At 60.7% G+C, this 455,921-nt stretch carries 427 protein-coding genes, 1 other RNA gene, 2 pseudogenes and 1 riboswitch (2 of these 431 cut by a window edge); of the genes and pseudogenes, 182 read left to right on the top strand and 248 right to left on the bottom strand.

Translation table 11 applies throughout. The annotated features are described in order from the left end of the window. From mdtD to yccS, 4 genes are all read left to right on the top strand, one after another. On the top strand, positions 1–240 hold the final stretch of the coding sequence (gene mdtD / locus BLU24_RS03425) for a multidrug transporter subunit MdtD (protein ID WP_090287025.1). 1,188 nt of this gene lie to the left of the window's left edge; only the last 240 of its 1,428 coding nucleotides appear in the window; its start codon lies off the left edge, out of view; it ends in the stop codon at positions 238–240. An 80-nt stretch (positions 241–320) separates the two neighbouring features. Then, positions 321–1,706 (top strand): ATP-dependent RNA helicase DbpA, encoded by a 1,386-nt coding sequence (dbpA, locus tag BLU24_RS03420; RefSeq protein WP_090287027.1) that lies wholly within the window; start codon positions 321–323, stop codon positions 1,704–1,706. 158 nt (positions 1,707–1,864) lie between these two features. Beyond that, positions 1,865–3,043, top strand: a complete 1,179-nt coding sequence (locus tag BLU24_RS03415) for an NAD(P)/FAD-dependent oxidoreductase (protein WP_093097554.1) — start codon at positions 1,865–1,867, stop codon at positions 3,041–3,043. Positions 3,044–3,305: 262 nt separating this feature from the next. Beyond that, positions 3,306–5,480, top strand: coding sequence for a YccS family putative transporter (gene yccS, locus BLU24_RS03410; protein ID WP_093097551.1), 2,175 nt, complete (start codon positions 3,306–3,308; stop codon positions 5,478–5,480). 78 nt (positions 5,481–5,558) lie between these two features. Here the strand turns inward: yccS and BLU24_RS03405 are convergent, their stop codons facing one another. Beyond that, positions 5,559–6,296, bottom strand: coding sequence for a substrate-binding periplasmic protein (locus tag BLU24_RS03405; RefSeq protein ID WP_093097549.1), 738 nt, complete (start codon positions 6,294–6,296; stop codon positions 5,559–5,561). Positions 6,297–6,550: 254 nt separating this feature from the next. On the opposite strand from BLU24_RS03405, the gene BLU24_RS03400 reads away from it, so the two are divergent. Beyond that, a complete protein-coding gene (locus tag BLU24_RS03400) occupies positions 6,551–7,003 on the top strand; it encodes a GNAT family N-acetyltransferase (RefSeq protein ID WP_093097547.1) in 453 nt (150 codons plus the stop codon). A 123-nt stretch (positions 7,004–7,126) separates the two neighbouring features. Here BLU24_RS03400 and BLU24_RS03395 read toward each other — a convergent pair whose 3' ends face one another. The 3 genes from BLU24_RS03395 to BLU24_RS03385 are packed head-to-tail and all read right to left on the bottom strand — an operon-like array spanning position 7,127 to position 10,108. After that, positions 7,127–7,423, bottom strand: coding sequence for a winged helix-turn-helix domain-containing protein (locus BLU24_RS03395; protein WP_090287039.1), 297 nt, complete (start codon positions 7,421–7,423; stop codon positions 7,127–7,129). 21 nt (positions 7,424–7,444) lie between these two features. Further along, positions 7,445–7,939 (bottom strand): M48 metallopeptidase family protein, encoded by a 495-nt coding sequence (locus tag BLU24_RS03390; protein WP_090287041.1) that lies wholly within the window; start codon positions 7,937–7,939, stop codon positions 7,445–7,447. Positions 7,940–7,984: 45 nt separating this feature from the next. Next, positions 7,985–10,108, bottom strand: a complete 2,124-nt coding sequence (locus BLU24_RS03385; RefSeq protein ID WP_093097544.1) for a putative bifunctional diguanylate cyclase/phosphodiesterase — start codon at positions 10,106–10,108, stop codon at positions 7,985–7,987. Between the two features lie 311 nt (positions 10,109–10,419). Between BLU24_RS03385 and BLU24_RS03380 the strand changes: the two genes are divergently transcribed. Continuing rightward, entirely contained in the window at positions 10,420–11,088 is a 669-nt protein-coding gene (locus BLU24_RS03380; RefSeq protein WP_093097542.1) for a polysaccharide lyase family 7 protein, read from the top strand. Between the two features lie 125 nt (positions 11,089–11,213). On the opposite strand, the gene BLU24_RS03375 is transcribed toward BLU24_RS03380, so the two are convergent. Then, positions 11,214–11,477 carry a helix-turn-helix transcriptional regulator gene (locus tag BLU24_RS03375; protein ID WP_231990186.1) on the bottom strand — a complete coding sequence of 88 codons (264 nt, stop codon included), beginning with the start codon at positions 11,475–11,477 and terminating at the stop codon, positions 11,214–11,216. 453 nt (positions 11,478–11,930) lie between these two features. Here BLU24_RS03375 and BLU24_RS03370 point away from each other — a divergent pair, with 453 nt between their 5' ends. The 3 genes from BLU24_RS03370 to BLU24_RS03360 all read left to right on the top strand — a co-directional run bounded on the left by BLU24_RS03370 (position 11,931) and on the right by BLU24_RS03360 (position 13,839). Further along, positions 11,931–12,293, top strand: coding sequence for a DUF6124 family protein (locus BLU24_RS03370; RefSeq protein WP_093097540.1), 363 nt, complete (start codon positions 11,931–11,933; stop codon positions 12,291–12,293). A gap of 98 nt (positions 12,294–12,391) precedes the next feature. Beyond that, on the top strand, positions 12,392–12,643 hold the full coding sequence (locus tag BLU24_RS03365) for a helix-turn-helix domain-containing protein (RefSeq protein WP_093106403.1): 252 nt from the start codon (positions 12,392–12,394) through the stop codon (positions 12,641–12,643). Then, positions 12,640–13,839: a type II toxin-antitoxin system HipA family toxin gene (locus BLU24_RS03360; RefSeq protein ID WP_093097538.1), complete on the top strand. Its 1,200-nt coding sequence runs from the start codon at positions 12,640–12,642 to the stop codon at positions 13,837–13,839. The genes BLU24_RS03365 and BLU24_RS03360 overlap by 4 nt, the downstream gene beginning before the upstream one ends. A 79-nt stretch (positions 13,840–13,918) precedes the next feature. Here the strand turns inward: BLU24_RS03360 and fba are convergent, their stop codons facing one another. The 6 genes from fba to tkt form a co-directional block, all read right to left on the bottom strand. Continuing rightward, positions 13,919–14,983: a class II fructose-bisphosphate aldolase gene (gene fba, locus BLU24_RS03355; RefSeq protein WP_008081027.1), complete on the bottom strand. Its 1,065-nt coding sequence runs from the start codon at positions 14,981–14,983 to the stop codon at positions 13,919–13,921. A 252-nt stretch (positions 14,984–15,235) separates the two neighbouring features. Beyond that, positions 15,236–15,568 (bottom strand): MliC family protein, encoded by a 333-nt coding sequence (locus BLU24_RS03350; RefSeq protein WP_093097536.1) that lies wholly within the window; start codon positions 15,566–15,568, stop codon positions 15,236–15,238. Positions 15,569–15,624: 56 nt separating this feature from the next. After that, the gene (locus tag BLU24_RS03345) at positions 15,625–15,849 is read right to left on the bottom strand and encodes a hypothetical protein (protein WP_090287054.1); all 225 of its coding nucleotides are present in this window, start codon (positions 15,847–15,849) and stop codon (positions 15,625–15,627) included. Between the two features lie 34 nt (positions 15,850–15,883). Further along, positions 15,884–17,047: a phosphoglycerate kinase gene (locus BLU24_RS03340; protein ID WP_093097534.1), complete on the bottom strand. Its 1,164-nt coding sequence runs from the start codon at positions 17,045–17,047 to the stop codon at positions 15,884–15,886. Positions 17,048–17,059: 12 nt separating this feature from the next. Then, the gene (epd, locus tag BLU24_RS03335) at positions 17,060–18,112 is read right to left on the bottom strand and encodes an erythrose-4-phosphate dehydrogenase (RefSeq protein ID WP_093097532.1); all 1,053 of its coding nucleotides are present in this window, start codon (positions 18,110–18,112) and stop codon (positions 17,060–17,062) included. A gap of 178 nt (positions 18,113–18,290) precedes the next feature. Beyond that, a complete protein-coding gene (gene tkt, locus BLU24_RS03330; RefSeq protein WP_093097529.1) occupies positions 18,291–20,288 on the bottom strand; it encodes a transketolase in 1,998 nt (665 codons plus the stop codon). Between the two features lie 259 nt (positions 20,289–20,547). On the opposite strand from tkt, the gene BLU24_RS03325 reads away from it, so the two are divergent. From BLU24_RS03325 to BLU24_RS03310, 4 genes are all read left to right on the top strand, one after another. Continuing rightward, complete coding sequence (locus tag BLU24_RS03325) at positions 20,548–21,543, top strand: ArsR/SmtB family transcription factor (protein ID WP_093097526.1); 996 nt, start codon at positions 20,548–20,550, stop codon at positions 21,541–21,543. A gap of 18 nt (positions 21,544–21,561) precedes the next feature. Then, the gene (gene metK, locus BLU24_RS03320) at positions 21,562–22,752 is read left to right on the top strand and encodes a methionine adenosyltransferase (protein WP_024014624.1); all 1,191 of its coding nucleotides are present in this window, start codon (positions 21,562–21,564) and stop codon (positions 22,750–22,752) included. A 284-nt stretch (positions 22,753–23,036) separates the two neighbouring features. Then, positions 23,037–24,713 carry an NAD-dependent DNA ligase LigB gene (ligB, locus tag BLU24_RS03315; RefSeq protein ID WP_093097524.1) on the top strand — a complete coding sequence of 559 codons (1,677 nt, stop codon included), beginning with the start codon at positions 23,037–23,039 and terminating at the stop codon, positions 24,711–24,713. A gap of 96 nt (positions 24,714–24,809) precedes the next feature. Beyond that, positions 24,810–25,205 (top strand): DUF1090 domain-containing protein, encoded by a 396-nt coding sequence (locus BLU24_RS03310; protein WP_093097522.1) that lies wholly within the window; start codon positions 24,810–24,812, stop codon positions 25,203–25,205. 133 nt (positions 25,206–25,338) lie between these two features. Here the strand turns inward: BLU24_RS03310 and BLU24_RS03305 are convergent, their stop codons facing one another. After that, positions 25,339–25,788, bottom strand: a complete 450-nt coding sequence (locus tag BLU24_RS03305) for a c-type cytochrome (RefSeq protein ID WP_090287069.1) — start codon at positions 25,786–25,788, stop codon at positions 25,339–25,341. 128 nt (positions 25,789–25,916) lie between these two features. On the opposite strand from BLU24_RS03305, the gene mltA reads away from it, so the two are divergent. Then, on the top strand, positions 25,917–27,095 hold the full coding sequence (mltA, locus tag BLU24_RS03300) for a murein transglycosylase A (protein ID WP_093097520.1): 1,179 nt from the start codon (positions 25,917–25,919) through the stop codon (positions 27,093–27,095). Positions 27,096–27,217: 122 nt separating this feature from the next. Here mltA and BLU24_RS03295 read toward each other — a convergent pair whose 3' ends face one another. Further along, entirely contained in the window at positions 27,218–27,601 is a 384-nt protein-coding gene (locus BLU24_RS03295; RefSeq protein WP_090287073.1) for an MAPEG family protein, read from the bottom strand. Positions 27,602–28,029: 428 nt separating this feature from the next. Here BLU24_RS03295 and BLU24_RS03290 point away from each other — a divergent pair. Continuing rightward, positions 28,030–29,200: pseudogene (locus tag BLU24_RS03290) on the top strand (MFS transporter). A gap of 310 nt (positions 29,201–29,510) precedes the next feature. Next, positions 29,511–30,776: a cation:proton antiporter gene (locus BLU24_RS03285; RefSeq protein WP_090287078.1), complete on the top strand. Its 1,266-nt coding sequence runs from the start codon at positions 29,511–29,513 to the stop codon at positions 30,774–30,776. Here BLU24_RS03285 and BLU24_RS03280 read toward each other — a convergent pair whose 3' ends face one another. Together BLU24_RS03280 and BLU24_RS03275 are read right to left on the bottom strand one after the other, a co-directional pair. Continuing rightward, positions 30,777–31,664 carry a formate/nitrite transporter family protein gene (locus BLU24_RS03280; protein WP_093097518.1) on the bottom strand — a complete coding sequence of 296 codons (888 nt, stop codon included), beginning with the start codon at positions 31,662–31,664 and terminating at the stop codon, positions 30,777–30,779. 175 nt (positions 31,665–31,839) lie between these two features. Continuing rightward, positions 31,840–32,244 carry an acyl-CoA thioesterase gene (locus tag BLU24_RS03275; protein ID WP_042561508.1) on the bottom strand — a complete coding sequence of 135 codons (405 nt, stop codon included), beginning with the start codon at positions 32,242–32,244 and terminating at the stop codon, positions 31,840–31,842. Positions 32,245–32,435: 191 nt separating this feature from the next. Next, positions 32,436–32,535, top strand: a riboswitch (S-adenosyl-L-homocysteine riboswitch). 23 nt (positions 32,536–32,558) lie between these two features. On the opposite strand from BLU24_RS03275, the gene ahcY reads away from it, so the two are divergent. From ahcY to BLU24_RS03255, 4 genes are all read left to right on the top strand, one after another. Continuing rightward, the gene (gene ahcY / locus BLU24_RS03270; RefSeq protein ID WP_090287082.1) at positions 32,559–33,968 is read left to right on the top strand and encodes an adenosylhomocysteinase; all 1,410 of its coding nucleotides are present in this window, start codon (positions 32,559–32,561) and stop codon (positions 33,966–33,968) included. 186 nt (positions 33,969–34,154) lie between these two features. After that, positions 34,155–35,000: a methylenetetrahydrofolate reductase [NAD(P)H] gene (metF, locus tag BLU24_RS03265; RefSeq protein ID WP_093097516.1), complete on the top strand. Its 846-nt coding sequence runs from the start codon at positions 34,155–34,157 to the stop codon at positions 34,998–35,000. Positions 35,001–35,170: 170 nt separating this feature from the next. Continuing rightward, positions 35,171–35,983 (top strand): substrate-binding periplasmic protein, encoded by an 813-nt coding sequence (locus BLU24_RS03260; RefSeq protein WP_093097513.1) that lies wholly within the window; start codon positions 35,171–35,173, stop codon positions 35,981–35,983. A 222-nt stretch (positions 35,984–36,205) separates the two neighbouring features. Further along, positions 36,206–38,080, top strand: a complete 1,875-nt coding sequence (locus tag BLU24_RS03255; protein ID WP_093097509.1) for a DEAD/DEAH box helicase — start codon at positions 36,206–36,208, stop codon at positions 38,078–38,080. Positions 38,081–38,340: 260 nt separating this feature from the next. On the opposite strand, the gene BLU24_RS03250 is transcribed toward BLU24_RS03255, so the two are convergent. Together BLU24_RS03250 and BLU24_RS03245 are read right to left on the bottom strand one after the other, a co-directional pair. Beyond that, complete coding sequence (locus BLU24_RS03250; RefSeq protein ID WP_042606592.1) at positions 38,341–38,919, bottom strand: YceI family protein; 579 nt, start codon at positions 38,917–38,919, stop codon at positions 38,341–38,343. Positions 38,920–38,950: 31 nt separating this feature from the next. Beyond that, complete coding sequence (locus tag BLU24_RS03245; RefSeq protein WP_090287091.1) at positions 38,951–39,502, bottom strand: cytochrome b; 552 nt, start codon at positions 39,500–39,502, stop codon at positions 38,951–38,953. 295 nt (positions 39,503–39,797) lie between these two features. Here BLU24_RS03245 and BLU24_RS03240 point away from each other — a divergent pair, with 295 nt between their 5' ends. Further along, positions 39,798–40,295, top strand: coding sequence for a hypothetical protein (locus BLU24_RS03240; RefSeq protein ID WP_093097506.1), 498 nt, complete (start codon positions 39,798–39,800; stop codon positions 40,293–40,295). A gap of 22 nt (positions 40,296–40,317) precedes the next feature. Here the strand turns inward: BLU24_RS03240 and BLU24_RS27510 are convergent, their stop codons facing one another. Beyond that, complete coding sequence (locus BLU24_RS27510) at positions 40,318–40,476, bottom strand: hypothetical protein (RefSeq protein WP_157720817.1); 159 nt, start codon at positions 40,474–40,476, stop codon at positions 40,318–40,320. Between the two features lie 182 nt (positions 40,477–40,658). Beyond that, positions 40,659–42,434, bottom strand: a complete 1,776-nt coding sequence (locus BLU24_RS03235) for a flavin monoamine oxidase family protein (protein WP_093097504.1) — start codon at positions 42,432–42,434, stop codon at positions 40,659–40,661. Between the two features lie 223 nt (positions 42,435–42,657). Between BLU24_RS03235 and BLU24_RS03230 the strand changes: the two genes are divergently transcribed. Next, complete coding sequence (locus BLU24_RS03230) at positions 42,658–44,064, top strand: adenosylmethionine--8-amino-7-oxononanoate transaminase (RefSeq protein WP_093097501.1); 1,407 nt, start codon at positions 42,658–42,660, stop codon at positions 44,062–44,064. A gap of 143 nt (positions 44,065–44,207) precedes the next feature. Next, positions 44,208–44,927, top strand: a complete 720-nt coding sequence (locus tag BLU24_RS03225) for a 16S rRNA (uracil(1498)-N(3))-methyltransferase (RefSeq protein ID WP_093097499.1) — start codon at positions 44,208–44,210, stop codon at positions 44,925–44,927. Between the two features lie 111 nt (positions 44,928–45,038). On the opposite strand, the gene trhA is transcribed toward BLU24_RS03225, so the two are convergent. Next, positions 45,039–45,656 carry a PAQR family membrane homeostasis protein TrhA gene (trhA, locus tag BLU24_RS03220; protein WP_093097496.1) on the bottom strand — a complete coding sequence of 206 codons (618 nt, stop codon included), beginning with the start codon at positions 45,654–45,656 and terminating at the stop codon, positions 45,039–45,041. A 140-nt stretch (positions 45,657–45,796) separates the two neighbouring features. Here trhA and BLU24_RS03215 point away from each other — a divergent pair, with 140 nt between their 5' ends. Continuing rightward, positions 45,797–46,717: a LysR family transcriptional regulator gene (locus BLU24_RS03215; RefSeq protein ID WP_093097494.1), complete on the top strand. Its 921-nt coding sequence runs from the start codon at positions 45,797–45,799 to the stop codon at positions 46,715–46,717. 217 nt (positions 46,718–46,934) lie between these two features. On the opposite strand, the gene madM is transcribed toward BLU24_RS03215, so the two are convergent. The 16 genes from madM to pilG all read right to left on the bottom strand — a co-directional run bounded on the left by madM (position 46,935) and on the right by pilG (position 65,363). After that, positions 46,935–47,699 (bottom strand): malonate transporter subunit MadM, encoded by a 765-nt coding sequence (gene madM / locus BLU24_RS03210; protein ID WP_038861195.1) that lies wholly within the window; start codon positions 47,697–47,699, stop codon positions 46,935–46,937. Positions 47,700–47,704: 5 nt separating this feature from the next. Next, positions 47,705–48,097, bottom strand: coding sequence for a malonate transporter subunit MadL (gene madL, locus BLU24_RS03205; protein WP_093097491.1), 393 nt, complete (start codon positions 48,095–48,097; stop codon positions 47,705–47,707). A gap of 67 nt (positions 48,098–48,164) precedes the next feature. Beyond that, positions 48,165–49,085 (bottom strand): malonate decarboxylase subunit epsilon, encoded by a 921-nt coding sequence (gene mdcH, locus BLU24_RS03200; RefSeq protein ID WP_093097488.1) that lies wholly within the window; start codon positions 49,083–49,085, stop codon positions 48,165–48,167. After that, a complete protein-coding gene (locus BLU24_RS03195; protein ID WP_093097486.1) occupies positions 49,082–49,702 on the bottom strand; it encodes a malonate decarboxylase holo-ACP synthase in 621 nt (206 codons plus the stop codon). Before BLU24_RS03195 ends, mdcH begins: the two co-directional genes overlap by 4 nt. Further along, positions 49,696–50,481, bottom strand: a complete 786-nt coding sequence (mdcE, locus tag BLU24_RS03190; protein WP_093097483.1) for a biotin-independent malonate decarboxylase subunit gamma — start codon at positions 50,479–50,481, stop codon at positions 49,696–49,698. Before mdcE ends, BLU24_RS03195 begins: the two co-directional genes overlap by 7 nt. Then, positions 50,478–51,329, bottom strand: a complete 852-nt coding sequence (locus BLU24_RS03185; RefSeq protein ID WP_093097480.1) for a biotin-independent malonate decarboxylase subunit beta — start codon at positions 51,327–51,329, stop codon at positions 50,478–50,480. Before BLU24_RS03185 ends, mdcE begins: the two co-directional genes overlap by 4 nt. Further along, positions 51,322–51,621 carry a malonate decarboxylase subunit delta gene (locus BLU24_RS03180; protein WP_056786420.1) on the bottom strand — a complete coding sequence of 100 codons (300 nt, stop codon included), beginning with the start codon at positions 51,619–51,621 and terminating at the stop codon, positions 51,322–51,324. Before BLU24_RS03180 ends, BLU24_RS03185 begins: the two co-directional genes overlap by 8 nt. Further along, positions 51,621–52,478, bottom strand: a complete 858-nt coding sequence (locus BLU24_RS03175) for a triphosphoribosyl-dephospho-CoA synthase (protein ID WP_093097478.1) — start codon at positions 52,476–52,478, stop codon at positions 51,621–51,623. Before BLU24_RS03175 ends, BLU24_RS03180 begins: the two co-directional genes overlap by 1 nt. Next, positions 52,479–54,149, bottom strand: a complete 1,671-nt coding sequence (mdcA, locus tag BLU24_RS03170) for a malonate decarboxylase subunit alpha (protein ID WP_090287116.1) — start codon at positions 54,147–54,149, stop codon at positions 52,479–52,481. A 350-nt stretch (positions 54,150–54,499) separates the two neighbouring features. Continuing rightward, positions 54,500–54,865, bottom strand: coding sequence for a DUF6124 family protein (locus BLU24_RS03165; RefSeq protein WP_093097475.1), 366 nt, complete (start codon positions 54,863–54,865; stop codon positions 54,500–54,502). Positions 54,866–55,394: 529 nt separating this feature from the next. Further along, a complete protein-coding gene (locus BLU24_RS03160) occupies positions 55,395–55,865 on the bottom strand; it encodes a chemotaxis protein CheW (RefSeq protein ID WP_093097473.1) in 471 nt (156 codons plus the stop codon). Then, positions 55,858–61,779, bottom strand: a complete 5,922-nt coding sequence (locus BLU24_RS03155) for an Hpt domain-containing protein (protein ID WP_093097470.1) — start codon at positions 61,777–61,779, stop codon at positions 55,858–55,860. The genes BLU24_RS03160 and BLU24_RS03155 overlap by 8 nt, the downstream gene beginning before the upstream one ends. A gap of 11 nt (positions 61,780–61,790) precedes the next feature. Beyond that, positions 61,791–63,839, bottom strand: coding sequence for a methyl-accepting chemotaxis protein (locus tag BLU24_RS03150; protein WP_093097467.1), 2,049 nt, complete (start codon positions 63,837–63,839; stop codon positions 61,791–61,793). A gap of 143 nt (positions 63,840–63,982) precedes the next feature. After that, positions 63,983–64,522, bottom strand: a complete 540-nt coding sequence (locus BLU24_RS03145) for a chemotaxis protein CheW (protein ID WP_090287127.1) — start codon at positions 64,520–64,522, stop codon at positions 63,983–63,985. A gap of 10 nt (positions 64,523–64,532) precedes the next feature. Continuing rightward, a complete protein-coding gene (gene pilH / locus BLU24_RS03140) occupies positions 64,533–64,898 on the bottom strand; it encodes a twitching motility response regulator PilH (RefSeq protein ID WP_039757553.1) in 366 nt (121 codons plus the stop codon). Between the two features lie 60 nt (positions 64,899–64,958). Further along, a complete protein-coding gene (pilG, locus tag BLU24_RS03135) occupies positions 64,959–65,363 on the bottom strand; it encodes a twitching motility response regulator PilG (protein ID WP_090287129.1) in 405 nt (134 codons plus the stop codon). Between the two features lie 225 nt (positions 65,364–65,588). Between pilG and gshB the strand changes: the two genes are divergently transcribed. The 7 genes from gshB (at position 65,589) to BLU24_RS03100 (ending at position 71,704) form a co-directional block, all read left to right on the top strand. Then, on the top strand, positions 65,589–66,560 hold the full coding sequence (gshB, locus tag BLU24_RS03130; protein ID WP_090287131.1) for a glutathione synthase: 972 nt from the start codon (positions 65,589–65,591) through the stop codon (positions 66,558–66,560). 153 nt (positions 66,561–66,713) lie between these two features. Next, entirely contained in the window at positions 66,714–67,613 is a 900-nt protein-coding gene (locus tag BLU24_RS03125) for an energy transducer TonB (RefSeq protein ID WP_093106398.1), read from the top strand. Positions 67,614–67,806: 193 nt separating this feature from the next. Continuing rightward, on the top strand, positions 67,807–68,379 hold the full coding sequence (locus BLU24_RS03120) for a YqgE/AlgH family protein (protein ID WP_090287133.1): 573 nt from the start codon (positions 67,807–67,809) through the stop codon (positions 68,377–68,379). Continuing rightward, positions 68,379–68,816: a Holliday junction resolvase RuvX gene (ruvX, locus tag BLU24_RS03115; RefSeq protein WP_041476809.1), complete on the top strand. Its 438-nt coding sequence runs from the start codon at positions 68,379–68,381 to the stop codon at positions 68,814–68,816. Before BLU24_RS03120 ends, ruvX begins: the two co-directional genes overlap by 1 nt. A gap of 81 nt (positions 68,817–68,897) precedes the next feature. Next, positions 68,898–69,404: a bifunctional pyr operon transcriptional regulator/uracil phosphoribosyltransferase PyrR gene (pyrR, locus tag BLU24_RS03110; protein WP_090287134.1), complete on the top strand. Its 507-nt coding sequence runs from the start codon at positions 68,898–68,900 to the stop codon at positions 69,402–69,404. A gap of 27 nt (positions 69,405–69,431) precedes the next feature. Next, entirely contained in the window at positions 69,432–70,436 is a 1,005-nt protein-coding gene (locus tag BLU24_RS03105) for an aspartate carbamoyltransferase catalytic subunit (protein WP_007913665.1), read from the top strand. Continuing rightward, positions 70,433–71,704, top strand: a complete 1,272-nt coding sequence (locus BLU24_RS03100) for a dihydroorotase (RefSeq protein ID WP_093097465.1) — start codon at positions 70,433–70,435, stop codon at positions 71,702–71,704. The genes BLU24_RS03105 and BLU24_RS03100 overlap by 4 nt, the downstream gene beginning before the upstream one ends. A 93-nt stretch (positions 71,705–71,797) precedes the next feature. On the opposite strand, the gene BLU24_RS03095 is transcribed toward BLU24_RS03100, so the two are convergent. After that, positions 71,798–72,232: an NINE protein gene (locus tag BLU24_RS03095; protein ID WP_090287138.1), complete on the bottom strand. Its 435-nt coding sequence runs from the start codon at positions 72,230–72,232 to the stop codon at positions 71,798–71,800. A gap of 248 nt (positions 72,233–72,480) precedes the next feature. Here BLU24_RS03095 and BLU24_RS03090 point away from each other — a divergent pair, with 248 nt between their 5' ends. Next, positions 72,481–73,098, top strand: coding sequence for a C40 family peptidase (locus BLU24_RS03090; RefSeq protein WP_090287140.1), 618 nt, complete (start codon positions 72,481–72,483; stop codon positions 73,096–73,098). Positions 73,099–73,237: 139 nt separating this feature from the next. Here BLU24_RS03090 and BLU24_RS03085 read toward each other — a convergent pair whose 3' ends face one another. Next, positions 73,238–74,272: a type IV pilus twitching motility protein PilT gene (locus BLU24_RS03085; RefSeq protein ID WP_093097462.1), complete on the bottom strand. Its 1,035-nt coding sequence runs from the start codon at positions 74,270–74,272 to the stop codon at positions 73,238–73,240. A gap of 56 nt (positions 74,273–74,328) precedes the next feature. Here BLU24_RS03085 and BLU24_RS03080 point away from each other — a divergent pair, with 56 nt between their 5' ends. From BLU24_RS03080 to BLU24_RS03040, 9 genes are all read left to right on the top strand, one after another. Then, positions 74,329–75,015 carry a YggS family pyridoxal phosphate-dependent enzyme gene (locus BLU24_RS03080; protein ID WP_093097460.1) on the top strand — a complete coding sequence of 229 codons (687 nt, stop codon included), beginning with the start codon at positions 74,329–74,331 and terminating at the stop codon, positions 75,013–75,015. A 23-nt stretch (positions 75,016–75,038) separates the two neighbouring features. Continuing rightward, on the top strand, positions 75,039–75,857 hold the full coding sequence (gene proC, locus BLU24_RS03075) for a pyrroline-5-carboxylate reductase (RefSeq protein WP_093097457.1): 819 nt from the start codon (positions 75,039–75,041) through the stop codon (positions 75,855–75,857). Positions 75,858–75,868: 11 nt separating this feature from the next. Next, entirely contained in the window at positions 75,869–76,459 is a 591-nt protein-coding gene (locus BLU24_RS03070; protein ID WP_090287149.1) for a YggT family protein, read from the top strand. Positions 76,460–76,725: 266 nt separating this feature from the next. After that, on the top strand, positions 76,726–77,865 hold the full coding sequence (metX, locus tag BLU24_RS03065; protein ID WP_090287151.1) for a homoserine O-succinyltransferase MetX: 1,140 nt from the start codon (positions 76,726–76,728) through the stop codon (positions 77,863–77,865). Positions 77,866–77,872: 7 nt separating this feature from the next. Continuing rightward, a complete protein-coding gene (gene metW, locus BLU24_RS03060) occupies positions 77,873–78,493 on the top strand; it encodes a methionine biosynthesis protein MetW (protein WP_090287153.1) in 621 nt (206 codons plus the stop codon). 25 nt (positions 78,494–78,518) lie between these two features. Beyond that, on the top strand, positions 78,519–78,953 hold the full coding sequence (locus BLU24_RS03055; protein WP_093097454.1) for a DUF4426 domain-containing protein: 435 nt from the start codon (positions 78,519–78,521) through the stop codon (positions 78,951–78,953). Further along, on the top strand, positions 78,950–79,546 hold the full coding sequence (rdgB, locus tag BLU24_RS03050; protein ID WP_093097451.1) for an RdgB/HAM1 family non-canonical purine NTP pyrophosphatase: 597 nt from the start codon (positions 78,950–78,952) through the stop codon (positions 79,544–79,546). Before BLU24_RS03055 ends, rdgB begins: the two co-directional genes overlap by 4 nt. Further along, the gene (hemW, locus tag BLU24_RS03045; protein ID WP_093097448.1) at positions 79,543–80,748 is read left to right on the top strand and encodes a radical SAM family heme chaperone HemW; all 1,206 of its coding nucleotides are present in this window, start codon (positions 79,543–79,545) and stop codon (positions 80,746–80,748) included. Before rdgB ends, hemW begins: the two co-directional genes overlap by 4 nt. Before the next feature lie 27 nt (positions 80,749–80,775). Beyond that, a complete protein-coding gene (locus tag BLU24_RS03040; RefSeq protein ID WP_003229134.1) occupies positions 80,776–81,099 on the top strand; it encodes a DUF3392 domain-containing protein in 324 nt (107 codons plus the stop codon). 129 nt (positions 81,100–81,228) lie between these two features. Here the strand turns inward: BLU24_RS03040 and trmB are convergent, their stop codons facing one another. From trmB to BLU24_RS03020, 4 genes are all read right to left on the bottom strand, one after another. After that, on the bottom strand, positions 81,229–81,954 hold the full coding sequence (gene trmB, locus BLU24_RS03035; protein ID WP_093097446.1) for a tRNA (guanosine(46)-N7)-methyltransferase TrmB: 726 nt from the start codon (positions 81,952–81,954) through the stop codon (positions 81,229–81,231). A 9-nt stretch (positions 81,955–81,963) separates the two neighbouring features. Then, positions 81,964–82,758, bottom strand: a complete 795-nt coding sequence (locus tag BLU24_RS03030; protein ID WP_090287163.1) for a thiazole synthase — start codon at positions 82,756–82,758, stop codon at positions 81,964–81,966. A gap of 189 nt (positions 82,759–82,947) precedes the next feature. Further along, entirely contained in the window at positions 82,948–83,148 is a 201-nt protein-coding gene (thiS, locus tag BLU24_RS03025) for a sulfur carrier protein ThiS (protein ID WP_172833235.1), read from the bottom strand. Positions 83,149–83,219: 71 nt separating this feature from the next. Next, complete coding sequence (locus BLU24_RS03020) at positions 83,220–83,600, bottom strand: DUF423 domain-containing protein (RefSeq protein ID WP_093097444.1); 381 nt, start codon at positions 83,598–83,600, stop codon at positions 83,220–83,222. Positions 83,601–83,674: 74 nt separating this feature from the next. Here BLU24_RS03020 and mtgA point away from each other — a divergent pair, with 74 nt between their 5' ends. Then, positions 83,675–84,397: a monofunctional biosynthetic peptidoglycan transglycosylase gene (gene mtgA / locus BLU24_RS03015; protein ID WP_093097442.1), complete on the top strand. Its 723-nt coding sequence runs from the start codon at positions 83,675–83,677 to the stop codon at positions 84,395–84,397. Positions 84,398–84,605: 208 nt separating this feature from the next. Here the strand turns inward: mtgA and rpoH are convergent, their stop codons facing one another. The 4 genes from rpoH to ftsY form a co-directional block, all read right to left on the bottom strand. Then, a complete protein-coding gene (gene rpoH, locus BLU24_RS03010) occupies positions 84,606–85,460 on the bottom strand; it encodes an RNA polymerase sigma factor RpoH (protein ID WP_007913617.1) in 855 nt (284 codons plus the stop codon). A gap of 115 nt (positions 85,461–85,575) precedes the next feature. After that, entirely contained in the window at positions 85,576–86,601 is a 1,026-nt protein-coding gene (gene ftsX, locus BLU24_RS03005; RefSeq protein ID WP_093097439.1) for a permease-like cell division protein FtsX, read from the bottom strand. Then, the gene (ftsE, locus tag BLU24_RS03000; RefSeq protein WP_093097437.1) at positions 86,598–87,269 is read right to left on the bottom strand and encodes a cell division ATP-binding protein FtsE; all 672 of its coding nucleotides are present in this window, start codon (positions 87,267–87,269) and stop codon (positions 86,598–86,600) included. The genes ftsX and ftsE overlap by 4 nt, the downstream gene beginning before the upstream one ends. Continuing rightward, the gene (gene ftsY, locus BLU24_RS02995) at positions 87,266–88,759 is read right to left on the bottom strand and encodes a signal recognition particle-docking protein FtsY (RefSeq protein WP_093097434.1); all 1,494 of its coding nucleotides are present in this window, start codon (positions 88,757–88,759) and stop codon (positions 87,266–87,268) included. Before ftsY ends, ftsE begins: the two co-directional genes overlap by 4 nt. Positions 88,760–89,103: 344 nt before the next feature. On the opposite strand from ftsY, the gene BLU24_RS02990 reads away from it, so the two are divergent. From BLU24_RS02990 to BLU24_RS02975, 4 genes are all read left to right on the top strand, one after another. After that, on the top strand, positions 89,104–90,459 hold the full coding sequence (locus BLU24_RS02990) for a M16 family metallopeptidase (protein WP_093097431.1): 1,356 nt from the start codon (positions 89,104–89,106) through the stop codon (positions 90,457–90,459). Then, positions 90,452–91,942, top strand: coding sequence for a M16 family metallopeptidase (locus BLU24_RS02985; RefSeq protein WP_093097428.1), 1,491 nt, complete (start codon positions 90,452–90,454; stop codon positions 91,940–91,942). The genes BLU24_RS02990 and BLU24_RS02985 overlap by 8 nt, the downstream gene beginning before the upstream one ends. After that, positions 91,942–92,556 (top strand): 16S rRNA (guanine(966)-N(2))-methyltransferase RsmD, encoded by a 615-nt coding sequence (gene rsmD, locus BLU24_RS02980; RefSeq protein ID WP_090287180.1) that lies wholly within the window; start codon positions 91,942–91,944, stop codon positions 92,554–92,556. The genes BLU24_RS02985 and rsmD overlap by 1 nt, the downstream gene beginning before the upstream one ends. A gap of 67 nt (positions 92,557–92,623) precedes the next feature. Then, positions 92,624–93,619, top strand: a complete 996-nt coding sequence (locus BLU24_RS02975) for a hydrolase (protein WP_093097425.1) — start codon at positions 92,624–92,626, stop codon at positions 93,617–93,619. A 98-nt stretch (positions 93,620–93,717) separates the two neighbouring features. Here BLU24_RS02975 and BLU24_RS02970 read toward each other — a convergent pair whose 3' ends face one another. Next, positions 93,718–94,572, bottom strand: a complete 855-nt coding sequence (locus BLU24_RS02970) for a sulfurtransferase (RefSeq protein ID WP_093097423.1) — start codon at positions 94,570–94,572, stop codon at positions 93,718–93,720. A 30-nt stretch (positions 94,573–94,602) separates the two neighbouring features. Then, positions 94,603–95,274: a TetR/AcrR family transcriptional regulator gene (locus BLU24_RS02965; protein WP_007913599.1), complete on the bottom strand. Its 672-nt coding sequence runs from the start codon at positions 95,272–95,274 to the stop codon at positions 94,603–94,605. Positions 95,275–95,421: 147 nt separating this feature from the next. Between BLU24_RS02965 and BLU24_RS02960 the strand changes: the two genes are divergently transcribed. The 5 genes from BLU24_RS02960 (at position 95,422) to BLU24_RS02940 (ending at position 100,106) form a co-directional block, all read left to right on the top strand. Beyond that, positions 95,422–96,852, top strand: a complete 1,431-nt coding sequence (locus BLU24_RS02960) for a coniferyl aldehyde dehydrogenase (RefSeq protein ID WP_093097420.1) — start codon at positions 95,422–95,424, stop codon at positions 96,850–96,852. Between the two features lie 29 nt (positions 96,853–96,881). After that, positions 96,882–97,427 (top strand): twin-arginine translocation pathway signal protein, encoded by a 546-nt coding sequence (locus BLU24_RS02955; protein ID WP_093097417.1) that lies wholly within the window; start codon positions 96,882–96,884, stop codon positions 97,425–97,427. A 134-nt stretch (positions 97,428–97,561) separates the two neighbouring features. Next, the gene (locus BLU24_RS02950) at positions 97,562–99,157 is read left to right on the top strand and encodes a GMC family oxidoreductase (RefSeq protein ID WP_093097415.1); all 1,596 of its coding nucleotides are present in this window, start codon (positions 97,562–97,564) and stop codon (positions 99,155–99,157) included. Between the two features lie 115 nt (positions 99,158–99,272). Beyond that, the gene (gene coaD / locus BLU24_RS02945) at positions 99,273–99,752 is read left to right on the top strand and encodes a pantetheine-phosphate adenylyltransferase (RefSeq protein WP_042606545.1); all 480 of its coding nucleotides are present in this window, start codon (positions 99,273–99,275) and stop codon (positions 99,750–99,752) included. A gap of 102 nt (positions 99,753–99,854) precedes the next feature. Further along, a complete protein-coding gene (locus tag BLU24_RS02940) occupies positions 99,855–100,106 on the top strand; it encodes a YfhL family 4Fe-4S dicluster ferredoxin (RefSeq protein WP_003195146.1) in 252 nt (83 codons plus the stop codon). 129 nt (positions 100,107–100,235) lie between these two features. Here BLU24_RS02940 and BLU24_RS02935 read toward each other — a convergent pair whose 3' ends face one another. Genes BLU24_RS02935 through BLU24_RS02925 form a run of 3 tightly spaced genes read right to left on the bottom strand, consistent with a single transcriptional unit; the run spans position 100,236 to position 102,253 of the window. Continuing rightward, complete coding sequence (locus BLU24_RS02935) at positions 100,236–100,559, bottom strand: multidrug transporter (RefSeq protein WP_090287190.1); 324 nt, start codon at positions 100,557–100,559, stop codon at positions 100,236–100,238. A 56-nt stretch (positions 100,560–100,615) separates the two neighbouring features. Beyond that, complete coding sequence (mutM, locus tag BLU24_RS02930; protein ID WP_090287192.1) at positions 100,616–101,428, bottom strand: bifunctional DNA-formamidopyrimidine glycosylase/DNA-(apurinic or apyrimidinic site) lyase; 813 nt, start codon at positions 101,426–101,428, stop codon at positions 100,616–100,618. A gap of 12 nt (positions 101,429–101,440) precedes the next feature. Further along, positions 101,441–102,253 carry an HDOD domain-containing protein gene (locus BLU24_RS02925; RefSeq protein ID WP_167359941.1) on the bottom strand — a complete coding sequence of 271 codons (813 nt, stop codon included), beginning with the start codon at positions 102,251–102,253 and terminating at the stop codon, positions 101,441–101,443. A 227-nt stretch (positions 102,254–102,480) separates the two neighbouring features. On the opposite strand from BLU24_RS02925, the gene BLU24_RS02920 reads away from it, so the two are divergent. From BLU24_RS02920 to ilvD, 6 genes are all read left to right on the top strand, one after another. After that, positions 102,481–103,020, top strand: coding sequence for a type 1 glutamine amidotransferase domain-containing protein (locus BLU24_RS02920; RefSeq protein ID WP_093097413.1), 540 nt, complete (start codon positions 102,481–102,483; stop codon positions 103,018–103,020). 161 nt (positions 103,021–103,181) lie between these two features. After that, a complete protein-coding gene (locus tag BLU24_RS02915; protein ID WP_093097410.1) occupies positions 103,182–104,378 on the top strand; it encodes a class I SAM-dependent rRNA methyltransferase in 1,197 nt (398 codons plus the stop codon). 445 nt (positions 104,379–104,823) lie between these two features. Continuing rightward, complete coding sequence (locus BLU24_RS02910) at positions 104,824–105,897, top strand: SagB family peptide dehydrogenase (protein WP_093097407.1); 1,074 nt, start codon at positions 104,824–104,826, stop codon at positions 105,895–105,897. Next, positions 105,894–106,871: a diiron oxygenase gene (locus tag BLU24_RS02905; protein WP_093097404.1), complete on the top strand. Its 978-nt coding sequence runs from the start codon at positions 105,894–105,896 to the stop codon at positions 106,869–106,871. The genes BLU24_RS02910 and BLU24_RS02905 overlap by 4 nt, the downstream gene beginning before the upstream one ends. Continuing rightward, complete coding sequence (locus BLU24_RS02900; RefSeq protein ID WP_093097401.1) at positions 106,864–108,096, top strand: MFS transporter; 1,233 nt, start codon at positions 106,864–106,866, stop codon at positions 108,094–108,096. The genes BLU24_RS02905 and BLU24_RS02900 overlap by 8 nt, the downstream gene beginning before the upstream one ends. Before the next feature lie 266 nt (positions 108,097–108,362). Next, positions 108,363–110,204, top strand: coding sequence for a dihydroxy-acid dehydratase (gene ilvD / locus BLU24_RS02895; RefSeq protein ID WP_090287208.1), 1,842 nt, complete (start codon positions 108,363–108,365; stop codon positions 110,202–110,204). A gap of 166 nt (positions 110,205–110,370) precedes the next feature. Here ilvD and BLU24_RS02890 read toward each other — a convergent pair whose 3' ends face one another. Then, positions 110,371–111,426 carry a phosphorylcholine phosphatase gene (locus BLU24_RS02890; protein ID WP_093097398.1) on the bottom strand — a complete coding sequence of 352 codons (1,056 nt, stop codon included), beginning with the start codon at positions 111,424–111,426 and terminating at the stop codon, positions 110,371–110,373. Between the two features lie 239 nt (positions 111,427–111,665). Between BLU24_RS02890 and BLU24_RS02885 the strand changes: the two genes are divergently transcribed. Further along, on the top strand, positions 111,666–113,057 hold the full coding sequence (locus tag BLU24_RS02885) for an L-cystine transporter (protein WP_090287212.1): 1,392 nt from the start codon (positions 111,666–111,668) through the stop codon (positions 113,055–113,057). A 90-nt stretch (positions 113,058–113,147) separates the two neighbouring features. Here BLU24_RS02885 and BLU24_RS02880 read toward each other — a convergent pair whose 3' ends face one another. Continuing rightward, positions 113,148–113,660, bottom strand: coding sequence for a dihydrofolate reductase (locus tag BLU24_RS02880; protein ID WP_093097395.1), 513 nt, complete (start codon positions 113,658–113,660; stop codon positions 113,148–113,150). A gap of 85 nt (positions 113,661–113,745) precedes the next feature. Here BLU24_RS02880 and BLU24_RS02875 point away from each other — a divergent pair, with 85 nt between their 5' ends. Both BLU24_RS02875 and BLU24_RS02870 read left to right on the top strand, forming a co-directional pair. After that, positions 113,746–115,119: a DUF2868 domain-containing protein gene (locus BLU24_RS02875; protein ID WP_093097393.1), complete on the top strand. Its 1,374-nt coding sequence runs from the start codon at positions 113,746–113,748 to the stop codon at positions 115,117–115,119. Then, positions 115,112–116,497, top strand: a complete 1,386-nt coding sequence (locus tag BLU24_RS02870; protein ID WP_093097390.1) for a GTPase/DUF3482 domain-containing protein — start codon at positions 115,112–115,114, stop codon at positions 116,495–116,497. Before BLU24_RS02875 ends, BLU24_RS02870 begins: the two co-directional genes overlap by 8 nt. Before the next feature lie 172 nt (positions 116,498–116,669). Here the strand turns inward: BLU24_RS02870 and BLU24_RS02865 are convergent, their stop codons facing one another. From BLU24_RS02865 to BLU24_RS02835, 7 genes are all read right to left on the bottom strand, one after another. Further along, complete coding sequence (locus BLU24_RS02865) at positions 116,670–117,227, bottom strand: phosphonate degradation HD-domain oxygenase (protein WP_093097388.1); 558 nt, start codon at positions 117,225–117,227, stop codon at positions 116,670–116,672. Next, a complete protein-coding gene (locus BLU24_RS02860) occupies positions 117,224–118,357 on the bottom strand; it encodes a TIGR03364 family FAD-dependent oxidoreductase (protein WP_093097385.1) in 1,134 nt (377 codons plus the stop codon). The genes BLU24_RS02865 and BLU24_RS02860 overlap by 4 nt, the downstream gene beginning before the upstream one ends. 143 nt (positions 118,358–118,500) lie before the next feature. Beyond that, positions 118,501–119,526 (bottom strand): putative 2-aminoethylphosphonate ABC transporter substrate-binding protein, encoded by a 1,026-nt coding sequence (locus tag BLU24_RS02855; RefSeq protein WP_093097383.1) that lies wholly within the window; start codon positions 119,524–119,526, stop codon positions 118,501–118,503. Between the two features lie 36 nt (positions 119,527–119,562). Further along, a complete protein-coding gene (locus BLU24_RS02850; RefSeq protein WP_093097381.1) occupies positions 119,563–121,287 on the bottom strand; it encodes a putative 2-aminoethylphosphonate ABC transporter permease subunit in 1,725 nt (574 codons plus the stop codon). Continuing rightward, positions 121,287–122,363 (bottom strand): putative 2-aminoethylphosphonate ABC transporter ATP-binding protein, encoded by a 1,077-nt coding sequence (locus tag BLU24_RS02845; protein WP_093097379.1) that lies wholly within the window; start codon positions 122,361–122,363, stop codon positions 121,287–121,289. The genes BLU24_RS02850 and BLU24_RS02845 overlap by 1 nt, the downstream gene beginning before the upstream one ends. 157 nt (positions 122,364–122,520) lie before the next feature. After that, positions 122,521–123,384: a LysR family transcriptional regulator gene (locus BLU24_RS02840; protein WP_093097377.1), complete on the bottom strand. Its 864-nt coding sequence runs from the start codon at positions 123,382–123,384 to the stop codon at positions 122,521–122,523. A 16-nt stretch (positions 123,385–123,400) separates the two neighbouring features. Then, positions 123,401–125,719: a heavy metal translocating P-type ATPase gene (locus BLU24_RS02835; RefSeq protein ID WP_093097375.1), complete on the bottom strand. Its 2,319-nt coding sequence runs from the start codon at positions 125,717–125,719 to the stop codon at positions 123,401–123,403. Positions 125,720–125,803: 84 nt separating this feature from the next. On the opposite strand from BLU24_RS02835, the gene cadR reads away from it, so the two are divergent. Then, entirely contained in the window at positions 125,804–126,253 is a 450-nt protein-coding gene (cadR, locus tag BLU24_RS02830) for a Cd(II)/Pb(II)-responsive transcriptional regulator (RefSeq protein WP_093097372.1), read from the top strand. 125 nt (positions 126,254–126,378) lie between these two features. On the opposite strand, the gene BLU24_RS02825 is transcribed toward cadR, so the two are convergent. From BLU24_RS02825 to BLU24_RS02815, 3 genes are all read right to left on the bottom strand, one after another. After that, on the bottom strand, positions 126,379–127,350 hold the full coding sequence (locus BLU24_RS02825) for a thymidylate synthase (protein WP_093097371.1): 972 nt from the start codon (positions 127,348–127,350) through the stop codon (positions 126,379–126,381). 50 nt (positions 127,351–127,400) lie between these two features. Beyond that, a complete protein-coding gene (gene lgt, locus BLU24_RS02820; protein WP_090287239.1) occupies positions 127,401–128,216 on the bottom strand; it encodes a prolipoprotein diacylglyceryl transferase in 816 nt (271 codons plus the stop codon). Positions 128,217–128,286: 70 nt separating this feature from the next. Continuing rightward, the gene (locus tag BLU24_RS02815) at positions 128,287–129,069 is read right to left on the bottom strand and encodes a sulfite exporter TauE/SafE family protein (protein WP_093097369.1); all 783 of its coding nucleotides are present in this window, start codon (positions 129,067–129,069) and stop codon (positions 128,287–128,289) included. Positions 129,070–129,201: 132 nt separating this feature from the next. Here BLU24_RS02815 and BLU24_RS02810 point away from each other — a divergent pair, with 132 nt between their 5' ends. After that, a complete protein-coding gene (locus BLU24_RS02810) occupies positions 129,202–129,948 on the top strand; it encodes an NRDE family protein (RefSeq protein WP_093097367.1) in 747 nt (248 codons plus the stop codon). Positions 129,949–130,189: 241 nt separating this feature from the next. Here BLU24_RS02810 and ptsP read toward each other — a convergent pair whose 3' ends face one another. Further along, the gene (gene ptsP / locus BLU24_RS02805; RefSeq protein ID WP_093097365.1) at positions 130,190–132,469 is read right to left on the bottom strand and encodes a phosphoenolpyruvate--protein phosphotransferase; all 2,280 of its coding nucleotides are present in this window, start codon (positions 132,467–132,469) and stop codon (positions 130,190–130,192) included. A 22-nt stretch (positions 132,470–132,491) separates the two neighbouring features. Beyond that, positions 132,492–132,971: an RNA pyrophosphohydrolase gene (locus tag BLU24_RS02800; RefSeq protein ID WP_003229203.1), complete on the bottom strand. Its 480-nt coding sequence runs from the start codon at positions 132,969–132,971 to the stop codon at positions 132,492–132,494. Positions 132,972–133,114: 143 nt separating this feature from the next. On the opposite strand from BLU24_RS02800, the gene BLU24_RS02795 reads away from it, so the two are divergent. Beyond that, positions 133,115–133,771, top strand: coding sequence for an HAD family hydrolase (locus BLU24_RS02795; RefSeq protein ID WP_093097363.1), 657 nt, complete (start codon positions 133,115–133,117; stop codon positions 133,769–133,771). Between the two features lie 120 nt (positions 133,772–133,891). On the opposite strand, the gene BLU24_RS02790 is transcribed toward BLU24_RS02795, so the two are convergent. Beyond that, positions 133,892–134,305, bottom strand: coding sequence for a DUF2269 family protein (locus BLU24_RS02790; RefSeq protein ID WP_093106389.1), 414 nt, complete (start codon positions 134,303–134,305; stop codon positions 133,892–133,894). A 49-nt stretch (positions 134,306–134,354) separates the two neighbouring features. Beyond that, the gene (ilvA, locus tag BLU24_RS02785; RefSeq protein ID WP_090287251.1) at positions 134,355–135,869 is read right to left on the bottom strand and encodes a threonine ammonia-lyase, biosynthetic; all 1,515 of its coding nucleotides are present in this window, start codon (positions 135,867–135,869) and stop codon (positions 134,355–134,357) included. Between the two features lie 146 nt (positions 135,870–136,015). On the opposite strand from ilvA, the gene rpiA reads away from it, so the two are divergent. Continuing rightward, a complete protein-coding gene (rpiA, locus tag BLU24_RS02780) occupies positions 136,016–136,690 on the top strand; it encodes a ribose-5-phosphate isomerase RpiA (RefSeq protein WP_039757496.1) in 675 nt (224 codons plus the stop codon). A 145-nt stretch (positions 136,691–136,835) separates the two neighbouring features. Here the strand turns inward: rpiA and BLU24_RS02775 are convergent, their stop codons facing one another. The 4 genes from BLU24_RS02775 to BLU24_RS02760 form a co-directional block, all read right to left on the bottom strand. Then, entirely contained in the window at positions 136,836–137,753 is a 918-nt protein-coding gene (locus BLU24_RS02775; protein ID WP_093097360.1) for an SdiA-regulated domain-containing protein, read from the bottom strand. Between the two features lie 117 nt (positions 137,754–137,870). Continuing rightward, entirely contained in the window at positions 137,871–138,794 is a 924-nt protein-coding gene (locus BLU24_RS02770) for an SdiA-regulated domain-containing protein (protein WP_093097357.1), read from the bottom strand. Between the two features lie 250 nt (positions 138,795–139,044). Next, positions 139,045–139,710, bottom strand: coding sequence for a fumarylacetoacetate hydrolase family protein (locus tag BLU24_RS02765; protein ID WP_093097355.1), 666 nt, complete (start codon positions 139,708–139,710; stop codon positions 139,045–139,047). 41 nt (positions 139,711–139,751) lie between these two features. Then, complete coding sequence (locus BLU24_RS02760) at positions 139,752–141,146, bottom strand: FAD-binding oxidoreductase (protein WP_093097352.1); 1,395 nt, start codon at positions 141,144–141,146, stop codon at positions 139,752–139,754. A gap of 205 nt (positions 141,147–141,351) precedes the next feature. Here BLU24_RS02760 and serA point away from each other — a divergent pair, with 205 nt between their 5' ends. After that, positions 141,352–142,581 (top strand): phosphoglycerate dehydrogenase, encoded by a 1,230-nt coding sequence (gene serA, locus BLU24_RS02750; protein ID WP_090287262.1) that lies wholly within the window; start codon positions 141,352–141,354, stop codon positions 142,579–142,581. A gap of 121 nt (positions 142,582–142,702) precedes the next feature. Here the strand turns inward: serA and BLU24_RS02745 are convergent, their stop codons facing one another. Then, positions 142,703–143,128 (bottom strand): DUF4399 domain-containing protein, encoded by a 426-nt coding sequence (locus tag BLU24_RS02745; protein ID WP_093097349.1) that lies wholly within the window; start codon positions 143,126–143,128, stop codon positions 142,703–142,705. A gap of 135 nt (positions 143,129–143,263) precedes the next feature. Here BLU24_RS02745 and BLU24_RS02740 point away from each other — a divergent pair, with 135 nt between their 5' ends. After that, a complete protein-coding gene (locus tag BLU24_RS02740; protein ID WP_093097346.1) occupies positions 143,264–143,833 on the top strand; it encodes a transporter substrate-binding domain-containing protein in 570 nt (189 codons plus the stop codon). A gap of 116 nt (positions 143,834–143,949) precedes the next feature. On the opposite strand, the gene BLU24_RS02735 is transcribed toward BLU24_RS02740, so the two are convergent. After that, on the bottom strand, positions 143,950–144,435 hold the full coding sequence (locus BLU24_RS02735) for a DUF523 domain-containing protein (RefSeq protein ID WP_093097343.1): 486 nt from the start codon (positions 144,433–144,435) through the stop codon (positions 143,950–143,952). Position 144,436: 1 nt separating this feature from the next. Next, complete coding sequence (locus tag BLU24_RS02730) at positions 144,437–145,069, bottom strand: 2OG-Fe(II) oxygenase (RefSeq protein ID WP_093097340.1); 633 nt, start codon at positions 145,067–145,069, stop codon at positions 144,437–144,439. A gap of 108 nt (positions 145,070–145,177) precedes the next feature. Here BLU24_RS02730 and BLU24_RS02725 point away from each other — a divergent pair, with 108 nt between their 5' ends. After that, positions 145,178–145,915, top strand: a complete 738-nt coding sequence (locus BLU24_RS02725; RefSeq protein ID WP_093097337.1) for a DUF2059 domain-containing protein — start codon at positions 145,178–145,180, stop codon at positions 145,913–145,915. A gap of 113 nt (positions 145,916–146,028) precedes the next feature. Here BLU24_RS02725 and BLU24_RS02720 read toward each other — a convergent pair whose 3' ends face one another. Further along, entirely contained in the window at positions 146,029–146,886 is an 858-nt protein-coding gene (locus BLU24_RS02720; protein ID WP_157720816.1) for a phosphatidylinositol-specific phospholipase C domain-containing protein, read from the bottom strand. A 289-nt stretch (positions 146,887–147,175) separates the two neighbouring features. Continuing rightward, on the bottom strand, positions 147,176–148,123 hold the full coding sequence (locus tag BLU24_RS02715; protein WP_093097331.1) for an alpha/beta hydrolase: 948 nt from the start codon (positions 148,121–148,123) through the stop codon (positions 147,176–147,178). 98 nt (positions 148,124–148,221) lie between these two features. Here BLU24_RS02715 and BLU24_RS02710 point away from each other — a divergent pair, with 98 nt between their 5' ends. Both BLU24_RS02710 and BLU24_RS02705 read left to right on the top strand, forming a co-directional pair. Then, positions 148,222–148,800 (top strand): DUF6436 domain-containing protein, encoded by a 579-nt coding sequence (locus BLU24_RS02710; protein WP_093097328.1) that lies wholly within the window; start codon positions 148,222–148,224, stop codon positions 148,798–148,800. Positions 148,801–148,903: 103 nt separating this feature from the next. After that, positions 148,904–151,312: a penicillin acylase family protein gene (locus BLU24_RS02705; RefSeq protein WP_093097325.1), complete on the top strand. Its 2,409-nt coding sequence runs from the start codon at positions 148,904–148,906 to the stop codon at positions 151,310–151,312. 201 nt (positions 151,313–151,513) lie between these two features. Here the strand turns inward: BLU24_RS02705 and BLU24_RS02700 are convergent, their stop codons facing one another. After that, positions 151,514–152,479 carry a GlxA family transcriptional regulator gene (locus BLU24_RS02700; RefSeq protein WP_093097322.1) on the bottom strand — a complete coding sequence of 322 codons (966 nt, stop codon included), beginning with the start codon at positions 152,477–152,479 and terminating at the stop codon, positions 151,514–151,516. A 153-nt stretch (positions 152,480–152,632) separates the two neighbouring features. Here BLU24_RS02700 and BLU24_RS02695 point away from each other — a divergent pair, with 153 nt between their 5' ends. Then, a complete protein-coding gene (locus BLU24_RS02695; protein ID WP_093097319.1) occupies positions 152,633–153,274 on the top strand; it encodes an HD domain-containing protein in 642 nt (213 codons plus the stop codon). A 146-nt stretch (positions 153,275–153,420) separates the two neighbouring features. Here BLU24_RS02695 and BLU24_RS02690 read toward each other — a convergent pair whose 3' ends face one another. From BLU24_RS02690 to BLU24_RS27500, 8 genes are all read right to left on the bottom strand, one after another. Next, positions 153,421–154,311: an ABC transporter permease subunit gene (locus BLU24_RS02690; protein WP_090287284.1), complete on the bottom strand. Its 891-nt coding sequence runs from the start codon at positions 154,309–154,311 to the stop codon at positions 153,421–153,423. Next, on the bottom strand, positions 154,308–155,189 hold the full coding sequence (locus tag BLU24_RS02685; protein WP_172833310.1) for an ABC transporter permease subunit: 882 nt from the start codon (positions 155,187–155,189) through the stop codon (positions 154,308–154,310). Before BLU24_RS02685 ends, BLU24_RS02690 begins: the two co-directional genes overlap by 4 nt. A gap of 35 nt (positions 155,190–155,224) precedes the next feature. Further along, on the bottom strand, positions 155,225–156,367 hold the full coding sequence (locus BLU24_RS02680; protein ID WP_090287288.1) for an ABC transporter ATP-binding protein: 1,143 nt from the start codon (positions 156,365–156,367) through the stop codon (positions 155,225–155,227). Between the two features lie 63 nt (positions 156,368–156,430). Continuing rightward, positions 156,431–157,528, bottom strand: coding sequence for a polyamine ABC transporter substrate-binding protein (locus BLU24_RS02675; protein WP_093097316.1), 1,098 nt, complete (start codon positions 157,526–157,528; stop codon positions 156,431–156,433). 186 nt (positions 157,529–157,714) lie between these two features. Further along, positions 157,715–158,827 carry a polyamine ABC transporter substrate-binding protein gene (locus tag BLU24_RS02670; RefSeq protein ID WP_090287291.1) on the bottom strand — a complete coding sequence of 371 codons (1,113 nt, stop codon included), beginning with the start codon at positions 158,825–158,827 and terminating at the stop codon, positions 157,715–157,717. A gap of 171 nt (positions 158,828–158,998) precedes the next feature. Further along, positions 158,999–160,363 carry an aspartate aminotransferase family protein gene (locus BLU24_RS02665; RefSeq protein WP_090287293.1) on the bottom strand — a complete coding sequence of 455 codons (1,365 nt, stop codon included), beginning with the start codon at positions 160,361–160,363 and terminating at the stop codon, positions 158,999–159,001. Between the two features lie 56 nt (positions 160,364–160,419). Beyond that, positions 160,420–161,778 (bottom strand): glutamine synthetase family protein, encoded by a 1,359-nt coding sequence (locus tag BLU24_RS02660; RefSeq protein ID WP_093097313.1) that lies wholly within the window; start codon positions 161,776–161,778, stop codon positions 160,420–160,422. A 92-nt stretch (positions 161,779–161,870) separates the two neighbouring features. Further along, entirely contained in the window at positions 161,871–162,227 is a 357-nt protein-coding gene (locus BLU24_RS27500; protein WP_157720815.1) for a gamma-glutamyl-gamma-aminobutyrate hydrolase family protein, read from the bottom strand. 278 nt (positions 162,228–162,505) lie between these two features. Between BLU24_RS27500 and BLU24_RS02655 the strand changes: the two genes are divergently transcribed. Next, entirely contained in the window at positions 162,506–163,882 is a 1,377-nt protein-coding gene (locus BLU24_RS02655; RefSeq protein WP_016772657.1) for a glutamine synthetase family protein, read from the top strand. A gap of 230 nt (positions 163,883–164,112) precedes the next feature. After that, positions 164,113–164,751, top strand: a complete 639-nt coding sequence (locus BLU24_RS02650) for a TetR/AcrR family transcriptional regulator (protein WP_093097310.1) — start codon at positions 164,113–164,115, stop codon at positions 164,749–164,751. Between the two features lie 162 nt (positions 164,752–164,913). On the opposite strand, the gene BLU24_RS02645 is transcribed toward BLU24_RS02650, so the two are convergent. The 8 genes from BLU24_RS02645 to BLU24_RS02610 form a co-directional block, all read right to left on the bottom strand. Then, on the bottom strand, positions 164,914–165,129 hold the full coding sequence (locus BLU24_RS02645; RefSeq protein WP_003229256.1) for a TOBE domain-containing protein: 216 nt from the start codon (positions 165,127–165,129) through the stop codon (positions 164,914–164,916). A 106-nt stretch (positions 165,130–165,235) separates the two neighbouring features. Further along, complete coding sequence (gene ssuB, locus BLU24_RS02640) at positions 165,236–166,042, bottom strand: aliphatic sulfonates ABC transporter ATP-binding protein (RefSeq protein WP_093097307.1); 807 nt, start codon at positions 166,040–166,042, stop codon at positions 165,236–165,238. Continuing rightward, positions 166,039–166,821, bottom strand: a complete 783-nt coding sequence (gene ssuC / locus BLU24_RS02635) for an aliphatic sulfonate ABC transporter permease SsuC (protein ID WP_093097304.1) — start codon at positions 166,819–166,821, stop codon at positions 166,039–166,041. Before ssuC ends, ssuB begins: the two co-directional genes overlap by 4 nt. 9 nt (positions 166,822–166,830) lie before the next feature. Then, positions 166,831–167,979 carry an FMNH2-dependent alkanesulfonate monooxygenase gene (gene ssuD, locus BLU24_RS02630; RefSeq protein ID WP_016772653.1) on the bottom strand — a complete coding sequence of 383 codons (1,149 nt, stop codon included), beginning with the start codon at positions 167,977–167,979 and terminating at the stop codon, positions 166,831–166,833. 25 nt (positions 167,980–168,004) lie between these two features. Beyond that, positions 168,005–168,979 (bottom strand): sulfonate ABC transporter substrate-binding protein, encoded by a 975-nt coding sequence (locus tag BLU24_RS02625; protein ID WP_093097302.1) that lies wholly within the window; start codon positions 168,977–168,979, stop codon positions 168,005–168,007. 89 nt (positions 168,980–169,068) lie between these two features. Continuing rightward, entirely contained in the window at positions 169,069–169,662 is a 594-nt protein-coding gene (gene ssuE / locus BLU24_RS02620; RefSeq protein WP_090287307.1) for an NADPH-dependent FMN reductase, read from the bottom strand. Positions 169,663–169,969: 307 nt separating this feature from the next. Further along, positions 169,970–170,608 (bottom strand): peroxiredoxin, encoded by a 639-nt coding sequence (locus BLU24_RS02615; RefSeq protein WP_093097299.1) that lies wholly within the window; start codon positions 170,606–170,608, stop codon positions 169,970–169,972. A 297-nt stretch (positions 170,609–170,905) separates the two neighbouring features. After that, positions 170,906–172,249, bottom strand: coding sequence for an OprD family porin (locus BLU24_RS02610; RefSeq protein WP_090287311.1), 1,344 nt, complete (start codon positions 172,247–172,249; stop codon positions 170,906–170,908). 365 nt (positions 172,250–172,614) lie between these two features. Here BLU24_RS02610 and tauA point away from each other — a divergent pair, with 365 nt between their 5' ends. Beyond that, positions 172,615–173,604 carry a taurine ABC transporter substrate-binding protein gene (gene tauA, locus BLU24_RS02605; protein WP_093106384.1) on the top strand — a complete coding sequence of 330 codons (990 nt, stop codon included), beginning with the start codon at positions 172,615–172,617 and terminating at the stop codon, positions 173,602–173,604. An 82-nt stretch (positions 173,605–173,686) separates the two neighbouring features. Here the strand turns inward: tauA and argA are convergent, their stop codons facing one another. Further along, the gene (argA, locus tag BLU24_RS02600; RefSeq protein ID WP_016772647.1) at positions 173,687–174,988 is read right to left on the bottom strand and encodes an amino-acid N-acetyltransferase; all 1,302 of its coding nucleotides are present in this window, start codon (positions 174,986–174,988) and stop codon (positions 173,687–173,689) included. 267 nt (positions 174,989–175,255) lie between these two features. Continuing rightward, positions 175,256–176,410: an acetylornithine deacetylase gene (gene argE, locus BLU24_RS02595; RefSeq protein ID WP_093097296.1), complete on the bottom strand. Its 1,155-nt coding sequence runs from the start codon at positions 176,408–176,410 to the stop codon at positions 175,256–175,258. A gap of 158 nt (positions 176,411–176,568) precedes the next feature. On the opposite strand from argE, the gene BLU24_RS02590 reads away from it, so the two are divergent. Further along, on the top strand, positions 176,569–177,939 hold the full coding sequence (locus BLU24_RS02590; RefSeq protein ID WP_093097293.1) for a CYTH domain-containing protein: 1,371 nt from the start codon (positions 176,569–176,571) through the stop codon (positions 177,937–177,939). A gap of 98 nt (positions 177,940–178,037) precedes the next feature. Here BLU24_RS02590 and BLU24_RS02585 read toward each other — a convergent pair whose 3' ends face one another. Beyond that, positions 178,038–178,502 carry an Lrp/AsnC family transcriptional regulator gene (locus tag BLU24_RS02585; protein ID WP_090287318.1) on the bottom strand — a complete coding sequence of 155 codons (465 nt, stop codon included), beginning with the start codon at positions 178,500–178,502 and terminating at the stop codon, positions 178,038–178,040. Between the two features lie 125 nt (positions 178,503–178,627). Between BLU24_RS02585 and BLU24_RS02580 the strand changes: the two genes are divergently transcribed. The 3 genes from BLU24_RS02580 (at position 178,628) to BLU24_RS02570 (ending at position 181,231) form a co-directional block, all read left to right on the top strand. After that, entirely contained in the window at positions 178,628–178,966 is a 339-nt protein-coding gene (locus tag BLU24_RS02580) for a hypothetical protein (protein WP_093097289.1), read from the top strand. Between the two features lie 93 nt (positions 178,967–179,059). Next, positions 179,060–180,844, top strand: coding sequence for a GspE/PulE family protein (locus BLU24_RS02575; RefSeq protein WP_093097284.1), 1,785 nt, complete (start codon positions 179,060–179,062; stop codon positions 180,842–180,844). A 66-nt stretch (positions 180,845–180,910) separates the two neighbouring features. After that, a complete protein-coding gene (locus tag BLU24_RS02570) occupies positions 180,911–181,231 on the top strand; it encodes a DUF2388 domain-containing protein (protein ID WP_172833309.1) in 321 nt (106 codons plus the stop codon). A 179-nt stretch (positions 181,232–181,410) separates the two neighbouring features. On the opposite strand, the gene gcvP is transcribed toward BLU24_RS02570, so the two are convergent. The 10 genes from gcvP to BLU24_RS02520 form a co-directional block, all read right to left on the bottom strand. After that, positions 181,411–184,284, bottom strand: coding sequence for an aminomethyl-transferring glycine dehydrogenase (gene gcvP, locus BLU24_RS02565; protein WP_093097276.1), 2,874 nt, complete (start codon positions 184,282–184,284; stop codon positions 181,411–181,413). 247 nt (positions 184,285–184,531) lie between these two features. Then, complete coding sequence (gene gcvH / locus BLU24_RS02560) at positions 184,532–184,915, bottom strand: glycine cleavage system protein GcvH (RefSeq protein WP_093097273.1); 384 nt, start codon at positions 184,913–184,915, stop codon at positions 184,532–184,534. A gap of 48 nt (positions 184,916–184,963) precedes the next feature. Further along, on the bottom strand, positions 184,964–186,046 hold the full coding sequence (gene gcvT / locus BLU24_RS02555) for a glycine cleavage system aminomethyltransferase GcvT (protein ID WP_093097268.1): 1,083 nt from the start codon (positions 186,044–186,046) through the stop codon (positions 184,964–184,966). A gap of 155 nt (positions 186,047–186,201) precedes the next feature. Continuing rightward, positions 186,202–187,818 carry an ABC transporter permease gene (locus BLU24_RS02550; RefSeq protein ID WP_093097265.1) on the bottom strand — a complete coding sequence of 539 codons (1,617 nt, stop codon included), beginning with the start codon at positions 187,816–187,818 and terminating at the stop codon, positions 186,202–186,204. Positions 187,819–188,065: 247 nt separating this feature from the next. After that, complete coding sequence (locus BLU24_RS02545) at positions 188,066–189,070, bottom strand: extracellular solute-binding protein (RefSeq protein WP_024014737.1); 1,005 nt, start codon at positions 189,068–189,070, stop codon at positions 188,066–188,068. Between the two features lie 245 nt (positions 189,071–189,315). After that, positions 189,316–190,533 (bottom strand): 2-octaprenyl-3-methyl-6-methoxy-1,4-benzoquinol hydroxylase, encoded by a 1,218-nt coding sequence (locus tag BLU24_RS02540; protein WP_172833308.1) that lies wholly within the window; start codon positions 190,531–190,533, stop codon positions 189,316–189,318. 9 nt (positions 190,534–190,542) lie between these two features. Then, complete coding sequence (locus BLU24_RS02535; protein ID WP_093097259.1) at positions 190,543–191,028, bottom strand: DUF4442 domain-containing protein; 486 nt, start codon at positions 191,026–191,028, stop codon at positions 190,543–190,545. Then, positions 191,021–192,208 carry a 2-octaprenyl-6-methoxyphenyl hydroxylase gene (gene ubiH / locus BLU24_RS02530; RefSeq protein ID WP_093097256.1) on the bottom strand — a complete coding sequence of 396 codons (1,188 nt, stop codon included), beginning with the start codon at positions 192,206–192,208 and terminating at the stop codon, positions 191,021–191,023. Before ubiH ends, BLU24_RS02535 begins: the two co-directional genes overlap by 8 nt. Further along, positions 192,205–193,539, bottom strand: a complete 1,335-nt coding sequence (gene pepP, locus BLU24_RS02525) for a Xaa-Pro aminopeptidase (RefSeq protein ID WP_093097252.1) — start codon at positions 193,537–193,539, stop codon at positions 192,205–192,207. Before pepP ends, ubiH begins: the two co-directional genes overlap by 4 nt. 27 nt (positions 193,540–193,566) lie before the next feature. Further along, positions 193,567–194,127: a YecA/YgfB family protein gene (locus BLU24_RS02520; RefSeq protein WP_093097247.1), complete on the bottom strand. Its 561-nt coding sequence runs from the start codon at positions 194,125–194,127 to the stop codon at positions 193,567–193,569. Between the two features lie 130 nt (positions 194,128–194,257). Here BLU24_RS02520 and BLU24_RS02515 point away from each other — a divergent pair, with 130 nt between their 5' ends. The 4 genes from BLU24_RS02515 (at position 194,258) to BLU24_RS02500 (ending at position 195,672) form a co-directional block, all read left to right on the top strand. Continuing rightward, entirely contained in the window at positions 194,258–194,467 is a 210-nt protein-coding gene (locus tag BLU24_RS02515; RefSeq protein WP_007911197.1) for a TIGR02449 family protein, read from the top strand. Next, positions 194,464–194,781 (top strand): cell division protein ZapA, encoded by a 318-nt coding sequence (locus tag BLU24_RS02510; protein WP_016772632.1) that lies wholly within the window; start codon positions 194,464–194,466, stop codon positions 194,779–194,781. The genes BLU24_RS02515 and BLU24_RS02510 overlap by 4 nt, the downstream gene beginning before the upstream one ends. Before the next feature lie 30 nt (positions 194,782–194,811). Continuing rightward, a non-coding RNA gene (gene ssrS / locus BLU24_RS02505) (6S RNA) lies at positions 194,812–194,990 on the top strand. Positions 194,991–195,069: 79 nt separating this feature from the next. Continuing rightward, positions 195,070–195,672 (top strand): 5-formyltetrahydrofolate cyclo-ligase, encoded by a 603-nt coding sequence (locus BLU24_RS02500; protein ID WP_093097243.1) that lies wholly within the window; start codon positions 195,070–195,072, stop codon positions 195,670–195,672. Positions 195,673–195,711: 39 nt separating this feature from the next. On the opposite strand, the gene BLU24_RS27730 is transcribed toward BLU24_RS02500, so the two are convergent. Then, positions 195,712–195,867 carry a hypothetical protein gene (locus BLU24_RS27730; protein ID WP_090287349.1) on the bottom strand — a complete coding sequence of 52 codons (156 nt, stop codon included), beginning with the start codon at positions 195,865–195,867 and terminating at the stop codon, positions 195,712–195,714. A gap of 197 nt (positions 195,868–196,064) precedes the next feature. On the opposite strand from BLU24_RS27730, the gene BLU24_RS02490 reads away from it, so the two are divergent. Further along, positions 196,065–196,517, top strand: a complete 453-nt coding sequence (locus BLU24_RS02490; RefSeq protein WP_093097240.1) for an EVE domain-containing protein — start codon at positions 196,065–196,067, stop codon at positions 196,515–196,517. A gap of 115 nt (positions 196,518–196,632) precedes the next feature. Here the strand turns inward: BLU24_RS02490 and BLU24_RS02485 are convergent, their stop codons facing one another. Continuing rightward, on the bottom strand, positions 196,633–197,040 hold the full coding sequence (locus BLU24_RS02485; RefSeq protein WP_172833234.1) for a flagellar basal body-associated protein FliL: 408 nt from the start codon (positions 197,038–197,040) through the stop codon (positions 196,633–196,635). Positions 197,041–197,190: 150 nt separating this feature from the next. On the opposite strand from BLU24_RS02485, the gene BLU24_RS02480 reads away from it, so the two are divergent. Then, positions 197,191–198,168, top strand: a complete 978-nt coding sequence (locus BLU24_RS02480) for an NADPH:quinone oxidoreductase family protein (protein WP_093097230.1) — start codon at positions 197,191–197,193, stop codon at positions 198,166–198,168. A 260-nt stretch (positions 198,169–198,428) separates the two neighbouring features. Then, entirely contained in the window at positions 198,429–199,778 is a 1,350-nt protein-coding gene (gene glpT, locus BLU24_RS02475; RefSeq protein WP_090287357.1) for a glycerol-3-phosphate transporter, read from the top strand. On the opposite strand, the gene BLU24_RS02470 is transcribed toward glpT, so the two are convergent. The 7 genes from BLU24_RS02470 to BLU24_RS02440 form a co-directional block, all read right to left on the bottom strand. Further along, a complete protein-coding gene (locus BLU24_RS02470) occupies positions 199,754–200,422 on the bottom strand; it encodes a gamma-glutamylcyclotransferase (RefSeq protein ID WP_093097226.1) in 669 nt (222 codons plus the stop codon). The two genes, glpT and BLU24_RS02470, sit on opposite strands and share 25 nt — an antisense overlap. Before the next feature lie 196 nt (positions 200,423–200,618). Further along, positions 200,619–201,587, bottom strand: coding sequence for a CDP-6-deoxy-delta-3,4-glucoseen reductase (locus BLU24_RS02465; RefSeq protein WP_093097221.1), 969 nt, complete (start codon positions 201,585–201,587; stop codon positions 200,619–200,621). Next, entirely contained in the window at positions 201,587–203,053 is a 1,467-nt protein-coding gene (gene ubiD / locus BLU24_RS02460; protein WP_008081413.1) for a 4-hydroxy-3-polyprenylbenzoate decarboxylase, read from the bottom strand. Before ubiD ends, BLU24_RS02465 begins: the two co-directional genes overlap by 1 nt. A gap of 80 nt (positions 203,054–203,133) precedes the next feature. Continuing rightward, entirely contained in the window at positions 203,134–205,095 is a 1,962-nt protein-coding gene (locus BLU24_RS02455; protein ID WP_093097216.1) for an acyltransferase family protein, read from the bottom strand. A gap of 139 nt (positions 205,096–205,234) precedes the next feature. After that, positions 205,235–206,494: a transcription termination factor Rho gene (gene rho, locus BLU24_RS02450; protein WP_003229334.1), complete on the bottom strand. Its 1,260-nt coding sequence runs from the start codon at positions 206,492–206,494 to the stop codon at positions 205,235–205,237. A gap of 245 nt (positions 206,495–206,739) precedes the next feature. Continuing rightward, positions 206,740–207,069 (bottom strand): thioredoxin TrxA, encoded by a 330-nt coding sequence (trxA, locus tag BLU24_RS02445; RefSeq protein ID WP_003206727.1) that lies wholly within the window; start codon positions 207,067–207,069, stop codon positions 206,740–206,742. A gap of 120 nt (positions 207,070–207,189) precedes the next feature. Further along, the gene (locus tag BLU24_RS02440; protein ID WP_093097212.1) at positions 207,190–207,897 is read right to left on the bottom strand and encodes a FadR/GntR family transcriptional regulator; all 708 of its coding nucleotides are present in this window, start codon (positions 207,895–207,897) and stop codon (positions 207,190–207,192) included. Positions 207,898–208,155: 258 nt separating this feature from the next. On the opposite strand from BLU24_RS02440, the gene BLU24_RS02435 reads away from it, so the two are divergent. From BLU24_RS02435 to ppx, 5 genes are all read left to right on the top strand, one after another. Then, the gene (locus tag BLU24_RS02435; protein ID WP_090287367.1) at positions 208,156–208,941 is read left to right on the top strand and encodes a transporter substrate-binding domain-containing protein; all 786 of its coding nucleotides are present in this window, start codon (positions 208,156–208,158) and stop codon (positions 208,939–208,941) included. Between the two features lie 21 nt (positions 208,942–208,962). Next, complete coding sequence (locus tag BLU24_RS02430) at positions 208,963–209,631, top strand: amino acid ABC transporter permease (protein ID WP_093097207.1); 669 nt, start codon at positions 208,963–208,965, stop codon at positions 209,629–209,631. After that, positions 209,628–210,278: an amino acid ABC transporter permease gene (locus BLU24_RS02425; RefSeq protein ID WP_090287373.1), complete on the top strand. Its 651-nt coding sequence runs from the start codon at positions 209,628–209,630 to the stop codon at positions 210,276–210,278. The genes BLU24_RS02430 and BLU24_RS02425 overlap by 4 nt, the downstream gene beginning before the upstream one ends. Beyond that, a complete protein-coding gene (locus BLU24_RS02420; RefSeq protein WP_093097203.1) occupies positions 210,265–211,002 on the top strand; it encodes an amino acid ABC transporter ATP-binding protein in 738 nt (245 codons plus the stop codon). The genes BLU24_RS02425 and BLU24_RS02420 overlap by 14 nt, the downstream gene beginning before the upstream one ends. 234 nt (positions 211,003–211,236) lie before the next feature. After that, entirely contained in the window at positions 211,237–212,739 is a 1,503-nt protein-coding gene (gene ppx, locus BLU24_RS02415) for an exopolyphosphatase (RefSeq protein WP_090287377.1), read from the top strand. 261 nt (positions 212,740–213,000) lie between these two features. On the opposite strand, the gene ppk1 is transcribed toward ppx, so the two are convergent. Both ppk1 and hemB read right to left on the bottom strand, forming a co-directional pair. Next, a complete protein-coding gene (gene ppk1, locus BLU24_RS02410) occupies positions 213,001–215,226 on the bottom strand; it encodes a polyphosphate kinase 1 (protein ID WP_093097200.1) in 2,226 nt (741 codons plus the stop codon). 18 nt (positions 215,227–215,244) lie between these two features. Continuing rightward, entirely contained in the window at positions 215,245–216,258 is a 1,014-nt protein-coding gene (gene hemB, locus BLU24_RS02405; RefSeq protein ID WP_093097196.1) for a porphobilinogen synthase, read from the bottom strand. A gap of 208 nt (positions 216,259–216,466) precedes the next feature. Between hemB and BLU24_RS02400 the strand changes: the two genes are divergently transcribed. Next, positions 216,467–217,126, top strand: coding sequence for a DedA family protein (locus tag BLU24_RS02400; RefSeq protein WP_093097191.1), 660 nt, complete (start codon positions 216,467–216,469; stop codon positions 217,124–217,126). A 227-nt stretch (positions 217,127–217,353) separates the two neighbouring features. Next, entirely contained in the window at positions 217,354–218,022 is a 669-nt protein-coding gene (gene elbB, locus BLU24_RS02395; protein WP_090287386.1) for an isoprenoid biosynthesis glyoxalase ElbB, read from the top strand. Positions 218,023–218,151: 129 nt separating this feature from the next. Here elbB and BLU24_RS02390 read toward each other — a convergent pair whose 3' ends face one another. Both BLU24_RS02390 and BLU24_RS02385 read right to left on the bottom strand, forming a co-directional pair. After that, on the bottom strand, positions 218,152–218,607 hold the full coding sequence (locus BLU24_RS02390; RefSeq protein ID WP_093097181.1) for a YaiI/YqxD family protein: 456 nt from the start codon (positions 218,605–218,607) through the stop codon (positions 218,152–218,154). A gap of 96 nt (positions 218,608–218,703) precedes the next feature. Then, positions 218,704–220,599: an FTR1 family protein gene (locus BLU24_RS02385; protein ID WP_093097176.1), complete on the bottom strand. Its 1,896-nt coding sequence runs from the start codon at positions 220,597–220,599 to the stop codon at positions 218,704–218,706. A 252-nt stretch (positions 220,600–220,851) separates the two neighbouring features. Here BLU24_RS02385 and BLU24_RS02380 point away from each other — a divergent pair, with 252 nt between their 5' ends. The 5 genes from BLU24_RS02380 to BLU24_RS02360 all read left to right on the top strand — a co-directional run bounded on the left by BLU24_RS02380 (position 220,852) and on the right by BLU24_RS02360 (position 225,619). Then, positions 220,852–222,258, top strand: a complete 1,407-nt coding sequence (locus tag BLU24_RS02380; protein ID WP_093097171.1) for a COG3014 family protein — start codon at positions 220,852–220,854, stop codon at positions 222,256–222,258. A 205-nt stretch (positions 222,259–222,463) separates the two neighbouring features. Continuing rightward, positions 222,464–223,858, top strand: coding sequence for a COG3014 family protein (locus BLU24_RS02375; RefSeq protein WP_093097166.1), 1,395 nt, complete (start codon positions 222,464–222,466; stop codon positions 223,856–223,858). A 15-nt stretch (positions 223,859–223,873) separates the two neighbouring features. Then, a complete protein-coding gene (locus BLU24_RS02370) occupies positions 223,874–224,248 on the top strand; it encodes a YcfL family protein (RefSeq protein WP_093097162.1) in 375 nt (124 codons plus the stop codon). Between the two features lie 36 nt (positions 224,249–224,284). Next, a complete protein-coding gene (lpoB, locus tag BLU24_RS02365; RefSeq protein ID WP_039757415.1) occupies positions 224,285–224,872 on the top strand; it encodes a penicillin-binding protein activator LpoB in 588 nt (195 codons plus the stop codon). A gap of 3 nt (positions 224,873–224,875) precedes the next feature. Beyond that, positions 224,876–225,619 carry a penicillin-binding protein activator LpoB gene (locus BLU24_RS02360; RefSeq protein ID WP_093097156.1) on the top strand — a complete coding sequence of 248 codons (744 nt, stop codon included), beginning with the start codon at positions 224,876–224,878 and terminating at the stop codon, positions 225,617–225,619. A gap of 103 nt (positions 225,620–225,722) precedes the next feature. Here the strand turns inward: BLU24_RS02360 and BLU24_RS02355 are convergent, their stop codons facing one another. The 3 genes from BLU24_RS02355 to BLU24_RS02345 form a co-directional block, all read right to left on the bottom strand. Next, on the bottom strand, positions 225,723–226,355 hold the full coding sequence (locus BLU24_RS02355) for a LysE family transporter (RefSeq protein WP_093097151.1): 633 nt from the start codon (positions 226,353–226,355) through the stop codon (positions 225,723–225,725). A 189-nt stretch (positions 226,356–226,544) separates the two neighbouring features. Continuing rightward, positions 226,545–227,126, bottom strand: coding sequence for a mechanosensitive ion channel family protein (locus BLU24_RS02350; RefSeq protein WP_093097147.1), 582 nt, complete (start codon positions 227,124–227,126; stop codon positions 226,545–226,547). Continuing rightward, positions 227,126–229,036, bottom strand: coding sequence for an ATP-binding cassette domain-containing protein (locus BLU24_RS02345; RefSeq protein WP_093097141.1), 1,911 nt, complete (start codon positions 229,034–229,036; stop codon positions 227,126–227,128). The genes BLU24_RS02350 and BLU24_RS02345 overlap by 1 nt, the downstream gene beginning before the upstream one ends. Before the next feature lie 50 nt (positions 229,037–229,086). On the opposite strand from BLU24_RS02345, the gene BLU24_RS02340 reads away from it, so the two are divergent. Beyond that, a complete protein-coding gene (locus BLU24_RS02340) occupies positions 229,087–229,548 on the top strand; it encodes a TIGR02444 family protein (protein WP_093097136.1) in 462 nt (153 codons plus the stop codon). Here BLU24_RS02340 and BLU24_RS02335 read toward each other — a convergent pair. Continuing rightward, a complete protein-coding gene (locus BLU24_RS02335; RefSeq protein WP_093097133.1) occupies positions 229,545–230,699 on the bottom strand; it encodes an AlgP family protein in 1,155 nt (384 codons plus the stop codon). The two genes, BLU24_RS02340 and BLU24_RS02335, sit on opposite strands and share 4 nt — an antisense overlap. 192 nt (positions 230,700–230,891) lie before the next feature. Here BLU24_RS02335 and BLU24_RS02330 point away from each other — a divergent pair, with 192 nt between their 5' ends. Further along, complete coding sequence (locus tag BLU24_RS02330; RefSeq protein ID WP_093097128.1) at positions 230,892–231,557, top strand: FKBP-type peptidyl-prolyl cis-trans isomerase; 666 nt, start codon at positions 230,892–230,894, stop codon at positions 231,555–231,557. Positions 231,558–231,616: 59 nt separating this feature from the next. On the opposite strand, the gene rsd is transcribed toward BLU24_RS02330, so the two are convergent. From rsd to BLU24_RS02295, 7 genes are all read right to left on the bottom strand, one after another. Next, positions 231,617–232,075 carry a sigma D regulator gene (gene rsd, locus BLU24_RS02325; RefSeq protein WP_093097123.1) on the bottom strand — a complete coding sequence of 153 codons (459 nt, stop codon included), beginning with the start codon at positions 232,073–232,075 and terminating at the stop codon, positions 231,617–231,619. Between the two features lie 182 nt (positions 232,076–232,257). Further along, on the bottom strand, positions 232,258–232,809 hold the full coding sequence (locus BLU24_RS02320; RefSeq protein ID WP_093097120.1) for a disulfide bond formation protein B: 552 nt from the start codon (positions 232,807–232,809) through the stop codon (positions 232,258–232,260). 215 nt (positions 232,810–233,024) lie between these two features. Beyond that, on the bottom strand, positions 233,025–234,263 hold the full coding sequence (locus BLU24_RS02315) for a heme biosynthesis protein HemY (RefSeq protein WP_093097116.1): 1,239 nt from the start codon (positions 234,261–234,263) through the stop codon (positions 233,025–233,027). Next, positions 234,260–235,402, bottom strand: a complete 1,143-nt coding sequence (locus BLU24_RS02310; RefSeq protein WP_093097113.1) for a uroporphyrinogen-III C-methyltransferase — start codon at positions 235,400–235,402, stop codon at positions 234,260–234,262. Before BLU24_RS02310 ends, BLU24_RS02315 begins: the two co-directional genes overlap by 4 nt. 16 nt (positions 235,403–235,418) lie before the next feature. Next, positions 235,419–236,186, bottom strand: coding sequence for a uroporphyrinogen-III synthase (locus BLU24_RS02305; RefSeq protein ID WP_093097109.1), 768 nt, complete (start codon positions 236,184–236,186; stop codon positions 235,419–235,421). Next, positions 236,183–237,124: a hydroxymethylbilane synthase gene (gene hemC, locus BLU24_RS02300; RefSeq protein WP_093097105.1), complete on the bottom strand. Its 942-nt coding sequence runs from the start codon at positions 237,122–237,124 to the stop codon at positions 236,183–236,185. The genes BLU24_RS02305 and hemC overlap by 4 nt, the downstream gene beginning before the upstream one ends. A 137-nt stretch (positions 237,125–237,261) precedes the next feature. Next, on the bottom strand, positions 237,262–238,008 hold the full coding sequence (locus BLU24_RS02295; RefSeq protein WP_090287428.1) for a LytR/AlgR family response regulator transcription factor: 747 nt from the start codon (positions 238,006–238,008) through the stop codon (positions 237,262–237,264). 470 nt (positions 238,009–238,478) lie between these two features. Here BLU24_RS02295 and argH point away from each other — a divergent pair, with 470 nt between their 5' ends. Further along, positions 238,479–239,873 carry an argininosuccinate lyase gene (gene argH / locus BLU24_RS02290; protein ID WP_093097101.1) on the top strand — a complete coding sequence of 465 codons (1,395 nt, stop codon included), beginning with the start codon at positions 238,479–238,481 and terminating at the stop codon, positions 239,871–239,873. Positions 239,874–239,992: 119 nt separating this feature from the next. Here argH and BLU24_RS02285 read toward each other — a convergent pair whose 3' ends face one another. Further along, positions 239,993–240,652: a glutathione S-transferase family protein gene (locus BLU24_RS02285; protein WP_093097096.1), complete on the bottom strand. Its 660-nt coding sequence runs from the start codon at positions 240,650–240,652 to the stop codon at positions 239,993–239,995. 124 nt (positions 240,653–240,776) lie between these two features. Between BLU24_RS02285 and BLU24_RS02280 the strand changes: the two genes are divergently transcribed. The 3 genes from BLU24_RS02280 (at position 240,777) to BLU24_RS02270 (ending at position 244,586) form a co-directional block, all read left to right on the top strand. Next, entirely contained in the window at positions 240,777–241,061 is a 285-nt protein-coding gene (locus BLU24_RS02280; protein ID WP_093097091.1) for a hypothetical protein, read from the top strand. 254 nt (positions 241,062–241,315) lie between these two features. Then, the gene (locus tag BLU24_RS02275; RefSeq protein WP_039757399.1) at positions 241,316–241,561 is read left to right on the top strand and encodes a TIGR02647 family protein; all 246 of its coding nucleotides are present in this window, start codon (positions 241,316–241,318) and stop codon (positions 241,559–241,561) included. A 181-nt stretch (positions 241,562–241,742) separates the two neighbouring features. Beyond that, positions 241,743–244,586, top strand: coding sequence for a class I adenylate cyclase (locus BLU24_RS02270; protein ID WP_093097086.1), 2,844 nt, complete (start codon positions 241,743–241,745; stop codon positions 244,584–244,586). Positions 244,587–244,594: 8 nt separating this feature from the next. Here the strand turns inward: BLU24_RS02270 and rnk are convergent, their stop codons facing one another. The 3 genes from rnk to cyaY all read right to left on the bottom strand — a co-directional run bounded on the left by rnk (position 244,595) and on the right by cyaY (position 245,701). Beyond that, a complete protein-coding gene (rnk, locus tag BLU24_RS02265; RefSeq protein ID WP_093097081.1) occupies positions 244,595–245,014 on the bottom strand; it encodes a nucleoside diphosphate kinase regulator in 420 nt (139 codons plus the stop codon). 126 nt (positions 245,015–245,140) lie between these two features. Beyond that, positions 245,141–245,365, bottom strand: coding sequence for a DUF1289 domain-containing protein (locus tag BLU24_RS02255; protein WP_093097072.1), 225 nt, complete (start codon positions 245,363–245,365; stop codon positions 245,141–245,143). A gap of 3 nt (positions 245,366–245,368) precedes the next feature. After that, positions 245,369–245,701, bottom strand: coding sequence for an iron donor protein CyaY (gene cyaY, locus BLU24_RS02250; RefSeq protein ID WP_077575013.1), 333 nt, complete (start codon positions 245,699–245,701; stop codon positions 245,369–245,371). 306 nt (positions 245,702–246,007) lie between these two features. On the opposite strand from cyaY, the gene lptM reads away from it, so the two are divergent. The 6 genes from lptM to BLU24_RS02220 are packed head-to-tail and all read left to right on the top strand — an operon-like array spanning position 246,008 to position 250,614. Continuing rightward, complete coding sequence (gene lptM / locus BLU24_RS02245; protein ID WP_090287444.1) at positions 246,008–246,178, top strand: LPS translocon maturation chaperone LptM; 171 nt, start codon at positions 246,008–246,010, stop codon at positions 246,176–246,178. 9 nt (positions 246,179–246,187) lie between these two features. Beyond that, complete coding sequence (gene lysA / locus BLU24_RS02240; RefSeq protein WP_093097067.1) at positions 246,188–247,435, top strand: diaminopimelate decarboxylase; 1,248 nt, start codon at positions 246,188–246,190, stop codon at positions 247,433–247,435. 3 nt (positions 247,436–247,438) lie between these two features. Further along, positions 247,439–248,269: a diaminopimelate epimerase gene (dapF, locus tag BLU24_RS02235; protein WP_090287448.1), complete on the top strand. Its 831-nt coding sequence runs from the start codon at positions 247,439–247,441 to the stop codon at positions 248,267–248,269. Positions 248,270–248,282: 13 nt separating this feature from the next. Next, positions 248,283–249,008 carry a DUF484 family protein gene (locus BLU24_RS02230; protein WP_090287450.1) on the top strand — a complete coding sequence of 242 codons (726 nt, stop codon included), beginning with the start codon at positions 248,283–248,285 and terminating at the stop codon, positions 249,006–249,008. Between the two features lie 2 nt (positions 249,009–249,010). Further along, the gene (xerC, locus tag BLU24_RS02225; protein WP_093097063.1) at positions 249,011–249,910 is read left to right on the top strand and encodes a tyrosine recombinase XerC; all 900 of its coding nucleotides are present in this window, start codon (positions 249,011–249,013) and stop codon (positions 249,908–249,910) included. Beyond that, complete coding sequence (locus tag BLU24_RS02220) at positions 249,907–250,614, top strand: HAD family hydrolase (RefSeq protein ID WP_093097058.1); 708 nt, start codon at positions 249,907–249,909, stop codon at positions 250,612–250,614. The genes xerC and BLU24_RS02220 overlap by 4 nt, the downstream gene beginning before the upstream one ends. 183 nt (positions 250,615–250,797) lie before the next feature. Here BLU24_RS02220 and sutA read toward each other — a convergent pair whose 3' ends face one another. From sutA to glnK, 4 genes are all read right to left on the bottom strand, one after another. After that, on the bottom strand, positions 250,798–251,124 hold the full coding sequence (sutA, locus tag BLU24_RS02215) for a transcriptional regulator SutA (RefSeq protein WP_016772583.1): 327 nt from the start codon (positions 251,122–251,124) through the stop codon (positions 250,798–250,800). A gap of 102 nt (positions 251,125–251,226) precedes the next feature. Further along, positions 251,227–251,652 (bottom strand): secondary thiamine-phosphate synthase enzyme YjbQ, encoded by a 426-nt coding sequence (locus tag BLU24_RS02210; RefSeq protein ID WP_093097054.1) that lies wholly within the window; start codon positions 251,650–251,652, stop codon positions 251,227–251,229. 215 nt (positions 251,653–251,867) lie between these two features. Continuing rightward, entirely contained in the window at positions 251,868–253,205 is a 1,338-nt protein-coding gene (locus BLU24_RS02205) for an ammonium transporter (protein WP_093097049.1), read from the bottom strand. Between the two features lie 36 nt (positions 253,206–253,241). Then, on the bottom strand, positions 253,242–253,580 hold the full coding sequence (gene glnK / locus BLU24_RS02200; RefSeq protein WP_002555808.1) for a P-II family nitrogen regulator: 339 nt from the start codon (positions 253,578–253,580) through the stop codon (positions 253,242–253,244). 414 nt (positions 253,581–253,994) lie between these two features. Here glnK and BLU24_RS02195 point away from each other — a divergent pair, with 414 nt between their 5' ends. Then, positions 253,995–254,255, top strand: a complete 261-nt coding sequence (locus tag BLU24_RS02195; RefSeq protein WP_093097044.1) for an accessory factor UbiK family protein — start codon at positions 253,995–253,997, stop codon at positions 254,253–254,255. A gap of 135 nt (positions 254,256–254,390) precedes the next feature. Here BLU24_RS02195 and BLU24_RS02190 read toward each other — a convergent pair whose 3' ends face one another. Continuing rightward, on the bottom strand, positions 254,391–254,696 hold the full coding sequence (locus BLU24_RS02190; RefSeq protein ID WP_093097040.1) for a HigA family addiction module antitoxin: 306 nt from the start codon (positions 254,694–254,696) through the stop codon (positions 254,391–254,393). A 7-nt stretch (positions 254,697–254,703) separates the two neighbouring features. Continuing rightward, a complete protein-coding gene (locus tag BLU24_RS02185) occupies positions 254,704–254,982 on the bottom strand; it encodes a type II toxin-antitoxin system RelE/ParE family toxin (protein ID WP_093097036.1) in 279 nt (92 codons plus the stop codon). 324 nt (positions 254,983–255,306) lie between these two features. Between BLU24_RS02185 and BLU24_RS02180 the strand changes: the two genes are divergently transcribed. Beyond that, a complete protein-coding gene (locus tag BLU24_RS02180) occupies positions 255,307–256,800 on the top strand; it encodes a YifB family Mg chelatase-like AAA ATPase (protein ID WP_093097031.1) in 1,494 nt (497 codons plus the stop codon). Here the strand turns inward: BLU24_RS02180 and BLU24_RS02175 are convergent. The 3 genes from BLU24_RS02175 to BLU24_RS02165 all read right to left on the bottom strand — a co-directional run bounded on the left by BLU24_RS02175 (position 256,797) and on the right by BLU24_RS02165 (position 261,318). Next, entirely contained in the window at positions 256,797–258,011 is a 1,215-nt protein-coding gene (locus BLU24_RS02175) for an aldose 1-epimerase family protein (RefSeq protein ID WP_093097027.1), read from the bottom strand. The genes BLU24_RS02180 and BLU24_RS02175 overlap by 4 nt on opposite strands. Positions 258,012–258,230: 219 nt before the next feature. Next, positions 258,231–260,207: a methyl-accepting chemotaxis protein gene (locus tag BLU24_RS02170; protein ID WP_093097023.1), complete on the bottom strand. Its 1,977-nt coding sequence runs from the start codon at positions 260,205–260,207 to the stop codon at positions 258,231–258,233. A gap of 190 nt (positions 260,208–260,397) precedes the next feature. Next, a complete protein-coding gene (locus BLU24_RS02165; protein WP_093097020.1) occupies positions 260,398–261,318 on the bottom strand; it encodes a LysR substrate-binding domain-containing protein in 921 nt (306 codons plus the stop codon). A gap of 156 nt (positions 261,319–261,474) precedes the next feature. Here BLU24_RS02165 and BLU24_RS02160 point away from each other — a divergent pair, with 156 nt between their 5' ends. Then, the gene (locus tag BLU24_RS02160; protein ID WP_093097016.1) at positions 261,475–262,869 is read left to right on the top strand and encodes a NorM family multidrug efflux MATE transporter; all 1,395 of its coding nucleotides are present in this window, start codon (positions 261,475–261,477) and stop codon (positions 262,867–262,869) included. 108 nt (positions 262,870–262,977) lie between these two features. Here the strand turns inward: BLU24_RS02160 and BLU24_RS02155 are convergent, their stop codons facing one another. Continuing rightward, a complete protein-coding gene (locus tag BLU24_RS02155; protein ID WP_093097010.1) occupies positions 262,978–264,651 on the bottom strand; it encodes a putative bifunctional diguanylate cyclase/phosphodiesterase in 1,674 nt (557 codons plus the stop codon). Positions 264,652–264,922: 271 nt separating this feature from the next. Between BLU24_RS02155 and rep the strand changes: the two genes are divergently transcribed. Both rep and BLU24_RS02145 read left to right on the top strand, forming a co-directional pair. Next, positions 264,923–266,932: a DNA helicase Rep gene (gene rep / locus BLU24_RS02150; protein WP_093097005.1), complete on the top strand. Its 2,010-nt coding sequence runs from the start codon at positions 264,923–264,925 to the stop codon at positions 266,930–266,932. A gap of 57 nt (positions 266,933–266,989) precedes the next feature. Next, positions 266,990–267,562, top strand: coding sequence for a xanthine phosphoribosyltransferase (locus BLU24_RS02145; protein ID WP_007962388.1), 573 nt, complete (start codon positions 266,990–266,992; stop codon positions 267,560–267,562). A 131-nt stretch (positions 267,563–267,693) separates the two neighbouring features. Here the strand turns inward: BLU24_RS02145 and BLU24_RS02140 are convergent, their stop codons facing one another. From BLU24_RS02140 to dadA, 6 genes are all read right to left on the bottom strand, one after another. Continuing rightward, a complete protein-coding gene (locus BLU24_RS02140; RefSeq protein ID WP_093097000.1) occupies positions 267,694–269,616 on the bottom strand; it encodes an acetyl-CoA hydrolase/transferase C-terminal domain-containing protein in 1,923 nt (640 codons plus the stop codon). A gap of 373 nt (positions 269,617–269,989) precedes the next feature. Continuing rightward, positions 269,990–270,403 (bottom strand): c-type cytochrome, encoded by a 414-nt coding sequence (locus BLU24_RS02135; RefSeq protein WP_093096997.1) that lies wholly within the window; start codon positions 270,401–270,403, stop codon positions 269,990–269,992. Positions 270,404–270,585: 182 nt separating this feature from the next. Next, positions 270,586–271,134: a cupin domain-containing protein gene (locus tag BLU24_RS02130; RefSeq protein ID WP_016772566.1), complete on the bottom strand. Its 549-nt coding sequence runs from the start codon at positions 271,132–271,134 to the stop codon at positions 270,586–270,588. Between the two features lie 88 nt (positions 271,135–271,222). Further along, on the bottom strand, positions 271,223–272,296 hold the full coding sequence (gene alr, locus BLU24_RS02125; protein ID WP_093096994.1) for an alanine racemase: 1,074 nt from the start codon (positions 272,294–272,296) through the stop codon (positions 271,223–271,225). Positions 272,297–272,390: 94 nt separating this feature from the next. Further along, positions 272,391–272,744, bottom strand: coding sequence for a RidA family protein (locus BLU24_RS02120; protein WP_093096991.1), 354 nt, complete (start codon positions 272,742–272,744; stop codon positions 272,391–272,393). After that, positions 272,716–274,020, bottom strand: coding sequence for a D-amino acid dehydrogenase (gene dadA / locus BLU24_RS02115; RefSeq protein ID WP_090287486.1), 1,305 nt, complete (start codon positions 274,018–274,020; stop codon positions 272,716–272,718). The genes BLU24_RS02120 and dadA overlap by 29 nt, the downstream gene beginning before the upstream one ends. A gap of 154 nt (positions 274,021–274,174) precedes the next feature. On the opposite strand from dadA, the gene BLU24_RS02110 reads away from it, so the two are divergent. Further along, positions 274,175–274,663 carry an Lrp/AsnC ligand binding domain-containing protein gene (locus BLU24_RS02110; RefSeq protein ID WP_010465173.1) on the top strand — a complete coding sequence of 163 codons (489 nt, stop codon included), beginning with the start codon at positions 274,175–274,177 and terminating at the stop codon, positions 274,661–274,663. Positions 274,664–274,792: 129 nt separating this feature from the next. On the opposite strand, the gene BLU24_RS02105 is transcribed toward BLU24_RS02110, so the two are convergent. Next, on the bottom strand, positions 274,793–275,146 hold the full coding sequence (locus BLU24_RS02105; protein WP_090287488.1) for a YkgJ family cysteine cluster protein: 354 nt from the start codon (positions 275,144–275,146) through the stop codon (positions 274,793–274,795). 144 nt (positions 275,147–275,290) lie between these two features. On the opposite strand from BLU24_RS02105, the gene BLU24_RS02100 reads away from it, so the two are divergent. After that, positions 275,291–276,601, top strand: a complete 1,311-nt coding sequence (locus BLU24_RS02100; protein WP_093096988.1) for an NAD(P)/FAD-dependent oxidoreductase — start codon at positions 275,291–275,293, stop codon at positions 276,599–276,601. 133 nt (positions 276,602–276,734) lie between these two features. Here BLU24_RS02100 and BLU24_RS02095 read toward each other — a convergent pair whose 3' ends face one another. Beyond that, a complete protein-coding gene (locus BLU24_RS02095; protein ID WP_090287492.1) occupies positions 276,735–276,977 on the bottom strand; it encodes a DUF1127 domain-containing protein in 243 nt (80 codons plus the stop codon). A 176-nt stretch (positions 276,978–277,153) separates the two neighbouring features. Here BLU24_RS02095 and BLU24_RS02090 point away from each other — a divergent pair, with 176 nt between their 5' ends. Continuing rightward, complete coding sequence (locus BLU24_RS02090; protein WP_093106381.1) at positions 277,154–278,575, top strand: aminotransferase-like domain-containing protein; 1,422 nt, start codon at positions 277,154–277,156, stop codon at positions 278,573–278,575. Here BLU24_RS02090 and BLU24_RS02085 read toward each other — a convergent pair. The 4 genes from BLU24_RS02085 to BLU24_RS02070 all read right to left on the bottom strand — a co-directional run bounded on the left by BLU24_RS02085 (position 278,572) and on the right by BLU24_RS02070 (position 282,994). After that, positions 278,572–279,093: a hypothetical protein gene (locus tag BLU24_RS02085; RefSeq protein ID WP_157720814.1), complete on the bottom strand. Its 522-nt coding sequence runs from the start codon at positions 279,091–279,093 to the stop codon at positions 278,572–278,574. The two genes, BLU24_RS02090 and BLU24_RS02085, sit on opposite strands and share 4 nt — an antisense overlap. A 13-nt stretch (positions 279,094–279,106) precedes the next feature. Beyond that, positions 279,107–281,527 carry a fimbria/pilus outer membrane usher protein gene (locus BLU24_RS02080; RefSeq protein ID WP_093096982.1) on the bottom strand — a complete coding sequence of 807 codons (2,421 nt, stop codon included), beginning with the start codon at positions 281,525–281,527 and terminating at the stop codon, positions 279,107–279,109. 5 nt (positions 281,528–281,532) lie between these two features. Next, the gene (locus BLU24_RS02075) at positions 281,533–282,243 is read right to left on the bottom strand and encodes a fimbria/pilus chaperone family protein (RefSeq protein ID WP_093096979.1); all 711 of its coding nucleotides are present in this window, start codon (positions 282,241–282,243) and stop codon (positions 281,533–281,535) included. 100 nt (positions 282,244–282,343) lie between these two features. Next, entirely contained in the window at positions 282,344–282,994 is a 651-nt protein-coding gene (locus tag BLU24_RS02070; protein ID WP_093096976.1) for a DUF1120 domain-containing protein, read from the bottom strand. Between the two features lie 283 nt (positions 282,995–283,277). Between BLU24_RS02070 and BLU24_RS02065 the strand changes: the two genes are divergently transcribed. Continuing rightward, entirely contained in the window at positions 283,278–284,846 is a 1,569-nt protein-coding gene (locus BLU24_RS02065) for a phospholipase D family protein (RefSeq protein ID WP_090287502.1), read from the top strand. 24 nt (positions 284,847–284,870) lie between these two features. On the opposite strand, the gene BLU24_RS02060 is transcribed toward BLU24_RS02065, so the two are convergent. Continuing rightward, positions 284,871–286,016, bottom strand: a complete 1,146-nt coding sequence (locus tag BLU24_RS02060) for an MFS transporter (protein WP_093096973.1) — start codon at positions 286,014–286,016, stop codon at positions 284,871–284,873. 189 nt (positions 286,017–286,205) lie between these two features. After that, positions 286,206–287,699, bottom strand: coding sequence for an aldehyde dehydrogenase (locus BLU24_RS02055; RefSeq protein ID WP_093096970.1), 1,494 nt, complete (start codon positions 287,697–287,699; stop codon positions 286,206–286,208). 235 nt (positions 287,700–287,934) lie between these two features. Here BLU24_RS02055 and BLU24_RS02050 point away from each other — a divergent pair, with 235 nt between their 5' ends. From BLU24_RS02050 to BLU24_RS02040, 3 genes are all read left to right on the top strand, one after another. Next, complete coding sequence (locus BLU24_RS02050) at positions 287,935–288,297, top strand: cupin domain-containing protein (protein ID WP_090287508.1); 363 nt, start codon at positions 287,935–287,937, stop codon at positions 288,295–288,297. A gap of 116 nt (positions 288,298–288,413) precedes the next feature. Further along, the gene (locus BLU24_RS02045) at positions 288,414–288,623 is read left to right on the top strand and encodes a peptidase inhibitor (RefSeq protein WP_093096966.1); all 210 of its coding nucleotides are present in this window, start codon (positions 288,414–288,416) and stop codon (positions 288,621–288,623) included. Between the two features lie 49 nt (positions 288,624–288,672). Then, complete coding sequence (locus tag BLU24_RS02040) at positions 288,673–289,068, top strand: hypothetical protein (protein ID WP_157720813.1); 396 nt, start codon at positions 288,673–288,675, stop codon at positions 289,066–289,068. Between the two features lie 86 nt (positions 289,069–289,154). On the opposite strand, the gene rpmG is transcribed toward BLU24_RS02040, so the two are convergent. Together rpmG and rpmB are read right to left on the bottom strand one after the other, a co-directional pair. Beyond that, the gene (rpmG, locus tag BLU24_RS02035; RefSeq protein ID WP_003177274.1) at positions 289,155–289,310 is read right to left on the bottom strand and encodes a 50S ribosomal protein L33; all 156 of its coding nucleotides are present in this window, start codon (positions 289,308–289,310) and stop codon (positions 289,155–289,157) included. A gap of 11 nt (positions 289,311–289,321) precedes the next feature. Further along, a complete protein-coding gene (gene rpmB / locus BLU24_RS02030) occupies positions 289,322–289,555 on the bottom strand; it encodes a 50S ribosomal protein L28 (RefSeq protein ID WP_007920377.1) in 234 nt (77 codons plus the stop codon). A gap of 447 nt (positions 289,556–290,002) precedes the next feature. Between rpmB and BLU24_RS02025 the strand changes: the two genes are divergently transcribed. Further along, positions 290,003–291,592, top strand: coding sequence for an ABC transporter substrate-binding protein (locus BLU24_RS02025; RefSeq protein WP_093096960.1), 1,590 nt, complete (start codon positions 290,003–290,005; stop codon positions 291,590–291,592). A gap of 76 nt (positions 291,593–291,668) precedes the next feature. Here the strand turns inward: BLU24_RS02025 and radC are convergent, their stop codons facing one another. Beyond that, positions 291,669–292,343 (bottom strand): RadC family protein, encoded by a 675-nt coding sequence (radC, locus tag BLU24_RS02020; protein WP_090287512.1) that lies wholly within the window; start codon positions 292,341–292,343, stop codon positions 291,669–291,671. Between the two features lie 133 nt (positions 292,344–292,476). Here radC and coaBC point away from each other — a divergent pair, with 133 nt between their 5' ends. The 4 genes and pseudogenes from coaBC to argB all read left to right on the top strand — a co-directional run bounded on the left by coaBC (position 292,477) and on the right by argB (position 296,710). Next, positions 292,477–293,685: a bifunctional phosphopantothenoylcysteine decarboxylase/phosphopantothenate--cysteine ligase CoaBC gene (gene coaBC / locus BLU24_RS02015; RefSeq protein WP_090287515.1), complete on the top strand. Its 1,209-nt coding sequence runs from the start codon at positions 292,477–292,479 to the stop codon at positions 293,683–293,685. Positions 293,686–293,690: 5 nt separating this feature from the next. After that, complete coding sequence (dut, locus tag BLU24_RS02010; protein WP_093096957.1) at positions 293,691–294,146, top strand: dUTP diphosphatase; 456 nt, start codon at positions 293,691–293,693, stop codon at positions 294,144–294,146. A 264-nt stretch (positions 294,147–294,410) separates the two neighbouring features. Continuing rightward, a pseudogene (locus BLU24_RS02005) lies at positions 294,411–295,787 on the top strand (phosphomannomutase/phosphoglucomutase); the annotation flags it as partial. A 17-nt stretch (positions 295,788–295,804) separates the two neighbouring features. Then, a complete protein-coding gene (gene argB / locus BLU24_RS02000; RefSeq protein WP_016772548.1) occupies positions 295,805–296,710 on the top strand; it encodes an acetylglutamate kinase in 906 nt (301 codons plus the stop codon). Positions 296,711–296,893: 183 nt separating this feature from the next. Here the strand turns inward: argB and pyrE are convergent, their stop codons facing one another. Beyond that, positions 296,894–297,538, bottom strand: a complete 645-nt coding sequence (gene pyrE / locus BLU24_RS01990; protein WP_090287521.1) for an orotate phosphoribosyltransferase — start codon at positions 297,536–297,538, stop codon at positions 296,894–296,896. A gap of 82 nt (positions 297,539–297,620) precedes the next feature. On the opposite strand from pyrE, the gene BLU24_RS01985 reads away from it, so the two are divergent. After that, the gene (locus tag BLU24_RS01985) at positions 297,621–298,400 is read left to right on the top strand and encodes an exodeoxyribonuclease III (protein WP_007920349.1); all 780 of its coding nucleotides are present in this window, start codon (positions 297,621–297,623) and stop codon (positions 298,398–298,400) included. Positions 298,401–298,476: 76 nt separating this feature from the next. Here the strand turns inward: BLU24_RS01985 and gltS are convergent, their stop codons facing one another. The 3 genes from gltS to rph all read right to left on the bottom strand — a co-directional run bounded on the left by gltS (position 298,477) and on the right by rph (position 301,172). Further along, positions 298,477–299,685, bottom strand: a complete 1,209-nt coding sequence (gene gltS, locus BLU24_RS01980) for a sodium/glutamate symporter (protein ID WP_093096947.1) — start codon at positions 299,683–299,685, stop codon at positions 298,477–298,479. Positions 299,686–300,052: 367 nt separating this feature from the next. Beyond that, positions 300,053–300,421: a DUF4870 domain-containing protein gene (locus BLU24_RS01975; protein ID WP_090287525.1), complete on the bottom strand. Its 369-nt coding sequence runs from the start codon at positions 300,419–300,421 to the stop codon at positions 300,053–300,055. Between the two features lie 28 nt (positions 300,422–300,449). Continuing rightward, on the bottom strand, positions 300,450–301,172 hold the full coding sequence (gene rph, locus BLU24_RS01970) for a ribonuclease PH (protein WP_090287527.1): 723 nt from the start codon (positions 301,170–301,172) through the stop codon (positions 300,450–300,452). 269 nt (positions 301,173–301,441) lie between these two features. Here rph and BLU24_RS01965 point away from each other — a divergent pair, with 269 nt between their 5' ends. The 6 genes from BLU24_RS01965 to BLU24_RS01940 all read left to right on the top strand — a co-directional run bounded on the left by BLU24_RS01965 (position 301,442) and on the right by BLU24_RS01940 (position 306,746). Then, positions 301,442–302,305: a YicC/YloC family endoribonuclease gene (locus BLU24_RS01965; RefSeq protein WP_093096944.1), complete on the top strand. Its 864-nt coding sequence runs from the start codon at positions 301,442–301,444 to the stop codon at positions 302,303–302,305. A 12-nt stretch (positions 302,306–302,317) separates the two neighbouring features. Beyond that, positions 302,318–302,938, top strand: a complete 621-nt coding sequence (gene gmk / locus BLU24_RS01960) for a guanylate kinase (protein WP_039757364.1) — start codon at positions 302,318–302,320, stop codon at positions 302,936–302,938. A 168-nt stretch (positions 302,939–303,106) separates the two neighbouring features. After that, complete coding sequence (gene rpoZ, locus BLU24_RS01955) at positions 303,107–303,370, top strand: DNA-directed RNA polymerase subunit omega (RefSeq protein ID WP_039757363.1); 264 nt, start codon at positions 303,107–303,109, stop codon at positions 303,368–303,370. Positions 303,371–303,427: 57 nt separating this feature from the next. After that, the gene (gene spoT, locus BLU24_RS01950; RefSeq protein WP_090287531.1) at positions 303,428–305,533 is read left to right on the top strand and encodes a bifunctional GTP diphosphokinase/guanosine-3',5'-bis pyrophosphate 3'-pyrophosphohydrolase; all 2,106 of its coding nucleotides are present in this window, start codon (positions 303,428–303,430) and stop codon (positions 305,531–305,533) included. A gap of 24 nt (positions 305,534–305,557) precedes the next feature. Next, complete coding sequence (locus tag BLU24_RS01945) at positions 305,558–305,938, top strand: RidA family protein (protein WP_003229509.1); 381 nt, start codon at positions 305,558–305,560, stop codon at positions 305,936–305,938. A 67-nt stretch (positions 305,939–306,005) separates the two neighbouring features. Next, positions 306,006–306,746: a hypothetical protein gene (locus BLU24_RS01940; protein ID WP_093096941.1), complete on the top strand. Its 741-nt coding sequence runs from the start codon at positions 306,006–306,008 to the stop codon at positions 306,744–306,746. A gap of 138 nt (positions 306,747–306,884) precedes the next feature. Here the strand turns inward: BLU24_RS01940 and BLU24_RS01935 are convergent, their stop codons facing one another. Continuing rightward, positions 306,885–307,742, bottom strand: a complete 858-nt coding sequence (locus tag BLU24_RS01935) for an SDR family oxidoreductase (protein WP_093096938.1) — start codon at positions 307,740–307,742, stop codon at positions 306,885–306,887. A 188-nt stretch (positions 307,743–307,930) separates the two neighbouring features. Between BLU24_RS01935 and exbB the strand changes: the two genes are divergently transcribed. The 6 genes from exbB to BLU24_RS01905 all read left to right on the top strand — a co-directional run bounded on the left by exbB (position 307,931) and on the right by BLU24_RS01905 (position 314,833). After that, the gene (gene exbB / locus BLU24_RS01930) at positions 307,931–308,884 is read left to right on the top strand and encodes a tonB-system energizer ExbB (RefSeq protein ID WP_093096935.1); all 954 of its coding nucleotides are present in this window, start codon (positions 307,931–307,933) and stop codon (positions 308,882–308,884) included. A gap of 6 nt (positions 308,885–308,890) precedes the next feature. Then, a complete protein-coding gene (gene exbD / locus BLU24_RS01925) occupies positions 308,891–309,319 on the top strand; it encodes a TonB system transport protein ExbD (protein ID WP_090287539.1) in 429 nt (142 codons plus the stop codon). Next, a complete protein-coding gene (locus BLU24_RS01920; RefSeq protein ID WP_090287542.1) occupies positions 309,316–310,062 on the top strand; it encodes a TonB family protein in 747 nt (248 codons plus the stop codon). Before exbD ends, BLU24_RS01920 begins: the two co-directional genes overlap by 4 nt. Positions 310,063–310,338: 276 nt before the next feature. Then, positions 310,339–311,268 (top strand): hydrogen peroxide-inducible genes activator, encoded by a 930-nt coding sequence (locus tag BLU24_RS01915; protein WP_090287545.1) that lies wholly within the window; start codon positions 310,339–310,341, stop codon positions 311,266–311,268. A 9-nt stretch (positions 311,269–311,277) separates the two neighbouring features. After that, positions 311,278–313,353 (top strand): ATP-dependent DNA helicase RecG, encoded by a 2,076-nt coding sequence (recG, locus tag BLU24_RS01910; protein WP_090287548.1) that lies wholly within the window; start codon positions 311,278–311,280, stop codon positions 313,351–313,353. A 79-nt stretch (positions 313,354–313,432) separates the two neighbouring features. Continuing rightward, positions 313,433–314,833 (top strand): aminoacyl-tRNA deacylase and HDOD domain-containing protein, encoded by a 1,401-nt coding sequence (locus BLU24_RS01905; protein ID WP_093096932.1) that lies wholly within the window; start codon positions 313,433–313,435, stop codon positions 314,831–314,833. 155 nt (positions 314,834–314,988) lie between these two features. Here the strand turns inward: BLU24_RS01905 and BLU24_RS01900 are convergent, their stop codons facing one another. Continuing rightward, entirely contained in the window at positions 314,989–315,372 is a 384-nt protein-coding gene (locus tag BLU24_RS01900) for a helicase (RefSeq protein ID WP_093096924.1), read from the bottom strand. Between the two features lie 584 nt (positions 315,373–315,956). On the opposite strand from BLU24_RS01900, the gene BLU24_RS01895 reads away from it, so the two are divergent. Beyond that, on the top strand, positions 315,957–316,328 hold the full coding sequence (locus BLU24_RS01895) for a DUF6124 family protein (RefSeq protein WP_093096920.1): 372 nt from the start codon (positions 315,957–315,959) through the stop codon (positions 316,326–316,328). 62 nt (positions 316,329–316,390) lie between these two features. Here the strand turns inward: BLU24_RS01895 and BLU24_RS01890 are convergent, their stop codons facing one another. From BLU24_RS01890 to BLU24_RS01720, 36 genes are all read right to left on the bottom strand, one after another. After that, on the bottom strand, positions 316,391–317,410 hold the full coding sequence (locus BLU24_RS01890; RefSeq protein ID WP_231990185.1) for a hypothetical protein: 1,020 nt from the start codon (positions 317,408–317,410) through the stop codon (positions 316,391–316,393). Between the two features lie 167 nt (positions 317,411–317,577). Beyond that, positions 317,578–317,979: a hypothetical protein gene (locus BLU24_RS01885; protein ID WP_231990184.1), complete on the bottom strand. Its 402-nt coding sequence runs from the start codon at positions 317,977–317,979 to the stop codon at positions 317,578–317,580. Positions 317,980–318,021: 42 nt separating this feature from the next. After that, a complete protein-coding gene (locus BLU24_RS01880) occupies positions 318,022–318,609 on the bottom strand; it encodes a lysozyme inhibitor LprI family protein (protein WP_231990183.1) in 588 nt (195 codons plus the stop codon). A 4-nt stretch (positions 318,610–318,613) separates the two neighbouring features. After that, on the bottom strand, positions 318,614–319,069 hold the full coding sequence (locus BLU24_RS01875; RefSeq protein ID WP_093096908.1) for a cell division protein: 456 nt from the start codon (positions 319,067–319,069) through the stop codon (positions 318,614–318,616). Between the two features lie 139 nt (positions 319,070–319,208). Further along, on the bottom strand, positions 319,209–320,576 hold the full coding sequence (locus tag BLU24_RS01870; RefSeq protein ID WP_093106372.1) for a lysozyme inhibitor LprI family protein: 1,368 nt from the start codon (positions 320,574–320,576) through the stop codon (positions 319,209–319,211). Between the two features lie 20 nt (positions 320,577–320,596). Continuing rightward, positions 320,597–321,058, bottom strand: coding sequence for an XAC2610-related protein (locus BLU24_RS01865; protein WP_093096903.1), 462 nt, complete (start codon positions 321,056–321,058; stop codon positions 320,597–320,599). Positions 321,059–321,199: 141 nt separating this feature from the next. Then, the gene (locus BLU24_RS01860) at positions 321,200–321,811 is read right to left on the bottom strand and encodes a hypothetical protein (RefSeq protein ID WP_093106368.1); all 612 of its coding nucleotides are present in this window, start codon (positions 321,809–321,811) and stop codon (positions 321,200–321,202) included. A gap of 134 nt (positions 321,812–321,945) precedes the next feature. Continuing rightward, positions 321,946–322,533, bottom strand: a complete 588-nt coding sequence (locus BLU24_RS01855) for a hypothetical protein (protein WP_093096899.1) — start codon at positions 322,531–322,533, stop codon at positions 321,946–321,948. 83 nt (positions 322,534–322,616) lie between these two features. Next, positions 322,617–323,123 carry a hypothetical protein gene (locus BLU24_RS27495; protein ID WP_157720812.1) on the bottom strand — a complete coding sequence of 169 codons (507 nt, stop codon included), beginning with the start codon at positions 323,121–323,123 and terminating at the stop codon, positions 322,617–322,619. Positions 323,124–323,314: 191 nt separating this feature from the next. After that, the gene (locus BLU24_RS01850) at positions 323,315–323,689 is read right to left on the bottom strand and encodes a lysozyme inhibitor LprI family protein (RefSeq protein WP_231990182.1); all 375 of its coding nucleotides are present in this window, start codon (positions 323,687–323,689) and stop codon (positions 323,315–323,317) included. A 119-nt stretch (positions 323,690–323,808) separates the two neighbouring features. Beyond that, positions 323,809–324,345 carry a hypothetical protein gene (locus tag BLU24_RS01845; RefSeq protein WP_093096894.1) on the bottom strand — a complete coding sequence of 179 codons (537 nt, stop codon included), beginning with the start codon at positions 324,343–324,345 and terminating at the stop codon, positions 323,809–323,811. 13 nt (positions 324,346–324,358) lie between these two features. Next, positions 324,359–327,064, bottom strand: a complete 2,706-nt coding sequence (locus BLU24_RS01840) for a hypothetical protein (RefSeq protein ID WP_093096889.1) — start codon at positions 327,062–327,064, stop codon at positions 324,359–324,361. A gap of 51 nt (positions 327,065–327,115) precedes the next feature. Then, positions 327,116–329,158 carry a type VI secretion system Vgr family protein gene (locus BLU24_RS01835; RefSeq protein WP_093096884.1) on the bottom strand — a complete coding sequence of 681 codons (2,043 nt, stop codon included), beginning with the start codon at positions 329,156–329,158 and terminating at the stop codon, positions 327,116–327,118. Positions 329,159–329,186: 28 nt separating this feature from the next. Then, complete coding sequence (locus tag BLU24_RS01830; RefSeq protein ID WP_093096879.1) at positions 329,187–330,188, bottom strand: serine/threonine-protein kinase; 1,002 nt, start codon at positions 330,186–330,188, stop codon at positions 329,187–329,189. Then, positions 330,185–330,913, bottom strand: a complete 729-nt coding sequence (locus BLU24_RS01825) for a PP2C family protein-serine/threonine phosphatase (protein WP_093096874.1) — start codon at positions 330,911–330,913, stop codon at positions 330,185–330,187. Before BLU24_RS01825 ends, BLU24_RS01830 begins: the two co-directional genes overlap by 4 nt. After that, on the bottom strand, positions 330,913–334,452 hold the full coding sequence (gene tssM, locus BLU24_RS01820; RefSeq protein ID WP_093096870.1) for a type VI secretion system membrane subunit TssM: 3,540 nt from the start codon (positions 334,450–334,452) through the stop codon (positions 330,913–330,915). The genes BLU24_RS01825 and tssM overlap by 1 nt, the downstream gene beginning before the upstream one ends. Positions 334,453–334,465: 13 nt before the next feature. After that, positions 334,466–335,341 carry a type IVB secretion system protein IcmH/DotU gene (gene icmH / locus BLU24_RS01815; protein WP_090287580.1) on the bottom strand — a complete coding sequence of 292 codons (876 nt, stop codon included), beginning with the start codon at positions 335,339–335,341 and terminating at the stop codon, positions 334,466–334,468. A 5-nt stretch (positions 335,342–335,346) separates the two neighbouring features. Next, positions 335,347–336,678, bottom strand: coding sequence for a type VI secretion system baseplate subunit TssK (gene tssK, locus BLU24_RS01810; protein WP_090287582.1), 1,332 nt, complete (start codon positions 336,676–336,678; stop codon positions 335,347–335,349). A gap of 2 nt (positions 336,679–336,680) precedes the next feature. Then, positions 336,681–337,181, bottom strand: coding sequence for a type VI secretion system lipoprotein TssJ (gene tssJ, locus BLU24_RS01805; protein WP_090287584.1), 501 nt, complete (start codon positions 337,179–337,181; stop codon positions 336,681–336,683). Positions 337,182–337,186: 5 nt separating this feature from the next. Then, complete coding sequence (tagH, locus tag BLU24_RS01800) at positions 337,187–338,383, bottom strand: type VI secretion system-associated FHA domain protein TagH (RefSeq protein ID WP_093096865.1); 1,197 nt, start codon at positions 338,381–338,383, stop codon at positions 337,187–337,189. A gap of 18 nt (positions 338,384–338,401) precedes the next feature. Beyond that, entirely contained in the window at positions 338,402–338,542 is a 141-nt protein-coding gene (locus BLU24_RS01795) for a hypothetical protein (RefSeq protein WP_003229566.1), read from the bottom strand. 93 nt (positions 338,543–338,635) lie between these two features. Further along, complete coding sequence (locus BLU24_RS01790; RefSeq protein ID WP_093096860.1) at positions 338,636–340,156, bottom strand: sigma-54 interaction domain-containing protein; 1,521 nt, start codon at positions 340,154–340,156, stop codon at positions 338,636–338,638. A gap of 10 nt (positions 340,157–340,166) precedes the next feature. Next, positions 340,167–342,824: a type VI secretion system ATPase TssH gene (tssH, locus tag BLU24_RS01785; protein ID WP_093096855.1), complete on the bottom strand. Its 2,658-nt coding sequence runs from the start codon at positions 342,822–342,824 to the stop codon at positions 340,167–340,169. An 11-nt stretch (positions 342,825–342,835) separates the two neighbouring features. Beyond that, positions 342,836–343,843, bottom strand: a complete 1,008-nt coding sequence (gene tssG / locus BLU24_RS01780; protein ID WP_093096850.1) for a type VI secretion system baseplate subunit TssG — start codon at positions 343,841–343,843, stop codon at positions 342,836–342,838. Next, positions 343,807–345,594 (bottom strand): type VI secretion system baseplate subunit TssF, encoded by a 1,788-nt coding sequence (tssF, locus tag BLU24_RS01775; RefSeq protein ID WP_093096845.1) that lies wholly within the window; start codon positions 345,592–345,594, stop codon positions 343,807–343,809. Before tssF ends, tssG begins: the two co-directional genes overlap by 37 nt. 69 nt (positions 345,595–345,663) lie before the next feature. Continuing rightward, complete coding sequence (locus BLU24_RS01770) at positions 345,664–346,086, bottom strand: hypothetical protein (RefSeq protein ID WP_093096840.1); 423 nt, start codon at positions 346,084–346,086, stop codon at positions 345,664–345,666. Positions 346,087–346,093: 7 nt separating this feature from the next. After that, positions 346,094–346,507: a hypothetical protein gene (locus tag BLU24_RS01765; RefSeq protein WP_093096836.1), complete on the bottom strand. Its 414-nt coding sequence runs from the start codon at positions 346,505–346,507 to the stop codon at positions 346,094–346,096. A 52-nt stretch (positions 346,508–346,559) separates the two neighbouring features. Then, on the bottom strand, positions 346,560–347,489 hold the full coding sequence (locus BLU24_RS01760) for a DUF6402 family protein (RefSeq protein WP_093096831.1): 930 nt from the start codon (positions 347,487–347,489) through the stop codon (positions 346,560–346,562). A 12-nt stretch (positions 347,490–347,501) separates the two neighbouring features. Further along, positions 347,502–348,026, bottom strand: a complete 525-nt coding sequence (locus tag BLU24_RS01755; RefSeq protein WP_083353839.1) for a PAAR domain-containing protein — start codon at positions 348,024–348,026, stop codon at positions 347,502–347,504. A gap of 11 nt (positions 348,027–348,037) precedes the next feature. Further along, positions 348,038–348,445 (bottom strand): type VI secretion system baseplate subunit TssE, encoded by a 408-nt coding sequence (gene tssE, locus BLU24_RS01750; RefSeq protein WP_093096826.1) that lies wholly within the window; start codon positions 348,443–348,445, stop codon positions 348,038–348,040. A gap of 9 nt (positions 348,446–348,454) precedes the next feature. Then, positions 348,455–349,930, bottom strand: a complete 1,476-nt coding sequence (gene tssC, locus BLU24_RS01745) for a type VI secretion system contractile sheath large subunit (RefSeq protein ID WP_016772499.1) — start codon at positions 349,928–349,930, stop codon at positions 348,455–348,457. 25 nt (positions 349,931–349,955) lie between these two features. Beyond that, positions 349,956–350,459: a type VI secretion system contractile sheath small subunit gene (gene tssB, locus BLU24_RS01740; RefSeq protein ID WP_003229587.1), complete on the bottom strand. Its 504-nt coding sequence runs from the start codon at positions 350,457–350,459 to the stop codon at positions 349,956–349,958. 32 nt (positions 350,460–350,491) lie between these two features. Further along, positions 350,492–352,054 (bottom strand): type VI secretion system protein TssA, encoded by a 1,563-nt coding sequence (tssA, locus tag BLU24_RS01735; protein WP_093096821.1) that lies wholly within the window; start codon positions 352,052–352,054, stop codon positions 350,492–350,494. A gap of 647 nt (positions 352,055–352,701) precedes the next feature. After that, complete coding sequence (locus tag BLU24_RS01730) at positions 352,702–352,977, bottom strand: HU family DNA-binding protein (RefSeq protein WP_003213368.1); 276 nt, start codon at positions 352,975–352,977, stop codon at positions 352,702–352,704. 190 nt (positions 352,978–353,167) lie between these two features. Further along, the gene (locus BLU24_RS01725) at positions 353,168–354,316 is read right to left on the bottom strand and encodes an NAD(P)/FAD-dependent oxidoreductase (protein ID WP_093096815.1); all 1,149 of its coding nucleotides are present in this window, start codon (positions 354,314–354,316) and stop codon (positions 353,168–353,170) included. A 20-nt stretch (positions 354,317–354,336) separates the two neighbouring features. Further along, positions 354,337–354,504: a rubredoxin gene (locus BLU24_RS01720; RefSeq protein WP_003177199.1), complete on the bottom strand. Its 168-nt coding sequence runs from the start codon at positions 354,502–354,504 to the stop codon at positions 354,337–354,339. 200 nt (positions 354,505–354,704) lie between these two features. On the opposite strand from BLU24_RS01720, the gene BLU24_RS01715 reads away from it, so the two are divergent. Both BLU24_RS01715 and ubiA read left to right on the top strand, forming a co-directional pair. Beyond that, entirely contained in the window at positions 354,705–355,265 is a 561-nt protein-coding gene (locus tag BLU24_RS01715; protein ID WP_093096808.1) for a chorismate--pyruvate lyase family protein, read from the top strand. Then, complete coding sequence (gene ubiA, locus BLU24_RS01710; RefSeq protein ID WP_090287621.1) at positions 355,265–356,155, top strand: 4-hydroxybenzoate octaprenyltransferase; 891 nt, start codon at positions 355,265–355,267, stop codon at positions 356,153–356,155. Before BLU24_RS01715 ends, ubiA begins: the two co-directional genes overlap by 1 nt. A 111-nt stretch (positions 356,156–356,266) precedes the next feature. Here the strand turns inward: ubiA and BLU24_RS01705 are convergent, their stop codons facing one another. Next, positions 356,267–356,650, bottom strand: coding sequence for a COG4315 family predicted lipoprotein (locus tag BLU24_RS01705; RefSeq protein WP_093096803.1), 384 nt, complete (start codon positions 356,648–356,650; stop codon positions 356,267–356,269). Positions 356,651–356,801: 151 nt separating this feature from the next. Between BLU24_RS01705 and phoB the strand changes: the two genes are divergently transcribed. The 3 genes from phoB (at position 356,802) to BLU24_RS01690 (ending at position 360,377) form a co-directional block, all read left to right on the top strand. Beyond that, positions 356,802–357,491 carry a phosphate regulon transcriptional regulator PhoB gene (phoB, locus tag BLU24_RS01700; protein ID WP_007896474.1) on the top strand — a complete coding sequence of 230 codons (690 nt, stop codon included), beginning with the start codon at positions 356,802–356,804 and terminating at the stop codon, positions 357,489–357,491. Between the two features lie 135 nt (positions 357,492–357,626). Continuing rightward, positions 357,627–358,913 (top strand): phosphate regulon sensor histidine kinase PhoR, encoded by a 1,287-nt coding sequence (gene phoR, locus BLU24_RS01695; RefSeq protein ID WP_231990214.1) that lies wholly within the window; start codon positions 357,627–357,629, stop codon positions 358,911–358,913. Between the two features lie 123 nt (positions 358,914–359,036). Beyond that, on the top strand, positions 359,037–360,377 hold the full coding sequence (locus tag BLU24_RS01690) for a hemolysin family protein (RefSeq protein WP_090287628.1): 1,341 nt from the start codon (positions 359,037–359,039) through the stop codon (positions 360,375–360,377). A gap of 72 nt (positions 360,378–360,449) precedes the next feature. Here BLU24_RS01690 and BLU24_RS01685 read toward each other — a convergent pair whose 3' ends face one another. From BLU24_RS01685 to BLU24_RS01655, 7 genes are all read right to left on the bottom strand, one after another. Further along, the gene (locus tag BLU24_RS01685) at positions 360,450–361,346 is read right to left on the bottom strand and encodes a peptidoglycan DD-metalloendopeptidase family protein (protein ID WP_093096795.1); all 897 of its coding nucleotides are present in this window, start codon (positions 361,344–361,346) and stop codon (positions 360,450–360,452) included. 207 nt (positions 361,347–361,553) lie between these two features. Then, positions 361,554–362,510 carry a response regulator gene (locus tag BLU24_RS01680; protein WP_093096792.1) on the bottom strand — a complete coding sequence of 319 codons (957 nt, stop codon included), beginning with the start codon at positions 362,508–362,510 and terminating at the stop codon, positions 361,554–361,556. A gap of 177 nt (positions 362,511–362,687) precedes the next feature. Continuing rightward, positions 362,688–363,449: a phosphate signaling complex protein PhoU gene (gene phoU, locus BLU24_RS01675; RefSeq protein WP_016772483.1), complete on the bottom strand. Its 762-nt coding sequence runs from the start codon at positions 363,447–363,449 to the stop codon at positions 362,688–362,690. Between the two features lie 111 nt (positions 363,450–363,560). Continuing rightward, positions 363,561–364,394, bottom strand: coding sequence for a phosphate ABC transporter ATP-binding protein PstB (pstB, locus tag BLU24_RS01670; RefSeq protein ID WP_090287634.1), 834 nt, complete (start codon positions 364,392–364,394; stop codon positions 363,561–363,563). A gap of 93 nt (positions 364,395–364,487) precedes the next feature. Then, entirely contained in the window at positions 364,488–366,158 is a 1,671-nt protein-coding gene (gene pstA, locus BLU24_RS01665; RefSeq protein ID WP_090287637.1) for a phosphate ABC transporter permease PstA, read from the bottom strand. Positions 366,159–366,174: 16 nt separating this feature from the next. Further along, entirely contained in the window at positions 366,175–368,208 is a 2,034-nt protein-coding gene (locus BLU24_RS01660; RefSeq protein WP_172833306.1) for an ABC transporter permease subunit, read from the bottom strand. Positions 368,209–368,621: 413 nt separating this feature from the next. Beyond that, complete coding sequence (locus tag BLU24_RS01655; protein WP_090287642.1) at positions 368,622–369,620, bottom strand: phosphate ABC transporter substrate-binding protein PstS; 999 nt, start codon at positions 369,618–369,620, stop codon at positions 368,622–368,624. Positions 369,621–369,807: 187 nt separating this feature from the next. Here BLU24_RS01655 and BLU24_RS01650 point away from each other — a divergent pair, with 187 nt between their 5' ends. After that, the gene (locus BLU24_RS01650; protein ID WP_090287644.1) at positions 369,808–370,866 is read left to right on the top strand and encodes a helix-turn-helix domain-containing protein; all 1,059 of its coding nucleotides are present in this window, start codon (positions 369,808–369,810) and stop codon (positions 370,864–370,866) included. After that, positions 370,863–371,363 carry a PIN domain-containing protein gene (locus BLU24_RS01645; protein ID WP_093096786.1) on the top strand — a complete coding sequence of 167 codons (501 nt, stop codon included), beginning with the start codon at positions 370,863–370,865 and terminating at the stop codon, positions 371,361–371,363. The genes BLU24_RS01650 and BLU24_RS01645 overlap by 4 nt, the downstream gene beginning before the upstream one ends. A gap of 8 nt (positions 371,364–371,371) precedes the next feature. On the opposite strand, the gene BLU24_RS01640 is transcribed toward BLU24_RS01645, so the two are convergent. Then, positions 371,372–372,670 carry an MFS transporter gene (locus BLU24_RS01640; protein ID WP_093096782.1) on the bottom strand — a complete coding sequence of 433 codons (1,299 nt, stop codon included), beginning with the start codon at positions 372,668–372,670 and terminating at the stop codon, positions 371,372–371,374. Positions 372,671–373,047: 377 nt separating this feature from the next. Here BLU24_RS01640 and BLU24_RS01635 point away from each other — a divergent pair, with 377 nt between their 5' ends. Together BLU24_RS01635 and BLU24_RS01630 are read left to right on the top strand one after the other, a co-directional pair. Beyond that, entirely contained in the window at positions 373,048–373,452 is a 405-nt protein-coding gene (locus BLU24_RS01635; protein ID WP_003229628.1) for an acyl-CoA thioesterase, read from the top strand. A gap of 57 nt (positions 373,453–373,509) precedes the next feature. After that, positions 373,510–374,409 carry a D-hexose-6-phosphate mutarotase gene (locus BLU24_RS01630; RefSeq protein ID WP_093096777.1) on the top strand — a complete coding sequence of 300 codons (900 nt, stop codon included), beginning with the start codon at positions 373,510–373,512 and terminating at the stop codon, positions 374,407–374,409. Between the two features lie 126 nt (positions 374,410–374,535). On the opposite strand, the gene BLU24_RS01625 is transcribed toward BLU24_RS01630, so the two are convergent. From BLU24_RS01625 to BLU24_RS01605, 5 genes are all read right to left on the bottom strand, one after another. Beyond that, positions 374,536–375,072, bottom strand: coding sequence for a DUF3299 domain-containing protein (locus BLU24_RS01625; RefSeq protein WP_090288674.1), 537 nt, complete (start codon positions 375,070–375,072; stop codon positions 374,536–374,538). A gap of 93 nt (positions 375,073–375,165) precedes the next feature. After that, positions 375,166–375,411: a GlsB/YeaQ/YmgE family stress response membrane protein gene (locus BLU24_RS01620; RefSeq protein WP_090287652.1), complete on the bottom strand. Its 246-nt coding sequence runs from the start codon at positions 375,409–375,411 to the stop codon at positions 375,166–375,168. Positions 375,412–375,523: 112 nt separating this feature from the next. Then, positions 375,524–376,606 (bottom strand): 5-(carboxyamino)imidazole ribonucleotide synthase, encoded by a 1,083-nt coding sequence (locus BLU24_RS01615; RefSeq protein ID WP_090287654.1) that lies wholly within the window; start codon positions 376,604–376,606, stop codon positions 375,524–375,526. A gap of 10 nt (positions 376,607–376,616) precedes the next feature. After that, positions 376,617–377,108: a 5-(carboxyamino)imidazole ribonucleotide mutase gene (gene purE, locus BLU24_RS01610; protein ID WP_007954291.1), complete on the bottom strand. Its 492-nt coding sequence runs from the start codon at positions 377,106–377,108 to the stop codon at positions 376,617–376,619. Between the two features lie 330 nt (positions 377,109–377,438). Continuing rightward, a complete protein-coding gene (locus BLU24_RS01605) occupies positions 377,439–378,347 on the bottom strand; it encodes a LysR substrate-binding domain-containing protein (protein WP_093096772.1) in 909 nt (302 codons plus the stop codon). A gap of 180 nt (positions 378,348–378,527) precedes the next feature. On the opposite strand from BLU24_RS01605, the gene BLU24_RS01600 reads away from it, so the two are divergent. The 3 genes from BLU24_RS01600 (at position 378,528) to BLU24_RS01590 (ending at position 383,087) form a co-directional block, all read left to right on the top strand. Then, on the top strand, positions 378,528–379,952 hold the full coding sequence (locus tag BLU24_RS01600; protein ID WP_093096767.1) for an aspartate ammonia-lyase: 1,425 nt from the start codon (positions 378,528–378,530) through the stop codon (positions 379,950–379,952). A 499-nt stretch (positions 379,953–380,451) separates the two neighbouring features. Continuing rightward, entirely contained in the window at positions 380,452–381,900 is a 1,449-nt protein-coding gene (locus BLU24_RS01595; protein ID WP_093096762.1) for an alanine/glycine:cation symporter family protein, read from the top strand. 170 nt (positions 381,901–382,070) lie between these two features. Further along, positions 382,071–383,087, top strand: a complete 1,017-nt coding sequence (locus BLU24_RS01590) for an asparaginase (protein ID WP_093096758.1) — start codon at positions 382,071–382,073, stop codon at positions 383,085–383,087. A 72-nt stretch (positions 383,088–383,159) separates the two neighbouring features. Here the strand turns inward: BLU24_RS01590 and BLU24_RS01585 are convergent, their stop codons facing one another. Together BLU24_RS01585 and BLU24_RS01580 are read right to left on the bottom strand one after the other, a co-directional pair. Further along, positions 383,160–383,537, bottom strand: coding sequence for a hypothetical protein (locus BLU24_RS01585; RefSeq protein WP_093096753.1), 378 nt, complete (start codon positions 383,535–383,537; stop codon positions 383,160–383,162). After that, positions 383,527–384,018: a hypothetical protein gene (locus BLU24_RS01580; protein ID WP_093096748.1), complete on the bottom strand. Its 492-nt coding sequence runs from the start codon at positions 384,016–384,018 to the stop codon at positions 383,527–383,529. The genes BLU24_RS01585 and BLU24_RS01580 overlap by 11 nt, the downstream gene beginning before the upstream one ends. A 348-nt stretch (positions 384,019–384,366) precedes the next feature. On the opposite strand from BLU24_RS01580, the gene BLU24_RS01575 reads away from it, so the two are divergent. Further along, entirely contained in the window at positions 384,367–385,362 is a 996-nt protein-coding gene (locus tag BLU24_RS01575) for an AraC family transcriptional regulator (RefSeq protein ID WP_093096744.1), read from the top strand. Between the two features lie 265 nt (positions 385,363–385,627). Next, positions 385,628–386,653: a histone deacetylase family protein gene (locus tag BLU24_RS01570; protein WP_093096740.1), complete on the top strand. Its 1,026-nt coding sequence runs from the start codon at positions 385,628–385,630 to the stop codon at positions 386,651–386,653. A 67-nt stretch (positions 386,654–386,720) separates the two neighbouring features. On the opposite strand, the gene pdxR is transcribed toward BLU24_RS01570, so the two are convergent. Continuing rightward, complete coding sequence (pdxR, locus tag BLU24_RS01565; protein WP_093096737.1) at positions 386,721–388,274, bottom strand: MocR-like pyridoxine biosynthesis transcription factor PdxR; 1,554 nt, start codon at positions 388,272–388,274, stop codon at positions 386,721–386,723. A 91-nt stretch (positions 388,275–388,365) separates the two neighbouring features. Between pdxR and BLU24_RS01560 the strand changes: the two genes are divergently transcribed. Genes BLU24_RS01560 through BLU24_RS01550 form a run of 3 tightly spaced genes read left to right on the top strand, consistent with a single transcriptional unit; the run spans position 388,366 to position 390,130 of the window. After that, complete coding sequence (locus BLU24_RS01560) at positions 388,366–388,989, top strand: FMN-binding negative transcriptional regulator (RefSeq protein WP_093096734.1); 624 nt, start codon at positions 388,366–388,368, stop codon at positions 388,987–388,989. Positions 388,990–388,999: 10 nt separating this feature from the next. Then, positions 389,000–389,446 carry a GNAT family N-acetyltransferase gene (locus BLU24_RS01555; RefSeq protein WP_093096730.1) on the top strand — a complete coding sequence of 149 codons (447 nt, stop codon included), beginning with the start codon at positions 389,000–389,002 and terminating at the stop codon, positions 389,444–389,446. A 12-nt stretch (positions 389,447–389,458) separates the two neighbouring features. Then, positions 389,459–390,130 (top strand): GNAT family N-acetyltransferase, encoded by a 672-nt coding sequence (locus BLU24_RS01550; protein ID WP_093096727.1) that lies wholly within the window; start codon positions 389,459–389,461, stop codon positions 390,128–390,130. Positions 390,131–390,251: 121 nt separating this feature from the next. On the opposite strand, the gene BLU24_RS01545 is transcribed toward BLU24_RS01550, so the two are convergent. Next, entirely contained in the window at positions 390,252–391,154 is a 903-nt protein-coding gene (locus BLU24_RS01545) for a homocysteine S-methyltransferase family protein (RefSeq protein ID WP_093096724.1), read from the bottom strand. Between the two features lie 119 nt (positions 391,155–391,273). On the opposite strand from BLU24_RS01545, the gene BLU24_RS01540 reads away from it, so the two are divergent. Then, positions 391,274–392,089, top strand: coding sequence for an ABC transporter substrate-binding protein (locus BLU24_RS01540; protein ID WP_093096721.1), 816 nt, complete (start codon positions 391,274–391,276; stop codon positions 392,087–392,089). After that, on the top strand, positions 392,086–392,922 hold the full coding sequence (locus tag BLU24_RS01535) for an amino acid ABC transporter permease (protein ID WP_093096718.1): 837 nt from the start codon (positions 392,086–392,088) through the stop codon (positions 392,920–392,922). Before BLU24_RS01540 ends, BLU24_RS01535 begins: the two co-directional genes overlap by 4 nt. Before the next feature lie 30 nt (positions 392,923–392,952). On the opposite strand, the gene BLU24_RS01530 is transcribed toward BLU24_RS01535, so the two are convergent. Continuing rightward, the gene (locus BLU24_RS01530) at positions 392,953–393,231 is read right to left on the bottom strand and encodes a helix-turn-helix domain-containing protein (protein ID WP_093096715.1); all 279 of its coding nucleotides are present in this window, start codon (positions 393,229–393,231) and stop codon (positions 392,953–392,955) included. Then, positions 393,228–394,577 carry a HipA domain-containing protein gene (locus BLU24_RS01525; protein WP_093106364.1) on the bottom strand — a complete coding sequence of 450 codons (1,350 nt, stop codon included), beginning with the start codon at positions 394,575–394,577 and terminating at the stop codon, positions 393,228–393,230. Before BLU24_RS01525 ends, BLU24_RS01530 begins: the two co-directional genes overlap by 4 nt. A gap of 230 nt (positions 394,578–394,807) precedes the next feature. Here BLU24_RS01525 and BLU24_RS01520 point away from each other — a divergent pair, with 230 nt between their 5' ends. Together BLU24_RS01520 and BLU24_RS01515 are read left to right on the top strand one after the other, a co-directional pair. Continuing rightward, complete coding sequence (locus BLU24_RS01520; protein WP_093096712.1) at positions 394,808–397,762, top strand: autotransporter outer membrane beta-barrel domain-containing protein; 2,955 nt, start codon at positions 394,808–394,810, stop codon at positions 397,760–397,762. Positions 397,763–397,968: 206 nt separating this feature from the next. After that, positions 397,969–400,143, top strand: a complete 2,175-nt coding sequence (locus tag BLU24_RS01515) for an autotransporter outer membrane beta-barrel domain-containing protein (RefSeq protein WP_093096709.1) — start codon at positions 397,969–397,971, stop codon at positions 400,141–400,143. A gap of 656 nt (positions 400,144–400,799) precedes the next feature. On the opposite strand, the gene oadA is transcribed toward BLU24_RS01515, so the two are convergent. Both oadA and BLU24_RS01505 read right to left on the bottom strand, forming a co-directional pair. After that, positions 400,800–402,608: a sodium-extruding oxaloacetate decarboxylase subunit alpha gene (oadA, locus tag BLU24_RS01510; protein ID WP_090287700.1), complete on the bottom strand. Its 1,809-nt coding sequence runs from the start codon at positions 402,606–402,608 to the stop codon at positions 400,800–400,802. A 101-nt stretch (positions 402,609–402,709) separates the two neighbouring features. Continuing rightward, positions 402,710–404,125, bottom strand: a complete 1,416-nt coding sequence (locus BLU24_RS01505; protein WP_090287702.1) for an acetyl-CoA carboxylase biotin carboxylase subunit — start codon at positions 404,123–404,125, stop codon at positions 402,710–402,712. Positions 404,126–404,314: 189 nt separating this feature from the next. On the opposite strand from BLU24_RS01505, the gene BLU24_RS01500 reads away from it, so the two are divergent. Beyond that, positions 404,315–405,277 carry a LysR family transcriptional regulator gene (locus tag BLU24_RS01500; RefSeq protein ID WP_093096707.1) on the top strand — a complete coding sequence of 321 codons (963 nt, stop codon included), beginning with the start codon at positions 404,315–404,317 and terminating at the stop codon, positions 405,275–405,277. Here the strand turns inward: BLU24_RS01500 and BLU24_RS01495 are convergent. The 3 genes from BLU24_RS01495 to BLU24_RS01485 all read right to left on the bottom strand — a co-directional run bounded on the left by BLU24_RS01495 (position 405,219) and on the right by BLU24_RS01485 (position 409,521). Then, entirely contained in the window at positions 405,219–405,422 is a 204-nt protein-coding gene (locus tag BLU24_RS01495) for a PA3496 family putative envelope integrity protein (protein WP_093096703.1), read from the bottom strand. The two genes, BLU24_RS01500 and BLU24_RS01495, sit on opposite strands and share 59 nt — an antisense overlap. Positions 405,423–405,656: 234 nt before the next feature. Next, complete coding sequence (gene hexR / locus BLU24_RS01490; RefSeq protein ID WP_007962240.1) at positions 405,657–406,523, bottom strand: transcriptional regulator HexR; 867 nt, start codon at positions 406,521–406,523, stop codon at positions 405,657–405,659. A 127-nt stretch (positions 406,524–406,650) separates the two neighbouring features. Further along, on the bottom strand, positions 406,651–409,521 hold the full coding sequence (locus tag BLU24_RS01485) for a putative bifunctional diguanylate cyclase/phosphodiesterase (protein ID WP_093096699.1): 2,871 nt from the start codon (positions 409,519–409,521) through the stop codon (positions 406,651–406,653). Between the two features lie 255 nt (positions 409,522–409,776). On the opposite strand from BLU24_RS01485, the gene uvrD reads away from it, so the two are divergent. The 3 genes from uvrD (at position 409,777) to BLU24_RS01470 (ending at position 413,674) form a co-directional block, all read left to right on the top strand. Continuing rightward, the gene (gene uvrD, locus BLU24_RS01480; protein WP_093096692.1) at positions 409,777–411,960 is read left to right on the top strand and encodes a DNA helicase II; all 2,184 of its coding nucleotides are present in this window, start codon (positions 409,777–409,779) and stop codon (positions 411,958–411,960) included. A gap of 289 nt (positions 411,961–412,249) precedes the next feature. Then, positions 412,250–413,125, top strand: a complete 876-nt coding sequence (locus BLU24_RS01475; RefSeq protein ID WP_093096689.1) for a Tim44 domain-containing protein — start codon at positions 412,250–412,252, stop codon at positions 413,123–413,125. 141 nt (positions 413,126–413,266) lie between these two features. Next, the gene (locus BLU24_RS01470; RefSeq protein WP_003187120.1) at positions 413,267–413,674 is read left to right on the top strand and encodes an SMI1/KNR4 family protein; all 408 of its coding nucleotides are present in this window, start codon (positions 413,267–413,269) and stop codon (positions 413,672–413,674) included. 21 nt (positions 413,675–413,695) lie between these two features. On the opposite strand, the gene BLU24_RS01465 is transcribed toward BLU24_RS01470, so the two are convergent. Continuing rightward, positions 413,696–415,459, bottom strand: coding sequence for a cation:proton antiporter (locus BLU24_RS01465; protein WP_093096686.1), 1,764 nt, complete (start codon positions 415,457–415,459; stop codon positions 413,696–413,698). A 278-nt stretch (positions 415,460–415,737) separates the two neighbouring features. On the opposite strand from BLU24_RS01465, the gene BLU24_RS01460 reads away from it, so the two are divergent. Beyond that, positions 415,738–416,220: an acyl-CoA thioesterase gene (locus tag BLU24_RS01460; RefSeq protein ID WP_016772447.1), complete on the top strand. Its 483-nt coding sequence runs from the start codon at positions 415,738–415,740 to the stop codon at positions 416,218–416,220. Positions 416,221–416,324: 104 nt separating this feature from the next. Here the strand turns inward: BLU24_RS01460 and pdxY are convergent, their stop codons facing one another. After that, complete coding sequence (gene pdxY, locus BLU24_RS01455; protein WP_090287716.1) at positions 416,325–417,197, bottom strand: pyridoxal kinase PdxY; 873 nt, start codon at positions 417,195–417,197, stop codon at positions 416,325–416,327. 117 nt (positions 417,198–417,314) lie between these two features. Here pdxY and BLU24_RS01450 point away from each other — a divergent pair, with 117 nt between their 5' ends. Continuing rightward, on the top strand, positions 417,315–417,728 hold the full coding sequence (locus tag BLU24_RS01450; protein ID WP_093106359.1) for a DUF3301 domain-containing protein: 414 nt from the start codon (positions 417,315–417,317) through the stop codon (positions 417,726–417,728). A 6-nt stretch (positions 417,729–417,734) separates the two neighbouring features. Here BLU24_RS01450 and BLU24_RS01445 read toward each other — a convergent pair whose 3' ends face one another. Continuing rightward, positions 417,735–418,700 carry a CobW family GTP-binding protein gene (locus tag BLU24_RS01445; RefSeq protein ID WP_093096682.1) on the bottom strand — a complete coding sequence of 322 codons (966 nt, stop codon included), beginning with the start codon at positions 418,698–418,700 and terminating at the stop codon, positions 417,735–417,737. 27 nt (positions 418,701–418,727) lie between these two features. Here BLU24_RS01445 and BLU24_RS01440 point away from each other — a divergent pair, with 27 nt between their 5' ends. Next, entirely contained in the window at positions 418,728–419,084 is a 357-nt protein-coding gene (locus tag BLU24_RS01440) for an NADH:ubiquinone oxidoreductase (protein WP_093096679.1), read from the top strand. A gap of 4 nt (positions 419,085–419,088) precedes the next feature. On the opposite strand, the gene BLU24_RS01435 is transcribed toward BLU24_RS01440, so the two are convergent. Together BLU24_RS01435 and zigA are read right to left on the bottom strand one after the other, a co-directional pair. Continuing rightward, positions 419,089–419,733 carry a DUF1826 domain-containing protein gene (locus BLU24_RS01435; RefSeq protein WP_093096676.1) on the bottom strand — a complete coding sequence of 215 codons (645 nt, stop codon included), beginning with the start codon at positions 419,731–419,733 and terminating at the stop codon, positions 419,089–419,091. Then, the gene (gene zigA, locus BLU24_RS01430) at positions 419,733–420,938 is read right to left on the bottom strand and encodes a zinc metallochaperone GTPase ZigA (protein ID WP_093096673.1); all 1,206 of its coding nucleotides are present in this window, start codon (positions 420,936–420,938) and stop codon (positions 419,733–419,735) included. Before zigA ends, BLU24_RS01435 begins: the two co-directional genes overlap by 1 nt. A 193-nt stretch (positions 420,939–421,131) precedes the next feature. On the opposite strand from zigA, the gene BLU24_RS01425 reads away from it, so the two are divergent. The 5 genes from BLU24_RS01425 to BLU24_RS01405 all read left to right on the top strand — a co-directional run bounded on the left by BLU24_RS01425 (position 421,132) and on the right by BLU24_RS01405 (position 424,931). After that, a complete protein-coding gene (locus BLU24_RS01425) occupies positions 421,132–421,512 on the top strand; it encodes a glutamine synthetase (protein ID WP_093096670.1) in 381 nt (126 codons plus the stop codon). Between the two features lie 104 nt (positions 421,513–421,616). Then, the gene (gene folE2, locus BLU24_RS01420; protein ID WP_093096667.1) at positions 421,617–422,513 is read left to right on the top strand and encodes a GTP cyclohydrolase FolE2; all 897 of its coding nucleotides are present in this window, start codon (positions 421,617–421,619) and stop codon (positions 422,511–422,513) included. Further along, positions 422,510–423,178 (top strand): metal ABC transporter ATP-binding protein, encoded by a 669-nt coding sequence (locus BLU24_RS01415; protein WP_093096664.1) that lies wholly within the window; start codon positions 422,510–422,512, stop codon positions 423,176–423,178. Before folE2 ends, BLU24_RS01415 begins: the two co-directional genes overlap by 4 nt. Further along, positions 423,178–424,044: a metal ABC transporter permease gene (locus tag BLU24_RS01410; protein ID WP_093096661.1), complete on the top strand. Its 867-nt coding sequence runs from the start codon at positions 423,178–423,180 to the stop codon at positions 424,042–424,044. Before BLU24_RS01415 ends, BLU24_RS01410 begins: the two co-directional genes overlap by 1 nt. 11 nt (positions 424,045–424,055) lie before the next feature. After that, positions 424,056–424,931: a metal ABC transporter substrate-binding protein gene (locus tag BLU24_RS01405; protein WP_093096658.1), complete on the top strand. Its 876-nt coding sequence runs from the start codon at positions 424,056–424,058 to the stop codon at positions 424,929–424,931. A gap of 9 nt (positions 424,932–424,940) precedes the next feature. Here the strand turns inward: BLU24_RS01405 and BLU24_RS01400 are convergent, their stop codons facing one another. Next, entirely contained in the window at positions 424,941–425,459 is a 519-nt protein-coding gene (locus BLU24_RS01400) for a DUF3617 domain-containing protein (RefSeq protein ID WP_042608032.1), read from the bottom strand. Between the two features lie 131 nt (positions 425,460–425,590). Here BLU24_RS01400 and cls point away from each other — a divergent pair, with 131 nt between their 5' ends. Continuing rightward, positions 425,591–427,030, top strand: a complete 1,440-nt coding sequence (gene cls / locus BLU24_RS01395; protein WP_093096651.1) for a cardiolipin synthase — start codon at positions 425,591–425,593, stop codon at positions 427,028–427,030. A 24-nt stretch (positions 427,031–427,054) separates the two neighbouring features. Here the strand turns inward: cls and cfaB are convergent, their stop codons facing one another. From cfaB to hflK (BLU24_RS01370), 5 genes are all read right to left on the bottom strand, one after another. Beyond that, a complete protein-coding gene (gene cfaB / locus BLU24_RS01390; protein ID WP_093096646.1) occupies positions 427,055–428,242 on the bottom strand; it encodes a C17 cyclopropane fatty acid synthase CfaB in 1,188 nt (395 codons plus the stop codon). Positions 428,243–428,439: 197 nt separating this feature from the next. Next, positions 428,440–430,359 carry a cation-translocating P-type ATPase gene (locus BLU24_RS01385; RefSeq protein WP_093096641.1) on the bottom strand — a complete coding sequence of 640 codons (1,920 nt, stop codon included), beginning with the start codon at positions 430,357–430,359 and terminating at the stop codon, positions 428,440–428,442. Further along, a complete protein-coding gene (hflK, locus tag BLU24_RS01380) occupies positions 430,356–431,405 on the bottom strand; it encodes a protease modulator HflK (protein WP_093096637.1) in 1,050 nt (349 codons plus the stop codon). Before hflK (BLU24_RS01380) ends, BLU24_RS01385 begins: the two co-directional genes overlap by 4 nt. Next, positions 431,402–432,448 carry a protease modulator HflC gene (gene hflC, locus BLU24_RS01375; RefSeq protein WP_093096632.1) on the bottom strand — a complete coding sequence of 349 codons (1,047 nt, stop codon included), beginning with the start codon at positions 432,446–432,448 and terminating at the stop codon, positions 431,402–431,404. Before hflC ends, hflK (BLU24_RS01380) begins: the two co-directional genes overlap by 4 nt. After that, a complete protein-coding gene (gene hflK, locus BLU24_RS01370) occupies positions 432,445–434,406 on the bottom strand; it encodes a protease modulator HflK (protein WP_093096628.1) in 1,962 nt (653 codons plus the stop codon). The genes hflC and hflK (BLU24_RS01370) overlap by 4 nt, the downstream gene beginning before the upstream one ends. 210 nt (positions 434,407–434,616) lie before the next feature. Here hflK (BLU24_RS01370) and lpdA point away from each other — a divergent pair, with 210 nt between their 5' ends. Further along, positions 434,617–436,017 carry a dihydrolipoyl dehydrogenase gene (gene lpdA / locus BLU24_RS01365; protein WP_093096624.1) on the top strand — a complete coding sequence of 467 codons (1,401 nt, stop codon included), beginning with the start codon at positions 434,617–434,619 and terminating at the stop codon, positions 436,015–436,017. Positions 436,018–436,112: 95 nt separating this feature from the next. Here lpdA and BLU24_RS01360 read toward each other — a convergent pair whose 3' ends face one another. Both BLU24_RS01360 and BLU24_RS01355 read right to left on the bottom strand, forming a co-directional pair. Continuing rightward, the gene (locus tag BLU24_RS01360; RefSeq protein ID WP_093096621.1) at positions 436,113–437,063 is read right to left on the bottom strand and encodes an IS481 family transposase; all 951 of its coding nucleotides are present in this window, start codon (positions 437,061–437,063) and stop codon (positions 436,113–436,115) included. A 116-nt stretch (positions 437,064–437,179) separates the two neighbouring features. Continuing rightward, positions 437,180–437,653, bottom strand: a complete 474-nt coding sequence (locus BLU24_RS01355) for an Lrp/AsnC family transcriptional regulator (RefSeq protein WP_093096618.1) — start codon at positions 437,651–437,653, stop codon at positions 437,180–437,182. Between the two features lie 145 nt (positions 437,654–437,798). Here BLU24_RS01355 and BLU24_RS01350 point away from each other — a divergent pair, with 145 nt between their 5' ends. Continuing rightward, a complete protein-coding gene (locus BLU24_RS01350; protein WP_093096615.1) occupies positions 437,799–438,428 on the top strand; it encodes a LysE family translocator in 630 nt (209 codons plus the stop codon). Here the strand turns inward: BLU24_RS01350 and BLU24_RS01345 are convergent. The 7 genes from BLU24_RS01345 to BLU24_RS01315 form a co-directional block, all read right to left on the bottom strand. After that, positions 438,425–440,563: a hypothetical protein gene (locus tag BLU24_RS01345; protein ID WP_093096612.1), complete on the bottom strand. Its 2,139-nt coding sequence runs from the start codon at positions 440,561–440,563 to the stop codon at positions 438,425–438,427. The two genes, BLU24_RS01350 and BLU24_RS01345, sit on opposite strands and share 4 nt — an antisense overlap. Then, complete coding sequence (locus BLU24_RS01340) at positions 440,550–441,734, bottom strand: DUF3142 domain-containing protein (protein WP_093096609.1); 1,185 nt, start codon at positions 441,732–441,734, stop codon at positions 440,550–440,552. Before BLU24_RS01340 ends, BLU24_RS01345 begins: the two co-directional genes overlap by 14 nt. A gap of 142 nt (positions 441,735–441,876) precedes the next feature. Then, positions 441,877–442,704 carry a class I SAM-dependent methyltransferase gene (locus BLU24_RS01335; protein WP_093096606.1) on the bottom strand — a complete coding sequence of 276 codons (828 nt, stop codon included), beginning with the start codon at positions 442,702–442,704 and terminating at the stop codon, positions 441,877–441,879. Next, positions 442,698–443,852: an acyltransferase family protein gene (locus BLU24_RS01330; RefSeq protein WP_093096603.1), complete on the bottom strand. Its 1,155-nt coding sequence runs from the start codon at positions 443,850–443,852 to the stop codon at positions 442,698–442,700. Before BLU24_RS01330 ends, BLU24_RS01335 begins: the two co-directional genes overlap by 7 nt. Then, a complete protein-coding gene (locus tag BLU24_RS01325) occupies positions 443,849–444,724 on the bottom strand; it encodes a class I SAM-dependent methyltransferase (protein WP_093096600.1) in 876 nt (291 codons plus the stop codon). Before BLU24_RS01325 ends, BLU24_RS01330 begins: the two co-directional genes overlap by 4 nt. Next, positions 444,721–446,025: a glycosyltransferase gene (locus BLU24_RS01320; protein ID WP_093096597.1), complete on the bottom strand. Its 1,305-nt coding sequence runs from the start codon at positions 446,023–446,025 to the stop codon at positions 444,721–444,723. The genes BLU24_RS01325 and BLU24_RS01320 overlap by 4 nt, the downstream gene beginning before the upstream one ends. Beyond that, complete coding sequence (locus BLU24_RS01315; protein ID WP_093096594.1) at positions 446,019–447,647, bottom strand: glycosyltransferase; 1,629 nt, start codon at positions 447,645–447,647, stop codon at positions 446,019–446,021. Before BLU24_RS01315 ends, BLU24_RS01320 begins: the two co-directional genes overlap by 7 nt. A gap of 427 nt (positions 447,648–448,074) precedes the next feature. Between BLU24_RS01315 and BLU24_RS01310 the strand changes: the two genes are divergently transcribed. The 7 genes in view from BLU24_RS01310 to BLU24_RS01280 are tightly spaced (at most 3 nt apart) and all read left to right on the top strand, a layout consistent with a single transcriptional unit that may run on beyond the window. Then, complete coding sequence (locus BLU24_RS01310; RefSeq protein ID WP_090287769.1) at positions 448,075–448,989, top strand: GDP-mannose 4,6-dehydratase; 915 nt, start codon at positions 448,075–448,077, stop codon at positions 448,987–448,989. After that, complete coding sequence (gmd, locus tag BLU24_RS01305) at positions 448,986–449,957, top strand: GDP-mannose 4,6-dehydratase (protein ID WP_093096591.1); 972 nt, start codon at positions 448,986–448,988, stop codon at positions 449,955–449,957. The genes BLU24_RS01310 and gmd overlap by 4 nt, the downstream gene beginning before the upstream one ends. Positions 449,958–449,960: 3 nt before the next feature. Beyond that, the gene (locus tag BLU24_RS01300; protein WP_093096587.1) at positions 449,961–451,403 is read left to right on the top strand and encodes a mannose-1-phosphate guanylyltransferase/mannose-6-phosphate isomerase; all 1,443 of its coding nucleotides are present in this window, start codon (positions 449,961–449,963) and stop codon (positions 451,401–451,403) included. Further along, on the top strand, positions 451,404–452,201 hold the full coding sequence (locus BLU24_RS01295) for an ABC transporter permease (protein ID WP_093096584.1): 798 nt from the start codon (positions 451,404–451,406) through the stop codon (positions 452,199–452,201). Next, positions 452,201–453,466 carry an ABC transporter ATP-binding protein gene (locus tag BLU24_RS01290; protein WP_093096581.1) on the top strand — a complete coding sequence of 422 codons (1,266 nt, stop codon included), beginning with the start codon at positions 452,201–452,203 and terminating at the stop codon, positions 453,464–453,466. The genes BLU24_RS01295 and BLU24_RS01290 overlap by 1 nt, the downstream gene beginning before the upstream one ends. Then, on the top strand, positions 453,463–454,839 hold the full coding sequence (locus BLU24_RS01285) for a glycosyltransferase family 4 protein (RefSeq protein WP_093096578.1): 1,377 nt from the start codon (positions 453,463–453,465) through the stop codon (positions 454,837–454,839). The genes BLU24_RS01290 and BLU24_RS01285 overlap by 4 nt, the downstream gene beginning before the upstream one ends. Beyond that, positions 454,823–455,921 carry the 5' portion of a glycosyltransferase family 4 protein gene (locus BLU24_RS01280; RefSeq protein ID WP_093096575.1) on the top strand. 32 nt of this gene lie beyond the right edge of the window, so the window shows 1,099 of its 1,131 coding nt (coding positions 1–1,099); the start codon lies at positions 454,823–454,825; the stop codon falls past the right edge of the window. The genes BLU24_RS01285 and BLU24_RS01280 overlap by 17 nt, the downstream gene beginning before the upstream one ends.

Here is a 455,921-nt window from a genome sequence, read left to right as displayed (position 1 = left end):
AGCCTGTTGTCGGTGGTCGCGCAGTTGTCGCTGAGTCTGGGTGTGGCCTGCGCCGGTGCGCTGCTCGGCGGGTTTACCGCGCAGATCGGCAACGACGGCGTGGACACCGTGCTCGGTGCGTTCCAGCTGACCTTTGTCACGGTTGGGGTGATGGCGATGCTGGCGGCGACGATCTTCTCGCAACTGTCGAAGGAAGACGGGCGCCGGCCCAAACGCCCGGAACAACACATCGAACATTGATCGCTGTTCGTCCAGAACTTTCGAAGAAAGTGGCACGGGGCTGCTACACTGCGCGACATTTTGTTTTGCAGGCCCGTCCCGTGACCACCATCGCCACCGCTTTTAATACTCTGCCCCTGTCCGCCGCCATGCTGGCTAACCTCGAATCACTCGGTTATGCCCAGATGACGCCGATCCAGGCGCAGAGCTTGCCGGTGATCCTCAAGGGGATGGACCTGATCGCCCAGGCCAAGACCGGCAGCGGCAAGACCGCCGCGTTCGGTATCGGCTTGCTCAACCCGATCAACCCGCGCTACTTCGGCTGCCAGGCACTGGTGATCTGCCCGACCCGTGAGCTGGCCGACCAGGTCGCCAAGGAAGTCCGTCGTCTGGCTCGCGCCGAGGACAACATCAAAGTCCTGACCCTGTGCGGCGGCGTGTCGTTCGGCCCGCAGATCGCTTCGCTGGAGCACGGCGCGCACATCATCGTCGGCACGCCGGGGCGCATTCAGCAGCACCTGCGCAAGGGTTCGCTGGTGCTCGATGGCCTGAACACGCTGATCCTCGACGAAGCCGACCGCATGCTCGACATGGGTTTCTACGACGCCATCGAAGACATCATCGTCAAGACTCCCGAGCGCCGCCAGACCCTGCTGTTCTCGGCCACGTACCCGGTGGGCATCAAGCAACTGGCCTCGAAGTTCATGCGTGACCCGCAAACGGTGAAAGCCGAAGCGTTCCACGATGACACCCAGATCGAGCAGCGCTTCTATGAGATTTCCCCGGAAGATCGCATGAGCGCAGTGACCAAAGTCCTCCATCACTTCCGCCCGGCCTCGTGCGTGGCGTTCTGCTTCACCAAGCAGCAGGTGCAGGAAACCGTCGATCACCTGACCGCCAAAGGCATTTCCGCAGTCGGCCTGCATGGCGATCTGGAACAGCGTGATCGCGATCAGGTGCTGGCGATGTTCGCCAACCGCAGCACCTCGGTGCTGGTCGCCACCGACGTTGCCGCCCGTGGTCTGGACATCGATGCGCTGGACATGGTGATCAACGTCGAGCTGGCCCGCGATTCGGAAATCCATATTCACCGGGTTGGCCGTACCGGTCGCGCCGGCGAGAAAGGCATTGCCATCAGCCTGGTCGCCCCGGGCGAAGCGCACCGTGCGCAAGCCATCGAACAACTGCAGAAATCGCCGCTGAACTGGGATCAGATCGACAACCTCAAGTCCCAGGGCTTGGCACCACTGCAGCCGCCGATGACTACCCTGTGCATCGGCGCCGGGCGCAAAGACAAAGTGCGCCCGGGCGACATTCTCGGTGCGTTGACGGGCGAAGCCGGCATTCCCGGTGCGCAAGTGGGCAAGATTGCGATCTTCGATTTCCAGGCCTACGTCGCCGTGGAACGCACCGTGGCCATGCAGGCCCTGCAGCGTTTGAACGATGGCAAGATCAAGGGCCGCTCGCTGCGCGTACGCATTTTGTAATCGATCTTCCATCCAAAGAAGATCCCCTGTGGGAGCGGGCTTGCCCGCGATGACGGACTGACAGACAACATCTATGTTGGATGTGCAGGCCTCATCGCGGGCAAGCCCGCTCCCACATGGGTCACAGGTGATTTTGAATTTTGTGTGAGGACACCGTTTTGCGCTCTACCGAAGTCGTGATCATTGGCGCTGGCGCCGCTGGGTTGATGTGTGCACTGACCGCCGCCGGGCGCGGGCGTCAGGTGTTGCTGCTCGATCACGCGAACAAGGCCGGCAAGAAAATCCTCATGTCGGGCGGTGGCCGCTGCAACTTCACCAACATGTACACCGAGCCGGGCAATTTCCTTTCGCAGAATCCGCATTTCTGCAAATCCGCACTGGCGCGTTACACCCAGTGGGATTTCATCGGCATGGTCGGCAAGCACGGCGTGCCGTACCACGAGAAAAAACTCGGTCAGCTGTTCTGCGATAACAAATCCAGCGACATCCTCGAAATGCTCCTTGATGAATGTGATCAGGCCGGCGTCGAGCTGCATCTGGACACTTCGATCCAGACCATCGAGAAAGTCGACAGCGGTTACCTGCTCGACACCACGCTCGGCCAGGTGCAGTGCCAGTCGCTGGTGATTGCCACGGGCGGCCTGTCGATCCCGACGCTGGGCGCCACTGGTTTCGGCTATCAGGTGGCGAAACAGTTCGGCCATGAACTGCTGCCGACCCGCGCCGGGCTGGTGCCGTTCACCATCACCGACCAGCTCAAGGAACTGTGCACCGAGCTGTCCGGCACTTCGGTGGATTGTCTGGTCAGCTGCAACGAGCAGAGCTTTCGCGAAAACATCCTGTTCACGCACCGTGGCCTCAGCGGCCCGGCGATTTTGCAGATTTCCTCGTTCTGGGAATCCGGCGATACGGTGGAGATCAACCTGCTGCCGGATCACGACGCCGCGAGCTGGCTGCAGCAGCAAGTGGCCGAACGGCCGAACAGCGAGCTGAAGACGCTACTCGGCGAGATCTTCACCAAGAAAATGGCCAACCTGCTCGCAGACAACTGGTTCGTCTCCAAACCGATGAAGCAGTACACCCACGCCGAACTGGCCGAGATCGCCGACAAGCTGGGCAGCTGGAAAGTCGTGCCGGCGGGCACCGAAGGCTATCGCACGGCCGAGGTGACGCTCGGTGGCGTGGATACCCGCGAAGTCTCGTCGAAAACCATGGAATCGCTGAAAAGCCCCGGCCTGTATTTCATCGGCGAAGTGCTCGACGTCACCGGGCATCTGGGCGGCTTCAACTTTCAGTGGGCGTGGGCGTCCGGATACGCGGCTGCGCAGTACGCCTGATCCCATTCTCTCGAATGTGAAATGCAATCCCTGTGGGAGCTGGCTTGCCAGCGATGGCGGTCTGATATTCAACATTGATGTTGGATGTACCGGCCTCATCGCTGGCAAGCCAGCTCCCACAGGAACATGTGCCTCATTCAAGATTTAGTTCGCACAAGATCTCTAAGGAACACTTTTTGCTGTCAGATGTGCTCGGCGCCATTGCGTCGGCGTCATTACTGGCTCAATTTAGCGGCATCGCCTCGGAAGGCCTTCGCACTTCATGTCCTCGACCTCGTTTCGTCAGTCTTTGCGGCGCCTGTGGGCGCTGGATAAATTCAGTTATAGCGTGCGGGTGTTCATCGCCCTGACCGGCAGCATGGCGCTGTGCTGGTATCAGGATGAAATGGGCCTGCTGATTCCGTTGTTCCTCGGCATCATCGCCAGCGCCCTGGCGGAAACCGACGACAGTTGGCAGGGCCGCCTCAATGCGCTCGCGGTGACGCTGGTGTGTTTCAGCATCGCCGCGCTGTCGGTGGAATTGCTGTTCCCCTACCCGATCATTTTCGCCGTTGCCTTGGCGCTGGCCAGTTTCGGCCTGACCATGCTCGGTGCACTCGGCGAGCGTTATGGGGCGATTGCCTCGGCAACCTTGATCTTGTCCGTGTACACGATGATCGGCGTCGATCAGCGTGGCGGCGCGGTCACCGACTTCTGGCATGAGCCGATGCTGCTGGTCGCCGGTGCAGCGTGGTACGGTTTGCTCTCGGTGCTGTGGCAGGCGCTGTTTTCCAACCAGCCAGTGCAGCAGAGTCTGGCGCGGTTGTTTCGTGAACTCGGGTTTTATCTGAAGCTGAAGTCAGCGCTGTTCGAGCCGATCCGGCAGATGGACGTCGAAGCCCGGCGTCTGGAACTGGCGCAGCAGAATGGCCGTGTGGTCGCCGCGCTGAACACCGCCAAGGAAATCATTCTGCACCGGGTCGGCAACGGTCGCCCCGGATCGAAAGTCAGCCGTTACCTGAAGCTGTACTTTCTCGCCCAAGACATCCACGAACGCGCCAGCTCTTCGCACTATCCGTACAACGCCCTCGCCGAGGCGTTCTTTCACAGCGACGTGCTGTTCCGTTGCCAGCGCCTGTTGCGCCAGCAAGGCAAGGCCTGCCGCGCCCTGGCCGAATCGATCCAGATGCGCCAGCCCTTCGTTTATGACGCGAGCTTCGCCGAAGCCCTAGGCGACCTGCACGCCTCCCTCGAACACTTGCGCATCCAGAGCAACCCGGCATGGCGCGGCTTGCTCCGCTCGCTGCGCGCACTGGCGGCCAACCTCGGCACCCTCGACCGTTTGCTCAGCGATGCGAGCAATCCTGATGCCCTCGCCGATGCGACCGACAGCAGCCTGCTCGACCGCTCGCCGCGCAATCTCAAAGACGTGTGGATTCGCCTGCGCACCCAGCTGACGCCGACCTCGTTGCTGTTCCGTCATGCCCTGCGCCTGCCGCTGGCACTGAGTATCGGTTACGGCATGGTGCACTTGATTCACCCGTCGCAAGGTTACTGGATCATCCTCACCACGCTATTCGTCTGCCAGCCGAACTACGGCGCGACGCGGCGCAAACTTGGTCAGCGGATTCTCGGCACAGCGATCGGCCTTACGGTGGCGTGGGCGCTGTTCGACCTGTTCCCCAACCCGCTGGTGCAATCGTGCTTCGCCATTGCCGCCGGGGTGGTGTTCTTTACCAACCGCACCACGCGCTACACCCTGGCGACAGCAGCGATCACCATCATGGTGCTGTTCTGCTTCAATCAGGTCGGCGATGGCTACGGGCTGTTCCTGCCGCGCCTGTTCGATACCCTGCTTGGCAGCCTGATCGCCGGGCTGGCGGTGTTCCTGTTCCTGCCGGACTGGCAGGGCCGACGCCTGAACAAAGTGCTGGCCAACACGCTGACCTGCAACAGCATCTATTTGCGCCAGATCATGCAGCAATACGCCGCCGGCAAGAGCGACGACCTCGCCTATCGCCTGGCCCGCCGCAACGCGCACAACGCCGACGCGGCGCTGTCGACGACGCTGGCGAACATGCTCATGGAGCCGGGGCATTTTCGTAAGGAAGCGGATGTCGGCTTCCGCTTTCTAGTGCTCTCGCACACTCTGCTGAGTTATCTGTCAGGGCTGGGCGCGCATCGCGAGACGCAATTGCCAGCCGATGTGCGTGAGCACCTGATTGATGGGGCCGGGGTGAAGCTGGCCGCGAGCATCGACGAAATCGCCCAAGGGCTGGCGAGCAAACAGCCGATTGCGATTCAGAGCGATGAGGAAGAAGCACTGGCCAATGAGCTGGAGCAGATGCCGGATGAAATCGATGAAGGCCAGCGGCTGGTGCAGACGCAACTGGCGTTGATCTGCCGCCAGCTCGGGCCGTTGCGCACGCTGGCGGCGCACCTTATCAAGGAGGTTTAGCCGCAAGCCTCAAGCCTCAAGCTACAAGCCTGTCCGCTTTTAGCTTGCAGCTTGAGGCTCGAAACTTGAAGCTGCCGTTTACATCCCATGCTGGCGCAGCAGCTTTTCATAACTGCCATCCGCCTTCATCGCCGCAATTGCCCTGTCGAACCCCGCAACAATCTGTTCATGCTGCGCATTCTTCAGGCTGACCAGAATATGCAGGCTGTTCTCACTCAACGGCTTAGGCAGGAATTCCACTGAATTGCGCACCTTGGCTGACTCGCGCGCCAGGTAATACTTGGCCACGTATTCGTCTTCAAGGGTCAACTTGACCCGATCCGCCGCGAGCATGCGCACACCCATGGCGAAGTTATGCACAGGGACTTTCTGCATCGCCGTATCGGCATCGAATACCGCCGAATAGGCGTAGCCGCGTACCACCGCAATCGGATAGGTGTGCAGTTCCTGCAGATTGCTGTAATCGATCGGCGCGTCTTTGCGCTTGAGGAAGCGAATCCGGTTGGTCAGGTACTCGCCGGAGAATTGCCCGTACCGGGTGCGGTCTTCGTTGTACCAGGCGTTGACCAGCACGTCGTAACGACCTTCGTCGACGCCGAGCAAGGCCCGCGCCCATGGCACCTGTTCATAACTGCTGGCGTAACCAGCCCGGGCCAGCGCGGTGCTGACGATATCCGTGGCCAGCCCGCCGTTGACCAGCGTGTCGTCGGTAAACGGTGGCCAATGATCGAAGACCAGTCGCAGCTTCTGCGCTGTCGCATCCTGGCCCAGCAACAGCAGTCCGATCAAAGCAACGGCTTGAAGCAATCGCGGCATGCTTGAACATCCTCAACGGGCAGCGGCCCGACGCGTCTCACGGCAGAAAACCAAGACCCCTTACCGGCAAAACCCAGGCACTAACATTAGCTCATTACAGCCAGTGCACGGCACTCTCCAGCAGATTACACAAACTCGGCACGGCTGCGCGAAAGGAATGATGGCATTTTGACCTTTATCACAGACTCTTACGCCATAAAGACATCTTCGTCGCGTGCGCTTAGTATCGGGCGACACGAACAAGGAATCGGCAAATGACAATCGAGTGGATCTGCAAACATCACAGCGATCTGGGCAAGGAACAGCTGTACGCGCTTCTGAAACTGCGCTCGGAAGTGTTCGTGGTCGAACAGAAATGCGCCTACCCAGACCTGGATGGCCAAGACCTCGACGGCGACACCCATCACCTGATGGGCTGGGACAATGATCAACTGGTCGCGTACCTGCGCCTGCTGGATCCGCAGTCTCAGGGCGGTGACGTGGTGATCGGCCGCGTCGTGACAGCACCGGCCGGTCGCGGCAAAGGGCTGGGGCACAAGATGATGGAGCAGGCGTTGAAACAGGCCGAGAAGCATTGGCCGCAGGTGCCGATCTACCTGTCGGCGCAGGCGCATCTGCAGGGGTATTACGGCCGGTACGGGTTTGTGGTGGCAGGTGAGGAATATCTTGAGGATGACATTCCACACATCGGTATGCGTCGCTCCTGAAGGCCCCATCGCTGGCAAGCCAGCTCCCACAAGGAATTGCGTCGTTCACAACTTGTGTGAACACCAGAAAAACCTGTGGGAGCTGGCTTGCCAGCGATGGCGTCAGCCCAGTCCACTCAGGATTCAGGGATACTCCAGCACTGCCTTGATCTGGCGCAAATTGCGCTCGATCCAGCCACGATCAATCGCCCCCCAATCGCGAATCCGATAACGCCCGGCATGATTGCGCGCGCCCTCTTCCTGCTCGAACTCACAGACGATATCCAGATCCGCCAGCGCTGCAATCGTGTCCTGCGCTGTGCGGCGGGGCATGCCGGTGACTTCGGTCAGTGCCGGCACGCTCGGCGCCAGACCGCTGTCGATCAGGTACGCCACAAACAGGCGGCGATAGAAACTGCTCTTGGTCTTGCTGACGTCCATCCACATCTTCCTGATAGCTGATCAAGCCTGCATGTCGCGCCAGGTCAGGTACACGCGCAGATCGAACTCGACCTGGTGATACCCCGGCAGCATGTGCTCGCACAATTTATAAAACGCCTTGTTATGGTCCGACTCCTTGAAGTGCGCCAGTTCGTGCACGACGATCATTTTCAGAAAGTCCGGCGCGGCGTCCTTGAACAATGAGGCGATGCGAATCTCTTTCTTGGCCTTGAGCTTGCCGCCCTGCACCCGCGACACCGTGCTATGCAGGCCGAGCGCGCGGTGGGTGAGGTCGAGGCGGTTGTCGAACAGCACCTTGTCGATCGCCGGCGCATTGCGCAGGTATTCCTGCTTCAGCTCCAGCGCATAGCTGTACAACGCCTTGTCGCTCTGCACGTCGTGCCGGCCCGAATAGCGTTGATCGAGGTATTCGCCCAGCCGCCCTTCGGCGATCAACTGGCGCACCTGATCCTGCAAACGTTCCGGATAAGCCTGGAGGTATTTCAACGCAGTCATCAGCGGGCAGCACGGTTGGCAAAAAGGTGCGCCAGTGTAGCGAATTCAACCGGCCAGCGCGCCCCAGTCAAACGGCTCGGCGAAGCTTGCCGCGTCCTCGGCGATCAACGGCCGCGCCACCAGGAAGCCTTGCACATACTCGCAGCCATGGGCTTGCAGCCACTGGTATTGCTCGACGGTTTCCACCCCTTCGGCGATCACCAGCAAACCGTATTGTTTGCACAGACTGATCACCGTACTGACCAGCGAGGCGTCGCGGGGCGAATCAGGTAACCGGGCGATCAAATGGCGATCAAGCTTGAGCGTATCCAGCTCCAGATCGCGCAAATGCGCCAATGAGCACGGCCCGGAACCGAAGTCATCCAGCGCCACGCGCACGCCGAGATTACGCAGCAAGCGCAACTGTTTGCGGGTTTCGTCGGGGTTCTGCATCAAGGCTTCTTCGGTGATCTCGACCTCCAGCTGTCGCGGCTGCAAGGCGTGACGCTCCATCACCTGACGCAATTCGGTAACCAGATTCGGCAGGCTGAACTGGGTGTTGCTCAAACTGACGCCCAGCACCAGATCATCGGCAAACAGACTTTCCCAGGCTTTACGCTGACCTGCACCGCGATGATAAATCCAGCTGCCGAGACGACTGATCAGCCGCGCCTCTTCCAGCAGCGGTAAAAACAGACCCGGCGGTACATCGCCGACGCTTGGATGTTGCCAGCGCAGCAACGCCTCGAAACCTCGAATCCGGCCGCTGCCAATCGCCACCTGTGGCTGGTAGACCAGGTTGAAATCACGGTTTTCGATGGCGGCGCGCACGCTTTCCTCAAGCATCAGTCGCGAACGCGCGCGACCGTTCATCTCATGATCATAAAAGCGATATTGCTGACGCCCGGCGCGCTTGGCTTCATACATCGCAATATCGGAAGCGCGCAACAAACCGTCGAGGTTCGAGCCGCAGTCCGGGTACGTGGCGATGCCGATGCTGGCGCCGAGGACGATATCCAGACCTTCGATCTGCTGACAGATCGACACGCGCTCGATGAGTTTTTCCGCAATCTTCGCCGCCTGCTCGGGAAATTCCAGATCGAGCAGCGCGGTAAATTCATCACCGCCCATCCGCGCCAGAATGTCGAACGGCCGCAGACAGGCTTTCAATTGTTCGGAAACCCAGCGCAGCACCCGGTCGCCGGCATCGTGACCGAGGGAGTCGTTGACCCGTTTGAAGCCGTCGAGGTCCAGATACAACAGCACCCAGCTGCTGTCGCTGCGCTCGCCGCGCAACAGCAGGTTTTCCACGGTCTGGTAGAAACCGCGACGGTTGAGCAGTCCCGTCAGCGGATCGGTCACGGCCTGAAACTCCAGCTGCTGATGCAGATGCCGCACCACCGACATGTCGAGCACCGTCACCACCATCGCATGCTGCTCGGACGGCAGCGCCGCGCAGGATAACGCAACCGGCACTTGCTGGCCCGGCGCCGTGCGCAGCAAGGCATCGTGCAGTCGCAAGGTTTCGCCACGCTTATAGCCGGCATAGAACTCGGAATCGGCCCACAGCGCAATGTGCGGTTTCTGCAAATAATCGAGAAATTCCTTGCCCTGCAGCTCCTTCACCGGCGCGTTAAGCAAGCGCGAAATTGCCGGGTTGGCAAAGCGGATCAAACCGTCCTCGCCGAGCACCAGAATGCCCTCGGCCGCGTTGTCCAGCACCGAGGCGTTAAAGGCTCGGGCCACTTCCAGGTCATGACTCAGACGCTGCAACGCACGGCGGTTGCGCTGGTGTTCCAGCAGCGCCTGCACTTTCGGTTTGAGAATCTGCGGGTCGAAGGGCTTGAACAGGTAATCCACCGCGCCACTGGCGTAGCCCTTTATCACGGCGTCCTGGGATTGCTCGTTGGCGGTGAGAAAGATGATCGGCGTCAGCCGTGTGCGCTGACTGCCGCGCATCAACCGCGCCACTTCAAAACCGTCCATACCGGGCATCTGCACATCCAGCAGCACCAGGTCGACGTCTTGTTCGAGCAGGATATTCAGCGCCTCGAAACCGGAGGCGGCGGTGATCACATGCCAGTCCTGGCGCTGCAACAACGCGCGCATGCTGATCAGGTTTTCAGGGTAATCATCAACGATCAAAAGGACAGAGCTGCCTTCACCTGGCTGGGGTTGCGCGCATTCCATGCTGCTTCTCTTATCGGGACCGTTGCCGGCAAAAACGTAGACGTACTGAGCCTTCACTCTAGACGTGGATCGGTGAAAGCAGAAGCTGTCATCCCGCCATCATCCAGACAATGCTCAACTCAGCCGACTAACGGTCACCGCTACAGCCCCCGAAAACCGGGCGGGATGGCATTTCGACAGGACTTTGACGTCAAGTAATCGCCGGACGGGCATTAACAAAAATTGCCGCTACGCTTATAAAGACGCCCGAAAACGCGCGGGCTAGAGCTTCTGGCACCGACGTTCCGGATGAATTGAGTGGAAGAACCGTCATGATCGATCTCGCAACCTGGAACCTCAGTGTTCCCGTTGGCAGCCCGCCGTACACAGTCGAAACGTCGAAACTGGTGGACGGCTTCAAGGATCAGTACTTCCATTCCGACACCGGCACCCTGTTTTTCTGGTCACCGGTGACCGGCTCGAAAACCGAAAACGCCATCTACCCGCGCACCGAACTGCGTGAAACCTTCAGCAACGGCACCCTGCGCAACTGGTACTACCCGGACGCCGACAACCTGCTGCGCGCGACCCTCATCGTGAACAAGGTGCCGAGCTCCGGCAAGATCGTCATCGGCCAGATCCATGCTTACGAAAGCCAGCGGCCAATGGTCAAACTCGAATACCAGTACAAGACCAAAACCGAAACCGGCAACCTGGTAATCAAAGTGCGCATGCGCCCCGATGACGCCGAAAGCCGCGTTATCACACTGGCCACCGGGATCAAGCTCGACCGCGAATTCAACTACCTCATCCACCTCAGCCCCGGCGGCGCGCTGGGTGTCAGCGCGGCGGGCTATCAGTGGGACTCACAGATCAGCGCGACGTGGCGGGACAAGCCGCTGTACTTCAAGGCTGGGGTTTATGTGCAGGACAACACGGGGTATACGAGTGAGGGTGGGCAGGTGACGTTTTCGAAGCTGGATATTGATCACGATAAATGAGCTGAGAGCCCTGAGGTTTTGCAAAATTTAAAAGGCTACGCAGTCAGACGGGGCTGCACCTGCATTTACAGGCAAACAACAGCTAACCTTTGCACGGTTCGCCTGCCCGGCCTTGGGGCTTGACCTTAATCATCACGCTCTACCAGATCGGCTAACGATTTGAGATCGATGCGGTTATCGACGATTTCCAACGCCATGCCCAACGCAGTAATCACTCGAAACACGGTATAGAACGCGACGTTTTCACCGGCCTCAAGATCAATGATGGTTTTGCGGCTGCACTTGGCCCTCTGCGCCAAAATGGCTTGGCTGTATCTCTTGGCTTTGCGCACTTGACGCACGCGCTCGGCGAAGATGGCTGGGTTGCTCAAAATCAAAATGTCACCCATATGCGACTTTTATCCAACTTTACTCGGTAAAGTCCGATATGGGTTACTTTCCAACGAGCGATTCCATGCCGACACTCAAGCATTTCCGAATGGACCATCAGCTTTTCAACAGTACGTTTAGTTTTTTCGGCAGCTACCTCCGAGAGCCTACAACAGCTTGCGCCGTTGCCTACCACTGCGCCAGAATCCGCCGGCTTGTGCGCCTGGCGGGCCATCGGTAACTTGATTCGCGTCACTGATTTCCAGTGATCGGGTTTAGTAGCCCGGGGTTTCAAGCTTTGTGCATCAGCATCTGTCGGTGAGGTATTCCATACCTGCGCTTGATGGTAACTGTGCGCAGGGCACCTTCGGGTGCGCCGGCTTGCTCGAAACCCCGGTCTACTAACCTGCGCACAGTTGCCTCCACTTTGATTAGTAGCCAGAGCGGAGGGACTCCATTCAGGTTTCGAGCACATGATCAGATCAACACCACATCCGCCGGCCATCGATCCGGCATCCCCGTACGACTCCCTCGACTCAAAAAAACTCAACGACGCCGCCGAACGCGCCCTCGACCACTACCTCAGCCCCGCCGCACACATCATGACGTGCGCCCACGAACCCGAGGCCATGTACCTCGCTAACCCGAAGTACAACACCGAATCCCTACTGGCCAACGCCAGCGAAACCCTGGGGTCGGCCAGCGAAATGCTCAGCAACTTCGCCGCGACCCTCGACACCTCGCACCGCAAGACTGCGCTGGGTATCGCGCAGGTCGTGATGCTGGGTGAGTTGGCGGTAAACCAGGCGCTGGATCATGTTGAGCTTAAAGAATAAAAACTGCGCAAAAACCCGCCACACGGCGGGCTTTTTTCCCAATGGCTTTAATGTTCTGTATACGCTACATTGATACCTTAATGTTACGGTATCGCAACATGGATTATTCTCTCTTGATCAGCCGCCTCGGCGTGCAATTGCGCGAAAAACGCTTGAATCGGGGCCTGACGCAGGCTCAGCTTGCCGAGCTGGCAGGGCTGACACGCTACAAAGTCATCGCGGTGGAGAAAGGTACCCTTTCTGTCGGCATGATCGCTTATGCGCGGGTTTTGGCTGCTCTGGACTGTGAACTCTCGGTTGTTCCAGCGACGATGCCAACCCTTGAAGAGGTTGGAGATTTATTCGAATGAAAATAACCTCTCTTCATATCACTACCCCTGAAGGTAATAGCGGCAAGCTTTTCAGCGATGCCGAGGATTACACTTTTCGTTATCACGAAGATGCATCGCCACAAATGGCGATCAGCCTCTTGATGCCTGTACGGCATGACGAGTTTCGTCGGCGTGAGTTGCACCCTGTTTTTCAAATGAACCTGCCGGAAGGCTACGTACTGGAGCAGTTGCGCAACCGCTTGGCAAAGACTGTGAATGTTGACCCAATGCTGCTACTGGCGCTTTCCGGAAGTACATCGCCCATTGGCAGGGTTCACGTACGCTCTGAAGCCGTTGATGCATTGTTGCAGGCGAAAGAATTTCCGGGAGAAAAACTCGACGAGATTCTGACTTGGGACGGCACGGAAGATATCTTTGCCAACATGCTTGATCGCTACATCCTGCGGGCAGGCATTTCAGGTGTTCAACCCAAATTGCTGGTACCGGAACGACAAGAGGCTGGATTACCTCGAGTGACATCCAAAACATCGGATCTGATCATCAAAAGCGGGCGTGACGAATTCCCCGGCTTGGCGATCAACGAATTCCTTTGCATGTCCATGGCGAAAGAGGCGGGGATTCCCGTTCCACCGTTTTACCTTTCCGACAACGCCAAGCTGTTTGTCATGCGTCGATTTGACCGCGACGACCAGCTCAATCCGATTGGGTTTGAAGACATGGCGGTGCTGATGGGGCTGTCGGCTAATCAGAAGTACAGCAAGAGTTATGCGGCAATCGCCAAGGCTGTCCGGGTTTTTTGCCCGGTAACACACTTGCGTACGTCGCTTGATCAACTCTTCGATAGCGTCGCCCTAAGCTGCATCGTCGGAAACGGCGACGCTCATTTGAAAAATTTCGGATTGCTCTATTCAGAACCCACGCAACGCGATGCGCATCTGGCGCCGGCTTACGACATCGTCAACACCACGGCCTATATACCAGAAGATGTTCTGGCATTGGATCTGGCGGGCAACAAGTCAATATTCGCCTCGCGCCAAGGTCTCCTGGAATTTGCTCACACCTGTGAAGTCGACCAACCCAAGGAGCGCATTCAGCGTCTGCTTGCCTCAGTTGAAGTCGTGCTCAAACGCTACTCCCACTATCGCGAACAGGCGCCCCAAGTGTTCAACGCCATTGAGCACGCGGCAGCGCCATTTTCTCTGACTTTTGGATAGCTTCGTTACCGCCAGAAATCGCGCCCACAAAAAACCCGCCTCACGGCGGGTTTCCTTTGAATCAGCTCAACACTCAGGCTCAGTTAACCTTGGCGTTCAACTCACCCTTCAGATAACGCTGGTACATCGCTTCCAGCGAAATAGGTTTGATCTTCGAAGCATTACCGGCAGTACCGAATGCTTCATAACGCGCGATGCACACGTCACGCATAGCAGTCACAGTGGCGCCGAAGAATTTACGTGGGTCGAATTCGCTCGGGTTGGTGGCCATCAGGCGACGCATCGCGCCGGTGGATGCCAGGCGCAGGTCGGTGTCGATGTTGACCTTGCGCACGCCGTGCTTGATGCCTTCGACGATCTCTTCAACCGGTACGCCGTAGGTTTCTTTGATGTCGCCGCCGTACTGGTTGATGATCGCCAGCCACTCTTGTGGCACCGAGGACGAACCGTGCATCACCAGGTGGGTGTTCGGGATTCGTTTGTGGATTTCCTTGATGCGGTCGATTGCCAGCACGTCGCCGGTGGGTGGCTTGGTGAACTTGTAGGCGCCGTGGCTGGTGCCGATGGCGATGGCCAGGGCGTCGACCTGGGTGCGCTTGACGAAGTCAGCGGCTTCTTCCGGGTCGGTCAGCATCTGGCTGTGATCCAGAACGCCTTCGGCGCCGATACCGTCTTCTTCACCGGCCATACCGGTTTCCAGCGAACCCAGGCAGCCCAGCTCGCCTTCGACCGAAACGCCGCAGGCGTGGGCCATGGCCACGGTTTGTTGGGTAACGCGGACGTTGTAGTCGTAGTCGGTCGGGGTCTTGCCGTCTTCGCCCAGCGAGCCGTCCATCATCACCGAGCTGAAGCCCAGTTGAATCGAACGCTGGCAGACGTCAGGGCTGGTGCCGTGGTCCTGGTGCATGCACACCGGGATGTGCGGGAATTCTTCGATTGCCGCCAGGATCAGGTGACGCAGGAATGGCGCGCCGGCATATTTGCGGGCGCCGGCCGAAGCCTGGACGATCACCGGGGAGTCAGTCTTGTCAGCGGCTTCCATGATGGCGCGCATCTGCTCAAGGTTGTTGACGTTGAAGGCTGGAACGCCGTAGCCGAACTCGGCTGCGTGGTCCAGCATCTGGCGCATGCTGATAAGTGCCATTGTGTGTGTCTCTCCCGGTTGAGGGTCGTTGATCGTGCCAGCCTGCCGGAGCGGCGGCGGCTATTCAAGTGATTGCAGATCGGGGGTTGAGGCCCGGTCGGGTGATTCGGTAAAGCCAATTCCTGAGAACTACACAGATCCCTTGTAGGAGTGAGCCTGCTCGCGATAGCGGCCTGACAGTCGCTGCAGTGTTGACTGCAGAACTGTTATCGCGAGCAGGCGAAGGCCTACAATGGGCCTGCGGTGTTGCAATTATTCGGCCTTGCAGCCCCGGCCAATCAGGTCATTGGTGGCGACCCAGTACACCAGGCCTTCGTCACCCTTGACGTGAAACGCCAGCATGCCGTCGCTGTACAGCGTGCCCGAGGCGCCCGGCTCTTCTTTCAGGCGATAGACCTGATCGCCGCCGCCCAGTCGCACATCGACTTCCTTCTGGCCGGCATCGGCGTAACGCCACAGCACTTTGGCCTGGCTGTCGCAGGTCCAGGTGGTCCAGTTGTCTGCCGGGGCGGACGACTGAAACAGGTTCAACTGCGCGCAACCGCCCAACAATGCCAACGCCGCAATGGCGATCAAGCCTTTCATCCGTGTTCCTCGACTGACGGCACACGCCGGCAGCCCTGAGTTAAGAGTCAGACCCGTCAAGGACAACCATGTTCCTTGGCCGGGGTTTGCGTCTCGTATTTCTCCAGACCGTCCGGCCCGGAACGCTTGTTCAGCACCGGGTTGGTTTCGGCCTGCCAGTCGGCCTGGTAACAGCCCTTCTGCGGCTCGCTCGGTGCCGGCGTGGCTTCGGCCTTGGGATTATTACTCCCGCAGGCCGCCAGCGTAGCGGTCAGCAACAACAGCGCTAACGACTTGACCATGTGAACACTCCTTTGCCTGGCCAAACGGGCGGCCTCAGGCCTTGGCCCGGCTTTCCAGGACTTCAACGGCCGGCAACACCTTGCCCTCGACGAATTCGAGGAACGCGCCACCACCGGTAGAAATGTAGGAGATCTGTTCAGCCACGCCATATTTATCGATCGCCGCCAGGGTGTCGCCACCGCCAGCGATGGAGAACGCCGAGCTTTCGGCGATGGCTTGAGCCAGCACTTTGGTGCCGTTGCCGAACTGGTCGAATTCGAATACGCCGACCGGGCCGTTCCACAGAATGGTTTTCGACGATTTCAGCAGCTCGGCGAAGTTGGCCGCGGTTTGTGGGCCGATATCCAGAATCATGTCGTCAGCAGCGACGTCAGCGATCAGCTTGACCGTGGCTTCGGCGGTTTCGGCAAACTCCTTGGCAACCACCACGTCAACCGGCAGCGGCACGCTGACCTTGGCGGCAATGGCGCGCGCGGTGTCGAGCAGATCCGGTTCGTACAGCGACTTGCCCACCGGGTGACCGGCCGCCGCGAGGAAGGTGTTGGCGATGCCGCCGCCGACGATCAGTTGATCGCAGATCTGGCTCAGGCTGTTCAGCACGTCGAGTTTGGTCGAGACCTTGGAGCCGGCAACGATGGCCGCCATCGGCTTGGCCGGCGCGCCGAGGGCTTTGCCCAGTGCGTCCAGTTCAGCGGCGAGCAGTGGGCCAGCGGCTGCAACTTTGGCGAACTTGGCCACGCCGTGAGTCGAACCCTCGGCGCGGTGAGCAGTACCGAAAGCGTCCATCACGAACACGTCGCACAGGGCCGCGTATTGCTGGGCCAGTTCGTCGGCGTTCTTTTTCTCGCCCTTGTTGAAGCGCACGTTTTCGAACAGCACGATTTCGCCGGCCTTGACGTCAACACCGCCCAGGTAATCAGCCACCAGCGGCACTTCGCGGCCCAGGGCCTTGCTCAGGTAGTCGGCGACAGGCTTGAGGCTGTTTTCGGCAGAGAACTCGCCTTCGGTCGGACGGCCCAGGTGCGAGCAGACCATTACGGCCGCGCCTTTTTCCAGGGCCAGCTTGATGGTCGGCAGCGAAGCCAGGATTCGCGCGTCGCTGGTGACCACACCGTCCTTGACTGGGACGTTGAGGTCTTCGCGGATCAATACGCGCTTGCCTTGCAGATCGAGGTCGGACATCTTCAACACGGTCATGGGTCGCACTTCCTACGGTTTTTTTGAAGTTGCTGTTTGCAGATAGTGATCCGCAACGTCCAGCATTCGGTTGGCAAACCCCCACTCGTTGTCGAACCAGGCCAGGATGTTTACCAGCCTTGGGCCGGAAACACGGGTCTGACTGGCATCAACAATGGCCGAATGTGGGTCATGGTTGAAATCACAACTGGCGTGCGGCAACTCGGTATAGGCCAGAAGCCCCTTGAGCGGGCCGCTGGTGGCGGCGTCGCGCAGGATCCGGTTGATCTCGTTGGCGTCGGTCGCTGTGGCGGTCTGCATCGTGATATCGAGGCAGGACACATTGACCGTCGGCACGCGTACCGCTTTGGCCTGAATTCGCCCGGCAAGTTCCGGCAGCAGGCGCTCGATGCCCCGCGCCAGACCAGTGGACACCGGGATCACCGACTGGAACGCCGAACGGGTGCGGCGCAGGTCTTCGTGGTGATAGGCGTCGATGACTGGCTGATCGTTCATCGCCGAGTGAATGGTGGTGATCGACACGTAATCCAGGCCGATCGCCTTGTCGAGCAGACGCAGCAGCGGCACGCCGCAGTTGGTGGTGCAGGAGGCGTTGGACACCAGCCGTTCGTCACCGGTCAGGCAATCCTGATTGACCCCATAAACGATGGTGGCGTCGACATCCGCCTCGCTGGCCATCGGCTGCGAGAACAACACGCGTGGCGCGCCCGCATCGAGAAAGCGCTGGCCGTCTTCACGGGTGTTATAGGCACCGGAGCATTCGAGCACCAGATCGACGCCCAGCGACGCCCAATCGATGCCTTCTGGAGTGGCACTGCGCAGGACCTTCACGCAGTCGCCATTAATATGCAGACAATCGCCTTCTACGCGCACCTCGCCGGGAAAACGGCCGTGGGTGGAGTCAAAGCGTGTCAGGTATTCGATGCTGGCCATGTCGGCCAGATCGTTGATCGCGACAATTTCAAACCCGGCTTTCTCGCCTCGCTCAAACAGCGCACGCAAAACGCAACGACCAATGCGGCCGTAGCCGTTGAGTGCAACTTTGTAGGGACGCGGTTGAGGCATGGGGTTCTCGATAGTACGCAGGCAGACGCAATGTTTGTTGCAACACAATCCCTGTGGGAGCTGGCTTGCCAGCGATAGCGTCCGTTCAGGCGACTTTTATGTCGAAGCTGATGACCCTATCGCTGGCAAGCCAGCTCCCACAGGGATTGCGGTGACCTTGAGGCCACCGCGCTGTGTTTTAGTCTTCCAGCAGCTCTTCCGCCTGCCCCAGAATGTTTTCCAGGGTGAAGCCGAACTCTTCGAACAGTGCCGAAGCCGGAGCCGATTCGCCGTAGGTGGTCATGCCGATCACTCGACCTTCCAGACCGACATACTTGAACCAGAAGTCGGCGTGCGCCGCTTCGATGGCGATACGCGCGCCCACCTGCAGCGGCAGCACCGATTGCTTGTAGCTGGCGTCCTGCGCATCGAACACGCTGGTGCACGGCATGGAAACCACGCGAACCTTGCGGCCCTGCCCGGTGAGTTTGTCGAAGGCCTGAACGGCCAGACCCACTTCCGAACCGGTGGCGATCAGGATCAGCTCAGGCTCGCCGGCGCAGTCCTTCAACACGTAGCCGCCGCGGCTGATGTCGGCAATCTGGCCGGCATCGCGTTCCTGGTGTTGCAGGTTCTGCCGCGAGAAGATCAGCGCCGATGGGCCGTCCTTGCGCTCCAGAGCGTTTTTCCACGCGACTGCCGATTCAACGGCATCGGCTGGACGCCAGGTGTCGAGGTTCGGCGTGGTGCGCAGACTGGTCAGTTGCTCGATCGGCTGGTGCGTCGGGCCGTCTTCGCCCAGACCGATGGAGTCGTGGGTATAGACGTGGATCACACGCTTCTTCATCAGTGCCGACATGCGCACCGCGTTGCGGGCGTACTCCATGAACATCAGGAAGGTTGCGCCGTATGGCACCAGGCCGCCGTGCAGGGTCACGCCGTTCATGATCGCGGTCATGCCGAATTCGCGCACACCGTAGTACATGTAGTTGCCGCTGGCATCTTCAGCGTTGACGCCCTTGCAACCTTTCCACAGGGTCAGGTTGGAACCGGCCAGGTCAGCCGAACCGCCAAGCAATTCCGGCAGCAGCGGGCCGAAGGCGTTCAGGGTGTTCTGGCTGGCTTTGCGGCTGGCGATGGTTTCGCCCTTGGCCGCGACTTCGGCGATGTAGGCCGAGGCTTTTTCCGAGAAGTCGGCTGGCAGCTCGCCGCTCAGACGACGGATGAGCTCGTTGGCTTCGCTCGGGAACGCTGCGGAGTAAGCAGCGAAACGCTGGTCCCACTCGGCTTCGGCGGCACGGCCTTTTTCCTTGGCATCCCACTCGGCATAGATGTCGGCCGGGATTTCGAAAGGACCGTAGTTCCAGTTCAGCGCCTGACGGGTCAGGGCGATTTCCGCGTCACCCAGCGGGGCGCCGTGGCAGTCTTCCTTGCCTTGCTTGTTCGGCGAACCGAAACCGATGGTGGTCTTGCAGCAGATCAGCGTCGGCAGCGGGCTCTTGCGCGCGGTGTCGATGGCGGTCTTGATCTCTTCCGGGTCGTGACCGTCAACGTTGCGGATCACTTGCCAGTTGTAGGACTCGAAACGCTTCGGCGTGTCATCGGTGAACCAGCCTTCGACTTCACCGTCGATGGAGATGCCGTTGTCATCGTAGAAGGCGATCAGCTTGCCCAGACCCAAAGTACCGGCCAGGGATGCGACTTCATGAGAGATGCCTTCCATCATGCAGCCATCACCGAGGAACACGTAGGTGTGGTGGTCGACGATGTCGTGGCCTGGACGGTTGAACTGCGCGCTTAGAACCTTTTCTGCCAGCGCGAAACCGACGGCGTTGGCCAGGCCCTGACCCAGCGGGCCGGTGGTGGTTTCAACACCCGGGGTGTAACCGAATTCCGGGTGGCCCGGGGTGCGGCTGTGCAGTTGACGGAACTGCTTGAGGTCGTCGATCGACAGGTCGTAACCGGTCAGGTGCAGCAGCGAGTAGATCAACATCGAGCCGTGACCGTTGGACAGCACGAAGCGGTCACGGTCGGCGAACGACGGGTTGCTCGGGTTGTGCTTGAGGTAGTCGCGCCACAGCACTTCGGCAATATCTGCCATACCCATGGGGGCACCGGGATGGCCGCTGTTGGCTTTTTGCACGGCATCCATGCTGAGGGCACGAATGGCGTTGGCACGCTCACGACGGCTAGGCATCGCTGATCTCCTGGGTGTGAATAGATTGAAACGGAAAAAAGGAGGGCATTTTCCCTCACCCATGCGCCTCGGGGCAATGACAGATAGTGATCCGGAGGCGTTTTTCCAATCGATAGCGCCGGTTTCTGCAGGTGAAACCTTTCCGCTGTTGTTTTGTAGAGACCACCGCCTGATGAGAAGTGCCATTTATCGAGCAATATCAAAACTTTTTGATATTGACCTTGCGATGCCCCCTCACCGTCTCTAGACTGCCAGCCCTATGAACCTACGCGTGCCTTCCATTCGCCATGACGATTGCGACGAGCTGGCGGCCCTGTGCAAGGCCGGCGGCGATCCGTTGCGGCTGAATGTCTTGCGCGCGCTGGCCAACGATTCGTTCGGCGTGCTGGAGCTGGCGCAGATTTTCGGCATCGGTCAGTCCGGCATGAGCCACCACCTTAAAGTGCTGGCGCAGGCCGATCTGGTGGCGACCCGCCGTGAAGGCAACGCGATTTTCTATCGTCGCGCCCTGCCCCACACCGAATTGCTCGGCGGCAAGCTGCACGCGGCATTGCTGGAGGAAGTCGACGATCTGGCGCTGCCGGACGACGTGCAAACGCGGATCGAACAGGTCCACGGGCAACGCGCCGCCGCCAGTCAGGACTTTTTCGCCCGGGTCGCGGAGAAATTTCGCGCCCAGCAGGATTTGATCGCCGGCCTGCCGCAGTACCGCGATAGCGTGCTGGCCTTGCTCGACAAGCTGAACTTCAATGGTGCTGCCACGGCCATCGAAGTCGGCCCCGGCGACGGTGCTTTTCTGCCGGAACTGGCGCGCCGTTTTGCCAGCGTGACCGCGCTGGACAACAGCCCGGCGATGCTCGAACTGGCGCGTCAGGTCTGCGAACGTGAACAGCTGGCTAACGTCAGCCTGCAATTGGCCGATGCATTGAACGGCAGCAGCCTTCAGGCCGATTGCGTGGTGTTGAACATGGTGTTGCACCATTTCGCCGCGCCGGCCGATGCGCTCAGGCACATGGCCGACCTGCTGCAACCGGGCGGTAGCCTGCTCGTGACAGAGTTATGTAGCCACAACCAGAGTTGGGCCAGGGAGGCCTGCGGTGATCTCTGGTTGGGGTTTGAACAGGACGATCTGGCCCGTTGGGCCACCGCTGCGGGACTCGTTCCCGGGGAAAGCCTCTATGTAGGCTTACGTAATGGTTTCCAGATCCAGGTCCGCCATTTTCAGCGACCGGCTGGCGACACTCACCATCGGTAAATTCAGGAAAACATCGAGATGAGCGAATACTCCCTCTTCACCTCCGAGTCCGTGTCCGAAGGGCATCCGGACAAAATCGCCGACCAGATTTCCGATGCGGTGCTGGACGCCATTATTGCCCAGGACAAACACGCTCGCGTGGCCGTGGAAACGCTGGTCAAGACCGGCGTGGCCATCGTTGCCGGTGAAGTGACCACCAGCGCCTGGGTCGACCTGGAGCAGATCGTTCGTGACGTGATCTGCGACATCGGCTACACCAGCTCCGAAGTCGGCTTCGACGGCGCGACCTGCGGCGTGATGAACATCATCGGCAAGCAGTCCCCCGACATCAACCAGGGCGTTGACCGTGCCAAACCTGAAGATCAGGGCGCCGGCGACCAGGGCCTGATGTTCGGCTACGCCAGCAACGAAACCGACGTGTTGATGCCAGCGCCGATCACTTTCTCTCACCAGTTGGTGCAGCGTCAGGCCGAAGCGCGCAAATCGGGCCTGCTGCCTTGGCTGCGCCCGGACGCCAAGTCGCAAGTGACCTGCCGTTACGAAGGCGGCAAGGTTGTCGGTATCGACGCCGTGGTTCTGTCGACCCAGCACAACCCTGAAGTGTCGTACAAAGACCTGCGCGAAGGCGTGATGGAGCTGATCGTCAAGCACGTACTGCCTGCCGAACTGCTGAGCAAGGACACCCAGTTCCACATCAACCCGACCGGCCAGTTCATCATTGGCGGCCCGGTAGGTGACTGCGGTCTGACCGGTCGCAAGATCATCGTCGACAGCTACGGCGGCATGGCCCGTCACGGCGGTGGCGCGTTCTCCGGCAAGGATCCATCGAAGGTTGACCGTTCGGCTGCCTACGCTGGCCGTTATGTGGCCAAGAACATCGTCGCAGCCGGCCTGGCCGAGCGTTGCGAGATTCAGGTGTCCTACGCGATCGGTGTTGCCCAGCCGACCTCGATCTCGCTGAACACTTTCGGCACCGGCAAGATCAGCGATGACAAGATCATCAAACTGGTCCGCGAAGTGTTCGACCTGCGTCCATACGCAATCACCACCATGCTCGACCTGCTGCACCCGATGTATCAGGAAACCGCAGCCTACGGCCACTTCGGCCGCGCGCCGCAGACCAAGACCGTTGGCGAAGACAGCTTCACCACGTTCACCTGGGAAAAAACCGACCGCGCCGACGCCCTGCGTTCCGCTGCCGGCCTGTAAGCCCTTTCCGGCCACACAAAAAAGCCCCGCACGGTTGACGCCGTGCGGGGCTTTTTCATGCCTTTAAATATCTCCAGCTGCTCTGCTTGCAAGCCTGAATTCACCGCGCCGGTTCAGGTCGGCGTACTTCGAAAGAACCACTCGGTCGGTCCCCTCTCCCTCCGGGAGAGGGCTAGGGTGAGGGGCTTTTGGGTCCATGCAGAAATAAGCAGCAAAACACCCACGCACCAGTGCCAATATCCCCGCCTACGCTTCAAGCATCACCTCCGAGCAAGGAAGCTCACATGCCCTTCACCCTGCCCCTGCTGTCGGTTCTCCTGCTGACACTCATCACCTTCCACGCCCACGCTGACTGCCCAGACTGGCCACCCGCCAAAGCCCAACGCGAAATCACCGCCCTGCAAACCCGGATCGACCAATGGGACGACGCCTACCATCGCGAAGGCCGCTCGCTGATCGCCGACGAACTCTACGACCAGTCGCGCCTGCAACTGAAAGCATGGCGACAATGCTTCCAACTGCCCTCGCCGCCCACGCCATTGCGCAGCGCCAGCGGCCCCATCCAGCATCCCGTCGCCCACACTGGCCTGGACAAGCTTCATCAAGCCGAAGACGTCGAACGCTGGCTGCGGTCGCGCCAGGCTGTCTGGATTCAACCAAAAATCGACGGCGTGGCGGTCACCCTGATCTATCGCCAAGGCCTGTTACAACGAGCCATCAGCCGTGGCGACGGCCTCTCGGGGCAAGACTGGACAGCCTCGGCGCGCGAGATCCCGGCGATCCCGCAACGCCTGACCCAACCGCAAGATCTGCTGGTGCAAGGCGAACTCTATTGGCGCCTCAAAGATCACGTACAAGCCCGCGCCGGCAGCATCAACGCTCGCGCTACCGTTGCCGGATTGATGGGGCGCAAATCGCTGGATGCGCAACAAGCCGCCGGGATCGGTCTGTTCGTGTGGGACTGGCCGCAGGGTCCGCTGGATTTACCCGAGCGAATAACCCTGCTGGCGACACTGGGTTTCGCCACCACCGAACCTTACAGCCACGCCATCACCGACTTCACCGAGGCGCAAAAATGGCGCGAGCACTGGTATCGCTCACCGCTGCCGTTTGCCAGCGATGGCGTGGTTCTGCGCCAGAGTCAACGTCCACCCGCCGAGCGCTGGCAGGCCCGCGCCCCGTACTGGGCGATCGCCTGGAAATATCCGTTTGCACAGGCCTTGGCCGACGTCCGCAAGGTCAATTTCAAGATCGGTCGCACCGGGCGCATCACGCCGGTGCTGGAGCTGAACCCGACGATGCTCGACGACCGCGAGATCAAGCGGGTCAGCGTCAGCTCATTGAAGCGCTGGCAACAAATGGATATCCGCCCCGGTGATCAAGTGGCGATCAGCCTCGCCGGACTGACCATCCCGCGACTCGACAGCGTGGTTGTGCGGGCTGCCGATCGCGCAGAGCTATCCGTTCCGAATGCGCAGGACTTCCACGCCCTGAGCTGTTGGCAACCCACCGCCGGCTGCGAAAGCCAGTTTCTGGCGCGTCTGGCCTGGCTCAGCGGCAAGCAGGGGCTGGCGATGGCGCATGTCGGTCGCGGCACCTGGGAGAAACTTTTCGAAACAGGCCGCCTGAACAACCTGCTGGATTGGTTGACCCTCGAGGAGCCAGAGCTTGCTAACATCGCCGGCTTCGGCGAACGCAGCAGCGCCCGCCTGATCCACAGTTTTCACAGCGCTCGCCAACGACCATTCGTGCAGTGGCTCAAAGCCCTGGGCCTGCCGCCGACCGGTCAGGCACAACTGGCTGATACCTGGCAGGCGCTGGCACAACGCGACACCGAACAATGGCAGGCAGAACCCGGCATCGGCTCCGGCCGTGCGGCGCAATTGAGCGCCTTCTTTCGCGACCCGCAAGTGTTAGCCTTGAGCGAGACCTTGCAGGCCGCCGGGATCGACGGCTTCTGAACATGCCTTCCCCGCTCGACGGGAACCCAATGGCCGGCCCGACGCTCCAACAGCGCAGTGCCCTCCAACCCGATTGTTTATGCACATGGAGCTTTTATGAAATTTCTCGCACCGCTCGCCCTGTTCACTCTGTGCGGCGTCCTGGCCGCCCCGGCGATGGCGGAAGAAGAAGGCCCGGGGCTGACCGGTTGCGCTGCCAAGAAGCAGGGCATCATCAACCAGATCGAACAGGCCAAGTCGCGCGGCAACATGGAGCAGCAGGCAGGTCTCGAAACAGCCCTGCGTGAAGTGACCGAGCATTGCACCGATGCCGGACTGAAAAAAGAGCGCGAGAACAAGGTGCTTGAGGCCAAGCATGAAGTCAGCCAGCGTCAGGCCGACCTCGACAAGGCCATGAAGAAGGGCGATCCGGAGAGGATCAACAAGCGTAAGGAAAAGCTGGCCGAGTCGCGCAAGGAACTGCAGGAAGCGCTGGAAGAGATCGACAAGTAAGACTTTGGTTTCGTGGCGAATGGCAAACCGCTTTCGCGAGCAGGCTCGCTACCACGTTGGAATACATATCCATGTGGGAGCGAGCTTGCTCCGGGCGGCGTTCCGACGAAGAGGCCAGCTCAGACCAAGCAGGTTAATGATCCCGAAACTGCTTATGGCAAGCACTGCAGGCATCTTCAACTTTCTGCACGGCCGGCCCGAGGTTGCTGGCCTTGTACGGCTGAACCTTGCTGGCGATGACCAATTCACCGGTAGCCGCCTCAAGATCTCGGGCCATTTGCTGAAACTGTGCCTGCTTCTGCCAGACATCGTCCTTGGCGCTGGTGTGATCTTCTTCGCGAACCTGCGGGAAATGCTGCCACGGCTCATGGGACAAGGCATCGAGCCTGACCGCACCGTCAGTAAATTTCGGCCCGTCGAACGGGATGCGCCCACGCAACATGCCGCCGAGATCTTCGCTGGTCTTGAGCATCTGTTTGAAGATGGCCTTGCGTTGGCCCAGCGGGGAATTCGGATCGACCCCGCCACAGGCGGACAGGGCCAAACAGGCCAGCAATACAACAGCAATTCGTTTGAGAGTCATGGCGGCTTCAGGTCGCGGAAATCGGCGGACAGTATCCTCGCGTCACCGTCAAACACCAATAGCCCTATTAAAAATACGGGTTGCTTGAGCGCATGGAGCACTTGGGCAACCGGCACAGGAATCCCTCCATGAATCGCCGTTTCCAGGCCTGGCGTCACCCACTGCTTGCAACCCTTCCACTGCTGGCCGCACTCGCTGGCTGCACCGGCGGTGACAGCGACAAACCAAAAACCCATGCACTGGCCACTTATTCAAGCGCCACCTGGGAAGCCCTGCCCGCGGTGTCCGACAGCGATCTGGTCGCCGGTTTCGGCTCGTGGCGCAGCGCCTGCACTCGATTGAAAGCCGATGCGGTCTGGGGCCCGACCTGCGCAATTGCGGCCAATGTGCCGCAGAGTGCCAGCGAAATTCGCGCCTTTCTCAAACAGAACCTCGATGTGTATGGCTTACGCGCGGAAAACGACAACCCCAACGGCCTGATCACCGGCTATTACGAACCGGTCTACCCCGGCAGTCTGACGCCCACCGAGGCTGCCAACGTGCCGGTTTATGGCGTGCCGGAAGACATGATCATCGTGTCCCTCGACAGCATTTACCCGGAGCTCAAGGGCAAGCGCCTGCGCGGCCGGCTCGAAGGGCGAGTGCTCAAGCCTTACGACGACGCGGCGACCATCGAATCCAAAGGCGTGAAAGCACCGGTGGTGGCTTACCTGACTGATCCGATGAACCTGCAATTTCTGCAAATCCAGGGTTCCGGACGGATTCAGACCGAGGACGGCAAACAACTGCGCATCGCCTACGCCGACCAGAACGGCCATCCCTACCGGCCGATCGGACGCTGGCTGGTCGAGCAGGGCGAGCTGAAGAAAGAAGAGGTGACCATGAGCGCCATCAGCAACTGGGCGAAAGCCAATCCGTCACGGATTCCCGAACTGCTGGCCAGCAACCCGAGTTACGTGTTCTTCACCCGCAACCCGGACAGTAACGAAGGTCCACGCGGCTCGCTGAACGTGCCGCTGACCGCAGGTTACAGCGCGGCAGTGGATCGCAAGGTGATTCCACTGGGCAGTCTGTTGTGGCTGTCGACTACGCGCCCGGATGGCACGCCGCTGGTGCGCCCGGTGGCTGCGCAGGACACCGGCGGCGCGATTGCCGGCGAGGTTCGCGCGGACCTGTTCTGGGGCACCGGTGATGCCGCCGGGCAATTGGCCGGCGACATGAAACAGCAGGGGCAGATCTGGATGCTCTGGCCGAAAGGCGCGCCGTTGCCGCAAGTGCCGCAGGTAGCGGATACGGTGAAGAAGTAACCTTCGGATTCGCTGAGGCAGTCAGACCGCTATCGCGAGCAGGCTCACTCCTACATTTGGAATGCGTTCCCCTGTAGGAGTGAGCCTGCTCGCGATGAGGCCATCAGCAACACACCCGACAATCAGATCGACACAAAGAAGAACGAAGCAATCAAGCCCATCCCCACAAACCACACCACCGAGCGCAACGCCGCCCAGTCCGCCAGGTAGCAAATGATGTACAACAAGCGACTGGTGATGAACAGCACCGCCAGCACGTTGACCGTTACCAACTGCGCCGTACCGACCAGGTGCGCAACGAGCACCGCGGCGGCAAATGCCGGGGTCACTTCAAAACTGTTCAGTTGCGCGGCATGCGCACGTCGGGCCACACCGCCGACGCTGTCGAGAAAATCCCGCGGATCGTAATTGTCCTTCAGCCGGAAACCGCCAGACGCTTTCGCCACGATCGTGCACACGTACGGCAGGAAAATCGCGATCAACACACACCACAGAGCTACCGTCATAACACCATCCTTTTTGATTTTGGAATTCGCGGGCAGGCAGAAAGACATCGCCAGCCCAAGGCTAAGAGCCGCCCGCGGCCGAAAGGTTCTTGAGGTAGCGCATACCGACAAACCACACGGATCACACTGAGCCCGACTGCATCACCCACAGCACCAGAGCGTAGCTGACAACCGGACATTCCACGCTGCATGCAGCAACGGCGCCAGAGCTGTCGCCGCTCTCGCCCCGGCCTTGGATGATGACCCAATTAGTCAGATTATTGATTCGCGATGTGTCCATGGCTGTTTATACTGCCCGCGACCACGCCGCACTCAGTTGCGCACAGAAAAATACCAATAAATGTTGCCTGCGCCGCTCTCTCCGAGATCGGACGACGGCCCGCGTATGCCTGATCAAAGCGTCAAGACTACTAACAGAGACCTTGCGCATGCCACTCGCCTTGCTTGCCCTCGCCGTCGCCGCATTCGGCATCGGCACCACTGAATTCGTGATCATGGGCCTGCTGCCCGATGTTGCCCGCGACCTGGCCGTGAGCATTCCCCACGCTGGTCTGTTGATTACAGGTTATGCGTTGGGCGTGGTGTTCGGCGCACCGATCCTGGCAATCGGCACCGCGAACATGCCGCGCAAAGCAACCTTGCTGGGAATGACGCTGATGTTCATCCTCGGCAACGTGCTGTGCGCCCTCGCGCCGAATTACGCCACGCTGATGGCCGCGCGCGTGGTCACCGCCCTGTGTCACGGCGCGTTCTTCGGCATCGGCTCGGTGGTCGCCGCCGGACTGCTCGCGCCGAACAAGCGCGCCCAGGCCATCGCCATGATGTTCACCGGCCTGACGCTGGCCAACGTGCTCGGCGTTCCACTGGGCACTGCGCTCGGCCAATACGCCGGCTGGCGCTCGACGTTCTGGGCGGTGTCGGTGATCGGCGTGATCGCGGCGCTTGCGCAATGGCTGTGGTTGCCAAAACACATTGCGATGGACAAGGCCAACCTCGCCAGCGAGTTCAGAGTGCTGGGCAAGGTCAACGTGCTACTGGCGCTGGGCATGAGCGTGCTGGCCTCGACCAGTCTGTTCAGCGTGTTCACCTACATTGCGCCGATTCTGCAAGACATCACTGGCGTCAGCCCGCACGGCGTCACGGTGATGTTGTTGCTGTTTGGCGTCGGCCTGACGGGGGGCAGCATGCTGGGCGGGCGCCTGGCCGACAGCCGTTTGCTGCCTTCGCTGGTCGGCGTGGCCCTGGCAGTGGTGCTGATTCTGGCCGCGTTCAGCCAGACCAGTCGCTCAGTGGTGCCGGCGGCGATCACCCTGGTGCTGTGGGGGGATTTTCGCTTTCGCGCTGTGCCCGATCCTGCAATTGCTGATTATCGACCAAGCCCATGAAGCGCCGAATCTGGGCTCGACGCTGAACCAGAGCGCGTTCAATCTGGGCAATGCGGCGGGCGCGTGGATTGGCGGGCTAGTGGTGGCCAGTGGCGCGGATCTGACGGACCTGCCGTGGACCGGGGCGCTGGTCGGTGTGCTGACGGTGCTGGCGGCGTTGTGGTTTATTTATCTGCAACGTGGTCGGACGGTTGCGGTCAATGTGTCGGACTGATTGCGGTGTGCCAGATAGAGCCCTCACCCTAGCCCTCTCCCGGAGGGAGAGGGGACTGATTGGGGGATGCTTGGGAACGTAGGCGACAGGAACGAGCCTCGTCGAATCCAAAATCAACCCGGTCGTTCAGGTCGATGCTCCACGCAAGACACCTCGGTCGGCTCCCTCTCCCTGCGGGAAAGGGCTGGGGTGAGGGGCTGTCGGGCGTGACGCAAAATCCGAATGTGCCCTCAGCCAACCCCACCCCATCAAACCCCTGCGCCCAAAACTCCGGTCGCGCTCCATTCACCCTTCATCCAAAGGACCCCGGATGCTTGAACTTGTCGCCGCTTTCATCTGTTTGACCACCCTTCTCACCTTCGTCAACTTCCGCTTCATCGGCCTGCCGCCGACCATCGGCGTGATGGTCACTGCCTTGCTGTTCTCGCTGATCCTGCAGGGCCTCAGCGTGCTCGGCTTCCCCGGCCTCGAAGACCGTGTGCAGCAACTGATCGGCCAGATCGACTTTGGCGATCTGTTGATGAACTGGATGCTGTCGTTCCTGCTGTTCGCCGGCGCCCTTCACGTCAACCTTAATGACCTGCGCAGCTACCGCTGGCCCATCGGCCTGCTGGCGACCTTTGGTGTATTGATTGCCACTGCAGTGATCGGCAGCCTCGCCTATTACATTTTTGCCCTGTTCGGCTGGCACGTGAGTTTCCTCTACTGCCTGTTGTTCGGCGCGCTGATTTCGCCCACCGACCCGATTGCAGTGCTCGGCGTATTGCGTACCGCCAATGCCTCGAAACCACTGAAAACCACCATCGTCGGTGAGTCGCTGTTCAATGACGGCACCGCGGTCGTGGTGTTCACTGTGCTGCTGGGTATCGCGCAACTGGGCGAGACCCCGACCATCAGCGCCACCGCGATGCTGTTTGCGCACGAGGCGCTGGGCGGTGTGCTGTTTGGCGGACTGATCGGTTACCTGGTCTATCGCATGATCAAAAGCGTCGAGCAGCATCAGATCACCGTGATGCTGACCCTGGCGCTGGTAATTGGCGGTTCAGCGATGTCCACCGAATTGCATGTCTCGGCGCCGATCGCGATGGTGGTTGCCGGGCTGATCATCGGCAACCTGGGCCGTAACCTGGCGATGAACGACATGACCCGCCGCTACCTCGACGGTTTCTGGGAATTGCTCGATGACATGCTCAACGCCTTGCTGTTTGCGCTGATCGGCATGGAGTTGTTGCTGCTGCCGTTCAACTGGCTGCACATGGCCGCAGCGGGTTTGCTCGCGGTGGCGATTCTGCTGTCGCGCCTGCTCACCGTGGCCCCGGCGATTCTGTTGCTGCGGCGCTGGCGCTCAGTGCCGGCCGGCACCATCCGCATCCTGACGTGGGGCGGTTTGCGCGGTGGCGTCTCGGTAGCCCTGGCGCTGGCTTTGCCGCTGGGCCCGGAGCGCGATCTGCTGCTGAGCATCACCTACATCGTGGTGCTCTCATCGATCCTTCTCCAGGGCCTGAGCATCGGCAAACTGGTCAAGCATGCAACGCGCAACGAGCCGGCTACCGTGCCTGAGCCAGCGCACCACTGATCATTTCCGGGAGGACTGCGGATCGGTTTTCTTCGCCTGATCCGCAGGTTCCTTCGGCACCCCGCTCTCGCTGCGGATCTGCGCATGGCTGATCAGCGCGAAGATGAAGCTGCCGCCGATGATATTCCCCGCCAGTGTCGGACCGGCAAATACCATCCAGAAATCGCTCCACGGCAGTTCGCCGGCAAATACCAAGTACGAAACCTCCGCCGAACCTACGACGATGTGGGTGAAGTCGCCCAGTGCCATGAAGTAGGTAATGAGGATAATGATCCACATCTTCGCGCTTTCCATGGACGGGATCATCCAGACCATGGTGGCAATCATCCAGCCGGAGACGATGCCTTTGGCGAACATCTGACTGGCGTGGTTTTCCATGACCTTGCGACCGATTTCGAGAAAGGCATGGTCCGTCTTGCTGTCGAAGATCGGCAGCTCAAGCATCACATAGGCCACCAGAATCGTGCCGCACAGGTTGCCGATCAGCACCACGCTCCACAGGCGGATCAGTCGGGCAAAATTCAGCAGGGTTGGCTTGGTCATCACCGGCAACACCGCGGTCAGGGTGTTTTCGGTGAACAGTTGCTGGCGCGCCAGAATCACCGCGAGAAAACCTGCGCAATAACCGAAGCTGGCGATCACCTTGAACTCGTCACCGTCGGGCAGACGCGAGTTGAGCAGGCCCATGCCCATCAGCGACAACCCCATCGTCAACCCGGCCGCCAACGCCGACCACCAGAGCGCGGCAATGCTGCGTTCCAGTTCCTGATCGCCTTGGGTGCGGATGATTTCATGCAGGACGGCCGCGCGAGGCGGCTGGCTTTTCTCGACTTCGTGCTGCTCTTTGGCCGAGAGGTCGGGGGTTTTGTCGCTGGTGGGCGTGGTCATGGCGTGGCAACCGTGGGGGGGGCGATTTAGCTACGACCGTTGCGCTTCATGGCTGTTCAGTGGCCAGATCAATCTTCGCTGATGGCACCACCGCTATCGCCGGCAGGCTGGCTCCCACAGGCACATTGTCGCCTCTGTGGGAGCCAGCCTGCTGGCGATGAAAGCGCCGCCAATCTTATTGAACGGCCTCGTCATCCTTGAACTGATCTTTCACATACCTGATCTCGGTCCGCCCGTGCGGCGCCGGCAAGCCGTCTTCACCCAGATTCACAAAGACCATTTTCTCAACGGTCAGAATGCTCTTGCGGGTGATCTTGTTGCGCACCTCGCACGTCAGGGTGATCGAGGTGCGGCCGAACTCGGTGGCGGTAATGCCCAGTTCAATGATGTCGCCCTGGCGCGAGGCGCTGACGAAGTTGATCTCGGAAATGTACTTGGTCACCACGCGCTGGTTGCCCAACTGGACGATCGCGTAGATCGCCGCTTCTTCATCGATCCAGCGCAGCAGACTGCCGCCGAACAGGGTGCCGTTGGGGTTGAGATCTTCGGGTTTTACCCATTTGCGGGTGTGGAAATTCATGGGGGGGGGCTCCTGGGTCGAGGCGTTTGAGCGTTATGGGTATTGGCCCCCAGCTTCAAGTTTTAAGCTACAAGCTGCAAGTAAAAGCCGATCAGCTTGTCGCTTGCAGCTTGCAACTTGCAGCTCAAAGACAGCTATAATCGCCACCGTTTCAAAACGGTAATGATCGCTTGTTACCGTTTTCCCGCCACCTGTCCGAGGGGCGCTGCAGCAGGTTCGACCTGTCAGGCTCGGATGGGGCGTTGACCGGCCGCAGGCTGGACACTAAACGCACAACGGCGCCCATTCGCATACATTACGAATGGAGGCTCTTCATGAGCGCTGTTATCACGCCTGCAGATTTTACCGATTACAAAGTCGCCGACATGTCCCTGGCCGCCTGGGGCCGTCGCGAAACCATCATCGCCGAGTCGGAAATGCCGGCCCTGATGGGTCTGCGTCGCAAGTACGCCAGCGAGCAGCCGCTCAAAGGCGCCAAGATCCTTGGCTGCATCCACATGACCATCCAGACCGCCGTGCTGATCGAAACCCTGGTTGCCCTGGGTGCCGAAGTTCGCTGGTCGTCGTGCAACATTTTCTCCACCCAGGACCAGGCCGCTGCCGCTATCGCGGCTGCCGGTATCCCGGTGTTCGCCTGGAAAGGCGAAACCGAAGAAGAGTACGAGTGGTGCCTGGAGCAGACCATCCTCAAGGATGGCCAGCCATGGGACGCCAACATGATCCTCGACGACGGCGGCGACCTGACCGAGCTGCTGCACAAGAAATACCCGCAGGTGCTGGACCGCGTTCACGGCGTGACCGAAGAAACCACCACCGGTGTACACCGTCTGCTGGACATGCTGGCCAAGGGCGAGCTGAAAATCCCGGCCATCAACGTCAACGACTCGGTGACCAAGTCCAAGAACGACAACAAGTACGGCTGCCGTCACAGCCTCAACGATGCGATCAAGCGCGGTACCGACCACCTGCTGTCCGGCAAGCAAGCGCTGGTCATCGGTTACGGTGACGTGGGCAAGGGTTCGGCCCAGTCCCTGCGTCAGGAAGGCATGATCGTCAAAGTCTCCGAAGTCGACCCGATCTGCGCCATGCAAGCGTGCATGGACGGTTTCGAGCTGGTATCGCCGTTCATCGACGGTATCAACGACGGTTCCGAAGCGAGCATCGACAAAGCGCTGCTGGGCAAGATCGACCTGATCGTGACCACCACCGGTAACGTCAATGTTTGCGACGCGAACATGCTCAAGGCCCTGAAGAAGCGCGCCGTGGTCTGCAACATCGGTCACTTCGACAACGAAATCGACACCGCTTTCATGCGCAAGAACTGGGCATGGGAAGAAGTGAAGCCACAGGTGCACAAGGTTCACCGCACCGGTACCGGCAGCTTCGACCCACAAAACGACGACTACCTGATCCTGCTGGCCGAAGGCCGTCTGGTTAACCTGGGCAACGCCACCGGTCACCCGAGCCGCATCATGGACGGTTCGTTCGCCAACCAGGTTCTGGCGCAGATCTTCCTGTTCGGCCAGAAGTACGCCGACCTGTCGCCAGCGCAGAAAGCCGAGCGTCTGACCGTGGAAGTACTGCCGAAGAAACTCGACGAAGAAGTGGCTCTGGAAATGGTCCGCGGCTTCGGCGGCGTGGTCACCCAACTGACCAAGCAACAGGCTGACTACATCGGCGTCACCGTCGAAGGCCCGTTCAAGCCGCACGCCTACCGGTACTAAGAGCAGCTGCGAGCGTCAAGCTGCAAGCGGCAAGTAAAAGCGGGTGGTTTACTTGAGGCTTGTAGCTGTCGCTGGCTTCTTCATCGTTATTTCGCAGCCGTTGGTTGCAAGCTCCACGCACAAGATTTCGGCACTCCGCCCTCTTGCAGCTTGAAGCTTGCAGCTTGCAGCTGGAGGTCCCCTCCGATGTCCCAAGAACGTCGCTACAGCTTCGAGTTCTTCCCGACCAAGACCGATGCTGGGCATGAAAAACTGCTCGCCACTGCCCGTCAGCTGGCCACTTACAATCCCGACTTCTTTTCCTGCACCTACGGCGCGGGTGGTTCGACCCGTGACCGCACGCTCAACACCGTGCTGCAGCTGGAAAGCGAAGTCAAAGTACCGGCCGCACCGCACCTGTCGTGCGTCGGCGACAGCAAGGACGACCTGCGCGGCTTGCTGAACGAGTACAAGGCTGCCGGCATCAAGCGCATCGTCGCCCTGCGCGGCGATTTGCCGTCCGGCATGGGCATGACCAGCGGTGAGCTGCGTCACGCCAATGAACTGGTCGAATTCATTCGTGAAGAGACCGGCGACCACTTCCACATCGAAGTCGCCGCCTACCCGGAGATGCATCCGCAGGCGCGCAACTACGAAGACGATCTCGCCAACTTTGTGCGCAAGGCCCGTGCCGGTGCCGACAGCGCGATCACCCAGTACTTCTTCAACGCCGACAGTTACTTCTACTTCGTCGAGCGTTTGCAGGCACAGGGTGTGGATCTGCCGATCGTGCCGGGGATCATGCCGATCACCAACTACAGCAAACTCGCGCGCTTCTCCGATGCCTGCGGTGCGGAAATTCCGCGCTGGATCCGCAAGCAACTGGAAGCCTACGGCGATGACACGCAAAGCATTCAGCGCTTTGGCGAGCAAGTCGTCAGCGAGATGTGCGAGCGCCTGTTACAGGGCGGCGCGCCGGGGCTGCACTTCTATTCCATGAACCAGGCCGAGCCTAGCCTGGCGATCTGGAACAACCTGAAGTTACCGCGCTGAAGCAGCTGCAAGCTTCGAGCTGAAAGCTACAAGCAAGAACAAGAGATCGCAGTGTTTGGCAACGCCTTTGTTGGGTTGTCGTGCTGCGATTTTTTGCGTTTGAAGCCGCGAAACAGAGCTTGTGCGGCCGCTTTCTGGCTCTTTCGCGATTCTCGTCGTAATCTCCAGCCATGCCTTTGATCACACAGTTGTTCGCCGTGCTGGTATTTGCTTGCCTGAGCTTCGCCGCTCGGGGCGAGAAGTTGCGTATTGTCACCGAGCCGTGGGCGCCGTACGTGTATGAAGACGGCGGCAAGAACCTCGGCCTCGACTATGAAACCACGGCCATCGTGTTCCAGCGTCTGGGCATCGAAGTCGAATGGCAGTTCCTGCCGTGGAAACGCTGCCTGTCGATGCTGGAAACCGGTCAGGCTGACGGCGCGCTGGATATTTTTCACAGCGCCGAGCGTGACAGCACCCTGCTCTATCCGAGCGAGCCATTGTCGGACGTCGAGTTCGTGATGTTCTACGCCAATGACCGGCCGCACCCGTTCAATCGTCTCGAAGAACTCAAAGGCCTGACCATCGGCACCTCGCCCGGCTATTTATACAGCGAAGATTTCAGCCAGTCGCAGTTGTTTACCCGGGAACCGGCACCGACCCATGAAGCCAACTTTGGCAAACTGGTGCGTGGGCGCATCGATCTGCTGATTACTGATCGCCGCGTCGGCCAGCATTTGCTCGATGAATTGAATATACGCAGCCTGATCACCGAAAACCCCACGGTTATTAGTCGCCAGAGCCAGTTTTTGGCCGTTCGGCGCAATGCCGGCATGGATCTGCTGGTACAGCGTTTCGGTGCCGAGCTCAAGCGTTTCAAGCGCGAACCAGCCTACGCCGAGCTGAGCGCGCGCTATGGTGCCGCGCCCGTTGGCAGTGTTTTGTTGAACTCGGCGACGGTCAGCGGCAAAACCGTTGAGCAGCAGGAAAGCGGCGCGCGGTGATTGCTCTGTTATACTCCGGCGTTCCCGCCAGGCTCACGCCCGGACGCCCGGAACCGTAACAGGCCTCCCGACCCGCTACAGCGCAGCTTTGCAGCCCGCGCGAGCGCTCCCGACGTGCCTTCGGAACCGCAGCAGGACCGGACGGGATTGCGTCCTCTTAAACGCCATTCGCGCCAGGCAAGACTCCCATTGGGCCAAGCCCTAACTAAAACAGGATTACTCATGTCCTTTGCTTCCCTCGGTCTCTCCGAGGCTTTAGTCCGCGCCATCGAAGATGCGGGCTATACCGAGCCTACTCCGGTGCAACAGCGGGCCATTCCCGCCGTGTTGCAAGGTCGCGACCTGATGGTTGCGGCACAGACAGGTACCGGTAAAACCGGCGGTTTCGCCCTTCCGATCCTGGAGCGGTTGTTTCCCAACGGTCACCCGGACAAATCCCAGCGCCACGGCCCGCGCCAACCGCGCGTACTGGTCCTGACCCCGACCCGCGAACTCGCGGCCCAGGTTCACGAGAGCTTCAAGATCTACGCCCGTGATCTGAAATTCGTCAGCGCCTGCATCTTCGGCGGCGTCGGCATGAACCCGCAGGTTCAGGCCATGTCCCGCGGTGTCGACGTGCTCGTCGCCTGCCCGGGTCGTCTGCTCGACCTCTGCGGCCAGGGCAGCGTTGATCTGTCCCACGTTGAAATCCTCGTCCTCGACGAAGCCGACCGCATGCTCGACATGGGTTTTGTGCATGACGTGAAGAAAGTCCTCGCGCGCCTGCCGGCCAAGCGTCAGAACCTGCTGTTCTCGGCGACCTTCTCCAAAGACATCACCGACCTCGCCGGCAAACTTCTGCACAACCCGGAACGCATCGAAGTGACGCCGCCGAACACCACGGTCGAGCGCATCGAGCAACGCGTGTTCCGTCTGCCGGCCAGCCACAAGCGTGCCTTGCTGGCGCACCTGATCACCGCCGGCGCGTGGGAACAGGTGCTGGTGTTCACCCGCACCAAGCACGGCGCCAACCGTCTGGCCGAGTACCTGGACAAGCACGGCCTGCCGGCTGTAGCGATCCACGGTAACAAGAGCCAGAATGCGCGCACCAAAGCCCTGGCCGACTTCAAGGCCGGCGAAGTGCGCATTCTGGTTGCCACCGACATCGCTGCCCGGGGCCTGGACATCGACCAGCTGCCTCACGTGGTCAACTTCGAGCTGCCGAACGTCGATGAAGACTACGTGCACCGGATCGGCCGTACCGGCCGTGCCGGTCGTTCGGGCGAGGCGATCTCGCTGGTCGCGCCGGACGAAGAAAAACTGCTGAAAAGCATCGAGCGCATGACCAAGCAGAAGATCGCCGACGGCGACCTGATGGGCTTCGACTCGAGCACCATTGAAGCCGAGAAGCCGGAAGCCCGCGAGCGTCCGGACATTCGCAACCCGCGTAACCCTCGCGGCCCGCGCGGCGACGGCCCGAATGGCGGCGGCGGTGGCGGCGGCCGTAAGGACAAAGGCAAAGACAAGGGCAAGGAAAAACCGGCCGGCGAACGTGGCGAGCGCCCTGCCCGCCAGCAGAAGCCGCGCGAAGGCACGCCGAGCCGCGAACAGCGTCCGAGCCAGCCACCGCGTGCAGCGGCGGATCGTGCTCCGGACGAGTTCCTCGACGACGAAATCGATAACTTCGGCAACCGCGTTGATTACGTGCCGAAAGCCGCACCGGCCGGCGGCCGTGGTCGTCGCCCAGGCGCACCGGCCCAAGGCGCAGGTGCCGGCGCACCGCGCGGCGGTCAGTCGCAAGGTCGCCAGAACGGCCCGCGCAACAGCAACGGTTCGAGCACCGGCACCCCACCGGCCAAACGCAGCGGCCCGCGCAACGGCGCACCGCGTGACGGTCAGGGCCGTCGTGACGAGTCTTCGTCGTCCTCGCGCAACCGCCGTCCAGCCCGTGACGATCAGCCACGTAGCGAGCCAGCCGTGCAGAACCCGCGCAGCACCGGGCCGAAGATCATGCACAAGGAATCGAAAGCCGACCGCTTTCCGACCCCTGAGCAGCTCGATCAACTGCCAAGCCGCCCGCGTGGCGAAAAACCAGCACTGCTGACCCGCAATCGCTGAGTCCAAGCCGCAATGAAAAATGCCCCGGTTCGAAAGAGCCGGGGCATTTTTTTGTCCTGACGCTTATATGCACATCCCCTGTGGGAGCCAGCCTGCTGGCAATGAGGACAGCACATTCAAAACCTGTGGTGGCTGACCCACCGCTATCGCCAGCAGGGTAGCGCCCACAGGGGCTCTGCGGTGAAGTGAAGTGTTTGTGACAGGCAATAAAAAACGCCCCCGGCCTTACGACCGGGGGCGTTTTTGTATGGCGGCGAAAATTACTTCGCTTTCACACCTTCAAACGAAACATACAGCTCGACCGCATCGGACTTCGGCCCGAGGTCTTTCTGCTTGCCGAAATCGGAACGCTTGATGGTGGTGGTGCCTTCGAAGCCGGCACGGTAGCCGCCCCATGGATCCTTGCCTTCGCCCAGGAAGGTCGCTTTCACGACGACAGGCTTGGTCACGCCCAGCAGGGTCAGGTCGCCGGTCACGTCAGCAGTGTTGGCACCGGTGGATTTGACGCTGGTGGAAACGAAGGTGGCCTTGCCGAATTTGCTGGCGTTGAGGAAATCAGCGCTGGCGATGTGCTTGTCGCGTTCGGCGTGATTGGTGAACACGCTGGCGGTGTTGACGTTGAATTCGATCTTGCTGTCTTCAGGCTTGGCAGCGTCGAAGCTGAACTTGCCGTCGATGTCCTTGAAAGTACCGGTGATGAAGCTGTAGCCCAGGTGGCTGATCTTGAAATCAACGAAGGCGTGCTGGCCTTCTTTGTCGACGACGTAGTCAGCGGCCATTACGTTGGCGGACAGCACGGCAGAACCGATTGCCAGAGCGGCCAGAGTCTTTTTCAACATGCTTTCTTTTCCTTTGAGTCGAGGTTGAATTTCAGGCTTTGCGACCGAGCATTCGGGTAAGGGTCGCATCACGATCGATAAAGTGGTGCTTCAATGCTGCCAACGCATGAAGGCCGGAAAAAATTACCAGCGCCCACGCCAGCCAGAGATGAATCACCCCAGCGGTATCTGCCTGATCCGGTAGTCCGGAGAGCAGTGCAGGAACTTCAAACAGGCCAAACACCGGGATCCCGACACCGTCTGCGGTGGAAATCAGGTAACCGGCAATCATCACAGCGAACAGCGCCAGATACAGAAACCCGTGGCCGAATTTTGCGCCGAGGCGGGTCATGCGGCTGTAGCTTTGCAGGGTCGACGGCGGTGGACTGATAAAGCGCCACAGCACCCGCAACACCATCACACCCAGCAGCACCAGACCGATACTCTTGTGCAGGTCCGGCGCGTCTTTGCGCCAGGTGCTGTAGTAATCCAGCCCGACCATCCACAGACCCAGCGCAAACAGCCCGAAGACCACCAGCGCCACGCCCCAGTGCATGAAGATGCTGACCCAACCATAGCGCGAAGAAGAGTTACGTAGCTGCATTGCCCAAATCCTGTGAGAACTGCGAACCAAGACTAGCGAGTTATCTATCGAATTAAAGCGGAAAATTTCGCTTTGAAATATCGAGAAATACGATCAAGAGTCTGCAAGAGAGGTGTTAAGAAAGGATTAAAGGCGATTTCGGTGAGGGGCGCTTGGATGGATGATCGGTGTTGTGCCTTCGGGCAACACCCACAGTCCGCAGACCTGAATATTCGAAGCCGATAAGCATGTACCGCAGATGCGACCTTTGGGCCTGTTCGAATGAGACTCTCTCAACATTCAGTCAGGCGCAAATATGGCTCTGCGATATACACCCTTTCAAGCGAGCGGTTCTTCCGTACTGCCTCCCAATCAGACGATGTCAGCAGGGCAGTACCTGCAATCGGAGAACGGTCGATTCCGTTTGATCCTGCAAAGTGATGGAAATCTGATCATCAAGGACGGCGAGGCCATTATCTGGATCGCGGACGGCCATCAACCTTACAGCGCGACGTTGCACCCGAAAAGAATGCGCGAGCCGCTGCAGTTTGTAATCAGCAACAGCGGCTTCCTTTACGACCCGGCCAGGCGGCGACTATGGATCGCGGAGAGCACGCACACAGCTGATAAGTCGCTGTGGTACCACACTTACATGACCGTACAGGACGACGGCAACCTGGTGATTTACGATCAGCGCACGGGAAGTCTGCGCTGGGCGCGCTTCGGTTTCATTCCCGGACGCCTGCGCAAACCCAAGCAACGCTGTTTGAGAAAACTGCCGAACGGCACGGAATTCTTCAAGTGGGAGTTTTAACCGACCATCAACGTGCGGCATTTCAGTTATGCAATACCGCCGGAGGTTGCAGGCAATCGGCACTGTACGGATCAATCTTGCATGTGTGCGCCAGTTCAGAACCGTAACCACCGGGAAAGAAACGCCCGTTGGTACAGCCCGGAAGAGCAATCAGTAAAAGCATGAGCGTGAGCGTTTTCATCCAGGATCTCCGGTTTTTCCCAGCATAAGGTTGCTGGTCTGGCAGCCGCCATCACCTCATTCCGAGTGTCTTGTGGGAAGGCTCCGGTACGCCGGTAAGCTGCTGGACCAAGCTGCGAAAGAAAAAAATCCGGGCAAAAAAAACGCGACCCGAGGGCCGCGTTTTTCCATGGGAGCAAAGCCTTACTGGGCTTTGGTCTCGGTGGTTGCCGCAGGCTTGGGCGCGGGTTTAGCCGCTGGCTTCTTCGCCGGTTCAGCCTTCTTCACTGGCGCTTTGGCTGCGGGCTTTTTCGTTTCGGTTTTCGCCGCGGGCTTCTTCGCCGCTGGCTTGGCCGCGGCTTTCTTCGCCGGTTCGGCTTTTACCGGGGCCGCTGGCTTCGGCGCTTCCACCGGAGCGGGCGCAGGAGTCGGTGCAGGCGCTGGGGCGACCGGAGCAGGTGCCGGTTCTGGAGCCTTCACCGGTTCTGGCTTCTTCTCGTCATCCGAACCGCCAAACAGGTTGCTGAAGAAGTTGCCCTTCTTCGCCGCCACGGCACCCGCCGCGCCTGCTGCTGCGGCAGCCGGAACCCCTTTGGCCGGTTCGAACGATTTGCCTGCCGCCAGATCTTCAACCTGGCTGGCCGCACGCTGGCCGGTGCGCAGTGCGCCTTCCAGGGTGCCCGGATACAAGGTGTCGGTGTGTTCGCCAGCGAACGCTACGCGTTGCAGCGGACGTTCCCACAGGCGCCAGAACTTGCTGATCTGCCCCGGGCCGTAAGCCAGGTAAGCGCCGCCCATCGACGGGTCGGTGCTGTAGCGGCGGATTTCGTAACCAGTGAACGAGCCACGGGCCTGTGGATAAAACGCGTGCAGACGGATCAGCACCTGATCGACCATCTGCTTGTCGCCGAACGCCTGCATCACGCGGGCATTGTCGCCGGACAGGTTGATCACCACATTGGCGCCACCTTTGAGCGCTGGCTCGATCCAGAGCATGCCCAGACCGGTGTTGCTGTAGATCTCGCCGGACATGCGCGCCTTGCTTTCCCACACTGGCGTCTTGAATTTCAGCATGATCTGGTCGCGCCAGCCGTAGTTGGTGCCTTTGATCGCCGCCAGATGCTGGGCATCAAGTGCCGGGGTCAGGGCAATCTTGTTCAGTGCGCGCAATGGCACGGCCAGCACCACGTAGTCAGCCTGATAGCCGACGCTGCCGACTTTGACGGTCACGCCTTCCTTGTCCTGGGTGATGGCCGAGACCGGCGAGCTGGTCTTGATGGTCTTGATCTGTTTGACGAAGGCCTGCGCCAGCACCTGGCTACCGCCGACCAGACGCGAGGCGCGCAGGTCACGGTCGGAAACGCCGCGATAGACGCGGTTCTGCTGGGCAAAGTACAGCAGCGACAGCCGCGAAGGCTCGTCGTAATGGGTGCGGATGTCCTGATTGATCAACTGACGCGCCGTCGCCGGCAGGTTCTGCTTGTCGAGCCAGCTCGATACGGTGATCTGATCCAGCGCGTGCAGGGTGCTGGTCGCCGCCGGGTTTTGCGGATCGTCGATCGAGCGCGCCAGATCATCGAGGGTTTTCTGGTAACGCTTGAGCGCATCGGCGGTGGCCGGTTGCTTGGTCGCCAGATCCGCGGCGGAGAAATAGTCGCCGTCGATCAGATAGCTCGGCGTGCGCACGAATTCCGGTGCCGGGGTGGTGCCGAGCTTGAAGGTCGACACGTACTTGTTCAGCACCGGCTGGGTTTTGTCGTTACCGATCCACTCGCTGGTGGCCATGCCCGAGCGTCCGCCCAGGCTCGGCTTGGCTTCGAGCAGGGTGACCTGCCAGCCCTTGTTTTGCAGCTCATAAGCGGCGGTCAGACCCGACAGGCCGCCGCCGATCACGATTGCGGTTTTATCCTTGGCCAGCGCTGTCACGCTGAACAGCCCCAACATCACCAGCGCACAGGCGCGCAGCCAACCGACAGACATTCAGCGAACTCCGGAAAAACATGTGGGAAAAAGCAGTTTGGCGGGTCAGACGACCCAAAGAACCGCGAAGAATACGTTAGCCATCAAAACGCCGCCAGCGGCGTCTATCGGCTCATACAAAGTAGCTCAATCGACACAATGGGTTGTTCCCGCGCGATGCATTGCATAGGCTTGCGCGATTGTTTGCCCGCGCCTGCCGCGAGCCGCCTCGAGGAGACTGTAAATGGGCCTGAATAACCAGTGGATGCAACGCGATCTCGCAGTGTTGTGGCATCCCTGCACCCAGATGAAAGACCACGAACAACTGCCGCTGATCCCGATCAAGCGCGGCGAAGGCGTCTGGCTCGAAGACTTCGAAGGCAAGCGCTATCTCGACGCGGTCAGCTCGTGGTGGGTTAACGTTTTCGGGCACGCCAACCCGCGGATCAACCAGCGCATCAAGGATCAGGTCGACCAGCTCGAGCATGTGATTCTCGCCGGCTTCAGCCATCAGCCGGTGATCGAGCTGTCCGAGCGTCTGGTGAAGATGACGCCGGAAGGCCTGAACCGGGTGTTCTACGCCGACAACGGCTCGTCGTGCATCGAAGTCGCGCTAAAGATGAGTTTTCACTACTGGCTCAACCGCGGTCAGCCAAACAAGAAGCGCTTCGTCACCCTGACCAACAGCTACCACGGCGAAACCATGGCGGCGATGGCGGTCGGCGACGTGCCGTTGTTCACCGAGACCTACAAAGCCCTGTTGATGGACACCATCAAGGTGCCGAGTCCGGATTGCTACCTGCGCCCCGACGGCATGAGCTGGGAAGCGCATTCACGCAACATGTTCGCCACCATGGAACAGACGCTGGCGGAGAATCATGACAGCGTCGCGGCGGTGATCGTCGAGCCGCTGATTCAGGGCGCTGGCGGCATGCGCATGTATCACCCGGTTTATCTGAAATTGCTGCGCGAGGCCTGCGACCGTTATGGCGTGCACCTGATTCACGACGAAATCGCTGTCGGCTTCGGTCGCACCGGGACGATGTTCGCCTGTGAACAGGCCGGCATTCGTCCGGACTTCCTCTGCCTGTCAAAAGCCCTGACCGGCGGCTACCTGCCGCTCGCGGCATGCCTGACTACCGACGACGTCTACAGCGCGTTCTACGATGACTACCCGACTCTGCGCGCCTTCCTGCATTCGCACAGCTACACCGGCAACCCGCTCGCTTGTGCGGCGGCGCTGGCGACGCTGGATATTTTCGAACAGGACAACGTCATCGAAAACAACCAGGCACTGGCCCAACGCATGGCCTCGTCGACAGCGCACCTGGTCGATCACCCGAACGTCTCCGAAGTGCGCCAGACCGGCATGGTTCTGGCGATAGAGATGGTCAAGGATAAAGCCAGCAAAGAGGCCTACCCTTGGCAGGAACGCCGCGGCTTGAAGGTGTTCCAGCATGCACTGGAGCGCGGCGCATTGCTGCGGCCGCTGGGCAGTGTGGTTTATTTCCTGCCGCCGTACGTGATCACCCCGGAGCAGATTGATTTCCTGGCCGAGGTGGCGAGTGAAGGCATTGATATCGCCACGCGTGACAGCGTGAGCGTGGCGGTGCCGAAGGACTTTCATCCCGGTTTCCGCGATCCGGGCTGATCTACTTCACTTAAGCTTCAGCGGTACCGGACTATCGTCATCGCTGGCAAGCCAGCTCCCACAGGGTTTTGCGCAGAACCTGTGGGAGCTGGCTTGCCAGCGATGGGGCCGCCAGACTTTTACAAATTTTACAGAGACCCCGCATGAGACTGTCCCGCTTCTTTATCGACGCCCCATTGAGCACCGGCGAACACGAACTGCCGGAAGCCCAGGCGCATTACATCAGCCGCGTGTTGCGCATGGCCGAAGGCGATGCGGTGCAGTTGTTCGACGGTTCCGGCCATGAGTTTCGCGGATCGCTGGTTGAGGTCGGCAAGAAGCGCGTCGTCGTGCAGATCGACGAGCAACTGCCGGGTCAGGTCGAGTCGCCGCTGCACATCCACCTCGGCCAGGGCTTGTCCCGGGGCGAGCGCATGGATTGGGCGATTCAGAAAGCCACCGAACTGGGCGTGAATGAAATCACCCCGATCTTCAGCGACCGCTGCGAAGTCCGCCTCAAGGACGAACGCGCCGACAAACGCCTGCTGCACTGGCGTCAGGTAGCGATCAGCGCGTGCGAACAATGCGGGCGCTCGCGAGTGCCGGTGATTCATCCGCCGGTGCTGCTGGCGGACTGGATCAAGCAGACCGAAGCCGGGTTGAAACTGGTGCTGCACCCGGTGGCCGAGCCGCTGGTCAGCCATGCCCGACCGGCGACGCTGGCGTTCCTGATCGGCCCGGAAGGTGGTTTGTCCGACGCTGAAGTCGAGCAGGCCAAAGACAACGGCTTCCACGCCGCCCGCCTCGGCCCGCGGGTGCTGCGCACCGAGACCGCGCCGGTGGTGGCGTTGGCGGTGGCGCAGCAGCTTTGGGGTGATTTCTAAGGCCTCATCGCTGGCAAGCCAGCTCCCACAGGATCCTTGTTAACCACAACATGTGTGAACAACGCTAAACCCTGTGGGAGCTGGCTTGCCAGCGATTAGCCGCGCCTCGGTCTAGAGGACGTAAAACAAGATTGCGACAAAATGCAGCAGGCTCCCGGCAATCACGAACAGATGCCAGATCCCATGGGCATGCCGCAGCCGGTGATCGAGGGCAAAAAAGATAATTCCCACCGTATACATCACCCCGCCCGACGCCAGCCAGGCAAACCCCGCCGTGCCCAGCGCGGCGATCAGCGGCTTGACCGCCACCAGCACGATCCAGCCCATCACCGCGTAAATCACGATCGACAGAATCCGTGCCTCGGAGCGCGGTTTGATTTCCTGCAGGATGCCGATCAGCGCCAGCCCCCAGACGATCCCGAACAGTGTCCAGCCCCACGGCCCGCGCAGGGTCACCAGACAAAACGGCGTGTAGCTGCCGGCAATCAGCAGGTAGATCGAAAAGTGATCGACCTTCTTCATGATCGCTTTTTTGCGCCCGCGCACGCTGTGGTACACGGTCGAGGCGCTGTAGAGCACCAGCAGGGTGAACGCGTAGATCGCCACGCTGACGATCTTCCACGGACTGCCGTCGAGACTGGCGATCACCAGCATCCACACGCCGCCAATAAACGCCGCCACCGCTCCGACCAGATGGGTCCAGGCGTTGAGTTTTTCCCCGTGATACATGTGTCGCATACCTCGTAGTCACTAACGCAAGCGCGCAAGGCTCGGGCCTTGAGCGTAAAAGCGCAATGTTTCTGTTCAACCTCCCTGCGCGGCGCGCGGGAATTGGGCACAATCGGTCGATACCAAAAAGAGTCCGCGCCATGCTGATCGACGAAGAATTGACCCTGAAAAAACTCGAGGTGTTCCTCGCTTTCATGCGCACCGGCAACCTCGCCCGCGCCGCTGCCGAACTGCAGACCAGCAACGTCAGCGTGCACCGCGCGATTCACTCGCTGGAAAACGCCCTGCGCTGCCCGCTGTTCAAACACGAGGGGCGCAACCTCACGCCGCTGGAAAGTGCTTACGTGCTGGAAGAGCGCGCGCAGAAGCTAATCAATGATGTGGTCGACAGCGTGCGCCTGACTCGCGAAGCCGCCGGGTTCTCCGCTGAGCGCTTCAAGCTTGGCTCGCTGTATTCGTTGACGGTGAAAACCGTGCCGCAGCTGATCATGGGCCTGAAAATCCGCCGCAGCGAACTCAACATCGACCTGATCCTCGGCTCGAACATCGACCTGCTCTACAAGCTGAAAAACATGGAGGTCGACGCGATCCTGGTGTCACTCGACGACAGCATCAACGACCCGGACTGCGAGCAGATTGCGCTGTTCTCCGACGACATATTCCTCGCCACACCGGCGGATTCGAAGTTTGCTCAACGCAGTGAAGTCGATCTGGCCGAGGTGCGCGATGAAACATTCATCACCCTGACCCAGGGCTTTGCCACGCATCAGGATGGCAATCGGGTGTTCAAGCAGGCGGGGTTCGAGCCGAAAGTGGCGATGCAGGTGAATGACATTTTCACCCTGCTGAGCATGGTCAGCTCGGGGGTCGGTTATGCGTTGTTACCGGGGCGGATTGCGGCGGTGTACGAGAATCGGGTGAAGCTGATTCCGTTGCAGGAGAAGTATCGGTTGCAGCAGCACATCGGGGTGGTGTTCTTGAAGGCCAAGGAGAGGGACCCGAATCTGCTGGCGTTGCTGGCGGAGTGCCGGATGTATGCCAATCGCCAGGCCGGGGTTTGATCAACAGAAGATCAAGATCATGAGCTACCCCCTCACCCCAGCCCTCTCCCCCAAGGGGGCGAGGGGAAAGGGAGCAGATCGGGGGCTTTTCAGAACCTGTGTTCGACTCAGAAATTTCAGGTCGATGAAACTCCTGCATCCACCTCGGTCAGTCCCCTCTCCCTTTGGGCGGTCCGACGTTTCGGGAGGGCTAGGGTGAGGGTTAGCCTTTCGGCGGTCAGCCCATCAACCCGCGCATCGCCAGAAACAACAGCGAAGGCCCAAGCAAGCAGCCAAGCGCGGTATAAAACGCCGCCGTCAGGCAACCATAAGGCACCAGCTTCGGATCAGTCGCCGCCAACCCGCCAGCGACGCCACTGGAAGTGCCCATCAACCCGCCGAAAATGACCGCGCTGCGCGGGTTGTTCAGGCCGATCATCGGCGCCACGAACGGTGTCATCACCATCACCAGAATCGCCTTGATCAACCCCGCCGCGATCGACAGCGCCATCACCTCGGAACTGGCGCCAATCGCCGCGCCTGTCACCGGCCCGACGATATAGGTCACGGCACCAGCGCCAATCGTGGTCAGGCTGACCGCATCGGTGTAACCGAACGCCATCGCCACACCCACACCCGCCACAAACGAGGTGCCGACGCCAACAAACAGCGCCAACACGCCGACAAACCCAGCGCGCTTGAGCTCGTCGACACTGACACCAAACGCGGTGGCGACAATCGCAAAATCGCGCAGCATGGCGCCGCCGAGCAGGCCGATACCGGACAACAACGGAATATCCACCACGCCCTTCTGCCCGCCGGTCAGCGCGCCGCCGACATACGACAGCACCAGGCCGAGCAGAATGGCAATCGCCGAGCCGTGCAGGCGGCCCTTGGTGAAGGTGTTGGACATCCAGTAGGACACCCACATGGTCAGGCCGACAATCAAAAAGCCGCTGATCAGGCCGTAGCCGGTGATCACTTTCATCATCGATTCGTACATGGCGCTTACCCCGCAGTCTTGGCTGGAGCAATCGGCGTCTGTTGCTTGTTGCCCATGCGCGTCAGCACCGGCACCAGAGCAAAGGCGATCACCACGGCCAGCGTGCCGGCGAGAATAGCCATCGGCCCGCCCTTCAGCGCGCCGTAGACGTTCTGCTGCGCCGCCATGGCGACCACGATGGGAATGTAGATCGCACTCCAGAACTCCACGCCCTGCTCGGTCTTGCCCTTGAGCCAGCCGCTTTTGTACAGATAACTGCCGAGGCCGATCAGCAGCAGCATCGCAATGCCGACACCGCCGACGTTGGCCGGCACGCCGATCAGCTTGCCGAGCAATTCACCGATCCAGATACCGACCAGCGTACAAAAGGCGAGAAACGCCACACCGTAAATAATCATTGTTGTAGTCCTCAAAGTGCATCGTCGAATGTTGTTTTTGTTGTTCGAAGCTTGAGTCGCGGCGGTTTTAGAGTTGGCGGCCACCCTCCTCTCGCAACAGCGCTTGCAGGGTGTCGAGGCGGGCACTGTCGAAGGCCGTGACGGTGCCCTGCTCGAACACCCGGCGCGCCAGTCCGGTCAGCACCGCACCGGGCGGCAGTTCGATTTGTAGACGCACGCCGCGCTCGTAGGCGCTTTGCACGGTGCCGCGCCAGTCCACCACGCGGCACATATTGAAGGCGAGGTCGTCGCGCAGCGCTTCGACCTTGGTCACAGGCCGCGCACGGCTACCGCTCAGGTAAGCGATTTTCGGGGTTCTCAATTCAACCCTGGCAAAGGCTTCGGCGAGGGTTTGCGCCGGTTCGTCCAGCAGCGGACAGTGCGACGGCACACTTACCGCCAGACGTTTTGCCAGACCGGCGCCACGACTGCGCGCCAGTTCGGCCACCGCTTGCATGCCGCGGTCACTGCCAGCAATGACCACCTGATTATCGGCGTTGATATTCGCCAGATACACCGGCGAATCCTCGCTGTGCACCTGCGCCAGCAGCGTTTCGACTGTGGATAACTGCAAGCCGATGATTGCGGTCATGCCGTAGCCCTGTGGATAAGCCTGCTGCATCAGCTCACCGCGCAGGCTGACCAGATGCAACGCGTCACTGAAGCTCAAAGCCCCGGCGACCACCGCTGCGGGATAGGCGCCGATGGACAACCCTGCGACGTAATCCGCCGTCAGCCCGTCCTGCAACAACTGCCGTGAAGCCGCGACGCCAGCGATCAGCAGGCACAGCTGAACCGCCCGTGTGGTGCGTAACGCTTCGGCAGAATCGAGCCGCGAGACATCTTCGCCGAGCACGTCGCTGGCCTCGGTCAACACTTCCCCTGGCAAGCGCTGGAGCATGCCGGCTTGCTGCGCGCCCTGGCCGGGGAACACCAGCAGACTGCTCACGCTGCCTGCTCCAGCGGCTGCCACGGATCAACCACCAATTGCGCCTGTTGCGCATTTTTCAGCAGTACCCGCGCCGAAGCACTGGCCCATTCGCGCAACGCCACCGCGCCGAATGGGGTTTGCAACTGCATGTCGACCCGGCACGCGGCGCGATCAAAAAACGCGACCAGTTCGCGTGCCTGATGACGGGTAATCGGTTGCGGTGCGCGCAGGATCAGATCGAGGTCACTGGCCGCGTGCATCGCGGCAAAACCGCTGGCCAGCTCAAAGCCGACACTGCCGCTGACACCCCATACCCAACCACAGTCATCGAGCATCGGCCGCAATTGCCTGAGCGCCTGCATGACCGGCAGATCACGCGCGCTGTCGACATGACACAACGCTTCAGGACTGACCCGCCGCACAATCGAATCGATGCGCATGAACGCCGCCAGCCGCTGCTCACGCAGCAACCCGCGCACGCCCACCGCGATCAGACCTTCAGCACTCAGCGCGCGCCGCACTACCACCGGTTGCCCGACGGCCAGCGACTCGATCGCCCACGGCGGCGCATCCGCCGGCAACTGCGCCGGGGTCATGCCCCAGAGCAGGTCGTGGGCCAGTGGCATGTTCACCACTGCGCCCTCAGCAGTTCGCGGACCTTGCTCGACGCCGCGCGATTGCTGGCACCGAGGCGATTGCTCAGGTCGGTGCCGGTGATATTGCCGATGGCTTGCTTGAGGCATTCGCTGACCCGCGCCAGATCCTCTGCGGTCGGTTGTTCGATCTGCTGCACCGAGAGGGTTTCCCAGAGCAGGCCGAGGCTGGCGTAGCTGTCGATGTCGTAGGCCATCGGCGGCACGCTGGCGGCCAGCGCTTCCAGTTCCTCAACGCTGCGCAACGTCACCCGCGCCGCCGAGGCCTTGCCCATCGCGTGGACCATCACCCCGGGATCACGCAGTGCGATCAGGCGGTTGGCCTGATAACCGTGCGCCAGAAACGCTCCGGACATGGCCTTGCCGACCAGCAAGGCAATCACCGGATGCCCGGCCAGCCGCGCACGGGCATAACTGCCCGCCGCGCCGGCCAGCGCCTGATGAATACCGAGCGCTTCTTCGCGCCGACCATAGGCCTGGCTCGGCACATCGACGATGGCGATGATCGGGCGCTTTTGCGCGTTATCGCGATCAGCGCTGATCGCGTCATCCACAGCCTTGGCCAGCCCCCAGCCTTCGAGCAAGCCGACTTCGCCGTTGCGAGCGCGTGGGAAACGATTGTCCGGGTCAGCGACCACGGCGATAAAACGCCCGAGGTCACCGTCAGCGACTTTCAAGGACGCCGGCAGGCCTTCGACGTTTTTAGCTCCCGCGCTCAGAGCGTTGAACCAGTGCAAACCGCGCAATGAATAACCGCTCATGAGCGCTCTCCTTGATACAGATCGCGAACCACCGAGGGTTCGATTTGCTGGTCAGTGTTCAGACTGCCCAGACGGTGCAGGAACCACTCGGCGCTTTGGCTGCGTGGCTGAGCCGGCAAACCTTGCTGGAGCAATTCGCCGACCTGCTGACGAATCCGCGCCACGTCATCACCAACGTAACGATCCACCAGAGCACTGTTGAAGCGCTGCTCGCCGCCGGTCAGGCTCCAGATGAACGGCCGGTCGCGCGAGTCGTATTCCTCGATCCCGGCTTCCTGCTCGATGACTTGCGGGCCGTTCAGGCCAAGACGTGCTTCCTGAGTCACCAGCAGATAACTGCACAGCGCTGCGGCAATCGACATGCCGCCGAAGCAACCGACGCTGCCGGCGACCACGCCGACCACCGGTTGGTATCGCTGCAAATCGACAATCGCTGCGTGAATATCGGCAATCGCCGCGAGGCCGAGATTGGCTTCCTGCAAGCGCACGCCACCGGTTTCCAGCAACAGCACCGCGCGGGTCGGGATGCCTTTGCGGTTGTCTTCGGCGGCCAGCTCCAGCGCGCCGGCAATTTTCGCCCCGCCGACTTCACCAAGGCTGCCGCCCTGAAACGCGCCTTCGATCGCCGCAATCACCACGGGCAAACCGTCGAGGCTGCCCTTGGCGATGATGACGCCGTCGTCGGCCTGCGGGACCACGCCCTGGCGTTCCAGCCACGGCGACATGACCCGTTGAAACGGATCGAGCAGTTCACGAAACGTCCCGGCGTCGAGCAAGGCTTTCGCCCGTTGCCGCGCGCCAAGTTCGACGAAGCTGTGTTTGTTGAGCAACGCGGCGCTGTCAGTCATGGCCGATCTCCTCGAAACCCTGCTCCAGACGCAAGCGCACCACCCCCGGCGTCGCGCCGAAATCGTGGATGTCGATGGCCATCGCTGGCGGCGTAGTGCCGTCGAACATCCGCGCAAACAGATGCTGCCAGCGCTGTTGCGCGCCGTTGACCGAGGTCTGCACGTTGATCGTCAACTTGCCGGCCAGGCCAGGTTCGATCAGCACTTCCAGATCCCCCGAGCCGACACACCCGACCAGCGCACGCCCGCGTGGCGGCTGCCCGGCGGGAAATTCAAACGATAGGCTTTCCATCAAAACGCTCCCTGAAGAATGCCGTCGCGCTCGATTCGATCGAGCAACAGCGTGGCGGCGAGCAAGTCGGCGGCGCCACCGGGCGAGGCATTCAATGCGATGAGTTGTTGATCCAGTTCGTGCAATCGGCGGCGGCCTGTAAGGCTGGCACTGCCGCCGGCGTCGAGCACCGCTTGCGCGCCGCTTTGCATGGCGTGCAGGCCTTGTTCGCCGGCCCGATAGAGCACGCAGGTGTCGGCCAGTTCGGTCATGATCGCGAGCAAGGCGTCGAGCCGGGCGTTCTGTTCGCCGACGCCGTTGGCGCGGCTGTTCTGCAATTGCGGCAAGCCGCGTTGCAGCACCGAGGGGAAGCCAAGTTGCGCTTCCTCGCGAGCACCGCGTGCGCCGTAACGCTGGGCGACTTGAGCGCCGTGGCTGAGTGGCTTCGGTGCGTAGCGGTCGTCGAGCAGCGCCAGGCGTGCCGCACAAAGAGCGACGGAGCTCGGTTGCAGCGCGGCGGCGGTGACCAGCAGACCAAGCGCCCAGATTGCGCCGCGATGGGTATTCACACCGTTAGTGGTGGCGAGCATCGCTTGCTCGCCTTCGCGACCGATGCGGCCAATCGCTTCGCGCAACGGCAAACCGACTTCGCCAATGTCTTGCGCTGCCTCGGCCATTTCCTTGAACGCCGGCCACAACGCCAGCGCCGAAGCGTGCATCAGGCCCAGGTGCAGATCGGTGTGGGCGCCGTTGCCGCGACGGTCGACCAAGGCCGGTTTCGGCGACAGGTCGGCTTCGTCGATCAACGCTTCCACCGCCAGATCGGCCAAGCGGTCAGCCAGCGACAGCGGGTGTGCTTGCAGGTTGAATGCGTGCATTTACCAGCTCCTGAATTTGGCGGGCGGGTTGTACAGGCCACCGGACCACTCGACCAGATCCGCCACGCTTTTCGCCGCTAGCAGTTCGCGGGTGGCGTCGGTGCGGCGGATGCCGAGGTCTTCGGGCAAGGCAATCAGGCCTTCGCGACGCATGCGTTCGGTGTCTTTCGGGTTGTGGCGCAGGCCGATCGCGGTGACGCCGGCCACCGCTGCAATCATCGCCTGGCGTTCTTCCAGCGAACGCGCCTTGTACAGGTAGGCGATACCTTCTTCAGTGAGCAGGTGGGTAACGTCGTCGCCGTAGATCATGATCGGCGCCAGCGGCATGCCGCTTTTCTTCGCCACTTCGACCGCGTCTAGGGTTTCGACGAAGGTCGGTTTGCCGCCCTCCTGGAACGTCTCGACCATTTGCACCACGAGTTTCTTGCCGCGTTCGAGCATCGGTTGCGGCGCATCGCCGTGACGCATGTCCAGCCACGCTGGGGTACCGTGACGGCGGCCGCGCGGGTCATGGCCCATGTTCGGCGCGCCACCGAAACCGGCCAGTCGACCACGGGTCACCGTCGAGGAATGGCCGTCGCCATCGACCTGCAACGTCGCGCCGATAAACAGATCCACTGCGTATTGCCCGGCGAGTTGGCAGACCATGCGGTTGGAACGCAGCGAGCCGTCGCGGCCGGTGAAGAACACGTCCGGCCGGGCGGCGATGTAGTTTTCCATGCCCAGTTCGGTGCCGAAGCAATGCACGCTTTCGACCCAGCCGCTTTCGATCGCCGGGATCAGCGTCGGGTGCGGGTTGAGGGTCCAGTTGCGGCAGATCTTGCCTTTGAGGCCGAGGGATTCGCCGTAGGTCGGCAGGATCAGCTCAATGGCGGCGGTGTTGAAACCGATGCCGTGGTTGAGCGACTGCACGTTGTGTTTTTCGTAGATCCCGCGAATCGCCATCATCGCCATCAGCACATGCACAGGCTTGATGTGTCGTGGATCGCGGGTGAACAGCGGTTCGATGTAGAACGGCTTGTCGGCCACCACGACGAAATCGACCCACGAAGCGGGAATGTCCACGCGCGGCAGTTCGCTGACGTCGTCGACCAATTGGTTGACCTGAACGATGACGATGCCGTCGCTGAACGCGGCCGGTTCGATCAGTGCCGGAGTGTCTTCGGTGCTCGGGCCGGTGTAGATGTTGCCGGCGCGGTCGGCCATGAACCCGGCCGAGAGCACGACGTTGGGAATCAGGTCCACTACCAGCCGCGCATAGAGTTCGATGTAGGTGTGGATCGCGCCGACTTCCAGCAAGCCATCTTCAAGCAACTGGCTGATGCGCAGACTCTGGGTGCCGGCGAAAGAGAAATCCAGCTTGCGGGCGATGCCGCGTTCGAACAGATCAAGGTGCTCGGAGCGGCCGACGCTGGGCATGATCATGTGCAGGTCGTGGAGCTTTTGCGGGTCGGCCTTGGCCAGGGAACGGGAAAGAAAATCCGCCTGCTTCTGGTTATTGCCCTCCAGCACCACACGGTCGCCGGGATGGATCAGCGCTTCGAGCGCGGCGACGATCTTGTCGCTGGGCAGCACCGCACCATCGGCCAGCCCGCGCACCTTATCGAGCCGGCGCTGCTTCTCATCGCGCCGCCGCGTCCAGCGCGAGTCGGGGGAAATTATTGTTGTCATGCTCACTCCACGGGTTCGCTGTCGTGGAGCCAAGGTAGGCGTGTGAGGTGGGGGCATCAATCAAGCACGGTGGTGAATCGTTACGTTCAGCGTAATGATCAAGAGCGCCCTCACCCTAACCCTCCCGAAACGTCGGACCGCCCGGAGGGAGAGGGGACCGATTGGGGGATATTCGGGAATTGCGACGGCCTGGCAATGTTGCACTGAATCCGGGATTTACCAGGTTTACCAGCTCCATAATCGACTCGGTTTTTCAGGTCGATGTACAACGCCAGACACCTCGGTCGGCCCCCTCTCCCTCCGGGCGGTCCGACGTTTCGGGAGGGCTGGGGTGAGGGTCGGCTTTGAAGTCACTCCGTCGGCACCAACCTGTCCAACACACGATTCACAGCCATCTCCGCCACCATCACCACTTGCGCAATACCCTGCACGGTCTTGCGGTGCGTGCCCTCCACCATCGCCGCATGATTGTTGAGCATGACGGTGGCGGAGCCGAGGGTTTCGCTGGCATCGGCCAGCAGGGATTCAGTTTCGGCATTCGGGTTGGCCATGTACAGCGTGTTGGGGCTGTAGGGCGTGGCCATGAGGTCGGCGTTGGTCGGGCCGAGGTAGTGGTCGAGCGCGCGCTCGGCTGCTTCGTGGAATTTCTTCGAGTCGGGAGATTCGTAGGGGGATGCGGGGTCGGTGATCGGCGGGTTTGGCGTTACTTTGAACATGGGGACTTACCTCTGTGAGGCTGCGTCCATCCCGCTGCTAAACGATAGGAGGCAGCTGTGCGCAAGTTAGCAGACCGGTAGTCACCCAAACCCGGCGCACCCGAAGGTGCCATGCGCACAGCCACCATTAAGCGCAGGCAAATGCCTGACTGGATGAGACTCGTACGACCGGACAACTAGCCGGGCTGCTAAACCCGATCACTGGAAATCAGTGACGGAATCAAGTTACGCAGCCAGCCCAAGGCGCACAAGCCGGCGGATTCTGGTGCATGCGTAGGCAGCGGCGCAAGGATTTGTAGGCTGGTGAGCCGTAACGCCGAGTGTCTTTAAACAGCTTGGTTAAAGGGTGTTTATTGCACTGCAGAAATTGAGGATTTTCCTGTAAGAATTTGGTGATGCAACTGGCCCCATCGCTGGCAAGCCAGCTCCCACAGTGTCCGAGTGGTATCCGAATTCGGTGTACCACACAAAACCCTGTGGGAGCTGGCTTGCCAGCGATGAGGCCCGTCTGAGCACCACCCATTCTGGATCAATGGACCAGCCCCGCCTCCACCAACAATTTCTCCAATCCCAACAAATCCGGCACCTTCGCCACTTGCTCGCCGACCTGTACCGCCGCCCGCTCCAGCCCGCACAGCGGCACGTCGACATAACTCAACTGGCTGTCGAGTTTGTACGAGCGCGGGATGCCCTGCACCAGCAATGCGATGAACCTGAGCTCCGGCAACCCGCCCAGCGCATTCAAGATCACGATGCGCACCCGCTCGCCGATGACAATCTTCTGCCCACACGTCGACTCGAAACTGATCAGCGGGATCTGCCGCTCGCGCCACGTCACCCGGCCCAGATACCACGGTGGCGTGTCGAGGTCGAAGGCGCTGGCCTGGTAGTCGATCAGTTCGGCGACGGCGACGTTAGGCAGGATCAGGTTGCGATCCGCCAGCGGCAACAACAGGCCGGTGAGCTGGCTGCTGCGCAACGAGTGCCCGTGTTCATGCATGTTTGTTGCTCCAGTGGGCAATGCTTTCGAGCAGTACCGATTCCTGATACGGCTTGCCGAGGTAATCGTTGACGCCGATGGCCATGGCGCGGTCGCGGTGTTTCTGACCGGTGCGCGAGGTGATCATGATGATCGGCAGGTGCTGCAGGCGTTCATCGTTGCGCACTTGCGTGGCGACTTCGAAACCGTCCATGCGCGGCATTTCGATGTCGAGCAGCATCACGTCAGGCAGGTGTTCTTCAAGCAGCAGCATGGCGTCGACGCCGTCCTTGGCGGTCAGCACGTTCATGCCGTGGCGTTCGAGCAGGCGACTGGTGACCTTGCGCACTGTCACCGAGTCGTCGACCACCATCACCAGCAGCGGTTTCTGTGGTTCGCTGTCGAGGTCGCTCAATGCCTGCGGCTGCGCAACCCGCGCCTGCATCGCGCGGATCGGTGCGAGCAGATCAAGGATCAGCACCACTCGGCCATCGCCGAGGATCGTCGCGCCGGACACGCCCTGCAACGCGGCAAACTGCGGGCCGAGGCTCTTCACCACGATTTCCCGGGTGCCGGCCATGGCGTCGACCAGCACGGCGATGCGCCGGTCGTTGCAGTGCACCAGCAGCACCGGCAGCGGCAGATTCTGCCCGAGCAGTTTCGGCCGTGGTGCGGTTTTCAGCAGCTCGCCGAGGTAGCACAGTTCATAGGTCTGCCCGCCGTAGTGATAGCGCGGCGGGTCCTGACGAAAGTGCCCTTCCAGATCATTCGGTAACACGCGCACGATGCCTTCGATAGTGTTCAACGGAATCGCGTATTGATCCTCGCCGCACTGCACCATCAATGCACGGTTGACCGACACGGTGAACGGCAGACGAATACGAAAATGCACGCCCTGCCCCGGCACCGAATCGATGCTCATGCTGCCGCCCAGCTGGCGCACTTCTTCGTGGACCACGTCCATGCCGACGCCGCGTCCGGAAATCTGGGTGATCTTTTCCGCCGTGGAAAACCCCGGCTGCAAGATGAACTGCAGTACATCGCGGTCGCTGATCTCCGCATCCGGGGCGAGCAGTCCGCGTTTGATCGCCTTGCGCCGCACCGCTTCCAGCGGCACACCGGCGCCGTCATCGCGAATATCGAAAACGATGTCGCCGCCTTCTCGGGACAGGTCAAGCGTGATCCGCCCCTGCGCCGGTTTGCCTGCCGCGAGCCGCACTTCGGCGGACTCCAGGCCGTGGTCGACGGCGTTGCGCAGCATGTGTTCCAGCGGCGCGGCCATGCGTTCCAGCACGTTGCGATCCATCTCGCCTTCGGCGTTGCCGACCACGAAAGCGACGTCCTTGTGCAGCTCTTCGGCAACCTGGCGGACGATGCGTTTGAGCCGCGGCAGCATGCGCTCGAACGGCACCATGCGCGTGCGCATCAGGCCTTCCTGCAACTCGGTGTTGACGCGCCCCTGTTGTTGCAACAGGTTCTCCGCGTCGTGGTTGCGCCGGTCGAGGGTTTCCTTGAGGTCGAGCAGGTCGGACGCCGATTCGAACAAGGCCCGCGACAGTTGCTGCAACTGTGAATGGCGATCCATTTCCAGCGGATCGAATTCTTCGTAGCCGAGGCGTTCGCCGTCGACTTGCTGGCGGCTGAGAATCCGCCCCTGGGTTTCGGTGTCGAGGCGGCGCAACTGATCGCGCATGCGCTCGATGGTGGTTTCCATCTCGTTCAGCGCGACTTGCGCGTCGTTGACCTGCTGCTCGATGCGGCCCCGGAAGATCGAAGTCTCGCCGGCTAGATTCACCAGCTCATCGAGCAGTTCGGCGGAGACCTTGACCATGTCCGCACCGGCCTCGGCGGGCGCCGGCGTCGGTTCGGTTTTCGCTGGCAATGGCAGTGCTGGCGGCGCTTCGGCACTCAGTGGATGGCTGAAATTCTGTATCGCATTGATCAAGCGGTCCGCCGGTGGACATGGCTGCCCGGCGCGCACCCCGTCGAGCATTTGCGCGAGCCGGTCATGGCCACGCTGCACCAGAGCGAACAGCTCTGCCGACGGCTGCAAGGCGCCGGAGGACAGGCTTTCGTAGAGGTATTCGAGTTCGTGGGCGAGGTCGCCGATCGGGCCGATCTCGACCATCCGCGCGCCGCCCTTGAGGGTGTGCAGGTCGCGCAACAGGGTTTCCACTTCCTGGCGGTTGCCCGGCTCGGCCTGCCAGCGCAGCAGCGCAGCGCCGGAGTTTTCGATGATGTCGAAACCTTCCTCGAGGAAGATTTCCAGCAATTCCGGATCGTGGCCGCCGCTGTCAGGGTCGGCGCTGGCTGTCGGCGTTTCGCTGGCGCTCGCGCCATGGCGCGCCTGGCGCAGCGCTTCGATCAAGGCCTGCGCCGGTTCCAGCGCTTGCCGGGCTTGCAGTTGCTCGACCAGCAACGCCAGACGCTCATGGCCGTTGAGCAGCAACTGCGCCAGCGCGCTGCTGTGGCTGAAACGCCGATCAGCCAGACCTTCGTAAAGGTTTTCCAGTTCTTGCGCGAGGTCGCCGATCGCCTCGACCTCGGCCATCCGCGCACCGCCCTTGAGGGTGTGCAGGTCGCGCTGCAACGACGACAGCGGTGCACCGTTATCCGGTTCGCTGAGCCAGCGCTGCAAGGCCTGGCCGGCGCTGTCGAGAATGTCGATGGCCTCTTCTATGAAGATCTCGACGATTTCGTCGTCCGCCGCCAGCGGTGCGGCGGATTGCTGCAATTCGGCGGTGGCGCTGCCCAGCTCGCGGATGCTCAGGGTGCGGCTGCCGTCGCTGCGGATCAGGCCCATGGACGAAGGATCAAGGCTTTCATCGAGCAATTCATGCAGTGCACGCACCCGCTCGGGCTGCGGGGTGATTTCCTGGCCGGCGGCCAGTTCGTCGAGCATGTTGATCAGCGCTTCATGGGCCTGCTGCGCTTCGTGGAAAAACCGCTCGCTGACCGCCAGGCTGCTTTCTTCGACGGCGCCGTACAGGTCGAGCAACGCCTCGCAGAGCACGTCGACCGACAGCAGATCGGCCAGATGCGCGCCTTCGCCGAGGGTCGTCAGTTCATCGAGCAAGGCGCTGAGTTCCTGGCGCTCGCCGGGATGCTGTTGCCAGCGCTGCAACAGGCTTTCGGCGTCGAGCAGGATATCCATGCCCTGAGCGAGAAAGTTGTTGATCAATTGCGGTTCACGCTTGACCCGCAGGCCGGTGTCCGGCGCCTCGAGGATCGACGCCAGCCGCTCGGCGAGCAGGGTTTGCGCACGTTTGATCAGCGATTGCGCACCGACAATCGGCGCCAGTGGATCGTGCTTGAGCTGACGCAGGCCAACGCGCAAAAGACCTTCGGCTTCCAGCAGCAACTCGACCTCGTCGAGGTCCAGCGGCAACTGGTGTGCCTTGAGTTCGCGTGCCAGTTGATCGAGTGGCGCGGCGAGTTCGGCAATCGGCACCACGCCGGCCATCGACGCGCTGCCCTTGAGCGTGTGCAGGGCGCGTTGCAATTCATCGCTGGCTGGCAGCGGCACATGCTCGGCCGCCTGGTCGAGGAAGCGGTTGAGGCTGGCGAGGTGGGTTTCCGCTTCTTTACGGAAAATCTCCAGCAGCAGCGGATCGAGCGCGGCGACATCGTCGACGTCTTCGGCGGCGAGCGGCTCGTCGCCCTTGGCCAGCGCGTGGGCGCGGGCGGCCAGTTGATCGACATCGTTACGCTGACGCTGGCGCTGCATGGCGAATTCGCTGATCAGCTCGGGCAGCAACAAAACGGTGTCGGTGAGCAAGCGCTGCACCACCGAGCCCGGTTCGACGCTTTGCTCCAGCACGCGGTTGAGCAGGTTTTCCACGGCCCACGCCAGCTCGCCAAGGATCAGCGCGCGGACCATGCGCCCGCTGCCCTTGAGCGTATGAAAGGCCCGGCGCAGTTCGCTCAGCGCTTCGCGATCCTGTGGATCGGCGCTCCAGCGCGGCAGGTATTCGTGCAGCACGGCGAGCACTTCGTCGGTCTCTTCGAGGAACACCTCGCGCAGCTCATCATCGACCGGGTCTTCATCGGCGGGCGGCGGCAGCAGGCTACCGGGGGTGCTGCGTGCCGGCGGGTTGACCACCGAAACCGGGCTGGCGAGGACGTCGGCCAGCGATTGCACGACCTCTGGATCATTCAGCGTTTGCAGATCCTGCATCACCAGTGCTTCACCGGGGCTGAGCACCTCATCGAGCACCGGCACCTGCTGCTCTCCTGGCGCGTCGTTGGCGTGATCGTCGGGGAAGAAACCGAGGCTGGCGAGGCGCTTCTGCGCCACGTCCAACAGTTGTTCGCCCGGCGCCAGCGGGTCGTCGCCCCAGCGCTCGAGATAATATTCGAGGCTGCTGATGACATCGGCGAGCGCGTCCAGTTGTTGCCAACCCGGCTCGTGCGGATCGAGCAGAAGATGTTCACGGATAAAACCGTTGCACGCCTCGATGAGACTCGCCGCCCGGCTCAAGGCAATCATCGCCAGCGCACCGCGCACCTGCGTCAGCAGCGCCGGCAACGCTTGCAGTTGCTGGCGATCCCAGTCGGCGTCGATGTAGTCGACGATCATGTCCTTGGCCTGTTGCAGGCAGATGCGCGCTTCCTTGATCACGATCTGGTGAATCTGCGTCAGGTCGGTGGTCGGCAGCTGTGCGTCTTCTGCACTTTCGGTTTCAACGGTGCCGACCATCCCCGCCAGGGTCGCTTCGACGTAGAGCAAGGCGCCGGCGACATCCATCAGGATCGCGTCGTTCGGTTCGCGCTGGCCCTGCGCCAGGCTGAGCACCACCGCCAGTTGGTCGATGATGACCTTGCGCGGCTGGCCGAAGCCGAGCACCGCGAGGGTGTCGGCAATCTGCCGCAGTGGCGCGAGCAGGCTGTCCAGATCTGCTGTGTGCTGACGGTCGCTGCGCACGAACAGGTCGAGGCGTTCCTTGACCCGCACCAGTTCTTCGCACAGCGCCGTGAGTACCGAGCGCATCGCATCGCGATCGGGCCCGGCCAGGCGTGCGCGTTCTTCATCGACCATTGCGCTGTCAGGCAGCGCGTCGTCCAGGGAGTAGCGATCTTTCATGGTCAGCATCTGCCCGGTGGGATGTTCGGCTTTGGCAATATAGAACAACAGGCTTTTCAGCAGCTCCGGCGGCGCGGGCTGGTTGAGCCCGACCATGCCTTGTTCGAGCAGGCGCTTGAGCTGTTTGTCGGCATCCTTGAACAGGCTGCGCAGTGCCGGGCTGTTGGCGATGACGCCTTCGCGCATGCCTTCGACCAGCGCCGCAGCGACCTGCCACAACGGACTCAGCGGCGAATCGCCGCTCAGCGCCTCGAGACGGCTGAAGACTTTTTCCAGATAACCGAGGTGAGTCGGGTCATCCTGCTCGCGCAGCAAACCGACCAGCGCCATTTGCAGGGTCTGGCGCAGTTTGCGCAGCACGTTCGGCAGGTCGGCCGGTTCCAGTTGCGCCAGCGCCGGCGCGCTGAGCGGCGCCAGTTCGGGCAATTGCGGACTGAACAGGCTGGTTTCCGACAGCAGACTTTCGCCACGGGCACTGCGCAGATCATTGATCAGCGGCAGCACCACCAACGGCAGGTCACGCCGCGCGTTCTGCACACGGTCGAGGTAGATCGGCAACTGCCCGAGGGCCTGCAGCAACAGGTGCAGGGCTTCATCGCGGTGATTGACGCGGTCGTGTTGCAGGGCTTCGACCAGCTGCTCCATTTCTTCGGCGAGCAGCGCGGCGCCGTAGAACTCGATCATCTGCAAACTGCCGTGCACCTGATGGACATAGTCCAGGCACTCGTCGAGTCCCGGAAAAGCCTGCGGATCATCCAGCACCGCTTCAATCGCCTGATGCGCCTGCTTCAGCGTATCGGCGATCGCGCCTTTGACCCATTCGAGGGCCACATAGTCGTGCCGGGCACCCATAACCACTCCACTCAAGCTTTGTCTGTCGCCGCCGGCAAGGTAAATCCGGACACCGAACGCCGCAGCTGGCTGGCCATTTTCGTCAGGTTGCCGATGCTCTCGGCGGTGGCGGTGGAGCCAGACGAGGTCTGCGAGGTGATCTGCTGGATCACGTTCATCGTCAGCGAGATCTGCCCGGCCGAAGACGTCTGCTGCTGCGCCGCGTTGGAAATGCTCTGGATCAGCGCCGCGAGGGTTTTCGACACGCCTTCGATTTCTTCCAGGGCCACACCGGCATCCTGCGCCAGTCGCGCGCCGCGCACCACTTCGGTGGTGGTCTGCTCCATCGAGATCACGGCTTCGTTGGTGTCGGTCTGGATCGCCCGCACCAGGGTTTCGATCTGCCGGGTTGCGGCGGACGAGCGTTCGGCCAGGCGCTGCACTTCATCGGCCACCACAGCAAAACCGCGCCCGGCATCACCGGCCATCGACGCCTGAATCGCCGCGTTGAGCGCAAGAATGTTGGTCTGGTCGGCGATGTCGTCGATCAGGCTGACGATGTCGCCGATTTCCTGGGACGACTCGCCCAGACGCTTGATGCGCTTGGCCGTGTCCTGAATCTGTTCGCGAATGTTGTCCATGCCGTGGATGGTGTTGTGCACCACCTCGTTGCCCTTGTTGGCGATTTCCACCGAGCGTTCGGCAACCGCCGACGACTCCGCGGCGTTGGCCGAGACCTGATCGATCGATTGCGCCATGTCGTTGATCGCCGTCGAGGCTTCGGAGATCTGCTGGGCCTGATGCTCCGAGGCCTGTGCCAGGTGCATGGCAGTGGCCTGGGTTTCCTGCACGGCGGCGGCGACCTGGCCGGCGGTGAGGTTGATGGTCGCGACCAGATCGCGCAACTGGTCGACGGAATAGTTGATCGAGTCGGCGATGGTGCCGGTGAAGTCTTCGGTCACGGAAGCAGTGACGGTGAGGTCGCCGTCAGCGAGGTCTTCGATTTCATCGAGCAGGCGCATGATCGCGTTCTGATTACGCTCGTTCTTTTCGGCGGTCTCGCGCAGCTGCCGGTTGGTTTCGCGGACCATCACCAGGCCGATGAGGATGATCGAGGCCAGCGCCAGCAAGCCGAGCACGTAACCGCCGATGGTGTCGGTGTTGCGCCCGCCGGCAAGGTTTTCGAAACGGGTGGCCAGGTGTGAGGCTTCGTCGAGCAGGGTTTGCGACAGCGAGAAGATATTGGTCGCCGACTCGCGCACCTTGAACAGCTCGGGTGAGGTTTCGAGGATTTCATCCACTGAGCCTGAGACGAACTGGAACAGCTCGGAGATTTCACTCAGCCGCGCACGCGCATCGCGGTCTTCGACCTGAGTGATCTTCAACGCCGGATTGCCCTGCAGCATGCCGTTGAGCACCTGGCCGAACCGGGTTGCATCACGACCAAAAGCATCGGCGGCCTGCTGCGAGTTTTCGTCACCGGCCAACACCGTGTTGACAGCGCCGAGGATGCGTTCGGCCAACAGCGACTGACGCTGGGCCATCGCCACTTGCGCTGCCGGCGCACCGCGTTGCAGGAGAATTTCAACGACCTTTTCGTATTCGATCTGCAATTGCGGCACGGTTTCCGCCAGGGTCGCGGCGACCTGATGCAGTGACAGCACGGTTTGTTCGCTGGAAAGAATCGCGTCGGTGTTTTTCAGCAGGCGTTCCCAGTCCAGCTGCACCGCGCGCATTTCCGGGCGCACGGTGGCCGGTGCCGGTGGCAGGCCGGTATTCGGATCGCCTTTTTTCAGGTAACCCCAGCGTTCGGCGAAATCGTTGCGCGCATCGCTGAGCAGCTTGAACGCCGCGGCCTTGCCGGCAGCGGCTTCGGTGGCGTTCTTGGCGATGCGTTGCGACAGCACGCGCAGCTCACCGGCGTGGCCGATGTACTGTTTGTCGTAGTTCGCCTGGGTGTTGAGGTAGGCGAAGTTGGCGAACAGCAGCATGATGAACACGATCAGCGCGATGAACAGCACGATGATCTGCGCGCGGCTGCGCGACGCTTCTGCCGACTTGCCTGTTTTTGCTGTTGTCATCGGTCCTCGCCTGTCTGAAGCCTACCGAAGCACCTGTGGGAGCCAGCCTGCTGGCGATTGAACGATAACGCGGTGTGTCTGATATACCGCGCTGGCTGAATCGCCAGCAGGCTAGCTCCCACAGGGGATCTGTGTTGTTGCAGCTATATTGCGACGCTCATGAACACCGGCGATTTCGCCAGGGCAAACAGGCTGAACACCCGCCAGTTCTGCTCGCGGCGGAAATAGCCTTTGACGAATTCGGCCTTCGAGCCCTGGCGCTTGCTGATCGACAGCGGTTCGAAGCTGTGCTGATCAAAATGCTGCAGACCGATGACCTCGTCGACCATCACCCCGGCAAATACGTCTTCATGTTCCACCACCAGCACCCGCCGCTGTTTGCGCAGCGGCGACAGCTCATGGCCGAAGAAGCCGCACAAGTCCATGATCGGCAGCAGCCGCCCGCGCAGATTGGCCACGCCCTTCACCCACGGTTTTACCCCGGGCAATTGGGTGAAGCGCGGCTCGTGCAGCACTTCGCTGACTTCGCCCATCGGCGCCACATACCAATGCTCGCCGAGACGGAAACCGATGCCGCTCCAGCGCTCTTCGCGTGCCGCTTGCGACGGCAGGTCGGCCGCCAGCAAACGGCAGCGCTGGTCGATCTGCCAGAGCAATTCGAACGCGGTCAGCGATTCGCTCATGATTGCGCGATCAGCCTTTGAGTACGTTGTTCAGGGTCTTGATCAGGGTGTCTTCGTCGACCGGTTTGGTCAGGTAGTCCTTGGCGCCTTGGCGTGTGCCCCAGACCTTGTCGGTTTCCTGATCCTTGGTGGTGATGATGATCACCGGGATGTGCGCTGTGTCAGCGTCCTTGGTCAATTGGCGGGTCGCCTGAAAACCGTTGAGGCCGGGCATGACGATGTCCATCAGCACCGCGTCGGGTTTTTCCTGGCGGGCCAGGGCCACGCCATCGGCGCCGTTCTCGGCCTTCAACACTTCGTGGCCGTGCTTTTCGAGCATGCCGGTCAGTTTGTACATTTCGGTCGGCGAATCATCGACGATCAGGATACGTGCCATGGTTTTCCCCATTTTTCTTGTCGACGCCCGGCCCGCTGGCCGCGTGTCTCTGAACCTTTGTTACTGCGACACAACGGCGGCGAAGCCCGGAACATGGGCCTGGATCGCGCTGAGCAGTTCTTCCTTGCTGAACGGTTTGGTCAAAAACTGATCGGAGCCGACGATCCGCCCCTTGGCCTTGTCGAACAGCCCGTCCCTGGAAGACAGCATGATCACCGGCGTGGCCTTGAAGGCGCTGTTGTTCTTGATCAAGGCGCAGGTCTGATAGCCATCCAGACGCGGCATCATGATGTCGACAAAAATGATCCCGGGATGGTGGTCGGCGATCTTCGCCAAGGCGTCGAAACCATCGATGGCGGTGATCACTTCGCAACCGACATTCTTCAGCAATGTTTCGGCGGTGCGGCGAATCGTTTTCGAGTCGTCGATCACCATGACCTTCAAGGCGCTGGACTGCTGTTCCATAAGAGGGCTCTACCGTCGCCTTTGCGAATCAATTTGTCCGTTTTGCACTCAATAATGGCCTCAAACCCTTGATACCCAAGGGTCGGCGCGCTCTGCCAGCCTTTTTAGCACAGTCTCCAGATGCAATCTATCGACGGGTTTTTCCTTGACCGAAAACCCGCCCGGCGCCACTCTGGCGGCACTTTTTCAATACCGATCCGGTAGCCAATTTTCGAGGAAAACCCAATGAGCGTTCGCGTCGGGATTGTCATGGACCCTATCGCCAGCATCTCCTATAAAAAGGATAGCTCGCTGGCCATGCTGCTGGCGGCGCAGAAGCGCGGCTGGGAACTGTTCTACATGGAACAGAAGGATTTGTATCAGGCCGAAGGTCAGGCGCGGGCGCGCATGGCGCCGCTGAAAGTCTTCGCCAACCCGGAAAAATGGTTCGAACTGGACGCCGAGCAGGACAAGCTGCTGAGCGACCTGGACGTGATCCTGATGCGCAAGGATCCGCCGTTCGACATGGAATTCGTCTATTCCACCTACCTGCTGGAACAGGCCGAAGCCGCCGGCGTGCTGGTGGTGAACAAGCCGCAGAGCCTGCGCGACTGCAATGAGAAACTGTTCGCCACGCTGTTTCCGCAGTGCACGCCGCCGACCATCGTCAGCCGTCGCCCGGACGTGCTGCGCCAGTTCGCCGATCATCACGGCGATGTGATCCTCAAGCCGCTGGACGGTATGGGCGGTTCGTCGATCTTCCGTCACACCGCCGGCCACCCGAACCTCTCGGTGATCCTCGAAACCCTGACCCTGCACGGCAAGCAGCAGATCATGATTCAGGGCTACCTGCCGGCCATCGTCGATGGCGACAAGCGCATCCTGATGATCGACGGCGAGCCGGTGGATTACTGCCTGGCGCGGATTCCGGCCCTCGGTGAAACCCGCGGCAACCTCGCCGCCGGCGGTCGTGGCGAAGCCCGTCCGCTGACCGACAAGGACCGCTGGATCGCCGCTCAGGTCGGTCCGACCCTGCGCGAGAAAGGCCTGCTGTTCGTCGGTCTGGATGTGATCGGCGAGCACCTGACCGAAATCAACGTCACCAGCCCGACCTGCATCCGCGAAATCGACAATGCCTTTGGCACCGATATTGGCGGCATGCTCATGAATGCTATCGAAAGCAAGCTGCAAGCTTCGAGCCGCAAGCCGCAAGCTTAAAGACAGGCGGCGAGCTCTTAACTTGCAGCTTGCAGCTCGACACTTGCAGCTGCCCCTGTGCAGCTTGTCGCTTGAAGCTAGTCGCTTGCAGCTAAAAACCAACATTGCGTTATCATGCCGAGCCCGAAAAAACGTGATGTTGGTTTTTCTGCCATGACCCTCCCGTCCGATCTGCCCGCTGAACTCGCCCATCGTGGCGTGCGCCCGGCCGATCGCCTCGGCTTTACCCTGTTTCTGGCGGCGCTGATTCATTTGGCGCTGCTGCTCGGTGTCGGCTTCAGCATGGTCGATCCGAAACAGATCAGCAAAACCCTGGAAATCACCCTCGCCACGTTCAAGAGCGAAAAGAAGCCGGAGAAGGCTGATTTTCTCGCCCAGGAAAACCAGGAGGGCAGCGGTACGCTGGACAAGAAGGCGTTGCCCAAGACCACCGAAGTGGCGCCGTTCCAGGACAATCAGGTCAAGAAGGTCACCCCGCCGCCGGCCGCCAAGCCCGCAGTGCCCGAGGCCGCGCCCAAGGCTGCGGTGACCACCGTCGCGCCGCAGCCGAAAAAGGCCCCGACCAAGAAGGAAGAGCGCAAGACCGAGGTCAAACCGACCGTCGACGCGCCGGAATTCGACAGTTCGCAGCTGTCCAGCGACATCGCCAGCCTCGAAGCCGAACTGGCCAGGGAACAACAGCTGTACGCTAAACGCCCGCGCATTCACCGCTTGAGCGCCGCCTCGACCATGCGCGACAAGGGCGCCTGGTACAAGGACGACTGGCGCAAAAAGGTCGAGCGCATCGGCAACCTCAACTACCCCGAAGAAGCCCGGCGCAAGCAGATCTACGGCAACCTGCGCCTGATGGTCTCGATCAACCGCGACGGCTCGTTGTACGAAGTGCTGGTACTGGAATCCTCCGGCCAGCCGCTGCTGGATCAGGCCGCGCAGCGAATCGTCAGGCTGGCGGCACCGTTTGCGCCGTTTACCGGCGATCTGTCGGATGTCGATCGTCTGGAAATCATCCGCACCTGGAAATTTGCTCGCGGCGACAAACTCTCGAGCAATTGAATACACCATAAAACCCTGTGGGAGCGGGCTTGCCCGCGATGGGGCCGGCACATCCAACATCTATGGCGACTGACCTGACGCCATCGCGGGCAAGCCCGCTCCCACAAGGATCAGCAATGCTCGCAGTTTTTTGCAGCACTACCCAGACATCTCGACCTTGTCAGTTCGCCCCTCGAACGCCACACTAGCGCACATGAAAAACGTCAGCCCCAGCTACCTCAAGCATCACTTCCTGATCGCCATGCCGCACATGGCCGACCCGAACTTTGCCCACACCTTGACCTACATCGTCGAGCACACGGCCAATGGCGCGATGGGGCTGGTGGTCAACCGACCGCAAGAGTTGAGTCTGGCCGACATCCTCGAGCAATTGCGCCCGGACATCGAGCCGCCAGCACTGTGCCAGCACGTACCGATCTTCATCGGCGGCCCGGTGCAGACCGATCGCGGTTTTGTCCTGCATCCCGCCGGCCAGACTTTCCAGGCCACCGCGCAACTGGACGGCGATCTGGCCTTGTCGACCTCGCAGGATGTGCTCTTCGCCATCGCTGACGGCGTCGGCCCGGCAAAAAGCCTGATCACCCTCGGTTACGCCGGTTGGGAAGCCGGGCAACTGGAAGCCGAACTGGCCGATAACGCCTGGCTGACCTGCCCGTTCAACGCCGACATTTTGTTCAACACCAGCAGCGAATTGCGCCTTGAAGCAGCGGCGCGGCATCTGGGCATCGATCTGAACCTGCTCACCAGCCAAGCGGGTCACGCCTGATGGCCCTGCGCCTGATTCTCGGCTTCGACTACGGCACCAAACAGATAGGCGTCGCGGTCGGCCAGGTGATTACCGGCCAGGCCCGCGAGCTGTGCACGTTGAAAGCGCAAAATGGCGTGCCGAACTGGGATCAGGTCGAAGCGTTGATCAAGGAATGGAAACCCGACGCCGTGGTGGTCGGCTTGCCGTTGAACATGGACGGCACGCCCAGCGACATGTGCGTGCGCGCGGAGAAGTTCGCCCGGCGCCTGAACGGCCGCTACAACCTGCCCTTCTATACCCACGACGAGCGCCTGACCACGTTCGAAGCCAAAGGCGAGCGCCTGGTGCGTGGCGGCCAGAAAGGCAGTTACCGCGACAACCCGGTGGATGCCATCGCCGCCGCCCTGCTGCTGCAGGGCTGGCTCGATGAAAACACTGCATTGTTTGAATCCTGACAAGCGCTTCGGCGCTTTTCTTTTGGTTATAAACCGAGCCTTGTCCGACAGGACACGGCCCGGATTCACGAAGGAGCAACCATGAGCCTGCCCAATCCCGCCGATCTGATCAGCCAGATGGCGACCCGCCTCAAGGCGCACCTTGCCCAGCGTGACATCAGCGAACCGCGCTACATCGGCATCCGCACCGGCGGCATCTGGGTCGCACAGGCGCTGCTCAAGGAACTGCGCAGCGATGCGCCACTGGGCACGCTGGACGTTTCCTTTTACCGCGACGACTTCAGCCAGAACGGCCTGCACCCACAAGTGCGCCCGTCCGCCCTGCCCTTCGAGATCGAAGGCCAGCATCTGGTGCTGATCGACGATGTATTGATGAGCGGCCGCACCATCCGCGCCGCAATGAACGAGCTGTTCGATTACGGCCGCCCGGCCAGCGTCACGCTGGTCTGCCTGCTGGATCTGGACGCCGGCGAGCTGCCGATCCGCCCGAACGTGGTCGGCGCCACCCTGACGCTGGCCGCCCACCAGCGCGTGAAGCTCTCCGGCCCCGAGCCGCTGGCCCTCGAACTGCAAGACCTGACCCTTTAATCCGCCCTATTGAGAGTCCCCTTCGCGATGACGCCTCTAGATACCAAGCGCCCGCTGCAGCTCAATGATCAGGGCCAGCTGCGCCACTTCCTCTCGCTCGACGGCCTGCGCCGCGAGTTGCTGACGGAAATCCTCGACACCGCCGACTCGTTCCTCGAAGTCGGCGCCCGGGCGGTGAAGAAAGTCCCGTTGCTGCGCGGCAAGACTGTGTGCAACGTGTTCTTCGAAAACTCCACGCGCACCCGCACCACCTTCGAACTGGCGGCCCAGCGGCTGTCGGCAGACGTGATCACCCTGAACGTCTCGACCTCGTCGGCCAGTAAAGGCGAAACCCTGCTCGACACCCTGCGCAACCTCGAAGCCATGGCCGCCGACATGTTCGTCGTGCGCCACGGTGATTCCGGCGCGGCGCACTTCATCGCCGAACATGTCTGCCCGCAGGTGGCGATCATCAACGGCGGCGACGGCCGCCACGCCCACCCGACGCAAGGCATGCTCGACATGCTCACCATCCGTCGGCACAAGGGCGGTTTTGAAAACCTTTCGGTGGCGATCGTCGGCGACATCCTGCATTCGCGGGTGGCGCGCTCGAACATGCTCGCGCTGAAAACCCTCGGTTGCCCGGACATTCGCGTAATCGCGCCGAAAACCCTGCTGCCGATCGGCATCGAGCAGTACGGCGTCAAGGTCTACACCGACATGACCGAAGGCCTGAAAGACGTCGATGTGGTGATCATGCTGCGCCTGCAGCGCGAGCGCATGACCGGCGGCCTGTTGCCGAGCGAAGGCGAGTTCTACCGCCTGTTCGGCCTGACCACTGCGCGCCTGGCCGGAGCCAAACCCGATTGCATCGTCATGCACCCGGGGCCGATCAACCGTGGCGTGGAAATCGAGTCTGCCGTGGCCGACGGCCCGCACTCGGTGATTCTCAATCAGGTCACTTACGGCATCGCCATCCGCATGGCCGTGCTGTCCATGGCCATGAGCGGGCAGACCGCGCAACGTCAATTCGAGCAGGAGAACGCCCAGTGAAGCTCAGCATCCTCGGCGCACGCGTCATCGATCCTGCCAGCGGGCTGGATCAAGTCACCGACATTCACGTTGAAGCCTGCAAGATCGTCGCCCTCGGCGCGGCGCCCGCCGGTTTCACAGCCGTCGAAACCATCGATGCCCGCGGTCTGGTTGCCGCGCCTGGGCTGGTCGACCTGAACGTCGCCCTGCGCGAGCCGGGCTACAGCCGCAAGGGCTCGATCGTCAGCGAAACCCGCGCCGCCGCGGCCGGTGGCGTGACCAGCCTGTGCTGCCCGCCGCAGACCAAACCGGTGCTCGACACGTCGGCAGTGGCCGAGCTGATTCTCGACCGCGCCCGCGAAGCGGGCAACACCAAGGTGTTCCCGATCGGTGCGCTGAGCAAGGGCCTGGACGGCGAGCAACTGGCCGAATTGGTGGCGCTGCGCGACGCTGGTTGCGTGGCCTTCGGCAACGGTCTGGAGAGCTTTCGCAACACCCGCACCCTGTGCCGGGCGCTGGAATACGCGGCGACTTTCGACCTGACGGTGATTTTCAACTCACAGGACCACGATCTCGCCGATGGCGGCCTGGCCCACGAAGGCGCAGTGGCCAGTTTCCTCGGTCTGCCGGGGATTCCGGAAACCGCAGAAACCGTAGCCCTCGCCCGCGACCTGCTGCTGGTCGAGCAGACCGGCGTGCGTGCGCACTTCAGCCAACTGACCAGCGCCCGCGGCGTCGCCCTGATCGCCCAGGCTCAGGCCCGTGGTTTGAAGGTGACGGCGGATGTGGCGCTGTATCAGTTAATTCTGACCGACGAAGCGCTGATCGACTTCAGCAGCCTCTATCACGTACAGCCACCGCTGCGCACCCGCGCTGACCGCGATGGCCTGCGCGAGGCGGTGAAATCCGGCGTGGTCTCGGCGATTTCCAGCCATCACCAGCCCCACGAGCGCGACGCCAAACTGGCGCCGTTCGGCGCGACCGAGCCGGGCATCAGCAGCGTCGAACTGCTGCTGCCGCTGGCGATGACCCTGGTTGCGGATGGCTTGCTCGATCTGCCGACCTTGCTCGCGCGACTGAGCGCAGGCCCGGCCGAGGCGCTGCGCTTGCCGGCGGGCAAGCTGGCGGTCGGCGGCGCGGCGGATATCGTCCTGTTCGATCCACTGGCGTCGACGGTCGCCGGTGAACGCTGGCTGTCGAAGGGCGAGAACTGCCCGTTCATTGGCCACAGTCTGCCGGGTGTGGTGCGCTATACGTTGGTGGATGGGCGGATCAGTCACCAGGCTTGATACCGCGTTGCTCCAATCGCCAGCAGGCTGGCTCCCACACTGGATCTGTGAACGCCACAAATCCCCTGTGGGAGCCAGCCTGCTGGCGATGACTTACTGAAAAGCGCCGCGATTCTGCGCGTTACGCACCGACACCTGATCATTCAACGTCCAGAAGTCATACAGCACACCCAGAAAGAACAACCCGCCGGTCAGCAGGTACACCAGGCCGCTGATCCACTTGCCCTGGTACATCCGGTGCACGCCGAGCGCACCGAGGAATGTCAGCAGAATCCACGCCACGTTGTATTCGATCGGCCCGGCCGCGAAGCGCAGATCTGCTTCACGATCCATCGCCGGGATCAGAAACACGTCGATGAGCCAGCCAATCCCCAGCAAACCAAAGGTAAAAAACCAGATCGTCCCGGTGACCGGCTTGCCGTAATAAAAGCGGTGGGCACCGGTGAAACCGAAGATCCACAACAGGTAGCCGATGACTTTGCTGTGAGTGTCTTTTTCCTTCACGCGGGGTAGCTGATAGCTGTTCATTAAGACCTCATTGCACTCGATAGATAAATATTCTTCATTTCTTTGTGACTTTTTTACAGGTTGCCGACGTATGGCAAATGTTACCGTTGCTAGCGCGAACCCCTTGTAGAACCTGACTTCTGTCGGACAATTGCGTACTTTTTGAGCGTTTTTGGTTCCGTAGCCAGCCGAATGAATCGATGAACGGCCTCGGAGCGACAAAAAAAGCTGTTATAAAGTTGCGCGCTATCACTCAAGAGCCACGCCTAATGCGACCATTTTTCAAGACATGGCTAACCATCTGCCTGTTAATGCCACTGGCCGCCCACGCCACCAATCGTGAGCAACGTCTTCCCAACGTCAACGGCTTCACCCCTAAATCCCATGCTTCGGCTCCTTCGAGCAAAAGCAGCAAGAGCAAAACCACCACGCTGAGCAGCAAGAGCCACAGCAAGCTGGTGCCACCAATGGCGAGCAAAGAAAGCAGCAATGTGCTCAGCCGTGCGGTAAACGTCCTCGGTACACCCTATCGTTGGGGCGGCAGCAGCCCAAGTAAAGGTTTCGATTGCAGCGGCCTGGTGAAATACGCGTTCAACGACGCCACTTTCGACCTGCCACGCACCTCCAACGCCATGGCCAGCGGTCACGGCGAGAAAGTCGAGCGCAAGGATCTGAAACCGGGCGATCTAATTTTCTTCAATATCAAGAGCCGTCGGGTCAACCACGTGGCCATCTACCTGGGCAACGACCGCTTCATCCACGCCCCGCGCCGCGGTAAAGCGGTGAGCATCGACACGCTGAACAAGCCGTATTGGCAGAAGCATTACGTCGTGGCCAAGCGGGTATTGCCGAAAGAACAAGGCCAGTTGCGCGTAGTCCAGCGCTGACAGCGCAGACTGATCGTTCCCACGCTCTGCGTGGGAATGCATCCCGGGACGCTCTGCGTCCCTGCCGAAGCGGACGCGGAGCGTCCATTGAGGCATTCCCACGCGGAGCGTGGGAACGATCACGACCCCTCGCTTCCCCTCAGAAATTATCCGGGGTACGCGCCTTCTCCCGCGCACTCTCGCGGCTGATCAAGCCCTTGGCCACCAGATCCTTCAGGCACATATCGAGTGTCTGCATGCCCAACGACCCACCGGTCTGAATCGCTGAATACATCTGCGCGACCTTATCTTCGCGGATCAGGTTACGAATCGCCGCAGTGCCTAGCATGATTTCATGCGCCGCCACTCGTCCGCCGCCGATCTTCTTGATCAGCGTCTGCGAGACCACCGCCAGCAGTGATTCCGAGAGCATCGAACGGACCATCGACTTCTCGTCGCCGGGAAACACATCGACCACGCGGTCGATGGTCTTCGCCGCTGAGGTCGTGTGCAATGTGCCGAACACCAGATGCCCGGTCTCGGCAGCGGTCAGCGCCAGGCGAATGGTTTCCAGATCGCGCATCTCGCCAACCAGAATCACGTCCGGGTCTTCACGTAACGCTGAACGCAACGCGGTAGCGAAGCTGCGGGTATCACGATGCACTTCGCGCTGATTGATCAGGCATTTGCGCGATTCGTGGACGAATTCGATCGGGTCTTCAATGGTCAGGATGTGATGGTGACGGTGGGTGTTGAGGTAATCGATCATCGCCGCCAGCGTGGTCGATTTGCCCGAGCCGGTCGGCCCGGTGACCAGCACCAGCCCGCGCGGTGCGTCGGTGATCTTGCGGAAGACGTCGCCCATGGCGAGGTCTTCCATGCTCAGCACCTTTGAAGGAATGGTACGGAACACCGCGCCGGCGCCACGGTTCTGGTTGAACGCATTGACCCGGAACCGCGCCACACCGGGGACTTCGAAGGAAAAGTCGGTTTCCAGATGTTTCTCGAAGTCGACCCGCTGGGTGTCGTTCATGATGTCGTAGATCAGCTCGTGCACCTGCTTGTGATCCAGCGCCGGCAGATTGATCCGCCGCACATCGCCGTCAACGCGGATCATCGGCGGCAACCCGGCCGACAGGTGCAGGTCGGAAGCGCCCTGTTTGGCGCTGAAGGCCAGCAGTTCAGTGATATCCATAGCGTCCCTCAATTCCAGTAGAATGCCGCGAACCTACAGACCGCCGGCGCCTCTTGATGTCCACGATAGCAGACAACATCGCCCTCGTTAGTTCACGCATTCAGGCCGCGACGGCTGCTGCCGGGCGTGCCGAAAACAGCGTCCAGCTATTGGCCGTGAGCAAGACCAAACCCGCCGAAGCCCTGCGCGAAGCGTATGCCGCTGGCCTGCGTGACTTCGGCGAGAACTACCTGCAGGAAGCCCTCGGCAAACAGCTGGAACTGGCCGACCTGCCCTTGATCTGGCACTTCATCGGCCCCATCCAATCGAACAAGACTCGCGCCATCGCCGAGCATTTCGACTGGGTGCACTCCGTGGATCGCCTGAAAATTGCTCAACGCTTGTCCGAACAACGCCCGGCCGAGTTGCCGCCGCTGAATATCTGCATCCAGGTCAATGTCAGCGGCGAAGCAAGCAAATCGGGCTGCACCCCGGCCGACCTGCCAGCGCTGGCCGCGGCCATCAGCGCACTGCCGCGGCTGAAACTGCGCGGACTGATGGCGATTCCCGAGCCAACCGATGATCGCGCCGAGCAGGATGCCGCTTTTGCTGCCGTGCAGCGTTTGCAGGCGGGCATCGACCTGCCGTTCGACACACTTTCGATGGGCATGAGCCACGACCTCGAGTCGGCCATTGCCCAAGGTGCCACCTGGGTGCGGATCGGCACCGCGCTGTTCGGCGCCCGAGATTATTCCCAGTCTTGAACGTTTCCAGATAAGGACCACACATGAGCAACACACGTATTGCGTTTATCGGTGCGGGCAACATGGCGGCCAGCTTGATCGGCGGCCTGCGCGCCAAAGGTCTGGAAGCGGCACAGATCCGCGCCAGCGATCCGGGCGAAGAAACCCGCGCCAAGGTCAGCGCCGAACACGGCATCGAAACCTTTGCCGACAACGCCCAGGCGATCGACGGCGTCGATGTCATCGTGCTGGCGGTCAAGCCACAGGCGATGAAAGCCGTCTGTGAGGCAATTCGCCCGAGCTTGAAATCCGATCAACTGGTGGTGTCGATTGCCGCGGGTATCACCTGCGCAAGCATGACCGCCTGGCTCGGCGAACAGCCGATCGTGCGCTGCATGCCCAACACCCCGGCGCTACTGCGTCAGGGCGTCAGCGGTTTGTACGCGACCAGTGAAGTGACCGCCGAGCAGCGTCAGCAAGCCGAAGAACTGCTGTCTGCCGTCGGCATCGCCTTGTGGCTGGAGGAAGAACAGCAACTGGATGCAGTGACCGCGGTGTCCGGCTCCGGCCCAGCGTATTTTTTCCTGCTGATCGAGGCCATGACCGCCGCTGGCGTCAAACTTGGCCTGCCAAAAGAAATCGCTGAGCAACTGACCGTGCAGACCGCCTTGGGCGCCGCGCACATGGCAGTGTCCAGCGAAGTCGATGCAGCCGAACTGCGCCGCCGCGTGACCTCGCCCAACGGCACCACGGAAGCTGCAATCAAATCATTCCAGGCTGGCGGCTTCGAAGCGCTGGTTGAAACCGCACTCGGCGCCGCCGCGCACCGCTCGGCCGAAATGGCCGAACAACTGGGCAAATAAAGGAGCCTTACATGATCGGATTGAACACCGCAGCGGTTTACGTGCTGCAAACCCTCGGCAGCCTGTACCTGCTGATCGTGCTGCTGCGCTTTGTCCTGCAACTGGTACGAGCGAATTTCTACAATCCGCTGTGCCAGTTCATTGTCAAAGCCACCCAGCCGCTGCTCAAACCGCTGCGCCGGATCATCCCGAGCCTGTTCGGCCTCGACATGTCGTCGCTGGTGCTGGCGATCCTGGTGCAGCTGCTGCTGATGGCACTGACCCTGCTGCTGACCTACGGCACCACTGGCAACCCGCTGCAATTGTTGATCTGGTCGCTGATCGGCGTCACCGCGCTGTTCCTGAAGATTTTCTTCTTCGCCCTGATCATCAGCGTGATCCTCTCATGGGTCGCACCGGGCAGTCACAATCCGGGCGCTGAACTGGTCAACCAGATCTGCGAGCCGGCGCTGGCACCGTTCCGCCGTTTCCTGCCGAACCTGGGCGGTCTGGACCTGTCGCCGATCTTCGCCTTCCTTGCGCTGAAGCTGATCGACATGCTGGTGATCAACAATCTGGCGGCGATGACGATGATGCCGGAGATTCTGCGTTTGCTGATGTGAGGGCGGGGGATGGGCGGTCGTCTTGATGTCGGCGTCGCCTGCGCCCCTCACCCCAGCCCTCTCCCGAGGGAGAGGGAGCCGATCGGGTTGTTTTCAAGACCTGAGTCGACCCGATATCTCGGGCCAGCGTCACTCTGAAGATCACCGCGGTCAGTCCCCTCTCCCTCCGGGCGGTCCGACGCTTCGGGAGGGTTAGGGTGAGGGCCGCTTGCCGCTACTCCCCCCGGTCTTTAGACTTACGCCTCATTTCAACGAGAGCAGGGTCGATGCCAACTGCCTTTCCCCCCGATTCTGTTGGTCTGGTCACGCCGCAAACCGCGCACTTCAGCGAGCCGCTGGCGCTGGCCTGTGGCCGTTCGCTGGCCGCCTATGACCTGATCTACGAAACCTACGGCACGCTGAACGCGCAGGCGAGCAACGCCGTGCTGATCTGCCACGCGCTGTCCGGCCATCATCACGCGGCCGGCTATCACAGCGTCGACGACCGCAAGCCCGGTTGGTGGGACAGCTGCATCGGTCCCGGCAAGCCGATCGACACCAACAAGTTCTTCGTGGTCAGCCTGAACAACCTCGGCGGCTGCAACGGCTCCACCGGCCCGAGCAGCGTCAATCCGGAGACCGGCAAGCCGTTCGGCGCCGACTTCCCGGTGCTCACCGTGGAAGACTGGGTGCACAGCCAGGCACGCCTGGCCGACCTGCTCGGCATCGCCCAGTGGGCGGCGGTGATCGGCGGCAGCCTCGGCGGCATGCAGGCGCTGCAGTGGACCATCACTTACCCGGACCGCGTGCGTCACTGCCTGGCCATCGCCTCGGCGCCGAAGCTGTCGGCGCAGAACATTGCGTTCAACGAAGTGGCGCGGCAGGCGATTCTCACCGACCCGGAATTCCACGGTGGCTCATTCCAGGAACAAGGCGTGATCCCCAAACGCGGGCTGATGCTGGCGCGCATGGTCGGGCACATCACCTACCTGTCCGACGACTCGATGGGCGAAAAATTCGGCCGCGGCCTGAAGAGCGAAAAGCTCAACTACGACTTCCACAGTGTCGAGTTCCAGGTCGAAAGCTACCTGCGCTACCAGGGCGAAGAGTTCTCCGGACGCTTCGATGCCAACACTTATCTGTTGATGACCAAGGCGCTGGATTACTTCGATCCGGCGGCGAACTTCAACGATGATCTGGCGAAAACCTTCGAAAACGCCACGGCGAAATTCTGCGTGATGTCGTTCACCACTGACTGGCGTTTCTCCCCGGCCCGCTCGCGCGAGCTGGTCGACGCGCTGATGGCTGCGCGCAAGGACGTCAGTTATCTGGAAATCGACGCACCGCAGGGCCACGACGCCTTTCTGATTCCGATCCCGCGTTATTTGCAGGCGTTCGGCAATTACATGAACCGCATCACGCTGTGAGAAAGCCATGAGAGCTGATCTGGAAATCATCCAGGAATGGATCCCCGCCGGCAGCCGCGTCCTCGACCTGGGTTGCGGTAATGGCGAGCTGCTGAGCTGGCTGCGCGACAACAAGCAAGTCACCGGCTATGGCCTGGAAAACGACGCCGAGAACATTGCCGAGTGCGTAGCCAAAGGCATCAACGTCATTGAGCAGGATCTGGACAAGGGACTGGGCAATTTCGCCAGCAACAGTTTCGACATCGTCGTCATGACCCAGGCCCTGCAAGCCGTGCACTACCCGGACAAGATCCTCGACGAAATGCTGCGGGTCGGCCGTCAGTGCATCATCACTTTCCCGAACTTCGGCCACTGGCGCTGCCGCTGGTACCTGGCGAGCAAGGGCCGCATGCCGGTGTCCGAGTTTCTGCCGTACACCTGGTACAACACGCCGAACATCCACTTCTGTACGTTTGAAGACTTTGAAGCACTGTGCCGCGAACGTGACGCCAAGGTCATTGATCGGCTTGCCGTGGATCAACAGCACCGCCACGGGTGGGCCAGTAAGCTATGGCCTAATCTGTTAGGTGAAATCGGTATCTACCGGGTCAGCAGCCCGCTGTTGGCCGACCACAAGGTCGCGGTCTGAGCCGGTTTATTCGAGGAGCACGAACATGAGTCGTCTAGCGTTGTTGTTATTGACTGCCTGCCTGAGCGCCAGCGCCCTGGCGGCGGACGTCATCAAAGGCGAGCGCCAGGAAACCTTCGGCGACGTCACGGTGCACTACAACACCTTCAACTCGACGTTCCTGCAACCGGACATCGCCAGGGCTGCCGAGCTGATCCGCAGCAAGCACCAGGGCGTGATCAACGTCTCGGTGATCAAGGACGGCAAACCGCTGATCGCCAGTGTCACCGGCACGGTCAAGGACCTGACCAGCGCCAGCGTGCCGCTGAATTTCCGCCAGGTTACCGAACAGGGCGCGATCTACTACATCGCCCAATACCCGGTGCCGCAGCAGGAAACCCGCACCTTCGAAATCAAGGTGCAGAACGGCGACAAGATCAACACCCTCAATTTCAACCAAGAACTCTTTCCCGGCGAATGATGAACATCAAGCAGCTCGTACTGGCCAGCCACAACGCCGGCAAACTCAAAGAACTTCAAGCGATGCTCGGCGACTCGGTGCAACTGCGCTCGATCGGCGAGTGGAGCAAGGTCGAGCCGGAAGAGACCGGCCTGTCGTTCGTCGAAAACGCGATTCTCAAGGCACGCAACGCTGCACGCATTTCCGGGCTGCCGGCGCTGGCCGACGATTCCGGTCTGGCGGTGGATTGCCTCGGTGGTGCGCCGGGCATTTATTCCGCACGTTACGCCGATGGCAAGGGCGATGCGGCGAACAACGCCAAACTGCTCGACGCTTTGAAAAATGTGCCGGAAGCCGAGCGCGGCGCGCAGTTCGTCTGCGTGCTGGCGCTGGTGCGTCACGCTGACGATCCGTTGCCGATTCTGTGTGAAGGCCTTTGGCAGGGGCGGATTCTGACCGCGGCCAGCGGCGAACACGGTTTTGGTTATGACCCGCTGTTCTGGGTGCCGGAACGTAACGTGTCCAGCGCCGAGCTGAGCCCGGCGGCCAAGAACCAAATCAGCCACCGCGCCCGCGCCATGGTGCTGCTGCGCCAGCGTCTGGGTTTGCAATGACCCGTGACGCTTCTGCGTCGTCGCTGATTGTCGGCGGCGCCGCCTCCTCGCCTCGGGCCCCGCTGCCAACGCTGCCGCCCCTGTCGCTGTACATCCATATTCCGTGGTGCGTGCGCAAATGCCCGTATTGCGACTTCAACTCGCACACCGCGAGCCCCGTGCTGCCGGAGCAGGAATACGTCGATGCGCTGCTGGCCGATCTCGATCAGGATCTGCATGCGGTGTATGGCCGTAAGCTGACCTCGATTTTCTTCGGCGGTGGGACGCCCAGCCTGTTCAGTGCCGAAGCCCTTGGACGTTTGTTGAAGGGCGTCGAGCAGCGCATTTCGTTTGCTGACGACATCGAAATCACCCTTGAGGCGAATCCTGGCACCTTCGAACAAGAGAAATTCGTCGCCTACCGCAAGCTCGGCATCAACCGGTTGTCGATCGGCATCCAGAGCTTCCAGCAGGAAAAACTCAAGGCGCTCGGGCGTATCCACAATGGCGACGAAGCGGTGCGTGCGGCAGGTATGGCGCGCCAGGCCGGGTTCGATAACTTCAATCTCGACCTGATGCACGGCCTGCCCGATCAATCGCTGGACGATGCCTTGAGCGATCTGCGCCAGGCCATCGAACTGCAACCGACGCACATTTCCTGGTATCAGCTGACGCTGGAGCCGAACACGGTGTTCTGGAACCAACCGCCAGTGCTGCCGGAAGACGACACGCTGTGGGATATTCAAGAGGCCGGGCAAGCGCTGCTGGCCGAGCACGGTTACGCGCAGTACGAAGTCTCGGCCTATGCCCAGCCCGGCAAACCGGCGCGGCATAACCTCAATTACTGGAGCTTCGGCGACTTCATCGGCATCGGCGCGGGTGCGCACGGCAAGCTTAGCCACCCCGACGGGCGCATCGTGCGCACCTGGAAAACACGGCTGCCCAAGGACTATCTCAACCCGGCGAAAAACTTCCAGGCCGGCGAAAAAACCCTGAGCAACGATGAGCTGCCGTTCGACTTCCTGATGAACGCGTTGCGCCTGACCGCGGGCGTCGAATCACGCCTCTACCCGGAGCGCACCGGCCTGTCGCTGGACACGCTTGCCGAAGGCCGGCGCGAGGCCGAACAAAGCGGCCTGATGCAGGTCGAACCGTCACGTCTGGCGGCCACCGAGCGCGGACAATTGTTCCTCAACGACTTGCTGCAACAATTTCTGAGCTGAGCCCAACGGCGGCCTAAGGATAAACCCATGGATTTGATACTCGACCTGCTCGCCACCGTCTCCCGCTGGAGCCGCAGCAACCTCTCGGAAATCGCCCTGGCACTGGTCGGTTGCCTGCTGGTGCTGTTCGGTGCGGATTTCAAAGGTTGGGTCGAGCAACGCCTGGGCAGCATCGCCGGCGCCCTGCGCGTACCGCTGATGGCCTTGCTGTGCGTGATCGGCAGCGGCGCCGCACTGATCTACGCCACGCCGTGGGTAGTCAAGGGCTTGAGCCAGTTCAACAACTACAGCCTGGCGCCAGTGTTGCTGGTGGTGCTCGTATTGATCGGCGTAGTCGCCGACCGCCGCTAAATTCAATACACCAAAAAACACTGTAGGAGTGAGCCTGCTCGCGATAGCGGTATGTCAGTCGGCATAAATATTGACTGATCCACCGCTATCGCGAGCAGGCTCACTCCTACATTGGGGATTGCGTGAGGCTCAGGCGATCTTTTCGAACTTCAGATCCCACACGCCATGACCAAGTCGTTCGCCGCGGCGTTCGAATTTGGTGATCGGGCGTTCGGCCGGGCGCGGTACGCATTTGCCGTCTTCGGCGAGGTTGCGATAGCCCGGGGCGACGCTCATCACTTCCAGCATGTACTCGGCGTACGGTTCCCAGTCGGTGGCCATGTGCAGAATGCCGCCGACCTTCAACTTGCTGCGCACCAGTTCAGCGAAGGACGCCTGAACGATACGGCGCTTGTGGTGACGACTCTTGTGCCACGGGTCCGGGAAAAACAGCATCAGCCGGTCAAGGCTGTTGTCGGCGATGCAACGGTTGAGCACTTCGATCGCGTCGCAGTCGTAGACTCGCAGGTTGGTCAGACCCTGCGTCAGTACGCCGTTGAGCAGCGCGCCGACACCCGGACGGTGCACTTCAACGCCGATGAAATCCTGCTCCGGCGCAGCCGCCGCCATTTCCAGCAGCGAGTGGCCCATGCCGAAACCGATTTCCAGCGAGCGCGGTGCCGAGCGGCCGAAGACCTGGTCGTAATCGACCGGCGCATCAGCCAACGGCAGCACGTACAGCGGCGCGCCCTGGTCCAGACCGCGCTGCTGGCCTTCGGTCATGCGCCCGGCACGCATCACGAAACTCTTGATGCGGCGGTGTTGGCGCTCGTCGCCTTCGTCCGGCTGGACAGGCGTGTCGTTCGATTCAGTCATCAATGGCTCTTACTTGATCAGACCATCCAGCGGCGAAGAGGCGCTGGCATAGAGTTTTTTCGGCATACGGCCGGCGAGGTAGGCCAGACGACCCGCGACGATGGCGTGTTGCATGGCTTGCGCCATCATCACTGGCTGCTGGGCGTGGGCAATGGCCGAGTTCATCAACACCGCATCGCAACCCAGCTCCATGGCGATGGTTGCGTCGGACGCAGTGCCGACACCGGCATCGACCAGCACAGGGATTTTCGCTTCTTCGAGGATGATCTGCAGGTTGTACGGATTGCAGATGCCCAGACCGGAACCGATCAGGCCGGCCAGCGGCATTACGGCGATGCAGCCGATTTCCGCCAGTTGCCGGGCGATGATCGGGTCATCGCTGGTGTAGACCATCACGTCGAAGCCTTCCTTGACCAGCGTTTCCGCGGCCTTGAGGGTTTCGATCACGTTGGGGAACAGGGTTTTCTGGTCAGCCAGCACTTCCAGCTTCACCAGGTTGTGGCCGTCGAGCAGCTCACGGGCCAGGCGGCAGGTGCGCACGGCTTCGACGGCGTCGTAGCAACCGGCGGTGTTCGGCAGGAACGTGTAGCGCTCCGGCGACAGCACGTCGAGCAGGTTCGGCTCGCCTTCGATCTGACCGAGGTTGGTACGGCGCACGGCGAAGGTGACGATCTCGGCACCCGAGGCTTCGATGGCCTGACGGGTTTCTTGCATGTCACGGTACTTGCCGGTACCGACCAGCAAACGCGACTGGTAGGTACGACCGGCCAGCACAAAAGGCTTGTCGCTACGAACGATGCTCATAAGGAATCCTCTTTAGGAGTGAGGGTCTTGCAGAATGCTTCAATAACCAAACGCTGTGAAAACGTCGCGAGCGAAGTAAAGACAAGGCAAAAACAGGCGAGGAAGCGGAGTCTACTGGTTGTAAATGAGCATTCCGAGCCTGTTTTTAACGCAGTATTTACGAGCGCAGCAGTTTTCACAGTGTTTGGATCAGCCGCCGCCGATGGCGTGTACTACTTCGACGTTATCGCCGTCGTTCAGCGTGGTGTCGGCATGCTGGCTGCGCGGGACGATATCCAGATTGAGTTCGACTGCTACCCGGCGTCCGGTCAGTTCCAGGCGGGTAATCAGCGCCGCAACGGTCTCGCCGTCGGGCAATTCAAGGGGTTCGCCGTTCAATTGAATGCGCATGCACAACGCCGCCATCATTTTTAGGGGCTGGCATTCTAGCCCGATCATGACCTAAAGGTCAGTACCAAGCGTCAAGCGGTTGGCTGCAAACGCCAGGCGGCGAGGCCGAGGCAAACCCAACCGATCAGAAACGAGAGGCCGCCGAATGGGGTGATGATGCCGAGCTTGCTGATACCCGTCATGGTCAACACGTACAGGCTGCCGGAGAACAACAGAATGCCGACGGCAAAGGACACGCCGGCCCAAGTGATCAGCCGCCCCGGAATCTGCGTGGCCAGAAGCGCGACCCCGAACAGCGCGAGGGTGTGCACCAGTTGATAGGTGACGCCGGTGTGGAAAATCGTCAGGTATTCCGGGGTCAGGCGATTTTTCAGGCCGTGGGCGGCGAACGCGCCCAACGCGACCCCTGTGAAACCGAAAAAAGCGGCCAGCATCAAAAAGCCACGCAGCATTGGGAACTCCAGTCAGACGCAATCGGCAGGGTCTGTATAATGGCCCGCTCCACCGGTTCGGCCAAGCCATCTCTATGCTGCGTTCCATATTCCGTCGTCTTGTGAAGGCTCTGCTCTGGTTCGCCGGTGGCAGCATTCTGTTGGTGCTGCTGTTTCGCTTCGTGCCGCCACCGGGCACCGCGCTGATGGTCGAGCGCAAGATCGAATCGTGGATCGACGGCGAGCCGATCGACCTGCAGCGCACCTGGAAGCCGTGGGACGAGATCTCCGACGATCTGAAAGTGGCGGTGATTGCCGGCGAAGACCAGAAATTCCCCGAGCACTGGGGCTTTGATCTGCGCGCGATCCAGGCCGCCCTCGCCCACAACGAACTGGGCGGTTCGATTCGCGGCGCCAGTACCCTGAGCCAGCAAGTGTCGAAAAACCTGTTCCTCTGGGCCGGACGCAGTTATCTGCGCAAGGGGCTCGAGGCCTGGTTTACCGCGCTGATCGAGGTGTTCTGGCCCAAGCAGCGGATTCTCGAGGTGTACCTGAACAGCGTCGAATGGGATGACGGCGTGTTTGGCGCCGAAGCGGCGGCTCGTCATCACTTTGGCGTGAGTGCGAAGTCGCTGTCGCGACAGCAGGCGAGTTATCTGGCGGCGGTGTTGCCTAATCCGCGGGTATGGAGCGCAAGCCGGCCAACCGGTTATGTATCGCGCCGGGCCGGGTGGATTCGGCAGCAGATGAGTCAGTTGGGTGGCGATAGTTATTTGTTGGGCCTCAATGATTCGCGGCGGGCGCCGTGGTCCCGATAGCCAGTCACTGTTCTTGTAGACACTGAAAACCCCTGTGGGAGCGGGCTTGCCCGCGATAGCAGTAGTTCAGCCAACATCTACATGACTGAAAGGACGCCATCGCTGGCAAGCCAGCTCCCACAAGGATTGATGCCGCCCTGAAATACGAGCATAAAAAAACGCCCCGATCATCGCTGATCGGGGCGTTTTTGTTTGCCGGGGGCGCCGGTTAAGCGGCGATCGACAATTTGAGCTTGTTCATCGCGCTTTTCTCAAGCTGACGAATCCGCTCGGCCGACACGTTGTACTTCTGCGCCAGGTCGTGCAGCGTGGCTTTTTCTTCGGCCAGCCAGCGCTGGTAGAGGATGTCGCGGCTGCGTTCGTCCAGCACTTCCAGCGCTTCGTGCAGGTTGCTGTTGGAGTTGTCGCTCCAGTCGGCATCTTCCAGCTGACGCGCCGGGTCGTACCGGTGGTCTTCCAGGTAATTGGCCGGCGACTGGAAAGCGCTGTCGTCGTCCGCTTCCGCGGCCGGGTCGAAGGCCATGTCATGGCCGGTCAGGCGACTTTCCATCTCGCGCACTTCGCGCGGTTCGACACCGAGGCTTTCCGCCACACGGTGGACTTCCTCGTTGTTCAGCCACGCCAGACGCTTCTTCTGGCTGCGCAGGTTGAAGAACAGCTTGCGCTGGGCCTTGGTGGTCGCGACTTTCACAATGCGCCAGTTGCGCAGGATGAACTCGTGAATTTCCGCCTTGATCCAGTGCACGGCGAACGACACCAGGCGCACGCCCATTTCCGGGTTGAAGCGCTTCACGGCCTTCATCAGGCCGACGTTACCTTCCTGGATCAGGTCAGCCTGAGCCAGACCGTAGCCGGAATAGCTACGGGCAATGTGTACGACAAATCGCAGGTGGGCGAGCACCATCTGCCGAGCCGCCCCCAGATCCTGCTCATAGTAGAGACTCTCGGCCAGTTCACGCTCCTGCTCCGGCGTCAGCAATGGAATGCTGTTCACGGTGTGCACATAGGCTTCCAGGTTCGCACCCGGAACCAACGCGTACGCAGGTTGCAAAGAATTGGTCATGCGAAAAAACCTCCCACTTACATACTCGTGCCTCTCGGCACTGCGAAAAATTGACCGGGAACTCAGGTACAAGTTCCCATAAAAACCGCAAGGTCAATCACGCGCAAAAAAGATTCTACTTCGGCGCCAGCTCCCTGAGATGACGTGCGACTGCAATCCATGCACCGATATAACCCAACAGCACCGCGCCAAGCAAGAGCGACAGACCGTCCGCCACTGGTACACCGGCCAGGGCGAAATCACTGCCGTACAAGCCGGCCAGTCCGACCACCGCATCGTTCAGCCAGTTCAGGCCGAACGCCAATACACCCCAGGACAACAGCCCTGCACCGAAGCCATACAACGCGCCCATATAAAGGAAGGGACGCCTTACATAACTGTCAGTGCCGCCGACGAGTTTAATCACTTCTATCTCGGTGCGGCGGTTTTCAATATGAAGACGAATGGTATTGCCTATCACCAAAAGTAATGCAGAAACCAGCAGCACCGTCAGACCGAAGACAAACCGATCGCCCAGCTTGAGGATGGCGGCCAGACGCTCGACCCAGACTAGATCAAGTTGCGCCTGTTGTACCTTGGGCAACTCGGAAAGTTTTTGTCTTAATGCTTCGAGTGTCGGCTTGTCGACTTCGTTCGGTGTCACCAGCACCACACCGGGCAAAGGGTTCTCGGGCAGTTCGCGCAGGGCTTCGCCGAGGCCGGACTGCTGCTGGAATTCCTCGAGCGCCTGATCGCGGCCGACATATTCAGCATCAGCGACGCCGGGCATGCCTTTGATCTGCTCGCGCAACGACTCGCCCTGCTCTGGCGTCGCATCGAGTTGCAGGTACAAAGAGATCTGCGCCGCGCGCTGCCACGAACCGCCGAGACGTTCGACATTGTTCAGCAGCAGCGACAAGCCCATCGGCAAGCTCAACGCCACGGCCATCACCATGCAGGTGAAAAAGCTGCCGATCGGCTGTTTGCCGAGGCGGCGCAGGCTGTCGAGCAGGCTGGCACGATGACTTTCAATCCAGGCGCGGAACAGCGTGGCGAAGTCCGGGCCGTCATCATCGTCGTGTTTTTTCTTTTTCGGCGGCTGCGGATCGGCGGCTTTCGGCGCCACACGTTCGGAAACCTTCGGGCTGCGTGTCGCACTCATATTCCGGCCTCCCCGTCGCCGATCAAGCGGCCGCGTTGCAGTGTGAGCATGCGGTGACGCATGCGTGCGATCAGTGCCAGGTCATGACTGGCAATCAGCACGCTGGTGCCCAGACGGTTGATGTCTTCAAACACACCCATGATTTCCGCCGCCAGACGCGGGTCGAGGTTACCGGTCGGTTCGTCCGCCAGCAGCAAGGCCGGGCGATGGACGATGGCGCGGGCGATGCCGACGCGCTGTTGTTGACCGGTGGACAGGTCGCCCGGGTACAGATCGGTTTTATCCGACAGCGCTACGCGCTCCAGCGCCGAATCGACGCGCTTGGCGATTTCGGCCTTGGACAGGCCGAGGATCTGCAACGGCAAGGCGACGTTGTTGAACACCGTACGATCAAACAGCAACTGGTGATTCTGGAACACCACGCCGATCTGCCGGCGCAGAAACGGAATCTGCGCGTTGCTGATGGTGCTCAGGTCCTGCCCGGCGAGCAGCAGTTTGCCACTGGTCGGCCGCTCCATCGCCAGCAACAGGCGCAACAGCGTGGATTTACCGGCACCAGAGTGGCCGGTGACAAACAAGAACTCGCCACGACGCACTCGAAAGCTCAGCTCATGCAAGCCGACGTGACCGTTCGGGTAGCGTTTACCGACCTGTTCGAAACGAATCATGAACGCTCCCGCTCGGCAAACAATGCCTGGACAAAGGGTTCGGCTTCAAAAGTACGCAAGTCATCAATGCCTTCGCCGACGCCGATGTAGCGGATCGGCAGACCGAACTGCTTGGCCAGGGCGAAGATGACCCCACCCTTGGCTGTGCCATCGAGTTTGGTCAGGGCCAGGCCGGTCAGTTCGACGGTCTGGTTGAATTGCTTGGCCTGGTTGATCGCGTTCTGCCCGGTGCCAGCGTCGAGCACCAGCAGCACTTCGTGCGGCGCATCGGCGTCGAGCTTGCCAATGACCCGGCGGACCTTTTTCAGCTCTTCCATCAGGTTGTCTTTGGTGTGCAGACGACCGGCGGTGTCAGCGATCAACACGTCGATGCCACGGGCCTTGGCGGCCTGCACGGCGTCGAAGATCACCGAAGCCGAATCGGCACCGGTGTGCTGGGCGATGACCGGGATCTTGTTGCGCTCGCCCCAGACCTGCAATTGCTCGACTGCCGCGGCACGGAAGGTGTCACCGGCGGCCAGCATGACTTTCTTGCCTTCCAGTTGCAGCTTCTTCGCCAGTTTGCCGATGGTGGTGGTTTTGCCGGCGCCGTTGACGCCGACCACCAGAATCACGAACGGCTTGTTCTGCGAGGCGATCTTCAGCGGTTGTTCGACCGGCTTGAGCATGGCGGCCAGTTCGGCCTGCAGCGACTTGTACAGCGCATCGGCGTCGGCCAGCTCTTTGCGCGCAACCTTCTGGGTCAGGCGCTGGATGATCTGCGTGGTGGCTTCGACACCGACGTCGGCGGTAAGCAGACGGGTTTCGAGGTCGTCGAGCAAATCGTCATCGATGGTTTTGCGGCCGAGGAACAGGCTGGCCATGCCCTCGCCGATGCTCGCGCTGGTCTTGGACAGGCCTTGCTTGAGGCGGGCGAAGAAACCGGCTTTGGTTTCTTCGGTGCGCGGGGCTTCTACAGGGGGTTCGGCAGGCGCTTCATCCGGCACGACTGGCGCAGCGACAACCGGCGCAGGCACTGGAGCAGGAGCAGGTGCAGGTGCTGGCTCGGGCGCTTGCACGACCGGAGCCACTGGCGCAGGAACAACCGGCGCCGGCTCGATGACCGCTTCCACCACCGGCTCGGGCTCGACAGCAGGCGCCCCCGCCACTTCCGGAATCGCCGGCGTCACATGCGGCGCTGCCTCTTCAACGAAGGCCACCGGTTCTTCTGCCACCGGCAAGGTCAGCCACGGCTCGGCGGTCGGCGTCAGCGGCAGTTCGGCAGCGGCCGGCGCTTCAGGTTCGGCTTCAGCCTCCGGTTGCAGCACGGGTTCAGTGATCGGCAGCACAATCGGCGCCGGCTCTTCTTCTATAACTGGCGCTGCAGGCTCAGGAATCGCGGGCGGCTGTTCGACGACGGGTTCCTGCGGTTTTTTCCGCAGCCATCCGAACAGGCTTTTCTTCTCGCCAGCCGCAGCTGGGCTCTTCTTGTCGTCGTTGGAACCAAACATGGAGGACGGCTATCTCACGGTAGCGACGCGCCAACAAGGCGCCCCGGCAAATAAATATTCGATGCAGAACAGACTGTGTTTCACCCAGCTTGTTCACGCGCAACATTTTGTCGAGGCGCCAAAGGCACCTCAAGGATCGTTTTAACGAAGGGTTAAACCGGTAAAAATCGGCGAAAAAGCGCACTCTGGTCTATAAAACGCAGCCTTCTGCCATGAACCCATACAGCCCAATCAGCGTTCGAAGCCTGATAGACGTGGTCGCCGGTAAAACGGATCAGTATCCTAGCACCTCCTCGCCCGCCTAGGCTAAGACCAGGCAGGCAGCCCAACAGGTTAAAAAACGAATGAATGCTCTAGCCCGCCGCGCTGCAGGCCTGCTGCTTTGCACAGTCTGCCTGCCCCTTTCGGCCCTGGCGGCCGACCCGCAACCGACCCACGAATTCATCCTCGACAACGGCCTCAAGGTCGTTGTGCGCGAAGACCATCGCGCGCCGGTGGTGGTTTCGCAGATCTGGTACAAGGTCGGCTCCAGCTACGAAACCCCGGGCCAGACCGGTCTGTCTCACGCCCTCGAGCACATGATGTTCAAGGGCAGCGAGAAAGTCGGCCCCGGCGAAGCCTCGCTGATCCTGCGGGATCTGGGCGCCGAAGAGAATGCCTTCACCAGTGACGACTTCACTGCGTACTACCAGGTGCTGGCCCGTGATCGTCTGGGCGTGGCCTTCGAGTTGGAAGCCGACCGCATGGCCAACCTGCGCCTGCCGGCCGACGAATTCGCCAAGGAAATCGAAGTCATCAAGGAGGAGCGTCGGCTGCGCACCGATGACAAGCCGATGTCCAAGGCTTACGAGCGTTACAAGGCGATGGCCTACCCGGCGAGCGGCTATCACACGCCGACCATCGGCTGGATGGCTGACCTCGACCGCATGAAGGTCGAAGAGCTGCGCCACTGGTATCAGTCCTGGTACGTGCCGAACAATGCCACGCTGGTGGTGGTCGGCGACGTCACCCCGGACGAGGTGAAAAACCTCGCCCAGCGCTATTTCGGCCCGATCGCCAAGCGCGACGTGCCCCCGGCGAAAAAGCCGCTGGAACTGGCTGAACCGGGCGAGCGCCAGATCACCCTGCGCGTGCAAACCCAGCTGCCGAGCCTGATGCTCGGCTTCAACGTACCCAGCATCGCCACCGCTGAAGACAAGCGCTCGGTCAACGCCCTGCGCCTGATCTCGGCACTGCTCGATGGTGGCTACAGCGGTCGTATTCCGACACAGCTCGAACGTGGTGAAGAACTGGTGTCCGGCGGCTCCTCGGACTATGACGCCTATACCCGTGGCGACAGCCTGTTCACCCTGTCCGCCACTCCGAACACGCAAAAGAAAAAGACCATCGCTCAGGCGGAGGCCGGGTTGTGGAAACTGCTGGAGCAACTGAAAACCACCGCGCCGTCGGCCGCAGAGCTGGAGCGCGTGCGTGCGCAGGTGATTGCCGGTCTGGTCTTCGAGCGTGATTCGATCACCAGCCAGGCCACCGCCATCGGCCAACTGGAAACAGTCGGTCTGTCGTGGAAGCTGATGGACACCGAGCTGGCCGACCTGGAAAGCGTGACCCCGCAAGATATCCAGAACGCCGCGAAAAAGTATTTCACCCGCGAACGTCTCAGCGTCGCCCACGTCCTGCCTTTGGAGACGACTCATGAGTGAGCGCAAAGCCCCACGCCTGATGCTGCTTGGCCTGATCGCTGTCGCGGTGATCGGCTCGGCGGCGGTTTATCTGTCGCCAAGCGCTGACAGCCATGCCAGCGAAGCGCTGGATAACGCCAAGTCCACGCAGAAACTGCAATCGCTGGCCGAACTCGACGGCAAGGCACCGGCCAGCCGCAAGCTTGACGTACAGACCTGGAGCACCGCCGAAGGCGCCAAGGTGCTGTTCGTCGAAGCCCACGAGTTGCCGATGTTCGACATGCGTCTGATCTTCGCCGCCGGCAGCAGTCAGGACGGCAACGCAGCGGGGCTGGCGGTGTTGGCCAACGCGATGCTCAACGAAGGTGTGGCCGGCAAAGATGTCGGCGCCATCGCGCAGGGTTTTGAAGGTCTCGGTGCGGATTTCGGCAACGGCGCGTTCAAGGACATGGCGCTCGCTTCGTTGCGCAGTCTGAGCGCGGCCGACAAACGTGAACCGGCGCTGAAGCTGTTTGCCGAAGTGGTTGGCAAACCGACCTTCCCCGCCGACTCCTTCGCGCGCATCAAGAACCAGATGCTGGCCGGTTTCGAATACCAGAAACAGAACCCCGGCAAACTCGCCAGCCTCGAGCTGATGAAACGCTTGTACGGCGATCACCCGTACGCGCATTCAAGCGACGGCAACGCGCAAAGCGTGCCGAAGATCACCCTGGCGCAGCTGCGTGATTTCCACGCCAAGGCTTACGCCGCCGGTAACGCGGTGATTGCGCTGGTCGGTGACTTGTCGCGCGCCGAAGCCGAGGCGATTGCCAATCAAGTGTCCGGCGCACTGCCAAAAGGCCCGGCGCTGGCGAAAATCGCAGCACCACAGGAGCCGAAAGCCAGCGTCAATCACATCGAGTTCCCGTCGAAGCAAACCAACCTGATGCTCGCGCAACTGGGCATCGACCGCGACGACCCGGATTACGCTGCGCTGTCGATGGGCAACCAGATCCTTGGTGGTGGCGGTTTCGGCACGCGCCTGATGAGTGAAGTGCGCGAGAAACGTGGCCTGACCTACGGCGTGTACTCGGCATTCAGCCCGATGCAGGCCCGCGGCCCGTTCATGATCAACCTGCAGACCCGCGCGGAAATGAGCGAAGGCACCCTGAAGCTGGTGCAGGACGTACTTGCCGATTACCTGAAAACCGGGCCAACGCAAAAAGAGCTCGACGACGCCAAACGCGAACTGGCCGGCAGCTTCCCACTGTCCACTGCGAGCAATGCCGATATCGTCGGCCAGCTCGGGGCGATGGGCTTCTATAATCTGCCGCTGAGCTATCTCGACGATTTCATGCGTCAGTCGCAGAGACTGACCGTCGAAGAAGTGCGCGACGCGCTGAACAAACACCTGAGCACGGACAAAATGGTCATCGTCACCGCTGGCCCGACCGTGCCGCAAAAGCCGTTACCGGCCCCATCTGATAAACCTGCCGAGCAACCGCTCGGGGTTCCGGAGCATTAATGGCAACTCGTTCCCCCAAGAAACCTGCGCACAACGTCCACAACGGTGTGAACCAGTTGCGCATCATTGGCGGCCAATGGCGCAGCCGCAAGCTGAGCTTCCCCGACGCGCCGGGCCTGCGCCCGACGCCGGACCGTGTGCGCGAAACCCTGTTCAACTGGCTGGCGCCGTACGTTGAAGGGGCCAAGGTGCTCGACCCGTTCGCCGGCAGCGGCGCGCTGTTTCTCGAAGCGCTGTCCCGTGGCGCGGCGATGGGCCAGGCACTGGACGCGAGCAACATCGCCGTGTCCAGCCTTAAGGAACACCTCGGCACTCTGCGCTGCACCAACGGCCAGGTGCAGACCGCCGACGCCTTGCGCTATCTGGAAACCCAGACCGCTACGCCGTTCGATCTGGTATTCCTCGATCCGCCGTTCAACCAGAACCTGCTGCCGGCGGTGTGCACGCTGCTGGAAGAGCGGCAGTGGCTGGCGGCCGATTCGTGGATCTACACTGAAAGCGAAACCGCGCCGTCGACCCTCGGCCTGCCGGGCAATTGGCGCCTGCACCGCGAACAAAAATCCGGTCGGGTCTACTACGCGCTGTGGCAGCGTTCGACGCACATCGACGCCTGACCTGTAGCGAGCGACAACCTGTGACAAGGGAGCCTGCTCCCTTGTCCTACGCACATCGAGAACCATCGTGCCCCCTTCGTCTGAACGCTTCGTCCCCGCCTTCGGCCTCGGAAATCCGCACTTGCAGACTTTGTGGGGCCCGCTGTGGCGCAAAACCGTGCACATCGAGCGCGAGCGTGAGCGCCTATGGCTGGAAGACGGCGATTTTCTTGACCTCGACTGGCACGGCCCGCACAGCGCCGAGGCGCCATTGGTACTGGTGTTGCACGGGCTGACCGGCTCTTCCAACTCGCCTTACGTGGCCGGCATCCAAAAGGCCCTGGCTGATCAGGGCTGGGCCAGCGTTGCGCTGAACTGGCGTGGCTGTTCGGGCGAACCGAACCTGCTGCCGCGCAGCTACCATTCCGGCGCCAGCGAAGATCTGGCCGAGACCATCAAACACTTGCATGCGAAACGCCCGCTGGCGCCGTTGTTTGCTGTCGGCTACTCGCTCGGTGGCAACGTTCTGCTCAAGCATCTGGGCGAGAGCGGCAGCGCCAGTGGCCTGCAGGGCGCGGTGGCGGTCTCGGTGCCATTCCGCCTCGATCAGTGCGCCGACCGTATCGGCCAGGGTTTCTCCAAGGTTTATCAGGCGCACTTCATGCGCGAGATGGTCGCTTACATCAAGAACAAGCAGCGGCAGTTTCAGCATGACGGTCGCGAGGATGGTCTGGCGAAACTGGCGGCGCTCGGTTCGCTGGAAAACATGCGCACGTTTTGGGATTTCGACGGCCGCGTGACCGCACCACTGCATGGTTTCGACGACGCCGAGGATTACTATCGCCGCGCCTCGAGTCGCTATTTTCTCGGCGAGATTCGCACGCCGACCCTGATCATCCAGGCGGCGGACGATCCGTTCGTATTCCCGCACAGTCTGCCGCAGGCCGATGAGCTGTCGGCTTGCACGCACTTCGAGCTGCAGCCGCGCGGCGGGCATGTCGGTTTTGTCGATGGCTCGGTTCGCATGCCGGGTTACTACCTGGAGCGACGGATTCCGCAGTGGTTGCGCACACAGCCCCTGTAGGAGTGAGCCTGCTCGCGATGGCGTCCTGTCAGTCACTTAATCTTTAACTGACACACCGCCATCGCGAGCAGGCTCACTCCTACAGGGGTACGCGTTGTTTATTCGCCCGTGGCAATGCCTCGCGAGGGTTCGTTGATCCACTCGCTCCACGACCCGGCATACAGAGCACCCAGCGGATAACCGGCCAGGCACAGGGCGAACAGGTTATGACACGCCGTCACCCCCGAGCCGCAGTAGGCAACCAACTCCGACGGCGAGCGATCGCCCAGTTTCGCCGCAAAACGCTGCTTGAGCTGATCAGCCGGCAGAAAGCGCCCGTCGCTGCCGAGGTTGTCGGTGAACGCCGCGCACTGCGCACCGGGAATGTGCCCGGCGACCGGATCAATCGGTTCCACTTCGCCTTTGAAGCGCGGCAGCGCGCGGGCATCGATCAAGGTCAATGACGGTTGACCCAGGCGCTGCTGCAATTGCTCGGCGCTAAACAGCAGGCTCATGTCTGGCTGTCCACTGAAATGGCCGCGGGCGATGGTCGGCGGATCCAGACTCAGCGGCAGCCCCGCCGCATGCCAGGCCTTGAGCCCGCCGTCGAGAATGAACACGCCGTCGCGCTTGCCCAGCCACGCCAGCAACCACCACGCCCGTGCCGCGTAGGCACCCGGGCCGTCGTCGTAGAGGACCACATCGCTGTCATTGCTGATGCCCCACCCTTGCAGGCGCTCGATCAGCGCCGCCGGCTCGGGCAGCGGATGACGGCCGCTCACGCCCTTGATGACTTTGCCGCTCAGGTCCCGTTCGAGATCGGCGAAGCTTGCCCCGGCGATGTGCCCTTCGGCGTAGCTGCGCTGACCGTAGTCCGGGTCTTCGAGGGCGAAACGACAATCGAGGATCACCAGCCCCGGCTGCGCCTTGCGGGCGTCCAGTGCGACGGGGCTGATCAGTTGCGCAATCGGCATAACGGGCTCCTGGGTATCAACACAAAAGGCTTATTTGACGTCTTCGAGGGCTTGGGCCAGCGGCACGTAGAACTCTTCGAACAGCGCATTGACCTCGTCGCGCGCCTGCTCGGTGACAAACCCGGCCTCCAGCACCAGCACCTGGTACACGCCACGCTTGATGGCTTGTTCACTGAGGTGATTGGAGTTTTCCCGGGTGGTGCACAGGAACCGTACCCACGAGGTCAGGATGATCCAGGCGTTGAGCGTCAGCGATTCGATCTGCACGCGGTCCATGTCGAGAATGCCGGCGGCGACGAAACCTTCGTAGATCGCTGCGCCTTGAATCACGCAGCGCTGGGAAAAGCGCCGGTAACGCGCGGCCAGCTCCGGATCGCTGTCGAGCAGGTGTTCGAGGTCGCGGTGCAGAAAACGGTAGCGCCACATCGCCGAGAGCAGTTCCTTGAGATAGAAACGCTTGTCTTCGACCGTCGCTGCCCGCCCCTGCGGCGGGCGCAGGAAGCTGTCGACCAGGCTTTCGTACTCACTGAACAGCACGGCGATGATCGCCTGCTTGTTGGGGAAGTGGTAGTACAGGTTGCCCGGAGAAATCTCCATGTGGGCGGCAATGTGGTTGGTGCTGATACTGCGCTCGCCCTGCTGATTGAACAGTTCGAGGCTGTTGAGCACGATACGCTCGCTGGTTTTTATTCGTGGGGCCATGGCTTGAGCTTTAATTCAGAGTGCGTGTGGAGGCATCTTACGACCTAACCGGAAATGGATAAAACACTGCGGTGCATGGAAGTCATTTGACTTTCTAGAGCATAGACTCTAAAAAGCTCGTCACTACAATAAAATCCGGAGCAGACCATGACTGCCGATATTGCCTATCTGCAAACGCTGCAGCCCGCGCTGGCCGAGCTGGATCGGTTGTTCGAGGCGCAACGTTCCGCCTACGCCGCCAATCCGATGCCGCCTGCGGCGCAGCGCCAGCAATGGCTCAAGGCACTGGCGGATCTGCTCAGCAGCGAACGGCAGGCCTTGATCGCCGCCATCAGCGCGGATTTCAGTCATCGCAGCGCCGATGAAACCCTGCTCGCCGAACTGATGCCGAGCCTGCACGGCATTCATTACGCCAGCCGTCATCTCAAAGGCTGGATGAAAGCCTCGCGGCGCAAGGTCGGCGTGGCGTTTCAGCCGGCTTCGGCAAAAGTGGTCTATCAGCCGCTGGGCGTGGTCGGCGTGATCGTGCCGTGGAATTACCCGTTGTATCTGGCCGTCGGCCCGCTGGTCGGCGCGCTGGCGGCGGGCAATCGGGTGATGCTCAAACTCAGCGAGTCGACCCCGTCCACCGGGCTGCTGCTCAAGGAACTGCTGGCGCGAATTTTCCCCGAAGACCTGGTCTGCGTGGTGCTCGGCGAGGCCGATATCGGCGTGGCGTTTTCCCGCCTGCGCTTCGATCACTTGCTGTTCACCGGCGCCACCAGCATCGGCAAACATGTGATGCGCGCCGCGGCGGAAAACCTCACCCCGGTGACCCTCGAACTGGGCGGCAAATCCCCTGCCATCGTCTCGCAGGATGTGCCGCTCAAGGACGCCGCCGAGCGCATCGCCTTCGGCAAGACCCTGAACGCCGGGCAGACCTGCGTCGCCCCGGATTACGTGCTGGTGCCGGAAGATCGCGTCGGCGCTTTCGTCGAAGCCTACCGCCAGGCCGTGCAAGGTTTTTACCCGACGCTGGCCGACAATCCGGACTACACGGCGATCATCAACGACCGTCAGTTGGCACGTCTCAACAGCTACGTCAGCGATGCGACCAGCAAGGGTGCACTGCTGATTCCGCTGTTCGAACAGGGCCAGGGCCGACGCATGCCGCACAGCGTGCTGCTGAATGTCAGCGATGAGATGACCGTGATGCAGGACGAAATCTTCGGCCCACTGCTGCCAATCGTGCCGTATCGGGATTTGCAGCAGGCATTTGCTTACATCAATCAGCGCCCACGTCCTCTGGCTCTTTACTACTTTGGCTACGACAAACGCGAACAGCAGCGCGTGCTGCATGAAACCCATTCCGGCGGCGTGTGCCTCAACGACACGCTGCTGCATGTCGCGCAGGACGACATGCCGTTCGGCGGCATCGGTGCGTCCGGCATGGGTCATTACCACGGTCACGAAGGTTTCCTGACGTTCAGCAAAGCCAAAGGCGTGCTGATCAAACAGCGTTTCAACGCCGCCAGGCTGATCTACCCGCCCTACGGCAAAACCGTGCAGAAGCTGATTCAGAAGCTGTTCATTCGCTAAACGCTGGTCACCGCCGGGTAATAAAAACAATGCACCCAAGCCTGACTGAAACACCCGCGCTGTCGCGCCGTGGCCTGCTTAAATTCAGCCTCGGCGCCACAGCGTTCCTCGCCACCGCCGGTCTCGGCGCCAGCCTCAGTGGCTGCTCGGCGAGCATCGCGGCCAACGGTTTTATCTCACTGCGCGACGGCGATCTGCTGTTTCTGCGCGCGCTGATTCCGGTGATGCTCGACGGCGCCGTCGCGGCCGAGAAGCTGCCGACTGCGGTCGATGGCACGCTCAAGTCGCTGGACTACAGCCTCGATCACCTGTCGCCGGAAATGCTCAAGCTCACCCGACAACTGTTCGACGTGCTGGGCATGGCGGTCACGCGCGGGCCGCTCACCGGCATCTGGGGCAGTTGGGAAAACGCCAGCCCTGCGGCCATGCGGCATTTCCTCGAGCGCTGGGAAAACAGCTCGTTGAGCCTGTTGCGCATGGGCCATAGCTCGCTGCAACAGATGGTGATGATGGCGTGGTACACCCGCCCGGAATCCTGGGGGCACTGCGGATATCCCGGCCCGCCCACGGTTTGAGAATCGCGCCGCTCCCTTCGCGAGCAGGCTCGCTCCCACATAAGGAATGCACTTCAAATGTGGGAGCGAGCCTGCTCGCGAAGGGGCCAGTCGCCACACCTTGCATCCAAAAATAATAAAAGAGAGCCCGACCGATGCCCGTACCCGATCCTTTCCGCGAAGGCCTCGCCCGCGGCTGGAAAACCTACAACGGTTCGCAACTGACCGACGACCTGACCCTTGAAGCCGACGTAGCGATCATCGGCAGCGGCGCTGGCGGCGGTACCACTGCGGAAATCCTCAGCGCGGCCGGTTACAAAGTCCTGCTGATCGAAGAAGGCCCGCTGAAAACCAGCTCCGACTTCAAACTGCTTGAGGCCCAGGCCTACAGCAGCCTTTATCAGGAAGGCATCGGGCGTATGAGCAAGGACGGTGCGATCACCATTCTGCAAGGCCGTGCGGTCGGCGGCACGACGCTGATCAACTGGACTTCGAGCTTTCGCACACCCGATCCGACCCTCGAACACTGGGCCAGGGAACACAACGTCAAAGGCCACAGCCCGGCCGAAATGGCACCGTGGTTCGAAAAAATGGAGCAACGCCTCGGTGTTGCGCCATGGTTGGTGCCGCCGAACGCCAATAACGATGTAATCCGCAAAGGCTGCGAACAGCTCGGCTACAGCTGGCATGTGATCCCGCGCAATGTGCGCGGCTGCTGGAATCTCGGTTATTGCGGCATGGGCTGCCCGGCCAATGCCAAGCAATCGATGCTGGTCACGACTATTCCGGCGACTCTGGAAAAGGGCGGCGAGTTGCTCTATCTGGCGCGAGCGGAAAAACTGCTGATCAGCGGCGACAAGGTCACCGGTTTGCAGTGCGTGGCCATGGACGAGCGCTGCGTCGAGCCGACCGGTAAACGCATCACCGTCCAGGCGCGGCATTACGTGCTGGCCGGCGGCGGCATCAACAGCCCGGCGCTGCTGCTGCGCTCGGACGCGCCGGACCCGCACGAAAATCTTGGCAAACGCACCTTTCTGCACCCGGTGAATATGTCCGCCGCGCGCTTCGACGAAGTCATCAACCCGTTCTACGGCGCGCCACAGTCGATCTACTCCGACCATTTCCAGTGGAAGGACGGCATCACCGGGCCGATGGCCTTCAAACTCGAAGTGCCGCCACTGCACCCGGCACTCGCGGCGACGTTGCTCGGCGGCTTCGGTGCTGAAAATGCGCAGCACATGGCCGACCTGCCGCACACCCACGCCATGCTCGCCTTGCTGCGTGACGGCTTTCACCCGGACAGCATTGGCGGCTCGGTCGAGCTGCGCGGCGACGGTTCGCCGGTGCTCGACTATCAAGTTTCGCCCTACGCCTGGGACGGTTTGCGCCGGGCCTTTCACGTCATGGCGGAAATCCAGTTCGCCGGCGGCGCGAAATCGGTGATGCCGATGCATGCCGACGCGCGCTACGTGAAAACCCTGGCTGAAGCGCGCAGTCTCATCGACGGTTTGAGCCTTGAGCTGTATCGCACGCGCCTGGGCAGCGCCCATGTGATGGGCGGCTGCGCCATGGGTGAGGATGCCAAAAGCGCGGCGACCGACAGCCTCGGGCGCCATCATCAATTGGCCAATCTGTCGATTCACGACGGCTCGCTGTTCCCCACCAGCATTGGCGCCAACCCGCAATTGTCGGTGTATGGCCTGACCGCGAAACTGGCGACATCCCTCGCCGATCGGCTGAGAAACCCATGAAAAAACCGACGATTGCCGGCGTCTATAGTGCTTTCCTACCAAACACGCGACTTGGCCGACCGGTTAGGCTGCGATACCATCCGACTCCCCAACGGACTCCCGCCAGGACGACGCGATGAACCGAGTGTTGTACCCAGGTACCTTCGACCCTATTACCAAGGGCCATGGCGATCTGGTCGAACGCGCCTCGCGCCTGTTCGACCATGTGATCATTGCCGTCGCCGCCAGCCCGAAAAAGAACCCGCTGTTCCCGCTGGAACAACGCGTGGAACTGGCGCGCGAAGTCACCCGGCACTTGCCGAACGTGGAAGTGGTCGGCTTTTCGACGCTGCTGGCGCATTTCGCCAAAGAGCAGAACGCCAATGTGTTCCTGCGTGGTTTGCGCGCGGTGTCGGACTTCGAATACGAATTTCAGCTGGCCAACATGAACCGTCAGCTGGCGCCGGATGTGGAGAGTCTGTTTCTCACGCCGTCGGAACGTTATTCGTTCATTTCCTCGACGCTGGTGCGCGAAATTGCCGCGCTGGGCGGCGATATCAGCAAGTTCGTCCACCCGGCTGTGGCCGACGCGCTGACCCTGCGCTTCAAAAAGTAACGACCGTTCAAACGGCGCCCGCGTGCACTGCGGGCGCCAATGCGGCACAATTGCGCGCATTGATTTATAGCGCCCGGGCCTGCCGCCCCGGCTGGAGTTAGCATGTCCCTGATCATCACCGACGATTGCATCAACTGCGACGTCTGCGAACCCGAGTGCCCGAACGCCGCCATTTCCCAGGGCGAAGAGATCTACGTGATCGACCCCAACCTGTGCACCCAGTGCGTCGGCCACTACGACGAACCGCAGTGCCAGCAGGTCTGTCCGGTGGATTGCATTCCGCTGGACGAAGCGCATCCTGAGACTGAAGAGCAGTTGATGGAGAAGTACCGCAAGATCACGGGCAAGGCCTGATTTTTCAGCGCCTGTCAGGTCCTCATCGCCAGCAGGCTGGCTCCCACATTTGAAATGCATTCCAATGTGGGAGCCAGCCTGCTGGCGATAGGGCCATCAGCCACACTGCTGAAATCTGATCTGATCAGCTCACTCGCGCTGCTCAAACCCCTCCCCCGTACACCCCAGACAGCGCACAAACGCCGCCTTCGCCGGGTCCACCACCAGCGCCTGCCCCGCATCGCCGACCCCGCCACCCAGCGCGGTGAACGGCAACGACACGACAAACGCGCCGGCACCAATCACCGTCGCCACGACCAATAACGGCCGGGCGATCAGCAGGTCGCCGAGCATGGCGTAGGCCGGTGGGTTCTGGATGGTGTAGCGCGGATCACCGCTGCCGCTTTCCGAGGCCCGGGCGACCAGACTGGAACACAACAGCAGTGTGACGAAGAGGACTTGCGGGCATTTCATGGCGCGATCCTTCGGGCTGAGCAGTGAGACTTCTCACTATAGACCCAAGGATTTTTTCAGGTCTGGCAGCGCGGGCAGAACACGCTGGCGCGCTGGCCGAGCTTGACCTCGCGCAGGCCAGTGCCGCAGACCTTGCAGTGTTCACCGCCGCGGCCGTAGACAAACAGCTCCTGCTGGAAATACCCCGGCTGCCCGTCGCCGCCGATGAAATCGCGCAATGTGGTGCCGCCGCGCTCGATCGCTGCGGCGAGGATGCGTTTGATCTCGATCGCCAGCTTCAGATAGCGCCCTCGGGAAATTCCCCCGGCCGCTCGGCGCGGGTCGATGCCGGCGGCGAACAGCGCTTCGGTCGCATAGATGTTGCCGACCCCGACCACCACCGCGTTGTCCATGATGAACGGCTTGACCGCCATCGCCCGCCCGCGTGACAGCTGAAACAACCGCTCGCCATCGAACAGATCGGTCAACGGCTCCGGCCCGAGGCGAATCAGCAATTCATGATTGAGCGGATCGCTGCTCCACAACATCGCACCGAAACGCCGTGGATCGGTGTAGCGCAGCGCCAGCCCCGACTCCAGTTCGATGTCGACGTGCTCGTGCTTGAGCGCCGGCAACCCGGCTTCGACCAGGCGCAGATTGCCCGACATGCCCAGATGGCTGATCAGCGTGCCGACTTCTGCATTGATCAACAGGTATTTGGCGCGGCGCTCGACCAGCACGATGCGCTGCCCTGACAGGCGCACATCGAGGTCTTCGGGGATCGGCCAGCGCAACCGCCGATCCCGCACGATCACCCGGCTGACCCGCTGGCCTTCCAGATGCGGGGCAATGCCGCGGCGGGTGGTTTCGACTTCCGGCAGTTCAGGCATGCTGTCCTCGATTCAATGCGCGCCGAGGTCGCGGATCGTTTGCTTGAGGGTTTCGAAGTCGTAGTCCGACAGGCCTACGTAATCGAGCACCAGCGGGCCGACGGCGTTCCACTCGAAGTCTTCGGTCTGGTTGCCCAGCACCCGATACGACGCGCAGATGTTTTCGGCCATTTTCAGAATCGCCAGGAGGTTCTTCAGCTGACTGTTCTTCGACGACTCGTCGCTGAAAATCGCCAAAGCGTTGTGGTGATTGGCGATGGCCGCGCTGACATGCTCCGGCAACCGCCAGGATTTCGCGGTGTAGTAACCAACCACGGCATGGTTGGTGTTGAACACGCGGTTTTCCGTGTCGACCACACGGCATTCCGGGCTGGCGCTGGCGTAGGCCTCTTCCAGTACGGTCATGTAATCGGGGAAGCGCTGCAGCATCAATGGCACGCCGCAATCGTGGAACAGCCCCAACGCATAGGCTTCGTCGCCGGCCTGGGTGCCGATGCGCTTGGCCAGGGTCAGGCAGGTCATCGCCACGTCCTGGGCGGTGTCCCAGAAGCGGTTGAGGGTGACGATGGTGTCGTCGTTCATTTCGCCTTTGATCGACTGCGCGTTGATCAGGTTGATGATCGAACGGCTGCCCAGCAGGTTCACCGCACGCTGGATCGAAGTGATCTTGTTGCTCAGGCCGTAATACGGAGAGTTGACGATCTTCAGCAGCGCGCCGGACAGGCCCGGGTCCTGGGAGATGAGCTTGGCGATCACCTCCAGATCCGGGTCGGGCATGTACTGCTCCATTTGCAGATCCACCATGATCTGCGGTTGCGCCGGCACACTGATGCCTTGCAGCGATTGTTGAATCTGTTCGGTGGTCAGCTCTTGGGACATAAGTACACACTCTGGGACAGGCGGCGATTCTAACCGCTGAAACCGCAGGGCGACACACCGACGGGCACATCGCCGGAACTTTCATTCAAGCCCAGGCTTCGGAATCTGTGAGGCCCGCTGCACTTTTCACGTCCGGCGCGGTGAAAAATTCCCACAGACTCAGGAGCTTATCGATGGTTAATTCCCTGAACGGCAAACGCGTCGCTTTTTTGGTAACCGATGGTTTCGAACAGGTGGAACTGACAGGTCCCAAGGAAGCCCTTGACCAGGCCGGCGCTCAGACCGAAATTCTCTCGGCGAAGGCCGGCACGGTGAAGGGCTGGAACCATGACAAACCGGCGGACGACTTCCCCGTCGCCAACACCTTCCAGGCCGTCGACATCGATCAATACGACGCCGTGGTCCTGCCTGGCGGTGTACAGAATTCGGACACCATTCGCATCGATGAAAATGCCCAGCAACTGGTCAAGTCTGCCGCCTCGGCCGGCAAGCCGATTGCCGTGATCTGCCATGGCAGTTGGCTGCTGATCTCCGCCGGACTGGTCAATGGCAAGACCATGACGAGCTATAAAACCGTCAAGGACGATCTGGTCAACGCCGGTGCCAACTGGGTCGATCAGGAAGTGGTCAAGGACGGCAACCTGATCAGCAGCCGCCAGCCAGACGATGTGCCGGCATTCAGTCAGGCCCTGATTGACGCACTGGCGGCGTAAGCGCTGAAATCGCTTTCGCGAGCAGGCTCGCTCCCACAGGTATTCGCAATACCAATGTGGGAGCGGGCCCGCTCGAAGGCTTCATCAGCGTTTCATCGCATCCCCGGCCCTGCGCAAACCTCAACACGCTATACTCCCGCTCTTTTTTCCGGAGCGACGTCATGTCCCTGCCTAGCCTGCGCCTCAAAGCCAACGCCGACCGTCGCCTGCGCGCCGGTCATCTGTGGGTCTACAGCAACGAAATCGATGTAGCCGCGACCCCGTTGCACGGCTTCAACGCTGGCGATCAAGCCATCCTCGAAGCCGCGGGTGGCAAGCCGCTGGGCATCGTCGCGATGAGCCCGAACAACCTGATCTGTGCCCGCCTGCTGTCGCGCGACATCAAAGTTGCGCTGGACAAGTCCTTGCTGGTGCACCGTTTGAACGTGGCACTGTCGCTGCGCGAACGCCTGTTCGACAAGCCGTTCTATCGCCTGGTCTACGGCGATTCCGACCTGCTGCCGGGGCTGGTGGTCGACCGTTTTGGCGACATTCTGGTGGTGCAGATCGCTTCGGCAACCATGGAAGCGCACAAGGACGACGTGATCGCCGCCCTGACCCAAGTGCTCAAGCCAAGCGGCATTCTGTTCAAGAACGACTCCGCCGCCCGTGATGCCGAAGGTCTCAACCGTTACGTCGAAACCGTGTTCGGTCTGGTCCCGGAGTGGGTTGCGCTGGAAGAAAACGGCGTGAAATTCGAAGCTCCGGTGATTCAGGGGCAGAAAACCGGCTGGTTCTACGACCACCGCATGAACCGCGCCCGCCTCGCCCCTTACGCCAATGGCAAACGCGTCCTCGACCTCTACAGCTACATCGGCGGGTGGGGTGTGCAAGCGGCCGCGTTCGGCGCCAGCGAAGTGTTCTGCGTCGACGCTTCGGCGTTCGCCCTCGACGGCGTTGAGCGTAACGCGGCGCTGAACGGTTTCGCCGACAAGATGACCTGCATCGAAGGCGATGTCTTCGAAGCCCTGAAAGAATTGAAAGCCAGCGAAGAGCGCTTCGACGTGATCGTGGCCGACCCGCCCGCCTTCATCAAGCGCAAGAAAGACATGAAAAACGGTGAAGGCGCCTACCGCCGCCTGAACGAGCAAGCCATGCGCCTGCTCAACAAGGACGGTATCCTGGTCAGCGCGTCGTGCTCGATGCACCTGCCCGAGGACGACCTGCAAAACATCCTGCTGACCAGCGCCCGTCACCTGGATCGCAACATTCAGTTGCTGGAGCGTGGCGGTCAGGGTCCGGACCACCCGGTGCACCCGGCCATCGCCGAAACTCGCTACATCAAGAGCATTACCTGCCGCTTGCTGCCCAACAGCTGATTCCTGCTGATAACGGGGGGAGTCAGCAGGCTCCCCCGTTTGTTTTGCACGCCGCCCTGGTGTGCTTTTTGACCTGTTCTGCAAACTTCCTACAATTACTTTCCTCCAGTGATGCAGGACGTTTCTCTGCACCCGCCAACTAATGAAACATTGCCTACAAGTTTAATTAAGCGCAACGACAGCTCTGACAAAATTACTGGACTTTTCCTACCCAATATCCGCTTGCCAATAATCCATTACAAACTATTATGAAGTTGTCACCACGAGGTGACTTCAACTATCAATGAACATGGAGTTCACATTATGAAAAGCATTTCTCTGGAAAGTAAAAAGCTCGCAAACCTGGCTTTTCTGGTTGCCGCTAAAGCCCGTTAAGTAAGGCAGGACGCCGGGGAGTGCCGGCAACCCGGCGTCCTTTCGAATTTACCCAGAGTGAATCGCCCCCATGCACATCAATCCCTATCTTTTCATATTGCCGCGCCCTTGCGGACAAGTCATATGGAACTATAAAAACCATACCCAACATGAACTTGATCTCGACCATACAATTCGCCTGGCGCACTTGATCGACAACCCTGAACTCTTCGACCCGCTAAACATCATAGACACAGAACTATTAAACGCAGGCATTCTAACTATTTCAAAACTCGACAACTCATCCTGGGGCTGGGACGAATTGTCGAAGATTTATCATATCGGCACACAAAATATACCGTGTGAACATACGCCTCAGAATATCCAGGAGTGGGCCAGTCACTATCTGGCGCATTGCAATGAAGTGCTCGCCGCACCGCCACCGGCGACTGATCGTCCGGGATGCGAGGCAGAGCGACGCATTGCCTTGCCCCGGCCTCGCGCCTTGAAAGACGAGAGCCTGACGCACGCCCTGCTGCAGCGCAAAACCTGTCGGACCTACACAGGCGCAGCGGTCACGCTGGATGATCTCGGTACGCTGCTTTATCTATCTTTCGGTTATCTCGAAGAACGCGAGCATGACCGCGACGACAGCATCGCCCACGGACTCGGCGCCCGTCGAAGCAGCCCTTCCGCTGGCGGACTGAATGCCTGCGAAGCCTTTCTGCTGGTGCAGAACGTCGATGGCCTGGAGCCGGGCGTCTACAGCTACCATCCCGCCGAGCACTCACTGAGCCCGGTCAATCCCTTGCCAGAACCCGCCCTGGGCCAGTTGCTCGCTGGCCAGCATTTCATCAACAACCTGCCGCTTGGCGTGTTCATCACTGCTCGTTTCGACCGGCTCTGGTGGAAATATGAGCATTCACGGGCCTACCGCATGGCCTTCGTCGAAGCCGGTCACCTGTCGCAATCCTTCCAGTTGGTCGCCACCGCGCTTGGCCTCAATACCTGGCTGACCGGTGCGTTTGCCGATCGGCAGGTCGAAGCCCTGCTGTCACTTGAGGGCAGCGCCGAACAACCGCTGTTCTTCGTCGGCTGTGGGCACAGTGACGGCCAGGCGATGTGCGACGAGATGCACGAACTGTTGAGCGAGGGCCACGCATGAGCCTGACGACCGCCGAGCCGGATGAAGCGCCAGTGTCATGGGCACTGAAGTTCACCCTCAAGGATTGGGAAAGCCGCGCCTCGGTGCGCAGCAGCACCCATGACTACCTGTTACCGGACGACGTGGCCCTGCAACTGCAAACCCGTCATTGGTTCCCCCCAGCCTTCATTCCCTATCTGGCGCACCCGGCGATCCAGGCGGCGGGGCGCGACGTGCAGCACCGATTGTCCGCCAACCACCTGGTGCACTTTCTCGATTACACCACCCTGCTCGAACACCGCATCGTCAATCGCGCCGTGGAAGTGATCGTGCACCGTGAGCTGCCGGTTTTCGTTCCGCTGGCGATGAAACACGCGGCATTGCAGCTCTATACCGACGAGGGCTACCACGCGTTGTTCTCCAATCGGCTGGCTGAGCAGATCGCCGGCTTCTATGACATCAGCGGACGTCCGGTATTGCCGAAGCGCATCGCACGTCTCAATGCCTTGATCGCCCGCACCCCGGAAAAGCACCGACCACTGGCATGGTTTCTGCTGGGCTTCGTCTCGGAAACCATCATCGCCCGCGAGCTGCTGGACGTTTGTCGCGACAGCCTGGTATCCAGTGTAAGCGACATGCTGCGCGACCATCTGACCGATGAGGCCCGTCACAGCCGTTATTTCGCCGAAGTGTTCCATTACCTGTGGCTGTCGATGCTCAGCCGTCAGCGCACGTTCGTGAGCAGAACCGTGCTGGAAATCATCGGCATTTTTTTCGAGGCCGACGAACGCTGGCTGCAGCAGAGCCTGCGTGGCGCAGGCATTGCCGAGGCGGACGTGATGGAAATCGTCGGCGGCATGGCCACGGTGCAAGCCAACCGTACTCGAGCGCGATCAGGTGCCGTCGCCACACTGGATGCACTGAGCAAGGCCGGTTTTTTTGCACTGGCCCATAACCGGACACTTTTCGCCAGGGCAGGACTGATCGATGGATAACGCGACATCCGTAGTAACCGCCAGACAGCGCCGCGCAGCGGTGGGCTTGTTGCTGACGATGGTGCTGCTTGGCGTGTTCCCGCTGGATGTGCTGCTGCCCTCGTTTCCGGCATTGGCGGCGCACTTTGCCCGTTCACCGGCAGACATCGCGCTGTCGATCAGCCTGTTTGCGGTGGGCATCGCGTTTGCCCAGTTATTGATCGGTCCGCTATCAGACGTTATCGGCCGCAAGGGCTTGCTGCTGGCGGGCATGAGTGTGTCGATGCTCGGCGCAGTCGGTTGTGTGATGACCAGCGATTTCACGCTGTTCCTGATATTCCGGGTCATGCAAGCAGTGGGGTGCGGATGCTTCGTGCTGTCCCAGGCGTTGGTGCAGGATCTGTTCGAAGGGGCTGAGCGCGACCGGCTGCGCATCCTGATGGTCACGGTTACGGGAATATTCATCTCGGTGTCGCCGCTGGCCGGCACTTTCCTGCAGGCAACGCTCGGCTGGCGCGGCAGCTTCTGGGTGTTCACAGCGCTGTCTGCCGTGGTGCTGGTCAAGGCCTGGGTGTTTTTGCAAAACAGCCGTCCGGCCGACAGCAATGCGCGGGTCGGCTTCATCCGCTCCTATCGCCGCGTATTGGGCGACTTTGAATTTGTCGGTTACTGGCTGATCTCGGCGTTTGCCTTCGCTTGCCATTTTTCCTTCATCGTGATCTCGCCGTTGATCTTCATGGATCAATTGCAGCTCGCCCTCTATGACTTCTCCTTGATCCTGCTGGTGTACGGTGCCGCCTATGTCGTCGGCGGCATTCTTGCCGCCGTGCTGAACCGGCGCATCACCCCGGTGCAGCAGATAGTCACCGGGCTCGGCCTGATATTGCTGGCGGGGCTGGCAATGCTGTATCTGGCCGCCGAGCATGCGCTGGCCCCGGTCACGGTGCTGATCCCGATGCTGATCTGCACCGCTGGCACCACCATCGCCCGCCCCGCCGCGACATCGCGGGCCATGAGCCTGTTCCCTGAAAACGCCGGCACCTCGGCTTCGGCGGGCAGCACGATCATCTTCATTTGTGGCGGTCTGATCAGCGCACTGATCAGCCTCAACCCGAGCAATCTGCAAGCGACGCTGGGCTACTGCTTCGTGCTGTTGAGCGCAACAGCGCTGCTGCTTAACCACCGGCTCAGCCGGCGTGCGAGCAATCTTGCTGCCGGAGCCTCGGCGCAGTCCGACGGCGATTGAAGCTGCCAGTCGTCATTCCACACCGACCGTCTGCACGGCGCAGCACGTTGCGCCATTCCCTCCAGACGCCAGCGGTGTAGAATCGCTTCATTCATCGCCATTCATCCCCGGCGGGTTTATGAGCTCAGGCTGAGACCAGCGGCGATCCCGCAACGTCATCGGCAGCTTCCGAAACACACGGCTATTTCCGCATGTTCCAGAGGTCCATAGAAGCTCACTCCCCTTTAGCACCTGATTAGCACCTGATTAGCCGCCCGGAGTGTTCCATGCCAGATTATCGTTCCAAAACATCCACCCACGGCCGCAACATGGCCGGCGCCCGCGCACTGTGGCGCGCCACGGGGATGAAGGATGACGACTTCAAAAAGCCGATCATCGCCATTGCCAACTCGTTCACCCAGTTCGTCCCGGGCCACGTACACCTGAAGGATCTGGGCCAACTGGTCGCCCGAGAAATCGAACGCGCCGGCGGTGTGGCAAAGGAATTCAACACCATTGCCGTGGATGACGGCATCGCCATGGGCCACGACGGCATGCTCTATTCGCTGCCGAGCCGCGAGATTATCGCCGACTCCGTCGAGTACATGGTCAACGCCCACTGCGCCGACGCCATCGTCTGCATCTCCAACTGCGACAAGATCACCCCAGGCATGTTGATGGCAGCTTTGCGCCTCAACATTCCGGTGATCTTCGTTTCCGGCGGCCCGATGGAAGCCGGCAAGACCAAACTCGCTTCCCACGGTCTCGATCTGGTCGACGCCATGGTGATCGCCGCCGACTCCAGCGCTTCTGACGAGAAAGTCGCCGAGTACGAGCGCAGCGCCTGCCCGACGTGCGGTTCGTGCTCCGGCATGTTCACCGCCAACTCGATGAACTGCCTGACCGAAGCACTGGGCCTGGCCTTGCCGGGCAACGGTTCGACCCTCGCCACCCACAGCGACCGCGAGCAGTTGTTCCTGCAGGCTGGCCGCACCATCGTCGAGCTGTGCAAGCGTTACTACGGCGAGAACGACGAGTCGGTGTTGCCGCGCAACATCGCCAACTTCAAGGCGTTCGAGAACGCGATGATGCTCGACATCGCCATGGGCGGGTCGACCAACACCATCCTGCACTTGCTCGCCGCCGCCCAGGAAGCCGAGATCGATTTCGACCTGCGCGACATCGATCGCCTCTCGCGCAGCGTTCCGCAGCTGTGCAAGGTGGCACCGAACATTCAGAAGTACCACATGGAAGACGTGCACCGCGCCGGCGGCATTTTCAGCATCCTCGGTTCGCTGGCCCGTGGCGGCCTGCTGCACACCGACCTGCCGACCGTGCACAGCCGCAGCATGGAAGAAGCCATCGCCAAGTGGGACATCACCCAGACCAGCGACGAGGCTGTGCATCATTTCTTCAAGGCCGGCCCGGCAGGCATTCCGACGCAGACTGCGTTCAGTCAGTCGACTCGCTGGGAAACCCTGGACGACGACCGTGAAAACGGCTGCATCCGCAGCTTCGAGCACGCCTACTCGAAAGAAGGTGGCCTGGCCGTGCTGTACGGCAACATCGCGCAGGATGGTTGCGTGGTGAAAACCGCCGGCGTCGATGAGTCGATCCACGTCTTCGAAGGAAACGCCAAGATCTTCGAAAGCCAGGACAGCGCCGTGCGCGGCATCCTCGCCGACGAAGTGAAAGAAGGCGACATCGTCATCATTCGCTACGAAGGCCCGAAAGGCGGCCCGGGCATGCAGGAAATGCTCTACCCGACTTCGTACCTGAAGTCCAAAGGCCTGGGCAAAGCCTGTGCCTTGCTGACCGATGGCCGTTTCTCTGGCGGCACGTCGGGCCTGTCCATCGGTCACGCTTCGCCAGAAGCAGCCGCTGGCGGCGCGATCGGCCTGGTGCAGGATGGCGATAAAGTGCTGATCGACATTCCAAACCGCTCGATCAACCTGTTGGTCAGCGACGAAGAACTGGCGGCACGCCGCGCCGAGCAGGACAAGAAGGGCTGGAAACCGGTCGAACAACGCCCACGCAAAGTGACCACCGCCCTCAAGGCCTACGCCTTGCTGGCGACCAGCGCCGACAAGGGCGCAGTGCGCAACAAAGCGATGCTCGACGGCTTGTAAGCGTCCAATCGCAGAAACAAAAATGCCCCGCCAACGTGCGGGGCATTTTTTTGTCTGGCCGATTTAGTCAGTGAGCATGAGGGCCCCATCGCGAGCAGGCTCACTCCTACAGGTGAACGCATTCCAATTGTAGGAATGAGCCTCTCGCGATGGGAGCAACCCGGTCTTACTGAATGTCCTCTGGTTTGACGATCACCCAGTTTTTATCCGCCGTCACCGGCAACCCTTCTTTGGCCTGCGCCGCGGCGTGCTTGGCCATCATGCCGTTGATTTGCGTCATGTACTTGTCCTTGCGGTTGATCCACAAGTGGATGCCGCCCTTGGCCACGTCGACATCGTGGAACAGCATGTAGCCGTCGCTGGTCGGGGTGTCGCCGCCGACCAGTACCGGTTTTTTCCATTCATCGATGTAGGTGAGGATCGCCGCGTGCTTGCCGGCCATCCAAGTTGCCGGGGTCCACAGGTACGGCGTCAGCTCCAGGCCGAGGTTGGCCTTCTCGTCATACTTGCCCGCGGTGATCTGCTTGCGCGCAGTAGTCAGTTCTTGCGTCTCGCGGTTTTTCAGCAGCAGGCTGACGCCAATGACGTTCTGCGGTTTGACGTTGTAGCCGTACTTCGGATCCGCCGCGACCATGCGCACCAGTTCTTCAGAGGCGGCGGTCATCACGTAGACCTCGATGCCGTTTTCCATCAGCTTGTTGTACAGCTCTTGCTGGCCGGTGAAGATCTTCGGCGGGTTGACGTCGAGTGTTTTCACCACATCGCCTTCGTAATAGGTCGCCGGCACCGGTTTGCCCGAAGCCATCAGCTCATCGACGTAGCCCTTGAGTTCCTTGAGAGTGAAACCGGAGAACACTTGCGCCACCCACGGATAGCAGACCATGTCGTCGACTTCGCAGAGGCGATAGTAGTAACTGAACAGGCTTTCCTTGTGCTCGGCGGTGTCCTTGAACGGCATCAGTTTCAGCGACGGGTCAAGTTTGTCGCGGGTGATCAGGCCCTTGTTTTCCATGAACGGCAGCAAGGATTCTTCGAGGTCGTAGCGGTAACTGGTGTTGTCCATGTCGAACACCGCGTAGTTACCCTTATTGGCATTGGCCGCGATCATCGCGTCCAGCGCCTTGGCCTGATCCGCCGGCCAGTGCGTGAGGTCCGTGGCCAAGGCCTGACCAGCCAGACCCGCCGCCAGTGCGACCGCCCACAACGTGCGTGCAATTCTCATAGCGCTACTCCCCGATCGAAAGAGTTCGACGCTAACAAATAAGTGTGACAACCCCCGCCTGTCTGCGACCGCACGCGTCCGTATCGCGCCAGAAACATCGCCGGCAACGACACGGGCTTATTCCAAAAACGACGGACCCCCAGCCATTTCGGTATTAAATCATTGCAAATCAAGCTGTTAGGCTTGCCGGTTCGCAGCAGCCCCGGATGGCTGTTGGCAAAGTCTTTTCTGGAGTCCTCATGAATCTACCGTTGATTCTCAACCTGCTGGTGTTCCTCGCCCTGCTCGTCGGTCTGGCGCAAACCCGTCACACCACCTGGAGCCTGGCGAAAAAAGTCCTGCTGGCGCTGGTGCTCGGCGTGGCGTTCGGCGTGGCGTTGCACACGATTTACGGTGCCGGCAATCCGGTACTGAAAGCCTCGATCGGCTGGTTCGATCTGGTCGGCAACGGCTACGTGCAGTTGCTGCAGATGATCGTCATCCCACTGGTGTTCGCCTCGATCCTCAGCGCGGTGGCGCGTCTGCACAACGCTTCGTCGCTGGGCAAGATCAGCTTCCTGACCATCGGCACGCTGCTGTTCACCACGGCGATTGCCGCGCTGATCGGCATCGGCCTGACCAATCTGTTCGGTCTCACCGCCGAGGGACTGGTCGCCGGCACTCAGGAAATGGCCCGTCTGCAAACCATTCAGAACGACTACGCCGGCAAGGTCGCCGACCTGAATGTACCGCAACTGCTGCTGTCGTTCATTCCGCAGAACCCGTTCGCCGACCTGGCGCGAGCCAAGCCGACCTCGATCATCAGCGTGGTGATTTTCGCCGCGTTCCTCGGCGTGGCTGCCCTGCAGCTGCTAAAGGATGACGTCGAGAAAGGTCAGAAAGTGATCAACGCCATCGACACCCTGCAAGCCTGGGTGATGCGTCTGGTGAGGCTGGTGATGAAACTGACCCCGTACGGCGTGCTGGCGCTGATGACCAAAGTGGTCGCTGGCTCCAACCTGCAGGACATCATCAAGCTCGGCAGTTTTGTCGTGGTGTCGTATCTGGGTCTGGGCCTGATGTTCGTGGTCCACGGCGTGCTGGTGTCAGCGGCCGGGATCAACCCGCTGCGTTTCTTCCGCAAGATCTGGCCGGTGCTGACCTTCGCGTTCACCAGCCGTTCGAGCGCAGCGACCATTCCGCTGAGCATCGAAGCGCAGACCCGGCGCCTGGGCATTCCATCGTCAGTGGCGAGTTTTGCCGCATCTTTCGGCGCGACCATCGGCCAGAACGGTTGCGCCGGCCTCTACCCAGCCATGCTGGCAGTCATGGTTGCACCGACCGTGGGCATCAACCCGCTCGACCCGCTGTGGATCGCCACGCTGGTGGCGATTGTGACCTTGAGTTCGGCGGGCGTGGCCGGTGTCGGCGGCGGCGCGACTTTCGCCGCACTGATCGTGCTGCCGGCGATGGGTTTGCCGGTGTCGCTGGTGGCGCTGCTGATTTCGGTTGAGCCGTTGATCGACATGGGCCGTACGGCGTTGAATGTCAGTGGTTCGATCACCGCGGGTGCGATTACCAGTCAGGTGATGCAGCAGACCGATAAAGAGCTGCTGGATGCCGATGAGCATGCGGAACTCGCTCAGGCTTGATCAGCGCCTGACAGACCACTATCGCGAGCAGGCTCACTCCTACATTTGGAATGCGTTCCCCCTGTAGGAGTGAGCCTGCTCGCGATGCTCTTAAGCCTTCTCCCAAATTTCGAAGTTGTACGCGGGTTTGTCGCCCTCAGCCGCGTTCGGAACGTTCGACACCAGTGTCCACTGGCTCAAATCAAACTCCGGAAACCACGCATCCCCTTCCGGGCTCAGCGCGACCCGGGTCAGGTACAGACGATCCGCTTGGGCCAGCCCTTGCGCATACAACTGCGCGCCGCCAATCAGCATCAACTCATCGACGCCTTGCTCTTTCGCCCATTCTTCGGCGCGAGCGACGGCGGCGTCCAGCGATGGATACACTTCGGCGCCTTCGAGCGACAAATCGGTCTGGCGGCTGACGACGAGGTTCAAGCGCCCCGGCAGCGGTCGGCCGAGCGAATCCCAGGTCTTGCGGCCCATGATGATCGGCTTGCCGAGGGTCATGGCCTTGAAGTATTTGAAATCCCCCGGCAGGTGCCAGGGCATGCTGTTGTCGACGCCGATCACGCGGTTTTCACCGAGGGCCGCGATCAGGCTGAGGGGCAGTGATTTAGTCATGCCGGCGAGGATACCAGAGCCGCGCTTACCCCGATAAGCGCCACAGCGGTTATGCTCAACGCTCATTTAAGCGACGGGACGCCGCGTGACTGAACTGACTCCACTGCAAAACCTCTGGCTTACCGAAACCATCCGCCTGCGCGAAGAATACGCAGGCCCCCTGGATGACCTGGAAGCCAATCGTCTGGCGCGCACCGGTGGCGGCGATCTGCCGAGCCGCATTCAGCGCCGGGCGCGCTGGCTGGCCGACCGCGACGGGCTGACGCCGGCACTCAAGCACTGGCTGCAAGGCGCTCGCCTGGCGTGGGTGCTGCTGAGCATTTTCGCGGTATTGAGCGGTGCCGGGCTGGCCTTCGCCGCGCTGGGGCAAACCCCGGTCAACGTATTCTGGGCCTTGGGCAGCCTGCTCGGTCTGAACCTGATTCTGCTGCTGAGCTGGGCGCTGGGCCTGGTGTTTGCCGGCGAACACGGCGCGACGCTGGGCCGCGTGTGGCTCTGGCTCAGCGAAAAACTCGCCCGCGACGCCAAAGCTGCGCAACTGGCGCCGGCACTGCTGTTGCTGCTGCAACGCCGCAAACTCAATCGCTGGGCACTCGGCACGCTGGTCAATGGTTTGTGGTTGCTGGCCATGCTCAGTGCCTTGGTCGTCCTGCTGATGCTGATGGCCACCCGACGCTACGGCTTCGTCTGGGAAACCACGATTCTCAGCGCCGAAACGTTTATCCACCTGACCCGGACGTTGGGCAGCCTGCCGGCGCTGCTCGGCTTCGATGTGCCGACAGTCGAGATGATTCGCGCCAGCGGCGACGCGGCGCTGGATATCGAAAGCGCCCGGCAGGCCTGGGCGACCTGGCTGGTCGGGGTGCTGGTGGTTTATGGCGTGCTGCCGCGCTTGCTGCTCGCGCTGCTTTGCTGGTGGCGCTGGAACAGCGGCAAAGCCGCGCTGCGTCTGGACCTCAATCTGCCCGGCTACGCGCAATTGCGCGAGCGGTTGATGCCGACCAGCGAACGCCTCGGCGTCAACGACCCTGCGCCTGCGCAACTGCACCGCGTCGACAGCAGCGTCGGCGAACTCGCCAGCGAAGGCGCGCTGCTGGTCGCCATCGAACTTGACGAACAACGCCCATGGCCGCCCGCGTTACCGAAAAGCGTCAGCAACGCCGGCATCCTCGACAGCCGCGAATCGCGGCACAAACTGCTCGAACAACTCAGCCGTTTTCCCCCGGCACGCCTGGCGATTGCCTGTGATCCACGGCGCTCGCCGGATCGCGGCAGCCTCGCGCTGATCGCCGAACTGGCGCGCAATGCCGGCGCCACCCGCGTCTGGCTGCTGCAAGCGCCGCCCGGCGAAGCACTGGATGCCGATCGCTTGGGTGATTGGCATGTCGCCCTGCAACAGCTGGAGCTGCCTTTCGCCGATTGCGCACCGCTGAACTGGCTGGAGACGGGCCATGATTGATCTGCGCAAAGCGCCGCTGAAACTCGCGGTGGTCGGCCACACCAACGTCGGCAAGACCTCACTTCTGCGCACGCTGACCCGCGATGTCGGCTTCGGCGAAGTCTCCCATCGCCCGAGCACCACACGACATGTCGAAGGCGCACGGTTGTCGGTGGACGGCGAGCCGCTGCTCGATCTCTACGACACGCCGGGGCTGGAAGATGCGATCGCCCTGCTGGATTTTCTCGAACGCCTGGAGCGCCCCGGCGAACGCCTCGACGGCCCGGCGCGGTTGGCGCGGTTCCTCGATGGCAGCGAGGCGCGCCAGCGCTTCGAGCAGGAAGCCAAGGTGCTGCGACAACTGCTCGCTTCCGACGCCGGCCTTTACGTGATCGATGCCCGCGAACCGGTATTGGCCAAATACCGCGATGAGCTGGAAGTGCTCGCCAGTTGCGGCAAACCGCTGCTGCCGGTGCTGAATTTCGTCAGCAGCGCCAACCATCGCGAACCCGATTGGCGTGAAGCGCTGGCACGCTTGGGTCTGCATGCGCTGGTGCGTTTCGACAGCGTGGCGCCGCCGGAAGATGGCGAGCGGCGCTTGTATGAAAGCCTGGCGCTGCTGCTGGAAACCGCCCGCCCGCAACTCGAGAGATTGATCGCCGATCAACAGGCCCAGCGCCTCGCCCGCCAGCAGAGCGCGGCACGCTTGATTGCCGAGTTATTGATCGACTGCGCCGCCTGCCGACGCAGCGTGGTCAGCGAGGCCGAGCAGGAACAGCAGGCAATCAGCGAACTGCGCAAGGCGGTCCGTCAGCGTGAGCAGAAATGCGTCGAGGCGTTGCTCAAGCTCTACGCGTTCCGCCCACAGGACGCGGCAGCCAGTGATTTGCCGTTGCTCGACGGCCGTTGGGGCGATGACCTGTTCAACCCGGAAACCCTGAAACAGCTCGGCGTACGGGTCGGCGGCGGGATCGCGGCAGGCGCGGCCGCCGGGGCCGGCGTCGATCTGCTGGTCGGCGGCCTCACCCTCGGCGCAGCGGCGCTGGCCGGAGCGATCGCCGGCGGCGCAGTGCAGACTGCGCGCAGTTATGGCAGCCGCTTGCTTGGCAAGATCAAAGGCCAGCGGGAATTGACCGTGGATGACGGCGTGTTGCGGCTGTTGGCGTTGCGGCAGCGGCAGTTGGTGCTGGCGTTGGATCAACGCGGGCATGCAGCGATGGACGCGGTTCAGGTTGCAACACCTGTGGATAAAACCTGGCGCGAAGGCAAGTTGCCGGAAGCCTTGAACAAGGCGCGGGCGCATCCGCAGTGGTCGTCGCTCAATCCGCATCCGAAGCTGAATCAGGCGGAAAGGCAGGAGCAGGTTGAGGCGCTGGTCGGTAAGGTGCTTGAGCTTTAGATCGCTACCCCCTCATCCCAGCCCTCTCCCCCAAGGGGCGAGGGGGAAAGGGAGCCGATTTGCGTACTTTACAAATCTGAGTTCGACTGGATATCTCAGGCCGGTGTATGACCCGAGAACAACCCGGCCGGCCCCCTCTCCCTCCGGGAGAGGGCTGGGGTGAGGGTGACCATCATGAGCACGACAGCAAGCTCACTGCCTTGCGCTTCAACAACTCAAGATCCACCACCGGCACCGCCCCCTCCTTCGCCAACTCATCCCAGCGCCGCATGCGCAAACTCAGCGCACACAACGGATCAGCCTCGAATGCATCCGCCTCAGCCGCGCTCATCACCCCGCCCTGATATTCCAGCGTCCTGCGACTCGCCTCACTCAACCGCGCGTAATAGCCCGGCTCACGCAAGGTCAGATAACGCTTGGCCTGAACGTGATACTCCACCAGCCGCGCCAGCCGTTCGCTGAAACCCGCCTCACGCAGATAATCCGCACCCAGCCGCTCATGGCTGACGACGCCATAACCGCCCATGTTCTGCGCACCCTCGGCACACAAATGGCCGATGTCGTGAAAGAACGCCGCGAGCACCACTTCATCATCGCAGCCCTCAGCCATGGCCAGCTCGGCTGCCTGCGACATGTGTTCAAGCTGCGACACTGGTTCGCCGATGTAATCACTGGCGCCGAAACGTTCATACAAGCCGAACACCCGCGCCACCACTTGCTCCGGATTCATGCCTCCTCCAGCCACTGCGCAATGTTGCGCTCGGCCATGGCCGGGCCGACGCTCATGCCGACGCCGGTGTGCATCAGCGCCACGCTCAAGCCCGGTGCCGGGCGCAGCAATGAAAACGGACCCGGCCCGCGAGAACCATAGACGCCCTGCCAGCGCTCGACCACGTGCACCTTGCAACCGAGGGTCTGCTCGGCCAGTTCGAGCATCCAGTTATCCACTTGCTCGGCGTTGAACGGCAACGGATCGCTGCCGTAATGGTGCGAGTCGCCAATGATCAGTTCGCCATACGGCGTCGGGCTGATCAGCAGGTGGATGCCGTTGTCATGCAGGTGCGGTTGCTCGCGCAGGATCTGCGCCTGCACCGCCGCCGCTTCGGGCAGATCGGCGAAGGCGCCGTAGTGCACGCAGCTCAGACCGGTAAGCAAGGCGTGTTGCAGGTTCAGTTCCGTGTGCGGTTTGGCGCGGAGCATTTGCAGGCGGCAGATTTGCGGTTCGAGCGCGGCAATCGGCTCGGCGAGCAAGGTCTGATAATCGTGGCCGGAGCAAACGATGATCTGCGGCGCGGTAAAACTGCCGGCGGTACTGTGCAACCGCCCTGGCTCAACGTCGCGTACCAGGGTGGAGAAGTGGAATTCGACACCGAGGTCGCGGCGCAGGTAGTCGATCAGCGCCGGAATCGCTTCGCGTGAGTACAACTGTTGATCATCCCTGCCATGCAGCGCGGCGCGGTGATGGCTGAATTGACCGCCGTACAGATCACGCAATGCGGCACCGCGCAGCAGCTCGACGTTGTAGTCGTGCTCCTGCGCACGACCGGCGCAGAACGCTTCGAGCAGCTGTTCTTCGGCTTCGCTGCGGGCAAACAGGTAAGAGCCGTTGCGCTTGATCTGCAGACCGGCGAGTTGCGCCCAGTCGCCCCAGATCTCGCGACTGGCCTTGGCCAGTTCGAGCATGGTGCCGGGCGGTTGGCCGGTGACCAGCGCCTGGCCGAAGTTGCGCACCGAGGCGCCAAGGGGCGTGGCGGTGCGTTCGAATACGGCGACCTTAAGGCCGCGCTTGGCCGCGGCGTAGGCGTGGGACAGGCCGAGGATGCCGGCGCCGACGATGAGCAGGTCTTTGGGGTGTGTCATTAAGAGGTACTCTGAATGCGCGACCGTAATCGCTGGCAAGCCAGCTCCCACAAGTATCGAGGTGTTCACAAATTACGTGTCCACCGCAAAACCCTGTGGGAGCTGGCTTGCCAGCGATGAGGCCCTGTCAGTCGATAAAGATCTTACTTGGCAGCCACTTTCTCGGACTTGCCGTCATAGCGCTTGCGCCATTCGGTCAGGATCTCGTCGCGATTCTTCGAGGCCCAGGCGAAGTCGTTCTTGATCAGACGCTGCTCGTAATCGGCGGGCAGTTCGGTCTGCGGCTTGGCGATCCCCGGCTGGGCGAGCACGGCGAAGTTCTCTTTATACAAATCCATCGCCTCGGCACTGGCAGAGAAATCGGCGAGTTTCTTCGCCGCCTCTTCGTGCGGCGTGCCTTTGATTACCGCTGTCGCTTCGATCTCCCAGCCCAAGCCTTCCTTCGGCAGGATGATGTCCAGCGGCGCGCCCTGGCGCTTGAGCTGAACGGCCGGGTATTCAAAGGAAATACCAATCGGGAATTCCCCCGCCGCCGCCAGTTTGCACGGCTTGGAACCGGAGTGAACGTACTGGCCGATGTTCTGGTGCAGGCCGTCCATATAGGCCCAGCCCTGCTTCTCGCCGAAGGTCTGCAGCCAAGCGCTGACGTCGAGGAAACCGGTGCCGGACGACGCCGGGTTGGGCATGACGATCTTGCCCTTGTACTCAGGCTTGGTCAGGTCCTGCCAGCTCACTGGCTTGGTCAAACCCTGCTTTTCGGCCTCGACGGTGTTGAAGCAAATGGTCGCCGCCCAGACGTCCATGCCGACCCACGCCGGCGGGTTGGCAGCGTCGCGGTAGTTCGCGCCGATCTTGCCGAGATCCTTCGGCGCGTAGCTTTGCAGCATGCCTTGCTGATCGAGGATCGCCAGGCTGGAAGCGGCCAGGCCCCACACCGCGTCAGCCTGCGGCCGCGCTTTTTCGGCGAGGAGTTTGGCGGTGATGATCCCGGTGGAGTCGCGCACCCATTTGATCTCGACGTCGGGGTTGGCTTTCTCGAACGCTTCCTTGTAGGACTTCAGTTGTTCGGCTTCGAGGGCGGTGTACACCGTCAACTCGGTTTTCGCCGCGAAGGCATTCAGGCTGAAAGAGGCGAGCACAGCAGCGGCCAGGGCCATAGGCTTGAACATGATCGTTTTCCTGTGATGAGTTGAACGGGGTGGGAATCAGTGACCGGGCGCGGTTTGCCGCCAGGCCTGGGAACGGCGCAGCAAGCCGCGCGAAGCCCACGCCAGCAGCAAGGACACGCCCGCCGAGGTGAACAGAATCAGGGTCGACATCGCCGCCGCGCCGCCGACGTTGCCGGCGTCGTCCATGTTCAGCACCGCCACCGCGGCGAGGATGGTGTCGGGGCTGTAGAGGAAGATCGCCGCCGACACCGTGGTCATCGCCGAGACGAACAGGTAGCGCACGATGTCCAGCAGCGCCGGCAGGCAGATCGGCACGGTCACGCGCAAGTAATGCCGATACAGCGGCGCCTTCAGCGACAGCGCCGCCGCTTCGAACTCGGCGTCGAGCTGGCGCAGCGCGGTGGTCGCGGTCATTTGTGCGGTGGTCAGGTAGTGCGCGATGGTGCAGACGATCAGCAGCGTCATCGTCCCGTACAGCACGTGCAGCGGGTTGCCGCTGAGGTTGAAGAAGAAAACGTAACCCAGGCCAAGCACCAGTCCCGGCACGGCCATCGGCACGAAGCTGAGCATGCGTAGCGTGAGGTTCAAGCCGCGCTGGGTACGGGTTTTCTCCATCAGATAAGCGCCGGTGAAGATCAGCACGCTGCCGATCAGCGCCGTACCCAATGCCATTTTCAAACTGTTGCCGTAGGCCAGCCAGCCGCCGCCAGCGGTCTCGTTGAACTGGTAATGGTTGAGCGACAGTGACAGGTTGTATGGCCAGAACTTCACCAGGGACGAGAACACCGCCATGCCGAACACCAGAATCAAAGCGGCGCTGATCAACACGACAATCGCCAGATAGCAGCCGTCGCGCAGGGTCGACGGTGTCGGTTTGAACACCTGCGCGCGACCGCTCATGGAGTCGCCATGCCGACGGCGCAGCCAGGCATCGACCCCGAAACTGAACAGCGCCGGCAGCAGCAACACCATGCCGATCAACGCGCCGCGCCCGAACTGCTGTTGGCCGACCACAGCTTTGTAGGCCTCCAGCGCCAGCACTTGATAGTCGCCACCGACCACCACCGGCACACCGAAATCGGTGATGGTCAGGGTGAACACCAGACAGAACGCGGCGAACACTGCCTGCCGTGTCGCCGGCCAGGTGATGCTGCGAAACGCCTTGGCCGGACTGGCGCCCATGCTCGATGCGGCGTCGAACAGGCGCGCATCGGCCAGCGACAACGCCGACAGCAAAATCATCAGCGCATGCGGGAAAGTGTAAATCACCTCGCCGAGCACGATGCCCCAGAATCCGTAGATGTTGTCCGAGAGCAGCCCGCGCAACATGCCCTGGTTGCCGAACAGATAGACCAACGCGATCCCCGGCAGCATCGACGGCGCCATCAGCGGCAGCAACGAGATCCCCCGCCAGATGCCTTTGCCCGGAATCAGCGTGCGTTGCAGGGCGTAGGCAAACAGGTAGGCCAGCGGTACGACAATCGCCGCGACGCTGAGGGAAACTTTCAGACTGTTGCCGAGCAGCCAGTGGAAATTCGCGCTGGTTACCAGCTCTTTCGCCGCGAGCAAACCTCCGCCCTGCCCGGCCTCGCTGCTGAAGCCGCGCCAGAAGATCGCCAGCAATGGCAGCAGCACCGCGACACCGAGCAACAGCAGCCAGAGGACCTTGCCGCCGAGCACAAAGATCCGATCGCCGATTTCGGCACGGGAAGTCTGCCGCACCTGCTTGGTCGGCAAGGGCAAGGCAATCCCGGCGCTCATCAGGCAAACACCTGCAGGCTGCGCGGCGGCAAGGCGACCATGATTTGCTGCGCACCCAGACGCGGCATCGCTTCCGGTGCCAGTTCGGCGAGCAGCGCATGGCCGGGCAATTGATCGAGTTCGAAGCTCATGCGGCAGCGGTTGCCGAGAAAGGTGATCTCGCGGACCTTGGCCGGGAACAGGTTTTCTTCGTGCACCGGCGGGTTGACGTTGATCGCTTCCGGGCGGCAGAACAATCGACCCGAGGCGCTCTGCACGCTGCCATCGGCCAGGCGCAGATTCATCCCGCCAACCTGGGCGTGGCTGTCGCTGCTGCGCTGGAACGGCAGCCAGTTACCCTGACCGACGAACTCGGCCACGAACGGCGTGGCCGGACGGTTGTAGATTTCCTGCGGGGTGGCGTATTGCTCGACGCGGCCGTTGTTCATCACCGCGATGCGGTCGGCCATCAGCATGGCTTCGTCCTGGTTGTGCGTGACCATCAGGGTGGTGATGCCGAGGTTGCGCTGCAGCTGGCGCAGCTCGGTGCACAGATGCTCACGAACGCGAGCGTCGAGGGCCGACATCGGCTCATCGAGCAACAGCAGTGACGGTGCCGGCGCCAGCGCGCGGGCCAGCGCAACACGCTGTTGCTGGCCGCCGGACAACTGGCCGGGGTACTTTTTCTCGCTGCCGGTGAGGCCGACCAGTTCGAGCATCTGCCCGACACGGCGACGCACTTCGTCGCGACCGCTGCCGGCGAGGCCGTAGGCAATGTTCGCTTCGACGGTCAGATTGGGGAACAGCGCGTAGGACTGGAACAGAATCCCGTAGTCACGTGCTTGCGGGGCGAGGTGCGAGACGTCGCGATCGCCGAGGTACAACTCGCCGCTGTCCTGTTTTTCCAGCCCGGCGATGCAGCGCAGCAGCGTGGTCTTGCCACAACCCGACGGGCCGAGCAGACAGACCAGTTCACCGGCGGCGACATCGAGCGAGACGTTATCCAGCGCGGTGAACGCGCCGAAGCGCTTCTGTACGCTCCGCACTTTCATTGGCGCACCGGGGTTGGTCAGGGCAGTTGCGATGGCAGGGTTCATGGGCAGACCTCATCAAACGGATGAGGCCAATCCTAGGGTTGTAATGCGTCCGTCATGTGGCAGTGAGGCAAAAAGCGCCGATAGTGATATTCGGGGATTTGGGTTTGATTCTGTGTCGCCCGGGCTGACGCCATCGCTAGCACCGGCACTGAAGATCTCAGACGGGGGACATTTCCTGCGCCAGGCCAAGGAACGCCGCCGGCAACCGCGCGCCCTTCCTCTCTTTGAGGCAATACAGATACTCCGGAATCTGCGGCGCATTCTCGATCGTCAGCACACGCAGCTGCGGATCATGCGGCACCTCCTGGCGGGCGATGATGCTGATGCCGATGTTGCGCAGCACCGCCTCGCGGATCGACTCGCGGCTGCCGATCTCCAGCAGCGGCCCGAAACTCACGCCGGCGCTGGCCAGCAATTCTTCGGTCAGGCGCCGCGTGGTCGAGCCGGATTCCCGCATCAACAAGGTGTGACCGGCCAGCGCCGCCAACGCCACATGCGTCTGCGTCGCCAGCGGATGGTTGCGATGCACGGCCAGCACCAGCGGATCAGTGCCGAGCACCCGGCGAATCAGCCGCGCATCATCCAGCAACTGCGATGACGCGGCGATGTCCACCCGGTAATCCTCCAGCGCTTCGAGGACCTGCTGCGAGTTGCCGATTTCCACCGACACTTCCACCTGCGGCAAGCGTTCGCGAAAGGTCTTCACCAGATCGAGGATGTAATACGGTGCCGTCGCGGCGATGCGCAAGGTGCCTTGCACCTGACCGCTGTTGCGCAGAAAGAACTCGATGTCGGCCTCTTGCTGCAACAGCGTCTTGACCATTGGCAGCAAACGCGCGCCTTCGTCGCTGACGCTGAGACGGCGGCCGCCGCGGTAGAACAGCTCCACCGAATACTGGCTTTCCAGATTGCGGATCTGCGTGGTCACGGTCGGTTGACTGAGGCCGAGTTTCTTCGCCGCCAGCGTGATGCTGCCCAGGCGGGCGACCATGTAAAACGCTTTCAGCTCGGCACTCAGCACAACCCACCCTCGTCACTTACTTGCGCAGCAGGCGCAAACCGTTGAACACCACCAACAGACTCACGCCCATGTCGGCAAACACCGCCATCCACATGGTGGCGAGCCCGGCGAAGGTTACCCCAAGAAAGATAGCCTTGATCACCAAGGCCAGGGCGATGTTCTGTTTCAAGATGCTGGCGGTATTGCGCGACAGGCTGATGAACGCCGGGATCTTGCGCAGATCGTCGTCCATCAACGCGACATCGGCGGTTTCGATCGCGGTATCAGTACCGGCAGCGGCCATAGCGAAACCGATCTCGGCGCGGGCCAGTGCCGGCGCGTCATTGATGCCGTCGCCGACCATGCCGACCCGGTGGCCCTTTTTGTACAGAGCTTCGATGGCTTGCAGTTTGTCGGTCGGCAGCAGATCGCCTCGGGCTTCGTCGATGCCGACCTGCGCGGCAATCGCCTCGGCCGTGTGTGCATTGTCACCGGTGAGCATCAGGGTTTTCACCCCGAGTTCATGCAACTGACGAATCGCCTCCCGGCTGCTTTCCTTGACCGTGTCAGCCACTGCGAACAGCGCCAGCGGGCCAGAGCTGTCGAGCAGCAGCACCACGGACTTGCCCTGTTTCTCCAGTGCAAACAGCTTCTCTTCCAGTTGCGGCGAGCACAGGCCCAGCTCTTCAACCAGACGATGATTACCCAAGTGGTAGGTCTGGCCGTCGATTTCGCCTTTGACGCCCCGCCCGCCGAGCGCTTCGAAGTTATCCACAATCGGCGCAGCGAAGTTTTTATCCACAGCGGCGTTGGCGATGGCCAGCGATACCGGGTGATCGGAGCGCCCGGCCAAGGCGGCGGCGATGGCCGGCGCGGTGCTCTCGGCGGTTGCTTCCAGGCACAGGTAATCGGTCTGCACCGGTTTGCCGTGGGTGATCGTTCCGGTTTTATCCAGCGCCAGATAATCGAGCTTGAAACCGCCCTCCAGGTACACGCCACCCTTGACCAGAATGCCTTTGCGCGCCGCCGCAGCGAGGCCGCTGACGATGGTCACCGGGGTGGAAATCACCAGCGCACACGGGCACGCCACCACCAGCAACACCAGGGCACGATAGATCCAGTCGAACCACACGGCGCCCATGAACAGCGGCGGGATAATCGCCACAGCCAGGGCAAACACGAACACCGCCGGGGTATAGATTTTCGAGAACTGGTCGACGAAACGCTGGGTCGGCGCACGCGCACCCTGAGCCTGTTCGACGGCGTGGATGATCCGCGCCAGGGTCGAGTTATTCGCCGCCGCAGTGACCCCGTACTCCAGCGAGCCGGCCTGGTTGATGGTGCCGGCGAAGACTTTATCGCCGGCGGACTTTTCCACCGGCAGGCTTTCACCGGTGATCGGCGCCTGATCAATCGTCGAGCTGCCGCTGACCACCTCACCGTCCAGCGCGATGCGCTCGCCCGGTTTCACCCGCACGCGGGCGCCGAGTTCGACGCTTTTCACCTCCTGTTCGGCCCAGCTTCCGTCCGCCTGCAAGACCGTCGCTTGTTCCGGGGTCATCTGCATCAAGCCACTGATCGCATTGCGCGCCCGGTCCAGCGAACGTGCTTCGATCAGTTCGGCAACGGTGAACAGGAACATCACCATCGCCGCTTCCGGCCATTGGCCGATGAGGATCGCGCCGGTCACGGCGATGCTCATCAGCGCATTGATGTTGAGGTTAAGGTTCTTCAGGGCGATCCAGCCCTTTTTATAGGTGCCGAGGCCACCGCTGAGGATTGAGACCAGTGCAATGATCGCCACTACCCAGGTCGGCGCAGCGTTGCTGAAGTGGATGACTTCGGCGGCCAGCGCCGCGACACCGGACAGCGCCAGCGGCCACCAGTGTTTTTTCACTGGCGCCGGGGCCGGCGCTTCGACGCCCGCCTCCAGCGGCTCGGCGAGCATGCCAATCGACTTGATCGCGTCCACGATCGGCGCCGTGTCCGGCAAGCTGTGGGTGACGCCGAGCACGCGGTTGATCAGGTTGAATTCCAACTGCTGGATGCCCGCCAGTTTGCCCAGCTTGTTCTGGATCAGCGTCTGCTCGGTCGGGCAGTCCATCGCCTCGATGCGGAAGCTGCTCAGGCGCGCATCGGCGCTGGTCGCTTCGCTCAGTTGCACCAAGGCAGGCGCAGCGGCTTTCGACGAGCAGCAGGCATCTTCGTGCGAATGAACCGGGGCCGGCGCAGCTTTCGACCCGCAGCAGGCATCGCCGCCATGTGCATGTTGATGCACAGGCTGCAATTTATGGCTGTGATCGTGCCCGTCGCCCGGCTTGTGGGTGTGAGGGTGGGTGTGCTGGGAATCGCTCATTGGTCGCGTCCATGAAGGTGCCTGTTGCCAAGTAAAGACCCTGTAGCCACTATAGGGTCAAGCACCCTTCTGGAGATGGCTGTCATGAAGATCGGCGAACTGGCGAAACTCACCGACTGCGCGGTGGAAACCATCCGCTACTACGAACGCGAAAACCTGCTGCCGGAACCGGCCCGCAGCGACGGCAACTACCGCGTCTACACCCAGGCCCACGCCGAACGCCTGACCTTCATCCGCAACTGCCGCACCCTCGACATGACCCTCGAAGAAATCCGCAGCCTGCTCGCCCTGCGCGACAGCCCGCAGGATCAGTGCGAGAGCGTCAATGCGCTGATCGATGAGCACATTCAGCATGTGAAAGCGCGGATTGATGGGTTGATGGCGTTGCAGACGCAACTGCTCGACCTGCGCCAACGCTGTGGCGAAGGGCCGGAGGCGGACCAATGCGGGATCTTGCAGCGGCTGGAGGTGAGTGGCGGGGTTGTTGCGACCGAGGTCGAACACTCCCACGTGGGCCGCAGCCACGGCCATTGAGCCTACGCAAATCGAAATGTAGGAGTGAGCCTGCTCGCGATGACGTCGGCACATCCAACATTGATGTGACTGAACAACCGCTATCGCGAGCAGGCTCACTCCTACAAGGGGTATTGCGTGGTTGCTTAGACCGCCATCGGCGCGGTCATCGGCGCATGATGCTCGTAGCCCTCCAGCGAGAAATCGCTCGGCTCGACCAGTTCCAGCCATTCCGGCTGATACACGCCAGTCTTGGCAAACTCCGGCACGCGGTCGGAGATTTTCAGTTTCGGCATGGCGAACGGCTCGCGCTTGAGCTGTTCGTTGAGCATGTCCAGATGGTTCTCGTAGACGTGCGCATCACCGATGAAATAGGTGAACCAGCGCGGCGTGTAGCCGGTCAGGCGACCGATCAGGCTCAGCAGCGCGGCGCCTTCGGTGAGGTTGAACGGCGTGCCCAGGCCCAGGTCATTCGAACGGATGTAGAGCGTCAGAGAAATCTCTTTGGTCTCGACATTCGGGTGGAACTGGTACAGCAGATGGCATGGCGGCAGGGCCATTTCATCGAGCTGGGCGACGTTCCAGCCGTGGAACAGAATTCGACGGCTGCCCGGATCCTTGATGATCGTGTCGACGCACTGGCGCACCTGGTCGATGGCTTTGTAAAGCACCACGTAGGCCTGGCCGTCTTCTTCGCCTTGGGCGATCTGCTTGTAGCCGTTGTTCAGGGTTTGTTCGATGGCTGCGGTGTTGCTCAGCGGGATCTGCTTGTACGCCGGCCACTTGCGCCATTGCACGCCATAGATCTCACCGAGGTCGTCGTCGCCCTGACGGAACGGGTTGGCCAGCCACTGCGCGTTTTCGTTGGCGTTCTGGTCCCAGACCTTGCAGCCCAGCGCACGAAACTCGGCAGCGTTGTTCACACCACGGAGGAAGCCGCACATCTCGCCGATCGCCGATTTGAAGGCCATTTTGCGCGTGGTGATCGCCGGGAAGCCTTCCTGCAGATCGAAACGCAGCATCGCCCCCGGAAAACTGATGGTGTTGATGCCGGTGCGGTTGGCCTGTTTGGTGCCGTTCTGGATGACGTGCGAGACCAGTTCGAGATATTGCTTCATGAGTTACCTGTGTCCTTTGAGCCCCGGCGTCGCGCGCCGGGGTTCGTAGTTTAAGCCGTCGGGGCGAGCGGCGCTGCCGGGGCGCGACGATAGGCCAGCCAGATCAGGAACAGCCCGCCGACGATCATCGGCACGCACAGCACCTGGCCCATGGTCAGCCAGTTCCAGGCCAGATAGCCCAGCTGGGCATCCGGTACGCGAACGAACTCGACGATGAAACGGAAGATCCCATAGAACAGCGCGAACATCCCCGACACCGCCATGGTTGGCCGCGGTTTGCGCGAGAACAGCCACAGAATAAGGAACAGTGCGACGCCTTCGAGGGCGAACTGATACAGCTGCGATGGGTGACGCGGCAGTTGCGCCGGGTCGCTGAACGGCGGGAACACCATCGCCCATGGCACGTCGGTGGCCTTACCCCACAGCTCGGCGTTGATGAAGTTGCCGATACGCCCGGCACCCAGACCGATCGGCACCATCGGCGCGACGAAGTCCATCAACTGGAAAAACGACTTGCCGTTACGCTTGCCGAACCACAGGGCCGCAAGCATTACGCCGATGAAGCCGCCGTGGAACGACATGCCGCCCTTCCAGACTTCGAAAATCAGCGTCGGGTTGGCCAGATAAGCGCTCAGGTCGTAGAACAGCACATAACCCAACCGCCCGCCGACAATCACGCCCATCGATAGCCAGAACACCAGATCGGAAAGTTTTTCCTTGGTCCAGGTCGGGTCGAAACGGTTGAGCCGGCGCGACGCCAGCAGCCACGCACCGCCGATGCCGATCAGGTACATCAGCCCGTACCAGTGGATTTTCAGCGGACCGATGGCCAGGGCCACCGGGTCGATCTGCGGGTAAGGCAGCATTGCGACTCCTCGTAAGAGTGAAACCAGAATTCCCGGGCGACGCTGCCACCACAGGATTAAGCCAGGATTTTTACAACAGGAAGCTCAACCCGACGCTGAACAGCAAAGCGGCGAACAGCCGTTTCAGCAAGCGCGGCGACAACCTGTGCGCCAGACGCGCGCCGAGACGGGCGAAGACCATGCTGGTCAGGGCAATGCCCAACAACGCCGGCAAATACACAAAACCGAGACTATGCGGTGGCAACAATGGATCGTGCCACCCCAGAATCATGAAACTTGCCGCACTGGCCAAAGCGATCGGCAGACCACACGCCGATGACGTCGCCACGGCCTGCTGCATCGGCACGCTGCGCCAGGTCAGAAACGGCACGGTCAGCGAGCCGCCACCAATACCGAAAATTGCCGACGCCCAGCCAATCACCGTGCCCGCGGCGGTCAGACCGAATTTACCCGGCACCGTTCGGCTGGCCTTGGGTTTGACGTCCAGCGCCAGTTGCACCGAGACCAGCAGGGCGAACACTCCAATGATTTTCTGCAGGTTCGGCCCGGAAATCGCCTCGGCCGTCAGCGCACCGAAACCGGCGCCGAGCAGAATGCCGACGGTCATCCACATGAATATCGGCCAGCGCACCGCACCCCGGCGGTGATGCTCACGCACGGCGTTGACCGAGGTGAAGATGATCGTCGCCAGCGACGTGCCGACCGCCAGATGGGTGAGAATCGACTGATCGAAACCCTGCAGGGTGAAACTGAACACCAGCACCGGGACGATAATGATCCCGCCGCCGACACCAAACAGCCCGGCCAGCACGCCCGCACAGGCGCCCAGCGCCAGATACAGCAGAAATTCCACGAGCGTCTCCCCGGACCGCATCCGCAAAACAGGAGCGGCATGGTAACGGATGCACACCCTTTGGCTCCACTGGCGATGGATGCACGGAGGCCGGATGCGTAGAGTGAGCAAAAATCACACAAGGACCACCTTATGTGTCTGATCGTATTTGCCTGGCGCCCGGGCCATGCCCAGCCGCTGATCGTCGCGGCCAACCGAGACGAGTTCTATGCCCGGCCGAGCCTGCCATTGGCGTCGTGGCCCGAGTCGCCAGAGGTCCACGCCGGACGGGACCTGGAAGCCGGCGGCACCTGGCTGGGGATTGGCGCCAATGGGCGCTTTGCCGCGCTGACCAACATTCGCGACCCGCAACAGCCGCCGGCGCTGAAGTCGCGCGGGGAACTGGTGGCGCGGTTTCTCAGCGGCAATGCGTCGATTGATGATTATTTGAGCGATGTGGTTGGCCGCGCCGGGGAGTACGCCGGGTTTAACTTGCTGCTCGGCAATAGTCACGAGCTGTGGCATTTCAATGCGCGGGCGTCCGAGCCGGTGATGCTCGCTCCGGGGGTTTATGGCTTGTCCAACGCCGGGCTCGATACGCCGTGGCCGAAGCTGCTCAAGGCCAAAGCGGCACTGAACGCGGTGCTGGACGATCCGCAGCCCGAGCGGTTGCTGGAATTACTGAGTGATGCGCAGACGCCGCCCGAAGCCGAGTTGCCGGATACCGGGGTGGGGATGGCGACTGAAGCGCTGCTGTCGAGTGTGTTTATCGCCAGCCAGAGTTACGGGACGCGGGCGAGTACGGCGCTGGTGGTGCAGGCGGATGGGACGCGGCGGATGGTTGAGCGCAGTTTTGGGCCGTATGGGGGACATTTGGGCGAAGTTGAGATTTGCGTCTAGTTCAAAAGCTTACCCTCACCCCCCGCCCTCTCCCGAAGGGAGAGGGAGCCGACCGAGGTGTCGTGAGTTGTGCATCGACCTGAAAGACCGAGTCGATTATGGATTCAGCGAAGCACTTTCAGATCCGTGTGGGTCGATTATGGATTCAGCGAAGCACTGTCAGTTCGGCGCAGTCCTGCAGCATTCCCCAATCAGTCCCCTCTCCCCCCGGGAGAGGGCTAGGGTGAGGGGCTGTTGATCTTCAGAGCGCTTTGTTAACCACCGGCGCATTCATCTTCGCCAACCCAAGATTCTTCAGCGCCAATTGCAGCGAGCTGTGGATAACCTGCGGGTTATCAATCGTCATCAACTCCGCCAACAACTCCTGCGCCTTGCTCAGATTGACCTGACGCAGCATCCACTTGACCTTCGGCAAGTTGGTGGCGTTCATCGACAGGCTGTCGAAACCCATCGCCATCAACAGCACCGCCGCCGCCGGATCGCCGGCCATTTCGCCGCAGATACTCACCGGCTTGCCTTCGGCATGCGCGTCACGCACGACAGTTTGCAGGGCTTGCAGCACCGCCGGGTGCAGGTAGTCGTAAAGATCGGCCACCCGCGGGTTATTACGGTCGACCGCCAGCAGGTACTGGGTCAGGTCGTTGGAACCGACCGAGAGGAAGTCGACCATCCGCGCCAGCTCTTTGGTCTGGTACACCGCGGCGGGGATTTCGATCATCACGCCGATCGGCGGCATCGGCACGTCGGTGCCTTCGTCGCGCACTTCGCCCCAGGCCCGGTGAATCAGGTGCAGGGCTTCTTCGAGTTCGTGAGTGCCGGAGATCATCGGCAGTAGAATCCGCAGGTTGTTCAGGCCTTCGCTGGCCTTGAGCATTGCGCGGGTCTGCACCAGGAAGATTTCCGGGTGATCGAGGGTGACGCGAATGCCGCGCCAGCCGAGGAACGGGTTGTCTTCCTTGATCGGGAAGTACGACAGCGACTTGTCACCGCCGATGTCGAGGCTGCGCATGGTCACCGGTTGCGGATGGAATGCGGCGAGCTGCTCACGGTAGATCGCCAGTTGTTCCTTCTCGCTCGGGAAGCGCTGGTTGATCATGAACGGCACTTCGGTGCGGTACAGACCAACGCCTTCGGCGCCGCGCTTCTGCGCCCGCGCCACATCCGCCAGCAGGCCGGTGTTGACCCACAGCGGCATGCGGTGGCCGTCGAGGGTCACGCACGGCAGATCGCGCAGGGCATCGAGGCCCAGCGCCAGTTGTTTCTCTTCTTCGACTATTTCCGCGAACTGCTTGCGTAGCACTTCGCTCGGGTTGGTGTAGACCTCGCCACGTACGCCGTCGACGATCATTTCGATGCCGTCGACCTTGGCGTACGGCAGATCGACCAGACCCATTACCGTCGGAATGCCCATGGCCCGGGCGAGGATCGCGACGTGGGAGTTACCCGAACCGAGTACCGACACCAGACCGACCAGCGTGCCTTCCGGCACTTCGCCGAGCATCGCCGGGGTCAGCTCTTCACTGACCAGAATGGTTTTTTCCGGATAGACCAGATTCTGCTGACGCTCTTCCTGCAGATAGGCCAGCAAGCGGCGACCGAGGTCTTTGACGTCCGAGGCGCGCTCACGCAGGTAGGCGTCATCCATCAGTTCGAAACGGTTGACGTGATCGGTGACCACCTGGCGCAGCGCGCCCTGGGCCCACTGGCCGGTCTTGATTACCGTGGTGACTTCGCTGCCCAGCGAGGCATCGTCGAGCATCATCAGGTAGACGTCGAACAGCGCACGTTCTTCCGGGCGCAACTGGGTCGCGAGTTTCGCCGACAAGGTGCGCATGTCGGCACGCACGCCTTCGATGGCGGTCTTGAACAGCGCCAGCTCGGCGTCGATGTCGGTGACGGTCTTGTCCGGCACCACGTCCAGATCCGCCGGCGGCAGCATGACCACCGCGGTACCGACCGCTGCTCCCGGCGAGCCCGGCACGCCAACGAACTTGGCTTCCTGAATGCCCTTGCCCTGCCGGCCCAGACCACGGATCGAACCGGTGGCCTCGGCGTGGGCGATCACCCCGGCGAGCTGTGCGCTCATGGTCACAAGGAAGGCTTCTTCACCTTCGTCGAACTGGCGGCGTTCTTTTTGCTGGATGACCAGCACGCCGACCACGCGGCGGTGGTGAATGATCGGCGCGCCAAGGAACGAGGCATACCGCTCTTCACCGGTTTCGGCGAAGTAACGATAACGCGGGTGGTCCGCGGCGTTTTCGAGGTTCAGAGGTTCTTCACGCGTGCCGACCAGACCGACCAGACCTTCGTTGGGTGCCATGCTGACCTTGCCGATCGAGCGCTTGTTCAAGCCCTCGGTGGCCATCAGGACGAAGCGGTTGGTCTCGGGATCAAGCAGGTAGACCGAGCAGACCTGGCTGCCCATGGCCTCTTTGACGCGCAACACAATAATCCCCAACGCCGCCTTGAGATCCTTGGCGGAGTTAACTTCCTGGACGATCTTGCGCAGCGTATTGAGCATGGCTCGGGGTCGAACTCCGTCGTCAGTCGCGCGCTAAAAGGCGCGGGGCAAGCTCTTTGAGAGCGCGTCGATACACCTCGCGCTTGAATGTCACCACCTGGCCCAACGGATACCAATAGCTGACCCAGCGCCAGCCATCGAATTCCGGTTTACCGGTCAAATCCATCCGCACCCGCTGCTCGTTGGAGATCAGGCGCAGGAGAAACCATTTCTGTTTCTGGCCGATGCACAGCGGTTGGCTGTGGGTACGCACCAGGCGTTGCGGCAAACGATAGCGCAACCAGCCTCGGGTACAGGCCAGTATTTCAACATCTTCACGTTCCAGGCCAACTTCTTCGTTCAGCTCGCGGTACAAGGCGTCTTCCGGCGTCTCTTCAGGGTTGATTCCCCCTTGCGGAAACTGCCAGGCGTCCTGATTGATACGGCGAGCCCATAGCACCTGGCCGGCGTCATTCGTCAGAATGATCCCGACATTGGGACGGAAACCATCGGGGTCGATCACGGCAACAACCTCGCAAACGCATGTCGCCGCATTGTTCCACAAAGGTTGATCAGGCGGCAACGAAGCTTCCGAGCTTATGTGCACTCTTGTGAAAAGACCGTATTCTTGTCGCCTTTTTACTGACTTTTCAGCGGGTAACTGCAATGCGCCTGGCTCTATTCGATTTGGACAACACCCTTCTGGGCGGCGACAGCGATCACGCCTGGGGCGACTATCTGTGCGAGCGCGGCTTCCTCGACCCGATCGCCTACAAGGCGCGCAACGACGAGTTCTATCAGGATTACCTGGCCGGCAAGCTGGATAACGCGGCATATCTGAATTTCTGCCTGGAGATCCTCGGCCGCACCGAAATGGCCGTGCTGGACGCCTGGCACAGCGATTACATGCGCGACTGCATCGAGCCGATCATGTTGCCCAAGGCGCTGGAATTGCTGAAACAACACCGCGACGCCGGCGACAAACTGGTGATCATCACCGCGACCAACCGCTTCGTCACCGCCCCGATTGCCGTGCGCCTGGGCGTGGAAACCCTGATCGCCACCGAATGCGAAATGATCGACGGCCGCTACAGCGGGCGCAGCACCGACATTCCGTGCTTTCGTGAGGGCAAGGTGACGCGGTTGAATCGCTGGCTGAAAGAGACCGGGTATTCGCTGGAAGACAGCTATTTTTACAGCGATTCGATGAATGATCTGCCGTTGCTGGAGCAGGTGGCGAATCCGGTGGCGGTTGATCCGGACCCGAATCTGCGCGCCGAGGCCGAGAGGCGCGGTTGGCCAGTGATCAGTCTGCGCGGCTGAAATGGCCATCGCTGGCAAGCCAGCTCCCACAGGTTTTTCGGCTGGTCACACAAGCTGTGTTCACTGGAAATCCTTGTGGGAGCTGGCTTGCCAGCGATAGGGGCGACGCGGCCTCAAGCCCTAAACCGGCTTGGCCCCCATCAACCCCGCGATGGCCAGAAATCCAACGCCGCTGACAATCGCCAGCGCCAGATTGAATCTGCGGTTGCCCACCCCGGTGGTCCATAACCGATCCAGCCGCACCAGCAGCCAGACCGCACTGAACGCGGCCACGGCATAGATCACGCTGGAGCCCAGAATCCACAATTGCCCCAATGGCCAGCCTATCAGGTGCACCAGCCACCAGCCGGTAAACGGCATGCTGAGAATACCGGTCAGCATCAGACACCAGATAAACAGCCAGGGCCGCCGCATCGTCGTGGCCGGCCCTTCGCTGCGATTACGCCAGGTCAGGACGGCGAGCAACAGCCCGCTCGCGAGGATGACCACGGTCGCCACGACGTGAAGGACCTTCAGGGTTGTCAGGGTTGTCAGGGTTTCCATGTGTTTCTCTTCCTTGGGCCATGCCCTTCAGCGTAGCCGCTCAGCCAAGAAACAGCTGATAGGCCGGGTTCTCGCTTTCATCCCAGTACGGGTAGCCGATTTCCGCCAGTGCCGCTGGCACCAGATGACGCTCGTCATGGGGAACCTGCAGGCCCGCAACCACACGGCCATCGGCGGCGCCGTGGTTGCGGTAGTGGAACATCGAAATGTTCCAGCGCCCGCCGAGTTTATTGAGGAAGTTGAACAGCGCCCCCGGGCGTTCCGGGAATTCGAAGCGGAACACCATCTCGTCGATGACATGCGCCGCGTGCCCGCCGACCATGTGGCGAATGTGCAACTTGGCCAGTTCGTTGTCGGTCAGGTCAACCACCGGGAAACCTTGCTCAGTCAGGCTCGCCAGCAGTGCGCTGCGCGGGTCGCTGTCCGGGTGCGTCTGTACGCCAACGAAGATGTGCGCTTCACTGCCGGTGTTGTAGCGGTAGTTGAATTCGGTGATCTGCCGTTTGCCGACGGCTTCGCAGAACGCCTTGAAGCTGCCGGCCTTCTCCGGGATGGTCACGGCGATGATCGCTTCGCGGCCCTCCCCCAGCTCGGCGCGCTCGGCGACGTGGCGCAGGCGGTCGAAGTTGACGTTGGCGCCGGAGTCGATGGCGACGAAGGTCTGCCCGCTGACACCGCGCTGCTCAACGTATTTCTTGATCCCGGCCACGCCCAGCGCGCCGGCAGGTTCGGTGATCGAGCGGGTATCGTCGTAGATATCCTTGATCGCCGCACAGATCTCGTCGGTACTGACGGTGATCACTTCATCGACGTAATCCTTGCAGATTTCAAAGGTGTACTGACCGATCTGAGCCACCGCCACGCCGTCGGCAAAGATGCCCACGGTCGGCAGAACCACACGCTCGCCCGCCGCCATCGCCGCTTGCAGGCAATTGGAATCGTCCGGTTCGACACCGATGACCTTGATGTCCGGGCGCAGGTATTTCACATACGCGGCGATACCGGCGATCAGACCACCGCCGCCCACCGGGACGAAAATCGCGTCCAGTGGCTGCGGGTGCTGGCGCAGGATTTCCATCGCCACGGTGCCTTGCCCGGCAATGGTGTGCGGATCATCGTAGGGATGGATGTAGACGTAGCCTTTCTCATCGACCAGTTTCAGCGAGTAGGCCAGCGCCTCCGGGAACGAATCACCGTGCAGCACCACTTTGCCGCCGCGCGAACGCACGCCTTCGACCTTGATCTCCGGGGTGGTCTTGGGCATGACGATGGTGGCTTTGACGCCCAGCACTTTCGCCGCCAGCGCCAGACCCTGCGCATGGTTGCCCGCCGACGCGGTGACCACGCCGCGGGCGCGTTCTTCGTCGCTCAGTTGCGTCAGCTTGTTGTAGGCCCCGCGAATCTTGAACGAGAACACCGGCTGCAAGTCTTCACGCTTCAGCCAGATGTCATTGCCCAGCCGCTCGGAGAGCTGACGGGCGTTGTGCAGCGGGGTTTCTACGGCAACGTCATAAACGCGCGAGGTGAGGATCTTTTTGACGTACTGTTCAAGCATCGGAAAGCATCACTGAGCGGTTGGGCGGGACCCGGGAGTCTAACCCGGCTTTTGCCGATGCGACCACACGAATCCAGAGGTTTTAGCCGCGCTTGCGGCTATAATGCCGGCCTTTCTGCCCACCCCTTGCCCGCTTCGGAGCCCGCATGACCCAGGATCAACTCAAACAGGCCGTGGCCCAGGCCGCCGTCGACTTCATCCTGCCGAAACTCGACGACAAGAGCATCGTCGGCGTCGGCACCGGCTCCACCGCCAACTGCTTCATCGATGCCCTGGCCCAGCACAAGGGCGCTTTCGATGGCGCCGTTGCCAGCTCCGAAGCCACTGCCGCGCGCCTCAAGGGTCACGGCATTCCGGTGTATGAGCTGAACACGGTCAGCGACCTGGAGTTCTACATTGACGGCGCCGATGAAAGCGACGCACACCTGAACCTGATCAAGGGCGGCGGCGCCGCCCTGACCCGCGAGAAGATCGTCGCGGCCGTGGCCAAGACCTTCATCTGCATCGCCGACGCCAGCAAACTGGTGCCGGTACTGGGTGAGTTCCCGCTGCCAGTCGAAGTGATCCCGATGGCCCGCAGCCACGTGGCGCGCCAACTGGTGAAACTCGGCGGCGACCCGGTGTACCGCGAAGGTGTGCTGACCGACAACGGCAACATCATCCTTGATGTGTTCAACCTGCAGATCACCAACCCGGTCGAGCTGGAAGCGCAGATCAACGCGATTGTTGGCGTGGTCACCAACGGCCTGTTCGCCGCGCGGCCAGCGGATCTGTTGTTGCTGGGGACCAGTGAAGGGGTGAAAACCCTGAAGGCTGAATAAGCCAGACTGCCCACCTTGGTGTGGGCAAATGAAATACCTGTGGGAGCTGGCTTGCCAGCGATAGCGGCCTGTCAGTCAACAATGACGTTGAAAGTGATGGCCTCATCGCTGGCAAGCCAGCTCCCACAGTGTTTTGGGGTGTTGGTCAGGGCTGTGCCGGCTTCTTGAACACATAAAACAAATTCGGCTCACTCACCAGATACAACGTCCCCTCATCATCCATCGCAATGCCTTCAGCCTGCGGCACGGTTTTCTGCAAACCCTGGCGACCACCGCTGATGGACATGGTGCTCAGCGGCCGCCCGTCGACGTCCAGCTCCAGAATCAGCCGCGATTCATCCGACAGCGCCAGCAAATGGCCGCTGCGCTCGTCGTATTGCAGGCTCGACAGGTCGCGCACAAACATCCCGGCATCGCGTTTCGGGTTGTTGATCACATGCACCGCGTAGGATTTTTCCGGATTGAAATGCGGGAAGCCATGCACTTCATAGATCAGCATCGGGTTACGCTCTTTCGCGACAAACAGGCGCTTGCCCACCGAATCGTAGGCCAGCCCTTCGAAGCCCTTGTTGCTGGCCATGTGCACACCGAGGGTCATTTGCTCGGCATCGTCGGCGTCGAGAAACGTGGTGTCGGCATCCAGGTGCACCTTGATCAGGCGCTGCTGGCGCTCGTCGGTGATCACGTAAGTATCGGCGCTGATGAACTCGACCGCTTCCGGGTCGCCGAAACCGACCAGGGCGATACGCCGCAGAATCTGGCCTTGCAGCGACAGCTCGATCAGCTCCGAGTTTTTGTTGGTGACGGTAAACAGACTCTTGCGCACCGGATCGTAGGTCAGCGCTGACACGTCATCGTCGAGGCCTTCGATCACCCGCGCTTCGATGTCCACGCGATATTGATCCAGTCCGATGGCCTCGCCACTCAGCGGCTGCCACAACGTGTGCAGGTTGAACCAGGCACGCTCGAACAGACGCATGTATTGGCCGATGCCGATCAACGTGATCAGGGCAATCACCGACAGGAAAATAACCAGAGGCTTGGGACGGGCAAGTCGACGCATTCGGATGGGCTCGGGAGCAGAACAGGCGGATGAAATATCACGCCTGTCTGAACTGAAGCTTAATGGCCACTTGCCTGTCAGGACAATCAGACTTGCCCGAAATTGCAGCGAGGGCTGTTATTGCTGTTTTTCGAAGCGATAGAACAGGTTTGGCTCGCTGACGATATACAGCGTACCGGCCTCGTCCATGGTCACGCCTTCGGCGCGCGGGATGGTGTCTTTCAGGCCATTGAAATTGCCGAGCAGGGTCATGAAACTGACCTGCTCGCCTTTCTCGTCCAGCTCCAGCAGCAGGTGCGAATCGGCCGACAACACCAGCAGATGGCCGGTGCGCGGATCGATCTCCAGCGCGGAGAGGTTACGGATATCCAGTTCATCGCTGGTCAGCTTTTGTTTGTCGCCCTTGAGTGTCTGGCTGCCATCGCTTTTCCAGGTGAACAGCGCCGGCGGCCGCTCCTCACCCAGCAGCAATTGCTGGTTGCGTGCATCCCAGGTAATCGCCTCGAAGGCCTTGTTCTGGTCTTTCGACGGGCCGAGGTCATGTTTCGGAAAATCAGCAATGTTCAGTTCGCGGGTGTTGGCATCGACCTTGACGATCGACAGCGTGTGCTGGCGTTCATCGACAATTGCCATCAAGCCGTTTTCCATCACGGTCAGACCTTCCGGATTGCTCCAGCCCACCAGCGGCATCTTGCGCAGCACCTCGCCTTGCAGGCTCAGCTCAACCAGAAACGGGTTTTTGCCCATCACCGAAAACAGGGTTTTGCTCTGCGGGTTGTAGGACAGGTCCGAGGCCTCGTCCTTCTCCATGCCCGGCAGCGGCTTGGCATCGATCACCACGTGGTAATCCGGCAGCCAGATGCTCTCCTTCTGCTCGGCTTTGCTTTCAAACCGCTCGAGCACCCAGAGCACGCCGCGATCATCCCAGTGCATGGCGAACGCCAGCGCATAAGCGGCGGCCAGCGCGAGCAGCAACCAGACATACCAGCGCAGGGCAAAATGCGAGCGGCGAGGAGATTTGAGCTGAGTTTGAGATGACATCGAAGGACGCGTTCCGAAAATTCAGGCTATGGGTAATAGCACAAAGAGGCCGGCTCAGACGCCAGAATGCGCGGAATTATCCGTACAGGATGTGAAAAAAACGGCAAATGGGGGGATTGCCAGCAGCGACACGAAACAAATGTAGGAGTGAGCCTGCTCGCGATGGCGGTTCGTCAGTCGATATATTGTTGGCTGACACACCGCTATCGCGAGCAGGCTCACTCTTACAAAGGGGCTTGCGGTGTGGCGGTTAGCGCACGCTGCTCTCGAAGCGGCTCGCGCCCACCAGTTCGAGGACGATGTCGTCGCCGACGTTCAGCGGGCCGACGCCCACTGGCGTGCCGGTGAGAATCACGTCACCGGCCTGCAGCGAGAAGCAGCCGGCCATGTGCTGGATCATCGGCACGATCGGGTTGAGCATGGCGCTGCTGTTGCCGTCTTGGCGCACTTCGCCGTTGATGGTCAGGCGAATGCCGATATCAGTCAGGTCAGGGAATGTGCTGCCGACCACAAACGGCGCCAGCACCGCCGCGCCGTCGAACGACTTGGCAATTTCCCACGGCAGGCCCTTGGCTTTGAGCTCCGCCTGCTTGTCGCGCAGGGTCAGGTCCAGCGCCGGGGCGAAACCGGAGATCGCATCGAGCACTTCTTCACGGCTCGGTCTGGTCGACAGCGGCTTGCCGATCAGCACGGCGATTTCCGCTTCGTAGTGCACCGAACCGCGCTCGGTGGGAATGCTGAAACCGCCTTCCAGCGGCACCACGCAACTGCCCGGCTTGATGAACAGCAGCGGCTCGGTCGGGACCGGGTTGTCCAGTTCCTTGGCGTGCTCGGCGTAATTACGGCCAATGCACACGACTTTCCCGATCGGGAAGTGGATGCGCGTGCCGTCGACATACTGGTGCTGATAGCTCATTTACCGACTCCTGCCTTCATTGATTCATCAGAGATTGCTGATCAAACCGCGAAAATCTTGCCCGGGTTCATGATGCCGTTCGGGTCGAACACCGCTTTGACCGCTTTCATGTACTCGATCTCGGCCGGCGAACGGCTGTAGGTCAGGTAATCCCGCTTGGTCATACCGACACCGTGCTCGGCGGAAATCGAACCGTTGTACTTCTCGACGGTTTCGAACACCCACTTGTTGACCGTGGCGCACTTGGCGAAGAACTCGTCCTTGCTCAGGTTATCCGGCTTGAGGATGTTCAGGTGCAGGTTGCCGTCGCCGATGTGGCCGAACCAGACGATCTCGAAATCGGGGTAGTGTTCACCGACGATCGCGTCGATTTCCTTCAGAAACGCCGGGACTTTCGAAACGGTGACTGAAATGTCGTTTTTGTACGGCGTCCAATGCGAGATGGTTTCGGAGATGTACTCGCGCAGCTTCCACAGGTTGTGCAGCTGGGTTTCGCTCTGGCTCATCACGCCATCGAGCACCCAGCCCTGTTCGACGCAGTGTTCGAAGGTTTCCAAGGCGCTGTTGGCCACCTCTTCGGTGGTCGCCTCGAATTCGAGCAGGGCGTAGAACGGGCAGTCGGTATCGAACGGCGCCGGCACATCGCCGCGGCCCATGACTTTGGCGAGGGCCTTGTCGGAGAAGAATTCGAACGCGGTCAGGTCGAGCTTGCCCTGGAAGGCGTGAAGCACCGGCATGATCGAATCGAAATCGGCAGTGCCGAGCACCATCGCCGTGAGATTTTTCGGCGCGCGATCCAGACGCATGGTCGCTTCGACGACGAAACCGAGGGTGCCTTCGGCGCCGATGAACAACTGGCGCAGATCGTAACCGGTGGCGTTCTTGATCAGGTCCTTGTTCAGTTCGAGCACGTCGCCCTTGCCGGTGACGACTTTCATGCCGGCGACCCAGTTACGGGTCATGCCGTAGCGAATCACCTTGATCCCGCCGGCATTGGTGCCGATGTTGCCGCCAATCTGGCTCGAACCTGCCGAAGCGAAGTCGACTGGGTAGTAGAGACCGTTTTCTTCGGCGACGTTTTGCAAATGCTCGGTGACCACACCTGGCTGACACACGGCGGTGCGATCGGTGAGGTTCACGTCGAGAATCTGATTCATGTAATCGAACGAGACCACCACTTCGCCGTTGGCCGCGACTGCGGCGGCGGACAGCCCGGTGCGCCCGCCCGATGGCACCAGCGCGACCTTGTGGGTATTGGCCCAGCGCACCACGGCCTGCACCTGCTCGATGGTCTTGGGAAACACGATGGCACTTGGCGCCGGAGCGAAGTGCTTGGTCCAATCCTTGCCGTAAGCATTCAGGGAGTCGGCGTCGGTCAGGACCTTGCCAGGCTCGACCAGGGTCTTCAGTTCATCAATCAGCGCAGGATTGGTCATCGACAGAACTCTCGAACAATTCATGGTCATCCTGAGAACGCTTCACGTCGCAGGAATGAGTGTTTAGCGGGGTGGCTATGCTAGCATACCGACCCCGCAGGACAGTGCCCAAGGCCAGATCCGCGGTGACGGCTTTGTTGCCGTGCGGGTCAGCTCCAGGCTGCTCCCTCCCTGCCATTTTTCTCCGGGATACAGGTTTACGCAGATGAGCAAGACTTCTCTCGATAAGAGCAAGATCAAGTTCCTTCTTCTCGAAGGCGTCCACCAATCGGCTGTCGACGTCCTCAAGGCGGCGGGCTACACCAGCATCGAGTACCACACCAGTTCTCTGCCGGATGCCCAGCTCAAGGAAAAGATCGCTGACGCTCACTTCATCGGCATTCGCTCGCGCACGCAACTGACCGAAGAGATCTTCGATCACGCGAAGAAGCTGGTCGCGGTCGGCTGTTTCTGCATCGGCACCAATCAGGTTGACCTGGGCGCAGCCCGCGAGCGCGGCATCGCCGTGTTCAACGCGCCGTACTCCAACACCCGCTCGGTAGCCGAGCTGGTGCTGGCCGAAGCGATCCTGCTGCTGCGCGGAATCCCGGAGAAAAACGCGTCCTGCCACCGTGGCGGCTGGATCAAATCTGCGGCCAATTCCTTCGAGATCCGCGGCAAGAAGCTGGGCATCGTCGGCTACGGCTCGATCGGCACGCAATTGTCGGTTCTGGCCGAAGGCCTGGGCATGCAGGTGTTCTTCTATGACACCGTGACCAAGCTGCCGCTGGGCAACGCTACGCAGGTCAACAACCTGCACGAGCTGCTGGGCATGTCCGACATCGTCACCCTGCACGTTCCGGAAACCGCTGCGACCCAGTGGATGATCGGCGAGAAGGAAATCCGTGCCATCAAGAAGGGCGGCATCCTGATCAACGCCGCACGCGGCACCGTGGTCGAGCTGGACCACCTGGCGGCAGCGATCAAGGACAAGCACCTGATCGGCGCGGCCATCGACGTGTTCCCGGTTGAACCGCGTTCCAACGACGAAGAGTTCGAAAGCCCGCTGCGTGGCCTCGACAACGTGATCCTGACCCCGCACATCGGTGGCTCGACCGCCGAAGCGCAAGCCAACATCGGTCTGGAAGTGGCGGAAAAACTGGTCAAGTACAGCGACAACGGTACATCGGTATCGTCGGTCAACTTCCCGGAAGTGGCCCTGCCGGCCCACCCTGGCAAGCACCGCCTGCTGCACATCCACGAGAACATCCCGGGTGTGATGAGCGAGATCAACAAGGTCTTCGCCGAAAACGGCATCAACATCTCCGGTCAGTTCCTGCAGACCAACGAGAAGGTTGGCTACGTGGTGATCGACGTCGACGCCGAATACTCGGAGCTGGCGCAAGAGAAGCTGCAACACGTCAACGGTACTATCCGTAGCCGTGTTCTTTTCTAAGAACAGCTACAAGCCACAAGCTACAAGCGGCAAGTGAAAAGCGCTTTTGCCTTTACTCGCCGCTTGCAGCTAGCCACTTGAAGCTGAATAAAAAAAGGGAGCCCCGCAGGGCTCCCTTTTTTTATTTCACATTGACGGTGATTTTTTCGGAAACGATTGACGGGTCGAACGGCATGTGGCCGCTGTCGCCGAGGATCAGTTGCAAGGTGTGCTTGCCAGGGGCCAGTTTGATCGTGGCTTCGGTCTGCGCCTTGCCGAAATGCATGTGGTGAGCATCCGTCGGAATCGGCGCGCCTTCGGCCGGCAGGTCGTCGACGTCGATCAGCAGATGGTGGTGGCCGGTGTTCTTGGTGACGTCCCCTGCGGGTGCCAACGCGATGTTCTTGACGCCGAACTTGACCTTGAACTCTTGGGAAACCGTGGCCCCGTCTTCGGGAGAAACGATGAACACTTCAGCATCCTTCGGCGCCGGCGTGGCCGCACTGGCCAGCACCGAAACACCCATCAGCACACCGGCCAACGCTGCACGTGACATAAAGCTTTTCATTTTCTTCTCCAGTTTTTCCGTAAAATCCGCACGGTCATGACAACTTCATGACCATTCGTTGTCGAAGGCACTCGACAACCATAGCAAAGCGAGCCTGAATCAGAGCATCGCGATAATGATTTCAAAGGAGTGACCATGCGTTTTCTGCCTGGCCTGATCTGCCTGCTACCCCTTCTGAGCCCGCTGGCTCACGCCGAACTGATTGATGACGTCAACGACCGTGGCGAGCTGCGCATAGCCCTTGAGGCTAATACACCGCCCTTCAATTACAAGGAAGGCGACACCCTGACGGGGTTCGAGGTCGAGCTTGGGCAACTTCTCGCCAAAGAGCTGGATGTGCGCGCCGACTTCATCGTCACCGACGAGGGCGATCTGCTCCAGGGCGTCGAGAGCGGCAAGTACGACGTCGCGCTGAATCACATAGCACTGACACCCGAACTCAAGGATCGTTTCGACTTCAGCGCGCCATATGGCAAGGTCGACGGGCAGTTGCTGGCGAAGAAGGATGAGTCACCACGGCCGATGGTGCTGGTGCAAGCGTTGAACGCAGAGCAGCCGAAAGCGCTTGAACCGGTGGAGCTGGCGATTCCGTTTCAGAAGGGCAATCCGGCGTTTCAGGCCAGTCTGCAAAGTGCGCTGGAGCGGATCAAGGCGGATGGGCGTTTGGCGGCGTTGTCCGAGAAGTGGCTCACCGAACCCAAGTGAACACAAAACCTGTAGGAGTGAGCCTGCTCGCGATAGCGGTGTGTCAGTCGAAGAATGATTAACTGACAAACCGCTATCGCGAGCAGGCTCACTCCTACATAAGATTGCGGCGTTCTTTAGATGAGAGCCGCCAGAGCCTGTGCGGCCTGTGGCAACTCCAGCTCGCTGAACACCTGCACCCCATGACGCTTGAGCAACGCCGCCGTCACCCCCTCGCCACTGACCTTTACGCCACTGAACGTCCCGTCGTACGTCAACAGATTCCCGCAAGAAGGACTGTTGGCCTTGAGCACCGCCACCCGAATCCCATGCTGTTGCACCAATGCCAGCGCCTGCCGCGCACCGTCGAGAAACTGCGCGCTGACATCCTCACCCGCAGTGGTGATCACCGCCGCCGTGCCATCCAGCACCTCGCCACCCTGCCCGCCCGGAATCTCCGCCGCCGCCCGTGGCGTTGGCAGTCCGCCTGCGACCTCGGGACACAACGGCACCACTCGCCCTTCGGCAATCCACTGCTCGAGCAGATCAAACGGCCCGCTGGCGCCACCGTCGTAACGCACGCGATGGCCCAACAGGCAGCGGCTGACCAGAATCCTGTGCATGTCAGAACGGCTCATTGCCACGGCGGCGGAACCAACCGGTCAGCGACAGCCGCTCGCGGTTGGCCGGCAGCACTTCATGCGGCACTTCGCCGGAGAGGAACACCACCAGACAGCCGCCGGTAGGCTGTACGTCATGCACGCGGTCTTCATTCAGATACATGCGCAGTTGGCCGCCATCCTCCGGCAGCCAGCCATCGTTGAGGTAGACCACCACCGAGACCATGCGCTTGTCATCGTCGCGAAAACGGTCGACATGCCGACGATAAAACGCGCCGGGCGGATAGAGCGCGAAGTGGCATTCGAAATCTTCGAGACCGAGGAACAAACCGCGATTGAGCGCTTCACGCAGGCTCTCCATCAGGTTCAGATAGCGGTCACTGGCCTCGGCCTGGCCCGGGTCGATCCATTGGATATGGTCGCCGCGAATCCCCTCGCGAATCTCTGAAAACGGCCCGCGTCCGACCGCCGCCGGCGCCAGCTCACCCTCGGCCTCACGTTTGCGGCACTCGGCCGCCAGCTCGCGAGTCAGGCCGGGGGGCAGGAAAATATTCTGCTGCGACCAGCCATGCTCGGCCAGGTCGTCGACAATGCGTAACAGCAGTGGGTGTTCAGAGGATATTGGCATGGCGCGCATAGTATGCCTGCGGCAACAAATCCGACAGAGCCACGCAGCGGCTTGATACGAATTCTCGACAAGTAACGGCACCGCACGGAGAATAGTCCGCTGCTGACAGGAGTCCCTATGCGCCGTTTGCTTTTTTCACTGTTGATGTTCTGTGTGTTGCCCGCCTGGGCGGACGGCTACGACCAGTTGTACAAGATCGCCGGCTGGCCAGATCAACGTGCGCATTTCAATGACGCCCTGAGTGCCGCCCAGCAGCGCTATCAGAACAGCCTGCCGCCGGCGGTGTTCCAGGCTCTGGTCAATAACAGCAACCAGCGTTTTGCCCCACAGGCCGTGGATCAACGCGCCGAGGCGCAATTGCGGCAGAAACTCGCCGACCCGAAACCGGCGCTGACCTTCTTCCAGTCACCGCTGGGCAAGAAAATCGTCGCCGCCGAACTGCTCGCGACCCGCCGCGATCAACTGGCGAAAAACGCCAAGGGCCTGCCGAAGATGCAGGCCAGCGACAACCGCCAACTGATCATCGGCCACCTTGCCCAAGCCTTGCCAGCGCGTGAAGCCGGGGCCGAAGTCAGCCTGGCGATCGCCGGCGTCGCGGCGGACAGTCTCAGTTCGATGATTCCGGGGCTGCTGGGTGGCGGTCAGGCGCAAGGCATGCTCAATGGCCAACGCCAGCGCTTGATGGATCAGATTGGCGCTGACCTGAACAACACGCTGCTGTACGTCTATCGCGATTTGTCGGATGAAGAGCTGGAAGAGTTTGCGACGTTTGCCGAGTCAACCGAGGGCAAGGCGTACTACCAGGCCGCACTGGCGGCGATCAGGGCTGGATTGGCGGTGGCGCAGAACCCGTGATGATCAATCGATAACCGCGAGATTTACCGTTCCGCGCCTCCGATATTTTTGCCAAACAGGCGGGTATCCGGAGGGGCTTCCCCGCCATGAATTGGGCAACTTGACGCGACGGGTCACTTGCGCAGATTGCTCTCAATACAATTGCGAACTATCTCGGAATCATTGAAAAAATCCACATTGATGATGTTGCTTTTGCGCTGCCATTCGCTGCCGATTGAATACCAGTTGTTCAATTCGGATTTGATATTTTGCACACCCCAACCCGAATAGCAGGTGGCAGACATCGACCATAAGGCACCCGCTGCGGGCGGATTACGCATAACACCGTCAATGTGACTGTAAAGTCGGGAAGTACTGACCAATCCACTACCCGCCCAACGATGATTGATCTGAGACCATATCAAAGTTGGATTCAGATTGGATAAACCGCTCGGTGCAGCAAGGACAATCCCGCCCCTTGGGTAGTTGGCCTTGATCTCATTCAAGGTCATATTGACCGCCGCTCGCGGGATCAATGCCGAGCCGAACTCACCTACGAAATAATTATGCAACTCCTGAAATGGAACCGGCGTCCCCCTCTGAGTCGATAATTCGTGAATATCAAGGATAACGATTTCAGTTGGATTCTTCTGGAGGAACTCACGAACCGCGTTCATCATTTCGCTGAGTGTCCTGCCGGACTCTAGGCTATGCGTGTGCCTGAACCGAAGACCCGTATTCGAATAGCCAGAAAAATACTTCAAGCGAATATCCAAGACCCTTATCCCGCTCTCCAGGTGGTACCAGAAAGTGTCATACTGGCAAGTAATATAAGAGTTACTATAATTTGCATAGCGGTCCATCCCGGCATTATGAGTTCCCGGCAGGCTCAGTTGCCAAAGCTTTTTGTTACCAATGGAACTTCGCAGATCTCCCATCCAGGATTTTCGTTGATAGCCCGTGAGAGCAGGGACTATATTTAGAGCAGTCATAAACATTCCTCAAGCGCACACACTACTTAAGTAGCCCGCCGCTCGTGCAGTTATATTAATCAGGTTTGATCGTCGGCAGCAGACAATTGGTATTTACCCAACTGGCTACTCCGCCGCAAAATCAAAATAACGCAGAGAAGAGCAAATGACGAAACTCCAACCGTTGCATAAGTTTTCTAATATTAACAAACAGCTCCCTCTATAATTAAAACTTAAAGAGGAAAGTAACATGCCGGGCAATTGCCACTTACTAGTTGATTACTTGGCAGACCGCTACTTGAGCAATGCGCTACGCATTCCGCCCCTTGATCCGCTTGCTCAGAAACTCGAAATACTCCTCGCGCATATCAGCCGTCTCATTCGCCAGATGATGCCGCGCCTCGGGTAACAGCAAAATCTGCGGTCGATCGAATTTCCATTTCAACACTTGCAGGTTGTGCTGCCAGTCCACCGTCATGTCCGCTTGCCCCTGAATGATCAGCGGCCGTCGCGGGCTTTTTTTCGCGTGCTCGACGCGAATGATCCAGCGTGACAACGCGCCCACCCATTGGGTCGGCAAGCGCCGCGGCTGCAACGGATCGGCCTGCAGGAACGGCAGGAAATCCGGGTCATTGGAATTCTCGCTGAAGCGCCGCGCGACGCCGCGAACGAAGGGCCTGAGCAGGTAATAACTGAGCTGCGACCATCCCCACGCCCGCGGCCGCACCAGCGGTGCCAACAGAATCACCTGGCCCTGCGCCGGGCTGCCCTCGCCATGATTGAGCAGATGATCGACTACGATCGCCCCGCCAGTGCTTTGCCCGCACAAGTGCCACGGCTGCGGCAGCGCGATCGACTGCGCTTCGGCAAACAACGCCTGGAGCATGTGCTGATATTCCGCGAAATCGCGAATGCTCGCCCGTGGCCCGCTCGACAGGCCATGCCCCGGCAAGTCGCAGGCGATCACGGCAAAATCCTGATCCAGCGCCCACTCGATCACATGCCGATACAGGCCGGTGTGATCGTAATAACCGTGCAGCAGGAACAGCGTCGCCTTGACCTTCTCCGGCCACCAGCAATGGCTGACCAGTTCATAGCCATCGACTTCGAAACGGCCCATGCCGCGCCAGACATCGCGTTCGGGAAAATCGGTCTGGTAGAAGCGCTGATACGCCTTCGCCTCGTCCGACAGCGGCTGCCACTCGGCCAGAGGCTTGAGGCTCGCGCGGATTTGATCGGGGTCGAAAGTATCAGGCATGCGGACATTCCAAAGCGGTAAACGGACTTTATCGGCCTGCGATATTCATCTGTCGCGGCAAGCATGGCAAGCTAGCCGGCCTCTGAGGAACCAAATCCATGCGTTCGCCCTACCGCACCGCACTGTTCGCCAGCCTGCTCGCGCTGATCTGCGCCGGCGTGCTGTGGGCCGCGTATGACTGGTTTCAGATCCGTTATCTGCGCGCATTCAGCGAGCACACGGCGGTGTTTTCCGGCGATCCGCTACGCCTGCCGGATGAGCTCGCCGGGCCGGGCAACATCCGCCTCGTACATTTCTGGGACCCGGCCTGCCCGTGCAACGTCGGCAACCAACAGCACCTGAGCGAAATGGTCGAGCAGTTCGGCGCCCGCGGCGTGGAATTTTTCGCGGTGCAAAAACCCGGCAGCCACGGCCAATTGCCCGCCACCCTCACCCGCCTGAAAACCATCGTCGTCCTGCCGGGTTCTGAACAAATTCCCGCCAGCCCCGCCGTGGCCATTTGGGACCGCAGCGGCAAACTGGCCTACTTTGGACCGTACAGCGAAGGCCTGACCTGCAATTCCAGCAACAGCTTCATCGAACCGATTTTGCATGCCCTGACGGAAGACCGACCGGTCAATGCCACGCATACGCTGGCGGTGGGTTGTTATTGCCCATGGCCGGTGGAGGCGAAGTAAGGCATTCCGGACATTTCAAGGATTGCGCTGCACGGCATAGAGGCTCTGTGCTAATTGTTTGCAGCCCGACGGGCGGCCATTCCCGCCTGCACAAGGAGTCACCATGAAGCGCGTGTTCACCCTTCTCGCTTTGCTTATTGTCGCCCTGCTCGGCGCGCTGGGCTGGTATGTCTACAGCAAACAACCGACGCGTCAGGGCCAGGTCGAGCTGCGCGATCTGCAGGGCTCGGTGACCGTGCGCTACGACGAGCGCGGTGTGCCGCACATTCGCGCCGAGAACGAAACCGACCTTTATCGTGCACTCGGCTACGTGCATGCCCAGGACCGGCTGTTCCAGATGGAAGCCATGCGCCGTCTCGCCCGTGGCGAACTGGCCGAGGTGCTCGGGCCGAAACTGCTCGACACCGACAAACTGTTTCGCAGCCTGCGCATTCGCGAGCGCGCCGCCAGTTACGTCGCCAGCCTGGATAAGCAATCACCGGCGTGGAAGGGCCTGCAAGCCTATCTGGATGGCATCAACCAATATCAGGACAGCCACGCTGCGCCAATCGAATTCGACGTGCTGGGCATCCCCAAGCGGCCGTTCACTGCCGAAGACAGCATTAGCGTCGCCGGTTACATGGCTTACAGCTTCGCCGCGGCGTTTCGCACCGAGCCGTTGCTGAGTTTCATCCGTGATCAACTCGGCGCCGATTACCTCAACGTGTTCGACCTCGACTGGCAAGGCAAAGGCGTCCTCGTCAACGATCACAACCACGCGGCGCCCGCCCTCGCCGCCAGTGACTGGAAAGACCTCAACGCCCTCGCCCGCCTCAGTGAGCAGGCGCTGATCGACAACGGCCTGCCGCAGTTCGAAGGCAGCAACGCCTGGGTCATCGCCGGCAGTCGCAGCCAGAGCGGCAAGCCGTTGCTGGCTGGCGATCCGCACATCCGTTTCTCGGTGCCGTCGGTGTGGTACGAGGCGCAGCTGTCGGCGCCGGGTTTCGAGCTGTACGGTCATCATCAGGCGCTGGTGCCGTTCGCGTTCCTCGGCCACAACATGGATTTCGGCTGGAGCCTGACCATGTTCCAGAACGACGATCTGGACCTGATCGCCGAGAAGGTCAATCCGGACAACCCCAATCAGATCTGGTATCGCGGCCAGTGGACTGACCTGCTCGTCACTGAACAGCAGATCAAGGTGAAGGGCCAGGCACCGGTGACCCTCACCCTGCGCCAATCGCCCCACGGCCCGATCGTCAACGACGCATTGGGTGCGGCGGCGGGCAAAACCCCGATCGCCATGTGGTGGGCGTTTCTCGAAACGCCGAACCCGATCCTGGAAGGCTTCTATCAGCTCAACCGCGCTGACACCCTGGCCAAGGCCCGTGCCGCCGCCGCGAAAGTCCAGGCGCCGGGACTGAATCTGGTTTACGCCAATGCCAAGGGCGACATCGCCTGGTGGGCCTCGGCGTTGCTACCGAAGCGGCCCGCCGGGGTCAGGCCGGAATTCATTCTCGACGGCAGCACAAATCAGGCGGACAAGGACGGCTACTACCCGTTCAGCGCCAACCCGCAGGAAGAGAACCCGTCGCGCGGCTATATCGTCTCGGCGAACTTTCAGCCCGTGTCGCCGACCGGCATGCCGATTCCCGGTTACTACAACCTTGCCGATCGCGGCCAGCAGCTCAATCGTCAGCTCAGCGACAAACATCTGAAGTGGAGCAACGAAGCCAATCAGAAGCTGCAACTGGGCACCGCGACCGGCTACGGCCCGCGCCTGCTCGCACCGTTGCTGCCGGTGTTGCGCGAGGTGGTGAGCGATCCCGCGCAGCTGAAACTGGTCGAGCAACTGGCGCAGTGGCCCGGCGACTATCCGCTGGATTCGGTCAGTGCGACGCTGTTCAGTCAGTTCCTGTACGACCTGGCCGATGCGGCGATGCGCGATGAGTTGGGCAACGAGTTTTTCGACACGCTGCTGTCGACGCGGGTGATCGATGCAGCGCTGCCGAGGCTGGCGGCAAATGCCGATTCGCCGTGGTGGGATAACCGCAGCACGCCCGCGAAAGAGACTCGCGTCGATATCGTCCGCGCAGCATGGCAGGCGAGCCTGCACCATCTGAAGCTGACCCTTGGCGACGATGTGGCGGCGTGGCAATGGGGCGCGGCGCATACCCTGACCCATGGCCATCCACTGGGCCAGCAAAAACCGCTGGATCGTCTGTTCAACGTCGGGCCGTTCCCGGCGCCGGGCAGCCATGAAGTGCCGAACAACCTCTCAGCGAAAATCGGCCCGGCGCCGTGGCCCGTTACGTATGGGCCATCAACGCGGCGACTGGTGGATTTCGCCGATCCAGCGCACGGGCTGACGATCAACCCGGTGGGCCAGAGCGGCGTGCCGTTCGACAGTCACTACGACGATCAGGCCGAGGCGTATGTGGAAGGGATCTATGTGCAGGCGCATTTCAGCGAGGAAGAGGTGACGGCGAATACGCGCAGTACCTTGAAGCTGTTGCCGGCGCGAGTACGTTAAAAGCCCCTCACCCTAGCCCTCTCCCAGAGGGAGAGGGGACCGACCGAAGTGTCTGGCGTTATACATCGCCCTGATAGCGCGGTGTCGATTATGGATTCAGCATGAGCCTTTCACGTCGGCGTACTTTTTCAATATCCCCCAATCGGCTCCCTCTCCCCCTGGGAGAGGGCTGGGGTGAGGGCTTTCGAGCTCAAGCCCACATCAAACATCCAGCGCAAAATTCATCCGAAACTGCTGCGGCGTCACCCCCAGCCGCCGATTGAACACGCTGCGCATATGTTGCGCATCGCGAAACCCGCACTGATAGGCCACGGTCTTCAGCGGCGCTGCGGTGCTTTCCAGCATCACCCGCGCCGCATCAACCCGCGCGCGCTCAACGAACTCTGCCGGCGTGACTTTCGCCTCCCGAGCAAACACCCGGGAGAAATTGCGCGCACTCATGTTCGCCGCATTGGCCAGATCGGCAATCGTCAGATCGCCGGTGAGATTGGCCAGCACATACAACTGCACCATCGCTACCGCTGACGTCGGCTCGGCGTGCGGAGTGAGGAACGGGCTGAACTGCGATTGCCCACCGGAACGCTGGGTGAATACCACCAGCCGCTTGGCCACGCTGAGCGCCACCTCGGCGCCGTGATCCCGCGCCAGCAGATATAACGACAGATCGATCCCCGCCGTAACCCCGGCCGAGGTGTAGAGCCTGCCATCCTCGACGTACAAGCGATCAGCCTCGACTTGCGTGGCCGGGCACAACTGCGCCAAGGCCTCGGCATCGTTCCAGTGAGTAGTCACCGTGCGCCCGTCCAGCAACCCCGCCCGCGCCAGCATGAACGCGCCATTGCAGATCGAGCCGAAGCGCTGCACCCGCGCGCAAGCCTCACGCAGCCAGCTATCGAAAGCGCTGCCGAAATCCATGAACGGCAACTGCGGCCCACCGGCGACCAACAACAGGTCATAGGGCTCGAGCGCTTCGCTGAAATGCCGATGCGCATTCACGCTCAGGCCGTTGGAGCAGGCCATCGCCCCGTGCTCGACGCCGATCACTTCCAGCCGATAGTGATCCTGCGGAGCGAGGAACCGGTTGGCCTCAGCAAACACGTCCATGGGACCGCTTACGTCCAGCGACTGCACGCCGGGAAACACCACAATGGCGACGGATTTGCTCATGCTGTGAAGCTCCGCTGGGTCTGTTTGCCGAGTTGGCACGATTTGCAGGTTGATTGGCAAGGATCGCAGCCACGTCTCGATTGTTGGTCTTTAGCGCCAGGAACAGACTTTCCTCACCAGCGCCACAACGGCGTTTTCGATGAGGCAACCGATATGAGCACCAGCATCGCCGGCATCAGGATCCCCGACAGCGCCTTCGCCCGGGCCACCACCGAGTACATTCGCGACATCGAATCCGACCTGCTCTATCACCACTCACGCCGGGTGTTTCTGTTCGGCGCGCTGAGCGGCGAGCGCCGGCAACTGGCCTACAACCCGGAGCTGTTGTACGTCGGCGCGATGTTCCACGACCTCGGTCTGGTCGAAGGTCATCGCAGTGATGAAGAACGTTTCGAAGTGGATGGCGCCAATGCCGCCGCAGCGTTTCTCAAGCCTTACGGACTGAGCGACGACGATATCGAACAGGTGTGGTTGTCGATTGCGCTGCACACGACACCGGGCGTGCCGAAACATCTGCGTCCGACCGTGGCGCTGGTCACTGCCGGGGTGGAAATGGATGTGCTGGGCATGGATTACGCGGCGTTCAGCAGCGTGCAGCGAGAGGCGGTGGTGCATGCGCATCCACGCGGTGAAGGCTTCAAGGAATGCATAATCTGCGCGTTTGCCGATGGCTTGCGTCACCGTCCGCAGACAACGTTTGGGAATGTGAAGACCGATGTGCTGAAGGATCAGGAGCCGGGGTTCAAACCGCTGAACTTCGTCGAGGTCATCCGCAATTCTCCCTGGATTTCCTGACCGCAGAAAAACCTGTGGGAGCGGGCTTGCCCGCGATGGCGTCTTTACAGTCAACATCAATGTCGAATGTCAGATAGCTATCGCGGGCAAGCCCGCTCCCACAGGGATATGGATTGGTCTTGAAAAAGCAACCAACCCGACAGGGCTCACGCCGCTTCCGGACTCGGTGCGCGGCGCGCGTCCGGTTGCTTCCAGGAATCGGCTGCGCTTTCTTCGATGGCTTGCTGGATGGCTTTCTTGCGCGCTTCTTCGGCGCGGCGGCTGAAGAACCAGACGAGGAAGGTCACCAGCGACACCGCCAGCAGAATCAGGCTGGCCACGGCATTGATTTCCGGCTTCACGCCCAGGCGCACCGCCGAGAACACTTCCATCGGCAGGGTCGTCGAACCCGGCCCGGAGACGAAGCTCGCCAACACCAGGTCATCCAGCGACAGGGCGAACGACATCATCCCGCCCGCTGCCAGTGACGGTGCGATCATCGGGATGGTGATCAGGAAGAACACCTTCCACGGCCGCGCGCCGAGGTCCATCGCCGCCTCCTCGATCGACAGGTCCAGCTCACGCAGACGCGCCGACACCACCACCGCCACATACGCCGCACAGAACGTGGTGTGAGCGATCCAGATAGTGACGATGCCGCGTTCCTGTGGCCAGCCGATCATCTGCGCCATGGCCACGAACAGCAGCAACAGCGACAGACCGGTGATCACTTCCGGCATGACCAGCGGCGCCGTCACCAGGCCGCCGAACAGCGTGCGGCCCTTGAAGTGGGTGATGCGGGTCAGCACGAAGGCCGCCAGCGTACCCAGTGCCACCGCTGCCACCGCCGTGTAGCAGGCAATTTCCAGCGAGCGCAGCACCGAGCCCATCAGTTGCGAGTTATCGAGCAGGCCGACGTACCACTTCACCGACCAGCCGCCCCACACCGTGACCAGTTTGGAAGCGTTGAACGAGTAGATCACCAGGATCAGCATCGGCAGATAGATGAAGATCAGACCCAGCACCAGCATCAGGCTGGAGAAACGGAAGCGTTTCATTCTTTACCCTCCATTTCCTTGGCCTGACTGCGGTTGAACAGGATGATCGGCACAATCAGGATCGCCAGCATCACCACCGCCAGGGCGGACGCCACCGGCCAGTCACGGTTGTTGAAGAATTCCTGCCAGAGCACTTTACCGATCATCAGGGTTTCCGGACCGCCGAGCAGTTCCGGGATGACGAACTCACCGACCACCGGAATGAACACCAGCATGCAGCCGGCAATGATGCCGTTCTTGGACAGCGGAATGGTGATTTTCCAGAAGCTGTTGAAGGTGCTCGAACCGAGGTCCGATGCCGCTTCGAGCAGACTGTTGTCGTGCTTCACCAGGTTGGCGTACAGCGGCAGGATCATGAACGGCAGGTACGAGTAAACCACGCCGATGTACACCGCCAGGTTGGTGTTGAGGATCTGCAGCGGCTCGTCGATCAGGCCCATGCTCATCAGGAAGCCGTTGAGCAGGCCGTTGTTGCTGAGAATGCCCATCCACGCGTAGACACGAATCAGGATCGCCGTCCAGGTCGGCATCATGATCAGCAGCACCAGCACCGTTTGCAGCTCTTTGCGCGCACTGGCGATGGCGTAGGCCATTGGATAGCCGATCAGCAGGCACAGCAACGTGCTGATGAAGGCCATCTTCAGCGAGCCGAGGTAGGCGGCGATGTACAACTCGTCGTCACCCAGCAGCGCGTAGTTGCCCAGGTTCAGCAGCAATTGCAGCTTCTGCTCGGCAAACGTATAGATCTCGGTGTACGGCGGGATCGCCACATCGGCTTCGGCAAAACTGATCTTCAGGACGATGAAGAACGGCAGCATGAAGAACAGGAACAGCCAGATGAACGGCACGCCAATGACCAGTTGCCGGCCATTGGGGATTATTCGATTGATGCGACGTTTGAATTTGCGCATGTTCATGAGCGAAGTACCACGCCGCTGTCGTCTTCCCACCACACGTAGACCTGATCGCCCCAGGTCGGACGTGCGCCACGACGTTCGGCGTTGGCGACGAACGACTGCACCAGTTTGCCGCTCGGCAATTCGACGTAGAACACCGAATGACCGCCCAGATAAGCAATGTCGTGGACCTTGCCGCTCGACCAGTTGTATTCGCAGGTCGGCATCTCGGCGGTCACCAGCAGCTTCTCCGGACGAATCGCGTAGGTGACCGACTTGTCCTGCACCGAGGTGCTGATGCCGTGGCCGACGTAGATCTGCCGGTCGAGGTCCTTGCAGGTGATGGTCGCGTGGCCCTCGGCGTCGTCGATCACTTCGCCTTCGAAGATGTTGACGTTGCCGATGAATTCGCAGACCAGACGGCTGGTCGGGGTTTCGTAGATGTCGATCGGGCTGCCGATCTGGGCGATCCAGCCCAGGTGCATGATCGCGATGCGCTCGGCCATGGTCATGGCCTCTTCCTGGTCGTGGGTCACCATCACGCAGGTCACGCCGACGCGCTCGATGATTTCCACAAGTTCCAGTTGCATCTGCGAACGCAGTTTCTTGTCCAGAGCGCCCATCGGCTCGTCGAGCAGCAGCAGCTTCGGTCGTTTGGCCAGCGAACGCGCCAGTGCCACGCGCTGACGCTGGCCGCCGGAGAGTTGATGCGGCTTGCGCTTGGCATACTGGCTCATCTGCACCAGCTTGAGCATCTCGGCCACACGGGCTTCGATCTCGGCCTTGGGAATCTTGTCCTGCTGCAGGCCGAAGGCGATGTTCTGCGCCACGGTCATGTGCGGAAACAAGGCGTACGACTGGAACATCATGTTGATCGGACGTTCGTACGGCGGCATGTCGGTGATGTCGACGCCGTCGAGGAAAATGCGCCCCTCCGTGGGCCGTTCAAACCCTGCGAGCATGCGCAGCAGGGTGGATTTGCCCGATCCCGAACCGCCGAGCAGGGCGAAGATCTCGCCTTTCTTGATTTCCAGGGACACGTCGTCCACGGCAATCGTCTCGTCGAACTTCTTCGTGACCCGGTCGATCTTGACCAGCACCTGTTTTGGTGTCTGGTCGCCCTCGAGGGCTTTCTTGTAGGCGCCGGAGGCAACTGCCATTTGCGAAACTCCCAACAGAATCAGCAGGTCGCCACGCAAGACGAACCCAGGATAGTTTGTGCGTTATTTGCCCGACTTGACCTTGGTCCAGCTGCGGGTCATCAAACGCTGAATATTGGCTGGCAGCTCGGTCGACACGTAGGTCTTGTCGAGGACTGCTTGCGGCGGGTAAACCGCTTCGTCGGTGCGGATGGACTGTTCCATCAGCTTGTCCGAACCCGGGTTGGGGTTGGCGTAACCGACGTAATCACTGACCTGGGCGATCACCTCAGGTTTCAGCAAATAGTTGATGAAGGCGTGGGCTTCCTTGACGTTGGACGAGTCCTTGGGAATCGCCAGCATGTCGAACCACAGCGCGCCGCCCTCTTTCGGAATCGAGTAGGCGATGTTCACGCCTTTCTTGGCTTCTTCGGCACGGTTCTTCGCCTGGAAAATGTCACCGGAGAAACCGATCGCCACGCAGATGTCGCCGTTGGCCAGATCGCCGATGTATTTCGAGGAGTGGAAATAAGTCACGTAAGGACGCACCGCGAGCAGCTTCGCGGTGGCTTTTTCGTAGTCCCTGGTGTTGGTGCTGTTGGCGTTCAGGCCCAGGTAATTGAGCATCGTCGGCATCATTTCATCGGCCGAATCGAGGAACGCGACGCCGCAGCTGTGCAGCTTCTTGATGTTTTCCGGCTCGAACAGAACGGCCCAGGAATCGATCTTGTCGATGCCCAGCACAGCCTTGACCTTGTCGACGTTGTAACCAATGCCGTTGGTGCCCCACAGGTAAGGCACGGCATACAGGTTACCCGGATCGTTCTGCTCCAGACGCTTGAGCAGTACCGGATCGAGATTGGAATAGTTCGGCAGTTGCGCCTTGTCGAGTTTCTGGAACGCGCCGGCCTTGATCTGCTTGCCGAGGAAGTGGTTCGACGGCACGACCACGTCGTAACCGGTACGCCCGGCGAGGAGTTTGCCTTCCAGGGTTTCGTTGGAGTCGAAGACGTCGTAGACCGGTTTGATCCCGGTCTCTTTCTCGAAGTCGGCCAGGGTCGATTCGCCGATGTAATCGGACCAGTTATAAATATGCACCGTACCGGCGGCCTGGGCTCCGACAGCCAGGGTCAGGCCGGCAGCGGCCAGCAGGGCTTTGCGCAAAGAAGAAAATACAGGCAAGTGGAGGTCCTCTAAATGGATTGGGCCCAAGTTGCCCGCGCTGCATGACAGCCATGGCTGCCCGACAACAAAACCGGCGCGCAACTTACCCTCGAAAAACCGATCCAGCAAAACTTTCTGTCATTTAATTGCTCCGCTGGCCGCCATCGCGGAAACGACGGCCAGCGGTTGCTGCGACAAACCGGCTTATTTACCCGATTTGATTTTGGTCCAGCTGCGGGTGATCAGGCGCAGGGTAGCCGCGTCCAGGTCACTGATCGCGTAGAGCTGTTTCTTCACTTCAGCCGACGGGTAGATGCTCGGGTCGCTGGTGATGTCCTTGTCCACCAGTGGCGTGGCCGCCTTGTTGCCGTTCGGGAAACGCACGGCGTTGGTGATGCCGGCCATCACTTGCGGCTCGAGCAGGTAGTTCATGAACTTGTAGGCGGCTTCGACGTTTTCGGCATCCTTGGGAATGGCGACCATGTCGTAGAACGTACCGGCGCCTTCTTTTGGAATGGTGTAGGCCAGTTTGACCTTGTCACCGGCTTCCTGGGCGCGGGTTTTGGACTGCTCCAGATCACCCGAGTAACCGACGGCGACGCAGATGTTGCCGTTGGCCAGGTCCGAGATGTACTTGGAGGAGTGGAAGTAGGCAACCGACGGACGAATCTTCAGGAACAGGTCTTCGGCGGCTTTCAGGTCAGCCTTGTCCTTGCTGTTGGTCGGCTTGCCCAGGTAGTGCAGCGCGGCCGGAATCATCTCGGTCGGGGCGTCGAGGAAGCTCACGCCGCAGCTTTTGAGTTTCTCGATGTTTTCAGGCTTGAACACCACGTCCCACGAATCGATCTTGTCGATGCCCAGCGCAGCCTTGACCTTGGCCGGGTTGTAGCCGATGCCGATCGAGCCCCACATGTACGGGAAAGCGTGTTTGTTGCCCTGGTCGCTGGCGTCGCCAACGGCCTTGAGCAGGTCTTCGTCGAGGTTTTTCCAGTTCGGCAGTTTGGACTTGTCCAGCTCCTGGTAAACCCCGGCCTTGATCTGCTTGGCGAGGAAGTTGTTGGAAGGCACCACGATGTCGTAACCGGACTTGCCGGCCAACAGCTTGGCTTCCAGGGTTTCGTTACTGTCGAAGACGTCGTAGACGACTTTGATCCCGGTGGCTTTTTCGAAGTTGGCCACGGTGTCCGGCGCGATGTAATCGGACCAGTTGTAAACGTGCAGCACTTTGTCGTCCGCGTGAACCGCACCCGCCATCATGCCCGCCACGGACAGCGCGAGAAGTGTCTTGCCAGCAAGCTTTTTACCTAATGCCTTCATGCGTCATGCTCCAAATTTTTCTTTTTTGAACCACATTGTTCAGCGGCCGAACCCGGACAACTGGAACCGCGGCTAGTCTGGCAAGATCCGAGGCGGTCTTTCAAGGAAAGACCGGCCTTTCTGACAGCTTTGACCGAGCAAGCCGCAACCCGCTCGCTCAAAGCCTAGCACTTAGCCCTGCAGCGCACCGAGGGTCAGGTCCAGACACTTGCGTGCCTTTGTAACCAGCTCGTCAATCTCGGCTTTGCTGATCACCAGCGGCGGCGCGATGATCATCGTGTCACCCACGGCGCGCATGATCAGGCCGTTGTCGAAGCAGAACTGCCGGCAGATCATGCCCACGCCCTTACCTTCGTAACGCTTGCGCGTGGCCTTGTCCTGCACCAGCTCGATCGCCCCCAGCAGACCGACGCCGCGAACTTCACCCACCAACGGATGATCGTTCAGCTCGCGCAGACGTTTCTGCAAATACGGTGCCGTTTCGTTGTGGGCGTTCTCGATAATTTTTTCATCGCGCAGAATGCGGATGTTTTCCAGGCCCACCGCCGCTGCCACCGGATGCCCGGAGTAGGTAAAGCCGTGGTTGAAATCGCCGCCTTCGTTGAGCACCGCCACCACACTGTCACGAACGATCAGGCCCCCCATCGGGATGTAGCCGGAGGTCAGGCCCTTGGCGATGGTCATCATGTCGGGTTTGAGGTCGTAGAAATCGCTACCGAACCACTCACCGGTGCGACCGAAGCCGCAGATCACTTCGTCCGCCACAAACAGGATGTCGTATTTGGCGAGGATTTCCTTGATGCGTGGCCAGTAGGTGTCGGGCGGAATGATCACGCCACCGGCGCCCTGGATCGGCTCGGCAATAAAGGCACCGACGTTGTCGACGCCGACTTCGAGAATCTTCTCTTCCAGCTGATTGGCCGCCCAGACGCCGAACTCTTCCGGCGTCATGTCGCCGCCTTCGGCAAACCAGTACGGCTGCGCGATGTGCTCGATGCCCGGGATCGGCAAGTCGCCCTGTTCGTGCATGTAGGTCATGCCGCCGAGGCTCGCGCCGGCCACAGTCGAACCGTGGTAACCGTTCTTGCGGCTGATGATGACTTTCTTGTTCGGCTGACCCTTGATCGCCCAGTAATGGCGAACCATGCGCAGCATGGTGTCGTTGCCTTCGGAGCCGGAACCGGTGAAGAACACATGGTTCATGCCTTCCGGTGCAACGTCGGCAATCGCCTTGGCCAGTTGCAATGCCGGCGGGTGCGCAGTCTGGAAGAACAGGTTGTAGTACGGCAGTTCGCGCATCTGTTTGGCGGCAGCGTCGGCCAGTTCATCGCGACCGTAACCGATCGCCACGCACCAGAGCCCGGCCATGCCGTCGAGGATCTTGTTGCCTTCGCTGTCCCACAGGTAAACGCCCTTGGCATGGGTGATGATCCTCGGGCCCTTCTCTTTCAGTTGCTTGAAGTCGCTGAACGGGGCCAGGTGGTGATCACTGCTGAGTGCTTGCCACTCGCGGGTTTGCGGGTTGTTGCTGGTCATGCCAATTCTCCTTGTTATCGGTGAAGGCGCGCCGCCAGAGCGACGCGCCCGGCGTATCAGACGGCGAAGAGCAGGTACTCACGCTCCCAGGAACTGATCACGCGCTTGAAATTTTCATGCTCGGCCCGCTTGACCGCCACGTAGCCTGTGATGAAAGTCTTGCCGAGGTATTTCTCGACGGTCTTGCTGTTTTCCATGCGCTCCAGCGCGTCTTCGATGGTCAGCGGCAGGCGCAGGTTGCGGCGCTCGTAGCCGCGGCCCACCACAGGCGCGCTCGGGTTGAGCCCTTCGACCATGCCGATGTAACCGCAGAGCAGGCTCGCGGCGATCGCCAGGTACGGGTTGGCGTCGGCGCCAGGCAGACGGTTTTCGACGCGGCGGTTCTGCGGGCCGGCATCCGGTACGCGCAGGCCGACGGTGCGGTTTTCTTCGCCCCACTCCACGTTCACCGGCGCCGAAGTGTCCGGCAGGAAGCGGCGGAACGAGTTGACGTTGGGGGCGAACAGCGGCAGCAATTCCGGGATCAGTTTCTGCAGGCCACCGATGTGGTGCAGGAACAACTGGCTCATGGTCCCGTCTTCATTGGAGAAGACGTTCTTGCCGGTGTGGATGTCGATGATGCTCTGGTGCAAGTGCATGGCACTGCCCGGCTCGCCGGTCATCGGTTTGGCCATGAACGTCGCAGCCACGTCGTGCTTGAGTGCGGCTTCGCGCATGGTGCGTTTGAACACCAGGATCTGGTCGGCCAGCGACAGTGCGTCACCGTGACGGAAGTTGATTTCCATCTGCGCCGTGCCGTCTTCGTGGATCAGCGTGTCGAGGTCCAGCTCCTGCAATTCGCACCAGTCGTAGACGTCTTCGAACAGCGGATCGAATTCGTTCGCTGCTTCAATGGAGAACGACTGACGGCCGATTTCCGGGCGACCGGAGCGACCAATCGGCGGCTGCAACGGATAGTCAGGGTCGTCACTGCGCTTGGTCAGGTAGAACTCCATTTCCGGCGCAACGATCGGCTGCCAGCCCTTGTCGGCATACAGCTTGAGGATTTTCTTGAGGACGTTGCGCGGCGACAGCTCGATCGGGTTGCCTTGCTTGTCATAAGTGTCGTGGATCACCTGCGCGGTCGGCTCGATGGCCCACGGCACCAGGTACACGGCGTTCTGGTCGGGGCGGCAGATCATGTCGATGTCGGCCGGGTCGAGCAGTTCGTAATAGATGTCGTCTTCGACGTAGTCGCCGGTCACGGTCTGCAACAAAACACTTTCCGGCAGACGCATGCCTTTTTCGGCGATGAACTTGTTGGTCGGGGAAATCTTGCCGCGGGTAATGCCGGTCAAGTCGGCGATCATGCATTCGACTTCTGTGATCTTGCGGTCTTTCAACCAATCGGTGAGCTGGTCGAGGTTGGTACTCATAAATGCCTCTGGGCTGAGTCTCCTGACGCGATGTCAGGCAAGTTTGACGCTGAGAGCGTCGCGTTAAAGGGGCTTGCTCGCGCAGTGCCGGCTTACGCCTGGCACCGCGCATAGACAATCAACGAGGAGCTTACCTGCCCTTTACGCTGGCGTTGCATTTCCTGTGCACATTCAAGGCGTGCAGAATCGTGAGCACGGCTGGGGAAGCGGCACAGGCTGTGACGATGAAAGCGATCTATATTGAAAGGAGACGCCATAAACAGGATGCTGTCGTCTGCGTCCAGAATATCGGACGCTGCCGTTGACCGAGTCGCTGCGCAGAGCAGTGCAGGCAAGCCGCGAGCCTCGCTGGCCGCGCTACGGACGGATGGATCGCCACTGATGTGATAAGCATGCAGACCGGACTGTTGCGAGCAGTCGGTGACGCCGATTAACGGCAGGCGAGACATGAAGCACCCCGGTATTATTGCTGTTATGGGTTTGATCGGAGCTTAGCCTTGTTCATTTTTTTACACAACACCCCCGTAAAAAATACAACACGGCCTGCTCAAGCCTGCGGGTGCCCGACACATGCAGGACGCAAAAACGCCCCGAAATGCCCCATAAATGCCCTCACGGCGCTTTTTTAGGGCAAAAAAGGCCTCGCTTGACTTCGGCAGGCTGTTCGGGTTGACTGAAACCAGAAAAGATCAATGATTGATATTTTTAACAACAAAGGTGTTGCATCATGTCGGTACCCCCGCGTGCCGTTCAGCTTAACGAAGCGAACGCGTTCCTTAAGGAACATCCTGAGGTTCTGTACGTTGACCTTCTGATTGCGGATATGAATGGTGTGGTGCGCGGCAAGCGCATCGAACGCACCAGCCTCCACAAGGTTTACGAGAAAGGCATCAACCTGCCGGCCTCTCTATTTGCTCTGGATATCAATGGTTCGACGGTGGAAAGCACCGGCCTGGGCCTGGACATCGGCGACGCCGATCGTATCTGCTATCCGATCCCCGATACCCTGTGCAACGAGCCATGGCAGAAGCGCCCGACCGCGCAACTGCTGATGACCATGCACGAACTCGAAGGCGACCCGTTCTTCGCCGACCCGCGTGAAGTGCTGCGCCAGGTGGTGACCAAGTTCGACGAACTGGGCCTGACCATCTGCGCCGCGTTCGAACTCGAGTTCTACCTGATCGACCAGGAAAACGTGAACGGCCGTCCACAACCGCCACGCTCGCCAATCTCCGGCAAACGTCCGCACTCGACGCAGGTCTACCTGATCGACGACCTCGACGAATACGTCGACTGCCTCCAGGACATTCTGGAAGGTGCCAAAGAGCAAGGCATCCCGGCCGATGCGATCGTCAAGGAAAGTGCCCCGGCGCAGTTCGAAGTGAACCTGCACCACGTCGCCGACCCGATCAAGGCGTGCGATTACGCGGTCCTGCTCAAGCGCCTGATCAAGAACATCGCCTACGACCATGAAATGGACACAACTTTCATGGCCAAGCCGTACCCAGGCCAGGCAGGCAATGGTCTGCACGTGCACATTTCGATTCTGGACAAGGCCGGCAAGAACATTTTTGCCAGCGAGGATCCCGAGCAGAACGCCGCGCTGCGTCACGCGATCGGCGGTGTGCTCGAGACCCTGCCCGCGCAGATGGCGTTCCTCTGCCCGAACGTCAACTCGTATCGTCGTTTCGGCGCGCAGTTCTATGTACCGAACTCGCCGTGCTGGGGGCTGGACAACCGCACCGTGGCGATTCGCGTACCGACCGGCTCTGCCGATGCCGTGCGTATTGAACACCGCGTTGCCGGTGCCGACGCCAACCCGTACCTGCTGATGGCTTCGGTGCTGGCCGGCGTGCATCACGGTCTGGTCAACAAGATCGAGCCCGGCGCGCCTGTCGAAGGCAACAGCTACGAGCAGAACGAGCAAAGCCTGCCGAACAACTTGCGTGACGCCCTGCGCGAGCTGGACGACAGCGAGGTGATGGCCAAGTACATCGATCCGAAGTACATCGATATCTTCGTCGCCTGCAAGGAAAGCGAGCTGGAGGAGTTCGAACACTCCATCTCCGACCTTGAGTACAACTGGTATCTGCATACTGTGTAATAAGCGGTTGTAGCGTCCATAAGAACGTCGTTGGCTGTCGCAGCCAACGGCGTTTTTTTATGGCCGCCTGCGGCGGATCGCGAGCAGGCTCGCTCCCACAGGGTTCTGTTGCGTACTCAGAATTTATGTTCAACAGAGTACCTGTGGGAGCTGGCTTGCCAGCGATGGCGGCCGACAAGACAACATCGAACCCGGCTCGTACAATGCCCGCTGCCCCGCAGGAGACTTTCATGACGCGTCCCGCCACCGTCCGCAAACCCCGTGCCCGCAGTCAGGCGCGGATCGATTCGATTCTCGACGCTGCGCGCACGCTGCTGGCCGCCGAGGGCGTGGCGAGCCTGTCGATCTACAGCGTGGCCGAGCGAGCGCAGATTCCGCCCTCCTCTGTGTACCATTTCTTCGCCAGCGTCCCGGCCTTGCTCGAAGCGTTGACCGCCGACGTACACGCAGCCTTTCGCGCCTGCCTGCAAGCGCCGATTGATCATGACGCGTTGCGCGACTGGCGCGATCTGTCGCGACTGGTCGAACAACGCATGCTCGAGATCTACGGCGAAGACGCTGCGGCACGCCAGTTGATTCTCGCCCAGCACGGACTGACGGAAGTGACTCAGGCGGACCGCCAGCACGATCTGGAACTGGGCGAGCTGATGCACAAACTGTTCGACCATCACTTCGAACTGCCAAAGCTGCCGGACGACGTCGATGTGTTTGCCCTGGCGATGGAACTGGGCGACCGGGTGTATGCCCGTTCGGTGCAGCAGCATGGGCAGATCACCCCGCGCATGGCCGAGGAAGGGATGCGGGTGTTTGATGCCTATATCGGCCTGTATCTGCCGCCGTATCTGCCCAAAAGATCTTTGGTGATCTGACTGGCCTCATCGCTGGCAAGCCAGCTCCCACAGAGTTATTTGTCGGTCATAAATCACTTGTGGGAGCTGGCTTGCCAGCGATGGCCGCGCTGCCGATTTCAAGCCAGGCACAAAAAACCCCGAAGGGCTCACACCCTTCGGGGTTGTTGTTTATCCACCGGCTTACAACTTGGCGATCGACACCTCAGTGGATTTCACAAAGGCGATCACTTCGCTGCCCACAACCAGTTCCAGCTCTTTCACCGAGCGAGTGGTGATCACCGAAGTGACGATGCCCGACGCGGTCTGCACGTCGATTTCCGACAGCACGTCGCCGAGGACGATCTCCTTGATCGAGCCTTTGAACTGGTTGCGCACGTTAATGGCTTTGATAGTCATGGCATTTCTCCTGAGATCGAAATGAGCGGCAAGTGGCAAGCTACAAGCTGCAAGCAAAAGCACAGCGCCTTGACTTGCAGCTTGAAGCTCGAAGCTTGCAGCTGCTTTATTGCGCCCAACGCAATTGCGTGGGCAGAGGTGAAACGGGTTCCGGCGCCGGCGGTTCGCCGGGCAGGGACAGAACACGGTTGAGCACTTCGGTTTCCAGTGCGGCCAGGCGATGCGAGCCACGCGCGCGTGGGCGCGGCAGTTCGACGTGCAGGTCGAGGCCGACGGCGCCGTCCTCGATCAGAATGACCCGATCGGCAATCGCCACCGCTTCGCTGACGTCGTGGGTTACCAGCAACACGGTGAAGCCGTGTTGCTGCCACAGGCGTTCGATCAGTTGCTGCATCTCGATGCGCGTCAGGGCGTCCAGCGCGCCGAGTGGTTCGTCGAGCAACAGCAGGCGCGGTTTATGAATCAGCGCCCGAGCCAGGGCGACACGCTGCTTCTGGCCGCCGGATAACGCCGCCGGCCATTCATTGGCGCGATCGGCCAAGCCCACCGCTTCGAGCGCGTCCAGCGCTTGCGCCCGCCAGTTGCCCTTGAGGCCGAGGCCAACGTTGTCGATGATCTTTTTCCACGGCAGCAGACGCGCTTCCTGGAACATCAAGCGGGTGTCATCGCGCGCCTCATTGAGCGGTGCGGAACCGGCGAGCAGGTCGCCGCCAGTCGGTTGATCGAGCCCGGCAAGCAAGCGCAGCAAGGTGCTTTTACCGCAACCACTGCGCCCGACCACGGCAACAAATTGCCCCGCTGGAATGTGCAAATCGATGTCGCGCAATACCTGGCGCGAGCCAAAGGTTTTCTGCAGATTGCGCAGCGCCAGCGGAATTCCGCGCAGCAAGCGTGGCGGCTGTTGAGCAGTCATGCCGCACCTCCCTTGGCAACCTGGTAGGCCGGGTGCCAGCGCAACCACACCCGTTCAAGCCCACGGGCAGCGAGGTCGGCCAGTTTGCCCAGCACCGCGTAAAGCAGAATCGCCAGCACCACCACGTCTGTCTGCAAAAATTCACGGGCGTTCATCGCCAGATAGCCGATGCCGGAGCTGGCCGAAATGGTTTCGGCGACGATCAGCGTCAGCCACATGAAACCCAAGGCAAAGCGCACGCCAACCAGAATCGACGGCAGCGCGCCGGGCAGAATCACCTGGCGGAACAGGCTGAAACCGCTCAGGCCATAACTGCGCGCCATCTCCACCAGCGCCGGGTCGACGTTGCGGATGCCGTGGTAGGTGTTGAGGTAAATCGGGAACAACGTCCCCAGCGCTACGAGGAAAATCTTCGCCGACTCGTCGATGCCGAACCACAGGATCACCAGCGGAATCAGCGCCAGATGCGGCACGTTGCGGATCATCTGCACCGAGCTGTCGAGCAAGCGTTCGCCCCATTTCGACAGGCCAGTGATAAAGCCCAGCACCAGGCCGATGCTGCCGCCGATGGTGAAGCCGAGTGCCGCGCGCCAGCCGCTGATGGCCAGGTGCGTCCAGATTTCGCCGCTGCGCACCAGACTGACGCCGGCTTCGATTACAGCCACCGGTGCCGGCAGGATCCGCGTCGACAACCAGCCGGCCGATACCGACAACTGCCATACCGCCAGCAGCAACACCGGCAACGCCCAGGGCGCGAGGCTGTGGATGAGTTTCTTCATGGCCGCGCCTCAGCTCTGCGATGCGGCTTTGGGCAGGATATCGTTGGCGACCATCTCGCCGAACGGGCTGACGTAACCGGCGCTTTTCGGCAGTTCCGGGCGCTCGACATCGAGGTGCGGAAACAGCAGCTCGGCGACGCGATAGGATTCTTCGAGGTGTGGATAACCGGAGAAGATGAACGTATCGATGCCCAGATCGGCGTATTCCTTGACCCGCGCCGCCACGGTCGGGCCATCGCCGACCAGTGCCGTGCCGGCGCCGCCACGCACCAGACCGACGCCGGCCCACAGGTTCGGGCTGACTTCGAGGTTGTCGCGGCTACCGCCGTGCAGCGCGGCCATGCGTTGCTGGCCGACCGAATCGAAGCGCGCCAGCGAAGCCTGCGCACGTTGGATGGTGTCGTCGTCCAGATGCGAGATCAGCCGATCCGCTGCTTGCCAGGCTTCGGCATTGGTTTCCCGCACGATCACATGCAGACGAATACCGAAGCGAACGGTGCGGCCGAGCTTGGCGGCCTTGGCGCGGACCTGCGCGATTTTCTCGGCCACCGCCGCCGGTGGCTCGCCCCAGGTCAGGACCATTTCCACTTGCTCGGCGGCCAGATCCTGCGCAGCTTCCGACGAACCGCCGAAGTACAGCGGCGGACGCGGTTGCTGGATCGGCGGATAGAGCAGCTTGGCGCCTTTGACGCTGATGTGCTCACCATCATAATCAACGGTTTCGCCTTCCAGCACGCGGCGCCAGATGCGGGTGAATTCCACCGAGGCCTGATAGCGTTCTTCATGGTTGAGGAACAGACCGTCACCGGCCAATTCTTCCGGGTCGCCGCCAGTCACCAGGTTGAACAACGCACGACCGCCGGACAAACGATCCAGTGTTGCAGCCTGACGCGCCGCCACCGTCGGGGAAATGATCCCGGGGCGCAGGGCAACCAGAAACTTCAGGCGCTGGGTCACTGGAATCAGCGAGGCCGCGACCAGCCACGAATCTTCGCAGGAGCGCCCGGTCGGAATCAGCACACCGCCGAAACCGAGGCGATCCGCCGCTTGCGCGACTTGCTGCAAATAACCGTGATCCACCGCGCGGGCGCCTTCGGCGGTGCCAAGGTAATGGCCGTCGCCGTGGGTAGGCAGGAACCAGAAAATATTGAGGCTCATGGAGTGGTCTCCTTGTGGATTCGAATTACTGCGCTTGAGAGCTTTGGGCCACAGCGGCCGGTGGCGTCCAGATCACGTCCTTGATGCTCAGCGGCTTGGGAATCAGCTTGAGCTGGAAGAACGTGTCGGCGATTTTCTGTTGCGCGGCGACCACTTCCGGGGTCAGGAACAGCGCGCCATAGCCCTGTCGTTTTACCGAGGTCAGGGTGATGTCTGCCGGCAGACCGAGCAGCGGTGCCACCTGTTGGGTAACGTCTTGAGGATTGGCTTTGGACCACTCGCCGACCGCGCGCACTTCTTCGACAAGGGTCTTGATCACCTCGGGATTTTTCTGCGCGTAAGGTTTGGTGGCGAGATAGAACTGGTGGTTGTCGACGATGCCTTTGCCGTCACGCAGGGTATGCGCCTGCAACTGTTGTTCGGCGGCGGCCTGATACGGATCCCAGATAACCCAGGCGTCGACACTGCCGCGCTCGAACGCCGCGCGGGCATCGGCCGGTGGCAGGAACACGGTTTGAATGTCGCTGTACTTGAGGCCGGCGTCTTCCAGTGCGCGCACCAACAGGTAGTGGACGTTGGAGCCTTTGTTCAGCGCGATCTTCTTGCCTTTGAGATCGGCCACCGACTTGATCGGCGAATCTTTCGGCACAAGGATCGCTTCACTGTTCGGCGCTGGCGGTTCGTAAGCCACATAGAGCAGATCGGCGCCGGCGGCCTGGGCAAACACGGGCGGGGTTTCGCCGGTCACGCCAAAGTCGATCGAGCCAACATTGAGGCCTTCGAGCAGTTGCGGGCCGCCGGGGAATTCAGTCCATTGCACGTCGACGCCTTGGGCGGCCAGACGTTTTTCCAGCGTGCCTTTGGCCTTGAGCAGCACCAGCGTGCCGTACTTCTGATAACCGATCCGCAAGGTCTCGGCTTGAGCTTGAGTCATGGCGCCGATGGACACAGCCGCAGCAAACAGAGCGACCAGACCACGACGCAAAAATACAGGGCGCATGGCGCTCTCCTTTTTGCTGTTGGGTTGTGGCTGCACCTGCTTGCCCGTTGGCGGGCGAGTAAGGCCAGTACTTCAAATTGCGATGAGGCTCAAATGCTCCAGCGAGCACTTAATAAACGTTCGTTCAACAGGCCCGGCTCCAGCGGTTTCGGCCGGCGTGCCATGGCCCCGACAAACTGCTCCAGCGCTTCATGCAGTCGCAATTCCAGGGCCGGCGCCAGTTGCGCATCGGCACTGCCTTCGCCGTAAGCGATCTGGCTGTCCTCGGCAAAAATCCCCTGGAGCATTTCCTGGGCTTTCAACGCCGAGAGCACTGGCTTGAGGGCGTAATCGACCACCAGCATGTGGGCGATGCTGCCACCGGTGGCCATCGGCAAAACGATCTTGTGGCTCAGCGCACGTTCCGGCAGCAGATCCAACAGGGTTTTCAGTGCGCCGGAAAATGACGCCTTGTATACCGGCGTAGCGATCAGCAGGCCGTCGGCGTTTTCGATTTGTTGCAACAGGTCGAGAACCTTCGGGCTGTCGAAGCGCGCGTGGAGCAAATCTTCGGCCGGGAAGTCCCGCACCCGATAACTCACCACTTCCACCCCGTGCTGTTGCAACCAGCGTTGCGAGCGCTCCAGCAGCACCCCGGAGCGGGAGCGCAGGCTGGGGCTGCCACCCAGTGAGACGACCAGCATTGCGACGATTCCTTAAACGTTAGCGGCGATTCGCAGGTTGCGATCTCGCTTCAATGGAATGACCTTACCAGTAGATTTATATATCTATAAATCATATTTATTCATTTGGTTATGCGTTTTTGAGATATACCAACTGCCTTTATCTGGACAAAAAAAAGGCCGTCGAAACGGCCGAAATTGCCCTGCTCTGTGGTTCCGTGGTGACTGGACTATCGCCATCGCGAGCAGGCTCACTCCTACAGAGGAACGCATTCCAAATGCAGGAGTGAGCCTGCTCGCGATGGCACCAGCGGCTACACCGCGGAAATCATTTGTTCGGCTGCGGCGTCAGGCGCAGGTACGGCTTCACCGCACGGTAGCCGTTGGGGAAGCGCTGCTTGATCTCGTCCTCATCCTTGAGCGAAGGCACGATCACCACGTCTTCACCGTCCTGCCAGTTGGCCGGGGTGGCCACCTTGTAGTTGTCGGTGAGCTGCAGCGAGTCGATCACTCGCAGGATCTCGTTGAAGTTGCGCCCGGTGCTCGCTGGATAAGTAATGGTCAGGCGAATCTTCTTGTTCGGATCGATGACGAACAGCGAGCGCACGGTCAGGGTGTCACTGGCGTTCGGATGGATCAGGTCGTAGAGGTCGGAAACCTTGCGATCGGCATCGGCCAGGATCGGAAAATTGACCACGGTGTTCTGGGTTTCGTTGATGTCTTCGATCCACTTGTGGTGCGAATCCACCGGGTCGACCGACAGCGCAATGGCTTTGACGCCGCGCTGGCTGAACTGGTCCTTGAGCTTGGCGGTGAAGCCCAGTTCGGTCGTGCACACCGGGGTGAAGTCCGCCGGATGAGAGAACAGCACGCCCCAGCTATCGCCCAGCCATTCGTGGAAACGAATCTTGCCGGCGCTGGAATCCTGTTCGAAATCGGGGGCGATGTCGCCAAGTCTGAGGCTCATGATGCGGCTCCTGTTGGAGTTGTTGGAGACCTCAACTGTAGCTCGGGATTTGCCATGATGAAAAAGAATAAATAACGAGATATTTATATCTTTATTGAATATTAAACTTCTGTTCACTGGACGCTCGGCGGCATCGCGACGAACATCGGTTCCAAGGTTCGAGAAGGCCTTGAGTTGCAGTAAAGAGGGAAATTCGGGACAGGCTTACGGGGGTGGGCCTGACCCGAAAACGCAAAAGCCCCGTCCGGCGCAATGCCGGACGGGGCTTTTTTTACGTCTGCGAATCGAACCGCGCTATTACAACAGCGGGATCGAGTAGCTGACGATCAGGCGGTTTTCGTCCTGCGAACGGGTGTTCGGCAGGTCGGTGCGCCATACCGCGTTTTTCCACATCAGGCCGACGTTCTTGAACGGACCTTCCGGCACGACGTAGCCGATAGTGAAGTCGCGTTCCCACTCGGAACGGTTCGACGCGTTTTCGCGACCGTTGCTGCCAACGGTGTCGATGCTGTCGCCCTTCAGGTAAACCACACCGGCGGTCAGGCCAGGTACGCCAACCTTGGCGAAGTCGTAGGAGTAGCGAGCTTGCCAGGTTTTCTCACCGGCACGGCCGAACTTCTGGATCTGCATGTCGGTGATGGTGTAGTTCGACGAACCGTCGCCCTGGTTCAGCCAAGGGAAGTCGCTGCTACCGTTGGAAACCTGGTAGCCGCCACCGAAGGTGTGGCCGGCAACGGTATACAGGAACAGGCCGCTGTACAGGTTGTTGTCGACTTCGCCACGACCGTTACGGAAACCGGTGTAGTTACCCGAGCTGTAGTAAGCCGAATCGGTGCCGTTCTTGCCGTCGTCGGAGCTGTTGAAATAACGCAGGTCAGACTTCAACACGCCCGGGCCGATCGACCAGTTGTGTACCAGGCCAAGGAAGTGCTGCTTGTAGAAGTCTTCCAGGTTGCCGTAGTAGTACTGGGCAGTCAGGTCTTTGGTGATCTTGTAGTCACCACCGGCATAGATGAACTTGTTGCTGTCACGGAACGCCGTGCCACGGGAGTTGGCGCCGCCGATCGAGAGGTTTTCGTTGTTGCTGGAGTTACGACCTTTTACCGCTTCGATCTGACCGCCGACCAGGGTCAGGTCCTTGATCTCGCCGGATGTGATCTGGCCGCCCTGCCAGGTTTGTGGCAACAGACGACCGTCGTTGGTCACGATGACCGGCAGTTTTGGCTGCAGGGTGCCCAGCTTCAGTTCGGTCTGGGAGATCTTGGCTTTGGCAGTCAGACCCAGGCTGGAGAAGTTGTCCACGGCTTCGCCGTTGGACTCGCTCGGGAACACGGTGCCGCCGTAAGCGGTGCCGCTGTTGCCGTTGGTGCCGCCGCCCGAATCCAGACGGATGCCCAGCAGGCCGATGGCGTCAAGGCCGAAACCGACAGTGCCCTGGGTGTAACCGGAGATGAAACGCAGATCGAAGCCTTGGCCCCACTCTTCGTTCTTGTTGGCGCCAGTGCCATCACGGTTGTCCGTGTTGATGTAGAAGTTGCGCAGCCCCAGAGTTGCCTTGCTGTCTTCGATGAAACCGGCGGCGCCTGCCTGCTGCGCCATAACCCCAACGGCCACGGCCAGGGCCAAGGTGGACTTGTTCATGTATCGCTCCTCTCGTTCTAATTCTTGTGTTCCTGGTTCGGGGTCGATTTGCCCTGAATCCTAAGATTCGCGATTAGCGCCAGACCGTGACTGCCAAGTCAATCGTAACCTTGTGTGTCTACGACCATCGTCTAATCGCCAGTGATTGGGTCCCTGCAGAGTAAAGACATCCTGATAAAGCGAAAAAGAATTTATTCGCTCTTTTTCATACCATTCGGGCATATGGCCGAATAATGGCCATCTCCAGCGAGAAACAGCGTATCGGCAACTAAGCTCATTCCTAAATGGTATTTGTTGACCTTTTTTTAGATCGATTAGCTCTGCCGTACTCCCACCTACGTCAAACCCTATCGAAAAGGCGACGCATCATGGCGAAACGCGCACTATCAAGTCAATTTGTTACAGTTTGTGTGTCGGCACTGTTTTCTTTTTCCGCACATGCCGCCGGTCTGACCGTGGGTTATCAGACGGGCATCGACCCGAGCAAAGTGCCCCAGGCGGACGGCGTCTATGAGGAGGCCATCGGCGAAAAGATCGACTGGCGGCGCTTCAACAGCGGCCCGGAAGTTGTGACAGCCATTGCTTCGGGTGATGTGCAGATCGGCAATCTCGGTTCGAGCCCGCTGGCAGCAGCGGCGTCGCGCAATCTGCCAATCGTGGCGTTTATTGTTTCGGCGCAGATCAATGCCGCCGAAGCCTTGGTGGTGCGCAATGGCAGTGGCGTTGACAAGCCGCAGGATCTGATCGGCAAAACCATCGCCACGCCGTTCGTGTCCACTTCTCACTACAGCCTGCTCGGGGCGTTGAAACACTGGGGCCTGACGACCTCGCAAGTCAAAGTGGTCAACCTGCAACCGGCAGAGATTGCCGCTGCATGGAAGCGTGGCGACATCGATGGGGCGTTTGTCTGGTCACCGGCGCTGGGTGAAATCCGCAAGACCGGCAAGACCCTGACTGACGCCGCGCAGGTCGGCCAGTGGGGCGCGCCGACTTTCGAAGTTTGGGTTGCGCGCAAGGATTTCGCCGAGAAGCATCCCGACGTCGTGGCGAAATTCGCCAAGGTCACGCTGGACTCGTTCGCTGATTACGCCGCGCACAAAGACAGCTGGACGGCCGACTCGGTGCCGGTACAGAAAATCGCCAAACTGACCGGTGCCAATGCCGCCGATGTACCGGAATTGCTCGCCGGCTCGACCTTCCCGGATGCGAAGGCGCAGCAAACCACAGCGCTGCTGGACGGCGGCACGGCGAAGGCGATTGGCGAGACGGCAAAATTCCTCAAGGAACAGGGCAAGGTCGAAACGGTGCTGGCGGATTATTCGCCGTATGTCAGTGCGAAGTTCATCGCGCACTAAAAAGCTTCGCGAGCAGGCTCGCTCCCACAGGGTTCATTGAACAAATGTGGGAGCGAGCCTGCTCGCGAATGGCGTGACGCGATTACAGCGTCTTTTCGAAGATCTTCGAATTGCGCTGATAGTTGTACAGCGAAGCCCGTGCCGCTGGCAGGCGCTCGACGCTGCTCGGCTCGAACCCGCGCTCGCGGAACCAGTGCGCGGTGCGCGTGGTGAGCACGAACAAGGTTTTCAAACCCTGCGCCCGCGCACGGGTTTCGATGCGCTCAAGCAATTCATCACCGCGCCCACCGTGGCGATACTCCGGGTTCACCGCCAGGCAAGCCAGCTCGCCGGCATCGGAATCGGCAATCTGGTACAGCGCCGCGCAGGCGATGATCATGCCTTCGCGTTCGACCACGCTGAACTGCTCGATCTCGCGTTCCAGCACTTCACGCGAGCGGCGCACCAGAATGCCCTGCTCTTCCAGCGGACTGATCAGGTCGAGCAAGCCGCCGACATCTTCAATCGCCGCCTCGCGGACCAGTTCGAATTGCTCCTGCGCGACCAGCGTACCGCCGCCGTCACGGGTGAACAGTTCGGTCAGCAGCGCGCCGTCTTCGGCGTAGCTGACGATATGGCTGCGCGCTACGCCGCCACGGCAGGCTTCGGCAGCCGCGTCGAGCAACTCCGCCTGATAATTGCTCATGCCCAGACGCTGCAAATGCGCTGGTACTTGCTGTGGACGCAGTTCGCGCACCAGTTTGCCGTTCTCGTCGATCAGGCCGAGTTCGGCGCCGAACAACAGCAGTTTATCCGCACCCAGATCGATGGCGGCGCGGGTGGCGACGTCTTCGCAGGCAAGGTTGAAGATTTCACCAGTTGGCGAGTAGCCCAGCGGCGACAGCAGCACGATCGAGCGCTCGTCGAGCAGGCGATTGATGCCCTTGCGATCGACCCGGCGCACTTCGCCGGTGTGGTGATAATCAACGCCTTCGAGCACGCCGATTGGCCGCGCGGTAACGAGGTTGCCGCTGGCCACGCGCAGGCGTGAGCCCTGCATCGGCGAGGAAGCCATGTCCATCGACAGGCGAGCTTCGATGGCGATGCGCAACTGGCCGACCGCGTCGATCACGCATTCCAGCGTCGCCGCGTCGGTGATGCGCATGCCGTGATGGTAATGCGGGGTCAGTCCGCGTGCGGCGAGGCGGGTTTCGATCTGTGGACGCGAGCCATGCACCAGCACCAGACGCACGCCGAGGCTGTGCAGCAACACCAGGTCGTGGACGATGTTGCCGAAATTCGGATGCTCGACGCCGTCGCCGGGCAGCATGACGACGAAGGTGCAATCGCGGTGAGCATTGATGTAAGGGGACGCGTGACGAAGCCAATTGACGTATTCGGGCATGAACCTGGGCCTGTAAATAAAGAGCAGCCGAAAAAGGGGCGAAACGAAAAAACGCACAGCGGGCTGATGGTTATCGTCGGAACAGGCTTGGCGACACGCGCGCTCTCCTCATGAATACGGGTTGGGGTGTTGGCAATTTACAGTCTTTGTTCGGATAAAACACAGTTCCCTGGTGGGAGCGAGCCTGCTCGCGAAAGCGGCTTATCAGTTGACGTTGAGGCGTCTGAAAAGGCGCTTTCGCGAGCAGGCTCGCTCCCACAGGGGACATCATCGTTCGTCAGTCGTCAGGCAGTAATGTTCAATCAACTGCCGCAATAGCTGCACGGTAGGCTGCAAACGTGACATTTCAAGGTATTCGCCGGGCTGGTGGGCACAGGCGATGTCGCCGGGGCCGAGCACGAGGGTTTCGCAGCCAAGGCGCTGAAGATAAGGCGCTTCGGTGCCGAACGCCACTGCTTCGGCGCGATGGCCGGTGAGCTTTTCGGCGATGCGCACCAATTCAGCGTCTTCGCTCTGCTCGAACGGCGGCACTTCCGGGAACAATGGTTTGTAGTCGATCCTGACCTGATGCCGCTCGGCCACAGGGTTGAGCTTGCGCAGGATTTCCGCACGCAGGACTTTCGGGTCCATGCCCGGCAGCGGGCGCAGGTCGAATTCCAGAGAACACTGGCCGCAGATGCGATTGGGGTTGTCGCCACCATGGATGCAGCCGAAGTTCAGGGTCGGCTGCGGCACGCTGAATTGCGGGTTGTTGAATTCGCGCTGCCACAACAGGCGCAGACCGCGCAGCTCGCCGATCGCATCGTGCATGGCTTCGAGCGCGCTGTGGCCCAGCCGCGGGTCCGACGAATGCCCGCTCTGCCCGAGAATGTCGATGCGCTCCATCATGATGCCTTTGTGCATGCGGATCGGCTTGAGCCCGGTCGGTTCGCCAATCACCGCCGCACGGCCCAGCGGTTGCCCGGCCTCGGCCAGCGCACGGGCGCCGGACATCGAGCTTTCTTCATCGCAGGTGGCGAGGATCAGCAGCGGTTGCCTGAACGGCTGATCGAGCAGTGGCTGCACGGCCTCGATGATCAGTGCGAAGAAGCCTTTCATGTCACAACTGCCGAGGCCGACCCAGCGGCCATCGACTTCGGTGAGTTTCAGCGGATCGGTCTGCCACAGGGCGTCGTCATACGGCACCGTGTCGCTGTGCCCGGCCAGTACCAGCCCGCCGGGGCCGCTGCCGATACTGGCGAGCAAATTGAATTTGCCCGGGCTGACTTGCTGGATATCGCAGGCAAAGCCCAGATCGCCCAGCCAACCGGCAAGCAGGTCGATCACCGCTCGGTTGGATTGATCGAGGCTGGGTTGGGTACAGCTGACCGATGGCGCGGCAATCAGCGCAGCGAACTGGTCTTGCATGGATGGCAAAGGCATCGCTGACTCCAACTCCCGGATTGAGGTCCATCATAGAACCATCCGGCGCTCGGAATAAACCGCCGCAGGGCGTAGGAAGTTTGACTCCTGTACACTGCACGGCCTTGGCAGCCACACATTCCCCCGGCTGCGCTCCCGATATCCTGGATTTTCCGGCCATGCAGAAAGAAACCGAAATCAAACTCCGCGTCAGCCGCGAAACCCTCGCCGCGCTGCGCGAGCACCCGCTCCTGAAGAAACGCAACAAAAGTGGCTGGGAACGCCGTGAGTTGATGAACCAGTACTTCGACACCCCGGAGCGCGATCTGGCCCAGGCCAAAGTCGCCCTGCGCCTGCGCAAGGATGGCGACGAAGTCATTCAGACCCTGAAGACTCGCGGCCACAGCGTCGCCGGTCTGTCCGAGCGTAACGAGTACGACTGGAAACTGCCGAAAGCCAAGCTCGATGTGAAGAAACTCGACGGCGAATGCTGGCCCGAGTCGCTGGCCGAGCTGGACAAGAAAACCCTCAAGCCGATCTTCACCACCGACTTCGTTCGCGAGCGCGCCGAAATCGCCTGGGGCCGTGGCAAGACCAAGGTGGTCATCGAAGCCGCACTGGATCTCGGTCACGTCGTGGTCGGCAAGCAGAAAGAAGAAATCTGCGAGCTGGAACTGGAACTGCGCGAAGGCGAGCCTGCCGCGCTGCTCGAACTGGCCGCCGAACTGGCTGAAACCCTCGCCTTGATGCCGTGCGACATCAGCAAGGCTGAGCGTGGTTATCGCCTGTACGACGCCAACAGCTATTCGCTGAGCCTGCCGGCGCCGCAACTGACCCCGGAAACCCAACTCGACGACGCCTTCGCCGCGCTGAGCTGGCACTTGCTCGGCAGCAGCCAGCGTCTGGCCGAACAATATCGTTTCAACGGCCACTGGCGCCTGCTGCAGGACTGGGTCGAGAACCTCGCAGAAATGCGCGCCCTGCTCAGCAGCCTCGGCCAGGCCGCACCGCGTCAGTCGACTCACGACTTGCGTGTGGCGCTGGATGCGTTGCTGGAAGACTGGCGCCCGCTGGTGCAGGTTGGCATCGAAGACGAGGACGTGCGCAAAGCCGCACCGGAGCAGTTCCTCGAAGAACTGGAAGATCCGCGCTGGGGCCTGTTCTCGCTGAGCACGTCGCGCTGGTTGCTGGCCCGCACCTGGACCGCCGACCGCAACGTGCGCGGCAACCGTCAGGGTGGCGCGCAGTTGCACAGCTGGTTGCCGCGCCTGCTCGGCGAAGAAGCCACAGCCCTGCAACTGCAGCGCTATCAGCAACAGCCGGAAGACCTCGCCGAACAACTGCCGCGCATCGAGCGCATTCAGGTCTGGCTGCACCACGCGCGCAACGTGCTGGAGATTCCGGAAATGGATCGCCTCTACGGCGAGCTGAACAAGTTGGCGCAACTGGCCAACGAGCCGACCATCACCGACGAACTGCTCGACGCGCGCAAGCAACAGGCGATTGCGGTTTACCAGAATCGCGCGTGGAAAATGCTGTTGCGCATGTAATACCGCCATCGCCAGCAGGCTGGCTCCCACAGGGGAAATGTGGCGAACACAAAACCTGTGGGAGCTAGCCTGCTAGCGATGAGGCCTGCCGCCTCACCTCAGACCGGCAGGCTGGTGGTGGATTTGATTTCCGACAACGCCACTATCGAATTCACTTCCTGAATCCCCGGCACCAGCGACAGTTTTTCAAAGAAAAACCGCTCATACGCCTCGATGTCCGCCGCAACAATGCGCAACAGGAAATCCACCGCGCCCATCAGCACATAACATTCCAGCACTTCCGGGAAGCCGCGAATCGCCTCGGTGAATTCGGTGAAATTCGAACGCCCGTGGGCGTTGAGTTTGATCTCGGCGAAGATCTGCGTGTTCAGGCCAATCTTCTTGCGGTCGAGCAAGGTCACCTGAGCGCGAATGATCCCCTCCTCCTTCATCCGCTGAATCCGCCGCCAGCACGGCGACTGCGACAGCCCAACCTGCTCGGCGATCTGCGCGCTGGACAGCGAAGCGTCCTCTTGCAGCAGGGCAAGTATCTTGCGGTCGTAGGCGTCCAGTTCGCTGTGCATAGAAAAACCTCGGAAATCAAATAATGCGAATTGATCACATCGATCAATTGCCAATATCACCGATTTTAGCCAAGAAATGCCCCGCAGCGAATGTAAAAATTTCCCCAGTGATCTGGAGACTTGCCATGCCGCACCTTGAAGCCGTAAACAGCGCCCCGCCCCGCGCCGACGTCTGGAATGTCAGCAACGCCCATTGCCTGGCGCAATATCAGATTCTTGCCGAGGCCGAGCCGGATCTGTTGGTGCGGGTGCTGAACCTGTTCGCCTTGCAGTTTCTTACGCCCGAGCAAGTCAACGTGCAGCGCACGGACGATCTGCTGTCGATCAAACTGGTCATGGGCGGCCTGAGCTGGCACCGCGCACAAGTGATCGCGGAAAAACTTCGTAACCTGATCAGCGTCTGCTCGGTCAATCTGCAGAACGCCGACAGCGCCTGGCAGGCGCCGGCAAAGGCAGCCGGCTGACAAATCCGGCAACGGCTTCGTCGGGTAGTGGCCCAACGGTCAGCAGGGCCAAGGCTATTCTTTTGCGCAATGTCGCTTGAAAAGGAAGCCCGCATGTCCGTTCAACTCGCTATTCAGGACCGCTGGCTGGACCTCAATGAAGTGCTGCGCGAGCTGGTCGCACAGGGCTTTATCTGCCAGGACGCCGCCGAGCAGGCGTTGAATGCGCGTCGCCGCCACGCTGCGCACGCGCAGAAGCATCCGCTGGAATTCATCGCCAGCCAGCAACTCGACGACCTCAGCCGTCCGGGCAAGCACTTGGATCTGGAAAGCCTGACCCTGTGGCTGGCGCAACAGGCCGGCCAGCCGTACCTGCGTATCGATCCGCTGAAAATCAACGTCGCTGCGATCACGCCGTTGATGTCCTACGCCTTCGCCCAGCGGCACAAGATCCTGGCCGTGGCCGTGGACCGCGACTCGGTGACGGTCGCCAGCGCCCAGCCCTACGTCACCGGTTGGGAGGCCGACCTGACCCATGTGCTGAAACTGCCGATCAAGCGGGTGGTGGCCAACCCCGCGGACATCCAGCGTTTCAGCGTCGAATTCTTTCGCTTGGCGAAATCGGTCAGCGGCGCCAGCAATGCCGATGCGCAGGGCGGCAACCTCGGCAATTTTGAACAACTGCTCAACCTCGGCGCCAGCGATCAGGAGCCGGACGCTAACGATGCGCATATCGTCAACATCGTCGACTGGCTGTTCCAGTACGCCTTTCAGCAGCGCGCCAGCGATATCCACATCGAACCGCGCCGCGAGCAAGGCACCGTGCGTTTTCGCATCGACGGCGTGCTGCACAATGTCTATCAATTCCCGCCGCAGGTGACCATGGCGATTGTCAGTCGCCTGAAAAGCCTCGGCCGGATGAATGTTGCCGAGAAGCGCAAACCCCAGGACGGCCGGGTCAAGACCAAGACCCCGGACGGCGGCGAAGTGGAGCTGCGCCTGTCGACGCTGCCTACGGCGTTCGGCGAGAAAATGGTCATGCGCATCTTCGACCCGGAAGTGCTGCTCAAGGATTTCGATCAACTGGGCTTCAGCGCCGACGACCTGCGCCGCTGGCAGGACATGACCCGCCAGCCCAACGGCATCATTCTGGTCACCGGGCCGACCGGTTCGGGCAAGACCACCACGCTGTACACCACGTTGAAAAAACTGGCGACCCCGGAGGTCAACCTCTGCACCATCGAAGACCCGATCGAGATGGTCGAGCCGGCCTTCAACCAGATGCAGGTACAGCACAACATCGAGCTGAGTTTTGCCGCCGGCGTGCGCGCATTGATGCGCCAAGACCCGGACATCATCATGATCGGCGAGATCCGCGACCTTGAAACCGCAGAAATGGCGATTCAGGCCGCGCTCACCGGGCACTTGGTGCTGTCGACCCTGCACACCAATGACGCGCCCAGCGCGATCAGCCGTCTGCTCGAACTCGGCGTGCCGCATTACCTGATCAAGGCCACGGTGCTCGGGGTCATGGCCCAGCGGCTGGTGCGCACTCTGTGCCCGCACTGCAAGGCGCCGCAGACGCTGGACGAGGACGACTGGCAGACGCTGACCCGGCCCTGGCAGGCGCCGCTGCCGGGTCATGCGCAACGGGCGATCGGCTGTGTCGAATGCCGCGATACCGGCTATCGCGGGCGCGCCGGGGTTTACGAAATCATGCAACTGAGCGACAGCCTCAAGGCGTTCATCACCCCGGACACCGACCTCACGGCGATCCGCCGTCAGGCCTTCAAGGAAGGCATGCGCAGCCTGCGCCTGTCCGGCGCACAGAAAGTCGCGGCGGGGCTGACCACGGTTGAGGAAGTGCTGCGGGTGACACCGCAAAGCGAGCAGAGCTAGTGCGCCACGGAACCGGATCCGGGAACGGCGATCCAACGCCGTAGTCAATCCCCCAGGAGTCACCTCATCATGCGTCTCAAACTTGCTGTCGCCACCATGGCCCTGTTGTCCCTTCCTGTCGGTTCGGCCATGGCGGACAGCTTTTGGCGTAACGTCATCTCGTCCGGCGCCACCACCGGCTCCACTTATCTGACCTTCAAGGATCACAAGCTGATCGTCGCCGCCCAGGACGACGCCGGCAGCTTCGTCGCCAGCGACGGCGGCATTCGTGGCCCGTACCTGGAAGCGGCGATGCAGAAAGTCCGCGCCGACAATCCAGGCCTGCAAGCGTCGGACATGGACTTGGCGAACGCGATCCTGGCGAAGAATGCCGTGGCTTCTGAGTAAGCCTTTCGCGTATGAAAATGCCGCTCGATTGAGCGGCATTTTTTTGCTCGAATTTCCCAACCGCCACCGCCTCCTGTAGGCCTTCGCCTGCTCGCGATAGCGGTCTGCCAGTCAGCCTTTTCAGAGACTGATACACCGCTATCGCGAGCAGGCGAAGGCCTACAAGGGACCGGTGTGAATCAGCGGTAATCATCCACCGGGACACAGGCGCAATACAGATTGCGATCGCCGTAAACGTTATCCACCCGATTCACCGCCGGCCAATATTTGTGCAACCGGGTATGCGCATCCGGCGTAACGGCCCGTTCGATGCTGTAGGGCCGTTCCCAGACGCCGGTGACATCGGCCAGGGTATGCGGCGCGCGTTTGAGCGGGTTGTCCTCCGCCGGCCAGTTACCGTTCTGCACTTCGTTGATCTCGGCGCGAATGCTCAGCATGGCACCGATAAACCGGTCCAGTTCGGCCTTGGATTCGCTCTCGGTCGGCTCGACCATCAACGTGCCCGGCACCGGAAAGGACATGGTCGGGGCGTGGAAACCGTAATCCATCAGACGCTTGGCCACGTCTTCTTCGCTGATGCCGGTCTGCGCTTTCAGCGGACGCAGATCAAGAATGCACTCATGCGCCACCCGCCCGTTACGCCCGGTGTAGAGCACCGGGAACGCGCCGGATAAATGCTCGGCCAGATAATTCGCCGCGAGAATCGCCACTTCGCTGGCATCGGCCAGTTGCGGACCCATCATGGCGATGTACATCCAACTGATCGGCAAAATGCTCGCACTGCCCCACGGCGCCGCACTGACTGCGCCGTTCTGCGCCAGCGGCCCGTCGATCGGCACCACCGGATGGTTGGCCACGAACGGCGCCAGGTGCGCACGAATACCAATCGGCCCCATGCCCGGCCCGCCACCACCGTGCGGGATGCAGAAGGTCTTGTGCAGATTCATGTGCGAGACATCGGCACCGATGTCCGCCGGCCGCGCCAGGCCGACCTGCGCATTGAGGTTGGCACCGTCCATGTACACCTGACCGCCATGCTGATGGATTACTTGGCAGATCTCGCTGATGCCCTCTTCGTACACCCCATGGGTCGACGGATAAGTCGCCATCAGACACGACAGTTTGTTTCCCGCTTCAGCGGCTTTGGCTTTCAGATCATCGAGGTCGACGTTGCCGGCCTCGTCGCATTCGACGATGACCACGCGCATGCCGGCCATCTGCGCCGACGCCGGATTGGTGCCATGGGCTGATGCCGGAATCAGGCAGATGTCTCGCGCACCCTGCTGGCGACTCTCGTGGTATTTGCGGATCGCCAGCAGCCCGGCGTATTCGCCCTGCGCGCCCGAATTGGGCTGCATGCAGATCGCATCGAAGCCGGTGATCGCGCACAGCCAACGCTCCAGCTCTTCGATCATCAACGTATAACCCAGCGCCTGCTCGCGCGGTACGAACGGGTGCAGGTTGGCGAACTGCGGCCAGGTGATCGGAATCATTTCGCTGGTGGCGTTGAGTTTCATCGTGCAGGAGCCCAGCGGGATCATCGACTGGTTGAGCGCCAGATCCTTGTTCTCCAGTTGCTTGAGATAGCGCAGCATCTCGGTTTCGCTGTGATGGACGTTGAACACCGGATGACGCAGGTACGGCGTGGTGCGTTGCAGGTCGTCAGGAATTCCCGAGGCGACTTCTTCGGCATCCAGCGCGTCGACGTCCAGACCGTGATCAGCGCCGAGCAGCACATCGAACAGTCGCGCCACAGTGCTTTCATCGCAGGTTTCGTCGAGACTCAGACCGAGGTGGCCACGGCCCAGAATGCGCAAATTGATCTGCGCCGCCTTGGCACTTTCGATGATCGCGGTCTGCGCCCCGCCGACGTCCAGCGTCAGCGTATCGAAGAACTGCGCGTTGACCCGCTTGATCCCATGGCGTTCAAGCCCCGCAGCGAGAACGCAGGTCAGCCGATGCACACGCTGGGCGATGCGCCGCAAACCCTCCGGGCCGTGATACACCGCGTAGAAACTGGCGATGTTGGCCAGCAGCACCTGTGCGGTGCAGATGTTCGAATTGGCTTTTTCGCGGCGGATATGTTGCTCGCGGGTTTGCAGGGCCATGCGCAACGCGACGTTGCCACGGGCATCTTTCGACACGCCGATGATCCGCCCCGGGATCGCCCGTTTGTATTCTTCGCGACTGGCAAAAAATGCCGCATGCGGGCCGCCGTAACCCATCGGTACACCAAAACGCTGGGACGAACCGAACACCACGTCCGCGCCCAGTTCGCCCGGTGGCGTCAGCAGCAACAGGTTCAACAGATCGGTGGCGACGCAGGCCAGCGCCTGCTGCGCATGCAAGTGGTCGATCAACGGCCGCAAATCGCGGATCTCTCCGTGGGTGTCGGGGTATTGCAGCAGCGCGCCGAACACCACGTGCTGTTGCAAATTATCCACAGCGTCGACGATCAACTCGAAGCCGAAACCTTCAGCGCGGGTCTGCACTACAGAAAGGGTTTGTGGATGGCAATTTTCATCGACAAAAAACACATTGCTTTTCGATTTCGCGACGCGCTTGGCCAGCGCCATGGCCTCAGCCGCCGCCGTGGCTTCATCGAGCAGCGAGGCGTTGGCCAGTTCGAGGCCGGTAAGGTCGATGGTCAGTTGCTGGAAATTCAACAGCGCTTCGAGCCGGCCCTGAGCGATCTCTGGTTGGTACGGCGTGTACGCGGTGTACCAGCCGGGATTTTCCAGCACGTTGCGCAGAATCACCGTTGGCGTCAGGGTGCCGTGATAGCCCATGCCGATCAGGCTGGTCCAGAGCTGATTCTGCTCGGCATAACCACGCAGTTTCGCCAACGCCACCGGTTCATCAAGGGCCGCTGGCAAGTCCAGCGCACGGTCGAAGCGAATCCCCGGCGGCACGGTCTGCTCGATCAGTTCGACCCGACTGCCGAGGCCGAGGCTGTCGAGCATCGCCTGCTGCTCGGCGGCATCCGGGCCAAGGTGACGGCGGGAAAAGGCATCGGGATCGCGTAACTGACGCAGGGACGGCAACTGGGACATGACGGGCTCTCCGGGCGGGTGCTGGGCGTCAATGCAATACGGTCAAACCAGCATAGCAGTCTGTATGACAAGCTATTTCAAGTGCAGCGCATAACCCTGTAGGAGTGAGCCTGCTCGCGATAGCGTTGTGACAGTCAGCATAAGGTGTCTGAAAGAACGCTATCGCGAGCAGGCTCACTCTTACAGGGGATTTGTGTCGGGCACAAAAAAGCCCCGACGAATCGGGGCTTGGGATATGGCTGACGACTTACTCGCCGATGGCAGCCTTGTACGCCGCCGCATCCAGCAGCTTGTCCAGCTCGGCCTTGTCGCTTGGCTTGAGCTTGAAGATCCACGCGCCATACGGATCGGAGTTGAGCAGCTCGGGCGACCCGCCCAGCTCTTCGTTGATCGCGACGACTTCACCGCTGACCGGGGCGTAGATGTCGGAAGCGGCTTTCACCGACTCGACCACGCCGGACTGATCGCCCGCGGCGAACACCTTGCCCACTTCGGTCAGTTCAACGAACACCACATCACCCAGCGCTTCCTGCGCGTGATCGCTGATGCCCACCGTGACGGTGCCGTCGGCTTCCAGACGCGCCCATTCGTGACTTTCGGCAAAACGCAGTTCGGCAGGGATATCGCTCATGTTCAGTGTCCTCAGGAATTGGTCAGCGGTCGGCCCGCCGGAAAAAGGTTAGATCAAAGTCTTGCCATGGCGCACGAAGGTCGGTCTGACCACTCGCACCGGGTACCACTTGCCACGGATTTCCACTTCGGCGCGGTCGGCAGTCGCCATCGGTACACGCGCCAGGGCAATCGATTTGCTCAGCGTAGGAGAGAAACTACCACTGGTGATCTCCCCTTCGCCAACATCAGCGATACGCACCACCTGATGAGCGCGCAAAACACCGCGCTCTTCCAGCACCAGGCCCACCAGTTTTTGCGCCACGCCGGCGGTTTTTTCCGCCTCCAGCGCCGCGCGACCGATGAACTGGCGCGAGGCCGGTTCCCAGGCGATGCTCCAGGCCATGTTCGAGGCCAGCGGCGAAACGTCCTGATGAATGTCTTGCCCGTAGAGGTTCATTCCGGCCTCGACCCGCAAGGTGTCGCGGGCGCCGAGGCCGATCGGGGAAATCCCGGCGCCGACCAGATCGTTGAAGAAACCCTGCGCCTGATCGGCCGGCAGGCAGATTTCCAGGCCATCCTCGCCGGTATAACCGGTGCGAGCGATAAACCAGTCGCCGTCGCAATAGCCTTCGAAGGGTTTGAGCTGCTGGATCAGGGCCGCGCGAGACTGGGTCACCAGCTCGGCAATCTTGTGCCGGGCCTGCGGGCCCTGAATGGCGAGCATCGCCAGCTCGCTGCGTTCATGCAACTGCACGTCATAACCGCTGAGTTGCGCGTTCATCCACGCCAGATCCTGATCGCGGGTGGAGGCGTTGAACACCAGCCGGTACGCGTCGTCGAGACGGTAAACGATCATGTCATCGACGATGCCGCCGCGCTCATTGAGCATGGTGCTATACAACGCCCGGCCGGGGCGGTGCAGGCGGTCGACGTCGTTGGCCAGCAAATGCTGAAGCCAGGCTTTGGCCTGGGTGCCGCTGACATCGATCACGGTCATGTGGGAAACATCGAACACCCCGCAATCGCGGCGCACTTCGTGGTGCTCCTCGACCTGCGAGCCGTAATGCAGTGGCATGTCCCAACCGCCAAAATCGACCATCTTCGCGCCGAGGGCGAGGTGCAGGTCATACAGAGGCGTACGCTGTCCCATGGGTTTCTCCTTCCGGGCGTGGCGAAGGTGCGGACCGCCGCCATGCGGACGAAAGCCTTGATGAACAGGGCTTTCAGCCGATTCCAGCGTACGGGTCTGTCAGACGGACCGCTCCGAATGCCGCGCATTGTAGCCGCATGATGTAGGACTGACGACTAAGTGTTTCGGTGCGCGGAGCGCCTGATCAATCCGATAACCGGCAACAGACCGACCAACACCAGCGTCAGTGCCGGCAACGATGCCCGCGCCCACTCACCTTCGCTGGTCATTTCAAAGATGCGCACCGCCAGCGTGTCCCAGCCAAACGGGCGCATCAGCAGGGTTGCGGGCATTTCCTTGAGCACATCGACGAACACCAGCAACGCCGCGCTCAACGTGCCGGGCAGCAACAACGGCAGATACACTTTGAAAAACAGTCGCGGCCCACTGACACCCAGGCTACGTGCCGCTTCGGGCAAAGACGGCCGTATACGCGCCAGACTGCTTTCCAGCGGGCCGTACGCGACGGCAACAAAACGCACCAGATAGGCCATCAGCAAAGCCGCCAGACTGCCTAGCAGCAGGGGTTTGCCCGCACCGCCCAACCAGCCCGAAAGCGGAATCACCAGTTCGCGATCCAGATAGCTGAAGGCGAGCATGATCGACACTGCAAGCACCGAGCCCGGCAGCGCGTAACCGAGATTGGCCAGGCCGACACCACTGTTTATCGCCGACGTCGGCGCCAGCCTGCGAGCGAAGGCCAGAAGTAGCGCAACGCTGACAGTGATCAACGCGGCCATGCCGCCCAGATACAGTGTGTGCAGGATCAGCCCGGCATAACGCTCATCGAGATCGAAACGCCCGCGCTGCCAGAACCACACGACCAGTTGCAGCACCGGTATCACGAAGGCGCAGGCGAACACCAGACCGCACCAACACATCGCCGCGAACGCCTTGAATCCGCGCAAGTGATACAGCGCCTTGACCCGCGGCCGCTCGTTGCCCGCCCGATTCGCCCCGCGGGCGCGACGTTCGCCGTACAGCACCAGCATCACCACCAGCAGTAGCAGGCTGGCCAGTTGCGCGGCGCTCGACAGGCTGAAGAAGCCGTACCAGGTCTTGTAGATCGCCGTGGTGAAGGTGTCGAAGTTGAACACCGATACCGCGCCAAAATCCGCCAGGGTTTCCATCAATGCCAGCGCCACCCCCGCGCCGATCGCTGGCCGCGCCATTGGCAGTGCGACGCGCCAGAATGCCTGCCATGGCGACTGGCCGAGTACTCGCGCGGCTTCCATCAGGCCCTTGCCCTGAGCGAGGAACGCGGTGCGCGCCAACAGGTAAACGTAGGGATAAAAGACCAGCACCAGCACGATGATCACCCCGCCGGTGGAGCGCACCCTCGGCAGGCGCAGGCCGGTACCGAACCATTCACGCAAAACGCTCTGCACCGGGCCGGCGAAGTCGAGCAGGCCGACGAACACGAACGCCAGCACATAGGCGGGGATCGCGAAGGGCAGCATCAGCGCCCAGTCGAGCCAGCGCCGACCGGGGAATTCACAGAGGCTGGTGAGCCACGCGAGGCTCACGCCGAGCAACGTCACGCCAACCCCGACGCCGAGCACCAGCGTCAGCGTGTTGCCGAGCAGGCGTGGCATCTGGGTTTGCCACAGGTGCGACCAGATCTGCTGATCGATGGTTTGCCACGAGAGCAGCAGAACGCTCAGGGGCAACAGCACCAGCGCGGCGATGGTGAAGACGATGGGGTACCAGCGGCGTTGGGCAGGGTGGGCCACTTTTGGGTCTCTGGGGGGATTAGGGGTGTTCCTGGGGCTCGTGTTTCAGGTTGGGATAGCTGCCCTCACCCTGGCCCTCTCCCGGAGGGAGAGGGAACTGACCGCGCAGTTTATGGGAATTACGCCGAACTGGAATATCGAGTCGAACTCAGGAGTTGAACCTCTACACAGATCGGCTCCCTCTCCCCCCGGGAGAGGGCTGGGGTGAGGGCAGCGACCTGAAGTGAACCGCGTTATCGGAACAACCTCAGTTCCAACCCGCCCGATCCATCATCCGGATTGCTTCAGCCTGGCGCTTGCCCGCCACTTCCACCGGCAGGGTATCGGCGACAAACTTGCCCCACGCCGCCACTTCCTCGGAAGGCGCCACTGCCGGGTTGGCCGGGAACTCCTGGTTCACGTCAGCAAAAATCTTCTGCGCTTCTGGCGTGGTCATCCATTCAACCAGAGCCTTGGCCGCTTCCGGGTGCGGTGCATGCTTGGTCAGGCCGATGCCCGACAGATTGACGTGCACGCCACGATCGGCCTGATTCGGCCAGAACAGCTTCACCGGTAACTCCGGCTTCTGCTTATGCAGGCGCCCATAGTAATAGGTATTGACGATACCGACATCGCATTGCCCGGCGTTGATCGCTTCGAGCACGGCAACGTCATCGGAGAACACGTCGGTGGACAGGTTGTTGACCCAGCCCTTGAGGATCTTCTCGGTCTTCTCGGCGCCATGCACCTCGATCATGGTGGCGGTGAGCGACTGGTTATAGACCTTCTTCGCCGTGCGCAGGCACAAGCGGCCTTCCCAGTTCTTGTCGGCCAAGGCTTCGTAAGTGGTCAGTTCGCCCGGTTTCACCCGCTCAGTGGAATAGGCGATGGTCCGTGCGCGCAGGCTCAGGCCGGTCCAGGCGTGCGTGGACGAGCGATATTGCAACGGGATATTGGCATCGATGGTTTTCGAGGTGAACGGCTGCAAAATGCCCATCTGCTCGGCCTGCCAGAGGTTGCCGGCGTCGACGGTAAGCAGCAGGTCGGCGGTGGCGTTCTCGCCTTCGGCCTTGATGCGCTGCATCAGCGGCGCTTCCTTGTCGGTGATGAACTTGATCTTCACCCCGGTCTTGGCGGTGTAGGCATCGAACACCGGTTTGATCAGCTCATCGATGCGCGACGAGTAAACCACCACCTCATCGGCAGCCTGGGCAGTGGTGCTGCCGATCAGGGTCAGGGCCAGTGCGGTCAGAAGACGCTTGGGTGCCAACATGGGGTGGTCTCTCGGTCGGGAAATGTGGGCCAAATGATAAGGACTCACATTTACCACCACAATCGAACACTGGGGGAAGGCGTTACCAGATGTTGCACAGCGTTATTTTTGTGTCGGGTTTGCCGACGCCATCGCTGGCAAGCCAGCTCCCACAAGGTTTTCGGTGTGTCCAACATTCATGTTTCACACCGACCACTGTGGGAGCGGGCTTGCCCGCGATGAGGTCAGCAGCAACAACGAACATCTCAGGGTTTGGCCAAGGCCGGCAGGTCACCGGTCAACCCAAGGGCTTCACGCACAAACACAGCCTTGGCCTCCGGCATCCGCTCGACCAGTTTCAACCCGGCATTGCGCAACCAGCGCAGCGGCAGCGGATCAGCCTGGAACAACCGCTCGAAGCCTTCCATCGCCGCCATCAGCGCGAGGTTGTGTGGCATGCGCCGACGCTCGTAGCGGCTCAGCACTTTCACATCTGCCAGCCGCTCGCCACGTTCGCGGGCTTGCAACAACACTTCTGCCAGCACCGCCGCATCGAGAAAGCCGAGGTTCACCCCCTGCCCCGCCAACGGGTGAATGGTGTGCGCCGCGTCGCCAATCAGCGCCAGCCCTTCGGCCACGTAGCGCTTGGCATGACGCTGACGCAGCGGCACGCAGACGCGCGGATCGGCGCTGACGACGTCGCCAAGACGCCCTTCAAAAGCCCGCTCCAGTTCAGCACAGAACGCCACTTCATCCAGCGCCATCAAGCGCTCGGCTTCGCTCGGCGTGGTCGACCAGACGATCGAGCACCAGTCCTGCTGGCCGTCACGCTCCAGCGGCAAAAACGCCAGCGGCCCGTGATCGGTGAAGCGCTGCCATGCGGTCAACTGATGCGGTTGGCTGCTGCGCACGCTGGTGACAATGGCGTGGTGCAGGTAATCCCACTCGCGGGTCGCCACGCCAGTGAGGCGGCGTACCGCCGAGTTGGCGCCGTCCGCGGCGATCACCAGCGGCGCGCGCAACTTGCGCCCATCCGCGAGGGTCAGCAGCCAGTCATCGCCGGAGCGACGCATCTGCTCCAGCCGCGCATTGGCGAGCAGGCCCAGATCACAGTCGTGCAAGCGCTCGAGCAAGGCATCCTGCACCACACGGTTTTCGACGATGTGGCCGAGCACATCGGCATGCACGCTGCTCGCCGAAAAGTGAATCTGCCCGGTGCCGCTGCCGTCCCACACATGCATGTCGGTGTACGGGCTGGTGCGCCGTTCGACAATGCCGTCCCAGACGCCAAGGCGTTCGAGAATGCGTTGACTGGCTGCCGACAGCGCACTCACACGCGGCTCGAACGGTGCATCGGCCGCGAACGGTTTGACGCTCAACGGGCTGCCGTCGAGCAGCAGCACTTCCAGGCCGCTGTCCTGCAACGCCAGCGCCAGGGCGCTGCCGACCATTCCGGCTCCGACAATCAGCAGATCTGCGCGCATTTCCATGCTTTAAGCCTGTCTCGCTTGCGGCTTGAGCCGCACGTAAAGGGTTTTACCGACCCGCGCCACCAGATGGCCGGCGCCGTCATGAATATCGACCTGCAACTGCGGCAGGTATTTTTCGCCATCGGCGGTCTGCCGGCGGATCTCGGCGAGCAACGTCTCATCGATGGTGAAGCGGGCGAACACCGGGCCTTTGCCCGGCGCGATGAAATCGATGTCAGCGGCCTTGTCCCAGACGATGTAACGCGGGCCAAGGTTTTCCATGAGCATCAGCATGAAGAACGGATCGACCATCGAATACAGACTGCCGCCGAACTGGGTGCCGACATAGTTGCGGTTGTACCAGCCCAACCCCATCGACACCCGGACGTCGCGAAAGTCATCGCTGATGTGCCGGACCCGCACCCCGGCGCCCAGATAGGGCGGGTAGAACGTCATCGCCCAGCGCATCAGCCGCGCCTTGCCGAACCTGGCGATCAACCCCTTAAGCATCCGGTCGCGTTCCCAGGCCCATGGCCTGACGGGCGAACCAGCGCTTGGCCGGCGGCAGCAGCTCAAGGCCGAGCAGGCCGATGTTGCGCCCCAGCGAAACCAGCGGCTGGGTGCTGCCGAACAGGCGCGTGACCTGATCGGAAAAACCCACGGTGAGGTCCTGATCCAGCCGTTGACGCTCGCGATAGGCCTGCAACGTGGCGAAGTCGCCCAGCGCTTTATCGCTGCCCAGCAGTGCGGCGGCCAGGGCGTCGGCGTCACGAAGCGACAGATTGAAACCCTGGCCGGCGATCGGATGCAGACTGTGCGCGGCGTTGCCAAGCACGGCCAGATGCGAACGCACCTGCTCTTCGGCTTCAACCAGCGAAAGCGGGTACAGGTGTCGCGCGCCAACCTGTTTCAGCGTGCCGAGGCGGTAACCGAACACACCCTGCAATTCACTGAGGAAATCCCGTTCGCTCAATTCGGCCAGACGCTGCGCGTCCATGCCCAGACGGGTCCAGACCAGTGCGCAACGGTTGTCCGGCAACGGCAGCAAGGCCATCGGCCCTTCGTCGGTGAAGCGCTCGAACGCCATGCCGTTGTGCGCTTCGCTCGGGGTGATGTTGGCGATCAGCGCGCTCTGGTTGTATGGACGCGTGCGCACGTTGATGCCCAACTGCTCGCGCAGCCCGGAACGACCGCCATCGGCGAGTACTGCCAGATCGCATTCAAGGGTAGTTTCATCGTTGAGCGTCAGGCGATAGCCGTCGGGCAACGGCTCCATGCGCGAGACTTCGGCCGGGCAGCGCCAGGTGATCACGTCTTTGTCGAGGTGCTGCCACAGGCACTGGCCGAGCCAGGCGTTCTCCACCACATAGCCGAGCGCCGGCACGCCCTCTTCCATCGCCGACAAGCGCGCGGTGGAGAAGCGGCCACGATCGGAGACATGAATCTGTTTGATCGGCTCGGCGCGGCGGGAGACTTCCTGCCACACGCCCAGCCGCTGATAAATCTGCCGCGAGCCGAAGGACAGCGCCGATGAACGTGCGTCGTAGCTCGGCTGCCAGCTGTCGCCCGGCGCAAACGGTTCGATCAGGACGATTTTCCAGCCACGGGCCTTGGCCCCAGCCTGCAGGGCCAACGCCAGACTGGCGCCGACCAGACCGCCACCGATGATTGCCAGATTGACTCGACTCATGCCGCGTGTGTCCTTGCCTGTGCCATCAACGCTTCGATTTCGGCGACGGTCTTCGGCACGCCACCGGTGAGGATTTCACAACCGGTTCGGGTCACCACCACGTCATCCTCGATGCGCACGCCAATGCCGCGCCATTTCTTCGCGACGTTCTGATTGTCCGGGGCGATGTAGATGCCCGGCTCCACGGTCAGCGCCATGCCGACTTCCAGCACCCGCCATTCGCCGCCGACCTTGTATTCGCCGACGTCGTGAACATCCATGCCCAGCCAGTGGCCGGCGCGATGCATGTAAAACGCTTTATAGGCTTCGCTGGCGATCAGTTCGTCAACGTTGCCCTGCAGCAAACCAAGCTTCACCAACCCCGTGGTGATCACGCGCACCGTGGCTTCGTGCGCCTGATTCCAGTGCTTGTTCGGGGCGATTTCAGCGAAGGCTGCTTCCTGCGAAGCCAGCACCAATTCGTAGATGGCCTTCTGCTCCGGCGAAAACCGGCCGTTGACCGGCCAAGTGCGGGTGATATCGCTGGCGTAGCAGTCGATTTCGCAACCGGCGTCGATCAACACCAGATCACCATCCTTGAGCAGCGCGTCGTTCTGCTGGTAATGCAGAATGCAGCTGTTGCGCCCGGCGGCGACGATCGAGCCGTAGGCCGGCATCTTCGCCCCGCCCTTGCGAAATTCGTAATCCAGTTCGGCTTCGAGGCTGTACTCGTAAAGCCCCGGGCGACTGGCCTGCATCGCGCGGATATGCGCTTGTGCCGAAATCCGCGCGGCTTCGCGCATCACCTTCACTTCTGCCGCCGATTTATACAGGCGCATATCGTGCAGCAGATGATCCAGGGCAACGAATTCGTTCGGCGGCTGGGCCCCGAGGTGGGCCTTGGAGCGGATCACGTTGATCCAGTCCATCAGATGGCGGTCGAATTCAGGGTTGCTGCCCATCGCCGAATACACTCGGTCGCGGCCTTCGATCAGGCCGGGCAGGATGTCATCGATGTCAGTAATCGGGAATGCATCGTCAGCGCCGTAATCACGGATCGCGCCTTCCTGCCCTGCGCGCAAACCGTCCCACAATTCGCGTTCGGCGTTGCGCTCGCGGCAGAACAGGATGTATTCGCCGTGCTCACGACCGGGCATCAGCACGATCACCGCTTGTGGCTCGGGAAACCCGCTGAGGTATTGAAAGTCGCTGTCCTGGCGATAGACGTGCTCGACATCGCGGTTGCGGATGGCTACCGCGGCGGCGGGCAGGATCGCGATGCTGTTGGGTTCCATCTGCGCCATCAGCGCCTTGCGGCGCCGGCTGTATTCCGCTTTGGGGATATGGGTCATGGGCAGATGGCTTTCCCTGGCACGCGATTAATGCAGCGACGGCTTGGCGGCAGGCGCAGCATCGGCTTTCCTGGTTTCCGAGAACAGCAGCAGCGGCGCGACGCGCAGGTACTCCATGACTTCCATGTAGTCGGATTCGCCGTCTTCGGATTCTTCCAGAGCGTCCTGCACCTGGGAGATGGCCGCCAGATCTTGCAGCACTTCAGTGGCTTCGGTGCTAAGCATGCTGCTGTCGCGGCAGTTCAGGCCGAAACCGCTGAGGAAGCCCTGGCACCATTGGCCCAGCGCAGCAGCGCGGTCCGGCAGCGGCGCGTCATCGGTCGGCAGCAGCAGAACGACGGTGACGTCGTCGCCGGTCAGCTCGCCTTTGACCATTTCCTGCAGGCCGATCAAGGCGTTGCGGACGTTGTCCTGAAGATCGCCTTCGAGCAGTTCGGCGGCGTCGATCAGCCAGCCCTCGTGGTCGAAGCCGGCGCCGGCGCAACTGCGTCCGAGCAGCAGGCCATGCAGTTCGGCAGGCGAGACGTTGTGGCCGCTGGCAGTCAGCAGGGTGGCAAAGGCTTGGTACGGGGAATTCGCAATGGTCATGGGCAGCTAGGCGCCAGACGGCGCTATGTCTAGAATGAAGGCCTTGTATCCTACATCGACAGACTCGCCAAGACTATTAAAGGCTGTCCGCCAGCTATCCCATCAGACAGACTCCAACCCAGTGGACACAATGGAAGACACCGACCTGCAAGCGCTGATGGCCAGACTCGAACTGCTGATTGGCCGAGTCGAGCAACTAAAGAGTCAAAACGCACTCTTACTAGCTCAGGAAAAGACCTGGCGCGAGGAACGCGCTCACCTCATTGAAAAAAACGAAATCGCCCGGCGTAAGGTCGAATCGATGATTTCGCGCCTCAAGGCCCTGGAGCAAGACTCATGAGTTCAAGCAATAGCGTCACCGTGCAGATCCTCGACAAAGAGTATTCGATCATCTGCCCGCCGGAAGAACGCAGCAATCTGGTCAGTGCCGCGCGCTATCTCGATGGCAAGATGCGCGAGATCCGCAGCAGCGGCAAAGTCATCGGCGCCGATCGCATTGCCGTGATGGCCGCGCTGAACATCACCCATGACCTGTTGCACAAAGAAGAGCGCCCGGACATCCAGGCCAGTGGCTCGACCCGCGAACAGGTGCGTGACTTGCTCGATCGTGTCGATCTGGTGCTGGCCGACGATCAGAACACCGCCAAGGGCTGATTCGCCTGGCAGCTTGAGGTATACTCGCGGCACTCCCTGGGGTGCTTGCCAGTTGACGATGTCCCGGAGCCGATTCGCACTACCCTGGAAGTTGCACGTTGGGCTGGTGTGCATGTCCGCTAGACGGAAAGCCTTAAAGTCTACTGCTTCTTCCACCTTGAACTTTCGGGTTCAAGGGCTGAGTTGACAGCGGTACATCCGGGGAGCCTGATTCGAATCCGATGTCGGTTTATGCCGACATCGGATTTTTTATGCGTACGTTTTCGTCCACCCTGCCGAAGCCGAACCATGACTGAACCCGCGCTGCTGCCTCGCCCGCAACTCCGCCGCCTGCTGCGCAAGGCGCGTCGCTCGCTGAGCAACGCCGAGCAACACCAGGCTGCCCAAGGCCTGTTCCGGCAACTGGCGCAAGACCCGCATTTTCGTCGGGCGAAACACATTTCTTTGTATTTGCCCACCGACGGCGAAATCGATCCGCGTCTGCTGCTGCGCGAAGCCCAGCGCCGGGGCAAGGCGACCTATCTACCGGTGCTCAGCGCCTGGCCGCGGACCAAAATGGTTTTTCAGCGCGTGCGCCCCGGCGAAAAACTCAGACCCAATCGTTTTCGCATTCTCGAACCGCAGGCCAATCTGAGTCGGCAACGCAAGGTCTGGGCGCTGGATCTGGTGCTGCTGCCGCTGGTGGGGTTCGATGATGTCGGCGGTCGGCTGGGCATGGGCGGCGGTTTCTACGATCGCAGCCTCGCCTATCTGGCCCGGCGCAAAAACTGGCGCAAGCCGACGCTGCTGGGCCTGGCCCATGAATGTCAGAAGGTCGAACGTCTGGCGCAGGCGAGCTGGGATGTACCGTTACAGGGCACGGTCACCGACAAGGCGTGGTATTTCGCGTGACAGGACGCCGCCAGAACAGCGGCGCCGAGGAAGACAGTTTCAGCGCTTGAAGGCCGTCGACTGTTGCACTTGTTGTGCAATCTCAATCGGTGCATCCGCCTTGTTCGCCCACAGGCTCTGCGCGTAACCGGTGGTAACGACGCCCAGGCCGAACAAAATTACCAAAGTCCATAGTAAATCCGGTTTGCGTTTCATCGATTGCCCCCCTCAAGGCACATCATCACGATGACAGCAGCGGTTTCCGTGTGTAGGCCGTGCAGCAGCGTCAAGCTTTAAAGGCCGGCATTTTGCGGCAACGTGAACCGGTGCGCAAACGCTGACGTCAACCGACTGTCGGTTTGTCATAAAATTGCCCGACAACCTGCCCAACGACCGTTTCAGGAGCACCCAACATGGCCTATTGGCTGATGAAATCCGAGCCCGACGAGCTCTCGATCAAAGGCCTGGAAAAGCTCGGCAAGGCGCGCTGGGACGGGGTTCGCAATTATCAGGCGCGCAATTTCCTGCGCGCGATGGCAGTAGGTGACGAATTCTTTTTCTACCACTCCAGTTGCCCGGAGCCGGGGATTGCCGGGATCGGCAGGATCATCGAAGCGGCGTATCCCGATCCGACGGCGCTGGAGCCAGAGAGCCATTACTTCGATCCCAAGGCTACGGCGGAGAAAAATGCCTGGAGCGCGATTGATGTCGAGCACGTCGAGACGTTTGCGCGAGTGCTGAAGCTCGATTATCTGAAGCAGCAGACCGCGCTGGCGGAGATGCCACTGGTGCAGAAGGGCTCGCGGTTGTCGGTGATGCCGGTGACAGCGGAGCAGTGGGCGGCGGTGATTGCGCTCAAGCCATAAGACTTTTTGCGACTGAAACACAGCTATCGCGAGCAGGCTCACTCCTACAGGGGAATGCATTCCAATTGTAGGAGTGAGCCTGCTCGCGACGGGGCCAGCCCGGACAACGGATGACTTATTGAATGATCAGGTTGTTGAACAACAGATCCTCAACCACCGGCTTACCCGTCTCGTCATTCATAACCTGTTGGGTCTGCTTCAGCGCTTCCTGACGCAGCTTTTCCTTGCCTTCGATGCTGCCCATCGCTTCGGTGCTCTGCTGCGTGAACAGCGCCACCAGTTGATTTCGGATCAGCGGCTCGTTGGCCTTGACCAGTTTGGTCGCTTCTTCACCGGTTACGCGCAAGGCGACATCGGCCTTGAAGACCTTGAGCTTGGTCGTGCCGTCCAAGCCGTAATTGCCGACGAACGGCGGGCTCAGGGTAATGTAATTGACTTTCGGCGCCTCGCCTTCTTTGGCTTCTTCGGCCAGCGCTGCCACAGGCAGAGACAGGGCCAGCAACAACATGATCCACGCTTTCACAATTCGCTCCTTATCCGGTTTGCGGCCTAGCATAACGACCCGCCGCACAAGCACAAGCTTATGCCTGACTATCAGGGCCGGGCATGCTCGTTGACCCGTTGATTCACACACCTACACTTATCGGCCATCACTCCCAAAGGAATAGCCCTGATGAAAGCCGTGCTGTGCAAAGCCTTCGGCCCTGCCGAATCGCTGGTGCTGGAAGACGTCGCCAGTCCTGTCGCCAAGAAGAATGAAATCCTGCTGGACGTGCACGCCGCCGGGGTCAACTTCCCGGACACGCTGATCATCGAGGGCAAGTACCAGTTCAAGCCGCCCTTCCCGTTCTCGCCGGGTGGTGAAGCGGCTGGCGTGGTTCGCGAAGTCGGGGAAAAGGTCAGCCACCTCAAGGTCGGTGACCGGGTCATGGCCCTGACCGGCTGGGGCAGTTTTGCCGAGCAGGTCGCGGTGCCCGGCTACAACGTGCTGCCGATTCCGCCGTCGATGGATTTCAATATCGCCGCCGCGTTCAGCATGACTTATGGCACCTCAATGCACGCTCTGAAGCAGCGCGCCAACCTGCAGCCGGGCGAAACCCTGCTGGTGCTCGGTGCTTCCGGCGGTGTCGGCCTGGCAGCAGTGGAGATCGGCAAGGCCATGGGCGCCCGCGTGATTGCCGCTGCCAGCAGCGCGGAAAAACTCGAAGTGGCGAAAGCCGCTGGCGCCGATGAGCTGATCAATTACAGCGAAGCCAATCTCAAGGACGAAATCAAACGCCTCACCGACGGCCAGGGCGCCGACGTGATCTACGACCCGGTCGGCGGCGACCTGTTCGATCAGGCCATCCGCGCCATCGCCTGGAACGGCAGGCTGCTGGTGGTCGGCTTCGCCAGCGGTCGCATACCGGAGCTGCCGGTCAACCTCGCGTTGCTCAAAGGCGCGGCGGTACTCGGCGTCTTCTGGGGCTCGTTCGCCCAGCGCCAGCCGCAGGACAACGCGGCGAACTTTGCGCAACTGTTCGGCTGGTTTGCCGAGGGCAAGTTGAAGCCGCTGGTGTCGCAGGTTTATCCGCTGACCGGTGCCGCGCAGGCGATCAATGATCTGGGCCAGCGCAAGGCTGTGGGCAAGGTTGTCGTTCAGGTCCGTTAAGGCCACGGAGCGATCCGGGCCAGTAACCCGGATCGCCTCGACGTTGAGATCAGCCCTTTATCAATTCGCGAAAACCGCAAAAACCCACCTGAGTCACCATCCCCAAAACGCCCTGCTCTTACGTCTGAGCGACATGTTCGTAAAGGAACGCTCAACTGCCCCGATTTCCACTGTTTTGCCGACGTCAAGCGATGCTATTTTCGGTAACGAAACTGTAACATTCGCATCCGCAGTCAAAACAAGAAAACTGGAGCTCTTGAATGTTTGCTTTCTTTCGTCCTGCCGCACATCAGGCTCCTTTGCCTGAAGAAAAAATAGACAGCACCTACCGACGCCTGCGCTGGCAGATCTTCGCCGGTATCTTCATCGGCTATGCGGGTTACTACCTGCTGCGCAAAAACTTCTCGCTGGCCATGCCGTACCTGATCGACGAAGGCTACAGCCGCGGCGACCTGGGTCTGGCGATGTCGGCGATCGCCATCGCCTACGGTCTGTCGAAGTTCCTCATGGGCCTGGTGTCCGACCGTTCCAACCCGCGCTTCTTCCTGCCATTCGGCCTGCTGGTGTCGGCCGGGGTAATGTTCATTTTCGGTTTCGCGCCTTGGGCCACGTCCAGCGTGACCATGATGTTCATCCTGTTGTTCATCAACGGTTGGGCGCAGGGCATGGGCTGGCCGCCGAGCGGGCGGACCATGGTGCACTGGTGGTCGCAGAAGGAACGTGGCGGCGTGGTCTCGGTGTGGAACGTGGCGCACAACGTCGGTGGCGGCTTGATCGGCCCGCTGTTCCTGCTCGGCATGGGCCTGTTCAACGACTGGCACGCGGCGTTCTATGTACCGGCGGCGGTGGCGCTGGGCGTGGCGGTGTTTGCCTTCATCACCATGCGCGACACCCCGCAATCGGTCGGCCTGCCGCCGATCGAGCAGTACAAGAACGATTACCCGGAAGGCTACGATGCCAGCCACGAAGACGAATTCAGCGCCAAGGAAATCTTCGTCAAGTACGTGCTGCGCAACAAAATGCTTTGGTACATCGCCCTCGCTAACGTTTTCGTCTACCTGCTGCGCTACGGCGTGCTGGACTGGGCGCCGACCTACCTGAAAGAAGCCAAGGGCTTCACCGTGGATAAAACCTCGTGGGCGTATTTCTTTTATGAGTGGGCAGGTATCCCGGGCACGCTGCTGTGCGGCTGGATGTCGGACAAGATTTTCCGCGGCAACCGTGGCTTGACCGGCATGGTGTTCATGGCTCTGGTGACGGTCGCGACGCTGGTTTACTGGCTGAATCCGGCCGGCAACCCGATGGTCGACATGATCGCCCTGCTGTCGATCGGCTTCCTGATCTACGGCCCGGTGATGCTGATCGGCTTGCAGGCGCTAGAACTGGCACCGAAGAAAGCCGCCGGTACAGCCGCAGGTTTTACCGGTCTGTTCGGTTATCTGGGCGGTTCAGTCGCGGCCAGTGCGGCGATGGGCTACACCGTCGACCACTTCGGCTGGGACGGCGGCTTCGTGTTGCTGGTCGGCGCTTGCCTGTTGGCAATGGCCTTCCTGGCCCCGACGCTATGGCACAAGCAAGTCGCCAGTCAGAGCCGTGAAGCGGTCGCCTGATCGCAGGTTGACTGACAGCGCTTGAGCCGCGCCTCCAGATTACGGTCTGGCATGGCGTGGCTGCGCAGGGCGTGTGCGGTCTGCTCGACATAATCGCGAGTGGTGCCGTAACGCCCGCTGGCGCTGGCGAATACCTGGCTCAGCACATGGTCCGGCAGGTTGCCGGCATAGCTGGGCAGGTGCCGCTCCAGCACGAAGCCCAAGGCCTGCACCTGAGTGCCATCTTCGAGCCGGCAGTTGAGCCAGTGCGGCCGATACGACGGCACCGGCATCTCGCGTTTCCACAAGGCGTACAGCGCGGTATCGAGATTGTCTTCCGGCAACCGGTAGGCGAAGCCGCTGCACGAACCGCCGCGATCCAGACCGAACACCAGCCCGGGCATTTCCGGCGTGCCGCGGTGTTCATGCGACCATAAATAGAGGCCACGATGATAACCGTGCACCCGACCGCGCATCCTCTCGACGGCGGTGCATTCCGGGCGCCAGATCAACGAACCGTAAGCGAACAGCCACACCGGCCCGCCCTTGTGGCGCGCCATGGTCGATTGCATGGAGGCGAGCAATTGCTCGTGGGTCAGCTGCGGCCCGAGTTCGAGCCGCGGAGGGTAAGCCAGGTTCAGAAAAGCGTTTTCAATGGCGCTCATGGCGAATAGCGTTCAGCTCCCCGCGGGCGAAGAATTACTTAATAGAACGCACCGCTGTAACAATAAGGCACATGTGTTTTCAGGCAAATTAAGTGCCATGGCACAAAGATTATTTAATTGCCTGATGGATATATAACCTACCGGTATTTATTCAATTCCATAAATACCGATCGGCTATATATGAAGTTATATGAAATCAGGAACGCGGTGCATAAGCGAATACGTCAGCGCGCATTTGATGGGCGTCCATCCCCGCCTCGACCAGCGCGTCGAGGGTGCCGTAAACCATGGCCGGTGAACCGCTGGCGTAGACGTGCAAAGGCTTGAGATCGGCAAAGTCTTCGCATACCGCTTCGTGCAGCATCCCGCAGCGCCCTTCCCAACCGCACTGATCGCTGACGACCTTGTGCAGAAACAGGTTGGGCAGTTTCAGCCATTCATCCCAATGTTCGATCTGGTAGAAATCTTCCGGACGGCGCACGCCCCAATACAGATGCACCGGGTGCTTGAAGCCATTGGCGCGGCAATGTTCGATCAGGCTGTGAATCTGGCCCATGCCGGTACCGGCGGCGACCAATACCAACGGACCGTCAGGCAGTTCGGCCAGATGGGTGTCGCCGAATGGCAACTCGACGCGCACCATCGGGTTGCGTTGCAGCTGCTCGATCAGGCTCAGTGCACTGGCTTCGCGCGCCAGTACATGGATTTCCAGATCACGCCCGCCGTGCGGCGCAGAGGCCATGGAGAACGCCGATTTCTCGCCGTTCTCGCGCTCGATCATCAGATACTGCCCGGCGTGATAGCGCGGTGGCTTGCCGGCCGGCGCGCGCAGACGCACGCGCCAGGTGTCGCCGCCGACTTCGCGGCATTCGATGACCTGGCACGACAGGCTGCGCACCGGCAGTTCGCCCAGCGCGAGGACGCCATCCCAGAGCAGCACGCAGTCTTCCAGCGGCTCGGCGATGCAGGTGTAGAACTCGCCATGATCATGGACCTGGCCGTTCTGCTCGACGCGACCTTCGACCAGCAGCGCCGCACACACGTGGCAGTTACCGTTGCGGCAGCTTTGCGGGCAATCAAAACCCAGGCGCCGCGCGCCGTCGAGAATCCGCTCACCGGGCTGTATCTCGAGCACTGCTCCGGAAGGCTGCAGGGTTACACGCATCAATCTATTCCTAACTGATTCCAGATGGCATCGATCCGTTGAGTCACGGCGTCGTCCTTGACGATCACACGGCCCCACTCGCGGGTGGTTTCGCCCGGCCACTTGTGAGTGGCATCCAGGCCCATCTTCGAGCCCAGGCCGGAAATCGGCGAGGCGAAATCCAGATAGTCGATCGGGGTGTTATCGATCATCACCGTGTCGCGCTTGGGGTCCATGCGCGTGGTAATGGCCCAGATCACATCGTTCCAGTCACGGGCGTTGATATCGTCGTCGGTGACGATAACGAACTTGGTGTACATGAACTGTCGCAAAAACGACCAGACACCGAGCATCACGCGCTTGGCATGCCCCGGATACGACTTTTTCATGGTCACGATGGCCATGCGGTACGAGCAGCCTTCGGGCGGCAGGTAAAAGTCGGTGATCTCCGGGAACTGCTTCTGCAGGATCGGCACGAACACTTCGTTCAGCGCCACGCCGAGAATCGCCGGCTCGTCCGGCGGCCGGCCGGTGTAGGTGCTGTGGTAGATCGGCTTGATCCGGTGGGTGATGCGTTCGACAGTGAACACGGGAAAGCTGTCGACTTCGTTGTAATAACCGGTGTGGTCGCCATATGGACCTTCGTCGGCCATTTCGCCCGGATGGATTACGCCTTCAAGGATGATCTCGGCGGTGGCCGGCACTTGCAGGTCGTTGCCACGGCACTTGACCAGCTCGGTGCGGTTGCCGCGCAGCAGACCGGCAAAGGCGTATTCGGAAAGGCTGTCCGGTACCGGCGTGACTGCGCCAAGAATGGTCGCCGGGTCGGCGCCAAGGGCAACGGACACCGGGAACGGCTGGCCCGGATGCTTCTCGCACCATTCGCGGAAATCGAGGGCGCCGCCACGGTGGCTGAGCCAGCGCATGATCACCTTGTTACGGCCGATCACTTGCTGACGGTAGATACCGAGGTTCTGGCGCTCCTTGTTCGGGCCTTTGGTGACGGTCAGGCCCCAGGTGATCAGCGGGCCGACATCGCCGGGCCAGCAGGTCTGTACCGGCAGCATCGCCAGATCGACATCGTCACCTTCGATGACCACTTCCTGGCACACCGCGTCTTTGACGACTTTGGGCGCCATTGAAATGATCTTGCGGAAAATCGGCAGTTTCGACCACGCGTCCTTCAAACCCTTCGGCGGCTCCGGTTCCTTGAGGAAGGCCAGCAGCTTGCCGATCTCGCGCAGCTCGCTGACCGACTCGGCGCCCATGCCCATGGCCACCCGCTCGGGGGTGCCGAACAGGTTGCCGAGCACTGGAATGTCGTAGCCGGTGGGTTTCTCGAACAGCAGCGCCGGGCCCTTGGCCCGCAGCGTGCGGTCGCACACCTCAGTCATCTCCAGCACCGGCGAGACGGGAATCTGGATGCGTTTCAACTCTCCGCGCTGCTCAAGCTGCTGCACGAAATCCCGAAGATCCTTGAATTTCATTGACGATGGCACCCTCAAAATAGGCGTACATCCTACCTGCTCTGACGGGCAAACAGCAGCCCGTCAGTGCCAGGCATCGCTCAATGGCGGCTGGTGCCCAGCAACATCGGCGCAAACAAAGGACTCAAACGCGCGCTGCCAGCGTCGGAAAGATGATCGGCATCCTTGTATTGCGAATGGCCGTCGACATCAATCATGCACAGGCCGTCCTTGCACATCAGCGGCGTCGGGTCGATGACATGCACGCCGGAATCGGCAGCGCTCATCGAGCCGAACAGACCGGTGAAAAACTGCTGCCGCGCCAGATGCTCACCCAGCGGCCGCCCCAGTCCTTCGGCCGAGCGGCCAATCCGCGCCAGGCTGGTCAGGCGGCTGATGTAGCTCTTGTGCTGCAACGGCACTTCCTTGAACAGCCAGACCTGCGCACCCGCCTCACGCAGTTCGCTGACTTGCGCCTTGATCGCCGCCGCCATGCGTTGCTCCGATTGCGCCACATTGCGCGAAGGATCGAGCAGGAACTGCTTGTCGCCATCGCCGTCCTCACGCCCGTAGACGTACAGACTCCAGTTCGCCGCCAGCACCACGTCCTTGATGCCCAGATCACGGACCAACTGCATGTTGCGCTGATTGAACTGCTTGCACTGCGCACGCAAGGCGTCATCGATGATCGGTGGGCATCCGGTCAGGCTGTACAGCCACACGGGCTGACCGTCACGCTGGCTGTTGCCTTCGATGGCCGGCAGCAGCGCAGCGGTGTGACTGTCGCCCCAGAACATTTTCGTCGGCGCGACCTGTTGATCGCCGCCCACGCGACAGGCCTTGTCCAGAGTCTTGTCCTTACTCATGTGCATGCACTTCATTTGCCCGGCGTTCCATTCCTGGGACTGCGCATACTCAAGTGCCTTGCCGCTCAGACGTTGCGGCACGCCGTCGGCCGAACGGATGGCCGAGCCAACCACCGCCAGCGCGGCGATGGATACCAGGCCACCGACCAGCACCGAGTTACGGCTGGCGAACACGCGTTTCTCGCGAAACGGCAGCTCGACAAAACGCAGACTCAGCCACGCCAACGCCACGGCCAGGGCGATCCAGCCAAGCGCTTCAAGCGGCTGAATGCCATCGATCGAGATCGCGTTGGCATACACATAAATCGGCCAGTGCCACAAATACAACGAGTACGAAAGCAGACCGATCCACACCATCGGCCGCAGGCTCAACAACTGGCCGGCCAGTGTCGGACCGCGCGCGCCCGACCAGATCAATGCCGTCGTACCGAGCACCGGCAGCAAGGCTGCCCAGCCCGGGAACACCGTGGACTTGTCAAAGGTGAAGACCGCCAGCAGCACCGCCGCCAGTCCGGCCAGGCCGACCGCCTGCCGGACCCAGAGCCGCGGCGCGTGTTTGGCCGCCGGCATTACCGCGAGCATGGCGCCGCAGAGCAATTCCCAGGCGCGGGTCGGCAGGGAGAAGAAGGCGAATTCCGGGCGCCGCTCGATGTAGACGATGTTCAGCCCGAACGACACCAGCAGCACAGCGAACAGCATCCAGCGCCAATGCCGGACATAGCGCATCAACAGCACCATCATCAGCGGGAAGAAGATGTAGTACTGCTCTTCGACGGCCAGCGACCAGGTATGCAATAAGGGTTTGAGATCGGAGGCCGGTTCGAAGTAGCCGTCCTCGCGCATGAACAGGATGTTGGAAATGAACAGCGACTGGTAACGGATTGTCCGCCCCAGATCGGACAGGTCTTTGGCGGTCAGCAGTAACCAGCCCAGCGCCAGCGTCACCACCACGACCACCGTCAACGCCGGGAGAATACGCCGGGCGCGACGGCCCCAGAAATCGAGGAAGCTGAAGCGCTGGGCACTGATTTCACGGAACAGGATCGAGGTAATCAGAAAACCGGAGATGACGAAAAAAACGTCGACGCCGACAAAGCCGCCGCTGAATGTATTGAATCCGAAATGGAACAGCACGACGGGAAGAACCGCGAGTGCGCGTAAACCGTCGATGTCACGGCGATTGCCAAACGTGTGCATGAAAAACCTTACCTGTTCTGGATACAAAATCCCTTGAAGGCGCGAAGTTATCAGTCGGGCAAACTTCAATCCAGATACAAATAAATCTCGGGCCAAAAAAAGCGCCCCTTACGGAGCGCTCCTTGCAACGGCTTGCGTGTTACTTGCGTTTCATCGACAAGAAGAACTCGTCGTTGGTCTTGGTCGTTTTCAGCTTGTCGACCAGGAATTCGATGGCAGCGACTTCGTCCATCGGGTGCAGCAGCTTGCGCAGAATCCACATGCGCTGCAGTTCGTCGTCGGCGGTCAGCAACTCTTCGCGGCGGGTGCCGGAGCGGTTGATGTTGATTGCCGGGAACACACGCTTCTCAGCGATCTTGCGATCCAGCGGCAGTTCCATGTTGCCGGTACCCTTGAACTCTTCGTAGATCACTTCGTCCATCTTCGAGCCGGTTTCAACCAGCGCGGTGGCGATAATGGTCAGCGAGCCGCCTTCTTCGATGTTACGCGCGGCACCGAAGAAACGCTTCGGCTTCTCCAGCGCGTGGGCATCGACACCACCGGTCAGAACCTTGCCGGAGCTCGGGATCACGGTGTTGTAGGCACGGGCCAGACGGGTGATGGAGTCGAGCAGGATCACCACGTCTTTCTTGTGTTCGACCAGGCGCTTGGCCTTCTCGATCACCATTTCGGCAACCTGGACGTGACGGGTCGGCGGCTCGTCGAACGTCGAGGCAACCACTTCGCCGCGCACGGTGCGCTGCATTTCGGTCACTTCTTCCGGACGTTCGTCGATCAGCAGCACGATCAGGTGCACTTCAGGATTGTTACGCGCGATGTTCGCCGCGATGTTCTGCAGCATGATCGTCTTACCGGCTTTCGGCGGTGCAACGATCAGACCACGCTGGCCTTTGCCGATCGGCGCGCACAGGTCGATCACCCGACCGGTCAGGTCTTCGGTGGAACCGTTGCCGGCTTCCATCTTCATGCGCACGGTAGGGAACAGCGGGGTCAGGTTCTCGAAGAGAATCTTGTTTTTCGCGTTCTCCGGACGATCGAAGTTGATCGTGTCGACCTTGAGCAGTGCGAAATACCGCTCGCCTTCCTTCGGAGGGCGGATCTTGCCAACGATGGTGTCACCGGTGCGCAAGTTGAAGCGGCGGATCTGGCTCGGCGAGACGTAGATATCGTCCGGGCCGGCCAGGTAGGAAGCGTCTGCGGAGCGCAGGAAGCCGAAGCCGTCCTGGAGAATCTCCAGCACGCCATCACCGGAGATTTCCTCGCCGCTTTTCGCGTGTTTTTTCAGCAGGGAGAAAATCACGTCCTGCTTGCGCGAACGGGCCATATTTTCTATGCCCATCTGTTCGGCTAATTCGAGCAGTTCGGTAATCGGCTTTTGCTTGAGTTCAGTCAGATTCATATAGGAATGACGTAATCATTTATGGAGGGGGGAAATTAAGCTTTTGGCTTAATGAGGCCGCGCCGCGGAGAAGGCGACAGGATCGCGAACTAATTCGAAAAGGAGTGCGTCGGCGACGGCTAGCAGGGGGCAGTGGAGAAACCAGTGCGGGGCCGAATGTACCACCTGAGTTTCGGAGCGTCTAGCCCTGAATACGCAAAAAGCCCCGCGATTTGCGGGGCTTTTTTTAACGTTTACCGCGACGCTTAGATGTTGGCGTCGAGGAAAGCCGCCAGCTGCGACTTCGACAGTGCGCCGACCTTGGTCGCTTCAACGTTGCCGTTCTTGAACAGCATCAGCGTCGGGATACCACGCACGCCGTGCTTGGCCGGGGTTTCCTGGTTTTCGTCGATGTTCAGTTTGGCGACGGTCAGCTTGCCCTTGTAGGTCTCGGCAATCTCGTCCAGAACCGGTGCGATCATTTTGCAAGGGCCGCACCATTCAGCCCAGTAGTCGACCAGGACAGCGCCTTCGGCCTTGAGTACGTCGGCTTCGAAGCTAGCGTCGCTAACGTGTTTGATCAGATCGCTGCTCATGGAATTCTCCAGGTTGTAAGCAAAAAAACGTGGCCCATCATAGCCGCCCTTCCCGTGTTCAGGAAGCCGCAGTTGATTGAGTCTTGCTATGGTGACTGATGAGTTTGGGTATGGTTCAAGTCAGCCGGCGGCGGGGGCGATGAACGCGATTCCAGTGCGCAGGGCCGCGTTGCGCACATGTTCCTGCATGGCTTTTTGCGCCGCAGCCGACGCGCGGCGGGCCAGGGCACGGAGGATCTTGCGGTGTTCCTGCCAGGTTTCCATGGCCCGCTCGGCGCGAATGAACGGTAATTTCTGGCTCTCGAGAAAGATCTCGGCGCTGGCCGTGAGGATGCTCAGCATCGCTTGATTGCCGCTGGCCAGCAGGATCCGTCGATGAAATTCGAAGTCGAGTTTTGCCGCCGCTTCAAAATCGCCGGCGCGCAATTGCTCACGCATCGCCGCAACGTTGTCTTCCAGTGCATCGAGGTCGAACGTGCTCAGCGTCACCGCCGCCAGCCCCGCCGCAAACCCTTCCAGCGCATAGCGCAACTGAAAGATGTCCAGCGGCGAGGCCTGCGCCGCAAAGGCCCATCCCGGTGCGCTGTCGCCATTGGCCAGTTCCACCGGCGCCTGCACGAACACCCCTTTGCCCGGCTGGATACTGACCACGCCCAGCGCACTCAGCGATGACAGTGCTTCACGCAACGACGCGCGGCTGACACCCAGCTGCAGGGCCAGATGCCGTTGTGACGGCAAGGCATCGCCGGCGCCGAAGCCCTGTTCGGTGATCAATTTGCGGATCGCTTGCAGCGCCACTTCGGGTACCGCACGGGAAATCGAGTTCATGGTTTTTTCGGACGCGCCAGGGTCAATGTGCGGCTAGTTGTAAAGCTATTCGGCGGGCCCGGCAAGTCGTGCCCCAGTGGGGTTCGGTGCGCATCACTGATGCGCCATCGGGGTGCGAAAAGCATCCTGACTGTTCAGACCAGTAAGACCGAACGAAGCCGCTGAAACCGCGGCCTGGCGCAATGAAAGCGCAGTCTTGGCACGGCCCATGCTCTGTCCGATTGCAGAAATCACTTCCCGCCGATCCGGAGATTGTCCATGACCCAGCGTTACAGCGCCCTTCTCGCTTCCCTGTTTGCCGGCCTGCTGCTGTGCCAGGCTCCCGCTCACGCCGACGGTCTGGACGACGTGGTCAAACGCGGCACGCTGAAAGTCGCCGTGCCGCAGGACTTCCCGCCGTTCGGTTCGGTCGGCCCGGACATGAAACCCCGTGGCCTGGACATCGACACCGCGAAACTGCTGGCCGACCAGCTCAAGGTCAAACTCGAGCTGACCCCGGTCAACAGCACCAACCGCATTCCGTTCCTGACCACTGGCAAGGTCGATCTGGTGATCTCCAGCCTCGGCAAGAACCCCGAGCGCGAGAAAGTCATCGACTTCTCCCGCGCCTACGCCCCCTTCTACCTCGCCGTGTTCGGCCCGCCAGATGCTGCAATCAGCAGCCTCGACGACCTCAAAGGCAAAACCATCAGCGTCACCCGTGGCGCCATCGAAGACATCGAGCTGAGCAAAGTCGCCCCCGAAGGCGTCACGATCAAGCGCTTTGAAGACAACAACTCAACCATCGCCGCCTACCTCGCCGGCCAGGTCGACCTGATCGCCAGCGGCAACGTGGTGATGGTCGCCATCAGCGAGAAGAACCCGAAACGCGTGCCCGCGCTGAAAGTGAAGCTCAAGGATTCGCCGGTGTATGTCGGCGTGAACAAGAACGAAGCCGCACTGCTGGCGAAGGTCAACGATATCCTGACCACCGCCAAGGCTGACGGCGCGCTGGAAAAGAATGCGCAGACCTGGTTGAAAGAACCGCTGCCGGCCGATCTCTGATCGACGACGCGGGAGACTTTCATGGCTTATCAGTTCGATTTCTTGCCGGTGGTGGAAAACACCGACCTGCTGCTGCGCGGGGCGCTGTTCACCCTTGAGCTGACCGCCATTGGCGCGGTGCTCGGGGTGGGCCTCGGAATTGTCGGGGCGCTGGTGCGGGCGTGGAATATCCGCCCGTTCGCAGCAATCTTCGGCGTTTACGTCGAGTTGATTCGCAACACGCCGTTTCTGGTGCAGTTGTTTTTCATCTTCTTCGGCCTGCCATCGCTCGGCGTGCAGATTTCCGAGTGGCAGGCAGCCGTGCTCGCGATGGTGATCAACCTTGGCGCTTATTCGACCGAGATCATCCGCGCCGGCATCCAGGCGATTCCGCGCGGCCAACTGGAAGCGGCCGCGGCGCTGGCGATGAGTCGCTTCGAAGCGTTCCGGCATGTGGTGCTGCTACCGGCGCTGGGCAAGGTCTGGCCGGCGCTGAGCAGCCAGATCATCATCGTCATGCTCGGCTCGGCGGTGTGTTCGCAGATCGCCACCGAAGAGCTGAGCTTCGCCGCCAACTTCATTCAGTCGCGCAACTTCCGCGCCTTTGAAACCTATGCGCTGACCACGCTGATCTACCTGTGCATGGCGCTGCTTATCCGCCAATTGCTCAACTGGATCGGCCGGCGCTATATCAGCAGGAGCCGGGCATGAGCGACTTCACCTTCTGGGACATCCTGCGCAACCTGCTCACCGGCCTGCAATGGACGCTGGCGCTGTCGCTGGTGGCGTTCATTGGCGGTGGCATCGTCGGGCTGCTGATCCTGATCATGCGCATCTCGAAAAACTCGTTGCCGAGCAGCATTGCCCGCACCTGGATCGAGCTGTTTCAGGGCACGCCGCTGTTGATGCAGCTGTTTCTGGTGTTTTTCGGCGTGGCGCTGGCCGGGGTCGAAATCTCGCCGTGGATGGCCGCTGCGATTGCCCTGACCTTGTTCACCAGCGCTTATCTGGCGGAGATCTGGCGCGGTTGCGTCGAGTCGATCCCGAATGGCCAGTGGGAAGCCTCGGCGAGCCTGGCGCTCAATCCGCTGGAGCAATTGCGTTACGTGATCCTGCCGCAGGCCCTGCGCATTGCCGTGGCGCCGACCGTGGGCTTCTCGGTGCAGGTGGTCAAAGGCACCGCGGTGACTTCGATCATCGGTTTCACCGAGCTGACCAAGACCGGCGGCATGCTCGCCAATGCCACATTCGAACCGTTCATGGTCTACGGCCTCGTCGCCCTCGGCTATTTCCTCCTCTGCTACCCCTTGTCCCTCAGTGCGCGCTATCTGGAAAGGAGACTGCATGCCTCTGCTTAGAATTTCCGCCCTGCATAAATACTACGGCGATCACCACGTTCTCAAAGGCATCGACCTCAGCGTCGAGGAAGGCCAGGTGGTGGCGATCATCGGCCGCAGCGGCTCGGGCAAATCGACCCTGTTGCGCACGCTCAATGGGCTGGAGTCGATTAACGACGGGGTGATCGAAGTCGATGGCGAATACCTCGACGCCGCCCGCGCCGACCTGCGCAGCCTGCGGCAGAAAGTCGGCATGGTGTTTCAGCAGTTCAACCTGTTCCCGCACCTGTCCGTGGGCGAAAACGTCATGCTCGCGCCGCAAGTGGTGCAGAAAGTGCCGAAGGCCAAAGCGGCCGAACTGGCGCGCGAGATGCTTGAGCGGGTCGGCCTGGGCGAGAAATTCGATGCCTTCCCGGATCGGCTGTCCGGCGGCCAGCAGCAACGCGTGGCGATCGCCCGGGCCCTGGCGATGTCGCCGAAGGTGTTGCTGTGCGACGAGATCACCTCGGCGCTCGACCCGGAACTGGTCAACGAAGTGCTCGCCGTGGTCCGGCAACTGGCCAAGGAAGGCATGACGCTGATCATGGTCACCCACGAAATGCGCTTCGCCCGCGAAGTCGGCGACAAACTGGTGTTCATGCACCATGGCAAGGTGCATGAAGTGGGCGATCCGAAGGTGTTGTTCGCCAATCCGCAGACGGTGGAGCTGGCGAATTTCATTGGCACCGTCGAAGCGATTGCCTGAAAGATGTGTGGTGCCTTTTAGGGCCTCATCGCGGGCAAGCCCGCTCCCACAGGGTTCGATGCAGGAACAGGATCGTACGTTCAGCGCTAAAACCTGTGGGAGCGGGCTTGCCCGCGATTGACCGCGCAGCGGTCATCGACTTTCATCGATGTATCAAGGCTTTGCGCCGTGCGCGTTGGCGTCAGCGTGTGATCGTGGCACGATGGCGGGGTTATCGACCGAGACTCCCTGATCATGCCGCAATCCCAAGCCAAGAATCTGTCCCTGATCGCCGCAATCGACCTGGGCTCCAACAGCTTTCACATGGTCGTGGCCAAGGCCCAGAACGGCGAGATCCGCATTCTCGAGCGTCTCGGCGAAAAGGTACAACTGGCCGCCGGCATCGACGATGCGCGCCAGCTCAACGAAGAATCGATGCAGCGCGGTCTCGACTGCCTCAAGCGCTTCGCACAGCTGATCAACGGCATGCCGCTGGGCGCCGTGCGCATCGTCGGCACCAACGCCCTGCGCGAAGCACGCAACCGGATCGAATTCATCCACCGCGCTGAAGAAATCCTCGGCCATCCGGTAGAAGTCATCTCCGGCCGTGAAGAAGCGCGCCTGATCTACCTGGGCGTGTCACACACCCTCGCCGATACGCCGGGCAAACGTCTGGTCGCCGACATCGGCGGCGGCAGTACCGAATTCATCATTGGCCAGCGCTTCGAGCCACTGCTGCGCGAAAGCCTGCAGATGGGCTGCGTCAGCTTCACCCAGCGCTATTTCAAGGACGGCAAGATCACCCCGGCCCGTTACGCTCAGGCGTACACCGCGGCGCGGCTGGAGATAATGAGCATCGAGCATGCCCTGCACCGCCTGACCTGGGATGAAGCGATCGGCTCCTCGGGCACCATCCGCGCCATCGGTCTGGCGCTGAAGGCCGGCGGCCACGGCACCGGTGAAGTCAACGCCGAAGGCCTGGCCTGGCTCAAGCGCCGCCTGTTCAAGCTTGGCGATGTCGACAAGATCGATTTCGAAGGCATCAAACCCGACCGCCGTGCAATCTTCCCGGCCGGCCTGGCGATTCTCGAAGCGATCTTCGACGCCCTCGAACTGCAACGCATGGATCACTGCGAAGGCGCACTGCGCGAAGGCGTACTCTATGACCTGCTCGGCCGCCATCACCACGAAGACGTGCGCGAGCGCACCCTGACTTCGCTGATGGAACGCTACCACGTCGACCTCAAGCAAGCGGCGCGGGTCGAGCGCAAAGCCTTGCACGCGTTCGATCAGGTCGCGGCAGACTGGGAGCTGGACGACGGTATCTGGCGCGAGCTGCTCGGCTGGGCGGCGAAAGTCCATGAAGTCGGCCTCGATATCGCTCACTACCATTACCACAAGCACGGCGCCTACCTGATCGAGCACTCCGACCTCGCCGGGTTCTCCCGCGAAGACCAGCAAATGCTCGCCCTGCTGGTACGTGGCCATCGGCGCAATATTCCCAAGGACAAGTTCGCCGAATTCGGTGACGACGGCATCAAGCTGATTCGCCTGTGCGTGCTGCTGCGTTTTGCCATCCTGTTCCACCATATTCGCGGCACGCAGGCGATGCCGCAGGTGGTGCTGCATGCCAATGGCGACAGCCTTGATGTGGAATTCCCGGAGAACTGGCTGGATGAAAACCAACTGACCCAAGCGGATTTCGGGCTTGAGGCGGAGTGGCTGACGCGGGTGGGGATTGTGCTCACCGTCCACTGATACACCGCAAATCACCCCTACAGGTGGGTGGATGACAGGTGCAAAAAAGGCGATCCGCAGGGATCGCCTTTTTTATTGGTTTCGGCTTGAGATCGGGGGTGAAGCTTCCCCCTCACCCCAGCCCTCTCCCAGAGGGAGAGGGAGCCGATCTCCTTAGGCTTCAAGGCCTGAGTTCGACTCGATGCTTCAGGTCGGCGTAGCTCGAAAATCCACCTCGGTCAGTCCCCTCTCCCTCTGGGAGAGGGTTAGGGTGAGGGGCTTTTAGCTGCTTACCGGAAGGATGGGGCTACCCAGTCGTTCTAACAGCGTCGCCTGCGCACTGCGCGGGTTCTGGTTGCCGGTCGGCGTGTTGCGGATATAGCGGCCGTCCGACTGCAAGCTCCAGCTGTGGGTATTGTCGGTCAAATACAGCTCCAGCTCTTTCTTCACGCGCGTCAGCAGCTTTTTGCCTTCCACCGGGAAGCAAGTCTCGACGCGCTTGTCGAGGTTGCGCTCCATCCAGTCGGCGCTGGAGAGGAACATCTGCTCGTCGCCGCCGTTGAGGAAGTAGAACACCCGCGTGTGCTCGAGGAAGCGGCCGATGATCGAGCGCACGTGGATGTTGTGCGAGACCCCGGCGATGCCCGGCCGCAGGCAGCACATGCCGCGCACCACCAGATCGATGCGCACGCCCGACTGGCTGGCCTTGTACAGCGCGCGGATGATCTTCGGATCGGTCAGCGAGTTGAACTTGGCGATGATGTGCGCCGGCTTGCCGTCGAGGGCAAATTGCGTCTCGCGGGCGATCATGTCGAGCATGCCTTTTTTCAGGGTGAACGGCGCATGCAGAAGCTTTTTCATGCGCAGGGTTTTACCCATGCCGATCAACTGGCTAAACAGTTTGCCGACGTCTTCGCACAAGGCGTCGTCGGAAGTCAGCAGGCTGTAGTCGGTGTACAGACGGGCGTTGCCGGCGTGGTAGTTACCGGTGCCGAGGTGCGCGTAGCGGACGATTTCGCCAGCCTCGCGACGCAGGATCAGCATCATCTTGGCGTGGGTCTTGAAGCCGACCACGCCGTAGATCACCACCGCACCGGCCGCTTGCAGCCGGCTGGCCAGTTGCAGGTTGGACTCTTCGTCAAACCGCGCACGCAACTCGATCACCGCGGTGACTTCCTTGCCGTTACGCGCAGCGTCGACCAGCGCATCGACGATCTCCGAGTTGGCGCCGGAGCGGTACAGCGTCTGGCGTACGGCGAGCACATGCGGGTCTTTCGCGGCCTGACGCAGCAGGTCGACGACCGGGGTGAACGACTCGAACGGGTGCAGCAGGAGGATGTCCTGCTTGCTGACCACGCTGAAGATGTTTTCGCTGTTCTGCAGCAGTTTCGGGATCTGCGGAGTGAACGGCGTGTATTGCAGCTCCGGGTGGCTGTCCAGACCGGTGATGCTGAACAGGCGCGTCAGGTTGACCGGGCCGTTGACCTGATACAGCTCGGTCTCGCTCAGGTTGAACTGCTTGAGCAGGTAGTCCGAGAGGTGTTTCGGGCAAGTGTCGGCAACTTCCAGACGCACCGCGTCGCCGTAGCGCCGCGAGAACAACTCGCCACGCAGCGCGCGGGCCAGGTCTTCGACGTCTTCGGAGTCGAGCGCCAGGTCGGCGTTCCGGGTCAGGCGGAACTGGTAGCAGCCTTTTACCTTCATGCCCTGAAACAGATCATCAGCGTGCGCATGAATCATCGACGACAGGAACACATAATTGTCGCCGGCGCCGCCGACTTCTTCCGGGACCTTGATGATCCGTGGCAGCAGGCGCGGCGCCGGGATGATCGCCAGACCGGAATCGCGCCCGAAGGCGTCAATACCTTCAAGCTCGACGATGAAGTTCAGGCTCTTGTTCACCAGCAACGGGAACGGGTGCGTCGGGTCGAGGCCGATCGGGGTGATGATCGGCGCGATCTCGTCGCGGAAATAGCGGCGTACCCAGGCCTTGAGCTTGGTCGTCCAGTTGCGCCGACGGATGAAGCGCACCTGATGCTTTTCCAGTTCCGGCAGCAGGATGTCGTTGAGGATCGCGTACTGACGATCAACGTGACCGTGGACCAGCTCGCTGATCCGCGCCAGCGCCTGATGCGGCTGCAAGCCATCAGCGCCGGCCTGTTCACGGGCGAAGGTGATCTGCTTTTTCAGCCCGGCGACGCGGATTTCGAAGAATTCATCAAGGTTGCTGGAGAAGATCAGCAGGAACTTCAAGCGCTCCAGCAACGGGTAGGACTCGTCCAGCGCCTGTTCCAGCACGCGGATGTTGAACTGCAATTGCGAGAGCTCGCGGTGGATGTACAGGCTGCTGTCATCCAGGCCGGGGATGGCAATCGCCGGCACCGCCGCTGCGGGTTCGGCGACCGGCGCGGGTGGCGCAGGCTCGAGTTCCGGCGGGGTCTCGGCGATTTGCTCGACCACCGGTTGAGCTTCTTTTACGGCAACTTCAGTGAGTCCTTCGGTATTCATCGCATGTTCCTGGGAGGGCTATTTCTGCTCTCGTAACAATTGAGCGGCACGAACGGCAAAGTAAGTCAGGATGCCATCTGCGCCGGCACGTTTAAAGGCGGTCAGTGACTCAAGAATCACCGCTTCGCTCAACCAGCCATTCTGAATAGCGGCCATGTGCATGGCGTACTCGCCACTGACCTGATAGACGAAGGTCGGCACCTTGAAGGCATCTTTGACCCGAAAAAGAATGTCCAGGTACGGCATGCCGGGCTTGACCATGACCATGTCCGCGCCTTCGGCCAGGTCCGCACCGACTTCGTGCAGCGCTTCGTCGCTGTTGGCCGGGTCCATCTGGTAGGAAGCCTTGTTGGCTTTGCCGAGGTTGCTGGCCGAGCCGACCGCATCGCGGAACGGGCCGTAATAGGCGCTGGCGTATTTGGCCGAGTAGGCCATGATCCGCACGTTGACGTGGCCGGCAATTTCCAGCGCTTCACGAATGGCCTGGATGCGACCGTCCATCATGTCCGACGGTGCTACGACTTGCGCACCGGCTTCGGCATGAGACAGCGCCTGGCGGACCAATGCGTCGACGGTGATGTCGTTCTGCACGTAGCCCTCTTCGTCGAGGATGCCGTCCTGGCCGTGAGTGGTGAACGGATCCAGCGCCACGTCGGTAATGACGCCCAGTTCCGGAAAACGCTGACGCAGCGCGCGCGTAGCGCGCTGGGCAATGCCTTGCGGGTTCCAGGCTTCGGCAGCGTCGAGGGATTTGAGTTCCGGTGGAGTGACCGGGAACAGCGCCAGTGCCGGAATCCCCAACTCGACCCACTTAGCCGCTTCTTCGAGCAGCAAGTCGATCGTCAGCCGCTCCACGCCCGGCATCGACGCCACGGCTTCGCGGCGATTTTCACCGTCGAGCACGAACACCGGCAGGATCAGGTCATCGACCGTCAGCACGTTTTCCCGTACCAGCCGACGCGAAAAATCATCACGGCGGTTGCGACGCAGACGGGTGGCGGGGAACAGGCGATTGGCGGGGGTAAAGCTCACGGCGGACTCCTGAGCCCGGGCAAAACGGGCGAGCGTGACAGTTATAGACGGCCATTATGACCAACAGATGACAGTTATGTGTGCCCCGTGTCACGTAGCCGCATTCCATTGTCAGCGTAGGAAATGTTCACGTCGAGACACATTTGGACACTTTCATGAATGTGTCCGAAGGGTTAGGCTGCGCGTTCATTTCGCCAGCACCCAGACAATGCTCCAACAATTTCTGCACGACTTTGGCTACTTTGCCTTGTTTCTCGGCACGTTCTTCGAAGGCGAAACCATTCTGGTGCTCGCAGGCTTCCTCGCGTTCCGCGGATACATGGACATCAATCTGGTGGTGGTTGTGGCCTTCTGCGGCAGTTATGCCGGCGATCAGCTGTGGTATTTCCTCGGCCGCAAGCACGGACGCAAACTGCTCGCGCGCAAACCGCGCTGGCAGCTGATGGGCGACCGCGCGCTGGAGCATATCCGCAAACATCCGGACATCTGGGTCCTGAGTTTCCGTTTCGTCTATGGTCTGCGCACGGTGATGCCGGTGGCGATCGGCCTGTCGGGTTACCCGCCGGGCCGTTATCTGTTGCTCAACGGCATCGGCGCGGCGATCTGGGCCACGGCACTGGCGGCGGCGGCGTATCACTTCGGTGCGGTGCTCGAAGGCATGCTCGGCAGCATCAAGAAATACGAGCTGTGGGTACTGGGCGCCTTGCTGATCCTCGGCCTCGGGCTGTGGCTGCGCCGACGCTTCAAGAACGCGCGCCTGGCCAAGCAGATTTATCAGGACGAGCAACTGGCCAAAGCCGCCCAGGCCGAACAGTTGCGCAACGCCGAAGCGTCCAGCCCAGCCGAACCCAAGACCCCGACGGAATAAAGCGCCGCACGCTCTCATGCCTGCGGCCGCGCCCTCTGCGCTGAGTCTTCATGCACCACGGTTCTCTCTCCCCCGGCACGCTTGCGCTGCCAGCAAAAAATGAACACCCCGCCGCCGTTGCGATCCATGAAGAGAGGGTTCTGTGCCCGATACCGCCGCCCGTTGCGCCTATGGCAACGCGCGACGATTTAGTGGACATTGAGCGCCATGAATCTGGAGAGAAACCCATGAGCAAAAAAGTTGCAGTGATCCTGTCCGGCAGTGGCGTCTACGACGGCGCCGAGATCCAGGAAAGCGTCATCACCCTGCTGCGCCTCGATCAACGTGGCGCGCAGGTGCAGTGCTTCGCGCCGAACATCGCGCAATTGCATGTGATCAATCACCTGACCGGCGAGGAGATGCCCGAGTCGCGCAATGTGCTGGTGGAATCGGCGCGCATTGCCCGGGGCAACGTTAAGGACATCCGCGACGCCGACGTCGAGGAGTTCGACGCGCTGATCGTGCCGGGTGGTTTCGGTGCGGCGAAAAATCTTTCGAATTTCGCCATCGAAGGCGCTGGCTGCAGCGTGCAACCTGAAGTGCTGGCCCTGGCCGAGGCGTTTGCCGAAGCGGGCAAACCGGTCGGCCTGATTTGCATTTCCCCGGCGCTGGCAGCAAAAATCTACGGCCCCGGCGTGACCTGCACCATCGGCAACGATGCAGACACCGCCGCGGCCATGAGCAAAATGGGCGCGACCCACGAAGAGTGCGCGGTGACCGAGATCGTCGAAGACAAGGCGCGCAAACTCGTCACCACCCCAGCCTACATGCTGGCGCAGACCATCAGTGAAGCGGCGTCGGGCATCAACAAACTGGTCGACCGCGTGCTCGAGCTGACCCATGAGAACGACGCCTGATCATTGCCTGCATGCAAACCCGACTGTGGGAGCGAGCTTGCTCGCGAAAGCGCTAGATCAGGCAACTCTGTGTTGAATGACCCACCGTCTTCGCGAGCACGCTCGCTCCCACAGGGACTTGTGTGGGGCTCAGGGTTTGCGGGTCAGGCGGGTGAGAATCCGGTCCAGCGCATTGGCAAACGCCTGCTTCTCCCGCTCGCCGAACGGCGCCGGGCCGCCACTGACCTGGCCCTGCTCACGCAAATCGGTAAACAGGTTGCGCACCGCCAGGCGCTCGCCCATGTTCTGCGCATCGAACTCCTTGCCGCGCGGATCCAGCGCTGCCACGCCTTTCTTCACCAAGCGGTCGGCCAGCGGGATATCGCTGCAGATCACCAGCTCACCGGGCACCGCGTGCTCGACCAGATAATCATCCGCCGCATCCGGCCCGCTCGGCACCACGACCAGTTTGACGATCGCCAGCCCCGGCTTTGTCTGCGGTTGCCCAGCCACCAGCACCACCTCGAACTGGCGCTTGAGGGCGAACTTCACCACCAGATCCTTCGCCGCCCGCGGGCAGGCGTCCGCATCAATCCAGACACGCATTTTCTTTCTCCAAAAACAAACAGGCTCGCTCCCCACAGGATACACACCGATCCAAGGAGCGAGCCTGCTCGCGAAGTGAGCGCCAGCGAATGCTGGTTAAACGGCGACGCGGCGTTTCTCAGCCACCCAACTACGCCCATACAACACAACAATCGCCAGAACCGCCACCGCCTGCGCCGCTAACGAATACGCATCGGCGTGAATCCCCAGCCAGTCGAATTCAAAGAACGCCACTGGCCGCGTGCCGAAGATCCCGGCCTCTTGCAACGCTTTCACGCCATGCCCGGCAAACACCACCGACAACGCGCACAGCAGCGCCGCGTTGATGCTGAAGAACAACGTCAGCGGCAATTTCGCCGAACCACGCAGGATCACCCACGCCAGACCCACCAGCAGCACCAGCGCCGTCGCCCCGCCCGCCAACACCGCGTTGTGCCCGGCAGGTCCGGCCTGCAACCACAGGGTTTCGTAGAACAGGATCACTTCGAACAGCTCGCGATACACCGAGAAGAACGCGAGGATCGCGAAGCCGAAACGCCCGCCACCGCCGACCAGACTGCTCTTGATGTAATCCTGCCAGGCGGCCGCATGCCGGCGATCGTGCATCCACACGCCGAGCCACAACACCATGACACTGGCGAACAGGGCCGTCGCGCCTTCTAGCAATTCACGCTGCGAACCGCTGACATCGATCACATAAGCCGCCAGCGCCCAGGTGCCCAGACCGGCCAGCAATGCCAGGCCCCAGCCGACGTTGACGCTGCGCACTGCCGATTGTTGCCCGGTGTTACGCAGGAACGCGAGGATGGCCGCCAGCACCAGAATCGCTTCCAGGCCTTCGCGCAGCAGAATCAGCAGCCCGGAGATGTAGCTCAGCGACCAGCTCAGGCCATCGCTGCCCAACAGACCGGCCGACTCCTTGAGTTTGGTCTTGGCCGCGTCCAGACGTTGCTCGGCCTGCTCGACCGGCAGGCCGTCCTGCAAGGATTGCCGATACGCCATCAGCGATTTTTCGGTGTCCTTGCGCACGTTGGCGTCGACATTATCCAGCGAACTTTCGACCAGCTCGAAGCCTTCGAGATACGCCGCCACCGAAAGGTCGTACGCCTGATCGTGCTCACCGGCGCGGTAGGCGGCCAGACTCTTGTCCAGAGTAGCGGCGGTGTAGTCGAGCAACTGCGCCGGGCCACGCTTGACCTGCGGCGGTTGCGCCCGTTGTGCACGGAATGTCGCCGCAGCTTGCGGACCTTCGGCGGCCTGCACTTCGGCCGGGGTCTGGCGGGCCAGATCAGCAATGTTGTAGGTCTTGTCGGCTTTCGCAGCCGTGGCGTCGGCACTGAAACCGGCGATATAGGTCGCCAGATCCCAGCGCTGGCGATCGTCGAGCTGATCGGCAAACGCCGGCATATCGGTACCTTCGACGCCTTGGCCGAGGGTGTTGTAGATGGCGTACAGACTCAGGTGATCGATCCGCGCCGCATCGCGCAGATTCGCTGGCGCCGGCGACATGCCGAGCGCGGCCGGGCCGTCACCGGCACCGCTGTCGCCGTGGCACACCGAGCAATGCTGCGCATACAACGGTGCGCCACGGGTTGGATCAGGGGTGATGATCGGGGCTTGGCTGACTTCGTACGCCACCGCCAGTTGCGCGCCTAATTGCCGCGCCTGCCGCGCCACCTCGGCACCGTCCTGCCTGGCGCTGATCGCAGTGTGCAAGGCGCTGACGCCTTGCTCCAGTGCAGCTTTTTCCGGCTTGGCCGGCATGCCGGCAATCAACCCTTGCAGCGCCTGGGTGAATTCCAGTTGCTCGCGGTATTCAGCGTCATCGACGACCTTTCCCGCCTCGACCGTTGGCGGGTAATCCGCGCTGATGTAATCGAGCAGGTGCAACGCCTGCGGCGCGCCTTCCACGGTATCGGCCAGCAGCGGCAGGCTGCTCAGGGCAAACAACGGGAACAGCAGCCAGGCCAGCAATCGGGACGAGGCAGTCATGAACGAATCTCAAATGGAAATGCGAAGTTACATATTGTTCACTTCGCAGACGTTTCACTCAAGCTTTGTCGGCGTTTCGCTTTGATTGACAGGAAATAGCCGGAAGACGGCAGCAACGGTTATGCCCGAGTATTGCCGCATTGCCCACTGGCGATGGTACTTCGTACTGCCCCGATGAAGATCGCAGCCATTTGCCATCATCCACTTTATACTGCCCGCCCCAGAGCATTTGCGCGCAAGGAATCATCGTCGATGCGGATAATCCCGTTGGTTTTTTTGTTCTGCGTGGCGGTTCAGCTGAGCGGCTGTGCCGCCTACCGCAACTACGACATGGAAATGCAGCAGACCACCGAACAGATGACTCGGGGCAATCTTGACGGTGCCCTGGCGCTGGTCGAAATGCACAATCCCTGGGAGGACAAGGATCTTCTCTACTACCTGGAAAAAGGTGCAATTCTCAGCGCCGGCAGTGTCCTGCCCGATAGCCAGGACGCCTGGCGTCACGCCGACCGGATGATTTTTCAGCGCGAGGAGGCCAACCCCTCCGGCGCCATGAAGTTGCTGGCACGCTTCGGTGACGAAATGGGCACGATGCTGGTCAATGACAAGCTGCGGCGCTACGAAGGCTACGATTACGAAAAGGTCATGTTGACCACGCAGATGGCTCTCAATCAGCTGTCCGTGAATGATTTTGATGGCGCCCGCGCAGACATCAAAAAGACCCATGAGCGCGAGGCCTTGATCGCACGTCAGCGGGAAAAGCAATACGAAGCGGCCGAGGAACAGGCCAAGGCCCAAGGCAAAACCCCGCACTACAAGGACCTTGAAGGTTATCCAGTTGCTTTGCTTGAAGCCCCTCAGGTCGTGGAACTGAAAAATGGCTACCAGAGTGCGTTCAGCCATTATCTTGCCGGTTTCACCTACGAAGCTTTGGGTGAGCGAGCACTCGCAGCGTCCGGTTATCGTCAGGCAATCGAACTGCGTCCCGACATGCCTTGGCTGCAATCGGCTTTGCGCAATCTCGACAAACCGGCAGCGAAAGCCGATGAAAGCGATGTGTTGCTGATTATCCAAAGTGGCCTGGCCCCTGCTCGCAGCTCAGTGCAGGTGCCTATTCCGGTCCGCCTGAATGAAAATCTGGTCATCGTCGCGCCCATTTCATTCCCGGTGATGATACCGGACGCGGTCACTCCCAACTTCAGCCATGTCAGCGTGGACGGTCGCAAACAATCGCTGACCGTGATCAACAGCGTGACCGACATGTCCATGCGCACACTACGTGACGACATGCCGCAAATCATTTCGCGGGCGATGTTTCGCGCCAACATGGCAGCAATCGGTCAGGCGCAGGAAAACGAGCGCAACCCGGCAAAAGCATCGCTGATCGTCACGCAACATGACCCTTTCGAGGAAGCCGATACCCGGACCTGGCGGGCGCTACCGGACAAGACACTGGTCGCTCGCCTGCGCCTGAAGAAAGGGTTGCACACTTTTCGGTTTGCGATGACGCCCATCAATCACCCGTTTCAGATGCGCGTCGATCAAGATCGCCAGATTCTGCATCTGCGGGTATTCCGGGATCAGGTATTTACCGTGGGATCGGCGTTCATTCCCCGGCTGGAAACTTTGCCAACAAACACTCAATCCGCTGAGAAGTGATGGCACAAGGTTAAAAAGTGCAGTTAAAAAGCTATTACATAGCCATCACCGCACGCTTATAATGCCGCGCCCTCGCCCTGCGAGCCGGCATCAAAGCTCCTCTTGCAAGAGGAATTGGCAGGAGGCCAGCGCCACTGTCGATCGGTCATATCAGCCCGACCAGCACCCGCGGCTGCAGTTATCGCTACTCAGGGAAGAAGTACCCATGGCATTCCGCGCTCCCACTCTGCTCGCGCTCAGCGCCGTCACCCTGCTGTCCGGCTGTTCGGCCTTTCGCAATTACGACTCCGAACTGGCTCAAACCAATCAGCAACTGGCCTCCGGCAACGTTGACGCTGCACTGACCCTGCTGGAAAAGAACAACACCGGCACCGACAAAGATCTGCTTTATTACTTCGAAAAAGGTGAACTGCTGCGCGCCAAGGGCGACCTGTCCGGCAGCCAGAATGCCTGGACCAGCGCTGATCAGGTGGTCGGTCAGTGGGAAGATGCGGTCAAGCTCGATAGCGCGAAGTATCTCGCCCAGTTCGGCAGTTTCCTGGTCAATGACAAGGTGCGCCGCTACGAAGGCTACGACTACGAAAAAGTCATGCTGACCACGCAGATGGCCCTGAACCTGCTCGCAGTCAACGATTTCGACGGCGCGCGCACCGCGATCAAGCGCACTCACGAGCGTGAGGCGGTCATCGCCGATCTGCGCGACAAGGAATACCTCAAGAGCGAAGAAGAGGCCGAGAAAGAAGGGATCAAGACCCAGTACAAGGATTTGCAGGGTTATCCGGTCGCCAGCCTCGACGCCCCGGAAGTGGTGGGCCTGAAAAACAGCTACCAGAGTGCGTTCAGCCACTACCTTGCCGGCTTCGTTTACGAAGCGCTGGGCGAGAAGGATCTGGCTGCACCGGGTTATCGCAAAGCCGCCGAGTTGCGCCCGAACACGCCGCTGCTGGAGCAGGCCCTGGTCAATCTCGACAAGCCGAGCAAATCCGACGACAGCGACATCCTGATTGTGGTGCAAAGCGGACTCGCCCCAGCCCGCGACTCGATCCGCGTGCCGCTGCCATTGCCGATCTCCAACAACGTGGTGATCACCCCGCTGTCGTTTCCGATCATCAAACCGGACACCTCCACCGCGCCGTTTTCGCAGATTGGCGTCGACGGCCAGCAAGTCGACCTGACCGCGCTCAACAGCACCACCGCCATGTCGCGCCGTGCGCTGCGTGACGATATGCCGGGGATCATCGTACGCACCACCGTGCGGGCGATCACCAAAGGCGTGGCACAAAAACAGATCAACGAAACCAACCCGCTGGCTGGCTTGGCCGTGGGTATTTCTTCAGCGGTGCTCGAAGGTGCCGATACCCGTACATGGCGTACGCTGCCAGACAACACTCAGGTGGTGCGCCTGCGCTTGAAGAAGGGCGAACATCAGGTCACGCTGCCGAGCGCCGTGGGTGGCTCGGTGGTCAAGGTCAACGTTGACCAGCGTTACCAGGTGATCAGCCTGCGCGCCGTGGGCAATCAGGTGTTCGCCGGTGGCCTCGCTGCCCACGTCGTCCCGAATGCCGCTGCGACCAGCGTCGCCAGCCTCAAACAACCTTAAGAACGGAGTCTTTGCATGCGCTTCAAACTCATCGCCGTCGCCGCCCTCGCCTTGCTGGCGAGCGGCTGCGCCACCCCGCCACCGCCAGAGCCGGGCAGCGCCGCGAGCAAAGTCGTGGCCATGGGCCCGCAGAAACACATCGTTGTCGGCGCTATGCGCGTCGCCCGCGAAAACGGCTTCATGACCGTCAACGTGCAGTTGAGCAACACCCTCAACAGCAACAAGATTTTCTACTACCGCTTCGCCTGGCTTGGCGCGGAAGGTTTCCCGGTGGCCGAAGAAGAAGTCTGGAAAAGCCAGATGATGTACGGCGCTCAGACCAGCTTTATTCAGGCCATTGCCCCGACCCCGAAAGCGCTGGATTTCCGTCTGGAAATCAAAACGCCTTAAGCCCGTCACCCTATTCCTGATTCAGAGATCACTCCCATGTTTGCACGCTTTTCCTGCATCGCTGTCATCGCCCTGCTGGCCTCCGGTTGCGCCAACACCTCCCCGACACTCGGCAGCAAGAACATCAGCTACGGCGACACCAAAGCGGTGGAAACCGTGACCAACGAATTCGGTTCGACCGACCTGCAAATGATCGCCGAGTCGATGACCCGCTCGCTGGCTCAGTCCGGCATCCTGCAGGGCCGTCCGGTGGTTCAGGTCTACGATGTGAAGAACAAGACCAGCGAGTACATCGATACCCGCGAAATCACCACCAGCATCAAGACCCAGTTGATGAAGACCGGCGTTGCGCGTTTCGCCAGCGACAACAATGCGATGCAGAGCCAGGTTGACCAGCTCAAGCTGCAGAACCAGAGCGGTCTGTACAAAAAGAGCACCGTGGCCAAGACTGGCAACATGATCGCCGCCAAGTACCGCATCGAAGGTTCGATCAGCTCGATCGTCAAGCGCAGCAGCGATTACAAGGACGTCTTCTACAAATTCAGCCTGCAACTGATCGACGTCGAAAGCGGTCTGGCCGAGTGGATGGACGAAAAAGAGATCCGCAAAACCACGGAGCGTTAAGCAATGCGCGCATGGATTGGCATGATGGCCCTGGCTTGCGCGTTCAGCGTGCAAGCGGCCCCGAAAGTCGCGGTGACGGATCTGGCGTACCAGGAGCGCGTGGAGCAATACATCCACATCGTTTCGGCGCAGAGCAATCACCGCGAGGGTTACTACAGCTCCAGCGGTTCTTCGAGCTACAACGAGATCGAAGCCACCACCAGCTACATCGAGCAGAGCGAGCTGCGCAAATTCACTGGCGACATCAAGGGTGAGATCCTGCGTACCGGCATGTTCCAGCTGGTGCAGGGCACGCCATACACCGCCTCGTCCAAGGGCGATGTGTACGACGTGATCAAGCGCATCAAGGCCGGCAATTTCAAGGGCGCCGACTACGTGCTGTTCGGCACGGTCTTGGATATTGACTTCACCCAGGACATCAACGAGCTGGCGCACACCGACAGCTATTCGGCGGTACTGGGCCTGACGCTGGTGGCGGATTTCAGCCTGATCAACACCAAGACCTTCGAGATCACCTCGGCGTTCACGGCGATGGGCGAAGCGCAGGACACCAAACTGGTCAATCATCGCGACATCAAGATTTCGCTGAACCGTCCACGGGTGGTCCGCGAAGTCTCGAAAGCGCTGGGCGAAGACGTGGCCGGACAGCTGAGCATGCAGCTCGGTGGCGACGGTTACGAGCAGCCGCGCGAGGCACCACAGCGCAACAATCTGCCACGCGACACCGCGCCGGTGATTCTGCGCTGACTGATCGTTTCCACGCTCAACGTGGGAATGCAGCCCGGGACGCTCTGCGTTCCAGGCACAAAAAAGGCGACCGCCCGGGTCGCCTTTTTTGTGCCTATGCGGTTTACACCGCCGCTTTGCGCAACGTCGCCATAAACGCTGCGGCACCGATGAACAGCCCGGCAAACGTGCGATTCATACGGCGCTGCTGCTTCGGCGTGCGCAACAAACGCAGCACTTTCGAAGCCAGCCCGGTGTAGCCCGCCATGACGATCAGATCGACGAAGATCATCGTCCCCCCGATCACCAGATACTGAATCAACAACGGCGCATGCGGGTTGATGAACTGCGGCAGCACCGCGAGCATGAACACCAGCGCCTTGGGATTGCTGATGTTCACCAGAAACCCGCGAAATACCAGCGCCAGCGGCTTGCCGATCGGCCGCACCGCGGCGTCATCGCTCATGTCCATGGGCAGCGCGCGCCACTGTTTGATCGCCAGGTAAACCAGATAGGCCACGCCGAACCATTTGATCGCATGGAACGCCGTGGCGGAAGCCGTGAGGATCGCCCCGACCCCGGCGCCGACAATCGCAATCTGCACCGCCAGACCGATCTGCAGACCGAGGGCGTTCCAGTAACCGCGCCAGAAACCGTATTGCAGACCGCTGGACATCGACGCGATGGCGCCGGCACCCGGCGACAGACTGATCACCCAGCAGGCGGCGAAAAACGCCAGCCATGTTTGAAGCTCCATCGCACACCTCGACTCGTGCTTGTGACAAAGGCATAAGCTAATGCGGCTGTACCTGGATGACTACCGGTTTTTCTGAATGTTGCAGCGTTAGTGAGTTCTTCGCGAGCAGGCTTGCTCCCACATTCTGATCGGGGTCAACTTGTGTACAAGCAAGCCTGCGCGCGAAGCGCCAGATCAGGCACCGGAAATCTACTTCTCGAACCCGCTCGACGGAAACACATCCGTCCCGCGCCAGCGCCGCACCGAGCGCTGGAAGAACAGGCTGTTGGGCACCTGGACCATGGCGCTGCCGGTGCCGAGTTCTTCGGCCTCGATCAATGTGGTGTAGAGCAGATTGATCGCCACCACCCGGCCTTTGACCCCCGGTTTGTCGGTGGTATCGACCAGCTCGACGACATCGCCCAGGCGGAACGGCCCGACAGTAAAGATCAGAATGGCGCAGAGCAGGTTGGACAACACGCTCCACATGGCAAAGAACGCCACCGCCGCCACCGCGACGAATCCAGAGAGAGCGGTCCACAGCACCGTCGCCGAAACCCCGAGGCGTTCCAGCACGAATATCACCGCACTGCCCATGATCAGCCAGCGCAATACACCGCGCAGCGGCATCAGCAGTTGTGGCGGGAACGGATAGCGCTCACCCAGACGGGTCAGGCCCCTGGCGACTACGCGCTGGGTCAGGTAACCGGCGAGCAGGATCAACAGAATCTGCACGCCGAGCCAGATCGGCTCAATCCACATGGCCGGCAGCGGCAGCTTGAACGCTTCCATCAGGACAACGCCTCCAGCTCCGCCTGCATGCTTTCCAGAGTCTCCAGCGCTTCCATCCAGGCTTCTTCAAGCTCGGCTTCGCGAACCTTCAACCTGGCCTGCTCGGCAAGCAGATCGCGCAGTTCGTTCTTGCGCGCCGGCTCGTAGATGTCACTGTCGCCCAGACTCGCGTCGACCTTGGCGAGTTTTTCGTGGAGCTTGCCCAGCTCGGCTTCGAGCTTGTCGGCCTCTCGCTTGTGCGGGGCCAGTTGCTGACGCAGCGCGGCAGCTGCCTGACGCTGGGCCTTCTTGTCAGTCTTGTCCGGGTTCACCGGGGTGTTGCTCGCCGGCGCGTTGCGTTGGCGATACTCGACCAGCCATCGCGCATAGTCTTCGAGATCGCCATCGAACTCTTCAACCTTGCCGTCAGCGACCAGGTAAAAGTTGTCGGTGGTGCTCTTGAGCAAATGCCGATCGTGAGACACCACCAGTACCGCGCCGCTGAATTCCTGCAGCGCCATGGTCAGCGCCAGGCGCATTTCCAGATCGAGGTGGTTGGTCGGTTCGTCGAGCAGCAGCAGGTTCGGCCGTTCCCAGGCGATCAGTGCCAACGCCAGACGAGCCTTTTCGCCACCGGAAAAATTCAGCACCGGCTCGTCGATGCGCGCACCGCGGAAGTCGAAACCGCCGAGGAAATCACGCAAGGTCTGCTCGCGCTCGGTCGGCGCCAGACGCTGCAAGTGCAGCAACGGGCTGGCCTTGGCATCCAGCGAATCGAGCTGATGCTGTGCGAAATAGCCGACCACGGTGTTTTCGCCGCGGGTAAGGCGCCCGGCCAGCGGTTCGAGTTCGCCGGCGAGGTTCTTGATCAGCGTCGATTTACCGGCACCGTTCGGACCCAGCAGACCAATCCGCGCGCCTGGGGTCAGTTGCAGCTTGACCTTCTCCAGGATGGTTTTGTCACCATAACCCAGTCGCGCATCGGACAGGTCGATCAGCGGGCTGGAGATCTTGCTCGATTCGCGGAAAACGAAATCGAACGGCGAATCGACGTGCGCCGCCGACAGTTCTTCCATCCGCTCAAGGGCCTTGATCCGGCTCTGCGCCTGCCGAGCCTTGGTCGCTTGGGCCTTGAAGCGGGCGATGTAGCTTTCCATGTGCGCACGCTGCGCCTGCTGCTTCTCGTAGGCCTGTTGCTGCTGGGCCAGACGCTCGGCACGGGCACGCTCGAACGCGGTGTAGCCGCCACGATAGAGGGTCAGCTTGCGCTGGTCGACGTGGGCCACGTGATCGACCACTTCATCGAGGAAGTCGCGGTCGTGGGAAATCAGCAGCAACGTGCCCGGATAGCTTTTCAGCCATTCCTCGAGCCAGATGATCGCGTCGAGATCCAGGTGGTTGGTCGGTTCGTCGAGCAGCAGCAGGTCCGATGGGCACATCAGGGCCTGCGCCAGGTTCAGACGCATCCGCCAGCCACCGGAGAAATCGCCGACCTGACGATCCATCTGCTCGTTGCTGAAACCGAGACCGGCGAGCAGTTTGCGCGCCCGCGCATCGGCGGTGTAGCCGTCGGCGCTGTCGAGCTCGGCGTGCAGACGCGCCAACGCGGTGCCGTCATGGGCCTCCTCGGCGGCAGCGAGCTCGCGCTGCACTTCGCGCAGGCGCAGGTCGCCGTCGAGCACATAGTCGACGGCCAAGCGCTCGAGGGTATCGACCTCCTGGCGCATGTGCGCGATGCGCCAGTCGGCCGGCAGCAGGCAATCGCCCGAGTCCGGGTGCAACTCGCCACGCAGCAAGGCAAACAGGCTGGATTTGCCGGCGCCGTTGGCACCGATGAGGCCGGCTTTGTGGCCGGCGTGCAGGGTCAGCTCGGCGTCTTCTAGCAGACGTTGCGGGCCACGCTGTAAAGTCAGGTTCTGAAGTCGGATCATAATGGCGGCGGAGTCTACCAGCTTCGCTCACAACTGGCGCGAGTAGCACGATGTCCTCTGACCTGTGGAGCTTTGCCCTGAATGTCTACACCCGAACGGGTGTGGAAGATGCCTGCCTGCAATTGCAAACAGCGGGCGCCAATGTCTGCCTGTTGCTGTGCGGTTTGTGGCTGGAACAACGCGCGGTAGCGTGTGATGAGCAACGCGTGAGCCTGCTGCGGACGCTGACCGAGCCTTGGGATGCCGAGGTGGTGCAGCCGCTGCGAACATTGCGCATGCAATGGAAGACGCGGGCAAACGATGATGCCGTATTGAAAGGCATGCGCGAGCAGATCAAGTCACTCGAGCTTGAGGCTGAGCGAGCATTGCTGTCACGGCTTGAAGGTGTAGCGCAGGCGTGGGCGCGAAACGCTGCCGGCTCGACCACCTGGCTTGAAGAACTGGCCGGCGCGGCGGCCAGCCCGAACCGCGACGCGCTGCAAGTGCTGCGCGTCGCGGCAACCGGCACTTAGGAAGCGCTGGTCGGGTTGTTGCTGACGCTCGATGCAGCGGCTGGCGATGGCGCAGTCGCAGGGATCGAGGGAGTAGCGGCAGGTGCCGCGGCGACCGGCGTGGCCGGTGTGGCTGGCGCGGCAGGCTTGGCAGCTGGAGCGGCGGCTGGTTTGGTAGCGGCTGGCTTCTTCGCGGCAGGTTTTGCAGCCGGTTTCGCAACTGGCTTGGCGGCCGGTTTGGCAGCAGCAGGCTTGGCGGCGGAGGTGGCTGGTTTAGCAGCGGCGGCTGGCTTGGCGGCGGCTTTCACTGCTGGTTTTGCAGCTGGCTTGGCGGCAGCTTTTGCAGCTGGCTTTGCGGCTGGCTTGGCAGCGGCGGTTTTGGCGGCAGGTTTTGCGGCGGGTTTCGTCGCAGCTTTCGCCGCAGGTTTAGCGGCCGGTTTGGCAGCGGCGGTTTTCGCCGGAGCGGCTTTGGTCGCTGCGGGTTTTACAGCCGGTTTGGCGGCGGCAGTTTTAGCGGCAGGCTTGGCGGCAGCTGGTTTGGCAGCGGTGGTTTTCGCCGCCGGCTTTGCAGCGCTCGCCGCAGCCGGTTTTTTCACCGCAGGTTTCACAGCGACTTTGGCAGCCGGTTTGGCCGCGGCTTTCACCGGTGCTTTCGCAGCAGGCTTGGCTGCCGTTTTAGTAGCTGGCTTGGCCGCTGCGGTTTTCGCTGGAGTCTTGCTGGCGGCCGGTTTGGCGGCGACTTTTTTCGCCGGTGCCGCGGCTGGTTTGGCAGCGCGGGTGGACAGGACTTTGCCCACGGCTTCTTGCACGCGACCGACACCCTGGGCCAGTTTCAGGCTTTCCTGGGCATCGCGCTTGAGCTGCAGAATGTAGCTGCGTGTCTCGGACTGACGATCCTTCAGCGCATCGAGCAGGTCTTCCAGTTCTTTCACCGCGCCCTTGGCTTTGGTCTGTGCCTTGGCTTTGCCGGCCGCTGCTGCGTCCTGCAATTTGGTGCGCGATTTGTGCAGTTTTTCCTGCGCCTTGCCGCGTTGCTTTTCCAGCTTGGCGAGCAGTTTTTCAGCATCAGCCAAGGCTTGCGAGCAAGCGTTTTCCAAATGCTCGAGCAGGCTGCCCGAGAGTTGTTGGAGTAAGTGCAACGGAGTATTTACAGGCTTCTTGGTGGCCGACATGGTTTACCTCCTGGCTGACGTGAGTGCGGCTCATACTAGACCTCTGCTGATACCGCCGCTAGGGCATCTTGACAGTATCGAAACCGTTGCGTTGCACCGAAGCGAAAATGTCTTGTACGAAAACCAAAGCAGTTCACCGTTGCAACGCTTTGCGCTGGCATAATCCAGCGCATCTCAGGTCGGAGAGTGCCCATGTCGCGCTACATTTTTTTATCCCTTTGCGTGTTTTTTTCAGTCGCCCATGCCGACGAAAAAAACGCTGCGAATGATGCTCATGATCTGGCTTACAGCCTTGGGGCGAGTCTTGGCGAGCGCCTGCGCCAGGAGGTTCCGCAACTGCAGATTCAAGCGCTGATCGAGGGCTTGCAACAGGCTTATCAAGGCAAGCCATTGGCGTTGAGTCAAGCGCGTATCGAGCAGATTCTGGCTGACCATGAATCGAAGAATGCTGAGCAGGCATCGCTGCATTCGAGCGACGCTGCGATGGAAAACGAACAGCGTTTTCTGACGGCTGAAAAAGCCAAACCCGGCGTGAAGGAATTGGCCGATGGCATCCTGCTGACTGAACTCGTTTCGGGTAACGGTGCAAAGGCCGGACCTGATGGAAAAGTGCAGGTGCTGTATGTCGGCAAGCTACCGGACGGCACCGTGTTCGATCAGAACACTCAACCGCAGTGGTTCAACCTCGACAGTGTGATTGCCGGTTGGCGTACCGCATTGCAAAACATGCCGGTGGGGGCGAAATGGCGCCTGGTGATTCCATCGGATCAGGCTTATGGCGCTGACGGCGCCGGCGACCTGATCGCCCCGTTCACACCGCTGGTATTCGAAGTGGAATTGCGTGGCGCGACGAGCTGATCAGGCACAAAAAAAGGTGCGCTTTCAGGCGCACCTTGTTTGCTCAGGCTTTTCAATAATCAGGCCTGAACCGTCTCCTCAGCCTTGTGTGCTGTATGCAGCACTTCGATCAGGCAGTCCTCGAGTTCAAAGCGCTCGTGCAGCAGTCCACCCAGCTCCTTGAATTTCTCGGCGACGCATTTGCCTTCATCACACAGATCGTTGAACGCGAGCAGCTTCTCGGTGATGACGTCAATGCGCGGATAGATCGTCTCGGCGAGTTCCAGGCCGCGCTTGTCGTTGAACGCTTTGGCTTCGCCGGTCAGCTGTTCGTAGATTTCGAAGTGGCCGGCCGATACGTAATCGACCAGCACCCCGCAGAATTCCAGCAAGGGCTTGCGGCTTTCGGACAGCGAATCAGGCTGCGCACCGAGCTTGTCGTAAGCGCCGATCAGTTCTTCACGCTCCTGCAACCAGCGGTCGATCAGCAGATGAACTCCACCCCAGCGTTCCTGAGCATTCTGACAACTTTCGAGCATGGCGATCTCTCTTCCCTTGTGGGTCATGCTGCTCTACACCCGCGTCCCTGTTCTGGTCTGGCTTGGGGGACGTTCGGGCAGAGCGTCATCGAGCAACACGATTCCAATGACACGTGCGGGCCAGATTATGCCCGTGCGCTTATGGCTTCAAGGTACGCAGGAGATAAAGTTCATACAAGTGTTTAATCGCGCAGCAGCACCGTGTACGACGCTTCGCCGCTGAGCGGGCGTTGCAGAGCGCTCCAGACCAGCCGCAACAGTTGATACACCGCCAGGATCGATACCGCGACAAAAAACAGCAGACTCCATTCCGGGATGCTCAGGTCGAACAGCGTCCAGGAAATTTCCGCGCATTCGGCGCCGCCGGTAAACAACCGTTGCAGCGCGCAGAACCACGGCAGCCCACCCATAAACGACTCGGGAGCCGCTATGCAATGGTGCAGTTGCAGCACCGGATCACTCTGAATCAATACTTGCCGCCAGGCCGCCGTGGTGCCACCCAGAGCCGCCCCCAAGGTCAGCAGCCAGTAAAACCCCAGGCCTACACGCCCGGGGCCGTGCACCGCCGCCGCACCACTGCAGACGCAGAGCAGCGTGAGAAACAGCCGCTGCACCAGGCACAGGCTGCAAGGCGTCAGGCCGACCGCGTATTCAAGATAATAGGAAGCTCCCAGAGCAAAGGCCCCCGCAATGAAAGCCATGAAGAACAAGGAGCGTGAGCAGGCCAACGACATGGCTTTTCCGTAACAGTAGAGACAGGCGGTTACGGTAGAGGAAAGCGTGTCAGCCTTTCAAGGCGACGCCCTGCGGACAGTTCACCAGAGATGTAGGGAAAACCCGACAGGTTCGAGAGGAATTGATGTAGTGCCCTGTAGGACTTTGCCTCGCTGCCGCGCTGAAGATCGAATTTCAGCGGTAAGCGGAAGCGAGGGGGGCCCTCCCTCGCCACTCAGATAGCTGTCGGCACCGGCAACGGCGCCGCCAGCAAACGCTCATCCAGCAGGCCAAGGCCTTCCTGGAACAACTGATTGCTGCGCTCGGCATCACCCAATTGCGCCAGCAGGCGCGCCAGCTCGGCACAGGTCTCTGGATTACGCTGCAAGCGCAGGCTGCTTTCGAGATAATCGCGCGCCTTGCCCCACAGACTGGTTTGCAGACACAGCCGACCCAAAGTCAGCAGCAGGCTCGGATCGTTCGGGTGATCCTTCAACCAGCCTTCGGCGGTCTGCAACTGACGCGCCGGATCGCTGCCGCGCACCAAACCGTAGAGGCGGGCAAGATGGCTGTCGTATTTGCGCTTGAGCGCGGTGCGCAGCACCTCTTCGGCCTCGACCTGAGCACCCAACTGACGCAGTTGTTCGGCATATGCCAACACCAGCGGCGGCTCTTGCCGTTGCGCCGAGGTCAGTTGCTGCCAGGCGCGGGTCAGCGATTGCAGACCCACCGTGCCGTCTTCTTCGCGCTGCGCGGCCAGCGACAGGTTTTCACCCCACGCTCGGCGCTCAAGTTCTGCCAGCTCGGCCGGCGGCAAAACCTTGTCCTTGCGCAGCTCCGGCAGCAGACGAATCACCGCCGACCATTCGCCGCGCTGCTGATACAAACGCTGCAACTGGCGCAGCGTCTGCGCGTTGTGCGGATGCCGCTCGTGCATCGCTTGCAAAGTCACCAGGGCGCCGTCGGTGTCGCCACGGTCGGTCTGCAATTGCGCATGACTCAAGGCGATCGCCAGTTCCGCCTGCGGCTGGCGTTCCAGCGCGCGCTCGAGCAGGCGATCGGCTTCCTCGTAATGCCCTTGTTCATTGGCCGCGCGGGCCGCGCCGAGGTAGTACAGAAGAGGTTGGCGCTCGGCTTCGGCGGCTCGCGACAGATGCCGCTGCGCACTGGCCCAGCGACCTTCGGCGAGATCCAGCTGACCATGTTCGATCGCCACCTGCACGCGCCGGCTGCGGTTACGCCGCGACCACGGATTGACCACACCGCTGGAGGTCATGATCAATTCGATCAGCACCTTGATGCCCCAGACGATCAGCCACAACACGGCGATGACCGCCAGCGTCGCCCACAGGCTCGATTCATAGCGGAAGCTCTTGTAGGCCACCAGCACGTAACCGGAATGTTCGGCAATCGCCAGCCCCAGCGCCGCCGTCGCCGCGATCACCAGAAACACGATCACATACAGGCGTTTCATGGCGTGGCCTCCTGCGCGGTGTTGGCAGCAGGCTTGGCAAACGGTTTCACCGACTCTTCAGCGTTGACGTTGCGTCGCTCAAGATAGGCTTGCACCGCGCCGAGGGTGCCGGCCAGATCCGGTGTCACGACGGTCACCGGTTCCTTGCTCAACTCGCCGACCTGCTCGAGCATCACCTTGCTTTGCGGATTGTCCGGGTTGAAATTGCCCTTGAGCACATCACGCGCCTCGGCCAGCGCCTGGGTATACACCGACGCCTGCCCGTTGAGGGCTGCCCACTGCGCCTGCTCCAGCGCCAGGCTCAGGGCCAGACGCACCTGACTCAGGCTTTGCCCAGCGAGCAATGGCTTGACGTTTTTGTCGGCGTTGAAATCGATGCGGATGTAGCGCGAGACCTTGTCCCACCACTGTGCCCAGCGACTGGCGCCGTCACCGTCGGCGGTCAGGCCCAGCAGCGATTCGCCGCGATCCTTGTACTCTGGCGCCAGCTCGGTGAGATTGATCACCTGATCGCGTAGCGCGCCCAGGCGCAGGAACAACCCGGTGCGATCCGGCTGCTCGGTGCTGCGCAGCGCCACCAGGGTTTTCGCCACTTGCTCGCGCGCCGCGAATGAACCCGGATCGTTTTGCTCGCGGAGAATTTCGTCGGCGCCCTGCACCAGCGCCTGAGCGCTGCTGATGTCCTGCAAGGCCGACAAGCGCAGGCTGGCCAGACGCAGCAAATGTTCGGCTTCGGCCAGACGCCAGTCTTTGCGGCTGGCACCCAGCACGGTTTCCAGACGCTGATTGAGGCGCTGCTGATCGCCCTGCAACTGCGTCACCAGACGTTGGCGTTCGGCAAGTTCATCAGCCCCCGGCAATTGCGCCAGACGCTCGGTCAGGCGTTGCTCGTTGAGCTTCAAGGTCTGCGCCTGATCGTTCAACGCCTGCACCTGACCGGACTGTTGCTGGGTGTTGGTCTGCAGGTGGCGGACCTGCCAGACACCCCAGCCTCCGATCGCGACACCGGCGGCGCCAAGCAACAGGGCGACGATGGCCAGTCCATTGCCTCGGCGCGGCTCTTTGGCCGGCGGTGGAGTTTCAACCTGGGTATCGGTCACAGGTTGCACATCATCTTTAGGCAAGGCTGTTTCGCTCACGTATCCATCCTTTGCATCAGAGAACGGCCACGGGATGTTCCCGTAACGCCGTCAGCAAAGCCGCGGCACTCGCGCCGCGGCAATCCACAACTGTTTGAGCCCCGGCGGCACGTGCCAGCTCGGCGACTCTCGGGCTTGGTACAAACAACGGCAACTGCGCGATGCCTGCCCAGGCTTCACCGGCCATTTGGCGCAGGTGCTCGAAACCCTGTCCACTGCTGACCACCAGGCCGTTCAAGCGTTCCGCTTCGATCCGCCGTGGCAGTTCTTGCGGCGCATACCTCGGCAACTCGCGTCGATACAACTCCAGATACTCGACACTAGCACCTGACTCGCGCAGACGCTCGGCGAGCAGCTCGCGCCCACCCTCGCCGCGCAGGATCATAACCCGCGCACCGGGCCGGCCGAGCACCTCAAGCAGACGCGGCAATTGCAGCAAGGCTTCACTGTCATCGCCGGCCTCCGGAAAATGCACGTCCAGGCCATGCTCGCGGAGAATCTCGCCAGTCGCCGAGCCGACGCTGAACCACGGCATCGTCAGTGGCTGCGGCTCGTACGTATCAAGCAAATCCAGGGCAATGCGCGCCGCCGGTTTGCTGACCACGATCACCGCGTTGCAATCGGGCAGTCGCGCCAGCGCCTGACGGATTGTGGCAGACACCGGCAGCGGAGCTATTTCCAAAAGCGGCAGGCAACTGCTGAAAATCCCCTGCGCGGCCAACGTCTCGGCCAGCGCCGCGCAGTCGTCCGCAGGGCGTGTCAGCAGCAGGCGCCAGCCCGTCACTCGTGACCTGCCTCGCCGCACACCGCTTTGAGGATGTCGTCGGCGCCCTGGCGCAGCAAGTCTTCAGCGACCTGCACGCCCAATGCTTCAGCGTCGGCTCGCGGCGCACGGGCTTCAGCACTGAGCAGTTTGCCGCCACTTGGCTCACCGACCAGACCGCGCAGCCACAATTGCTCGCCTTCGAGCACGGCATAGCAGGCGATCGGCACCTGGCAGCCGCCATTCAAATGCTTGTTGAGTGCACGTTCGGCGCTGACGCGCGACGAGGTGTCGGCATGATGCAAAGGCGCGAGCAACGCGTGGATGTGCGAATCGGCGCTGCGGCATTCAATACCCACCGCGCCTTGGCCACCGGCCGGCAGGCTGTCATCGACGCTGATCGCCGAGGTGATGCGCTCTTCGAAGCCAAGGCGGATCAGACCGGCTGCCGCGAGGATGATCGCGTCGTACTCACCGGCGTCGAGCTTGGCCAGGCGCGTATTGACGTTGCCGCGCAGGAAGCGGATCTGCAGGTCCGGACGGCGCGTCAGCAATTGCGCCTGACGACGCAGGCTGGAGGTGCCGACGATGCTCCCGGCAGGCAGTGCTTCGAGGCTGGCACAGGTATTGGAAACGAAGGCGTCGCGCGGGTCTTCGCGCTCGCAGATGCAGAACAGACCGAGGCCTTCGGGGAAGTCCATCGGCACATCTTTCATCGAATGCACGGCGATGTCGGCTTCGTTTTCCAGCAGCGCGGTTTCCAGCTCCTTGACGAACAGACCCTTGCCGCCGATTTTCGACAGTGGCGAGTCGAGCAGCTTGTCGCCGCGACTGACCATGGGCACCAGCGTTACCTGCAAGCCGGGATGGGCCGCTTCCAGACGGGCTTTAACGTATTCGGCCTGCCAGAGGGCCAGCGCACTTTTACGGGTGGCGATGCGGATTTCGCGAGAGGACATGGATCAATCCGTACTGAATAGATACGGCGGATAATAACAGCTCAGCCAAATCCACTTTGACTTGAATCAGAAACGACGTGGCCTCCCTGGCCTGTGATGCCTGGTATCAAGGAGTGGAGTCGCCCGGAGTGACCGGGTCAGAGCCCCTGCATCATTTTGCGTACGCCGGCGACATGACGGCGGCTGACGATCAGCGCATCGCCATTGAGGCCTTTGAGGAACAGCTGGAAATGCCCCAGCGGCGTGCGCTGCAGACGCTCGATGCGGTCGCGGGCGACCAGCGCGTTGCGGTGGATCCGCACGAAGCGCTCGCCGAACTCGTCTTCCAGCGCCTTGAGTGGCTCGTCCAGCAGCACTTCGCCGGCCTCATGGCGCAAGGTCACGTATTTGTGGTCGGCAATGAAGTAGACCACCTGATCCAGCGGGATCAGCTCGATACCTTTGCGGGTACGGGCGCTGATGTGGCTGCGTGGACCGTTGCCGCTTTCGGCAGCGGGACGGGTCAGCGACGAGAGTTGTGCCCGGTTGGGACGGTCAGCCCGCTTCAGGGCGTCCTGCAAATGTTCGGTTCGCACGGGTTTCACCACATAGCCCACGGCGCTGGCCTGCAGGGCTTCCACGGCAAATTCATCGGGGCTGGTGCAAAACACCACGGCCGGCGGCGTTTCGCGTTCGCACAGACGGGCAGCAACCTGCAGGCCATCGAGGCCCGGCATGCGGATATCGAGCAACACGATATCCGGTTTGTGGCTGTCGATCAGTGCCAACGCCTCCTCGCCATTGGTGGCGCTGGGCTCCAGGACTGTATAACCCTCAAGCTCGCTCACCATTCGGCTGAGGCGCTCGCGAGCCAGTGGTTCGTCATCAACGATCAGGACATTCATATTGCGCTGGATTCCTGCGTGAGTCTCGCACAAGGATAGCTAGACAGGTGAAGTGACGTCCGTCACCGCGATCCACGCTAAGACTAGCCCGAGCGCCAAAAAGTGCCGTACGTCGGCCAGCAATATTTGCCAGTGTCCGGGTCGTACTGCTCGAAGCCCGCTGTTTCTTGCGTTTTTCACGGGGTTTGCCGAAGGACAATCCACCCACCCCCTCTTCTTATAGTCGGCGCCGTGCCCTTTGCGCGAGACAAAGCCACGCCGACCCTTACGTCCAACTGTAGACGTTCGTCGGAGCGATATTGCTCAATCGAAAAATATCCTTGCGCAAATTCATGGCGGGCAGCGCCGGCCAAGGCCGACATGCGCTGAAAAAAACGTATCGACCGGTGTCAGCGACAGGATTGGCAACCCTGTTATTATCCGCGCCAGCGTTTCACGCCTTCTTTCTTCAAGCCGATACGAGCGAATTCATGAGCACTGACAAGACCAATCAGTCCTGGGGCGGCCGCTTCAGTGAACCCGTCGACGCCTTCGTCGCCCGCTTCACCGCCTCCGTCACTTTCGACCAGCGCCTGTATCGCCACGACATCATGGGCTCGATCGCCCACGCCACCATGCTGGCCAAGGTCGGCGTGCTGACCGATGCCGAGCGCGACAGCATCATCGACGGCCTGAACACCATTCAGGGCGAAATCGAGGCCGGTCAGTTCGACTGGCGCGTCGATCTCGAAGACGTGCACATGAACATCGAAGCGCGCCTGACCGATCGCATTGGCGTGACCGGCAAGAAACTCCACACCGGGCGCAGCCGCAACGACCAGGTCGCCACCGACATTCGCCTGTGGCTGCGTGACGAAATCGACCTGATCCTGGCCGAGATCACACGCCTGCAAAAAGGCCTGCTGGAGCAGGCCGAGCGCGAAGCCGAGAGCATCATGCCGGGCTTCACGCACCTGCAAACCGCACAACCGGTCACCTTTGGCCACCACATGCTCGCCTGGTTCGAAATGCTCAGCCGCGATTACGAGCGTCTGGTCGACTGCCGCAAGCGCACCAACCGCATGCCGCTGGGCAGCGCCGCGCTGGCCGGCACCACGTACCCGATCGACCGCGAATACACCGCGCAACTGCTGGGCTTCGACGCCGTTGGCGGCAACTCGCTGGACAACGTTTCCGATCGCGATTTCGCCATCGAATTCTGCTCGGCCGCGAGCATCGCGATGATGCACCTGTCACGCTTCTCCGAAGAGCTGGTGCTGTGGACCAGCGCGCAGTTCCAGTTCATCGATCTGCCCGACCGCTTCTGCACTGGCAGCTCGATCATGCCGCAAAAGAAAAACCCCGACGTGCCCGAGCTGGTGCGCGGCAAGACCGGTCGTGTATTCGGTGCGCTGATGGGCCTGCTGACTCTGATGAAAGGCCAGCCGCTGGCCTACAACAAGGACAACCAGGAAGACAAGGAACCGCTGTTCGACGCCGCCGACACCCTGCGCGATTCGCTGCGTGCGTTTGCCGACATGATCCCGGCGATCAAGCCCAAGCACGCGATCATGCGTGAAGCGGCGCTGCGTGGTTTTTCCACCGCGACCGATCTGGCCGACTACCTGGTACGCCGCGGCCTGCCCTTCCGCGATTGCCACGAAATCGTTGGCCACGCGGTGAAATACGGAGTGGACACCGGCAAGGATCTGGCCGAGATGAGCCTGGAAGAACTGCGCCAGTTCAGCGACCAGATCGAGCAGGACGTGTTTGCCGTGCTGACTCTGGAAGGCTCGGTAAATGCCCGTGACCATATCGGCGGCACTGCGCCGGCGCAGGTCAAGGCAGCGGTGGTGCGCGGTCAGGCCCTGCTGGCCAGCCGCTAAAAGCATCGCTGGCAAGCCAGCTCCCACAGGTTCTGCGGCAAACACACATGTGTGTTTCACACCAGAACCTTGTGGGAGCTGGCTTGCCAGCGATGGCTGACTTCAGAACGCTACAAATTTCATTTCTTGGCAGCAATCATCGCCAAAAACGCCGGCATCGCCGCATCCTTGTCCGCAGCAATCTTTTGCACATGCGGATTTTGCTCAAGCCGCTCCAGCAGCGCCTTCGCCTGCAGCATCTCTTCCAGCCAATCGATCCCGAACAGCTTCTGCCCGACCGCACACGCCAGTGGCACGCTGTAGAGGAAATACAAATCCGCGATGCTCAGGCTATCGCCCGCCACATACGGGGCGAACTTGCCGTGCCGGCCCAGCGCGGCAAAACCGAGCTGCAGCTCCGTGCGGGTCTTGTCCTTGATCGCGTCCGGCAGGGTCATGCCGAAAAACGCCTCGCCGTAACAGGCTCGGCCCGGCAGCTCGATGTACAGCTCGATCTCTTTGGCGATCGCCAGCACCTGTGCGCGTTCGAACGGGTCGGTCGGCAACAGTGGCGTGCCTTGCTGAGTCTGCTCGAGGTATTCGAGGATGATCGCGGTTTCGTTGATGTAACCGGCGTCCACGCCGAGCACCGGTACCTTGCCGCGCGGACTGATCGCCAGCGATTCTGCGGACTGCGTGGGATAGAAAGTCACTTCTTCGAAGGGCAGGCCTTTTTCCAGCAGCGCCAGTTTGACCATGTTGTAGTAATTGCTGACAGAGAAACCGTAAAGCTTGAACATCACATAGCCTCCAGGCCGTGCGGGGTGGGCAGTGCCTGTTTATAGATCGCCATGACGATTCCCGCCAGCAGCATCACGCCGCTGAATGCGGGTAAACTGGGTGCCTTTCCTTGAGGAGCCTGCCATGAGCGAGCCGACAGACATCGACAACGACGAAGAAGAGTTCACCGAGGCTACTTTGATCGAAGCGATCGAAAACCAGATTGAAAGCGACAACCCGCCAGCGGCCAAGGCAACGTTCAACAAGCTGACGTTGGTGGGTGTCGAGCGCGAAGAGATCCTCAATCTGATGGCGCATGTGCTGGCTTGCGAGATTGACGCGATGCTGGATGAAGACCGCCCGTTCGATACCCAATGGTACGAAGCGGCGTTGCGTGCATTGCCTGAGTTGCCACCAGAAAAGAAGTGAACCCCATCCTGTAGGAGTGAGCCTGCTTGCGATAGCGTTCTGTCAGTGAAGAATATGCTGACAGGCACTCCGCTATCGCGAGCAGGCTCACTCCTACAATGTTTGTAACGTATCCATCCAGCCAACTCCCCGGCCCTGACTACACTGGAATCCGTCTCAAGACAAAATCCCTTGATCTGAGCACTGGACAGGCCGCACCCGCGGGTTCACCTTAGGGGCGCTGTCGTCCAATTCCTAGAAAGTCTGGAGTCCTTATGTCGCTTACCCCTGAGTTGGTTGCCGAACTGGAAGTCCTCGCACTCTTCAACCTGGACAGTTCCCAGGAAGGTCTGAAAATTCATCAGACCGCTGCCCCGAAACACATCGCTGCTGCCCAGCGCCTGTTTGAAAAAGAACTTACCGATCAGCCGGATGGTGGCTATCTGACAAGCTTGGGTCGGGATGCTGCGCAAAACGTGCAAACCGTGCTGACCATTTTGAGAGAGCAGGAAACCGCCTGATCCCACGACTTCGCCCACGGAAACTCCTGCCACGGGATTTTCCGCGGGCCTGCCGTGTTGCGTAACGGTAGAAATCTGGCGTCAAAAAACAAATTCAGCTAAAAGTCCCGCTGCGCTACGGCTAAACTGCCTCCCATTCCGAGACCTCTACGTCCGAGCCTGCGAGCCGGTTTGAGCTGACATGACGCGCACCCACGAAATCCGCCCCGACCTGGACGAGGGCATTGACCGCAAGACGCTCAGCCAACTGCGCGCGCGTTTTCTCAAACTCAATGAAGGCCGCCTCGGCCGCGCTCTCGAAGGTCTATCGACCCGGCAGCAGAGCGTGCTGACGCTGCTGCCGCTGTTCTTCCACGTCAATCACCCGCTGCTGCCCGGCTATGTCTCGGGCAGTACGCCGGCCGGCCTGTCGAATTACGAGCCGGACGCCGACAGCCTCGCCGAAGCCCAGCGCCTGACCCGCTCGTTCTCGTACAAGCCGCGCCATGGCAGCAACCCGCCGCGACCGATTCAGGGCCTGTTTCTGATGGGCAGCCTCGGCACGCTGGCTCAGGCCGACCAGAGCGACATGGACGTGTGGGTATGCCACGCGCCGGATCTGAGCGAAAGCGAACTCGCCGAACTGCAGAGAAAATGCCAGTTGCTCGAAGCCTGGGCCGCAAGTCAGGGCGCCGAGGCGCACTTCTTTCTGATCGATCCGGTGCGCTTCGTCAAAGGCGAACGCGACTCGCAGCTCAGTTCGGAAAACTGCGGCAGCACGCAGCACTTTCTGTTGCTGGACGAGTTCTACCGCACCGCCATCTGGCTGGCCGGGCGCACGCCGATCTGGTGGCTGGTGCCGGTGTATGAAGAAAGCGCCTACGACGCTTACACCCACACGCTGCTGTCCAAACGCTTCATTCGCGCTGACGAAACCCTTGATCTCGGGCCCATAGCGAGCATTCCGCCGGGCGAGTTCATCGGTGCCGGGTTGTGGCAACTGTTCAAGGGCATCGAGTCGCCGTACAAATCGGTGCTCAAGCTGTTGCTGACCGAGGTCTATGCCAGCGAACACCCGCACGTGCAGTGCCTGAGTCTGCGTTTCAAGAAAGCCGTGTTCGCCAATCAGCTGGACCTTGATGAGCTGGACCCGTACATGGTCGTGTACCGGCGCATCGAGGAATACCTGATTGCCCGCAATGAGCCGGAACGCCTCGAGCTGGTGCGTCGCGCGCTGTACCTCAAGGTCAACCGCAAGCTCACCGGCAACAGTCGCACCCAGAGCTGGCAACGCTCGCTGCTCGAGAGACTGGCCAACGAGTGGCATTGGGATCAGCGGCAACTGACCCTGCTCGACAGCCGCAGCCAGTGGAAAGTCCGCCAGGTCAGCGCCGAACGCCGCGCGCTGGTCAATGAACTGAATTACAGCTATCGCTTCCTCACCCAGTTCGCCCGCACCGAGCAGACCGTCAGCCTGATCAACAAGCGTGATTTGAACGTCCTCGGTCGTCGCCTGTACGCAGCGTTCGAGCGCAAGGCCGACAAGGTCGAGTTCATCAACCCCGGCATCGCCCCGGATCTGGCCGAAGACACCCTGACCCTAGTGCAATCGCGCAATAAAAAGGAGCCGGGGCAAACCCAGTGGGGCCTGTACAACGGCAGCCTGACCGCGCTGGAGTGGGAACACTTCGCGCCGATCAAGCGCAGCCGCGAACTGCTCGAACTGCTGACCTGGTGCCACCGCAACGGCGTGATCGACAGCAGCACGCGACTGGCCCTGCATCCGGGCAACAGCGACCTGAGCGAATTCGAACTGTTCAACCTGCTCGGCAGCCTGCAACAGTGCATCGCCCTGCCCTTGCCCACCGTGGCCGAGGAAGCGCTGCTGCGCGCCGCCGTGCCGAGCGAGGTGCTGATGCTGGTCAACGTCGGGATTGATCCGCTCAAACATCATCGCGACCTGAACATCCTGATGACCACCGAGCGCACTGACTCGCTGAGCTACGCCGGCGTGCGCGAAAATCTGGTGCTGACGCTGGATCAGGTCACGCTCAACAGCTGGAACGAAGTGCTGGTCAACCGCTTCGACGGGCCGCACGCCTTGCTCGACTGCCTGCGCGATTACCTCAACAATCTGCCGCGCGGGCCGTTACAGCCGTCGTTGAAAGTGCGCTGCTTCTGCCACAACCGCGCGCAATTCATTGCCCGTCGCGTCGAAGAAATCGTCGACACCGCACAGACCCTGCTGCTCAGCGAACTGAATCATCGTTACCTGATTCAGGTGCAGCAGCACTATCACGTGCTGGAACTGGTGCCGGGCCAGGTCAACCACGTGGCGCTCGCCACCCTGCCGGCACTGCTCGACTACCTCGGCGAGGAACAATCGCGCTACAGCCCGCTGCACCTGGACCCGATGGCACTTGAAGAACACGATCTCGCGCTGATCCTGCCGATGGGCCAGCCGGAATGCATTCAAGTGTTTTTCCGCACCAGCGAACAACACGCCGAGCTGTACGTGCTGGATGAGCACAACGCGCTGTGGCAGCAACATTTGCCCTATCACGACGAGCAAAGTCTGTTGGTGCCCTTGCAGCGTTTCCTGCAATCGATCCTGTTCCGCCGCGAAGCCGTGCTGCCGATGGAGGCCGGCTCCGACAGTCGCCTGGAAATTCTATATTACCAGTTGTTGCCCTCAGGCCCGGGACGCGCGCGCCGGGTCGAAACACGGCCGGCGCCGCAGACGCCGGTCAATGAGCCGTTCTATGACGTACAAGCCATCGTCGGCAAAGCCTCACCGGGCGAAGTGCAGGTCACCTTGTATTGCAATCAGCGGGAATTCAGCGAGCTGGAGCATGGCGACCAGTTGTTCAGCGTGGTCGCCCGCGAGATCGTCGGGCAGCGCCGCGAAGCCGAGCGCTACCGTTGCTACATCACCGACCTCGACCTGTCTGGCCTGCTCGGTGACGGGCAGAGTTCGAGCAATCTGTATCTGCGTTACAAGGCTGACCTGGAGCGCGCGCTGAACGAAGCGCTTGAACAGGTCTGACGCGGGGCTTATTCGGGAAAAGCGCCACCGTTGGCCGGCTGCGACTCGACTTCCAGCAGGGTCAGCTTGAGGGTCTTGCCACCCGGTGCCGGCCAGTCGATGTGCTGACCGACCTTCAGGCCCAGCAGCGCGCTGCCGACCGGGGCGAGAATGGAGATCTTGCCTTCATCGGCGTTGGCGTCCTTGGGATAGACCAGCGTCAGGTGGTAATCCTTGCCGCTGCCTTCTTCGCGGCAATGCACGCGGGAATTCATGGTCACGACGTCAGCCGGCACTTCATCGTGGCCGACCACGGTGTCGGCGCGATCCAGTTCGGTTTGCAGCGCGATCACGCCCGGCGCAGCCTGGTCTTTCTCGCTCAGGCTGTCGATCAAGCGCTCCAGACGTTGCACGTCAAGACGGGTAAGGGTGATGGAAGGTGCGGTCATGATCCGGGCAGACTCCTTTCTTCTGCACAAAAAAAGCAAAACCCCGCCAAAAAAGACGGGGTTTTTACCAGGCCTCGATGGGTTGAGGCGTGTCCGGACACTATCACAGCTCAAAAAATATACAAGTCACGCCCCACTGGACAGCTTGCGCTGTGACGCCTGGGCGACGATGACCCGGCGCCGCTGATCATCCGCCGAGCGCCATTCGCGAATGTCTTCGACGTGGCGCGCGCAGCCGAGACAGACTTTCTGTTCGTCCAGTCTACATACACCCGTGCACGGCGAAGGCACCGCCGGGCTGACGTTGCTGTAAAGCGGTTTTGGCGGGCGAACAGGCGATGCATCGGTCACGAATCACAGACCTTCGAAATCGAATTCAGCGCCAGCCTGCTGCTTGACGATGCGCTCGAGCATCTCGCCCAATTGCTCTTCACTCTTGTCGCACATCCAGCGCTCGCTTTCTTCGTCGTAGTCGAAGTGAAAGCCGCCGGACACCGCCGCCAGCCACAGCTGACGCAGCGGCTCCTGGCGGCTGAAGATCAGTTGGCTGCCGTTTTCGAACTTCACGGTCAGCACACCGGCCGAGCTTTCCAGGTCGATGTCCAGGTCGCTTTCATCAAAGATGTCTTCCAGTTTTTCCTGGGTTTCATCGACCAGATCGTGGAAACGGGCTTCGGACAAACTCATTGCGGCAACCTCAAAAATTGTCTGATCAGGCTCAAGCGCCGAAAGATACGGACGCTGCCAGCCGATTGCAAAGGATAACGACCAAGCGCCTTTCCCACCCCAAACACTGATCCTTGCAGGAGTGAGCCTGCTCGCGAATGGCCGGTACATTCAACATCACTGCTGACTGACACACCGCTATCGCGAGCAGGCTCACTCCTGCAGAGCTTTGCGCGAGCCCCGCCAGACGGGAGGGCCATTACATAGGCAAGCTGCCGGGTGGCCGGTATACTCCGGCGCAATTAACGCATTTTCAAGGATTTCGCCATGAAGCGCCTGATCTCTTCCCTTGCTGCGCTCGTCGCGGTTGCCTGCCTCGTTTCGGCCTGCGGTCAAAAAGGCCCGCTGTACCTGCCCGATGACAATCAGGACCCGGCCGAACAAGCCCAATCGTCGCAAAAGCAGCCGTCCAAAGCACACAAGCACGACGTTTACTAAGGGATCGCCATGGACGCTTTTAACTACCGCGGCGGCGAGCTGTTCGCGGAAGGTGTGGCGCTGTCGGCCATCGCCGACCGCTTCGGCACCCCGACCTACGTCTACTCGCGCGCGCACATCGAAGCCCAGTATCTGGCCTACGCCGATGCGCTGGCCGGCATGCCGCACCTGGTCTGCTTTGCGGTCAAGGCCAACTCCAACCTCGGCGTACTGAATGTCCTGGCCCGTCTCGGCGCCGGTTTCGACATCGTTTCCCGTGGCGAGCTGGAACGTGTGCTGGCCGCTGGCGGCAGCGCCGACAAGATCGTGTTCTCCGGCGTCGGCAAGACCCGTGACGACATGCGTCGCGCCCTCGAAGTCGGCGTGCACTGCTTCAATGTCGAATCCACCGACGAGCTCGAGCGCCTGCAAGTGGTCGCCGCCGAGCTGGGCGTGCGTGCGCCGGTTTCGCTGCGCGTCAACCCGGACGTCGATGCCGGCACCCATCCGTACATTTCCACCGGCCTTAAAGAGAACAAGTTCGGCATCGCCATTGCCGACGCCGAAGACGTGTACGTGCGCGCCGCGCATCTGCCGAACCTGGAAGTGGTCGGCGTCGACTGCCACATCGGCTCGCAACTGACGACGCTGCCGCCGTTCCTCGATGCACTCGACCGTTTACTGGATCTGGTCGACCGCCTCGGCGATTGCGGCATTCACCTGCGCCATATCGATCTCGGTGGCGGTTTGGGTGTGCGTTATCGCGATGAGGAGCCACCGTTGGCCGCCGACTACGTCAAAGCCGTCCGCGAACGCCTCGAAGGCCGTGATCTGGCGCTGGTGTTCGAGCCGGGCCGTTTCATCGTTGCCAACGCCGGCGTGCTGCTGACCCAGGTCGAGTACCTCAAGCACACCGAACACAAGGATTTCGCCATCGTCGACGCGGCGATGAACGACCTGATCCGCCCGGCGCTGTATCAGGCGTGGATGGACGTCACCGCGGTGAAACCGCGCGAGACCGCCGCCCGCACGTACGACATCGTCGGCCCGATCTGCGAAACCGGCGACTTCCTCGCCAAGGACCGTGAGCTGGCGCTGGCCGAAGGCGACTTGCTGGCGGTGCACTCGGCCGGTGCCTACGGTTTCGTCATGAGTTCCAACTACAACACCCGCGGCCGCGCCGCCGAGGTGCTGGTAGACGGTGATCAGGTTTTTGAAGTGCGCCGCCGCGAAACCGTGGCCGAGCTGTTTGCCGGCGAAAGCCTGCTGCCGGAGTAACCCATGCTGCTGCGTTTTACCAAAATGCACGGCCTGGGCAATGACTTCATGGTTCTCGACCTGGTCAGCCAGCACGCGCACATTCAGCCCAAACACGCCAAGCAATGGGGCGACCGCCATACCGGCATCGGTTTCGACCAGTTGCTGATCGTCGAAGCGCCGAGCAACCCGGACGTGGATTTCCGTTACCGGATCTTCAATTCCGACGGTTCCGAGGTCGAGCAGTGCGGCAACGGTGCGCGCTGCTTCGCCCGGTTCGTGCTCGACAAGCGTCTGACTGCGAAACGGCAGATCCGCGTCGAGACCAAGGGTGGCATCATCGAACTGGACGTGCGTAACGACGGCCAGATCGGCGTCAACATGGGCGCGCCACGTCTGGTGCCGGCAGACATTCCGTTCGAGGCGCCAGCGCAGGCCAGCAGCTATCAGCTGGAGGTCGACGGCACCACCGTCGAACTGGCGGCCGTGTCGATGGGCAACCCGCACGCGGTACTGCGCGTGCAGGACATCAACAGTGCACCGGTGCATGAGCTGGGGCCGAAAATCGAACACCATCCGCGCTTTCCGGCGCGGGTCAATGTCGGTTTCCTTCAGGTCATCGACCGCCACCGTGCGCAATTGCGCGTATGGGAACGCGGCGCCGGGGAAACCCAGGCCTGCGGCACCGGCGCATGCGCGGCGGCTGTCGCGGCCATCAGCCAGGGGTGGATGGATTCGCCGCTGTTGATCGACCTGCCCGGCGGGCGTCTGTCCATCGAGTGGGCCGGCCCCGGCCAACCGGTGCTGATGACCGGTCCGGCAGTGCGTGTATACGAAGGACAAGTGCGTCTTTGAGTGAGCAGAAACCATGACCGATAAGCCTCAGGTACCCGCCCGACAGTCCGACGAATCCGCGTCCGCGAACCTGGAAGCGGCAGCAGTCGCCGCCTACCTGGAGGCTCATCCGGACTTCTTCGTCGAGCACGAAGAACTGCTGCCGGCCATGCGCATCCCGCACCGTCGCGGTGACACCGTGTCGCTGGTCGAACGGCAGATGACCATCCTGCGTGATCGCAATATCGAGATGCGTCACCGCCTCTCGCAGCTGATGGATGTTGCCCGCGATAACGATCGCCTGTTCGACAAGACCCGCCGGCTGATCCTCGCCCTGATGGACGCTTCCAGCCTGGAAGACGTAGTGATCAGCGTCGAAGACAGTCTGCGCCAGGACTTCCAGGTGCCGTTCGTCAGCCTGATCCTGCTCGGCGACAACCCGGCACCGGTCGGTCGCTGGGTCACTCACGCCGACGCGCAGGTCGCCATCGGCGGCCTGCTCACTGAAGGTAAAAGTGTCAGCGGCAGTCTGCGTGAACACGAGCTGGACTTCCTCTTTGGCGAAGAACAGCGCAAGCAGATAGGCTCGACTGCCGTGGTCGCGGTCAGCCATCAAGGCATCCACGGCATTCTGGCGATCGCCAGCCGCGATCCGCAGCATTACAAAAGCTCGGTCGGCACGCTGTTTCTCAGCTACATCGCCGAAGTCATGGGCCGCGTGCTGCCACGGGTCAACAGCTCCTTGCGTTCGGTACGCTGAACATGGAACGGCAACTGGACGCTTACTGCGAGCACCTGCGCAGTGAGCGGCAGGTGTCGCCGCACACGCTGTCGGCCTACCGCCGCGACCTCGATAAAGTCCTCGGCTGGTGCATCAAACAGAACATCGGCAGCTGGACCGCGCTGGATATCCAGCGCCTGCGCAGCCTGATCGCTCGCCTGCATGCGCAGGGCCAGTCCTCGCGCAGCCTCGCCCGCCTGCTGTCGGCCGTACGCGGGCTCTATCACTACCTCAACCGTGAAGGCCTGTGCGATCACGACCCGGCCACGGGTCTGGCGCCACCGAAAGGCGAACGTCGCCTGCCAAAAACCCTGGATACCGACCGCGCGCTGCAACTGCTCGAAGGTGCCGTTGAAGATGATTTTCTGGCACGACGCGATCAGGCGATTCTCGAACTTTTTTATTCCTCGGGCCTGCGCCTTTCCGAACTGACCGGTCTCAATCTCGATCAACTCGATCTGGCCGACGGCATGGTTCAGGTGCTCGGCAAGGGCAGTAAAACCCGTTTGCTGCCGGTGGGCAAAAAAGCCCGCGAAGCCATCGAACGGTGGCTGCCGCTACGCGCCATGACCAACCCGGCGGACGATGCCGTGTTCGTCAGCCAGCAAGGCCGGCGCCTTGGCCCGCGAGCGATTCAGGTGCGCGTCAAACTGGCTGGCGAGCGCGAACTGGGGCAGAACCTGCATCCGCACATGTTGCGGCATTCTTTCGCCAGCCACTTGCTCGAATCCTCGCAGGACCTGCGCGCGGTGCAAGAATTGCTCGGTCACTCCGACATCAAGACCACGCAGATCTACACCCACCTGGACTTCCAGCACCTGGCCGCGGTCTACGACAGTGCCCACCCCCGGGCCAAACGCATGAAAGGCGATGATTCATGAGCATTCAGTTGATCACCTTCGACCTCGACGACACCTTGTGGGATACCGCGCCGGTGATCGCCAGCGCCGAAACCGTCCTGCGTGAGTGGCTTGCCGAGCATGCAGTGAATCTGGGCGCGGTGCCGGTCGAGCATTTGTGGTCGATTCGCGAACGCGTACTGAGCAGCGAGCCCGGTCTGAAACATCGCATCAGCGCCTTGCGCCGTCGCGTGCTGTTCCATGCGCTGGAAGAATCCGGTTACGCCCACGGCGAGGCGTCAGAGCTGGCGGACAAGGCCTTTGAAGTGTTCCTGCATGCGCGGCACCAGATCGAGGTGTTCCCCGAAGTCCAACCGGTGCTGGAGATCCTCGCCAATCATTACGCGCTGGGCGTGATCACCAACGGCAATGCCGATGTGCGCCGGCTGGGGCTGGCGGATTTCTTCAAATTTGCCTTGTGCGCCGAAGATATTGGCATCGCCAAACCGGATGCGCGGCTGTTTCATGAAGCGTTGCAGCGCGGCGGCGTGGGTGCCGAGGCGGCGGTCCATATCGGCGATCATCCCGGCGATGACATTGCCGGTGCGCAGCAAGCAGGGTTGCGCGCGGTGTGGTTCAACCCGACGGGTAAGGTCTGGGAAGCGGAGCGCGCGCCGGACGCCGAGATTCGTAGCCTGACGGAATTGCCTGCCGTGCTCGCACGTTGGAATGCCCCCTCGAACTAACGCAGTTCCCCTGTAGAGTGAGCCTGCTCGCGATAGCGGTGTATCAGATACATCTAATTGAATGTCACACCGCAATCGCGAGCAGGCTCACTCCCACAGGGGATTTGGTGGCCGCTCCATTTATTTCAGACATGAAAAAGCCCGCAGCGACGGCGGGCTTTTTCAGCAAGCGAGCGACACGCCTCAGATAGGGCGGCTGCCGTACTTGTTGTCCGGCTTCTTGGGCGGATCGGCGACCACATTGGCCTCCACCTCCTGCACCTTGCCACCGCGCGCAAGGAACTCTTCCATGGCCTTGGCCAGGGCATCGCGCTCCTTGTTCTTGGCTTCAATGCTCGGCAACTCATCCACCGACACCGCAGCCTTGGCTTTGCCTTTGGCAGCCGGGGCCGGCGTATCGTCACCGCCATCGTCTTCAGCAACGTCTTCCGCTGCTGCTTCCAGACCTTCTTCGGCCTCGTCTTCGTCGCCTACTTCGAGGTCGTCGTTTTCCAGATCATCGTCGCTCATGTTCTACCTCATGACTTGCGAAAAGCAGATTAGTTATAGACCAGCTTTGGCGACTGTCGAAAGTCGCCGGAAAAAAATCGGTAACCATTGATGACCAATGGTTCATGCCCCTTCACCGTGCAAGGTGGCGAGGACTTTACGGGCACCGCCATGATCACGGTGCTCGCCCAGATAAACGCCTTGCCAGGTTCCCAGTGCCAGGCGACCTGCCGAAACCGGCAGACTGATCTGGCAGCCAAGCACGCTGGCCTTGAAGTGCGCCGGGAGGTCGTCCAGGCCTTCGTCGTTATGCTCATAGCCGTCTGTTCCTTGTGGGATCAGACGATTGAAAAATCGTTCGAAGTCGCGACGTACCGCCGGATCGGCGTTCTCGTTGATGGTCAACGACGCCGAGGTATGCTGCAGCCACAAATGCAACAGACCGATCCGACACTTCCTGAGTTCAGGCAGGTTTTCGATCAGCTCATCCGTTACCAGATGAAAGCCCCGGGGCCGCGCCCGCAGGGTTATCAGAGTCTGTTGCCACATACAGTTCTCCGCACGTTCGGGGCGCATTCTAGCGCGCTCTGGGAAAAAACAAAGGCCCTAATATTCCTGCAATCATGTAAGCCATTCGCCGGGTAAAAACGCCACGGGTAAACACGACCAAAGCTGTACGAAAAATCCTTTCAGCTGCTCTCACAGTGACAAATCGCGGACAAAAAAATGCCCGGCGAGCCGGGCAATTTTTTTCCTGCGCGTATTTACAGGTTGTAGCCGCGTTCGTTGTGCTGTGCCAGATCGAGGCCGACCGATTCTTCTTCCTCGGTCACGCGCAGACCCATCACCGCGTCCAGGACCTTGAGGATGATGAAGGTGACGATCGCGGTGTAGATCACCGTGAAGCCGACGCCTTTGATCTGAATCCAGACCTGTGCGCCGATGTCAGTCACGGTGCCGAAGCCGCCCAGTGCAGGCGCTGCAAACACACCGGTGAGGATCGCGCCGAGGATACCGCCGATACCGTGTACGCCGAACGCGTCCAGGGAATCGTCATAACCGAGTTTGCGCTTCAGGGTGGTGGCGCAGAAAAAGCACACCACGCCTGCCGCCAGACCGATCACCAGTGCGCCCATCGGGCCTACGGTGCCAGCGGCCGGAGTGATGGCGACCAGGCCGGCAACCACACCCGAGGCGATGCCCAGCGCGCTTGGCTTACCATGGGTGACCCATTCGGCAAACATCCAGCCCAGCGCCGCAGCGGCGGTGGCGATCTGAGTAACCAGCATTGCCATGCCGGCAGTGCCGTTGGCGGCCGCAGCGGAACCGGCGTTGAAGCCGAACCAGCCGACCCACAGCATGGCGGCGCCCATCAGCGTGTAACCGAGGTTGTGTGGAGCCATCGGCGTGGTCGGGAAGCCTTTGCGCTTGCCCAGCACCAGGCACGCCACCAGACCGGCGATACCGGCGTTGATGTGCACCACGGTGCCGCCCGCGAAGTCGAGTACGCCCCAGTCCCACATCAGGCCGCCGTTGCCGGACCAGACCATGTGCGCAATCGGTGCATAAACGAGGGTGAACCAGATGCCCATGAAGATCAGCATCGCGGAGAACTTCATGCGCTCGGCAAATGCACCGACGATCAGCGCCGGGGTGATGATCGCGAAGGTCATCTGGAAGGTGATGAACACCGCTTCAGGGAACAGCGCCGCCGGGCCGGTAATGCTCGAAGGCGTGACACCGGCGAGGAACGCCTTGCCCATGCCACCGAAGAACGAATTGAAGTTGACGACGCCCTGCTCCATGCCGGTGGTGTCGAACGCAATGCTGTAGCCATAAATGACCCACAGGATGCTGATCAGACCGGTAATGGCGAAGCACTGCATCATCACGGAAAGTATGTTTTTCGAGCGGACCATGCCGCCGTAGAACAGCGCCAGGCCAGGAATGGTCATGAACAGCACAAGGGCTGTCGAGGTGAGCATCCAGGCAGTGTCGCCGGAATTGAGGACTGGGGCTGCCACTTCGTCTGCCGCCATTGCAAGGCCGGGCATTACGATGGACAACAGGGCTCCTAGCCCTGCGAATTTACGCAGAGTCATATTGTTTTCTCCTGGGGCGTTGGGGTTTGTGGCGGCTTAGATCGCGTCGGTATCGGTTTCGCCGGTACGGATGCGGATCGCCTGTTCCAGATTGACCACGAAGATCTTGCCGTCACCGATCTTGCCGGTGTTGGCGGCCTTGGTTATCGCTTCGATAACCCGGTCCAGATCCTTGTCGTCGATGGCCACGTCGATTTTCACCTTGGGCAGAAAATCGACCACATATTCCGCGCCGCGATACAGCTCGGTGTGACCCTTCTGCCGGCCGAAACCTTTGACTTCAGTAACGGTAATGCCCTGCACGCCGATTTCGGACAGCGACTCGCGCACGTCGTCCAACTTGAACGGCTTGATGATGGCAGTGACTAGCTTCATGAAACTCTCTCCCGAATTGGTGGACTTGCCCCAGGAAAACAAACCCGACTCAAGTCTAAGCGCAGTGCCTGGCTTTGTAACGCATCGTCGGCCTTGCCTGCCCGACTGACGCCAGCTAACCGCATCCAGACGAAACTCCCCGCTCCGTCTGCCGCACTGCATTCGTCACAGCGACTGCATCAGTGCATGGGTCGAAGGTGACTAAGCAGAAACCTTGCCATCTCGCCAAAACCCTATGATTTCAGTCCCTTGGCCGCTACAGCAGACACTCTTGCGCAAACCGCCGTGCCGATACGCACAACAACGGTGCGCCGCCGTCCGTAGGCCTGCGCGAAAAGCGTGCATCTCTGACCACGGGATTGACTATAGACACTGCGTGATACACTGCCGCCCATTGTTTCCAGGACATCCACCATGCTCGCGCCCAAAGACTTCCTCGACGCCCTGAGCGGCACCGCCTCCCGCCTGTTCAGCGGCGACACCCCGCTGCCGAAAGCCGAAATCGAAAGCCAGTTCAAGATGCTGCTGCAAAGCGCCTTCAGCACACTCGACCTGGTCAGCCGTGAAGAGTTTGATAGTCAGATGGTGGTGTTGGCCCGAACGCGTGCACGGCTTGAGAGCCTTGAAGCGAAAGTTGCCGAGATGGAAGCGAAGCTGGCGCCGCCTGCGGAATAATCCGCGCCCCCCAGGAGCTGCCGAAGGCTGCGACCAGATAGCAAAAAAGGCGTCCAAAGGACGCCTTACAAATGTTCTCTGAGAAAGAGTTACCGCAACTCTTGAGTTCCCACCCGTGCGACCTTGAATTCGGATTCAAGCGCAATGTGCCAGCCGTTCAACCTGATCACGGATGGAAGCTCCTTTCTCAATCTCAGCTTTTCGCAAATCATAAGTCGATTGCAGGTTCAGCCAAAACTCAGGGGTGGTGTCCAGGCAGATAGCAAGCCTTAACGCCATATCAGCGCTGACACCTCGCCGCTGTAGAACAATATCGTTCACCGTCGGAGTCGACACATTTAGTGCTCTCGCCAACGCAGCTGCTGTAAGACTCAAAGGCTCCAGATACTCTTCTTTGAGGATCTCACCGGGATGAACCGGACGCATACCATTCTTAGTCATAGTCACCTCAGTGATAATCGACGATTTCCACACCCTCAGGACCATTAAGCCCCCAGACGAAGCAAATTCGCCATTGGGCGTTGATCCGAATGCTGAATTGCCCTTTTCGATCTCCTTCCAGAGCTTCGAGCCGATTTCCAGGAGGAGACCGGAGATCAGCTAATACTGCTGCCGCATCAAGCATCGTCAGCTTGCGTTCCGCGACACTCAATATGGCTGACCAGAAACGGGATTTACCGCTGCGGAACAGGTATTCGGTTTCAGAACATCCGAAGCTAACGATCATAGGTTAAAGCTTAACGTTATGCATTAATCTTGAGTGTATTCGCGGAAGTCATCAAAGCAAACAGTCCATCCTGTGATTTGGGTGTTCTTTCAAGACTCTCAGAAATGGACTACTCACGCGGCCCGCATCCTCACCGAATCCGTTGCTTTCTCCTACATAAATAACTCGTATGTCCGCTTGCAGTACTGGATAGATTCCTTGCGATTTGTTCCAGCAACATCCTGAGAAATTTTCGCGCTCCGCTCGACCCGCTTAAGCCTCCTCTTCCAACTACCCTTCAAAAACCCGCAGGAAGCGGCCCCCGATTCAGCTCAAGGAACGACCATGTCCCTCTCCATCGTCCACAGTCGCGCCCAGATAGGCGTGGAAGCCCCCGCTGTCACCGTCGAAGTCCATCTGGCTAACGGTCTGCCGTCGCTGACCATGGTCGGGCTGCCCGAGGCGGCGGTGAAGGAGAGCAAGGATCGGGTGCGCAGCGCGATCATCAATTCCGGGCTGCAGTTTCCGGCGCGGCGGATCACATTGAATCTGGCGCCAGCGGATCTGCCCAAGGATGGTGGGCGCTTTGATCTGGCGATTGCCTTGGGGATTCTCTCGGCGAGTGTGCAGGTGCCGTGTCTGACGCTGGATGAGGTGGAGTGTCTGGGCGAACTGGCGTTGTCCGGCGCGGTACGGCCAGTGCGCGGCGTGTTGCCGGCAGCCTTGGCGGCGCGCAAGGCTGGGCGCGCGTTAGTGGTGCCGCGGGCGAATGCAGAAGAAGCGTGTCTGGCTTCGGGACTTAAGGTGTTTGCGGTGGATCATTTGCTGGAGGCTGTGGCGCATTTCAACGGGCATACGCCGGTTGAGCCTTATATCTCTGACGGCTTGATGCATGCCAGCAAGCCCTATCCCGACTTGAATGAAGTGCAGGGTCAGAAGGCAGCCAAACGTGCGTTGCTGATCGCGGCGGCTGGCGCGCATAACCTGCTGTTCAGCGGGCCGCCGGGAACGGGCAAGACGTTGCTGGCAAGTCGTCTGCCGGGGCTTCTGCCGCCGCTGGCCGAGAGTGAAGCGCTGGAGGTCGCGGCGATCCAGTCGGTTGCCAGCGGTGCGCCGCTGACCCATTGGCCACAACGCCCCTTCCGCCAACCGCACCATTCGGCATCCGGGCCGGCACTGGTCGGTGGCAGCTCGAAACCGCAACCCGGAGAGATCACCCTCGCCCACCACGGCGTGCTGTTTCTCGACGAACTGCCGGAGTTCGATCGCAAGGTATTGGAGGTTTTGCGCGAACCGTTAGAGTCAGGGCACATCGTGATTGCCCGAGCCAAGGATCGCGTGCGGTTTCCCGCGCGGTTTCAGTTGGTGGCGGCGATGAATCCGTGTCCCTGTGGATATCTTGGAGAGCCGAGCGGCAAGTGTTCATGCACACCGGACATGGTCCAGCGCTATCGCAACAAACTGTCGGGGCCGCTCCTCGATCGCATCGATTTGCACCTGACGGTGGCGCGCGAGGCGACGGCGTTGAACCCGCAGGTGAAGCCGGGCGAAGACAGTGCCAGCGCTGCCGCGTTGGTTGCCGAGGCCCGTGAACGACAGCAAAAAAGGCAGGGCTGCGCCAATGCCTTTCTCGATTTGCCAGGACTGAAGCGCCATTGCAAGTTATCCACAGCCGATGAAACCTGGCTGGAAACCGCCTGCGAACGTCTGACCCTGTCGCTACGCTCGGCGCATCGCTTGCTCAAGGTTGCCCGTACTCTGGCAGACCTCGAGCAAGCCGACGCCATCAACCGTGAGCACTTGGCCGAGGCGCTGCAATATCGGCCGGCGACGCCTTAATGCGCGGTCAGATCAACCAGCGGCGTCTGCCGAACCTCGGTTTCACGCCCGGCCTGAATCTCGGTCACACGCTTCAGGGCGTTATCCACGGCCCCCTTGTCCGCGAGCAGGCTGTAACTGATCTGGAACTGCTGGCTGGCTTTCGGCGCAATGGTCGGCACCAGATTCAGCGGACGCTGATAGCGGCGGTTGTAGGAAAAACTCGTCCCCGGTTCCAGGCCGGTGACATAGCCCTGCCCTTGGGTATCGGTATTTTTCCACAGGGAAAACACCGGCAGCTGCGAGGTATTGAAGCCGACCGAGACGCCAAGGCTACCGGCCTTGTTATGCAGCACGGTCAGCGTTTGCCCCTTGGCATCGGCATAGGGCACGACGTTGTAGACAGTTTCGTCGTAGTCCTTGGTCGGCCCGCGATAGGTCTGCCAGTCGGCCAGATCACCCTTGGCCTTGTCGTTGAATGGCGAGACCTGTTTGACCGGCGCGGCAAAGCGGGCGCCTTGCTCAAGAAACGGCGTGCTGAAGTTGCTGTGATACAGCGCCTGATATTCCTTCGGATAATCGCCGTTGTTGGTCAGCGTATCGTTGAGGCTGAAGGCGGCGCTGCCTGGAACCGTGACCAGTTCGGTGGCCACGGAGAAATCGACTTTCTTGAACGCCTGCTCTTTCAGCTCGCCACGCAAGCTGATGGCATACGGCGGTTTTTCGTCGATGTGCAGGGTGACGGTACTGGCCGGGATATTGGCGGCGCGGCCGTGCAAAGTCAGCAGCTCACCATTGTCCATGCCCGGATGGCCGACCCACTCATAACCACAGCGGGTCACCAGTTCGTTGAAGCCTTCCAGCCAGCCGAGGCCACCGCGTCCGTTGAGTTCGATGAAGGCCGGGTTGACCACCTCCTTGACCGGCGAATCCCAGCCCATCCGCACGTCGCCGACGGACGCCTGCAAGACGTTCATGCCACGGGTCGGCACTACGGAGAGTTTCATTGTGCCGTTATCGATGTCGACGATGCTCACGCCTTCCTGCCGGCCGCCGTGCAGGGTGCGCAGGCCGACGGAAAAGGGTTTGTCGGTTTTCACGCCCAGTTGCGCGCTGGTGATGGTCCAGTTTTGCGCGGGTTTGTTGGTGTCGAGAAGGACGTAATCCCAGGCCATGGCGTGGGAAGCAGCAGAGAGTGCGCCGAGTGCGAGGGCGAGTTTGAGCGGGGTCATGGCAGCAGCCTTTATTGGAGTTGTGCCATTTTTATAGCGCTGCGGAAACGATTCAGCAAGTAGAGAGGGAAGACATCAGCAGTGGTTTGCCATGAATCGGCGGCGCTGCATTCGCGAGCAAGCTCGCTCCCACAGGGTTTTCGGGTGTTCACACAATGTGTGTTCTACCCCGAAAACTGTGGGAGCGAGCCTGCTCGCGATAGCTATTTCAGAGGCGCATCAACGAAAGCGATCAACCTCGGAACGCAAATCCGCCGCCAGCTTCTCCAGCTCTTTGGCGGTCACCGCGAGGTTGGAAACAACCTCACGCTGTTCACTGTTAGCCAGCGCAATGCTCTGCAAGTTGCTGCTCAGCAATGTCGCCGTGCTGCTCTGCTCCTGTGTCGCGGTGGTGATCGCGGCAAACTGCTGGCCCGCCGAACGGCTCTGCTCATCGATCCGCGCCAGCGCCGAGGCGACATTGGCGTTGCGCGACAGGCCTTCCTGCATCAGCACATTGCCCTGCTCCATGGTGCTGATCGCGTTGCCGGTTTCCTGCTGGATGCTGTGAATCATGCTGGAAATTTCATCGGTGGCCTGACGGGTACGCGAGGCCAGGCTGCGCACTTCGTCGGCGACCACGGCAAAGCCGCGACCCTGCTCACCGGCACGCGCCGCTTCGATCGCCGCGTTGAGTGCCAACAGGTTGGTCTGCTCGGCAATCGAGGTGATCACGCCAACGATGCCGCCGATTTCCTGGGAACGCTGACCGAGGGTGTTGATTACGGTGGCGGTGCTGTGGAGGGCGCCGGCGATTTGCTCAAGCGACGACGAGGCTTCTTCCATCGAGCTGCGGCCGATCTGCGTCTGCTGAGCATTTTCCTGGGCCAGACGCTGGGTGGCGCTCATGTTGTCGGCGATGTTCAGCGAGGTCGCGCTGAACTCTTCCACCGCGCCGGCCATGCTGGTGATCTCGCCGGACTGCTGCTCCATGCCGTCATAGGCACCGCCGGACAGCCCGGACAACGCCTGCGCCCGGCTGTTGACCTCTTCCGAGGAGCGACGGATGTGCTCGACCATGGTCGACAAGGCCTGGCTCATCTGGTTGAACGCACGGGACAACTGACCGATTTCATCGTTGCTCGACACGTTCAGACGTACGCTCAGATCACCCGCGCCCAACGCTTCGGCCTGCCGAACCAGATCGCTCAACGGCGCCAGTTTGCTGCGCAGCAGCCAGACTACCGAACCGACCGCCAGCAACATCGCCAGCAGACTGCCAATTGCCAGTTGCGTGCCGACGCTCCAGGTCACCGCGCGAATCTCGGCTTTCGGCATGCTCGCCACCACCGACCACGGGCCACCTTCGAACGGCACGGCAATGCTGTAGAAATCTTCGCCGTTGTCGCTCCAGAACTCGCCTTTACCCGGAGTTTTCACCAGTGCGTTGATGGCTGGCACCGCTTGGTCCAGCGACTGGACACCGGCGATCGGCACCAGCCATTTATTCTGCTCGTCGAGCAGGGCCAGCGAGCCGGTCTGGCCGATGCGGAAGCGCTTGAGGTTGGCGAACTGGGCGTTCTGCGCGTCGGTGTAATCGAAGCCGACATACAACACGGCAATGATCTTGCCGCTGCCGTCACGCACCGGCGTGTACTGCGACATGTAATAGCGCTCGAACAGCAGCGAGCGGCCGACGTAACTCTGCCCCGCCATCAACTTCGCGTACGCCGGGTTGGCATGATCGAGCACGGTGCCGATGGCGCGGGTGCCGTCCTGCTTGCTGACGTTGGTGCTGACGCGAATGAAGTCTTCGCCGCTGCGCACGAACACCGTAGCCACACCGGCGGTCATCTGCTTGAACTCGTCGACTTCCTTGAAGTTGTTGTTCAGCACTTCGTTGCCCAGATGCAGGCCTGGGGTCTGCACGCCGGCCACGGTCACGGGCTGGTCAGGGTGCACGCTCAGGCCGCTGCCGAAGCGCTTTTCGAACAAGCCGCTCAGGCGCAGGGTGCTTTCACGCAAGGTGCCGTGGAACGTGCTCAGTTGGTCGGCCAGCAGCCGCGCCTCACTGGCCAGATGCTCTTCACGGGTGGCGAGGTTGGCAGAGTCCAGCGAACGCAGGGCGAACACCGTACTGCCGCTGATGACAATCGCCAGTATCACGGCGAGGGCGAGGCCCAGCTGCGAGGCGATCCGAGCACGAGGTTGAGACATGAACAGCTCCTGGCCGAGCCACCGAATCCTCCTTGATCGCGGTAAATGCCCGGGAAAATATTCTAATAATGGGGGTGCAGCCTGGAACCGGCACGACGGTTCCACTTGCTCATAGTCGGCGGTGAATCCGAATACTTGAGCGCGCAACGTGGGTATGGCTTAAGGCCTGCATTGTCGCCGCTCCAACGTTTCAGCTCAAGCGCGCCACCGCTGGCAGTTCCATGGCGCGAACTTCGCCCTGGAGGAAGTCACTGAGGCGGCGCAAACGTTCACCTCCGGGACGGGTTTTCGGCCACACCAGGTAATAGTTCAGGCCACTGGCGACCGCCGTCGGCCACGGCAGGCTCAGACGTCCTTGGGCGACATCTTCAGCCACCATCAACAGATCGCCCATCGACACGCCGTAGCCGCGCGCCGCAGCGATCATCCCCAGTTCGAGGGTATCGAACACTTGCCCGCCCTTGAGTGAAACCTGATCCGACAATCCCATGCATTCCAGCCAACTGCGCCAGTCGCGACGGTCCGGGGTCGGATGAAGCAATTCGGTGGTGGCCAGCCGCTCCACATCCCACGGTTGGTCGTTGAGCAGATTAGGCGCACCGACAGGAATCAGCTCCTCGGCAAACAACAGGCTGGCTTCCCAGTCCGGCGGAAAATGGCCGTCGCTCAGCAGCACGGCGCAATCGAACGGTTCATCATTGAAATCCACCGAATCGATGTCCATCCACGCGCTGGTCAGTTGTACTTCGTTGCCCGGCTGCAAATGGCGAAAGCGACTCAGGCGCGCCAACAGCCAGCGCATGGTCAGGGTCGACGGCGCCTTCATGCGCAGGATGTCGTCTTCGGCGCGCAAAGTGTTGCAGGCGCGCTCCAGCGCAGTGAAACCTTCGCGAATGCCCGGCAATAAAAGCCGCGCGGCTTCGGTCAGTTGCAAATTGCGCCCGCTGCGCTGAAACAACCGGCAGGCAAAGTGTTCTTCGAGGGTGCGGATATGTCGACTCACTGCACTCTGGGTAATCGACAACTCTTCAGCAGCGCGGGTGAACGAGCTATGCCGCGCCGCCGCTTCGAATGCGCGCAGGGCATACAACGGTGGAAGGCGACGGGACATGTGCAAGGCTCCAGTGGCGGGATGCGGCCAACTTAGCAGAATCGGCGCTGGATGAGTTTTAATCATGCCACCCATCCTTTTTATCCCTTTGTGCAATTACGCCCACACGCCGAGAATCGATGCTCTCCTGTTCCCTCTGAATCGAGTGGTGATGACATGCAGCATCCTGTGCGTAGCGAACTCTGGGCCATTTTGCGGCTGGCCGGGCCGCTGATCGCTTCCCAGTTGGCGCACATGCTCATGGTGCTGACTGACACGCTAATGATGGCGCGCCTGAGTCCCGAGGCCTTGGCGGGCGGAGGCCTGGGCGCGGCGAGCTATTCGTTCGTGTCGATTTTCTGCATCGGCGTGATCGCCGCCGTCGGCACGCTGGTGGCGATTCGGCAGGGTGCCGGCGATATCATCGGTGCGGCGCGCCTGACCCAGGCCGGTTTGTGGCTGGCGTGGCTGATGGCGCTGGGGGCCGGCCTGTTGTTGTGGAACCTCAAACCGGTATTGTTGCTGTTCGGCCAGACCGAAACCAACGTCAATGCCGCCGGGCAATTTCTGATCGCCCTGCCCTTCGCCCTGCCCGGCTACCTGAGCTTCATGGCGTTGCGTGGTTTCACCAGTGCGATTGGTCGAGCGACGCCGGTGATGGTCATCAGCCTCGCCGGCACCGTGGCCAACTTCTTGCTCAATTACGCCTTGATCACCGGCATGTTCGGCCTGCCGCAGCTCGGACTGACCGGTATTGGCCTGGTCACGGCGATTGTTGCCAACTGCATGGCACTGGTGCTGGCCTGGCATATCCGTCGGCATCCGGCGTACGACGCTTATCCCTTGCGTGCCGGGCTGGCGCGGCCCAACCGGCAATACCTGAAAGAACTGTGGCGCCTCGGCCTGCCAATCGGCGGCACCTATGCGGTGGAAGTCGGTTTGTTTGCCTTCGCCGCGCTGTGCATGGGCACCATGGGCAGTACGCAAATGGGCGCGCACCAGATCGCGTTGCAGATCGTTTCGGTGGCGTTCATGGTGCCGGCCGGAATGTCCTATGCGATCACCATGCGCGTCGGCCAGCATTACGGCGCCGGGCAACTGATTGACGCGCGCATGTCCGGTCGCGTCGGCATCGTCTTCGGTGCAGTGGTGATGCTCGGTTTTGCCTTGGTGTTCTGGCTATTGCCGAACGAACTGGTCGGGTTGTTCCTTGACCATGACGACCCGGCGTTTGCCGAGGTGATCCGCCTCGCGGTCAGCCTGCTGGCCGTGGCGGCCTGGTTCGAGCTGTTCGATGGCACGCAGACGATCGCGATGGGCTGTATTCGCGGGCTCAAGGACGCCAAGACTACGTTTCTGGTCGGGCTTGCTTGCTACTGGCTGATCGGCGCGCCGGCGGCGTGGTGGATGGCGTTCCACCTGAACGGGGGGCCGACCGGGGTCTGGTGGGGGCTGGCACTCGGGTTGGCGTGCGCGGCGGTGAGCCTGACGCTGGCGTTTGAGTGGAAGATGCAGCGGATGATTCGGCGCGAGCCGCAATCTCAGGGCTTCAACATCCCTCAAGCCGAATGAGGTCCCCTGTAGGCCTTCGCCTGCTCGCGATAGCGGTGTATCAGACAATGCGAATGTCGGCCGTTGGAAAGCTATCGCGAGCAGGCGAAGGCCTACAGGGACAGATGTTCAGCTCACGATTTCCAGGGCTGGCTGCTGACTCGATCCAGACACCAGGTACTCCACCAGCTCCGCCAGCGGCAACGGCCGGCTGATCAGGTAACCCTGCACCTGATCGCAACCGAACCCGCGCAGCAGTTCCAGTTGCTCGGAAGTCTCCACGCCTTCGGCCACCACTTCCAGCTGCAGGTTGTGCGCAAGATTGATCATCGCGTGCACCAGTTTGCGGTTCTCTTCACGCTGTTCCATGCCGCCGACAAAACTTTTGTCGATCTTCAGCAAGGTGATCGGCAGGCTGTTGAGGTGTACGAATGAAGAGAACCCGGTGCCGAAGTCATCCAGCGAAAAGCGCACGCCGAGGCGGCCAAGGGCGTCCATGGTCTGCTTGACCAGATCGCTGCGGCGCATCACCGCGGTTTCGGTCAGTTCGAATTCCAGCCATTGCGCCTCGACCCCGCGTTCCAGAATCAGACGGCTCAAGGTCGGCAGCAACTGGCTGTCCTGAAACTGGCGGAACGACAGGTTGATTGCCATGTGCAGCGCCGGCAAGCCTTGCCCGCGCAGCGCCTGCATGTCGCGCAGGGCGCGGGAAATCACCCAGTAGCCCAGCGGTACGATCAAACCGCTCTGCTCGGCCAGCGGCACGAATTCGCTCGGTGGCAACAGGCCGCGTTCGCCATGACGCCAGCGCACCAGGGCTTCGAGGCCGACGATCTGGCCATCCTCAAGATTCAGCCGTGGCTGGTAATGCAGCTCCAGCTCATCGCGCCGCAGCGCCCGGCGCAGCTCGCTTTCCAGATCGGCCATGCTGCGCGCGTTGCGGTTGATACGCTCGTTAAAGATATGAAAGGTACAGCCCTGAGTGCTTTTGGCTTGCTGCATGGCAATGTGCGCGTGCCACATCAGCGGGTCGGCACCGGCCTGCGCGCGGGCGTGGGCGATGCCGAGGCTGGAGCCGATCAACAGGCTCTCGCCATCGACCCAATACGGTTCGGCCAGCGCTTCGGTAATGCGCTCGGCCATCCACTCGGCCCGCTCCGGCGCACGGCGGGTGTCGATCAGCAAGGCGAATTCATCGCTGCCCAGGCGCGCCAGTTGATCACCGGCCTCCAGCTGGCTTTTCAGCCGTGCGACCACTTGCAGAATCAGCCGGTCGCCGGCCTGATGGCCGAGGGCGTCGTTGGCATGGCGAAAATTGTCGAGATCGAGATGCCCAAGGGCCAGGCCACGGCCGTCGTTTTCCGCCAGACGCGCCGTCAGCAAGGTCTGGAAACCCTGGCGGTTGGCGATACCGGTCAGCGGATCCTGTTCGGCCAGGCGCTGCAACGTGTTTTCGAGCACGCCGCGCTCGCGCACATGGCGCAGGCAACGGCGCAGCATGCCGGCGTCGAGGACATCGAATGCCAACCAGTCACTGACCCCGTCCGGCGCCGTGGCCGGTTCGTGATCGAGCAGCAATACCGTCGGCAGGCTGCAACGGCCCGGTGCCGGTTGCAACGCAGGAATGGTCAATAACACCGCATGGCGGTTGTCTTCGAACAGGCTGCTGACCGACTCCCAGCTCGGCGCGCTGATCAGCACCGCCGCGCTCCCCATGGGCGCCAGACACTCGCGCAATAACGCTGTCCACGCTGGCTCTTCGGCCAGTAACAGCAAACGCAAGGGCTCGACAGGCGTAGACAAGCTGACTCCCTAGACTCTGCAAAGATGTGGGCTGGGCATTATGCCGTTGTGTGTAACATTGACCAATGCGCATGACCATCAACGTCGGACAAAACGTTATCTTTGGTCACAAACGAGAACATTAGCCGCAAAATCACCGCGCATCCTGCGTGAAAGTAACAAAACCGGCAAATCCGCATCGCGTGGTACGTCACAAGTCGGACAGAGCAGCACAATTCGCTGAGCCTGTTAAAATGCCGGCCCATTTCGTCAACGACTCCCGAATTTTCGTATGTCCCGACTCAATCCCCGGCAGCAAGAAGCCGTGAACTACGTCGGCGGCCCTCTATTGGTGCTCGCCGGTGCTGGCTCCGGCAAGACCAGCGTGATCACGCGCAAAATCGCGCACCTGATCCAGAACTGCGGCATCCGCGCCCAATACATCGTCGCCATGACGTTTACCAACAAGGCCGCGCGCGAGATGAAAGAGCGGGTCGGCAGCCTGCTGCGTGCCGGCGAAGGCCGCGGCCTGACGGTCTGCACCTTCCACAACCTGGGCCTGAACATTATCCGCAAAGAGCATGCGCGGCTGGGCTACAAACCCGGTTTCTCGATCTTCGACGAGACCGACGTCAAAGCCCTGATGACCGACATCATGCAGAAGGAATATGCAGGCGACGATGGCGTCGACGAGATCAAGAACATGATCGGCGCCTGGAAAAACGACCTGATCCTGCCGCCGCAGGCGCTGGAAAACGCGCGCAACCCCAAGGAGCAGACCGCCGCCATCGTCTACACCCACTACCAGCGCACGCTCAAGGCGTTCAACGCGGTGGACTTCGACGACCTGATCCTGCTGCCGGTGAAACTCTTCGAAGAACACGCCGACATTCTCGAAAAGTGGCAGAACAAGGTGCGTTACCTGCTGGTCGATGAATATCAGGACACCAACGCCAGCCAGTACCTGCTGGTGAAGATGCTGATCGGCAAGCGCAACCAGTTCACCGTGGTCGGCGACGACGACCAGTCGATCTACGCCTGGCGCGGCGCGCGGCCGGAAAACCTGATGCTGCTCAAGGACGACTACCCGTCGCTGAAAGTGGTGATGCTCGAGCAGAACTACCGTTCGACCAGTCGCATCCTGCGCTGCGCCAACGTGCTGATCTCGAACAACCCGCACGAATTCGAAAAGCAGCTGTGGAGTGAAATGGGCCACGGTGACGAGATCCGCGTGATCCGCTGCCGCAACGAAGACGCCGAAGCCGAGCGCGTGGCCATGGAAATCCTCAGCCTGCACCTGCGCACTGACCGCCCTTACAGCGATTTCGCGATTCTCTATCGCGGTAACTATCAGGCCAAACTGATCGAATTGAAGCTGCAGCACCATCAGGTGCCGTATCGCCTCAGCGGCGGCAACAGCTTTTTCGGCCGCCAGGAAGTGAAGGACCTGATGGCCTACTTCCGCCTGATCGTAAACCCGGATGACGACAACGCCTTTCTGCGAGTGATCAATGTGCCGCGCCGCGAAATCGGCTCGACCACCCTGGAAAAACTCGGCAACTACGCCACCGAACGCAAGATCTCGATGTACGCCGCCACCGACGAAATCGGCCTCGGCGAGCATCTGGACAGCCGCTTCACCGATCGCCTGTCGCGCTTCAAGCGCTTCATGGACAAGGTCCGCGAGCAGTGCGCCGGTGAAGACCCGATCTCGGCGCTGCGCAGCATGGTCATGGACATCGACTACGAGAACTGGCTGCGCACCAACAGCTCCAGCGACAAGGCAGCCGACTACCGCATGAGCAACGTCTGGTTCTTGATCGAGGCGTTGAAAAACACCCTCGAAAAAGACGAAGAAGGCGAAATGACCATCGAGGACGCCATCGGCAAATTGGTGCTGCGCGACATGCTCGAACGTCAGCAGGAAGAAGAGGACGGCGCCGAAGGCGTGCAAATGATGACATTGCACGCCTCCAAGGGGCTGGAATTCCCTTACGTGTTCATCATGGGCATGGAAGAGGAAATCCTCCCGCACCGCTCCAGCATCGAAGCCGACACCATCGAAGAAGAACGCCGCCTGGCCTACGTGGGTATCACCCGCGCCCGTCAGACCCTGGCGTTTACTTTCGCCGCCAAGCGCAAGCAGTACGGCGAGACCATCGACTGTGCACCGAGCCGTTTCCTCGATGAGCTGCCGCCGGACGACCTCGCCTGGGAAGGCAACGACGACACCCCGACCGAAGTCAAAGCCGTGCGCGGCAATAACGCTTTGGCCGATATACGCGCGATGTTAAAGCGCTAGAATTGACCACTTTTTACTAGACCTTCGGCGCACCAGGCGCCAAATGAGGACAGCTTCATGGAAGCATTGCAGCAGAAAATCCGCGAACAAGGCATTGTGCTTTCCGACCAGGTCCTGAAGGTCGACGCCTTCCTGAACCACCAGATCGACCCGGCCCTGATGAAGCTGATCGGCGACGAATTCGCCACGCTGTTCAAGGACTCGGGGATCACCAAGATCGTCACCATCGAAGCTTCGGGCATCGCCCCGGCGATCATGACCGGCTTGAACCTCGGCGTGCCGGTGATCTTTGCCCGCAAGCAGCAGTCCCTGACCCTGACTGAAAACCTGCTGTCGGCAACCGTCTACTCGTTCACCAAGAAGACCGAAAGCACCGTGGCGATTTCCCCGCGCCACCTGACCAGCAGCGACCGCGTGCTGATCATCGACGACTTCCTGGCCAACGGTAAGGCGTCGCAGGCGCTGATCTCGATCATCAAACAGGCCGGCGCCACCGTGGCCGGTCTGGGCATCGTCATCGAGAAATCGTTCCAGGGCGGCCGCGCCGAGCTGGATTCGCAGGGCTACCGCGTCGAGTCGCTGGCCCGCGTGAAATCGTTGAAGGACGGCGTTGTAACCTTCATCGAATAACCCGCCACACCGGCGATCCCCTGTAGGAGTGAGCCTGCTCGCGATAGCGCAGTGTCAGTCGACCCTTTCGGTGACTGATGCGCCGCCATCGCCAGCAGGCTGGCTCCCACAGTTGGTTTTGAGGCGCGCAGTTATTGCGCGGTGGCTTTGAGGCCTGTGAGCAGCAGGCGTTGGAAAAGGTCCTCTTTCAGCCCCTCCGGGTTTGTGAGCTGCATCCGTTCCAGATGTTCCGGAAACGCTGATGCCTCCGGCGCATCCAGCGCAGCTTTGCCCAATTCCAGTATCTCGGTCAGCTTGAACTTGCTCTTCAGCCAGTTCAGCGCACGCAGCAGGTCCCGCTCGATCGCGGTGAAATCACAGCCCAGCGGATATTCTGGAAACAGATTCGGATGCCGTTCGGCGATCGCCTGCAAGCGTTGCGGCGTGTTGTCGGCAAAACGCGGATCGATGCGGAAGTCCTTTGGCAGTTTGCCGACCTTTTGCGCCTGTTCGATCAGCCCCGGCTGGAAGCGCGAGTCGCTGATATTGAGCAGCGCTTCGATCACCGCCGCGTCGGGTTTGCCGCGCAGGTCGGCGATACCGTATTCGGTGACGACGATATCGCGTAAATGCCGCGGAATCGTGCAATGACCGTATTCCCAGACGATATTCGAACTGACCTCGCCAGCCGATTCGCGCCAGCTGCGCAAGATCAGAATCGATCGCGCCCCATCCAGCGCATGGCCCTGGGCGACGAAGTTGTACTGCCCGCCGACGCCGCTGAGCACGCGCCCGTCCTGCAACTGGTCAGCCACCCCGGCGCCGAGCAGGGTCATGGTGAATACCGTGTTGATGAACCGCGCATCGAGGCGTTGCAAACGCTTGAGCTCTTCCTGCCCGTATAGCTCGTTGATGTAGCTGATGCGGGTCATGTTGAATTCGAGCATTTTGCTTGGCGGCAACTCACGCAAACGCTCATAGAAACTGCGCGGGCCGAGGAAGAAGCCGCCGTGTACGCAAATGCCGTCAGGCTGCGCCGCCTCGTCGAGGGTGCCGGCATTGGCCTGCTCCTGGGTCGGCACGTCCGGGTAGACCTTGCGCCGGATGATCCCCGCCTCCGCCAAAACCAGCAGGCCGTTGACGAACATTTCACTGCAGCCATACAAGCCTTTGGCGAACGGCGCGGTGCCGCCCTCGCGCTCGATCAGTTGCGCCCACTGGCTCAGATTGACGTCATCGAGCAGCGCCCGATAACCCGCGTTGTCGGCCTGACGGGCGAGCAATGCAGCGGTCAGTGCGTCGCCCATCGAACCGATGCCGATCTGCAGCGTGCCGCCGTCGCGCACCAGCGTGCTGGCATGTAAACCGATGAAGTGGTCCTGGAAACCGACGGGCATGTTCGGCGTTGAGAACAGCGTGCAGCTGTCCTTCTCGTCGATCAGCAAATCAAAGGTGTCGATATCGACTTCGGCATCCCCGGGCATGTACGGCAGATCGGTGTGAACCTGGCCGACCAGCACAATCGTCTCTCCGGCTTCGCGGCGCTTGGCGATCAGTGGCAATAGATCGAGTGTGATGTCGGGGTTGCAGCTCAGACTCAGGCGGTCCGGGTGTTCGCTGCTGCTGGCGAGCAACTGCGCGACCAGATTCAGGCCGGCGCCGTTGATATCGCGGGCGGCATGGCTGTAGTTGCTGCTGACGTAATCCTGCTGTGCCGGGGCGCTGTTGAGCAGGCTGCCGGGCTGCATGAAGAACTGTTGAATGCGGATGTTGGCGGGCAGGCTGTCGCGCTGTAGATCAGCGAGAAAACCGAACTCGGGGTAATCGCCGAAAACCCGTTCGACAAAGGGCTCTATAAAGCGCTTCTGCAAACCTTCGCCCAGACTCGGCCGACCCAGGCAAAGCGCGGTGTAAATCGTCAGCTGGCGCTCGGGCAGGTCTTTGATCCGCCGGTACAGCGCGTTGACGAAGTGGTTGGGTTTGCCCAGCCCCAGCGGCAGGCCCATGTGGACATGCGCCGGCAAGCGTGCAAGCACGTCGTCCACTGCCTGTTCGATCGAACACAACTGCACCATCTGAAGCCTCCCGCCCGTTCCGTTGATAGGGGTAGACCGAGATTGCCTTGAGTTTGCTGCAAAGGATAGCGTTTGGTTTTGAGTGTTTGTCCGCCTCGAGATGGTTGCCCTCACCCTGACCCTCTCCCGGAGGGAGAGGGGACTGAATGGGGGATATTGGAGAGATACACCGACTTGAAAATGATGTGCTGAATCCATAATCGCCACGATCTTTCAGGTCGATGTGCAGCGAAAGTCGCCTCCGTCGGCCCCCTCTCCCTCCGGGAGAGGGCTGGGGTGAGGGTCAGGATTTTGAATTAATCGAAAGAGCAAAAACCACAAGCACAAAAAAACCGTCCGAAGACGGTTTTTGTTACGTCCAGAGCGCCGCTGATTACAGACCGGACATCTCTTTGATCGCGCCCTTGAGTTCCTCATCGGTGCAATCAGCGCAGGTGCCTTTAGGTGGCATCGCATTAACACCGGTAATCGCTTTGGCGAGGATGCCGTCCAGACCACCCTGGTGATCGGCCCGCTCTTTCCAGGCGGCCTTGTCACCGATTTTCGGCGCGCCCAGCAGACCGGTGCCGTGACAAGCGTTGCAGTGTTTGGCGATCACGTCTTTAGGCGCCTTGGCTCCCCCGCCGCCGCCAGCGCTTGCAACCACTTCCATCCCCTTGCATTCCTTGCCCTGAACACACACCTGGCCAACCGGCTCGAGGCGTTTGGCAATGTCGTCACCGGTCGCAGCTTGAGCGCTGACAGCCCAGAGGGCCAGTACGGTTGCTGGTGCAGCCAGCATTTTCATAATTAGGTTCACGCGTTCACCCTCAATGGTGGCTATTCACGCCTGCGGCCACGGTTCGCAGGCGGGCGCAAGTATAGCGGGTAGCCCGCCACACCGAAACAACCCCATTTTTAAAGGGGTCTTGTTGCGCATCGGTCAAACGGTTCGGGAGCCTTGGCCATCAGGGCCTGGCACCTCTTGCTTTAGAAATTCGCCGGTGTGGCTGCGCTGATCAGTCGCGCAGGCACATCGAAGGGATTACGGAAACGATGCGGCTTGGTACTTTCAAAATAGTAGCTGTCGCCGGCTTCGAGGATAAAAGTTTCCAGGCCGACCACCAGTTCCAGACGACCCTCGACCAGAATCCCGGTTTCCTCGCCCTCGTGGGTGAGCATTTCTTCGCCGGTATCGGCGCCCGGCGGGTAGATTTCATTGAGGAAGGCGATGGCGCGGCTCGGGTGCGCGCGGCCGACCAGCTTCATGGTCACGGCGCCGTCGGAAATGTCGATCAGCTCGTTGGCCTTGTAGACGATCTGGGTTGGCTGGTCTTGCAGGATCTCTTCGGAAAAGAACTCGACCATGGACATGGGAATGCCGCCGAGCACCTTTCTCAGCGAACTGATCGAAGGGCTCACGCTGTTCTTTTCGATCATCGAAATGGTGCTGTTGGTGACGCCCGCGCGTTTGGCGAGTTCGCGCTGGGAAAGCCCTTTGAGCTTGCGGATCGATTGCAGTCGTTCACCGACGTCCAAGGCGGGAGCCTCCTGATGTTGTAAGAATATTGAGCGTTATCATGGCGACAGCGTTCAGTATTTACAACACTTGGCCCCCGCGCTGGCGTCAGGCCTCGGAATAGAGCCTTGGCACCCGGCGCAGGTTGCAGAAGATCTGGTACGGAATGGTATCCGCCCACGTCGCCACATCGCTGGCGAGGATGTTCTTGCCCCACAGTTCGACGGTCGAACCGAGGCCCGCCTCCGGCACATCGGTGAGGTCGATGCACAGCATGTCCATCGACACGCGCCCCAACAGACGGCTGCGCTGGCCAGCCACCAGCACCGGTGTGCCGGTTGGCGCCTGACGCGGATAGCCGTCGGCGTAACCCATGGCGACCACGCCGATGCGCATCGGCTTGTCGGTGATGAATTTCGCGCCGTAGCCGATCGGCTCACCGGCCGGCAGCTCACGGACACTGATGACTTTCGATTCCAGAGTCATCACCGGTTGCAGACGTTCGGCCACGGCGTTGGCTTCTTCGAACGGTGTCGCACCGTAGAGCATGATACCGGGGCGTACCCAGTCGCTGTGGATCTGCGGCCAACCCAGTACTGCCGGCGAATTGCGCAAGCTGACTTCCGCCGCCAGACCCTGACGCGCCGCTTCGAAGACGGCCACCTGCTCGCTGCTGCTCTGCGCGTGCAGCTCATCGGCACGGGCGAAGTGGCTCATCAACACGATTTTCGCCACTTTGCCGCTGGCCAGCAGGCGCTGATAGGCAGCCGGATAATCTTTTGGATGCAGGCCGACACGGTGCATGCCGGAGTCGAGCTTCAACCACACCGTGACTGGTTTGTTCAGCGCCGCCTGCTCGATGGCTTCGAGCTGCCACAGCGAATGCACCACGCACCAAAAATCATGCTCGACGATCAGCGCCAGCTCATCCGCCTCGAAGAAACCTTCGAGCAGCAGCACCGGCGCACGAATACCGGCAGCGCGCAGCTCGAGCGCCTCTTCGATACACGCCACGGCAAACCCGTCAGCCTCGGCTTCCAGCGCTTGAGCACAGCGCACAGCGCCATGGCCGTAGGCGTCAGCCTTGATCACCGCGAGCGCTTTGGCGCCGGTGACTTCGCGGGCAATTCGGTAATTGTGGCGCAGGGCTTGAAGGTCGATCAGGGCACGGGCAGGACGCATGGCGGCGGACTTCTAGGCAGTCATGGAAGAAAAACCGGCGCCGACTGGCGGCGTTAACCGCCAACAGCGCCGGGAGAGGGATCTTTGTTACGACTTACGGCAGCGCAGCGACGATGGAGATCTCGACGAGGATGCTCGGCTTGGCCATTTTCGCTTCGACAGTGGCACGGGCCGGCGCGGCGCCCTTGGGCAGCCACTGATCCCACACCGAGTTCATCCCGGCAAAGTGCGCCTCGATGTCGTTCAGGTAGATCGTCGCCGAGAGCAGATGCTGTTCGTCGGTGCCGGCCAGATCGAGCAGGCGCTCGATATTGGCCAGTACGTCGCGGGTCTGCTGTTCAATCCCGGCTTCGAAGTCGTCGCCGACCTGCCCAGCCAGGTACACCGTACCGTTGTGGCTGACGATCTGACTCATGCGCTCATTGGTGAGCTGGCGCTGGATTGACATGTTTTGCGGACTCCTGGGTCTGGTTGCCGTAACGGGAAATATCGAGGCCTTCGGCACTGATCTGCGGTTTTTTCTTCGCCATCAGATCGGCCAGCAAACGCCCGGAACCACACGCCATGGTCCAACCCAGGGTGCCGTGACCGGTGTTGAGGAACAGATTCTTGAACGGCGTGGCGCCAACGATCGGCGTGCCGTCCGGCGTGGTCGGCCGCAGACCGGTCCAGAAACTCGCCTCGGCCAGATTACCGCCCTGAGGATAAAGGTCGTTGACGATCATCTCCAGGGTTTCGCGCCGACGCGGGTTCAGCGACAGGTCAAAACCGGCAATCTCGGCCATGCCGCCGACGCGGATGCGGTTGTCGAACCGGGTTATTGCAACCTTGTAGGTCTCGTCGAGGATGGTCGAGGTCGGCGCCATGTCCGGGTTGGTGATTGGCACGGTCAGCGAGTAGCCCTTGAGCGGATACACCGGGGCCTTGATGCCCAGCGGCTTGAGCAGTTGCGGCGAGTAGCTGCCCAGCGCCAGCACGTAGCGATCGGCGGTTTCCAGCTTGCCGTCGATCCACACGCCGTTGATGCGATCACCGGCGTAGTCGAGCTTCTGAATATCCTGGCCGAAGCGGAATTCCACACCCAGCTTGCGCGCCATGTCGGCGAGACGAGTGGTGAAGATCTGGCAGTCGCCGGTCTGGTCGTTCGGCAAGCGCAGGGCGCCGGCAAGAATATCGGTGACGCCGGCCAGCGCCGGTTCGACGCGGGCAATGCCGGCGCGATCAAGGACTTCGAACGGCACGCCGGACTCTTTCAGCACGGCAATGTCTTTGGCGGCGTTATCCAGTTGCGCCTGGGTGCGGAACAACTGCGTGGTGCCGAGGCTGCGGCCTTCGTAGGCAATGCCGGTTTCGGCGCGCAATTCGTCGAGGCAGTCGCGGCTGTACTCGGACAGTCGCACCATGCGCTCCTTGTTCACCGCATAACGGCTGGCGGTGCAGTTGCGCAGCATCTGCGCCATCCACAGGTATTGGTCGATGTCCGCGGTGGCCTTGATTGCCAGCGGTGCGTGGCGTTGCAGCAGCCATTTGATCGCCTTGAGCGGTACGCCCGGCGCGGCCCACGGCGAGGCGTAGCCCGGCGAGACCTGGCCGGCGTTGGCGAAACTGGTCTCCATGGCCGCGGCGGGCTGCCGGTCGACCACCACCACTTCAAACCCGGCACGGGCCAGATAGTAAGCACTGGCGGTACCGATGACGCCGCTACCCAAGACCATGACGCGCATTTTCAATCCCTCATCGCGGCTTTGTGCCGAGCTGTGTTGTTAGAGCAATGATGAGCGCAGTGTAAAAAAGAAATGCCAGTGCTTTTCACTATATAAGCGCCTATATTTGGCGACAATTCTCGGCAAAAACCCTTTTCACGGAGGCGCATCCCCTATGCGGACCAACACCCAGACCAAGCGCGAGCTGGACAAGATCGACCGCAACATCCTGCGGATCCTGCAGGCGGACGGGCGCATTTCGTTCACTGAACTCGGGGAAAAGGTCGGCCTCTCCACCACGCCCTGCACCGAGCGCGTGCGCCGTCTGGAGCGCGAAGGAATCATCATGGGCTACAACGCCCGGCTCAATCCGCAGCATTTGAAGGGTAGCCTGCTGGTGTTCGTCGAGATCAGCCTCGACTACAAATCCGGCGACACTTTCGAGGAGTTCCGACGCGCGGTGCTGAAATTACCCCACGTACTGGAATGTCATCTGGTGTCAGGGGATTTCGACTATCTGGTAAAGGCGCGGATTTCCGAGATGGCCTCGTACCGCAAACTGCTCGGCGACATTCTTTTGAAATTGCCGCATGTGCGCGAATCGAAGAGCTACATTGTCATGGAAGAAGTGAAAGAGAGCCTGTGCCTGCCGATTCCTGACTGAAATTTGTGCCGCAGCCATCGCCAGCAGGCTGGCTCCCACAGGTTCCGTGGTGAACACAAATAATGTGCACACCTGCGAACTCTGTGGGAGCTAGCCCAGCTAGCGATGCAGGCGACTCGGTTTATCGAGTCAAACCAACACCTGCCGATTCGCCGCCATGTACTCGAAAATCTGCTTCTCAACCCGCGGATGAATCAGCTCCACCGGCCGCCGTTCATTCGGGCAAGGCAACGTTTTGGTCGTGCCAAACAACCGGCAGATCAACGGCCGTTCCTCATACACCGTGCAGCCATTCGGCCCCAGGTGTACGCAGTTCAGTTCTTGCATCGCCGCATCCTGCTCGGCGCGGGTCTTGCGCGGCAGTCGGGCCATTTCCTCGGGCGACGTGGTCACCGGCCCGCAGCAGTCGTGGCAGCCGGGTACGCACTCGAACGAGGGAATCTGCTGACGCAACGTGCGGATTTTCTGACTGTTGCAGCTCATCGAAACAGTGCCCGAGGGGAATGGACGGCAATTGTGCCGCAAAAGACCTGGGCCAGACACTGTAGGCCGACCGATGTTGCCGGTGCTCGGCCGTGCGGCTTATGCTCCGTCAAATTTTCTCGACACCGCCTCAGGATGACGCCCATGACCGCCCGCGCCCACACTTCCGCGAGCCAACCCCACGCCGCCTCTTACTACGCCGCCAGCAGCCTGCCGCAGCCAGACCATCCGCGGCTGCAAGGTGAAGTGCTGGCCGACGTCTGTGTGGTCGGTGGCGGATTTTCCGGGTTGAACACCGCGCTGGAACTGGCTGAACGCGGCTTCAGCGTCGTCCTGCTGGAGGCGCACCGGATCGGCTGGGGCGCCAGCGGGCGCAACGGCGGGCAACTGATTCGCGGCGTGGGTCATGGCCTCGATCAATTCGCCAACGTCGTCGGCACCGACGGCGTGCGGGCGATGAAACTCATGGGACTGGAAGCGGTGGAAATCGTTCGTCAGCGCGTCGAGCGTTTCCAGATCGCCTGCGATCTGACCTGGGGTTATTGCGACCTCGCCAACAAGCCTGCTGATCTGCAGGGCTTTGCCGAAGAGGCCGAAGAGCTGCGCAGTCTTGGCTACCGCTATGAAACCCGACTGTTACAAGCCAACGAGATGCACGCGGTGGTCGGCTCAAAACGCTACGTCGGCGGTTTGATCGATATGGGCTCCGGGCATTTGCACCCGCTGAATCTCGCGCTCGGTGAAGCCGCAGCGGCGCAGCGAATGGGCGTGAAACTGTTCGAGCAGTCGGCGGTAATCCGCATCGATTATGGCGCCGAAGTGAAGGTCCACACGGCGCAAGGGTCGGTGCGGGCGAAGACCCTGGTGCTGGGCTGCAATGCCTACCTGAATGATCTGAACCCGCAACTCAGCGGCAAAGTCCTGCCGGCCGGCAGCTACATCATCGCCACCGAGCCGTTGAGCGAAGCTCAGGCCCACGACCTGCTGCCGCAGAACATGGCGGTCTGCGACCAGCGTGTCGCGCTGGATTATTACCGACTGTCGGCGGATCGACGCCTGCTGTTCGGCGGCGCCTGCCATTACTCGGGACGCGATCCGAAAGACATCGCCGCGTATATGCAGCCGAAGATGCTTGAGGTGTTCCCGCAACTCGCTGGGGTGAAGATCGATTATCAGTGGGGCGGGATGATCGGCATCGGCGCCAACCGCTTGCCGCAGATTGGCCGGCTCGCCGATCAGCCGAATGTCTATTACGCCCAGGCCTATTCCGGGCACGGCGTGAATGCCACACACCTGGCGGGCAAGCTGCTGGCCGAGGCGATCAATGGGCAACAGGGTGGGGGTTTTGATCTGTTTGCCAAAGTGCCGCACATCACCTTCCCGGGCGGCAAGCATTTGCGTTCGCCGCTGCTGGCGTTGGGGATGTTGTGGCATCGAATGAAAGAGTTGGTCTGATACAACTCAGCGACTTCAAGGTCGCTTTCGCGAGCAGGCTCGCTCCCACAGTGACCGCGTTTATTCAGGTGGAACGCGATCGAATGTGGGAGCGAGCCTGCTCGCGATGAGGCCCGCAAGAACGATACAGGTCTCAGATCCGCCAGAACGGCTTCAACCCCTCCTCCAAAGCCTGTTCACGGGTCAGGCCGACGTCCTTGAGCTGATCGGTCGTCAGCGTCAGCAACGCCTTGCGCGTGTGCAGACGGTGCCACAACAGACCCCAGCGACTCAGACCGGACGGTGCATTGCGCAATTCATTGCGCGCCCGCTCCTTCTGCCCTGCCGCCAGTTCCTGACTGTGTAACGTCAGCCGCACATCGCTCAAGCCGTTCATTTTTTGTCGCTCCTGTTTACTTGGGTAGCCAGAGATTCCATGATGCGCGGGCGAGTAAAACCATTACAGACGCAAAGAACCTGTATTAACTCCATACAGATTTGCTGATCTGCCGACTGAATGATCAATTTTTGCCGCATCTGTACTGGTTTTTGCTCAACTGCACCGAGGCCGCCATGACTCTGTATGTAAACCTCGCCGAATTGCTCGGCACCCGCATCGAACAGGGTTTCTATCGGCCCGGCGACCGCTTGCCCTCGGTGCGCGCCTTGAGCGTTGAGCACGGGGTGAGTCTGAGCACGGTGCAGCAGGCCTATCGCATGCTCGAGGACAGCGGCCTCGCCACGCCGAAACCCAAGTCCGGCTACTTTGTCCCGGTCGGCCGTGAGCTGCCGGAGCTGCCCGCCGTGGGCCGCCCGGCGCAACGGCCGGTGGAGATTTCGCAATGGGATCAGGTGCTGGAACTGATCCGCGCGGTGCCGCGCAAAGACGTCGTGCAATTGGGTCGCGGCATGCCCGACGTTGGCTCACCAACGATGAAACCGCTGCTGCGCGGTCTGGCGCGGATCAGCCGCCGACAGGACATGCCCGGTCTGTATTACGACAACATCCACGGCAACCTCGAACTGCGTGAGCAGATTGCGCGGCTGATGCTCGACTCCGGCTGCCAGTTGAGCGCCGGCGATCTGGTGATCACCACCGGTTGCCACGAGGCGCTGTCCACGAGCATCCATGCGATCTGCGAACCGGGCGACATCGTCGCGGTGGATTCGCCGAGCTTTCACGGCGCCATGCAAACGCTTAAAGGTTTGGGCATGAAAGCCCTGGAGATTCCCACCGACCCGCTCACCGGTATCAGCCTCGACGCGCTGGAACTGGCACTCGAGCAGTGGCCGATCAAAGCCATTCAACTGACGCCCAACTGCAATAACCCGCTCGGCTACGTCATGCCCGAATCGCGCAAGCGTGCGCTGCTGACGCTGGCGCAACGCTTTGACGTGGCAATCATCGAAGACGATGTGTATGGCGAGCTGGCGTATTCCTACCCGCGTCCGCGCACGATCAAATCCTTCGACGAGGACGGCCGTGTATTGCTGTGCAGTTCGTTTTCCAAGACCCTGGCGCCGGGGCTGCGCATTGGTTGGGTCGCACCCGGCCGCTATCTGGAGCGGGTGCTGCACATGAAATACATCAGCACCGGCTCGACCGCGCCGCAACCGCAGATTGCCATCGCCGAATTTCTCAAGGCCGGCCACTTCGAGCCGCACTTGCGGCGCATGCGCATGCAGTACCAGCGCAATCGCGATGCGATGATCGACTGGGTCACGCGCTATTTTCCCGTCGGCACCCGCGCCAGCCGCCCGCAGGGCAGCTTCATGCTCTGGGTCGAGTTGCCGGAAGGCTTCGACACGCTGAAACTGAATCGCGCGCTGCACGATCAGGGCGTACAGATTGCCGTCGGCAGCATCTTTTCCGCCTCAGGCAAATACCGTAATTGCCTGCGGATGAACTACGCTGCCAAACCAACGGCACAGATCGAAGAAGCGGTGCGCAGGGTCGGGGCGACAGCGATCAAACTGCTGACCGAGTCGGACTAATCGATCTGAAACGCTCCGTTGCCCTCGAAACGCCTCAGGTCGGCAACCCGGCTTGAGGCATCTTCCACCTGGGCATCGATCTCGAACTCCACTTGCAAATAACGTCCCTGCGCCACAGCCGCGCCATTCCAGGGCACGACACGTGCGCCCGGCGATAACAGGTTCGCTTCAAGGGGCCGCCCGCTTTCCAGACGCCACTGCACCGCCACACCATCGAGGCGTGCCGCGACGATGCGCACTTGCAACGTGCCAGCCTCCCAGCGATAGCGCCGAGAGTCTGCCGCCGGCGCGACAAACGACCACTTGATCGGGCGAGCTTGCGGGCAATGAACACGCAAATGCACGTTGCGCAGGCCAAATCCCGCGCCCTGCACTGAAGCAGAACGCAAGAGTTCGGAGCGGGTGATTGCGCCGTAATCCACGGTCGCCGGCGATAGATCCACCTCACACGTATCGTTCGCCGATGCCGAGGCACAGGCGAGACAGGCCGCAAGTACGGCAATAATCCGGGGCTTCATGGCAGGCACTCGGTCAGGACAGATTTGAAGGGCGACAGATCGCCTCAACGGTTTCAATTTGCGTAGCCTCACCGGGCGATTCACTCAGGGGGAAATGCAAAACGCAGTGGCTGCTGTCGGATAACTTCACGCGCAACACCTGCCCTGGTTGGATATCCGGCAAAAAAATCGCCCCGGCGTCCATCACGGACGTCAGGTACTCACCCTGCGCATCCAGTACGCTCAAGCCTCTGGGCAACCATTGGCGATCCTGCGACCGCGCCTTGAGCAACAGACGCCGGACGGTAACCAGGGAAAAGTCCAGGTGCTGCACCGAACCCCGGCCGGCGGTCACCTCCTGCACCCCGTTGAGAACTTCGACATTACGCGGCAGCCCCAGTGGATCGACTTCAAGCCGTGCCAAAGAATAGGCTGGCAGGTTCGCCGCCACTGCGCGCCCCGCGCCATCCGTCCAGACGGGGCCTTGGGGCGTTTGCAGCCGCACTCCGGAACGCTCACCCGCCTTCAACACCCCCACCGTGTCACGTAGCGCATAGGGTGACAGCGTGACGCCATCGCGGTGCAGCAACACGCCGCCGCGCAAGCCCAGATCGTATTCCGTCGCACCGGCGCGCTGCCCGAGCCCCACATCCAGGCTGGTATAGCGTGGCAAGGCATTGATCCGGCCAGCCACCGCAGCCGATGCGTTATCGCGGTGTTCGGCATTGACGGTGTAGGCCAGGGTTTCGCTGACCGCAGCGCTCACGGCCAGCCCTTGGCGCGTGCCTGAGCGCTCGTCACTGCGCACGTACCCGCGCAACCGGCCTTGCCCGCCCAGCGGAACGCCCACGGTCAGGTAAGCCGCGCGGCCCTGACGATATTCCTCGTCACCACCGACGCCTCGTTCCACGCTCAGCGACAAGCTGACGCGCTGCGGCAGCGTCAGTGACCATGACAACCCCAACTGCGACACCGGTGCTTCGCCCATACTCGAATAACGCGACCAGCTTGCGCCAAAGGCCCCCCAGTCATCGGTGGCGCCATTGAGCGAAAACACCCAGTGATCGCGTTTGCGCGACTCGACCTGATGCCGCCGCTGATTCCAGCCGGTATCTGACAAGGTGCGAAAGTCCCGGCTCTGGCGCACTGCGACCAGACTTGCCGAGAGATTGGCCGCCAAAGGCGCGCTGAACGTCAGCTGCAATTGATCACCAGCAAGACCCGCCGCGCGCTGTTCCGACACCACTTGGCGCAGCCCCAGCGTGATCGGCCCCGACCACTGTTGTTGCAGCCCCCAACCGGCGGAAAGGTAAGCGTCGCCCGCGAGCGCACCAGCGGTTGCACGCAGGCCTCGGCGCATTTCCCAGTCTTTGCTGAACGCCGCGAATGTCGGCGCCTCACGGTTATCCGCTGACAGACGGCGGACCCGGCCCAGCGCCAGATTGAAACCCTCGGGGGCGTCAGACTGCGCCGCTTGCAGACTCCCCGCCGGCACCCGAAAACGTCGCACCTGACCATCCTGCTCATGTACCGCTACCTCCAGATCGAGCTGATTGCTCAACAACGGGAGCGCGCGCAAGGTAAAAGGCCCGCCTGGCACCATCGTCGTATAGATCACCACGCCGTTCTGGCGGACCTCGATACGGGACGGTGAGTAAGCAACCCCGTCCACTTGGCCACGGGCCCCGTTGCGGGCGGCATCGAGTCGGGCGAAGGCTGCTTCAGGAAAAACCTGTACGCCCGTGAACGACTCACCGGCAAACAGCGACGATGCCAGGTTGAGCTGACCGATCTGAAGGCTGGCCTCGTGATCTTCCAGCGTGTGCATCGCATAGGCATAGAGGTGCTCGAACCGTGAGCTGTCGGGCAATGCCGTGAATGACTGGCGACTGCGTAGCACCCAGTCGCCGGCATTCAAGCCCGCTTCCGAACTCAGGCTGCGATAGTTGCTGGTCTGCCCGTCGAATTGACTTCCGGCCATCAGCAAATCGTAATTCAACACACCGGCCACGCCGCCATTGGCAAAGCTGCGCTGCGACAGCTCGGGCTCAGCGAGCGTATCGGTAGGCACCAGTAACCGGACCTGCTGACTGCCGGGGTTCAACTGCACGACGGCTGCGGGGAAACCCTGTGCGGCAGTCACACACGACCCGGATGCCAGCGGCGCAGACGCGGGCAGACGCACTCCGGCAGCCGTTAACCATTGCTTCCCCAGACACAACTCGCCCACATCGTTAAACGTCATTTGCACACGGCCCTTTGGCTGTCCGTTGACTTCAAGCACGACGGCATGCACACCCTGAGTAAAACGCGCAGCATCACGAAAATACTCCGCCAGGGCCGGATCGACTCCGCGATCCCTGAGCACTTCAACGTCGAACGTCACCGGTTCTGCCGCCATCGCCACGCGCCACCCGCAACCACCCAGCGCCAGCAATGATCCGGCGATGCACATCCAGTTCAACGTGTCACCGGGGCAATATGATCGTCGACAGCAAAACCGTAAGTGGTCGCCGGGAATATCCGCACCGACGACACCTGTGCCAACGAACTCAGAGGCAAATCGAGTTGCAGTCTCTCGCCCGGCAGAATATAGGTGCGCGGCAGTTCGACCGGGCTTGAGCCGGGCAACGGTGTAACCGCTTTGCCGAGTCGAACCACGTAGGGACTGGGATTGTGAACGTGCAAGCCATCCTGCGTGACGGTCCAGACGAGGCGTTTCCACGGTTCAAGCTCGACGGGCAATCCGGCCGGACGCAGGATCACCGGCAGGTTTTGCCGCACGCCGAGGCTGACACGCGCCCCACCTGCGGCTGCAACCGGGTTGATGCCTTCGAAAATCACCCGTTTCAAACGTTCGGTCTGCAAGGGCTGAGCGCTCTGCAGAAGGAACCGTACCTGCTGAACCTGGCCAGCCTCGACACGTGCAACAGGGGGAGTGAAAACCAGAAGGACCTCATCGTCCGATTCAGTGTTTTCGACGGTGGTGTACAGAAGTGCCGGATGAGCATCGGTGTTGCGGACGTTCATGACGGCTTCGCCGAGGCTCTGCTCGACGACCAGTACCGGCGTTTGCGGAACCATGCCGGCGCCTTGCGCAAGCGACATCGACAGACCGGCGAACAACCACAGGGAGACCTGCATCAAAGCAGGTTGGAATGAAAGGGGCATCGGTAAATACCGGAAAATTCCAGGCCACGGTTCCGGCGCTGCCGGCGTGTTCCTGTCGGAAGGAAAAGCCCGGCGCCCTGGTGGCCGCCGGGCTCGGCGGTCAGAGGTAGAACATGTCGAAGGTCACCGAGCCGTCGAGCGGGATCTCGTTGGCGATCGGCAAGTTGTTACTCGCGCCAATGATTGGCAGCAAGCTCATCGGGAAGCCGTGATGCCGAGCGGCAACAGGCCCCGTTGCGGCATTGATACCCCAGGAATACAGCGCAGGGGCATTGCTCACCAGCGAACTGGCAGGTACACGCCACGCTGGCGCTGCGAGAGTGCGGGTCAGCAGTGCGCGCCCTGTTCCGTCGGTCTCCGGCGTGCCATGACGTAAAGCGAATCCGCCAATCCGGGTGCCATTGATTGCGCCAAGCCCGAAGAACAGCACCGGATCGGTTTGACCGGTGCCATCGCTGATACCCGGCAATTTGGTCGCTGCACGGTTATCGCGAACCGACACTTCGACCGGGGCTGGAGCGTCGCAATTGATGTGCAGCGAGATGTCCCGCTCCGGCAGCAGAGTTTGCGTGGTTGGGTTAAGCGTGGCCGCGGAAATCTTGCGCAGGTCTACCGTGCCGCCCCCGGCAAAGGCTGGGATGCAAGAGGTCGGGATAATGGTGCCGATGACGTTCAGGTCAACGCTCTCCGCCATAGCCAGCGAGGGTAGCAAGGCGGCAGCGAGAACGACGAGCCGGTGGTTGTTTTTCATAAGCCGTATCTTCCATGTCATTAACAAAAAGCTTCCTACTGACTTCTCACGTAAGTAAGCAGGCGGATAATTGCGGCTTTTGGAGGACAAATCTGTAGGAAAAACCTTCGCTTGAATGGGGAAAAATCGACCTGACTCATAGGCGATTGATGCTGAGAAACTATTTCCTACTTCTTGATGACAAAACATTGCGCGCTGCTGCCTTGCAGCGCCCACTGATCGGAATTCAAGGCAGCGATGCCCATGCCATACTTCACCCTCCGTCACGACCCGAGACCGCCACGTGATTCCAGGACAGAAACTGATCGCTGCAGCGCTACTCGCTTTGCTCTTGAATGGCTGTGCCACGCTCGATGTGCCGCGCGAGCCGAGCCAGGCCTTACCGGCGGCGGACTCGGCTTTCGGCCGTTCGATTCAGGCTCAGGCCGCGCCCTACCAGGGGCAATCGGGGTTTCGCCTGTTGTCTGACAGCGGTGAAGCGTTTACCGCCCGCGCCGAGCTGATTCGCAACGCCCAGACCAGCCTCGACTTGCAGTACTACATCGTCCACGACGGCATCAGCACACGCATGCTGGTGGAGGAAGTGCTCAAGGCCGCCGACCGGGGCGTGCGCGTGCGCATTCTGCTCGACGACACCACCAGCGACGGGCTCGATCAGATCATCGCCACGCTGGCGGCCCATCCGCAGATCCAGATTCGCTTGTTCAATCCTTTGCATCTGGGCCGCAGCACCGGCGTCACGCGTGCGGCGGGACGGCTGTTCAACCTGTCCGTGCAACACCGGCGCATGCACAACAAGTTATGGCTGGCGGACAACAGCGCGGCCATTGTCGGCGGGCGCAACTTGGGCGATGAGTATTTCGATGCCGAACCCAACCTGAATTTTACTGACATCGACATGCTCAGCATCGGACCGGTTGCCGAGCAGCTCGGACACAGCTTCGATCAGTACTGGAACAGCGCGCTGAGCAAACCGATCGAGGAATTTCTCTCCGCCAGACCCAGCGCCGCGGACCTGCAGAACACCCGCACACGCCTGGAAGAATCGCTGGAAGAAACGCGCAAACAGAATCACGCGCTGTATCAACAGCTGATGAAGTTCAAGACCGACCCGCGCATGGACATCTGGCGCAAAGAGCTGATCTGGGCGTGGAATCAGGCGTTGTGGGATGCACCGAGCAAGGTGCTGTCCAAGGGCGAGCCTGATCCGCACCTGCTGCTGACCACGCAGCTGGCGCCGGAACTGACCGGAGTGAGCAAAGAGCTGATCATGATTTCGGCGTATTTCGTGCCGGGTCAACCGGGGCTGGTCTACCTGACCGGACGCGCCGACGCCGGGGTTTCGGTGAATCTGCTGACCAATTCGCTGGAGGCTACCGATGTCCCGGCAGTGCATGGCGGCTATGCGCCGTATCGCAAAGCCTTGCTGGAGCACGGCGTGAAACTGTATGAACTGCGGCGCCAGCCCGGGGATAACTACGGCAGTGGCCCGCGGCTGTTCTACAGCAAGTCGTATCGCGGCTCGGATTCCAGCCTGCACAGCAAGGCGATGATCTTTGATCGACGCAAATCGTTTATCGGCTCGTTCAACTTCGACCCGCGCTCAGTGCTATGGAACACCGAAGTCGGCGTACTGGTCGACAGCCCGGAACTGGCCGAGCATGTGCGCGTACTGGCGCTGCAAGGCATGGCGCCGAACCTGAGTTACCAGGCGAAACTGGAAAACGGCAAGGTCGTCTGGGTCACCGAGGACAACGGCCAGATGCACACGCTGACCAAGGAACCGGGAAGTTGGTGGCGGCGCTTCAATTCGTGGTTCAGCACCAGCGTGGGCCTTGAGCGCATGCTTTGATCCCGGCTCCCACAAGGGATGTGCTCAGGCAGCTTCTGCCGTTGTGCCAAACGCGCCTTGGCGCAACAGCAACAACACCAGACCAAACGCCCCCGCCGCCATCAACAGCGGCAACGCATGCCCATTGATCCACTGACTGCCCGCCCCCGCGGCCAGCGGCCCGACAAGGCAACCGATCCCCCAAAGCTGCGCGATGTGCGCGTTGGCGCGCACCAGCGCATCGTCGCGATAACGCTCGCCGATCAGAATCAGTGACAACGTGAACAGCCCGCCAGCACTGGCACCGAACAGTACCCACAACGGCCAGATCAGCAGCGTGTCGAGCAGCAGCGGAATCGCCAGACTCGAGAGCATCAACACCACAGCACAGCCGGCGAACAATGTGCGCCGCGACAGATAATCGGCCAAGGCGCCAATCGGCAATTGCAACAGCGCATCGCCGACTACCACGGTGCTGACCATGGCCAAGGCAATTTCCGCAGTGAAACCCTGTTGCAGGCAATACACCGGCAGCAACGTCAGGATCATTGCCTCGAACGCGGCGAACAACGACACCGCCCAGGCGATCGCCGGCAGCTCGCGGGCGAAGCCCCACAGGTCGACGAAGGTCACGCTGCTCGCTTCACTGCTGGGCGCCCCACTGCGCCCGAGCAACAACAACGGCGATACGCTCAGCAAGCCAACACCGACCCAGAAACCATAGTCATGCTCGGTGCCGAGCGCACCCAACAGCAACGGCCCCGACAGTTGGCTCAGCGCATAACTGCTGCCATACAACGCGACCAGGCGCCCGCGCCACTGCTCGACCACCAGTTGATTGATCCAGCTTTCGCCGAGGATGAACACGATGGTCAGAATCACCCCGATCAGCAGGCGCAGCAGCAGCCAGACAGGATAACTCGGCAGCAACGCCAGCAGGCCGATCGACAAGGCTCCGGCCCACAGGCACAAGCGCATCAGATTCGCCGTGCCGAAATACGCGGCGAGATGGCTGGAAACCTTCGCCCCCAACAACACGCCGATCGCCGGCATCGCCGCCATCACGCCGATGGCGAAAGCGCCGTAGCCCCACCCTTCAAGACGCAGCGACACCAACGGCATGCTCACGCCCAGGGCCAGGCCGACACTCAAGACAGACGCCAACACGGCGAAATACGTCGCCCACCGCATGTTCCACGCTCCTGTGGATAGTTTTCATAGACACCGCACAAAACCAATGTGGGAGCGAGCCTGCTCGCGAATCGGTTTCACATTCAGCATGTACGCTGACTGATACACCGCTTTCGCGAGCAGGCTCGCTCCCACAGGGGATCTCTGTTTCGTCAGGCAGCCCGGTGTGCCCGGGCTGCCGTTAACGGCTTACAGCTTGATCCAGGTCGCTTTCAGTTCGGTGTACTTGTCGAACGCATGCAGCGACTTGTCGCGGCCGTTGCCTGACTGCTTGAAGCCGCCGAACGGTGCGGTCATGTCGCCGCCGTCATACTGGTTGACCCACACGCTACCGGCACGCAGAGCCTTGGCGGTCAGGTGTGCCTTGGAGATGTCCTGCGTCCACACCGCCGCGGCCAGACCGTATGGCGTGTCGTTGGCGATCTGAATGGCTTCTTCAGCGCTGTCGAAAGCGATGACCGACAGCACCGGGCCGAAGATTTCTTCTTGAGCAATCTTCATCGCATTGCTCACGCCGTCGAAAATCGTCGGCTCGACATACGTACCGCCTGTTTCCTGGAGGATGCGCTTGCCACCAGCCACCAGTTTGGCGCCGTCGCTGTGGCCGGATTCGATATACGACAGCACGGTGTTCATCTGCTGGGTATCGACCAGCGCGCCAACGTTGGTTGCCGGGTCCAGCGGATTGCCCGGCTTCCAGGCTTTCAGCGCCTCGATCACCATCGGCAGGAATTTGTCCTTGATCGAACGCTCGACCAGCAGACGCGAACCGGCGGTGCACACTTCGCCCTGGTTGAAGGCGATGGCGCTGGCAGCGGATTCGGCAGCGGCTTGCAGATCCGGTGCGTCGGCGAACACGATGTTCGGGCTCTTGCCGCCGGCTTCCAGCCAGACGCGCTTCATGTTCGATTCACCGGAGTAGATCATCAGTTGCTTGGCGATCTTGGTCGAACCGGTGAACACCAGCGTGTCGACATCGTTGTGCAGGGCCAGCGCCTTGCCAACGGTGTGGCCGTAGCCCGGCAGTACGTTGAGCACGCCTTTGGGAATACCGGCTTCGACAGCCAGCGCGGCGATGCGGATGGCGGTCAGCGGCGATTTTTCCGACGGCTTGAGGATCACCGAGTTACCGGTCGACAGCGCCGGGCCGAGTTTCCAGCAAGCCATCATCAGCGGGAAGTTCCACGGCACGATGGCGCCGACCACACCGACAGGCTCGCGGGTCACCAGTCCCAGTTGATCGTGCGGCGTGGCGGCGACTTCGTCGTAGATCTTGTCGATCGCTTCGCCGCTCCAGCTCAGCGCTTGCGCGGCGCCTGGCACGTCGATGTACAGCGAGTCGCTGATCGGTTTGCCCATGTCGAGAGTTTCGAGCAGGGCCAGTTCTTCAGCGTGCTGCTTGAGCAGGCTGGCAAAACGGATCATCGTGGCTTTGCGTTTGCTTGGCGCCAGGCGCGACCACACGCCGGAATTGAACGTGGCGCGGGCATTCTCCACAGCGCGCTGGGCGTCGGCGGCGTCACAGCTGGCGATCTTGCCGAGCAGACGGCCGTCGACCGGGCTGATGCATTCGAAGGTTTCGCCGGAAACGGCGTCGGTGTATTCGCCATTGAGGTAGGCGCGGCCTTCGATCTTCAGGTCGCGGGCGCGTTGTTCCCAGTCGGCACGAGTCAGGGTGGTCATTCGGGTGTCCTCCTCTTATTGAATACGAACGCCACAAGCACTGCGGCGTTCATCAAGAATACTGCCCGGCCAGCCTGCATGTCGGCCCAAGGCACCCGCCACCCTAAACCAGCGACCGGGTTTGTTTCAATATATTTGACATAAGCCGGCCATACGGCCTTGCAGTGTTCAATTTAATAAACATAGACTTTCGCCCATTCCAGTCCACGCGCCGTCATCACCGGAGAAAACAACAATGAACATCGAGAACGTCGTCGACATCAGCCTGACCGGCAGCGAAGCCGAACGCTATCGCCCGGACCCGGCCAAAGTGCTCAAGGGCGATCCTGAACAAGCCGTGTTCCATCAATACGAAAGTCCCTGTGGCCAGATGGGCGCGGGCGTTTGGGAAGGTGCGGTGGGCCAGTGGACGGTGAATTACACCGAGCATGAGTATTGCGAGATTCTGCAGGGCGTTTCGGTGCTGCGAGACAGCGACGGAAATGCCAAGACCTTGCGTGTCGGCGATCGCTTTGTGATTCCAGCGGGGTTTCGCGGGACGTGGGAAGTGCTGGAGGCCTGCCGCAAGATCTATGTGATCTTCGAACAGAAGGCTTGATCCGACACAGTCGGTGACGACACCAACCAGACAGGCGCAATACCTTTGAGGAAGACTTTGCGACGGCGGCGCCAGCGGGCGTGCGCCCGGACTCAAATCGCAAGCAAGGAAGCATCATGTCTGACTACTGCAATATCGACGCCGCAGCGTTTGCTGTCGGCAAAGTCGCCACAGCTGAAACGCTGAGTGCCATCCGTGAAGCGGCCGGCGTGGACAAACATCGCCTGGAGCGCCCCGAAGATCTGTTCAATCTGTTGCCTAAACCCAATCGCGTCAGGGTGCTGGTCAACGAACGCGATGAAATTCTTGAGCTCATCTGCGGCTGATCACTGTACGTCTCAAAGTAAAAGGCCCGGCTCGCTAGAGACCGGCCTTTTGCCGTCCCTCTTCCTGAGCGATATAGATAATTACTGCACGTCATCGTGGATTGTGCCGGATGCTGCAACCGGCCTCGAAAAGAGGCTCGAAGCATCAATCACAAGGAAGCGATACCCAATGATCCAGTTTCTGAAAATCAGTATCCTGGCCGGCGTGCTGATGCTCGCCATTCAAACATCAGCCCAGGCCGACCCGCCACCTCAGCGTTGCGACACACGCTGGACGCAGGAATTTATTGGCCGTTTTCTGACGCTCGCCGTCAAAGAACAGGTTCGCAAGCAGGCGCGCGCCACCACTGCAGTGGTCAACTCGCTTGATCGCCAGCATCAGAACAACCGCTTGCGCATCCAGACCGATCCGGATTTGAAAATCACTCATCTGGCTTGCGGTTGAACCCGCAGACACGGTCCAAACGCCGGACAACAAAAAAGGCCCGTATCGTGAGATATGGGCCTTTTTTGTAAGTCGGGAAAAATCAATTACTTGATTTTGCCTTCCTTGTAGATCACGTGCTTGCGAACAACCGGATCATATTTCTTGATCTCGATTTTGTCCGGGGTAGTACGCTTGTTCTTGTCGGTAGTGTAGAAGTGACCAGTACCGGCGCTCGAGATCAAACGAATCAATTCACGCATGATTAGCTCCCTTAAATCTTGCCATCGCGGCGAAGTTCGGCGAGCACGACAGTGATGCCACGCTTGTCGATGATACGCATCCCTTTGGCAGATACGCGCAGACGCACAAAACGTTTCTCTTCTTCAACCCAGAAGCGGTGATGCTGCAGGTTCGGCAGGAAACGACGACGGGTTTTGTTGTTTGCGTGGGAAATGTTATTCCCAGTCACCGGACCCTTACCGGTAACTTGACATACTCTCGACATGCCTCAGCCCTCTAAAACCACATGCCCAACCCGGCATGGGTTGGCCGCTTAATCTCTCAGTCATTTGGCGCCAGGCGCCGCGTTTCTTTAGAGGTCTTACCGGCTACACCTACAGTGAAGGAACCGGGCCCCTAGAAAAGAGCGCTGCTTTATACCAGAAAGACCGGGGTGCAACAACAATCGGTGTGCAATCAATCGGCAAAAAGGCGTTTTTTTAGCCTGCGGATCCCTTGGATAAAGGCTGACGGCGATTTTTACCACTCGTCGTAGAAAATCCCCTGCAACGACATTTCAGACGTTTTCCTGCGCACCGCCACCTGAAACAGTGTCGTCGCGGCGCGCGGAAAATACAAAAAGGGGATAGTCATTTGCAATTCAGACCTCTAGGGTAGGACTTTTCCAGACTGCACTTGCAGATGGGCCTTCGATCTGTAAAGGAAACCGACCATGCGCCTCGCTGCCCTACCCCTGTTGCTTGCCCCGCTGTTGCTAAGCCCTTTGGCCCAGGCCGCCGCGCTGAGCGTGTGTACCGAGGCCAGCCCCGAAGGGTTCGATGTGGTGCAGTACAACTCGCTGACCACCACCAACGCCTCGGCAGACGTGCTGATGAATCGTCTGGTCGATTTCGACACCGCCAGCGGCAAGGTCATCCCGAGCCTGGCCGACAGCTGGGAAGTCAGCACTGATGGGCTGACGTATGTATTCAAGCTGCATCCGCAGGTGAAGTTTCACACCACCGACTATTTCAAACCGAGCCGTGAGCTGACCGCCGAAGACGTCAAGTTCAGCTTCGATCGCATGCTCGACCCGGCCAACCCGTGGCACAAAGTCGCGCAGAGCGGCTTCCCCCACGCGCAGTCAATGCAATTGCCAGCGCTGATCAAGAAAATCGATGCACTCGATCCGCTGACCGTACGCTTCACCCTTGATCACCCGGATTCGACCTTCCTCGCCACCCTGAGCATGGGTTTCGCCTCGATTTACTCAGCCGAGTACGCCGACAAGTTGATGAGGGCCGGCGCGACCGACAAGCTCAACAGCCAGCCGATCGGCACCGGCCCGTTCATCTTCAATCGCTTCCAGAAAGACGCGGCGATCCGCTACAAGGCCAACCCCGACTACTTCCGTGGCAAACCTGCGGTCGACCCACTGATCTTCGCCATCACCCCGGACGCCAACGTGCGCCTGCAAAAGCTGCGGCGTAATGAATGCCAGATCGCCCTGTCGCCGAAACCTCTCGACGTACAGGCAGCGCTGAAAGAGCCGACACTGAAAGTCGAAAAGACTGACGCGTTCATGACCGCTTTCGTCGGCATCAACAGCCAGCATCCACCGCTGGACAAGCCGGAAGTGCGCCAGGCCATCAACCTGGCCTTCGACAAGGCCAATTACATCAAGGCTGTGTTCGAAGACACCGCCGAAGCGGCCAATGGCCCGTATCCGCCGAATACCTGGAGCTACGCGAAGAGCCTGCCGGGCTACCCGCACGACGTGGCGAAGGCCAAGGCGCTGCTGGCCAAGGCCGGGCTGAAGGACGGTTTCCAGACCACAATCTGGACGCGGCCGTCAGGCAGCCTGCTCAACCCGAACCCAAGTCTGGGCGCGCAGATGTTGCAGTCGGACCTGGCTGAAATCGGCATTCAGGCGGAGATCCGCGTGATCGAATGGGGCGAGCTGATTCGCCGCGCCAAGGCTGGCGAGCACGATCTGCTGTTCATGGGCTGGGCTGGCGACAATGGCGACCCGGACAACTTCCTCACGCCACAGTTTTCCTGCGCGGCGGTCAAATCCGGCACCAATTTCGCCCGCTACTGCAATGCCGATCTGGACAAGCTGATCAGCGCGGGCAAGACCACCAGCGAACAAGGCGTGCGCACCAAACTATATGAACAGGCGCAGGCGCAGATTCAGCAACAGGCATTGTGGCTACCGCTGGCGCACCCGACGGCGTATGCGCTGACGCGTAAAGACGTGCAGGGTTACTCCGTCAGCCCGTTCGGCCGCCAGGACTACTCCAGAATCAGCCTCAAGCCCTAAGCGGCAAGCCCCAAGCTAGAGCCGAACGCGCACGGCTCTAGCTTGCCGCTTGTAGCTGCATACTTGCCGCTGCCTTTTACATCCAGCCACACTCCGCCATCGACAGCGGCTCGCCATCGCCGACGATGAAGTGATCCAGTACGCGCACGTCGATCAGCTCCAGGGTCTTTTGCAGCCGCTTGGTCAGCAGCCGATCCGCCTGACTGGGGTCGGTATTGCCGGAGGGATGGTTGTGACACAGGATCACCGCCGCCGCGTTATTGGCCAGTGCGCGCTTCACCACTTCCCGGGGATGCACGCTGGTGTTGTCGATCGAGCCGCGAAACAGCGCCTCGAAATTCAGCACTTGGTGCTTGGAATCGAGAAACAGGCAGCCAAACACTTCGTGCGGTTCGTGCCGCAGCATCGCTTTCAGATAATCACGCACGACTTGCGGGTTCTCCAGTGCCGGTTTCTGCCGTGACCGTTCGGCCAGATGGCGCTTGCTCATTTCCTGTGCGGCTTGCAGTTGCGCATACTTCGCCGGCCCGAGCCCCATTTGTTTACTGAATGCGTCCTGATCGGCCTCAAGCAGTAAACGCAGGCTGCCGAATTGCTTCAGCAGATGTCGCGCCAGGTCCACAGCGCTGGTTCCGGGTACCCCGGTGCGCAGAAAAATCGCCAGCAACTCGGCGTCCGAGAGGCTCCCTGCCCCATGCTCCAACAACCTTTCCCGCGGCCGCTCCGCCGCCGGCCAATCGCGAATACTCATACACACTCCCTGTCTGTGGGCGCCGCTGTTCCGTAGCGGTCGCTGTGATATCGTAGCCCATCTTTTTTGCGCGCGATTCAACCCTGGGGAGGGGCGTCGCCGCGCAGTCATCAACGAAATGAAAGGCAGACCTATGCAGCGGCTGTATCGGAAACGCATCGTTCTGGGCGTCGGCGGCGGCATTGCGGCCTACAAGAGCGCCGATCTGGTTCGCCGCCTGATCGACCAGGGTGCCGAAGTGCGCGTGGTCATGACCCATGGCGGCGCCGAGTTCATCACCCCGCTGACCATGCAGGCCCTGTCCGGCCACCCGGTGCACCTCGACTTGCTCGACCCGGCCGCCGAAGCCGCGATGGGCCATATCGAACTGGCAAAATGGGCCGATCTGGTACTGATCGCCCCGGCCACCGCCGACCTGATCGCCCGTCTGGCGCAAGGCATCGCCAACGATCTGCTGACCACGCTGGTGCTGGCCACCGACGCCATCGTTGCCGTCGCACCGGCAATGAATCAAGCGATGTGGCGCGATCCGGCCACCCAGGCCAACCTGCAACTGCTCGAAAGCCGTGGCCTGAAGACCTTCGGCCCGGCGTCCGGCAGCCAGGCCTGTGGCGACGTCGGCATGGGCCGCATGATGGAAGCCACCGAGCTGGCGCTGCTCGCCGCCGACTGCTTCCAGCGTCAGGCACTGACCGGCAAGCATGTGGTGATTACCGCCGGCCCGACCCAGGAAAACATCGACCCGGTGCGCTACATCACCAACCACAGCTCCGGGAAAATGGGCTTTGCCCTCGCCGAAGCCGCAGTGGAAGCCGGCGCCCGCGTCACTCTGATCAGCGGCCCGGTGCACCTGCCAACTCCCGATCGCGTCACGCGCATCGACGTGGTCAGCGCCCGCGACATGCTCGCCGCCTGCGAGTCGGCGATTCCGTGCGACGTATTCATTGCTTCGGCAGCGGTTGCGGATTACCGCCCGGAAGTCGTTGCCCCGCAAAAGCTCAAGAAAGACCCTGCGAGCGGTGACGGTTTCGTCCTGCAAATGGTGCGCAACCCGGACATCCTCGCCAGTATCGCGACCCGTCCCGACCGTCCGTTCAGTGTCGGCTTCGCCGCCGAGACCGAACACCTGCTCGACTACGCTGCACGCAAGCTGAAGGACAAGAATCTCGATTTGATCGTCGCCAACGACGTCGCCAACCCGAGCATCGGTTTCAACAGCGAAGAAAACGCCTGCAGCGTCATTGACCGTGAGCTGCACGCCACGGTTTTCGCCCAGACCAGCAAGGGCAAGATCGCCCGCCAACTGGTCACTTTTATCGCCGAACGTCTGAACCAGGTTTAATTCACATGCACGCTTTGCAAGCCAAGATCCTCGACCCACGCATCGGCACCGACTTCCCGCTGCCGCAATACGCCACCCCAGGCTCCGCCGGCCTCGACCTGCGCGCCATGCTGGATCGGGACACCGTGATCAAGCCGGGTGAAACCGTGCTGATCCCCACTGGACTGTCGGTTTACATCGGCGACCCGAACCTCGCCGCGCTGATCCTGCCGCGCTCGGGCATGGGCCATAAACACGGCATCGTACTGGGCAACCTTGTCGGCCTGATCGACTCCGACTACCAGGGCCCGCTGATGGTGTCCTGCTGGAACCGTGGCCAAAGCGATTTCACCATGACCGTCGGCGAACGTCTGGCGCAACTGGTGTTGGTGCCGGTGGTGCAGGCGCACTTCGAAATGGTCGAGGAATTCGTCGAAACCGAACGCGGCACCGGCGGCTTCGGACATACCGGAACGAAGTGATCCGGTCGGCTGATCCTGTGGTGAGCCAGCCCGCTGGCGCACCACAAACCGAAATTGTCATCTGCAAGGTTTAGCGCGGTAAATCAAGGCATTGGCCGGCCAAAGCTCTGCTGCGCGGGGTGTCATGGCCCTTTCATAGCACGAACTCTCTGTGGAAAACGCCGTCATACCCTTCAGTTTGAGCCTGCCGTCGAACGATTCGTCGGCCTGTCCCGCCACTTTCCAGATGGAGCATTTGTGCAGATGAGCACTCCAGCCAAGATCGCCCCGACCCTCCCCGAGAGCATTTTCCGCGCCTATGACATTCGCGGCACCGTGCCGGATTTTCTCAACGGTGAAACCGCTTACTGGATTGGCCGCGCCATCGGCTCGCAGAGCCTGGCCCAGGGCGAGCCGAACGTGTCGGTCGGTCGTGACGGCCGCCTGTCCGGCCCGGAGCTGGTTGCCGAGCTGATTCGCGGCATCGCCGAGAGCGGTTGCCACGTCAGCGATGTCGGCCTGGTGCCGACGCCGGCGCTGTATTACGCGGCCAACGTGTTGGCCGGCAAGTCCGGCGTGATGTTGACCGGCAGCCACAACCCGTCGAACTACAACGGCTTTAAAATCGTCATCGCGGGCGACACCCTCGCCAACGAGCAGATTCAGGTGCTGCATCAGCGCATCAAGAACAACGACCTGAGCAGCGGCCAGGGCAGCGTTACCCAGGTTGAAATCCTCGACCGCTACAACACCGAAATCGTCCAGGACATCAAACTGGCCCGTCGCCTGAAAGTCGTGGTCGACTGCGGCAACGGTGCTGCCGGCGTGATCGCCCCGCAACTGATCGAAGCGCTGAACTGCGAAGTCATTCCGTTGTTCTGCGAAGTTGACGGCAACTTCCCCAACCATCACCCGGACCCGGGCAAGCCGGAAAACCTTGTCGACCTGATCGCCAAGGTCAAGGAAACCAACGCTGATATCGGCCTGGCCTTCGACGGCGACGGCGACCGTGTCGGCGTGGTAACCAACACCGGCAGCATCGTTTACCCGGATCGTTTGCTGATGCTGTTCGCCCGTGACGTAGTGGCACGCAACCCGGACGCGGAAATCATTTTCGACGTCAAATGCACCCGCCGCCTAGTGCCGCTGATCAAGGAATACGGTGGTCGGCCGCTAATGTGGAAGACCGGTCACTCGTTGATCAAAAAGAAAATGAAGCAATCCGGCGCACTGCTGGCCGGGGAAATGAGCGGGCACATCTTCTTCAAGGAACGCTGGTTCGGTTTCGACGACGGCATCTACAGCGCTGCACGCCTGCTGGAGATCCTCAGCAAGGAAAAATCCACCGCGGAAGAGCTGTTTGCGACCTTCCCGAACGATATTTCTACGCCGGAAATCAATATCCATGTGACCGAAGAGAGCAAATTCAGCATCATTGATGCACTGCACGATGCTCAGTGGGGTGAAGGCGCTGACCTGACCACCATCGACGGCGTGCGGGTCGATTACGCCAAAGGCTGGGGCCTGGTGCGCGCGTCCAACACCACTCCGGTGCTGGTGCTGCGCTTCGAGGCCGATGACGAGGCTGAATTGCAGCGCATCAAGGATGTGTTCCACGCCCAACTGAAACGCGTTGCACCTGATCTCCAACTACCGTTCTGATCCACCCGGAGCCCTGAATGACCCTCGAACGCGAAGCCGCCGCCAACACTGCCAAGGTCCTGTCCGAAGCACTGCCTTACATCCGACGTTATGTCGGCAAGACCCTGGTGATCAAATACGGCGGCAACGCGATGGAAAGCGAGGAGCTGAAAACCGGCTTCGCCCGCGACATCGTGCTGATGAAGGCCGTGGGCATCAACCCGGTGGTGGTACACGGTGGCGGCCCGCAGATCGGTGATCTGCTCAAGCGCCTGTCGATCGAGAGCCATTTCGTCGACGGCATGCGCGTGACCGACGCGGCGACCATGGACGTGGTCGAAATGGTCTTGGGTGGTCAGGTCAACAAGAGCATCGTCAACCTGATCAACCGCCACGGCGGCAGCGCCATCGGCCTGACCGGTAAAGACGCCGGGCTGATTCGCGCGAAGAAGCTCACCGTGTCCCGCCAGACCCCGGAGATGACCCAACCGGAAATCATCGACATCGGTCATGTCGGCGAAGTGGTCGGGATCAACACCGAGCTGCTGAACCTGCTGGTCAAAGGCAACTTCATTCCGGTGATCGCGCCGATCGGCGTAGGTGAGAACGGCGAGTCGTACAACATCAACGCTGACCTGGTGGCCGGCAAGGTTGCCGAAGCGCTGAAAGCCGAGAAACTGATGCTGTTGACCAACATCGCCGGCCTGATGGACAAGTCGGGCACGGTGTTGACCGGTCTGAGCACGCAGCAGGTCGACGATCTGATCGCTGACGGCACCATCTACGGCGGCATGCTGCCGAAGATCCGTTGCGCGCTGGAAGCGGTTCAGGGCGGCGTGGGTAGTTCGTTGATCATCGACGGGCGTGTACCGAATGCGATTCTGCTGGAAATCTTCACCGACACCGGTGTGGGTACGCTGATCAGCAATCGCAAGCGTCCGTAAGCGATCGTGCAAACAAAAAGCCCCCGCTCAGTCTGACTGAGCGGGGGCTTTTTTTGCTGCAAAACCCAAGTGGAAAAACCCATGTGGGAGCGAGCCTGCTCGCGAATACCGACTTCCATTCAACATTGATGTCGACTGGCAGGACGCTTTCGCGAGCAGGCTCGCTCCCACAAAAGCCGGCGCTTAGACGCCGAACTGGGCGCGATACGCTTCCACGGCCGGCAGGTGCTGCTTGAGCTGCGGGTCGTCAGCGAGGAATTCCAGCACCTGATTCAGCGAAACAATGCTGATCACCGGAATACCGAAATCACGCTCGACTTCCTGGATCGCCGACAGTTCGCCGTTGCCGCGCTCCTGGCGGTTCAGAGCGATCAGCACACCGGCGGCCTTGGCGCCCTCCTGCGAGGCGATGATCTGCATCACTTCACGGATCGCGGTGCCGGCGGTGATCACGTCATCGATGATCAGCACGTCACCGGTCAGCGGCGCGCCAACCAGGCTGCCGCCTTCGCCGTGAGCCTTGGCTTCCTTGCGGTTGAAGCACCATGGCAGGTCGCGGTCATGGTGTTCGGCCAGCGCAACGGCAGTGGTCGCGGCCAACGGAATGCCTTTGTAGGCCGGGCCGAACAGGACGTCGAAAGGAATGCCGCTTTCGGCGATGGCGGCGGCGTAGAAACGCCCCAGCTGCGCCAGGGCCGAGCCCGAGTTGAACAGGCCGGCGTTGAAGAAGTAAGGACTGGTGCGCCCGGACTTCAGGGTGAACTCACCGAAGCGCAAAACGCCGCGATCGATGGCAAAACGAATGAAATCGCGCTGATACGCTTGCATGAAAAAAACCCCAAATACCACGGATTTAGCTAATTAGCTTGACGCCGTGTATCATACACGCACGCGATTTTTGGGGCCATTTATGCGGATCATCAGTGTGAACGTCAATGGTATTCAGGCGGCAGTCGAGCGCGGTTTGCTCAGTTGGCTGCAAGCACAGAATGCCGACGTCATCTGCCTGCAGGACACCCGTGCCTCCGCCTTTGAACTGGACGACCCAGCCTTCCAACTGGATGGCTACTTCCTTTATGCCTGCGATGCTGAAGTCCCTGCCCAAGGCGGCGTGGCTTTGTATTCGCGGTTGCAACCGAAGGCTGTCATCAGCGGTCTCGGTTTCGAGACGGCCGACCGCTACGGGCGCTACCTGCAAGCAGATTTCGACAAAGTCAGTATTGCCACCTTGCTGCTTCCTTCGGGGATGAACGGCGACGAGGACTTGAACCAGAAGTTCAAGCTCATGGACGACTTCGGCAAATATCTGGACAAACAGCGGCGCAAACGTCGCGAGTACATTTATTGTGGCTCGCTGTACGTGGCGCAGCAGAAGCTCGACATCAAGAACTGGCGCGACAGCCAGCAGTCTCCAGGCTTCCTGGCGCCGGAACGGGCCTGGATGGACGAGATTGTCGGCAACATGGGCTACGTCGATGCGTTGCGCGAAGTCAGCCGCGAAGGCGATCAATACAGCTGGTGGCCGGATAACGAACAGGCCGAGATGCTTAATCTGGGCTGGCGCTTCGATTATCAGATCCTGACACCGGGCCTGCGGCGCTTCGTGCGCAGCGCACGCCTGCCGCGTCAGCCACGGTTCTCGCAGCACGCACCGCTGATCGTCGACTACGACTGGACGCTGACCATCTAAGCGTCGGATCGCCGCCAGAAAAAATGCCCGCATCGTCTGATGCGGGCATTTTTTTCGTCTCGAACAAAGACGCGGCCTAGACAGCAGCGAACAACGGCAAGGCCAGATACAGCTTGATCACGATGACGTTGATGATGTCGATGAAGAACGCTCCGACCATCGGCACCACCAGAAAGGCAATCTGCGACGGCCCATAGCGCTGCGTCACCGCCTGCATGTTGGCGATGGCCGTAGGCGTGGCGCCCAGCCCGAAACCGCAATGCCCCGCTGCCAGCACGGCGGCATCATAGTTGCTGCCCATCACGCGGAATGTCACGAAGATTGCGAACAGCGCCATGACCAGCGCCTGCATAGCGAGGATGATAAAGATCGGCAAGGCCAGCGCCGCCAGATCCCACAACTTCAGCGACATCAGAGCAATCGCCAGAAACAGCGACAGACTGACGTTGCCGAGTACCGAAACCTCCCGTTCGAACACCTGATACAAGCCGAGTGCCGCGAGGCCGTTGCGCAACAGCACGCCCACGAACAGTACGCAGACAAACGCCGGCAACTCGAAGGCAGAGCCCTGCAGCAAGCCATTCAACAGATTGCCAGCCAGCAAACTGATCGCAATCAACGCCAGCGTTTCGACGAACGAAAACGGCGTGATCGAGCGCTCCTTGTTCGGCTGCTCAAAGCCTTTTGGCAGCCGCGGGGCTTGCTCCTGATTACCGCCCGGCACCTGCACCCGCTTGACCAGCAAGCGCGCAACCGGCCCGCCGATCAGTCCGCCGAGGACCAGACCGAACGTCGCCGAGGCGAGCGCCAGTTCCGAGGCGGAGGCCAGCCCATACTTTTCGCTGAACACCGTTCCCCAGGCAGCACCCGTACCATGCCCGCCCGCCAGGGTGATCGAACCGGTCAGCAGGCCCATCAGGGGATCAAGCCCAAGCAAGGTTGCCAGCCCAATACCCATCGCGTTCTGCACCACCAGCAAGCCGATGACGGCCAGCAGGAATATGCCGACAACGCGGCCGCCCTTTCTCAGGCTGGCGAGGTCGGCACTCAAGCCAATCGTGGCGAAGAAAGCCAACATCAACGGCGTTTGCAGAGAAGTATCAAAGCGCACTTCTATATCAAACGTGCGCAGTATCAATAACAGCACGGCGACGACCAGACCGCCCGCTACCGGTTCGGGAATATTGTAACTTCGCAGAAAGCCTGCACGCGCAACAAGTCCGCGCCCGAGTAATAACACTAGAGAAGCGGCCACGAGCGTGCCGTAAAAATCGAGCTGAATCATGTGGATTATTCTTGGCTGTGTATTCAGGAGGCGAGCGTTTACCTGGGCTCGACTCATGAACCGGCTGATTTTATCAACACTGATTACTGGAAAATTCAAGAGCCTTCGATGGCTTGAACATATCGAGATGTTTCAAAAGAAACATTACACCGAGCAACTTTAACAATCAGTTCGCACCAATAACAAGCACAGAAATAAACACTTGCCCATACAGTTGTGACTAAAAATGTAGCAATTTAATATTCATAAATAAATACTCGACCTTAAATCGATAACAGACTATTCCTACATCAGAAAACACTTTATTGAATTGTAAAAAAAGGCCCCGACAGGTCGGGGCTTTTTTATTGGGTGCCTCAGCGGGCCGTTACTTGATCAGCCGCCAGGTGAATGGATAACGGTAGGGAAATCCCTTATTGGCCTTCACCGCAGCGATGATCGGCATTATCAACGCACATATCACCACCGGAACAATCAAAACATACCCGATAAGCACCACCATTAGCCCCACGCTGATGAGCATGGCAATGGTCATGGTGATCTGAAAATTCAGCGCTTCCTTGCCCTGCGCATCGATAAACGGGTCAGCCTCGCGCTTCATCTGCCAGAGGATCAGCGGACCGAGCAGACTTCCAAAGGGAAACACGCTACCCAGAAAGCTGGACAAGTGACAAAACATCGCCCACTGGCGAATCTCCTGACTCGGTTTGGGCAGCACGTCTTGCTTGTCACTCATCGCGTCCTCCTTGCGGCTGCGAATTGGCTCAGTCGGCCAATGCGGCTTTTTGCAGTTCGAAAATCTCGTTCATGCCTTTCTTCGCCAGTTCCAGCATGGCATTCAAATCTTCAGGCTGGAACGGCGCGCCCTCAGCGGTGCCCTGCACCTCGATGAAACCACCGGTGCTGGTCATCACCACGTTCAGATCGGTTTCGGCAGCGGAATCTTCCAGATAGTCGAGATCCAGCACCGCCTCGCCCTGATACATGCCAACCGATACCGCGCCGATCATCTGCTTGAGCGGGTCGCCGCCCTTCAGGCCGCCACGTTTCTTGATCACTTTCAGTGCGTCGACCAGCGCGACCATGGCACCGGTGATGGACGCCGTACGCGTGCCGCCGTCAGCCTGGATCACGTCGCAGTCAACGTAAAGGGTCACGTCGCCCAGCTTGGACATGTCCAGCGCCGCGCGCAGGGAGCGGCCGATCAGGCGCTGGATTTCCAGGGTACGACCGCCCTGCTTGCCGCGGCTCGCTTCACGCTGGTTACGCTCGCCAGTGGCGCGCGGCAGCATGCCGTATTCAGCGGTCAGCCAGCCCTGGCCCTGACCTTTGAGAAACCGCGGCACGCCGTTTTCGACGCTGACGGTGCAGATGACTTTGGTATCACCGAATTCGACCAGCACCGATCCTTCGGCGTGTTTGGTGTAGTTGCGGGTAATGCGGATCGAGCGGAGCTGATCGGCAGCGCGACCACTTGGACGTTTCATAGGAAATACCTGTACTGAGGACGGAAAACTACCGGGCATTATAGAGCGGTGCACCGCGCCTGGGCACTGGTTAAAAAGCCGGGGCGACCGGTGAAGGTTGTGAAACGCACGTTACCGACGGGCTGCAGCGCTTTGTCACACCGTGTGTTTGGGCGCATTCGCTGCACTGCGCTACAATCCTGCGCCTTTGCTGCCAGTCGGCTTACATTCATTGATATCGCGCCTGCGGAAATCCCTGCTGCGCCGATCTGCATTGCGAGGTCACCGCCATGGTGCACAGCATGACCGCCTTCGCCCGCGTCGAGAAAGCCGGCGTCCAGGGCACCCTGAGCTGGGAATTGCGCTCGGTCAACAGCCGCTATCTGGAACCGCACCTGCGTTTGCCCGAATCTTTTCGCGACCTCGAAGGCGCCGTCCGTGAGGCGCTGCGTCAGGGCCTGTCGCGAGGCAAACTGGAGTGCACGCTGCGCTTCACCGAGGAGAGCACCGGCAAGCCGCTGCAAGTCGACCGCGAGCGCGCCGCGCAACTGGTCGCCGCTGCGGAAACCGTTGCCGGCCTGATCAAGAATCCCGCTGCGCTGAATCCCTTGGAAGTGCTGGCCTGGCCGGGCGTGCTGGTGGCTGATGCGGCGGATCCACAAGCGCTGAACGCCGATGCGCTGGCGTTGTTCAATCAGGGCCTGAAAGAATTGAAGGCCGGCCGCGAGCGCGAAGGCGCGGAACTGGCCCGCTTGATCAACGATCGCCTGACTTCCATTGAGGAAGACGTAGTGACCCTGCGTGAACTGGTCCCGCAAATGCTCGCCACCCAGCGCCAGAAGGTCCTCGACCGCTTTGCCGACATGAAGGCCGAGCTGGACCCGCAGCGTCTGGAGCAGGAAATGGTCCTGCTCGCACAAAAAAGCGACGTCGCCGAAGAGCTGGATCGCCTGAGCACCCATATCATCGAAGTACGCCGGGTGCTCAGGTCCGGCGGTGCGGCCGGCCGCCGTCTCGACTTTCTGATGCAGGAACTCAACCGCGAAGCCAACACACTGGGCTCCAAAGCCTTCGACCCGCGCAGCACCCAGGCCGCCGTCAACCTCAAAGTGTTGATCGAGCAGATGCGCGAACAAGTGCAGAACATTGAGTAAGGCTACCCCGACATGACCCAACACACCGGCACCCTGTACATCATTTCCGCGCCATCGGGCGCAGGCAAGAGCAGCCTGGTCAAGGCGTTGACCGACGCTGACCCGGAGATCCGCGTTTCCGTCTCGCACACCACCCGCGCCATGCGTCCGGGCGAAGTGGACGGCGTGAATTATCACTTCGTGACCCGCGAAGAGTTCGTGAAAATGGGCGAACACGGCGACTTCCTCGAACGCGCCGAAGTGTTCGGCAACTTCTACGGCACCTCGCAAAGCCGCCTGCAGCAGACGCTGGACGAAGGCCATGACCTGATTCTGGAAATCGACTGGCAAGGCGCCGAGCAAGTGCGCAAGCTGATGCCGCAGGCACGCTCGATCTTCATTCTGCCGCCATCGCTGCAAGCGCTGCATCAGCGCCTGACGAACCGCGGTCAGGACAGTGACGAGATCATCGACGGGCGGATGCGCGAAGCGGTCAGCGAGATGAGCCACTACGTCGATTACGATTACCTCATCATCAACGACGATTTCGCCCACGCGCTGGACGATCTCAAGGCAATTTTCCGCGCCAATCAATTGCAGCAGAAGCGTCAACAGGTGCGTTTCGGCAAATTGCTGGCCGAACTGCTCGGTTAAAACAGCACTTCCCAAAATGCCTGCAAGCGCTTTACATTGGTGCTTGCAGCGCGTTGAAGGGTTTGGTCAAAAAATCAGCGCTTCCCTAATCGCTGGTGATTTTTTAAACTGCTGAGTCCGCTTGCCCATTCGGGCAGCGCGCATATTGCATTCGCTCCGAGGAATACCATGGCCCGCGTAACCGTTGAAGACTGCCTAGAACACGTGGAAAACCGCTTTGAGCTGGTCATGCTCTCTACCAAGCGTGCCCGTCAACTGGCCACCGGCGGCAAAGAGCCACTGGTTCAGTGGGAAAACGACAAGCCGACTGTTGTCGCGCTGCGTGAAATTGCTGAAGGCGTGATGAGCTACGAGTACATCGCCGAGCAGGAAATCGTCCAGGATGAGCCGCTGTTCGCAGCGTTCGAGGACGAGTCCAACGAGGCTGTCTAAGCCTATGCCTGGTCGACGTAGCACGGCGCGGGATCACAGCTTGCGGCAGGATTTATCATGCCGAGCATAGACGCCCTCGCCGATCGCTTATCGACCTACCTCGGCAACGACCAGGTCAACCTGGTCCGCCGAGCGTACTTCTACGCCGAACAAGCCCATGACGGTCAACGCCGTCGCAGCGGCGAGGCGTACGTCACGCATCCTCTTGCGGTGGCGAATATTCTTGCCGACATGCACATGGACCATCAGAGCCTGATGGCCGCGATGCTGCATGACGTGATCGAAGACACCGGTATCGCCAAAGAAGCGCTGCAAGCGCAGTTCGGTGAAACCGTGGCCGAACTGGTCGATGGGGTCAGCAAACTGACCCAGATGAACTTCGAGACCAAGGCCGAAGCCCAGGCAGAAAACTTCCAGAAGATGGCCATGGCCATGGCGCGCGACATTCGCGTGATCCTGGTCAAACTCGCCGACCGCCTGCACAACATGCGCACGCTGGAAGTGCTGTCCGGGGAAAAACGCCGGCGCATCGCCAAGGAAACCCTCGAAATCTACGCGCCCATTGCCAACCGCCTGGGCATGCACGCGATCCGTATCGAATTCGAAGACCTCGGTTTCAAGGCGATGCACCCGATGCGTTCCGCGCGGATCTATCAGGCGGTCAAGCGCGCCCGGGGCAACCGCAAGGAAATCGTCAACAAGATCGAAGAATCTCTTGGCCATTGCCTCGCCATCGACGGCATCGAGGGTGAAGTCAGCGGTCGCCAGAAACACCTCTACGGCATCTACAAGAAGATGCGCGGCAAGCGTCGGGCCTTCAACGAGATCATGGACGTCTACGCGTTCCGGATCATCGTCGACAAGGTCGATACCTGCTACCGCGTGCTTGGCGCTGTGCATAATTTGTACAAACCATTGCCGGGGCGCTTCAAGGATTACATCGCGATTCCCAAGGCCAACGGCTATCAGTCGCTACATACGACGCTGTTCGGCATGCACGGCGTACCGATCGAAATCCAGATCCGCACCCGCGAAATGGAAGAGATGGCCAACAACGGCATCGCCGCCCATTGGCTGTACAAGTCCAGCGGCGACGAGCAGCCGAAAGGCACGCATGCCCGCGCCCGCCAGTGGGTCAAAGGCGTGCTGGAAATGCAGCAACGCGCCGGCAACTCGCTGGAATTCATCGAAAGCGTAAAAATCGACCTGTTCCCGGACGAGGTCTACGTGTTCACGCCCAAGGGCCGGATCATGGAGTTGCCGAAAGGCTCCACCGCGGTCGACTTTGCCTACGCGGTGCACACTGACGTCGGCAACAGCTGCATCGCCTGCCGGATCAACCGCCGTCTCGCACCGCTGTCGGAACCGCTGCAAAGCGGCTCCACGGTCGAGATCGTCAGCGCTCCCGGCGCTCGGCCGAATCCGGCCTGGCTCAACTTCGTCGTTACCGGCAAGGCGCGCACGCATATTCGCCATGCGCTAAAACTGCAGCGCCGCTCCGAGTCCATCAGCCTCGGCGAGCGCCTGTTGAACAAGGTCCTGAACGGTTTCGACAGTTCGCTGGAGAAAATCCCGGCCGAACGCGTCAAGGCGATGCTCACCGAGTACCGCCTCGAACTGATCGAAGACCTGCTCGAAGACATCGGCCTGGGCAACCGCATGGCCTACGTGGTTGCCCGTCGCCTGCTCGGCGAAGGCGAGCAACTGCCAAGCCCGGAAGGCCCGCTGGCGATTCGCGGCACCGAAGGTCTGGTGCTCAGCTACGCCAAATGCTGCACGCCGATCCCGGGCGACCCGATTGTCGGCCACCTGTCGGCGGGCAAAGGCATGGTCGTGCACCTGGACAACTGCCGCAACATCAGCGAAATCCGGCACAACCCGGAAAAATGCATCCAGCTCTCGTGGGCCAAGGATGTTACCGGTGAATTCAACGTCGAACTGCGTGTCGAGCTGGAGCATCAGCGCGGCCTGATCGCCCTGCTGGCGAGCAGCGTCAACGCGGCCGACGGCAATATCGAAAAAATCAGCATGGACGAACGCGATGGTCGCATCAGCGTCGTGCAGCTGGTGGTCAGCGTCCACGACCGAGTGCACCTGGCTCGCGTGATCAAGAAGCTGCGCGCCTTGACCGGAGTGATCCGCATCACCCGCATGCGTGCATAACCTGCCTATTACAAGGAGTCATACATGACCAAAACCGTCATCACCAGCGACAAGGCCCCAGCCGCCATAGGTACTTACTCCCAGGCCATCAAGGCAGGCAACACGGTGTACATGTCGGGCCAGATCCCGTTGGACCCGAAAACCATGGAACTGGTCGAAGGCTTCGAAGCCCAGACCGTTCAGGTCTTCGAGAACCTCAAAGCCGTGGCCGAAGCCGCCGGCGGTTCGTTCAAGGACATCGTCAAACTGAACATCTTCCTCACCGACCTGAGCCACTTCGCCAAGGTCAACGAGATCATGGGCAAGTACTTCGACCAGCCGTACCCGGCCCGCGCCGCCATTGGCGTAGCAGCTCTGCCAAAGGGTTCGCAGGTTGAAATGGATGCCATTCTGGTCATCGAGTAATGCGCACGGCGCGGCCTGATCGCCGCGCCGATTGCCGTGCAAGAAAAGGTTTTGAAAGGACTCCACCATGCGCAAAGCGCTAGCTCTCTCGCTGCTCGCCATGTTCCTCGGCGGCTGCGCCAGCGACCCTGCCGATCGTGACATCAGCGGCATCTGGATCAATCAGGTGGCGATCGATGCCGCCGCCAAGGGCGGCCCCCTGCGCGAAGCGCTTCAGGCCTATGGCCCGAATCTGGAATGGGACGTCAACACCAAGGCCGGTCAGGCCCGCTACACCAACGGTTTCGAGAACGTCGAAGGACAACTGCTGGGCGAACAGTCCGGCGCCTGGAAAGTCGACTTCTATGGCAGCTCCGCCAGTGAGCTGAAGCGTGATGGCGAGCAACTGCAGCAAGCCGCCAGCGAGAACGAACCCGAGCAGGTGTTCGACCGCGCACAGATTCCGGTGTCGGAAGGCGCACCGATCGGCGCCAGTTTCGAACGTGCGCTGTATTCCGCCTACATGGGCGGCAACTGGACTATCGCCAGTGGTCAGGGCGAAGGCAACACCGTGCAGTTCCAGGCTGATGGCCAGGTTTCCGGTTTGCCGGGGGCCGACCGTTATGCCCTGTGCCTGGCGGGCGATTGCGCATCAATGAGCAGCACCAACGACAACATGTGGTTGCAACTCAACGGTCAAGGCAATGCCTACATCTTTGCGCGCAAGGGCAAGGAACTGGAGATTTTCCAGGCCGTGAACACCGCGCTGGCGGATGAAATGCCGCAGTACACGCCGGGCGAGCGCAAGTGGTTGCTGGAGAAGCAGTAACCGTCTCTGAGTTCGCCGCGATCCCCCTGTAGGAGTGAGCCTGCTCGCGATAACGGTGTATCAGTCAACACCGAGGTGTCTGATGCGCCGCTATCGCGAGCAGGCTCACTCCTACAGTTGTTTTGTGTTGTCAGGAAGTCAGCATTTGCCCTCAAGAATCGCTGCGTAGCCTTCGCGGTAGGTCGGATAAGTCGGCACCCAGCCCAACGCCTTCACCCGCGCATTGCTGCAACGCTTGCTACCGGTACGCCGCACGCTGGCGTCTTCGGCCCACTCGGTCACGTTCAGGTATTCGCGTAACCAGCCCACCACTTCTGCCAACGGCGCCGGCGCATCGTCGACGCCAATGTAAAAGTCTTCCAGCTTCACGCCCTGCCGATCCTTTTCCAGCAGAAACGCCAGCAGGCCGGCCGCGTCATCGGCATGGATGCGGTTGCCATACAGCGGCGGCTCGACCGCCACGCGATAACCGCGACGCACCTGGGTCAGCAACCACTCGCGGCCCGGCCCGTAGATGCCGGTCAGGCGCAGAACGCTGGCCGGGATGCTGCTGTTGAGCGCGACCTGCTCGGCTTCGAGCATCAAGCGACCTGAATAACCGGCCGCGACAGTCTCTGAGGTCTCATCGACCCACGCCCCGTCCTGCTGGCCATATACACTGCTGCTGGACACGAAGATCAGTCGCTCAGGCGCTTGCCCATAGTCGCCCAGCCAGCTCAGTACATTCTGCAAACCCTGCACGTAGGCTTTGCGATAGCCCTCTTCATCGTGCTCGGTGGCCGCAGCGCAATACACCAGGTAATCGATGGCACCGACCGGCCAATTCGCCGGGCACTCTTCGTTGAACAGGTCGCCAGCAACGCCTGTAACGCCGTCCGGCAGTCGCGACACATTGCGCCGCAGACCAAAAACGTCCCAGCCGGCAGCCAACAGTTGCGTGGCCAGACGACTGCCGACATCACCACAACCGGCAATCAAAACAGAAGGCGCGGACATCAGAAAACTCCCATCGGAAAGGCACAGACTAGCTCTGGCACAGGACGAACGGCTAGCGATCGCGGAAAAAAAGTTACTCTATTACTTTTGTTAACAAGAATTACTTGCAATAATGCACGTCACTTTTGTTCTCGGCCTCACGAGGCCTGGAAGAGCATCATCGTTTTTCAATCTCAGGTCCGGCCAGCATGACACGTAATCAAACTCCCGCTTCGCCAACCAATCGACCTCGCGCCTGGAGCGCGGTGGCGGCTCTGTTGCTCAGCCTGATGCTGGCATCGACCGCCGCATTCGCTGACGCCCAGGCCCCGACCACGCCAGCCGCTGCCGAGCAGAACGCACCCGCCGCCGCGCCAGTTGCACCGGCCGCCACCGATCCGGTGCAGAGCGTGCAAGCCGTCGACGCACCTGAAGTCCTCGAAGCCGACAACAGCCTGGGCATGGCCCACGACCTGTCGCCATGGGGCATGTACCAGAACGCCGACATCATCGTGAAAATCGTGATGATCGGTCTGGCCATCGCGTCGATCATCACCTGGACTATCTGGATCGCCAAAGGCTTTGAGCTGATGGGCGCCAAGCGTCGTCTGCGAGGCGAAATCGCTGCGCTGAAGAAAGCCGCCACGCTCAAGGAAGCCAGTGCCACTGCGGCGAAGGAAGGCACCCTCGCCAACCTGCTGGTGCACGACGCGCTCGAAGAGATGCGCCTGTCGGCCAACAGCCGCGAAAAAGAAGGCATCAAGGAACGCGTGAGCTTCCGCCTCGAGCGTCTGGTCGCGGCCTGCGGTCGCAACATGAGCAGCGGCACCGGCGTACTCGCCACCATCGGCTCCACCGCGCCGTTTGTCGGCCTGTTCGGTACCGTGTGGGGCATCATGAACTCCTTTATCGGCATCGCCAAAACCCAGACCACCAACCTCGCCGTCGTTGCCCCGGGTATCGCTGAAGCGCTGCTGGCCACCGCGCTGGGTCTGGTAGCTGCGATTCCTGCGGTGGTTATCTACAACGTCTTCGCCCGCTCCATCGCCGGTTACAAGGCGCAGGTGTCCGATGCGTCGGCAGAAGTGTTGCTGCTGGTCAGCCGCGACCTCGACCACCAGCCTGAGCGCAGCTCGCAGCCGCACATGGTCAAAGTGGGGTAATCGGCCATGGGCCTGCATTTGAAAGAAGGCGCAGACGACGATCTGGCCGAGAACCACGAAATCAACGTCACGCCGTTCATCGACGTGATGCTGGTGCTGTTGATCATCTTCATGGTGGCCGCGCCGTTGGCCACCGTGGACATCAAAGTCGACCTGCCCGCCTCGACCGCCAAACCAGCGCCGCGGCCGGAGAAACCGGTGTTCCTCAGTGTGAAAGCTGATCAGCGCCTGTTCCTCGGCGACGACGAAGTGAAGGCCGAAGCACTCGGCGCCACACTCGACGCCAAGACCCAGGGTAAGAAAGACACCACCATCTTCTTCCAGGCCGACAAAGGCGTGGATTACGGTGACCTGATGAGCGTGATGGATAACCTGCGCGCCGCCGGTTACCTGAAGGTCGGTCTGGTCGGTCTCGAGACGGCAGCCAAGAAATGATCAACACGCGCCATAAGCTGACGCGTTACAGCGGTAGCCTGGCCGTGGTGCTGGGCGTGCATGCGCTGGCCATCGCGCTGGCGCTGAACTGGACCACTCGCCCGCCCATCGAATTGCCGCCGCAGGCAATGATGGTCGAGCTGGCACCAGTGCCTGCCCCGCCACCGCCGGCTCCGCCGAAAGTCGTCACACCGCCACAGCCACCGGCTCCGGTGGAAGAGCTGCCGATGCCGAAACTGGCCGAAGCACCGAAAGCGGAAATCGCGGTACCGAAACCCAAGCCGAAGCCTAAGCCCAAGCCGCCGAAGCCGGTCGAGAAGAAGCTGCCTGACCCGCCGAAGGAAAAACCTTCCGAGGAAAAACCGGCCGACACCCAACCGACCCAGGCACCGACGGAGAAATCCGCCCAGCCGGCACCAGGCCCATCGCCAGCACAACTGGCGGCCAAGGCCAGTTGGCAAGGCACCCTGCTCGCGCATTTGCAGAAGTACAAGAAATACCCGCAAAGCGCACAGGCACGGGGCAAGGAAGGCTTGAATCGTCTGCGCTTCGTGGTCGACGGCGAAGGCAACGTGTTGTCGTTCGAACTGGTGGGCCGCTCCGGCAACGCTGATCTGGACCGGGCCACCCTGGACATGATCCGCCGCGCGCAACCGCTGCCCAAGCCACCGGCCGACATGCTGAACAATGGCTCGATCGAAATTGTTGCGCCGTTTGTTTACTCCCTCGAACGCCGCCGCTAAGTGACATCGCAATACCTGTGGGAGCTGGCTTGCCAGCGATAGCGGTGCGTCAGAGAAGTATTTGTTAGCTGACCCACCGCAATCGCTGGCAAGCCAGCTCCCACAAGGTTCTTCGCCAGCCGAGAGAACCAAGCCAAAAGGCACCCCAAAGGTGCCTTTCGCGTATCTGCCTGCGGCAAACCGACATCGCCCGGTGTCGCACTCAGCCCACAGTCTGATAACGTGCGTCTATCGATTGCAGCCGGTATGCTTGGCGCATCTTCATGGACGCTTGCTATGACCCTCACAGAATTACGCTACATCGTTACCCTCGCCCAAGAACAGCACTTCGGCCATGCCGCCGAGCGTTGCCACGTCAGCCAACCGACGCTGTCGGTGGGCGTGAAGAAACTTGAAGACGAACTCGGTGTGCTGATTTTCGAGCGCAGCAAAAGCGCCGTGCGCCTGACCCCGGTCGGCGAAGGCATCGTCGCTCAAGCGCAGAAAGTCCTGGAACAAGCCCAAGGCATTCGCGAACTGGCCCAGGCCGGCAAGAACCAGCTGACCGCACCGCTGAAAGTCGGCGCCATCTACACCGTTGGCCCGTACCTGTTCCCGCACCTGATTCCGCAACTGCACCGGGTCGCCCCGCAGATGCCGTTGTACATCGAAGAAAACTTCACCCACGTACTGCGCGACAAACTGCGCAACGGCGAACTGGACGCGATCATCATCGCCCTGCCGTTCAACGAAGCCGATGTGCTGACCCTGCCACTGTACGACGAGCCGTTCTACGTCCTGATGCCGGCCCAGCACCCGTGGACCAAAAAGGAAACCATCGACGCCGGCCTGCTCAACGACAAGAGCCTATTGTTGCTCGGCGAAGGCCACTGCTTCCGCGATCAGGTGCTCGAAGCCTGCCCGACCCTGACCAAGGGCAACGACGGTGCCAAACACACCACGGTCGAATCCAGCTCGCTGGAAACCATCCGGCACATGGTCGCGTCCGGCCTGGGCATCTCGATCCTGCCGTTGTCGGCAGTGGACAGCCATCACTACGCCCCGGGCGTGATCGAAGTCCGTCCGTTGACCGCGCCCGTGCCGTTCCGCACCGTGGCGATTGCCTGGCGCGCGAGCTTCCCGCGGCCGAAAGCCATCGAGATCCTCGCCGACTCCATTCGCCTGTGCTCGGTGGCCAAGCCAGCCGCGCCGGTCACGGCCGGTTAAGCCAGGGTCATGACGGAGCTGTCGCAAGTGTCGGTGACGGCACTCAAGGGTGTCGGCGAGGCCATGGCCGAGAAATTGGCCAAGGTGGGCCTCGAGAATCTGCAGGATGTGCTGTTTCACCTGCCGCTGCGTTATCAGGATCGCACCCGCGTGGTGCCGATCGGTGCGCTGCGCCCGGGGCAAGACGCCGTGGTCGAAGGCACCGTCAGCGGCGCCGACGTGGTCATGGGGCGCCGTCGCAGCCTGGTCGTGCGCTTGCAGGACGGTACTGGCGGCCTGAGTCTGCGCTTCTACCATTTCAGCAACGCGCAGAAAGAAGGCCTCAAGCGTGGCACGCGAGTGCGCTGCTACGGCGAAGCGCGGCCCGGCGCCTCAGGTCTGGAAATCTATCATCCGGAATACCGCGCAATTACTGGCGACGAACCGCCGCCCGTAGACGAAACCCTGACGCCGGTCTACCCGCTCACCGAAGGCCTGACCCAACAGCGTCTGCGCCAGTTGTGCATGCAGACGCTGACCCTGCTCGAGCCTTCGACCCTGCCCGACTGGCTGCCGACCGAGCTCGCTCGCGACTACCAATTGGCGCCGCTGGCCGACGCGATCCGCTACCTGCACAACCCGCCCGCCGATGCCGACGTCGATGAACTCGCCCTCGGCCATCACTGGGCGCAGCATCGTCTGGCCTTCGAAGAATTGCTCACCCATCAACTGTCGCAGCAGCGCCTGCGCGAAAGCCTGCGTTCGCTACGCGCACCGGCGATGCCGAAAGCCACGAAGCTGCCCCCGAAATACCTGAAGAACCTCGGCTTCAGCCCGACCGGCGCGCAGCAACGGGTCGGCAACGAAATCGCCTACGACCTCAGCCAACACGAACCGATGCTGCGACTGATCCAGGGCGACGTCGGCGCGGGCAAAACCGTGGTCGCCGCCCTCGCTGCACTGCAAGCACTGGAGGCTGGATATCAAGTCGCGCTGATGGCACCGACCGAGATTCTTGCCGAGCAACACTTCATCACCTTCAAGCGCTGGCTCGAGCCGCTGGGCATCGACGTCGCGTGGCTGGCCGGCAAGCTCAAGGGCAAGAACCGCGTCGCCGCGCTGGAGCAAATCGCCAGCGGCACGCCGATGGTGGTCGGCACCCACGCGCTGTTTCAGGACGAAGTGCAGTTCAAGAACCTGGCGCTGGTGATCATCGACGAACAACACCGCTTCGGCGTGCAGCAGCGTCTGGCGCTGCGGCAGAAAGGCGTCGGCGGGCGCATGTGCCCGCATCAACTGATCATGACCGCCACGCCGATTCCTCGGACGCTGGCGATGAGCGCCTACGCCGATCTCGACACCTCGATCCTCGACGAGCTGCCGCCCGGCCGGACCCCGGTCAACACCGTGCTGGTCACCGACACCCGTCGCGTTGAGGTCATCGAACGCGTGCGCGGCGCTTGTGCCGAAGGCCGACAAGCCTATTGGGTGTGCACGCTGATCGAAGAATCCGAAGAGCTGACCTGCCAGGCCGCCGAAACCACCTTCGAAGACCTCACCGCTGCCCTCGGCGAATTGAAAGTCGGGCTGATTCACGGGCGCATGAAACCGGTCGAAAAAGCTGCGGTCATGGCCGAGTTCAAGGCCGGCAACCTGCAACTGCTGGTTGCCACCACGGTGATCGAAGTCGGCGTCGACGTGCCCAACGCCAGTCTGATGATCATCGAAAACCCCGAGCGCCTCGGTCTCGCGCAACTGCACCAGTTGCGCGGTCGCGTCGGTCGAGGCAGCGCGGCCAGTCATTGCGTGCTGCTTTACCATCCGCCGCTGTCGCAGATTGGCCGCCAGCGTTTGGGCATCATGCGCGAGACCAACGACGGTTTCGTCATCGCCGAAAAAGATCTGGAACTGCGCGGCCCCGGTGAAATGCTCGGCACTCGTCAGACCGGCCTGCTGCAATTCAAGGTCGCCGACCTGATGCGCGACGCCGATCTGTTGCCCGCCGTGCGCGACGCTGCGCAAGCCCTGCTGGAGCGCTGGCCGACCCACGTCAGCCCGTTGCTTGATCGCTGGCTGCGGCATGGGCAGCAATACGGCCAAGTGTGAGCACTGTCGCAGTTTCCGACAGCTCGTTCCGGCAGAGGTGGTTATACTCCTGCCATTGTTTCAAAAACGGATACAGACCATGACCGAAGCTGCTCTCGTCCCCGAATCTCCGCAAGCTCCGTCTGTTATTCGGCTGCTGCTCAACAAGCTGGGCGTTGCCTACGAAGAAGTGCTCGACCACCACGGCCTCAATGCGTCGCGCAAGGTGCAAGCCGTGTTGCTGGACGACGCCGTCGGCGCGTTGATGGTGCTGTTTCCACAGAGCCAGTTGCTGGATCTCAACCGCCTCGCCGAACTCACCGGCCGCCGCCTGACTGCCGTGTCCACCGAACGCCTGGAAAAGATGCTCGGCAAACACAGTCTGAGCCTGCTCCCAGGCCTGCCGGCGCTGACCAGTTCGCCGTGTCTCTACGAAGAAAGCCTGCTGCGCGAGCCGAAGTTGCTGATCAACTCCGGCGAACCCGGCGTGCTGCTGGAAATCGCCAGCGAAGACTTCAAGACCATGCTGACCAAGGCCAGCGCCGCCAACTTCGGCGAAGCCCTGAGCAGTATCCGGCCCAACCTCGACCGTCCGGACGATGACCGCGAGGAAATCACCCAGGCCGTGCAAGCGTTCACCGCGCGGCGCATCCAGCAGCGTCTGGAAGCGACCATCGAGATTCCGCCGCTGGCCGAAACTGCACAAAAAATCATCAAGCTGCGCGTCGACCCCAACGCCACCATCGACGACATCACCGGCGTGGTCGAAACCGACCCGGCGCTGGCCGCGCAAGTGGTCAGCTGGGCGGCGTCGCCGTACTACGCCTCGCCGGGCAAGATTCGTTCGGTGGAAGACGCGATCGTCCGCGTGCTCGGTTTCGATCTGGTGATCAACCTTGCGCTGGGCCTGGCACTCGGCAAGACCCTCAGCCTGCCGAAAGACCATCCGCAACACACCACGCCGTACTGGCAGCAGTCGATCTACACCGCCGCCGTCATCGAAGGCCTGACCCGCGCCATGCCGCGCGCCCAGCGCCCGGAAGCGGGCCTGACGTATCTGGCCGGCCTGCTGCATAACTTCGGTTATCTGCTGCTGGCCCACGTCTTCCCGCCGCACTTCTCGCTGATCTGCCGCCACCTGGAGGTCAACCCGCACCTGTGCCACAGCTACATCGAGCAACACTTGCTGGGCATCAGCCGCGAACAGATCGGCTCGTGGCTGATGCGCTACTGGGACATGCCGGACGAACTGGCCACCGCCCTGCGCTTCCAGCACGACCCAAGCTACGACGGCGCCTACGCCGAATACCCGAACCTCGTCTGCCTGGCCGTACGCCTGCTGCGCAGCCGCGGGATTGGCTCTGGACCGGATGAAGACATCCCCGACGCCCTGCTTGAGCGCGTCGGCCTGACGCGCGATAAAGCCAACGACGTCGTCAGCAAAGTCCTCGAAGCCGAAGTCCTGCTGCGCGAACTGGCTTCGCAATTCAGCCAGGGCTAAACGCAATCGCGAGCAGGCTCACTCCCACAAGGTTTAGGTAATCCCTGTAGGAGTGAGCCTGCTCGCGATGAATCCACCACGGTCCAACTGACCACATCTAAATTCCCACGCTCCGCGCGGGAATGCATCCCGTGACGCTCCGCGTCACCAAAGGCTCAAGCCTTACGCTTAGCCTTCCTCGGCACCAAATACTTCATCAACCCCTGAAACCACATCACCAGCGCCGGATTACCCTTGAGCTGGATCGACTTGTCCTGAATCCCCTGCATAAACGCCAACTGCTTGTTCTTCGCCTGCATCGTCGCAAAGCCATAACCCGCATCTTTAAACGCAATCGCAAACGCCGGCTCTGCCACCACGCCAGACTTGCTGGTGATGCGCTGATCCTTGACCACAAAATGCCGCGCCACTTTCCCGTCCAGCGTCTGCAGCTGAAACACCAGATCCTTGTCACCCAACTGCTGCTGGAACGCAGGATTGGTCCGGCTGGCCTTGGCCATCAACAAACCCATCATCCACAGAAGAAAACGAAATTTCATGCGCACAGCCTCAAAAGGAAAATGAACGGCCGGGGGAGTGTAAGGGATTCGGACGATAACGCCAGTATCTGACGCTATTGGAGGATTATGTAGGCGATTTCCTGCACGATGACTGCCAAGTCACGATTCAACGCTGCCCCCCTGATCGTTCCCCCGCTCCGCGTGGGAATGCATCCCGAGACGCTCCGCGTCTCACCACTCACCTTTCCTACACCTGTTGAAACACATCCCTGTAGGAGCCGGCGAAGCCTGCGATCTTTTGATCTTCCGCCCCGCGAACCCATGGGAAATTTCCTGCGAAGTGCCGGGCTGTCCGTGAACTAGGCGGGATTGGTCGTGAGGGATAGGCTTTGTGTGTCGCCGCAAAATCGGCGATACGGACGTGCAAGTCCGCATCGGCACACTATCGGTTATAGCTATTCATCGAGCGTTTTCTTATGCTCGCGAATCGTTATGGCAGCTGTGTGTGGGAGATCTCAGGATCTGCCGGTTTGCCGATTGCCGGTCTTGCACACCTATACACAGCTGCCACCTTATTCGAAGTGCGAGCGAAGGGGTGTTAGCTTCTTAATCGGTATATTTCAATGAAGAAACCAACACCCAATCCCCCGGAAACCCCGGACATATCGCCCTACGAATCTCTGGAATCGAAGAAATTCCACGAAGCCGCCGAACGCGCCCTAGACCACCACTTCAAACCGCCCACCGAACCGCACCCCAAGCGCGAAACCGGCCTCTTCAAACTTTCCCCCGGCACCGACGCCGAAGCCCTAATGGCCAACGCTTCCGAGGACCTGCTGTCCATCAGCGTCATCGCCTGCGACCTGGCTGACGATCTGCACGGCTCACGCCGCTCAGTTGCACTGGCCCTGAGCAGGATGGCGGACGGGGTGCGATTGATGGTGGAAGGGACGCTTGATCATATTGAGGTGAAGAGCGCGGCGGCGAAGCCGTAGCGGGATTTGCGGATGAAAAAAGGGGGACGTTAAGTCCCCTTTCGAAATCTCGATAACAAAAACTAGCGAAAGTCCTCTGCGCTTTTTGGGCGCGCTTCCAACCCCCGGAGCGCCGCCCGGTTTATGTAGGCATTCCCTCCCTCACCGCAATACTGCCGGAACACCGCCTTGTCGTCCTTGAGCACCGTCAGATAACTCAGAAAGGCTTGATTAACGAGGTAGGTATAAGCACCGTTTTTGAACTTGATGATGTTCAAGTTCACGCTGCCTTCAGAAGCGTTCACGACAAAGAATTTGCCCTTGGGCGGCAAAGCCGTCTTCGGATAGATCATCTCCATTTTGCTCGGCACGCCGTAACGGTACTGAACAAAACCGGCCGTGGGCTTGCTGTTTCCCCGTGCACAAACGGAAACCGTCTTACCACCCTCCAACGGGCAACTGAAGTAAATGTCTTCGTCATCTGAACACAACGTTCCATCCTGCCTGCCCTTCAATGGCGCTGTTTCTTGCGAGACGCGTTCTGATATTTGAGTGACATCGGCGCAATTGGACAAACACACCAGCTTCGAAAGATCCGGAACATCGCTTTCAGTAAACAGGTACGTCGCGGAACCATCACGGTTGCGAGCGTGGTAAACGGGAACAGTGACAGCCAGCCCCTTGGCTGACACGGGCACGATTTTATCCTTCCCTGAGACGACCCAGCCTTCAGCACCACCGCACAACGCCTCCAAGGCAACTTCACTGAAGGGTTCTTTCGTTGGTACTGCGAACGGCTTGGCATCACCTCGACAGTCGTAGCCGTGCCAGTAGGGCCCGGTTTTCGGATTAATGTCTATCGAGAAGATATAGGCGCCGTCGAGAACTACAGTCCCGCTGTTGTAGGTAAAAACCAGCCAACGACGCGTCTTTGCCTGAGAGTAGTTTTCGTTCTCCAGAATGTAACGCTCGCCATCTCGATACAGCCAGAAACCACTCATTGCTCCGGCCGATTCCGCCTCGTCGGAGAGACGTTGCCCGGATTTTGCGTCCACCAGAAGGTTTTCTTTCAACGCCAACGCACAGCCGCTGTCCGCGTCCATGCAGGACTTAAGGGACGGGAACATTGGCCCCGCAGCCACAGAGAAAGAGCACAGCAATAACGCGACCAAAGCTAATCTTTTCAACTCGCCTCCCCGCTGATGATTCAAGAGCCTGATTGAATATGAAAAAAGGGGCGTTAAGCCTCCCAACGTGAGTATTCCCTGTCTCACCACTGGCAACCTGTTTCAGGCTTCGAATCCACGCTGTAATCGTTTTCAAACGAATACTTCTTTGCGGATTTGTAATTCGTATACGACATCGCATCAACCCGGCCACCCTGAGTGACCATCTGATAGTCACCTGTCAGTGCGCCATCAACTACTTCAACCCAAGTTGTCGTGTACTGGTAAGACCGGCCATACACGAGTTCTTCTTGTTCAGTACTGCGATGAACCAGCCCGATAGCCTTTTTCGACTTGCTGTACTTGACGCCAGCACCGCTCCATTTGGCCACAGAGTCGTGATAGGTTCGGAATTCAAAATTTATGGGTTTGCCTTCGTAGGAGCGGAAGCAAAAAACCTCGGTCGTGACCTCGCTATGAGCCGCCAGAGGAACGAAAACGAGCAACGCGGAAACAATGCAGGCGAAGATTTCAAACCGAACATTCCTTTAGCGGTTCATGGGTAATTGAAAGCGCATCCTCACCACGCAGTAGGCGACGTCTTCACGCAACAGACGGCTAGCCATCTGGCAGTGCCCTTCTGCGTACTTCTTCCAAAGCGGATCATCGAATTGATCCCCTCCCAGCCGCTCGATTGAGGCCGCTAAATTTCTCTCACGGTCCTTCCCCGCAATCGCGGATGCCGCTTTGTAAAAACCATCCAGCGGTAAACCCGTCTGTAGAGCGATCAACTCTCCCAGCCGAGCATTGGTCGTCTGCACCAGACACCCAAGCCTCTCGATTGGCGCCTCAGCGCCCGGCAACGCAGCTTGATAACGCTCTTCGCAAAACGACTCTTTGAAGCGCACCCAGTTCTTTTGCACATCTCTCAGGTGGCTTTGCTCCGCAGGAGTCAGAGTCGACAGCGCTTTTTTGTATTGCTCGTTCAAGACACCATCGACTTTCTTGAAGGTTTGCTGGCCGCAGGTGATCAAGTCCGGGTTGGACAAACTGTCTGGGTTGCACGCTTCTCCAGCAAACAATGCGGATGAAGCAGCAGAGAGCAAGCAACCGAGAAGAATCGAAAATACTTTCACGCTGTTACTCCTTCCCTTGACGGTCATGTCTGTACAGCCAAAACAGCGGCGGCAACAACACCAACAACGCAAAACCATCAAGCCACACGTGCGACCAGACCTGCTGTTGCGCCGAGAGCCACATGTCTTGCGGCGCCCATAACAGGATACCGGCGATCAACCAGCCCCAAATGGCTTGAGCTTTCAAGCGATTGCCCAGATGCACCAGCGCGAGCATGTACAGCGAATAACTTTGCAGCGTCGCGCCGAACAGCGCGAGCCACCAGACCTGTTGTTCGTGGCCGGCCAAAGGGACCGCATCGGCACCCCAGAACGACAGTTCGAGGACTTGCAGGTAGCCATTGAGCAAGCCGGAGTCACCGGCCCAGGTCAGGGTAAGACCGGCGAGGATGTGCGTGATCGCAGCGGCATATAGCCAAAGCACCAACGCTGGGCGAAGCGAGGAAGAAGGGGCTGGCATTCCGTGTCCTGAGCGTGTTCCTTGGGGGTGGGAAGTTTAAAGGAAAATCGGGGGCGTCAGATGCTCAAGCGTTAAACGTTTTAGCGTGAGGGATTCAGAAAAAACTTGTGCAAAACCGCCTCAAACAGGCCCTCGAAATTCAAATGCAGTGGCTGGCTTTGATCGGCGCCGCGGCTGACGATCCCAATCGCCCCACGTTGAAGAGGCCCAACTGATCATCCTTGTCAGCCGCCATTTGATAACAGGCTAACGCCCGAGACATATCCTTCGTTCCCAACTCGCCACCCTCAAAGGTAGAGGCCAGGTAATTCATCGCGTCCGTGGAGCCCATGGTAATCGCCCGAATAACCTGCTCTTCTGCCTGCTTGGGATGAAGGCAAGGGCCGTTATAGTCAGTGGAGTTTCCTGAACAAAGAAACGTCGCATAGCCCATGGCACCCTTTGGTATTTTCGAAGCCGCTTTGAACAAAGCCTCAACCTTAGGGGTTTCCAACTGAGACGCCATTTGCGAAAGACTCAGGCTCGCCGCCGACAGGCTCGCCTGTGCATCACCCGACTCTGCAGCACAGACAAAATTCTCCAGGGACGCTTCAATCAGCTCCGCAGTCAGCCGGTATTGCTCAAGAAACCCCAGCCCACCTAACGCTTCGGCACGCTGATAACAAAAGTTTTCGGCGCGGCTCATTCCAGGGTTTTCTGTTGCAACAAGATCCTTTTCGCTGATCGACCAGTCCTCAATCCCCTCAAGCACCCAGCACGCCTGACGAGAGAAATTGAAAATCTTGATATTGCTGTTGCCCGCCCGTTTATCCACCACGTTGACGTGACTGTCGTCGACCTCTTGGATTTCAACTCCAGGTGTTTTGCCGGGTGTGATTGCAGCCATCAGCGGATAGGTGAACGTTGTTCCACTGACACCCGATGTCGAAGGCTCGAAGGTGCTTCGATCCTTCCCAGCTACCGGTTTCAACACCAGCGACTTGACCGTCATTGCGGTAAGACGGCGTTGTGATTCGCTATTGGCGGAAAACGCTGTCAGGAAAGGCGCGAACTCCTCCGAGGGACAGTTATCGCTGATTGGCGCCGTCGAAGCGCTGTTGTCGGATGCAAGCGCAGGGACAATCTTGTCCAGATACGCCGAGTGTTCGCGACTCATTCTGGCGATGCACGAGTTAACCGCGAACACATGCGCCGGCATCCCCGTCTCGATCTCGAACGCCTCCAAAGGACAGTTCGCATCGCGCAGTTTTAGCCAGGCTCGCTGTGACTCTTTAACCTTCGCTGCGTACTCCACGCCCAACGCGGGATCGGCTCGATAGCCAGACTCAAGTCGCGCCATCAACTGCTTGTAGCTGACGTTCAACTGCGCATCGGCAGCCTTCTTCGCCGCCTCCGAGCAGGGCACCATTTCCAGGCTTGAGGTGACATGGCTGCAGTCGTTCTGCGCATAGGCCGCTGAAACTGGCAGCAGCAGCGCGGCTAGCAGGGTTAAAACAAAACGGTTCACTGTGTTCATCCTTGAGTCATTCAGGCTTTGCGTTTGGTGAATCGGGTGATGCATTGCTTGGGGATGTTCATTTCCCAGTAAGTGCTGAGCAACGCTTTGCGTTTTTTGTCGACGCGCAGATTAACGAAGTCGTCGCCGCAGTCCGGCTGTAACTCTTCGAAGGTGCCGGTTTTGGCTTGGTAAACGAATACCCGGTAGTAGTCGTACGTGCCCATGCCGTCATCCAGCTGCCAGATCGCGAAATCCTGGCCGCCGTCGAAATTGAAATCGTCGAACTGCATGTGGAGTTCGTTTTCGGCTTCAAAATCGATGGTTCGCGACTCGCTGTGCGTTTCGCTTTTAACCGCGATGTTCAATGTGGAGCCCTCGAGACCCAGCGTAGCGTTGACGCCGTCGGTGGGACTGAATGTGGTGGTTTCGGCTAACACAGGGAAGGTCCACATCAGAGCGAGCAGTGATACCGCTAGAGTTTTGACTGGCATGTACGGTCCTACTTCCATTTACGTTCGGTTTAACTGTTTTTTCATTTCCGGTTTTAAGCAAAAAACTGTAGTGGAAAATTGCGGCAGACCACTTCTCGTCCGTTACTGAGGAGTGGTCCTCCTAATATTATTCTTGAGTGCTTAAAGGTTTTCTTTCAGCTCTGTGCAGTCACTCGCAACGGCGAGGATTTTACGCGTACCATCATTAAGGACACACACAGGTTTTTCAAAGCTACCTCGCATTTTCTGACAAACAGCGTCACCTGCTTTCTTATAAACACACTGTTCGCCGGAAATGATTAACTCCTTCCCTGGCATCAAAGTAATAACTTTAGAACCATCAATACGGTAGATATTCTCGTAGATTGAATCACCAGCCTGCTGAACATCTTGATAATTTCCGTCCTTTAGTTCTGAAGCACCAGCAGGAATATCTCCGATATAGTGGGCTTCTCCGCCATTAGCTGGAGCAGCAAAAATCATTATTTGAGCATTTAAGCCCATATCGTCACTCGTCGGATAAGAAAATATGATCGATTTATTTTCCGCTCCTTGCGCTTGTCTAACGACATAATCTGACCGACATCCGCGATCAGTATTGTTAACAAAAAAGACTTCCTCTTCAAAAGAAAGAATCAACCTAGCCGAATCAGAACTCTGACCACGTTCTTTGCATATTAGGCTATGCTCAGCTGAGCCAGAATAAGCGGCGCCACTATAAACAAACAAAAGCAATATAATTAATCGAATCATCCGACTGACCTCAGAAACGAAAAAAAGGGGACAGACCACGTTTTTCGGAAAATCGTGGTCTGTTCCCATTTCCGTGGGACGGATTCAGCTAAAAGTGAACCGCCCCGTTTTCTCTATTGGCGCGCACACAACTTTTAATGTTTTTTGTCCTGCAAGCTAAAGTAATTTTTAATGCTCGCCGCATCTTTATAAGCACAGACCACTTTATTTCCCGTAACCAGATCTGCTCCCTCCATACAATTATCTAGAGATGGGCCAGGCAAATCGCCACTAAAATGAAGCAAGGATACACGTCCACCATCTCTCCTTATTGGGAGCTCCATTACCGAATAAGCAAAACCGTCAAATGCCGAGTTCGACAATTTTCTTTTTGTCAACACAAACATAGATTTTCCGGCTCTCGCAGGGGACTTCCACTCGTAGAAAAATACAGAAGCGATCTGATCCCCCTCAACCTTCCAAACATAGTTTAGAGAGGGTTTACCGGAGCTCAATGATGAGTAATATATCTCAGCATCGGCAACATGCTCTTCTTTAGCTATCGCCTTCAGACTATTTTTCAAAAAAAATACAGCGATCTTTTCTTCGCCCAAAGAGGCTACCACCGTAGGATGGAATTCACCTATTGTGGGTGCGGCATCCGCAAATACATTAGACGCTACGAAACCAAAAACTACAAACGGAATAAAATGGCGCTTGAATAGTGTCAGATATTTTTTCAACTTTATATATCCTTCTGAAAAAAATGGAACAGACCACGTTTTCGGGTAATTACTAAAATCGTGGTCTTTCCCCGTTTCACCTCCTATTCTGATAAAACATTGCTATAAGTCGTAGTTGCTCGTTTCAAAAGACCCAACAAATTTTCTCTCAGTTCCTTTATGTCTTTTTCCTCACCACATGCATCTACGAAAAAAATATGCTCACGCCCCGCCTCAAAAGAAGTTGTAAAACAAACGGCATCCAAAAAATAGACACCTTCTACTCCTGACCAATTACTTCCAGAGTAGCTACGGGCTTCCGCAAAGGGCTGAGAGCCTACCGCAACTTTCAGACCATCCTTTTCCTTTACGTAATCACTGGAAATTGCATCCGCCAAGCTCATACCTTTGCAACTTAATTTTACATTCTCCTCTCTGCCGTCCTTATATTCGTACTTCAGAAAAGACACACCTTCGTCCGTTTTAAAAGAAGAAAACCGACCAGCGGCGGCTGCGCTGATAATGCAACCATTACTTTCCACCTCAAATTTCTCGCCTGCATGTGCGAGCGAAACTAACGAAAGCAAATAACAAGCTAAAACTTTAATCACTGTTTTTGTCTCTTTATAAAAGACGGAATGGCCACCGGCGGCTCTTCAGCCATGCTATTCACATACCATAAGTCAGAAAGAATAGCTTGGAAAAAAGGGGACAGACCACGTTTTTCGGGTAATTGCTAAAACCGTGGTCTGTCCCCACTTCCTCCCTTGTCGGATGCAAGAGCAGGCACAATCTTGTCCAGCTACGCCGAGCGCTCGCGACTCATTCTGGCGATGCATGAGTTAACCGCGAACACATGCGCCAGCATCCCCGTCTCGATCTCGAACGCCTCCAACGGGCAGTTCGCATCGCGCAGTTTTAGCCAGGCTCGCTGCGACTCTTTAACCTTCGCTGCGTATTCCGCACCCAATGCCGGATCTGCTCGATAATCAGACTCAAGTCGCGACATCAACTGCTTGTAGCTGACGTTCAACTGCGCATCGGCAGCCTTCTTCGCCGCCTCCGAGCAGGGCACCATTTCTAGGCTTGAGGTGACATTGCGGCAGTCGTCCTGCGCGTAGACCGCTGAAACTGGCATTAGCAGCGCGGCTAGCAGGGTAAAAACAAAACGGTCCACGGTGTTCATCCTTGAGTGGTACAGGCTTTGCGCTTGGCGAATCAGGCAAAAACCATTTTTGCGCATAGTAATAAAGCGTCGCCTTTCCTTATTAAGTGAAAAAAACGCGCCAGCTATCACTATTTAGCGCCATTGATTTTCTTGAGATAGGCCTTTATCAAACCTGCATTAACATATGAAAAATGTTGCTCCTCGCCTTCTTGATATCCTTCCATCCCGCTCAAATTCCTATCAAACCTGACAAGTTGATTCACAACCAGCTTATTGTCCGCGCTTTTTTCATACCCATAAACTTGATAAAGCGTTCCGTACGTCCCAATACCCCTGCTCGTGATTTCCCATGAAACCAAAACAAGCACGTTTTTCTTACCCTTCACCGGATAAAAGAAAATAGACTCGATTTTTGGATCTGAGCCAGCCACATCGTATTTATCGACAAGACTTCTATTTTTTTTATTGTCGACTCCAACAACATCCAGAACCAGAGAAACAGGGAACTCCTCGCTAGTCGTCTGCAGGAATGATAATTCGCCTCCGCTTACGACGTCAGTTTTAAACGGCCCCTGAATCACCTGCCCCTGCAAATAATCAGAATCCTGCGCACTGCTGGAATTTGCTATAAGAAAAACAAAAGCAAACATGATAAAACGGAGCATAGCCAATGACCTCTTAATTAATATTCATGAGTGCAGCAAGTGCTTGAAATCTAGTATTCCTGTCCGCGTATCCGTTTTGGCCGCCATTCACCATTTGTGTTACGTCCGCCACACTTCCTGTCTTGGCGACCTCGCACAACTTAGTGCCTCCCTGACCAGTTTTCGTGAACCAGAATACGAACGCAGACTCAACACCGTATTCGGTCGACGAAACCAGAAGATCCGGGTTTGCCACAAAATCCTGAATATCCGACGGGTTGCGTTGATTATGTACGTTAGTAAACCGTTGATATTCCGACTTCCCCGTCACCTGCAACATTCCGCGGCCGCGGTATCGATAGCCATCTCGACTAGCCTCATTGCCATTACCCATTCGATCGGCGTAGACGTAACTGGCAAGATTTTCAGGATTTAGCGCGTAATGACTTGTCTCTGTCCACAGTTTGCTTCTCAACACACCAAAATCACAGCTATCCGTCTGCTCATTATAGCCATTCACTTTATTATGGTATCTGCATCCATAAGTCTTTTTCATTTGCCGCGCGCTAAACCTCAAACCTTCTTCGACAACTCTGAATTGACTTTCATGACCAACTTGAGACAGAAAATGCGCAATAGCCTTTGGTTGTTCAAGCTTATACGCCAAAGCATATTTATTGAGATAGGGTAAAATATTGGCGTGATGCGCCTCCTCTCCTGCTGGATTAGCAGCCCGAAGCATCTCTAAGGTAATAAGATCACGTGGTGCAGTAAAATTCCCGATAAGCGCAATAGGGTGAATATGCCGAACATTAGTATCACTGGTAATTCCATGCTGCCCGGCAAGCTTGTCCCACCAGCTCAACTTCTTAATTCTTGCCTTTTCTTCAATCCATTCACCATGTGGCTCTGATTCACTATGGCCCATCAACTCATCCAGAGAATCCCATTTTTCTTGTTTGAATTGCCACTCATTTTCATAGCGTGTAACCATCTGAGAAATCGGCTGTGCGAACCAAGGTTTACTCAACGCCTCTTTTATTTCCGAAGGCGTGAGTTTTTTATCGCCGTTTCTGTCTAGAATTTTGTAAAGATTTTGCTTTGTAGATCCATCTTCGGCATTGCCGATATTAGGCTGGTAGTTAGCTTGCTCTTCCTCACTAAGACCTTCCTGTGCGTGAAGAAACGCGGCCAAATGATCCACGTTACTACCAGCCTCATCTATAAAGCTGAAACCCTCCCACTCAAATGGTGAATGGCGTGACAACGCAGTATCCGGCTCTGCAAACCAACCGCTGATTTCATTCCCTTCGGCATCCCCCAGCAACCCGTCCAGACGCCACCAAAGCGTATAGGTAGTGGTTCCACCCATGACAACAGGAACCTTTATCTTTTTTTCCGCGGGTAGCGCTTCCAATACCCCGACAGGGACAAAGAAGTCATATCCAACTTTTTTGTGGGGATCCGTCACCTTCGGAGGATTTGTTGCGCTCATTCCTTGCGTGTGAGTAACCAACACGCTGTCTTTTGGAATTTTTACGAGCGTTTTTCCTGCGGCAGGCATTCCCGCAGCTTTCTCTTTACTCAGTTCGGTAAATGCCTTTACGTCTTCGCAGCTAAACACCTCAACGTGCAATAGATTCTTTGGGGCCGAATCCGAATGGTTTTGATACTTCCCCACATGACCGATCAGACTCCCCGCCGAAATCGGGAATGGAGTTGTCAGGATATGCACAGCGTCCTTTTCGGCAGGCTCACTTTTGGCTTCAAGTTGCCCCTCCCAGACATAACCGAGCACTTCAGCAGGAGCCAACGGTGGAACAGCATTCCCGCTGACAATTTCCAACAGTTTCTGGTATTTGCCACGCGTCCCGTCGCTCCCGATCCTGACTTGCGTGCCGTGGGGCAAAATGGCTTTTGCAGCGCCTGACTGGCTCGCAGTAGCACGAACAACGAGACCTTTCTGAGGTGGATTCATCGGGTCTTTTGCAGCGGTACCAATGACGTAAGTGTTCGGTGTCGAACCGGCTGTCATCTCTCTCTTGAATACCCAGCCTGTTCCGGGCTGGAGGTCGGTATTAGCGGGCGTGACGCTGACCACCTTAAGCCAGCCGTTTTCTTCTTCACCCGTCTCGACGACCGTACCGCGGCTCAAAACCGTTAACACGGTTGCGTACCCTGACTTGCCACGCGGTTCCTGACGAACACGCAAACCCAGGATTTCGTCGTCAGCCGACGCTTTGACTTGCAACGTACCCCCACCCCAAAAGGGTGGTCGCGACAATGCTGGAGTTTCTTCGTAGTTCTTCCACTGCAACAAATGCATGTAAAGACTGAAAAAATTCAGGCTTGGACCAGCCGCTGGCGGCGAAGCGGGCGATCCAGCAGGAGCTGGGGGGGCTGGTTGCACCGGCGCTTCCAGTCGGTGTTTAACCAATACAAAACCGGTCGAAAATTCAGCCTCAGCCGTACCATAGGCGGATTTCGGGTACGTGCTGTCAATGCGATAAGCGACTACTTCACCGTCAGCGATGCATTTAACTTCCGCCAAGTCAGGTACCAAACCCGAGGCCTCATCGAAATGAACACCACCATGCCAAAGGCCATTGGCCCCCAACGGATAGAACCCATCTTTGGCATTGGCTAAAGCCTTATAAAACTGCTGCGGATCCGTCGCTCCTGCTGCCCCTACTTTCAAGGGATACGACCATTTTTCTACTTTCTTGGTTGTCTCTGTCATTACCAATTACCTGAATTCTGATCCCTGGTGGCTTGGATTGCCGTCGATGTCTTACCCGGAAAAATTGAGCATGCGCTTCGGTTTGCGTTTGATCTTTTCCTCAGACGCATTCCCCAACGCCTGATCCATCAAACTCCCCGCCTTATCCTTATCCGCCGCCCCCGGCAGCACCGGCGGTTTAATCCCGATGCCAGTCCCCGATCCCGCAGAACCACCCGCATTGATCTTGATCACCGGCCCAACCACCGTCACCCCACCGCCATCGAGCTTGATAAAGCTCCCACCCCCCAGAATGGTCAGCTCCGTCCCGGCCTCGATAACAATCTTGTCCCCAGCCTTGAGGTGAATCTCTTTCCCCACGCTGGTCAGCTGCGCCGTGCCCAGCTTCACATGCTGGTTCTGCCCAACCGTCAGGTGATCATCCAGCTTCGCTTCAACCTTGCGATCGGAAATCGTCGTCCGGTGTTCTTCAGCCTTCAGCTCGGTGTAGGTGTTCTTCACCACCGTGTCATGACGTTCATTGCCGACCCGAATCTTCTGGTCATGCTCAACGTTCTCATCCCAGTCACGCTGCGCATGAATGTAGATCTGCTCGGCGCCTTTCTTGTCTTCAATGCGAAGTTCGTTGTACCCACCGCCACCCGGTGAGCTGAGGGTTTTGAACACGCTGCGGGTCTTGTTCGCAGGCAAGGCATACGGCACCGGGTTTTCCTTGTGGTACAGGCAGCCGGTGACGAGGGGTTGGTCGGGGTCGCCTTCGAGGAAGGTGACGAGGACTTCCATGCCGATGCGCGGAATGCTGATGGCGCCGTAGCGGTCGCCGGCCCAGGCGCTGGAGACGCGCAGCCAGCAACTGGTTTTGTCGTCAGCGAGGCCTTCGCGGTCCCAGTGGAATTGCACCTTGATGCGGCCGTATTGGTCGCAGTGGATTTCTTCGCCTTTGGGGCCGGTGACCATGGCGGTCTGGCTGCCGAGCACGCGCGGTTTCGGGTGTTCGAGGGCCGGGCGGTAGAACACGTCCCACGGGGTGGCGAGGAAGGTGTTGCGGTAGCCCTGGTGGAAGTCGTCCTTGTTGTCGGTGGTGTCGCTGGTCACGCCTTCTTCGAGGACTTGCGGTTGCTTGCCTTCGTGGAAGATTTCGGTGAGCAGCCACAGATCATTCCACTCGCTGCGCGGGTGGTCGGACAGGGCCATGAAGTGGCCGCTGACCAGTTTGGTCTGGTCGCCGCGACCTTCGGCCTGGCGGTAGTCGGCGCGGTGGCGTTCGAGGGCGCGCTGGCTGAGGAACTTGCCGCGCGCGCGGTCGATGAAGCGGCCCGGGTAGTCGTAATCTTCCAGATCCGGTTCGGTGCTCTCGCCTTCGGGTTTGTACGCGGCTTCCATTTGCAGGCGCGGTTTTTCGAAGTCGTAGTCGCGGCGCGTGGTGCGGGTGGTGCGGGTTTCCAGGCGCAGTTTGAAGGCTTTGATCACCGGTTCGTCGGCAACCATGCCGCTGCCCTGTACATAAGCAGTCGGCTGGCCGAGGTCGGGGAACACGGTCTGGTCGTCGCCGAACACCAGCAGGTGAGCTTTTTCGCTGTGCTGGAAGTGGTAGTGAATGCCCTCTTCTTCGCACAGGCGCTGGACGAAATGCAGGTCGGTTTCGTCGTACTGCACGCAGTAGTCGCGATCCGGGCACGGCTGGCTGAGCTGGAAGCTGTAGGCGTTGCTCTTGATGCCGTGTTCGTCGAGGATCAGCGCGATGATTTTCGGCGCTGACATCTGCTGATAGATGCGCTGGTTGGTGCGGTGATGCAGGTATTGCAGTTGCGGCACGATCGACACTTTGTAGCGGGTCAGGCGCTTGCCGGCATCGCCCTGGGCGACGCGGTAGATTTGGCCGTGGATGCCCGAGCCCTGTGGGTCGAATGCGAGAAACGCCTGCTTGTGCAGCAGCTGTTCCAGATCCAGATCGGGGTTTTCGCTGACCAGTTCGAGGTCGAAGCGATACGGCTGGCTGATGCCTTCGGTGCCGGTGAACGACAGCACTTGCAGGTCGCCGACGTAGTCTTCGACCTTGAGGCTGAAGTGGGTTTCGTTAGCTGAGTTGAACATCGTGTGCTCCCTGTTCGAATGTCATCCGTTACGCCCGAAGTCGCAGACGTTGCAGCCAGGACGAAGTGGCGCCCAAGGCGTCACGCAGTTGTTGGGCAGTGATGGTGCGTTCTGCCGGGTTGAAGCTCAGCGCGGTTCGCAGCGCTTGCCAGCCTTGTTGGGGTAGATTTTTCGGTGCGTGCAGCTCGCGCTCCAGATGCTCGTCGCGGGCCTGGGTCGAGGGCAAGCGGCGGAACGGGTGTTTGCCGCTCGCCAGTTCATAGATCACGCAGGCCACGCCGTACACGTCCGCGCTGGCCGACAGTGGTTGGCCCTCAAGCAGTTCGGGGGCGGCGTAGCCCGGGGTCCAGGCGTTGAAGCGTTCACGGCTCAGGTGCGGCAAGCCGGGCAAGGTGCCCTGCTCTGCCTGACCGAGGCCGAAGTCGAACAGGCGCAGGCCGTCTTCGCTGAGCATGACGTTGCTCGGCTTCAGGTCACCGTGCAGCACGCCGCGACCGTGGGCGTAGGCCAGCGTGTCGAGCAGCGGCAGGACGATGTCACGCAGTTCTTTCCACGGCAGGCCGAGGGGCCGCTCGCAGAGCAATTTGTCCAGGGTCAGGCCACGCATGTATTCCATGGTGATGAAGGCCCGCTGGCAGTCGGTGTCGACTTCAAAGGTGTGCGCACGCACGACGTTGTCGTGGCGCAGGCGCCGGGTCAGGGCGAACTCGCTGTAGAGCAAGGCACTGGCGTCCGGCGATTCGGCAAATTCTTCGCTGAGGATTTTCAGCGCGATGTAAGGATCGGGATCACCAAACTGTTCGTGCAGCAGATCCCGCGCCCGGTAAACCGCGCCCATGCCACCGGCCCCGAGCAGACGCTCGAGGTGGTAGCGACCGGCGAGTACATCCGGCAGTGCGCCGATGCTGGCCTTGGTTGGCGCCAGCAACGGTTCTGCCTGATTACCTTTGGCAAAAGCGAAATAGGTCAGGTTGTTGGCCTGCTCTTCGCTGATCAACAGGTCATCGATGGGCGATTCGAGTTCACTCATTGGCGGACCACCACGGCAGTCAGGTTGTCACGCGCGGCGCCACGCAGGGCGCCGTCGAACAAACGTTCCAGCGCCACATGCGGCGCGCTGAGGCTGAGGGCGTTGCCGAGGGCATCGCTGCTCAGGCCTTGATACAAACCATCGCTGCAGAGCAAAAACGCATCGCCCGGATAGACCTCAAGTTCCAGCACATCCAGGGTCAGTGTTTCGGCGGCGCCGACGGCTCGGGTCAAGGCTTGAGCCGCCGGATGCGCTGCCGCTTGTTCGACGCTCATTTGTTGCTCGTCGATCAATTGCTGTTGCAGCGAATGGTCCTTGGACAGCTGATACAAACGCTGCCCACGCCACATATAGCAACGGCTGTCGCCGGCCCAGATGCAGGCCGCGCGGTTGCCTTCCACCAACAGCGCGACGACGGTGCTGCCCATGATGCTGTCGTGACGCCCGGCGGTGACCGTCAACTCTTGCCCCAAACGCCGGTTCAGCCAGTGCAGGCACTGGCGAATGGCTTTGAGGCGTTCGTCGAAGTCCTCGTGTTGCGGCAGTTCAGCCAGACTGGCGACGATCAACTGGCTGGCGATGTCGCCGCCCTGATGACCGCCCATGCCGTCCGCGACCACCCACAGGCCATGCTGTGGCAGGTCGAGGAAGGCATCTTCGTTGCGCGCCCGCACCTTGCCCGGGTCGGTACGCGCCGCGCTGCGCCAGGCACTGGCCACCAGCATCAGAGCTGCACCGGCATACGGAAGGTGCGCAGCACGCCCATGTCGAACGGGTTCGGCGTGCGCTGGCTGGTCAGCAGGTAGTTGGCGCGCAGGCCACCCACATCGGCTTTCAATACCAGCACGTCGCGACCGGTCATGTACTCGGTCTGCATCAGGTCGAACAGACGGAACAGCGACCATGGGCCGGAGTTCTTCTCGATGCCGATCGGACGCCCGGCCATTTTGTCCATGACCAGACTGGTGCGGCCGTCTTCAGCGTCGGTCGGCCATTTGAACGACATCGGCAGAATCGGACCGTGGCGGTATTCCATGGTCTTGTCGCCGAACTTGAACTCGGAACGGCTCACGGCCGGGTCGAGGGTGTACGGCTCCAGTTTGAACTGCACGGTCGGTTCGGCCGGGTTGATCGAGAAGAAGCTCTGGCGAATCGTCAGGGCGGCGGCCATCTGATCAAGGTAAACCTTGGACACCGGCAGGCTGTGACCGTCGACGCTGCGCATGCGGTAGTTGCCCGGATCGCCGCTGACGAACGGACGCATGTAGTTGTCGAAGAAGCGGTCAACGATGCCTTGCGCCTTGAAGAACTCGCGGAAGTCGCTGATCGCCACGTCGCTGGTGCTGGTGGCGCTGAACGGATAACGCTTGCTGATGGTTTTGCCATACACGCTGTACAGCTCGTTCTGATAACGGCCGTTCAGGTATTGATAGGCATCGTTGAGCACCAGGCGCCACGAGTCTTCGGCCAGCACGTTGAACCACACGCTCAGCGGACGCGGCAGACGACCAGAGGCATTGCGCAGGTTGGTCAGCGCATCGCGCTGGCCGCTCATGCGGGTTTTCGCCAGTTCGAAGGCGGCTTGTTCCGGCGTGCTCGAACGGGCCAGGCCGGCCAGTTGCAGCTGCAGGTCGTTGAGCGCGCTCAGCGCAGGGGTCAGGTCCGCCGCCGGGCCGTTGTTGTCATCGAGCAAACGGTGCAACGGTTCGAAGCGGCGTTGCAGCGACTTCTTCGCGGTGTCCGGCAGGTTCTTGGCGACCTTCAGCGCCGAGGCCTTGTCCGCCACGGCAGACGCCAGTTTGCCGACCTTGCCCAGCTTGCCTCTTTGGTCGGCCAGCGCATCGGCCGCATCACCGGCTTCCTCGACCGGATCAGCCGTCGCTTCGAAGCGGGTGTTCTCGCGCACTTCGGTGAGCAGCGCCAGCACCGGCGAGTTGGCCGAGGTCAGGCCCGCCAGTTGCTCGGCGCCTTCACCGGCGTCGCTGATCGGCGGCAATGCAACCTGGCCAACCGCTTCGCTCCAATAGTTGGCGTAGTCGCGGAAGTACAGTTGCTCCAGTTCGACCATCAGGCGACGCAAGTCCATGTCGCTGATGCCCGCGCCTTCGCCCAGCACCCAGTTGTCGCGCAGGATGTCGGTGACCAGCGCCGAGCCCTGCACCGAGAAGTACTGCTGATAACCGCTCTGGGTGTAGAAGCCCGGAATCACGTATTCAGTGCCGATGAACAACGAGCCTTGCGGGCCGAGGTGCTGGCTGAAACGGTAGTCCGGCAGGTTGCGCGCCTGCTCGCGGAGCATGCGGTACACCACGGTCGCCAGCGATTCGCTGCGCAGGACCTGACGCGCCTGCGTCACCAACTGATCGTTCAGCGGATAGATGAACGGCTGCTTGAGCAAACGATCGAGGTGCGCATTCAGACCGTTCTGCACCGCGGTGTTGCCGGTGTAGCGCTGCGACCAGTCGGTGGCGATCCAGTCCTTGAGCCAGACAGCATCGCGGCGGTCCTTCATGTTCAGCATCAGGTACGCGCGCAGGCTGTTGAGCAAGCGATCGCGGTCCTTCATGTTGGCGCGGATCTGCCCTTCGAGCATGGTCGCTACCCGTGGCAGCAGTTGCGCTTCAAGCTCATGCTCGTAGGCTTGCTTGACCACCGGATTGACGTCTTCGCCCTGATACAGCCCACCGCGTTCGTGGTACGACACGTCGCCCTTTTTCGGGAACGCTTGGGTCGCGGCATAGCTGGTATCGAGGGTTTTCAGCACGCCCATGGCGTCATCGCGTGGCGACAGCGCCGAACGTTGCTGGGTCCAGTTCTGCGCCAGCGTGCGCAGGTTTTCCAGGCGCTCATAGTTGGCCGAGAAACCACCCGCCCAGAGCATGCCGAACAGGGCCAGCGCCGCCAGTGCGCCGACGTACAGCGCACGTTGACCCCAATGGATGCGGCTGCGCTCGCGCTTGTCGAGACCGGCCAGATCGGCTTCGGGGAAAATCACCTGGCTGAACAGGTGATGAATGAACCGCGAACGGCCGCTGCGCAGGGTCGGCAGCACACCGGCGTTCATGCCGAGGCTGGCGCCGATGCCGGCGGTGGTCGAATCCATTTCCTGGGTCAGGTGCGGCGCGCTGGTCAGGTAGAAACCGCGCAGTTGCGTGGCCCGCTGGTAACGGTTGCCGGTGAACGCCATGTCGACGAACAGGCACAGGCGCTCGCCGATCTGCCCGAGTTGATGCGGGAAGTCGAGGATGCGGCCACGGCGCTGGGTATCGCGCTCGGAGTGCATGCGCATGATTACTTGGCTGTTGAGACGACGCAGCAGCTCTTCGAACTCGTTGCGCAGCACTGCCACGTCGGTGCCGACCTGATCCTTGCGGAAACTGGTACCGAGGACCTGATCGCTTTCTTCGCGGGTCAGTTGGTCGAAGAACTCGTCGAAGCCGAGCAGCTTGTCGGCCTTGCTTAGAACCAGATACACCGGTACGTCGACGTGCAGTTTCTGATGCACGTCTTGCAGACGGCCGCGAACCTGACGGGCCAGCGTATCGATATCCTGCTCACTGCCGCCGAGCAGGGTTTCCACCGGGATGGTCACCAGCACGCCGTTCAACGGGCGACCGCGGCGACGCTTGCGCAGCAGCTCCAGCAGGGTGGTCCAGGCGTTGCCGTCGACTTCGGCGTCGGGCTGGGTCATGTAGCGCCCGGCGGTATCGATCAGCACGCCGTGATCGGCAAAATACCAGTCGCAGTGACGGGTGCCGAGGGTGTCGCGGGTCAGCTTGCGGTCGATCTTGTTGATCGGGAATTCCAGACCGGAAAAGTCCAGCAGGCTGGTCTTGCCAGAGGCCTGCGGACCGATCAGCAGGTACCACGGCAAGTCACTGCGCCAGCGCTCGCTGCGGCCGCGATACAGGCTCGAGGTCTTCAGGGTTTTCAGCGCGTCCTTGAAGCGCGCCTTCAACTCTTTCTGCTCTTCGTCGATCAGCTCTTCGCGGCGAATGCGGTCCTGGCCGTCTTCGCTGGCTTCCTCGGCTTTCTTGCGAATCCCGGCGCGCCAGCTGACGAAGACCATGGTCAGGCCCCAGATCAGGAACAGCACGGCGATGGTCAGCAGACGCGAGGTCGGGCTTTCCCAGAACTTGTAATCATCAACCGCCAACAATGGACCGGCGAACCACACCAGCAGCGCCAAAAACAGCACCAGCAGCAAGGTCCAGACCCAGGTCTGGCGCAGGAAGGCGCCGACTTTCTTGAAAAACTTTTTCATCACACGTCCCTGTTTACGGCTGCGACTGCGGTTGCACCGCGGCCGGATCAAGCGGCTGATAAGGTTGCAGAACGGTGTCGCGCTGCTCGCCCAGGACCCAGGCGAAGCCCGAGTACATCACCACCAGGCAGACCAGCGTGAACAGCACCACCATCCACGCCGGCACGATGCGCACCAGGTTGCGGCGCTGGTCGTTGAGGCCTTCCCAGTGCGGCGACAGCTCGCGCGGCACGTCGCCACGCAACTGACGGATCTGTCGGTACAAGGCATCGCGGATGCCTTCGAGTTCGAGCATGCCGCGCGCCTGCACGCGGTACTTGCCCTCGAAACCGAGGGACAGGCACAGGTACATCAGTTCCAGCATCGGCAGGTGCTTGACCGGGTTTTTCGACAGCCGATCGAGCAGCTGGAAAAACTTCTCACCGCCGAAGGTTTCGTTGTGGAAGCTGCTGAGCAAACTCATCTGCGACCACTCGCTTTCGTTGCCCCACGGCGTGGTCACGACAGCTTCGTCGACCACGGTGCAAAGCACGTAACGCGCGGCCATCACCTGGCTGCTTTCGGCGCCGTTGTGCAGGGCGCGCACTTCGAACAGCTTGAGCCCGGCGGTCAGGCGCTCGTTGAGCGCGTACAGGTCTTCGCGGGTTTCGCTGTGCTTGAGACGCACCACTTCCGAGAGCAGTTCCGACGAGGCCGCGACCAGCGAGTTGAGGCTGATGTTGAATGCCTCGGCCGGACGCAGGCGCGCGGCGTAGATCATGCGTTCTTCCAGTTGCTCGAAACGCGGCGGCGCGGCGAAGTCGGTCAATGGACTCGACGCCGGTCCGTGGCCCTGGCGATCGAGCAGGACGGTTTTGTCGTCCTGGCTGTAATCCGTTTCCTTGATCATGTCGGTCAGTTCCTGATGGCCCAGAATTTCAGTTCAAGATTGGCGAATTCGCCGGACACGTGGAACGCGAAACCGCCGGAGCGCTCCAGTTGTGCCAGGTCTTCGGAACTGAGTTCGAGAATGAAATAGGTTTTGTTGGAGTGGAACGCGATCTGCCGCGGGGCCACCGGCAACGGTTTGACCTTGATGCCCGGCAGGTGCAGGTTGACCAGTTGGCGAATGCGCTCCACCGGGCCGACCTTGAGGTGCGCCGGCAGACGCTGGCGCAGTTCTTCGGAGTCGCAGTCGGCACTGGCTGCCAGCACGAACGACGCCGAGCCGAGCAGTTTGTGGTCGTGCAACGGCGAAACGATGATGCCGTACTGACGCGCTTGCAGGATCAGTTCGATGGCGTGCTGTTCAAGCACCATCGACAGCACCTGACGAATCGCTTCCATCAGTTTGCGGAAGCTCGCGCCCTGATCGGCGTGGGAATAGCGGCTGTCCAGACGCGGGCGTTTGCTCTCGCCGGAGAAGGTCGCCAGATCGCCGAGCATGGTCAGCAGCGTGCGGTACAACTCCTCCGGGTGCACCTGCTCCAGCCCCAGATAGTGGCGCAGCAGCAGTTCGGTGCGGTTGATCAGTTGCAGCATCATGAAGTCGCCGACCTCGGCGCCGCCGACCTTGCCGTTGGAGCGAATCCGCTCGGCAATGGTGTCGCCACGGTGGCTGAGCATGCTGATGACTTCTTTCAGGCAAGACAGCAGATAGCTCGACGCGTGAGCCTGAATGTAGGTCGGCACGAAGTCCGGATCGAGGCTGATCACGCCGTCGGGCGTGGTGTCGAGCACGTCGCAGATCTTCAGCTTCACGTAGGCCTGATCGCTCTGCTGCTCGCCGAGCAACAGTTTGAAGTCCGGGCGACCGCAGCTGACCTGACTGGCCGAATCGTCGCCAGCGTTGGAGTCGGCAACTTCGGCGTCGTACGCGGTGTAGCGCGCGAGCACGTCGGACTGCTCCGGGCGACGGGCCTCGATGTGGTTGCCGGTAACCAGCGGCAGTGCCAGATAGATCGGCGTGTTGCCGGTGTTCGGCGGCACGTCCAGCGCCAGCGGTTCGGTGTTGCCACCGAGTTCGAACAGGCTGCCGTCCGGCAGGATCCCCGAGGCTTCACTGATCACCAGTTTGCCCATGTTGAGGAACTGCAGGTCGATTTCCAGATTGAGAAAACCCCAGGTGTAGCCACCGAGCAATTGCGTGCGGGTTTTCATCTGGTGATCGTAATAGCGATCGTTGTGCTGGAAGTGCTGCGGACGCAGCAGCATGCCTTCCTGCCAAATGACTTTATGGGTATTCATGTTCAGTCATCCGCCTTGGCGAGCACTTGATGGGTGTTACGGATGCCGGTCTGGTCCAGCGTCAGATCGACTTCGGTGACTTCCAGCGGCGTGATCTGAACCGTGTGGCGCCATTGGGTGTCCGGCAAGTCGCGGTAAGCGGCGAGAACGCCAACATAAAGGCTGCCCTCTTCCACCTTGAGCTTCATCTCCACGGTTTCACCCGGGCGCAGTTCCAGTTCTTCGCTGGCGACCAGATCCGGGTTGAGGGCTTCCTTGGCGCGTTCGTAGAGGCTGAAGAAATCAGCGTTCTCGAAGGTCACCGGGTGCTTGAGTTCGAACAGGCGCACGACGATCGGCGACGGCCGCCCGTTGAGATCCGGGTTGAGCTGATCGCTGCCGGTGAGTTTCAGGTTGATCTTGGTCACTTTCGAGTACGGCGACAGCGACGAGCAACCGGCGAGCAGCACCAGCAGAGTGAGCGCAGTCAGCGTCTGGAAAAAAGCGGTCGAGCGGCGAGACATGCGCATCATCCTTGGTGGTCGGTGTGAAGGGTGGAAATCAGGCGGATCTGTTCTTCGTAGGCTTGAGCAAAGTCGCGGGCCAGCAGGCGCTCGCTCCAGTCATCGTCCTGACGCAGCGCCTGGTGATAACGACCGAACGCTCTCCAGCGCCCGCCCGACGTGGCGATCAGTGGCTTGTTGTCGCGTTCGAAACGCAGGGTCAGCTGCTCCGGCGAGAAGTGCTCCAGCGTGCCGCGCACAGCGGCGCGGCTGGCGGTGAGCAAGGCCACTTGATGCGCCTGCAAATCACGGAACGCACGGGAGATCGCCTGTTCGGCCGGCAGTTGCCCGGGCTTGCTCGGCTGCAACAGAATCTCCAGCGCTTCGCTCGGGTCAACGGCGAATTTCAGCGGGTTCTTGTTGGTGCCTTGCACGGTGGTCTGGGCCAGACGCAATTCGTTTTTCAGCTCCGAGCGGGTGCGCAGGCTCTGCTGCAAACCGCCGACGCTCTGGCGCAACAGGCGCGCCGCATTGATCGCCATGGCCTCGCGTTCGTCGTGGCTGAGGCCTTTGACGTCGACACCCAGCGCAGCGCCGAAATGCTCCCAGAAACCGTCGGTCTGACGCTCGACGGCTTTCGGGGCCGGAGCGGGCTCGGGTTCGACCGGCGCGGCAATCAGCTCCGGAACCAGCAGGCTTTCCATGTCGATGCGCGCGTAGTCGGCACGCTGACGCGAATCTTCCGGTTTGGCCGTGGGCGCCAGCAGCTCGTCGATTTCCGAGTACACGCGCTCTTGCTGTTCAAGCGCATTGAGCGGATCGAGGTCGAGGAACGCGTCGTCCGGAATGATGCTGCCGGCAGCACGTGGACGGCCGACTTCACCGTCGAAGGTCGCCGGGTCGCGCACCAGCCGCGCGCGAATCTCGAAGTCGCCGAGAATGTAGGTGCTGCCGTGCTCGATGCGCACCGGCTCGCCCTTGTGCAGGCGCGCGTGGCTGCTGCCGTCCTGGACACCGTTGCTGCTGGTGTCGGTCAGGAAAAACGAGCCATCGCGGTAGCTGACAATCGCGTGGTGATTGGACAGGTGACGCTTGCGGTCAGGGATGATCCAGTCGCAGTCCTCGCCCCGCCCGATCACGCCGCCGGCCTGTTTGAAGGTCCGCTGGCACAATTCGGTGGGCACGAACTGCTTGGTGTTCAGCATTTCGAAAACCAATTCCATGTTTGATGCTCCTTGCGGTCACTTGCCGCGATTGACCGCTTGCGGATCACCCAACGGGCGATAGTCGTTGTCGTTGAATTTGTAATTGCCGCTACAGCCGCCAAGGCCGCATAGAACGACGAGGGTCAGCAGGACAGCGTGCCAGTGACGAACAGACATCAGAGGGTCTCCAGGTGTAGACAAAGCACAAAGCGCCGACCCTTGCGGGCGGCGCTGAAATAGATTTTTCGGGGCGGATCGATGCGTTTTTGCCTAGCCATCGAAATCCCCCAGATTGATGTTCAGACGGCCGAGCCGATACAGCAGCGTGCGCCGCGGCAGCCCCAGTTCGCGGGCGGCGAGAGTCTGGTTGCCGTCGTTCTTGCGCAAGCAATCGAGCAGCAAGGTGCGCTCGACCTGCTCCAGGCGTTCGCGCAGATTCAGGTGGCTGTTGTCCTCGAGGACCGGCTCCATGCGCAGTGCAAAATGCTCGGCGAGCAGTTCGCCGCCTTCGCACAGCAGCACGGCACGTTCAACCAACGCTTTGAGTTCGCGTACGTTACCGGGGAAGGTGTAACCCGACAGGTGTTCCAGCGCCGCGCTCGACCAGCGCACCGGATCACGCTGCAGGTAGGCACAGGTTTTTTCCGCGAAGTGTTGCGCCAGTTCGAGGATGTCGCCCTCGCGCTGCCGCAGGGCTGGCAACTCGATCGGAAATTGCGCGAGGCGGTAATACAGGTCCTCGCGAAACTTGCCCTCGCCGACCAGCGCCGCCAGATCGCGGTGCGTCGCAGCGATGATGCGCACGTCGATCTTGTGCGTGTCGTTCGAACCCAGCGGACGAATCTCGCCTTCCTGCAACACGCGCAGAATCTTCGCCTGCAACGACAGCGGCATGTCGCCGATTTCGTCGAGCAGCAGCGTGCCGCCATTGGCCGCATCGAACAGACCGGCGCGGTCGCGATCGGCACCGGTGAAGGCACCTTTGCGATAGCCGAACAGCTCGCTTTCAAGCAGGTTCTCCGGCACCGCCGCGCAGTTCTGCACGATGAACGCCTGGGAGCGGCGCGGGCCACAATCGTGGATCGCCCGCGCAACCACTTCCTTGCCAGTGCCGGTTTCGCCGCGCAGCAACACGGTGTACGGGCTGTGCAGGACTTTGCTGATCAGCGAATGGGTCTGGCGCATCGCTGCGCTTTTGCCGATCAGGCCGTAGCCGCTGATGCTCGGTACGCTGCGCACCGCCGTGGCCGATTCCGCCGATGGCTGACGCAGACGTTGCAGCAAATGCAACTGGCCGAGCACGAACGAACCGAGCTGACCGAGGGAATCGGCAAAGCCCTGCAAGTCGGTGCGGCGACGGCTGGCGCAGAGCAACAAGCCTTCAACCGCCTTATGGCTGTTGACCAGCGGCACGCACAGCAACGACTGCCAGGCGCTCGTGGTCGCCGGCAGAAAACTGGTCTCGTGCAAACTGCCGCTCAAATCGTCGAGGCACACCACGCGGTTCTGGCACAGGGCGAACTGCAGCAGCTGTTCACCGTTGTAATCGGCCGGCAAGCTCGCCGCCTGGCGCGGCTGCAGCGCCCCGTCGAGGCATTCGGCGTTCATCCCCAGGCAAGTGTGGGTGGCGTCGAGCAGGTACAGCTGCGTCAGTTCGCAACCGCTCAGCTCGGCCAGCCCGCGCACGAAGTCACCCAGCAGCGCAGCACCGTCCGCCGCCCGCGACAGACTGGCGAACTGCGCCAGCAACGCTTCGGCGTAGACCAGTGGCTGCGGCACTCGAGTGAACATCACACCCACCTCAGGCGAACTCGCACGTCACGCTGGCGTCGCCGTCGAGCGTGGCGTGCACGCGCTTGAGGCTTTCACCCGTGGCCATCGCATCGAGCAGACGATCGGCCACCAGCGGCAATACGTGCTGGTCGAGCAGATGGTCGATCAGGCGCGCGCCGCTTTCGCTTTGCGTGCAGCGCTCGGACAGGTGATCGACGAGGTTCTGGCACCAAGTGAAATCCAGCTGACGACGATTCAGGCGCTCGCCCAGACGACCGAGTTTGATTTCGATCAGCTCGCGCAGCACCGGGCCGCCGACCGGGTAGTAAGGCACCACTTTCATCCGCGCCAGCAGTGCCGGTTTGAAGTGTTTGCTGAGCACCGGGCGAATGGTTTCTTCGAGGACTTCCGCGGTTGGCCGCGCACCGTTTTCGCAGAGGTCGCTGATCTTGTCGCTGCCCAGGTTCGAAGTCATCAGGATCAACGTGTTGCGGAAGTCGATCTCGCGACCTTCGCCGTCGTTGGCCACGCCTTTGTCGAAGATCTGATAGAACAGGTTGAGCACGTCCGGATCAGCCTTTTCGACTTCATCGAGCAGCACCACCGAATACGGTTTCTGCCGCACCGCTTCGGTGAGCATGCCGCCCTCGCCGTAACCGACGTAGCCCGGTGGCGCGCCGATCAGGCGCGAAACGGTGTGCTTCTCCTGAAATTCGGACATGTTGATGGTGGTGATGAAACGGTCGCCGCCATACAGCAGGTCGGCCAGGGCCAGCGCGGTTTCGGTCTTGCCGACGCCGCTCGGGCCGACCAGCAGGAACACGCCGACCGGTGCGTCAGGCTTGTTCAGACCGGCAGCAGTGGCGCGCATCGAGCGATCCAGCGCGTGCACGGCTTGTTCCTGACCACGAATGCGCGTGCGCAGGTCGGTGGCGAAACTGGCGACCTTGGCGTTGTGTTCGCGGGCCAGTTGCGCCAGCGGCACGCCGGTCCAGGCGCTGATCACTTCGGCAACCAGACGCGGGCATACTTCGAAGCTGACCAGACGCTCTTTGACTTGTGCAGCGGTCAACGCCGTGTGGGTTTCGTGCAGCTGCGCTTCCAGCGCTTCGACGCTTTGGCCTTCTTCGACTTCGGCAGCGTGGGTTTCGATCACCGTGCCTTCAGCGTCCTCCTCAACGCTGACCGTCGGCTCGACAGCCGCAGCTTCGCGGGCCTTGGCCAGTTGCTGACGCAATTCAAGCAGGCGCTCGGCCAATGCTTTCTGCTCGGTCCAAAGGGTTTCCAGCGCGACCATCTCGCTTTCGGCTTCGTCCAGACGCGCTTCCAGTGCCTCCAGCGCTTCGTGGTCGATCAGCAGACCGGCCTCGGCATCGCGGCGCAGGGCCTGGCGCTGACGGCCACCTTCAGCCAGTTCGCCACGCAGGCGCTCAAGGCTTTCCGGGGCGGCGGCGAGGCTGATGCGCACACGGGCGCAAGCGGTGTCGAGCACGTCGACGGCTTTGTCCGGCAGTTGCCGTCCAGCCAGATAACGCGCGGACAATTCGGCCGCAGAAACCACTGCGTCATCACGCAGGTAGATGCCGTGGCTCTTCTCGTAGACCTGAGCCAGGCCACGCAGAATGGTCACTGCTTCGCTGACGGTCGGTTCGTGCAATTGCACGGGCTGGAAACGACGGGCCAGTGCCGGGTCTTTCTCGAAGTATTTCTTGTACTCGGCCCAGGTGGTCGCGGCGATGGTGCGCAGTTCGCCACGGGCCAGCGCCGGTTTCAGCAGGTTGGCCGCGTCGGAGCCGCCAGCGTTGCCGCCCGCGCCGATCAGCGTGTGGGCTTCGTCGATGAACAGAACGATCGGTTTCGGCGAGGCTTTGACTTCGTCGATCACGCCTTTCAAACGACGCTCGAATTCGCCTTTGACGCTGGCGCCGGCCTGCAACAGGCCCATGTCCAGCGAGAGTAATTCAACGCCTTTGAGCACCTGCGGCACTTCACCGGCGGCGATACGCGAGGCCAGACCTTCAACGATGGCGGTTTTACCGACACCGGCCTCACCGACCACGATCGGGTTGTTCTTGCGGCGACGGGCAAGGATGTCGACCATCTGGCGGATCGCGCCGTCACGGCACAGCACCGGGTCGAGTTTGCCGTCGCGGGCCTGCTGGGTCAGGTTGTGCGTGAAGCGCTGCAACAGCGATTCGCCTTGTGCGGCAGGTTTGCCATTGGCCGCCGGTTGTTCCTGTTGCGACAGGGCAAATTCCTTCAGGCGATCGATGTTCAGCTTGGCGAGCAGCGGCTGATAACGGCTGCCCGCGTAGCGCATCGGGTTGCGCAGCAAAGCCAGAATCAGTGCGGCATCTTCGACCTGGGTCTGGCCCAGTTCAAGGTTGGCCACCAGCAGTGCGTCTTGCAGCCACTGCACCAGTTCCGGAGCGAACACCGGGTTGCGCGAAGCGCTGTGCTCGACCCGCGATTGCAGCGCGGCGCTCAGCTCACCGGCATCGACGTCGGCATCCTGCAAGGCGCGCGACAACAAGCCGTTCTGACGTTCCAGCAAGCCCAGCAGCAGGTCTTCGACGAGAATCTTGCTGCCGCCCCGGGCCACGCAACGCTCGGCCGAACGCTCCAGATCACGACGGGTTTCGGCGTCCAGCGCCTGGATGAGTTGTTGCAGGTCTACGTTGATCATGGCTCACGTCCTTAATGAATTTTGCTGCCCAGGGTCACCACGCCGTCCGCTTTCTCGCGGCCCAGCCAGCTGGTCCAGCCGAGGCGACAGGCGTTCTGTTCACCGATGCGCAGTTCGCGGATTTCTTCCTGGCGCAGGACCAGGCGAATGTCGTAATCGAGCGGGTCACGCAGGGTGAACCGCACCAGCGCGCAGAGCGGCTGGTAACCGAAACCGATCGGCAGGAATTCGTGGAAGCGCTGCCAGTCGAGTTCGGTGATGTGAATGCGGAATTTGCCGCTGCGGTCGCGCACGTGCTCGCCGAGCACCAGGTCTTCGCCGAGCACGCTGTTGGCGCGGCCCAAACGATTGCGCTGCTCGTCAAGAATTTCCACGCGGCGCTCGATGCACTGCTCGATGACCAGGTCTTCGTGCTTGAAGTAGTAACGCAGCACGGCTTCGATCAGCGCCGCCGAGTGCGCCCGCAGACTGAGCAGGCCGAGGTACGGCAGCAGGCGTTTCCAGTTCAGTTCCTTGGCCTTGCGGATTTCGTCGCCGCCCAGGCCGATCAGCGCGAACAACTGCGCCGAAAACGGATCGACCGCGCCGCTCTGGAAGCTTGCGCGGTAGCGGTACTTGCGCCAGATCGGCAGCATCAGCCGTTGCAGGCGATGGTGGAACAGGTCGAGGAAATTGCGTGTCGGGTTGCCGTCCTCGCTGTCGCCCAGCGCCTGCTCGCCGTAGAACGCCGGCAACGGCGAACCGGAGCCGACCAGACCGATCAGGTTGAAACGCATGCGCGCGCGCATCTTGCCGTGCTCTTCGAAGAACTCGACGCGATCGACGTCGCTGCGCGGGAAGCCCAGGCTCGGGTTGGCCTGAAACTCGACCTGATCGTACAGATCGTCTTCGCTCAGGTGCGGGTGGGCCTCGCGCAGCCGGTCGATCACCAGCAGCACGGCCTGAAACAGCGAGTACTCGCGTATTACCTTGGTCAGCCCGCTTAGAGCAGGGGCTGCAGGCCCATACGTGGTGTCCATTGGTACACCTCTCCCTGTGTGCTTTTTACCCGCAGCTCATGGAATGAATTGAGACTGGCGTAAAGCGCGAAAAACTCGTTGAGAACCGAAGCGAAAACGAACAGGTCGCCTTCGCCGATATAGCCTTCCGGGTCGATGGTCAGTTCGGTGCGCAAGCCGCGCACCGGCAGGCCGCGATGCAAGCGGTCGACGTGGTGATGTTTGATGTGCTTGAGGCCGCCGAGCAGGCGTTTGCTGACCTTCTCTGCGTGCTGGTCGTAGTAGCGCGGCAAGTCGTAGGTTTCCAGAATCACCTTCAACGCATTGACGTCGGCCAGCGACAGATAGTTAAGCGACATGTTGCTGATCAGCTTCCACAGGAAGTCGCGATTCAGTGGCGGCGCGAAACTCGGGGTGGCCGGGGTGATGTTGCGGAAACTCAAGAACTCCGGCGTCTCTTCGCAGGCCATGCAGATGTCGCCGAGCTTGAGCTTTTTCGGCAGGTTCTGGTTGGTGCACATCAGCTCGATCGACAGGGTTTCGTGGGCTTCGGTGTGGCGGATGCCGAAGCTCAGGTAGGTGTCGAGGCCGTCGTGCAGCAAGGACGAACGCTGGCGGATGCTGTAATGCGGGCGGCTGTTGGGCACGTCGAAACTCGGGTCGTGCTCGAACGATTCGAACGGCACGTACTCCTGATAACCGAGGCCGCCGGGCTTCCAGCCGGTCACGGTTTCCACCGAGAACACACCGCAGTTTTCCAGGTCGTATTCCGCCGGCAGCAGCAGGTATTCGTCCTGCTTGCCGTCGAGACGGATCGGCAGTGCATCGTGGGCAAACAGGTTGGCAATCGGCGTGCAGAACAACTTGACGTTATCCAGCGTCGGACGCATGCGCATGATGCCGCTCTTGCGAATATCAAAACGCAGTTCGAGGCCGCGCATCTGCTTGAGCGTGTCTTCCGGCAGCGCCTTGAGAATGTCGAGGCCATTGACGTCGACGAAGAGGAATTTGTCCTGGAAGGCGAAGTATTCCTGCAGGTAGCGATAGCCACGGAAGGTGTTCAGCGGATAAGGGATCAACGCTTCTTCTTCGGCAAAGCCCACCGGTTTGACCCGGTCGCCGGGAATCTTGAACGCCATCGGCTTGCCGCTGACACCATCGATCGGCTTGCCGGCGCCGTCGAGCGGGATCAGCTCGATGCCGTCGAGGTTGCGCAGCAGGCTCAGGTACAGCATCTGGCTGATGTAGCGCTCACCGGCAAAGTGCAGGCGCAGTTTGCTCAGTTCCAGCTCGCCGAGGTGGCCGTCGGCACTCATCTCCAGGCGCAGACTGAGCAGCGAGCCATCGCCCTTCACCGAATAATTCAGCGCCGCCAGATCCAGCGGCAGCACTTCGGTCGGGTAGCAGGTGCGGAAACGGCAGCGCACGTCTTCGATCGGCTTGCTTTCGATCGGTGTATCGCGCTCGACCAGCAGCGCCGGCCCGGAACGCTTGAGCGGGTCGAACTGCAAAATGCTGAACGCCGGCAGCGGGCGCATGTAATTCGGCCACAGCAGCTGCATCAGCGAGTGGCTGAGTTCCGGCAACTCGTCATCGAGCTTCTGGCGCAGGCGCCCGGTCAGGAACGCAAAGCCTTCGAGCAACCGCTCCACATCCGGATCCCGCCCGGCCTGCCCCAGATACGGCGCCAGCGCCGGACTACGCTCGGCGAAACGGCGACCGAGCTGGCGCAGTGCGGTGAGTTCGCTTTGGTAGTAGTGGTTAAAGGACACGGGGTACCTGCCTGGTAGTGGAGCTCATGGAAATACCGACCTGTGGATTACGTTCGACGCCCGACTTGGTCATTGGATGGCACCTGCAGGCCGACTTGGCTGAATGCGACCTGTGATGTTTCGCAAAGCCCAGCGCAACTCGATGACTTGAGTGGTGAGGATCGCCAGCAACGTGACGCAACCTTGGGCCACGCCGTAGAACAGGGCTCTTAACGGGTTGTCGGGTAGCATCCAGAGCAGGATGAAGCCCACCATCAGAAAAAGGATGACCAGCTTGGCAACCAGATTTGGAGTCAGCGCAACGATCAGATTGACGCTCAGAAAAATGTAAAACAGTGCGTAAGTCGCAATGCCGATGGCGACGCCATGGGAGGTAAATCCGCCGTTAAAAAGCTTGTAAGCATGCACAACCGCGTAATTCAAAAATGCATAAGCCACGCATCCGAGGGCGTGGGTTAATAAACATAGGGCGAGACGGACGTAGCTGTTCATACTGCTATCAGTTTTCCAGAATCTCGTAGGGTGTATTACTGATGAAAATATTCAGCCAGCTTTCTTCCCATTGCGGCATGGAAATTACAAAAGCCTTATCTTTCTTTTCGAAGGCGATCCAAGTAATTCCAACCTCAGCATCATCTTCAAATGTACGCATGTCCAATGACTGAGTATCATACAGCGGGGTTCGATATATCTTTCCTGGCTCTTTTGTATCGATAACTCTTAAATACGCCATACCACCAAGCATGAAGATCCTGCCGACACGTACATTCTCAATTGTGTAGCGGCCCGAGGGACTAGCTGTAGTTGTACTTGCAGGATAGTCCAGCATTGCGTTCAAGCAATAAACGAGCGACGCAATAAACACCAAGAGCAAACTGATAGGCACTAGCCATTTCTTTTTAAGCGTAGTCATTTTTTCGCCACACCCAGTTCGACAGCGGATTGTACATGAGCAAAAATGCGCATCATTTATTCCAAACATTAATAACTGTCGCGGGAACGTTTTGATATTGAACATCAGACAGAACCTGGAAATCACCGCCTTTTTTAAATTCCATCCGATATTTTACAAAGTGAGAATTTGTAATATAGAAATAACGCGAGCTCTCTATTTCCCTAAACATCGCCTGAGAATCTTCCGCACTGATATAGGGGTTTGAAGCGATGTCTGACTTCATCTGCGCTGCACCGGCATTTGCGGTGGCCGCATAGGCAGGGTTGGCTATACCATCAAAGTTCCAGAACCCCAATGGCTGACTGAAATTGTCATCCGGTGAGTCATTGAAGTCATACGCGTCCTCAGCATAAAACCCAATTCGCTCCACAAACAGCTGAATGCTATCTACGGAAATCACCAGTTTTCCTTCTGGAAATACGCGGACATTAAAGTTTGCCAGCGCAGCTCGCAACTCATCAGTTTTCTCTATCAGGCCAAATTTAACTGCTCGATTATTACTGTATCCAAACTCTTCAACCTTCCTAGCGCTCGCAAACTTAAAAGGATAGACACCCGGCGCCGAGCCAAGATACTTATCTTTAATCTTCTTGCTTATATTATTACGACCTGCAGTATTATCCCAAGCAGACTTGAGCTCTTCAATGACAGCTTTCGCAGGTTCAAACTGCATCAACCAGTCCATTTTTACGATAGTGTCATTCACGTAGGCGATGTCAGCAAGAGCAATATGGTCTTTGACCTCTTTACTCATCGCACCATCGGCGGTTGGCCATGGCGCGCCATCAAACCAGTGGCGCATAAGCTTCGCAGCAACTGGCCATTTCATCTTATCCATCGCATCAGGTATGTCTGTGATTTTGAATTGACGGACAGCTGCAGACTTACCAGTTTGGTTACTGGCCGGCGTCAGACTTGATGCTATTTTCGTATCCGCCATAACAAAATCCTTTTATCCAATTACGACTTCAGATTGCTGTTCAATAGTCAACTCATAGGACTCCGCTATAGAGGACGAGATTTTTTGCGTCTTCCCGTCGGCTCCCGTGACCCCACTGATAACTTTCCCCGAGGCTGTTTTGAAGCTGTATGCCACTCCCGCCAGTGGCTTCCCAGAGTCCTGACAATTGATGACGTAGTGCTCGTTAAACGGCCATTTGATCTCTACCGGCAACGGCGGCACAAACGGCGCCGGCGAATGCGAATTGCCGATAATCACCGTCCCCGATCCAGCCGTTACTTTATTGCCATGAGATCCAACCGAACCGACCGTGGCAGCCGGTTTTCCGTTGATCAACACGGTAGTGGCAAGATCGCCGACCAACGCACCACCACACGCCGAGGCATCGCCTTGGCGGGCGGCCGCGAGGCCGTCGAAGAACACGTCGCCGGAACCGGCGGCGATCGGGTTGGTGCCGTGGCCGGGGAGCGGGCAAGCGGTGGGGTCGGATACGCGTGCTGCGGGTTTGCCAGACATCGGGGATCTCCTTAGGTGACCTTGACTTGACCGCTGCCATCCAGGCGCGCGGAAAAACTGACCTGACGCTTGAACCCTTCAACTTCCAGCAAACCTTCGATACTGAAGGCCAGGCGAAGCTGATCGTGGTCACGCGGCAGGGAAATGACACGCACGTTGCTCAGACGCGGTTCGTAGGCTTCGATGAAGCTTTCGATGGCCAGGCGGGCCTGACTCAGCGAGTCGTGCAGGCTCAGGCGCATGTCATTGAGATCGGGCAACCCGTAGTCGGCCAGCGTTTGCACGCTGCCGGCCCGGGTGCTGAGCATTTTGGCCAGATGGGCAGCCACCGACGCCATGGCAGAAGCCTCGAGGCTCTTGCCATTGCGTAGTTGTGCGTCGCCGTTGAGGCGTTCGAACAGGCTGCCGTATCCGTCCATGAGTCGCTCTTACTCTTTGTCCAGCTTGCCAACCAGCGACAGGGTGAAATCGGCACCCATGTACTTGAAGTGCGGACGCACGTTCAAGCTCACGCGGTACCAGCCCGGCTCGCCTTCAACGTCGCTGACGATCACTTGCGCTGCGCGCAGCGGACGACGGCCACGCACTTCGGCGCTCGGGTTTTCCTGGTCGGCGACGTACTGACGGATCCACTTGTTCAGTTCCAGCTCGAGGTCGGTACGTTCTTTCCACGAACCGAGTTGCTCGCGCTGCAACACTTTCAAGTAGTGAGCCAGGCGGTTGACGATCATCATGTACGGCAGCTGGGTGCCGAGCTTGTAGTTCAGCTCTGCCGCCTTGCCTTCTGCGCTGATGCCGAAGAACTTCGGCTTCTGCACCGAGCTTGCGGAGAAGAACGCCGCGTTGTCGGAGCCTTTGCGCATGGTCAGGGAAATGAAGCCTTCCTCGGCCAGTTCGTATTCACGACGGTCGGATACCAGAACCTCGGTAGGAATCTTGGTTTCGATTTCGCCCATGCTTTCGAAGTGGTGCAACGGCAGGTCTTCAACCGCACCACCGCTCTGCGGGCCGATGATGTTCGGGCACCAGCGGAATTTGGCGAAGCTGTCGGTCAGCTTGGTGCCGAACGCGTACGCGGTGTTGCCCCACAGGTAGTGCTCGTGGCTGTTGGCAACGGTTTCCTTGTAGACGAACGATTTGACCGGGTTTTCTTCCGGGTCGTACGGGTTGCGCAGCAGGAAACGCGGCACGGTCAGGCCAACGTAGCGGGAGTCTTCCGAGGTACGGAAGCTCTGCCATTTGGCGAATTGCGGGCCTTCGAAGTGGTCTTTCAGATCTTTCAGATCCGGCAGGCCGGTGAAGCTTTCCAGGCCGAAGAATTTCGGGCCGGCGGCAGCGATGAACGGCGCGTGAGACATGCACGAAACGCTGGCCACGTACTGCATCAGCTTGACGTCTGGCGAGCTTGGCGACATGTAGTAGTTGGCGATGATCGCGCCCACAGGCTGACCACCGAACTGGCCGTATTCAGCGGTGTAGATGTGCTTGTACAGGCCCGACTGCATGACTTCCGGCGAATCTTCGAAATCGTCCAGCAGGTCTTCTTTGGAGACGTTGAGGATTTCGATCTTGATGTTTTCGCGGAAGTTGGTGCGGTCGACCAGCAACTGCAGGCCACGCCACGACGATTCCAGCGCCTGGAAGTCCGGGTGGTGCAGGATTTCGTCCATCTGACGGCTGAGCTTGGCATCGATCTCGGCGATCATGCGGTCAACCATGGCCTTCTTGACCGGCTCACCGTTGTTCTGCGGCTTGAGCAGTTCTTCGATAAACGCCGACACGCCACGCTTGGCGATGTCATAGGCTTCGTCGTCCGGAGTCAGACGGGTTTCGGCGATGATGCTGTCGAGAATGCTGTATTCGCCGCTGGCGGCGCTCTTCTCTTGTGCTGCGCTAGTGCTCATTGTGTTGGCTTCCTTGGCAAGAGTCTCAGGCGTCCGGGGCTGCGGCGTTCAGGCCCAGCTCACCGAGTACGCGACCACGGGATTCGTCGTCGGCGAGCACGCCTTCGATCGCTTTACGGAACGCAGGCGCGTTACCCAGCGGGCCTTTGAGGGCCACCAGCGCATCGCGCAGTTCCATCAGTTTTTTCAGCTCAGGCACTTGCTCGACCAGGCTGGCCGGGTTGAAGTCCTTCATCGAATTGACGCGCAGTTGCACAGCCAGCTCGTCGGCCTCGCCATCTTCCTGCAGACGGTTCGGCACGCTCAGCGTCAGACCCAGTTCTTGCTTGGCCAACACTTCATCGAAGGTCATCTTGTCGATGCTGATCGGCTTGCGATCTTCGATTTTGCGATCGTCCTTGCGGTGGGTGTAGTCACCGATTGCCAGCAGTTTCAGCGGCAGTTCAATCTCTTCCTGAGCACCGCCGGTGGCGGGTTTGAAGGTGACGTTGATGCGTTCCTTGGGGGCTACCGAGCCTTCTTTGGCCATGGCTTTTCTCCTTGCGGTTGTGGCCCTGGGGCCTATTCGAGTACCACTTCGAGGTCGAGGTGGCACAGCCTGCGATAAATCTCTTCCTTGCGTTCACGTACGGCATGGTTCTGCGGCAACAACTCGCAGCAACTGTGCAGCAGGTGCAGCACTTCCAATGCAAGATCGGGCTCCCAGGCGTGCAGGCCTGAGTCCTGTAATGTCTGATCGAGGGTTTCGAGCTGGTTCTTGGCCAGTTCATATTTCTTGGCCATGAAGCACAGCCGCGCGAGGGCGAACTGCCAAAAAAACCGTTCGCGCCCGCCATGGGCCGATTGCAGACCCTGCTTGAGAATCTGCACGGCCGGCTTGAGGCCTTCCTTGCGCAGCAGTGGCAGGACTTCCTCGAGCGCTTTCTCCCAGGCGGGCTGGGTTTCGACGTTTTCGCTCTCGACCTTGCGCGGCGCACTGGCGCTTTGCAGGTGCGGCATGACGTTGGCGGCGATCCACGCGCGAGTAGACGGATCGGCGAACGGCGCGCCGTCATGGAAGCGCAACTCGACAATGCCCGGCAGCCGTTGAACCAAAAGCGCGAAGTGGATTTCCACTTCGCGCATGGCCAATTCGGCGTTGAGGTTCTGGAGACATTCCCAGACCATCCTCTGGCCATCGAACCAGAACGGCGCCTTCGCCAGGCTCGCCTCCAGTTCCACCAGCAGGTCGGCGTATTTGCCCTGATCGAAACGGTCCTGATAGAGCTTGAGTTTTTCCAGCGGCAGACCGCGCAATACGGTGATCTGCTCGGCGTTGCGCTCGGGCACCGCGTCGATGGTCATCCACAGCAAGGTGCGGTTGAGGCGCAACGCGCGCAGGTCGGTGGCTTTCTGTTTCAGCCACCAGGCGCACAACGGCCGGGCGCTTTCCTGTTGAGCGCGCAGGGCTTTGTGCGCATCGCGCTCGTTGTCGATCGGCGCGCCGGGAGTGAGCAGCTGGGTCGCGGCCTGTTTGACCTGCGCTACCGCCGCGCCGACCACGCCGGGGGCCGGCTGGTTGTCGGCAGCGCGCTGGATCATGGTTTTCAGGCGACGGGAGATCGGCAGCAACAGCGGCGCGTCATCGCCCAGATGTTCAGTGCAGGCGGCCTCGAGACCGGCCAGGTGCTCGGAGAGCTGCCGGAACATCGGCAACTGCTCTTTGATCGCAATGTTTTCGGTAATGACCTGCTCGAGACGCGGCACCAGCCAGCCAATGGCGGCGGCACGAGTGCGCGGTTTCAGCGGGTGGACGTCGGCCCAGTTGTTTTCCGACAAATGGTGCAGCAGACCGAGGCCGGCCAGCAGGCCGGGGAAGGATTCACGCTGGTACAACGACCAGGTCAGCCAGGCGCCGACACGCAAATCCTTGGATTGGGTACGCAGCAGGTTTTCGCTGTTTTCACGGATTTTCAGCCAGTCGATCTGCCCGCTTTCGTGCATCGACGAGGCTTTGGCCAGCTCGCTTTCCAGCGCCTCGAATTCGCTCGAGAAACGAACGTCTTCGCCCGCGAAATTCTCTTTTGAAACAGAGACTTTTGCGAGTTCGAGGTAATGGGCGGAAAGTTTGCTTGAGTAGGACATCCATGGCCTTTATTAAGGATTACAGTCGTGCGGGCAAATAGAGTGTCAGCCACGCGGGACAGTATCGAAGAGCAGTTCAGCGACTCATCCAATTGAGATGTGCTCTTTCAAGTGGGCGCATCGTAATCACAATGATGGCCACTAGCAAGCATCTGATTAAACAACAAGACGAAGTGTTCTTTGTTTGTTGTAGGAGGTTTCCTTATATCCTGTCAGGGTATCCCCGATACCCCCTTCGCTTGTGCATCGTCGCAACACCGGCCTGAAAACCGCGATCCAGAGCGTCCGTTTTCAAAAATCCGCAACACCCCGTGTGCACTGGCGAAGACGGCCCGGAGCATGACCGGTTTTGAAAAATCCGGATGTAGGATGATTCCGAAAGACTTCGGTATTGTTTCAACGCATCGCGGCGCGACAACAAAAGATGATTAAAATTGCCATCATATTGCTAGCATTTATTAAAAATTTTTAATCGCCGACTGTTTGCAAAGCCGCAACGCTAATCGAAGCCCGGCTCTTATTAATGCGTTTGGCAGTAGCGTGTTTTTAATCCACAAATTGGCGGACATAAAAAATGGGCATTCGACCGCAATCGAAATGCCCATTTTTCTCAGCGGTTCTCCCGTTATTCAGGAGATTCGCCGCAATTATGGATTAACGCTGTCTTTCAACGATTTGCCTGGCTTGAACGCAACGGTGTTGCTGGCCTTGATCTTCACCGGTTCGCCGGTTTGCGGGTTTTTGCCGGTGCGGGCGCCGCGGTGGCGTTGCAGGAAGGTGCCGAAGCCGACCAGCGTTACGCTGTCCTTGCGGTGCAGGGCGCCGGTGATTTCTTCGAGGACGGCATTAAGGACGCGATTGGCCTGTTCTTTGGTCAGGTCCGCTTTTTCCGCGATGGCGGCGGCGAGTTCTGGTTTACGCATTAGTGAAGCCCCTTTGACGGTTTTTTGTTGTTATGTCCGTGCTGTTCTCGTTGGAACAGCGCCCAAGGCGCCGCAGGCTCTACTCTGCGGCAGACGGGAGTGAGAATGGCACGCGGATACGGGCGACGCCAGTCTCCCCGCGACCTTTGTCGGGGCAAAAGCGGGGTGTTTACGACAGAACGACCGGCATTTACGCCAGCAGGGCCGGAAGCTGTTTGTTCAGGGCGAGTTTTTCCATGACCGCGGCGCCGGTCAGCGCATAACCGAGCAACTGACCATCGGCACTGCGGCACAGCGCCTTGATGTCAGCGCCCTGCCCCTCAACCGTCCAGACGCCTTCGCTGCCACGCGGCGGCGGCGAGACCACCAGCGGGCACACCGGGGTTTTCACAGTGATCGGCATCGGGCCGTAGCTGACCGCTGTCGGGTTTCCCGCCAGGGTCTGGGCCAGCGCTCGCGCGCAGCTCATGAGGGGCATGACGTACAACAGGTTCAGCCCGTCGACCTCGGCGCAGTCGCCCAAGGCGTAGATATTGGTGTGGGACGTTTTAAGCTGCCGATCAACCATGACACCGCGATTGACCTGGAGCCCCGCCGCCGCTGCCAGATCGATGCGTGGGCGCAGGCCAATTGCCGAGACCACCACGTCGCAGGCGACGACCTGGCCGTCGGACAGGTGCGCTTCGAGGCCATCGGCAACTTTCTGCAGGCGGGTCAGCACCGGGCCGAGGTGGAATTTTGCGCCGAGGCTTTCCAGCCCGGCCTGCACGGCGGCCGCAGCGGCCGGGTGCAACAGGGTCGGCATGACCTGTTCGCACGGCGCGACCAGTTGCACTTCGTAGCCGCCGAGGATCAAGTCATTGGCGAACTCGCAACCGATCAGCCCGGCACCGAGCAACAGCACGCGCCGCTTGCCGGCCGCGGCCGCACGAAACCGTGCGTAGTCTTCCAGATCGTTGATCGGAAAGACCAGATCGGCAGCATCGCCTTGGATCGGCACACGCACGGTTTCCGCGCCCCAGGCGAGAATCAGGTCGCGGTAATACACCGCCTCTTCACCGATCCACAGGCGCTTGTGGCCGGCATCGATGCCGCTGATGCGCGTGTGGGTGCGCACCTCGGCCTTCAACTGCTCGGCCATGGCACCGGGCTCGGCCATGCTCAGGCCGTCGGCATCCTTGTTCTTGCCGAAACCGGTGGAGAGCATCGGTTTGGAGTACGAGCGGCCGTCATCGGCGGTGATCAGCAGCAGCGGGGTTTCGCTGTCGAGCTTGCGAAACTCGCGGGCCAGGTTGTAGCCCGCCAGGCCAGTGCCGATGATGACGACAGGTGCGCTCATGCCTTACTCCTTGATTTTGCTTAGTTGATTTCGATCATTTCGAAGTCCATTTTGCCGACGCCGCAGTCCGGGCACAGCCAGTCTGCCGGCACGTCTTCCCAGCGGGTGCCCGGCGCAATGCCGTCATCCGGCCAGCCGTCGGCTTCGTTGTAGATCAGGCCACAGACGATGCATTGCCACTTTTTCATTCGGATACTTCCTCAAGGTTCAGGCGATTGCTGGCGCGGACGATCGATGGGTGTTGCGCTGCCATCCGGCTCAGCGCGTTTTGTACTGAGGGTGCCGGGCAGATGCAAGCCTGTTCGGCGCAACGGCCACCCGGATCGATCAATCTCGCCGCCCGCCATGGTAAGCTCGCCGCCTCATTTGCGGCCAATAATGACTCATTGTGCAACATTCAAATGCCTGCCCCGCCCCGCTCTGGCTGACCCAAAGCCGACTGTCACCCCGCCCCGATTCGTTGACCCTGGACTGGTTGTTCGACGAAGGCTCGCTGACCCGCCGCCTGACGCGACTGTCCTGCGATGGCTTCAGCGTGACGCCGTTGTTCGAAGGCTGGGCCACCCTGCGCAGCGACGAATGCGCGGCGCTGGAACTGGTCGAAGGCAGCGAAGGCTGGGTGCGCGAGGTGTATCTGCGTGGCCACGGCGAGGCCTGGGTGTTCGCCCGCAGTGTTGCCTCGCGTGCGGCATTGCAGGGTGACGGCTTGCATATGGATGAACTGGGCAGCCGCTCGCTGGGCGAGCTGCTGTTTTGCGATCAGGCGTTTCAGCGCCGCGCCATCGAGGTTTGCCATTACCCTGAAGACTGGCTGCCGGCCGAAGCCAAAACGCCTGAACTGTGGGCCCGCCGCTCGCGTTTCGACCGCGGCGCGCTGAGCGTGCTGGTCGCGGAAATCTTCCTGCCGAGCCTGTGGAGCGCCGCTCGCGCTCATCCGGAGAACTGCTGATGTATCAGAGCCTGCTCAAGTCCCTGAACCGCTTGAACCCGCGTGCCTGGGATTTCATTCAGTTGACGCGGATGGACAAGCCAATCGGCATCTATCTACTGTTGTGGCCAACGTTGTGGGCATTGTGGATTGCCGGCAAGGGCTCGCCGTCATTGGCCAACGTGGTGATTTTTGTCCTCGGTGTGGTGCTGACCCGTGCCGGCGGTTGCGTGATCAACGACTGGGCCGATCGCAAGGTCGACGGCCATGTCAAACGCACCGCGCAGCGCCCCTTGGCCAGCGGCAAGATCAGTTCGAAAGAAGCGCTGGTGTTCTTTGCCGTGCTGATGGGCATCAGTTTTCTGCTGGTGCTGTGCACCAACGCGCCGACAATCTGGCTGTCGCTGGGCGGTCTGGCGCTGGCCTGCACCTATCCATTCATGAAGCGCTACACCTATTACCCGCAAGTGGTGCTGGGCGCCGCGTTCTCGTGGGGCATGCCGATGGCGTTCACTGCCGAGACCGGTGAGTTGCCGGCAGCGGCGTGGCTGCTGTGGATTGCCAACCTGTTGTGGACGGTGGGTTATGACACCTACTACGCAATGACCGACCGCGATGACGACCTGAAGATCGGGGTGAAATCCACGGCGATCCTGTTTGGCGAGGCGGACCGGGTGATCATTCTCAGCCTGCAGGCGCTGTCGTTGGGTTGCCTGATGCTGGCGGGGTCGAAATTCGAACTGGGAATGTGGTTTCACCTCGGCTTGCTGGTGGCCGCTGGCTGTTATGCGTGGGAGTTCTGGTACACCCGCGATCGCGACCGGATGCGTTGCTTCAAGGCGTTCTTGCACAATCACTGGGCCGGGTTGGCGATTTTTGTCGGAATCGTCGTGGATTACGCGCTGCGCTAAACCCAAATCAGTGTAGGAGTGAGCCTGCTCGCGATAGCGGTGTGTCAGTTAACGAAAATGCGGCTGACACACCGCGATCGCGAGCAGGCTCACTCCTACACGGGACCATGGCTATTTGGCTTTGGCGACTTTCCAGGCGCCGTCCATTTTTCCGTCGCCGGTCATGTCGCCGGCCTTCTTGTCCATCACGAAGGTGTACAACGGCATGCCCTGGTAAGCCCACTGCATCGAGCCGTCGTCACGCTTGACCACCGTCCAGTCGCCCATCGACTTGTCACCCGCCTGCGCCATCAATGGCGGCCAGTTCGCCGCGCATTTGTCATTGCACGCTGACTTGCCGGCGGAGTCCTTGGCGAAGGTGTACAGGGTCATGCCTTTCTGATCGGTGAACATGCCGTCCTTCTCCATCGCCGGATCGGCAGCCATGGCCAGGCCAGGCAACGCCAGGGCCGCGGCCATCAGCAGGGCTTTGAAAGAAGCAGTCATCTGAGTCATGGAAACCTTCTTTTGTGGTTGTCAGGATTCGGACTTAGAGCTTAGTCCAGGATGGTCAAACTTGTTGGCGGGCAGAAATACTGTCACACGACTGCAATAATTCCGTTATCTAATGCGGCGCAAGACAGTTAAATGACAAGAGGATTAAGGCATGGTTGGCAGGAGCATTCTGATCGTCGACGACGAAGCGCCCATTCGCGAAATGATCGCCGTGGCGTTGGAAATGGCCGGCTATGACTGCCTCGAGGCAGAGAACTCGCAGCAGGCCCACGCCATCATCGTCGACCGCAAACCCGACCTGATCCTGCTCGACTGGATGCTGCCCGGCACGTCCGGCATCGAACTGGCCCGACGCCTGAAGCGTGACGAGCTGACCGGGGACATCCCGATCATCATGCTCACCGCCAAGGGCGAAGAGGACAACAAGATCCAGGGTCTGGAAGTCGGCGCTGACGACTACATCACCAAGCCGTTTTCCCCGCGTGAACTGGTCGCCCGTCTCAAGGCGGTACTGCGCCGCGCCGGCCCGACCGATGGCGAAGCACCGATCGAAGTCGGTGGCCTGCTGCTCGATCCGATCAGCCACCGCGTGACCATCGACGGCAAACCGGCCGAGATGGGCCCGACCGAATATCGCCTGCTGCAATTCTTCATGACCCACCAGGAACGCGCCTACACCCGCGGCCAGTTGCTGGATCAGGTCTGGGGCGGCAACGTTTACGTCGAAGAGCGCACCGTCGACGTGCACATTCGCCGCCTGCGCAAGGCCCTCGGCGATGCTTACGAAAATCTGGTACAAACCGTGCGCGGTACGGGCTATCGGTTCTCCACAAAAGCATAAAAGCAGCTGCAAGTTTCTAGCTACAAGCGGCAAGAAAGCGAGCCGCTCTGACTTGCAGCTTGCAGCTTGAAACTTGACGCTGCGGCTAAGGACGCCCCTGTGAATCAAAACTGGCATGGCACCCTGATTCGCCACATGTTGCTGCTGGTCACCGCGTGCCTGGTGATCGGGCTGATCAGCGGCTATTACGGCTGGAGCCTCGCGGTGGGCCTGGGCCTGTATCTGGCCTGGACGCTCAAGCAATTGCTGCGTCTGCACGAATGGCTGCGCCAGCACCAGCCCGATGAAGCGCCGCCCGATGGCTACGGCCTGTGGGGCGAAGTGTTCGACAGCATCTACCACCTGCAACGTCGCGACCAACGGGTGCGCGGGCGCCTGCAAGCGGTGATCGACCGGGTGCAGGAATCCACCGCGGCGCTGAAAGACGCGGTGATCATGCTCGACAGCGACGGCAACCTGGAATGGTGGAACCGCGCCGCTGAGACCCTGCTCGGCCTCAAGACCCCACAAGACAGCGGCCAGCCGGTGACCAACCTGGTGCGGCATCCGCGCTTCAAGGAATATTTCGAGCAGGACAACTTCGCCGAGCCGCTGGAAATCCCTTCACCGACCAACGATCGCGTGCGCATTCAGCTGTACCTGACCCGCTACGGCAACAACGAGCACCTGATGCTGGTGCGCGATGTCACGCGCATCCATCAACTGGAGCAGATGCGCAAAGACTTCATCGCCAACGTGTCTCACGAACTGCGCACACCGCTGACGGTGATCTGCGGCTATCTGGAAACCCTGCTCGATAACGTCGAGGAAGTGAACCCGCGCTGGAGCCGCGCTCTGCAGCAGATGCAGCAACAGGGCGGGCGCATGCAGACGTTGCTCAACGACTTGCTGCTGCTGGCCAAGCTCGAAGCCACCGATTACCCGTCAGACAACCAGCCGGTGCAGATCGATACACTGCTGCAGTCGATCACCAGCGACGCCCAGCAATTGTCGGGCGCGAAGAATCAGCACATCACGCTGGAAGCCCATGCCGGCGTGCTGCTCAAGGGCAGCGAAGCGGAGTTGCGCAGTGCGTTTTCCAATCTGGTGTTCAACGCGGTCAAGTACACACCGGCCGAGGGCAACATTCGGATTCGCTGGTGGGGCGACGATCAGGGCGCGCACCTGAGCGTGCAGGATTCGGGCATCGGCATCGACAGCAAACACCTGCCGCGCCTGACCGAGCGTTTCTACCGCGTCGATTCCAGCCGCAACTCCAACACCGGCGGCACCGGCCTCGGCCTGGCCATCGTCAAACACGTGCTGTTGCGCCACCGTGCGCGCATGGAGATCAGCAGCGTGCCCGGCCACGGCAGCACGTTCACCTGCCATTTCGCCCCGGCTCAGGTGGCCAGCTCACGGGCGATCAGCGCCGCCGAGTGACGCCGCCCGGCACACGCTACTAGGCAATTGCCCAGTCAGCCGCTACATTGGCTGACTTGCGCCTGCCTTTCAGGCGCTGTTTCCCCTTACTTTCGAATCACACGGAACCTGCAAAACTCCATCATGGACCCTTCCCCTGGCTTGTCCCTCGCTACCATTTTCGCCGACTTCGGCATGATTCTTTTTGCTCTGATCCTGGTGTTGCTCAACGGCTTTTTCGTTGCGGCGGAATTCGCCATGGTCAAACTGCGCTCGACCCGGGTCGAAGCCATCGCCGAGCAGCACGGCTGGCGCGGCCACATCCTGCGCACCGTGCACAGTCAGCTCGATGCCTACCTTTCGGCGTGTCAGTTGGGTATCACCCTCGCCTCCCTCGGCCTGGGCTGGGTCGGTGAGCCGGCGTTCGCGCATATCCTCGAACCGCTGTTGAGCGCGATCGGCGTCGATTCGCCGGAGATCGTCAAAGGCGTCTCGTTTTTCACCGCATTTTTCATCATTTCCTATCTGCACATCGTGGTCGGCGAGCTCGCGCCGAAGTCCTGGGCGATCCGCAAACCGGAACTGCTGTCGCTGTGGACGGCGGTCCCGCTGTACCTGTTCTACTGGGCAATGTACCCGGCGATCTACCTGCTCAACGCCAGCGCCAACGCAATTCTGCGTATCGCAGGGCAAGGCGAGCCCGGCCCGCACCATGAACACCATTACAGCCGCGAAGAACTGAAACTGATCCTGCACTCCAGCCGTGGACAGGATCCGAGCGACCAAGGCATGCGCGTACTGGCCTCGGCGGTGGAAATGGGCGAGCTGGAAGTGGTCGACTGGGCCAACTCCCGGGAAGACCTGATCACCCTCGAATTCAACGCACCGCTGAAAGAAATCCTGGCAATGTTCCGTCGCCACAAGTTCAGCCGTTATCCGGTGTACGACAGCGAGCGCCAGGAGTTCGTCGGCCTGCTGCACATCAAGGACCTGCTGCTGGAACTGGCGGCGCTGGACCACATTCCCGAGTCGTTCAACCTGGCCGAGCTGACCCGTCCGCTGGAACGAGTGTCGCGGCACATGCCGTTGTCGCAGCTGCTGGAACAGTTCCGCAAGGGCGGCTCGCATTTCGCCGTGGTCGAGGAGGCGGATGGCAACATCATCGGCTACCTGACCATGGAAGACGTGCTGGAAGTGCTGGTCGGCGATATTCAGGACGAACACCGCAAGGCTGAGCGCGGCATTCTCGCCTATCAGCCGGGCAAGCTGCTGGTTCGTGGCGATACGCCGTTGTTCAAGGTCGAGCGCTTGCTGGGCATCGATCTGGACCACATCGAAGCGGAAACCCTCGCCGGGCTGGTCTATGAAACCCTCAAACGCGTGCCGGAAGAGGAAGAAGTGCTGGAAGTCGAAGGCCTGCGGATCATCATCAAGAAGATGAAAGGGCCGAAGATTGTGCTGGCCAAGGTGTTGATGCTGGATTGATGGGCTGATCCGGGACCGCGTCGCCGCTTTCGCGAGCAGGCTCGCTCCCACTCTGGAATGCGTTTGCCGATGTTACTGTTTGCCCAACGCAAAGTTGGGCAACGCCCCCAGCGGCTGGTTGAACTGATACGGAATCGACACCAGCCCTTCCCCGGTGTTGCGCTGCACCACGAAGTGCAGGTGCGGGCCGCTGCTGTTGCCGGTGTTGCCCGACAGCGCCAGCGGACTGCCGACCTTGACCCGTTGCCCCTCACGCACGCTCACCGAGCCCTGTTTCAGGTGCAGGTACACGCCCATTGTGCCGTCATCGTGCAGCACCCGCACGAAATTGCCCGACGCATCGGTGCCGCGCCCGCTCTGTGAGTTTTCGGTCTTCACCACCACTCCGGCTCGCGCGGCAATGATGGGCGTGCCCACCGGCATGGCGATGTCCATGGCATAGCGATTCTTCGGCCCGTAGTGGCTGTATTGGCCGTTGGCGCCCTGACTCAGGCGGAACGGCCCGCCACGCCACGGCAGTGGATAGCGATAGCTCTGCGCCGCGCCAGCGGGGTCACCCAGCGAATAATGGAACTGCGGCGAATACACCAGCGGCTTGCCGGCGGAAATCGCCGTCAGCAGCGCCAGCCGCGTGTTGCTGCGCGCGGGCAATACCCGGCGAATGGTTTGCGCCGGTGCGCCGCGCACATTGCTCAGGCCGGTGAATGCCAGGGCGATCTCGACCGGCGCGTACAGATCGTTGCGCACGAACACCACGTCGGTGCCTTTCTGCTTTTTGATATCGAGGTACACCTGGCGCTCCAGGCGCTCGACCATGCGGTCCTGAAACACGAACACCTGCGCGCCTTTGCTTGGCCGGTCGCTGTAGGAAACCACGCCATTGGCATCGGTGGATTTATAGATGGTCATGGCCACTGCCGAGGTGGAGGCCAGAAAGACAGCACAGAGAAACAGCAGGCGCGCGAGCATGGGCAAGAATCTGTCGAAAGAAGGCCTGGAAATGAGCCTAGCAGGTGAAGCAGACCAGGCTAGTCGACAGATGTTGCAAATAGGCAGTGCAGAAGATGGATGATGCGGTTGATGCCCTATCGCCAGCAGGCTGGCTCCCACATTGGAATGCGTTGCAAATGTGGGAGCCAGCCCTGCTGGCGATAGCGACTTGTCAGGCGACGAAGATCAGGCGCCCGGTACGAAGTGCTTCTGCGCCGTGCCACGGGCGATCAGGCGCGAGATGTAGTCGAGCTTCTGCGCGTCCTGATCGACGAAGCGGAAGGTCAGTTGCAGCCATTCGCTGTCTGGCTTCTGCTCAACCGCGACAACGGCGTGCAGGTAACCGTTGAGGCGCGCGACTTCAGCGTTGTCGCCCTGCTCCAGATCGAGCACGGCGCTGTCGAGGATCTGCGGCAGGGTCTCGGTGCGCTTCACCACCAGCAGCGCTTCCTTGATGCTCAGCGCCTTGATCACGCATTGCTGGGTGCCGCTCGGCAGGCGCAACTGGCCCTGGCCGCGACCACCGACCGGCGCCTTCGACGCGGCAGGTGCTTGCACCGGCGGCGCGTTGAGCAAACCGCGCGATGGCGCAGCAGCGGCTGCCGGCGCCGCCGCAGCAGGCTTGGCAAACGGGTTGGCTGCTGCCGTAGCCGGGGCAGCGCCGACCACGGCAGGCTTGCCGCCAGTCAGTGCGCTCAGCGAATCGTTGCCGAATGCCGAGTTCATCTTGGTCGGCGCGCTGTTCATCAGGGTGTCGAGCTTGCCGACCTTGTTCAGCGCCTGCTTGACCTTGGTCAGCAACTGCTCGTTGGTGAACGGTTTGCTGACGTAGCCGGAAACGCCGGCCTGAATCGCCTGCACGACGTTTTCCTTGTCGCCCCGGCTGGTCACCATGACGAACGGCATGGTCTTGAGATTGTCCTGCTCGCGGCACCAGGTCAGCAATTCGAGGCCGGACATTTCCGGCATTTCCCAATCGCACAACACTAGGTCGAAGGCTTCTCTGGCCAGTATGGCCTGGGCCTTTTTACCGTTCACGGCGTCCTCGGTGCGAATCCCCGGGAAGTAATTACGCAGGCACTTTTTCACCAGGTCACGAATGAACGAAGCATCGTCCACGACCAACACACTGATCTTGCTCATCCAACACCCCTATTAAAATCCCGGCAAGCATAACGCTGGCTGATGGCACATTGCCAAAACTCTTCAGTCACGCCGGGACTTTTCGTTCGCGGGTGCTGCTTTTTAATTCGGTTGTACCTATGAAAAGCACAAACAAAAACGCCCGGCCAAAGGGCCGGGCGCTTTTCTCAGGCAATCTTACTTATCGTCAGCTTCGCCCGGAACATTAGCGGTTTCGGCGCTGGTGCCTTCAACTTCTTCTTTCATGCGCTTGAGGCCCATGTGCCGCACGTCGGTGCCGCGGACCAGGTAGATCACCAGTTCCGAGATGTTACGCGCATGGTCGCCGATGCGCTCCAGCGAGCGCAGGACCCAGATGATGCTCAGAACACGCGAGATAGAGCGCGGGTCTTCCATCATGTAGGTCGCCAGCTCGCGCAGGGCGGTTTTGTATTCGCGGTCGATGATCTTGTCGTACTGCGCCACCGACAAAGCCAGATCGGCGTCGAAACGCGCGAAAGCGTCCAGCGCATCGCGGACCATGTTGCGCACCTGGTCGCCGATGTGGCGAACCTCGACGTAACCGCGCGGCGCTTCGCCTTCCTCGCACAACTGGATGGCACGGCGGGCGATCTTGGTCGCTTCGTCGCCGATGCGCTCAAGGTCGATCACCGATTTGGAAATGCTGATGATCAGACGCAAGTCCGACGCGGCCGGCTGACGCCGAGCAAGAATGCGCAGGCATTCTTCGTCGATGTTGCGTTCCATCTGGTTGATCTGGTCGTCGATCTCGCGCACTTGCTGAGCCAGACCGGAGTCGGCCTCGATCAGCGCCGTGACGGCGTCGTTGACCTGCTTCTCGACCAGCCCGCCCATGGCCAGCAGGTGGCTGCGCACTTCTTCCAGTTCGGCGTTGAACTGCGCGGAAATGTGATGGGTTAAACCTTCCTTCGAAATCATGATTTGCTCCGCAAAAGCCATGAGCTGCAAGCTACAAGCTGCAAGCTGATTTGTGTCGTACTCGAACCGCTCTTACTTGCCGCTTGAAGCTTGCGGCTTGCAGCTCTACGGTCAGCCATAACGACCGGTGATGTAGTCTTCGGTCTGCTTCTTCGCCGGATTGGTGAACAGGGTATCGGTATCGCCGAATTCCACCAGTTTGCCCATGTACATGAACGCCGTGTAGTCGGACACCCGCGCCGCCTGCTGCATGTTGTGCGTGACGATGACGATGGTGAACTTGGATTTCAGCTCGTAAATCAGCTCTTCGACCTTCAGCGTCGAGATCGGGTCGAGGGCCGAGCACGGTTCGTCGAGCAGTAGCACTTCCGGCTCAACGGCGATGGTACGGGCGATCACCAGACGCTGTTGCTGACCACCGGACAGGCCAAGCGCCGAGTCGTGCAGACGGTCTTTGACCTCGTCCCACAGGGCCGCGCCTTTCAACGCCCATTCAACGGCTTCGTCGAGGATGCGCTTCTTGTTGATGCCCTGGATGCGCAGGCCGTACACCACGTTTTCGTAGATGGTCTTCGGGAACGGGTTGGGCTTCTGGAACACCATGCCGACGCGACGACGCAGCTCGGCAACGTCTTCGCCCTTGCGATAGATGTTGTTGCCGTACAGGTTGATCGCGCCTTCAACGCGGCAGCCGTCAACCAGATCGTTCATACGGTTGAAGGTGCGCAGCAAAGTCGACTTGCCGCAACCGGACGGGCCGATGAACGCGGTCACGCGCTGCTTCGGAATATTCATGCTGACGTCGAACAGCGCTTGTTTCTCGCCGTAGTACAGGCTCAGGCCGGGCACTTCGATGGCCACGGTTTCCTGTTCGAGATTCAGGCTCTGCTTGTCGCGGCCCAGGGCAGACATGTTGATGCCGTGGCTGTGTGTTTCGTGCTGCATGGGTCTCACTCCGTTCGTAGCTGCAAGCTTCTGGCTGCAAGCTGCAAGTTTGAGCAAAAGCGGCTTGTAGCTTGCCGCTTGTGGCTAATGGCTTTAGCTATCCAGTGCTTTGTACTTTTCGCGCAGGTGGTTGCGGATATACACCGCCGACAGGTTCAACGTCGCGATCACCAGCACCAGCAACAGCGCCGTGGCGTACACCAGCGGACGGGCCGCTTCGACGTTCGGGCTCTGGAAGCCGACGTCATAAATGTGGAAGCCCAGGTGCATGATCTTCTGGTCCAGGTGCAGGTACGGGTAGTTGCCATCCACCGGCAGCGACGGCGCCAGTTTCACCACACCCACCAGCATCAGCGGCGCCACTTCACCGGCGGCACGGGCCACGGCGAGGATCATGCCGGTCATCATGGCCGGGCTGGCCATCGGGATGACGATCTTCCACAGCGTTTCCGCCTTGGTCGCGCCCAGTGCCAGCGAACCTTCGCGCACGGTACGCGGGATCCGCGCCAGACCTTCTTCGGTCGCGACGATCACCACCGGCACTGCCAGCAGGGCCAGCGTCAGCGAGGCCCACAGCAGACCCGGTGTACCGAAGGTCGGCGCCGGCAGTGCTTCAGGGAAGAACAAGCGGTCGACCGAACCACCGAGCACGTAGACGAAGAAACCCAGACCGAACACGCCATAAACGATCGCCGGTACACCGGCAAGGTTGTTCACTGCGATACGAATCACACGCGTCAGGGTGTTCTGCTTGGCGTATTCGCGCAGGTACACCGCCGCCAGTACGCCGAACGGGGTCACGATCATCGCCATGATCAGGGTCATCATCACGGTGCCGAAGATCGCCGGGAAGATCCCGCCCTCGGTGTTCGCTTCACGCGGGTCATCCGAGAGGAATTCCCAGATCTTGCTGAAGTAGAAGCCGACCTTGGTGAACGTGCTCATGCCGTTTGGCTGGTAGGCATGCACGACTTTGCCCAGACCGATTTCGATTTCCTTGCCGTTGGCGTCACGGGCGGTCAAGGCGTCGCGGTTGAACTGTGCATGCAGATCGGACAGACGCGCTTCGATGTCTTTGTAGCGCGCGTCCAGCTCGGCGCGCTCGGAGGCCATGTCCGCTTGCGCGGTGGCATCGAGCTTGCCTTCCAGCTCGAGTTTGCGACCGTGCAGACGGATGCGCTCAAGGCCGGCGTTGATCGCGCCGATGTCGGTTTTTTCCAGCGTTTTCAATTGAGCCGCGAGATCGTTGACCCGATCAATGCGCGCTTGCAGCTCAGGCCATGCGGCCTCGCCTTCGGCGATCACCTTGCCGTCCTGTTTAACGTTGACCAGGTAGCCGTAGAAATTGCCCCACTCGCGACGCTCGATCGCCATCAACTCCGGCGGCGTGGTCTGCTTGGTCAGCCAGTCGCCGACGATCCATGTGAAATCGTTGCCGTTCAGGTCGCGGTTACCGACCTTGACCAGCTCGCGGGTCATGAATTCCGGACCTTCGTCAGGCACCGGCAGGCCGGCACTCTTCAGACGGGCACGCGGCACTTCTTCTTTCTGCACCACTTCGCCGACGATCAGGTGATTGGCCTGGCCGGGCACGTCGTAATGCGCGTGGATCAGGTCCGCCGGCCAGAAATGACCGAGACCGCGCACGGCAATCACTGCCAACAGGCCAATGGTCATGATGACCGCGATGGACACCGCCCCACCGCTGATCCAGACGCCTGGGGCGCCGCTCTTGAACCATCCTTTCAGGGAGTTCTGTTTCACAGACTTCTACCTTTGCTTAAAGCGACGAGTATTTCTTGCGCAGACGCTGACGAATCAGTTCTGCCAGGGTGTTCATGACGAAGGTGAACAACAGCAGCACCAGCGCCGAGAGGAACAGCACGCGGTAGTGGCTGCCGCCGACTTCCGACTCAGGCATTTCCACTGCAACGTTGGCGGCCAGGGTGCGCAGGCCTTCGAACAGGTTCATTTCCATGACCGGGGTGTTACCGGTGGCCATCAGCACGATCATGGTTTCACCGACGGCGCGGCCCATGCCGATCATCAACGCCGAGAAGATCCCCGGGCTGGCCGTGAGGATGACTACGCGGGTCATGGTCTGCCACGGTGTAGCACCGAGGGCCAGCGAACCGAGGGTCAAGCCACGCGGCACGCTGAACACGGCGTCTTCGGCGATCGAGTAGATGTTCGGGATCACCGCGAAACCCATGGCCAGACCGACCACCAGTGCGTTGCGCTGGTCGTAGGTGATGCCCAGGTCGTGGGAGATCCACATGCGCATGTCGCCGCCGAAGAACCAGTTCTCCATGAACGGGCTCATGTACAGCGACAGCCAGCCCACGAACAGGATCACCGGAATCAGCAGTGCACTTTCCCAGCCGTCCGGGACTTTCAGGCGGATCGACTCAGGCAGGCGGCTGAAAGTGAAACCGGCGACGAGGATGCCGATCGGCAACAGCATCAGCAGGCTGAAGATGCCCGGCAGATGCCCCTCCACATATGGCGCGAGGAACAGACCGGCGAAGAAACCGAGGATCACCGTCGGCATCGCTTCCATCAGTTCGATCACCGGCTTGACCTTGCGGCGCATGCCCGGGGCCATGAAGTACGCGGTGTAGATCGCTGCGGCAACGGCCAGTGGCGCGGCCAGCAGCATCGCGTAGAACGCGGCTTTCAAGGTGCCGAAGGTCAGTGGCGACAGGCTCAGTTTCGGCTCGAAATCGGTGTTGGCGGCAGTCGACTGCCAGACGTACTTGGGCTCGTCGTAGTTCTCGTACCAGACCTTGCTCCACAGCGCGCTCCACGATACTTCCGGGTGCGGGTTGTCGAGCAGCAACGGTTGCAGCTTGCCGCCGGCTTCGACGATCACCCGGTTGGCGCGCGGCGACAGACCGAACAGGCCCTGGCCGTCGACAACCTGATCGACCAGCAGCGTGCGGTGCGCGGTGCTGTGGAACACCCCGAGCTTGCCGCTGGCGTCGAGGGCGAGGAAGCCTTTGCGGCGTTCTTCGGCGGCGATTTCAACGATGGGTGTGGTGCCCATCTGGAACGTGCGAATCTGCTTCAGGCGCTGCTCGCCATCGGTGTCACGGGCCATGAACCACTGGGCCAGACCGCCCTTGGAGTCGCCGATGATCAGCGAGATACCACCAACCAGTTGCGTGGTCGCGGTGACTTCGGCGTCAGCATTCTCCAGCAGCTTGTAGCGACCGTTGAGGCTCTTGTCGCGCAGACTGAAGACATCGGCCTGAGCGCGACCGTTGACCACGTACAGCCACTGCTGACGCGGGTCGACGAAGATGTTTTTCACCGGCTCAGTCATCTGCGGCAGATCGATACGCTGCTGCTCGTTGGTGACTTCGCCGGTCATCAGGTTCTCTTCGCTGGTCAGCGACAGAACATTGAGTTGCGAACCGGTAGAGCCGACCAGCATCAGGGTCGTATCGGTGGCATTGAGGCTGACATGCTCCAGCGCACCACCACTTTCGTTCAGCGCAATCGGCGTCTCACCGTACGGGAACTCGATGGCCGGCGTGATGGTTTTCTTGCCATCGGGGTAGCTGACTTTGTAGGTGTGACGGAACACCAGCGCCTGACCATTGGACAGGCCCACGGCCACCAGCGGATGACCCGGCTGGTCTTCACCAATGGACGTCACGCTGGCGCCGGCCGGCACTGGCAGATCGACGCGCTTGAGTTCAGCGCCACTGTCGATATCGAAGAACAACGCCTGCCCCTTGTCGGAGACGCGCATCGCCACCTGATTCTGCTCTTCGAGCGAGATCATCAGCGGCTTGCCGGCGTCCTGCATCCAGGCCGGGGTGATCGAGTCTTTCGCGGTCAGGTCGGCACCTTGAAACAATGGCGCAACCACGTAAGCGAGGAAGAAAAAGATCAGGGTGATGGCCGCGAGCACCGCGAGGCCGCCAACGAGGACGTACCAACGGGTGAAGCGATCCTTGAGCGCGCGAATGCGGCGCTTGCGTTGCAGCTCAGGCGTATTGAAATCAATGCGCTTGGGAGGGGAAGTCGTAGTCATTGGGGAATTGGCCAGATCATTCATGCGCACACCCTAGCGATCCTGTATGACAGAAAGATGACAATGCAGTGACGCAGCAAATCCGCCACCCGGAAGGCCCGGCAGCGGAGTCGAAAATTTGGTAATTGTGGGAGCGAGCCTGCTCACTCCCACAAAGAGTCCGGCGTTACGCCGGGCTCGATTTGTTACTGCTTGGCGACAGAGCCGCCTTCCTGCAGACCGAGGTCAGCCAATGCTTTGGCAGCAACCTTGGCTGGCAGCGGGATGTAGCCGTCTTTCACAACCACTTCCTGGCCCTGCTTCGACAGCACCAGTTTGACGAACTCGGCTTCCAGCGGGGCCAGAGGCTTGTTCGGGGCTTTGTTGACGTATACGTAGAGGAAACGCGACAGCGGGTACTTGCCGTTCAGGGCGTTTTCTTCGGTGTCTTCGATGAACTCGCCGCCTTCTTTCTTGGCCAGGGCAACGGTTTTCACGCTGGCGGTCTTGTAGCCGATACCCGAGTAGCCAACGCCGTTAAGCGAACTGCTGATCGACTGCACCACCGACGCCGAACCTGGTTGTTCGTTGACGTTTGGCTTGTAGTCGCCTTTGCACAGGGCTTCTTCCTTGAAGTAGCCATAGGTGCCGGATACCGAGTTGCGGCCGAACAGTTGCACTGGCTTGTTGGCCAGGTCGCCGGTCACACCAAGGTCGCCCCAGGTCTTGACGTCAGCCTTGGCACCGCACAGGCGTGTCGAGGAGAAAATCGCATCGACCTGAGCCATGGTCAGGTGCTTGATCGGGTTGTCCTTGTGCACGAACACGGCCAGCGCATCCACGGCTACCGGGATGGCAGTCGGCTTGTAGCCGTACTTCTGCTCGAAAGCCTGCAGCTCGTTGTCCTTCATCTTGCGGCTCATCGGGCCCAGGTTGGCGGTGCCTTCGGTGAGTGCAGGTGGCGCGGTAGAAGAACCGGCGGCCTGAATCTGGATGTTGACGTTCGGGTATTCTTTTTTGTAGTTCTCGGCCCACAGGGTCATGAGGTTGGCCAGGGTATCGGAACCGACGCTGGACAGGTTGCCCGACACACCAGTGGTCTTGGTGTAGCTCGGGATAGCAGGGTCAACAGCGGCAACCGCGTTGGCAGTCGCAACGCCAGCAGCGACAAAAGTCATTGCCGCCATCAAACGCTTCAGTTTCATGCCTTACTCCTAGCAGATAGGGTGTGTTAAGTCGGGGCCAAGTATCAGCAGGCCGTGTGAACACTCTATGGCTGAAATATGACAATTGGATGAAAGGCCAGTATTGCCGCCAGCAAATAAGAAGAAACGTTTGGCGAGTTGACAAATCACTATCAGAATATAGCCTTGTCAACCACGAGAGGCCCCTATGATAAACGACCGTATTCGCCGCGCGCGCCTGCAAAGTGGCCTCACCCTTGAGGCTCTGGCCGATCAGCTTGGCGATATAACCAAACAAGCCTTGAGCAAATATGAAAAAGGGTTGAGCACTCCAAGCTCGACTCGCCTGTTGCAATTGGCCAAGGCGCTGCAGGTCAGCCCGGAGTATTTCTTCCGCGCGGATGCAATTCCGCTTGCGCCGTTGGAATTTCGAAAGCTGGCCAAGATGCCTAAATACCGCCAGGCACAAGTCGAAGAGAAAATCCGCGAACACCTCGAGCGCTACATAGCGCTCGAGGAATGTTTCAATCCTGCCGATATATATACCCCGGCCACTCCTGCGCAAATGATCCCGGTGTCTTGCCTCGATGAAGCCGAGCAAGCGGCTGAAGAGCTTCGCCAGGTCTGGGGAATCGGCAGCGACCCGATTGCCAACCTCACCGAGCAACTGGAGGAGCACAGCATCAAGGTAGCGATGCTCAAAGGTCCTGATGATTTCGATGGAGCCTGTGCTGCCACCGGCAACGGCGAGCATGTGTTGATTGCATTGAATGCCAATCGACCAGGCGAACGCATCAGGTTTACTGCCGCTCACGAACTCGGTCACTGGGTCATGGCATTACCTGAGGACATGCCCGAGAAAGACAAGGAAAATTGCTGCCATCGATTTGCCGGGGCCTTCCTCTATCCGGCAAAAGGCGTCACCAGTGATTTCGGCAGCCATCCTCGCTCCAGAGTTCACCCAAGAGAACTGCTGATTGCCAAGCGCCAATACGGCATATCGATGCATGCGGCGCTCAGACGCCTGAAGGATCTGAAGCTGCTCAGCGAAAGTGGCTATAAGTCACTGACCATCCAGTTCAGTGCAAACGGCTGGCGCAAGTCGGAACCCGAACCTCTGCCATGCAAGCCGCCACAACGATTTGAGTCCCTGGCATTCTGGGCGCTGGCCGAAGGACTGATCAGCAAATCCAGAGCTGCTGAACTCCTGCGCAAGCCGGTGAGCGCATTGGACCCTAATTTCCTGGGTTCACTGGAGAATGCATGAGTCTGATCTACATCAGCGATACGAATATCTGGATCGACTTTAGAAATGCCGGACTACTGGAGCAAATGTTCCAACTGCCCTTCACCCTTTGTTGTACCGACTTCGTAATGCAAGAGCTCGCCGACTTCCCACATGAAGAACTGCTCAAGCGAGGATTGAGCGTCGAGTCATTTGACGAATCTGGTGTGATCAAACTTTTCGGGTTGAAAATCGAGCACAACAACAGCTCACTGGCGGACGTGTCTTGCTACTTGCTGGCGCAGGAAACAGGACGGCCGCTCTTGACTGGAGATGGCAGGTTACGGCGGCAGGCACAACGCGATGGGCTGCGGGTACACGGTGCACTTTGGTTACTGGATCTTATGGTTGAGCATAAAGTGATCAACGAACAGCACGCAGCAAATGCCTTGGACCACATGCTTGAGCACGGCGCCCGACTACCGGCTGGCGAGTGCGAAGCAAGGCTCTCGCGCTGGCGAGAGCCTTACGTAATCTGAAGTACAGATCAGCGCCCCTTTTTCCACAGCCACGCACCTACAAGAATCCCCATCCCGCACAGCACCGCCACGTAATAAGCAGGCCCCATCGCGCTTTCCTTGAGCAGCAGACTCACCACCATCGGTGTCAAGCCGCCAAAGATCGCGTACGCGACGTTGTAGGAGAACGACAAGCCGCTGAAGCGCACCACCGGCGGGAAGGCCTTGACCATCACATACGGCACCGCACCGATGGTGCCGACCAGCAGACCGGTCAATGCGTACAGCGGGAACAGCCAGTCCGGGTGGTCGGCGAGGCTGTGATAGAAAGTCCACGAGCTGATCAGCAGGCCGAGGCAGCCGAAAACGAAAACGCGGCCAGCACCGAAGCGATCGGCCAGTGCGCCAGCGCCGATGCAACCCAGGCTGAGGAAGACGATGGCCAGGCTGTTGGCCTGCAACGCGGTGGTTGGCGAGAAGTGATAGACCGTTTGCAGCACGGTCGGGGTCATCAGGATCACCACGACCACGCCGGCCGACAGCAACCAGGTCAGCAGCATCGAAATCGCGATCGCGCCGCGGTGATCACGCAGCACCGCGCGCAGCGGTACTTCTTCGGCCAGTGCCTTGCGCTGCTGCAGCTCGGCGAACACCGGGGTTTCGTGCAGCCAACGGCGCAGGTACACGGAGAACAGACCGAACACACCGCCCAGCAGGAACGGGATCCGCCATGCGTAGTCGGAGACTTCCGCCGGGGTATAAATGCTGTTGATCGCCGTGGCGACCAGCGAGCCGAGCAGAATACCGGCAGTCAAACCGCTGGTGAGCGTGCCGCAGGCGTAGCCGATGTGTTTTTGCGGGACGTGTTCGGAAACGAAGACCCACGCCCCCGGCACTTCCCCGCCGATCGCCGCGCCCTGAATGACGCGCATCAACAACAGCAGGATCGGTGCCCAGATGCCGATCTGCGCGTACGTTGGCAACAGGCCCATGATCAGGGTCGGCACGGCCATCATGAAAATGCTCAGGGTGAACATCTTCTTGCGCCCCAGCAGGTCGCCGAAGTGCGCCATGACGATGCCGCCCAGCGGCCGGGCGAGGTAGCCGGCAGCGAAGATGCCGAACGTCTGCATCAGCCGCAGCCACTCGGGCATGTCGGCCGGGAAGAACAGCTTGCCGACCACGGTGGCGAAGAATACGAAGATGATGAAATCGTAAAATTCCAGCGCCCCGCCAAGGGCGGACAGCGACAGGGTCTTGTAGTCATTGCGGGTCAACGGTCGTGCGGGTTGCTCGGGCTGCGCGAGGCTCGAAGGCGCTGTGGTCATGGCAAGGGCTTCTCTTATAGTCGAATCTGTCGCCACAACAACGCTGGCGGTGGCTCGGACAGGTTCGGCACCATAGCAAATTGTTCGAAAAAGCACATAGAGGCGCGTAATTGACGGTCGAAATCAGAACCGGACGGTCGTCGTGGAGTCTACCGACCGATATACTCGCCACCTGCGCAGGTTTTGTAAGAGGTTGCTGTGCGAAAACGTTGTTGGCCCGCCCTTTGCTCGGGATTTAGCCTTTTTCGCAGAGTTTCCCTTTAGGCGCCTGATGGAAAACGTGACGAACGCAGTGTGTTCGGTGTTGAATCGTTTTTCCCGAAGACGGCTACCACCCGCAATACCCACGAAGAGTCACGGGTCAGAGGCCCCTCGGCATGATAGAGCTCGAACAAGAAGATCCGATCCCACAGGGCGACCTGGCCCTGCAAATCACCGCGCTCCCGCGCGAAACCAACGGCTTTGGCGATATTTTCGGCGGCTGGCTGGTCGCGCAGATGGACCTGGCCGGCACCGCCATGGCCAGTCGCGTCGCCGGTGGCCGTGTCGCCACGGTAGCGATCGACCGCATGGCGTTTCTGGTGCCGGTGGCCGTTGGCGCGCAGTTGTCCTTTTATACCCAGACCCTGGAAATCGGCCGCAGCTCGATCCAGATGATGGTCGAAGTGTGGAGCGATGACCCACTCTCCAGCGAATGGCGCAAGGTCACCGAAGCGGTCTTCGTCTTCGTCGCCATCGATGGCAGCGGTCGCACCCGTTCGGTGCCGCCACGCGCGCGTTAAACCTCGCGGCCGTTTTGCGGTCGATAGTCGTCCCCAGTGTCTGATCGAGAGTTGCCCATGAACACGCCCAACGTTGAAGCCGTGAAACAGGATGAACTGAACTGCTGGCGCATCCGCCACGGCAAGGCCGAAGTGCTGGTGGCCCAGCAAGGCGCGCACATCCTCAGTTACCAGGTCGACGGCCAGCCGCCGATCATCTGGCTCAACGACAAGGCCGACTTCAAGACTGGCAAGAGCATCCGTGCCGGCGTACCGGTGTGCTGGCCGTGGTTCGGCAAGTTCGAACGCAACCCGCAGAGCGTGCAGGCCATGTACACCGGCGCACAGCCGGCCCCCGCGCACGGTCTGGTGCGGGCGATGGATTGGGAACTGGGCGGCATCGAGTCGGAGGCTGACGGCGTCAAGGTCGAGTTCAAACTGCCCTACCCGGTAGGTGGCCTGCCGGGCTGGCCCCACGAAGTCGATCTGACCCTGACTTTGCATCTGGCAGATCAGTTGAGCTACAGCCTGACCAGCCACAACCACGGCACCGACAGCGTGACCCTCAGCCAGGCGTTGCACACGTATTTCGCCGTCAGTGACGTGCGTAACGTGCAGGTCGACGGTGTCGCCGGGCTGGATTACATCGAGACCCTGGACGACTGGAACACCGCCAGCCAGCAAGGCGATCTGCAGTTTGCCGGCGAAACCGACCGCATCTACCTCGACGCGCCGCCGCAACTGAGCATTGTCGATCCGACCTGGGAACGCCGCATCGTGCTGACCTCGACGGGTTCGCGCACGGCGGTGATCTGGAACCCGTGGATCGACCGCGCAGCCGCATTGCCGGACATGGACAACGATGGCTGGCAGCGCATGCTGTGCATCGAGAGCGCGAATGTGATGGATGACATCGTCACCCTCGCACCGGGGGCGAGCCATACGATGGGTGTCAGCGTCGCCGCGACACCGCTCTAAGCCACACCGCTATACGAAATGTGGGAGCCAGCCTGCTGGCGATGGCGTTGTGTCAGGCAACGGAAAAGTCTCTGACAGACCGCTATCGCCAGCAGGCTGGCTCCCACAGTTGGTTTGGGGTGGCTGTTAGAGATCCGCTTCCTGCACCACCCGCACCTTGTCCGCCTCCAGCGCATACGCCGCATCGGCCAGGTCGTTGCTGACCTTCTCGATTTTCAGCGTGCCGGTCACCCACAACGGCGTGTAGATATCGTCCAGCTTCAAACCCTTCGGATAACGCACCAGCACCAGCTGATTCGGCGGCGGTGGCGGCACGTGGATGCACGCGCCCGGATAGGGCACGAGGAAAAACAGCGTGCTGCGGCCCTTGGCGTCGGACTCCAGCGGCACCGGGTAACCCCCGATGCGGATGTGCTTGTCATTCATCGACGCCACGGTTTTGGTCGAGTACATCACCGCCGGCAGACCTTTGGCCTGCTTCATTCCGCCCTTCTCGGTGAAGGTGCCGGTGGCTTCCGGGGTGTTGTGGTCGATTTCAGGCATGGCCTCGAGGGCTTTCTGATCCGACTTGGGCATCAGTTCGAGCCAGTCGGTTTCCGGCAGTTCGCCGGCGTGGGCCAAACCGCTGCCCAGCAAGAGGAGAGTCAACAAAAGACGGCGCATGAAGGTGCTCGGCATAGAAAGGAAGGAACGTTGAATCGCCGAGCATTCTAGCCCTCCCGGCCAGTTTGGCAGAGAGGGCTTTGTCGCTTTGGATCAGTTCTTTTTGATCAGGCCGTAGATCACCAGCAGCACGATCGCACCAACCAGCGCACCGATGAAACCGGCACCCTCGCCCGCCTGATAAATGCCCAGAGCCTGGCCGCCATAAGTGGCCGCCAGCGAACCGCCGATACCGAGCAGGATGGTCATGATCCAGCCCATGCTGTCATTGCCCGGTTTCAGGAACCGCGCGAGCAGGCCGACGATCAAGCCGATAAAGATGGTTCCGATAATTCCCATGACATTTCCCTCTGATTTGGTAGATATGCGAAAGCCTAGTCAGAGTTTCGCATCCTGCCATGAGAGAACGGCGGCCCCTGAATGGTTCCGCCGTTGTCACATGAAACTGCCGTTACTCGGCAATCAGCGCTTGAACCTTGACGATCTGCGCCTGCAGCGTAGCCATGTCGGCGCAACGCAGGTTGGCGTGACCGACCTTGCGTCCGGCCTTGAAGGCTTTGCCGTAGTGATGCAGGTGGCAGTCTTCGATGGCGATGACCTTCTCCACTGGCGGAACCACGCCGATGAAATTCAGCATGGCGCTCTCGCCGACCTTGGCGGTCGAACCCAGCGGCAGGCCGGCAACGGCGCGCAAGTGGTTTTCGAACTGGCTGCACTCGGCGCCTTCGGTGGTCCAGTGCCCGGAGTTGTGCACGCGCGGGGCGATTTCGTTGGCCTTGAGGCCACCGTCGACCTCAAAGAATTCGAACGCCATTACGCCGACGTAATCGAGCTGCTTGAGCACGCGGCTGGAATAGTCTTCCGCCAGTGCCTGCAACGGATGATCGGTGCTGGCCACCGACAATTTGAGAATGCCGCTGTCGTGGGTGTTGTGCACCAGCGGATAGAACTTCGTCTCGCCATCGCGAGCGCGCACGGCGATCAGCGAGACTTCACCGGTGAACGGCACGAAGCCTTCGAGCAGGCAGGCGACGCTGCCCAGCTCGGCGAACGTACCGACCACGTCTTGCGGCGTGCGCAGGACTTTCTGGCCCTTGCCGTCATAACCCAGGGTGCGGGTTTTCAGCACAGCCGGCAGACCGATCGCAGCAACAGCGGCGTCCAGATCGGCTTGCGACTGGATGTCGGCAAAGGCCGGGGTCGGAATCCCCAGATCCTTGAACATGCTCTTTTCGAACCAGCGGTCGCGAGCGATGCGCAGGGCTTCGGCACTCGGGTAGACCGGCACGAATTGCGAGAGGAACGCCACGGTTTCGGCCGGGACACTTTCGAATTCGAAGGTCACCAGATCGACTTCATCGGCCAGTTGGCGCAGATGATCCTGATCGCCGTAATCGGCCCGCAGGTGTTCGCCCAACGCGGCGGCACAGGCGTCCGGCGCAGGGTCGAGAAAAGCGAAGTTCATCCCCAGCGGAGTACCCGCCAGGGCCAACATGCGACCCAACTGGCCGCCACCGATTACACCGATCTTCATCTCAACAACCTCAGGCAATACGTGGATCTGGATTGTCCAGGACGCTGTCTGTCTGCTCGGCACGGAAGGTTTTCAGTACCGCGTGGAACTGCGGATGCTTGGCGCCGAGAATGCTCGCCGAGAGCAGGGCGGCGTTGATCGCGCCGGCCTTGCCGATGGCCAGAGTGGCGACCGGAATGCCTGCTGGCATCTGCACGATCGACAGCAGCGAATCGACGCCCGAGAGCATGGCCGACTGGACCGGCACGCCCAGCACCGGCAGGTGGGTCTTGGCCGCACACATGCCCGGCAAGTGGGCAGCGCCACCGGCACCGGCAATGATTACCTCGATGCCACGGCCTTCAGCCTCTTCGGCGTACTGGAACAGCAGATCCGGGGTGCGGTGGGCAGAGACCACTTTGACCTCGTACGGGATGCCGAGCTTTTCCAGCATATCGGCGGTGTGGCTAAGGGTGGACCAATCGGACTTGGAGCCCATGATCACGCCAACCAGTGCACTCATCGTCGCGCCTCTTCTCTCAGGAGCGCCCGCAGGCGCGTCATAAAACAACAAGCCACGCAGGTTGCGTGGCTTGATTGTACGAAAAATGGCCGGACGTGCCGGCCGAAGGCCGCGCAGTATACCGCAAAGAAAGCAATAAACAGCCCCCTGCGCGACCATCTGTCTTCTGCCGCAAAAGCCCGGTTTTGTTGACCTTAAGGTCAGCGACAGAACACTGTAAATCCCCTGTAGGAGTGAGCCTGCTCGCGATAGCGGTGGATCAGTCTCATCAACATTGAATGTGCAGACGCAATCGCGAGCAGGCTCACTCCTACAGGGGTTTGTGGTGGATCAGGAGGATTGTGCAGCGCCGCCTTCGAGCTTGCGCCACAGCAATCGCACGTTGGCCTTGCGCACCAGCGCGCAGCGATACAGGCGAATCTCCAGCGGCACATGCCATTGTGGACCGCCGCAGACCACCAGTTCGCCGCGAGCCAGTTCGGCGCGTACGCTCAGTTGTGGCACCCAGGCGATGCCGAGGCCTTCCAGCGCCATGCTTTTCAGGCTGTCGGCCATGGCGGTTTCGTAGATCGTGGTGAAGCGCAACTGGCGCTGGCGCAGCAGACCGTTCACCGAACGCCCGAGGAACGCCCCGGCGCTGTAGGCCAGCAGGGGCACGCTTGCCTCGCCCTCCAGATCGAACAACGGCTTGCCCTCGCCGTCCGCCGCGCACACCGGGAGCATTTCGGTCTGGCCCAGATGCAGCGAAGGGAAGATTTCCGGGTCCATCTGCATCGCCGAATCCGGGTCGTAAAACGCCAGCATCAGATCGCAACCGCCCTCGCGCAAGGCGTGCACCGCGTCGCCGACGTTGGTCGCCACCAGCCGCGTGGCGATGTTCAAGCCGTCATTGCGCAATTGCGCGATCCAGCGCGGGAAAAAACCCAGCGCCAGCGAGTGCGCCGCCGCCACCTGTATGACTTCGCCCTGCCCGCCTTCCAGATGATGCAGATGGCGCAGCACTTCGCCGAGCTGTTCAACCACGGTGCGTGCGGTCACTAGAAACAGCTGCCCCGCCGCCGTCAGCTCGACCGGCGTGCGCGAGCGATTGACCAGCGTCAGGCCCAGTGCAGCTTCAAGGCTGCGGATCCGCCGACTGAACGCCGGCTGGGTCACGAAACGCCGTTCTGCCGCCTGCGAGAAGCTGCGGGTGGCGGCCAGAGCACTGAAGTCCTCGAGCCATTTGCTTTCCAGATTCATCACGTCCTCCCGGACACGCACCAAAACAGGTCACACGTCTGCCGCACCAGCGGCGTCACATGGTCATTATGCCGAATGTGCATAGGCCAGCGCTTAACAGCATTGGCCCAAAATTTCCTGCAAGCCTAGCATTCGCAGCGTTCCGGCACAGACCGGGTCCTTATCGAGATGATTTCCATCATGTCCTCCGCTGCATCTTTCCGCACAGAAACCGACCTGCTTGGCGCCCTCGACGTACCGGCGCAAGCGTATTACGGCATCCAGACCCTGCGAGCGGTGAATAACTTCCGTCTCTCCGGCGTTCCGATTTCGCATTACCCGAAACTGGTTGTGGGCCTGGCGATGGTCAAACAGGCCGCCGCTGACGCCAACCGCGAGTTGGGTCACCTGAGCGAAGCCAAGCACGCTGCCATCAGCGAAGCCTGCGCCCGATTGATCCGCGGTGATTTCCACGAAGAGTTCGTGGTCGACATGATTCAAGGTGGCGCCGGTACGTCCACCAACATGAACGCCAACGAAGTGATCGCCAACATTGCGCTCGAAGCCATGGGTCACCAGAAAGGCGAGTACCAGTACCTGCACCCGAACGACGACGTGAACATGGCGCAGTCGACCAACGACGCCTACCCGACGGCCATTCGCCTGGGTCTGCTGCTCGGTCACGACACTCTGCTGGCGAGCCTCGACAGCTTGATCCAGGCCTTCGCGGCCAAGGGCAAAGAGTTCGATCACGTCCTGAAAATGGGCCGTACCCAACTGCAAGACGCCGTGCCGATGACCCTCGGCCAGGAATTCCGTGCCTTCGCCACCACCATGGGCGAAGACCTGGCCCGCCTGAAGACGCTGGCCCCGGAACTGCTCACCGAAGTCAACCTGGGCGGCACTGCAATCGGTACCGGCATCAACGCCGACCCGCGTTATCAAGCGCTGGCGGTCCAGCGTCTGGCGCTGATCAGCGGTCAACCGCTGGTTCCGGCGGCCGACCTGATCGAAGCGACTTCCGACATGGGCGCCTTCGTGCTGTTCTCCGGCATGCTCAAGCGCACCGCGGTCAAGCTGTCGAAGATCTGCAACGACCTGCGTCTGCTGTCCAGCGGCCCGCGCACCGGCATCAACGAAATCAACCTGCCGGCGCGTCAGCCAGGCAGCTCGATCATGCCTGGCAAGGTTAACCCGGTGATCCCGGAAGCGGTAAACCAGGTGGCGTTCCAGGTCATCGGTAACGACCTGGCGCTGACCATGGCCGCCGAAGGCGGCCAACTGCAACTGAACGTGATGGAACCGCTGATCGCCTTCAAGATCTTCGACTCGATCCGCCTGCTGCAACGCGCCATGGACATGCTGCGCGAGCACTGCATCGTCGGCATCACCGCCAACGAAGCGCGCTGCCGCGAACTGGTCGAACACTCGATCGGGCTGGTCACCGCACTGAACCCGTACATCGGCTACAAAAACGCCACGCGCATCGCCGGCCTCGCCCTTGAAAGCGGCCGCGGCGTGCTGGAACTGGTACGTGAAGAAGGCCTGCTCGACGAAGCCATGCTCGCCGACATCCTGCGTCCGGAAAACATGATTGCCCCGCGTCTGGTTCCGCTCAAAGCCTGAACCGACACGTAACTTGTAGCACCGCTCACCAGGTCGAGGGACTAGACACCTCTCACCTTTTGAGGGCTTGGGGACCTGGTCCCCGAGCCCTTTTTTTTAACCGTTTGAAGGACAAACGTCTTCTGTGGGAGTGAGCCTGCTCGCGATGAACGATGACGCGGTGTGCCATGAGAACCGCAGCGCCTGCATCGCGAGCAGGCTCACTCCTGCAAAAGCCCGGCGCCGGTTACGCCGGGTGTTTCAACGCTTCGTTTCGTCGCTTGCACCACAACCGTGCAGACGGGCGCGCCACTGATCGGTATAGTGCCGCCCCTCTTCGCGTGAGCGGTCGTCGGTAACGAGGCCATAACCCATGCGAAACCCGAACTAATAACAAAACCCGCGATATGGATCCGGGACGAAACCTTCGCCTCACCCGTTGTGCCGTGCGCACAGCGGTGTAACACGATGTTTCTCCGATCCAGCATTTGCTCTCACAAAAAACAGCGAGGAAAAATCCATGCTCGAAGTCATCAACGACTTCCTCTCAGGGAAAGTACTGATCGTGCTCATTGTCGGGCTCGGTAGCTACTTCACGATTCGCTCGCGTTTCGTTCAACTGCGCCACTTCTTCCATATGTTTGCGGTGTTCCGCGACAGCCTCAAAGGCAGCGCCGGGCAGCTCAGCTCGTTCCAGGCCTTGATGCTCAGCCTCGCCGGCCGCGTAGGCGCGGGTAACATCGCTGGTGTCGGCATCGCCGTGACCCTTGGTGGTCCGGGTGCGGTGTTCTGGATGTGGGTGACCGCACTGGTCGGCATGTCCAGCAGCTTCTTCGAGTGCACCCTGGCCCAGGTCTACAAGCGCGCCGATGGCGACGGTCTGTACCGTGGTGGTCCGGCTTACTACATCCAGCACGGCCTGAAGCTTAAAGGCATGGCAGTAGTGTTCTCCATCCTGCTGCTGGTCACCTACGGCTTCGCCTTCATTGGCCTGCAGTCCTACACCGTGACGCACTCGCTGCAGAATGCCTTCGAGTTCAACCCACAACACACCGGTATCGTACTGGCCGTGCTGCTGGCCATCACTTTCATCGGCGGCATCAAGCGCATCGCTTCGGTGTCCGACCTGTTGGTACCGATCAAGACGCTGGCCTATATCGGCGTGACCCTGTACGTGATCGGCACCCAGATCGAACACGTGCCAGCGATGCTGGAAACCATCTTCAAAAGCGCCTTCGGTCTAGACCCGGCCTTTGCCGGCCTGCTCGGCAGCGCCATCGTCATGGGCGTAAAGCGTGGCGTGTTCGCCAACGAAGCGGGCCTGGGCAGTGCGCCGAACGTCGCCGCCGTGGCGGCCGTCAAGCACCCGGGCGCGCAGGGCGTGGTCCAGGCATTCAGCGTGTTCCTCGACACCTTCGTGATCTGCACCTGCACCGCGCTGCTGATTCTGCTGTCGGGCTTCTACACCCCGGGTTTCGAAGGTGACGGCATTGTCCTGACCCAGAACTCGCTGGCCGCCGTGGTCGGTGACTGGGGTCGCATGTTCGTCAGCGTCGCGCTGTCGCTGTTCGTCTTCACCTGCATCCTCTACAACTACTATCTGGGCGAGAACAGCCTGCAATTTCTCACCCGCAACCGCGCCGCACTGATGATTTTCCGCGGTCTGGTGCTGGCACTGGTGGTGTGGGGTTCGATGCAGGACCTCACGACCGTATTCGCCTTTGCCGACATCACCATGACCTGCCTGGCGTTCGTCAACCTGCTGGCCCTGGCCATGCTGTTCAAGGTCGGCATGCGCGTCATGCGCGACTACGACGAGCAGCGCCGCGCCGGCGTCAAACAGCCCGTGTTCGACTCGAGCAAATTTCTCGATCTGGACCTGGATCGCAACGCCTGGCCGGCCAACCCGCCGGCAGCTGCGGGTAAGACCGAAGCTGAGCCGCAAGGCGTACCTGCAGCGCAACGCTGACCGGTGAATGACGGGCGCATCCCCTGCGCCCGTCAGTTATTGTGGTGCAATAACTTGTAGGAGTGAGCCTGCTCGCGAATGCTATCCGTCAGTTGATACAAGGCTGACTGACACATCGCTTTCGCGAGCAGGCTCGCTCCCACAGGGCCCTCATCGTTTCGGAGAATCCCATGAATTCGTCGACTTATCCCGCCGCCCAACACGTCATGGTGCTCTACACCGGTGGCACCATCGGCATGCAGGCCAGCGCCAACGGTCTGGCCCCGGCGTCCGGTTTCGAAGCGCGCATGCGCGAATATCTGCACAGTCAGCCGGAGCTGGTCGTGCCGCAGTGGCGCTTTCGCGAGATGTCGCCGCTGATCGACAGCGCCAACATGACCCCTGACTATTGGCAGCAACTGCGCGATGCGGTGGTCGATGCCGTCGACGTCCAGGGTTGCGACAGCGTATTGATCCTGCATGGCACCGACACGCTGGCGTACAGCGCGGCGGCGATGAGTTTCCAGTTGCTCGGCCTGCAGGCTCGCGTGTGCTTCACCGGTTCGATGCTGCCCGCCGGCGTTACCGACAGCGATGCCTGGGAAAACCTCAGTGGCGCACTGGTCGCTCTCGGCCAGGGGCTGGCGCCCGGCGTGCATTTGTACTTCCACGGCGAACTGCTGCCGCCAACCCGTTGCGCGAAGGTGCGCAGCTCCGGCCGTCATCCGTTCAAGCGTCTGGAGCGTCAGGGCGGCGGTCTCAAAGCCCCTTCGATTCCAGCGTCGTTGCACTACAACCAGCCGAAACAACTGGCCAAGGTTGCCGTGCTGCCGTTGTTTCCGGGCATCAGCGCCGAAAATCTCAACGGCTTGCTCGACAGCGGCATTCAAGGATTGGTGCTGGAATGCTACGGCAGCGGCACCGGGCCGAGCGATAACCCTGAGTTCCTCGCCAGCCTTGGTCGGGCACGGGATAACGGTGTTGTGGTGGTAGCGGTCACGCAGTGCCATGAAGGTGGCGTCGAGCTGGATGTGTATGAGGCGGGTAGTCGCTTACGCGGTGCTGGTGTGCTGTCCGGTGGTGGCATGACCCGGGAAGCGGCGTTCGGTAAGTTGCAAGGTTTGCTAGGCGCCGGACTGGACACTGCCGAGGCGAGACAGTTGATCGAGTTGGATCTTTGCGGTGAACTGGCAGCGCATGTGGGCTAAGTCCAGGTTACCAAAGCCGCATTGAGTCGCGAGCCGCTCTCCCTGAACCTCAAAGGGAGCGGCTCATAGCAACTATGCGTTTTTCGTTACTACAAACTTACCCGTTATACTTTCTGGAATATCTTCATGAGCAAAACGGGCTTCGAACTCACCGTAATAATGCCCCTTCTCCGCCCCTCGATTTATTTCTAACTTTGATACTGACTGCGCTGGAACAAAGGCAAGGTCTTTAAAGATAAAAACATTTGCAAACTCGCCATTCTTTAGCGTTACAGAATAGACGCCTTGCTGCCCAAACGACGCCACAACGAGACTTGGATCATCGGGATCCACATCACACTTGAAAGCGAGAAAAGATTCCGGCTGGGTACTGCCGTCGATAAATGCCGTCAACTCGCCAGATACTTCTACTCCAGCGGCTCCAATTTTCACATTCGAATTATCGGCCATGATTAACTCCTCTCAGGGAAACTATAATGCCGCCGGCCTGAAACCACTCCAGTCGGTAAAGTTGATTGAATATACTGAAACGGAGCTTATTCGTTTCCGACCGTGAATTTCCCATCGGATAACGTCCAGCTTGAACCCGCCGAACCAACTGCTTGAAGAGTGCCTTCGTAACCGCTACCAGCTTTGCAGCCACTTTGATCTTGCCACCTTCCCAAGAAACAGGTTTATCATCAACGCTATAACTGACATCCACCCCCGCTGCACCATGTTGAAGCTCGTTTCCTACTTCATTTTTTGGAAACTTCGTAGAAACCACACCGGTGGTAGAACTTGCATCACCAAACTGAAAAACCAGACTCCCGAGAATATCTATCAATTGAAACGCCGCAAGACTTTTCGGCTCGGCATTAACCTTAACATCCAATGCCCCTGTTACCGCCTTATCGCCGGAGGTTGATTTATCTGCCGATTGATTAGCCATGACATACTCTCCATATAAAATTTACTGGTCACTTGCAAAATCCAAACTAGACCCCCAAAAGTACCCGGTCAAGAAAAAATTCAAAAACACACCGGCGCTTTTTATAAATCTATTTTTTCGGATAAGCGGTCAGTTTTTCGTAGAAAACCTGTCAACTATTACAGTGTAATCGATCAAGCAAACAGACTAACCTGAGCGGGGGACATACTGCGTTTTGCACTGAGCGACCTATTAATCCACTTTCTCTTATTACACGGTCGGCAAATACTTATTAATGTTCACTCATCGGCGCCAACAGGGCGGCACACAACTTGCTGTGATTCCACGATCTGGTTCCGGAAGATGCCCATGCTCCACTCCCACCTCACCACCCTCAACGCGGTCTCGCTGATCCTCAACACCTTCAAGGCCGAAGGCTTGTCGAGCGAGGCGTTGCTGGCTGGCAGTGGCATCACCGCCGCGGATTTGCAACGAGCCGACACGCGCATCACCACCAATCAGGAGATGCAGGTTTGCGCCAACGCGGTCGCGCTCAAGCGTGACATTGGCCTGGAACTGGGACGGCGCATGCATGTTTCCTGCTACGGCATCCTCGGGTACGCCTTGCTCACTTGTGCCACCTTCGGTGACGCATTGCGCTTGGCGATTCGTTATCCGGCGCTGCTGGGAACACTTTTCGAGTTGAGCCTTGAAGAGGACGGCGAGCGCATCTGGTTTGCCGCCGCCGATTACCGTGAGAGCCCGGCCATGGCAGTATTCAACGCCGAATTCTGCCTGGTCTCGCTGAAGGTCATTTGCGATGACTTGCTCGGGCATTCATTGCCACTGCTCGCGACACGCTTCGAACATGCCGCGCCGGACTACCGCGACAGTTACGCCGAGCATTTCGATGCGCCGCTGCACTTCGGCGCCGGGGACAATGCGTTCGCCTTCGAGCGCCAATGGCTGGACCAACCGCTGCCATTGGCCGACAGCATTACCCATCAAGCCATGGCCGAGCGCTGCCGCAAACAGAACCTTGAATTCACCGGACGCCAGGCCTGGCTCGGACGGATTCGGCAGTTGCTCAGCGCGCAGTTGAACGCCGCGCCAGGGCTCGACGGTCTGGCGCAGCAAATGAAATGCTCACCGCGCACTTTGCGCCGGCACCTCAAGGACATGGGCAGCAGCTACCAGGAACTGCTCGATGAGCTGCGTTTCGAGCGGGCCAAGCAGATGCTGTGTGAGGATCAGTTGCCGATCTACCGCATCGCCGAGACTTTGGGGTTCAGCGAGACCGCAAGTTTCCGCCATGCGTTTGTGCGCTGGAGCGGTGTGGCGCCGAGCCAGTTTCGCCCACACTGAGGACAGAATGTAGCAGTGAGCCTGCTCGCGATTGCGGTGTATCAGAAAGCTTTATTGGTAACTGACAGACCGCTATCGCGAGCAGGCTCACTCCTGCAGGGGCCTTGTTCCAAGCGCCGATGGAGGGTGGATTCAAATCGAAGGGGCGAATTGCGGACACAGCTTTTGGCCAGATCCATCCCCTTTTGGCCGCTCCTGCCGTTCTCCGATTGACCTTGCGCCGCAACACTGAAGGCCACCGAACCAGCCTTGCGGAGAACAACAAATGCTGACGATCTACTCGGACGATCACCACCTGCACCATGGCCGCTGCGAGCTCATCGATGGACAGCTCAAACCCTGCTTCGAGATGCCTTCACGCGCCGACCATGTTTTGCAGCGAGTGAAAAGCCAGAACCTCGGCCCGGTTGAAGCACCGCAGGATTTCGGTCTGGAGCCGATCGCACGCATTCATGACCGCGACTATCTGGACTTCTTCAAGGGCGCCTGGGCGCGCTGGACCGAATTCAATACCGACGGCGACTTGCTGCCGTACACCTGGCCGGCGCGCACCCTGCGCGCGATCAAACCGACCAGCCTGCATGGCCAGCTCGGTTACTACAGCTTCGACGGCGGCGCACCGATCACGGCCGGGACCTGGCAAGCAGCCTACAGCGCAGCGCAAGTGGCGCTGACCGCGCAAGCCGCGATCCAGCGCGGCGCACGCAGCGCCTTCGCCCTGTGCCGTCCACCGGGACACCACGCCGCCAGTGACCTGATGGGCGGATATTGCTACCTCAACAACGCCGCCATCGCCGCGCAGGCGTTCCTCGATCAGGGTCACAAGAAGGTCGCGATCCTCGACGTCGATTACCACCACGGCAACGGTACCCAATCGATTTTCTATCAGCGCAGCGACGTGCTGTTCACCTCGATCCACGGCCATCCGGAAGCGGAATTTCCGTTCTTCCTCGGCTATGACGACGAGCGTGGCGAAGGCGCTGGTGAAGGCTTCAATTTCAACTATCCGTTGCCGGCCGGTTCCGGTTGGGGTGCGTGGAGTGCCGCGCTGGAGCGGGCCTGCAAGGAAATCGAAGGTTACGGCGCCGACGTCATCGTCGTGTCGCTCGGCGTCGACACCTTCAAGGACGATCCGATCTCACAATTCAAGCTCGACAGCCCCGATTACCTGGCCATGGGCAAACGCATCGCCGCGCTTGGCAAACCGACTCTGTTCGTCATGGAAGGTGGCTATGCCGTGGAGGAAATCGGCGTCAATGCGGTGAACGTGCTGGAAGGTTTCGAGCGATAAATCCCATCATCTTCAAGCAATAAATGACCCGCCGACGCGGGTCTTTCTTGTCCCCGCGCGTTGTTTTCTAAGCCCGCCACGCCTGTCGCAAGCGGATCAGCGCCGCTTTGATTGCCGGTTCCGGCACGGCGGCGAACCCCAACACCAGCCCGGCGCGCTGATCCGCCGGGGTGCTGGAGTCCGGTAGCCAGTAACCGCTCAAGGCATTGATCTCCACCTCGACGCGGGCGGCTTGTTCAATCAATTGCCGCTCGCGTTCGAGGCTATCGACGGCCACCGTCAAATGCAGGCCCGCCGAGACGGCGGGCAATTCGCCTACGCCTTCAATCTCACGCGGCCAGCCGTCGAGCAGCGTATTGCGGCGGCTCAGTGCGGCCCGGCGCATGCGCCGGATGTGCCGCTGGAAATGCCCGGCGGCCATGAACTCGGCCATCACCGCTTGAGTGCTGACTTCGGAGTGCCGGACGTCCACTGCGCGGCGTTGCGAGAAGCCATCTACCAATGCCGGCGGCAACACCAGATAACCGAGACGCAATGCCGGGAACGCGACCTTGCCGAACGTGCCGACATAAAGCACGCGCCCCTGGCGATCGAGTGCTGCCAACGGTGCCAGCGGCGCCCCGGTGTAACGGTACTCACCATCGTAGTCGTCCTCGACGATCCAGCCTTGGCTGCGCTCGGCCCACGCCAGCAATTCCAGGCGCCGCGCCAGGCTCATCACCACGCCGGTCGGGTACTGGTGGGAGGGCGTTACGTAAGCGACGCGGCAGTCGCCGCTGGCGGATAACGCCGAGCAATCCATGCCCTCGGCGTCCACCGCGATGCCCTGCAAATGAGCGCCCGCCACGGCGAAGGCGTGACCGGCGGCGCGGTAACCCGGATTTTCGATCGCGACACTGTCCCCAGGCTCCACCAGCAACTGTGCACAAAGGCTGATGCCCTGTTGTGCACCGCTGGTGATCACAATTTGTTCAGCCGAGCACTGCATACCGCGCGAGCTGCGCAGGTACGCAGCGATCATCGCGCGCAGACGCTGATCGCCGGAAGGATCGCCGTAGCACAACTGTTCCAGGTCCGGCTTGCGCCAGAAAGCCGCATTCAGCTTGGCCCACACGTCAAACGGGAATAGATCAAATGCCGGAACGCCGACCCGAAATGCCCGGGGCGGACCACTCGGCGGTCGCGGCAAATGGTTGCCTTCAATGCGCGAAAAACCGCCACTGTGGATAACTTTACTGGATGAAACCACAGGCAAATCCAGCCAATTTGTGGATAAGGCTGTGGGTAAGCCTGTTGAAAACCCTGTGGACAGTTTTGTGGATAGTTTTTTCGCCAGCGCCGCTGCCGGCACTAATTGCGCAACGTAAGTACCGTCGCCCACGCGCCCTTCGATAAACCCTTCGGCATAGAGCTGATCATAAGCCCGCACCACGCTGTTGCGGGAAATCCCCAGCGCTGCCGCCAGATCACGACTGGCCGGCAACCGCGTGCCGCTCGCCAGGCGTCCATCCAGAACCCGCAGGCGCAGCGCCTGGTAAAGCTGGCGGCTTAGACCCAGACGGCGATCGAGTTCGATACCGGCCGGATTGAACGGCATGGACAACAGCGCTGAATCAGGCATGACAATGGACCTATTAAATTGGTCAGCAATGGCTCTTACAACAGACCAATAGCCTGCCTAGGATGCGGGCATTCGCCAAGGAAATTCTGTCATGTATACACCCCGCGCCTTTGCCATCGAAGAACTGTCCCAATTGCACGAATTGATCCTCGCCACCCGCCTCGCCATTCTCGTCAGCCATGGCGAAAACGGCCTGCAGGCCAGCCACGTGCCGGTGCTGCTGCATCGCGAACAAGGCGAATACGGCACGCTGTACGGGCATCTGGCCAAGGCCAACCCGCAGTGGAAAGACTTGCGCGACGGTGCCGAAGCCATGTTGATCTTTGCCGGCGCCGACGCCTACGTCAGCCCGGGCTTCTACCCGAGCAAGGCCGAGCACGGCAAAGTCGTGCCTACCTGGAATTACATCGCCGTCCACGCCTACGGGCATGCCGAGACCTTCAGCGATGGCGGGCGCCTGCTCGACATCGTCAGCACCCTCACCGACCGCCACGAAGCCGGGCAGGCGCAACCCTGGGCCGTCGCCGACGCGCCTGCCGATTATATTGACGGCATGCTCAAGGCCATCGTCGGTTTTGCCATTCCGATCGAACGCCTCGAAGGCAAACGCAAGCTCAGCCAGAACCGCAGTGCCGAAGACGTTGCCGGGGTGCGCGACGGCCTCGCCGCCAGCCCGGACGTCAACGATCAAACCCTCGCCCGCTTGATGCGTTAAGGAAATCACCATGAGTCAGATCGACATTCGCCCGGTCAGCGCCGCTGACCATGCTGCGTGGCTGCCGTTGTGGCAGGCGTACCTGCGTTTCTACAACACCGAACTGGCGGACAGCGTGACGCACAGTACCTGGCAGCGCTTTCTCGAGCCCAGCGAGCCCACCCATGCCGCGTTGGCCTGGGCCGACGGCAAGGCGGTGGGCATGGTGCATTACATCTATCACCGTTCGAACTGGAGCATAGAAAACGCCTGCTACCTGCAGGATTTGCTGGTGGTTCCTGAAACCCGTGGCAGTGGCGTCGGCCGGCTGCTGATCGAACACGTCTACGCCACCGCCAAGGTCGACGGCTGTGGCAAAGTCCATTGGTTGACCCACGAAACCAACGCCACGGCGATCCAGCTCTACGAACGGATCGCCGAACGCCCGGGCCTTATCCAGTTTCGCAAAGCCCTTTAAGGAGACGCGCACATGACCGCTTCACTCGCTGACTGGAAAGGCGTCCCCGCCCCCACCGCCACCCTTCTCGAAGGCCGCTTCATCCGCCTGGAAAAACTGGATCCGGCGCGGCATGCCGATGAGCTGTACGCCGCCCTCGAAGGCCCCGGTGCCGACCCGAAACTCTGGGATTATTTGCCGTACGGCCCGTTTCCCGAGCGTGGTGCATTCAATGACTGGCTGAACAATCACGCGGCCAACAGCGACCCGTATTTTTTCAGCGTTGTCGATCGGGCAACCGGTCAGGTGCAGGGCATCCTCAGCCTGATGTCGATTGTTCCGGCGCAGGGCCGCATCGAAATCGGTCACGTCACGTTCGGTGCGCCGATGCAGCGCTCGCCGAAAAGCACCGAGGCGGTGTATCTGCTGGGCCAATATGCCTTTGAGCTCGGTTATCGCCGTCTCGAATGGAAATGCAACAACGGCAACGCCCGCTCCAGATACGCGGCCGAGCGTTTGGGTTTCAGCTTCGAAGGGGTGTTCCGTCAGCACATGGTGGTCAAAGGCCAGAACCGCGATACGGCCTGGTATTCGATCCTGGATTCGGAGTGGCCGGCGATTGGCGCAGGCTTCGAACGCTGGTTGAGCGATGACAATCAGACGCCGACCGGTCAGGTCAAAGGTCTGGCCGAGTGCCGAACCTAGTCTTCACAGACGCCCCTGTGGGAGCGAGCCTGCTCGCGAAGACGGCGGATCAGTCATCTTTGCATCGACTGACCCAACGCTTTCGCGAGCAGGCTCGCTCCTACAATTGGCCGGGTATGGCTCAACGACGCAGTTGCTGCGCCAGCACCGCGATGTGCTCCGGGCCAATGCCGCAGCAACCGCCCAGATGACTGGCGCCGCGCTGCTGCCAATCCCGCGCCCACTGCAAGTATCCCGGCGGGTCGAGGTCTTCGCGCAACGGGTCGAGCCCATCGTTGGCCGTGGCTTCCTTGGGCTGTGGCGGAAACGCATTGGCGTAGGCGCCGATATGGATGCTCACCCCGAGACGCTCGAAGGTCGCTCGCGCCGCGTCAATCGCTGCGCCGATGACTTCCGGCTGGCTGCAATTGAACAGCAGCGTCTCCACACCCAGTTCAGCCGCCACCGCCGCCGCTTCAGCGACCGGCTCACCGGAACGCAGGCGCGGCACCTCATCGGTGTCTTCATCTTTCAAGGTAAACGACAGCCAGAATGCCTTGCCATCCTTCGGCAATCCGGCGTGGATGGCTCGGGCTTCGACGGTCGAGCTCTGGGTTTCCGCCAGCCACAGAGTCACGTGCGGCGCCAGGCCCTGAACCAATGGCGTCAGCAACTCGCTGGCTCGCGAGGCCTCGAACAGATCCGGGCGATAGGAGCCAAACAGCGGCGGCAATGAACCCGCCACGCGCACGGACTGACCCGAGGCTTGTACCGCGCGTTGCGCCAGCTCGCCGGCCAATGCCGCCAGCGCCTGGCCTTCAGCGGCGAAGCGTGCTTCGCCGATATGGAACGGCACCACGGCGTAGCTGTTGGTGGTGATCACGTTGGCGCCACTGGCGATGTACGCGGCATGCACCGCCTCGACCGCCTGCGGTGCTTCGCTCAACGCCAGCGCTGACCACTCTGGCTGACGAAACGGCGCCCCGGCGCGCTGCAACTCACGGCCCATGCCGCCATCGAGAATCACTGTGCTTGCTGCGCCCATATGCTTTTCACTCATATGCTTATGAAAAAAACTCACTACCAGAGTCTTTGTTATAACTATTTAATGCTCACCATCCGGTTAATGACAACCTCTTTTTTGCTCAGGGATCGCCCGTTAAACTGCAACCATTACTGGCGCTGGGCCTGACCCTGCTCGCCGCTTCGACACAGGTTTTTGCCGGCGCCACGCTGGATCGCATCGAGCAGAACAAAGAACTGGTCAGCGTGCTGATGGAAAGCTACCCACCGTTCTCGTTTCTCAATGATCAGAACCAGCTCGACGGTTTCGACGTCGATGTCGCCAAAGCCGTCGCCGACAAACTGGGCGTGAAACTGCGCCTGGAGACGCCATCCTGGGATGTCATTGCAGCCGGACGCTGGAGCGGGCGTTACGACATCTGCATCTGCTCGATGACACCGAGCAAGGCCCGCGCCGAAGTCTTCGATTTTCCGGTCGAGTATTACGCCTCGCCGGCGGTGATCGTGGTCAACGCCAAGGATGATCGCATTCACGGGGCCAAGGACCTGAGCGGCAAGAAAGTCGGCCTGACCAGCGCCTCCAGTTACGAAAGCTATCTGAACAAGAACCTGGTCATCGAAGGTGCCGAAGACACGCAGCTGCAGTATCCGTTCGAGGATGTGCAGATCGCCCCGTACGACACCGACAACGTCGCGTTTCAGGATCTGGGGCTCGGCGCCGGCGTGCGTCTTGATGCAATCCTCACCAACCTGGTCACCGCGCAGCCACGCCTGAATCAGGACAAACGCTTCAAGCTGGCCGGCGCGGCGTTGTACTCCGAGCCGAATTCGGTGGCCATTGAAAAGGGCGACGCGCAGTGGGACGCGAAAGTCCGTGAACTGTTCGCGCAACTCAAGCAGGACGGCACCCTGAGCCAGTTGTCGCAAAAATGGATCGGCGCCGATATCAGTCAATGACTTCTTTCCAGACACCGCCACAGCCACCGCAACCGGTGGCTGAATCACGCCTGCAGCGCCTGTTCGGTTTTCGCACACGGCTGTACCTGACATGGGCTGCGCTGTTCTGCCTGTTCGCCGGATTCTTCCTGAGCTTCGATCTGAAGTTCTCGATCATCCTCGACAAGCTGCCCAACCTAGTCGGGTTGCATCTGGCGCCCAACGGCTTTCTGCAAGGCGCGGCGCTGACGCTGTTTCTGTGTTTGTGCTCGATTGTCGCCTCGTCGCTGCTGGGCTTCGTCACGGCACTCGCGCGCCTGTCGAGCAGTGCCGCGGCGTTCGGCATCGCCAGTTTCTACACCTCGTTCTTTCGCGGCACACCGCTGCTGATCCAGATCCTGCTGATCTACCTCGGCCTGCCGCAACTGGGCCTCGTCCCCGGTGCGATTGTCGCGGGCATCATCGCCCTGTCGCTGAACTATGGCGCCTACCTCAGCGAGATCTTTCGCGCCGGCATTCTCGGCGTCGATCACGGCCAACGCGAAGCATCGCTGGCACTGGGTATGCGTGAAACGGTGATCTTCTGGCGCATCACCCTGCCCCAGGCCATGCGCACCATCATTCCGCCGACCACCAATCAGTTCATTTCGATGCTCAAGGACTCGTCGCTGATTTCGGTGATGGGCGTCTGGGAAGTCATGTTTCTCGCCCAGTCGTACGGCCGCTCGAGCTATCGCTATATCGAAATGCTCACCACGGCGGCGATCATCTATTGGCTGATGTCGATCGGGCTGGAATTGATCCAGGCGAAGATGGAGCGGCATTACGGCAAGGCGTACGTGCGGCGCAGTTGAAACAGCAAGCCCCAGTTCGGCGTGGGGGGCTCAGCTGTTGTCCTGGCGAATCCGCACCACCCCCATCTTCATGCCAAACGGACGAAACACGGCATTCAACGATTTGAGGGTCTGATTGCCTTCGCCATGCTCGATATGCACCAGTGTCCGCACCGAGATCTTGCACATCCGCGCGAACTGGGTCTGATGCAAACCGGTCACTTCCACCCGTAGTCGACGCACGGCTTCGCCGATGTCCAGCGTGCCTTGGGCCAGGGCTTGCTGGATGCTTTCGATGAGCGCCGTGCGCTCAGCCACAGACAGGCTCATTTCAATCCCCAATCATTCAAGCGTTGCTGCAGATTTTTCAGGTGGACGCCGGGATGGTTCATTGTTCTGGCTGGCAGACCGCTGTCAGCCAGAATATCCGGCAGCGCCGACAGGCGTTGAGCCTCTTGGCGCAAGCGCTCAAACAGCATTGACTCGTCACTCACTGCCGACGGGTCGCCTGGCTCGGCAATATCCACCAGTGCGCGGCACACGCCTCGCCAATCGATGTCTCCCGCCCTCTCCAGCTCTCTTGGCCATTTCGTCGTACGGGTCACGCCTTCATCGTCCATGACCATCGGCGCCAGGTCATAAATCGGCGCCAGGCAAAAGGCGTTTGCCTCGCGAATGATTGCGGTATTGCGACCATGGTTATCCGAGTTACCGAGGATCTTGTTGATCAGGTCCCGACGCAAATAATCCAGGACAAGGTCAGGGATCTGGCTGGCTTGCCCCGCTGTACGCCAGAGACCGGCTAGCAGACGGATAACCTCCAGATGGTTCATTGCGCTGCCCGGTGTCGTCACCTGCGCCAGCGAATAAATCGACTCGACAGCAAAACGGCTGACTTCGCCGTCCTCGACACTACGGTCGAAGCGGTGCATCCACAAACTCGGTTTGTTCGCCTCCTCCAGTGCCAGACCTTTCTCCGCGATCGTGTCGATGCCCAGCGTCTGCAGCGCCTTGTAGTAATGGAATTCGCTACGCAGGATGTCCTGATCGGTCAGCCCACCTCGGTTGCGGGCAAACTTCACGAACCAATGCTGTGTGACGTCCTCATCACTCAATACCGCATCGGGGTACAACAGACCCGCGTGATTTTCGACCAGCAATAATTTCGGCGCTTCCCCACCTGCCCCGGTAGCACCACCGATTGCCGCGCCCAATTCGTAGGCATACTCAAGAAAGCGCTGGTCACGGTGAATGACGTCTTCACGCTTGAAGCCGATAGGCTTGCGTTCATCCACAGCCGCAGCAGACTCCTTGATGCGCATGTTGCCGATGGGTGCCGGGGTGCTGCGCCCGAGCAGATACAGATCGGCGCTGATATCCGCCGGTTTTTCCTGTCCCAGACGTGCAAGCAGGAACCGCTTGGCTGCGCCTGCGGGGGCAATGTCGTGGACAAATGCCGGTGTCTCGGAGCGCCGACCGTTCCAGTCCAGCGGATACAGAGCACTCACCGCGCTGGAGAAAGGCGAGCCTATGGCGTCGATGTTTTCTGCGAGGTAGTCCGTCTCATAGCCGAAGCTGCAGCGACTCGCGAAACCCTTTTCAGGATCATCGAAGCTCAGAACCATCGCGTCGTGCCAGATACCGGCTGTGAAAATCTGTAATGTCAGGTTGTACATGGTTTCGCCTGTCTGCATTTAAACGCATTTACTTCAGCGTTTTTTTGTCTGTGAACGCAATATAGTGCATTTCAGAAGCAATTGGGGACGCAGAAACTGCAATAAAATGCAGATCATGACGTCGCCAGTTTAGATGGCGCGCAAAATAATGCAGATTGCCTCCGACATCATTCTGTAAAAACCCCTCGCTATACAGGACGGCCCGTCCATAAGAAAAAGGCCGTCCCTTCATGCCGTTTCCGCCACAGCGCCTGTCTCTCGCCATCGCCCTGCTGATCACCGCCACTGCCACTCACGGTAAAACCGTGCAGATCGACACCGCCACCACCGCCTCGCAAACTTTGGGCGGCAGCGACACGCTGACGATTTCGGCGCCGGGCAGCATCACCAACAGCGGCAAGGCCGTGAGCCTGAAAGACGCCACCAGTGGTGCCGGTGTTGTGATCGATAACGCCGGCAAGATCGTTTCCAGCGGTGGCCGGGCCATCGACAGCAGTGGCGATGAGAGCACGGCGCGCAATTACGCGATCTACAACCGCAGTGGCGGGCAGATTCTCGGTACCAACGATGCCTTGCGCATCGACAGCAACTTCGTCAGCGGCAGCCTGTTGATCGACAACAGCGGGGTGATCCGTTCGACCACCGGCCAGGGCCTGGATCTGGACGCGCTGCGCAGCGCCGCGGTGAAGACCACCATCATCAATCGCGCCGGCGGGCTGATTCGCGGCGAGGCCAGCGACGGCATGAAGACCGGTGCCAACGCCAGCCTGACCAACTACGGTGAGATCTCCACCGGCGATTCGCACAACGCCGATGAGAAGTTCGACGGCGTCGACATCGATACCGCCAGCGGTGTGTCGATCAGCAACTACGGGGTGATTTCCGGTGGCCGTCACGGCATCACCACCGACCTTGGCGCGACCTTGATCAACTATGGCCAGGTCACCGGGCGCAACGGTTCCGGGTTTGGCTCCGATGGCGATGGCACGGTGATCAACCACGGCACCATCACCGGCGCATATTCGGGCCTGCAAGCGAACGGCGACGGTGATGGCGTGGACATCGACAACCTCGCCCACATCGAAAACTACGGCACCATTCAAGGCGTCGGCGCCGGTGGCGTGGACAAGGGCGGTTTCGCCAATGGCAGCGAAGGCATCGCCCTGGGTGGCGGCTCCATTCTCAACGCCAGCGGCGCGCTGATCAGCGGTGCCGACAGCGCGATTCTGGTCGATGACGGCAGCGGCAACTCGGGGCTGGCCGCGACCACGCTGGAGAACTTCGGCCGCATCGAAGGCCTGAACGGTTTTGGCGTGAAGTTCGTCGGCGAGTTTGCCGACAGCGTAATCAACGGCGGCACCATCAGTGGCAGCAACGGCCTGGCGCTGGACCTGGGCGGCGGCGATGACCGCCTGACCCTGCGCAACGGCAGCCGCTTCATTGGCATCGTCGACGGCGGCAGCGGCACAGATCGATTGGTCATGGACGATGCGCTCGGTGGCGATTTCGGCGCCAGCCGCAACTTCGAGTGGCTGGAGGTCCGCCAAGGCGCCTGGACGCTGAACGGCAGCGGTGATTTCAGCGATGGCGGCGCAGTTCGCAATGGCGCCACCCTGATCAACCACGGCGGCATCGCCGGCACCCTGACTGTCGATGCCGGCGGCGCTTATGCCGGGGGTGGCTCGGTGGGCAGCCTCAACGTCAACGGCACCCTGCGCACCGACACCCGCCTGGGCCGTGCGACCATTGTTCACGATTTGACCATGGGCAAAGCTGCCACCCTCGCCTACGGCGTCAACGCCGACGGCAGCAGCGCGCCGGTGGTGGTCGGCGGTGTCGCCAACCTCAATGGCGCGACGCTCGCGGTGAATCCCGGCAGCGGCAGCTACCCTTGGCAGAGCCACTACACCGTGCTGCAAGCGGCACAAGTCAACGGCACGTTCGGCCAGGTCACCAGCGACTACGCATTCCTGACGCCAACCCTCGCTTACACCGCGACTCAGGTCGACCTGACCTACACCCGCAACGACATAGCATTCAACGAGTTCGCCACGACTGCCAACGGCAACAATGCCGCCAACAGCCTGGCCTCGATCGGCAAAAACAATGCGCTATACAACGCCTTGCTCAACACCACTCAAAACAGCGCCGGTGCGGCAATCGAACAACTGGCCGGGACCAGCAATGCCAACCTGACCAGCGCCACGCTCAGTGCCAGCAGTCAGGTCGGCAGCAGCATGCTCGCAGCGATGCAGCAAACGGCCGGGCCGGGTTTGCTGGTCGGTCTCGATCAGCGCGACACGCCGGTGCTGGCCGCCAGTGGCGTGCCGGCGGCGGCACGCAATCTCAATGACCCGAACGCTCGCGGCCGCCTCTGGCTGCAAGGTATCGGTGGCTACGGCAAGCTTGATGGCGAACATGGCAGCAGTGGTCTGGAGCAACGCACCCAGGGCAGCTTGCTCGGTGCCGACTGGGCGCTGAACCCGGCCTGGCGCGTGGGCGTTCTCGGCGGTTACTCGCAGACCGATCTGGATGCCAGCGGCGTCGATGGCGAGGTCGACAGCTGGCACGCCGGGGTTTATGCGCTGCATCAGAACGGCCCGCTCGCCCTGCGCCTCGGCGCTGCGTACAGCGCTCACCAAGGCGACAGCCAGCGCAGCATCGTTTTCAACGGTTTCAGCGATCGTCCGAAAGGCGATTACGACGCCGACAGCCAACAAGCCTTCGCCGAACTCGGCTACGCCGTGGGCAGCGGCCGGCTCAGCGCCGAACCGTTTGCCAGCCTCGGTTACCAGCGCTACCACCGCGACCGCTATCAGGAAAAAGGCGGCGCCGCGGCGCTGCAAATCGACAGCCAGAGCCAGGACAACTTCAGCAGCACCCTCGGCCTGCGGCTCGCGCATTTGAGCAGCCTGGACAACGGCATGAGCGTCACCCCACGCCTGGCCCTCGGCTGGAAACACACCTATGGCGATGTCAGCAGCTCGACGCGCCAGGCGTTTGTAACCGGTGGCACGGCGTTCAATGTCGAGGGCAGCGCGCTGGATCGCGACAGTCTGATGTTGGAAGCCGGGCTTGATGTCGGAGTCTCGGCACGGCACTCGCTTGGCCTGGGCTACAGCGGCGAGATCGGCAGCAACAGCCGCAACCACGGGCTGATCGGGCAGTGGCAGATGAGCTTTTAAGCACCTCGACCGCCACGGCAGCCCGGCCTGGCTGTAGGAAAAAGCGCCCAGTAAGCCGCGTAAAAAAGGTCCGGTGTCGAAACTGCCGGACTTTTTCATCCGATACGCTCCGACGTCGCCTGCACATGTACGAGAAGCAGCCGACAGCGGACTTTTGAGGGCCTCCATAGAGTTGAGTCTTCACTCTCTGGAAAAGGCTTTCCTTGATGCGTACTCAACACGGATGTAAACCAGAACACTTGGCGCTGGCCATTTCCCTGGCCCTCGGTTGCGTAGAGTTTGCCAACGCCGAGCAACCCTCTGAAGCCGCTGAACCGTTTGCAACCATCGCGGCACCGCAGCCAACCGAAGCCAGCGCCAAGGAGAAGGCTGCTGAACGACTTCAGAGCTTTCTCAGTGATCCGGGAACGGTGCCCATCGTTTTCGAAACCGCGCAGAAAACCTTCAAGGGCACTGCGGTCAACGATCTGATCAGCCTCAAGGACGGTGCCAGCTTCACCGGCCGACTGGACGGTGGCGAGGGCGACAACGTCCTGTTTCTTGATGCCACCGACGGCGGTGCATTGAAAGACACACGCAACTTCAACGGGCTGGTCGTTGCCAAGGGCGACTGGACGTCGAATTCCAAGGGAGACTTCAAGGAAGGTGTGCTGGTTCAAGGTGGCACAGCCCTGACCAACCTCGGAAGTATCAAAGGCGACGTGTATGTCGATAACGGCGGCAGCTTTGCTGGCAAAGGCGCGGTGGCCAATCTGCATATCGGCGGCCTGCTCACCGTCAACGGATCGCTGGGGGCGCCGCGGGTCAAAGGCGATCTGCGCCTGGCGCCAACCGCCGAGCTGGCGTATGAGGTCACGCCTTCTGGCAGTCAAACGATCAAGGTCGATGGCACTGCCGCGCTCGCCGGCGCCACTTTAAATATCGTCGCCGCAGAGGGGGAGTATCCGCAGAGCAGCCAGTACAAGATCATCGAAGCAGGCGCGGTGGAAGGTGAATTCGGCACCATTCGCAACAACCTTGCGTTCATGACCGCTACACCTCAATACAACAAGAAATCGGTCGGGCTCACCTATGCCCGGAATGACGTGGCGCTGGAAGAGGTGGCTACGACTGACGCCGGCCGCGCGGTCGCCGAGAGCATTATCGAGCCTGTCGCGCCATCTCCATCAGCGATATCAACATCAACGCCAAAGCCACCGCCGGTGGAACCCGTTCCAACCTTGGCGCCGCCATCTGCACTCGCCGCCACACCCGCATCAGCCCCTGAGCAGGAACAAACCGTCATTGCACAAGCAGAGCTGGCCGCCGAACAGCCCGCGCCTGTGCCGATGAAACCGGCAAACACCGCAGTCGCCGCACTCCTGTCCAGCGACAAGACCATCGCCCCCATCGCCCTCGAACAACTCGCCGCCGGCAGCAACGCCAACCTCGCCAAAGCCACCCTCAGCAGCATTACGCCCGTGAGCGCCAGCATGCTTTCAGCGATGCAGCAGTTGAGCAACCACTCGGACAGGACGTACACATCGGCCAACTCGCCTCGCCAGGCATCCACTGCTGCCGACACCGGCCGGGTATGGATTCAGGCACTCGGCCATGGCGGCAAGGTCGATCGCGATGTCGACAGCACCCTTAAGCACGCTACCCACGGCCTGGTCCTGGGGACCGACTGGCGGCTCGATGAGCAATGGCATGTCGGCCTGCTCGGCGGCAAATCGCAAACCCGACTCGACGCCCGCCAATACGACGGCGACCTCGACAGCTGGCACCTCGGCGCCTACGCCGTACGCCAGGACGGCCCGATGGCCCTGCGCCTCGGCGCAACCTGGGCCAGCCACGAAGGCAGCAGCAAACGCCGCGTCGCCTTCAACGGCTTCAGCGACCGCCTGCAGGGAAACTACAACGCCAACACCCAGCAAGCCTTCGCCGAACTCGGCTACAACTTCGGCCGCCACAACGCTACCCTCGAACCCTTCGCCAGCCTCGGCTATCAACGCTACCAGCGCGACAGCTACCGCGAGAAAGGCGGCGACGCAGCCCTCGAAGTCTTCGAACAAACCCGCGGCAACCTCAGCAGCACCTTCGGCCTGCGCGCCGCCCACACCACCCGCCTGGACAACGGCATGCGCCTGACCCCGCGCTTCAGCGCCGGCTGGAAACACACCTTCGGCGAAATCGACAACCACACGCACCAACAACTGATCGAAGGCGGAAAACGCTTCGAAGTCGTCGGCGCCGCACTGGACCGCAATAGCCTGTCCATCGACACCGGACTCGACCTCGGCCTCTCCGCTAACCACACCGTCGGCTTCGGCCTCACAGCCGAAGCAGGCAATGACAGCCGGACTCATGGCGTGATGGGACAGTGGCGGATGGCGTTTTGATGGTGGTTGATTAGCCTGAATGCAGCGATTCAGTAAAAAGCCCTTCACCCTAGCCCTCTCCCGAAGGGAGAGGGAACTGATTGTGGCGGATGTAACAGATACGCCGACCTGCGATACCGAGTCGAACGCAAATGCCAAATCCAACCAAAATCGGCTCCCTCTCCCTCGGGAGAGGGCTGGGGTGAGGGGAAGTCCACTACAAATTCCAAGTCGAACAACCGCTCTTCACCACTCAACAATGAGCGCCAGCTCGAGTGCTCTTGATCTTGATCTTGCCTAACCGGCGACATCGGAAGGCTGAGCGGAGGGATTGATCCGGGCGTGGGAGCGCAGCGACCGTCTGGCGCAGCCAGACACAGCGGAAGGAGGTGCAGCGAAGCAAACCGTAGCCGCTGCGCCCGGATCGATCCCGGAGCGAAGGGACCCGAGCTTGCGAGGGCCGTACGTAGGAGCAAAGCCTTTTGGGTTCCTTTTTGGCGTCTGAAAAAGGGACTCGCCGTAAGGGCGAAACCGCCAGCCGCAACACCCAAAGCAACGGATATTCACCCAAAACCCCAAGAGCCTGGTCGGCCCAAAGGCCGCCAAGTCAAAAAGCCAAAAAAAAAGGGGAGCACATGCCCCCCCCGAGGTTTAAAACATTACATCGAAGCGCTAACTCACCCTTCGATCTCAATCAAAATCTCACCCGGATTCACCCGATCACCCTTGACCACATGAATCGCCGCCACCTTGCCGGCAATCGCTGCCTGAACCTCGGTCTCCATCTTCATCGCCTCGGTAATCAGCACCGCCTGACCCGCCTTCACAGTGTCGCCCTCCTTGACCAGCACATCGACGATATTGCCCGGCATGGTCGTGCTGACATGCCCCGGCGCCGACGCCTGCTTGCGCTTGCTGCTGCCACCACTGACAAACTCGTTGAGCGGCTCGAACACCACCTCTTCCGGCATGCCATCGATTGACAGATAGAAGTGCCGCTTGCCCTCGGCCTTGACGCCCACACCGGTGATATCGACGCGGTAGGTTTCGCCGTGCACATCGATAACGAACTCGGTCGGCACGCCCTCACCACCCGCAGAGGCAACAGCGCCCGCCTCAGGAATCGGCAACAGCACTTCCGGCGTCAGGGTGCCGGCGGCACGTTCCTCAAGGAATTTGCGACCAATGTCCGGGAACATGGCGAAGGTCAGCACGTCTTCTTCCGAGGTCGCCAGAGCACCGATATCGGCACGCAGCTTGGTCATTTCCGGCTTGAGCAGATCGGCCGGACGTACGTCGATGACGTCTTCGCTGCCGATCGCCTGACGGCGCAGTTTTTCGTTGACCACACCCGGCGCCTTGCCATAACCGCCTTGCAGGTAAAGCTTCACTTCATTGGTGATGGTCTTGTAACGCTCGCCCGCCAGCACGTTGAAAAACGCCTGGGTACCGACGATCTGCGAAGTCGGCGTTACCAGTGGCGGGAAGCCGAGGTCTTCACGCACCCGCGGAATTTCCGCCAGCACTTCGCCCATGCGGTTCAACGCGCCCTGCTCTTTCAACTGATTGGCCAGGTTGGAAATCATCCCGCCCGGCACCTGGTTAACTTGCACACGGGTGTCTACCGCGGTGAATTCGCTTTCAAACTGGTGGTACTTCTTGCGTACGGCGTAGAAGTACAGGCCGATCTCTTGCAGCAGTTCAAGATTCAGGCCGGTATCGAACTCGGTGCCCTTGAGCGCTGCAACCATTGACTCGGTACCCGGGTGGCTGGTACCGGAGGCGAAGCTGGAGATCGCGGTGTCGATGTGATCGGCGCCGTTTTCAATGGCCTTGAGCTGACACATGGCCGCCAGGCCTGCGGTGTCGTGGGAGTGGATGAACACCGGCAGCGACTGTTCGGCTTTCAGTGCGCGGACCAGTTCGCCCGTGGCGTACGGAGTCAGCAGACCGGCCATGTCCTTGATCGCCACCGAGTCACAACCCATGGCTTCCATTTGCCTGGCCTGGGCGACGAAAGCCTCAATGGTGTGCACCGGACTGGTGGTGTAAGCGATGGTGCCTTGCGCATGTTTGCCGGCAGCCTTCACCGCTTCGATGGCCACGCGCAGGTTACGCACGTCGTTCATCGCGTCGAAGATACGGAATACGTCGATGCCGTTTTCTGCGGCTTTGGCGACGAAGGCCTGAACCACGTCGTCGCTGTAATGGCGGTAGCCCAGAAGGTTCTGCCCGCGCAACAGCATTTGCAGACGCGTGTTGGGCAGCGCCGCGCGCAGTTGGCGCAGACGCTCCCAAGGGTCTTCTTTAAGGAAACGTACACAGGCGTCGAACGTCGCACCGCCCCAGCATTCCAGCGACCAGTAGCCAACTTTGTCGAGCTTGTCGCAGATCGGCAGCATGTCCTCGGTGCGCATGCGGGTGGCGAGCAGCGATTGGTGAGCGTCGCGCAGGATGGTGTCGGTAACGAAGATCTTCTTGGTCATTGGTATCTCCTCATAGCGGCAAGCTTCAAGCTAAAAGCTGCAAGAAAAAGCCAATCTGCTCTTACTTGCCGCTTGCAGCTAAAAGCTCGCAGCTGTTTCATTCATAGGCCTGCGTGGGCGGCGATGGCGGCGGCGATGGCCAGGGCCAGCTCTTCGGGTTTGCGCTTGATCGAGTAGTTGGTCAGTTCCGGGTGGCTTTCAACGAAGCTGGTATTGAACTGGCCGCTGCGGAATTCCGGGTTGCGCAGGATTTCCTGGTAGTAGGCAGCAGTGGTCTTCACCCCTTGCAGACGCATGTCGTCCAGAGCGCGCAAGCCACGGTCCATCGCCTCTTCCCAGGTCAATGCCCAGACCACCAGTTTCAGGCACATCGAATCGTAGAACGGCGGAATGGTGTAGCCGGTGTAGATCGCCGTGTCGGTGCGCACGCCCGGACCACCGGGCGCGTAGTAACGGGTGATCTTGCCGAAGCTTGGCAGAAAGTTGTTCTTCGGATCTTCGGCGTTGATGCGGAACTGCAAGGCGAAACCGCGGTGCTGGATGTCTTCCTGCTTCACCGAAAGCGGCAAGCCGGAGGCGATGCGGATCTGCTCGCGAACGATATCGATACCGGTGATTTCTTCGGTGATGGTGTGTTCCACCTGCACACGGGTGTTCATCTCCATGAAGTACACCTCGCCCTCGGCGAGCAGGAACTCCACAGTGCCGGCGTTCTCGTAGCCCACGGCCTTGGCCGCGCGCACCGACAGATCGCCGATGTAGGCGCGCTGTTCCGGAGTCAGTTGCGGGCTGGGGGCGATCTCGATGAGCTTCTGGTTGCGGCGCTGGATCGAGCAGTCACGCTCGAACAGGTGCACGACGTTGCCGAAGCTGTCGCCAAGAATCTGCGCTTCGATGTGCTTGGGATTGACGATGCATTTTTCCAGGAACACTTCCGCCGAGCCGAAGGCCTTGGTGGCTTCGGAAATGACCCGGGGGAAATTCTGTTCGAGTTCTTCGCGGCTGTTGCAGCGACGGATACCGCGACCGCCACCCCCGGAAGTGGCCTTGAGCATGACCGGGTAACCGATGCGGTCACCTTCGGCCAAGGCTTCTTCGATGCCCGAAACGTTGCCTTCGGTGCCCGGTGTGACCGGCACGCCGGCCTTGATCATGCTGCGGCGCGCTTCGGTCTTGTCGCCCATGCGCCGGATGACTTCCGCCGACGGGCCGATGAATTTGATTCCGCGTTCGGCGCAGATCTCCGCCAGTTCGGCGTTTTCCGAGAGGAAGCCATAGCCGGGATGCAGCGCATCGCAGCCGGTTTCAACAGCCAGGTTCACCAGCTTGCGCGGGTTGAGGTAACCGGCCAATGGCTCGGCGCCAATGCTGTGAGCTTCATCCGCACGCTTCACATGCAAGGCATGGCGGTCGGCGTCGGAAAAAATCGCTACAGAGCGAATGCCCATCTCGGCGCAGGCTCGTACGATTCGTACGGCAATCTCACCACGGTTGGCGATCAGGATCTTTGTTATCACTTGGAGGTTCCCTTGAGCCGGTGGCACCACGACCTGCTAGACCCAGGTCGACGCGTGACCAAATGTTTCAATTCGGTCGCAGGTCCACACTAGCGCTCACAAGGGATTAACAAAAATGAATAAAAATTGGGTCATGCATAAGTAAAGACTTATAGTTGAAACATCGACCACACTTCAGAGCCTGCGAAAATGCGTAAGTCCTTGATGCGTATGACATTGCGTCAGTTGCAGATCTTCAACGAAGTGTGCGATCTGCGTTCCTATAGCCGCGCAGCTGACGAAATGTCCCTCACACAACCGGCGGTCAGCCTACAGATTCGTCAGCTTGAAGAGCTGATCGGCCAACCTTTGTTCGATTATGTCGGCAAGAAACTCTACATGACCGAGGCCGCCGAAGCGCTGCAGCGTGCCAGCCGCGACATTTTCGGACGCCTGGAAAACCTCGACATGCAACTGTCGGACATGCAGGGCTCGCTGCAAGGTCAACTGAAACTGGCGGTGGAATCCAGCGCCAAATATTTCGTCCCGCACTTGTTTGCGGCGTTCAAGCGCCAGCACCCTGAGGTCAATCTGCAACTGACCGTGGTCAACCGCGGTCAGGTTATTCGACGGCTGTCAGACAACCGCGACGACCTGGTGATCATGTCGATGGTGCCGCAAGACATGGGCCTCGAATTTCTGCCGTTCCTGAACAATCCGATTGTTGCGGTCGCACGTCCCGATCACCCGTTGGCGCACCTGGGCCCGTTACGCCTGCAGGATCTTGAACCCTATACATTGCTGATTCGCGAGCAGGGCTCGGGCACGCGACTGGCGTGCGAAGAGTATTTCAAAGAGAAACGCGTGCACTTCACCCAGACTCAGGAAGTGGCCTCGGCCGAGGCTCAGCGCGAATGTGTGCTGGCAGGTCTGGGCGTGGCGCTGTTGACGCGTCACGCCCTGAACCTGGAGCTGGCGACCGGCGGGCTGGTCGAGTTGCCGGTCGAGGAATTGCCGCTGCTGCGTAGCTGGTGCCTGGTGCAGGCCAAAGCCAAACGTCTGTCACCGGTGGCGCACGCCTTCCTGGCGTTCATCCGCAGCGAGCGTGCGCAGATCAGCGCGCTGGTTGAGCGTTTCGACGGAAAGCTGCGGGTGCTGCCTGCCAAAGATTAACCTCGGGAAAATCGCCGATCTCGGCCTGAAGCTGGCGAAGTTCAAAACGATCTTCGATGGCGCGACGGAATTCCATGCGGCGCTGGTCTTCTTGCTGACGACGGGTTTTCGCGGCGCTGTTGCGTTCTTCGTAGGGCTGAGCCATTTCGATTCTCCCAAGGCGAGTACGGGAGTTTCACGATAGGCGTGGGGGATGACGGTTTGGCTGCGCGGGGATGACAGTGCGATGAAACTTGCTCAGGGTTGCGGTGCTTTTCAGGACGCCATCGCGAGCAGGCTCACTCCTACAAGGGATCTACAGCAACACAAATTGTGCGTCGCACCGAAATCCAATGAGCGAGCCTGCTCGCGATCAAGGTCGGAACGACCTTGGATCACTTCAGTCATCAAGGGCTTTCACGGCCTTGGGCGACAAGCGCAAGCTGCGCAAACTGCGCTTCACGCTCTTGAGGTGATTGACCAGGCTCGGCCCGCGCGCCATGGCCACGCCCATTGCCAGCACATCGATCACCACCAGGTGGGCGATACGCGAGGTCAGCGGCGTGTAGATTTCCGTGTCTTCGTGCACATCGATCGCCAGATTGACCGTCGACAGCTCGGCCAGCGGTGTCTGGCTCGGGCACAGGGTGATCAACGAGGCGCCGCTTTCGCGAACGAGGTTGGCGGTGATCAGCAGATCCTTGGAACGCCCCGACTGGGAAATGCAGATCGCCACATCGGTCGGTTTCAGGGTCACCGCCGACATCGCCTGCATGTGCGGGTCGGAATACGCCGCCGCGGTCAGCAGCAGACGGAAGAACTTGTGCTGGGCATCCGCCGCCACTGCACCGGACGCGCCAAAGCCATAGAACTCGACGCGCTGCGCCTGGGACATCAACGTGACCGCACGCTGCAATTCCACCGGATCGAGCTTCTCGCGAACCTCCATCAGCGTGTGCAGGGTGGTGTCGAAAATCTTCAGGCTGTAATCGGCGACCGAGTCATCTTCGTGGATCGCAAACTGGCCGAAACTGGCACCGGCGGCCAGGCTTTGCGCCAGTTTCAGTTTCAGGTCCTGAAAACCGGAACAACCGATGGCGCGGCAGAAGCGCACGATCGTCGGTTCACTGATGCCGACGCTGTGGGCCAGATCGGCCATGGAACTGTGCATCACCGCCGCAGGGTCAAGCAGCACGTGGTCGGCGACCTTGAGCTCCGACTTGCGTAACAGGTGACGTGACTGGGCGATGTGTTGCAGCAGATTCAAGGGGCTGGACTCTTCTTATGGGCAAGGATGTAGCACGCTTGTAGTTATACTACATGAATTGGCATTTTGCCTGCTCAATGCGTAACTCGATGTCCCGCTAGCTGGCGCGATGGCCTGCATGTAGCCCTTAAAGCGGTTTTCCCTGTTCGCGCAAAAGCCCGGCCAGCGCGCCGGCGTCAACCGGACGACTGATCAGATAACCCTGCACTTCATCACAACCTTCGCTGCGCAAGAACTCCAGTTGATCCGGGCACTCGACGCCCTCGGCGACGACTTTCAGCGACAAGCCATGGGCCATGGCGATGATCGCGCGCGTAATCGCCGCGTCTTCCCTGCCCTCATCCAAAGCGCGAATGAACGCCTGATCGATCTTCACGTAATCCACCGGAATGCGCTTGAGATAACTCAGCGACGAATAGCCGGTACCGAAATCGTCAATCGCCAGTTTTACCCCCAGATCGCGCAGTTGCTGGAACGTCGCGATGATGTGCTCGACGCTGTCGAGCAACTGGCTTTCGGTGAGCTCCAGTTCCAGGCAATGCGGCGCCAGTCCCGTCTCCTCCAGCACCTGCCGCACCAGACTGACCAGTTTGCCTTGGCGCAGCTGGTGCACCGACAGGTTCACCGACACGCGGATCGGCGCCAGGCCCTGCCGCTGCCATTCGCAAGCCTGCCAGCAAGCCTGACGCAGGACGAACTCGCCGATCGGCCCGATCAACCCGGTTTCCTCGGCCAACCCGATGAAGTCCGCCGGCGGCACCTGGCCCATGCTCGGATGCTCCCAGCGCACCAGCGCTTCTGCGGCATTCAGGCGGCCGGTTTGCAGGCACAGTTTCGGCTGATAGAACACGCTGAGCTGCTGCTCCTCGATGGCCCGGCGCAAATGGTTTTCCAGCTGCAAGCGCTCAAGGGTGCTGGCCTGCAAACTGTCGGTGTAGAACTGGAAGTTGTCGCCGCCCAGATGCTTGGCGTGCTGCATGGCCATGTTCGATTGGCTGACGAGCGCGGAAATCTCCCGGGCGTTGTCCGGCAGCAAACTGATGCCCATCGACGCGCTAACCACCAGCTCGTGCCCCTCCACCGTCAGCGGCAAGCGCAATTTCGATGACAAGCGCGTGGCAACGCGGGCCAGACTCGACAAGTTGCCGTAGGCATCGAACAGCACCGCAAATTCATCACCGGACAAGCGCGCAATCGTGTCGGCTTCCGGCAAGGCGTTGACCAGCCGCCGCGCCATTTTTTGCAGCAACTGGTCCGCCACCTCATGCCCGAGGCTGTCGTTGAGCAACTTGAAACGGTCCAGATTGATGTGCAGCAGGGCCAGACTGCGCCGACTCTGCCGTGAGCGCTGATGCGCTTCGTGCAAGCGTTCGCGAAACAGCGAGCGGTTGGCCAGACCGGTGAGTTCGTCATAGTGAGTCAGATAACGCATGCGCTCTTCAGATTCGCGCCGCGCCGACAGATCGGCGAAGAAGCCGACGATATGGCTGACATTGCCGCGATTGTCGCGCACCGCATTCAATTGCAGCCACTGCGGATACAGCTCGCCGTTCTTGCGCGTTTCCACCAGTTCGCCCTGCCAGCTGCCGTGCTGTTCCAGCGCGTGACGAATCACCCCGTAATGTCGGCGGGCATCGCGGCTGCACGGCAACTCGACGACATTGCGCCCGAGCATGTCATCGATGTCATAGCCGGTGACCCGGCTGAAGGCCTGGTTGATTGCGATCAGCGCGTAGTTCGGGTCGAGAATCACAATGCCTTCACTGGCCGCTTCGAACACCGTCGCCGCGAGCCGTTGCTGTTCTTCAAGCCGCTTGCTGGCGCTGATGTCGCGGCGCGTGCCAACCATGCGGATCACTCGCCCATTGGCGCTGCGCTCTACCGCACGGCCACGGTCTTCGATCCAGACCCAATGGCCGTCGCCGTGACGTACGCGATATTCAATCTGATAGTCCTCGCTGCGCCCCTTCAAATGCTCGATCAATGCGTACTTGAGCGTCGGCAGATCCTCGGGATGCAAACGTGGCTTGAGATCGCGCAGCAGCGCAGTAACATATTCCGGAGCGAGGCCGAACAGCTCCTGAAGTTGCGTGTGGTGAACTTCATCGGTCTGCAGGTTCCAGTCCCACAGCCCCAGCTCGCTGGCCTTCAACGCCAGCGCCAGACGCGCCTCGCTTTTGCTCAGGGCCTGATTGGCCGCGTCCAGTTCGCGGCTGCGCTGGGCGACGCGGTCCTCCAGTTCGACCTGAGCCTCGCGCAGCTTGCCCTCGGCACAGCGACGCTGCTCGATTTCCCTGGCCAGTTCCTGGTTGAGCTGCTCGCCGCGCAGTTGGGTCCGCTGCAAGTGTTCGATCAGGTGCTGATTCTGGAAGCGCCGCAGCAAACCACGATCGATCAATCGATTGACCTGCCAGGCGACCACGCTCAGCGAGCCGAGCAGAATCAAGCCGAGCCAGCCCCAACCTCGCGCCTGTTCATCGCCGCCCCAAAACAGGTAGCCGATCGCTGGCAACAGACAGGGCAAGGTGAACGACAGGAACGCCGGCAGGCTCACGGCGTAGGCGACGCTGGCGGACAGGGTCGCCGCGCCGATCAGGCCGAACACCCAGGCTTGTTGCATGAAGTTGTCGGCGGGCACCAGCGCGATGCCGGCACCGGCGAGGGTCAGGCCGGTCATGGTCGAACCGAGCAGAAACATGCGCCGCCAGATCGGCTGGGCCTGGCGATCCGGTATCGCCGAATCGAACGCCGCGACCTGAATCACCCGCAACGCCACCAGCGACAACAGCCACACCAGCCAGACGCTGACCACGAAGTAACGCTGCGGGCTCCAGAGCAATGCCGCGCAGACCAGGCCGTTGATCAACATGAACAGCGTCGGCAGCAACGAGCCCTGATACAGCAGACGTGTGCGCTCGACCGCCATTTCGACGGCGTAGTGCTTGCGGATGACCCGGGGTTCCACGGAGGGTCCCGACAGTTCGGCGCTGAGGATCATGGGCTACGTTCTTGTTCTTATAAGGGGGCGTGCGCCCGAAACGTCGACGGAGCATACACAAGCCGCTCCGGTTGCCAAACTGCTGCAGGTCAGAATTGCAGCGAAATTTGCGCGTGTCCCGGCACCGTCGCAACCGCTCAAGCGAGACGGGCCGAAGCCTGCAGCGGTGACCGACCGGTCGTCATCGGCAGCACTTTCATCGGCTAATGCAACGCGCGGTTTGCCCGGGCCTGCGGCGCACCCTAGAATGCCCCGATGCGCGATGATCTCTCCCTTCTGCTGAACTCTCTCAACGATGCCCAACGCCAGGCCGTAGCGGCCCCTGTTGGCCGTCAGTTGGTCCTGGCCGGTGCCGGCTCCGGTAAAACCCGAGTGCTGGTGCACCGTATCGCCTGGTTGATCCAGGTCGAAAACGCCTCGCCCCACTCCATTCTGTCGGTGACCTTCACCAACAAGGCCGCTGCCGAGATGCGTCACCGCATCGAGCAGTTGCTGGGCATCAACCCGGCTGGCATGTGGGTCGGCACCTTCCACGGCCTGGCGCACCGCTTGCTGCGGGCGCACTGGCAGGAGGCCGGCCTGAGCCAGACCTTCCAGATTCTCGACAGCGACGACCAGCAACGCTTGGTCAAGCGGGTGATCCGCGAGCTGGGTCTGGATGAGCAGCGCTGGCCGGCGCGTCAGGCGCAGTGGTTCATCAATGGGCAGAAAGACGAAGGTCTGCGGCCGCAACACATCCAGGCCAGCGGCGATCTGTACCTGGCGACCATGCGCGGCATTTACGAAGCCTATGAGGCGGCGTGCCAGCGCGCCGGGGTCATCGATTTCTCCGAATTGCTGCTGCGCGCCCTCGACCTGTGGCGCGATCATCCGGGTCTGCTGGCGCACTATCAGAAGCGCTTCCGGCACATTCTGGTCGACGAGTTCCAGGACACCAACGCCGTGCAGTACGCCTGGTTGCGTCTGCTCGGCAAGGGCGGCGACAGCCTGATGGTGGTCGGCGACGACGACCAGTCGATTTATGGCTGGCGCGGCGCGAAAATCGAAAATATCCACCAGTATTCTTCCGACTTCCCGGATTCCCAGACCATCCGTCTGGAGCAGAACTACCGCTCCACCGCCGGCATCCTCAAGGCGGCCAACGCGCTGATTGCCAACAACACCGGGCGCCTGGGCAAAGAGCTGTGGACCGATGGCGGCGACGGCGAAGCGATCAATCTGTACGCCGCGTTCAACGAACACGACGAAGCACGCTACGTTGTCGAAACCATCGAAAGTGCGCTGAAAACCGGCCTGGCACGCAGCGAGATCGCAATCCTGTACCGCTCCAACGCCCAGTCGCGGGTGCTCGAAGAAGCTCTGCTACGCGAGCGCATTCCGTACCGTATCTACGGCGGCCAGCGTTTCTTCGAACGCGCCGAAATCAAGAACGCCATGGCCTACCTGCGCTTGCTCGAAGGCCGCGGCAACGATGCGGCACTGGAGCGGGTGATCAACGTGCCGGCCCGCGGCATCGGCGAGAAAACCGTCGAAGCGATTCGTGAGCACGCCCGGCACAGCGATGTGTCGATGTGGGAAGCGATGCGCCAACTGGTTGCCAACAAAGGCCTGACTGGCCGCGCGGCCAGCGCACTGGGTGCGTTTATCGAGTTGATCGAAAACCTTGCCGCCAAGTGCTCCGAGATGCCGTTGCACTTGATGACCCAGACCGTCATCGAGCAGTCCGGCCTGATCGCCTATCACGAAGCGGAAAAAGGCGAAAAAGGCCAGGCGCGGGTAGAAAACCTTGAGGAACTGGTCAGCGCCGCGCGCAACTTCGAAAACACCGAAGAAGACGAAGAGCTGACGCCATTGGCGGCGTTCCTCGGCCACGCTTCGCTGGAGGCCGGCGACACCCAGGCCGACGAGCACGAAGACAGCATTCAACTGATGACGCTGCACAGCGCCAAAGGCCTGGAATTCCCTTACGTGTTCCTTGTGGGCATGGAAGAAGGCCTGTTCCCGCACAAGATGAGCCTCGAAGAACCGGGGCGTCTGGAAGAGGAACGGCGTCTGGCCTATGTGGGTATCACTCGGGCGATGCAGAATCTGGTGATGACTTACGCGGAAACTCGCCGCCTGTACGGTAGCGAGACCTACAACAAGGTTTCGCGTTTCGTCCGCGAAGTGCCGAAAGGTCTGATTCAGGAAGTGCGTTTGTCGAACAGCATCAGCCGACCCTTCGGCGGCAACCAGTCGATGAGCGGCAGCAACCTGTTCAGCGGCAGCGAGATACCGGAGACCGGTTTCGTCCTCGGCCAGGCCGTGCGCCATTCAATTTTCGGCGAAGGCGTAATCCTCAACTTCGAAGGCTCCGGCGCGCAGGCCCGGGTGCAGGTGAACTTCGGCGAAGGCAGCAAGTGGCTGATGCTCGGTTACGCCAAGCTCGAGGCCATCTAACGCTGGTTTCGCTTGCTTTCTGTAGGAGTGAGCCTGCTCGCGACAGCAGTCTGTCAGTCATCAATGTGTTGACTGACACACCCTCGTCGCGAGCAGGCTCACTCCTACACGAGACCCAAATCCCTCTGAACCTATCGCCTTTTCCTACACACAAAAGTACATCGGCTGATTGCCTCGCCAAGCTGAACGCAACCTGTCAGGCAAAAGCCGGAAACACTCTCTCGCTAGCCAGTAACACTTCAGCTGTGCAACATGGCGCGCGTGTCTCCACAAAACGGGAATACCCTTTATGAAACGTTTTCTTAGCATCGCCATGGCGTTGTGCATCGGCCTGACGATGAGCCTCGACGCCAACGCCAAGCGCTTTGGTGGTGGCAAAAGCGCCGGCGCTGCGCCGACGCACCAGACCAGCCAGATGGCTCCTTCTTCTCCAGGCGCGGGCGGCGCAGCTGCAACCGCTGGCGCTGCCGGTGCTGCGGGCGCTGCGGCCAAGGCCGGTGGTGCTTCCAAGTGGCTCGGCCCTCTGGCCGGTATCGCCGCCGGTGGCCTGCTCGCGTCCATGTTCATGGGCGGCGGCTTCCAGGGCATGCAGATCTTCGACATCCTGATCATGGCGCTGATCGCGTTCGTGATCTTCCGCTTCATCGCCGCCCGTCGTCGCAAGCAGCAGGAGCAGTTCGCTCCGGCCGGCGCGCCGATGCAGCGTGAAGTGTTCGAGCAGAAACCTGCTGCCATGGGTTCGATCTTCGGTGGTTCGGCCGCTCCGGCTGCTGCCCGCCCGGTGATCAACGCACCGGCCTGGTTCAACGAACAGCGCTTCCTCGAAGCTGCGCGCAGCCACTTCCAGTCGCTGCAGCAGCACTGGGACGCGAATGAAATGGACAAGATCGCCGAGTTCGTGACTCCGCAAATGCTTGAATTCCTCAAGCGTGAGCGCGCCGACCTGGGTGATGGCTTCCAGTCGACCTACATCGACAACCTGCAAGTGCAACTGGACGGCGTCGATGATCGCGCCGACAAGACCATCGCCACCCTGACCTTCACCGGCGTATCGAAGACCTCGCGCTTCGACCAGGGCGAAGTGTTCAGCGAAAGCTGGAACATGGAGCGTCCGCAGGGCGACAACCAGCCTTGGCTGGTCGCCGGTATCCGCCAGAACGGCTGATTGCCTGCTGCGCTCCACTTGCGGTAATAAAAAAACCCCAGCCTCGGCTGGGGTTTTCTATTTCGCAGTTGCATCTATAGCGAGCTACTGTATAAACCGGCCCCTATAAACCGCGCCATTCAAGCAAGAGGATCCCCGGACGTGGAAGAAATCATCGAACAACTACGCGAAGCCAACGAACCCGTACCGGTTCCCCTGGAGTTGCCTGACGAAGACCTGCTGGTCGAAATCGAAGAACAACTGTTCATCGACATTCCCTTTGTCTTCCGGGAATTTTTGCTGACCGTCAGCGATGTGGTCTATGGCAGTCTCGAACCCGTCACCGTCACCGACCCGCAATCCCACACCTATCTGCCGGATGTCGCGGCAAACGCATGGGATGCAGGAGTTGATCGCAGCCTGATCCCGATCTGTCAGGACGGCGATGATTACTACTGCGTCGAAGAAGACGGCACCGTGGTGCTTTGGCAGGCCGAAGAAGAACTGATTGCCGAAGAAACCTGGGAATCGGTGTGGCACTGGGCGCGGGACGTCTGGCTGGAAAGCTGATCGGCCAGCCGCCCCGGCAACTTAGTGCCCTGACGACTCCTTGTGATTGTCGAGGGTTTCCAGCAACGCGACCTGCATCCGCGTGTGCACGCGGATGAACCAGCGCCATAGCAGCGCCGCCACCGCGGCCGCCACCACGGCGATCAGCACCAGCAACTTGTTGGTCGGCAGAATACTGGCCGACAAGGCTGCCAGCAGCAGGAAAATCACCAGCAGCGAGATAATCGGGATCACCTCGGCGATCACCCGGCGCACTCGCTGCGTGTGTCGCCCGGCCATCTCCGGCTTGACGCCCATCTCCGCGAGCAACATCGACAGCGCCTTGAGCTTGCGATAAGCAGCGATCAGGAACGGCAGCGACACCAGTAACGCGCCGCCCCAGATCAACGCCTTCTGCCAGCTCGGATCACCGATCCAGTCCTGCAGCCACACCGACAGGCGTTCGGCGAAATAAGCCCCGGCGATGAAGATGGCAATCACCAGCGCCAGGTTGACCCCGACCTGCAACAGAATCCGCCGGATCATCGACGCCAGCATCGCGCCCTCGCCTTGCGGCTGGATGCTGCGCAGCCATTCACCGTACATGCCCAGTACCCGGCCGAGACGTTTGGGCATGGCGGCGGACAACTTGATCGACAGCGGATCGGCCGCGCGAATCAGATACGGTGTCAGCAACGTGGTAATCACCGATACCGCCACGGCGACCGGGTAGAGAAAATGGCTGGTGACCTGCAAGGTCATGCCCAGCGCGGCGATGATGAAGGAAAATTCGCCGATCTGTGACAGGCCCATCCCCACGCGCAGTGAGGTACGTCCGTCATTGCCGGCGATAAACGCACCGAGGCCGCAGGACAACATCTTGCCCAGCACCACGGCCACGGTGATCACCGCAATCGGCCAGGCGTATTCGAGCAGGATCATCGGGTCGAGCATCAGTCCGATGGCGACGAAGAAGATTGCGCTGAACAGATCACGCACCGGCTCGACCAGCCGTTCGATCTTCAGCAATTGCCGCGACTCGGCCATGATCGCGCCAATCAGGAAGGCGCCGAGGACCATGCTGTATTCAAGTTTCACCACCAGCAGGCAGAAGCCGAAACACAAGCCCAGCACGGTGATCAGGAGCATCTCGTTGCTGTCGAATTTCGCCACGTAGGCCAGCAGGCGCGGCACCAGCAGGATGCCGATGACCAGCGCAACGATCATGAACAGCGACAGCTTGCCGACGGTGGAAAACACTTCGCCGGAACTGACCGTGCCGCTGACCGCAATGCTCGACAGCAGCGCAATGATGCCGATGCCGAGGATGTCCTCGACGATCAGTACGCCGAAGATCAACTGCGCGAAGCGTTCGTTCTTCATCTTCAGATCATTGAGGGCTTTGACGATGATGGTGGTCGAGGAAATCGCCAGGATCGCGCCGAGGAACAGCGAGTCCATGGTGTTCCAGTCGAACCAGCGGCCGATTTCGTAACCGATCCAGATCATCAGGATGATTTCCAGAAACGCCGCGATAAACGCTGTGGCGCCGACCTTGAACAGCTTGCGCAGGCTGAACTCCAGCCCGAGGCAGAACATCAGGAAGATCACCCCCAGCTCGGCGAGGGTCTTGATGGTGTCTTCGTCGTGGATCAGGCCGAACGGTGGCGTATGCGGGCCGATGATGAAGCCGGCAACGATGTAGCCAAGTACCACCGGTTGCTTGAAACGGTGAAACAGCACGGTCACCACACCTGCAACCAACATGATCACTGCCAGATCCTGAATGAAGCTGATGGCATGCATGGTGTGGGGCTCCTTGATGACGAGGCCGCGGACAGACGTCAGAAGCATCTGCGCAGGCTGGGTAAAAATCCGCTTCGGCTGTAGGAATTGCCCTTGGGCAGGGCTTTTGCAGGTTAACACCGCGACTTCTTTCTGAAAGCCGGTGCAATATAAGGAAACAGATCGATTGCGGCGTGACGGCGAGCCTGCGCCCGGCGTCCCGATATCGGTGCTTTTGAAAAGCGACCAGGCATCCGCAGAGGTGCTTTCAGCCATCCGCCTTGACCCGTGAGAACGTTATGGAACCCGGAAACGCCCAGCTGTCGATGACGGTACTGATGACCCCCGACATGGCCAACTTCTCTGGCAATGTCCACGGCGGTACGCTGCTCAAATACCTCGACGAAGTGGCCTACGCCTGCGCCAGCCGGTATGCCGGCCGCTACGTGGTGACCCTGTCGGTGGATCAGGTGATTTTCCGTGAGCCGATCCATGTCGGCGAGCTGGTGACCTTCCTCGCGTCGGTCAACTACACCGGCAATACCTCGATGGAGGTCGGTATCAAAGTGGTCACAGAGAACATCCGCGAGCGCTCGGTGCGCCACACCAATAGCTGTTTCTTCACCATGGTGGCCGTGGACGACCAGCGCAAACCCGCCGCCGTTCCGCCGCTGCAACCACAGAATAGCGAAGACAAGCGTCGTTTCATGCAGGCGCAGCAACGTCGGCAGATTCGTCAGGAGCTGGAAAAGCGTTATCAGGAGATCAAGGGCGACGCTTGAGATTTGTAGCGTTAAGAAATCGCTATCGCGAGCAGGCTCACTCCTAGATTGAAATGCGTTTCCCTGTAGGAGTGAGCCTGCTCGCGATTGGATTTAACGCGGTATTACAAACTGATCGCCGTCGCCTCGAACTTTACCCGCGGATGCGCAATCCGGTCCTGCGCCCGCACCAGTTGCAACTCGTAACTGGCACACGCCTGGGTCTCCAGCAGCACCTCATGCACTGCCGCCGCGGTGAACTCGAACGCGGCCAGCAGACTGTCGCCCAATAGCACTCGCGCCAGGAACAGCCCCGAGGTCAGGTCACCGACACCCACCGGCTGACGCGGAAACGCCAGCAGTGGACGGCGCAAATGCCAACTGCCCTCAGCCGTCACCAGCAACATCTCGAAGCCATCGGCCGGTTTGCCTGGATAGTCCAGATGCTTGACCAGCACCGCTTTCGGCCCGCGTGCCAGCAGTGCCCGCGCCATCGCCAGGCAATCGAACAGCGATTGCGGCTTGCGCCCGGAAAAGCTGTCCAGCTCCAACTGGTTCGGGCACATGATGTCTGCCACTGCTGCCGCCTCATCCAACAGGAAGTCGCTGACTTCGGTCGGCACGCTGCAGCCTTTCTCCGGATGCCCCATCACCGGGTCACACAGATACAGCATCTTCGGATTGACCGCTTTGATGCGCGCCACACCGCTGAGAATCGCACGGCCCTGCGCGGCACTGCCGAGGTAGCCGGACAGCACCGCGTCGCAGTTGCCCAGCTCACCAATGGCGGCAATCCCTTCGATCAGCGCGGGAATCTGCTGCGGCGCCAGCACTTCACCCGCCCACTGACCGTATTGGGTGTGGTTGGAAAACTGCACGGTGTTGAGCGGCCAGACGTTGACGCCGACCCGCTGCATCGGAAAAACCGCGGCGCTGTTGCCGGCGTGGCCGAACACCACGTGGGACTGGATGGCGAGCAGATGAGGCGTGCGTTTCATTCGGGTCATTCCGTAAAACGATTGAAATTCAAGCCGCGCAGTATGCGACGAAACACAGCCTGTACGACAGACCGGCGACGCAGTTAAGCTGACGCCATCTTTTGGAGTTCGATGTTGATGCTGACCCTGGAAAACATCTTCGTGCTGATGCTGTTCGCCGCTGCCGGCGCCTGGTTGTGGCACAACCACGGCTTGCGCGAGCGCGCGCTGGAGCGGGTCAAGCAGCACTGCACCAACGTCGGCGTCGAATTGCTCGACGGCAACGTCGCGTTAAAGAAGATCGGCCTGATCAAGGATGCCAACGGCCGGCGGCGCCTGGCGCGGGTCTACAACTTCGAGTTCACCGTGACCGGCGAAACCCGGCACAACGGCACCATCACTCAGTTCGGTGCGCACAGTGCGCAGATCGAACTGGCGCCCTACCCCGCACCGTTTGACGATACCCCGCCAGTGGTGGAAGTCAGCAAGCCGCGCGCCGAAGTGATCGAGCTGAGTCAATGGCGTCAGGAGCATACCAAGTGGAAGCCTTGAGCTGACTTACGGCAGCCGACACCGCGCAAGTCCTGCCTGCAATTCATCAATATTTTGTGGCTCAGCAAAGATCAGCTCGATTCGCGAGTCTTTGCGCCATTCGCTGGTTTGCCACTCCAGACTGGCGTTATCCAGCGCATTCGCCGACACCCAGCCATCCGGGCTGTGGATCACCATTTTTGCCCGCCTCCACTGAAGCGCTTTAAGCCAGTCCGCGATGTCCTGTTTGCCGAACGTCTGGTCGGGATGCCAACGCCAACCGATGCTCCAGCCGCCCTCCTGCGCCTGACTCAGGCAGATCGGCGCGGTCGGATCGCTCCAGACTGCTGGAAGCCGCGCAGGTCCCCTGGGTATGAGCAGATTATCTGCGCCACTCATCGCTTGCGCGGCCAAGCCCGGCAGATCACCCAAAGACAATTGCGCCTGGCTGGTCCAGATCAGCCTGACCGGCGGCAATTGTCTGGCGATTGTCTGCCGTTGCTTCTCATCGAGGCCTTCGGCTTTGTTCATCAAGACCAGTCCGGTGCTGCTCAACGCCTGTTGTTGCGCTGCGGGCAATGCTTGTCTCGCATGCAGTGCCTGGGCATCGAGCACCAGCACACTCGGCTGCACCGCCAGCACGCCCTGCCAAGGCGCCTCGCGCAGTTGCTTGAGCAACTGCAGCGGATGGCCCAGCCCGGACGGTTCGATGAACAAGCGATCCGGCTTCGCTTTGCGCAGCAACCGGGCGAGGCCGATCTGGAATGGCGCGCCGTTGACGCAACACAGACAGCCGCCGGCGACTTCGGCCAAGTCGGTACCCGCTGCGTCGCGGCTCAGCAACGCGGCATCCAGGCCGATCTGGCCGAATTCATTGATCAGCACCGCCCAACGCTCACCTGCTGGACGCTGGGCCATGAGCTGGCGAATCAGACTGGTTTTGCCAGCGCCCAAAGGGCCAGCAATGACATGGGTGGGAATGTTCTGCAACATGGCGGCAAGCTTTTGGGAGATTCGAAGATGCGTTGGATGGGATGGTCGTTGCTGTTGGCGCTGGTGTCGAGCGAAGCGTGGGCTCAGGCCTGTGTGGTGCACAGTCAGGGCGAGCGGCTCGACGTCAAAGTCTGCCAGCAAAACCGTAATATCCCCGAGAAACTGTTCAATGACGGCTTTTGCCAGCCGACCCTGGTCGGGCAAAAAGTCGAAGTGCAATATGTCGATCAGTGCCCGAGCGGTGCGTTTGGCGTATGCAGCAACGCGCAAGTTGCCAATATGCCCTATCGCCAGGACATCCACTATTACGGTGTGGCCACTGATGCGGCGTACCTGAAGCCGTATTGTGAAGCTCAGAGCCAGGGGTCATGGCTCAGGCCTTGAAGCATCAGCCGAGCCAGTCGAGGGTCAGAATCAAGCGGCGCTCGCCCACTAACGGTTGCGGCGAGCGGTGGATCAAGCCGAAACCTTCGTTGCCATGCCATTTTTCGCCCTTCAACAACGCAACCTCGCCGCTGCTGAGTTGCTGAATATCCGCGTGGGGTTCGGCGTCGGCCTGGCCGAGTTGACGGCGATCCATCGCACCTTCCGCGAGCCATTGGCTGCCGACGCCGGCGTAGGTCGTGATCAGCCGCACCGGTACGTGATCAACGTGGAAGCGCGGACACATGGCTTTGTCCAGCGCCCGCAGGCGCAGGCCGATCCGCCGCGCACCGAGCAAGCAGGCAAAGGCGCTGACCAACCATTTCAAATCGGCCGTAAAGCTTTCGTAACCCTGCACGTCGCCATACTCCGCGGCCAGCCCTGTGAGATCCGGCTCGGCGTCCTCTTCGGGCAACTCCAGACACAGCGACTGCGCCAAAGGCTGGTTGAGCGACAGCAGCACATCGGCAAACTCGCTGATGTGCAGTGGCAACTGTCGCTGCCAGACGGCCAGATTCACCTCGTCTTCGAAAATGCGCGTCAGTGCCTGTGGGGTCGGGCCTTGATGCTGTTGGCGGGTTTGGTTTCCCGGCGATTGGAGTGCAGGCATCAGGCGGCCTCTTCGTGCCAAGGACCAAATGGGTCCGCGAGCATTCGCCAGCCCTCGGCACCGAGCGCCATTTCATCATCAGTGAGCAGGCAGGCATCCAATTCAGCAGTGAGTTGTAGAAAATCGATGTTCTGGCCGATGAACACCAGCTCCTGGCGGCAATCTCCTACGCTCGGCGTCCAGTTTTCCAGGATGGCTGCGCTGCTTTCCTGATCCTGTGGCCATTGGTCTTTCGGTACGAACCGCCACCAGCGCCCGGCAAAACCGTGACGCATCAAGCCACCGGCCTGCGACCAGCTCCCGGCGTCGGTGGGCTTGCTCGCCAGCCAGAAAAAACCTTTGGAGCGCAGCAGTTTGCCGTTCAACCATGGACGGTTGATGAAGTCGAAGAAGCGTTGCGGGTGAAAGGGCCGCCGCGCGCGGTATGCCGTCGATACGATGCCGTACTCATCGGCTTCCGGAATGTGCTCACCGCGTAGCTCCTTGAGCCAACCTGGCGCTTGCGCGGCTTTGTCAAAGTCGAAACGGCCGGTGTTCAGGAGTTTTTCCAACGGCACCTCGCCCATCACCATCGGAATGATTTCGGCCTGCGCGTTCAGGCGCTTGAGGATGGCGATCAGTTCTTCACGTTCTGGCTGGCTGATCAGGTCGATTTTGCTGATCAACAGCACGTCGGCGAATTCGATTTGTTCGATCAACAGATCGGTGATCGAACGTTCGTCTTCCTCCCCCAGGATTTCACCGCGAGAGGCGAGGCTTTCTGCCGCTTGGTAATCGGGGAGGAAATTCACGCCGTCGACTACCGTCACCATGGTGTCGAGACGGGCAATATCGCTCAGGCTTTGGCCGTTTTCGTCGCGGAATGTGAAGGTTTCCGCGACGGGAAGCGGCTCGGCAATGCCGGTGGACTCGATGAGCAGATAATCGAAGCGGTTTTCGCGGGCAAGCTTGCTGACTTCTTCAAGCAGGTCCTCGCGTAACGTACAGCAGATACAGCCGTTGCTCATTTCGATTATTTTTTCTTCAGCGCGACTAAGGCTGACATCACGCTGGACTTCGCTGCCATCAATGTTGATCTCGCTCATATCATTGACGATGACGGCTACGCGCATTCCGCTTCGATTACGTAGTACGTAATTCAAAAGCGTACTTTTTCCGGCGCCCAAAAATCCGGAAAGAACGGTTACGGGCAGTTTTTCTGACATTGGATAATCCTGTCTTTGAGCCAGCAATGGGCGAATTCCTCAGTGCCATGCGTCCCATCGCTGCGTTGAGCCAACGCAGGAATCTGAAAAAGCAAAATCATGGGTCTGAGGCCGGGTTATTTTTATGTTATGTTATAACCCTAAAAACATACCAGCTTTTGTTTCGCCCTGAGGTGCTCGCTTGAAACGGTCCATGACGAAAAACGCCCTGCGCGGGGTTGTGCTGAGCTGTGCTCTGCTGCCCCTCTTAAGCATTCTGGCGCAGCCGGGCACAGCGGCAACCTGTACGCGCAGTGCGAATCTCTTGGCCTGCGCGGACGCCGTTGGCAACAGCTACAGCGTGAACACCGTGGGCAACACGCTTTATTTACGCGGCTTTGAAAAAGACGGGCATCGCTATTGGGCGCAAACCAACAGCCGCTTCGGTCAGCTCACCTTTTTCACAGGTATCGCTTCGAACGGAGAGGCCTGGGTGGGTTACACCCGTCGGGTGGGCTGGACCACGATCAACCGTTTTTCAAGTTCTGGCGCAGGTAGCGCGAAATTCACCTGTAGCCGAATGACCGGGTGCTAAGCACTCCCGCTTCTTGCTTGGTAAAAATTCATTCATGAAACAAGCAATGGCGTACGCATTGTTATACTGTAACATCCGATTCGTTTAAATCGACGGTTACAACCATGAACTCACTGACACTGCCGGATATTGCCGCAGAGGCGCTGCGCGAAAATGTGCCGCTTGAATGGGTAGGCATGCAGGGCATCGCTTTGCCGATCCACCTGCTAGGAAAGCCTCTGAGTGCCAAGGCAGACGCTGGGGTGAGCCTTGATGATGGCGAAGCGCGGGGCATACATATGTCGCGCCTGTACCTGGCGTTGGACGCACTGGAACAGAAGGAGCTTTCGCCTTCTTTACTGCGTCGTGTACTCAGCCAATTTCTCGACAGTCATGAGGGCTTATCCAGCTGCGCTTATCTCAATCTGCACACTGAATTACTGCTGAAACGCCCCGCGCTGGTAAGCCCTTTGGCCGGCTGGAAAGCCTATCCCGTGTGCATTTCTGCCACGCTGAAAAAGCAAATGTTCCACGTGGAACTAAAACTAGAGTTGCCCTATTCCTCGACCTGCCCCTGTTCAGCGGCGTTAGCCAGACAACTGATCCAGCAACAATTCATCGATGACTTCGCCAACCAAGCGTTGCAACACGCCGATGTGCTGGCATGGCTCGGCTCTTCCCGCGGCGTCGTCGCCACGCCTCACAGCCAGCGCAGTACTGCAAAACTGCATTTTCATCTTGAAGAATCCATCGATGAGTTACCGCTGAATACACTCATCAACGCTGCCGAAGCTGCGCTCGGCACAGCCGTGCAGACCGCCGTGAAGCGCGCCGACGAGCAAGCCTTCGCCCTCGCCAATGGGCAGAATCTGATGTTTTGTGAAGACGCTGCACGCCGCTTGAATCTGGCGCTGCGCCGCATCCCAGGGGTCAGCGCTTTCCACCTGCGCGTTGTTCACGCCGAAAGCCTGCACGCGCACGACGCTGTTGCCGAAAGCCAATGGCAGCGGGAGCCGGCATGATTCGTTGCCATTCATTGAGCTGGGGAGCCCCAGGCCAACCGCTGACATCGCCGCTGAACCTGCAACTCGACCGCGGCTCACTCACAGCAATTATCGGTGCCAATGGCTGCGGCAAAAGCAGCCTGCTGAAAGTCATCGCCGGCCTCCAGAAGCCACTCGCGGGCAAAGTCTCTCTCGGTGTTCCACGGCAAAGCGGATTGTCCTTTCTTCCGCAACAGCAGCATCTCGATCGGCAGTTTCCGATCAACCTGCAAGAGCTGGTTGCCGCCGGATTCTGGGGGCGCCGGTTATCAACGCAACTGCGCGCGCAACGGTTGCATGCCGCGCTGGAGAACTGGCACTTGCACGGACTCGAACAGCGCCCGTTGATGGCGCTGTCCGGCGGCGAGTTGCAACGCGCTCTGCTCGCCCGTTTAAGCCTGACCGATGCGCCCGTGCTGCTGCTTGATGAACCCCACGCGGCACTCGATGAGCTCGGTCAACAACTGCTCTGGCAGCATATCCATGCATGGCACGGCGAAGGCCGGACACTCGTCGTGGTGTGTCATGACCTCGCTGCGGTACGCCAGCACATTCCCAGCACATTGCTGATCAAGCATCGCGAGTGCCGCTTGGCGGCGAGCGCGGAGCTGATTGCACAAACTCCACACACCCAGGTGGCCTGATGCTCGCCGTCAGCCAACTCTGGCAGCCGTTTCACGAATTCATGTTCATGCGTCGCGCCCTGTTCGGCGGTTTGGTCCTGGCCTGCAGCACGGCGCCACTTGGGGTGTTTTTGATCCTGCGGCGTATGAGCCTGATCGGCGATGCGGTCGCCCATGGAATCCTGCCCGGTGCTGCACTGGGCTTCTGGTTCGCCGGGCTCAGTTTGCCGGCACTGACCTTCGGCGGCCTCGGTGCAGGCCTGGGCATGGCTGGACTGGCGGCCTGGATTACTCGGCGCACCGGCCTGCGCGAGGACGCCAGCCTCGCCGCGATCTACCCGATCTCGCTGGCCAGCGGCGTGCTGATACTGGGTATCGCCGGAAAGCGCCTGGACCTTCTGCATCTGCTGTTCGGTTCAGCCTTGGCCGTCGACGGACCCACCTTGCAAGGCATGCTGTGGGTCTCGGCGTGCAGCCTGATCGCCATGGTACTGATCTATAAACCGCTGGTACTCGACACCCTCGATCCACTTTTCCTGCGAACCGTCAGCCGTCTCGGCCCGCTGGCCCACGGTGTATTCCTGACCTTGGTGGTGCTGAATCTGGTCATCGGCTTCCAGGCCATCGGCGCCTTGATGGTGGTCGGCCTGATGATGCTGCCCGCTGCGGCTTCGCGATTCTGGAGCCGACGCCTGCCTGTGCTGATTGCCGTTGCGGCAGCAATCGGTTGCCTGTCGGTGTGGTTCGGATTGCTGCTGTCGTTCTATTACTCGCTGCCCAGCGGTCCGGCAATCGTGCTGGTCGCCGGCGCCGGTTATCTGTTGTCGGTGATCGTCGGCCCGGTCCATGGTCTGCTGCGCCGCCCGCCTTTGCTCACATCCCAATGAGGTGTTTCCCGATGCGCGCTCTACTCGTGCTGTTCAGCTTGTTGCTGTCGATGTCATTGTCGGCGGCGGAAAAAATGCCGGTGGTCACCAGCTTCAGTATCCTCGCCGACATGGTTCACCAGATTGGCGGCAACCATGTGCAGATCACCAGCATGGTCGGCCCGGACGCCGACGCGCACACTTACGAGCCAACGCCGGACGATGCCAAAGCCCTGCTCAAAGCCAGACTGATCATTAAAAACGGACTGGGCTTCGAGCCATGGCTGGATCGCCTGGTCAGCAGCACCGCCACTCAGGCAACGGTGATCAATGCCAGCCGCGGGGTGATTCCCCGATCTCTGGATGAGGATGGCGAAACCGTGCCCGATCCACACGCCTGGCACAATCTGGCCAACGCCGAGCTGTACGTCGCCAACATCACCAAGGCGTTGATTGCGGCTGATCCGTCGAACAAGACCGACTACGAGCGCAACAGCCAAACCTATCTGAAGCAGATCTACGCCCTGCTCGCCGAGGCCAAAACCAGACTGGGTTCACTGCCTGCGGGCAACCGCAAGATCGTCACCAGTCACGATGCGTTCGGTTATCTCGGTCAGGCTTACGGCATCGACTTCATCGCGCCCCAAGGTTTGTCCACCGAGCGCGAGCCGTCAGCCGCCGAAGTTGCCGCGCTGATTACGCAGATCCGTCAGGCCAAGGTCAAAGCGGTGTTCATGGAAAACATCAAGGACGCGCGCCTGCTCAAACAGATTGCCGATGAGAGCGGCGCGCATATCGGAGGGACGTTGTACTCGGACGCGCTCGCCGCGAGTGGGCCGGCGAGCACCTTTACCGGCCTGTTCGAATACAACCTCAACACGCTGTACAAGGCGTTGAGCCAGCCATGACGTGAAGCATCAAGCGCGGGGCTTCACCGTCCCGCAATCCTGACCCAACCACACCGCGCGGGTTTCCAGACTACCCTTCTGATTGATCCCGATGGCGTTGAACGTGCCGTTGGCGACGGTGGTGAATTCGCGATCACTGAGAAAGGTCGCGACCCCGGTGCCCTGCGCTTTCGGGCAGCTGAAACGGAATTTCCACTGGTTGCCGGTGCGCTCCGTGATCTGCTGTTTGCAGCCCGATTGTGGATCGGCCAGTGGAATATCGTTGGTCGCTACTTGCTGCGGCGTGAGGCAGGCGCGGATGCCCTTGCCACCAATGTTGATGCCATTCTTCTCCAGCGCGGCGCGCTGTTGCGGCGTGATCTGGCCTTGAATCTGGCCGAGGATCGATTGCACATCCATCGCCTGATCGTCGACTTTCAAATTGCTCGAGGTCATTTCCCACAGCCCCGGCTGCAACATCTGCGCTTGCGCAACCACCGGCAATGCCAAACCCAGGCCCAGCGCCAAACCCAGCAGACGAACGTTCATCGACAAACTCCTGATCAGTTGTGGCCGTTAGACGCCGGCCGGTTGCTTCGGTTCATGGACCAATTAAATAGCGACATTCGCCGCTGAACATGGTCTGTTAAGCATTGCATCTACCGGAGCAAGGCTGCCCCATGGATTATTTTGGACCGCACATTTTCGGTTATCTGATCGCGCTGATTCACACCCTCGGATCGATCGCCGCGATACATGCGGTACTCACCGTGCGCACTGCGCAGGGTTCGATTGCCTGGGCATTGTCGCTGATCTTCATTCCCTATCTCACGCTGATTCCCTATCTGGTCTTCGGCCGCAGCACCTTCGACGGTTACATCAAGGCGCGGCGCCAAGCCAACGAACAGATGCGCGTGGCCATCTCCGAGCTGAACTGGCGCCCGTGGGTCGAGGAAGCCCTCGCCGCGCGTGCTTCCAACGCTTATGCCTCGTTGCGTGCGATGCCCAAACTTGGGCGGATGCCGTGCCTGGCCAATAATGAAGTGCAGCTATTAATAAACGGTGCGGCGACGTTCGAGGCGATCTTCAGTGCGATCGAGCAGGCCAAAGAAGCCGTGCTGGTGCAGTTTTTCATCATCCACGACGACCGCCTGGGGCAACGCTTGCGTGATCTGCTGCTGAAAAAAGCCGCAGAAGGGGTGACGATTCACTTGCTCTACGACCGCATCGGCAGCCACGCCCTGCCCCATAGCTATGTGCAGGCATTGCGCGACGGCGGTGTTGCGGTGAAAGCATTTGCCACGCGCAGTGGCTGGCTCAACCGCTTCCAGGTCAACTTTCGTAACCACCGCAAGATTGTCGTGGTCGACGGCATCGTCGGGTTTGTCGGTGGGCACAACGTCGGCGACGAGTACATGGGCGAGAAACCACCGCTGGCACCGTGGCGCGATACCCATGTACAAGTCCGTGGCCCAGTCGTCGCGAGCATGCAGGAATCCTTCGCCGAAGACTGGTTCTGGGCGGCACGCTCCCTGCCGCCGCTGATCCTCCCGGATGCTTATCCGGACGATGGCGTACTTTGCCAGTTGCTCGCCAGCGGCCCGGCCGATGCCTATGAAACCTGTTCGTTGTTTTTCGTCGAGGCGATTCACGCCGCCACCGAGCGGGTGTGGATCACCAGCCCGTATTTCATTCCGGATGAAGCGGTATTTGCCGCGCTGCGACTAGCCGTGCTGCGCGGCGTCGATGTGCGCTTGCTGCTGCCGTCGCGCGCAGACCATCGCATCGTCTATGCCGCTTCCAGTCTGTATGCGTTCGAGGCGGTGCGCGCCGGGGTGCGAGTGTTCCGTTACGAGCCCGGATTCCTGCATCAGAAAGTGGTATTGATCGACAGCGAGATCAGCGCGATCGGCAGCGCCAATCTGGACAATCGCTCGTTCCGTTTGAATTTCGAGGTCATGCTGCTGACCGTCGACAGTGCCTTTGCCGCCAGCGTGGAACACATGCTCGAAGCAGACTTCGCCCAGGCTTACGAAGTCGCCAAGGAAGAGAGCCGGGAAATCCACCGCCTGCAACAGGTCGGCATGCGGATCGCCCGGCTGATATCACCGATCCTGTAAGGCGTCCCGTGAAGACGCCTGCGATCACGGGTTATAAATGTCGTCGCGGGTCCAGGGCAATTCATGGCTGCCGTCGGGATGCGCCTTCACCGCAAGGATCTGGTGCAGATTGATCCAGCCACGGGCAAACGCATAGGCGCAGCCGGCCAGATACAGGCGCCAGATACGCAACGCCTGTTCCGGTACCAGTTTGCCAGCGGCTTCGAGGTTGTCCTCCAGTCGCTCGCTCCAATGGTCCAGCGTACGCGCGTAATGCAGGCGCAGGCTTTCCACGTCGACAATCTCCAGCCCGGCTTCACTGATCTGCGCCGAGATCATGGAAAGGTGCGGCAACTCGCCGTTAGGGAAAACGTATTTCTCAATGAAGTCGCCCGCACCACGCCCGACCGGCCGGCCATCGGTATGCTTGGCAGTGATGCCGTGGTTCATCACCAGGCCACCCTCCTTCACCGCGCCAAACAGGGTTTTGCAGTATTCGGCGAGATTGGCATGGCCGACGTGTTCGAACATGCCGACACTGACCACCTTGTCGAAGCGCCCGTCCTGAGGCAGATCGCGGTAGTCGAGCAATTGCAGTTCTATCTGATCTTCCAGCCCCTCAGCCTTGACCCGCTCACGTGCCAGCTTCAGTTGCTCCTGACTCAGCGTGATGCCGAAGACCCTGGCGCCGAACTCCCGTGCGGCGAATCGCGCCAGCCCACCCCAGCCGCAGCCGACATCCAGCAAATACTCGCCCGGCTGCAAGCGCAGCTTGCGGCACAGATGGCGGAATTTGGCCTGTTGCGCCTGCTCGAGGGTTTCGCTGCCGGTCTCGAAATACGCGCAGGAATAGACCATGTCGCTGTCGAGCCACAGCTGGTAGAAGGCATTGGAAAGGTCGTAATGGTACGAGATGGCCTTGGCGTCGGTTTCCTTGTCGTGCACGGAACGCACCGGCTGACTGCCTTCATCTTCGTCGAGCAACGCGCTGCTCAGTTCATCGCAAACCCGGATGACCTCGCTGATCGAGCCCTCCAGTTCAAGTTTACCCTCAACGAACGCCGCTCCCAGCGCATCGAGGCTTGGGTGAGTGAACTGGGTGACCATCTGTGGGTCCTTGACCACGATGGTGACGCTGGGCGTCGGCCCCAGATTGAATTCATGGCCGTCCCAGAGTCGCAGGCGAAGCGGAAGCTGCAGGTTCTGTAAGGCCGGTGGAAGTTGCGCGAGCATGGAAATTCCCCCCTTGTTTCAGACGTCAGATCTGAGGGTAGACCATCGCGGAAAAATAGCAGGCTATCGAATTGATTAGCCGAAGCTATCGTCGCAGACGCTCCAACAGGCCATCCTGCACCCACGTCTTCCAGCCGATGACGGCTTGAAATGGAGCGCCCTCTCTACCAATGACTGCTAACTTCGCCGGCAGTTCGTTACAAATCGTTTCGAAGCTCATCATCCATTTTCGCCAATGGTTCCTGAAACCGCAGCAAGCGCCCAGCATTACCGAGCACCAGCAAGGTGCTGAGGTTGTGCAGCAGCGCAGCGATCATCGCCCCGGCCACACCGAGCCAGCCAAATGCTGCAAAGACGACGATTGCCAGCGTCCAGCCCAATCCGATGATCACGTTGACCTGCAAGGTCTTGCGGCACTGGCGGCTGAGTCGCACACAGGTACCGAGCCGGCGCAGGTCGCTACCGATCAACACGATATCGGCCGAGGCCAGCGCGATGTCCGCGCCGCCCGCGCCCATCGCCACGCCAACTACGCCAGCCTTAAGTGCGAGCGAGTCGTTGATACCATCGCCAACCACCATTGGCCGGAAGCCGCTGTCGATTTCCTTGAGCACGCGATTGAGTTTGTCTTCGGGCAAGGCCTGCGCTTCGACCTCGTGCAAGCCGACCTCCTGGGCCAGCGAGTTTGCGACGCTCTGACGATCGCCGGTCAACAAAAGCTGCCGGCCGAGACCCAACTCACGCAATTCACTGAGGGCAAAGCGAGCCTCCGGTTTCACGCTGTCGGCCAACAGTAGCCAGGCAAGAAACTCACCGCTCAAGGCCAGCCCGGCAATCGGCCCATCGTGCTCTGGGACGGGCGTGGTGCTGATGCCCAACTGCGCGAACAGCTCCGGGCGCCCGAGTGCCGCTTCGCCCTGCGCGGTCATGGCAACAACGCCGAGACCCTGCCGCTCCTGAATATCGCTCAAAGGCAAATAGTCTTGCGCAGTGACGAGGCCGGCCAGGGCGCGGCTGACCGGATGACTGCTGGCGGCGCCGAGGCTGGCCGCCAAGGTCTTCGCCGCCGCATGATCCGCTGCTGCGCCGGTGATCGATTGCAGACGCAAAGTGCCGTAGGTCAGCGTTCCGGTCTTGTCGACCACCAAGGACGTCAGATCCGCCAGCTCCTCGAGGAACGCCGAGCTGCGGATCAATATGCCGTGCCGCGCCGCTACTGCGACGCCGGCAATCGCTGTGGCAGGTGCCGACAACACCAGTGCGCATGGGCAAGCGGCAACCAGCACTGCAAGCATCGCCTGTGCATCGTTGGTGATGAACCAGGTCACAGCGGCCAGCAGCAATACCAGGATCATGTAGCTGCCAGCGTAACGTTCAAGCAGTCGAGTGATCGGCGGTTTCGAGCGTTCGGCGTTCTGCATCAGTGCGATGACTTTGCCCAAGGTCGACTCGTCACCGGTGCGCGTCACCTCGATACGCAGTAATCCGTCGAGGTTGATCGCGCCACCAAACACGCTCATGCCGACGCCCGCCTCGACCGGCACCGATTCGCCAGTGATCGACGCGGTATCGAGACTGGCCTGACCGGAGAGAACCCGACCATCCGCTGGAACGCGATCACCGGCCCGCACCTCAACGGTATCGCCGGGCTTGAGGGTGCCGTTGTCGACTTCGATGACCGAGCCGTCCGCCTGGATTTTGCGCGCATGGCTGCGCGTCAGTTGCCCTAGCGCGTGAATCGCTTCCTGCGAACCAATGACGCTGCGTTCCTCCAGCACATGGCCGAAGATCATGATGATCGGCAACAACGCCGCCGTGAGCAGATCGCCTGTTGCCCAAGCGCCAAGCATGGCCAGCGCAATCAATTGATCGGTAATGCCATGCAGGCTCGGATAGCGCAGGCTGTACCACGCCGAGCGCATCACCGACACCCCGACCATCAATGACGCAAAGCCCAACAGCAATTGGCTGACCCCGGTTTGCTCCGGCAACCACCAACGCCAGATCAGGCCGAGCCCGAGCAAACCGAGCGCAAGCATGGCCAGGGTCAGTTGTCGTGCGGCGCGGCGTTGTTCGGCCGAGGACAACAGGCTCGGCGTGGCGGTGGTCGCAGTCATTGGCTGGCTCCCTGAATGATCAGGCGGGAATCGTCTTTCGGGTTAACCGTGGTCACCGAACCGGCCTGGCCGAGAATCTTCGGCATGCGCTCGCGATACAGACGCAAGAGCAACTGCGGGTCGGCACTTTTGGCCAGGCTCGCAACCGTGGCGGTATCTGCCGACGCCTTGGCCAAGCGCTCGCCGGCCTGGGCGTGGGCAATCTGCAGCGTACGGTCGGCTTGTTCGTTGGCGGTCTGGGTGAGTTTTTCTGCCTCGGTGCGCGCGTTGGCAACGGCTTTGTCAGCATGCTGGCTGGCGGTCAGGACCGCATTGAAAGCGCTCACCGCCGGCTCCGGCAAGCTCGATTGCACATCGACCCGCGCCGCTTCGACACCAATCCCCTGCCCGCTCGCTTTCAGTTCAGCCAGGCGCTGATTGATCGCTCGAACCAGATCACCGCGCAACCGCTCACGGCGCTCGGCGGCTTGGCTGTCCGCACCGATCAGCTCCGGACGCGCAACCAGAATGGTGTCCAGATCGCGCGCGGCGGTCAGTGCCAACGCACTACGAGTCACCAGCCGATCCAGTGCCGGCAAGACATGATCGCCTTGCAGAATGAAATCATACGGGTCGCTGACTTTGTAAAACACCCGCACATCCAGCTGTACGACACCGGCATCACCGGTCAATAAATAACCAGAGCCCGCCAGCGCATCGCTCAACGGCGTGGCAAACGAAGCGACCCGATCTGCCTTTAGGGCCTCATCGCTGCGCAACAGGTTTTCCACGCGCCGTTCGATCACCCGATCCGCTGCCGGCAGCAGGATCACCTGTTCGAACGGCCGTGGCCAAGCCAATAGCAGGCCGGCATTCTGAATGCGATCCAGCGCTCCGAAATGCAAGACCACCGCGCGATTTTGCGGGTCGATCTGCCGCACATTGGAAAACACCCAAGCCAGCGCAGCCAGCACCGTCACCGCGTACAAGGCAAGAAATGCCAGGCGCCCAGCCTGAATCCATGGACTGTTCAATGTTTGTGTTCCACGTGGAACGTCATCAGTCATGGCTGTAATCCGGCTTTATTGTCGAGTGCCGGCGGCCCGTCGACTAACACGCGAAACGGCGCCGCATCGGTCCGCAAAATCAGTTTGGTTTCTGGCGTGACGATCGTGCCAAGGGTGTCGAGCGAGCGCAGCAAGTTGTACAGCTGCGGTGAACTGGCGTAGGCGCGGCCATAAATCTGCGCTGCTTCGACGCGGGATTGCGCTTCGATGTCGGCGGCTTTCACCGTCGCATCAGCCTGTACGATTCGTGCGTCGCGTTCGGCGGCGGAACGGATTTGCGCGGCTTCACGTTTACCGATCGCCGTGCGTTCGGTGGCAATCGTTTCACGCTCCGCACGCATCCGATCGACCGTGGCGGTGAGTGTGACGGATGGCAAGGTCAAACGCTCGATGCCGACTTGCACGACGCGCACGCCGTAAGTAGCGAGTAGCTGCTGATCGATCTGTTGGCGCAACTGCGCCTCGAAATCGGCGATGCGCACCTGGCTGGCATCGGTGTTGACCAGACTCGCCAAGTCAAAGCTGCTGGCAGTGGTTTCCAGCGCCGAGCCGACAAAAGTGCGAATTTGTCGCGCGGCTTCATCCGGCTGGTTTTGCACGGCGCGCACGAAACGCTGCACATTGTTCGCGTCGCCCTGCACCTGCCACGCCACGTAAGCCTGAACGATGATGCGCAAGCCGTCACGGGTACCGACATCCTGCAAACCGCTGGACGTAGTACGCAAACGCAGATCCACCGGAATGGCCGCCTCGAAGGGTGCCGGCCAGCGCCAGCTCAGGCCGGGATCCAGCAACACTCGCGCTGGATTGCCGAAGCGTGTGATGACTGTGGCTTCGCCGGAGCGCACTTGCACAAGGCTCGCCGCTGCAACCGCAAACGCGACCAACAACGCTGCCCAGCCCATGCGCCGCCACGGAAACGGTCCAGCCTCTCGCGGCGCGCCGTGGTGGTGATGGTGATGCCCGTGATGCTGGTGATGCCCGTCATGGCCGTGATCGTGGCCGCTGTGGTCATGCGAATCGTGAGTAGGCGACTGGCTCAATGGGCAACTCCTGGTTGAGCGTTGGTGCGTGCGGGCGTCGGGTCAGCCGGCAGCGTGAAATTGCGCAAATCGATGGTCGGCGCGTTAGTCGTGCCGCCCAGTCGGTGGTCAAGGATCAGCAGCCGCGCCTTGCTCAGGCCTTGGCTGAGCTGACTGAAATATTGCTCAAGCACAAAGGCCTGACCGGCATTTGCGTAAGCTTTCTGTTCGGCGCTGAATTTCGAATCCGCGGCCTGCGCTGCGGCCCTGGTTTCCCGCGCGTTGGCGGTGGCGAGATCGCGCGCGAGGCTGGCCTGCAACTGCGCCTGGTTGCTCTGTTCGGCGGCGGCGCCCCGCTCCCGGGCGATCAACGCCTGTGCACCAATCTGTGCGGCTTGCACGCTGTGATAGGCATTGGCTGCACCGGCCGGCGGATGAATCGCTTCGACTACCGTGGCGAGAATTTCTACGCCGCTGTTGAGTGAATCCAGATCGCTTTGCACCGCGCGACCGATTTCCTCGGCCAGGTCGACGCGGTCCTCACCGAGCAAACCGTCCAGCGTACGCGAGGCGAAATCGTGCACCAGAATCCGGCTGGCGGTGCTGCGAATCAGCGTCGGCACGTCGGCGCTGTTATAGGTAGCGGCCAACGCGGCCTGATCGCTCAGGCCGATGCGATAGACGAAACGCACGTCCATGTTGACGATCTGGAAGCTTTGCTGCTCACCGCGACGGCTGGCGATGACTTGCGACTTGTCATTGACGTGACTGGCGTCCCACAAACGGTTGGCTGTCGCCGGTGCCGGACCTTCGGCAGGGTCGGCTTGCAGCGGTGCGGGGTTCTCGCCGACGCTGGTCGCCAGTTCATGAACCACGCCGTTTTCAACGCTCAACACGCGCCCCAGCGGCCAAGGCAACCCCACCTGTAAACCGGGGCCGAACACCTGCACCGGTTTGCCGAAACGTTCGTAGATACCCCGGCCCTGCAAGGGAATTTCATGAATGCCGGTAAGCAACCAACCCACCACCGCCACCAGGGCCAACACCGGAAACAATGCCCGGCGCATGAAACTGAACGCCCAGATCTGCCGCAGATCGATGCCAAATCGGTTGTGCAACTCATGCTGCAAAGCGAGCAAGGGTTGCGGCGGCCAGCGCAGCATATCGGCGACGAAACTGCGCGCCAGCAGCGTCGGTTCGAGCTGCTCGCGGCGTGGGCTGAACAGCGAAAGCACCGCACGCAACAAGAATTCAACAGCAACGAGACCCGGCAAGAGCCCGCTCAGCACGGCGACACGCACCGGCCAGACCGCATTTTCTCCAGCGAACAACAAACACAGCGCGCTCAATATCAGCGTGATGATCGTTACCCGCGTCAGTTGCGCCAACGACCCTGCTTCCGGGCATTGCGCCGGGTTCTCCTGAGCCAGTTGCCGTTCGAACACCAGCAAACCGAACGCCAACAGCAACCCCAGCGCTGCCGCCACGGTGGCAGACAGGCCCACCGCCACGCTCGGCAATGTCAGATTCCACGCTTGTTCAACGCTGAGCAGCGTCAGCAACGCCCAGCCGGATAACCACAACGTCGCTGCGCCAATCTGGCCGAGCAGATGCAGACCGCGCTGGCTCAGGCGATCGAGCGATCGCTCGTACCAGCCATCTGCTGGTGAAACTTCTTCGTCTGCAAGCGCAGTCAAGGGCGTTGGATTGATCGCTCGTGCACGCCATTGCGTCAGCCACCACGCCGATTGCAACCCCGCGACCAACACCAGCAACGCGGCACTTTGATTGAGCAATAACGGTTGCCACAAGGACTGTGGCGCGAACAACCCGACAAACAGCGCCAGCACCACGCCCGCCCCTGCCAACCCGCCAAGACCCAACGCCCAACGTCGTAGCCGCCGGCCCTGTACGGCTGCCTGCTGGAACCGTGGCAGTCCCGCCACTTGCGTGCCCTCAACCTGCAGATCGACTTGCATATCACCCCAAACTGATTGGCCTGCGTTTGTGTCGTTACGATATAACGAAAAGCGTGAAATATTCGTCCATATTCGCGCTTATTCAAAGAGGCCAAACCTGTCGCTTGCCTGAAGCCTTGACCGAAATGTCCGAACGCGCACATATTACGCCCGTAATTTTGTTTCATGACTAACGTCAACGATCCTTATCCATCGGGTAGGAGCAAACGCATGAGCAACTATGACGTAGTGATTCTGGGCGGCGGTCCCGGCGGATATAACGCAGCGATTCGTGCTGGCCAGCTGGGTCTCAGGGCCGCTTGCGTGGAGGGGCGCGCAACGCTCGGCGGCACCTGCCTTAATGTCGGCTGCATGCCGTCAAAAGCCTTGCTGCACGCCTCGGAACTGTACGACGCGGCGATGGGTGCGGAATTCGCCAATCTGGGCATTGAGGTCAAACCGACTTTGAACCTGGCGCAGATGATGAAACAGAAAGATGAAAGCGTCGCGGGCCTGACCAAGGGCATCGAGTTTCTCTTTCGCAAAAACAAAGTCGACTGGATCAAGGGCTGGGGCCACATCGACGGCCCTGGCAAAGTCAGCGTGACCGACACTAAGGGCAACAAGGTCGAACTGACCGCGAAAGACATCATCATCGCCACCGGTTCAGAGCCCACTCCCCTGCCCGGCGTCGAGATCGACAACCAGCGCATCCTCGATTCCACCGGCGCGTTGTCCTTGAGTGAAGTGCCCCGCCATCTGGTGGTCATCGGTGCCGGCGTGATCGGTCTGGAACTCGGATCTGTCTGGCGGCGGCTAGGCGCGCAGGTGACGGTGGTCGAATACCTCGACCGCATCTGCCCCGGTGTCGACGCTGAGGCGGGTAAAACCTTGCAGCGCGCGCTGGGCAAACAGGGCATCAACTTCAAACTGGGCTCGAAAGTCACCGGCGCCACGCCCTCCACCAGCGGCGTGCAACTCACTGTCGAGCCCGCCGCCGGCGGCAGCGCCGAGTCGCTGGAGGCCGATTACGTGTTGGTGGCCATCGGTCGTCGCCCCTACACGCACGGTCTGGGCCTGGAAAACGTCGGCTTGAGCACCGACAAGCGCGGCATGCTCACCAACAAACAACACCGCACCGAAGCGCCCGGTGTCTGGGTGATCGGCGACGTGACGTCAGGGCCGATGCTCGCGCACAAGGCCGAAGACGAAGCCATGGCCTGTATCGAGCAAATCCACGGCAAGGCCGGCGAGGTCAATTACGAGCTGATCCCCAACGTGATCTACACCCGGCCGGAACTGGCCAGCGTCGGCAAGACCGAAGAGCAACTGAAAGCTGAAGGTCGCGCCTACAAGGTCGGCAAATTCCCCTTCACCGCCAACAGCCGGGCGAAGATCAATCACGAAACCGAGGGCTTTGCCAAAGTCCTCGCCGACGAGCGCACCGATGAAGTGCTTGGCGTACATCTGGTCGGCCCGAGCGTCAGCGAGATGATTGGCGAGTTTTGCGTGGCGATGGAATTCAGCGCCTCGGCTGAAGACATTGCCCTGACCTGTCACCCGCATCCGACCCGCTCAGAGGCGTTACGCCAGGCGGCAATGAATGTTGAGGGGATGGCGACACAGATGTAGGCGTTGACCGGGCTACCGCCATCGTCAGCAGGCTGGCTCCCGCAGTGGTTATCAAGCTACCAGCCATTTTGTGGTTGACCGAATACCTGTGGGAGCTAGCTGTGTAAACCCACCACGTTGTTCACGGATGCTATTCGGCTAATCGGTGGTAAATAACTCAAACTGGCATGCGGGCGATGCCAGTTGTACCTGTGCAACCAAGGCATCAGATACGTCGCGCGTTGATCTGAGCTTTCATAACTTCTGGCGTAGGCCCATTCGCGCAGAGCGGTCTGTATAAATCGCTCTGCCTTGCCATTCGTGCGCGGGGTGTAAGGCTTGGTAAAGATGTGCTTAAGCCGCAGCCGCCGGCACAGGCGCTTGAAGCTCCTGGATTTGTAGCAAGGGCCGTTGTCGGTCATTACCCGCTCGAATTTCACGCCGAGCGTTTTGTAGTAACGCAGGGCCCGGATCAGCGCGAGGCAGGCGCTACGAGCGGTTTGGTCTGGGTATAAACCACAGTGCGCCACTCGACTATGGTCGTCGATGGCAACATGTCCAAACTCCCAACCCACATGGTAAGAACGGCCTTTCAGACGGTCTTTTGTCACTCGATGACCAGGTTTGTTAAAGCGCCCCAGCCTCTTGATATCCAAGTGCAGCAAGCCTCCCGGCTGAGAGTATTCGTAGCGAATAACCGCAACTGGCGGTTCCAGATAAGCCAGGCGATTGAGTCCGTTGCGGCTCAATATCCTGCCTACCGTGCTATGCCCCACCTTCAAAGACTTACTGATTTCGCCATAGGTTTTTCGCTCACGGCGAAGCTTGATGATTTTCTCCAGACACTCTGGGGCAGTAGCGTGCGGACAGGAAGCCGGGCGGGATGAGCGATCCTGGAGACCTTTTTCGCCTTCGGTTCGATAGCGGTTTATCCACTTGTAGGCAGTGCGAACGCTGACCCCTTGGGCCTTGGCCACCTCTTCAACTCTCAAACCCTCTGTGAGGACTCTTTGAACAAGAAGGGCTCGACCAGAAACAGTTAATCGGGCATTTTTATGAGTGTTCACTCGGGGCCTCCGGGGGCTTGGTTTGGTTCGCACCTCCAATTTCCCGGAAAAGCCCCGAGTGAACAACCTACAGAGAGATCACAGCTAGCCCTGCTAGCGATGAAGGCACCCCGTTCTCAGGCCGGCAGATGCCCCAGCGGTAAAGGCCCGGGCGTCTTCACCGTATGAATAGCGAAGTTGCTGCGAATGTCACTGACTCCCGGCAGTTTCAGCAGATGACTGCTGACAAAACGGTCGTAGGCTCGCAGGTCCGGCACCACCACCTGCAACAGAAAATCCGACTCGCCCGACACCAGAAACGCGGAAATCACTTCAGGCAATGCGGTGACGGCGGCATAGAACGCATTGGCCCGTTCTTCGTTGTGCCGCTCGACCTTGACCCCGACAAACACCGTCAGCCCCAGGCCGACTTCATCGCGATCAACATTGGCCTGGTAACCACGAATCACCCCTGCATCTTCCAGCATGCGCACCCGACGCAGGCACGGCGAGGCTGACAGGCCGATTTCCTCCGCCAGTTCGACATTGCTCAGGCGGCCGTTGCGTTGCAGCGCGGCGAGAATCTTGCGATCGAAAGCGTCAAGTTTCATGGTTGGCAGATCTCGATTGTTTTGACTTGGAAAACCAGCAGGTTATGCCAAAGCACGACGCTTTTGAAGCGGACTACGCAAGCACCTGCGCCCGCCTTCGGCCCTAGAATTGGCCGACCGAATCCGCTGAAAAAAAGGCTGCAACATGACCAATCTCTGGCTGTTTTTCCTGGCTCTGGCTGTGGTTCTTTTACTGCCCGGCCCGGACATGATTCTGTTGCTGCAGACCGGCGCCCGTCAGGGTCGCGGGCCGGCGCTGGCCACCGCCATCGGTCTGGGCATCGCTCGCGCTTGCCATGTAGCGCTCGCCGCATTGGGACTGGCGGCGTTGTTCAAGGCAGCACCGTGGACCTTCGAGGTGGTGCGCCTGGCCGGCGCGGCGTATCTGCTATGGATCGGCCTGCAATGCCTGCGCAGCACCTTGCTGCCGCCGCTGAACACTGAAGCAGGCGCCGATCGAAACGGGCAGTGGCGCACGGCCATTCGCCGAGGCCTGCTGACCAACCTGCTCAACCCCAAGGCGTTGCTGTTCTGCTCGGTGCTGTTGCCGCAATTCATCGTCAATGACGGTACGCCGGTGCTCAGCCAGTTCGCCGTGCTTGGCGCATTGCTGGTCGGCATCGGCTTCATGTTCGATAGCGCGTATGCCCTGACCGGAGCTGCACTGGGTCGTTGGTTACAACATCATCCAACCGCCCAGCGCGTGCAGCAGTGGCTGTTCGGCAGCCTGTTGATCGGCTTCGCCGTACGCCTGACCTTTGTCCAGCAAGCCTAGCCTTTGCCCGCCTTGCGCCGGCGGCGACTGATCAGCAGCAACGCCGCAGCGACAACGAGCCCCAGCGCGCCGATCTGCACTGGCCACTTGTACGGCCGTAGCGACGCGCGTACGGCATCGGTAACCTGCGTCACGTAACGCTTGTCGGCGTTCTCGAAATCCGGGTACGGGCATTGATTGCCGAAATCCACCGCCCACGGCACGTACGGGCCTTGCCTGACGTAACGCTGATACAGCGCGCTCTGGTCTTCCAGGCTGCTGTTCCAGCCGGCCGCATTGCACAACACCGCGGCAAAGGCCTGACTGGTATGCGGCAGGTTATCGGCGGCGCGGCCAGCCAGTTCGGTGGCGACAAAACGATAGTGGTAACGCTGATCCGGCTGCGCAGCGCTGGCCTGCTGGCGTTGCACTTCTGCTTCGGAAACCAGCGGCCCGACCTTCAGCTCGGCGCTTTCCAGGCTGTAATTGCCGCCGAACGTGGCGTAATCCGGAGCCATTTCGTAGCCGAGAATGTCCATGCCCCATTCGCGGGCCGTCCACGCGGCGTTGTACAAGGCACTCGCGCGTTTGGTCGGCCACCACGCGGCGTCGGCCTTGAGGCGTTGTTCGCCGTAAAGACGCGCCTTGTTCTGCAGGTCCGGGTTGTCGAAATAAGCCACCGCCTCCTGGTAATGGCCTTCGCGCAGCAGGCGCCGACCGAGCAGATTGCGCAGGCTGGCCGCCACCGGCAGCGGCACATAGTTGTCGCGCTCCTGCTGGGTCAACACGGGCGGCGCAGGGACGTTGTCATCGACGTAGCGTTTCAGCTCATCGACCGTCAGCACGCGCTCGGCCACAGTGGCCGCGTCGAACCAATAGACACTGTTGCTGCGATACAACTGCACGAACGCTTGCAGGTACTCGCCGCGTTGCAACGCCAGGATCGCGCTCTCGCCCTCAACCCGGCACTTCGGCTGCACGGTTTCATAGGCCCAGTCCGGTGTGCGCCGGTAACCCCAATCCTCAGTCTGCGGAAAGGCTTGCGCGGCTTTCGAATACGCCGCGGCAGCGGCCGTTTTATCGCCGTCACGCACGGCCAGTTTGGCTCTTAACCACCACGCGAGCCCCCCGTCTCCAGCATTGATCAGAAAGGCTTTGGCGCTTGCGTAATCACCCTGTTGATAACTCATCGCCGCCAGACGATCGGCATTGTCCAGGCTGCCTCGGGTGCTGTTTTGCAACAGCGTCACCAGTTTCTTTTCGTTCGGTGGCTGATCGCCAAATGACCAACCCTGACGGCTGACCAGCGATGCCGTGACCAGTTGCTGCACCGCTTTATGCTCGAGCAGTTTCGCCAGCTCAGCCTCGGGCAGCTCCGCCAGTTCATTCATCAATTGTTTCAGCGAGGTGTAACCCACCGCCGAGCCGTGCAGGTTCTGCGCTTCGTACAATTCGATGGCGCCGCTCCAGTCACCGGCGCTGCGCAGCACCCGTGCTTCCTCGCCGAGGCTGGCCACGCCCAGTTCCAGCGGATCACTGAAGCCATCGACGCTCAGTTGCCGTGTCTGGCGGTACGCCGCACGCGCCTGCTCCAGTGCGGAGATTGCATCAGTGGCCTCGGCGCTCGCCGCCAGCCATGTGCGGCCCAGTGAATAGGCCGCCCAGGTGCTGCGCAGCGGACGCTGATCGGCTGGCAGCGCCAGCACTTTGTTGAAGTATTCGATTGCCTGTTGATGATCACCGGTCGCAAAGGCTACGGCGCCGGCAACGTACCAACGGATTTCCGCGGGAAGACTGGCGCCCTGTACTTCGACCTGGCGCGCATCGGTCAGACCGCGCAGTCGTTTGACCAAGGCTTGCTGCTCGGCGCTCAGGCCTGCCTGCTCGGCTTGTTCCCGAGCGATGGCGGCAGCGTTTTCTTCGCCGTACATATCGTTGGGATTGTGCGTGATAGCGGTCGCGTTCTTCAGTCCGGCGATGGTTTTACCCAGACGACTGAGCTCGAAATTGAAGTTGCCTTCGGGCAGATCGGCCAAGGTCTGACCGCGATCGTCGAGCAGGCGCATCGGAAAATCCGGCCCGCAGGCCAGCGCCGAACCCAGCGGCAGGCTGAGGCTCAGGCAAAGCAAATGACGCGGCCAGTTACGGGACAACATGCGAACCTCCTTGATCAATATTGGCGCAACGCGCCCAACCGATGGCGCGTTGTCCGCCCGCCGGCAAGCGGCCGTCGCGCAGGCGGGTGAAGGTAAGCAGATCGGCACTTTGTTGCAACGAGTAACCAACGAGCGCATCGGCGCCCTCGCAGTTTTTTGCCTTCAGGGTAATTTGCGCAGGCCAGGCACTGTCGAGATTGCCCGAGTTGATGAGCTGGATGTCGTAGAGGCCGGCGTGTTCGCCGAGCGTCACGCTGAGCCGACTGTTCAGTTGATTGCCACGGGCAACCGCCGCCAGCGTAGTCAGGCTCCAGGCGCGACGGTCATTGGCCAGCGGCAGGCGGAACCAGATCAGCCCGGCCAGGTGCTTCGGCGGATCATCGCGTAATGTTTGGCCGAGCCGGCTGAGTTGCAGCGGATCGGCAAGCAGTTCCCGACGCTGACCGCCCCGCTCCAGTCGTACTTCGCTTTCCACCACCGGTGCCCCACCGTCATCCGGCAACAACGCCACGCCATAGGCGGGCAGTGCCAGATAGAACGGCTTGTCAGTGATGCGGGCCCAGGCCCTGGTCCACTTCAGCGCTTGCTCGGGATCGAACAGACCGCGCCGAGGATCGCTGACTGCGTGCACTTGCAGCACGCTGCTGTCGACGGTTTGCAGCAGGGCGGGCAGTTGCGCGCTGTCGAGCCAGGCCGGCAGCGCGGTGATGCTTAGCGGTAACGTCGTCGGCAATGCCGAGCGCAGCTGTTTGAGGAATTCAGCGTAGGCCGGCAAGCGCGCGTTGCCGGCATCGTGATCGATCTCGATGCCGCTCAATGTCAGGCCCTGCGCCTGCCAATCGGCGAGCACGTGCAGAATCTGTGCGGTGACCTGTTGCTGATCCAGCGCCTTGAGCTGGCCGTCGAGGCGCACTACCGCAATCAACGCCCGGCCATCGGCCTTCAGCAACGGCGCATCGATCCGCGCCCGGCTCCAGCCTGCGTTCGGAAACGCTTGCAACGCCAGCACCCGCAGCGTGGAAAAATCCGCGCGGCTGTCACGCAGCGCCGCCTCGTGGGCGGCCGTCCACTGGCGTTGCCAGACATACAGTTGCTGGTCGAGGGGCGGGGCATCCTGCGGTTTGCAGGCACACAGCAGCATCAAAATACATAGACCGACGAGACGCCGCATACCTTGCAGATCCTGGAGAACGAGGCCGCAAGGTTACACAAAACCCCTGGAGCGAGCCTGCTCGCGATAGCGGTGCGTCAGTTAAAACTGTTTCGACTGACTCAACGCTATCGCGAGCAGGCTCACTCCTACAGGAATGTAGTCAGGGCTTGCGCGCGATAATGACCTGGCTTTTCGCTACGACCGCATCCAGCGCCTGCTTGATCTGTGCGCCGCGCGGCGAATCCAGCAGCGCTTGCCAGGTTTCGGCCCAGTGGTTGAGCAACGGATGGTCCGGATTGCTGAAATCGACTTTGGCTTCCCAAAACAGCAGCATCCACATCGACCAGTAAAAACCGTACTGGCTGTGACTGATGATCTCCAGCCCGGCGTCGCTGACCAGTGTCTTGAACTGTTCTTCGCTGAGGATGCGTATGTGGTTGGGCTTCTGGAAATACTCCGCCGCGGCAATGTCCTTCTGCAGGTCTTCAGAGCTGGGATGCGGCACGCTCAACAGGTACAACGCACCCGGTTTGCCGACGCGCACCAACTCGGCGAGAAACTGCGCCGGGTCGTCGACGTGTTCGATCACCTCGGTAGACACCACGCGCGTGGCCGTCGCATCGGCAATCGGCAGCGGGTTGCAATCGGTGACGTGGCATTCGACGTCCCGCGCCGGAGTATCGCTCAGGCGTTGACGGGTCGCTTCGACCTTGGCCGCGTCGATGTCAGCGATGATGATCCTGGCCCCGCGCATACCGCAGAAATGCACGTTGCCGCCGTCGCCACAGCCGACGTCGAGCAAGGTGTCTTCGGCGGACACCACGAAGCCTTTGAACAGCTCGTTGGTCTCCTGGTTGAACCAGCCACTGAGCTTGGCATCGTACAAGCCAAGCATATACGGATCGACTTTGCTGGCGGCTGGCGCAACCGGTTGCGTCGACGCCGGGGCTGGCGTGGCCGCCGTGAGTTTTTTCAACAGGCTCAACATGAGGTGGCTCCAGTGGCAGGGGCGGCGGATCGCGCGCTACCGAGGCGTCGCACCAGTGCGGCACCGCGGTTGCGCATGGGCATTTCGACCAGACGGTAATTCAGTTCACTGAGCAACACGATCAGGCCGAAGGCGATCAGCAGCGTCAGGATCGGGTGGCCGGCGGAGCTGGGCAGACCGGCGCTTTGCAAGCGAAAGATCACCTCTCGCACCAGTTGATAGGCCGGGATGTGGATCAGATAGATGCCGTAGGAACGGCTGCCGACCCATCCCAGCAGGCGCTGCACCGCACCGGCCGGCATTAGATAGTTTTGATCGTACGAAGCGATCCACACCAGAACGGCGCTGAGTACGGCGATCGAACCGATGCGATACCAGGCGAAGGTGAAGCGGTCGGTGGCCATGAAACTCAGCAGCGCAGCGATCAGGATCAGCGCGCCGATTCCCAGCCAGCGCCGGCGCAAAACATCCGGTCGCCAGCGTTGATAGCCCGGCTGCGCACTCCACATCGCCAGCAGCACGCCGAGGGCCAGCGCATCGGTACGCACAACCATCAGCAACGGCGTACGCAGCGTAAAAATCTGCACCGCGATCAGCGCCAGCAGCACCCACACCAGATGCTTGCGACAGAGCACGATCAGCAGTGGAAACAGCAGGTAGAACTGCTCCTCCAGCGCCAGACTCCAGTAGACGAAACTGCTGCCATATTCATAGCGGAAGAAGCTGTCGGCGAAGCGAAAGTTGGCGTACTGAAAGATCCCGGCAAGGGTCGCTTGCCAGTTGGCCGACAGCGTACCGAACGCTCCCGAACGGTTGACGAACAGGCACGCCAGCAACATCAGCGCCAGCCACAGCCAGGCCGAAGGCAACAAGCGAAAGGCGCGGCGCAGCCAGAAATTGCGCGTCTGCTGCCAGTATTGCTGGCGACTGGTGCAGTCTTGCAAGGTCGGGATCAGGCTGCGCGCGATGACAAAACCGGAAATGGCGAAAAACAGGTCGACGCCCCACCACGGCTGCGCCCAGGCATGGATTTCTGTCAGCAGCGGCACAGCATCGGTGAACAGGCTGCCTTGCAAGTGGTGAAACAGCACGCCCAAAACCGCGATGGCGCGCAGCACTTCGATGTCCATGATGCGTTTGCCGCTCATGGCGCATCCCCGGCATCGAGTGGCTTTCGAGCGATGATCACCTGGCTCTTGGGCAGGAAGCTGTCGAGGGTTTGTTTGATCGCCAGTCCGCCAGGCTGCGAGAGCAAGTCGTGCCAGGTTCGCGCCCAGCTCTCCATTAACGGCATGAACGGCGGCTGAATGCGGTCCCGCACCGCGCCGCCCGGATCACGTCCGGCGGCGCGTTCGCCGGCCCAGAAAAAGATCATGCCCATCACCCAGAAGAAGCCGCTGGCCTGACGATGCTCGATCACCAGGCCCGCCTCCTCCACCAACGCGGCGAAGCGCTCTGCGCTGAAAATCTGCACATGGTTGGGTGACTGGTAGTAGCTGGCCGGGGCGATGCCTTTCTGCAGATGTTCACCGGCAGGTGCCGGGACGCTGAGCAGATACTGCGCGCCGGGACGTCCCATGCGCACCATCTCGGCCATGAACGGCTCGGGTTCGGCGATGTGCTCCAGCACTTCCATGCACACCACCTTGCTCGCGCAGCCGTCCGCCAGCGGCAACGGCAAACTGTTGCTGACCAGACCAAGACTGGCTTTTGCGCCGTGTGCCTCGACTTGCCGCGCAAGGTCACGCACCTTGTCGTGCTCGCTGTCGGTGAAGATCACCGAAGCCCCCTGACGCACGGCGAACAGCGTCGCCACGCCTTCGCCGCAACCGACGTCAAGCACACTGTCGTCGGCGGTTATCGCAAAGCCCTTGAGCAGCTCGCCGCTGTCGTTGAGGAACCAGCCGTCGAGCACCGCGTCGTGTAAACCGACATCGCGCGGCGACAGCGTTGCCGGCGGTTCCGCCACAGGTCGCGCGGCGCGTGCCGGCAGCCATCGCGCGAGCAGTCGCCGTATCATGCGAGCGACGCTTGCGCAGGCACCGGCGCGACCGCGGGCAACGGCGACTCGAGAAAGGCGCGCAAGCGCTGCTCGGTGCTGGCCTGGCTGCAGAAGCGTTGCAGGCTTTGCACCGCTGCGGCGGACATGGCGGCGTAACGCTGCGGATCGTTTTTTGCCACCGCGTAGCTGTCGCGATAGGCCACGCACAATGAATCCCAATCGGTCATGTAACGCAAGGTTCGGTAGGCGGCGCGCGGGTCGTGCGGCCAGGCCGTGAGTTCTTCAGTGAAGTCGACCAGAAAGGCGTTGTCGCCGCTGACGTAATCGGCCATCGCCGTGTTGACCGGGGCAATCGCCGGTTTGCCGCAGGACATGAATTCCATCAGCGGCAAGCACTGGCCTTCGCCATAGGAACTGTTGACCACGTAACTGGTGGCCTGCACCAGCGCCTCGTAGTCGGCATCGGCCAGATAGCCGTGGATCAGCACGATCCGGCACTGATAAAACTGGTTCTTGTACAAGTGATGGAGCATGTCGGTCAGTGCATTGGCGATGTCGTGGTGCGTCAGCTTCAACACCAACGTCGCATCGCTGACCTCGCGAAACGTGGTGCAGAACGCACTGATCATGTCCTGCCAGTTCTTGCGTCCGTCGTAAGGGTTGAACACCGAGGTGTAGACCACGCCGTCCAACTGCAACGGGCAATCCTGCGCCGGTGCGTCAAAGGATATGGGCGTGCCCTCGCACAGCCCCGGTGGGCCATATGGACGCAGATCCGTCTCGCGACTGTCGATCAGCAATCCGCGCAGATTGAGCGTTACGCCCTCCACCACCGGGCGCTTGAGCAATGCCTCACCGCGCGCGGCAAAACGGTCCCACACCGGCGCGGGAATCGCGCACACCGGATAGTCGGCACCCATCACATCGCGCACCGCGTTGACGGTGAACATCGAATGGGTGATCGCCCGGCCGCACGCCTGCAAGACCACGCGCCAGTCATGCCGTGGTTCGCCCTGCCAGCTCTCGGTGGGGATGGTGCTGAACTCCCAGGCAAACACCGCAATGGTCGGGCAAGCGTAGTGAATCGGCGTGCGATGCGGTGGCGAGAACGACAGAAAAACGCAGTCTTCGCCGCGCCTCTGGCAGTCGAAATACAAGCGGTCGACCAGTTCGTCAGGGTTGCTGACTTCGATCACCTGACCAATCCGCTCCAGCACCGGGCGGAACTCCTTGAGCACGAAGTAATAGCTGTACTCGGGCCGTCCGAGGTTCTGCTGGATGTTGCTCTTGTTGGTTTCCGAATGAATGATGATCAGCATGAGGCCGCCCCGCTCTTGATTGCTACGGGCGTAATTTCACCTGGCGCCTGCAGGTGGAAAAACGTTTTTACGCGCTGCTGCACCGGCGCGAAACCGCAATATTCACGCATGCGTTCACTGGCCGCGGCCGCCATTGCCTGATAGGCCTCTGGTTGCTGTTTGGCCATGGCATAGCTGTTTTCATAAGCGGCTTTCAATGAGCCCCAATCAGGGCGATGGCGCAGGGTGCGATAGAGAATGCGCACATCCTCCGGCCAGATGGTCGGCTCGCGGCTCGATTTGACGATGAAGCCGACACGTTCGTCGATGTAATCGCCCATGGCGGTGTGGTCAGGCGCAATCACCGGTCGTGCGCAGGACATGAATTCCATCAACGGCAGGCACAACCCTTCGCAGCGCGACGCGTTGACGTAAAAACTGGCGGCGCCATACAGGCGGGCAAACTCCTCGTCCTCGAGATAGCCGTGCATCACCACCACCCGGCAGGCAAACGGCGACAGTTGCGAAAGCAACGTGATCAGATGAACGTAGTAACTCGACAGATCGTTCTGGGTGATTTTCAGCACCAGCGTGGCGTCTTCGACATCGCGCATGGCCCAGCAGAACGCGGTGATCAGGTGATGCCAGTTCTTGCGTCCGTCCTCGGGGTTGAACACGCTGACATACACCACACCGCTGACGTCGACCTGCACCTGAGCGTCGGTGTCGGGCAGTACGGCTTGCGGGTGTTCGGTCTGCTCTTGCGCTTGTGCCACCGTGACGGGCAAGCAATCGACAGCAGGCGTGGGCGCATCGGCGAGCGCCTGCCGGTCAGCCCCGGTGAATAGATCACAGAGCGCTTCGCGATACCACTGCAACAGGTTGTGCTTGAGCAGAAACAGCGGCCGGTGCTCGGAAGGCGTCGTCAGCGCCCGGTAGCCCTCACGCAAATAATGCTTGCTGATCAAAAGCCTTCGCCGCAGGGTCAGCTCGGGCGGGGGTTCCGGCTCGGGCGGCGGCTCATCGGCTGGTTCCGCGAGGCCCCGGATCTCCAGCTCCTGTTCATTGTGAATCGGTGCGATCAAGCCATCGGCCGACAGGCCCAATGCGCGGCTGTCGATGATGCAGCCCTTGATCTGCAAGGTACTGCCGGGGTTTACCGGGACACTGGGGTAGTCCTGGCGCACTTGAGCGAAGCGCTCCCATAGCGGCGTGGGCAATACCAGTACCGGGAAATCTGCACCGAGGCTGCGGCGAATGGCCTGCGCGGTGTGGGTGGACAAGGTGATTACCCGGCCATGGCGTGCGAGCATCGGGCGCCAGTCCTGGCGTTCATCGCCGGCGGCGAATTCGCTGGGGATCGAGTCATACTCCCAGGCAATCACGCAGACCATCGGGCATTGCAGCCCGGTCGGAGTTTTGTGTGGCGGCGCAAACGACAGGAACAGGCAGTCTTCACCGGCCTGACGCAATTGCAGATACAACGGATCGACGTCGTCAGGCGAGGCCACCACATGCACCTGGCCAAGGCTTTCCAGCACCGGGCGATAGGCCTTGAGCACGAAATAGTAACTGTATTCCGGCCGCCCCAGACTTTGACTGATGGAGTGATCGTTGACGTCCGAGTAAAGAATGAAATTCATGGCATCCCACGATGAAGCAGCCGTCCCGGCAACCTCATGCTGTGACGGCCGGGCACGGGTTTCAGCCGGCATTGCCGCTGCTGATCCCCAACTACCTCAGACACGTCTTCGTTCTTGTTTTAGTGGTCGGTTTCACCCTGTTGCGCAATACCCGCAGCGAACCTGGGGAATGGCGACGAGGGCCATTCTAAACACATCCATCGCAGCTCCGGGAACCGCCCGCCGAGAATAAATCCGGCTACGCTGACGAGAACTGACCGGTCACGGTTTGCCCTGTTGAAATTGCCGCGCAATTGGCACAGATTGGGCACAAACAACTACAACAACGGACTTCGCCCGTCTTTCAACCGGTTTTTCCATCGGTCTGACAGACCTCTCCTTAAACTCTGTGGGAAAGTGCGCAAGTTCAAGACCAAGGGGTCGCTGCTTGAAAAAACGTCTGTTCGTCACGGGCCTTACCGGTTTCGTGGGACAACATCTTCAGTCTCGTCTGGCCTCGCCTGATTCGACATGGGAGTTGCTGCCTGCCGCAGCGCCCTACGACCTGACGGATGCCGAGAGCCTCAGTGATCTGTGGCCGCAAATGCCCGACGCGGTGATTCATCTGGCCGGACAAACTTTCGTTCCTGAAGCCTTCCGCGATCCGGCACGCACCCTCGCCATCAATCTGTTCGGCACCCTCAATCTGTTGCAGGCGCTCAAGGCCCGTGGCTTCACTGGCACGTTTCTGTATGTCAGCTCCGGCGATGTCTACGGACAGGTCGGCGAAAGCGCTTTGCCAATTACCGAACAGCATCCGCCCTGCCCGCGCAACCCGTATGCCGTGAGCAAATTGTCCGCCGAGTTTCTCAGCCTGCAATGGGGCCTGAGCGAAGGCTGGTCGGTGCTGGTCGCGCGCCCCTTCAATCACATCGGCAGCGGGCAGAAAGACAGCTTTGTCATCGCCAGTGCCGCGCGCCAGATCAACCGCATCAAACTTGGCCTGCAAGGGCCACAACTGGAAGTCGGCGACATCGACGTCACCCGTGATTTTCTCGATGTCGGCGATGTGATCTCGGCCTATCTGGCGCTGCTTGAAAGCGGTACGGCCGGGCAGGTCTACAACATTTGTTCAGGCCGCGAGCAAAGCATTCGCAGCCTGATCGAACAGCTGGGCGACCTTGCCGAGGTCGAGTTGCAACTGGTGCAGGACCCGGCGCGGATGCGCCGTGCCGATCAGCGTCGCGTTTGCGGCAACCACGCAAAACTGGCCACAGCCACCGGATGGGCGCCGGCCATCACCACACAACAATCCCTGCGGACGATCCTGTCCGACTGGGAGACGCGAGTACGACAAGAATGACCAAAAGTGCACTGATCACAGGGATCACCGGCCAGGACGGCGCGTATCTGGCCAAATTGTTGCTCGACAAGGGCTACACGGTTTACGGCTTCGTCGCCCGACGCAGCAGCGATTCACGCTGGCGTCTGCGCGAAATGGGCGTCGAAGCCGACATCGTCTATCTGGACGGTGACATGGCCGATGCGTGCTCGGTACAGCGTGCAGTCATTCAAGCCAAACCCGACGAAATCTATAACCTCGCCGCGCAAAGCTTCGTCGCCGCCTCGTGGAATCAGCCGGTGACCACCGGCATCGTCGACGGCCTGGGGGTCACCCATCTGCTCGAGGCGATCCGCCAGTTCAGTCCGCACACGCGCTTTTATCAGGCCTCGACCAGCGAAATGTTCGGCTTGATCCAGGCGGAGCAGCAGGACGAAAACACCCCGTTCTACCCCCGAAGCCCGTATGGTGTGGCCAAGCTCTACGGCCACTGGATCACCGTCAATTACCGCGAAAGTTTCAACCTGCACGCCAGCAGCGGCATTCTGTTCAACCATGAATCACCGCTGCGCGGTATTGAATTTGTGACGCGCAAGGTCACTGACGCCGCAGCACGCATCAAGCAGGGCAAACAGCAGGAGCTGGCGCTGGGCAACATCGATGCGAAACGCGATTGGGGCTTTGCCGGTGATTATGTCGAAGCCATGTGGCTGATGCTGCAACAGGACAAGCCCGACGATTTCGTGGTCGCCACCGGCGTCACCACCACGGTGCGGGAAATGTGCCGGATCGCCTTCGATCACGTCGGCCTCGACTACCGCGACTTTGTGAAGATCGACCCGGCGTTCTTCCGCCCGGCCGAAGTCGAAGTGCTGCTCGGCAATCCGGCCAAGGCTCAGCGGGTGCTGGGCTGGAAGCCGAAAACCGACCTGGATACCTTGATCCGCATGATGATGGATGCGGACATGAAACGCGTCGCCAAGGAGTAGGCCATGCTGATCCCCGTGATTCTGTCCGGCGGTGCCGGCACCCGTTTGTGGCCGGTGTCCCGCGAGGGCCACCCGAAACCGTTCATGACCCTGCCCGACGGTCAGTCGCTGCTGGGCAAGACCTACCAGCGTGCGGCCGCGTTGCTGGACGGCTGGGGCGACATCGTCACGGTGACCAACCGCGAATACTACTTCCAGAGCAAGGATCACTATTGCGCCGCGCAGGTGTCGCGCCATCGCGGGCATTTCCTGCTGGAGCCGAGCGGGCGCAACACGGCGCCGGCCATCGCCGCTGCCGCACTGGCCCTGCAGGCACTGCATGGTGACGAGGCAATCATGGTGGTGATGCCCGCCGACCATCTGATCATCAATCAGGACGCACTGAAAAACGCGGTCGAACATGCGGTAAACCTGGCGAAGGACGGCTATCTGGTGACCTTCGGCGTGGTGCCGACCGCGCCCGAAACCGGCTTCGGCTATATCGAAACCGGCGCACCACTGGACGCCAAAGGCGCCGCCAAGGTGCAGCGCTTCGTCGAAAAGCCCGATCTACAGACTGCCACGCACTATCTGGAAAGCGGCAATTTCCTCTGGAACTCAGGCATGTTCTGTTTCACCACCGCCGCGGTGATTGCCGAATTGCAGCTGCACGCACCAGAGTTGCTGGAACAGACTCGCGCCTGCATGGCCGCCAGCGCCCCGGTGGAAACCGTCGGCGGCCTGCAACAGGAACTGTCGCCAGCCCTGTTCGCCGAGATCACCGACATCTCTATCGACTACGCGCTGATGGAGCGCTCGGAAAAAGTCGCGGTTGTACCGGCCGGTTTCGACTGGAGCGACATCGGTTCGTGGAGCGCCGTCGCTGCGCTGATTCCGGCCGATGCCGATAACAACCGCGCCAGCGGCGAAGCGATCTTCGTCGACAGCCACAACAACTTTGTCCAAAGCGAAGGCCGCCTGGTGGCGGCCGTCGGTGTGGATAACCTGATCGTCGTCGATACCGCCGACGCCGTGCTGATCGCCCATGCCGACCGTGCGCAGGACGTGCGGCGCGTGGCCAGACAGTTGAAAGACAAAGCCCACGAAGCCTATCGCCTGCACCGCACCGTCAGCCGGCCGTGGGGCACCTACACCGTGCTCGAGGAAGGCCCGCGCTTCAAGATCAAGCGCATCGTGGTCAAGCCCGGCGGCAAGTTGTCATTGCAGATGCACCATCACCGCAACGAGCACTGGGTGGTGGTCGAAGGCATGGCCAAGGTCACCAACAACGGTACGGGCACGCATCTGGTGGCGAAAAATGAATCAACGTTCATCGCTGCCGGCCACCGCCATCGCCTGGAAAACCCGGGGGTGATCGATCTGGTCATCATCGAGGTGCAAAGCGGCGAGTACCTGGGCGAGGACGATATCGTCCGCTTCGAAGACCAATACGGCAGGACCGTTTGAATGCTGCTTTCCCTGTACCGTTCGATGCGTAGCTACCGTGGATTCATCCTCGGCAGCGTCAAGCGCGAGTTTCAGTCGCGCTATCGCAACTCGCTGTTCGGCGCCCTGTGGACGGTGCTCAATCCGTTGTCGATGATCGTGGTCTACACGGTGATCTTTTCGCAGATCATGCGCGCGCGCTTGCCGGGGGTGGAGGATGGTCTGGCGTACAGCGTTTATCTGTGTGCCGGCCTGTTGACCTGGGGCCTGTTCGCCGAAATCACCACGCGCAGCCAGAGCATGTTTCTGGAAAACGCCAACCTGCTGAAGAAAATCAGCTTCCCGCGCATCTGCCTGCCGGTGATTACCCTGCTCAATGCCGGGATCAACTTCGCGATCATTCTCGGGCTGTTCTTCGGCTTCCTGCTGATCAGCGGGCGCCTGCCCGGCATGGCCTTGCTGGCACTGATACCGCTGCTCGTCGTGCAAGTGATTTTCGCCGCCGGACTGGGGATGCTGCTGGGCATGCTCAATGTGTTCTTTCGCGATGTCGGGCAAATGTTCGGCATCTGCCTGCAGTTCTGGTTCTGGCTGACGCCCATCGTTTATCCGTTGTCGATCCTGCCACCGGGCATTCAGCACATCATCAGTCTCAACCCGATGACCGCGCTGATGACCAGCTATCAGAACGTCTTCCTTTACAACCAATGGCCGCACTGGCCTGCCCTGCTGCCGTTACTGATCATCGGACTGCTGCTCTGCGCCATGGCATTGCGCCTGTTCCGTCAGCGAGTCGGTGAAATGGTGGACGAACTCTGATGGGACACCTACGCGTCACCGGGCTGGCCAAAGCCTACAAGCAATACCCGAACCGCTGGAGCCGCCTGCTGGAATGGCTGGTGCCGTTCTCCCGCGCTCGACACAACCTGCACTGGGTACTGCGCGACGTCGACTTCGAGATCCAGCCCGGAGAAGCCGTGGGCATCGTCGGCGTCAACGGTGCGGGCAAGAGCACCCTGCTGAAGATGATCACCGGCACCACCCAACCGACCTGCGGGCAGATCCATCTGCAGGGCCGCGTGGCCGCGCTGCTGGAGCTGGGCATGGGCTTTCATCCGGACTTCACCGGGCGGCAGAACGCCGTGATGGCCGGGCAACTGCTGGGCATGCAGGTCGAAGAGATCGCCGCGCTGATGCCGCAGATCGAGAGTTTTGCCGAAATTGGCGAGGCCATCGATCACCCGGTGCGCACCTACTCCAGCGGCATGCAGATGCGCCTGGCGTTCAGCGTCGCAACGGCGCGGCGCCCGGACATTCTGATCGTCGACGAAGCGCTGTCGGTCGGCGACGCCTATTTCCAGCACAAGAGCTTCGAACGCATTCGCAGCTTCCGCAAGGCCGGCACCACCCTGCTGATCGTGTCCCATGACCGCTCGGCCATCCAGTCGATCTGCGACACCGCGATCCTGCTGGAACACGGCCGGCTGGCGATGCGCGGCAAACCCGAAGAAGTCATGGACTACTACAACGCCATGCTCGCTCAGCGCGAAGGCCAGATCGTGCGCCAGGAGATGCTTGCCAACGGTCAGGTACAGACCATTTCCGGTACCGGCGAAGCTGGGATTCTCAGCGTGCGCCTGCTCGATGCACAGGGCCGCAGCCTCGAAGTCGCCGAGGTCGGTCAACCGGTGGTGCTGGAGGTGCAAACCGAAATCCGCGAAGACATCGAACGGTTGATTCTCGGCTTCATGATCAAGGACCGCCTCGGTCAGGCGATCTATGGCATCAACACCCATCGGCTGGATAAAGCCGTCACCGATTTGCGCGCGGGCGAGCGCGTGACGTTCCGTTTCGCCTTCGACATGCGCCTGGGCAAGGGCAACTATTCGGTGGCCCTGAGCCTGTCCCGGCTGGACTCGCACCTGGATCGCAACTTCGAATGGCGTGACTACGGCTTGATCTTCCATGTGATCAACAACCGTCAGGAGGACTTCGTCGGCTGCTCCTGGTTGCAGGCGCAAACCGACATCACCCGTTCCAGCGAAAACCTCGTCCAGTTGCCTGACACGGAGAGCCTGCGATGACCCGCCTGTTGGTCGAGTGCACCTACGTTTTTGAACACCCGGACGCCAATTCGGGGATTCAACGGGTGGTGCGCAATGTCATTCAGCAATTGCCGGCTGCTGACGAAAACATTGAATGCATCCCGGTGGTGATGATCGACGGCGGCCTCTATGAAGTGAAAAGCCTGGCGCCGCTGAAATCACTCAAGCTCGACTTGATCGGCCTGCGGGTGAAACTGGAGCAATGGGCCAATGCGTTCTGGCTGCGTCATCGTGCGGTGGAACGGCGCTGGCCGTTCAACCGCTCGCATTTCACCCGCAGGGTTCTTTACGTTGGCTGCCGACTCACGGCGTTCGCCTGTTTCAGCTTGCCGATGCGCCTGCTGGAACGCGCGCTGAAGGGCAAACACATACCCGAGCGCTGCGTGCCGCTGGCGCACCGCGCTGGCGATCAACTGGTGCTGCTCGACTCCTCATGGCACGCCAATTTCTTTCCCCTCGCCGAACAACTCAAGCGTGACGGCGTGGGCATTGTTTCGGTGATCTACGACCTGATCCCGCTGACCCATCCGCAGTTTTGCGACGCCGGGCTGGTCAAGGTCTTCAACGACTGGTTCGACTGGATCGCGCGGACTGCCGATGGCTATGTGGCGATCTCGACGACCATCCGCGATCAGGTGCGCGAGGAAATGCAGCGCCGGATCGGCTCACACCAGGTCGGTCAACGCTGGTTCGACTATTTCCATCTGGGCTCCGAACTGGACCTGAGCGAAGCCAATGCTGAGGTTGATCGCGGCTTGCAGCAGTTGTTCATGTCGGCCGAACCGGTGTTCCTCATGGTCAGTACCATCGAGCCGCGCAAGAACCATGCTTACCTGCTCGATGCCTTCGAACGCGCCTGGGCCGGCGGTTCGAAAGCCCGTTTGTGCATCGTCGGCAAGATCGGCTGGAAGTGCGAGGCATTGATCGAACGCATCCGCAAACACCCCGAGCTGAACCGGCGCTTGTTCATGTACAACGCGCTGTCCGATAAAAGCCTTGAACACGCTTACTCCCATGCCACCGCGCTGGTGTTTCCGTCCTACGTTGAAGGTTTCGGTCTGCCGCTGGTGGAAGCCATGCAACGCGGACTGCCGGCCATGGCCAGCGACATCCCGGTATTCCGTGAAATCGGCGGGGACTACATGGCCTATTTCGATCTGGCGAACCCGCAGAGCCTGACTGACCTGGTGATCAGCCTGGAGCACTCCGGTGTGTTCCCGGCAGCGCTGAGCCTTGAACACTGGCGTTGGCTGAGCTGGCGCGAGGCGAGCGCGCAACTGGTCGAACGCATCTCGCGCCATCTGGATGCATCCCTGCCTGCCCCCGAGAGTCAGCATGCGCATTGCTCTTAACGCGCGCATTCTGCAGGCACCGCGCACCGGCATCGGCCATTACGTGGCTGAGCTGGTCAGCGCCTTGCGGCTCGAACCCGATGTCGAACTGACGCTGTTTCACGGCTGGGGCTGGAGCTCTGCGTTGCCGCAGGCCGCCCTGCCCGGTTACTCACGTTTGACTCCATTGCTGCGGCAGATCCCCGGCGCGTATCAGGCGCGACGCTGGCTGGAGCAGAAACGCTTCGATCAGGGCCGCACGCAAGGCATTGACCTTTATCACGAGCCGAGCCTGTGGCCGCTGGTGTTCGACGGTCCGACGGTGATCACTCTGCATGACCTGACGCATCTGCATTACCCCGACACCCAGCCAGCGGCGCGGATCAAGGAAATCGAGCGCCGACTGGAAACCGGGGTGCAACAGGCGCGTTTGATCCTCACCGACTCCCAGGCGATTGCAGACGAAGCCCAGGCGTATTTCGGCCTGCCTGCGGAGCGCTTTGTCGTGGCGCCACTGGGCGTCGCCGAGCGTTTCTATCCGCGCGAGGCGAGCGCCATCGACGCCGTGCTCAAAGCCCACGGCGTCGAAGCACGTCAGTATTTTCTGTGTGTCGGCACGCTGGAGCCGCGCAAGAACCTGAGTCTGGCCTTGCGCGCGCATGCCTTGCTGCCGCAGGCCCTGCGCGAACGCTTCCCGCTGCTGATCGTCGGCATGGCCGGCTGGCAGCGCGAGCAGTTGAGCGACGAGCTGCGCCAGGCGCTGGCCAGCGGGCATGTGTGTTTGCTCGGCTATCTGCCTGACGAGGATGTCGCGCAATTACTGGCGGGCGCACGGGCGCTGATTTTCCCTTCGCGTTATGAAGGTTTCGGGTTGCCGGTACTGGAGGCGATGGCCAGTGGCACGCCAGTCGTGATTACGCGGTCTTCGGCGATGCCGGAAGTCGCTGGCGCTGCCGGCAACTATATTGAAGCTGACGATGCACCAGGCCTGCGCGATGCGATGAGCCTTCTGATTGACGATCAAACGCATTGGCAGGAATGCCGAGCGGCCGGCCTGCAGCAGGCACGGCTTTTTTCCTGGCAACGTTGTGCACAGGCTACGG

Source organism: Pseudomonas sp. Z003-0.4C(8344-21), from assembly GCF_900104975.1.
GTDB lineage: Bacteria > Pseudomonadota > Gammaproteobacteria > Pseudomonadales > Pseudomonadaceae > Aquipseudomonas > Aquipseudomonas granadensis.
This window is presented reverse-complemented; position numbering and strand designations above follow the sequence as displayed.

Excerpts from the sequence above, each read along its gene's own strand:
- yccS (WP_093097551.1), top strand. The coding sequence starts at position 3,306 with ATGTCCTCGACCTCGTTTCGTCAGTCTTTGCGGCGCCTGTGGGCGCTG.
- BLU24_RS03405 (WP_093097549.1), bottom strand. The coding sequence starts at position 6,296 with ATGCCGCGATTGCTTCAAGCCGTTGCTTTGATCGGACTGCTGTTGCTG.
- BLU24_RS03400 (WP_093097547.1), top strand. The coding sequence starts at position 6,551 with ATGACAATCGAGTGGATCTGCAAACATCACAGCGATCTGGGCAAGGAA.
- BLU24_RS03395 (WP_090287039.1), bottom strand. The coding sequence starts at position 7,423 with ATGGACGTCAGCAAGACCAAGAGCAGTTTCTATCGCCGCCTGTTTGTG.
- BLU24_RS03390 (WP_090287041.1), bottom strand. The coding sequence starts at position 7,939 with ATGACTGCGTTGAAATACCTCCAGGCTTATCCGGAACGTTTGCAGGAT.
- BLU24_RS03385 (WP_093097544.1), bottom strand. The coding sequence starts at position 10,108 with ATGGAATGCGCGCAACCCCAGCCAGGTGAAGGCAGCTCTGTCCTTTTG.
- BLU24_RS03380 (WP_093097542.1), top strand. The coding sequence starts at position 10,420 with ATGATCGATCTCGCAACCTGGAACCTCAGTGTTCCCGTTGGCAGCCCG.
- BLU24_RS03375 (WP_231990186.1), bottom strand. The coding sequence starts at position 11,477 with ATGGGTGACATTTTGATTTTGAGCAACCCAGCCATCTTCGCCGAGCGC.
- BLU24_RS03370 (WP_093097540.1), top strand. The coding sequence starts at position 11,931 with ATGATCAGATCAACACCACATCCGCCGGCCATCGATCCGGCATCCCCG.
- BLU24_RS03365 (WP_093106403.1), top strand. The coding sequence starts at position 12,392 with ATGGATTATTCTCTCTTGATCAGCCGCCTCGGCGTGCAATTGCGCGAA.
- BLU24_RS03360 (WP_093097538.1), top strand. The coding sequence starts at position 12,640 with ATGAAAATAACCTCTCTTCATATCACTACCCCTGAAGGTAATAGCGGC.
- fba (WP_008081027.1), bottom strand. The coding sequence starts at position 14,983 with ATGGCACTTATCAGCATGCGCCAGATGCTGGACCACGCAGCCGAGTTC.
- BLU24_RS03350 (WP_093097536.1), bottom strand. The coding sequence starts at position 15,568 with ATGAAAGGCTTGATCGCCATTGCGGCGTTGGCATTGTTGGGCGGTTGC.
- BLU24_RS03345 (WP_090287054.1), bottom strand. The coding sequence starts at position 15,849 with ATGGTCAAGTCGTTAGCGCTGTTGTTGCTGACCGCTACGCTGGCGGCC.
- BLU24_RS03340 (WP_093097534.1), bottom strand. The coding sequence starts at position 17,047 with ATGACCGTGTTGAAGATGTCCGACCTCGATCTGCAAGGCAAGCGCGTA.
- epd (WP_093097532.1), bottom strand. The coding sequence starts at position 18,112 with ATGCCTCAACCGCGTCCCTACAAAGTTGCACTCAACGGCTACGGCCGC.
- tkt (WP_093097529.1), bottom strand. The coding sequence starts at position 20,288 with ATGCCTAGCCGTCGTGAGCGTGCCAACGCCATTCGTGCCCTCAGCATG.
- BLU24_RS03325 (WP_093097526.1), top strand. The coding sequence starts at position 20,548 with ATGAACCTACGCGTGCCTTCCATTCGCCATGACGATTGCGACGAGCTG.
- metK (WP_024014624.1), top strand. The coding sequence starts at position 21,562 with ATGAGCGAATACTCCCTCTTCACCTCCGAGTCCGTGTCCGAAGGGCAT.
- ligB (WP_093097524.1), top strand. The coding sequence starts at position 23,037 with ATGCCCTTCACCCTGCCCCTGCTGTCGGTTCTCCTGCTGACACTCATC.
- BLU24_RS03310 (WP_093097522.1), top strand. The coding sequence starts at position 24,810 with ATGAAATTTCTCGCACCGCTCGCCCTGTTCACTCTGTGCGGCGTCCTG.
- BLU24_RS03305 (WP_090287069.1), bottom strand. The coding sequence starts at position 25,788 with ATGACTCTCAAACGAATTGCTGTTGTATTGCTGGCCTGTTTGGCCCTG.
- mltA (WP_093097520.1), top strand. The coding sequence starts at position 25,917 with ATGAATCGCCGTTTCCAGGCCTGGCGTCACCCACTGCTTGCAACCCTT.
- BLU24_RS03295 (WP_090287073.1), bottom strand. The coding sequence starts at position 27,601 with ATGACGGTAGCTCTGTGGTGTGTGTTGATCGCGATTTTCCTGCCGTAC.
- BLU24_RS03285 (WP_090287078.1), top strand. The coding sequence starts at position 29,511 with ATGCTTGAACTTGTCGCCGCTTTCATCTGTTTGACCACCCTTCTCACC.
- BLU24_RS03280 (WP_093097518.1), bottom strand. The coding sequence starts at position 31,664 with ATGACCACGCCCACCAGCGACAAAACCCCCGACCTCTCGGCCAAAGAG.
- BLU24_RS03275 (WP_042561508.1), bottom strand. The coding sequence starts at position 32,244 with ATGAATTTCCACACCCGCAAATGGGTAAAACCCGAAGATCTCAACCCC.
- ahcY (WP_090287082.1), top strand. The coding sequence starts at position 32,559 with ATGAGCGCTGTTATCACGCCTGCAGATTTTACCGATTACAAAGTCGCC.
- metF (WP_093097516.1), top strand. The coding sequence starts at position 34,155 with ATGTCCCAAGAACGTCGCTACAGCTTCGAGTTCTTCCCGACCAAGACC.
- BLU24_RS03260 (WP_093097513.1), top strand. The coding sequence starts at position 35,171 with ATGCCTTTGATCACACAGTTGTTCGCCGTGCTGGTATTTGCTTGCCTG.
- BLU24_RS03255 (WP_093097509.1), top strand. The coding sequence starts at position 36,206 with ATGTCCTTTGCTTCCCTCGGTCTCTCCGAGGCTTTAGTCCGCGCCATC.
- BLU24_RS03250 (WP_042606592.1), bottom strand. The coding sequence starts at position 38,919 with ATGTTGAAAAAGACTCTGGCCGCTCTGGCAATCGGTTCTGCCGTGCTG.
- BLU24_RS03245 (WP_090287091.1), bottom strand. The coding sequence starts at position 39,502 with ATGCAGCTACGTAACTCTTCTTCGCGCTATGGTTGGGTCAGCATCTTC.
- BLU24_RS03240 (WP_093097506.1), top strand. The coding sequence starts at position 39,798 with ATGGCTCTGCGATATACACCCTTTCAAGCGAGCGGTTCTTCCGTACTG.
- BLU24_RS27510 (WP_157720817.1), bottom strand. The coding sequence starts at position 40,476 with ATGAAAACGCTCACGCTCATGCTTTTACTGATTGCTCTTCCGGGCTGT.
- BLU24_RS03235 (WP_093097504.1), bottom strand. The coding sequence starts at position 42,434 with ATGTCTGTCGGTTGGCTGCGCGCCTGTGCGCTGGTGATGTTGGGGCTG.
- BLU24_RS03230 (WP_093097501.1), top strand. The coding sequence starts at position 42,658 with ATGGGCCTGAATAACCAGTGGATGCAACGCGATCTCGCAGTGTTGTGG.
- BLU24_RS03225 (WP_093097499.1), top strand. The coding sequence starts at position 44,208 with ATGAGACTGTCCCGCTTCTTTATCGACGCCCCATTGAGCACCGGCGAA.
- trhA (WP_093097496.1), bottom strand. The coding sequence starts at position 45,656 with ATGTATCACGGGGAAAAACTCAACGCCTGGACCCATCTGGTCGGAGCG.
- BLU24_RS03215 (WP_093097494.1), top strand. The coding sequence starts at position 45,797 with ATGCTGATCGACGAAGAATTGACCCTGAAAAAACTCGAGGTGTTCCTC.
- madM (WP_038861195.1), bottom strand. The coding sequence starts at position 47,699 with ATGTACGAATCGATGATGAAAGTGATCACCGGCTACGGCCTGATCAGC.
- madL (WP_093097491.1), bottom strand. The coding sequence starts at position 48,097 with ATGATTATTTACGGTGTGGCGTTTCTCGCCTTTTGTACGCTGGTCGGT.
- mdcE (WP_093097483.1), bottom strand. The coding sequence starts at position 50,481 with ATGAGCGGTTATTCATTGCGCGGTTTGCACTGGTTCAACGCTCTGAGC.
- BLU24_RS03185 (WP_093097480.1), bottom strand. The coding sequence starts at position 51,329 with ATGACTGACAGCGCCGCGTTGCTCAACAAACACAGCTTCGTCGAACTT.
- BLU24_RS03180 (WP_056786420.1), bottom strand. The coding sequence starts at position 51,621 with ATGGAAAGCCTATCGTTTGAATTTCCCGCCGGGCAGCCGCCACGCGGG.
- BLU24_RS03175 (WP_093097478.1), bottom strand. The coding sequence starts at position 52,478 with ATGCACGCATTCAACCTGCAAGCACACCCGCTGTCGCTGGCTGACCGC.
- mdcA (WP_090287116.1), bottom strand. The coding sequence starts at position 54,149 with ATGACAACAATAATTTCCCCCGACTCGCGCTGGACGCGGCGGCGCGAT.
- BLU24_RS03165 (WP_093097475.1), bottom strand. The coding sequence starts at position 54,865 with ATGTTCAAAGTAACGCCAAACCCGCCGATCACCGACCCCGCATCCCCC.
- BLU24_RS03160 (WP_093097473.1), bottom strand. The coding sequence starts at position 55,865 with ATGCATGAACACGGGCACTCGTTGCGCAGCAGCCAGCTCACCGGCCTG.
- BLU24_RS03155 (WP_093097470.1), bottom strand. The coding sequence starts at position 61,779 with ATGGGTGCCCGGCACGACTATGTGGCCCTCGAATGGGTCAAAGGCGCG.
- BLU24_RS03150 (WP_093097467.1), bottom strand. The coding sequence starts at position 63,839 with ATGACAACAGCAAAAACAGGCAAGTCGGCAGAAGCGTCGCGCAGCCGC.
- BLU24_RS03145 (WP_090287127.1), bottom strand. The coding sequence starts at position 64,522 with ATGAGCGAATCGCTGACCGCGTTCGAATTGCTCTGGCAGATCGACCAG.
- pilH (WP_039757553.1), bottom strand. The coding sequence starts at position 64,898 with ATGGCACGTATCCTGATCGTCGATGATTCGCCGACCGAAATGTACAAA.
- pilG (WP_090287129.1), bottom strand. The coding sequence starts at position 65,363 with ATGGAACAGCAGTCCAGCGCCTTGAAGGTCATGGTGATCGACGACTCG.
- gshB (WP_090287131.1), top strand. The coding sequence starts at position 65,589 with ATGAGCGTTCGCGTCGGGATTGTCATGGACCCTATCGCCAGCATCTCC.
- BLU24_RS03125 (WP_093106398.1), top strand. The coding sequence starts at position 66,714 with ATGACCCTCCCGTCCGATCTGCCCGCTGAACTCGCCCATCGTGGCGTG.
- BLU24_RS03120 (WP_090287133.1), top strand. The coding sequence starts at position 67,807 with ATGAAAAACGTCAGCCCCAGCTACCTCAAGCATCACTTCCTGATCGCC.
- ruvX (WP_041476809.1), top strand. The coding sequence starts at position 68,379 with ATGGCCCTGCGCCTGATTCTCGGCTTCGACTACGGCACCAAACAGATA.
- pyrR (WP_090287134.1), top strand. The coding sequence starts at position 68,898 with ATGAGCCTGCCCAATCCCGCCGATCTGATCAGCCAGATGGCGACCCGC.
- BLU24_RS03105 (WP_007913665.1), top strand. The coding sequence starts at position 69,432 with ATGACGCCTCTAGATACCAAGCGCCCGCTGCAGCTCAATGATCAGGGC.
- BLU24_RS03095 (WP_090287138.1), bottom strand. The coding sequence starts at position 72,232 with ATGAACAGCTATCAGCTACCCCGCGTGAAGGAAAAAGACACTCACAGC.
- BLU24_RS03090 (WP_090287140.1), top strand. The coding sequence starts at position 72,481 with ATGCGACCATTTTTCAAGACATGGCTAACCATCTGCCTGTTAATGCCA.
- BLU24_RS03085 (WP_093097462.1), bottom strand. The coding sequence starts at position 74,272 with ATGGATATCACTGAACTGCTGGCCTTCAGCGCCAAACAGGGCGCTTCC.
- BLU24_RS03080 (WP_093097460.1), top strand. The coding sequence starts at position 74,329 with ATGTCCACGATAGCAGACAACATCGCCCTCGTTAGTTCACGCATTCAG.
- proC (WP_093097457.1), top strand. The coding sequence starts at position 75,039 with ATGAGCAACACACGTATTGCGTTTATCGGTGCGGGCAACATGGCGGCC.
- BLU24_RS03070 (WP_090287149.1), top strand. The coding sequence starts at position 75,869 with ATGATCGGATTGAACACCGCAGCGGTTTACGTGCTGCAAACCCTCGGC.
- metX (WP_090287151.1), top strand. The coding sequence starts at position 76,726 with ATGCCAACTGCCTTTCCCCCCGATTCTGTTGGTCTGGTCACGCCGCAA.
- metW (WP_090287153.1), top strand. The coding sequence starts at position 77,873 with ATGAGAGCTGATCTGGAAATCATCCAGGAATGGATCCCCGCCGGCAGC.
- BLU24_RS03055 (WP_093097454.1), top strand. The coding sequence starts at position 78,519 with ATGAGTCGTCTAGCGTTGTTGTTATTGACTGCCTGCCTGAGCGCCAGC.
- rdgB (WP_093097451.1), top strand. The coding sequence starts at position 78,950 with ATGATGAACATCAAGCAGCTCGTACTGGCCAGCCACAACGCCGGCAAA.
- hemW (WP_093097448.1), top strand. The coding sequence starts at position 79,543 with ATGACCCGTGACGCTTCTGCGTCGTCGCTGATTGTCGGCGGCGCCGCC.
- BLU24_RS03040 (WP_003229134.1), top strand. The coding sequence starts at position 80,776 with ATGGATTTGATACTCGACCTGCTCGCCACCGTCTCCCGCTGGAGCCGC.
- trmB (WP_093097446.1), bottom strand. The coding sequence starts at position 81,954 with ATGACTGAATCGAACGACACGCCTGTCCAGCCGGACGAAGGCGACGAG.
- BLU24_RS03030 (WP_090287163.1), bottom strand. The coding sequence starts at position 82,758 with ATGAGCATCGTTCGTAGCGACAAGCCTTTTGTGCTGGCCGGTCGTACC.
- thiS (WP_172833235.1), bottom strand. The coding sequence starts at position 83,148 with ATGCGCATTCAATTGAACGGCGAACCCCTTGAATTGCCCGACGGCGAG.
- BLU24_RS03020 (WP_093097444.1), bottom strand. The coding sequence starts at position 83,600 with ATGCTGCGTGGCTTTTTGATGCTGGCCGCTTTTTTCGGTTTCACAGGG.
- mtgA (WP_093097442.1), top strand. The coding sequence starts at position 83,675 with ATGCTGCGTTCCATATTCCGTCGTCTTGTGAAGGCTCTGCTCTGGTTC.
- rpoH (WP_007913617.1), bottom strand. The coding sequence starts at position 85,460 with ATGACCAATTCTTTGCAACCTGCGTACGCGTTGGTTCCGGGTGCGAAC.
- ftsX (WP_093097439.1), bottom strand. The coding sequence starts at position 86,601 with ATGAGTGCGACACGCAGCCCGAAGGTTTCCGAACGTGTGGCGCCGAAA.
- ftsE (WP_093097437.1), bottom strand. The coding sequence starts at position 87,269 with ATGATTCGTTTCGAACAGGTCGGTAAACGCTACCCGAACGGTCACGTC.
- ftsY (WP_093097434.1), bottom strand. The coding sequence starts at position 88,759 with ATGTTTGGTTCCAACGACGACAAGAAGAGCCCAGCTGCGGCTGGCGAG.
- BLU24_RS02990 (WP_093097431.1), top strand. The coding sequence starts at position 89,104 with ATGAATGCTCTAGCCCGCCGCGCTGCAGGCCTGCTGCTTTGCACAGTC.
- BLU24_RS02985 (WP_093097428.1), top strand. The coding sequence starts at position 90,452 with ATGAGTGAGCGCAAAGCCCCACGCCTGATGCTGCTTGGCCTGATCGCT.
- rsmD (WP_090287180.1), top strand. The coding sequence starts at position 91,942 with ATGGCAACTCGTTCCCCCAAGAAACCTGCGCACAACGTCCACAACGGT.
- BLU24_RS02970 (WP_093097423.1), bottom strand. The coding sequence starts at position 94,572 with ATGCCGATTGCGCAACTGATCAGCCCCGTCGCACTGGACGCCCGCAAG.
- BLU24_RS02965 (WP_007913599.1), bottom strand. The coding sequence starts at position 95,274 with ATGGCCCCACGAATAAAAACCAGCGAGCGTATCGTGCTCAACAGCCTC.
- BLU24_RS02960 (WP_093097420.1), top strand. The coding sequence starts at position 95,422 with ATGACTGCCGATATTGCCTATCTGCAAACGCTGCAGCCCGCGCTGGCC.
- BLU24_RS02955 (WP_093097417.1), top strand. The coding sequence starts at position 96,882 with ATGCACCCAAGCCTGACTGAAACACCCGCGCTGTCGCGCCGTGGCCTG.
- BLU24_RS02950 (WP_093097415.1), top strand. The coding sequence starts at position 97,562 with ATGCCCGTACCCGATCCTTTCCGCGAAGGCCTCGCCCGCGGCTGGAAA.
- coaD (WP_042606545.1), top strand. The coding sequence starts at position 99,273 with ATGAACCGAGTGTTGTACCCAGGTACCTTCGACCCTATTACCAAGGGC.
- BLU24_RS02940 (WP_003195146.1), top strand. The coding sequence starts at position 99,855 with ATGTCCCTGATCATCACCGACGATTGCATCAACTGCGACGTCTGCGAA.
- BLU24_RS02935 (WP_090287190.1), bottom strand. The coding sequence starts at position 100,559 with ATGAAATGCCCGCAAGTCCTCTTCGTCACACTGCTGTTGTGTTCCAGT.
- mutM (WP_090287192.1), bottom strand. The coding sequence starts at position 101,428 with ATGCCTGAACTGCCGGAAGTCGAAACCACCCGCCGCGGCATTGCCCCG.
- BLU24_RS02920 (WP_093097413.1), top strand. The coding sequence starts at position 102,481 with ATGGTTAATTCCCTGAACGGCAAACGCGTCGCTTTTTTGGTAACCGAT.
- BLU24_RS02915 (WP_093097410.1), top strand. The coding sequence starts at position 103,182 with ATGTCCCTGCCTAGCCTGCGCCTCAAAGCCAACGCCGACCGTCGCCTG.
- BLU24_RS02910 (WP_093097407.1), top strand. The coding sequence starts at position 104,824 with ATGCACATCAATCCCTATCTTTTCATATTGCCGCGCCCTTGCGGACAA.
- BLU24_RS02905 (WP_093097404.1), top strand. The coding sequence starts at position 105,894 with ATGAGCCTGACGACCGCCGAGCCGGATGAAGCGCCAGTGTCATGGGCA.
- BLU24_RS02900 (WP_093097401.1), top strand. The coding sequence starts at position 106,864 with ATGGATAACGCGACATCCGTAGTAACCGCCAGACAGCGCCGCGCAGCG.
- ilvD (WP_090287208.1), top strand. The coding sequence starts at position 108,363 with ATGCCAGATTATCGTTCCAAAACATCCACCCACGGCCGCAACATGGCC.
- BLU24_RS02890 (WP_093097398.1), bottom strand. The coding sequence starts at position 111,426 with ATGAGAATTGCACGCACGTTGTGGGCGGTCGCACTGGCGGCGGGTCTG.
- BLU24_RS02885 (WP_090287212.1), top strand. The coding sequence starts at position 111,666 with ATGAATCTACCGTTGATTCTCAACCTGCTGGTGTTCCTCGCCCTGCTC.
- BLU24_RS02880 (WP_093097395.1), bottom strand. The coding sequence starts at position 113,660 with ATGACTAAATCACTGCCCCTCAGCCTGATCGCGGCCCTCGGTGAAAAC.
- BLU24_RS02870 (WP_093097390.1), top strand. The coding sequence starts at position 115,112 with ATGATTGATCTGCGCAAAGCGCCGCTGAAACTCGCGGTGGTCGGCCAC.
- BLU24_RS02865 (WP_093097388.1), bottom strand. The coding sequence starts at position 117,227 with ATGAATCCGGAGCAAGTGGTGGCGCGGGTGTTCGGCTTGTATGAACGT.
- BLU24_RS02860 (WP_093097385.1), bottom strand. The coding sequence starts at position 118,357 with ATGACACACCCCAAAGACCTGCTCATCGTCGGCGCCGGCATCCTCGGC.
- BLU24_RS02855 (WP_093097383.1), bottom strand. The coding sequence starts at position 119,526 with ATGTTCAAGCCTATGGCCCTGGCCGCTGCTGTGCTCGCCTCTTTCAGC.
- BLU24_RS02850 (WP_093097381.1), bottom strand. The coding sequence starts at position 121,287 with ATGAGCGCCGGGATTGCCTTGCCCTTGCCGACCAAGCAGGTGCGGCAG.
- BLU24_RS02845 (WP_093097379.1), bottom strand. The coding sequence starts at position 122,363 with ATGAACCCTGCCATCGCAACTGCCCTGACCAACCCCGGTGCGCCAATG.
- BLU24_RS02835 (WP_093097375.1), bottom strand. The coding sequence starts at position 125,719 with ATGAGCGATTCCCAGCACACCCACCCTCACACCCACAAGCCGGGCGAC.
- cadR (WP_093097372.1), top strand. The coding sequence starts at position 125,804 with ATGAAGATCGGCGAACTGGCGAAACTCACCGACTGCGCGGTGGAAACC.
- BLU24_RS02825 (WP_093097371.1), bottom strand. The coding sequence starts at position 127,350 with ATGAAGCAATATCTCGAACTGGTCTCGCACGTCATCCAGAACGGCACC.
- lgt (WP_090287239.1), bottom strand. The coding sequence starts at position 128,216 with ATGCTGCCTTACCCGCAGATCGACCCGGTGGCCCTGGCCATCGGTCCG.
- BLU24_RS02810 (WP_093097367.1), top strand. The coding sequence starts at position 129,202 with ATGTGTCTGATCGTATTTGCCTGGCGCCCGGGCCATGCCCAGCCGCTG.
- ptsP (WP_093097365.1), bottom strand. The coding sequence starts at position 132,469 with ATGCTCAATACGCTGCGCAAGATCGTCCAGGAAGTTAACTCCGCCAAG.
- BLU24_RS02795 (WP_093097363.1), top strand. The coding sequence starts at position 133,115 with ATGCGCCTGGCTCTATTCGATTTGGACAACACCCTTCTGGGCGGCGAC.
- ilvA (WP_090287251.1), bottom strand. The coding sequence starts at position 135,869 with ATGCTTGAACAGTACGTCAAAAAGATCCTCACCTCGCGCGTTTATGAC.
- rpiA (WP_039757496.1), top strand. The coding sequence starts at position 136,016 with ATGACCCAGGATCAACTCAAACAGGCCGTGGCCCAGGCCGCCGTCGAC.
- BLU24_RS02775 (WP_093097360.1), bottom strand. The coding sequence starts at position 137,753 with ATGCGTCGACTTGCCCGTCCCAAGCCTCTGGTTATTTTCCTGTCGGTG.
- BLU24_RS02770 (WP_093097357.1), bottom strand. The coding sequence starts at position 138,794 with ATGTCATCTCAAACTCAGCTCAAATCTCCTCGCCGCTCGCATTTTGCC.
- BLU24_RS02765 (WP_093097355.1), bottom strand. The coding sequence starts at position 139,710 with ATGAGCTATCAGCACCAGTATGTCGACGGCACGCGCATCCACTTCCCG.
- BLU24_RS02760 (WP_093097352.1), bottom strand. The coding sequence starts at position 141,146 with ATGACCAATCCTGCGCTGATTGATGAACTGAAGACCCTGGTCGAGCCT.
- serA (WP_090287262.1), top strand. The coding sequence starts at position 141,352 with ATGAGCAAGACTTCTCTCGATAAGAGCAAGATCAAGTTCCTTCTTCTC.
- BLU24_RS02745 (WP_093097349.1), bottom strand. The coding sequence starts at position 143,128 with ATGAAAAGCTTTATGTCACGTGCAGCGTTGGCCGGTGTGCTGATGGGT.
- BLU24_RS02740 (WP_093097346.1), top strand. The coding sequence starts at position 143,264 with ATGCGTTTTCTGCCTGGCCTGATCTGCCTGCTACCCCTTCTGAGCCCG.
- BLU24_RS02735 (WP_093097343.1), bottom strand. The coding sequence starts at position 144,435 with ATGCACAGGATTCTGGTCAGCCGCTGCCTGTTGGGCCATCGCGTGCGT.
- BLU24_RS02730 (WP_093097340.1), bottom strand. The coding sequence starts at position 145,069 with ATGCGCGCCATGCCAATATCCTCTGAACACCCACTGCTGTTACGCATT.
- BLU24_RS02725 (WP_093097337.1), top strand. The coding sequence starts at position 145,178 with ATGCGCCGTTTGCTTTTTTCACTGTTGATGTTCTGTGTGTTGCCCGCC.
- BLU24_RS02720 (WP_157720816.1), bottom strand. The coding sequence starts at position 146,886 with ATGACTGCTCTAAATATAGTCCCTGCTCTCACGGGCTATCAACGAAAA.
- BLU24_RS02715 (WP_093097331.1), bottom strand. The coding sequence starts at position 148,123 with ATGCCTGATACTTTCGACCCCGATCAAATCCGCGCGAGCCTCAAGCCT.
- BLU24_RS02710 (WP_093097328.1), top strand. The coding sequence starts at position 148,222 with ATGCGTTCGCCCTACCGCACCGCACTGTTCGCCAGCCTGCTCGCGCTG.
- BLU24_RS02705 (WP_093097325.1), top strand. The coding sequence starts at position 148,904 with ATGAAGCGCGTGTTCACCCTTCTCGCTTTGCTTATTGTCGCCCTGCTC.
- BLU24_RS02700 (WP_093097322.1), bottom strand. The coding sequence starts at position 152,479 with ATGAGCAAATCCGTCGCCATTGTGGTGTTTCCCGGCGTGCAGTCGCTG.
- BLU24_RS02695 (WP_093097319.1), top strand. The coding sequence starts at position 152,633 with ATGAGCACCAGCATCGCCGGCATCAGGATCCCCGACAGCGCCTTCGCC.
- BLU24_RS02690 (WP_090287284.1), bottom strand. The coding sequence starts at position 154,311 with ATGAAACGCTTCCGTTTCTCCAGCCTGATGCTGGTGCTGGGTCTGATC.
- BLU24_RS02680 (WP_090287288.1), bottom strand. The coding sequence starts at position 156,367 with ATGGCAGTTGCCTCCGGCGCCTACAAGAAAGCCCTCGAGGGCGACCAG.
- BLU24_RS02670 (WP_090287291.1), bottom strand. The coding sequence starts at position 158,827 with ATGAAGGCATTAGGTAAAAAGCTTGCTGGCAAGACACTTCTCGCGCTG.
- BLU24_RS02665 (WP_090287293.1), bottom strand. The coding sequence starts at position 160,363 with ATGACCAGCAACAACCCGCAAACCCGCGAGTGGCAAGCACTCAGCAGT.
- BLU24_RS02660 (WP_093097313.1), bottom strand. The coding sequence starts at position 161,778 with ATGAGTACCAACCTCGACCAGCTCACCGATTGGTTGAAAGACCGCAAG.
- BLU24_RS27500 (WP_157720815.1), bottom strand. The coding sequence starts at position 162,227 with ATGTCTCGCCTGCCGTTAATCGGCGTCACCGACTGCTCGCAACAGTCC.
- BLU24_RS02655 (WP_016772657.1), top strand. The coding sequence starts at position 162,506 with ATGTCGGTACCCCCGCGTGCCGTTCAGCTTAACGAAGCGAACGCGTTC.
- BLU24_RS02650 (WP_093097310.1), top strand. The coding sequence starts at position 164,113 with ATGACGCGTCCCGCCACCGTCCGCAAACCCCGTGCCCGCAGTCAGGCG.
- BLU24_RS02645 (WP_003229256.1), bottom strand. The coding sequence starts at position 165,129 with ATGACTATCAAAGCCATTAACGTGCGCAACCAGTTCAAAGGCTCGATC.
- ssuB (WP_093097307.1), bottom strand. The coding sequence starts at position 166,042 with ATGACTGCTCAACAGCCGCCACGCTTGCTGCGCGGAATTCCGCTGGCG.
- ssuC (WP_093097304.1), bottom strand. The coding sequence starts at position 166,821 with ATGAAGAAACTCATCCACAGCCTCGCGCCCTGGGCGTTGCCGGTGTTG.
- ssuD (WP_016772653.1), bottom strand. The coding sequence starts at position 167,979 with ATGAGCCTCAATATTTTCTGGTTCCTGCCTACCCACGGCGACGGCCAT.
- BLU24_RS02625 (WP_093097302.1), bottom strand. The coding sequence starts at position 168,979 with ATGCGCCCTGTATTTTTGCGTCGTGGTCTGGTCGCTCTGTTTGCTGCG.
- ssuE (WP_090287307.1), bottom strand. The coding sequence starts at position 169,662 with ATGCTGGTCGTCTCACTGGGTGGCAGCCCCAGCCTGCGCTCCCGCTCC.
- BLU24_RS02615 (WP_093097299.1), bottom strand. The coding sequence starts at position 170,608 with ATGAGCCTCAGACTTGGCGACATCGCCCCCGATTTCGAACAGGATTCC.
- BLU24_RS02610 (WP_090287311.1), bottom strand. The coding sequence starts at position 172,249 with ATGAACAAGTCCACCTTGGCCCTGGCCGTGGCCGTTGGGGTTATGGCG.
- argA (WP_016772647.1), bottom strand. The coding sequence starts at position 174,988 with ATGCCCGAATACGTCAATTGGCTTCGTCACGCGTCCCCTTACATCAAT.
- argE (WP_093097296.1), bottom strand. The coding sequence starts at position 176,410 with ATGCCTTTGCCATCCATGCAAGACCAGTTCGCTGCGCTGATTGCCGCG.
- BLU24_RS02590 (WP_093097293.1), top strand. The coding sequence starts at position 176,569 with ATGCAGAAAGAAACCGAAATCAAACTCCGCGTCAGCCGCGAAACCCTC.
- BLU24_RS02585 (WP_090287318.1), bottom strand. The coding sequence starts at position 178,502 with ATGCACAGCGAACTGGACGCCTACGACCGCAAGATACTTGCCCTGCTG.
- BLU24_RS02580 (WP_093097289.1), top strand. The coding sequence starts at position 178,628 with ATGCCGCACCTTGAAGCCGTAAACAGCGCCCCGCCCCGCGCCGACGTC.
- BLU24_RS02575 (WP_093097284.1), top strand. The coding sequence starts at position 179,060 with ATGTCCGTTCAACTCGCTATTCAGGACCGCTGGCTGGACCTCAATGAA.
- gcvP (WP_093097276.1), bottom strand. The coding sequence starts at position 184,284 with ATGTCCCAGTTGCCGTCCCTGCGTCAGTTACGCGATCCCGATGCCTTT.
- gcvH (WP_093097273.1), bottom strand. The coding sequence starts at position 184,915 with ATGAGCGATATCCCTGCCGAACTGCGTTTTGCCGAAAGTCACGAATGG.
- gcvT (WP_093097268.1), bottom strand. The coding sequence starts at position 186,046 with ATGGGACAGCGTACGCCTCTGTATGACCTGCACCTCGCCCTCGGCGCG.
- BLU24_RS02545 (WP_024014737.1), bottom strand. The coding sequence starts at position 189,070 with ATGTTGGCACCCAAGCGTCTTCTGACCGCACTGGCCCTGACCCTGATC.
- BLU24_RS02540 (WP_172833308.1), bottom strand. The coding sequence starts at position 190,533 with ATGCGCGCAGATCTGCTGATTGTCGGAGCCGGAATGGTCGGCAGCGCC.
- BLU24_RS02535 (WP_093097259.1), bottom strand. The coding sequence starts at position 191,028 with ATGCTTAAGGGGTTGATCGCCAGGTTCGGCAAGGCGCGGCTGATGCGC.
- ubiH (WP_093097256.1), bottom strand. The coding sequence starts at position 192,208 with ATGAGTCGAGTCAATCTGGCAATCATCGGTGGCGGTCTGGTCGGCGCC.
- pepP (WP_093097252.1), bottom strand. The coding sequence starts at position 193,539 with ATGACCCATATCCCCAAAGCGGAATACAGCCGGCGCCGCAAGGCGCTG.
- BLU24_RS02520 (WP_093097247.1), bottom strand. The coding sequence starts at position 194,127 with ATGACCATTGCGAATTCCCCGTACCAAGCCTTTGCCACCCTGCTGACT.
- BLU24_RS02515 (WP_007911197.1), top strand. The coding sequence starts at position 194,258 with ATGGAAGACACCGACCTGCAAGCGCTGATGGCCAGACTCGAACTGCTG.
- BLU24_RS02510 (WP_016772632.1), top strand. The coding sequence starts at position 194,464 with ATGAGTTCAAGCAATAGCGTCACCGTGCAGATCCTCGACAAAGAGTAT.
- BLU24_RS02500 (WP_093097243.1), top strand. The coding sequence starts at position 195,070 with ATGACTGAACCCGCGCTGCTGCCTCGCCCGCAACTCCGCCGCCTGCTG.
- BLU24_RS27730 (WP_090287349.1), bottom strand. The coding sequence starts at position 195,867 with ATGAAACGCAAACCGGATTTACTATGGACTTTGGTAATTTTGTTCGGC.
- BLU24_RS02490 (WP_093097240.1), top strand. The coding sequence starts at position 196,065 with ATGGCCTATTGGCTGATGAAATCCGAGCCCGACGAGCTCTCGATCAAA.
- BLU24_RS02480 (WP_093097230.1), top strand. The coding sequence starts at position 197,191 with ATGAAAGCCGTGCTGTGCAAAGCCTTCGGCCCTGCCGAATCGCTGGTG.
- glpT (WP_090287357.1), top strand. The coding sequence starts at position 198,429 with ATGTTTGCTTTCTTTCGTCCTGCCGCACATCAGGCTCCTTTGCCTGAA.
- BLU24_RS02470 (WP_093097226.1), bottom strand. The coding sequence starts at position 200,422 with ATGAGCGCCATTGAAAACGCTTTTCTGAACCTGGCTTACCCTCCGCGG.
- BLU24_RS02465 (WP_093097221.1), bottom strand. The coding sequence starts at position 201,587 with ATGCGTGTAACCCTGCAGCCTTCCGGAGCAGTGCTCGAGATACAGCCC.
- ubiD (WP_008081413.1), bottom strand. The coding sequence starts at position 203,053 with ATGAAATTCAAGGATCTTCGGGATTTCGTGCAGCAGCTTGAGCAGCGC.
- BLU24_RS02455 (WP_093097216.1), bottom strand. The coding sequence starts at position 205,095 with ATGCACACGTTTGGCAATCGCCGTGACATCGACGGTTTACGCGCACTC.
- rho (WP_003229334.1), bottom strand. The coding sequence starts at position 206,494 with ATGAATCTGACTGAACTCAAGCAAAAGCCGATTACCGAACTGCTCGAA.
- trxA (WP_003206727.1), bottom strand. The coding sequence starts at position 207,069 with ATGAGCAGCGATCTGATCAAACACGTTAGCGACGCTAGCTTCGAAGCC.
- BLU24_RS02440 (WP_093097212.1), bottom strand. The coding sequence starts at position 207,897 with ATGAACTCGATTTCCCGTGCGGTACCCGAAGTGGCGCTGCAAGCGATC.
- BLU24_RS02435 (WP_090287367.1), top strand. The coding sequence starts at position 208,156 with ATGACCCAGCGTTACAGCGCCCTTCTCGCTTCCCTGTTTGCCGGCCTG.
- BLU24_RS02430 (WP_093097207.1), top strand. The coding sequence starts at position 208,963 with ATGGCTTATCAGTTCGATTTCTTGCCGGTGGTGGAAAACACCGACCTG.
- BLU24_RS02425 (WP_090287373.1), top strand. The coding sequence starts at position 209,628 with ATGAGCGACTTCACCTTCTGGGACATCCTGCGCAACCTGCTCACCGGC.
- BLU24_RS02420 (WP_093097203.1), top strand. The coding sequence starts at position 210,265 with ATGCCTCTGCTTAGAATTTCCGCCCTGCATAAATACTACGGCGATCAC.
- ppx (WP_090287377.1), top strand. The coding sequence starts at position 211,237 with ATGCCGCAATCCCAAGCCAAGAATCTGTCCCTGATCGCCGCAATCGAC.
- ppk1 (WP_093097200.1), bottom strand. The coding sequence starts at position 215,226 with ATGAATACCGAAGGACTCACTGAAGTTGCCGTAAAAGAAGCTCAACCG.
- BLU24_RS02400 (WP_093097191.1), top strand. The coding sequence starts at position 216,467 with ATGCTCCAACAATTTCTGCACGACTTTGGCTACTTTGCCTTGTTTCTC.
- elbB (WP_090287386.1), top strand. The coding sequence starts at position 217,354 with ATGAGCAAAAAAGTTGCAGTGATCCTGTCCGGCAGTGGCGTCTACGAC.
- BLU24_RS02390 (WP_093097181.1), bottom strand. The coding sequence starts at position 218,607 with ATGCGTGTCTGGATTGATGCGGACGCCTGCCCGCGGGCGGCGAAGGAT.
- BLU24_RS02385 (WP_093097176.1), bottom strand. The coding sequence starts at position 220,599 with ATGACTGCCTCGTCCCGATTGCTGGCCTGGCTGCTGTTCCCGTTGTTT.
- BLU24_RS02380 (WP_093097171.1), top strand. The coding sequence starts at position 220,852 with ATGCGGATAATCCCGTTGGTTTTTTTGTTCTGCGTGGCGGTTCAGCTG.
- BLU24_RS02375 (WP_093097166.1), top strand. The coding sequence starts at position 222,464 with ATGGCATTCCGCGCTCCCACTCTGCTCGCGCTCAGCGCCGTCACCCTG.
- BLU24_RS02370 (WP_093097162.1), top strand. The coding sequence starts at position 223,874 with ATGCGCTTCAAACTCATCGCCGTCGCCGCCCTCGCCTTGCTGGCGAGC.
- lpoB (WP_039757415.1), top strand. The coding sequence starts at position 224,285 with ATGTTTGCACGCTTTTCCTGCATCGCTGTCATCGCCCTGCTGGCCTCC.
- BLU24_RS02360 (WP_093097156.1), top strand. The coding sequence starts at position 224,876 with ATGCGCGCATGGATTGGCATGATGGCCCTGGCTTGCGCGTTCAGCGTG.
- BLU24_RS02355 (WP_093097151.1), bottom strand. The coding sequence starts at position 226,355 with ATGGAGCTTCAAACATGGCTGGCGTTTTTCGCCGCCTGCTGGGTGATC.
- BLU24_RS02350 (WP_093097147.1), bottom strand. The coding sequence starts at position 227,126 with ATGGAAGCGTTCAAGCTGCCGCTGCCGGCCATGTGGATTGAGCCGATC.
- BLU24_RS02345 (WP_093097141.1), bottom strand. The coding sequence starts at position 229,036 with ATGATCCGACTTCAGAACCTGACTTTACAGCGTGGCCCGCAACGTCTG.
- BLU24_RS02340 (WP_093097136.1), top strand. The coding sequence starts at position 229,087 with ATGTCCTCTGACCTGTGGAGCTTTGCCCTGAATGTCTACACCCGAACG.
- BLU24_RS02335 (WP_093097133.1), bottom strand. The coding sequence starts at position 230,699 with ATGTCGGCCACCAAGAAGCCTGTAAATACTCCGTTGCACTTACTCCAA.
- BLU24_RS02330 (WP_093097128.1), top strand. The coding sequence starts at position 230,892 with ATGTCGCGCTACATTTTTTTATCCCTTTGCGTGTTTTTTTCAGTCGCC.
- rsd (WP_093097123.1), bottom strand. The coding sequence starts at position 232,075 with ATGCTCGAAAGTTGTCAGAATGCTCAGGAACGCTGGGGTGGAGTTCAT.
- BLU24_RS02320 (WP_093097120.1), bottom strand. The coding sequence starts at position 232,809 with ATGTCGTTGGCCTGCTCACGCTCCTTGTTCTTCATGGCTTTCATTGCG.
- BLU24_RS02315 (WP_093097116.1), bottom strand. The coding sequence starts at position 234,263 with ATGAAACGCCTGTATGTGATCGTGTTTCTGGTGATCGCGGCGACGGCG.
- hemC (WP_093097105.1), bottom strand. The coding sequence starts at position 237,124 with ATGTCCTCTCGCGAAATCCGCATCGCCACCCGTAAAAGTGCGCTGGCC.
- BLU24_RS02295 (WP_090287428.1), bottom strand. The coding sequence starts at position 238,008 with ATGAATGTCCTGATCGTTGATGACGAACCACTGGCTCGCGAGCGCCTC.
- argH (WP_093097101.1), top strand. The coding sequence starts at position 238,479 with ATGAGCACTGACAAGACCAATCAGTCCTGGGGCGGCCGCTTCAGTGAA.
- BLU24_RS02285 (WP_093097096.1), bottom strand. The coding sequence starts at position 240,652 with ATGTTCAAGCTTTACGGTTTCTCTGTCAGCAATTACTACAACATGGTC.
- BLU24_RS02280 (WP_093097091.1), top strand. The coding sequence starts at position 240,777 with ATGAGCGAGCCGACAGACATCGACAACGACGAAGAAGAGTTCACCGAG.
- BLU24_RS02275 (WP_039757399.1), top strand. The coding sequence starts at position 241,316 with ATGTCGCTTACCCCTGAGTTGGTTGCCGAACTGGAAGTCCTCGCACTC.
- BLU24_RS02270 (WP_093097086.1), top strand. The coding sequence starts at position 241,743 with ATGACGCGCACCCACGAAATCCGCCCCGACCTGGACGAGGGCATTGAC.
- rnk (WP_093097081.1), bottom strand. The coding sequence starts at position 245,014 with ATGACCGCACCTTCCATCACCCTTACCCGTCTTGACGTGCAACGTCTG.
- cyaY (WP_077575013.1), bottom strand. The coding sequence starts at position 245,701 with ATGAGTTTGTCCGAAGCCCGTTTCCACGATCTGGTCGATGAAACCCAG.
- lptM (WP_090287444.1), top strand. The coding sequence starts at position 246,008 with ATGAAGCGCCTGATCTCTTCCCTTGCTGCGCTCGTCGCGGTTGCCTGC.
- lysA (WP_093097067.1), top strand. The coding sequence starts at position 246,188 with ATGGACGCTTTTAACTACCGCGGCGGCGAGCTGTTCGCGGAAGGTGTG.
- dapF (WP_090287448.1), top strand. The coding sequence starts at position 247,439 with ATGCTGCTGCGTTTTACCAAAATGCACGGCCTGGGCAATGACTTCATG.
- BLU24_RS02230 (WP_090287450.1), top strand. The coding sequence starts at position 248,283 with ATGACCGATAAGCCTCAGGTACCCGCCCGACAGTCCGACGAATCCGCG.
- xerC (WP_093097063.1), top strand. The coding sequence starts at position 249,011 with ATGGAACGGCAACTGGACGCTTACTGCGAGCACCTGCGCAGTGAGCGG.
- BLU24_RS02220 (WP_093097058.1), top strand. The coding sequence starts at position 249,907 with ATGAGCATTCAGTTGATCACCTTCGACCTCGACGACACCTTGTGGGAT.
- sutA (WP_016772583.1), bottom strand. The coding sequence starts at position 251,124 with ATGAGCGACGATGATCTGGAAAACGACGACCTCGAAGTAGGCGACGAA.
- BLU24_RS02210 (WP_093097054.1), bottom strand. The coding sequence starts at position 251,652 with ATGTGGCAACAGACTCTGATAACCCTGCGGGCGCGGCCCCGGGGCTTT.
- BLU24_RS02205 (WP_093097049.1), bottom strand. The coding sequence starts at position 253,205 with ATGACTCTGCGTAAATTCGCAGGGCTAGGAGCCCTGTTGTCCATCGTA.
- glnK (WP_002555808.1), bottom strand. The coding sequence starts at position 253,580 with ATGAAGCTAGTCACTGCCATCATCAAGCCGTTCAAGTTGGACGACGTG.
- BLU24_RS02195 (WP_093097044.1), top strand. The coding sequence starts at position 253,995 with ATGCTCGCGCCCAAAGACTTCCTCGACGCCCTGAGCGGCACCGCCTCC.
- BLU24_RS02190 (WP_093097040.1), bottom strand. The coding sequence starts at position 254,696 with ATGACTAAGAATGGTATGCGTCCGGTTCATCCCGGTGAGATCCTCAAA.
- BLU24_RS02185 (WP_093097036.1), bottom strand. The coding sequence starts at position 254,982 with ATGATCGTTAGCTTCGGATGTTCTGAAACCGAATACCTGTTCCGCAGC.
- BLU24_RS02180 (WP_093097031.1), top strand. The coding sequence starts at position 255,307 with ATGTCCCTCTCCATCGTCCACAGTCGCGCCCAGATAGGCGTGGAAGCC.
- BLU24_RS02175 (WP_093097027.1), bottom strand. The coding sequence starts at position 258,011 with ATGACCCCGCTCAAACTCGCCCTCGCACTCGGCGCACTCTCTGCTGCT.
- BLU24_RS02170 (WP_093097023.1), bottom strand. The coding sequence starts at position 260,207 with ATGTCTCAACCTCGTGCTCGGATCGCCTCGCAGCTGGGCCTCGCCCTC.
- BLU24_RS02165 (WP_093097020.1), bottom strand. The coding sequence starts at position 261,318 with ATGTCCCGTCGCCTTCCACCGTTGTATGCCCTGCGCGCATTCGAAGCG.
- BLU24_RS02160 (WP_093097016.1), top strand. The coding sequence starts at position 261,475 with ATGCAGCATCCTGTGCGTAGCGAACTCTGGGCCATTTTGCGGCTGGCC.
- rep (WP_093097005.1), top strand. The coding sequence starts at position 264,923 with ATGTCCCGACTCAATCCCCGGCAGCAAGAAGCCGTGAACTACGTCGGC.
- BLU24_RS02145 (WP_007962388.1), top strand. The coding sequence starts at position 266,990 with ATGGAAGCATTGCAGCAGAAAATCCGCGAACAAGGCATTGTGCTTTCC.
- BLU24_RS02140 (WP_093097000.1), bottom strand. The coding sequence starts at position 269,616 with ATGGTGCAGTTGTGTTCGATCGAACAGGCAGTGGACGACGTGCTTGCA.
- BLU24_RS02135 (WP_093096997.1), bottom strand. The coding sequence starts at position 270,403 with ATGAAAATGCTGGCTGCACCAGCAACCGTACTGGCCCTCTGGGCTGTC.
- alr (WP_093096994.1), bottom strand. The coding sequence starts at position 272,296 with ATGCGTCCTGCCCGTGCCCTGATCGACCTTCAAGCCCTGCGCCACAAT.
- BLU24_RS02120 (WP_093096991.1), bottom strand. The coding sequence starts at position 272,744 with ATGTCAATCCAGCGCCAGCTCACCAATGAGCGCATGAGTCAGATCGTC.
- dadA (WP_090287486.1), bottom strand. The coding sequence starts at position 274,020 with ATGCGCGTCATGGTCTTGGGTAGCGGCGTCATCGGTACCGCCAGTGCT.
- BLU24_RS02110 (WP_010465173.1), top strand. The coding sequence starts at position 274,175 with ATGCGGACCAACACCCAGACCAAGCGCGAGCTGGACAAGATCGACCGC.
- BLU24_RS02105 (WP_090287488.1), bottom strand. The coding sequence starts at position 275,146 with ATGAGCTGCAACAGTCAGAAAATCCGCACGTTGCGTCAGCAGATTCCC.
- BLU24_RS02100 (WP_093096988.1), top strand. The coding sequence starts at position 275,291 with ATGACCGCCCGCGCCCACACTTCCGCGAGCCAACCCCACGCCGCCTCT.
- BLU24_RS02095 (WP_090287492.1), bottom strand. The coding sequence starts at position 276,977 with ATGAACGGCTTGAGCGATGTGCGGCTGACGTTACACAGTCAGGAACTG.
- BLU24_RS02090 (WP_093106381.1), top strand. The coding sequence starts at position 277,154 with ATGACTCTGTATGTAAACCTCGCCGAATTGCTCGGCACCCGCATCGAA.
- BLU24_RS02085 (WP_157720814.1), bottom strand. The coding sequence starts at position 279,093 with ATGAAGCCCCGGATTATTGCCGTACTTGCGGCCTGTCTCGCCTGTGCC.
- BLU24_RS02080 (WP_093096982.1), bottom strand. The coding sequence starts at position 281,527 with ATGTGCATCGCCGGATCATTGCTGGCGCTGGGTGGTTGCGGGTGGCGC.
- BLU24_RS02075 (WP_093096979.1), bottom strand. The coding sequence starts at position 282,243 with ATGCCCCTTTCATTCCAACCTGCTTTGATGCAGGTCTCCCTGTGGTTG.
- BLU24_RS02070 (WP_093096976.1), bottom strand. The coding sequence starts at position 282,994 with ATGAAAAACAACCACCGGCTCGTCGTTCTCGCTGCCGCCTTGCTACCC.
- BLU24_RS02060 (WP_093096973.1), bottom strand. The coding sequence starts at position 286,016 with ATGCGGTGGGCGACGTATTTCGCCGTGTTGGCGTCTGTCTTGAGTGTC.
- BLU24_RS02055 (WP_093096970.1), bottom strand. The coding sequence starts at position 287,699 with ATGACCACCCTGACTCGTGCCGACTGGGAACAACGCGCCCGCGACCTG.
- BLU24_RS02050 (WP_090287508.1), top strand. The coding sequence starts at position 287,935 with ATGAACATCGAGAACGTCGTCGACATCAGCCTGACCGGCAGCGAAGCC.
- BLU24_RS02045 (WP_093096966.1), top strand. The coding sequence starts at position 288,414 with ATGTCTGACTACTGCAATATCGACGCCGCAGCGTTTGCTGTCGGCAAA.
- rpmG (WP_003177274.1), bottom strand. The coding sequence starts at position 289,310 with ATGCGTGAATTGATTCGTTTGATCTCGAGCGCCGGTACTGGTCACTTC.
- rpmB (WP_007920377.1), bottom strand. The coding sequence starts at position 289,555 with ATGTCGAGAGTATGTCAAGTTACCGGTAAGGGTCCGGTGACTGGGAAT.
- BLU24_RS02025 (WP_093096960.1), top strand. The coding sequence starts at position 290,003 with ATGCGCCTCGCTGCCCTACCCCTGTTGCTTGCCCCGCTGTTGCTAAGC.
- radC (WP_090287512.1), bottom strand. The coding sequence starts at position 292,343 with ATGAGTATTCGCGATTGGCCGGCGGCGGAGCGGCCGCGGGAAAGGTTG.
- coaBC (WP_090287515.1), top strand. The coding sequence starts at position 292,477 with ATGCAGCGGCTGTATCGGAAACGCATCGTTCTGGGCGTCGGCGGCGGC.
- dut (WP_093096957.1), top strand. The coding sequence starts at position 293,691 with ATGCACGCTTTGCAAGCCAAGATCCTCGACCCACGCATCGGCACCGAC.
- argB (WP_016772548.1), top strand. The coding sequence starts at position 295,805 with ATGACCCTCGAACGCGAAGCCGCCGCCAACACTGCCAAGGTCCTGTCC.
- pyrE (WP_090287521.1), bottom strand. The coding sequence starts at position 297,538 with ATGCAAGCGTATCAGCGCGATTTCATTCGTTTTGCCATCGATCGCGGC.
- BLU24_RS01985 (WP_007920349.1), top strand. The coding sequence starts at position 297,621 with ATGCGGATCATCAGTGTGAACGTCAATGGTATTCAGGCGGCAGTCGAG.
- gltS (WP_093096947.1), bottom strand. The coding sequence starts at position 299,685 with ATGATTCAGCTCGATTTTTACGGCACGCTCGTGGCCGCTTCTCTAGTG.
- BLU24_RS01975 (WP_090287525.1), bottom strand. The coding sequence starts at position 300,421 with ATGAGTGACAAGCAAGACGTGCTGCCCAAACCGAGTCAGGAGATTCGC.
- rph (WP_090287527.1), bottom strand. The coding sequence starts at position 301,172 with ATGAAACGTCCAAGTGGTCGCGCTGCCGATCAGCTCCGCTCGATCCGC.
- BLU24_RS01965 (WP_093096944.1), top strand. The coding sequence starts at position 301,442 with ATGGTGCACAGCATGACCGCCTTCGCCCGCGTCGAGAAAGCCGGCGTC.
- gmk (WP_039757364.1), top strand. The coding sequence starts at position 302,318 with ATGACCCAACACACCGGCACCCTGTACATCATTTCCGCGCCATCGGGC.
- rpoZ (WP_039757363.1), top strand. The coding sequence starts at position 303,107 with ATGGCCCGCGTAACCGTTGAAGACTGCCTAGAACACGTGGAAAACCGC.
- spoT (WP_090287531.1), top strand. The coding sequence starts at position 303,428 with ATGCCGAGCATAGACGCCCTCGCCGATCGCTTATCGACCTACCTCGGC.
- BLU24_RS01945 (WP_003229509.1), top strand. The coding sequence starts at position 305,558 with ATGACCAAAACCGTCATCACCAGCGACAAGGCCCCAGCCGCCATAGGT.
- BLU24_RS01940 (WP_093096941.1), top strand. The coding sequence starts at position 306,006 with ATGCGCAAAGCGCTAGCTCTCTCGCTGCTCGCCATGTTCCTCGGCGGC.
- BLU24_RS01935 (WP_093096938.1), bottom strand. The coding sequence starts at position 307,742 with ATGTCCGCGCCTTCTGTTTTGATTGCCGGTTGTGGTGATGTCGGCAGT.
- exbB (WP_093096935.1), top strand. The coding sequence starts at position 307,931 with ATGACACGTAATCAAACTCCCGCTTCGCCAACCAATCGACCTCGCGCC.
- exbD (WP_090287539.1), top strand. The coding sequence starts at position 308,891 with ATGGGCCTGCATTTGAAAGAAGGCGCAGACGACGATCTGGCCGAGAAC.
- BLU24_RS01920 (WP_090287542.1), top strand. The coding sequence starts at position 309,316 with ATGATCAACACGCGCCATAAGCTGACGCGTTACAGCGGTAGCCTGGCC.
- BLU24_RS01915 (WP_090287545.1), top strand. The coding sequence starts at position 310,339 with ATGACCCTCACAGAATTACGCTACATCGTTACCCTCGCCCAAGAACAG.
- recG (WP_090287548.1), top strand. The coding sequence starts at position 311,278 with ATGACGGAGCTGTCGCAAGTGTCGGTGACGGCACTCAAGGGTGTCGGC.
- BLU24_RS01905 (WP_093096932.1), top strand. The coding sequence starts at position 313,433 with ATGACCGAAGCTGCTCTCGTCCCCGAATCTCCGCAAGCTCCGTCTGTT.
- BLU24_RS01900 (WP_093096924.1), bottom strand. The coding sequence starts at position 315,372 with ATGAAATTTCGTTTTCTTCTGTGGATGATGGGTTTGTTGATGGCCAAG.
- BLU24_RS01895 (WP_093096920.1), top strand. The coding sequence starts at position 315,957 with ATGAAGAAACCAACACCCAATCCCCCGGAAACCCCGGACATATCGCCC.
- BLU24_RS01890 (WP_231990185.1), bottom strand. The coding sequence starts at position 317,410 with ATGGACGCGGACAGCGGCTGTGCGTTGGCGTTGAAAGAAAACCTTCTG.
- BLU24_RS01875 (WP_093096908.1), bottom strand. The coding sequence starts at position 319,069 with ATGCCAGCCCCTTCTTCCTCGCTTCGCCCAGCGTTGGTGCTTTGGCTA.
- BLU24_RS01865 (WP_093096903.1), bottom strand. The coding sequence starts at position 321,058 with ATGCCAGTCAAAACTCTAGCGGTATCACTGCTCGCTCTGATGTGGACC.
- BLU24_RS01860 (WP_093106368.1), bottom strand. The coding sequence starts at position 321,811 with ATGATTCGATTAATTATATTGCTTTTGTTTGTTTATAGTGGCGCCGCT.
- BLU24_RS01845 (WP_093096894.1), bottom strand. The coding sequence starts at position 324,345 with ATGCTCCGTTTTATCATGTTTGCTTTTGTTTTTCTTATAGCAAATTCC.
- BLU24_RS01840 (WP_093096889.1), bottom strand. The coding sequence starts at position 327,064 with ATGACAGAGACAACCAAGAAAGTAGAAAAATGGTCGTATCCCTTGAAA.
- BLU24_RS01835 (WP_093096884.1), bottom strand. The coding sequence starts at position 329,158 with ATGTTCAACTCAGCTAACGAAACCCACTTCAGCCTCAAGGTCGAAGAC.
- BLU24_RS01830 (WP_093096879.1), bottom strand. The coding sequence starts at position 330,188 with ATGAGTGAACTCGAATCGCCCATCGATGACCTGTTGATCAGCGAAGAG.
- BLU24_RS01825 (WP_093096874.1), bottom strand. The coding sequence starts at position 330,913 with ATGCTGGTGGCCAGTGCCTGGCGCAGCGCGGCGCGTACCGACCCGGGC.
- tssM (WP_093096870.1), bottom strand. The coding sequence starts at position 334,452 with ATGAAAAAGTTTTTCAAGAAAGTCGGCGCCTTCCTGCGCCAGACCTGG.
- icmH (WP_090287580.1), bottom strand. The coding sequence starts at position 335,341 with ATGATCAAGGAAACGGATTACAGCCAGGACGACAAAACCGTCCTGCTC.
- tssK (WP_090287582.1), bottom strand. The coding sequence starts at position 336,678 with ATGAATACCCATAAAGTCATTTGGCAGGAAGGCATGCTGCTGCGTCCG.
- tssJ (WP_090287584.1), bottom strand. The coding sequence starts at position 337,181 with ATGTCTCGCCGCTCGACCGCTTTTTTCCAGACGCTGACTGCGCTCACT.
- tagH (WP_093096865.1), bottom strand. The coding sequence starts at position 338,383 with ATGGAATTGGTTTTCGAAATGCTGAACACCAAGCAGTTCGTGCCCACC.
- BLU24_RS01795 (WP_003229566.1), bottom strand. The coding sequence starts at position 338,542 with ATGTCTGTTCGTCACTGGCACGCTGTCCTGCTGACCCTCGTCGTTCTA.
- BLU24_RS01790 (WP_093096860.1), bottom strand. The coding sequence starts at position 340,156 with ATGTTCACTCGAGTGCCGCAGCCACTGGTCTACGCCGAAGCGTTGCTG.
- tssH (WP_093096855.1), bottom strand. The coding sequence starts at position 342,824 with ATGATCAACGTAGACCTGCAACAACTCATCCAGGCGCTGGACGCCGAA.
- tssG (WP_093096850.1), bottom strand. The coding sequence starts at position 343,843 with ATGGACACCACGTATGGGCCTGCAGCCCCTGCTCTAAGCGGGCTGACC.
- BLU24_RS01770 (WP_093096840.1), bottom strand. The coding sequence starts at position 346,086 with ATGAACAGCTACGTCCGTCTCGCCCTATGTTTATTAACCCACGCCCTC.
- BLU24_RS01765 (WP_093096836.1), bottom strand. The coding sequence starts at position 346,507 with ATGACTACGCTTAAAAAGAAATGGCTAGTGCCTATCAGTTTGCTCTTG.
- BLU24_RS01760 (WP_093096831.1), bottom strand. The coding sequence starts at position 347,489 with ATGGCGGATACGAAAATAGCATCAAGTCTGACGCCGGCCAGTAACCAA.
- BLU24_RS01755 (WP_083353839.1), bottom strand. The coding sequence starts at position 348,026 with ATGTCTGGCAAACCCGCAGCACGCGTATCCGACCCCACCGCTTGCCCG.
- tssE (WP_093096826.1), bottom strand. The coding sequence starts at position 348,445 with ATGGACGGATACGGCAGCCTGTTCGAACGCCTCAACGGCGACGCACAA.
- tssC (WP_016772499.1), bottom strand. The coding sequence starts at position 349,930 with ATGAGCACTAGCGCAGCACAAGAGAAGAGCGCCGCCAGCGGCGAATAC.
- tssB (WP_003229587.1), bottom strand. The coding sequence starts at position 350,459 with ATGGCCAAAGAAGGCTCGGTAGCCCCCAAGGAACGCATCAACGTCACC.
- tssA (WP_093096821.1), bottom strand. The coding sequence starts at position 352,054 with ATGTCCTACTCAAGCAAACTTTCCGCCCATTACCTCGAACTCGCAAAA.
- BLU24_RS01730 (WP_003213368.1), bottom strand. The coding sequence starts at position 352,977 with ATGCGTAAACCAGAACTCGCCGCCGCCATCGCGGAAAAAGCGGACCTG.
- BLU24_RS01725 (WP_093096815.1), bottom strand. The coding sequence starts at position 354,316 with ATGAGCGCACCTGTCGTCATCATCGGCACTGGCCTGGCGGGCTACAAC.
- BLU24_RS01720 (WP_003177199.1), bottom strand. The coding sequence starts at position 354,504 with ATGAAAAAGTGGCAATGCATCGTCTGTGGCCTGATCTACAACGAAGCC.
- ubiA (WP_090287621.1), top strand. The coding sequence starts at position 355,265 with ATGTATCAGAGCCTGCTCAAGTCCCTGAACCGCTTGAACCCGCGTGCC.
- BLU24_RS01705 (WP_093096803.1), bottom strand. The coding sequence starts at position 356,650 with ATGACTCAGATGACTGCTTCTTTCAAAGCCCTGCTGATGGCCGCGGCC.
- phoB (WP_007896474.1), top strand. The coding sequence starts at position 356,802 with ATGGTTGGCAGGAGCATTCTGATCGTCGACGACGAAGCGCCCATTCGC.
- phoR (WP_231990214.1), top strand. The coding sequence starts at position 357,627 with ATGTTGCTGCTGGTCACCGCGTGCCTGGTGATCGGGCTGATCAGCGGC.
- BLU24_RS01690 (WP_090287628.1), top strand. The coding sequence starts at position 359,037 with ATGGACCCTTCCCCTGGCTTGTCCCTCGCTACCATTTTCGCCGACTTC.
- BLU24_RS01685 (WP_093096795.1), bottom strand. The coding sequence starts at position 361,346 with ATGCTCGCGCGCCTGCTGTTTCTCTGTGCTGTCTTTCTGGCCTCCACC.
- BLU24_RS01680 (WP_093096792.1), bottom strand. The coding sequence starts at position 362,510 with ATGAGCAAGATCAGTGTGTTGGTCGTGGACGATGCTTCGTTCATTCGT.
- phoU (WP_016772483.1), bottom strand. The coding sequence starts at position 363,449 with ATGATTTCGAAGGAAGGTTTAACCCATCACATTTCCGCGCAGTTCAAC.
- pstB (WP_090287634.1), bottom strand. The coding sequence starts at position 364,394 with ATGCAGCACGAAACACACAGCCACGGCATCAACATGTCTGCCCTGGGC.
- BLU24_RS01660 (WP_172833306.1), bottom strand. The coding sequence starts at position 368,208 with ATGCAGGACGCCGGCAAGCCGCTGATGATCTCGCTCGAAGAGCAGAAT.
- BLU24_RS01655 (WP_090287642.1), bottom strand. The coding sequence starts at position 369,620 with ATGAAACTGAAGCGTTTGATGGCGGCAATGACTTTTGTCGCTGCTGGC.
- BLU24_RS01650 (WP_090287644.1), top strand. The coding sequence starts at position 369,808 with ATGATAAACGACCGTATTCGCCGCGCGCGCCTGCAAAGTGGCCTCACC.
- BLU24_RS01645 (WP_093096786.1), top strand. The coding sequence starts at position 370,863 with ATGAGTCTGATCTACATCAGCGATACGAATATCTGGATCGACTTTAGA.
- BLU24_RS01640 (WP_093096782.1), bottom strand. The coding sequence starts at position 372,670 with ATGACCACAGCGCCTTCGAGCCTCGCGCAGCCCGAGCAACCCGCACGA.
- BLU24_RS01635 (WP_003229628.1), top strand. The coding sequence starts at position 373,048 with ATGATAGAGCTCGAACAAGAAGATCCGATCCCACAGGGCGACCTGGCC.
- BLU24_RS01630 (WP_093096777.1), top strand. The coding sequence starts at position 373,510 with ATGAACACGCCCAACGTTGAAGCCGTGAAACAGGATGAACTGAACTGC.
- BLU24_RS01625 (WP_090288674.1), bottom strand. The coding sequence starts at position 375,072 with ATGCGCCGTCTTTTGTTGACTCTCCTCTTGCTGGGCAGCGGTTTGGCC.
- BLU24_RS01620 (WP_090287652.1), bottom strand. The coding sequence starts at position 375,411 with ATGGGAATTATCGGAACCATCTTTATCGGCTTGATCGTCGGCCTGCTC.
- BLU24_RS01615 (WP_090287654.1), bottom strand. The coding sequence starts at position 376,606 with ATGAAGATCGGTGTAATCGGTGGCGGCCAGTTGGGTCGCATGTTGGCC.
- purE (WP_007954291.1), bottom strand. The coding sequence starts at position 377,108 with ATGAGTGCACTGGTTGGCGTGATCATGGGCTCCAAGTCCGATTGGTCC.
- BLU24_RS01605 (WP_093096772.1), bottom strand. The coding sequence starts at position 378,347 with ATGAATCTGGAAAGCAAATGGCTCGAGGACTTCAGTGCTCTGGCCGCC.
- BLU24_RS01600 (WP_093096767.1), top strand. The coding sequence starts at position 378,528 with ATGTCCTCCGCTGCATCTTTCCGCACAGAAACCGACCTGCTTGGCGCC.
- BLU24_RS01595 (WP_093096762.1), top strand. The coding sequence starts at position 380,452 with ATGCTCGAAGTCATCAACGACTTCCTCTCAGGGAAAGTACTGATCGTG.
- BLU24_RS01590 (WP_093096758.1), top strand. The coding sequence starts at position 382,071 with ATGAATTCGTCGACTTATCCCGCCGCCCAACACGTCATGGTGCTCTAC.
- BLU24_RS01585 (WP_093096753.1), bottom strand. The coding sequence starts at position 383,537 with ATGGCCGATAATTCGAATGTGAAAATTGGAGCCGCTGGAGTAGAAGTA.
- BLU24_RS01580 (WP_093096748.1), bottom strand. The coding sequence starts at position 384,018 with ATGGCTAATCAATCGGCAGATAAATCAACCTCCGGCGATAAGGCGGTA.
- BLU24_RS01575 (WP_093096744.1), top strand. The coding sequence starts at position 384,367 with ATGCTCCACTCCCACCTCACCACCCTCAACGCGGTCTCGCTGATCCTC.
- BLU24_RS01570 (WP_093096740.1), top strand. The coding sequence starts at position 385,628 with ATGCTGACGATCTACTCGGACGATCACCACCTGCACCATGGCCGCTGC.
- pdxR (WP_093096737.1), bottom strand. The coding sequence starts at position 388,274 with ATGCCTGATTCAGCGCTGTTGTCCATGCCGTTCAATCCGGCCGGTATC.
- BLU24_RS01560 (WP_093096734.1), top strand. The coding sequence starts at position 388,366 with ATGTATACACCCCGCGCCTTTGCCATCGAAGAACTGTCCCAATTGCAC.
- BLU24_RS01555 (WP_093096730.1), top strand. The coding sequence starts at position 389,000 with ATGAGTCAGATCGACATTCGCCCGGTCAGCGCCGCTGACCATGCTGCG.
- BLU24_RS01550 (WP_093096727.1), top strand. The coding sequence starts at position 389,459 with ATGACCGCTTCACTCGCTGACTGGAAAGGCGTCCCCGCCCCCACCGCC.
- BLU24_RS01545 (WP_093096724.1), bottom strand. The coding sequence starts at position 391,154 with ATGGGCGCAGCAAGCACAGTGATTCTCGATGGCGGCATGGGCCGTGAG.
- BLU24_RS01535 (WP_093096718.1), top strand. The coding sequence starts at position 392,086 with ATGACTTCTTTCCAGACACCGCCACAGCCACCGCAACCGGTGGCTGAA.
- BLU24_RS01530 (WP_093096715.1), bottom strand. The coding sequence starts at position 393,231 with ATGAGCCTGTCTGTGGCTGAGCGCACGGCGCTCATCGAAAGCATCCAG.
- BLU24_RS01525 (WP_093106364.1), bottom strand. The coding sequence starts at position 394,577 with ATGTACAACCTGACATTACAGATTTTCACAGCCGGTATCTGGCACGAC.
- BLU24_RS01520 (WP_093096712.1), top strand. The coding sequence starts at position 394,808 with ATGCCGTTTCCGCCACAGCGCCTGTCTCTCGCCATCGCCCTGCTGATC.
- BLU24_RS01515 (WP_093096709.1), top strand. The coding sequence starts at position 397,969 with ATGCGTACTCAACACGGATGTAAACCAGAACACTTGGCGCTGGCCATT.
- oadA (WP_090287700.1), bottom strand. The coding sequence starts at position 402,608 with ATGACCAAGAAGATCTTCGTTACCGACACCATCCTGCGCGACGCTCAC.
- BLU24_RS01500 (WP_093096707.1), top strand. The coding sequence starts at position 404,315 with ATGCGTAAGTCCTTGATGCGTATGACATTGCGTCAGTTGCAGATCTTC.
- BLU24_RS01495 (WP_093096703.1), bottom strand. The coding sequence starts at position 405,422 with ATGGCTCAGCCCTACGAAGAACGCAACAGCGCCGCGAAAACCCGTCGT.
- BLU24_RS01485 (WP_093096699.1), bottom strand. The coding sequence starts at position 409,521 with ATGATCCTCAGCGCCGAACTGTCGGGACCCTCCGTGGAACCCCGGGTC.
- uvrD (WP_093096692.1), top strand. The coding sequence starts at position 409,777 with ATGCGCGATGATCTCTCCCTTCTGCTGAACTCTCTCAACGATGCCCAA.
- BLU24_RS01475 (WP_093096689.1), top strand. The coding sequence starts at position 412,250 with ATGAAACGTTTTCTTAGCATCGCCATGGCGTTGTGCATCGGCCTGACG.
- BLU24_RS01465 (WP_093096686.1), bottom strand. The coding sequence starts at position 415,459 with ATGCATGCCATCAGCTTCATTCAGGATCTGGCAGTGATCATGTTGGTT.
- BLU24_RS01460 (WP_016772447.1), top strand. The coding sequence starts at position 415,738 with ATGGAACCCGGAAACGCCCAGCTGTCGATGACGGTACTGATGACCCCC.
- pdxY (WP_090287716.1), bottom strand. The coding sequence starts at position 417,197 with ATGAAACGCACGCCTCATCTGCTCGCCATCCAGTCCCACGTGGTGTTC.
- BLU24_RS01450 (WP_093106359.1), top strand. The coding sequence starts at position 417,315 with ATGCTGACCCTGGAAAACATCTTCGTGCTGATGCTGTTCGCCGCTGCC.
- BLU24_RS01445 (WP_093096682.1), bottom strand. The coding sequence starts at position 418,700 with ATGTTGCAGAACATTCCCACCCATGTCATTGCTGGCCCTTTGGGCGCT.
- BLU24_RS01440 (WP_093096679.1), top strand. The coding sequence starts at position 418,728 with ATGCGTTGGATGGGATGGTCGTTGCTGTTGGCGCTGGTGTCGAGCGAA.
- BLU24_RS01435 (WP_093096676.1), bottom strand. The coding sequence starts at position 419,733 with ATGCCTGCACTCCAATCGCCGGGAAACCAAACCCGCCAACAGCATCAA.
- zigA (WP_093096673.1), bottom strand. The coding sequence starts at position 420,938 with ATGTCAGAAAAACTGCCCGTAACCGTTCTTTCCGGATTTTTGGGCGCC.
- BLU24_RS01425 (WP_093096670.1), top strand. The coding sequence starts at position 421,132 with ATGACGAAAAACGCCCTGCGCGGGGTTGTGCTGAGCTGTGCTCTGCTG.
- folE2 (WP_093096667.1), top strand. The coding sequence starts at position 421,617 with ATGAACTCACTGACACTGCCGGATATTGCCGCAGAGGCGCTGCGCGAA.
- BLU24_RS01415 (WP_093096664.1), top strand. The coding sequence starts at position 422,510 with ATGATTCGTTGCCATTCATTGAGCTGGGGAGCCCCAGGCCAACCGCTG.
- BLU24_RS01410 (WP_093096661.1), top strand. The coding sequence starts at position 423,178 with ATGCTCGCCGTCAGCCAACTCTGGCAGCCGTTTCACGAATTCATGTTC.
- BLU24_RS01405 (WP_093096658.1), top strand. The coding sequence starts at position 424,056 with ATGCGCGCTCTACTCGTGCTGTTCAGCTTGTTGCTGTCGATGTCATTG.
- BLU24_RS01400 (WP_042608032.1), bottom strand. The coding sequence starts at position 425,459 with ATGAACGTTCGTCTGCTGGGTTTGGCGCTGGGCCTGGGTTTGGCATTG.
- cls (WP_093096651.1), top strand. The coding sequence starts at position 425,591 with ATGGATTATTTTGGACCGCACATTTTCGGTTATCTGATCGCGCTGATT.
- cfaB (WP_093096646.1), bottom strand. The coding sequence starts at position 428,242 with ATGCTCGCGCAACTTCCACCGGCCTTACAGAACCTGCAGCTTCCGCTT.
- BLU24_RS01385 (WP_093096641.1), bottom strand. The coding sequence starts at position 430,359 with ATGACTGCGACCACCGCCACGCCGAGCCTGTTGTCCTCGGCCGAACAA.
- hflK (WP_093096637.1), bottom strand. The coding sequence starts at position 431,405 with ATGACTGATGACGTTCCACGTGGAACACAAACATTGAACAGTCCATGG.
- hflK (WP_093096628.1), bottom strand. The coding sequence starts at position 434,406 with ATGCAAGTCGATCTGCAGGTTGAGGGCACGCAAGTGGCGGGACTGCCA.
- lpdA (WP_093096624.1), top strand. The coding sequence starts at position 434,617 with ATGAGCAACTATGACGTAGTGATTCTGGGCGGCGGTCCCGGCGGATAT.
- BLU24_RS01355 (WP_093096618.1), bottom strand. The coding sequence starts at position 437,653 with ATGAAACTTGACGCTTTCGATCGCAAGATTCTCGCCGCGCTGCAACGC.
- BLU24_RS01350 (WP_093096615.1), top strand. The coding sequence starts at position 437,799 with ATGACCAATCTCTGGCTGTTTTTCCTGGCTCTGGCTGTGGTTCTTTTA.
- BLU24_RS01345 (WP_093096612.1), bottom strand. The coding sequence starts at position 440,563 with ATGTTGTCCCGTAACTGGCCGCGTCATTTGCTTTGCCTGAGCCTCAGC.
- BLU24_RS01340 (WP_093096609.1), bottom strand. The coding sequence starts at position 441,734 with ATGCGGCGTCTCGTCGGTCTATGTATTTTGATGCTGCTGTGTGCCTGC.
- BLU24_RS01335 (WP_093096606.1), bottom strand. The coding sequence starts at position 442,704 with ATGTTGAGCCTGTTGAAAAAACTCACGGCGGCCACGCCAGCCCCGGCG.
- BLU24_RS01330 (WP_093096603.1), bottom strand. The coding sequence starts at position 443,852 with ATGAGCGGCAAACGCATCATGGACATCGAAGTGCTGCGCGCCATCGCG.
- BLU24_RS01325 (WP_093096600.1), bottom strand. The coding sequence starts at position 444,724 with ATGATACGGCGACTGCTCGCGCGATGGCTGCCGGCACGCGCCGCGCGA.
- BLU24_RS01320 (WP_093096597.1), bottom strand. The coding sequence starts at position 446,025 with ATGCTGATCATCATTCATTCGGAAACCAACAAGAGCAACATCCAGCAG.
- BLU24_RS01315 (WP_093096594.1), bottom strand. The coding sequence starts at position 447,647 with ATGAATTTCATTCTTTACTCGGACGTCAACGATCACTCCATCAGTCAA.
- gmd (WP_093096591.1), top strand. The coding sequence starts at position 448,986 with ATGACCAAAAGTGCACTGATCACAGGGATCACCGGCCAGGACGGCGCG.
- BLU24_RS01300 (WP_093096587.1), top strand. The coding sequence starts at position 449,961 with ATGCTGATCCCCGTGATTCTGTCCGGCGGTGCCGGCACCCGTTTGTGG.
- BLU24_RS01295 (WP_093096584.1), top strand. The coding sequence starts at position 451,404 with ATGCTGCTTTCCCTGTACCGTTCGATGCGTAGCTACCGTGGATTCATC.
- BLU24_RS01290 (WP_093096581.1), top strand. The coding sequence starts at position 452,201 with ATGGGACACCTACGCGTCACCGGGCTGGCCAAAGCCTACAAGCAATAC.
- BLU24_RS01285 (WP_093096578.1), top strand. The coding sequence starts at position 453,463 with ATGACCCGCCTGTTGGTCGAGTGCACCTACGTTTTTGAACACCCGGAC.